Source organism: Pullulanibacillus sp. KACC 23026, from assembly GCF_029094525.1.
Taxonomy (GTDB): domain Bacteria; phylum Bacillota; class Bacilli; order Bacillales; family Sporolactobacillaceae; genus KACC-23026.
Map to the genome: position 1 here is coordinate 1,038,089 of NZ_CP119107.1, position 461,373 is coordinate 1,499,461.

Sequence of the window (461,373 nt, forward strand, 5' to 3'; positions counted from 1 at the left end):
AACTAATGGCAGAGTCGGATATTGATGGGGCACTTGTCGGCGGCGCAAGCCTCGAAGCACAATCCTTTCTGCAACTGATTGAAGGTGCGCACTATGAGTAAAGCACCGCGCGCATTAATCATATTAGATGGCTTCGGCTGCCGTAAGGAAACAATGGGGAATGCCGTTGCCCAAGCCAAAAAACCAAACTTTGATCGCTACTGGGAATCCTATCCGCATGCTCAGCTTCGGGCAGATGGCTTATATGTCGGACTTCCTGAAGGACAAATGGGGAATTCTGAAGTTGGTCATATGAACATTGGCGCAGGCCGTGTGGTTTACCAAAGTCTAAGCCGCGTTAATTTGTCTATAAAGCAAGGCGAATTTTATGAGAATGAAACGCTTCTTGAAGCGATGCGTGTTGTAAAAGAAAGAGGGACGAAGCTGCACGTTTTTGGCCTTTTATCAAACGGCGGCATTCACAGCCATATTGATCATATGTTTGCTGTTCTGAAGCTTGCTGCTCGTGAAAATGTCAAAGATGTCTTTATCCATGGTTTCTTAGATGGACGAGATGTTGCGCCGCAATCCGCTCCTACTTTTATTAAGCAAACCCTTGAAAAGACGAAGGAAATTGGCGTAGGCAAAATTGCGACACTTTCTGGACGCTATTATGCGATGGACCGCGATAACCGCTGGGAACGCATTGAAAAAGCTTACAGGGCGATGGTCTATGCGGAAGGTCCTTCTTATACCGATCCGCTTGAGCTTATCAATGATTCCTATGAAAATGGGATTTATGATGAATTCGTGCTTCCTTCTGTGTTGAAAACAGACAACGGAGAGCCTGTTTCAACGATTGAGGACCGCGATGTCATTATCTTTTTCAATTTCCGTCCTGACCGTGCGATTCAAATTTCGCAGGTATTTACGAACGAAGACTTCCGCGGTTTTGATCGCGGGGATCAATTTCCTAAGGACATTCACTTTGTGTGCATGACGCGTTTCAGTGAAACGGTAAATGGAACGGTTGCCTTTAAGCCAACCAATCTGGACAACACGCTGGGTGAAGTGCTCTCGCAAAATGGCCTTACGCAGCTGCGCATTGCGGAAACAGAAAAATATCCGCATGTGACCTTCTTCTTCAGTGGCGGCCGTGAGGAACCTTTCCCTGGTGAGGAACGCATCTTGATCAATTCACCGAAAGTAGCAACCTATGATCTTAAGCCAGAGATGAGTGTTTATGAAGTGACGGATGCACTTCTTAAGGAGATTGCAGCGGACAAATTCGATGCGATCATCTTGAATTTTGCTAACCCGGATATGGTGGGGCATTCTGGTAAGCTAGAGCCGACCATCAAAGCCATTGAGGCCGTGGATGAGTGTCTCGGAAAAGTAGTGGATGCGATTCTCGCAAAAGGTGGAGATGCCATCATTACAGCTGATCACGGAAATGCGGATGAAGTGGTGACACTAGAAGGCAATCCACAAACGGCTCACACAACGAACCCGGTACCGGTTATTGTGACTCGAAAAGGGGTAGAGCTTCGTACGGATGGAAAGCTCGCCGATTTAGCCCCAACCTTGCTTGACTTACTTGGAGTGGAGAAATCCAAAGAAATGGACGGCAACACTTTAATTAAACACGAAGAAGAGTGACTGTATTTAGAAATAGAGAGATCTTGTGTTTAAAAAGAAGTAGAAATAGAAAGTTTAATGACGTCAGGCTTTTAATTTTTACTTTATTACCTACTAAAAAAATTTATAAGAATGAACAGGAGTTGAATCACTATGCCAATGATTAAAGACGTATATGCTCGCGAGGTGCTTGATTCCCGCGGGAACCCAACTGTTGAAGTTGAAGTTTATCTTGAATCTGGTATTATCGGCCGCGCCATGGTTCCAAGCGGTGCCTCTACTGGGGAATATGAAGCTGTTGAGCTTCGCGATGGGGACAAAAGCCGTTATCTTGGAAAAGGCGTTTTAAAAGCTGTTGACAATGTCAATTCAATCATTGCTCCAGAGCTTGAAGGATACAATGCACTTGACCAAGTAGCGGTTGACCAAGCTTTGATCGCGCTTGACGGAACAGAAAATAAAGGGAAACTTGGCGCTAATGCGATTCTTGGTGTTTCCATGGCTGTTGCTCATGCTGCGGCGGGTTATCTTGAAATTCCTCTATATCGTTACCTTGGCGGTTTTGCTGGTAAGACATTGCCAACACCAATGATGAACATCTTAAATGGTGGGGAGCATGCGGATAATAACGTTGACTTCCAAGAGTTTATGGTAATGCCTGTTGGGGCTGAAACATTCCCTGAAGCCTTGCGCATGGGTTCCGAAATTTTCCACAGCCTGAAGAAAGTCCTTCAAGAAAAAGGTTTGAACACAGCTGTTGGTGATGAAGGCGGCTTTGCTCCAAACTTAGGTTCTAACGAAGAAGCGATCCAAACGATCCTTGAAGCTATTGAAAAAGCAGGTTATAAGCCAGGTGAGCAAGTGGCGATCGCCATGGACGTTGCTTCTTCTGAGCTTTATCAAGATGGTAAATATAATCTTAAAGGTGAAGGTATTGTTAAGACTTCTGAAGAAATGATTGACCTTTACGAAGAGCTTTGCAACAAATACCCAATCATCTCGATCGAAGACGGTTTGGATGAAAACGATTGGGAAGGCTGGAAGAAGCTTACTGAGCGCTTAGGCAAACGTGTTCAGCTTGTTGGGGATGATTTGTTCGTAACTAACACGGAGAAGCTTGCTGAAGGAATTGAAAAAGGCATTGGGAACTCTATTCTTATCAAAGTGAACCAAATCGGTACTTTAACTGAAACTTTTGAAGCAATCGAAATGGCAAAACGTGCCGGCTACACGGCTGTTGTGTCACACCGTTCTGGTGAAACAGAAGATACAACGATTGCTGACATTGCGGTTGCAACCAACGCGGGTCAAATCAAGACAGGTGCGCCTTCTCGTACCGACCGTGTGGCTAAATACAACCAACTTCTTCGCATCGCAGATCGCTTAGGCGAACAAGGCGTTTATGCTGGAAGAACAGCTTTTTACAATTTTAAAAAATAATTCAACCATGGGGACAGTTCGAAGGCAGAAAGATGCTAGAACTGTCCCTCTTTATATGCTATACTTTTTGGTAGTGTGGCAATGTCCACTAGGTTCGGGTTGATCAGGAGGTGGAGCTTCATGCATATTTTACTCGTCGTACTACTCATCATTTCCGCTCTAACGATTGTTGCAATCGTGCTTTTACAATCTGGTAAAAGTGAAGGCTTAACGGGTGCTATTACTGGAGGAGCCGAGCAGCTTTTTGGAAAACAAAAAGCAAGAGGACTAGACAAAGTGCTTCATCGTATCACAGTCGTATGCGGTATCGTCTTCTTTGTCGTTTGTTTTCTTCTCGCGTTCTACTTCTAAAAAGTGCCTTTTAATAGTTGGACAAATTAATTTTTGGATAAACTATAAAAAGCGATCAGCAGCCGACCCTCGGGTGCTGTTTTCTTTTGTTTGATTTAATAGGTAATTATTTCTAATTGGTGAAGAGCCTACCAATTTTTTTATAGCATGGCTGGTTCTTACGGAAGTACAGTCCGTGACGCATTAGCCACCTTTGTTTTAACGTATCTAGATCCGCAGTCTGTCACGTTTTACCTCATTTACAGAAAAGTGATGCTTAAACTTCTAAGGTTAAGGGAATATATGATTAGAATTCATGTGACCGAAGCAGGTCTTTTAGAAAAAGAAATGGAGTGTTAGAGATGAAAATAGTTCCACCAAAACCATTTACTTTTGAAGCTGGCCCTCGTGCTGTGCTGCTGTTACATGGCTTTACAGGAAATTCGGCTGATGTGCGCATGCTTGGCCGCTTTTTGCAGGATCGAGGATATACCTCGCATGCACCGCATTACAAAGGACATGGCGTCCCCCCAGAAGAACTTTTACAAACAGGACCAGAGGATTGGTGGGAGGATGTCAAAGGCGGTCTGCAGCACTTGAAGGATCTCGGATATGAGGAGATTGCCGTTGGCGGATTATCACTTGGGGGGGTATTTTCTGTTAAAGTTGGATACACTTTTCCCATAAAAGGTATTTTTACTATGTGCTCGCCAATGACGGCGAAAACGGAGGAGAACATCCATAGAGGTGTCATTGCTTATGCGAGAGAATGGAAGCAATTAGAAGGGAAATCTCCGGAGCAAATTGAAAAGGAGATGGAGCTTTTTGAGAATGCACCGATGACGACTTTAAGTAAGCTCAGTGATTTAATTCTCGATGTTCGCAACCATCTTGACCATGTGTATGCCCCTATTTTTGTCGCACAGGCTCGTAAGGATGAGATGATTGATCTCAAGAGCCCAGAAATTATTATAAATGAAGTCGAATCTGACCAAAAAGAGCTTAAGTGGTATGAAAATTCGTCTCATGTCATCACTTTTGGTCCTGAGAAAGAACAGCTGCACCAAGATGTGTACCGCTTTTTGGAAAGTTTAGATTGGACGGTGGGGTGATCGACTCGGCTGCTAGAAATGAGGCAGACCAGAGTATAGGAATCCCCTCACCACTCAAGGAGGAAGTCTATTGAATGAAGAGTTAAAAGACCGCATATTGGAATACATGGGAGAAGAGGCCGTTAAGCCGCTCACTCTCCAAGAACTTGAAGAGCTTTTTAGTATGCAGGATGCTGAGGACTACAAAGATCTTATTAAAACGATGAATGAGATGGAAGAAAAAGGCTTGGTAGTCCGCACGCGCAGCAATCGTTACGGGTTGCCAGAAAAAATGAATTTAATTCGCGGACGGGTTCAAGGTCACGCGAAAGGCTTTGCGTTTATTATCCCTGATGACCCAGAAGCGGGGAAAGATGTGTACGTAGCTTCAGGCGACTTAAATGGGGCGATGAATGGTGACACGGTACTCGTGCGCCTATTAACTGAATCACGCGGTGACCGGCCTGAGGGCGTCATTGTGCGGATTGTCGAACGCGGAACGACGCGCGTTGTTGGGACGTTTACTTCAAGCGAGCATTACGGGTTCGTGATCCCTGATGATAAACGTGTGCCAAACGACATTTTTATTTCCAAAGAAAATATGAATGGGGCAGCTGAGGGGCATAAAGTGGTTGTTGAGTTAACCAAATATCCTGAAGGCCGAAAAAATGCAGAAGGGATTGTTGTGCAGATCTTGGGTCATAAAAATGATCCGGGTGTCGATATTTTATCGATTATTCATAAGCATGGCATCCCAACTGAGTTTCCTCAAGAAGTTGTTGATCAGGCGACCCATGTTCCGGATACCATTTCTGAAGAAGATCTAGTGGGTAGACGGGATTTGCGTGACTGGACGATTGTGACGATTGACGGTGAAGACGCGAAGGATTTGGATGACGCGGTTAATGTTATCAAATTGGATAACGGAAACTATCAATTGGGCGTGCATATTGCAGATGTCAGTCACTATATTAAAGAGGGCTCACCGATTGATGAAGAAGCCTTTGAGAGAGGCAATAGTGTCTATCTCGTGGACCGTGTCATTCCAATGATTCCTCACCGTTTGTCAAACGGGATTTGCTCATTAAATCCACAGGTGGATCGTCTCACGATTTCCTGTCTGATGGAAATCACACCACAAGGCAAAGTAGTTGAGCACGAAATTTTTCCGAGTGTGATTAAGACAACCGAGCGAATGACGTATACAAATGTGCGTAAAATTCTTAATCGCGAGGACGATGAGGTTCTTGAACGCTATAAAGAGTTGATCCCATTTTTTGATCTAATGGGTGAACTTGCTAATATCTTAACAGAGAAGCGCCGTGAACGCGGGGCCATTGATTTTGACTTTACTGAAGCTAAAATCCTCGTGGATGAGTCGGGCCATCCGACTGATGTGGTTATCCGGGAACGCAGTGTGGCCGAACGATTGATTGAAGAATTTATGCTGGCTGCGAATGAAACGGTTGCTGAACATTTTCATTGGATGGACGTCCCGTTTATTTACCGGATTCACGAAGACCCAGACCCTGGAAAACTCGAGAAGTTTTTTAAGTTCGCTGTGAACTTTGGTTATGTGGTTAAGGGAAGCCCTGATTCCATACACCCAAGGACTTTGCAATCTTTATTAGAAGAAGTAAAAGGCCAACCGGAGGAAGCGGTTATCAGCACGGTTATGCTGCGATCAATGCAGCAGGCGAAGTATCATCCGGACAGTGTGGGACACTTTGGACTTGCTGCCGAATTTTATACCCATTTCACGTCTCCAATTCGCCGTTATCCGGACTTAATTGTCCATCGGCTTATTCGCACCTATCTATTCGAAAAGAAAACTGATGGAAAGACCCAGCAGCATTGGGACAGCTTGCTCACGGAGATCGCGAAGCATACATCCGATATGGAGCGCCGGGCTGTCGATGCAGAACGTGAGACCGATGATCTGAAGAAAGCCGAATTTATGCTTGATAAGGTCGGTGAGGAATTCGAAGGGGTGATCAGCGGCGTCACGAACTTCGGTTTGTTTGTCGAACTTCCTAATACGATTGAAGGTCTTGTCCATGTCAGTTTCTTAACGGACGACTATTATCATTACGTTGAAGAGCATATGGCATTAATCGGTGAACGAACAGGCAATGTGTTCCGAATCGGTGACGGAATTACAGTTCGCGTCCAGCACGTTAATCTGGATGAACGATCCATTGATTTTGAAGTAGTGGGCATGAAAGGAACTCCTCGACGAGCGCGTCAGGATCGTCCGAAAGTAATTACAGGGCCTAAGTCAGGGCGACAAGGGGGCCGATCGGGCGAGGGATCTCGTTCAAACGGAAAGAGCCGCGGTGGTTCTTCACGTCGAGGAAAGGCGGATAGCCGTCCTAATCCGGCAAGCCCTCGTGCAAAAAAGAAAAAGCGGAGACGTTAAGCGCCCAGTCCGTTAACTCGCCTTCACGGATATGAAAGTGGAGGTGAGTATCATTGGACAAACATGCTATAATAGAGAGAAAATCTGGAGAGGATGGTTGTGTTTGGCTGGGAAGAAAGATAATCAAATCGCAGAAAACAGGCGGGCGCGCCATGATTATTTTATAGAAGAAACCTTTGAGGCCGGACTTGTCCTAATGGGAACAGAAATTAAGTCGATTCGTAAGCGTTCGGTCAATTTTACGGATGCCTTTGCGCGTGTCGAGAACGGTGAGGTTTTTCTCTATAACATGCATATTTCTCCATATGAGCAAGGAAATCGCTATAATCATGACCCGCTCAGACCTCGCAAGCTCCTCCTTCATAAAAAGGAAATCAATAAGCTGATTGGAGCTTCTAAAGAGACAGGCTATACCATTGTCCCTTTGAAAATGTACATTAAAAATGGCTTTTGCAAGATCTTAATTGGCGTCGGTAAAGGTAAAAAGAACTACGATAAGCGTGAAAGTGAAAAACAGCGCACCGCTGACCGCCAAATTGCCAAAGCCGTCCGACGTTCCGAAAAAGGTTTTTGATTGGCGGAGATCGGACGTAAATCTTAGAAGGTTTTTGAAAAATGCCAGAAGGTTAGCCAAAAATCCGAGAAGGTTTGGCGTAGATCCCAGAAGGTCTGAGCAAAATCCTAAAAGGTGTACCAAAAATCTAAGAAGATCTATCAAAAAACAAGAAGGTCTCACAAACATCCTAAAAGTTCAATCAAAAGACCTATAGTTTAATCTTATCTGTTGTGAGAGTGTCTTGGGTTTGCCAATTATTGTTAGCCTCTTGAAGCTTGTTCAAAGACGTGCTATAATCAATCTTGTAACTCGAACCAGTGACTATAATGATCATCCAAACACCTTTCTCGCACTTTAAGAATGTGCGATATATATGGGGACGTTCTGGATTCGACAGGGGTAGGTCGGGTTTAGGTTGCGAGCCGAGGGGGTCGGCCTCGATAAAACGCCAACGCCTATAACTGGCAAAGAAAACAACAACCTCGCTTTAGCAGCGTAAGCTCTATAGCGGTTCCTCCCTCCATCGCCCACGTGGTAGGGTAAGGGACTCACTCTTAGTGGGATACGCTTGACGCTCTCCGCCTGGGGGCGCCATGAAGAGAACAATCAGGCTAGCCGCACGGGTGCCTGTCGGTAGGCCGATGTGCTGGCGAAATCGAAGTATGCCGACTACGCTCGTAGAAGCTTAAATTGCGTTATCTCTGGACGTGGGTTCAATTCCCACCGTCTCCACCAAATACATAGTTTGGTGGATTTTTATTTTTTGTGACTTCAACCATATGTTTTCGTAAAATGAAAGCTTATACTTGATTATACTTTACGAAAACTTATACTTGATTCTTAACTTGTAACTTGAAACATAATACTGCCGCTCAGGCAAGGTTATGCTTCAAGAAACTTTCGGCGAAGTTATGCTTTATAATCCGGAAGCGTGTGATTTAAACTTGGATTGATAAAGTTGTGACTTGAAACCTCTTGATTAAAAACATAAAAATTCACTGTGACATCCTTTTAATTAAATATTAGAGTGACAATTTTATACTTTGGCTCTGTTAAAGTTTAATGTTGATATTTAAAGGAAAAACACAACTTCCATAAAATTGGAAGTTGTGTTTGGTTTTATTGTCTTATTGAACTCGCCGTTAGCTCAAGATGACTATCCTTTATAATTTTAACTCTTCCTTATGGTTTCAATAAATTCGTCTTTCGTTAATCCGAATAAAATATAATCCAAATACTTCCCATTTATATAAGGCCACCTGACGACAAACACCTTCTTGGATACACCCAAGTTTTTTCATCATTTGAGCTGAAGCATCATTTCCTTCGAGAACATAGTCATGAATTTATTAAGCCTGCGTTCAAGGAATGCATACTTTAATAGAATTTTCATCGCTCTGGTACCATAACCCATACCACGGTTTTCCTTATCAATTACAATTCCAATACTAAACGTTCCATTTCGCTCATCAATACTATTTAAATTTATTCCACCTACATTATTACCTTCTAAATCTTCAATAGAAAACATTATTCTTCCATTTGTTGAAGAAAAATCAGCATTTTCCTCTGCAAATTTTTTTGAACCTGTAATAGTTGGTGGCAGTTCAGTAGAACACTCTAAAAGACGACGTGCAGGAGTATCAAATTTCCCAATATAATCTCCTTCCCAATCTTCTGGATGAATTGCACGTAGTCTAACTTTATCGTCTTGCCAAAAATAGTTACTATAATCAATTTTTATTATTTTATCTTCCAACAATGTCTCCCCCTAAACCTTATAAAATCCATTTAATTTTAACAAAGGTCAAGTTGAACAAAGAAATGTAAGCGTCAAATAAATCACACATAGGAATCTGAGGTCAATCATGTAATAATTTTCCTAGAAAACTCTTTGGGAGGTTATTAGATTGACCCATTCAGAAAAACAAATAGAATGGAAAACACGTGTTGATGCATGGAAAACAAGTGGATTGGGCATTACCCAATGGTGTCAGGAACAAGGAATTAAAAGGCACCAAATGCACTACTGGATCCGAAAGTTCAAAGAAGAGACCACGGACCACACTCCTTCTAGTCCTCAGTGGTTGACCTTAACTATTAAGGAGGAACAACTAGGGTCTCAAGGACCAGAACCTGTATTCATTCACTTTGGTCCCATTTCTATAGAAGTTCGACCTGGAAGTAACTTGACTTTAGTTTCAGATCTTGTCTAAATTCTCCAAAGACAATGCTGAATCAGGCTCCATTTGATCGTGTTTACTTAGCGTGTGGTCATACAGATCTTCGTAAATCAATTGATGGGTTAGCCGTTCTCGTAAAAGAAGGCTTTGAACTGGACCCGTTTTCTCCATCTTTATTCGTTTTCTGCAATCGAAAGCGCGATAAGCTAAAAATACTTCAATGGGAGAATAACGGATTTTGGCTTCATTATCGACGATTAGAACGTGGTACATTTCAATGGCCATCTGGTCAAGAAGTTCCTACACAATCCATCAGTCCTCGCCAACTTCGTTGGCTATTAGATGGTTTGTCGATCAACCAAACCAAAGCCCACCGTGAAGTTACGGCACGTACGATCCTATAAAAAAGTGAAATATAGGAATAAAAGAATTCGACTAGGCAGAGTCGGGTTCTTTCCGTGTACTGAAGTTATGACACATACAACGAGCGGACAAAATGAATCAATTGAATAGTATAAAGAGCGTAGTGAGAAGCTTGAGTTGGAGAAGGAAGTTCTAGAAGCCAAATTAAAATGGTATGAGGAGCAATTTCGATTAAGCCAACAACGTCGATTTGGATCTTCTAGTGAAAAAATTCACCCTGACCAGATGTCTCTTTTCAATGAAGCTGAAAGTAACCGCTGATTTGGGTAGTGAAGAACCCACTCTAGAATCCATTACCTATAAACGTAAGAAAAAGAGCGGGCAACGTGAACAGATGCTTGAAAACCTGCCTACTGAAACGATTGAATATCGTTTACCCGAAAAGGAGCAGGTTTGTTCGTGTTGCGGGGGCCAAATGCATGAAATGAGTACGGAAGTACGGAAAGAGATTGAGATTATCCCTGCACAAGCAAAAGTCAAGGAATATGTGAGATACGTGTATGGCTGCCGTCATTGCGAACATTATGAAGAGAAAACGCCTATTGTGACGGCACCTATGCCAAGGCCTGTTTATCCAGGAAGTTTGGCTTCTCCATCTGCCTTGGCCTATATAATGACCCAAAAATATGTAGAAAGCATGCCTCTTTATAGGCAAGAGAAACATTTAGAACGTTTCGGACTTTCCATACCTCGCCAGACATTGGCAAATTGGATCCTATATGGAGCGAACACATGGTTGAATCTCATTTACGAGGAAATGTATACACATCTTCTCAAACTTGATATTCTTCATGCGGATGAGACAACCTTACAAGTGTTATCGGAGCCTGAAAGGCCTGCCACGTCAACCTCCTACATATGGCTCTATCGTGCAGGGCGTACAAGCATCCCAATTATTATGTACGACTATCAACAGACACGAGCCAGTTAACACCCACGACGATTCTTAGCCAATTTTAAAGGGGATTTACATGTAGACGGCTATGCAGGCCACAATGGTATTTCTGGTGTCACCTTAGTGGGCTGTTGGGCGCATGCACGCCGTAAATTTACAGAAGCCCTAAAGGCATTACCAGAAACTGCGAGTACTTCCATTGTTAAAGCAACGGAAGGCTTAGCCTTTTGTAATCACCTTTTTAAGATTGAGCGTGACCTAAAGGATGTCAGTCCAGAGGAACCTATGAAGAACGCTTAAAGCGCAGCCAGCCAGTGCTGGAGGCTTTTTCAGCATGGCTTCGTGAACAAACCCCAAAAGTTCTACCCAAAAGTGCGCTGGGTCAAGCCGTTAAATATTGCCGAAATCAATGGGATCGTTTAGTAGAGTTTTTAAGCGATGGACGTTTAGAGATCGATAATAACCGAGGAGAACGTTCAATTAAACCTTTCGTAATTGGACGAAAAAATTGGCTCTTTAGTAATACAGCAAAGGGAGCTAAATCAAGCGCCATCATATATAGTATTGTGGAGACAGCCAAGGAGAATGGATTGAGTCCATTCCACTACCTCAGCTATTTATTCAAGGAGCTTCCCAATATCGATACGACGGATAAAGACAAATTAGCAGATCTCTTACCGTGGTCATCCTCTATCCCTATAGAATGCCATGTTCCTATTAAATCTAAATAAAGATTATACTAAATCCCCATCTAATTACAGGTGGGGATTATTTGACGCTTACAAAGTTGAAGTAAAAAGAGGGTATGTTGAAATGAGATAAGATAATAAGAGACTGAGGAAAACTCTTAAAAAATCCTAGTCTAATTACTTATATTCAAATATTGAATTTAATCACGACATTTCAGAAAATAACGATTGTCATAAAAAGGATATAATACAAAAAATAGCATGTATTTCAAAGGAAATAGGTACTGAATTATTAATATGTTATATTCCCTCAATTTTAGAACACTCACCTGGGTCTGTTCTGAAAATCATTGGTAAGGGGGCATTTCCACATATCAGGACAGAAATTATTGATCCTAAAAATTACACAATAAAACACATAAACAGGCTTAGTACTGAAGAAATCCCCAATATAGGTAAAAGAGTACCTTTCGGATGAATTATAAAGAGTTGAGGTGTTGAAAATTGGAAAGTACATATAAAATTAACCCTTTTATTTTTCATGAACTACATGATGGGGATATTGTCGTACAAAATAAATTCGGTATTTTCAGATTCTCTGATGAAAGAATAAAGGATTTTCTCTTAAAATCAGAAGGAAAAAATACTTCTTCTTTTAATTATCAAAAAATAAAATCGTTTTTTAGAGATCAAACAAAAGAAATTATAGATGTATTACTCGAAACAAAGATTATTCGATTTAGTAATACCTTGAATTTTGAAATTAAAAATATAAATTTTTACTCTAACAATGCATTAGTCGGAAGTTTAATATCAAGATCATTTGAAGAAGTAGAAAATTTTCACTGCGATAGAGCTTTATCTCATTTCATAAACAAAATAGATTTGAATGAGACCGAATTGTTTGTTGTTTTTTTGAATCCATACGATAAATCATTGGCAACAAAGTTGAGAAACAAATTAAAGTCCAATCAAAATACTTATTCAATAATGTCATATGTATACAATAATAAACTTTTTGTTGACTCTATATACTCAGATCGGCTCAAAACCCCTTGTCATTTATGCCATATTGGATTTATAGAATCTGAATTGAGGATTGGGTCAAGGCAGCGTATAACTTATCAGCAATTAATTGATAGTCTATTTTTAGAAGAAAAACGTTTTAAAGTTGAGACACCTTTAAGATATCATGACGCATTAAATATAGCGTCACAAATTTGTAACAGGATTGAATTGTTACTTTCAGTATTTTGTGAGATGGAAGTTGAAGGTGATGATTTTTTACAGGGATTAGTGATGGATATTGTAACCAAAGAATGTTATGTAGATAGAACACATCACTGGGAAATGTGTGACTGCTATGAGTAAAAGTGCATTTAAAAAAATTGTAGATCATATAATTCTTAACCATACAATGGATTATGTTTCTACAAGAGAAAACGTGGAGGAAGTAATTAATTTTCATTATTCTACTACAAATCTACCTTTACATAATGTGAAAAATTTAAAAGGAGAAAAACAAAAAGACCGTTGGCTTCAGTTTTTTAAAAATAATCCTATTAGTTACTCCATATCAAAAGAAAAGATTAAATTAAATTTAAATAACTTTTCTAAAGACGCTGATATTATAAGCCATGAATTTGATAATAGCTTTATGATGGATTTTGAAATAATTGAAGAATTATTAGTGAGATCTTTAAAAGGAAATATAGGTGCTGTGATCCCTTTGTTACTTGTCTTTAGCAATTCCGCAGTCAATGGAATTAAAGCAGGAAGTTATTTTATTGATGGAGATAGTTTGGAATTGGTTAAGCTTCAAAATTGGGATTCTAAACTTATAGATGAAAATAGGTTTAATATTAATAATAAAGGTAATATTCCAAGCAATCTAGCAATCGCCTATGCTATAGATATTAAAAGATCCCTAGCAGTAGATGGAAGGAGAGGCTATATCAGGGGACTAATAGAAGTTGGTTCTTCATCGAATTTTTTTAAAGAGTGTATTAAAAATTCAAATTTAAAAATTCCTTTAATTGATTATTGTTCTTTGGATTTTAGTGGTAATCCAATGACTTTTTTGTGTGGATTAAACGTAAGATTAGCTCCAATAGCTCTATTACAATGGTTTGGTTTAAGAAAGGTTGAATAGTTATGTTCCATAAATTTTTAAATCATAACACATACAAATTTCCTATTGATATATTTAGGAATTCTCCACGATTTGCATTAGTAAGTCAGGGGAATTACCTTATAGATGGGCGAGTTGGACCAGATGCTGGTTTGACTCTAGGTTTTGATAAAATGAATACAATGATTAGAGCAATAGGAGAAGCAACAGAAAGACGTTGTACAATGCTTCAATTAGAATCTGATAAGATTTATGAAGATATGGTAGAAACTTGGGATTTGGTAAATTCAAGAAAGGATTATTTGGAAAGAAAGTATACAAGATTTCTAAAGGGCTTAGTGGATACAACTGGTAGCGCTGTTCACACAAACTCCAATATTGCAATATATAATGCTTTAAAGGAGCTATTAGAGAAAAATTCATTATTTCTTTTTTGGTATGGTAAACAAGGAAAGAAAATTAAAAAAAATCTTTATTACAATAATACTTATTATAGATGTTTTAAAAATTCAGGGTTCGAAGTATCTGTTTTTATTAATGATTTTTTCACGCCTTTAAAAACAGTTATTGTACTGAGTTACAAGGAAAATGACCAATATATTTGTGGATTAGGTACAGATGTAAATATTAGTACTGCAATAGAACATGCTTTTGAAGAAGCCTTTTTAATTGGTGGAACAAGGTATTATTGGATGGAGTTTGGTAATAATTTTGAAGAAAATATTTGGGCAAACAAAGAGTATGTAGAATATACTAAATATTTAGACTGTGTTGACTATAGTGAAATATACGAAAATCCCGAAGATGTATATGAACGTTCAATTATTAACTTGATTTCAGGTATTCCTAATTTTGTTAAGAAGATACATTTAATATATAAGGAACAACATTTGGTTTCAAATTTAAAATATGCAAGAGTATATTCAAAAGAATTATTTAATTGTCTACCTTTAAAAAGGAATATATGTATAGATGTTTTGATTAATAAGGAAACCTTGAATTTGGAAACCAAGAGTTTATCCCTGATTCCAGATTGTCCAATGAGTTAAATTGTGATCACAGCTACAAGCAAATGCAATTTGCACTAAATTTTCTGCTGTAGATAGTTTATTTACTTCAAAAATGGGTCTGAGAAAGTGTCTTAGCGAATCATATTGAAATAAATAATTGGTGCTTCCTCAGTGATTAGAATCGAGTTTACCATTTCTTCAAGTTTGAAAGGTGTGCTCTCTTAGGTTTAAGTTTTTTCGCACCTACGATAAATTCCACAAAACGGACAAAATCTTCATTCATTTGTAGTTGAAAACTTTATTTAAACGATTTATCAGATAATTATGCAGATTTTTTTCGATTTAGTGGTAATAAAATGTGGAGATACCTGGAGAATTGTTGCCTTTTCCGGTAATGGGATGGAAGTAGTAGTGGGAGCCACCAAATTTAGAGGGGGAAGGAGTTCTGAAATCATTTAAAGATATTGAAACTCTTAGATTAATAAAATTTTTATTTGGAATTTTATATTCGATGAAATTATTAAAAAAAACAAGTCTGATAATTTTTCTTAATCTGATAATGTCGTTATTCCCCTTAATAAATATAATTATAATGAAACATTTTATAAATTTATTACAGAGGGATCTAGTAAGTTTCAAAGAAATAATACTGCTTTTTTTAGCGTTAGTTTTAATTCAAATGCTATCACAACTATTCACGAACATTACTAACTATTTAACTAGTATATTAAACTTGGAATTAGAAAATTCTCTTACAGAACTAATAATGGATCAAATTCAATCTATTACCTTTAAAGAAGTTTTTTCAACTAGTATACAGGATAAGTTATATTTTTTAAGAACGAATTCTACTTTTAAAGTGGGAAGAATTTTTTCGGCATTGATTTCTATTTTATCCTCATTAACATTATTTATCTCTATGTTTATTTTTCTTCTTAGATGGAATTGGATTTATGCAATTTTAATTGTTTTGTTTAGTATTCCTGGAGGGTTAATTCAAATTTACTTTAATAAGAAAAAATTTCTTCTTAATCTTCAATTGAATCAGTTAAAACGAAAAAGATTCTATATATTATTTATTGTTACTACGAAAGAGTATATAAAAGAAATTATTGAGTACCAATCCATTAATTATTTAATAAACATGCACTTTAAATTGTTTAGGAATATTTTTATTCCAACAAGATCTATGGCTGCTTTGCAACGTAAACTTAATATATTATTGTCTCTATTAAGTGTTGGGATAATAGGTTTTATTGAATTTCAAGTAATAAAATTGGCAATAGTGGGTAAAATTTTGTTGGGAACTATGAACTCTTTACTACAATCACTGGGACAAGTTTCAGGAGGGGTCCAAAAATTAATCATATCATTTAGTGGAATTCATAATGATATTTTATATGTTGACAATTTAAAAGAATTTTTAAACGATAAGATAGAAGAAGTACAACCAGATAATAAGCGTATAGGTGGAAAGGTGAACATAATAGGGAAAAATTTAACCTATTCTATAGGTGAAAAAATAGTTTTCAAGAATTTGAATTTTAAATTCTCATCAGGAAGTGTTATAGGAATAATGGGGGACAATGGTGTTGGAAAAACAAGCTTTTTGGAGATAATCTTGGGTATAAAAGAACAATCTAATGGTCAATTGTATTTTAATAATTTTTTATCAAATGAAATATCTGGGCATCAAAGAGTAGAAATATGTCAAATGCTACACCAAAGACCGGCTCGCTATGAATTTAATTTAGAAGACAATATTAAAATATCAGATATTAATAATGAAATAAATATAAATGAATTAGAAAGTTTTATAAGAGAATTAGATGAGAATTCTTTTTCTCTTAAAATGGATAAAAAAACAATGCTAGGTGAATGGTATTCCAATAGTACAAATCTTTCCGGCGGACAATGGCAAAAGTTATCTCTCTATAGATTATTTTATAAAAAAGCATCTATTTATTTACTTGATGAACCAACAAACAATTTAGATAGTGAATCAATAAGAGACCTTGAAGATATGATTAGAAAAATAGGTAGGGATACACTTTTAATAATTGTTTCTCATGACTTTAAATTTCTATATAATGTAAGTGATGAATTGTATAGAATAAATTTAAATGGATTGCATGAGATAACTAAGAAAAAAGAGAGTGTATAACACCATATATAATAATTGAATATAGGATGTAATATCCAAATAACAGACTGAAAATCCGAATATATTAACCAATTCATTAATTTGTTTGGATTTTCTATTTCTTTATGCATAGCATGGTTTGACGCTAAGTTTAAAATCTTTTAGGTTAATTGGGTGGGTTAACAGGGGTTTTATTGATTTATGCTATATGAGTATTTCTGGTTTTAGTTCTTAAATTGCAATGTTATATATCTTGCTCTAAAAATATATTGTGAATTAACAGGCTAAGAAGAGGGAGGGACCTGAAATAGGGAATCTGAAAATGAGTTTAAAAATAAAGACTTCTGCAATTTAATGTTTAATCAAAACCTTAATGGTTGGAATTTGATCAAGCATCTCTATTAATAATGAAGTGAATCATTTCTCAATGTTTGAGTTTAAATGTCCCACCACGCCAAGATTTTTTACTACTTGGCAGATTGGTAAGCCCTTGTGAATACGTAAAATTTGGAAAATGCTTTTTCTGTTAACTAGGCGCCCTGTATGGTCAGTTTTTTTGGAAGAATTTAGAGAAATTGTTTGTTCGTGTGTATATTGTGAAATTTTACGCAATAACCAAATCATCTTCTAGAATGAAATGGGTGAGGAAATTGATTGAACCGAGACAGAAATTAAGCAAAAGAAAACTGAAACTTAGGTGGAAGTTACTTATTGAATTTGGTATAAGTGGGGTCTTGCTAAGTCTAGCACCTTTTTTTTGGGTTATAGCTCTGTATATCTTTTTTTCAACCCCTTTTAATTTTCTTACTCTTATGTTATGCCTCTTTATTTTAATATTAGGTTTTGCGGTATTTCCAAAGAGAAAGCGATATCCTAAGGATGTTTTAAATAAAGATGATTATTCGGCCCTCTACACTTGCATCAATAATATATTACTTGATATTAATTACAAACCAGTAGATGCTATTGTGGTTAACAGTAATTTTATAGTTACAATAGAGTTTTATGGAATAAGAAGAAGGAAAGTTCTTTACATAGGATTTCCTCTTTGGTCTATTCTTACAAATGATGAACAATCGGCAATAATTATTCATGAAATGGCCTACAGTTCAGAAAAGTACACGTTTCGTGGTTGGATTTTAGCCCTTACACAGGAAACTTTACACGAATGGCACAAGGCGTTAAAACCGACACGTATATGGATCAAGAAGACTAGATTTGGATTAGCACTTATTCCTATTAATTTAATAATGCTTGGGTTATCCCAAATAGTTTTATCAATTGCGAAATACTATAATACTCCTAATCTTAAGTGTTCTCAAGACGCTAAATATTTATCTGTTTTTACAACAATGAAGTATTTTGGGGAAAAGTTAACAGACTCAATATTATGGAAGAAAACACTTCAAGATTCTTTTCAGTTAACTATTCAACAAGTCATATTGAATAAACTTAATGAAAATGTTTTTGAGGTATTTAGAGACAAAGTGAACCATTCTAAAAAAGATATTGATAAAAGTGTTAATAAAGAAAGAAGAATGTGTGTCACGAAGATGGATACCGATTCAATAATAAGACATGCAAATAAATTTGAACTCCAAAATGTCAATAGAAAGCTGGCGGAATTAGAGCCCCTTATACAAAAACAAGTTATTAATAGCTATAAAGAAAGCCTGTATACTCACTAAAATGCATATTTATTTAGTGCTTGGAAATAAATATGTGACACAAGGAGGAGTCCATTTTGAGAGTTCTTAAATGGCATTTTATATTTATTATTTTATCTATGTTCTTTTTACTCCTTGGTTGTTCAAGTCAACCAATTATACAGTCAAATACATCCACTAATCCCCAGTCCTCAAAACTTAAGCAAACTCTAAATAAAAAAATTAAACAAAATGGTCGTCTCATTTCACTAACTAAAATTAAGGTTCAGCAAGAATATGACCTTCAAACATACCGAATGACCTATTGGAGTGATGGGGTTAAAACAGTTGCTTACGTCGCAGCACCTAAAGTTTTAGGTAATTATCCGTTAAATGTTGAATTACACGGGGGCGAAACATTACCGACAAACAAAAAACATCTTACTTCAATAACCTATGAAGGGGAAACACATTCAACAGCTTCTTCTAGTGAAATAGAAAACAGTGAACCAAGTGTGGTTACATTAGCACCAATGTATCGTGGTTATGAGAAAAGTGATGGTACCGTTCAAGGACTAAATGGAGACACGATTGATACAGAAAATGCGATAAAAGCTTTAACCTCCTACTTTAACTCAAACAAAAAACTCCCTCATATTAAAAAAGGACATATTTATTTAATAGGAATTTCTATGGGTGGAGGAGTAGCGTTAAAAGTTGCTTCAGAACGTAATGATATTGTAGATGTGATTGCGGAGAGCCCATTTGTCGGGTGGGACATTTGGGGTGCTTGGGATAAAAAGCATAATGATTCAATATATGAGGAAATGACATTTTACTATGGTTCTTATGATCCTTCTTCTCAAAAATACAAGGATCAATCTATAAATTTTAAAAAAATTGTTGCACCAGTGCTGTTGGTCCAAGGAACAAATGACAAGTTTACCCCTTGGGAAACCGTCCAAACGTTTTATAATGATATGAAGTCAGCTCATAAGAACGTAACCTTAAAATTAATTAAAGGTGGCAATCACGGTTTGTCTAACAAAAGGAGCGAATTAATAAAGGACATTGATAATTTTAACGGTAAATACTGGGCTAACTAGATTTCTTGTTTAACTACAGGCTGCTTTTGTTGAACAGGGATTTCTATTTACCTCTTTGGCTTTTAATCATCCCTGCCCTATTAGGTGAGCCACCCAGTTGTGGGGTCTATAATATCATTCAGCACCAAAAACACACCGCGAATCAATGTTATTTGGTATGCTATTTCACTTGCTTTTCCTAGTTTTGTACTTCAAAACAGAACCTGTTAAAATATAACACCGTTTTTCTTTGTAAAATCACAGACTTTAATTAATATAACAAGGCGGACAAATCCTAAATTTGTTTGCAGATTGTTAGATTTCATAACTGATTCATCGAGTGTAATCATTCCCTAAAATCATGTTGCTCGTGAATCAAAAGACTAGACTCTTGGAAGAGAGCCTAGTCTTTTTTGTGTGTGCGCCCAGCATGTGCGTAGTCTCTAGGGTGAAAGTCCCGAGCTGTGAAGGCAGAAGTAACAGTAGCTTAACGCAAGGGTGTCCGTGGTGACGCGGAATCTGAAGGAAGCGAGCGGCAAACCTCTGTAAGCGTCAAATAATCCCCACCTCTAATTAGATGGGGATTTAGTATAATCTTTATTTAGATTTAATAGGAACACGGCATTCTATAGGGATAGAGGATGACCACGGTAAGAGATCTGCTAATTTGTCTTTATCCGTCGTATCGATATTGGGAAGCTCCTTGAATAAATAGCTGAGGTAGTGGAATGGACTCAATCCATTCTCCTTGGCTGTCTCCACAATACTATATATGATGGCGCTTGATTTAGCTCCCTTTGCTGTATTACTAAAGAGCCAATTTTTCCGTCCAATTACGAAAGGTTTAATTGAACGTTCTCCTCGGTTATTATCGATCTCTAAACGTCCATCGCTTAAAAACTCTACTAAACGATCCCATTGATTTCGGCAATATTTAACGGCTTGACCCAGCGCACTTTTGGGTAGAACTTTTGGGGTTTGTTCACGAAGCCATGCTGAAAAAGCCTCCAGCACTGGCTGGCTGCGCTTTAAGCGTTCTTCATAGCGTTCCTCTGGACTGACATCCTTTAGGTCACGCTCAATCTTAAAAAGGTGATTACAAAAGGCTAAGCCTTCCGTTGCTTTAACAATGGAAGTACTCGCAGTTTCTGGTAATGCCTTTAGGGCTTCTGTAAATTTACGGCGTGCATGCGCCTTATCTAAGTTCTCGGATAATGCGCCCAACATCCCACCAAGGTGACATCCTTGATAGCCATCGACGTGAAGATACCCTTTGAAACCTTTCAGAAAACGGGCCGGATGTTCTTTTTGGCGTGTCTCTTGATAGTCAAAGAGTATTATTGGTTCGGACGTTCGCCCAGATCGATAGACCCACATATAAGATTTTGAGGTGGCTTTTCGCCCAGGTTCATGAAGAACCTGAAGAGTCGATTCATCGGCATGGAGAACATCTTTCTGGATTAAGATTGCCTTCATCTGTTGGTAGAGTGGTTTTAACCATTGGTTAGCCCCAAAAAGGATCCAGTTAGACATGGTTTGACGTGACAAGGAAAATCCGAATCTCTCGAATTGTTTTTCCAAGCGATATAGCGGACACCCTTCCACATATTTTTGGTTCATGATATAAGCCAAACTAGATGGGGACGCTAAGCTGCCTGGATAAACCGGTTTCGGCATAGGAACCTGGTCATCCGGAGAAAGTCGGTATTCCACCGTTTCCGTAGGCAGATTGTCGAGAAGTACTTCACGTTGGCCACGTTGTTTTTTGCGACGAAAGGTGATTATTTCTGTCGCAGGTTCTCCCTTTTGAGACGTGGCTTCGACTTCCGCTTCGTTAAAAAGCGGAAGCTCAAGCTGATCCGGATGGGTCTTTTCACTTGAACCAAAGCGTTTATGCTGACCCAAACGGACTTGGCTTTCTAGCCATTGGAGTTTCCCTGATAATTCAGCCACTTGATTTTCAAGAAAAGCACATCTTGCTTGAAGTTGTTCAGTTGTAAGAATAGTAGCCGAAGTTTTAGTTGGTTTCATAGAGAAAAAGATTCGACATAATGGGTCAAATCCCTCTATTCCTCACATGAAAATTTTTGCCTTATCTTCTCTTAGATAATAGTTCTCTGAGTAACTGGAGGATGAGCCTGTCTCTGTTCAAGGGGAAGTCCATCCAACAACCATTGGAGTTGACGAGAGTGAATTCGCATGGGTGCTTGGGAGGAGTCTATTGGCTAGTTAAATCGCCCTTTTTCAAGTCGACGATAATGAAGCCAAAACCCATTATGATCCCATTGAGCTCATTTGAGTTCCTTTTTTTATACTGTCAAATAATTCTATGAAAAAATACCTAGTACAAGCTCCTAGGAATGTGTTAAAATTACAGAACAATTATAATCATCTAAAAAAATAAAAAGGATGATGGTGTTTTAGCAAGGTTTATTGGGAGACAAAGTTAAATGAATGGGGGGACGATAACGAGCTAAATTTACGCCTTGATTTATCGGAATATAAAGAGTTATTTAAACGTTTGAAGTGAGGGGAAGGGATCCTATTGTTAAAAGAACCGGTTGTCGCAACTATGCTGCTTCTAGCACTTATTGCTTTTGGGGAATTTATTTCCATTAAGACGAGAGCGAGAGTGCCTATGTTATTAATTGTTTTAGTGGGTTATCTCGTTTTACTTTGGATCAAGGTTATTCCGCAAGATCTTGTTGATAATTCAACCATGTCTACTGTTGGCGGTGTATTAGTCGCTCCGTTAATTGTTCATATGGGGACACTTATTCCTATGAAAATCATTCGTCAACAGTGGCGCTCTGTTATCATTGCTTTACTGGGAGTCGTTATTTCAGGAGTCATTATATTATTAGTCGTTTCACCTATATTTGGTTATGATACAGCGGCGGCTGGCGTTGGTCCGCTTACCGGCGGCATTATAGCTTATGTCGTTACATCAACCAAGCTAAAAGCCTTGGGACTTACGGCTATTGTAGCTATACCTGCCCTAGTTTTATCTCTTCAAAGTTTGATTGGTTTGCCATTATCTGCCTTTTTTCTCCGCAAATATGCGACTAAGTTAAAAGCAAACATGGGACCAATCGATAAAATTGCAGCGACAATAGATCCAGTTATTGAAGAGCCTGCAAGAAAAAGTTGGATTCCTGACAAGTATGCCACTCAAACCATTCTCCTTTTTCAATTGTTTATTGGTGGAGCGATTGCTGTCATCTTAGGAGATGTTACGGGGATCAATTACAGTATTTGGGCACTTATCATCGGTTTAATTGGAACTTTAGTTGGATTTTATAGAGATAAAATGCTTGAACGTGCTAATTCATTTGGAGTGGCCATGCTTGGGGTTATATTTGTCGTCATTCCTTCAATGAATAGCGTTACTTTTAGTCTCTTTATTCATAATTTACCTGCTGTTCTTGTCATTCTAGTCGTTGGTTCTATCGGAATTATCCTTGGCGGTATAATCGGTGGAAAGCTTCTTGGCTGGGATATTACGAAGTCCATTCCCGTTGCTTTAACTGCCATGTTCGGATTTCCTGGTGATTTCTTGGTAAGTGAAGAAGTGAGCCGAAGTGTTGGGGAAACGAAGGAGGAGCAGGAGTATTTATTTAAAGAACTTCTCTCACCGATGATTGTCGGGGGATTCACCACGGTAACCATTGCCTCTATTGTTATTGCAAGTATTCTTATGAACACACTTTAACGTTAAGGTTACAACGTCCAACGATTTGGGCCATCACTGGTTCAGGTCGTTTGGGCTTTACTTAGAACCATTTAATTAACATTTGAAAGGGGTTATTGGAATGGAATTAGAAAAACTCTATCAAACACTTGATCAATTGTATGATGAAATGGTGGACATTCGTCGTCACTTACATATGAACCCTGAGCTGTCTTTTGAGGAAGTTGAAACCCCTAAATATGTAGCTAATTATCATCAGTTACTAGGGCATGACGTTCGTACCGAAGTAGGCGGGCGTGGTGTTGTAGCTAAGTTAGTAGGTGGAAAGCCTGGGCCAACCATTGCGTTACGAGCAGATTTTGATGCTCTTCCGATTCAAGAATTAACCGATGTTCCTTTTAAATCGAAGGTAGACGGTGTGATGCATGCCTGTGGTCATGATGGGCATACCGCTGAACTGCTTGTTCTAGCCAAAGCTTTGAACAGTATGCAGGATGAGCTTGAAGGAACGATTGTCTTTATCCATCAGCATGCCGAAGAATTTCAACCAGGCGGTGCGATTGCCATGATTGAGGACGGCTGCTTAGAGGGCGTTGATGTCATTTTTGGAACGCATTTACAAGCCGTTAAACCTTACGGGGAAGTGTCTTTTCGGGTGGGGCCAACCATGGCGGCAGCCGATCGTTTCCATATCACGATAAAAGGGAAGGGAGGACATGGTGCCCAGCCTCATTTATCAAAGGATTCAATTGTTGTGGGGGCACAGCTTGTGATGAACCTTCAACAAGTGGTCAGCAGACGCGTGAGTCCCATTGAATCGGCCGTTTTATCGGTTGGTAATTTTGTGGCTAAAAATGCCTTTAATGTCATTGCTGATACCGCACAGCTCGATGGAACAGTCCGGACTTTCAAAGAGGATGTGCGTGATTTAGTCGAGAAGGAGATGGAGCGTGTTGTAAAAGGTACTTGTCTTGCAGCCGGTGTAGACTACGAGTTTTCCTACTTACGCGGCTATCCATCCTTAGTTAATCATCAGGAGGAGACCGAGTTTGTTGCGAGTGTCCTTGAAGATGTACCAGGTGTGGAAAGCGTTACGGAGAGTCCTCTGCAAATGGCTGGAGAAGATTTCTCCTATTACTTACAACATGTAAAAGGTTCCTACTTCTACACGGGAGCGAGAAATCCAGAGTGGGAAGAGGCCTATCCGCACCACCATCCAAAATTCGATCTTGATGAACGCGGCATGTTAGTTGCGGCTAAATGTTTAGGAAAAGTAGCAGTCGAGTACGCAAAGAAAGAAGTTAAACAAGCCGTGAAATAGTGAGACCTTTTTTCTCCATCATGGATTAACTAAAAAAGATCTAGATATACAAGGAGGAGCCTATGTTAAAGACATCTGTTCATGAAGAACTCATCGCTCGGGTTAAGGATGAAGTGGTGGAGTGGCGCCGGCATTTTCATCAGAATCCAGAACTGTCTTTTGAGGAAGTGAACACAGCCCAATTTGTTTACGAGCAGCTTGAATCTTTTGGCGGGTTTCAGTTAAGTCGGCCAACCAAAACAAGCGTCGTAGCACGCCTTGTTGGCAGCCAGCCAGGTAAAGTTATTGGTCTTAGAGCGGATATGGACGCTCTTCCGATTCAAGAAGAAACCCATTTAGAATTTGCCTCTAAAATTCCTGGTGTTATGCACGCATGCGGGCATGATGGACATACCGCGATGCTTCTCGGAGCGGCAAAGATCTTTAGCCAAATCAAGGATGAAATCAAAGGGGAATTAGTGTTCATCTTCCAGCATGCTGAAGAGCTTCAGCCAGGCGGGGCAAGAGAGCTTGTTAAAGAGGGCGTCGTTGATGAGGTGGATTATATATTCGGAATTCATCTTTTTTCAACTCTTCCCGTTGGAAAAATTGGTTTAGTTGTCGGTCCAATGACTTCCAATTCGGATGCTTTTGATTTGAAAATTACTGGGAAAGGTGGGCACTCCTCACAGCCTGAGAACTCCATTGATCCCATTGTGATTGCGGCTCAAGTCATTACGAACCTCCAACAGATTGTTTCGAGAAACATCGATTCTGCTGAGCGGTTGGTTTTATCTACAACGACATTAAAAGCGGGAACCGCCAAAAATATTATTCCTGAATCTGTTGAGATAGGCGGCTCCGTTCGTTCTTTGACGCCAGAGGTTCGTGAGCAGGCGGTTTCTTTGATGCACCGAATTATTAAAGGGGTAACAGAAGCACATGGCGCATCCTATGAGCTTGACTATCAATATGGATACAGCAGTGTTGTAAACGAGGAGTCCCTCGTAAAAGTGGTGGAGGCGGTTGTAAGAGAACAATTGGGTGATGATTTTGTGGCCTATGGCGGTCCGGTCATGGGTGGTGAGGATTTCGCGGCCTATCTCGACAAAGCGCCTGGCTGCTTCATTGGAGTCGGGGCTGGAAATCCGGAACAGGGCTTTGATTTCCCGCATCATCATCCTCGTTTTGGCATTGATGAAGCTTCTTTGGAGCATGGGCTCAGAATTTGGGCGAATCTGCCTCAGAAGGTCTATGAACTGTTAGGTGACGAATAAGCGACTGATCCACTAAGATTTGACCAGCTGAAACGTGTTTGACAGGAAAGAATCTACTAAAAATAGGAGGGAATTAAGATGGGATATAAACTTATTAAGAACGGAACATTAATTGATGGAACAGGTGCGGTCGTTGAAAACGCAGCGATTTTAATTAAAGACAATAAAATTGAAGCGGTTGGTCCATTAAATGAAGTCAAGCAGCCGCTAGAAGACGTTGAAGTGATTGATGCCCAAGGTGGGACGATTCTTCCAGGTCTTATTGATACACATATCCATTCGATGATGGAAATTAAAGATATCCGTGAAACGCTTGTGACACCTTTTTCCATGCGCTTCTATCAAGGGATGCACTACTTAAAGCGCACTCTTAATGCCGGGATTACATCAGCCCGAGATGCTGGGTTTACAGACGTTGGTGTAAAAGAGGCGATTAACAGCGGGTTGATTAAGGGTCCTCGTTTACAAGTTAGTATTAACCCTTTAACCATTACCGGGGGGCATGGGGATTCCTGGAATCTATCAGGTCTTGATACGACTCACCCTACTTATCCTGGGATGCCAAGCGGCCTTTGTGACGGCCCTGAAGAAGTGCGCAAAAAAGTGAGAGAAATGCTTCGCGCAGGTGCTGATATTGTTAAGGTTCACGCAACAGGCGGGGTGATGAGTCCAACTGACCATCCTGAGTTTACGCAATTCTCACAAGAAGAACTTGAAATTATTGTGCAGGAAGCGCGTTTCCGTAAAGGCGTGAAAGTTATGGCTCATGCTCAGGGCTCTGAAGGGGTTAAAAATGCGATCCGTGCAGGTATTCATTCGATTGAGCATGGCATTTTCCTGGATGATGAAGCGATTGAACTTATGCTTGAAAAAGGCACTTACCTCGTTCCGACTTTGTTGGCGCCTGTTTCTGTCTTGGAACAAGGCAAAACAAGTTCAGATATGCCGGAGCATTCTGTGCGTAAAGCATTAGAAGTGATTGACATCCATAAGGACAGTGTTAAGCGTGCTTATGAAGCGGGTGTTAAGATTGCTATGGGAACGGATGCTGGGGTGATGGCGCATGGTACCAACTTGCGTGAACTTGGTCTCATGTGTGAAATCGGGATGTCACCAATGGAATCGATTATGGCCACTACTAAAGTTGCAGCTGAATGCATGGGCTGGGGCGATCGTCTTGGAACGGTTGAAGAAGGGAAGCTTGCTGACATCGTGATTTCAAAATACAATCCTCTTGATGACATTCACACACTAGAAGACAACGACAACCTTGTTGTGGTCCTCAAGGATGGCGTGGTAGAGAAAAACCTACTGGTTGAAAACAAGGTGCTTGTATAAAAAAAGGTGGTTGGCGAGCCTTAAAAATTGAATAAATAAAAAACTGCAGACAACGCTCATGTTTGCAGTTTTTTATTTACGCCTAAAAGTGAATTTATTCATTAATCTTGGATACTTTAAAAAAGAATCGACAATTTAAGTTGAGGTGTTCATTTAATGGCTACCAAAAGGCACAAGATTTTTAATGGATTGATAATAGGGTTATCTTGGTCAACAATCCTTTTTTTAGGTAAAAGAAGCCTAAAACGTTATTCTGCTGCGAGTGCTTTCATTGTCGTGTTTGAAATTTTAAATCATGTGTACGGTCATAAAAAGAAATGGTGGCAGTTTTATGAAAGGCGCAAGTTTTTTATGCGAGATGAACTTCCTTTTGATATTGGTCCTTACATGCCGATGTCATTATGGATATTGAACTATTCTTACGGCAATTTTAAAAAATATGTCCTTGTCAATGCGCTTGCTAATGGAGGATTTGCATTTTTAGGATTACCTATTCTAAAAAAAATGAAGATTGTTCGCCTTAATCGATTAAACTATCTGCAATTCTTTATATACATACATTACAAAGCTTATCTAATGTATGGTATACAATATCTTATTGAAAAAATGAAAAGCCATCATGGTGTGCTTGATAAATGACCTATTTTCCCGGCTGAAAAAGAAATAATTAGTGAAGTCATTCACAATCGGGCGCTTTTCCTTTAGACAAGTTGGCGTCCTTTATCTATATTGCGATTAGATTGGCGATTGGCTTTTATAGGATTAAATGAATGGAACCTAAGATAAGTAATGTTAAATGACAAGATGATTTGAGTATGCCATTTTTATCTTATTTTTGTTTATCAGTCAAGTGCCTCTATTGGATGGTTGATAGGATGCTTTTCAGCTTTTTTGCGGTAATTTGTCCGACATATATCTTTTTTATGATGCCTCTACTGTCTATAAAATAAGTGGTTGGATAACCTTTAACTTGAAATAGATCGGAGTACCTTCCCTTTGTGTCCAAAAGAATTGGATAGTTGATCCGATTGTTCTTGGAAAAAGTTATGACATGCTGTTGGTCCTTCTCTGTTGAGGTCGCGTTGATTCCTAAAATGACGGTCTTTTGCTTTTTGTGTTCATTATAGAACTTGTTAAGGACAGGGAGTTCATTTTGGCAGGGGGTACACCAAGTTGCCCAGAAATTAACAATTACGATATCTCCTTTAAAATCGGTCAGCTTGCTCCTCTGCCCATTTACGTTTTTAAGAGTAATAGTTGGGGAGCGGTTCCCAACTTTAATTCCAATCTGAGTTTTATAATGTTGAGCGACATCATAGACACCCCAAATCACCAACAAGATTAAAAAGGTGATCGTTAATTTGGTTTTCATAAACGCCTCCGAAAAGTTCAATGTGAAAATTAGCCAGTTAACCAGGCATTTAACCGATCTAATTGGTTGGTATACATTAATAATCCAAAGATAATAAGTAACCAGCCGCTAATAATGGTGAGAAGCGGCAGCCATTGGTTTATTCTTTTTATCATAACGAAGGAACAGGTCATGCCTACTCCTATTAGAATAAATGGAAGGGCAAGTCCGATGGAATAGAGCAGAAGCATGATGGAGCCATCTTGAATGGTGCTTGAAGAACTCGCGAGTAATAGAATTGAAGCCAACGTCAGCCCGATACAAGGAGACCATCCAATTGCAAAGAACATACCCATGATGAAGGCGTTTAAGACATTCATATGTTTTGTTTTTAGCCAAAACCGCTTCTCTTTAAATAGAAAGGTAAGCTTGAGATAACCAATCAATTGGAAGCCGAAGATCACAATGAGCAAACCACCAATTTTATTAAGTATCACCTGATAGTGAATGAACCAATGCCCAATGAGACTGGCTGACGTCCCAAGAATGGTGAAAATCAGGCTGAATCCGACGGTAAAGGCAATTGATCTGATGAGAACTAGACGTTTTGTGGTGTTAATTTTTCCTGATTGAACCGTTCCACCTGTCAGAACAGCAATGTAAGCAGGAACTAGCGGCAGGACGCATGGAGAAAAAAACGATAAGAGGCCTCCTATTAAGGCAAGTGATAAAGTGACATGCATATCAAAACATCCTTTTAAAAGTGTTATCGTCTGTAAAAGGACAACGCTTTCAGAAGCCGATAAGAAATAATGACGCTTCTGATACGAAATGACTGTTAATGGCGGACAGTCATTTCCTTTGTCGGCATGGTATGGCTGCCCCTAGCGGTCACATGTGCGGTAACTTCATAAATGCCATTAGTCTTAAAGGTGAAGGAAAGGGAATAGAGGCCATTTCCTTTATTTTTTGCTTTATACATCTTAGAATTCTTTTGGTCGCCCTTTTTCCAGATCTCGAACATCACTTCTTCTGCATCTGCGACAGGTTTATTCTTTTCGGTCACTTTAACTGTAAGCAGACTTTTTTGCCTGGCCTTAAATTTTTTACCCTGAATAGTCACTTTAAGAGGAGAACTGGAGTCCATGGGCATGGACATGTCTCCCCCCATTGCCATACTAGGTCCTTTTTTGTCCAAAGCCAGAACATCTTTTACAATTTGATTAAAAGGTACATCTGAAAAACCATGATAGAACTTAACAATTTGTCCATTTTGATTGACTAGATAATAGGAGGTACCATGAGTATACTGATTGGAGCCCTTTTCTGGCTGAGCAATAGCGGATTTAAATGAATTCACGGATAGGTCTTTGATCGTATCAAAACTATAGCCGGTCAAAAAATGCCAGTTAGATAGATCAGCTCCATATTTTTTACTGAATGGTATAAGTTTATCCGGCGTATCATCCTTGGGGTCAACGCTGAACGAGACAATTTGTACGGCTGCACCCGCTTTTTTTAATTTCTCTTGTAATTTAACCATGTTTGCTGTCATTGGAGGACAGATACTTACACAATTCGTAAAGTAAAAGTCCGCTAACCATACTTTTCCTTTCAAATCAGAAAGTCCATATGGTTGTCCATGTTCATCGGTAAAATTAAAATCTTTTACTTTCCAGTTGGCGTTTGAGACATCCGTGACGTTATCTGGCTTGTTTTGAGAGGCTGAACCGCTTGCTTTTGTAGAGGGGGAGTTTAATCCACAGCCAGAAATCAGCGTCATGAACATGGACGCAAATAAAAGTACGATGATTTTTTTCATCTCGTTTCATCCTCTCAGTATTTAATTTTCTAATCTTGTTTAATTAGACAACCCTTTGTAGTTCTAATAAGGTGGATGTTTGGAAACAAAGATCCGATTAATCTTGTTTTTGATGACAGTGAAGGGTACCGTTTACCGTTTTCAAGGTTAATTGTTCGAGCGCTTCATTAAGACTCAGTATTTCCCCTTCAAATCCTTTTATAAATTGTTCAGCGTGATGCCGATGTTCAAATGGAAGTATCTGAGGCTTGCAGCATCCTAAGTTCAAAGTAGTGCCGGTTACAAACCACGCTTCGTGTGCACTGATGGTGGTATGTCTTAAAAAATCATAACAAATAGCCTGGAAAACTTGATTGCCTAATTGTTGCCCGCGAAGGAGTCCGCAATGTACACAACAGGCAACCTCCATCTCTCGATTGGTCAAAATTAGGCGATAAGCAAGTCGCTCATTGATTACTTTCCTGCAATAGACACATTCATTTATCAGAGAAACCTCCTTCGATTCACTGCGAACCCAACTAACACCTCCAAAGGTTTTAACCACAATGCCTTCCTCAACGAGCGGCTTGAGATCACGATGAATCGTCATCTCAGAAACACCAAGTTCTTTGCTAAGTTCAGCTATTTTCATTGTTTGATTGGTACGAATTAAAGCTTTGATTCTCTCTCGTCGTTCATAAGGCAACATAATAGGGACTCCTTACGTTAATAATTGTTTAATTCTAACAACTCTTATCATACCTTTAATGGAGCAGACCTTCAAATACTTTTAAGCGGGATGGATAATTTAAACCATTCAACTACAAAAACCTATGGGTTTCGCAGGAGTTCTAGACTGATGCGGTATTCATAGGTTTTTGTTTTATTCTTTTTATTTTAGCTTGATAGGGTCTTGCTTTCCGACTTATCTTGTAGAAGCTCTTTTTCTCTTGGTTGGAGCTTAATAAAAAATAACAATTTAAGAATAACTGCCATCAGTAAAATAAAGATCGCATCCATAAAGATGGAAAACCAAGCAGGACTTAGATGTGCCATCATCGGTGCCATTAACCCCATCATTCCACCCATTAAGCCTGAAACCATCCCATCAACAATAGCGAACACTTTTAAAGGCTTTCCAATTATAAATCCCACGGCTATACCCAAAAGAATGGATACGATGAATGGGGAGTGAATGAAAACGGCGAGGAGGCTAGCGACTGTTAAACTAATTAGCGTGCTTAGTGACATGACCACAACATGAACATGAGAGCTATCATTAAATTTTTCTGAATGAAGATAAATAAAACCGATCGCGAAACCTGATAAAACACAGATAAGGATTAGGCTTAACACACCAGTTAACATTTTCATCAGCCTTTCAGTAATAAGATGATTCAACTTAACTCCTTTTGGTGATTTAAGAAGATCGCTATGTTCAAGATATATGTTTTATTATAACAAAAGATAACACTAAAAGGCTGAGGATGTTTTTTTTTATATTGGATAGGCTATTCATCTTATAAATTATTTATGTCGATATTCATATCTGATTTAAATACGTTTGTTTAGCTTGTTATAAAATAACATAATTCATCATTATGTCACAACATATCACAAAAAGGGTATTGTGGTTTTCAAAATTTATTATTATGATTTCTTTAGATTAAGGTGTTTTCCTTTAGTTAAATAGGTATTAAGGTGCAAGTTAAGTTGGGCATTGACAGAATCTAATTTGGGAATCAGAAAGGAGAAGATCAAAAATGACGTTACCTGCTAAAGCGACTATCACACCAAAACAGAGGAGTCAGTTGAAATCTTTACGATTAAGTCTTGTTATAGTTGGACTAGGGCTCCTTACATTGTTCCCCTGTTTTGTAAAAGGCTCCTGCAGCCATCTCGAACGGGAAAGAAATCGTCTAAAAGGGTGAGGATCTGCACGACTTCTATTCGTTACAGACTGGTTGTTATAAGCGGACTCGTCATCCTTGCGATTATTGTCATTTTAGTGACTGGACATTCAGATTTTATAAAGCGCGTTTAACGTTTAGAATGGTGCGTGTTGCTGATGCAGAAATTATTAAGAGTGATTCATCGAACCGCTGGATTAATTGGGGCCTTATTTATCTTGTTCATGGCTGTCACAGGCATTCTATTAAACCATCGTTCGCTTATAGGCTATTCTTCAAATACTCAGAGGAAGATGCAAGAATTTATCTTTGGTCTTCACTCAGGGAATATTGGGAATCTATCAATTGTCTGGTTCACTGACTTGGGCGCGGTTTGTATGATCGTGCTAAGCCTTACAGGAATCTGGATGTGGCTAGATTTACTACTAAGAAAAAAAAGGAGAAAGAAACGTGTATAAAAAACTAATAACAGTCGTCTTTGGTGCTTTGCTTATTTTTGGTCTTGTAGGTTGCGGGAGTTCATCCAACACGAACAAGGATTCATCGATGAAGGGAATGAAAATGGATTCTTCTATGAAAATGGGGAATCAAGATAAAAACTCTTTAAAGCAAGCCTTTCAAGACGAACTAAATGGCTTTACTACTATTGAAAACGATGTGAACAAAAAGGATTATAAGTCAGCTAAGACACTTGCAGGAAAGCTTCATGATGAATTCCACGCTGAGATCCTCCCGCCGTTGAAGGATAAAAAAGGAGAAACCTATGCAGAGAATATCCATGGTAAATATGATGAGCTTCAGGATGCGATATCTGATGAAAATACTTCCAAAATCTCCAGTCTCATTAAAGTGAACCGAGATAATCTCCATACCGTAGCCAAAATTTTAGGGGTCTCACTGAATTAATTAAGCTTAAATAATGTACTTCAAATCAATGAAAAGATGGTTTCCAAGCTTGCTTCGGAGCCATCTTTTTTTATAGTCAATTTAGCTTTTGGGTAAACAAATTAAGTCCATTCCGCTAGAACCTGTTATCATGTCTGTCATTCCGACAGTAATAAGATAAAGATTCTAGTTTTACTATTAAATGATTCATGCCGGCATCAATAGTCACAAACGAAAGGAAAATGATATCGGAAATAGGTTGACATAATAAATCGTAATGATTACTATTAATAACAGTAACCATTACGATTTAAACTAAACGTGAAGGATGTGTTGATTTGGTTGAAGCGGTAACCTTAAAAAATGTAAATGTATCTCTTGATGGGAAATGGATTTTAAGAAATCTGACTTTCTCAGTTGAATCCGGTGATTTTTTAGGGATTATTGGTCCTAATGGTGCAGGGAAGACAACTCTCATGAATGTTTTGCTTAATGTACTCAAACCACAGGAAGGTTCGGTTGATATGGTCAAAGCTTCAGAGCTTGGCTATGTCCCGCAATCCAGGCAAATTGATCCTGAAATGCCATTGTCTTCTCGGAATTTTGTAAGCTTGGGGCTTCCTCATCGATTTAGACCGTGGTTAACTCGTGAAGATAAGATGAAAGTGGATGAGGCAATGGCGATGACCGATTCGCTGGATTATGCAGGAAAACCAATTGGAAAATTATCGGGCGGGCAAAAGCAACGTCTATTTCTAGCGCAGGCATTGGTCAAAACGCCACAGCTGTTGCTACTAGACGAGCCTACTTCTAATTTAGATCCCGGTGCTCAAGAAACGATTGTATCAGTGGTGGATCGAATACGGCGTGTGCGAGGAATTACGGTGCTTTTTGTAAGCCATGATATCAATTTAATTTCGAGGTATGCCGATCAAATTTTATATATGACCAAGGAGTCTTATGCCATTGGCTCTGTTAATGATATTATGCAGGCCTCTGTCCTGACCAATCTTTATGGCACGCCGGTCGAAGTTGTTCATTCTGGTTCGAATCTATTAGTCTCCTTCGCAAATACAAAAGAAGCCGCGACATCCATATGTGTGCATTCAGTGGCGGAATAGGTGGTCTTTTTCGATGCTTCATTTTGATTTTATGCGGCATGCTTTTATAGCTGGAACGATTGTGTCTATTATGTGCGGGGTTATAGGCGTCTATGTGATTGCAAGAAATCATTCATTTGTTGCTCATGTGTTTTCACATATAGGATTTTCTGGATCTTCCTTCGCAGTCTATATGGGGTTTAACCCGTTAAACGGCTTTCTCCTTTTTACAGTAGTAAGTGCCCTTGCAATGGGCCAAATGGGTGTAAAGGTCTTTAGACGAGAAGTATCCATTAACGTTATTTTGAGTCTTTCTCTTGGGCTGGGGTTATTGTTTTTGTCTCTTTCAACCAAACATGCGAATTCCATGGCTTCGCTTCTCTTTGGAAATATACTCGGAATAAATGCGAATGCCGTATGGCAGATCTCACTTTTATCCATGTTGGTTCTTGTTTTACTCTTTCTAGGTTATAGGATGTTGAACTTTGATTCGTTTGATCCAGTGGGTGCCCAAGCAGCCGGTTTACCTAGCCGCTTTATCTCGATCGCTTTTTTACTATTACTTGCGGTAGCAACGGCAGAAGCTTCCCAGATGGTAGGTGCCTTAATGGTATTTACACTTATGACCATCCCTGCAGCGGCTGCACGTCATTTGTCCCGTTCTATTGGGAGCATGATTGTGATTGCTGCTTTAATCGCGATAATTGGGGTTTGGACGGGGTTAGTGGTGGGTTATTATTCGAACTTGCCGATTACCTTTTTAATAACCGCGTTTGAAGGCGTGTTGTATTTTGCCTCTTTCGGTTGGTGCGTTCTGCGTGAACGTATGACACCTCATGAGGCGACAGCCGTTTAAAAAAAGAAAAGAATAGATTTTTAGTTAACTATACTTAGACAAATGATGAGGAGAAACGAACGATGATTAAAAATAAAACGTGGAAAACATTACAGCTAATAACCGGGGTTGCCGCTTTATCTTCAATCCTACTCTTAAGTGCTTGTGGGACTTCTAACTCGCAATCATCAAGTTCAACCGATTCAGTGGCTGCATCCCCTTCATCCGCCAGTAAAATTAAGATTGTTGCGGCTGAGGACTTTTATGGGGAAGTGGCAAAAGCCGTTGGCGGAGATCGGGTAGAAGTGACAAGCATTATAGATAATCCAAACACCGATCCACATGACTACGAACCAACACCTGAGGTAGCAAGGCGTGTTAGTCAGGCTCAGCTAATTGTCTATGATGGGGTCGGTTATGACGAATGGATGGATAAACTCATTAGCGCGGACTCTTCGTCAAAATCAAAATTGATTACGAAAGTAGCAGATGATGTGTTGGATAAACAAGAAGGGGATAACGAGCATGTTTGGTATAATCCTGAAACGATGCCGAAACTCGCGAAGAAACTGGCAGCTGATTTATCCAAAGTAGATCCGAGCAATAAACAAACGTATCATAAAAATGCACAGGCGTTTATTGATTCTTTAGCACCGTTACAAGAAAAAGTTCAAAAACTGCACCAGCCATCCGGAGAGATGATTGACGTATCAGAGCCTGTTTTTGATTACATGGCCAAGGCGCTAAACCTTCGTGTTAATGATGAGAAGTTTGCTTTAGCTATTGATGAAGGGACCGATCCTTCAGCTGCTGATGTCGCAAAACTGCAAAGTGATATTAAGGACAAAAAGATAAATATGTTTGTTTACAATATTCAAAACACGGGCCCGACTGTTGATAATCTCGTCAAGCTGGCGAAATCTTCTGGGGTTCCAGTTGTCAAAGTGACCGAGACGGAACCAAAGGGTAAAGATTATTTGGAATGGATGGATGACCAATTAGACCAAGTGGCCAAGGCTTTAGGCGAACAATAAATCGAATGTAAGAGCCGTTCTTTTATCCATTACATAAATGAACGCCTTTGATCTCTTTCAATGTAGAGGACTCTTTTGATTGCCATGCCCCCCACGATTAAACATGTAATGGTTTGGTTTAAAGCCATTTCAAGTAATAAATGGAATACAGAAAGGGAAACAAATAACGTGATCAATCTTACAAACAAACGCCGCCTTGCTATTCCATTAGCAATTAGTGTTGTTTTAGGAGTCTTATTTTTTCGAGCCTCTTCTTTATTCGGTAGTTCTAAGGGGAGCGACTCATTCTTACAACCGGTTCATACCATCTTTTTGGCTATATTGGTTGAATCCCTTCCATTTATTTTAATTGGGGCCATTCTCTCTTCGTTGATCCATATTTATATAAGTGAAGAGCGATTGGCTAGGCTGTTTCCTACGCGAAACATAGGTTCAGTCCTAGTGGGGGCTTTAATAGGATTTATTTTGCCAGTTTGTGATTGCGGGACTATTCCCATTTCAAGAAGTCTATTGAAAAAAGGGGTACCGCTTCCTGCCGTGATTTCTTTTGTGCTCGCTGCTCCTGTTATCAATCCTATTACGATGCTTGCAACCTATGTCGCCTTTGGATTCAATTGGAAGATGATGTTATTAAGAGTTTTGTGCACGTTTAGTGTGGCGGTTTTGATAGGGATACTTGCAAGCGGATGGGGTGAAGAGGCCACACTTCCTTATCAGCAGTTGGTTCAAGTGAGGAGCGAATCAACAGCTTCAGCCGCTGGTAAGAAGCAGAAAAAGAATGGGGGTCATCCATTTTCATCCATTATTGACCATACAGTTGAAGAGTTATTTGGGATTTATGGGTACTTGATTATGAGTGCAGGGATGGCTTCCATCTATGAAGTTTACCATACTCAATATGTCGCTAATCTTTTACCACAGCATGGGGTATTTGGCGTCTTAACGATGATGGCTTTAGCGATCCTCTTTTCCTTATGCTCGACAGCCGATGCGTTTGTTGCCCGAACCCTTGCGCCAATGGCTTTTTCAAATGGTCCGATCTTAGCTTTCATGGTAGTTGGACAAATGGTGGACGTCAGAAATATATTCCTGCTACCTAAGACATTTGGTAAACAGGTGTCCATTAAACTAATTGGGAGAGTTTTATGTTTATGTTTTTTAATCGGATTATTTCTATAGGTTGAAAAGGAGATGACTATGCAGTTCTCCATTGATTCATCGAAGCTCCTTAGAGGATTCATTTTAACTGCGATTTCGATTTTTCTCATTCATTTAGAACGATCGGGTGCCATTCATTTTCTTGTTTCGCCAATTATGACAACCGTTATTGGTATGGCTGTCATTCCACTTAGTGTAATAAGCATAATGACACTGGTTTCAAGTCTTTTAAAATTGAAAACAATTGCATGCACTCATGAAATTGTGAACCCGCACGAACACGAAGAAGGAGAGGGGCATCACCATTTGGACCATAAGTCCTTTTGGTATCGACTAACGATTGGCTTGATGCTTCTCTTTATTGTTCTAGCGGTTACTTGGCATCCTTCTTCTTTAGGAACGAATATGATCAGTGACCAGACGAGTTCGATGGGATCGAACCTTTCTACTGTTTCTCAATCCACATCTGCCTCGGGCAATCAGCTTATTAGTACAGAGAGGAAGGGGCCGACACAAGCCACTATTGCTTTTAAATACAATCAAAATCCAAAGCGTTTTATCGGAAAATCATTTAACATGATAGGATTTGTCTATCATCCGAGCGGTCTTTCTAAAAATCAATTTATATTGACAAGATTCTTTATTTTTTGTTGTATAGCGGATGCGATTCCAATTGGTGTAGCGGTCGAGAGTCCACATGCGGCTCAAATTAACAGTAATACGTGGGTTCAAGTGTCAGGCATCCTTCAAGAAGAAGAATTACCTGTATTAGAACAGATTGAACCAACCGCAAGCTGGGTTCCTAGAGATAACAATCAACCGGTCCTAATCGCTCATGCCATTAAAAGCATACCGGTCCCGAGTCAACCTTACATGGTTCCTGGCTTATAAAATGAAAAGGCTCCGGTTCGGTGTTTGAGATAGGCTTTTCGAAAAAAACAGCAACTTAATGAAGATCAAAGACACGAATGTCTAGATTCGTCTCTTTGATCTTTCTATTATTCGACTGAAAAATAGTCAAGCAATCCTTGATAGACGCCCTTGGCAACTTGATCTCGATAAGTCGCGTTTTCCACCACTGAATCATCGTGCTGATTTGATAGAAAACCAAGCTCAATAAGCGTACAGGGTTGAGTATTGTTTCGCAGCACATCCAAATTATCAAAACGTGTTCCATCGTTTTGTAAGCCTGTTGATTTCGTGACCTCTTTTAGGAGATCCGAGGCCAATTGGTTATCTCGTGCTTTTTGATAGTAAAAATCGAGGATCCCATTAGCGGAGCGATTGCTAGCTTCATTGTAATGGAAGCTAATAAAGGCATCCGCATGATTTTGGTTGGAAAGGGCAGCCCGTTGTTCTAATGGAATAAACGTGTCAGTAGTTCGGGTCATCATAACATGGGCACCGGCACTTTTAAGTTTTTGAGCGACATCGAGCGCAGTGGCCAGTGTCAAGGTTTTCTCATGAGTACCGGAAATCGGACTCGTTGTACCATCATCTTTTCCGCCGTGACCGGGATCAAGGACAATTGTTTTCCCGTAAAGAGGACTCTTCTGGCTTTGTGTTGGCTCTTGCTTAATGGTTTTGGCAGCTGCTTGTCCTTTTGCTGTAATTGTGGTGTTCTCAGAAGCTTGAGACGTACTGATTTTACTTATAGTATGGGTCGAAACCTTTGATTGTTCGGCTTTGTTTGAAGCTATTTTGTCATCCTTTGTAAGATACATTTCGTCTACCCAGCCTTGGGTGCCAGAGGCTGACACGATTTTAGCCCATCCATCAAGTTCGTCATGGATGGTGACTTTAGTCTCATTATTTAATTGATCAACCACTTGACTTGTAAGACCTGGCGTTTCTCTCACATTTAAGACGGGGGCTTTGACGGTTGCTCCTATCGATTCAGTAGGAGCTGCTTTGGTGATGTACGTAGTGGAGACCCAACCAGTTTGATTGTTTGATAGTTTGATTTCATCCCAATTATTTTTAGTTTGAATGACTGTCAATCGATCGCCTTTGTGAATGACGGTCATAATGGGACTGGACAGATCCCCTGCTTCTCGAACATTCAGCGCCATAGCCGTTACGATAACTTGGCTCGCGCTCGTCTTTTCAGTCGACTCATTTTGGCCTGCCTTTGCATGGGCGACATGAGTTGTATGAGAAATGATAAGAACGAAGCTTGTTAGCAGCAGGATCAGACCAATTAACAGCGGTTTGATCGTCTTCATTTGATTGTTTAATTGCATGTTAGAACGCCTCCCTTTTTTCTATAAAACTAGTATGGGAGGATGGCTATTAAAATATACTTCTTTTTTTAAAAATTACTAGTTTGATAGAGCCGGTCAATGCAGGAGTTAAGTCCAATCGTTTCCTTTATAGAGCGATTGGCAGGGACGAGATCAGCCCTCACTTCAATGTTTTTTTAGTGTGTCGCTGAAGTCATATTCATTCCTGCTACAACATAATTTTGAAATAAGTTTACCTTATTGATTTGAATTAGTTTTAATAATTTAATATAATAATAGTAAGAATTGTTCTGTAAATGAATAATTCCGATCTTACTTGAGAACCTGCGAATGGTTCTTAAATAACAAACAAAAGAGGTGGGAGTTTGATTCGATTTGAACAAGTGAACAAGGTTTATGACGATGGGTTTCAAGCCCTGAAAGACATTAATTTAGAAATAAGCGAGGGGGAATTGGTTACTCTGATTGGTCCGAGCGGCTGTGGTAAGACGACGACCATGAAGATGGTCAATCGGTTAATTGAACCATCCGATGGAAACATTTTAATTAATGGAAGAAATATAATGGATCAAAATCCGGTTGAATTAAGACGTGATATCGGTTATGTCATTCAACAGATTGGCTTGCTTCCGCATATGACGATTGCTGATAACATTGCGATTGTGCCGAAATTGAAAAATTGGCCGGAAGAGAAATACAAAAAAAGGGTAGATGAGCTGTTAGAGCTAGTCGGCCTTGACCCCTCGGTGTTTAAAGATCGTTACCCTGCTGAATTAAGCGGAGGACAACAACAACGCGTTGGTGTTGTGCGCGCCATGGCCGCTGAACCCCCTATTATCCTTATGGATGAACCCTTTAGTGCCCTCGATCCTATCAGTCGTGAACAATTGCAAGATGAACTGATACGGCTGCAACAAACCATTAATAAAACCATTCTTTTTGTTACTCATGACATGGATGAGGCACTCAAAATTGCCGATCGAATTTGCTTGATGAATAAAGGGGAGATCGTTCAATTGGATACGCCTGAAACGATTCTTCGCCATCCGAAAAATGATTTCGTTAGAGAGTTTATTGGGGAGGAACGCCTCCAGCAAAACGGCATGCCGACGCTTCCACAGCTGAAAAAATTAATTGTAAAAGCCGTTTCTATTTTGGAAGGCCGCGGGTTAGCAGAAGCGTTAAAAATGATGAGGAACAAGCGGGTAGACAGTCTTCTGGTTGTGGATAAGACGGATCAGTTTAAGGGAATAGCGTCTATCTGGGATGTCCAGCAGCATTATCAAAATGAAAAACTTACCCTAAAAGATATCATGAAAACAGATGTTCCAACCTTGCAATTGGATAGCGATGTGGAAGAAGCTTTTGAAATGGTGAATCAATCTCGTCAAGGCTTTGTAACAGTGGTAGACGAATCAGGAAAGCTTCGGGGAATTGTTAACAGAGCAAGTCTTGTCGAACATATCGTCGGACAACTATTTAATTAAAAAAAGAGGTGAAGGACAATCAATCTATTAAATGCTTTTCTAAACAGATGGCCTGATATTTGGAGTCTCACATTAGAACATCTTTATCTATCTTTAATCTCCATTGTGATCGCGATTATCATATCAGTCCCGCTTGGAATTTGGTTAACAAGGCATCGGAAAGTATCAGATGCGGTGATTGGGATTACGTCCATTTTTCAAACCATCCCAAGCTTAGCCTTACTCGTTTTTTTAGTCCCTTTTATAGGAACAGGTAAATTGCCGGCAATCATTGCCTTGACAATCTATGGTCTCTTACCAATCTTGCGTAACACTTATTTAGGCATCCTAAGCGTTGATGATTCCTTGATAGAAGCGGGAATCGGAATGGGAATGACAAGTAAACAAGTGTTGTGGAAGATTGAACTCCCACTTGCATTAAATGTCGTAATGGGCGGTGTAAGAACAGCCTCCGTTCTCATAATTGGTGTAGCTACCATTGCTGGCTTGATTGGAGCAGGCGGGCTTGGTGATCTCATTTACCGCGGTCTGCAAACCTACAATACCGGCCTTATACTTGCTGGGGCCATTCCAGCAGCTCTCCTAGCCATTCTATTTGATCTGATTTTAAAGCGCCTGGAAATTGATGTTACCCCACGAGGCCTTAATAAAGACGTAAAAAAAGCGAAAAAAGGCGTCGTTATTTTCCGTTGGGTCGTCATTGGCATCATTGTATTAGGATTGGTCGGATCCTCCGTTGTACAAAACATCGGCAGCGCGTTAGCTTTCGGGAAACAAGATACCATTACGATTACAGGTAAAAACTTCACGGAACAAGAAATCATGGTCTATATCATGGGTGAATTAATTAAAGATAAAACGAATCTGAATGTTAAGTATGATTCGTATCTTGGTGGCACCGCCCCTGTAATCAATGGAATGAAAAAGGGACAATACGATCTCTATTGTGAATACACGGGAACAGGGGAAATGGAAATTTTAAAAGAAACGCCTAAAACCAATGATCCAGATAAAGTCTATGAGCAAGTCAAAAAAGAATTTGACCAAAAATATAACTTAGAGTGGTTAAAACCTATTGGATTCAATAATACGTATACTCTAACAGTTAGAAAAAGCTTTGCTAAAAAATATAATCTTAAGACGTTTAGCGATCTTAAAAATATAGAATCTCAGTTAACGTTAGGCTCTGAACCAGAATTCCTTGAACGGCCAGACGGCTATCCTGGTCTTGAAAAGGCTTATAATCTTAAGTTTGGAAAATCAAAATCGATGGATGCGGGCATTATGTACAGTGCCTTGAAGAACGGAAATGTCGATGTGATTGATGCCTACTCTACGGATGGGCGAATCCCAGCCTTTAATTTACAAGTTTTGAAAGATGATAAGAACTACTTCCCACCTTACTATGCGGCCCCAGTCATCCGCAAAGAAGTTCTTCAGAAACACCCTGAGCTGAAAACCGTTCTTAACAGTCTTGCAGGTAAAATTGACAATACTGAAATGCAAAAGCTTAATGCAGAAGTTGATCTGCAAAAGAAAGATCCAAAAGACGTAGCCAGACAGTTTTTGAAACAATCGGGTTTAATTAAATAACGTCTAAAAAAGCTCTCTTTCTACTATAGAAAGAGAGCTTGCTTCATTTAGGTGAAAAAGAGAGTAGAGTGAACCTTTTTCACCACTATTAAAAAAATGAAAATAAGTATTAAAAGGAGGTACCGCCCATACGTTGTTGAGCCATTGCCACTAACCGCTTTGTAATCTCTCCACCGACTGAACCGTTTGCTCTTGAAGTTGTGTCAGCACCAAGCTGTACACCAAACTCTTGAGCAATTTCTAACTTCATTTGATTAATAGCGTCTTCTGCTCCTTGAACAAGAATGTTGTTAGAATTGTTAGCCATGTGAATTCCTCCTAAAGTTATGTTATTTCTTGCTGTAAGGATAGTATTTCACGAGATCAATAAAATATGTAAATAAATTGATAATTGAATGTTTTTTTTGGCAAGTGTGTGTTACCCACCATTTTGCCTCCCAACTCGCAGAAATTGGTGGTCCTTCATCCCACACTTTTGGGTCCACTCATGCCTTATTTTTGTGTGATGGAGCCTTCATCCCACACTTTTGGCTCCACTCATGCCTTATTTTTGTGTGTTGGAGCCCCCATCCCACACTTTTGGTTCCACTCACGCCTTATTTTTGTGTGTTGGAGCCCCCATCCCACACTTTTGGCTCGACTCACGCCTTATTTTTGTGTGATGGAGCCCTCATCCCACACTTTTGGCCCCACTCATGCCTTATTTTTGTGTGATGGAGCCCTCATCCCACACAGGAGGCTCGATTCATGCCTCGGTTTTGTGTGATGGAGCCCCCATCCCACACAGGAGGCTCGACTCACGCCTTATTTTTGTGTGTTGGAGCCCCCATCCCACACTTTTGGCTCGACTCCCGCCTTATTTTTGTGTGTTGGAGCCCCCATCCCACACTTTTGGCTCGACTCACGCCTTATTTTTGTGTGATGGAGCCCTCATCCCACACTTTTGGCCCCACTCATGCCTTATTTTTGTGTGATGGAGCCCTCATCCCACACAGGAGGCTCGATTCATGCCTCGGTTTTGTGTGATGGAGCCCCCATCCCACACATTTGGCTCCACTCACGCCTTATTTTTGTGTGATGGAGCCTTCATCCCACACTTTTGGCTCGACTCCCGCCTTATTTTTGTGTGATGGAGCCTTCATCCCACACAGGAGGCTCGATTCACGCCTCGTTTTTGTGTGATGGAGCCTTCATCCCACACTTTTGGCTCCACTCCCGCCTTGTTTTTGTGTGATGGAGCCCCCATCCCACACAGGCGGCTCCACTCCTGCCTTGTTTTTGTGTGATGGAGCCCCCATCCCACACTTTTGGCCCCACTCATGTCTTATTTTTGTGTGTTGGAGCCCCCATCCCACACAGGAGGCTCGATTCACGCCACGTTTTTGTGTGTTGGAGCTCGTGCTTCTTCAAGTTCAATGAAGCTTTCTGAATTGCTCTGGCGGTATACCGAATCGCTTCTTAAATGTTGCGACAAAGTGGCTGGGTGAGCGAAACCCAACCGAGTGAGCTATTTCTTTTACCGTCATGTTCTTAGAATCTGCTAACAGTCGTTTAGCGGTTCGTAGTCTCAGATCAATAAAATAGGAGTAGGGGGAAATAGAAAAGGTTTCTTGGAATAATACATTCAGTCTTCTTGGAGATAAATCAAGATAGTCTGCCAATTCATACAATCCAACTTCAGGATTTCCGACTTGTTGATTCATCCAGTCGATTAGGGGCCGCAATTTGTCCAAATTCCCCGATATGACCGGCTGTTTTTCGGAGCGGGCGTAATGATTGATCATAAGTAAAAGCTGGTAAACCGTTGTTGAAGCTTGGAAACCGAACAGATCCATTTGCTGATCGGTCTGATTAATGTAGTTGAAAATAGGTTGATTAATGGGTGTGTTCGCTTCCCATTGAAATAGAGTATCTAACTTCACTCCGATATGGGCGAGCAATTCGCCGATAATACTCCCGTTAAAAGTGACATAGATGGTTTCCCAATTGTCTGTTCCGGCCTCATAGGAATGAGGTGTATGAGGACGCAGCAGAATCCCGCTATTTTCAGGTATCGTATAGGTTTGTCCATTAATGGTAAATTGACCGGCACCGCGTACGGTTTGAAGCCAGTGATAATGAGGGTATCCGCCTTGCCGATCAATCTTTTCTTGATCAGGATTATAACCGATTGTTTCAATAAATAGAGGCAGGGATTTACTCTGAACAGGTGTTAAAATGATTCTTTTTTCTTTCATCCCTTTCAGCTCCTGAATAGGCCAAATTATTATATAGAATGACAATTTTATTATATTTAAAAGGATTTTGAAAACGGATACAATGATTATATATTATATCACATGGGGGGATAACATGATTAACGATAAACTTCCAAAAATTTGGTACGGTGGAGATTATAATCCCGAGCAATGGGGACCAGATATTTGGGATGAAGATGTTCGCCTTTTTAAACTGGCTGGGATTGATGTGGCGACATTAAATGTGTTCTCATGGGCCAAAAATCAGCCGGATGAAGAAACCTATAATTTGGATTGGTTAGATGAACAAATTAACAGGCTATATGAAAAAGGCATCTATACATGTCTGGCAACGAGTACGGGGGCTCATCCGGCTTGGATGGCCAAAAAATACCCGGATATCACGCGTGTCGATTTTGATGGTCGTAAGCGCCTTTTTGGCGGCAGACATAATTCCTGTCCGAATAGCCCTACATACCGAAAATATGCCGAAAAACTCGCAGGGAAACTCGCGGAACGCTACCAAAATCATCCAGCTGTCCTGATATGGCATGTTTCCAATGAATATGGCGGTTACTGCTATTGTGATAACTGTGCTAAAGAATTTAGGAATTGGCTGCAAAATCGTTACCAAACTTTAGAGGCGGTTAATGAAGCATGGAATACGAGCTTCTGGGGACATACGTTTTATGAGTGGGATGAAATCGTTCCTCCTAATAGTCTCAGTGAAGAGTGGGAAGGAGGGCGCAACACAAATTTTCAAGGGATATCACTAGACTATCGACGTTTCCAATCCGACAGTTTGTTGGAGTGCTATAAACTTGAACGTGATGCGATTCGTAAGTTTACTTCTGATACCCCTATTACAACGAATCTAATGGGATTCTTCCCGCAGCTTGATTACTTTAAATGGGCAAAAGAAATGGATGTTGTCTCGTGGGATAATTATCCGAGAATAGATACCCCGTTTAGCATGACGGCGATGACTCATGACCTAATGCGCGGATTGAAGAGTGGACAGCCATTTATGTTGATGGAGCAAACACCTAGTCAGCAAAATTGGCAGGCCTATAATTCACTCAAACGCCCTGGGGTCATGCGATTATGGAGCTATCAGGCTGTTGCGCATGGGGCAGATACGATTCTATTTTTCCAATTACGGCGGTCTCGCGGTGCGACTGAAAAATATCATGGAGCGGTCATTGAACACGCGGGTCATGAAAATACACGGGTTTTCCGTGAAGTGGCAGAGCTTGGCAGAGAGTTAGGACAATTATCCGATCAGCTTTTGGATTCACGTGTTCAGGCAAAAGTGGCGATCGTTTATGATTGGGAAAACCGCTGGGCGATTGACTTATCGAGCGGACCATCTGTTGCATTGAATTATGTGAACGAAGTCCATAAGTATTATGATGCCTTTTATCAGCAGAACATTCCAGTCGATATGATTGGTGTCGATGAGGACTTAAGCAAGTATCAAATTGTGGTTGCACCTGTTTTGTACATGGTGAAACAAGGCTATGCTAAGAAGCTTGAAGACTTTGTCGCAGGCGGCGGTACGTTTGTCACAACCTTCTTCAGTGGATTAGTCAATGAGAATGATCTGGTAACACTCGGAGGATACCCAGGTGAATTACGCCAACTTCTCGGTATTTGGGCTGAAGAGATTGATGCCTTACATCCGGATCAGAAGAATTCCATCGTGGTGAGCGATGAATCAACGAGATTAGCGGGTGAATATACCTGTAACCTCTTGTTTGACCTCATTCATTCGGAAGGGGCAGAGGTAATCGCAACCTATGGCCATGATTTTTATAAAGGGATGCCAGTCGTCACTCGACATACTTTTGGCAAAGGTAAAGCGTGGTACATTGCCTCAAGCCCCGACCAAGCCTTTCTGACCGATTTCGTTACAGAGATCAGCGAACAGCAAGGTGTCTCATCCATTTTACATTCAGATCCAGGCGTCGAAGCAACCATCCGAACGAAAGACGGCAAAGACTACTTATTCGTCTTGAACCATAATGACAAAGAAAGTGACTTGGACCTCGGCGAAACAAGCAAAAAAGACTTACTATCAGGCAAGACCCTATCTGGAAAAGTCTCCATCCCAGCCAAAGATGTTCTGATATTAGAATGAAACGGGGGAATGAAACGGGGGGACGGTTCTTGCGTTTCATTCGGATTCCGAAACGAATAAAACGCCAAAGGTGGGTGCAGGAATAGATCAATCTTAAATCGCTTTAAGGTTTAGGGACCTTTTAAATTATGGAATACTGTTATCTTTTGAACTAAAAGATAATCAGTCAAATATGAACAAATAATCCCCCCCTCCATTTTTACACTAGGGGGATTATTGTTTTTTTTTAGAAAACAAGTTGAAAAACGCTTTCATTGGAGTTAGAATAAACACATGGAAATGTTAACGTTAACATTTTTCTGAAATAAAAATTTGCAATTTTTAGTTATAACTAATGTTAACGTTAAACTTTTTATTGCTATACCTATTTTTTAGAGAGATGGTGAAAGTATGCGTGGTTTTATGGATGATCATTTTCTTCTGAAAAACGAGACGGCCGTTAAATTATTTAATCATTATGCCGCCGACATGCCAATCATTGATTACCATTGTCACTTAAGTCCCAAAGAAATCTATGAAAATAAAACCTTTAAGACGATTACTGAAATTTGGTTATATGGGGATCATTACAAATGGCGGTTGATGAGAAGTAATGGAATTGATGAGGCATTCATTACTGGAAATGCGAGTGATTATGACAAGTTTTTGGCTTGGACCAAAACAGTTCCGATGACAATCGGTAATCCGGTATACAATTGGGCACATCTTGAACTCCAGAGATTTTTCGGTATTCATGATTTATTAAATGAGGAAAGTGCACCTGAGATCTGGGAAAAGGTGAATGCTCAATTAAACAGTGAGGGGTTTGGCGCACGAGATTTTATCACGAAATCCAATGTAAAAGTGGTTTGTACAACCGATGATCCGGCAGATAGTCTTGAATATCATATCAAGTTAAAAGAAGACCAAGATTTTGACGTTCAAGTTCTGCCAAGTTTCCGACCTGATAAAGGATTAGAAATTAATCGAGACGGCTTCCAAAACTGGGTTCAACTGTTAGAGCAGGCAGCAGAGCTACATATTGAAACGTATGATGATTTCTTGAACGCGCTCGAGTCAAGAGTGAGATTCTTTCATTCTATTGGCGGAAGAGTTTCCGACCATGCCATTGACCGAATGATGTATGCGGAAACGACAAAAGAGGAAGCGTCACAAGCTTTCGCCAGCGCATTAAGCGGAGAAAAAGTAGCACTCGAAGACGAGAAAAAATATAAAACATACACCTTGAAGTTTTTAGGTGAACTTTATTCTGAATTAGGCTGGGCCATGCAATTCCATATAAACGCACTTCGAAATACCAATTCCAGAATGCTCGAACAGCTGGGACCAGATACTGGGTTTGATTCGATGAACGATGAAGAAATCGCAAGACCATTAGCTAATTTGTTAAACCTTTTAGAAAAAGAAAACAGCCTTCCAAAAACCATCATTTATTCGCTCAATCCAAACGATAATTATATCATCGCGGCCATGATCGGCAGTTTTCAAGGTGGCGGAATCCCTGGGAAAATCCAATTTGGTACAGCTTGGTGGTTCAATGACAATAAAGACGGCATGATTGACCAAATGAAGGCGTTGTCAAATGCAGGGCTTTTCTCAAGATTTATTGGGATGCTGACCGATTCGCGAAGCTTTCTCTCTTACACAAGACATGAATATTTCAGAAGACTCGTTTGTTCTATTATTGGCGAGTGGGCTGAAAATGGAGAAGTTCCTAATGATCTTGAGTTCTTAGGAAAAATTGTTCAAGGCATCTCCTATAATAACGCAAAAGACTACTTTGGATTCGATCTCTAAAAAAAAGAGGTCCGCTGCTCATGCTGTTTTTAATTGGCGTTGAAACAGCATGAGCGAGGGGCCTTCAAAAAAATATTCCGACAAAATTCTATCAAGAAAAAACCGTTATTTCAAGCCTTTGATTTGCTAGCTTTATAAAAGGCTGTCAGGAACACGGACGCTATACAACTATTTCGTAAAAAAGCACACTCACACTAATTGCAATCATGCTGATCAACATGCCTGAGAACAATCATAAGAGGTGATTAAATATGACTCAAGGTGTATCACGTCAATCAAAAGAAATAGAGCAAACGACTCCGGAGATCCCCAAAAAAGAGAAAGCTTTATATGGTTTTGGTGATTTTGGAAACGGATTCATGTTCGATTTAGGTCAGTCTTATTTAACGAACTTTTTTACGGACGTTGCAGGTATTGGGGCAGGTGCAGTGGCGGCGATTTTTTCATTGACTAAGATCTTTGATGCATTCATGGATCCGTTGGCAGGCTCCATTATTGATTCAAGGAAGGTGGGAAAACGCGGGAAGTTCAGGCCGGTTATGATGGTTTCGTCAATCTTGCTTGCCATTATGACCGTTATTACCTTCACGATGCCAAATTTTTCAATAACAGGAAAAATTATATGGGCAGCAGGGACTTATATGATATGGGGTGTGTTCTATTCATTCACCAATGTGCCTTATGGATCTTTAGCGTCTGTTATGACGCGAAATGTGAGTGAGCGCTCATTCATGGCTTCAACGCGTCAAGCCGGTTCGATTGGAGCCCAATTGGTGACAGGGGTTGCTTTTGTTCCCATTTTGATGCTTTTTCCTAACACAAAAATAGGCTACCCGGCAACAGCCGCCATCATGGCTTTTATTGGTGTGTGCGGCTTCTTTATTTGTTATAAAAATACGAAAGAGCATATTAAAGCAGAAGTCGCTCAAGGTAAAGAACGTCAGACAGCGAAAGATTACTTCCGGGTTGTGTTCACGAACCGGCCTTTGTGGAGCATCATTTTTATGACCTTGTTTACCATTTCAGCTATGAACACAAATAATGCGATGATGATTTATTTTTGTAAGTATAATCTTGGCAACCTTGGCTTGCAGCCGATCATTAACTTCATTCAGATGGGATGTTCCGTTGTAGGGATTACGCTTATCCCATTCTTAGTACGCCGTTTTGGTAAGAAGAAAACGGCAATGGGCGGTTTGCTGCTTGCGGTTATTGCTGATGGTTTGAACTTTGTCATTCCTACTAATATTTATTCGTTTATTGTCTTAGTCACAATCGGTTATGTCGCGCTAGCCATTCCAAATGGTGTCACCTGGGCGTTTGTTTCGGATTCCATTGACTTTGGTCATTGGCATACGGGTGTGCGTAAGGAAGGCATTACCTATGCTGCCTTTAACTTCTCCCGAAAAGTTGCCCAGTCAATTGCCGCATTAGTTTCTGCAGGTGTTCTAGCCATGACCGGTTATGTCGCGAATGCCCATCAATCAGCGGGGACTTTACTTGGTATAAAAAGTACGATGACCCTTTATCCGGCCATCGCCCTCTTCTTAGCGGCGATCATTATTGGTTTATTATACAATCTGCCAGATGATAAGTTTAAGCAGATTGCCAATGATCTGGATCGAGGCATTTGGGAAAAAGGGAAGCTCATCAAGCAATAAAAAGAGATGAAGAAGCGTGTTAGCACAAGAGGCTTTTTGAAATCTAAAGAGGTACTGCATAAGAAGGGTGAAAAATAATGGTCACAATTAAAGACATAGCCAAGCTGGCAAATGTATCCCATACGACGGTGTCACGGGCATTAAACGATAGCCCTCTTATCAAGCCAGATACCAAAAGAAAGATATTAGAAATAGCTTCTGAGCTTCAGTATACGCCGAATTTTAACGCAAAAAGTCTTGTCATGAAAAAGTCTTATACCATCGGGGTGTTCTTCACGAGTATGACTCACGGAACGTCCCCCAACTTTTTTACTGATACCATAAAGGGTGTCAATCGTGTGATAAGTGAAGATTACAATTTATTTGTAAGAGGAATTGATGACTACCAAAACTACGCGTCGATTAATAACAGACGATTTGATGGCATTATCCTTATGAGTCAGAGCGAGGTGGATCAGTCGTTTATATATCACGTGCGGAATGAGAAAATACCCCTTGTCGTTTTAAATCGTGAGCTAACGGATCAGTCGATCGTGAACATTTTGTCTAATGACCGTGAAGGCTCTTATAATGCGGTTAACTATTTGATTAAAAACGGTCATCAAGACATCGCGATTATCGAAGGCATTAAGGGGTTTAAGTCGACAATGGAACGGAGAGAAGGCTATCTTAAAGCTTTAATTGACCATAATATTTCAATAAAAACAGAGTATATTGTAAGTGGAAATTACGATATGGCAAGTGGTCACGAGGCCATGGAGAGGCTGCTCTCGCTAGAAAAACCGCCAACCGCTGTCTTTTGTTCGAACGATGACATGGCAATAGGGGCTCTTAATACGGCCTTTGCAAAAGGGGTCAGTGTACCTGACCGCCTTTCGGTAGTTGGCTTTGATGATATAACCTCTGCCCAATACACGAATCCGTCTCTGACAACGGTCAAACGACCCATTGAAAAAATTAGCCAGTTAGGGGCAGAAACGTTGCTGAAAATGATGGCAGCAGAAGCAGCTGACATGAATAAAATTTTCGTTGAAACGGAATTAATGATTAGAAAATCAGTTTCATCTCGAACGTCGATGACTCCCCGTACAGAGCAACCCAAATTCTAAACGGGGGGACCTATTAATAAGACTGTTAACGTGTGCATTGATTGAAAGAAAGGGGAAGGGATATTGGAAAAGTTAAACAAAACGATTGTAGAGACTTATGAAACCTATCCAGAAAAGGTCCTGCAGTTTGGTGAAGGCAACTTTATGAGAGGCTTTGTCGATTGGCAAATCGAAGTCATGAATAAGTTAGCGGATTTCAATGGGAGTGTGGTAGTGGTCCAGCCGCGCGGGTTTGAGAAAATCGAAAAACTAAACGAGCAGGATGGATTATATACCCTTTATTTGCAAGGAATAAAGGATGGGAAGGCGGTTCGTGAACATACGTTAATTCACTCCATCAGCAGGGGATTAAATCTCTTCACCCAATATGAGGAGTTTGTCCAGCTTGCCGAAAATCCAAGTCTTCGGTTTATCTTCTCCAACACAACGGAAGCGGGAATTGCTTTTGATGAAACCGATCAGCTGGAGGATCGTCCTCAAAAAAGTTATCCGGGAAAACTCGCAGCCTTTCTCTATTATCGATTTAAAGCGTTTGGCGGCGACAAAGACAAAGGGTTTATTATTATCCCTTGTGAGTTAGTTGAGAACGGCGGGAAAAAATTAAAGGAAATCGTCATCCAATTTGCGGAGCTTTGGAATCTGGGTGAAGATTTTATCCGATGGGTTCAGGAAGCCAACACATTTTGCAGCAGTCTTGTTGACCGGATTGTATCGGGCTATCCGAAAGAAACAAGTGAAGAGATGACCCAAGAGCTTGGTTATCAGGATGACTTCCTTGTTGTCGGCGAGCCGTTTCATCTGTGGGTCATTGAAGGGCCGCAATGGATTCGGGAGGAGTTTCCGGCACATATGGCGGGTTTGAACACCTTGTTTGTGGATGATTTGACCCCTTATCGAACGAGAAAGGTACGCATTTTAAATGGTGCACATACGGCGATGACCCCTGTTTCTTATTTATATGGGTTAAACACCGTAGCCGAATCGGTTGAACATCCTGTGATCGGCCGTTTCATTAAGGAAACTATTTTTGATGAGATCATCCCAACGTTAGATCTCCCGCTAGATGAGTTAACTTATTTTGCAAATGCCGTCCTGGAACGATTCAGCAATCCATTTATCAAGCATTACTTATTAAGTATTTCTCTTAATTCCCTATCAAAATATAAAACTCGGAATCTGCCATCTCTCCTTGAGTTCGTTAATCGGAAACATCAACTGCCGGATAAGCTTGTTTTTTCTCTTGCGGCCCTGATCTCTTTCTATAAAGGAAAAAGGGGTGAAGAGGAGATTCCGCTCGAGGATGAGCCGGATTGTCTGGAATTAGTGAAGCGACTATGGAAGGACTATGACGGGACGAAGGAAAGCACAAACAAAATCGTTCATACCGTACTAGGGGCTGAGAAAATTTGGGAGATGGATTTGAATGAAGTCCCAGGCTTAACGGATCTTGTGACGCGTTACTTATATGACATTGAATCAAAAGGAATTGAAAGGGCAGTTAAGACGACATTACAAGTGAAGGCTGAAAAAGGGGGAACTCAATAATGGCTGACATTCTAAAAATCAATGAAAAGGATAATGTTGTCGTTGCTTTAAAAGACCTGGATAAAGGCCAGCCGATTTTTGTAAACGACCAGGAAATAGAATTATTAGAAGACGTGAAGCGTGGGCATAAAATCGCGATTACAAGGATCAAGGGAAATGAAAATGTTGTGAAATATGGCTATCCGATTGGTCATGCCACAACGGATATTCCAGTAGGCGCCCATGTGCACACTCATAATACCAAAACCAATTTGGATGGGGTGCAAGATTACGCCTATCAGCCCAAACTTGCGGAAAATCCTTTTAAGAATGAACATCTGACTTTTAAGGGGTTTAAACGAAAAAACGGGGAAGTCGGCATACGGAATGAGCTTTGGATAGTCCCGACCGTTGGCTGTGTGAATGGGGTGGCTGAAACCATTATAAAGCGCTTTGAAAAAGAAGTTGGGGATATATCTCCCTTTGAAGCCATTTTGGTTTTGAGGCATAACTATGGCTGCTCGCAGTTAGGCGATGATCACGTTAACACTCGAAGCATTCTTCAAGATGCGGTCCACCATCCGAATGCGGGAGGCGTTCTTGTTTTAGGGCTCGGCTGTGAGAATAACGATTTATATGAATTTGAAGAGAGTCTTGGAGAGTTTGATCCAAACAGGGTTAAATTTCTCGTCTCACAAGAAGTTTCCAATGAAATTGAAGAGGGAGTCAAGTTATTAAAAGAAATCTATGAGGCGGCAAAAGAAGATAGACGAGAAGAGGTTCCGCTCTCTGAATTGAAGATTGGTTTAAAATGCGGCGGCTCGGATGGGTTGTCAGGGATTACGGCTAATCCGCTTCTTGGGCGCTTATCGGATTTTCTTGTGGCTCAAGGTGGAACAACGGTGCTAACGGAGGTACCCGAGATGTTCGGAGCGGAAACCATCCTTATGGAACGCGCTCACGATGAGGCCATTTTTTCAAAAACGGTGGATTTAATTAATGAATTTAAGCAGTATTTTATCAAAAACAATCAGCCTATCTATGAGAATCCCTCCCCAGGCAACAAAGCAGGCGGGATTACGACGCTTGAGGATAAATCCCTTGGCTGTACACAAAAAGCAGGCACATCCGTCGTCATGGACGTCCTGAAATATGGCGAAAGGCTGAAGACAAAGGGATTAAATCTATTAAGTTCACCAGGGAATGATCTGGTTGCCTCATCGGCATTGGCTGCCGCCGGCTGTCAGTTGGTTCTCTTTACAACGGGGCGAGGGACACCTTTTGGGACCTTTGTTCCAACGATGAAGGTCTCAAGCAATACCGCCATATTTGAGGCTAAGCCGCATTGGATCGACTACAATGCAGGGGTTTTACTGGAAGAGTCCCCAGACGTTGTTTTGAAAGATTTCATTCAGTATGTCATCAGGGTCGCAAGCGGCGAGCAAGTGAATAACGAAAAGAATGACTTCCGTGAGCTTGCCATTTTTAAAACGGGTGTCACTTTGTAAGGCTTTCTAAATCAGAACACAAAGAAATATAAGTATATAAAACGAAGAGGTTTATTTTTCTCCGATTAGGAAATAACGAAATTATCAATCTCTCACGTTAGAAAACGTCTGCACTTTCTCTTGCTCAAAGATGAATGGATGATATAGGAGGGACAAAAGATGGGAGAACATTTGCTTGCTCAATTAACGAAGGATAAGATCATTGCTATTGTAAGAGGGATTCCAGAAGGAACGGGCTTTCAAACCGCTGAGGCGCTTAGAGCGGGCGGCATTTCATTTTTAGAAGTCACCATGAATACAGACGGTGCTTTATCCTTAATCTATGATCTTCGGGAGAAGTATGGTGAGGAGCTTCGAGTCGGTGCGGGGACTGTATTGGACCTAGATATGGCTAAGGAAGCGATTCAAGCAGGCTCCGAATACCTGATTTCCCCCAATCTAGACGAAGAGGTTTTAGCGTATGGCCTTGAACAGGGAGTGGAAGTGTGGCCAGGCACGATGACGCCGACCGAAATTGTCAGAGCTTATAAACTTGGGGCATCAGCGGTAAAAGTGTTTCCGATCGGCTCACTTGGTGTGAAATATATTAAAGATTTACGTGCCCCTCTTGATTCGATTCCGATGGTCGCAACAGGCGGTGTAAATTTAGATAATATTAAAGAAGTTCTGGGATATGGAGCAACTGCTGTCGGGCTTGGCGGGAATTTAGTCAATAATAATTTCATCAAAAACGGTGATTTTGCGCAAATCACGAAGCTCGCAAAGGCCTATACCGATCTTGCGAATGAGGTGGAGCTATGCAGGGAACTAAAAAGACGGATGTGGTGACGATTGGTGAAAGCATGGTCCTCTTTCAACCGCTTGGTGAGAAGGGGATTCGATATGAGCCATTATATACAAAGTCACTCGCTGGTGCTGAATCCAATGTGGCACTTGCTCTGACTCGGTTAGGTAAAAAAGTTTCGTGGATTAGTAAATTAGGGCCCGATCCATTCGGCGACTTTATCTTGGCAACTTTGGCAGGTGAAGGCGTTGACGTTTCCCATGTGAAGCGAGACGGAGAAGCCCCTACAGCTGTTTATTTTAAGGATGTTAAGAGCTTTGGAGACCCGACCGTTTACTATTATCGAAAGCACTCAGCGGCAAGCAGACTGGAACCTTCTGATGTTCAGGAAGAATGGTTTAGCGGCTCAAGACATTTGCACATGACCGGCATAACACCTGCTTTGAGTGAGTCTGCCGCTCTTTCTGTTCGAAAAGCGATGGAAGTGGCGAAGGAAATGGGGCTGTCGATTTCCTTTGATCCTAACTTGCGCCGAAAGCTTTGGGATGAGGAAGAAGCAAGACAGACGCTTCTTTCCCTTATTCCATTATGTGACGTGTTTTTACCAGGACTCGATGAAGCGGAATTTTTATTAGGGAAACGATCAGTTGAAGAATATGGGGAAGCCTTTCTTCAAATGGGTGCCAAGGTTGTCGTCCTGAAATTAGGTGCGGAAGGCTCAATTGGTTTTATCGATGGGGAAGCGGTGGAGCAAGCCCCGTATAGAGTCTCACATGTGGTGGACTCTGTCGGTGCAGGTGACGCCTTTGCGGCAGGCTTTCTTTCTGTCTACCTCGATGAAGACTCATTTGTGACAACCCCTTCTTTAAGAAAAGCCTTAGCACGCGCCAATCAGCTTGGCGCACTGGCCACCCAATTTAAAGGAGACTGGGAAGGCATTCCATCCATTAGTGAATTAAACGCGATCGAATCAGGAAATGAAGTGAAAAGATGAAGTTAGACAGAAAGCGAGTCAGCCTGCTGCTTGAAATGCCATCGTGATTCAGCTTCTCGAAATGGTGGGTTGTCCCCGAGGAAGTCCGCTAACAACTGATTCAACCAAAATGACCACTTGGTGACCAAAAATAAGCGGAAGATTTCCGCTTAAGCAGCAGAATCGAGCTCAGGTGGGGGTAAATAAGCGGAGATTTTCCGGCTAAGCAGGGAAAAATGGCTCCGATACACGCTTTCTGGAGTCAATAGGCGGAATTTCTCCTTCTATTTTAGCTGTTTTCTGTACGAGATCCTAATTAAGAGAACTTTCTCCGCTTATTTATCAAATCCGCGGGAGGGGCTAATGAACTTGTAAAAAAGCTTGGGGGAATCCCAAGCTTTTGTCAATGCTACGAACTGTTTTTAGAAGTTCTCCAAATAAAACCCCAAGCCATTTCTTTGGCTTGGGGCCTTTAGGGCTTCATAAAGCTTAATTAGAAACTTTCCCATTTAATAACGATATCCGTTTTCCTTGCTTGGCCCAATCTACTCCCAGCTCACTTGGCAGCCGTCCTTTTTCATAACACTCGATTAAGGTATTAGACAACCCGTCTACCCAAGTTAAAGTGGTTTTATCAACTGGCATTTTTCTTATAAGGTCACTTGGGAAATCATGAATGGAGGTAGACTCCTGAATAGCATTGATGCTCAAGACGTGAGGGCATGCATCCTGTGGTCCGCACATGCCGTCCTTGTAATTATCGTTGCAGAGCCAATCCAGACACCTCCATAGCTTGTGAAAATGATGATTCTCGGGATCTTCATAGGTTTTGACAGCGCCAGTTTTAAAAGTGGCTTCGATGGGATTTCCTTTTGTATAACGGATGGTGGCTTCTTCAAATTCATAGACGAAGGTCGGTTCCAGAGATTCTTTAACAGCGTGTGCGGCATAAAAGAGAATCTCAACCTGGTTTTCTGTGAAAAGGCGAACCGCGCACGTATCATAATTTTCTATTGGGTTGGCGCGATACAGTTCAGCCGTCAACGACTCTAACTGCGTGCTCTGATTCTCTTTAATGCCTAATACATAAAACATATTATGAAGGAAATGAGCGGTTGCGTTGCTTGCCACACTGTCTAAGATCACCGTACCATCGGGAGCCTTAATTCGTCCTGCCCAAGAGGATCTTTGAAAGTAGGCTTCTGGTCGCGGCCATAGGACAATGTATTTAAGCTGCTTAGGCTTTCCAAATAGCCCTGCATTTATATCCGCTTTTAATCCTTGGATCGAGTCTGTAAACGACCAGTTGAATCCGATTTGGACCCACTTGCCTGTTCGCTTCATGGTATCAATAATTTGCTTTGCCTCTTCAATCGTCGGGCAAAGCGGTTTTTCACACAATACATGACTCCCATTTTCTAGTGCCAGACAGATCTGAGAGCTGTGGAGATGAATCGGTGTTGAAATGATGGCAAAATCGGCTTTATGAGACGCATAGAAATTTTCAATCGATGAAAAAATGGGGATCTCGTTTTCAACTAAACTCGAAAGGAAGGTGCAATTTTCAGGGTAGGGGTCCACCGCACCTGCTATTTCATAACGCCCTTTATAAGAATTATCCTCTAATAAAAGTTTGACATAGTGATTGCCGTAGCCGCCAATGCCGATTAAAACAAGTGATACCGGTTTTGTCATGTTTTCCACTCCAATAGTTAGCTAACTTATTAGACATACTCTAAAAAACGTGCTTTTGTTTGCTTAATGGTCTCTTCACAAGGCAGGTTCCAAAATGCATGGTTAAGGATTTCAACTTCAACAGGGCCATTGTAGCCAGCTTTTTCGACCGCTTGGCGAATCCGGTTAATTTCAATGACCCCATCGCCCATCATGCCGCGAGAGGTGAGGGGATCGGTTACTTTAATCCAGTCGTTGACGTGAAAACCGAGGATACGGCCTTTTGAACGTTCAATTTCTTGATAAAGACGTGGATCCCACCAAACGTGGTAGACGTCAATCACCACGCCAACTTGAGGAGAGGCCAAACGTTCTGCGATATCATTGGCTTGCCCAAGCGTGGAAATGACCGAACGATCTCCGGCAAAAACAGGATGAAGCGGTTCGATCCCAAGCTTAACGTGTCTCTCTTCAGCATAAGGGATGAGGGCTTCAATGCCTTTTTCAACCATTGCCCGGGCACCTTCTATGTCTCGGTCAGGAGAGGGGCCGCATACAAGGACTAAAACATCCGTCCCCAGTTCAGCTGCTTCGTCAATGGCACGGCGATTATCGTCAAGACGGGCTAAACGTTCAGTTTCAGTCGCAGCAGGAAACATACCACCACGGCAAAGACTGGATACTTTTAGTCCAGCTTCACGGATGATTCGCGCACTTTCAACGACATTTTCTTGATTTAACTTATGGCGCCAAGGGGCCATGTAAGGGACCCCTTCAACCGCACAGGCTTGTGCCACTTCTTCCAGGCTATGATGGTCTGATGTAATTTGATTGTAGCTTAAACGAGAAAGCTCCATCGTTTAGTTCACCCCCGCGAGACTCAGTACTTGTTTCATCCGTCCAATCGCTTTATCGGGATCCTGCAAAAGACCCGCTTTGTCCGCCAAAACAAAAAGCTCAGAAAGATGGACGACGGAACGCATGCTTTCTAATCCGCCAACCATTCGAAAATGATCTTGGTGCCCATTTAAATAAGCGAGGAAGACGACCCCTGTTTTATAAAAGCGAGTAGGGGCTTTAAAAATATGCCGGCTTAAAGGGACAGTAGGGGCAAGTATTTCCTCAAACTTTTGAACATTGCCCTCATCCAAGTATTTTAGGGCGCTTGAAGCAAGAGGTGCGATGGCGTCAAAGATCCCTAATAGAGCGTGACTATAGTTATCACCGTCGCCTTTGATCAAATCCGGGTAATTAAAGTCATCTCCTGTGTACATGTTCACACCTTCTGGCAGCTGTTTTCGCATTTGGATTTCAAGCTCAGCATCCAGCAGGGAGATTTTAATGCCTTTAATTTTCGATTGATTTTCTTTAATAACGTCTAGACAAAGAGCCATGGCTTCCTGAATATTAGCAGTTCCCCAGTAACCCTGCAGTTTTGGATCAAACATGTCGCCTAACCAATGCAAAATCACAGGCTTGGAAACTTGCGATAACACCTTTCCATAAACAGAGGCATAATCTTCTGGACTTTTTGCGACCGCTGCCAGGGCTTGGCTTGCCATTAAAATGATATGACCGCCCTGCTCTTCAATGAACTCGCATTGCTCTGTATAAGCTTGAATAATGGCATCTAGTGTTGTTGAAGGAGAGAGGACGAGTTGGTCCGTCCCCGCTCCACACGCGATGCCTCCGTTATAAGCTTTGGCTTCAGCAACCGAGCGCTGAATCAGTTCTTTAGTAGCTTCCCAATTTAAACCCATTCCGCGTTGGGCGGTATCCATGGCCTCTGCCACATTGAAGCCAAGTGACCATAGATAGCGCCGATAAGCTAAAGTTTTTTCCCAATCTAACACGGTCTCAGATGATAAATCGAGATCAACGAGCGGATCGGCAACCACATGGGCAGCCGCATAAGCGATTCGACTTTTTGAAGGTGCCTTTAACGTTTCCGGCAATGAATGTTTGATAGGCTTATAGGTTAGTAAATTTCCCTTTGAAGAAGGCAGGATGAGCGTGTTAGACACTTTCAGAGCTCCTTTCCGTTGGCACTTGAAGCTTAAGCTCTTGGACCTCTAACCAGCGGCGTTCTTCCCAAGATTTTAAGCCCAGCTCAGCTAATTGAACCCCTTTTGCTCCTTCGAGAAGGTCAAAGCGATACGGTTCATCTCCGGCCACGTGGCGGAGGAACATTTCCCATTGAATCTTAAATCCATTTTCTTCATCACCGTTCATGGGCACAGCCATCCATTGTCCACGGTAGTTGTTTGGGTCTTCAATATCTGGATTCCAAATGGCCTTTGGTGTGTTAACCCGATGCTGAATCTTGCAGTTTCGAAGACCTGCAACGGCACTTCCCTGTGTGCCGTCAATTTGCAGCTCAAATAATTCATCGCGATTGACGCGCACATTCCAAGATGAATTGATATGGGCAACAATACCGCCTTCCAGCTCAAACGTTGTATAAGCAGCATCGTCGGCTGTAGCCGTATAAGGTTTTCCCGATTCATCATATCTAGTCCCAATATGGGTTTTCCCAAAACACGAGAGCGCTTCTATTTTTCCAAAAAGGTTGCTGAGAACGTAGCGCCAATGACAGAGCATGTCAACGATAATACCGCCGCCATCTTCCTTACGATAATTCCAGGAAGGCCGCTGAGCCGGCTGCCAATCTCCTTCAAAAACCCAGTAACCAAATTCACCGCGGACAGAGAGGATATCGCCGAAGAAACCGCTGTCAATTAGGCGTTTTAATTTAAGAAGACCGGGCAAAAATAGCTTATCTTGGACCACGCCGTTTTTGACCCCTTTTTCTGATGCAAGCTGGGCAAGTTCCAGTGCCTCCTCGGACGTAACGGCTGTTGGTTTTTCACAATAGATATGCTTGCCTGCAGCAATGGCCTTTTTAACATCTTCAGCCCGTCTTAAGGTTGTTTGAGCATCAAAGTAAATTTGATAGTAAGGATCAGCGAGGCATTCGTCTAGGTCGGTGCTTATTCGCGTAATGCCAAATTGCTGACCGAGTGCTCTCAACTTTTCTTCATTACGCCCAACCAAAATTGGATCTGGCATAACTCTCTTTCCATTAGCTAAAAGAACGCCGCCCTGCTCACGAATCGCGATAATTGAACGTTCTAGGTGTTGCCGACTTCCCATTCTTCCAGTAACCCCGTTCATAATAATTCCGATGGTTTCCATTTCTTACCCCTCCCGAAAATTATGTAGATTCTAAAAATTTCATTTATAAATTATATATTATATATTATTACAAATGGATGGTTTTAACAAGTCAAACATCTCATTCTTTTTGTTGTCAGGACCTGATATGTTGGGGGGCTGTAATCCCCGAGATTAGATATAAATATTCAATAAAAGAAATTGAGTCGAATGTCTTTATTGCCTGGCATTATGTACGATTAGAAAAAAATATCGTCTTATTATTAGTCAATGAGAATACATTCAGATATATGATATATAGTATATAAGGACGAATAAACAATGTCTCTATTATGGTCCTAATTATTTAATTTTTTTCCTGTAGACTACTTCATCAATAAAAATTTTAATTGATAGAAACCATCATTAATATTAATGAAGCAGTCTGATCCTTCGTCATTTTTAAGAAGTCCTTTAAAAAACCGCATGTCAGCGTTTTCTAAGGAGTAAAATATAGTATTTCATTTACTAGGTGATAACGGAGGAGTGAAATGGTTAAAAAGAATTCACGTTCTGCTCTTAAAATGTAAGCGCATACGTTACGAAGTGTCTTGGGGCAAGAGAATGAGAAGGGGCTATCTGTCTTAGAAAATTAGTAGGTGGAATGGTAAGGAATGTCTTTTCATGCTCACCAAAAAAGGAGGAGGTTTGTGAAGAATAAGTTTGCGGAATGTTGGGATGGGTGTGAGCCCTCCTTCGTTCAATTTACCCATGTTAAAGTCGTAACCTTAATGGTTAGTAAAGAATGACGTGACGCGTATGCAAGTTTTAGACAGAAAGGTTATTTCTTAAAGCTGCTGTTTCCATTTTAAGAACGATCAAGTGAGCCTCATTGGGCCAAAAAGAGAAAGCAAAAGGATATTCTCAATGTTTCTTGAAAGGAGATTACTATGCGAAGTAAACCCAATAAGAAAGAAATGCCAAATGGCAGTTCTAAAAAGTTAAAAGGCAATCAATGGATGTGGTACATCTTTTTATTGCCGACCCTTTTAGGGATTCTATGCTTTATGGTTTATCCTATCTTAGAATCGCTACGCCTTAGTCTTTTCCATACATCGGGTGGGGGAGAAACGTGGGCAGGATTTGATAATTACAAAACAGTTTTGACATCAGGGGAATTTTGGAATTCTGTCTATAACACGTTCTATATTGGTCTATTTCAAATGATTATTACAATCCCACTTGGATTTATATTTGCTTCTATGATCAATTCGGTTACGATTGCCAAGAACTTCTTTAAAGTTATTTTCTTTTTGCCTAATGTTACGGCAATTGTTGCGGCAGCTATGATCTTTACTTTTGTATTACATCCTGATATGGGCTTATTAAACTACTTTTTAGGAAAATTGGGGCTACCACAACCCTTATGGCTGGCCGATCCAAGCACAGCAAAATGGGCCATTATTTTACTGGGGGTTTGGCATTGGATTGGGTTTGTCATTATTATTTGCTTAGCCAATTTGCAAGCGATTTCACCAGAGCTCTATGAAGCCTCTACTATTGATGGAGCAAGCAGTTTTCAACAATGGTTATTCATTACGATTCCAAACATGGTTGGGACTTTTGCCTTTTTACTAATAACAGGTTGGATTGGCGCTTTACAGAGGTTTAACGATGTTTATGTGATTGGTGGTCCTACAGGAAGTCCGAACCGATCGATTCAAACGGTCGTGGCCTATATTTATGAACATGGTTTCACCGGATTTCAATTTGGATTAGCATCCGCTGCCACTTACGTACTCTTTGTCATTATCCTTATTTTCACTGTATTTAATTTAAAGATTACCAATATGAAATTATAGTAGCAAGGAGGGATTCGCTTGGCGGCATTGACACAGAAAAAAAGATTCTATATTAGTAATTTGATCAAATTTGTCATTTTGTTGATCGGTGGCTTTCTTCTAATGGTTCCCTTTATTTGGATGATAAGTGTGGGGTTTAGTCGATCCGCGAACGTTACGATGCCTTTTCCACCAAGCCTAATTCCAAAGGATCCTTCCTGGTTCAACTTTGGGATTGTCTTTGAGAACGGCCAGATTTTTAGAGCCTACCTCAACTCGGGCATTGTGACCTTTAGTTCAGTTGTTTTGGGAGTGGCGTCTTCTCTTTTGGGGGGCTATGCTTTTTCGAAAGGGAAATTTAAAGGGAAACGTTTGCTTTTCATCGTTGTATTAGCGACGTTAATGATTCCCATGGAACCACGTCTCATTCCTATGTATGAGATGTTTAATAAACTAGGCATGTTGAATACATTTTGGCCCTTAATTCTTCCAGCAATGGTCAATGGGTTTGGAATATTTCTCTGTAAGCAATATTTTGATCGACTTCCAGATAGTTTACGAGAATCAGCCCAAATTGATGGTGCTAAAGAATTTACCATTTTCTTTAAAATTTACTTTCCATTAACAGGACCAATCGCTGCCACTTTAGTAATTCTAACCTTCATTTGGAGTTGGAATGATTTTGTTTGGCCACTTGTCATATTAAATAACCAAAATTTACAGACTATTCCATTATATCTTGCGAGCTTTACTCAAGAAAATGGAACAAGTTTAGGCGGTCTAACAATGGCTTTAGCGACGGTGAGTGTCATTCCAATTATCATTTTGTATCTCTTTTTACAGCGTTTTATTATTCAAAGTATTGCTTTAAGCGGTTTGAAAGGGGAATAAATCAGGTGTTAATTGTCAAGGGTAATTAAACTTCAACAGAGAGAAATGAAGGAATTACGGATTCAGCTATTACCAGCGTGTTCATTAAAGCGATATACCTGTTAAATCAATTACAAACTAAGGAGGAAGAGCTGTGTTTAAAAGCAAAAAAGGAAAAGCCTTGGTGTGGGGATTTGTTAGTTTGCTTGTTATGTTAAGCTTTCTGACAGGCTGTGGGTCAACTAGTACTTCGAATAAGAAGGATGGGAAATGGGCCGGTCAAACCATTACTGTCCAAATGATTGGCAGTTTTAAATTGCAAGATTCAACCGATCCAATTTCAGGGCAAAAAATAAAAGGGCTGCAAGCTTTAAAAGATGAATTTGAAAAAGAACACCCTGGCGCAACTGTTAACATCGTGACGATGCCATGGGATGGTTATATTCAAAAAACAAAAACAATGGTGACCGGTAACCAAGCCGATGTGTATCAAATGCCTGGACTTGACAGTGGGTATGCACGTGAAGGTGATCTAGAGCCATTACAAAAGTATATTGATAAAGACCATTTCGACTTAAGCAAATACGTTGATAACACTGTTGAAGGATGGGAAACAGTTGGTCCTGATGGAAAGAAACAGATCTATGGCCTACCTGTTTTCGGTGACACACGTTTTATTCTTTATGATAAGAAAATTTTTAAAGATTATGGAGTTAAGGATTTACCTGAACATCCAACTATGGATGATATCATGAATGCAGCCAAACAAATGACAGGCAAAGATCCAGTGACGGGCCAACAAACCTATGGCGTTTATTTCAATGGTCAAACACCGGAATTCCTGATTACAGACATTGCTGAAGGATTAGGCGGTTCATGGGGAAGCGGTTTGAACTATAAAGATATGAAATTTGATTTTAATTCACCTCAATATCAAAAAGCCTTGAATTGGTTAATAAGTTTGGAACCATTTGCGCCAAAAGGAATTACGAGTAATCAAGGTTCTGAGAAATGGTTGACCAAAAATAATAACATTGCTATTATGCTTGACCAAGGACCGGGTTCCTTAATCACTAAGATCAATGCTCAAGGACTACAAGACCGGATCGGTATTGTTCAACAGTTCAAAAACGATAAAGGTGTTGGCGGATTGTTTGCCGGAAGCCCATTTGTAATGGCGAAGAGCAGCAAACATAAAGATCTTGCTTGGGAGTGGATTAAATTCTCATCTTCAGACTTCTTCCAAAAGTATCTTTGGGAGCAATATAATAACATTCCAGTAATTAAGTCAGCCTACACGGATTGGCAGAGTATTAAAGATGAAAAGCAATTCATGGATCCGATTTTACAAGCCCTAAGCACTCCTTGGACGCCTCACTATCCTTGGGTAAACGCAGAACCACGAAATGATTTGTCCTCTGGTGTTCAAGGAGCCTTAACAGGAAAAATGACAGCAAAACAGGCTTTAGACAAAATTGAACAGCAGAGTAATGATTGGTTAAAACAACAGAATCAATAATAGTAAATAAAAATAAGGTGTGAGGAGAGGAGCTTCTCCTCACACTTTACACTTTGAACAGGCACTAGTCTTTTGGCTATGAAACGGAATCGATTAAAGCTAATTTGAATTGTGATGAATAGTGCTATTCCCTCTATGATTTTAGGAAACTAATCGACAAGATAACTCTAGTGAGAAGATGTGTGAAGTAAATACGAAATAGGTGGGTTTGAATGATAAAAATTAAGCGGATACAAAGCAAGAACCATCGACGTTATTGGGTGAATACAATGCTTCAAATTGTCTTACCAGTAATTGAGGCGTTATCCGAGCGTCGCCTAAAGGAACAGATGCCAATAAAAGGAAAAGTTGACCGAACGGATGTCTCACATTTAGAAGCTTTTGGAAGGAGTCTGGCTGGTATTGCGCCATGGCTAGAAACCATTTCTGAGGATGGTGAAGAGAATGCAATGAGAGTGCGAGCAGCTGAATGCGCAAGATGTGCCATTGATGCAGCGACCGATCCAGGCTCTCCTGATTTCATGAATTTTTCATCCGGTTTTCAACCTATTGTCGATGCTGCTTTTTTTGCTCATGCCTTAATAAGATCCCCTAAAGAACTTTATGGGAAACTCAATAATAGGGTGAAGCAGAATGTGATTAAGGCCTTAAAGTCGACTCGTTCGAGAAAGCCTGGGTTTAGCAACTGGTTGTTATTTTCTGCCATGATTGAGACTTTTTTTTATAGCATTGGGGAAGAGTGGGATCCGATGAGAGTGGATTTTGCTCTCAAACAACATGAACAATGGTATAAGGGAGACGGTCTCTATGGAGATGGTCCTGAATTCCATATGGATTATTATAATAGTTTCGTCATTCAGCCAATGCTTGTTGATATTATTGAAACCATTGGAGAGGAATATGAGGATTGGGAGCGTTTAAGAGAAGGAATCATTAATCGAGCGATTAGATATGCGACTATTCAAGAGCGAAGTATCTCACCAGAAGGTACCTTCCCAGTTGTAGGGCGGTCGATTGCCTATCGGTTTGGCGTTTTTCAACATTTGTCGCAAATGGCCCTGCAACATCGACTAATGGAAGAGCTAGATCCGTCACAAGTCCGCTGCGCGTTGACCGCCGTCATTCAACGCCTGGTTGAAGCACCGGGAACGTTTGACGAAAAGGGTTGGTTACAAGTTGGTTTTTGTGGTTACCAACCAGATATTGGCGAGATGTATATTTCAACCGGGAGTCTCTATTTATGTTCAACTGTCTTTTTGGCTCTAGGATTACCTGAAAGTGATCCATTTTGGCAAGGCGAAGCGGCATGGACCTCACTAAGGGCTTGGTCGGGGCAATCCTTTTTAATCGATCATGCACTAAGATCTTAATAAATTTTAAGAGGGGGAAGTAACAATGAAGCTTGCATTTACGACCTTGGGATGCCCAAATTGGGAGATGGATACCATTATTACCAAAGCGGTCGAGTATGGTTATCAGGGGGTTGATTTTCGAGGATATTTAGATCGCTTGGATATTTATAATTTGGATGAATTTACAACGCAGTTAGAGGAAACAAAATTAAAGTTCAAAGACGCGTCTCTTGAAATTCCTTGCTTTTCTAGCTCGGTGAGATTGTTTACCAATTCGTCTGAGGAGCTTGCGTCATTTATTAACGAACTGGAGCACTATGGTGAGTTATGTCAGCATTTTAAGACACCTTACATACGTGTCTTTGGTGGGGGAATTGGTCTTACCTCCCGAACAGAAGCTATAGAGACGGCCGTCCATAATCTTCATCATATGCTGAAGGTAGCTCGGAAATACGATGTTACTTTACTATTAGAGACACATGATGATTGGACAGATAGTAGGTATGTCGCGGAAATTTATAATAGGATAGACAGTGCTCATTTTAAAGTTCTTTGGGATGTCCATCACCCTTATCGAACGCTTCAGGAAGACCCAGAACGAACGATGGATACAATCGGTGATTTCGTTCGTTATACCCATTGGAAAGACTCATACCCTACTGACCAAACAGAAAAAGGCTTTCAGCTTTGTTTACTAGGTAAAGGGGATGTCCCCCTACAACGGATGTACGCACTGCTGAAGGAGAGAAATTATGACGGGTATTATACGTTAGAATGGGAAAAGAAATGGTGGCCAGATATTGAGGAGCCTGAGGTTGCCTTTAAAGAATACGTTACTTTTATGAAGGGATTATCCAATCAGTCTGATAGTAAATGAAAAAACTAGATCTAAGTTATTCAAAGGAGGAGAACACCAATGCTTAAGGGCCTTTATGTCATGGGTGAAGAGGCATTCGAGCGGGTTTATTCACCTGATATAAGAGAAGAGATTGAGCGGTTCATCTCGATAATCGCTCCTCTCTTAACTCGCGAGGCGCTCACAGACAATATGGAACTGCTTAGGGACGTCGATGTCATCTTTTCGGGTTGGGGGGCACCAAAATTGGATAAGGAATTTTTGAGGGCAGTTCCCAATCTAAAGGCTTTCTTCTATGCAGCTGGTTCTGTTAAAGGAATTGTGACAGATGACGTTTGGGAGCGAAATATCCTTGTTTCAAGCGCATACGCAGCAAACGCTGTTCCAGTGGCTGAATATACACTTTCCCAAATTCTCTACTCTTTAAAAAATGGGTGGCGTTATGCACTCGGTATTAAAGGTACTCAGAGGTTTGTAAAAAAAGATTCAAATGCCATTCCAGGTGTTTATGGAAGTACGGTTGGAATTATTTCACTTGGTATGGTGGGACGTCGAGTATGTGAGCATTTGAAATCGTTTGATCTAGAAGTCATAGCCTATGATCCTTATTGTCGGCAAGAGGATGCAGATGAATTAGGTGTTACACTTTGTTCTCTGGATGAGTTATTTCGTCGATCCGATGTCGTGTCATTACATACACCGTGGTTAAATGAGACAGAGGGGATGATTACAGGAAATCATTTTGAACTTATGAAGCCTTATGCCACCTTTATTAATACATCAAGAGGTGCTATCGTCAAAGAAAATGAAATGGTAAAGGTTCTTAAAAAACGTCCAGATTTGTTTGCTATTCTTGATGTCACATTTCCTGAGCCACCTATGGAAGGATCCCAATTATTTTTATTACCAAACGTCATTCTAACACCGCACATTGCTGGAAGTGAGGGGGCTGAGTGCCAAAGACTCGCATCTTATATGAAAGAAGAATTTAAAAGATACCTTAAAGGAGAGCCGCTTCAATGGGAAGTTACTAAAGATATATTTTCACGACTCGCCTGAGAAAAAGCGTGAGAGATTCTCTTGCTTCAAAGAGCATTGGTGACCAAAATGGGGAGATCACTTTTGATTGGAAGGTGAGTTCAATAATAATGGAAATTCATGTGCTGGAAGTGCTTCTTTAAATGCAACTCATTATGTGCTGAAGCGGCCAGGTTTTTCCTCAAAAAATAGGGTGGAGATCTGGATATGATGTCCAAATCTGTTTCTATTTAAATAGGAAAGGAACTATAAAAAGCATTTATGCAGATGAAGGGGGGGTGTTGAAGTCATGCCCAAAAAATGAGTTTAAAAAATTGATTATATATGATATATTATAAATTGTTAGGAAATATAAAAGTAAGGGGTCTTTTTCCTTGTTGAATTTAAATATGGATCAAGCTGTTTCATTCAGAACGAAACAGGAATATGTCTATCAAATTTTGAGGCATGCGATCATGACGTGTCAGCTTAGCCCTGGAGAGAAAATAGTCATTAGTGAAGTAGCCAAGCAGCTTGAAGTAAGTGCAATCCCTGTTCGAGAAGCTCTGCAGCTGCTGAATTCAGAGGAGTTGGTAACCTACAGTGCCCATTCAGGAGCGATCGTTTCGCCAATTACTAGGAATTCAGTTGTAGAGACTTTTGTTATTAAAGAAGCTCTAGAAGGCGTAGCGACAAGAGAGGCTTCACTAATCGCTAAACAAGAGGATATTTTACTTTTAAAAGGAATTTTAGGGAAAATGGATGAATTATTGGAGAGCAACAATTTCGATAAATGGGCGTATCACAATGCGGAATTTCATACGACGATTGTATCGATGGCTAACATGCCCACTTTATCGAGTATGCATTTAAAAATTGTTGATAAATGGGATCGCATTCACAAGTACTTTTTCAGTGAAATGCTGAATCACAGGCATGTCCAATCTCAGGAAGAACATTATGAGATTTTAAGTGCGATTGAAAAAAGGGATGCAAAAGAAGCTGAGCTATTAATTAAAAATCACAATCAAAAGGCGTTGGCTGATTATATGCTAGAGCTAAACAGTCCGAACGACGCATCACCTAAATAAGAGTAACCAATTAAAGCCAGATGCTTATTTTTCGATAAATGCTCTGGTTTTCCTTCTTATTTAATAGTTAGAAATCATGAGTAAATACCGAAAAAAGAATGATAAACCATTTTAGGCAAGTTGGGTATTAAGATTTCAATGAATGACGTAATCCATTAAATCGATAATAATGAAAGCGCTTATTAGAAAAACGATAGGTTTTGTGAGGTTCTAACATTCGGAATAATCTATTTTTATTTTAAAATTTATTTGAGTATTCAAAAAAACAGGAGGTTAGGGAATTGAATAAGAAAACTTACGTACAGGTTGGAATTGGTGGTCGAGCAGAATTTTATTGGAGTGCCATTGTGCGTGATTTTAGAGATACATCGGAGTTGTTAGCATTCTGTGATGTCAATCAGACAAGGATGGACTACGCTAATCACTTACTCGAGACCAAATACTCTTCTAAAACCATTCCAACTTATAGAGCTCATGATTTTGAAAAAATGATACACGAATTAAATCCGGATGTGGTCATTGTCACTTCGATTGATCGTACCCACCACAAATACATAATAAAAGCGATGGAACTCGGTTGTGATGTCATTACGGAAAAACCAATGACGGTGGATGAGGAAAAAAGTCAAGCTATTCTAGATACGGTTAAACGAACAAGGAGAAACCTTCGAGTAACGTTTAATTATCGTTACGCGCCTCATAATACCAAAATTAGAGAGCTCATTGCGAATGGAACGATTGGAGAGGTCACGTCTGTTCACTTTGAATGGTTATTAAATACACTTCATGGAGCCGACTATTTTAGAAGATGGCATCGGGATAAGCGAAATAGCGGAGGGTTACTTGTCCATAAATCAACCCATCATTTTGATCTGGTGAATTTTTGGTTAGGCTCTTATCCTGATACCGTATTAGCTATGGGAGATCTCAGGTTTTATGGGAGGGAAAACGCTGAGAATCGCGGTGAAACCTCGTTTTATCAAAGGGCGTATGGGAGCGAACAAGCAAAAGATGACCATTTTGCCCTCCATCTAGAAGAAAACCCACATTTAAAGGCCATGTACCTTGATGCAGAGAAAGAGGATGGCTACCAGCGCGACCAAAGCGTATTTGGTGACGGAATTAGTATTGAAGACACATTATCTTTAATCGCAAAGTACAAAAACAAAACCATGTTAACGTATTCCCTTCATGCTTATGCGCCATGGGAAGGCTTTAATGTGGTGTTTAATGGGACAAAGGGACGGATTGAAGCCAAAATTGTAGAAAACTCTTATGTGAATTCTGGCGGGGATAAAGCGCTTGAGGGAGCGGTATCGTCTAAGGAAATTACCGTTCACCCAATGATTGGTAAACCATATGAGGTTGAGATTGACGAAGGAAATGGGGGACATGGTGGCGGAGATCCGATCTTGCTTAATGATATTTTTGGTGAGCCAATAGAGGACCGTTTCAATCGTGCAGCCACACATGTTGATGGCGTACGTTCTATTCTTACAGGTATAGCCGGGAATATTTCTATGAAAACAGGGTTACCGGTGAAACTGGATACTCTTGTGGACTTTTAATTTAATTTTGTCTTAATTAGTCCGAATTAGGGACAGGCCCTCCAATTGATAACAACAGACATGGCTCATAAAGTCATGTCTGTTGTTTAAATAATTTACGAGTTTTTTGTAATTTTAGAAAAAATACGGTTTTTCGTATTGCTAAAAAATAAAATACAATATATCATATATAATATAGTTTTGAAGAGAAAGAAAACATTGAAAATGGGACAAGTCGTTATTGTATGTGTGTCTTACTATGATCTGCTAGTTGTTATTGTTTATGAAAGCGTTGCCTAAAAGGGGAAGAGAGGAGATCGATTAGTGAGAAATATAAACTCAGATGTAGGAGTTGCTGGCGAAGTCGTCGCTAGTCCAAAGGTCAAAACGAAATCTCGATTGCTTCAACGGTTAAAAAGAGATATATGGATGTATGTCTTAATAGCTCCAGGGGTACTCTACTTTCTTATTTTTAAGTACTTGCCGATGTGGGGGGTTCTCATTGCTTTTCAGGACTATCAGCCTTTCCTAGGTTTCTTACACAGTAAATGGGTCGGAATCGCCAATTTTAAAGAATTCTTTATCAGCCCTGATTTTATGAGGTTGTTCGCAAACACACTCATTCTTTCCTTTTTGAACTTGGTGCTTGTATTTCCGATACCGGTCGTTGTTGCTTTAATGTTGAATGAGATTAGAGTCTCTCTATTAAAAAGAGGCATTCAGACGATGGTTTATGTCCCTCATTTTATTTCGATGGTTGTCGTTACGAGTATGACTTATGTCTTTTTCACAACTGGGGGAGGTTACATTAATGAATTAGTACAAAATGTAACCGGTCACACGATACCGTTTTTAACAAGTGTTCATTGGTTCAGGCCTATAATTATCATTCAAACCGTGTGGCAAACAACGGGATGGAGTACCATTATTGTTTTGGCGGCCTTAACGGGTGTCAATCCAGAATTATATGAAGCAGCTGTAGTAGATGGGGCTGGCAGATGGAAACAGTTATGGCATATTACACTTCCCGCTATTCGCAGCACCATCGTCATTTTGTTGATTCTTCGCTTAGGCCATTTCTTGGATAACGGCTTTGAACAGATCTATCTCATGAGTAACTCTTTGAACCGATCTGTCGCAGATGTGTTTGATACTTATGTCTATTATATAGGTTTGACGAATGGCGAGTTCAGTTTTGCTACAGCGGTCGGTCTATTTAAATCAGTTATCTCAATTATTCTCGTCGTGGGAGCAAACAAATTAGCTAAAAGGTTTGGTCAAGAAGGAATCTATTAAAGGAGGAGCTAAGATGCGCAAATGGAATACGCCAGGCGGTGTCATTTTTGATAGTTTTAATTACATTATTTTAATAGCGTTTGCATTGTGTACAGTACTGCCATTTATCTACATCATTGCAGGCTCCTTCTCAACCGATCAGGAGCTTCAAACAAGAGCTTTCTTTCTTATTCCGAAGACATTCTCATTAGATGCCTACAAATATATTTTCTCAAACGGGGCTTTAATTAAAAGTATTGGCGTTTCGATTTATATTACCGTTGTTGGAACGATTGTTAATCTATTTTTCACCATGACGATGGCTTATCCACTGTCAAGAAAGACGTTATGGGGAAGAAATCGCATTTTAGGTCTAGTCATTTTTTCGATGCTTTTTAGTGGTGGAATGATCCCAACTTACATGGTCGTAAAGGATTTAGGTTTGCTAAATTCTTACTGGTCTCTCATGCTTCCAGGGGCGATCAGCGCGTTTAACTTAATTATTGTGAAGAACTTCTTTCAAGAGTTGCCACAGGAATTGGAAGATGCGGCAAAGATTGATGGTTGTAATGAGATTGGAATTTTATGGAGAATCTATTTACCTCTTTCAAAACCGATCATTGCGACTTTTGCTCTGTTTTATGCGGTTGGGCATTGGAATGACTTCATGGGACCTTTGCTTTACATAAATGATCCGCAAAAATGGCCATTGCAAGTTATTTTGCGGCAGGTTGTTGAGCTCTCTCAAGCCGCAACAGTCAGTGACACAAACCGATTGGATCCTAACTTTGTCACACCGCCTGCTCAGACCGTAAAAATGGCAACGATTGCAGTTGGAACGATCCCAATTCTCATTGTCTATCCATTCTTACAAAAGTACTTCACCAAGGGGGTGCTGCTAGGATCAGTTAAGAGCTAATTTTGGTGATTCGGTTAAAATCAAATTATTTAAAAGGATTAGGGGGAAACGTGCAAATGAATCGACCTATGAAAAAATCATTATCTATTCTTTTTTCAGCAAGTTTACTTGCAGGCGCATTGACTGCTTGCGGTAATGCAAAAGATACCAGTTCGAATGCCGATAGTAAGGGACCAATGAAATTAACCATTATGATGCCGTCTTTTGATCAGAACTTAGCAACCGATAATAGTCCCATTGTAAAGAAGCTTGATAAAGAGACGAATACTAAAATTCACCTTCAATGGGTGCCAAATGATAGTTATCCAGACAAGTTCAACGTGACTTTAGCCTCTGGTAATTTACCCGATATCATGGTCCTCGAATCTATGAATGGTGGATTTGCAAAAGCGGCAGAAGCCGGCGAGTTCTGGGATCTGGGACCTTATCTAAAGGATTATCCTAACTTATCGAAACTAAACCCAATTGTTGAACAAAACGCATCCGTTAACGGTACTTTGTATGGTATTCCAAGACTAAGAGCATTAGGAAGAAATGGACTACTAATTAGACAAGATTGGTTAAAAAAATTGGGTTTACAAGAACCTAAGACTATCGATGATTTTTATAATATCTTAAAAGCGTTTAAAAACGATGATCCAGATGGCGACGGCAAAAATGATACTTATGGAATGACGATTTCTCAATTTAACGGACCTTGGGATGTTATGCAAACCTGGTTTGGCGTTCCCAATCAGTGGGGCAAAGCATCGGATGGATCACTCAAACCATACTTTGAGTTTCCGCAATACCAAACAGCTCTTGATTTCTTCAAGAAACTGTATGATGAAAAATTAATCAATCAGGATTTTGCGGCCATGCCATCCTCAAAATGGTATGACGACATTGAAGCTGATAAGTCGGGTGTGATTGTTGATGTGGCCGACTCCGCTCACAGAATTGAAGATAAAATTGATACAGCTAAATTTGGAGCTAATGCTACAACAGAGCAAAAAGAATCCAAAACGTTTATGACGGTTCTTGGCGGGGTTGCTGGACCAGATGGGCAAAAGCATTATCTTCCAACCGATGGATATAGCGGGGAACTTGTCATTCCAAAAACAACAGTAAAGACGGAAGCTCAATTGAAAAAAGTGCTTAAGTTTTTAAATCAACTTAACGATAAAGATCTTCAAGTTTTACTAGGCAATGGTATTGAAGGGAAGCAATATACGCTTGATGATAATGGCTATGCTGTACCATCAACTGACCAAGGCGTAGTTGGCGACCTTCATGACTTGAACCAAATGCTGATGTTCTTGCCAGAAGATAAAACGATTAAAACAGCTCCTTCCCCATTAACAGAAAAAGAAACTAAAGTTCAAAATGATAATGAGCAATATGTTGTAGCGAACCCTGCAGCTGGTCTATTATCACAAACTTATGCTCAAAAAGGAGCACAGCTCGATCAAATTATAACAGATGCTCGTGTTAAATATATCTCAGGTCAGATTGATAAAGCCGGTTTACAAGATGCGATTAAACAATGGAAAGCCCAAGGTGGGGATCAATATACGAAAGAAATCAATGATCTCTATAAAAAAGAACAAAGCAAGAAATAATCTCTTTAGGTAGTCTTGTTTACCTGAAAAGGAATAGAATTGGGCGTTTCCTATTCTTTGCCCAATTCTATTCCTATACATAAAAAAACAAAATAGATGGATGTCTCGAGAGAATTCGTTTTTATTCTTCACATTAGGAGGAAAAAAATGAATAATGGTTCTGCAAAAACGCAAAAAATCCTGGCCATTATGTTCTCTAGTGTTTTAACTTTGGGAGTTTTGGGAGGCTGCGGCCCAAGTGAAGCAACATCAAATTCCTCAAATGCTGCCAGCCTCAATTCTGGACCGATGAAGCTAAGTATCATGATGCCTTCATTTGACCCAGATCTTGCAACTGATGATAGTCCTGTAGTTAAAAAACTTGATAAAAACACAAACACAGATATTCATCTTCAATGGGTGCCAAGTGATAGTTATCAAGACAAATTCAATGTCATGCTAGCCTCAGGAAATTTACCAGACATCATGGTCGTTGCTGATCAAACAAATCCTGCTTTTGTCAAAGCGGCTGAAGCGGGTCAGTTCTGGGATGTGGGGCCGTATCTCAAAGACTATAAAAATTTAAGCCAACTTAGTTCAGTTGTTAAGCAAAATGCCTCAATCAATGGACATCTATACGGGGTTCCGCGTCTTAGACCTCTAGGACGAAATGGAGTAGCTATTCGAAAGGATTGGCTTAATAACTTAGGCTTACAAGAACCTAAAACGATTGATGACTTTTATAATGTATTGAAAGCGTTTAAAAATGGTGATCCGGATAAAGACGGAAAGAACGACACGTATGGTCTAACCGTATTCCAAGACACCGGAGCTTGGACTGATATGGAAGCTTGGTTTGGTGTCCCTAATCAATGGGGGAAAACGGCTGATGGGTCTTTAAAGCCTTACTTTGAATTTCCGCAATACCAAACTGCTCTGGATTTTTTCAAAAAGCTATATGATGAAAGATTAATTAATCAAGATTTTGCCGCTCTTCCAGGCTCGAAAGCACTTGATGACATTGAATCCGGCAAATCAGGTGTTGATGTCGGTGTCATTGATGACGCGCACAGAATCGAGCTCGCTCTGGATCAAAAAGTTTATGGCACAAATGCCACGATTGAACAACAAGAAAAGAAGACTTATATGACGGCACTTGGTGGAGTTGCTGGACCAGACGGATTGAAAATTATGCCTACATCCGGACTTGCCGGATTACTCGCTATTCCAAAAACGTCAGTTAAGACAGTAACACAATTGAAACAAGTTCTTAAGTTCTTAGATGAGCTAAATGACAAAGATAATCAAGTTCTTTTATATAACGGTATTGAAGGTCAACAATATACGTTACAAGACGGATATGCTGTCTTTTCAACAGATCAAAAGAAAATGAAACAGATCCATGATATCAATCAAATGCAAATGTTCTTGCCGAAAGACGAGTCCATCCAATTATATCAAACGCCTTTGCGCAAAAAAGAGAATCAGATTGAGATTGATGATGAACAAATTGTTGTTGTGAATCCAGCGGCTGGATTAATTTCTCAAACCTATCAGCAACGGGGGGCCCAACTCGACCAAATTATTAACGATGCGATGATTCAGTATATATCTGGTCAAATTGATAAATCGGGTCTTCAAGATGCTGTAAAGCAATGGAAAGTGCAAGGCGGAGATCAAGTGGTTAAGGAAATCAATGATCTCTATCAAAAGGAACAAAATTAACCGTGTCATTATAATCGAATGGCTCTTTTCTAAAAGATTGTTACTATTTGATAAAAAATAGGTGGAAATAGGCGAGGCTCCTGCAGAATAGCAAGTCAGGTGAGACCCCGCAGGCTTATTTTACCGAGGAGGCTCACGGATTGCCTGCGGAAAGTGAGCTTATTGGAGTCTAAAAAAACAACAAAGTTTACGAAAACAGCCAATCAAATAGAATCGAGCTGTGTCCTCATAGCTCGATTCTATTATTTGAAACCTTAATTTAAAAAAAGGAGGTGCTTTTAATGACGGATCAAAAAGGGATTACCTTAAAGTGGCTAGAGAAGGGCTCTAATGGTGCAACAGGCGTGACTTGGGGGGTTCCCTGGAAACAAGGCGTTTTAGATAGAAAAGAAGAGTTGGTGCTGACCGATAGTAAGGGTGACCAGTTGCCCATTCAGACTTGGCCTACTGCTTTTTGGCCGGATGGCAGTGTCAAATGGACCGCTCATGCTGCCTCACTTGAGTATGTGCCAGATGAAGTTCTTCAAATCCATACAGGTGAAGCACACACACATGACCGTTCTTTAAAAGTGACGGAATCCGAAGAATACGTAGAAGTTGACACAGGAGAGATGGTTTGTTGTTTGAACAAAAAAGGGAGTTCTTTCTTTCAATCGATTAAGCAAGGTGGCAACACCGTGTGCAGTGGAAGCCACTTAATTCTGATAAAAGAAGAGTACAGTCAAACAACTGGTCAACGTGTTTATAAAGAAGAGGACTTTATAAGTGATATTTCAAAAGTAACTGTTGAACAAGAGGGGCCTATACGCTGCACAATTAAGGTGGAGGGCAGACATCGCAGAGTGAATGGCGGTCGTGCATGGATTCCATTTACTTTGCGTTTTTATTTTTATGTCAACCAAGCATCGATTAAGCTGGTGCACACCTTTATGTATGATGGCAATCCTCACGATGATTTTATTAAGGGCATCGGGATGTCCTTCGCTATTCCGATGGCAGGACCTCTCTATAACCGTCATGTTCGCTTGGCTGGTGATACTGGGTTCTTTAGTGAATCACCAAAAAATTTAGCGACACAGCGTACAGTTGGTAAATATAATGAGCTGTTTAAACAACAACTGTCAGGAGAACGCGTAAGTTTTGACGAAGAGGAAGACCGTTATTTTTTAAATATCCTTGATGATGCGGCTGTGTGGGACCGTTTTAAGTTGGTCCAACAGTCGGCAGATAGTTATACCATTTCCAAACGAACTAAGGAAGGGTGTAGCTGGTTAAATGCCGTAACGGGTCAACGTGCTGAAGGTCTTCTCTATGCTGGAAGCGAAAATGGGGGTCTTGCAGTTGGCTTTAGACATTTTTGGCAAAAGCATCCTTCATCATTAGAGGTGAGCGGAATGGCGGAGGATAGGGCTGAAATGAAAATCTGGTTTTGGTCGCCAAATGGAGAGGCGATGGATCTGCGCCATTACGATACAGAAACCCACTTAATCTCCTCCTATGAAGGCTTTGAAGAAATGCGCAGTACGCCTTATGGGATTGCCAATTCGAGTGAGCTCATGATCCATTGTTTTACACAGACCCCATCACAAAATGAGTTAAAAGATTTGATTCACCAGAAGGAAAATCCACCAATCTTAGTCTGTACGCCTAATTATTATCATGAAGTCAAGGCGTTCGGGGCTTGGAGTCTTGAGAACCGTGAGACAAAGGCGCTTGAGCAAATTGAAGAGCAATTGGATGCCGCTTTTGATTTTTATCAAAATGAGGTTGAACAACGCCGCTGGTATGGCTTCTGGAACTATGGGGACGTCATGCATACCTATGATTCGACTCGCCACACTTGGCGATATGATATTGGTGGCTTTGCCTGGCAAAACACGGAATTGGTTCCTAATATGTGGCTTTGGTATATGTTTTTAAGATCTGGCAGAGCGGATGTCTTTCGAATGGCAGAGGCTATGACGAGGCATACAAGCGAAGTCGATGTGTATCATTCTGGAGAATATGCGGGATTGGGTTCGCGCCATAATGTCGTTCACTGGGGCTGCGGGTGTAAAGAAGCGAGAATATCAATGGCCGGACTGCATCGTTTTTATTACTACCTAACTGCCGACGAACGGATTGGGGACATTATGGATGAAGTGATCGATGCCGATTATACAACGGTTCATATGGATCCGATGCGCGCTTATTTTCCAAAGGATGAGTTTCCTACTCACACGAGGGTAGGTCCTGATTGGGCAGCCTTTGTTTCAAACTGGATGACACGGTGGGAACGTTACGAGGATACGGACTATCGCGATAAAATTTTGACAGGTATTGAATGCTTGAAAAACATGCCGTTGAAAATGAAAGCTCTTGCTACCTATGGTTACGATCCTAAAAGCGGACAAATTTTTGATATGGGTGAGTTTTCCGGTGGGCACCTGGCGATTTGTATGGGCGAGCCTCAAGTATGGATTGAGCTTGCAGGGCTCATAAACGACCCTGAGTGGGAAGAGATGCTGATCGAAATTGGTGAGTTTTACAATCTTCCAAGAGAAGAGAAAGCCCAACTTACAGGAGTCGACTTTAATAAAGGCAGTTATTCTTGGCCGATGTTTTCCACTGGAATCACCGCCTATGCCGCAATGAAGCGACAAAACGAGCAGCTCGCTGAGTTAGCATGGGACATTCTTTTGAAGGACCGGGCTGGCAGCAGTTCCATGTCAGAATCTCTCCAGTCTGTTGAAGAAAACGAGTTTGTGAGACCTATTAAAGAAATTCCATGGGTTACAACGAATACGGTCTCCCAGTGGACCTTAAATGCGATTATGTGTCTAGAGTTTATTGGAAAATCTTTGAGCACTGAAAAGGAAGTTACACAGGGGTGAGAGGACATTGAGCCAATCAGAAAGGCCACTTACACTTTTTCTTGCAGGGGATTCAACGGTCGCGGATTATCCTGATCACCAGGCGCCGATGGCAGGTTGGGGGCAAATGCTAGGAAACGACTGTTCTGATCAACTTGTTATTCGGAATTTCTCCTTATGTGGAAAGAGCTCCAAAAGCTTTATTGAGGAAGGGTATTTTCAGAAGATGATGGATGAAGTCAAGGAAGGGGATTACCTTCTGATTCAGTTCGGTCATAACGATGAAAAGGCTGAAGGGACAAAGCCATTTACCTCCTTTAAGGGATATTTGACCCGTTATATCGAAGCCGCACGAGACAAAGGGGCGACTCCCATTTTGCTAACTCCTGTTCAGCGCCGCCATTTCGACGAAACTAATAAATTGCTTCAGACCCACGGTGACTACCCGGATGCCGTGAGAGAACTGGCAGAGGAGCAAATGGTGCCTTTGATTGATTTAACAATCAAAACAAATGAATGGCTAGAAAAATTAGGACCTGGACCATCAAAATCACAATTTGTTTGGTTTGGCCCGAATGAACATCCAAATTACCCAGAAGGTATTCAGGATAACACGCATTTTCATCAACGCGGGGCGAGAGCTGTTGCCAAGCTTGTGGCGGAAGGACTGCTTGAGACAGGGCTCCCTTTGACCAAATGGCTGAAAATAGAGGAACTAGTTCATGAAGAACCAGAAGGAGGTAAAAAGGATAATGATGATCGGGGAGAATCATTTTCATTACTCTTTGAGTTATAGCAATCCGCTCCAATCAGAAGAAGATGTTAAAGCATTTAGGCTTGAGGGAGAGGCGGCGATAACCTTTCCCTTAAATAGGATGCGAATGGAGAATAAGTTGGATCCTGCGGAGGGACAAAAATCCAATTTTGTCTATTGGTGTCCTGAGGAATTCCCTTCAAATATAGCGGTTACTTGGGATTTTTGGCCGATTGCTGAACCGGGTCTTTGCATCCTCTTTTTTGCGGCAAAAGGTAGACAGGGAGAGGATTTATTTGAATCCCGTTTAAAAAAGCGTCATGGAATCTATGATGAGTATCATCACGGCGATATGGATGCTTTTCATGTCTCCTATTTCCGTAGAAAAGAACCGGATGAACGAACCTTCCATACTTGTAATTTACGGAAAAGCTATGGCTTTCATTTGGTTACTCAAGGGGCAGACCCCATTCCGTCTGTCCATGATGCAAAAGGTCCCTATTCTATTGAATTGCTGAAGTATGAAGGGATGGTTACTTTTTCCATTAATGGATTGACTGTTTTTAGCTGGGAGGACGATGGGCAAACTTATGGCCCCCTTCTTTCAGGAGGAAAAATTGGGTTTCGTCAAACCTCTCCGCTAATTGCGGAGTATGCCAACTTGAAAGTTTATGAAATAAGTAAGAAATAGGATTTGCTGCAAGAGGACTCGTCTCTCGTTAACAAATTGTCTTCGAAAAACGACTCCTCACTATGCCCTTAAAATGATTTCAAAGGATGTCATGAAAATGGAACCGATCTTGTTAAGAAAACTGGATATAAGTGATGCCGGGTTGCGCACTAAAATGCTAGTTGGTGATTTAGACAGTGATGGCCGTATGGAACTATTAATGGTTCAAGCCAATGGAGGAATTGATGACCGCTATGTCCCTCATCAGGTTCAATGCTTAACCGCCTATGATTTAGAGGGACGTCTCCTTTGGCAAAGAGGAACGCCTGATCCAGAAGCAGGGGGGCCAGGTTCGGATTATCCGGCACAAATCTATGACATTGATGGAGATGGAAACAATGAGATTTTGTGTGTCATGGAGAAGAAATTCAGAATAATAGAGGGGGCTACTGGTGCAATCAAAAAGGAGTATGATTTGCCGGACCCTGAGGCACATGATTGCATAATTATCGCGAATCTCTCTGGAAATAACTTCCCGCAAGATATCATCTTGAAAAATCGCTACCACAAAATGTGGGCTTTAGATAATGCCTTTAATTTATTGTGGACTTATGAAGGAAATATCGGTCATTATCCTTGGGTTTATGATTTTAATCAGGATGGTCGAGATGAGGTTATGGCCGGCTATGATTTTTTAACAGCTGATGGAGAAAAGCTTTGGTCCTGTCAAAAATTAGAGGACCATGCTGATTGTATTTTGGTTGCGGATGTCGATGGCTCGGGAAATAGGCGGCTCATCATTGGCGGTAGTGTGACAGTCATGTATGACTCTAATGGAAAAGAGTGCTGGCGCTACGAGGGTTCAATCGAATCACAGCATGTTGCTGTTGGAAAATTCAGAGGCGATCTGCCCGGACTGCAAATTGCGGGTCTGGACCGGATTATTCGCGGGCATGGCGGAAATCAAAATGGCAAAGATGGATTGTTCCTTTTAGATGCTAACGGAAAAGAGCTTTGCAAAGAGGATCGACAAACAAAGGGCTGGCTGACAATCATTGAAACGATCCGTCACTGGGACTCTAATGATCTTGATTATATATTGGCTTATAGAAGAGGGGACGGTGTTCTCCCTGGTCTCTACGATGGTTTCCTAAATCCCATTGTGACATTTCCGGTTGACGGTTATGTTGGGCATGCCGATCTATTAGGAAGAGGCGAAGAACAAGTGATTATTTATAATCACGAAACAGCCTGGATCTTCTCTAGAAAGGATGGCGACCTTAGTAAGCCTTCATCAAAGGGAGTCCTCCCTCAAAGCAAGAGGCTTTATAACTCCACCCTTTATCCTGGTTGTGAGTATTAAGGAAGTTGAATTAACGACTTAAGTTTTGTGAGGTGATGAAGTGGACCGTCTGAAAAGAGAGTTTTTGGATCCATCAAATGAGTATTCTGCGATGCCGTTTTGGTTTTGGAATGATGATCTATCTAATGAAGAAATCATACGACAAATCCATGACTTTCACTCAAAAGAAATTCATGGATTTGTCCTGCATCCTCGCCTAGGTTTACCAAAATCAATCCCTTATTTATCAGAAAAATTCATGGGTTTTGTTGAGACGGCGGTGACTGTTGCTGCAAAGCTTGGGATGCAAGTCATTCTCTATGATGAAGCGATGTATCCTTCAAGCTCAGCTAATGGGCTTGTGGTGAAGAAGAATCCCGAATATGCAAGCCGCGGTTTGAGAATGGTTGAAGTTCCTTGCCGCGAAGGACAAAACAGAATCTTATTTGATGATTTATCACAAGGCGAAACCCTTTTATCCATTCAAGCTATTAATAAAATAGGCGATGAGATTCAAGCAGAAAAGACCGTTGTTTTAATTCCTGAAGAGATGACGGCTGAATTTACTAAACCTGATGCGGGTGACTGGTCCATTGTCGCTTTTATTGAGACGTTCACAATGGGGACGATCAGAGGCATTCACTGGGGGCAAGACGACGGTGAACCTGATGCGCCACGCTCAGCAGACTTGCTTAACCCGGATGCTGTTCGCAGTTTCATAGAATTGACCCATGAAAAATATTATGAACGATTAGCGGACCATTTTGGCAAAACCATTATAGCCATGTTCACGGATGAGCCTGATTTGCTCGGAAGAAACCATCTTAAGGGGCTAATGCCTTGGACACCCGGTTTCATGGAAGATTTTATTCAGAGTGGTCTTCATGAAACGAACCTCCCACTCCTTTGGTTTTCGGGACTCGAGGGGGCGTCCGACAGTGTCCGGAAAAAGTATCATGATGCGGTTCGGAAACGATTAACCGCCACTTTCTATAAGCCGCTTTCTGATTGGTGCGCCTATCATGGCATTGCTTTAACCGGTCATCCGGCAGAAAGCGATGACATTGGTCTTCTTGATTACTTTCAAATCCCTGGGCAAGATGTCGTGTGGCGGTTTATTGCCCCTGAGGATAATTTAGGTGTAAAAGGTTACCACAGCACGCTTGGAAAATGTTCTGCTGATGCGGCTAGACATCGCGGGAGAAGAAGGAACCTGAATGAAGTTTTTGGTGTGTGTTCTAAACTCAAAGGCTGGGATCTGACAGCGGATGAAATGAAGTGGTATTTAGATTGGTTGTTCGTCAGGGGAGTGAATCTAATTACACCTCACGCTTTTTACTATTCGATCAGGAATGAACGCCGTAATGAGCGTCCGCCTGATGTTGGTCCGAATAACATTTGGTGGAGCGATTATGCGCTTTTTTCTAGATATATCAAACGCATGAGCTGGCTTATGACCGATAGTACAAACCAGACAGAAGTGGCGGTTCTTGCACAGGAAGCTTTCTTACCTTGGAAATCCGTTCAACCTTTGTTTGAAAATCAAATTGAGTTTAATTACTTAGAAGAAGCTTTATTAAAATCAAATACAAAGCTAGTAGAAGGCAAGCTTCACATTATGAATCAAACTTACTCTATTGTGATCATTGAAGGTGGCTCCCGTTTTGACAGTCAGACATGGAAAACCCTGCAAACATTTATAGAACAAGGCGGAACCGTTCTTCAGATCGAAGAAGAAAACTCGAGAAATCAAGTCGAGATTGGACAAATCAAGGTTTCTTCGGAACAAAGTTTACCAGGCAGGATTAATCAAGTTCTTCAACTTAAGACCCGTCTTACTCCTGCTTCTTCTTCTTTAAGAATGAGCCATCTGGTTAAGGGAAATGTCCATTATTATGTATTGGTTAATGAGGGGGAAATGGATTACAAAGGGAGTTTCTTTTCAGAAATTCAAGGGAAGACAGAAGTTTGGTACCCATGGACAGGGGACATCGAACCAGCGGTTACATATGAGCAGGGGAAAGGAAACGCTATTGAAGTCTTCGTTCATCGCCGTGAAGCGATTTTAATTGCAATTGATCCTTCACAGGAGCAAGCAGTGATCCCTGTCGCAAAACAGGTCAGGTGTAAAACAGAAGATCTCTCATTTGGCTTTCAGCTCGAAGCCATACCTGGCAACACATTTAGAGCCATTAATCAATTGTTGCCATGGAATCAATGGGATGGAATGACTTATTTCTCTGGAACCTTAACTTATGTAAAAGAATTTGTGGTTGAGCATCTTGAAGATTATTCCAAGATCGAAATTGACTTAGGCGAGGTCTATGAAATGGCACGTGTCTGGATCAACGGTATGGAGGTTGGGGTGCAAATGTGGGCACCCTACAAGTTTTCCATTAAAGAATACTTAATAACGGGGACTAATCAAGTCAAAATGGCAGTTACGAACAGTTTAGCCAATCGTTATGATCACGTTTCTTTACCATCAGGGTTAGCCGGTCCAGTTAGTTTAAATTATTTTAAACAGAAATAAGGTAAACGAAAGGAAGGATAGGTTTATGACTCCAAATCAAAGAGAAATTGAGAACAAGTTTCCCGCACGGCAAATGGAATACTTAAAAAGAGGGCTTATCGCCATTAGGGTTGAAAATGGTGTGTTTATTGCTTGGCGCCTGCTCGGGACAGAGCCTTTGGAAACGACTTTTAACTTATACAGAGATAATCAACTCATTAATGAAGTACCGATTGCAAAAAGCACCAACTCTCTCGATCCGGATGGTTGTTTAGCTTCAACTTATACGGTTTGTGCCGTTGTTAATGGGGCCGAGCAAGAGTTATCTGATCCGGTCAGTGTTATGGAAACGAATTATTTACATGTGCCTCTACAAAAGCCTAAAGGCGGGACGACACCGGATGGCATTGACTATACTTACAGTGCTAATGATGCTAGTGCGGCAGACGTTGATGGTGATGGGGAATATGAAATTGTTTTAAAATGGGACCCAACTAACTCTCACGATAATGCGCATAAAGGTTATACAGGAAATACGTATTTAGACGCTTATAAATTAGATGGAACACGACTTTGGCGAATTGATATGGGGAGAAATATCCGTTCAGGTGCCCATTACACCCAGTTTATGGTCTATGACCTAGATGGTGATGGAAAGGCAGAACTCGCAGTAAAGACGGCTGATGGAACTGTTGACGGATTAGGGCAAGTGATCGGTGACCCGGAAGCGGATTATCGTAATGAAGATGGTTTTATTATTAATGGACCCGAGTATTTCACTATTTTTGAAGGTACGACAGGTAAAGCGTTGATTACTACGGATTATGACCCTCCGCGGGGAGATGTAAAGGATTGGGGGGACAGTACTGGAAATCGAGCAGACCGTTTTTTAGCCTGTATCGCTTATTTAGACGGGGTAAGACCGAGTGTGGTGATGTGCCGAGGCTATTACACCCGTTCCGTCCTTGTTGCGTACAATTGGCGTGATGGAGAGTTAACGAAAATTTGGCGGTTCGATAGTGATGACCCGGGTAATAGTGATTATGCCGGCCAAGGCAATCATAGTGTTAGTGTTGCAGACGTTGATGGAGATGGTAAGGATGAAATCATTTATGGCTCCTGTGTCATCGACCATGATGGAACCGGGCTGTATTCAACTAAGCTTGGGCATGGAGATGCGATGCATGTCGGCAATCTTGATCCGACCCGACCTGGATTAGAAGTTTTTCAGGTCCATGAAACGCCTTCTGAAAAGGGGGTAGAACTCCATGATGCCGGGACAGGAGAGATTCTTTGGGGAAAATCATCTACTCATGATGTTGGCAGAGGAACATCAGGAAACATCGATCCAAGATACCTAGGTGAACAGTATTGGGCAGATGGAGTTCTATATAATAATAAGGGTGAAAAAATAAGTCGAAATGTTCCGTCCTCAACGAATTTTGCCATCTGGTGGGATGGAGATTTGTTAAGAGAGCTCCTTGATAAAAACCGAGTGGATAAATGGGATTATATCAATGAAACAACAGTCAATTTGTTAACAGCAGAAGAATGTGAGTCGAATAACGGGACGAAGGCAACACCGTGTTTGCAGGCCAACTTATTTGGAGACTGGAGAGAGGAAGTCGTCTGGCGTACAAAAGATAGTACCGCGCTTCACATCTACACAACGACAGACGTGACCGACTACAAATTGCATACCCTTATGCATGATTCTGTCTATCGTCTTGGTATTGCTTGGCAAAATACGGCCTATAATCAGCCGCCTCATACGAGCTATTATCTTGGAGTCGGCATGGAGACAGCTCCAAAACCTCATATTTACGTGGTTAAATCTAAGGAATTAGAAGGGAAAGAATCACCATTATGGTAGAGACTTATCCAAGCGTTTGCTTAGCGAGTGATTCGACGTGTCAAACTTATTCCAAGGAGGCAGCTCCGCAGGCTGGTTGGGGGCAATTTATAAGTCAGTATTTTACCGACACTATCTCATTTTTTAATCATTCAATTGGCGGGAGGAGCTCGAAAACCTTTGTGGAAGAAGGGCGTCTTGATGCTATTGTGGATGAGATAAAAGAGGGAGACTATTTATTGATTCAAATGGGTCACAATGACTCCACTCTTTCGAAGCCTGAAAGATACACCGACCCTTTCACTGCTTACAAAAAGTATTTAAGAATGTATGTAGATGGCGCCCGTGAAAAACAAGCCATTCCTATTTTAATGACGCCTGTTGGCCGTCTGCACTATGAGAATGGCGAATTTATTAATGACTTCCCTGATTACTGTGAGGCAATGAAGCAAGTGGCAGAAGAGGAGGAGGTCCTTCTCATTGATCTCATGTCTCTGAGCTTAGCGTATTATGAATCTATTGGTTATGGCGAGGCTAAAACCTTGTTTATGGTTTCGTTTAACGGAACAGACCATACTCATTTTACGGAGAAAGGTGCCGACGCCATTGCTTGCCTCGTCTCACAAGCAGTCAAAAGGCTTGAATTGAACCTATCCTTTAAATGAGACCCCAGTGATTAAAGGGAAGCTAGTACTTGAGCCATATGAGTTTCGTGTCATTGGAATGCTCCAAAACTAATATAGCTGTGAGGACTCTGCCAAATTCTTTTAATAATCTCTGACATGGCAGCCTTATAATGTGATAATATATTATTAGAATATTTTTGATTATTCAAGGGGTTTGGAGGGTCTTTTATGCAGCTTGGCGGACTAACAGGTGGATTATATCGTCTCTCAGAATGGATTATGAGGTTTGCTTATTTAAATATTTTATGGGTAGGCTTCTCGCTTATTGGCTTATTCGTATTTGGAATAATGCCAGCAAGTTCTTCCATGTTTTCAATCGTGAGAAAGTGGCAAAGAGGGGAAACGGATCTGCCCATTTTTAAAACCTTTTGGCAGCATTACAAAAAGGATTTCGTTAAAATCAACCTAATCGGTATTGTTTTATATATTATTGGATCGATTGTCTATATGGATATTTTTTATATGAAGTCGGTGAATGGCTTCAGCTCGATACTAGTTTTTGCCGCTTTTTGTATAATTGCGTTTCTTTATTTACTTCTCATTCTGTACATCTTTCCTACCTTTGTCCATTTTGATTTAAAGATTCCTCACTACTTTAAGTATTCCCTTTTATTTGCTCTGACTAATATTATTGGCACCATCATTATGATCGGGGCCGCCCTCGCGACTTGGTTTCTTATTCGAGTTCTTCCTGCCTCATTACTCTTTTTTAGTATGAGTCTTTTGGCTTTTGTCTTGATGTGGGCAGCTAATCTAGGTTTTTCTAAAGTAACGGCGATACAAGAAGCGGATGATCCGAAAACGCTTAATAATGAAAGCTAGTTTTGTAGTCTATGAAGGGCGCTTTGAGCGTGGGATGGATAGCAGGTAAAAAAATATGCAACATTGATTAAAGCGCCTTCAGTAAAGCTCTAATAGAAAAAACAAAATGATTGGAGGAGTCCGTTTTGATTTCTGAAACTTATAATTTATGGATCAAAGAGGCTTACACCTATCCTGTTATGGGTGACTTTATTCCAACTATTACATCCTATATTCATGAGGATGATAAGGTAAGACCCGCCATGATTGTTGTCCCCGGCGGCGGCTATTCGGTTGTGTCTCCTACCGAAGGGGAATTAGTAGCAATGGAATTTTACCAGAAAGGCTACAATGCTTTTGTCGTTACTTATACAACCAATTTATTAAGGACAACTCCTTTGAAATTTCAACCTTTAAAAGATTTATCTAAAGCCGTTGTTTTTGTGAGAAAACAAGCTGAACTTTTTTGTATTAATCCCGATAAAGTGGCAGTTTGCGGATTTTCGGCAGGTGGGCATCTGACAGGAAGCCTTGCCGTGCATTACGACGCAGAGGAATTGGTTTTGGGTGAAGAGTATGCGGGCATTCGTAATCGCCCGAATGCGGTTATTTTATCCTATCCGGTCATTACTTCAGGAGACTTCGCTCATAAGGATTCCTTTATAGCCTTATTAGGGGAAGAGGCAAGCCAAGAAGAATTAGACTATATGTCCTTGGAAAAACAGGTCACGGACCAAACCCCCCCTGTCTTTATATGGCATACTGTATCCGATGAAACCGTTCCAGTCGAGAATAGTTATCTATTTGCCGAAAGCTGCAAAAATCATGGGGTTCCATTTGAACATCATGTGTTTGGGAATGGGCCTCATGGACTTTCATTAGCTAACACAGATTGGGCTACTGGAAATTATGGCCAGGATTATACGTTGAATCAAGTCTATGAAACCATGCAGTATCTAGTTGACCATGGCCTTGACTTACCATCGCCTTTTAATAGATTGGGACCCGTTCCAAAGGGGACTGATGTCAAAGAGATATTGAGGCTGAAGTCGAAGGAGAATAGGCAGGACTTAAAGCCAGATGAGGGCATTGCCATATGGCCAACCTTAGTCCATAACTGGTTGAAGAAAACATGGGGACTGGCAGACTGAACTTTTTTGAAAGAGCTTTTTTTTGGGGAGCTTGTTGGTTTACCTTAAGGGGCCTTAACTGGTAAGTTCGATTTAGCAACATGCAGCGTTTTCAAGCTAAATGCTTGTCCTTGTGATCTGCCTAGTATTACTATTGAAAACAATCAGTCTATTAAAAACGGTTTGATTTAAATGATAGGAAAGGGATGACAGGAATGAACTATACAAGCATTGGGAAATCAACGGAGACGATCCCGGTAATCGGACAGGGGACGTTTAAGTTTGGCGAAGATCCAGCTGAAGCAAAGGCCGAAATTGAAGCACTGAGATATGGGATAGAGAACGGGTTGACGTTAATTGATACAGCTGAAGGGTATGCCAATGGCGGTTCGGAGCGAATTGTTGCAGAAGCGATCAGCGACTGTCGCAATCAGGTTTTTGTATCGACCAAAGTGTCTCCAGGAAACTGCTCCTATCAAGGAGTGATTGACGCGGCGGAGGGGAGTCTCGAACGCTTAAAAACCGATTATATCGATCTTTATTTTCAGCATTGGCCAAGTAAAGAACATGCCATCGAAGAAACGATGCGGGGAATGGCTTACTTAGTCGATAAAGGCTTAGTCAAGTACATAGGTGTCAGTAATTATACGCCGGACATTCTTGCAGAGGCGCAAAAGGCTCTTGGCAGTCACATGCTTTCCTGCAATCAAGTTGGCTATCATTTGAATGACCGGCGAATTGAGAATAATGTCTTACCTTATTGCCAAGAAAATGGGATCACAGTGATGGGCTATTCCCCATTTGGCTATGCCCCTGAGCTATTCGGTGGACTTGGATTCCCACATGAAGGGACCGAGCAAAGAGCGGCACTTGAAAAGATTGGTCAAAAATATGAGAAGACTGCCTATCAAGTGGCTTTGAATTGGCTTCTTAGACAAGAGGGCTTTGTCACGATTCCAAAGGCGAAAAGTATCGAACATATTAAAAGCAATCTAGGCGCTTTAGGATGGGAACTGTCCGAGGAAGACTTGAGTCTTATAGATCGCTTCTTTCCTAGACCAGACGAGGGGATGCCGTTAATTAACTATTGAAGTCGATGTCGTCATCTAATTATGGAATCACTTGTCTACAACCAGATTGTAGGGAATGGTTTAGATTCAACTGTGTAAGTGGGAATGGATTTTAGCATTATGAAATGATTTAATCGACTTATTTGAGCTGCAGACAGAGGTTTGCAGTTCTTTTTTATATTATCAGGAATCATAAGTTGTCTTTAAAGTCCTAAGAGAGAAGAATTGGCTTTCTCGTAAGCCAGCAAGATGCGAAGACAATGAAGCAAAATCATGGAGGCGTTTCAAGCATTAGGCTCGCTTTCGTTTTTTTAAGAATGAAAGTAAAGAATCCCATCTGTCCTTAATACCAAGTGAGTATATAACATAAGAAGAATATCTTATTTCAATGTATGGGCCGAATTGTTTGGTAGACCCTATAAGGTAATAGAAGCCTGAGCATGTGCATCCTTACCTCATTTGTAATCAATTGATAAAATTTTAACTGGATCTCATTTTTTGAGACCATCTACAATAAAATGAAAAGCCCAATCGGTAGTCTTCAGGACCTAATTGTGGAACACAAGAACCGTCCCTATGTTTCATTTGGCCTATTCACTCCGTCGTTAAATTATGTCAGGATGAAAGAGTGTGCGGTCATTTGTGAAAAACACAGAATTTAAAAAAGGATTGTTAATAAACTTATACTAATGAAAGTGTTTGTCTCACTTAAGGAGGACATATATAGGATGGATTATGGCGTACTTATTATAAGAATAATGATTGCGATTGTTTTTATTGGGCATGGGACCCAAAAGTTGTTTGGTTGGTTTGGCGGCTATGGGGTGAGCGGGACGGGCCAGTGGCTTGAGTCGATCGGTTTCCGCCCAGGAGGTAAGATTTGGGCGGTTATCGCAGGATTATTCGAGCTTGTCGGAGGCGTGTTATTTGGCATCGGTTATCTTTTACCCGTTGCGGCAGCGCTGATTGGTGTTATTATGATGGATGCCATTTTGACTGTGCACTTGAAGAATGGTTTCTGGATTGATAAAGGCGGCTTTGAATATAATGTATTTATTATTGTCATCGTAATCGGGATTGCCATTATGGGCCCGGGAAAGTATGTTTTGGTGTCTTTCTAGTCATTAAGGTGGTTAAGCTACTTTTTTAGAGGCTACCGTTAATTTATTTTCGAAGTGGAGTTTTTAAGCTTAAATTAAAGTTAGCCTTATAGAATAAATGCAGGTTGGATGACAAACGTGGTCATCACAGTTATCAGCGTAGGCGGGGCTGTTACTAGTCAAGAAGTTCCTCTAAAAGACGGCAATGAGGAGCAACATTAAAGCTTTGGCAGTGAACTTGTAGTTTAAAAATTAGGACAAACACACTAAATGAAGAAACTCTCCATTTGGAATGCTATTTTCCATGAGGGGAGTTTTTCTCCTTTTTGGTAAGACTATTATGAAGTCAGGACAATAAGGTTTCCCGTATATTTAAAAAGGGAAATAAAGGAAGGGGTTTTATCAATGTCAGATGTTGTATTAACCGCCAGTGTTTCAGCAGTAGGTGGACGTGAGGGACATGTTCAATCGGAGGATGGAAACATTAATTTAGATGTGGCAATGCCTGGAACATCGCGTGCTAAATCACTCCCTGATGCAACGAATCCGGAACAATTATTTGCTGCCGGCTATTCGGCTTGTTTTGACGGGGCCCTTCAATTAATGGCTCAAAAAGAGGGGATTAAATTTGAATCAGAAGTGACGGCTTCTGTGAGCTTGTTGAAAGATCAAAGTGATGATGGCTTCAAACTTGGCGTGACACTTCATGTAAAAGGATCCGGTATTGATCAGACCGTTCTTGAGGACCTTACTCAAAAGGCACATGGCTTCTGTCCCTATTCCAAGGCGACACGCGGAAACATCGATGTTCATTTGGAATGTGAAGTTGTTAGTTAACTCCTAATTTTTCTATTTTAATAGGTCATTCGCCAGAGTCACACCCGACAGCAGTTGTTGTCGGGTGTGACTCGTTGTGTGGTTATCCTTCTATAGTAAGCAAAATCGTATAAATCAACAAAACAGAGGATACAAATTCTTACGCGAATGAGTATCCTTTTTAGCTTGCGAGTTGATGGTTTCTCCTCCATAACTTTGTATTAAACTTGTTCTGTCTGATCAGGTTCGACTACTTCATAGAAGCGCAAGGTTTTCTTGAACGGGTATTGAGGTTCTACACCGGATTCTTTTTTTCTTTGCCGCCGGGCTTTATGCTCCTCGACGTGGGCATCTCTTGAGATCCAAGCTTTAAAATGATCTTGTTTTTCCCATTTAGAGACAAAGACATATTCAATCGTATCCTTATGGTCTGTACGCCAGCACTCATAAGAGACTAACCCCGAAGCGCCTTGGATATCTTGTTCGTTTTTCCGGGCCTTCGCTTTTAAACGATCTTCTCCGGCCTTATCGACCTCAAAGCATGCATTGGTTACAAACATGAAAAAGCCTCCTTTAGTGTGGTTTCTCTCTAGTTTAAAGTATATCAGATAATGATAATCATTATCAATTAAAAAATGCAATCAACTTAACTAGAAGAAGCCATTCTCCAAGATTATTCAGTTTAAAGGAAAGAGCAGATGGTTCAAAACAAATTAAATATTTTATTGGAAAATACGTGAAATTAGGAATTGACGAGTCAATCATTCTAACCTATAATGAGAATCAATATCAATTAAAGTGATAATGATTCTCATTATCACTGATGGATGGGTGGTGAAGCTGGAATGAGAAAGTTCGTAAGTTTCCTTAGTCTGCTTGCATTTTTGGTCTTTATTAGTGGTAGTCAGCAGGCTTTGGCAAATGGAAATAAAGGAGGTGTGACAACAGCCATTAAGTTGTCAAGCGCTATTACCCAGAGCCTTACTGAGAATCAAATGAGTCAGGCGAAGGAGGCTCTTGAGAAATTAAAACAATGGTGGCGCGTGAATAAATTAGACGTCCAGCATCAATCCTTTGATGCGTATGTGTCAATTAATCAAGATCTATCTAAGGTTTCGTTGGATTTGTTAAATAATCAAACTCAACAAGGACTAAACGATGCTCAAACCTTACATACTTCATTTAAGACTCTTCAGAATAAGCAGTCGCCTGATCAAGGCCAATCAACTAGTAAGCAAAACCTAGCTGCCTATGTTCAGCAGCTTCAAGACACTAAAGCGCTTCTTCAGCAGAAAAAATGGTCAGAAGCGCAACAGCAGATTCAAACCTTGCAGAAGAATTGGTTAGCGGTCGAAGGAGACGTCGTCAGCCAATCGCAAAAAGTCTACAGCGATTCTGAAAACAATCTCGTGCTTCTAGGAGCCTATGTGAATACTCCGGATAAACGGAGTCAGACCGTCCCTTTAATAGACCAAATGATTTTCTCACTCCAACCATTAGCCGATGCTGATTATGGACTTTGGGATGCGGCCCTAATCCCCATTAGGGAAGGGTTTGAAGCTTTATTAGTTGTAGGGGCTCTTCTTACTTTTGGCAAGAAGGCTAATTCCAAGAAGGCTAATCATTGGGTGTGGGGCGGTACATTAGCAGGCATTCTCTGTTGTTTGATCGTCGGTGGAATTGTGGCCTTTCTTTTTTCTTCTCAAGCCTTTGGGAACAACAATTCTTTAATCAATGGATGGTCCGGCGTCATTGCGAGCCTCATGCTGCTTTACGTAAGCTATTGGCTGCACCGAAACTCCGATATTAAGCGCTGGAATGCTTTTATTAAAACCCAGACTGAAAAAGCGATGACAAATGGCCGCATGCTATCCTTCGCCTTTATTGCTTTTCTTGCCATTGTGCGTGAGGGCATGGAAACCGTGATCTTTTTGATCGGAATGGCCAGTCGAATGTCTGCTGCACAGCTTACAGGAGGGATTGCGGTTGGGTTTGGCATTTTAATCATTATTGGGTTTCTCATGTTAAAGATTGGAATCCGGCTTCCTCTCAAGCCCTTTTTCTTGATCTCAAGCCTTATTGTTTTTTACTTATGCTTTAAATTTATGGGGTCAGGCATCCATAGCCTGCAGATGGCAGGTATCTTCCCTTCAACAGTCAGCAATGAATTGCCATCTTTAAACGCATTAAGTATTTATCCTTCTTGGTACAGCGCGTTGCCTCAACTGATTTTTCTTCTTTCCGGAATTTTCGTTTTGGCATTTAACAAATGGAAGCAACTTAAAACCAATCAAACGATCAATCAGGAGGTTGTCTAACAATGTTTCATTCTAGAAAATTAGTATTTAGCCTGCTTGGAACCCTTTTACTTATCCCGGGTATTGCTGGCTGCAGCACATCCTCATCTACTACTCAGAAGGAAGGGGCAACCGCTGCGGCCACACCGCAAACGGCTGTTCAAAAAGGGACTAAAAAGATGGAGGATTTGGTCAGTCAGCTTCAGAAAGCGCTGGCTAATAAGGATATCGATGAGGCCAAATCCAAAGGAAAAGCGATTAATGATCAGTGGCTTGCCTATGAAAATAGTGTACGTGGCAAATTCCCTTTACTCTATGCGGATATTGAGAAGTATGAACAACCGATTTATGCCCAGTCCAATATGGATCAGCCTGATTTTAAGGCGATGACTGATCAAGCAACGCATCTTCAGAGTACTCTCAAGCAATTGATGACGGCCAAAGAAACGGCAGAAAAAGAGTCCAAAGTACTGAACGCTGCGGTTGACAGTTATAAACAATATGTAGAGGAGCAGGTTGATCAGCTTGTTAAGACCACTCAGGCTTTCGCAAAGGCCATTGATAGCGGAAACCTGACCGAAGCGAAGAAACAGTACGTCGCTGCGCGTCCTTACTATGAGCGAATTGAACCGATTGCTGAGAGCTTGGGTGATTTGGATCCGCGGATCGATGCTCGGATTAATGACGTGGATGATGTCTCAAAATGGACCGGGTTCCATGAGATTGAACGCTCTCTCTATGAAAAAAACACGTTGGACGGGCAAAAGAAATATGCTGATCAGCTTGTAAGTGATGTTGCGGACCTGCAAGAGAAGGTTAAAACCATCCAATTGAAGCCTAAAGAAATGGTGGCCGGCGCAATGGATCTGTTGAATGAAGCCGCTACGTCAAAAATAACAGGGGAGGAAGAGCGGTATTCGCATATTGACTTGGTGGATTTACAGGCGAATTTGGATGGCTCAGAGGCTGTTTACCAAGCTGCCATTCCGGCTCTAAACGTCCAACATAAGGAACTCGCTGATCAGATCGATAAACAATTTCAAGTAATTGACAATGAACTCTTGAACTATCAATCAAATGGACAATTTGAGAGTTACTCAGATTTTGAGAAAAATAAAGATAACGTTCGCCAGTTAAGTGATGAACTTGAAAAATTATCAAAACTAATGGCACAGACAGCTACTATTTTTTAACAATAGCTTGAGGTGAGTAAAGTGACAGATAGAGAAAACAAACAACGATACACACGTCGCGATATGTTGAAAATGGGTGCCGTAACAGGTTCGAGTTTGGTTATCGGAGCAAGCGGTTTTGGTTTAATAGCCAATCTTCTCGACCCTCCTGCAAAAACTGCAAAGGTAGCTGCGAAAACGACAGAGGACGTCATTCCTTTTTATGGAGAGCATCAGGCAGGAATTATCACACCGCAACAGACCTATATGTATCTAGCGAGTTTTGAGCTCATGACAGAAAGCAAACAAGAGGTCGTGAAATTATTTAAGCGCTGGACGAAACTAGGAGAGCTCTTTACGGTTGGCAATTGGGAACTAGATTCCGCCAATAAGGCTCTCCCCCCTAATGACACAGGGGAAAGTATCGGCTTTTCACCAGGGAATCTGACCATGCTTCTAGGTTTAGGACCAACCTTTTTCTGGAAAAACGGAAAGGATCGTTTGGGGCTGGCTCATAAAATGCCTAAGTTCTTGAAAAAGATACCAAATGTCGGAAATCAGAAATTGGATCCCAATCTATCAGATGGAGATATTTGCATCCAGGTATGCTCTGAGGATAAGCAGGTTGTCTTCCACGCTATTCGAAATTTAATAAAGGAGGGAGTCGGTACGGTTTCCTTAAAATGGCTTCAGGATGGTTTTTTTAGCGGGGCTAAAGGGGAGACGAAGCGTAATCTCTTTGGTTTTAAAGACGGGACGGCCAATCCTAGCTTAGCTAATAAGAAAGAGGTAAAGGAAATTGTGTGGGCCGGTTCCGATGAGCCGAGTTGGATGGTTGGCGGAACCTATTTAGCCTATCGGAAAATTCGAATGTTTATAGAAGAATGGGATCAGGACTCCCTGCAAGATCAAGAGGATACATTGGGAAGGCGAAAACAATCAGGGGCTCCGATGGGAAAGGTGCATGAGTTTGATGAGGTCGACGCTAGTAAAATGCCCGTTGATTCACATGTCAGGATTACTCATACCACGGGAGACCCGATCTTACGCCGCTCCTATAACTATGCAAATGGGGTGGATGCACTTACAGGTAAGATGGAGGCTGGCTTAGCTTTTATTAGTTTTCAAAAAAATCCTTGGAAATCCTTTTTTCCAAAATTAAAGAAGATGGGAGAATCGGATGCGTTAAATGAATACACAATGCACATCGGATCAGCGCTATTTGCTGTTCCACGGGGAGTTAAAAAAGGGGAATATATCGCGCAGCCTTTATTTGAGCTGTAACACTAACATCACGACTTAGAAAGCAGGGAGAAGAAATGGGATTAGGTCCAACAAGCATTATCCTTATTGTTATAGTGGCATTTATCATCTTTGGTCCCAAGAAGTTACCCGAATTTGGTAAATCAATTGGGATGACCCTCCGTGAATTCAAAAAGACAACTTCTGGCCTTTTAGATGAAAAAGAGGAAGCTGAAATCACTTCAAAGAAACAAGAGAATGACAGCTAAACAAGGCAAGCTTCAAGCTAACTCCGCACCCATCAACAGGTGAGAGCCATGAATTTGTCATAATGCCCCAGGGGAGTAGAGCTAAATAAGAATAAAAGTCATTCTCAATTAAAAAATAAAAGAGAATGACTTTTCCATTTTTCATATGTTTTTATCAGGAATTAAATTGGACTTTCTTCTCATTCTGAAAGAGTAAGTAATGGGCGTTCTTTACTTTTTCCTCAATATAGTCAATGGAGTAGTCACCTATGGGGTCGACAAGGTCACCAATGGCCCGAGAGAGGTTATCGATCACATTAAATAATGTCTCCATTTGCCTCGGTTCTTTCCTAAAATTCATCTCATCCATAATCTCGTGAGCAAGATGTTGAACATTTCTCAAGCGGTTTTCCTTTGTCAGCACATGCCTCATCCTCCTCATTGATGTCTCACGCTAATGGTTAAAATATATGGTTCATTATGCGAAAACATGAGTCAAATCCAAAGAAGAAAGAGGCAATTTCAATCGGCTATCTTTTTGGCACCAATATTTTTTAGGTGGAAATAATTTGATTTTTCAATTATGATGGGTCTATTGTTGAGTGTTTGTTTATTAGTTGTTTCATAGGGAAGGTTGATTTTTTTTGGTTGTTCATCATTTGGATCCGACATTATTGCTATTATTAGTCCTTTTTGGTTTTTTAGCGGCTTTCATTGATTCAGTTGTGGGAGGCGGGGGACTAATATCATTGCCGGCTTTACTGTTTACGGGACTTCCGCCAGCCGCTGCAGTGGCAACCAATAAACTGGCAGGGACATTAGGTTCTTTGACTAGCACTATCATGTTCTATCGTTCAGGAAAACTTGATTTGAAATCGATTTATAAGCTCTTTCCTCTCGTTTTCATTGGGTCCATGCTTGGGGCCTGGACGGTCCATCGAATGAATCCGGATGTTTTAAAGCCTTTAATGCTAGTCATGCTAGCCGCTGTCGCCGTCTATACGATTTTTAAGAAAAACTGGGGACAGGTGTCGACCTATCAAAAAATGTCTTCCCAGCGTCTGGGCGTTTTTATGACCTTAGTTTTAGTAATTGGCTTCTATGATGGGTTTATCGGTCCTGGCACAGGCTCCTTTCTAATCTTTGCTTTTTTGATGATTGGCTTTGATTTCTTAAAGGCGGCAGGGAATGCCAAGTTTTTAAATTTTGGCAGTAATATTGCGGCTTTGCTGATGTTTATCTTTCTTGGACAAGTCCATTATGGCTATGGCATACCGATGGGTTTAGCTCAAATAGCCGGTTCAATCTGTGGCTCCAGCTTTGCCATAAAAAAAGGCGGCGGCTATGTGCGTGCGCTTTTTATCATCGTCACCTTCCTGTTGCTCACTAAAAATGCCTATGATTATTTTTTCTAACAAAGAGAAAAACCAGTTCCCTGAAAAAAGGAAACTGGTTTTCTAGTTAGCTTTTAACTAATTAAACTTCTGTTTGAACCTCTTCTTTTGTTGCAGGCTCCAAGTGCTTTTCAAGGAAATCAAGGACAAGCCGGTCAGCTATGATTTCATTTTAGGACTGACGCCTGCAAAGAAAGTGGTGCTATCTTCACCTTTAATTAAAAGCTCATCTTCACCTGAATCTAGATGATAGATTCGGGTGTTCATAAACTTGGGATTGCCTTGACTTGTGACGTAGTAGAGTCGATTTCCGTCCTTCGTCAAATGACCAAAAAGGAATTTATCTTGCTTGTCTCCCGTAAGAACAGGATGCGGCCTTCCTCTGGCAACAGGAATGGCATATATTTGATAGTTCTCATCGCCATCCTTGTCAAAGGCAGTCAGGATGAATTGACCATTTGGATCGAACTAAGCAAATTGGCTACTTTGGTTATTGTAAGTGAGGGCGTAAGGATAAGTGGAAGGGAGGTCCATTGCCCATAAATTGAAAGCCCCGCTTAAATTGCTGCTGAAAACGAGCTTTGTTTCATCTTTGTTCACAGTAAAATGAGAGATCGAATAGGTCCGCAAAAATTGCTCGATATCTGGTCTTGGAAATGAAATAGGCATAGCAACCTCCTAGAGTCATAGATTGTCCCTAGGTTTAATTAAGTAAAAAAGAATGAAAGGGCTGGGATATACTAATATTGTATAAAATTTAGTAAAATTAATAAAATTAAATTGATTTAAAAAATACGATTTATTACAGAGGAATTCATGGAAACGATCCCGAACTTTTATTAATAGAATAGATTTGTTTTGACAATTAGAACTAGAGGGGGATTAGGGTGTGGGAACACTAAAACGCAAAGGGAAAGCGTATTCCGTTGAGTCTTTTTTTAAGTCAGAATCCTTGTTTGGCGGCTCCTTTTCACATGAGGGGGATCGGCTCCTTTACACAAGTGACCGAACAGGTGTTTATAATGCCTATTCTATTTCGACGTCTGGCGGTGAGCCAGCGGCCAAAACGGAGTCAACGAAAGATACGATTCAAGCGCTCTCTTATTTTCCTCATGATGACCGCTTTTTGTTCATGAAAGATTTAGGCGGTAATGAACTATTGCATATTTATGTCGGGGAAGAGGATGGTACGACAAAGGAGCTGACATTGGGAGACACCGCTCGTGCAGAATTTTACGGATGGACGCATGAAGGGGATGCTTTTATTTATGGTTATAATGGGCGGGACCCTCGTTATATGGATGTCTATCTTATGTCGACAACCAGCTATGAAGCGACCTGTTTGTTTGAAAACACCGAGGGATATCAGTTCCATGCCCTGTCGGCTGATCAAAAGCAGTTGGCTTTGTCCAAAGTAACGAGTGCCAATGATACCAACATGTATGTCTATGATTTGGAAACACAGGCGCTTACTCATTTGAGCGATCATGAGGGGGATGCCCATTTTTTGCCGCAAATGTTTGATCGGACTGGAGGCAGTTTGTATTACTTAACGGATTTGGATGATGAATTTTTGCAGCTCAAGAAAATCGATTTAACAACGGGACACTCTTCTCTTGTCTTAGCGGAGCCATGGGATATAACCAGTGCTGCTTTTTCCCATGCCTATCGGTACATGAAATATATAGTGAATGAGGATGGGACCTATACGACGAAAGTTCTTGATCAGGCAACAGGCGAACGACTAGAAATTAAAGGCTTTTCACAAAGAGCTCTGACTCAATTAACGATCTCCCGCAGTGAAGCCATGCTCTGTTTCTACAGCAATACGTCCACGATGACCCCTAACCTGTTTGTCTATCATATCAAGTCTGAGAGGCTAATCCAATTAACGAATACACTCAGTCCGGACCTTGATTCAACGGATTTAGTTGAAGTTGAAGTGGTGCGTTTCCCCGCATCTGATGGGCTAATGATTCCCGCCATCCTTTATAAACCACATTTAAATGAGGTTGAAAAAGTACCTGCCCTTGTTTGGGTACATGGCGGCCCCGGTGGTCAATCCTTAGCTCACTACAATGTGCTTATGCAATACCTGGCTAATCAAGGTTATGCAGTTCTTGCGGTGAATAATAGAGGAAGCTCGGGTTATGGAAAATCCTTCTTTAAAGCAGCTGACCATCAGCACGGCGAGATTGATCTGGCGGATTGCCTATCGGGAAGAGACTATCTTCAAACATTGGATTATATTGATGCGGAGAAGATTGGAATCATTGGAGGCAGCTATGGGGGTTATATGGTTGGAGCCGCCCTTGCTTTTCAGCCAGATGCCTTTAAGGTGGGAGTTAATATTTTTGGAGTGATGAACTGGGAGCGGACTCTGAAGAGCATCCCGGCATGGTGGGAATCAGGACGTGAGGCTTTGTATAGAAAAATAGGAAATCCATACACAGAAGTTGACTATATCCGGTCTATTTCCCCGCTTTTTCATGCGGATCAAATCACGAAGCCCCTTATTGTCTTACAAGGGGCGAATGATCCTCGAGTGCTTAAAGTCGAATCCGACGAAATTGTCGAAGCAGTAAAGAAAAATGGCGTGCCCGTGGACTATATCGTGTTTGACGATGAAGGTCATGGTTTTACGAAAAAGGCGAATCAAATCAAAGGCTATCAAGCGATCGTTGACTTTTTGAATTGCCATCTTGCCGCATAACGCATAAGAATGCCAGCAATCTTAAATTGGGCGGTGCTACCCCCTTCCGAATTCTGCCATTTCCTCATAGGATGTATTAATCCTTTAATAAAGGGGGTATGAGGATATGGCATACGCAGCAGGTTGTGGTTTCGGCGGCGGTTTTGCTTTAATCGTTGTCTTATTCATCCTCTTAATCATTGTTGGTACGTCTTACGTCTACTAAAATGACCATTATATAAAAGACCGTCTAGCTTCTCTGAAAGGAGAACTCAGACGGTCCTTTTAAATTTGGAGGGGAACTGAGAAGGTTTGGGGTGGGGGATCCGAGAAGATTGGGGAGAATTCAAGAAGGTTTGGCGGAAATCCGAGAAGGTTAGGGAGAAATCCGAGAAGCTCGACCAAACATCCAAGAAGGTTAGTCAAAGATCCGAGAAACTCGACCAAACATCCCAGAAGGTCACCAAAAAATCCGAGAAGGTTAGCCTAATCCCAAAAGGTTTGAGAAATATCCAAGAAGCTCGGCCAAATATCCCAGAAGGTTAGTCAAAAATCCGAGAAGCTCGACCAAACATCCCAGAAGGTCACCAAAAAATCCGAGAAGGTTAGCCTAATCCCAAAAGGTATGAGAAAAATCTAAGAAGGTTGGCCAAATATCCAAGAAGGTCAGCCAAACATCCCAGAAGGTCAGCAAAAAATCCGAGAAGGTTAGCCAATCCCAAAAGGTTTGAGAAATATCCAAGAAGCTCGGCCAAATATCCCAGAAGGTTAGTCAAAAATCCGAGAAGCTCAGCCAAACATCCCAGAAGGTCACCAAAAAATCTGAGAAGGTTAGCCTAATCCCAAAAGGTATGAGAAAAATCTAAGAAGCTCGGCCAAATATCCCAGAAGGTTAGTCAAAAATCCAAGAAGCTCAGCCAAACATCCCAGAAGGTCACCAAAAAATCTGAGAAGGTCAGCCAATCCCAAAAGGTATGAGAAAAATCTAAGAAGGTTAGTCAAAAATCCAAGAAGCTCAGCCAAACATCCCAGAAGGTCACCAAAAAATCTGAGAAGGTTAGCCTAATCCCAAAAGGTTTGAGAAATATCCAAGAAGGTTGGCCAAATATCCAAGAAGGTTAGTCAAAAATCCAAGAAGCTCGACCAAACATCCCAGAAGGTCACCAAAAAATCCGAGAAGGTCAGCCAATCCAAAAGGTATGAGAAAAATCCAAGAAGCTCGGCCAAACATCCAAGAAGCTCACCCAAAAATCCAAGATGCCCACAAAAAAATCCCAAAACCTCCCCCAAAGAAGTCCATGAGAGTCAGTTGTATCAATAAAATTAAAAGGTGAGTGTCAAACTAACTTAGAGTCTAAGTTCTTATGGTGAGCATAACCTTTGCATTCAAAACGGTCTGGATATAAACTTCGGAAAAGGAATGATTGACGGTTTATTCCTATGTAAACAGTTGATATTATCTTATTGATTGTAGGTGAACTAGAAATATGACAACTAATCAGTCCAACACATCATTAAAGACTATAAAACGTTCTGTCCTTGATCTTGCGCCCATTTTGTCAGGGCAGACGGCACGGGATGCTTTACACAATAGCCTGAATTTAGCTCAAGCAACGGAACAATCTGGTTATACACGTTACTGGGTGGCTGAGCATCATAATATGCCGGGTATTGCGAGCTCGGCAACGGCTGTTCTTATTGGCTATTTGGCAGGGGGGACAAAGACGATTCGAGTCGGTTCAGGGGGCATTATGCTTCCCAATCATGCTCCTCTGATAGTGGCAGAACAATTTGGCACACTTGAGTCACTTTATCCAGGCCGTATTGATCTTGGTTTAGGCAGGGCACCTGGAACCGACCAATTGACGTCAATGGCGCTTAGAAGAGACTTAAGAGGTTCAGTGAATGATTTCCCTGATAATGTCCAGGAATTGATTAGCTATTTTAAACCGGAGACTGAAGGAGCACGAGTTAGAGCGATTCCTGGTGAAGGACTTCATGTGCCAATCTGGCTGCTTGGCTCTAGTACTTTTAGTGCTCAATTAGCTGGAATGCTTGGCTTGCCATTTGCTTTTGCCAGTCATTTTGCTCCCCAGCAGTTGAGTGATGCCCTCTATCTCTACCGCCATCATTTTACACCTTCTGCTTATTTGGAGAAGCCTTATGTCATGGCAGGTGTCAATGTCATTGCAGCGGAAACGGATGAAAAGGCGGAGTATCTCGCTTCCTCACTTTACCAATCATTCCTCGGAATTATTCGTGGTTCACGGAGCCTGCTCCAGCCTCCTGTTGAAAACATGGCTGAGCACTGGAACCCGATAGAAGAAGCCCATGTTCGAGAACAGCTTCAATATACATTTGTTGGCGGTCCGGAAACGATACATGACAAGCTTGAAAAATTCACTAAAGAAGCGCAAGTCGACGAAATCATCATTGCCTCAAACATCTATGACCAAGAAGCGCGAATTAAGTCCTACCAAATCGTCGCAGAACAGTGGAACTAACACTTAAATTAAAGGGGACTGTCTAACCTATTTTCATAGGAGACAGTCCTTTTTACGTTTCCTTATTATAATTTAACAATTGTGCGCCCTTTTGCTTGGCCTTTCAATAGAAGGGGCAAGGCATCTAGTAAGTCGTCGAGCGTGATTTCGCGGTGAAGCGTTGATTCTAGGTACTCTGGTTTAAGATCAGTGGCCATTCGTGACCAAAGAGGGGCACGTTCTTCCATTGGACAAAAAACAGAGTCAATGCCTATGAGACGAACGCCTCTTAGGATAAAAGGGAAGACAGTGGCTGGGACACTTGTTCCACCAGTAAGCCCGCTAACCGCTGCAACACCATTATAATGAAGTTTACTTAAAACAGCTGCGAGCGTGTCTTCGTCATGGTTGTCGCCTCTCTCCAATTTTGAAAATGGAAAAGGTGTACATACGAATAAAAAAAGCCCTGTTGCAGGTTATGCAACAGGGCTTTTGGTTATTGATTAATAAGCTAAGGTAAAGAGACCATTGATGTGTGAGAGGTAACGGAGGTTACTTGCTTCTTTCATCATGGTTGCTGGGAAGCCTTTAAGCGGTGTTTTGTGTCCGCCAATAATAGCGACCCCATCTTTACGGCCAAGGCTTGCAAGTGTACCAGAATCAACTGGGTTAAACTCATCCATTGGCTTATCATTGATAAGAGCAAATAAGTTGTAGCCAACGAGCTCGCCCATTTGCCATGAGTTTTGAGCGGTTGGAGCATATGGACGTTCGCCTTCTTTAGGGAAGGCAACGGCGCTGTCACCAACAACAAATACGTTCTTGTGAGAAGTCGATTGAAGGTGTTCATTTACAGTCGCACGACCGCGATTCACTTCTAGACCGGATTGGCCAACAAGCGGGTGACCTTGAACACCGCCGGTCCATACAAATGTGTTAGTTTCGATTTTCTCACCGTTTTTAAGGTCAACTACATTGCCTTCCACATTCGTTACAGGAACGCCTGTGATGAAGTTAACCCCACGTTTAGCAAGGCTTTCTGTTGCGCGCTCGATAAGGTTATCTGGTAATACAGGAAGAACCTTAGGACCTGCTTCAACAAGAGAAAGATTGATGTCTTCATATTTAACGCCATATTTTTTGCAAAGCCCTGGAAGAATGTCAGCAAGCTCACCAACAAGCTCGATTCCTGTTAAACCGCCGCCGCCGATAAGAATGGTGGCATCAGCTTTGTTGCCTGTTTCAGAGTACGCACGGATGCGGTTCTCAACATGCTTTTGAATATTTAAGGCATCTTCAGCAGATTTAAGGACAAAGCTGTTTTCTTCAAGACCAGGGATACCAAAGTAAGCGGTCGTGCTTCCGAGACCTACAACAAGATAATCGTAGCTTAAAGTAGATTGGTCATTTAAAGTAATGCTTTTCTTTTCAACATCAAAAGAAGCAACCGTTGCGATCTTAAGATCGATGTTTTTGCCTTTGAATAGTTTTTCTAATGGTAAAGTTACAGCTTGTTCTGTAACATTTCCAGCTGCCAGGCGATGTAATTCTGTAATAATTTGATGAGTTGGATATTGGTTAACAACTGTAATATAGGCATCTTCTTGGCTTAAATAATTGCGAGCTGTCAACGCTGTAAGAAGGCCGCCATAACCTGCGCCTAAGATGACGATATGTTTTGACATAATGAATCCTCCGTCCTTTAAGAAATAAGTTCAAATTAAATTACTTTTCTTTACGATTGGAAATTTCTAAGTAGGCGTTCAAGAAACGGAACACTTTTTGGATTTGTGGATCTTTAATAATCCTTAGTAGTCCAAATAAACCAATTGTTTCGTGGCTTGCTTCAGCCTGATCTTTCGCTTCAATAGCAGTAGCTGCCATTTTCTTTACGGAATCCGTTACTGGGTGAAGCACTTCTGTAATCGCCCCAACCGTGTCATTCTTAAGAACTTCGTCGGTTGCTAAGGATTTTACAACATCGTAGGAACTTGTCATAAGCGTGACTAATTCTGTTAATTTAGGAAGATTGTCGACAAGTGTTGTCAAAGATTCTTGTACTTCAGGCTTTAAAAGCTGGTCAATCACATCGAGTTTTGCAGCCTCAGCGGTTTGAACTTGAGTGTTTTCTGACATAACCGTAGTCTCCTTTTCTTTAGACCTGTCATTTGTCTGGCAGAAAAATAATAAGTGCACGAGAAGGGTGACAGATGACCGGTCTTTGATAATTCGTTCAATCGTTCACATTCTTCTGCAAAAAAACAAGTTGCTCAGTATTTCACATTCTTTTTTTGCAAAAAAAGAGATGAGGTGTAAGTACCCTCTTATTTATCCTATACAAGAATACCACTTTTTTCGTGTAAGAGCACTTAAATTGTGTTTTTTGTATAATAAAGATTTTTCAGAAAAAATCTTTGCTTTTTTAGTTGTTTCCATTTAGTGATGTTATTAGTTTCTCCGTTGTTTCATTTAATATGTCTGTTCAATGCTTTAATAAGTAAATAAAAAAGACACTTGAAAGAAGTGTCTTTTAATCGTGTATGGTTAGGAGTGATGGGGGACCTCTACCCATTTATCCGCCCATTGTTGAACTTGTTCCATGACAAAATGAAGGTCCTTGCCTTTGTCGGTTAATTCATATTCAATTCGAACTGGTGTTTCAGGATAAACGGTCCGAACAACAATACCGGAGGCCTCAAGTTCCTTCAGACGTTCAACGAGCATGCGGTCACTCATCTGGGGAATCATTTCAGAAATATCTCCAAAGCGATGGCAGCCTGCGAGTAAAGCATTGATAATTAAGCCAGTCCATCGTTTACCTAAAAGCTCAAAAGCTGTTTCAAATTTTGGGCATAATTTAATGTCCATGGTATCACCCCATTTGATCTTACTGTTATTATATCATAATTATTCCCATGTGAAACGCGTCTTCGCTTACTTAAAAAAGTAAATGAAAGTGATTGACTTATTAATTTTAGTATACTATACTTCGGTTATCAACTTAAATAAAGTAAGTGAGTATAAAAATTGGAGGCATACCTAATATGACTAAACAAGTATGGAACGTAGATCTTTCACACAGCTCTCTTGAATTTACCGTCAAGCACATGATGGTTTCGAAGGTAAGAGGGAACTTCGATGTTTATGAAGCAAAATTAATCGCAGATCCCCAAGATTTGACCACTGCTGAAATTGAATTCAAGGTGGATATCGACAGCATCAATACGCGTAATGCGGACCGTGATGCTCACTTGAAATCAGCTGATCTTTTTGAAAAAGAAAAATACCCATACATGACATTTAAGGCAACTAATATTGTTAAAACAGGTGACAATGAGTACGCTGTAACGGGTGACCTCACTTTAAAGGGCGTTACTAAGTCGGTGACATTTGATGCAACATTTGAAGGCGAAGGGAAAAATCCTTGGGGACAAGAAGTAGCTGGTTTTACAGCAACAGGTAAAATTAACCGCAGTGATTTCGGCATTTCTTGGAACGCTGCACTTGAAACCGGTGGTGTTCTAGTCGGTGACGAGGTTAAAATCGCCGTTGAAATTGAAGCAACAAAAGCAGCTGAATAATTTAGTCGAGGTTATCCTTTAGAAGGAAGGTCTCATTCTCTTTCAAGTTGATTTTAAAGAAAGAGTTTGGGGCTTGCTTTAAGAGGATTGCCTCTTTTTCTATATGGAAAATGGTTGTCCGGCTAGTCTAATGTAAATATAGGGATGGGAAGGTGTGGAATCAATGAAAATGGTTGTCCTCTTAGGAAGTTTAAGGAAAGAATCCATCAACCGTTCGGTGGCAGAGACGATTCGCGAGCGTTATCGCAAAGAACTTGATATCGAGATAGCGGATTTGGGCGGGCTTCCTCTTTATAATCAAGATGATGAGAATCATCCGCCAGAGTCCGTGACTTCATTCAAACAACAAGTGGCTGAAGCAGACGGTGTCATCATTGTTACACCGGAATACAATTGGTCCATACCTGGAGTACTTAAGAATGCGATCGATTGGTGCTCACGAGTTGATAAAGTGCTCATTAATAAGCCGGTCATGGCCGTTGGGGCTTCACCAACAGCCTTTGGGACGATTCGGGCACAGGCTCATTTACGTGATATTCTTGCAAGTCCTGGTGTCCAAGCAAGAGTTTTACCGGCAGCCACTAATGAAGTGCTCGTGAACTTCGCAGCGGATAAAGTGAAAGATGGCCGCCTAGTCGATGAAACCACTTTAACTTTTCTTGATAAAGTTCTTTCACAGTTTGTTAAACAGATAAAACAATAAGACATTAAAAATACTTCTAATAAAGCCTCCTTTCTTACGGTATCAGAGAGAATGGAGGTTAATGTATGTCGCTTGCGACTAGACACGGAACATATAATAGATGCCAAACTGATTAGAGGCTGGTACAAAAGTAGTTGATGAATAGAAAAAAACGAACTTTTTCACACCTTTTAACGTGATGGGTTCGTTTTTTCATTTATAAGTTAAGTCAGTTATGAAACGCTAGTCAAAATACGTCACCTTTCCGCGGGTACGGCCCAAGCCTCCACAGCAAGGAAAACGCTTGCTTGCGGGATCTTCGGACACGTGCTGTTCCCGCAGGAGTCTCCATATTTTGACTACGCATCCTATTTGTTTCTGTCCTTATAAACATTTAGTGTTCGGAATTTAAGTCAGTCAGTTAGTTTAGTTTTGTCCCAGCCTCTTCTATATTAAGGTTCCCTTGCCTGCTATAATTTCTCCATTTAATGCTTAAATGGAAGATACTGCTAATAGAAATGGGCGATCACTCGATATAAAATTAAGGGCAGCAGTTTTAATCTTGTTAAGAAATTTTTAAGTTTCTGCATTTATATTTGAAACATTGCATGAGAATGGTTAGAATTTAACTTGAAATACTAATAGTACGAATGACCAATGACCAAGTTCAAAACCTTCGATTGAATATGGCATCTTTTATATAGAAAGTGTGTTTGAATTGATGAAATTAGCAATTGTAACAGAAACGTTTTATCCGCAAATAGATGGGATTGTTACGAGATTAACAGCCACAATTGAATGGCTTATCCAAGAAGCTGGGCTTGAGGTTCTCGTGATTGCTCCTGAGATGGGGATAACAGAATATAAAGGAGCTCGAGTAGAAGGTATTCCCGCTCGCTCCTTTTTTCTCTATCCGGGTAAAAAGTTTGCTTTCCCAACTCGGAAGGTCGACAAAATTTTAAAGGCGTTTAATCCTGATCTCGTTCATGTTGTAAACCCTGCGTTTATTGGTGTTTCAGGGGTTTATTCGGCCAAACGAAATAAATGGCCACTGCTTGCCTCCTACCATACTCATGTCCCCAAATATGCGGACTATTATAAGCTATCTTTTATTAAGCCTGCTCTATGGTGGTACTTTAGAAAACTCCATAACAAAGCCGATTTAAATTTATGTACGTCCAAATCGGTTGCAGTAGAACTAAAGGAGCAGCGTTTTCATAATGTTCACGTCTGGAAACGAGGCGTTGATACAAAGAAATACCATCCAAAAAATTATGATTTGGCGATGCGTCAGCGGCTGACAAATGGCCAGCCTGATCAAAAATTGCTTTTATATGTTGGCCGTTTGGCTCAAGAAAAAGAATTGGAGAAGCTGCGTAATGTTCTTGAAGCATCGGAAAGCTTTAGCTTAGCGTTAGTTGGGGACGGACCGCACAGGGCGGCATTAGAGAAACATTTTAAAGGAACGAAAACCGTCTTCACAGGCTTTATGCAAGGTGAAGAATTAGCAAGGGCCTATGCCTCCTCTGATATTTTTATTTTTCCATCTACCACTGAAACGCTGGGGCTCGTGATTTTAGAAGCCATGGCATCCGGTCTGCCTATTGTGGCAGCTAAGAGCGGACCAACTGAGGAACAAATTAATGATGGAATGACGGGTGTTCTCTATGATCCAACTGTTAAGGGAGAATTTGTAAGGAAGGTTCTTACATTAGAAGATGAACAATTTCGTCAAACCTTATCTGAACAAGCACGAGCTTCAAGCCGTCAATTTAGTTGGGAGGCTCAAGCGGAACAATTATTGGGCTACTACAAAGAGGTTTTCAAGGTCAGTGAAAGCAACTTGAGGGTCTTAGACGACATTCAATGAGGGAGCTCTTAGAGTGAAACAAGGGTTTATTAAAGGGTTAATCCAATATATTAAATTTGGAAGTATTGGTCTGACAAGCGGAGCATTGGATCTAGGGAGCCTTAATTTAATGCTGTGGATATGGCCGACGTCAAACCATCTTCTGTTAGTCGTTTTTAATACATTCGCCTATGCGCTAGCTGTATTGAACAGTTATATTTGGAATTCGCGTTTTACTTTCCGAGAAGGACTGGAGCGTTCACACAAACAAAGGGCAGCTTTTATTATTCAAGCTGTGGTTAGCTTATTGATCAGCGATGGTGTTCTTTATATAGCTACCTTAATTTTGTCTATTGGAAATGTCATACCAAGATTATTGGTTTATAATATTGCGAAGCTCCTATCCATGTTTTTGTCCTCGCTTGCCAGCTTTTTTTTCATGAAGTATTTTGTTTTTCGGGAAAAGAAAATGATAAGAAGAAAAGAAGGTCGTCTTACTTGACCCTAGAAATTCCTAAGTCTTAAGGAGAGGAATACGTTTATATGCAGCATCTTTCTGAGAGTTTGATTCAATTCATTCAACATCTAGGGTCATGGGGCATTTTTCTTGGCATGTTTATTGAGAGCGCCTGTATCCCTTTGCCAAGTGAAGTAATCATGTTATATGGCGGGTTCATGGTTCATAAAGAACTCCTGACGTTTTGGAGTGTTATTGTTGCTGGAATAGTTGGCAATTTGATCGGGTCTTTGCTCATGTATTGGATTGGCGCTCGATTTGGGCGGCCTTTTATTGAGAAGTATGGGAAATATGTGTTCTTTAACTATAAGCATCTTGAGGCCGCGGATCGCTGGTTTGCAAAGTATGGGGATTGGGCAGCCTTTTTTGGTCGGCTACTTCCAGTTATTCGAACTTTCATTTCCTTGCCTGCAGGAATCGCCAAAATGAAGGCGGGGCGTTTTGCACTCTTCACGGTCTTAGGGTGTATTCCTTGGAATATCACTCTAGCCTTCTTTGGAATGAAATTGGGGCAGCATTGGGAGATCGTTCAAACCTATCTTCATCCGGTCACTTATATTATTTTAGTCATCCTAGTCCTACTTATTATCCGTTTTATCTATCGTTTAACTAAAGATCGACGAATGGCCTAATTCGTCCTTATCAAGCGACTTCTCATCCAGAGTCGCTTTTTTTAATGACAACCATTTACTTAAATAAGGAGGAGAAAGATGGACCTGCCAGACCGGTTTATACGAAAAATAAAAGGGGCTTTTGGAAAAGACGGGGAGGAGTGGCTTTTAAGTTTGAACGAACGTGTTCTAGCGATTCAGCAGGCTTGGAGATTGTCTGATTTAATGCCAGTTCCCAATCTTTCCTATAATTATGTCTTAAAAGGCCATGATGAAACAAGAACCCCTATTCTATTAAAACTCGGGCTCCCCTCTTTTGATTTTTCTAATGAGAGGAAGGCTTTGCAAGCGTATGCTGGAGCGGGTTGCTGCCAACTGTTAAAAGCCGATGATGATAAGGGTGCCATGCTCCTTGAACAGATTGTTCCAGGGCAAATGCTCTCGGAATTAACCGATGAAGAGGAAGTGCTGCATCAGTTTTCCAAGGTGTGGAAGGCGATCCGAAGACCAGTTCCTAACATGTGTGAATTTCCAACGATTCGCGATTGGTCAAAGGGGCTTGATCGCTATCTTTCGGAACACTCTGATGAAGAAGAATTCATTCCAGTGGAGGAGGTATGGGAAGCCAAAGCCTTATTTGATGACTTGTTGGCAGAAGAAAATGAGAACGGCCTTCTGCATGGTGACTTGCATCATGAGAACATTTTATTTTCAGATGAGCGCGGCCCGCTTGCCATTGATCCAAAAGGTGTCGTGGGCCCGGTTTATTTTGATTGCGTATCGTTTATGATCAACCACTTACATAATAAGACCGAACCGGAAAAACGATTGGCGCATAGAGTGGATTATTTAGCAAAATCGCTAAGCCTTGACAAAAAGTCTATGCTTAAAGCCGCCATTGCCTTAAGTACTTTGTTTGCCTGCTGGTCAATTGGGGAGGCCGACCCTGAATGGAACAAGACCTATCGATGCGTTCAGTGGTTTAAAGATCAATTGGCGTCCTGCTAATGAATGGGTTAATGCTGATTTTTATAATAACAAGATAGTTGACCTATACCCTTTTCTTCTCATTGAATAGCCTATTAAGGACAAATGAGGAGGAGGGAGGCCTAGTGTTGGATGATTTTAGAAAAAGTCATATGAACGAACGGTTATTTGAGAAAGATTATAAGGAAACGGTTGATCAAACGAAATTGATTCAGATCATTAACCATTGCAGTCTCCACTGTGATGAAATGATCACCTATTTGTTAGATCAAGAACAATTAGGCGATCGCCGTCGCCAGTTGAAGCTTCTTCGCGATTGTTCAAGTATTTGTGGATTTACGGCCAGTCATATGGCAGCACAAAGCTTTTTAACACCTTCATTAATAAAATTATGTGCTTATACATGTGAGCATTGCGGGCGTGAATGTGGTCAATTTGAAGACCCTATGTCTGTACGTTGTTCCAAGGTGTGCTTAACTTGTGCAAGATATTGTCAGGAAGCCAGTGTTTAATGCACGCTAAAGACAAAGAATAAAAGGCAGCTCCTAAGAAAAGGGGCTGCCTTTGGCTCGCTTAATAGTCAATGGATTCATAATCCTTGGGATGCGGGGTTGGTTCGGGTGGACTGATGACGGTTGATTTTATTTTATAGAGCGGTTCTTCTTGACGGGTGTCGCCTTGACGCCCCTTCCTTTTTTTATCAGCTGTTCGGTCTCCCATGTACACCACCTCCTACATCTAGATTTCCATTTTAGTTAATGAACGATTCACGTAAGTTCTTTCCACCAATTATCGAATATGGAGGGTGGGAGCTCCCGTTTATGTTGAGTCATGGCATATCGAGTTTCAAGCGCTTCTGCGACTTGATCGGTGACATCTTTTCCCTCTAGGTAGTCGTCGATCTCATCATAGGAGATGCCAAGCTCGGTTTCGTCGGCCTGCTGTGGTTTTTGCTCCAATAAATCAGCGGTAGGTTTTTTAAGATACAATCGTTCCGGACAGCCTAATGATTTAAGAAGGGCTTTCCCTTGTCGTTTTGAAAGACCCGAAAGCGGTAGTAAATCGGCACCGCCATCACCATATTTGGTGAAGAACCCAGTGATCGCTTCTGCTGCATGATCCGTCCCAATAACAAGAAGGTTGTTCATGCCGCCAAACGCATATTGAGCGATCATTCGCAGGCGTGCTTTCACATTGCCTTTTTGAAAATCACTAAGTGGTTTGTCGCTCACTTCATTAAACGTGTTTTGAAAAGCGGTTGTGCTGGCTTCAATATTGAAGATGACTTGATCCTTTGGTTGAATGAAATTAAAGACAAGTTCTGAGTCGGCTTCGTCCAATTGATTGCCATGCGGGAGGCGGACAGCTAAGAAGGTGTAACCGCCTCCCTGCTCTTCATTCAGTTCATCCACGGCTAATTGAGCCAGTTTTCCTGCTAAGGTTGAGTCTTGCCCAAGGCTGAGACCCAAAACAAACCCTTTTGCTTTTGCTTTTACGCAATAATCCTTTAGAAAATCAATTCGCTTACGAACCTCAGCTTCAGGATCGATGGTCGGTTGAACGTGTAGTGCTTCGATGATTTCTTTTTGTCTTTCGCGCATCTTAATACCTCCAATGCTTGATAGGATTCCCATTTTTTATCCCGCTTTACCGGATTGTTACCACTAAGATAGGAATGAAACCGGCCGTAAGCCCCAATAAGTATGACTAACATTATGTAGGGGGGATAGTATGCCCAATTAATAAACTTTTACTTTATTATAACCTAATGACAGGAAACATTACATGAAAATGGTACAGTCAGGGCACGCCGGCTTGCCTATTTTTAAGTGTGATTGGCTGGCTGAATAGTTACTGCTTTCTGCTAGTTGGATCAAGCTCTTACCGTTATAAAGAGAGACAAGTCGGCTGGATAAGACATGTTAGGTCACCTTCCTCGCATAATATAGCTTTTGAGGTGACATTTATGAGGCGCAACAATCAGTTCCGACCAAAAAAGAAACGACAGGCGCCGGTTCCTTGGTCAAAGCCGGTCCTTTTAGGAGTAACCTTAATGGTCTACTTAGTTATGACTTTTTTGGGGCTGAGACTGGCCTCACATATTTTAGAACCAACGTTAAAGACTATGGCAGAGTTTGAGGCAAGAAAGGCGATGACCTATGCCTTTAATTATAGTTTAAGCACCGCTCGCTTAACGGATCTCCCAAAGAACCCGGAAGCGATGACGCAAACACCAAAAGAATCTTATCAAGATTTTTTTATCACTAAGACTAATAACCAAGGGAAACCGGTCCTGGTTTCGTATGATACAGCTAAGGTGAATGCTTTCTTGCATGATAAGACCCAGCGATTAGAGGATTTTCTTTATGCGATGGAGGATGGGACGATTACATTCCCGCCAAATTATAATAATCGAATCCAAATCCACCAAAAGCCGATGGGACATTCAACTGAGATCCCCCTTGGGCTGCTTACCCATTTGCCTTTGCTTGGAGGGCTGGGTCCACGTATTCCTATTCGTTTTGATTTTCTGAGCGAATTGTCGACGCACGTCAAGTCGGAGGTGAAGCCTGTTGGGGTTAACTCTGTGCATCTCACTTTATACGTTCAAGCTACAACTAAGGTTCAGCTCATCATGCCTTTTCCGACCGATCCTATAAAGGTAGAGAAAAACATCCCGATTGGTGATATTACGGTCACAGGGGAAGTCCCTAAATATTATCAAGGTTCCCCGTCTTCCAATGCGAAAAAGCAGAACTGACACTTGAAATGGATTGCCTTTCATGCCCCTCATAATTTGAATTCGAGTCGGACATAATGTGAGGTGAGGTGATCAACATGAACGATCAACAGTCAAACGAAGACTATATCCAAAACATTCTTGGCCAATGGAAAGGTCAAACCCTTCTAATAGTAAAAGAAGAATTAAACAATATTGATCAAGCTTATCTGCAATTAGAAGATGTCCAAATTCAAGAGATTAGCCGCGACACGGATGATTATCTGGCTAATCGGTCGATCCAATTAATTGGCGGCGGTGAAACAGTTGAAACGAGCGGTGAGGCCCCGCTTCCTTATGCACGTTATGACATTCCTCTGACAGAAATAGGGGAAGTCAAACAAGAGGGCAATCAACTCAAACTGACTAACGACCGAGCCACCTACACAGTCCACCCAATATGAGGTAACGACGACAAGCTATTGGGTGTTTGGCTATTGTTTGGAGGCAGGTAGCGTATCCTCGTTACGCTCGTTTGATTTAAGTGTAACGGGGATTCCTTATTGGCTAGTTTTGAGGCTGATTTCAAGAATAGTGGTAACTTCGAGACGCTATTTCTTCGGATAGGGGCCATTTTGACCTCACATTTGAGTAATCACGTATTCTGGTTACGCCTAATTGATTTTGTGGGGGTACTTTAATCTATTTATACTTATTATTAACTAGTTTTGATTATCTTTTAATAAAATTATCACCAAAACACTTGAAAGTTAGTAAAGGTCAAAGTATAATAGGCTTACAGGCGAATGAAAGCCTCGAACTCTATATTGTTTACCTTATCCTAATGATCATTAAGATTGACAGGGCTAGGCAAATGATTTAGAGTATTTTTAGGACCTAAAGGTCAAAGTTAGTCAAAGTCAGCGTTAGGGGGAATACAAGCTAACGGACTTTATCGAGATTGCTTAACTTAACTCACAAATCAAACTTAATTAATTCAGGAGGAATGTTCGATGAGATGTGATCGTTGTCATGAAAATCAAGCTGTCATGAATTTGAGAGTTCGTATCAATCAGCAAAGTGCGACTTACAATCTCTGTGAATCCTGCTATAAAGAAATGAAACAAAAAACACCTTCTTTATATAGCCAAGGAGGTTTTTCGATGGAGGATCTATTTAAATCCTTTCAACCGTCCTTTGGTTTTAGCCAAGCATCTGGGCAAAATATGGCGCATCCACAAACGGGGCAAGGAGGCCGAGGCGGGCTTCTTGACGATATGGGTAAAAATCTTTCACAAGCCGCTCGTTCTGGGCTAATTGATCCAGTGATTGGCCGCGACCAAGAAGTGCAGCGTGTGATCGAAACGCTAAACCGTCGCAATAAAAACAATCCGGTTCTGATTGGTGAGCCAGGGGTTGGTAAAACAGCTATTGCTGAAGGACTCGCCCTTCGTATTCATGAGGGCCAAGTTCCTGCAAAGCTTAAAAATAAAGAAATTTATGTGCTTGATGTCGCCTCGCTTGTTGCAGGGACAGGCATCCGCGGTCAGTTTGAAGAGCGCATGAAGCAGTTGATTAAAGAATTACAAGAACGTCCAAATGTTATTTTATTTATAGATGAGATTCACCAGCTTGTCGGCGCCGGTTCTGCAGAAGGGTCTTCTGATGCCGGAAATATTTTGAAACCAGCTTTGGCACGCGGTGAACTGCAAGTTGTCGGAGCAACGACGTTAAAGGAATACCGCAAAATAGAAAAAGATGCGGCTTTGGAGCGTCGATTCCAGCCGATTATGGTGAATGAGCCTAGTAAGGATGAAGCTATTGATATTCTAAAAGGTTTGAAGTCGCGCTATGAAGACTTTCATCAAGTAGCCTATAGTGATGAAGCGATTGAGGCATGTGTCACACTTTCCAGCCGCTATATTCAAGATCGCTTTTTACCGGACAAGGCGATCGATCTCATGGATGAAGCGGGTTCAAAAATTAATCTTGCGTCCAGCAGTCAATCGAAGAACGGTATTCAGGAAAGACTGGAACAGATTGCTGATGAAAAATTAAAAGCAACAGCTCAAGAGGATTATGAGCGCGCGGCTAAGCTCAGAGATGAGGAAATAGCTTTACAAAAGCAATTAGAGAACTCAGCAACCGAAGAGGAAACGCCAAAAGTTGATGTTGAAACTATCCAACTATTAATCGAAGAAAAAACAGGGATCCCTGTTCGTCGTCTTGAGCAAGATGAAAAGACGAAGATGCGTGATCTAGCTGAACGCTTAAATGCTCAAGTGATCGGACAAGAAAAGGCCGTTGAAAAAGTAGCAAAGGCGATTCGCCGCAATCGGACAGGCTTTCGCCGTAATAACCGTCCAATTGGTTCATTCCTTTTTGTTGGGCCAACAGGAGTCGGGAAAACGGAGCTATCTAAGTCATTAGCGAAGGAACTTTTTGGTGAAGAAGAGGCGATGATTCGCCTTGATATGAGTGAATATATGGAGAAGCATTCTGTCTCCAAGTTAATTGGTTCCCCTCCTGGCTACGTTGGGCATGAGGATGCCGGTCAATTAACGGAGCAAGTGCGCCGTAAGCCATACAGCCTCATCTTGCTTGACGAGATCGAAAAAGCGCATCCGGATGTTCAGAATATGTTCCTGCAAATTCTTGAAGATGGCCGTTTAACGGATAGTCAAGGTCGCACCGTAAGTTTTAAAGACACGGTGATCATCATGACAAGCAATGCCGGTGTGGGCGCTGTAAAACCAATAAAGGTTGGTTTCGGAGCACAAGAGGATCCTTCCGTTCAAGAGAAAGATCGCTTTGAAGACTTGAAACTCTCATTCCGTCCAGAATTTTTAAACCGATTTGATGGTATTGTCCGCTTTGAGGCGCTTTCGAAGGAGAACTTAATTGCCATTGTCGATCTCATGCTTCAGGAAGTTGCAGAGCTTGCAGACGCTCAAGGTATTAAGCTTCATGTATCAGAAGAAGCAAAAGGCTTATTAGCTGAGCTAGGTTATGATCCGCAATTTGGTGCTCGTCCGCTTCGCCGGGTTATTGAAGAAAAAATCGAGGATGCTATTGCAGACCTTCTTATTGAAAAAGACCGAGTTCAAGCTGTAACAGTGACTGTTAAGGATGGCGAGCTCATAATCTCTGACCAATCAGTAAGTGAAATTAAATCATAATGATCGTCAAAGCTGAATTCCCAGTGAGGGTGTTCAGCTTTCCTTTTTACATAAGAAGATAAGCGAGCACTTTTTTTGGTGGACAGACCGGTAAGACTTGTTTTTGAAGAAGAACGGTTAAGGTGCGAGAAATCAAAAAAGCTCCTATTTTAAATGTTCCATGACTCTTTTGCGTGAAACAAGGATATATAATAGGATTTAACGAATAACTAAATTTAAATAATTTTTTTGGTGAACTTTAAGGGGGAATTGGTCATGGTAAATCATGAAATTGACTATAAAATTTACGGGGATGACATGCAGTTTGTGGAAATTGAATTGGATCCCAATGAGACCACTATTGCTGAAGCTGGGGCTTTGATGATGATGGAGGACTCTATTGAAATGGAAACTATTTTTGGTGACGGGAGCAACCAAGGCGGGGGAATCATGGGAAAACTTCTGGGTGCCGGCAAGCGGTTGTTAACGGGTGAGAGTTTATTCATGACAGCTTTTACGAATGTTGGTCCAGGGAAAAAGCATGTCTCCTTTGCGGCTCCTTATCCGGGGAAGATTATCCCGATGGATTTGAGTGTGTACAATGGCAAAATCATTTGCCAAAAAGACGCCTTTTTGTGTGCGGCAAAAGGTGTTTCGGTTGGAATTGATTTCAAGCGCAAACTCGGGGCTGGCTTCTTCGGCGGTGAGGGCTTTATCATGGAACGCCTTGAAGGAGACGGATTGGCCTTTATACATGCGGGCGGTACTATCAAGAAAGTGGAATTAGGTTACGGGGAACGCCTCAGAGTCGATACAGGCTGCCTTGTTGCCATGACAGGGCAGGTAAACTATGACATCCAATTTGTCAAAGGAATTAAAACGGCCTTGTTTGGCGGTGAAGGCCTATTCTTTGCCACATTGGAAGGGCCTGGAACAGTTTGGGTTCAATCTCTTCCGTTCAGCCGATTGGCCAGTCGTGTCTTTAGTGCCATGCCGCAAAACCCTGTTGGTGAAAGGCGCGGTGAAGGCAGTGTGTTAGGCGGTATTTTCAATATGCTTGATGGGGATTGAAAGTGTTTAAAACTTGATATTAGCCACTATTTTTTCTAAACTTTAAAGAAGCAGGCTGGAAGATCTTAAGCTTTCGAGTTCAGATGCTGGTAATAGAGCTGAAGTAGACAATCCTAAGTTTTATAATAGATAACAATGCCTGAAATATGGTTTTTGCCAGAGGAGAATGTGTGATGAGTGGAGAGAAAGAACTGTTTGATGTCACAATTATTGGCGGGGGACCTACTGGCCTTTTTACGGCTTTTTACGGTGGTCTTCGCCAAATGAAAACTAAAATTATTGAGAGTATGCCGCAATTAGGAGGGCAACTGTCAGCCCTTTATCCAGAAAAACTTATTTATGATGTGGCGGGCTTTCCAAAAATTAAAGCTCAAGAATTGGTGAATCAGCTAAAAGAACAGGCGCTTCAGTTTGACCCGACAGTTATTCTGGACCAAACTATTATGGAGCTCAAAAAAAATGAGGATGGGACGATTACGCTTGTTTCAGATTCTGGAGAAGCCCATCATACAAGAACGGTTATCCTGACTGCGGGGGTTGGGGCGTTCCAACCACGTCGTTTAGATGTCGATAAAGCCGATTATTATGAAGGGAAAAATCTTCACTACTTTGTTGACGATCTGTCTGTTTTTAAAGGTCAGAAAGTTCTCCTTTCCGGCGGCGGTGATTCGGCGGTCGATTGGGCAAATATGCTTGAGCCGATTGCGGAGAAGGTCTATCTAGTGCATCGACGCGATAAATTTAGAGCGCATGAACACAGTGTGACACAGCTTAGAAATTCAAGTGTAGCGATTAAGACGCCTAGTGTCGTTGCAGAATTTATTGGTGATGATGTGCGTGTCCATAAAGTAGCCCTAACGGATCCAAAAGGGGAAAATAGAGAAGAACTGGATGTGGATGCAGTTATTGTGAACCACGGCTTTATTTCTTCACTTGGACCGATTAAGGATTGGGGATTGGAGATCGAAAAAAATTCCATCCTTGTCAATACAAAAATGGAAACAAACATTGAAGGGGTTTATGCGGCAGGAGATGTGGTCACTTACCCTGGTAAAGTCAATCTAATTGCAACCGGCTTTGGTGAAGGCCCGACTGCAATTAATAATGCTAAAGCATACATGGATCCCAAAGCACGAACCCAACCCATGCACAGTACCAGCATGTTTGGTCAGTAATCGAGTATCTACCGATTATTGAATAATAAAAATCAATGAGGCTGGGGCAGGAGTATGTTACGAATAGAAAAAGCCGAACTTATTCACACTTTTTAATGTGATGGGTTCGGTTTTTCATTTATAAGTTAAGTCATTTATGAAACGCTAGTCAAAATACGTCGCTTTCCGCGGGCACGACCTCAGCCTCCGCAAGAAAAACGCTTGCTTGCGGGGTCTTCGGACACGCACTGTTCCCGCAGGAGTCTCCGTATTTTGACTACGCTTCCTATTTGTTTCTGTCCTTATAAACATGTGGTGTTTCGAATTTAAGTCCGTTAGTTTAGTTTTGTTCTAGCCTCTGCGGACACCTCATTTTGGTGTGTTGGAGCGTCCAACACACACTTTTGGCTCTGCGCACACCTTGATTTTGTGTATTGGAGCGTCCAACGCACACTTTTGGCTCTGCGCACACCTTGATTTTGTGTGTTGGAGTGTTCAACACACACTTTTTGCTCTGCGCACACCTCGTTTTTGTGTATTGGAGTGTTCAACGCACACTTTTGGCTCTGCACACACCTTGATTTTGTGTATTGGAGCGTCCAACACACACTTTTGGCTCTGCGCACACCTCATTTTTGTGTGTTGGAGTGTTCAACACACACTTTTGGCTCTGCGCACACCTTGATTGTGTGTATTGGAGCGTTCATCGCACACAATGGGTGCTCGCCATGCCCAGTTTTTGTGTATTGGAGTGTCCAACACACACTTTTGGCTCTGCGCACACCTCGTTTTTGTGTATTGGAGCGTTCAACACACACTTTTGGCTCTGCGCACACCTTGATTTTGTGTATTGGAGCGTCCAACGCACACTTTTGGCTCTGCGCACACCTCGTTTTTGTGTGTTGGAGCGTTCATCGCACACTTTTGGCTCTGTTCACACCTCGTTTTTGTGTATTGGAGCGTTCAACACACACTTTTGGCTCTGAGCACACCTTGATTTTGTGTATTGGAGTGTCCAACGCACACTTTTGGCTCTGCGCACACCTCATTTGTGTGTATTGGAGTGTCCATCACACACAATGGGTGCTCGCCATGCCCAGTTTTTGTGTATTGGAGCGTTCAACACACACAATGGGTGCTCGCCATGCCCGGTTTTTGTGTATTGGAGCGCGTCCAACACACACTTTTGGCTCTGCGCACACCTTGATTTTGTGTATTGGAGCGTCCAACGCACATTTTTGGCTCTGCTCATGCCCAGTTTTGGTGTGTTGGACCCACATCCACATTTGTTTTTGGTGGTTTGCGAACAAAATTTTCCATATCCTTACATCTAGATGTTTTATCGCGGATAAAGTAAGAAGGTTTTGACAACAAGCTAGTGGGTTTACTTTTCGAATCGTTACTTGTTAAGATAGAAGTGTTTTTGAAAGGCTTTTTCTGTGTGCTTAATTCAATTCTGTTTCTACCAGTTTATTGGTTATATTCCTAGAAAGAAGGAACGTATTATGAAGGAAAAATGGGCTTTTCTAGACACGGGGGTGCTTACTCCGTCTATGAATATGGCGGTTGATGAAGCGCTGCTGATATGGCATAGCCAAGGTCTTCTGCCGCCAGTCCTTCGTTTTTATGAGTGGCAGCCGGCTGGACTGTCTGTCGGCTATTTTCAAAGGGTAAAAGGTAAAATAGATGTGGATGCGGCGAAGAGACATGGATTTGAAATCGTTCGCCGGCAAACCGGCGGAAGAGCAGTGCTTCATGATCGTGAGCTAACGTATAGTGTCATTGTAAGTGAACAGCATGAAAAGATGCCAAGCTCTGTAACGGATGCTTATCGGGTGATTTCTGAAGGCCTTTTAAAAGGGTTTCAGAACCTTGGAATGGAAGCGGGATTTGCGATTCCAGAAGGTAAACTGGGACAAACGGGTTCAGCGGTTTGCTTTGAAGAACCGTCTTGGTATGAGTTGGTTGTTAACGGGAAAAAGGCAGCCGGAAGCGCCCAGACCCGTCAAAAAGGCGTGATCCTTCAGCATGGCTCGATCCCGCTTGAAGTGGATGAGAACACGTTGTTTGACTTGTTTATTTATCCAAATGAAAGGGTCAAAGAGCGCGCTCGAAATAGCTTTGGTGATAAAGCGATCGCCATTAATGATGTCTTAGATGTTAAGGTAACAGTGGATGATGTGAGAGCGGCGTTTAAGAAGGGATTTGAGGATGGACTGCAAATCGAATTTGAAACGTTGAGCTTAGACGACGTACAATGGGCTTATATTGAGGAATTAGCAAAGACAAAATACGAGGATGAGTCTTACACGTATTCCCGCTAGGAGGCGTAAGAATGGCCAAAAAAGAAGACTACTTGAGAAAACCGGAATGGTTAAAGATAAAATTAAACACGAATCAAAACTACACAGGCTTAAAGAAAATGATGCGTGAAAATCGTTTACATACCGTTTGCGAGGAAGCAAAATGTCCTAATATTCATGAGTGTTGGGCTGTTCGAAAAACGGCTACATTTATGATTTTGGGTGACGTTTGTACTCGCGGCTGCCGTTTCTGTGCGGTCAAAACAGGGCGGCCAACTGAGCTCGACTGGCAGGAGCCTGAACGTGTTGCGGAATCCGTTGAGGCAATGGGGCTTCGCCATGTTGTTATTACAGCTGTAGCTCGAGATGATTTACAAGATGGGGGAGCGGCTGTCTTTGCAGAAACCGTCAGAGCTGTTCGCAAACGCAATCCCATGTGTACAGTAGAAGTGCTTCCTTCAGATATGAAAGGGGATTATGAAAGCCTTCATACGCTGATGGATGCGAAGCCGGATATTTTTAATCATAATATTGAAACGGTTCGTCGTTTAACCAAACGTGTTCGCGCGATTGCTACCTACGACCGTTCGCTTGAACTGTTAAAGCGTGTCAAAGAAATTAGTCCGAACACCCCTACTAAGTCCAGTCTTATGGTGGGACTTGGCGAAACAAAAGAAGAAATTCTTGAAGCAATGGACGATCTCCTTGCCCACAATGTCGACATTATGACCATTGGCCAGTATTTGCAGCCAACACGTAAGCATTTAAATGTCGAGCGTTATTATCGCCCGGAAGAGTTTGAGGAGCTTAAGCAAATTGCTCTTGAGAAAGGTTTCCGTCATTGTGAAGCAGGACCTCTTGTTCGTTCTTCTTATCACGCCGATGAACAGGTAAATGAGGCAGCACGCCGCCGTCAGCTTGGGGACGATGATTCACAAGCTGAAGCAAACTAAATAATAAGGAAAGGATTGTTCTCGTTTTAATGAGAGCAATCCTTTTTTTATACTAAAAATTCAAGTGCAACAAGGCTTGGCGCGGCCTTGTTTTCTTTATTGACCAAATCGATCGAGTCGGTTGTAAAAATTTCTCAGATAGCGGTATAGCAGTTTTTCAGATGGGGCTAATTCACGTGTTCGCGGGACCATAATGCCAACTGGCCGGGAAACTTCGGGCTCTGAAATGGGTTTTCGTACGAGCTCATGTGACAATTCAAGCGCCGATTGTTCAGGGATGAGAGCGACGCCAAATCCAGAAGCGACCAAGGCTTTAATCGTGTCCATATCTTCCCCTTCAAAGGTAAACTTCGGTTGGAAGCCAGCAGCACTGCATGCCTCCTTAACGCTTTCATGAAGTGGGAGCCCAGGACGAAAAGAGACGAACGCTTCTCGTCTAAGATCCGATAAACGAATGGAAGAGGACTCGGCTAATGGGTGATGAACGGGCAAGATTGCCCATAGCTTTTCCATATAAAAGATGGTTCCCTCAATGGATTCATGATTCAAGGGAACAGGAGCAGCGAAAGCAATATCAAGTTCGCCTTTTTCAATGGAATCAATTAAATAACGGGTAGAACCTTGGTGCAGCTGGAATGCCACATCCGGATAATCGCTTCTGAATTGGGATAATACAATAGGAAGTGTGTGGATGGACAAACTAGTTGCAAACCCTAAACGGACCACACCGAGCTCTGGGTTTAAGTAATCCTCGATTTTTTCTTTGGCTATATCAAGTTCGGCAACCGCTTTTTCGACATGCTCCAAAAAAACTTTGCCAATTTGTGTTAATTTCACATTTCTGCCTTCTCGGTTAAAGAGAGGGACTTCTAATTCTGCCTCTAATAAGGAAATTTGTCTGCTGACCGCCGATTGCGCCACATGAAGACTTTGGGCGGCCTCTGTGACATGCTCCCGCTTTGCTACTTCGATGAAATAAAGGATCTGACGCAGTTCCAAAATGGTCCCCCCTTCCAATCAATATCAATATGAGAATGTTTATATACTTATTATATATTGTTTAGAACGTTGAATTTCAAGTACAATGAATTTAAATAGAAAAAATCTGAATTTGCGAAAAACGGAACGGAGAGTGACGCTAATGACTTCGTATCCATCTGCCCAAGGCCTTTATCGCCCAATTTTTGAACACGACGCCTGTGGCATTGGCTTCTACGTCAATATAAAAGGAAATCCAACACACGATATTGTAGAAAAAGCGATTGATATGTTAAAGAGGCTCGATCACCGAGCTGGCCATACAGATGAAGGCGGAGATGGGGCTGGTATTCTTATTCAACTCCCAGACGCTTTTTTTCGAGAATCTGTTGCTTTTAGCTTACCAAAAAAAGGCGACTATGCGGTAGGTATGCTTTTCATGCCGCAAGATCTTGAACAGATAGGGCTAATCAAAACGGTTTTCAAAGAGGAAATGGAACGCTTGTCCCTGTCTTTATTGGGATGGCGCGACGTCCCTGTAGATCCGAGTTCGATCCCTCCATTGGCTCAAAATCATCAACCGGCGATCAAGCAAGTTTTCATCGGCAAAGCGGGTCCAATGGAAGAACAACAATTCGAAAGACAACTGTATGCTTTACGTCGATTGATTGAAAAACGTCTTTTGAGCGCAGGAGAACAAGGGTTTTATGTGGCAAGTCTATCCTCTCAAACCATCGTCTATAAAGGCATGGTGACACCTGATGCCCTCCCCGCCTTTTATCAAGATCTTAACCAATCGTCCTTCACTTCAGCCCTTGCTTTCGTTCACTCACGGTTCAGCACGAATACATTTCCGAGCTGGGAACGGGCCCATCCTTATCGCACCCTCATTCATAATGGTGAAATTAATACATTAAGAGGAAATGTTAATTGGATGAAGGCTCGTGAAACTCAATTCAAGACAGATGTATTTGGCCTTCCATTGGAAGAGCTCACACCGATCATTGATGAACGCGGCAGTGACTCGTCGATGCTGGATAATGCGGTGGAGTTCTTAACGTTAACAGGGCGCTCTTTGGCTCAGGTTGCTATGATGCTTGTTCCAGAACCTTGGGAGGATGATCGCCATTCGGAATCTCTCAAGAATTTCTATGAGTATCACAGCGCCATAATGGAACCATGGGATGGTCCAATGGCCCTTGCTTTAACGAATGGCAAGCAGATCGCTGCTTTGTTAGATCGAAATGGTCTCCGTCCAGGACGCTATTATTTAACCGATGACGATCAACTGATCTATTCATCTGAGTTTGGCGTCATCGATGTAGCGCCGGAAAAAGTGATTGAAAAAAGGCATTTAAGGCCTGGTGAAATGCTGTTCATTGATCTCGAAAAAGGAGAGATCATTGCCAATGACCTTTTAAAATCAGAGATCGCCACTGCCAATCCTTATAAAACATGGATTGAAGAAAATGTTCAATTTTTAGAAGATAAGCAAGAGGCTGTTTCAGAGCCATTTGCCTATGAACTGCCAGAGCTTATTCAAATACAAAAAGCCTTTGGGTATACACATGAAGAAGTAGACAAAAATATCATGCCGATGGTTTCTGAAGGGAAAGACCCGATTGGAGCTATGGGTATTGATACACCGCTGGCTGTTTTATCAGAACGTCCTTCGTTATTATTTAATTATTTTAAACAATGGTTTGCTCAAGTTACGAATCCGCCTATAGATGCGATTCGGGAAGAATGTGTGACCTCGACAACAACTTGGCTGGGGCCAGAAGGTGATTTGCTCAATCCGAATGAAACCAATGCCAAACGCATTAAACTCGAGACACCATTCCTAACAAGAAACCAATTCAAGCAGATCCATGCTCATCAACGAGCAGGTTTTACTGCGGAATCGCTTTCTACGTTAGTTCTAGTCATTCCTGGCGAACGGACATTTAAAGAAGCATTGGACCGCCTGTTTAAGTCCGCTGTTCAGGCTATCGATGAAGGGGCATCCCTTCTCATCTTGTCTGATCGCGGTGTGAAGGAATCCGCTGTTTCGATGCCGATTTTGCTTGCCTTGTCAGGGCTGCATCATCATCTTATTGAACAAGGCTTGCGTACGAAAGCAAGCATCATTGTGGACACCGGTGAAGCGCGCGATGTTCATCATATGGCGATGTTACTCGGCTATGGAGCCGATGCTATCCATCCTTATTTGGGGATTCAAACGCTTCTATCACCGCAATCCAATCATTTATTTGATGAGTTATCGGATCTTGAAATTGAGAGAATCTACCTTGAGACGCTTGTTTCAGGGGTGGTTAAAGTCATGTCCAAAATGGGGATCTCGACCATTCAAAGCTACCGGGGCGCACAAACTTTTGAAGCGATCGGGATTAGCGAGGATGTCATTAATACCTATTTTAAAGGAACCGTCACTCAATTAGGCGGCGTGACACTTAATGAGATAGAAGAGGAGACGTTAAAACGTCATCTTCAGGCTTTTGAGAGTGACAATCAGCGTGAACCTGTCCTCGAGTCTGGAAGTGCTATGCAGTGGCGTCCTCAAGGTGAGGATCACCGCTTTAATCCGAAAACCATTCATTTATTGCAACAAGCTGCTCGTCGCAATGACTATGAAACTTACAAGAAATTTGCTCAATTAGCAGACGATGAGCGCTGGTATAATATCCGTAATTTATTTGCTTTCAAAAAAGGTATTGCATCTATACCGCTTGAAGAAGTAGAGCCGGTCGAATCGATATTCCGTCGATTTAAGACGGGAGCCATGTCTTTTGGTGCTTTAAGCCAGGAGGCACACGAGGCTCTTGCTATTGCCATGAACCGCATTGGCGGGAAAAGCAATAGTGGTGAAGGCGGGGAAGACGAAGCCCGTTATAAGTTAGACGCTAATGGGGATAATCGACGCAGTGCGATCAAACAAGTTGCTTCAGGGCGCTTTGGTGTCAGCAGTCATTACCTTAGTGAAGCAGAAGAAATCCAAATTAAAATGGCACAAGGGGCAAAGCCGGGGGAAGGCGGACAGCTTCCGTCTCATAAAGTGTATCCTTGGATTGCGGAAGTTCGCCATTCGACTCCAGGGGTGGGCTTGATTTCACCGCCTCCTCACCATGATATTTACTCGATTGAAGATTTAGCCCAATTAATTTACGACCTAAAGCGTTCCAATCCAAAAGCGCGAATTAATGTTAAGCTTGTTTCAAAGGCGGGAGTCGGAACCATTGCAGCAGGGGTTGCTAAAGGTCTGGCAGACGTTATTTTAATCAGCGGTTTTGATGGCGGAACCGGTGCATCACCAAGAAGCAGCATTATGCATGCAGGCCTTCCTTGGGAGCTTGGTCTCGCTGAAACGCATCAAACGCTTCTACTAAACGGTCTAAGAAGCCGTGTAGTTGTCGAGGCAGATGGCAAATTGATGACAGGTCGAGATGTGATTCTAGCAGCACTTCTAGGCGCCGAAGAGTTCGGGTTTTCGACAGCACCGCTTGTTGTATTAGGCTGTATTATGATGCGTGCCTGTCATTTGGATACGTGTCCAGTCGGGGTGGCTACTCAAAACCCAGAGCTTCGCAAACTAATGACGGGTTCCCCTGATCACGTTGTTAATTATCTGACTTTTATTGCAGAAGAAATGCGTGAGTATATGGCCGCTCTTGGAATCCGAACCATTGACGAACTTGTCGGTCGGACTGAGCTGCTTGAAATTCGTGATGAGATTAAGAATCATCCAAAAGCGCAACATCTTCAGCTTGAGCAATTGTTGTATCAACCAACTGTTAATATGAATTGGAAAGAAGAACGCAAGAAGCAAGATCATCAGATTGAAGAGACGTTCGACGTGAAAGAGGTCCTTCCATATGTTCAAGAAAGCTTAGAGGCTCAAACACCTGTACAGCTTGAACGGAAGGTTTCGAATACAGACCGAACTATTGGTACTATGCTTGGCTATGAGATCTCTACAAAGTACGGAGCAGAAGGCTTGCCTGATAATACCATTGAATTAACTCTTACAGGTTCAGCCGGTCAAAGTCTCGGGGCTTTTGTACCAAAAGGCGTGACGATTAAAGTGGTTGGTGACGCGAATGATTATTTTGGAAAAGGTTTATCGGGTGGACGCTTGATCATTCGCCCAGACCTCCGAATGAAGCAGCCGGATGGTCAAAAGCTTGTCGGAAACGTCGTCTTCTATGGAGCGACAGCTGGAGAAGCGTTTATTCGCGGCGGAGCAGGTGAACGTTTTGCCGTCCGTAACAGCGGCATTCAAGCTGTTGTAGAGGGTATTGGGGATCATGGCTGTGAATATATGACGGGAGGTACCGTTGTTGTTCTCGGTGAAGTTGGCCGGAACTTCGGTGCAGGGATGTCCGGCGGCGTTGCCTATCTATTGAAGGAATCCTTGAATGAAGAATTCCTCAATATGAGCGGTCTCCTTATGGAATCCTTAACAGAGGAGGATACGGCAACGGTTCAAGCCTTGCTTAAAAAGCATGTTGACTATACAGATAGTCCAATGGCTGCTTACCTGTTATCGATTTTGGAGACCAGCCAGCCTTTTATTAAAATCATTCCAAAAGAATTCAAACAAATGCGCGAATTAATGGCTCAATTTGAAGAAGAGGGATTAAGTGGGTATGATGCTAAATTAAAAGCATTTTATCAATCAATGGGTAATCATAAAGAAACTCCGCCCATTGTAACTACATTCGAACCCGTATAAAAGGAGGGAGAGCTCATGGGAAATCCAAATGGTTTTAAGGATCTTCCACGTCGTACAGCGAAAAAACGCCATCCATCTGAACGAGTCAAGGATTGGCAGGAGGAAGCGCTTGTCTCAAGCGAAGCAGAGTTAAGAAGCCAAGCCTCACGCTGTATGGATTGCGGAACCCCTTTTTGTCAAATGGGTACCGTCACAAATGGACTGACAGCTGGATGCCCTCTCTATAACGTTATCCCAGAGTGGAATGAACTCGTGTATAGAGGCAATTGGCGAGAGGCTTATAATCGACTTGTTTTGACCAATAATTTTCCGGAATTCACAGGGCGGGCTTGTCCTGCCCCTTGTGAAGGATCCTGTACAGCTTCCATTCCAACAGAATCCGTGACGATTAAGAACATTGAGCAGGCCATCATTGATAAGGCCTTTTCAGAAGGCTGGATTGCACCTAAAGTTCCGGCTCATCGGACAGGGTATACAGTTGCTATTGTGGGCTCTGGACCTGCGGGATTGGCAGCAGCTGATCAACTTAATCAGCATGGGCATTCTGTAACCGTCTACGAAAGAGATGATCGGCCAGGCGGGCTTTTAATGTATGGGATTCCAAATATGAAGTTAGAAAAACAGATCGTAGAGCGTCGAGTTCAATTGCTTCAAGAAGAAGGCATTGAATTCATCTGCGACACAGAAATCGGCAAAGCTATCACACTTGAGGCTCTTCAAGCTCAATATGATGCGGTTATTTTTGCAACGGGTGCGCAAAAGGCGCGTGAGTTAAATCTTGAAGGACGCGAACTGTCCGGCATTCATAATGCCATGAATTATCTCACAGCAAGCACTAAGTTTCTTATGGATGGAACTCCACTAGAGCCTTCACTTAATGCGAAGGGCAAACGAGTAATTGTTATTGGCGGTGGAGACACAGGAGCCGATTGTATTGCAACGGCGATTCGTCAGGGCTGCGAAAGCGTTGTTCAATTCGGGAAGCATCCGCGTCTTTCCGTGCAGCGTACAGATAATAATCCTTGGCCAGAGCCGCCGCAAGTGTTTACCCTTGAGTATTCCCATGAAGAAGCAGCAACGGTCCTAGGAAAGGATCCACGGGAATATGGGATCATTTCTCAAGCTTTTGTCGGAGAAAATGGCGCTGTAAAGGGTGTTAAAACGATCGAGATGGTGAAGGATCCTGAGACGGGCGCTTTTTCAGAAGTGGATGGGTCTGAGAAAATCTGGGAGGCTGATTTGGTTCTTATTGCGATCGGCTTCCAGGGGTCTGAAACGGAGTACATGATTCCGAAAAAACAGGAGCCGCTTGAGAATCATTATGAAACGGCATCTGCTGGTCTCTATGTTGCCGGCGATGCAAGACGAGGCCAGAGTCTTATTGTATGGGCTATTCGAGAAGGACGTGAAGTGGCGAATGTGTGCCACCAGTATTTGATGACGGCCATCCAGTCAGTTAGTTAACAAAAAGCCTAAAACGATTGCCGATTACGGTTTCGGCATTTAATCAGAAAGAGCGTTTAATAAGCTGTCGCAGCTTGTTAGGCGCTCTTCTTTTGCTAGGTCCATGATCAATAAGGTCTTAGAATTTTAACCAGTTTTTTACAAACGTCACAGAAAAGTAAAGAAGGAATCGGTGTTTAGGGATAGGTTTTTGCGTCAAAATGTGGTTAAATAGAATTAGGAAAACGATTTCAATAGGGACTTTTTGAGTAAGATATAACTTTTTTTCTTAAGCGTTTTTTAAGATATGTAGACTATTATAAAGATAGAAATTCAATTGGGAAAGGAGAGGGATGGACATGCCAAAATGGTTTAGAAAAATAGTAGTCACTTTTGTCACCATTATAACATTGGGTACCGTTGTTCCCTCTGCTAATCCTGTACCAAGGGAAAATCCGAATGCAAACTTGGATGTATTGGGTCAGAATAATCCTAACGGAACATCGGATTCCCGTCATGAAGTCATCATTGACATCAAAGAATCTCGAAAAAGGAAAAAATACGATTGGTCAACATTAGTTTCGGAATCACAGGATCCTGATGAGCTGATCGATTTATTATCAGATTTTGCTTCTGAGCAAGCCAAAGAACAAGGTCTTAAGAAGTTTGGTCCTGTCATCGAGAATCGAATTGGCGATACTTACAATCAAACGATTGTTCCTAAATTTAGCGAAGCGGTCGCCAAAATTGGTCAAAGTCTGGATTATGAAACGCTTCTTAATCTAAGCGTTAGTGAAAAGCCTTCTGCCGGGAGCGGTGAGCGCATTTTACACTTTTTCGATCAGCGGACAGGTCAAGAACTTATTAAGTTTCATGTTCGCCGCGATCATCCGCCAAAAGATGGCTATTGGTTTAATTTCCACTACCATATAGCAGCGGATAACTTTCAAAACCATTATGAAATCGGAAAAATTTATTGGGATAAGAACATGCCCCCTGGTTGGATGGCGTAATGCCGCTTTCGACCAGGGCTTTTTATTGGCGATTTAAGGTAAAAATTCGCTCGGGATTTTAACAGCTGGTTTCCTTGTTTCTTAAACGTTTTTATCTTGCCACTTTTTAGAATATATGATAGCTTTATAACAGCAATAGAATCATGTGGTTGATGATGAGCTTAGAAGTTTAGCTTATCAATTAGGAGTTGGCATTCATGGAAATCTTAGTTCAGTTAGTGGCGAAGCAAAGCATCTGAAATGGGTAGAAACGGTTTTTGTTTCTTTTGATTTCGTTTGTCTTCAAAGCTTGGACGGAGAGGACCATGGGGCCGTAATCAATAGACTTTAAGGTCTATAACGGGGCTGTGGACGTGTGCCTTGTTAGGCCTTTTTATTATGGATTTATAGAGTCATCCCTTTGGGCTTGTCTTCCTAAACCTTTTAATTGGTTAGTTAACAAACCGGGTCCCGAGGATGCACGTGATACTCTCCGTCACACAATTAACAGTTATGTAAAAGGATGACTGAATTCCCTTTAGTTTGGGTAAAAAGTCTTTGCCACTTTTACGATTAGAGTCAATCAGCAAAGAGGTTCTTAGGAGGGTATTTGGAATGAAGTGGCGTGATTGGGATATAAATTTGAAGGTGCGTTTACTGGGGGAAGGCGCTAATAACCTATTGTTTTGGATGTTCTTTCCTTTTATGGCGATCTATTTTTCACAATCATTCGGGAAGGAAATGGCGGGGTTACTGCTTGTCGCCACCCAATTCATTAGTGTGGTATTAGGGCTCGTCGGCGGTTATTGTGCGGATCACTTTGGACGTAAGCGGATGATGGTACTTTCTACCTTGGGTCAGGGGATTACCTTTATCTTTTTTGCGCTTGCTAATTCGCCTTGGTATTCCTCTCCTGTTCTTACCTTCATAAGTTTTACTGTGTTAGGCCTATGTGGGAATTTTTATTGGCCGGCAAGCCACGCTATGGTGGCAGATGTTGTGGATGCGAAACACCGGAATCATATTTTTGCCGTTTTCTATACATCCATTAATATCTCGGTTGTCTTAGGACCAATTATAGGCGGGTTTCTCTTCTTCAGTGCTCGTTTTGCCCTGTTGGCGGCTTGTGTGTTAACATCCTTTGCCGTCGCAGCGGTTCTTCAGCTGTTCGTTCATGAAACAGCACCTGTCAGAAAAAAAGTCGTGGCAGAGGAGACTGCCAAATGGACGCGCTACGTCTTGAACCAACTGTCGGATTATAAAGTCATTGCCAAGGATCGCTTGTTTCTCTTGTTCATTTTGGCGGGCGTGTTAGTTGCCCAAACATTTATGCAACTCGATTTATTAATTGCTGTATACGCAAACGACAAAGTACCGACTCAGACCATTATTCATTTAGGAAATTGGTCACTTCAAGCGGGCGGTTCAAAGATCTTTAGCTGGCTCGTCTCAGAAAATGGTTTCCTTGTTGCCCTTCTGACCGTACTGATGACGAAGTGGATGGGAAGATACAAGGAGCGGTCTGTGTTCATTGGTTCTTGTCTTTTTTACGGAGTATCCATGCTTGTAATGAGTGTCTCGGTTAATATCTGGATTTTATTTCTTTCCATTGTTCTCTTTACCTCAGCAGAGTTAATGGTCGTAGGGATTCAAGAAGGGTTTGTCTCGAAGCTTGCTCCTGAAAACATGCGTGGTCAGTACTTTGCCGCTTCAAGTCTTCGTTTTACAATTGGAAGAATGATTGCCCCTATGTCAATCCCGTTGACAGTTTGGATGGGGTATTCCTGGACATTTGTGATCCTGGCTTTGCTTGCATTTCTAGGAGCAGGGTTCTATGCGGCGATGTTCTATCAGAAAGAGAAGTTAGAAGTTCAGGAGGAGATCCAAATCAAGAGTGTTTTGGACTAGATCCAGGCGCTCCCTTGAAAGAGAATGATCGAATAGAAATAAAAAACATCCATGATCTTTCGCTCTCAACCCAAGAATGAAAATAGAGTACCCACCCCATAATGTAGATACCACAGACAGTGAGTATATAACGTGCTCTTTAATGGTGGTTCTACCCTGTATAAAAAACTGTTGGAATGAATTTGGTGAACAACCCATTGTTAGCTCTCTATTTGTCTTACTAAGAGATGACTACGAACAGAAAAATGTCTAACTTCAAATTCATTCCACTGTTTGTGGAATAAAAACATGAAGGTGGTTTGAAGTGGAAACGTTGTACAAACGTTGCGCAGGCTTGGATGTTCATTCAGAAACGATTGTGGCATGTGTCTTAATGGGGGAATCAGAAACAGATCTAATGAAGGAAACGGAAACTTTCCCTACTTTAACCAAAGATCTCTTTCGTCTTCTAAAGTGGTTAGAGGAAAAAGAGGTCACCCATATAGCGATGGAAAGTACAGGCATTTATTGGAAGCCGGTTTATAACATCTTAGAGGATTTCTTCGATATTACGTTGGCGAATGCCCAAAGGATTAAAAATGTTCCTGGTAGAAAGACGGATGTGTCAGATGCAGAGTGGATCGCCAAATTATTAAGACATGGTTTAATTGAAAAAAGTTTTGTGCCTCCCGAGGATTTTCGAAATCTTCGTGACTTGACTCGTCTTCGCAAAAAGTGGGTGGGTCAGATGACGTCAGAAAAAAATCGGATTCAAAAGGTTCTAGAGGCTTCGAATATTAAACTAGCTACCGTTATTTCAGATGTATTTGGCGTTTCAGGAAGAAAGCTTTTAGAACAACTTATGGATAATGGGTACATTGATCAAGAAGAAGTTGGTCAAAAGATTCATGGGAAAATGGCACATAAAAAGCAAATGATAGCCGATTCACTGTTTGGAACATTAAACGAACATCAACTCTTTCTTATTAAACAATCTTGGATGCATATTATTTACCTTGAAGAGTTAATATCGGCTATCGCAAAGAGAATGGATGACATTTTGAAGGACTATCAAGAAGAAGTGCAATTGCTTATGACCATGCCCGGTATTAAAAAAGAGACCGCAGCCATTATCATCGCTGAAATAGGAGTGGATATGGGACAATTCCCTACTTCCAAACACCTTGCCTCATGGGCAGGTTTATCTCCTGGTAATCATGAAAGTGCGGGAAAACGAAAAAGTACAAAGACAGTCAAAGGGAATCCTCATATTAAATCTGCTTTATGTGAAGCTGCGTGGGCTGTTTCAAGAAGTCGAAATAAAAGGTTGTCCATTAAGTATTGGTCGCTAGCTGCAAGAAGAGGAAAGAAAAAAGCACTCGTTGCCATCGGACACCGAATGCTTACCATTGTCTATCACATGCTTCAGAACAAAGAACCCTATCACGAGTCCACAGCAAATTAGCATTATAGACAATTAATAAGAAAGTTATTCGAGAAACCTAAAATTTAGGTAGCTCTGCTTTCCTATTGTCAAAATTAAGTTAGATATAGGATAGCCAATTCAAGTGTGGATTAAACCCAGTGATTATTTTCACAGAAAAAGAGTGCCAGTTGGCGCTCTTTTTTTCGGCTATTAATGGGTGTTTAATAAGGCATCAGTCATCACTTGATAGCCTTCACTGTTAGGGTGGACATCGTTTCTTGAGAGGAGATAGGGTGTACGTCCTTGAAAGGCGTGATAGATGTCTACAATTTTTACACCATATGCTTGAAGCTGTTCAAGTGCTCTGTTATAGGCTCGTATCCCTTCCTCTGCTTCTGGCTGAGAGGGGAAGGGATTATACATATTAAATAAATAAACCTGCCCTTGATTGTGTTTGGATTTCTGAAGGTCGAGAATCTGTTGAATCATTCGGCCATTATTTGATAGGGCTTGCTGGATAGCAGCAGGAATCAGTCTTATATCCTTTGTCTTAAGAAATTGTTCGCCGGCCTGAATCAAATCATTTCCGCCTGAAGTGATGGTGATAATCGGTGAATCGGCTAGTAAATAAGTGATCCCTGGATTGAAGGTAAAGGAGAGAATTTCACCCGATGTGGCACCAATACGTGCAAACTTATGAGGTAAGACTGGGTGAGCGCCGAGATAACCTAATTCTGTGGCATAGCGTTCAACAAATCCCGGAGCAAATAATCCTGATCCCTTTCCAACTGTTAATGAATCACCAATGGCTGTATACATAATTGGGAGCGAAGGGTTTGGATAGGGAAGGCGTGACATGAGAAAATCTCCCCTTTTAGAAGTCTGCTTTACAGTATTCTATTCATACCGTGAGAAGACGTTCTATAATTGGGAGATTCATCTATTTTTTACTTGTCATTGTCCCATAGAATGCTCCATTTAGATTGATTTTTTTTATCGCGTGCAAGAAAAAGCTGACTGGTAAGTGTTTCGTCACCAAATTGACTATCAAAGCTTTGAGCGACTGTGACTTCATAGACATTGTCATAAGTTTTGGAGGAGTTGGAAGGATGCCATGCCGATAAATGGCGGATATGTTCGATTTTATATGAAAAAGATTGCGCTTTGAAATCATTTAAATAGATCTGTGATTTAGTCTCAACATAAGTGGATTGTTTCATTTGTGCTTTCATGTCCGAATGAAGCATTTCCCATGACGATCCATAATCTCCTGATTGTTCATAATACATAAAAGTGCGTGTTACTGAGCGGATCAGATAATGGCGTGAATACAAAAAGTAGGTGAGGCAAAGACCTAATATGAGCAAGACAAGAAGACTGATCAGAATTTTTTTCGGAGATGTGGTTGTTTTTTTTCTCTTCAATTTCAAGCTGTCCACCCCCTCGGTAAACTATATGAAATAGAAAGGGGGGACATACCACTATAATAAAAGAGCGACTCCCTTGTTAAAAGAGAATCGCTCTATTGGTAAGAAAAAGGAGAACCTTTAATCTTCCTTATACATGGCCTTGAGTTCTTCAACAACAGAAGGGTCAGCAAGAGTTGTGGTGTCTCCTAAAACGCGACCTTCCGCAATGTCTCGGAGCAAGCGCCGCATAATTTTGGCACTGCGTGTTTTCGGGAGCTCCGCCGTATAATGAATTTCTTCAGGACGCGCCATCTTCCCAATCTCTTCAGATACTTTTTCTTTTAGTTCTTTTGTTAAAGCGTCAGATGGTTCAACGCCTTCTTTTAGGGTAACAAATGCTGAGATCGCTTGGCCCTTGAGCGCATCAGACCGGCCAATAACTGCAGCCTCTGCAACGGCCGGATGCCCAACGAGCGCCGATTCAACTTCAGCGGTTCCGATTCGATGACCGGAGACATTAATGACGTCATCTAAACGGCCAAGAATCCAAATATAGCCGTCTTTATCGCGGTGGGCGCCGTCTCCTGGAAGGTACCAGTCAGGGAATTTACCGAAATACGTGTTTTTGAAGCGTTCATCATCGCCCCAAACGGTCCGAAGCATGGACGGCCATGGATGTTTAATCACTAATGTCCCGCCTGCGTCATATCCGACTGACTTTCCGTCATCATCGACTACATCTACAATGATTCCTGGAGTCGGAAGCGTAGCGGAGCCAGGTTTGGTTTCAGTAATACCAGGAAGCGGTGCAATCATTGCGCAGCCAGTTTCTGTTTGCCACCAAGTATCGACAATTGGACATTTTTCATGACCAACGTATTTATGGAACCACATCCAGGCTTCAGGATTAATCGGTTCGCCAACGGTTCCCAGCAAGCGCAGTGTGCTTAAATCTTTTCCTTCTAAATGTTGCGGACCCCATTTCATAAACATACGGATAGAGGTTGGGGCTGTGTAGAAGGTCGTGACGCCATATTTCTCAATGATGTCCCAGAAGCGGGAGCGGTTCGGGTAGTCCGGAGCCCCTTCATACATGACAACCGTTGCGCCTGCAGATAATGGACCATAGACGAGGTAAGTATGGCCGGTTACCCAGCCGATATCAGCGGTACAGAAGAAGATATCTTCGTCTTTTATATCAAATACACTTCTCATCGAGTGGTTGACGCCGACCAGATAGCCGCCGGTTGTATGAACAATGCCCTTTGGTTTGCCTGTAGTACCGGATGTATAAAGAAGGTAGAGGATGTCCTCACTATCCATGACCTCAGCCTCAAGAGGTGCTTGGGATACGTTCTTGATTTCGTCTTCCCAGAAAAGATCGCGGCCTTCTTTCATCGTGATGGTAGCTTCCTCACCGACGGCTTTGACAACAAGAACCGTTTGAACGCTGCTGCCTTCAACGGCTTCATCCGCAAATTCTTTGAGTGGAACTTGTTTGCCTCTTCGCAAACTAGCGTCAGAAGTGACAAGGAGCTTCGCCTCAGCATCATCAATGCGGTCCCGAAGAGATTTTGCGGAAAAACCGCCGAAGACAACCGTATGAATGGCTCCGATCTTCGCACAAGCGAGCAATGTAATCGCAAGTTCGGGGATCATTGGCAGATAAACGGCAACACGGTCTCCTTTAGCCACTCCCAGGTTCTTGAGCATTCTTGCGGCTTTGTCAACTTCACGACCAAGCATATCGTACGTATAAATTTTTTGATTGCCACGTTCACCTTCCCAAATAATGGCGGCTTTATTTTTTCTAAGTGGGTTCTCTCGGTGACGGTCGACGCAGTTATACGTTGCATTTAATTTTCCATCAACAAACCATTTGGCGTGGGGAGGATGCCATTCTAATGCTTCTGTATAAGGTTTAAACCAGGTGATTTCTTTTGCTTGTTCTTCCCAATAACCCACAGGATCTGTGGCGGCTTTTTCATAAATGGCGGGATTATTAAAGTTAGCGCTTTCAGAAAATTCGACAGAGGGTTTGAACTTTCGATTTTCTTTTAGTAGTGTGTCTAAATGATTATTTTCAGTAACCAAGGAATCCACCTCTTTCAAAATAATGACTCATTCATTATCTGATAATTTACAATACATATCATAATTCAAATATATAGTAATTATATAAAAATATGAACTGTTTTGCATCATATTAATGTTGAGTTATTCTATTAAACACGATTCGAACGATGTAATTACTAGATTTAAGGAGTGAAAAATGCTTAAGGAGAAAGCCGTTTGTTCAATAAAAAGCAGCCCCCTGCTAGTAGGGAACTGCTTTGGGAAACCTATTATTGAATGGTGCCGCCGCTTGGAAATTGTTGCTGGGCATATTGCTGAAATTGTTGATAGGTTTGTTGCAGTTTTTGACTGTCTTCTGCTTCAAGGCCATACCAGCCTTTTTTAAACATCAGGTTATATAGATCGCGCTGGCATTGTTCGGTTTCTTGATAGATGGAAAAAACCTCTTGGTAAAGATCTTGATGGCTCATTTCGTGAAGGGCAGTGGCATATGCATAAGTAAGATATTTTTCCGTCATCAGGCAGTCATTTAGAAAATCCCGGTCATTCATTTGCGGTGTTTTGGGTACTTGGGTTTCTGGATTTTTAATTTTAGTGCCAGGCATTAGTGCATTCCTCCCATTTGAGGTTGGTTGTTTTGTGTTGACTGGCTCATCTGGGCAGTTTGGGCGCCAGCAGACATTTCTTTTTGAAGATGATTAAGGAGACGTTGGTAATGGCGCTCATGGGAGGTCACCATTTTTTGAATGGCTTGTTTGACCTCTTGATCCTGACATTGCTGAGCAAAAAAGTTAGCTTTTTTTACTGTCAGCAAATTCCATGAGAGCATATCTTCAATGTAAAGGTGGTCTTTGACCGTGATAGCGGAAGGGGGTTGCATCATCTGTCCCTGGTTCATCATTTGTTGTGGCATGAAAGTAGCCTCCTTTAGCGAGTAAAATATCGGCGGTTCGAAAACAGATGCGTTTTCTCCTTTAATGTACCCGGGAGTTTTGTCGTTATTCACGGGAGTCGAACTGTCGTGACCGTCCTTCTTGCTAAATGAGAAAGAGGAGAGGAGGAGAGCGGTTCCTTTGAATGAAAGTGAAAGTGCTGCTGTTTTTTTTGAAGAGAAGCGGAAGTTCAGACACGTGAGATGAAACGGGAGAACCGTCCCCGCGTTTCAAATGCAACGCTTACATAAAAATAATTGCGAAGATTTGAAAGATATATTATAGTGGGGGTGTGGTTATTTTTTTATTTAAAAAATGAATGAGTATTCATTCAAGATTTCTTTGAGGAGGTTTTAGCCGGATGGATCAGATCAAGAAAGCGGTGGTGATTGGCTCTGGTGTTATGGGGTCGGGTATCGCTGCACATCTAGCAAATATCGGGATTCCAACTGCACTTCTCGATATTGTCCCAAGAGCACTGACGCGAGAAGAAGAAGCAAAGGGACTGACACTTGAGCATCGCAGTGTACGGAATCGGCTTGCCCAAACGGCCGTACAGAAGCTGTTAAAACAAAAACCAGCTCCATTGACTGAAAAAGGAAATCTTGACCGTATCCAAGTCGGAAATTTAGAAGATGACCTCGATCTTCTGGGAGAGGCAGACTGGATTATTGAAGTCGTTGTAGAGAATCTTGATATCAAGAAAAATGTGTTTGAGAAAGTCGATGCCCACCGAAAAAAAGGCTCTATTGTCAGCTCAAATACATCGGGTATTTCCATTCACGCTATGGCTGAAGGACGTTCAGAGGACTTTAAAGCGCACTTCTTGGGAACGCACTTTTTTAACCCGCCTCGCTATTTAAAACTGCTTGAAGTCATTCCAACAAAGGATACGCTTCCTGAAGTGGTGGCTTTTATGAAGCAATTTGGTGAGGATAGTCTTGGTAAAGGCGTCGTCATCGCCAAAGATACGCCTAACTTTATCGGCAACCGAATTGGAACCTATGGCCTTCTCGTGACCGTTCGTGAGATGTTAAATCGCGGTTACAGTATTGGCGAAATTGATTCCATCACAGGTCCGTTAATTGGTCGACCTAAAAGCGCCACCTTCCGCACATTGGATGTGGTCGGTCTTGATACGTTTGTTCATGTGGCAAATAATGTGAGAGACAATGTGGAAGACCCTAAGGAAAAAGCGGTCTTTGAAATCCCTTCTTTTATTCAAAAAATGGTTGAAAACGGCTGGATTGGAAGCAAGTCTGGTCAAGGCTTCTTTTTGAAAAAGGGAAAAGACATCCTTCAGCTCAATCCTGAAACACTTGAATACGAAGCGCGTCAGAAATTGAAAGCGCCTTCGATCGAACTGACGAAAACACTCAAATCAACTGAGCAAAAAATTAAGGCACTGGCTTATGCCAATGATCGTGTTGGTGAGATCATGTGGGTGCTTTTAAAAGAAACTCTTTTATATACAGCAGAAAAGGCTTATGAGATTGCGGATGACCTTTATTCCATTGATCTTGCGATGAAGTGGGGCTTTGGCTGGGAACTCGGACCATTCGAAACCTGGGATGCCCTTGGCGTTGAAGAGTCCGTTGCCAAAATGCAAGCAGAGGGTGCAGCTGTTCCTGACTGGATTATTGAGATGATCAATAAGGGTCATACATCCTTCTATCGCTTTGGGGAGACCGGGCGTCAGTTTTATCACAACGGGTCTTATGTACCGGTCGAAGAAAATCCTAAACTAATTAATCTTAATTACTTAAAGAAACAAGACCGGGTGATTAAGAAAAATACAGGTGCTCAACTCATCGACTTAGGTGACGATGTGGCGTGCCTCGAATTCACTTCACCGAACAATGCGCTCGGAATGGATGTCATGCAAATGGCACTTCAGGCCGTTGAAGAAGTGGAAAAGAACTACAAAGGTTTGGTTATTGGAAATCAGGGCAAAAACTTCTGCGTCGGAGCTAACATTGCTCTTATGCTGATGGAAGCTCAGGATGACAACTATGCAGAACTTGACCTGGTCATTCGTCAATTCCATAAAACGATGATGACCTTAAAGTATTCTTCTCGTCCGATTGTTGCCGCTCCTTTTGCCATGACGCTTGGCGGAGGATCAGAGGTTTGTTTTGCAGCCGATGCGGTTCAAGCCTCTATGGAAACCTATATGGGTCTTGTTGAAGTCGGTGTTGGTTTAATTCCTGGCGGCGGTGGAAATAAAGAGCTCTATATTCGTTACTTAGAAAAATTGCCAGCAGGTGTATCTGTGGATCTTACGGCCGTCACAAATGAAGTTTTCCGGCAAATTGCCACTGCCAATGTGTCCACATCTGCTGAAGAGGCACGGCGTAATGGCTTCTTAAGAGCAACGGATGCGATCAGTGTCAATGGTGACCACCTTTTACATGATGCGAAGCAAAAGGTCTTGACCTTGTTCAATGAAGGCTACAAAGCTCCAATAAGAAAGAAAATCCCTGTGTCTGGTGAAGAAGGTTACGGGGCCATGATTATGGGGGCTGAGAGCATGCGATTCTCAGGCTATGCGTCTGACCATGACGTCAAGATTGCGAAGAAGCTAGCTTATGTCCTTTCAGGCGGACGTTTACCGCTTGGAACAGAAGTGGATGAGCAAGTATTCTTAGACCTTGAACGCGAAGCCTTCTTAAGCCTCTTAGGTGAACCTAAAACGCAACAAAGAATGCAGCACATGCTGTTAAAAGGAAAACCACTGCGCAATTAATCTTTTAATCACTAAATCTAGTTGAATGGAGGGACTATTTTCATGAGAGAAGCGGTTATCGTGGCAGGAGCCCGGACGCCGGTAGGAAAGGCAAATCGAGGCAGTTTTGCCCATACCCGTCCGGATGATCTCGGGGCTATTGCGGTCAAAGAAACGCTTAAACGCTCGGGTTATGAAGGCGAAATCGATGATGTCATTATTGGCTGTTCCATCCCAGAGGCTGAACAAGGAATGAACATGGCGCGGCAAATTGGGGCACTCGCAGGTCTTCCGGACAGTACACCAGCTACAACCATTAATCGGTATTGTTCATCAGGTCTTCAAACTATTGCTTTTGCGGCCGAACGCATTATGGTGGGGCATGCTGAAGCCATCATTGCCGGCGGGGCAGAAACGATGAGCCTCGTTCCAATGGGAGGGCATGTGATTCGCCCCAACGCGAAGCTCGCAGAAACAGCCCCTCAATATTACATGGGGATGGGACATACCGCTGAACAAGTTGCCCAGAAATATGGTGTTTCCAGGGAAGATCAAGATGCCTTTGCTCTTAGAAGTCATCAGCGTGCGGCAAAGGCGATTGACGAAGGGAAATTCAATGATGAGATCGTCCCAGTAGAAGTTGTTCAGCGCTACGTTAATGAAAAAGGGCAGCTTGCCGAGCGTGTTTTCACCGTCTCACAGGATGAAGGCGTTCGCCGTGAAACCTCTTTAGAAGTATTGGCTAAGCTCAAGCCTGCTTTTTCAAGAACGGGTTCTGTAACCGCAGGGAATTCGTCACAAACCAGTGATGGGGCAGCTGCCGTCTTAGTTATGGACCGTGAAAAAGCTGAAAGTGAAGGTTTGAAGCCGCTTGCCAAATTCCGTTCTTTTGCGGTTGCTGGCGTTCCCCCAGAAATCATGGGAATCGGACCAGTCAAGGCGATTCCAAAGGCGCTTAAGTTAGCTGGCTTAACCTTGGATGATATCGGGGTGATTGAGTTAAATGAAGCTTTTGCCTCTCAATCCCTTCAAGTCATTCGTGAGCTAGGTCTTAATGAGGATATTGTCAATATCAATGGGGGAGCCATTGCGCTTGGACACCCGCTTGGTTGTACAGGGACCAAGCTGACTCTTACTGCTATCCATGAAATGAAACGACGCGGAGCTCAATTCGGGCTTGTTACAATGTGTGTCGGTGGCGGTATGGGGGCAGCGGGCGTGTTCGAACTACTTTAAATAAATCTAAAAAAATTTAGGAGGTTATGAAAATGGGAAACACAGCAGAAAAAGCTTTAAAAGGCGGCTCATTTCTAGTCGATGATCTTGATCCAAGTCAACTTTTTGTGACAGAAGACTTAACTGAAGAACAAAAAATGATTGCTAAAACGACTGAGGATTACATTAAGAAAGAAGTCCGTCCTCATATTGACACATTAGAAAACCAAGATCTTGAATTAACGAAAAAACTTTTGAAAAAAGCAGGCGACTTGGGTCTACTTGGTGCGGATGTTCCAGAAGCTTATGGCGGGATTGGTCTTGATAAAATCAGTTCTTCTTTAATTACTGAAAAATTTGCGGCAGCCCGTTCTTTCTCATTAAGCTACGGTGCCCATGTTGGCATTGGTTCCCTTCCAATTGTTCTTTTTGGCAACGAAGAACAAAAGAAAAAATACTTGCCTAGTCTAGCCACCGGTGAAAAGTTTGCCGCTTATGCGCTTACGGAGCCAGGTTCGGGTTCTGATGCACTTGGTGCGCGTACAACAGCACGCCTTAACGAAGAAGGCACTCATTATATTTTAAATGGTGAAAAGCAATGGATCACGAATTCCGGCTTTGCCGATGTCTTTGTCGTCTATGCAAAGATTGATGGGGAGCAATTCTCGGCTTTCATCGTTGAAAAGGAATTCCCTGGCGTTTCAACAGGGGCTGAAGAAAAGAAAATGGGTATTAAAGCGTCCTCGACTCGTACACTTATTCTAGATAATGTACCTGTTCCTAAAGAAAACCTGCTTTATGAACCAGGAAGAGGTCATGTCATCGCCTTTAATATTCTCAACATCGGCCGTTATAAGCTCGCAGTTGGCTGTGTAGGCGGTGCTAAGCTTGGTGTTGAAATAGCTGTGAAATATGCGAAAGAACGTCAGCAGTTTAAGCAACCGATCGCGAATTTCACCTTGATTCAAAATAAGCTAGCAAACATGGCTATTAAGACCTTTGCTTCTGAAAGCTCTGTCTATCGCACAGTTGGCCTATTTGCTGATCGTCTGGATGCGCTGACGGAAGAAGAAGCTAAGGATGGATCCAAAATCGCGGGTGCTATTGCCGAGTACGCCATGGAGTGTTCTTTGAATAAAGTGTTCGCTTCTGAAACTTTAGATTTTATTGCGGATGAAGCGGTGCAAATTCATGGGGGTTACGGCTACATGCATGAATATGAAGTGGAAACCATGTACCGTGATTCTCGAATTAACCGCATTTTTGAAGGAACAAATGAAATTAACCGTTTGCTCGTTCCTTCTACGATCTTGCGCAAAACAATGAAGGGAGAGCTTCCGCTGCTTCAAAAAGCCCAAACTCTTCAAGAAGAGCTCATGATGCTGATGCCAGAAGAGCCAGGTACCGATGTGCTGGATAAAGAAAAATACCTTCTTAAGAATGCGAAGAAAATTTTCTTAATGGTGGCAGGTCTTGGTGTTCAAAAATTTGGTAAAGCACTTGATAAAGAGCAAGAGCTGCTCTCGAACGTAGCCGATATTGTAAACGGCATTTATACGATGGAATCCGTGATGGTTCGGACGGAAAAAGGCATATTGAAGGACGGAGAAGCCGCTCATCAACAAAAAATCTTGATGACGGAGGTCTATTGCCAAGAAACCTTCGAAGTCATTGAACGGCTGGCTAAAGAATCTCTCCTTATGATTGAGGAAGGCGATACGCTTCGTATCATGCTTTCTGCACTTAAGAAACTCGCACGTTTTACACCAGACAACGTTATTGCGAAAAAACGGCAAATTGCTGCTGCTCTAATTGAAGCAGAAACATTTATTGTCTAATCTGATCGCTACTCTCTTATTTCACACTCTTCATTTTATTGGCCTCCTTTTTTTGGGGGCTTTTTTTTATTAGGCTGTTTTCGTAAACTTTGTTGTTTTTTTTAGGCTCCAATAAGCTCGCTTTCCGCGGGCAATCCGTGAGCCTCCTCGGCAAAATACGCCTGCGGGGTCTCATCTGGCATGCTATTCCCGCAGGAGTCTCGCCTATTTCCACCTATTTTTTATCGAATAGCAACAATCTTTTAGAAAAAGCCTTTTATTATTAAAAAGTATAGACTTTCGTGTTCGCGTTTATGGATGATCGTATAAGAAAAACTAAAGCTTCCTCTCAGGACTTGGCGATAAGCCAAGTTTTTCTAATATTCATTGCAAGAGTATCGGTTTCTTTTCTGTGATGGGTGGTTGTGTTACGTTTGTTACAGAGACTTTACCTATTTTTCTTGACTTGTTTTGGCAAGCTAGAAGTGGGAGGTCCGCTTTGGAGAGTTATTTTAATTTTTAGGTTTGTTTGTCTTGAGGCGTTTTTTGATATAATAATTGTGGGTAATGCAGAGATTAAGGAGGCGAATCGATGTCAAAATTAATTCGGGAACTACCAATGGGAGATTATGTCGTGACATTGCATGAATTAGCTAATGGAGATCTACAATCAAAGCTTTCATCAGCAAGTCAGGGCCCTCTTCTTGAAATTCACAAGCTTGCAGAAAATGGACATCTGCGCGTGAAGGAACTGGAACTGGGGAGCGCCTATCTGAAAGTTGAACATCTTGCTCTCTTGTTAACGCTTATTGGAGCAGGGGATGAAATGCTTGAAGAGATAAATAATCTTAATAGCCTGTCCCTTGATCACGATTCGAATGATTCAAATGACGATATTACCGATTAAGACATTTTGAAAGATTAAAGGAGAAGAGAATGCTCACCTTTTATGGTTATCCGCAGTGCGGCACGTGCCGGAAAGCGCAGAAATGGTTGAAGGACCATGGACGCGACTTTCATTTCATACATATAGTTGAATCCCCGCCATCAATAGAAACGCTTAAGCGATTGATTGAGTTAAGCGGTCTTCCGATTGTGAAATTTTTTAATACAAGCGGCAAGCGTTATCGGGAGCTTTCATTAAAGGATAAAGTAAAAGATGCGAGTGATGAGGAATTGCTTGAGCTGCTCGCTTCTGATGGCATGCTTATTAAACGTCCGATAGTAACCGATGATCAAAAGGTGACCGTGGGATTTAATGAAGAAACCTTTGGCAAAACATGGGGCATATAAAAAAGCTTGGGTTCTTTACCTAAATATACTAGAATAGAACTATGAACAACTCTGGAGGGATCCATATGACCATACCTAAAGATTTGCGTTATTCAAAAGACCACGAGTGGGTCAAACAAGAAGGCAGTACAGCCAAAATAGGCATCACTCATTTTGCACAGGACGAGCTTGGTGACATTGTTTTTGTTGAGTTGCCAAGCGTTGGAGATGAATTAAAAGCAGGCGAGCCTTTTGGAAGTGTTGAATCTGTCAAAACGGTTTCAGAGCTTTATGCTCCTATAGGCGGAAAAGTCGTCTCTATAAATGAAGAGCTTGATGATTCACCAGAGTTTGTCAATGAATCCCCTTATGAAAAAGCGTGGATGATTGAAATCGAAGTGGAAGATGCATCTGAAATTGAAGAACTTTTAACTGCTGAAGCATACGAAGCGATGATCAGCGAGGAGTAAGTATTTCTTAAAACCTGCAGAATTTCTGCAGGTTTTTTTTTAGGCAGAAAAAGGAATCGATCTTCCTAACGTTTCCTTTGCCAAAAATGAGAGAGTTAATTTATACTATTTATTAGTAAGTAGATACAAGGTTTCGTGGATGTTACAACAATGAAACGGGAGAACCGTCCCCGCGTTTCCCCTCGTTTCGTGATTGGAGCAGGTTGTGATGAGAGAGTTGTCGATGGAGTCTTTTCTGGCTGATGAGCGCAAGGTGTATGAGGTGCTTTTTTTTCACACGCCTTTTTGTGGGACTTGTCAATTGGGTGAGAGGATGTTAAAGGTAGTTGAAGAGGCTTTGAAGCAGCCTTCTCTTGCTTTTTATTCATGCCGAGTGTCCGAATGGCAGTCTTTGGTACAGAAATGGCAGATAAGCAGTGTGCCAGCGCTTGTCCTTTTGAAGAATGGTGAACGAGTGGACAGCTGTTATGCGTTCGAGTCGGTGCCTTTTCTGTATGATTTCCTCCAAAAGTTTATAACGAATTCTAAATGATTTCCTCCTTCGTATAAAAATGTTAACAATTTGTAGTCAAACTGTTATGTTAATCGAACTGAATTCAGTGGTATAAATATATAGGCATATGCAGAAGACGCTCTTTTCTCTGAATGGTGCGTCTTTTTTCTATGACGAAGAGCTGGAGTACCCTTTAGGAGGTGAGAGGATCTATGCTTTTTAGTCGCAGAAATGTGAAAGTTAAAAAAGAGGATAAAGGCTCACTGGAAGAAATAGTGATGCGAATCCAATTAGGTGAAGACGGTCTAAGAGAATCACTGATAAATGATTATCAACCTTTTGTTAAAACGGTTGTTTCAAAAGTTTGCAAGAGATACATAGACCAAACAATGGATGAATTCAGCATTGGTTTACTCGCCTTTGATCAAGCCATAGACCACTATAAAGAAGGACAGGGATCTAAGTTTTTAACCTTTGCAGATATGGTGATACGAAGACGTTTAATTGATTATATACGCAAGGAAGCTCGACGCAAGAAACATGAATGGCTGGATTCTGAGACAGATGATCCGGAAGAAAGCGAAGAAAGTCTTATTCATCAACAAGCGGCGCTGGACTCTTATCAAAAAGACCAAGAATCGCAAAAAAGACGTGAGGATATATTGGACTATCAACGTTATTTACAGGAGTTTGGTCTTAGTTTTGAAATCCTTTCACAGCAAGGACCGAAGCATGCGGATTCCCGAAATAATGCCAAGCATATTGCTTTAACTTTGGTAAAACATCCCGAATTAAGCGGGAATTTCCTGCAAACCAAACAACTTCCAACAAAAGAATTATTAAAATATGTTTCCTGTAGCCGCAAAACAATCGAACGGAATCGAAAGTATATAATAGCGATCGCATTGATCTATTTAGGGAAGTACACGTCGTTGATGACTTATATAGAACCTGAATCGCTGGATTAATAACAAGCAACCTAGAGAAAGGAGGTAAGGGCTATGGCAAAAGGGATATTGATGTCAAAAGAAGGTCATGATGGAATTCTGCTGACGAGCGAAGGGGCTTTTGTGAAAATCGTGCTTCCAAGTCTGGATGCGGCAATTGGAGATGAAGTTGAAGGAGAGCTTAAGAGGCGTTCCTTTAATCGTCCAAAGCCGATACTATCCGCTCTCGCAGCAGCCTGTCTATTCCTTTTTGTTCTCATTGGAACCCTTCAGATCGGAGGCTCGCACCAGGCCGTTGCGGCTTACGTAAGCTTTGACATCAATCCAAGCTTTGAAGCGGGAATTGATAAGGCGCTTCAGGTAAAGGAAGTCCATCCGATGAATTCAGATGGTTCTAAGGTTTTAAAAGAAATTCCGAACTATAAGAATATGTCACTCAAAACTTTTACCCAAAAAGTAGCCGACGTCTTGGATAAAGAGGGTTACTTTAAGCAAGAACCAAGCTTAGTTATAAGTACAGCGGTAGACACAAAGGTGACTGGAGATAAGGCTAAGAAGATGACAGCAACGATTAACCAAGCGGTTCAAGAGATAAAGAAACAGCCCGATTTTTCATCTCACCAAGGAACGGTTCAGGTTCTGAAGGCCAATATGAAAACTCGGAAAACAGCCGCTAAGGAAGGCATGACGGCTGGTAAATTCATCTTATATAAAAAAGTGAATAAGGTAGATCCAACTGTTACGGTCAAAAAAGCTAAAACGATGTCTGTGAAGGATTTATATACTTATACGCATGAGTCAACTAAGAAAACCACGCCGAAACAGGTGCCTTCTCCCCAAGGACAGGACAACCGAGTGATTTCTCCAGCGAATAAAGGACAACTCAAAAAGCAGACGAATGATCTAACAAAAGCCCCGTCACTGTCTTCACCGCGAGCATTGAAGAAGGGAAATGGAAAAGCGGGTGCTTCAGAGGCTAAAGGAAAAGGGGGAGAGAACAACGCTCAGAACAAAAATAAGACTAAGAATAAAGTCTCTCCTCAACCCCCTTCTCCAAAAGCAAATAAGCCTTCAAAAAAAAATGAGAAAAATAAAGCCGTTCATCCCCCCATTAAAAAGGATGAAGTCTTCAAGAATAGCTTTAAAAAAAATGATCGGAATAGCAAAAACAGAACACCAAAACAGCCGGTTCATAGGACAAATCTCCATCATCATTTTAACAAAGAGATGCATGGACCCCAATTTATGAAAACGTATAGGTGAAAAAGGATTCGAATAGTCATGATGTTGGATAGACGTATCATTCAAAGTCTGTCACAATAAAATGAAAAGACCATGCAAACTATTTGTGAGAACATTAATCGCTGATCTGCAGGCCTAATAAAGAGTTGGGGGATTTGTCAATGATTATGGAAGAGGTACAACAGTTTATCGAGGCTTTGGAAGGGAAGACATCGTTATATCCGTTGTATGCTAAGAAATCTCTTACGATAGAATTTGTGGTTCAACAAAATCGAATCTGGATGGTTATTTCAAACAAGAGGCACGAGATTTTAAAAGAAGAACCTTCAGCCAAAGCATCAATTGTGGTCACCGCTCAAAATGAGGCGAGTTTAGAGAAAATATTAAGAGGCGAACAGCCCCTTTTGCAATTATGTTCCGAAGGCGTTGTTCAAGTTGAAGGGGCGTTTAATGATCAATTAACCCTTGAATCCATTCTGATACTTGGAAGCAGTCATTCTTATCTCGTTGTCTAATGTTAGGAAGGAATCGGCCATGATGATTTTCAAAAATAAGCCTTTTCTCCCCGGAAAATTGTCTTGCTCCCTAATGATTCCTTCAACCAAATCGAGCACCTAAAATTATCACTTAAGTCTGTTATCAGACTGTTGACAAAAATTATAAGATGTTGTTAATATTATAAATAATAATTAATTTACAATTTCATAGTGTGTTTCTTATCCAGAGAGGTGGAGGGACTGGCCCGATGAAACCCGGCAACCTCCGATCAAGTTGATCGGAAAAGGTGCCAATTCCTGCAAGCATACGCTTGAGCGATAAGGATTTATAACTATTATAAACCCCTGTCGACCCAGGGGTTTTATTAGTGTCTGTTAGTATTAAATGAGTTTAAAGAAAAAGGATCGCCCAATTTCACTCTGAAATTTAATATAACATTCCAATATGGACCCTTATTTCAAATAAAACATGATAGAACTTGCAGTGTTTAGTATGAGAAGGGATGGTTATATGGCAATTAATATTTGTCTTTTAGGATTCGGTACGGTCGGCTCTAGCGTCTACAACCTGATTCAAACTCGAAAAGAGGCGCTTCGTGAATTACTTGGCGATGACTTATCGATTACCCATTTAGTCATTAAGGACACAGGGCAAAAACGAGATATTGATGAATCGGTCCAACTGTCTATTGATTTTTTATCAGCGATCAAGTCAGGGACCATTGATCTTGTTATTGAAGCCATCGTAGGGGTGGAGCCCGCATTTACATATATTAAGAGCGCTTTAGAACACGGAATTCCAGTTATAACAGCAAATAAGGAGATGTTTGCCGAAAGAGGCGTCGTCTTAAGGCAGCTGGCAAAGGAAAATCAGACCGTGATTGGTTATGAAGCAACCGTTGCAGGTGGAATCCCAATTATTAGAACTATCACGGATTTGTTGCATGTGAACAAAGTATCGCGAATTGAAGGGATCTTAAACGGAACATCCAATTTTATCTTGACGGATATGCGCAGTCATCTGCATTCCTTTAAAAAATCATTGAAAGCCGCTCAGGACCTTGGTTATGCAGAGGCGGACCCCACAAGCGATATAAAGGGGTATGATGCTTTTTATAAATTGATGATTCTTTGCCAGGATGTTTTTGGGAAGCAGCCAAATCGGGAAGAGGTCACGCGAATCGGCATTGAGGGCCTGACAAGTGAGGACTTGCACGAAGCGGCAAAAAAGGGCGGGCGTATGAAGCTAGTAGCTGAGGCTTTTATCGATGACTCAGGACGGATTCACGCCTCCATTACACCCAAATTTATCGATAAAAGTCATCCTTTGTACGGTGTTGAAGGTGTTGAGAATGCGGTGACCGTCCACACAGATTTGTTAGGGGCGTTAACTTTAAAAGGACCAGGTGCAGGAGGCATGCCGACTGCAAGTGCGATTCTTGAAGATATTACGCGCATTAGCTTACAAATGCCTTTGAAATCTAAACGCCTTCAAAAGATTAAGCAAGTCCAACAGGCCGCCGAGGCGGAGGTTTCTCTGTAGCCACTGATAGTTCTGGAACCTTCCGAGCACACGTTTAGGCTTACGGCCGGCCCGTTTTGTGAATCATGCCTTAAAAGCTAGGAATAGGGAGCAATTGTATTCAATCTCTCTATATTTAATGGTCATCCCATGTGAGCATTGTCAGAATGATCATACCCTTTCAAATCAGAATTGTTACCCGTAAGATCGGGGTGCTAAAATGGTTATGGTTAAACAAATGAAAGGGATGATTCATTATTAACACCATTCACGTGACCTACACGAATGAAATGGAAAAAGCCTTGTATCAAACCCACGGTATTAATTATTCGGAGTATGAACGGAGTCTTGAAAAACGGCTTGAGGTTGAAAGAGCTCGAGAAGAAGAGTATTTAAAGAGTAAGACCCTTGCTGTTCATCCAGCTTATAAATAGAAAAAATAGAGAAAAAGGCGTCATGTGGCGCTAAATACAAATTGGATGGCTTTTTAAGCCATCCAATTGATTTTTTTAAGGGGGGGTGGAGATGTAGTTATGTCACCACTCGCCTGGGTTGAGCCTCATACTGGCAGTCGTTACACTGTGGTTGATTAGGCGTAACGAGAATACGCTATCCTCCGTGAAATGGGCCAGAGTGCTGAAATAAAGGACTGACGTTATGCCTAATTCGGTTGAGCGTAACGAGGATTCGCTATCCGCCGCGAATCCGGCCGGAATGCCGAAATAAGGGACAGACGTTACGCCTATTTTGATTGAGCGTAACGAGAATACGCAATCCTCCGGGAATCGGGCTGAATTGCCGAAATAAAGAAATGCCGTTACGCCTATTTTGATTGAGCGTAACGAGAATACGCAATCCTCCGGGAATCGGGCCGGAATGCCGAAATAAAGAAATGCCGTTACGCCTATTTTGATTGAGCGTAACGAGGATACACTATCCTCCAGGAATCGGGCTGAATTGCCGAAATAAAGAAATGCCGTTACGCCTATTTCGTTTGAGCGTAACGAGGATACACTATCCTCCAGGAATCGGGCTGAATTGCCGAAATAAAGAAATGCCGTTACGCCTATTTCGTTTGAGCGTAACGAGGATTCGCTATCCGCCGCGAATCGGGTCGGAATGCCGAAATAACGGATTGCCGTTACGCCTATTTTGATTGAGCGTAACGAGGATACACAATCCCCCGTGAAATGGGCCGGAATGCCGAAATAAAGAAATGCCGTTACGCCTATTTTGATTGAGCGTAACGAGAATACGCTATCCGCCTCGAAATGGGACGGAATGCCGAAATAAGGGACTGAGGTTACGCCTATTTCAGTTGAGCGTAACGAGACTACGCTATCCCGTCGCTAATCGGGCTGGGATGCCGAAATAACGGATTGACGTTACGCCTATTTCGATTGAGCGTAACGAGACTACGCTATCCGCCTCGAAATGGGACGGAATGCCGAAATAAGGGACTGAGGTTACGCCTATTTGGGTTGAGCGTAACGAGAATACGCTATCCGCCACCGAATAGGAGATTAGGCGAATGGCCATCAATCCTAGCCATCTAATTGGACTTGTTCTGAGTGGCGGAATTCGTTGAAATAGCGGAAAATGGCGAGAAATAGTGGGGGATAGCAAGAAACCGCGGGAAATAATGGGGATAGTTCTCCTTTGTTATTATAAGGAGGACTGTCCCCCTTTTTGCCCCCTTTGTTGTCCGTTGCTGCGGCATCTTTCGTTCTTTCTCTGCCTCCTCTAATGTTTGAGATTCTTGTTCTTGGCAAATGCTATGAGCATTGAAATTGTGGAAGAAAATCCATTCAAATAGTAGCGTCTAAACTTGATTTGAAGTAAATATTAATTTAGAATGAGAATAGATTGAGAATTGCTTTCCTAGACAGGAAAGTTTCTATAGAAAAATAGATAAAATGGAGGGTCTTCTGTATGTCTCAACCATCATTAAAAATTGAAAATCTACATGTATCGATCGAAGGAAAAGAAATAGTCAAGGGCTTGAATTTAGAAATAAACGGCGGTGAAATTCATGCCATCATGGGACCAAACGGAACGGGTAAATCGACGCTTGCATCGGCTCTAATGGGGCATCCAAAATATGAAATTACTGAAGGAACGGTCACATTCGATGGGGAAGACCTCCTCGAGATGGAAGTGGATGAGCGCGCACGTGCCGGTCTCTTTTTGGCTATGCAATATCCAAGCGAAGTCAGCGGTGTAACGAATGCGGATTTCTTACGGACTGCTATTAATGGCCGCCGCGGAGAAGGTAATGAAATTCCGCTAATGAAGTTTATCAAAACGTTAGACCAAAAAATGGATATTCTCGACATGGGCGAGGAATTCTCTACACGTTATCTAAATGAAGGATTTTCAGGCGGTGAGAAAAAACGCAATGAAATTCTTCAGTTAATGATGCTAGAACCTAAGATCGCTATTCTTGATGAAATTGACTCAGGTCTAGATATCGATGCTCTTAAGGTTGTATCAAAAGGTGTCAATGCGATGCGTTCTCCTGACTTTGGTTGCTTAATCATCACTCACTATCAACGTTTGCTTAATTACATCACACCAGACAAGGTTCATGTTATGATGCAGGGCCGTATTGTTAAGTCTGGCGGACCAGAACTAGCTGAACGCTTAGAAGCACAAGGCTATGATTGGGTTAAAGAAGAATTAGGAATTGAAGATGAAACGATCGGTCAAGAAGCTTAATTCAAACGATTTTTCTTGAAAGAATTAGTGAGTTTTTGTCTAGCACAGTGCCCAGTCGAAATGCCTTAATGAAATCAGGCACCCATTACAGCCGTTTTAGTACTTGGTAAGCTGCTATGGATGACTTCGGTACATGCGCTTTTCTGTAAACCAAGTAGTAGGAGGAAATGCGATGTCAACGGAAACCAAAGCGCCGAAAGTCGACGCAACTTATATAGAAGATTTTAGCAGTCGTAGAAGTGAACCAACTTGGCTTCTTGATTTGCGAAAAAAGGCTCTTGAAGAGATGGAAGTTTTACCTCTTCCAAAAGCAGAGAAAACACGGATCATTGGTTGGAATTTCACTTTCTTTGTTCCTGAATCTTCGGGCGAGGCGGTAGCAACCATCGAATCCTTGCCTGAACGGGTTCAACAATTAATCGGAAAAGGGGAGCAGTCTGGAAACCTCCTCGTTCATCACAACGAAAAGGGTGTCCTTGCTTCTCTATCTGATGAGTTGAAGAGTAAAGGGGTTATTCTAACGGATATCCAGACAGCTGCTCGTGAGCATGGAGAGCTGTTGCAAAACTATTTCTTTGGTAAAGCATGTGATTATAAGGCTAATAAATTGACGGCTTTAAATGCGGCTTTAGGAAATGCTGGGACGTTTATCTATGTTCCTAAAAACGTAGTCATTGATGTGCCTTTACAAAGTGTTTATTGGCAAGAGGACCCAAGCGTCGGCTTAATCAATCACGTTATCATTATTGCCGAATCTGGAAGCTCGGTAACTTATGTCGAGAATTATCTCTCTGAAGATACAGAGGACTCGGGTGTGGCTAACACCATTGCAGAAGTCTATGTAGGTGACAATGCACGGGTTCAATATGGAGCGGTTGATAACTTATCTAAGAATGTTACCACTTATGTGAATCGACGTGCCTATGTTGGCCGTGACGGTAAAATTGAATGGGCGCTTGGACAAATGAATGATGGCAACATTATTTCTGAAACCTATACAGCGCTTGTAGGAGACGGCTCCGTCGGCGATACAAAAGCAGTGAGTGTCGGTCGTGGAAACCAACATCAGAATTTTACCAACTATATTCAGCACTTCGGTAAAAATTCAGAAAGTAATCTGCTTATCCATGGCGTTCAACGAGAAGGGGCGAACGCAATTTTTAATGGCATTACGAAGATTGAACACGGTGGAACTAAGTCAAATGGGGATCAAACACAGCGTGTCTTAATGCTAAGTGACAAGGCTCGCGGGGATGCAAATCCGATTCTTCTGATCGATGAAGATGATGTTATCGCTGGACATGCGGCTTCAGTTGGACGTATTGACCCTGTTCAATTGTATTATCTAATGAGCCGCGGTATTAAAAAAGAAGATGCTGAGCGCCTTGTTATTCACGGTTTCTTAGCACCTGTTGTAACGCAGCTCCCTGTTGAAGGGGTAAAAGCGCAACTAATTGAAGTTATTGAAGGGAAAGTTAAGTAATGTTAGATATAAAGGCGATTCGCGAACAGTTTCCCATACTTGACCAAGACGTCAATGGACATCGCCTTGTTTATTTGGACAGCGCAGCAACTTCTCAAAAACCGATCACTGTTATTGAAGCACTGGATGACTATTATAGAAGATATAATTCTAATGTTCACCGCGGTGTTCATACATTAGGGACAAGGGCGACAGATGCCTATGAAGGGGCTCGCGAGAAAGTACGTCGTTTTATTGGGGCTGAGCAAAGTCAAGAGATTATTTTCACCCGAGGAACTACGGCTTCTTTGAATTTAGTAGCCCAAAGCTACGGTGGCGATAACCTTCAGCCTGGTGATGAAATCGTCTTAACAGAGGTTGAGCATCATGCCAATTTAATTCCTTGGCAGCAGATAGCTAAACGAACAGGGGCTAAGTTAATCTATATTCCCCTGCAGGAAGATGGAACGGTCACGGTCGAGGCAGTTCGGCAAACCGTTACTTCCAAAACTAAAATTCTTGCTATCGCTCATATCTCAAATGTTCTTGGATCGATTAATCCGATTAAAGAATTTGCAGCGATTGCCCATGAAAACCAAGCGGTTATTGTTGTTGACGGTGCCCAAAGTGCTCCTCATTTGAAAATAGATGTTCAAGACTTAGACGTTGATTTTTATGCTTTCAGTGGACATAAGATGTGTGGACCAACTGGAATTGGCGTATTATATGGTAAAAAGGCATTGCTTGAAAAAATGGAGCCTGTGGAAACTGGAGGCGAAATGATTGATTTTGTCGGTCTCTATGACTCCACATGGAAAGAACTGCCTTGGAAATTTGAAGCAGGAACCCCCATCATCGCTGGTGCCATCGGTTTAGCTAAAGCTATTGAATTTCTCGAAGGCGTTGGATTAGAGGCGATTCATGATCATGAATCAAGGCTAGCTCAATATGCATTAGAGGCCCTTTCAACGATAAAAGGATTAACCATTTATGGTCCAAAGAATCGATCGGGTGTCGTGACCTTTAATGTAGATGATGTTCATCCCCATGATCTCTCAACCGTTCTTGATGCAGAAGGAATAGCCATTCGGGCAGGTCACCATTGTGCTCAACCGCTTATGAAATGGCTAGATGTATCAGCGACGGCACGTGCAAGCTTCTATTTATATAATGACAAAGAAGAAATTGATCGTTTGGTCGATGGGGTCCAAAAAGCGAAGGAGTATTTCGGTTATGTCATCTAATAATTTGGATCAGCTTTATCGCCAAGTCATCATGGATCATTATAAGAATCCACGAAATCGAGGATCATTAGAGACACCTGAATCGGTTACCATTGATATGAATAACCCGACATGCGGTGATCGTATCCAACTTCAACTGCAAGTGGAAGACGGCAACGTTAAAGATGCCCGTTTTACCGGTGAGGGCTGTTCAATCAGTATGTCTTCGGCGTCCATGATGACAGAAGCTATTAAGGGAAAGTCATTAGAGGATGCTCTTAAGATGTCAGAGCTTTTCTCCGATATGATGCTTGGTAAGGAGATTGACCCAGGTGAGCTCGATCTTGGAGATATTGAAGCTCTGCAAGGTGTCTCGAAGTTCCCTGCTCGAATTAAATGTGCTACCCTTGCTTGGAAAGCGATGGAAAAAGGACTTCACGATCATCATCATTAAGGTCATGATTTGTGTTAAACTAAATAAGTTGCAACTCGCTTAAAAAATGTTGCTCACAGGCTTAATCATAAGGCTCCATAAACATACAGTCGGTGACAAATGTCACAGGAATAGAAGTCATCGATACTAATCGATGATTAAGCAAATAAGGAGGGGAACGATTTGGCAAAGAAAATGCCTGAAATCGGTGATTATAAATATGGCTTTCATGATAAAGATGTTTCCGTCTATCGTGCTGACCGTGGCTTAACAAAAGAAGTGGTTGAAGACATTTCTAAACGCAAAAACGAGCCTCAGTGGATGCTTGATTTCCGTTTGAAAGCACTCGATCATTTCTATAAACGTCCTATGCCACAATGGGGTGGGAATCTAAACGATTTGAACTTTGATGATATCACTTATTATGTAAAGCCATCAGAGAAATCGGGCCGTTCATGGGATGAAGTACCTGAAGAAATCAAACGTACTTTTGATAAGTTAGGGATCCCTGAAGCCGAGCAAAAATATCTGGCTGGTGTCTCCGCTCAGTATGAATCTGAAGTGGTTTACCATAACATGAAGAAAGACCTTGAAGATATGGGTATCGTCTTTAAAGACACGGATACAGCCTTACGTGAAAATGAAGACTTGTTCAAAGAATACTTTGCGTCTGTTATTCCGTATTCCGATAATAAGTTTTCTGCCCTTAACTCTGCTGTATGGTCTGGTGGTTCCTTTATCTATGTTCCTAAAGGCGTCAAGGTGGAAACACCGCTTCAAGCCTACTTCCGAATTAACTCTGAAAACATGGGACAATTCGAGCGGACACTTATTATTGTCGATGAAGGGGCTTCTGTGCATTATGTTGAAGGGTGTACGGCACCAGTCTACTCGACGAACTCCCTTCATAGTGCTGTTGTTGAAATCATTGTTAAAAAAGATGCTTATTGCCGTTACACAACAATCCAAAACTGGGCGAACAACGTTTACAATCTTGTAACGAAACGTGCAGTCGCTATGGAAAATGCAACCATGGAATGGATTGACGGCAACATCGGTTCTAAGCTTACAATGAAATATCCTTCGATCCTGTTAAAAGGAGAAGGGGCACGCGGAAATACCCTTTCCATTGCGATTGCCGGGAAAGGTCAGCACCAGGATGCAGGGGCAAAAATGATGCATTTAGCACCAAATACTTCCTCAACCATCGTTTCTAAATCAATCTCTAAGAGCGGCGGGAAAGTCACCTACCGAGGTATGGTTCACTTTGGCCGTAATGCATCTAACTCTCGCTCAAACGTTGAGTGTGATACGTTGATCATGGATAACGAATCGACTTCAGATACAATTCCATACAACGAAATTCTTAATGAGAACATTTCACTTGAGCATGAAGCAAAAGTATCAAAGGTTTCCGAAGAGCAGCTCTTCTATCTCATGAGCCGCGGAGTAACCGAGCAAGAAGCAACGGAAATGATCGTAATGGGCTTTATCGAACCATTTACAAAAGAACTTCCAATGGAATATGCGGTAGAAATGAACCGTTTGATCAAGTTTGAGATGGAAGGCAGCATCGGTTAAGCTGTCAGCCGCCTTTTAATTGGATTGATTGACCTATTACAATGAATGGAATATGATTCAAGGGAGCAACGATTCGTTGCTCCCTTTATATATTAATAAGCCTATACGGGTAAAATTTGCCTATAAGGATTTCAGGAGAATTAGCCCTTTGGATACCATAAAGAGAAGGGGTGTTGGGGTGAACATTCATCTCTTTCATACAAATGATTTACATAGTCATGTTGAGTTCATACCTAAGCAAAGAAGTTTGCTGACGCGGTTGATGAATCGCGCTCAAGAGCAGCATGAATCAAGCTTATTGATTGATTTAGGCGATCATATGGACCGCTCAAATCCTTTAACCGAAGGGACCTTTGGAAAAGGAAATGTAAGACTTCTTAATGAAATGGATTATGATCTCGTGACGATCGGAAATAATGAAGGCATTACATTTACAAAAGCTGATCTGGAAGCCGCTTATCAGGATAAAACGTTTCCCATCTTGCTTGCGAATTTATTTAATGAAAGCAGCGAGAGACCCGCTTGGTGCAAGCCTAGTCAAATTCTTGATATTAATGGCATGAAATTAGGGTTTGTAGGGGTGACTGCGGATTTTTATGATTTTTATAAAGGGTTAGGCTGGCGTATTGAAAGCCCTATGGAAGTTCTGAAGAAGTATGTTCCATTGCTTAAGAAACAAGCAGATGTCGTGGTCGTTTTATCTCATGTTGGGAAATCATTTGATGTCCAACTGGCTCATGAACTTGATGGCATCGATGTCATTCTTGGGAGTCATAGTCATGATTTACTGCCCAATGGGGTGATGGAAAAGGACACGTTAATCGTACAAGCAGGGAAATTTGGCCAGCACGTTGGTGAGGTCGTGCTAGAAATAAATGAATTTAAGCAACTTGTCTCGAAACAAGCACGACTTTATAATGTCCTGGAAGAGCCGGATGACTTAAAGATGTTGGCGATTGTCAAAGAGCTTGAGCAAGAGGGCAGAAGGAAGCTGCTTGCACCTGTTACTGAACTGGATGAGACGATGGCAATCAATTGGGATCAGGAAAGTCCGTTTGCTGAACTCTTGGCGGAAGGCTTGAAGGAGTGGTGCCAAGCGGATATCGGAATGATTAATTCAGGTGTCTTGTTAGGAGATTTGGCTCCAGGTGTCGTGACGAAGGGGGAACTCCACCGACTTTGTCCGCATCCTTTAAACCCTTGTCGGCTGACTTTAAAAGGGCAAGATCTTTTGGAACTCCTTCATATTGGTCAATCCTCTGAATTCAAGCAGTGGGCTCTTTTAGGTTTTGGATTTCGTGGAAAACGTTTGGGGGGACTTGTTTATTCAGGTCTGACCTATGAATGGGACGAGTTGAACCAATGTCCTCACCATGTTCAAATTAATGGTGAGGAGCTGCAATCTGACAAGTCTTACACGATTGGAACCGCGGATTTGTTCACGTTTAGTCATATTGCTCGACCGTTGATGCGGGTCATGGAGATTCGTATTTTTATGCCTGAGTTTTTGCGGGATGTCTTAGCTTGGCAACTGTCAAGAAAGGCAAGATAATTTTGTCCCCTAAGACAGCCTATTTATTGAACGTTTCTTGGACATTCTCATAGAATAGTGTCAGGGAGGGGTACTATGATTGAATTAAAACCATTATTCATTGAAGGTCATCCATTTACAGCTGTTTCAGTTGAACTTCCTAAAACGACTCTATTGGCTGTTTATAATGATAACGGCTATATTATGTGCGGGGCGCTAGATGTTAAGCTCCTTAATGAGAAGCTTGCAGATCGCCACATTCTGGCAGGTCGTGCGACAGGGGTTCGAACCATTGAGCAACTGTTGCAAGCCCCGATGGAATCGGTGACCTTTGAAGCAGAAAAACGGGGCATCACAATAGGCACCATCGGAAAAGATGCTTTGCTAAAAATGGTCTGATTAAAGACGTTTCTTTGAAACATTCAAGGGAATTTGATGGTAGAACGGACATTTCCCCCCCGAATCCTCCTCGGGAAATTTAAAAATTATTTATAAATTTATCCCCCGGACAAAGCATATATTGGCTTTAAAGGGGGATGTTTTATGTTTAAAGCCAGGAGAAGTCGTCCCCGAAAACGGGTTCCTTTTCGTTATGTCTTTGTCTTTGCTTTTATTGCTTTTATTGGAATGACGGTTTGGGGGCTTGTGATTGTTAACAAAGGGATCAAGCCAACGCTCATGGACATTGCCCAAACAAGAGCGACTCAAATTGCAACTTACGCCGTTAATATTGCGGTAGGGAAGAAAGAAATAAGAGAGATGCAGGATGAAATGAATCAGGCGGGCCCAAATGGTGGTAAAAATCAATTGTTTGTCTATCAGTATGATAAAAACAATGACATTACAGCGATCTCTTATAATTCTGTAGCCATTAACCAATTTAACAACCGAGTCGTTAATGATGTTCAAGAATATTTACGTCTTATAGAAGATGGAAAAACACCCATCAGCAATCCTGCCTTAGGGGAAATTAAAATGGATTCACAGAAGGGCTTAGTGGACCGGGTTCCTATAGGTCAAGCGACGAATAACGTTCTCTTATCCAATTTGGGGCCAAAAATTCCAATCCGCTTTCAAGTCTTAAGCAATATTCAGACGGATGTTAAACGTCAAGTGGAATCCCTCTCTATAAACAATGTCTATGTTCGGATTTATTTAAAAGTTACTGTTGAGGTACAAGTCGTTATTCCGTTTCAAATGAAGACTGTGAAAGTTTCAACCAATGTTCCGGTTGCCGAACAGCTCATCCCAGGTCAAGTTCCAATCTATTGGGGGGGTGGCAGCTCATCAGGACCGTCTGTTCTAGTACCTAATGATAAATCGACTAGCAAATAAATAAAAAAGGGAAGCAAATCAATGAAAAAGAAGAATTAAGCCTGTAGGACTTAATTCTTCTTATTTCTACTGGCTTCCCATTCCCAGTGGCGAAGAGAGGGATAAGGGTCAAAGCTATAATCACGTTTGCCATTATACCCATATAATCCATAATGGAGGTGAGGCGGAAAGCGCCCTGATGTACCTGGAGGGCCATAACCGGAACTTCCTACATAGCCAATGACATCCCCAGGCTTGACGATGCTTCCTTTATGAATGTCCTTAGCATAGGCTTGTAAGTGGGCATAATAATGATACAGGGCATTTGAATCACGGATGCCAAGTCGCCATCCTCCATATTTATTCCATCCCTTTAATTCAACGACGCCATAGGAAGTAGCCTTAACGGGTGTCCCGTAATTGGCAAAAATATCCGTGCCTTCATGGATACGCCGTCCTCCCCAGCCTCTTCCGGCACCCCAAGATGAGGTGTAATCATAATTATAGTTTAAAGGAATCGGGAAATCATGCTCTGACAGATCTAATGTATGAAAGGTCTCATAGAGCTGGTCCAGTTCGCTAATGATGGTGACTGTTTCATCACGGTGATAATAGTCCCATAACCCTTGTTTTTCAGTTTCCAATGTTCCCCCGTAGTTGGATAAATAATGAGCCATTGAGTAGAGAACATCTTCAGGATCATTCTGGTCTGCTTTGCCATCCCCGTTTCCATCTAAACCCATCCCGTGAAAGAAGGAAATGGTCACTGGAGAGGTGTCTTCAGGATTAGGATTAAGAGGTCCAACCCATTTAATCGGATCGATGTGTATCCTAATAGGAGAATCGGTGCTCACTTCCTTAGAGCGTAGGGTACTTTTTTCGTATTGATTGACCGCCGCAAGCATCGTCCATGGGACATGCGTAAGCGCAGCTGTTTTTAGGTATAAAGCGATTGGATCAGTTGTTGGCTGAGATTCTTTGGCAGACGTTCCTTTTGACAAGAAAAGGGAGACGGCCAAAGCAGAAAGGATGATGCAAGCAACTCGTTTTGATAGAGAAGACATCAGACCTATTCACTCCTTTCGGTTTCTGAGTCGTTATTTAACTGACGTTTGGTTCAATTCCCCATTTTCTTTCGGTTCATCTTGAAGCCCTTGAGGAGATTCGAGCATTTGTTCAATTATTGATGGCAGCAAGCAAGCGGTGGCTGTTAGATGAACTAGCTGTATAGTCCTTATAGCGTGCTATATCTGCTGCCGCGTTATGGGCATCGGAAATATAAATTTTATAATAAGTGGGAACGGCTGCTCGAGCGGTTGCCCGTACCTGCCCTGCTGCTTCCTCTCTATTTGGATTATCGGTCTTGTAGCCGATGAGAATGTATTGATCCGTCACAAGGGTTCCCACATCATAAATAGTGGGAAGCGTTAAGGTCAGCCTTGTCACAATATCCGCGAGTGCTTGGTAATCGGTTTTCGGAATATGCTTAGAGGATAAGGCGTTTTCAGACCCTGGTTTTCGGGAGTAATGAATGTACCCAAAAGCCCCTTTTTCTAAGTCTTCTGCTTCATGGGTTTGGATGACTGGAGATGGTCCACTATACGTCACATCAGTCGTAGGATCTTGCATCCGGCCTGAGTCCACTGCTAAGTGATTATTATGAGTGCTTAATCCACAACCGCTTAAGGTGACGGTTAGAATGAGACCTAAAATAACAGCAACCTGTCTCATCAATATCCCTCCTAATCATAGGATGACCTCCCGTTCTCCGAAATCCTCTAGTAATCACAGGAGAACTTGACAAATATTGTTGTCTATTGGATGAATATGATAAGATAATTTTGGGTGATAACGATGGAACAGGAAAACAAAGAGGTTGTAAAGGTTGATCAGCATCACTATGAACTCATCACGAATTACCGAGAGGCATGGGATGAAGAAGCCTTTGCTAAGCGATACAGTGATATTTTAAGCAAATATGATTATATTGTAGGCGATTGGGGCTATGAGCAGCTCCGTCTTCGCGGCTTTTACGAGGATGACAATCGCCGCGCTGCTTTCGATTCAAAAATAGGGACCTTACCCGATTACATTTACGAGTACTGCAATTTTGGCTGTGCTTACTTTGTTGTTAAAAAAATCTAGGGCGCATAGAGGGAACACCCCCGGAATCAATCGGGGGTGTAGTTGTCGTAGGGCTTTTCTTTTTCAGTTTTTGGATCGTCGTGGGTGTGGTGAGCGTCCGGGTATTGACGAGGTAAGTTCTCGTGAAAATTTCGGTATTCATAGGCGAAGTTGGAATAAAACTGCTGGCCTTCTTCCCACGGGGTTTCCTTGTTCTTTACAGGATCGTCTTTGTGACGGGGAGATCCAACAGGTCCTTCAGGAAATTCTTCAGCTGTCAAAAAGTTTTGCCTCGTTTCGGCATTAGAAACATCGGAATAGTTATCTTTTTTACTCATACTAATCCCCTCCTTCTTTATAAATTAACCGAATGCTTCGATTCCTATCCTCCTGTATCGATGGACGGAGGCAGGGAGGCAAAAAAGCGCGGAAACTCTAACAAAACTATTAAATACGAGGTGATCATTATGTATTTTATTGATCGAGATAAGATGGAAGCTCTCCTTCAATTTATGGAAACCCAATTTGCAGACCTTAAAGGTTTCTCTTCCTGGCAGTCCACGATTCAAATACGTGCCCTTGAGCGTATGACGCAACTCATAATTGAATCTTTTTTGGATGTAGGAAACCAGCTTATTGATGGTTTTATTATGCGCGATCCGGGAAGCTACGAGGATATTGTCGATATTTTAGTGGATGAATCCGTCTTGCCTTTAGAAGAGAAGGAAGCTTATCTCAAGCTTGTTCAGCTTAGAAAGCAATTGGTTCAACAATATGAGGAACTATCATCGGACACTTTAAAAGAACAGCTGCAGGCTCATCTGTCAACTTGGTCGACCTTTCCGAAACAGGTCAGAGGTTATGTCGAATCGGAATTGGGTCCAGTGTCTGCATTTAAGCCGGCTTCAAAATAGAAAGGGTGAGAAGAATGCGTTATAAAGGCTATTTAATTGATTTGGACGGAACGATCTATAAAGGAAATGAACCAATCCCTGAGGCAATCGCCTTCGTAAAGGAGCTTGAATCAAAAAAGATTCCATATCTTTATGTCACTAATAATTCGACGACGACACCTGAAAAAGTGGCTGAACGATTACAGAAGATGGGGGCCCCTGCTGATAAGGAGCATGTGTTAACAACGAGTCAGGCTTCAGCGAGTTTTATTGCCGGACAGGCCCCGGGAGCTTCTGTTTATTATATTGGCGAAGAGGGACTCAAAATAGCTTTAGAAGAGGCAGGGCTTCAAGTAGTAGAGGAGGCGCCTAGTGATTATGTCGTGATTGGACTTGATCGCGGTTTGACTTATGAGAAGTTAACGAGGGCTTGCTTGGCCATTCGAGGGGGAGCACAATTTGTCTCCACCAATTCGGATGTCGCTTTACCTACTGAAAGAGGCTTGGCACTTGGGAATGGTGCCATCACTGAATCGGTGAGTGTTTCAACAGGTGTAGCCCCTATTTATATTGGGAAGCCAGAATCCATTATTGTCGATGAGGCATTAAAAAGGATAGGGTGCCAGAAATCAGAAGTGATTATGGTGGGCGATAATTATGACACCGATATGTTGGCAGGTATTAGAGCAGGTGTCGACACCTTGTTTGTCTCAACCGGTGTTACGAAAGTGGAGGAACTCAATCAGTTTGACGAACAGCCAACCTATTCCTTAACCTCATTAAAAGAGTGGTCCTTTTAAGGGCACTCTTTTTTACTTTTTATCACCGGCATGATGGGCAAGTCGACTTGAAGCGGCAGCGGCAATAGCGCCAACTAGATCATCCAAAAATGTGTGGCAGGCACCCGTTGATTTGTCATTAAGCTTCTCGAGTATTCCAGGCTTGAGTTTATCGACATACCCATAATTGGTAAACCCAATTGAACCGTATATATTCACGATTGAAAAGGAGATGATTTCGTCAATGCCGTACAAACTCTCATCCCGTTTGAGCATATCTAAAAGCGGTTCTGAGAGGACGCCTTTTTCTGTAAGACGATCCAATTCAATACCTGTTAAAATCGCATTTTGTACTTCTCTCTTACTTAAGACAGCTTCTACATTCTCTAAGCATAATTCGGGTGTCAAATTTGGATGATAATCTTTTTGAAGAAACATCACGAGTTCAGCAATATCCGAAAGTTTAACGCCGCGTTCAAGGATGGCATTACGCGCGGCTTGTTTAATTTCCTCACTCATTTTTCCAGTCAAAAGAATGGACTCCTTTCATTTTGCATTTCTTCATTTAGTGTCGCCTTCTTATTCACCCCTTATACCGAATTCCATTATCGAATGCCCGGCAAGACGCTTGCATAAAGATGAAGAAGAGGCATTTTATATAGGTGGTGATCTGAGGTGATTGTCCAACATCTTTATGAACAATATGGTCTATCCTGTCATTTTGAGCGGACAACGGATGGAACCTGGCTTAGAAGCGGGGATTTCATTATTTATCCACTGCCCCTCACCGCTTTCCATGACTCATCCATAGAAGCTTTAGCTGCGGTGAGTCATTATCTTGTTGAACAAGGGATGCCGGCAGCCCGTATTCTCAAAACCCAGCAAGATGCGTATACAACCGATTATCAGGGATCATCCTTAGCCGTTTTAGCAGTCCCTATTGAGCGTGAAACGGTTCCATTTAATGGTGAAACACTCGCCCGTTTTCATACAGAGACTCATATGGAGCAAGCGGTTTACAGCCCGGGACGGCCCTACCTTAATTGGTCTGCCATTTGGCAATCACGAGCGGACCAAACTTATTCATGGATGGAGCAAATTAGCAAACAAAAGGAATCCTCTCAATTTGAGGAGATGGCTCTGCAAGCTTACCCCTATTTTTCTGGAAGAGCAGAGAATGCGATTCAATATGTGGTTGATTTAGTTATGGATACGCCGGTGGAAGAGGGAGCAAGCTTCTGTCATTATCGCTTTCCCCAAGGACGCATTTCTAAAAAAGAGGAATCTTTAATCTGGCCGACAGAGTGGGTCATTGATCATCCAGGCCGTGATGTTGGCGAATGGATCAGGACGGCCTGCCAAATTGGAGAGCCCTATGAAGCAATACAAGAGTTTATAAACGAGTATCAAAAGGTAAGACCGATTACAACAGTTGGGGCCAGTCTTGCCTATGCCCGAATTCTGTTTCCGCTTTCTTTTTATGAGACAGTAGAGGGATACTACTCAGGCAGTTACAATCAAGGCGAAGCACTAAGACGATTAGAAGACGTCCAACTCAAAAGCCAAACCGAAGAAAACCTCCTAAAAGCCTTGCCATCACTAGGACTCAATCCCATAGCCAAAGTCGACTGGCTTTGAAACGCAGGGACGGTTCTCGCGTTTCATCAATGAAGCAAAGTGAAACGCGAGAACCGTCCCCCATAAAAAAACCGCCCACTAAGTGGACGGTTTTACTTTGTATTCAGAAGTTTTTTTATTAAAAAACTTGCTCAAGTTCTTTAAATCCAGGTACTTCTTCAAAAAGTGCGCGCTCAATTCCTGCTTTTAATGTAATGGTTGAGCTTGGGCAGCTGCCACATGCACCCATTAAACGAACACGAACAACTCCATCATCCACATTAACGAGTTCAACATCTCCGCCATCACGAAGTAAGAATGGACGTAATTTACCTAATACTTCTTCTACTTGTTCACGCATGAAGATGACTCCTTTCATCTTTCCATCCTCACATAGAGGATGATCATAGCTACATTATACTCTCTTTGTTTTTAAAAATCTATTGTCAAATCTTGAGCGTTTGTCTTATGTCTGTAAAAAATAAAACTTACGAGAGAAGCCCCTCAACTTTTTAACAACGGCTCTTCCGCCGAGAACTTAAAACTTGTCAGGAATGAACTAGAATGGGTCTAGGAAAAGAAATATAGGGCCCAGGTGGCATGAAACTTAAGTCAGGCGGCAAGAGGCAAGTCTTTCGTATAGAATTTGGGGGAACGAGACGTCCATCGAAGCAGTAAAATATGGTATGATGTTGACAAAATGATACGAAGTTAGCCAACTTTCAGTAGATAAAAAGGGGCGTATTTATATGAAATTAACGGTCTATGGTGCAGATACTCCTTGTCCAAGCTGTTTGCATTCTCCTTCTTCAAAAGAGACAAAGGAATGGTTGGAGGCAGCGTTGAAACGGAAATTCCCAGATAGTGCTATTACCCTTCGTTATGTGGATCTCGATGAGCCGGAAACCGATGAGGATGTTCGATTTACCAATAAGATAAAAAACGATGAGTATTTTTATCCGCTAGTGGTTTCAGAAGGACAGGTACTTGGAGAGGGAGATCCCCGTCTTAAAACGATTGTTCAATACTTAGAAGAAAAGGGTTTACAAAGCTGCCAACTTTAGTAAGAAAGCGGCGTTAAAAAAGTTGACGAGGGCTTCATAAGGTTGTACCATGTTAGGGGTAAAGAGGTGAGCCCTATGAATCCTATAATCGAGTTTTGTATGAGCAATCTCGCCAGCGGCTCGCAGGAAGCATTAGAGCGTTTAGAGGAAGATCCAAATGTAGATGTGGTGGAATACACTTGTCTGGATTATTGCGACCTTTGCTATGAAGGCCCCTACGCGCTTGTCAATGGTGAGTTTGTTTCCGGTAAAACAGCGGATGAACTCGTGGAAAATATTTACCAATTTCTTAAAGACAATCCGATGTTTTAAACATAAATGTTAAACACCGCTTTTTTGGCGGTGTTTATTTCATACATTAAGTAATAAAGCAAGGCAGGAAACAGAGGGAAACAGAGGGAAACAGAGGGAAACAGAGGGAAACAGAGGGACGGTTCTCCTGTTTCATAGAATGAAACGGGAGAACCGTCCCTGCGTTTCAGAGGAGGAAAGATATGGATTTTTCTTGTTCGTGGCCTTATGATTGGATGCAAGGTGATTTGTTTTTTCAGGATTGTCCTTTCTGTGATGAGAGCTCGGTTTTAGTTGTTACAGAAGCGGAAAAGATGAAGCTTGCGCGTGAAGGCTTTAAGACGCATGTAGTGATGCCGTGCTGTCATGAAAAGCTGACGATTCTTCAAATAGATGATGATTATGTTTGGGCTGACCGCCCTTTAAGAAAATAAAAACGAGCAACTAAACAGGTGTTTTTAAAGCCAAAGAAGGGGGTATATATAGAATGGGACAACCTGTCACATTTACTAAAATGCACGGCCTTGGAAATTGCTATATCTATTTAGATGGTTTTAAAGAGACGTTTGATGAATCCCTTTTTCCAAACTGGGCGGTGCAAATGTCTAATCCGCACACCGGAATTGGCTCTGATGGATTAATTGCGATCCTTCCGTCTGTTCAAGGCGCAGCAAAAATGAGGATTTTTAATAAGGACGGCTCCGAGGGGAAAAATTGTGGGAATGGTCTTCGCTGTGTCGCACGCTATCTGTTTGAAAAAGGGTATGTCGAGCAAGCACAGTTTCCTATTGAAACGGCATCCGGTATGGTCATGGCGGTGATCCATGAGAAACACGGTGAAGTGGTTTCGGTAACGGTGAATATGGGGCAGCCCATCTTAGAACCTGAGCAAATTCCGATGGTAACTTCCGTTAAAACCCCGGTGATTAACCAGTCCTTTCCTATTTTAGGTGACGCCTATTCTTTAACCGCCGTTTCCATGGGGAATCCTCATGCTATTCTTTTGGTTGATGATATCACACATGCGCCCATTCATAAGCTAGGGCCAGAGCTCGCTGACGGCCATGAACTTTTTCCTGAAGGTGTGAATGTCGGATTTGTCGAGTGGCAGGGGCCAAACGAAGCAAGATATCGGGTTTGGGAAAGAGGCTCTGCTATTACTCAGGCCTGCGGAACAGGCGCCTGTGCGGCAGCCGTGGCCCTTATTTTAAATCAAAAGGCAAAAAAAGATGAATCGATCCTCCTTCATTTAGATGGCGGTGACTTAAACGTCAAATGGGAATCGGAAACCGGAAATGTTTTGATGACTGGGCCCGCGACAACAATCTGTGACGGCATCTTTTATACGTACTAATGATGAAGGATTCGTTCAATGTTAGTCGTAGCTTGAGACACCAATACTTAATGAAACGAGGGATATCCTATGAGCAATGACCGTCAAGTCTTGCTAAATCAAATCGAGGAACTCCGTCAGCAAATGGTGGAGTCGGCAGAACGATTAGGGTTTGGTCACCCTCAAGTCTTGCGTTACAGTCAAAAATTGGATGAAGTTTGCACACAGACGATGAAACCGCAGTTCCAGAAAAAATATCAGATCGACTTAAACGCTTCTATTTGAGAACCCATTGGTCACGCGTTATAATATAATTAAACCATTTAATAAACCGACTCATTATTCGCTAATCAGGATCGTCACTGAAATGCTTTGAAAGGAAGTGTGCGAATTGATTACCATTACAGAAGCGGCAAACAGCCGTATAAAAGAAATGATGGCCTCATCTGAAACACCTGCAAACTATCTTCGCGTTGGCGTTAAAGGCGGTGGCTGCACGGGCTTGACCTATGGGATGGGCTTTGATGAAGTGATGAATGAAGAGGATCAAAGCTTTGAAACAAACGGTCTTAAAGTATTAGTCGACAAAGAAAGTGCTCCCCTTCTAAACGGTGTGGTGATTGACTTTAAACAAAACCTCATGGGCGGCGGCTTTACGATCGATAACCCGAATGCCATTGCCACATGCGGGTGCGGTCAATCCTTTAAAACCGCAACCAATGCAGGGACGCCGTCGAAAGATTGCTAAAAAAGCTTTGAATACAGTAGATTCCATTGATTAAGATGACAGACCTTCTCGGGCTAGTTCCTGTTAAAAAACACGGCTAGCCTTTAGGAGGTTTTTTTGTTGTTTGAAAAAAACCCCTCTTAAAGCTTGATCCTTAAGATCGATTTACACCCTCATACTAATAAAAATCCAAATGCTCACAATTAGAACAAACATAAAAATGATCCAAAATACCCAACTGGTAAAAATAAGTGCAAAAAAGAAGACAATAAAATAAATGGCGGTAGCAATGAGGTAGACGGCAAGTAAGGCGGCTAGAACGGCAAAGAAAATAGGCATGAATGATCACTCCTCTTTTAACCGTTTCTAACAGTTTATGTGGGTTTTGCAAAATCAGTTAATAAAAGCGGTTTTAATCTGAAATCCTAAGAAATAGCTTGTTGATAAAAAAAGCAACTAAAAACACTTGTGATTATCCATTTCGAATTTTCTTAAACTTACAACTCCTTTAAAAAGGGTTGAAAAAGAGGCTATAAAACAATATGATTGGAAAGGGAAAACGTGCGAAATGTTTCGTGAAACTATTCACAATGTGCTTTTATTAAGCCTGTTATAGACAGAAGAGGAGGAAGTGATTTAGTTGAATAAGCCAAGAATACTCATCCTAGGAGCGGGGTATGGTGGTATGATGACCACAACCCAGTTAGTGAAACGGCTACATCCTAATGATGCAGAGATCATCCTCGTCAATAAAAATAATTACCACTATCAATCAACCTGGCTGCATGAGCCGGCGGCCGGCACTTTACCTCCTGAGCGAACCCGAATGTTAATCGAAGACGTTATTAATACCAATCGTGTTCAATTTATTCAAGATTCAGTAACTTTAATAAAAAAAGATGAGAAAAAAGTTGTTTTGGAATCTTATGGTGAAATTGACTATGATTACTTAGTGATTGGGCTTGGGTTTGAATCGGAAACGTTTGGTATCCCTGGATTGAGAGAGCATGCTTCTACCATTGAAGATGTTAACACGGTCAGGGAGATTAAGGAGAGAATTGAGTATCAATTTGCTTGTTATTTGAACAACCCTGAGAGAAAAGCAGCTGATTTAACGATTGTCGTTGGCGGCGGCGGCTTTACCGGAGTCGAGTTCTTGGGTGAACTGTCTCATCGTATACCAGAGCTTTGCCGGGATTACGATATTGATCCAAGTCAGGTGAAGTTAATCAATGTTGAAGGCAGTAAACGCATTCTCCCGGGATTTGATGAGGAACTTGCACAGTACGCAATTAATCGCCTGCAAAAGCGTGGGGTTGAATTTATTTTTAACACACACATTGTTGAATGCCAGCCGGGACGTGTTTTTATCCAAGAAAAGGGCAGTGACCTTCGTCGAGAAATCGAAGCGGGCATTGTGATCTGGACAGGCGGTATTCGCGGGAATAGTGTTGTTGAAAAATCAGGATTTGACGTTCAACGGGGACGCTTGAAGGTTGATCAGGATCTTCGTGCCCCAGGTTATGACACGATCTTTGTCATTGGCGATTGCGCCTTGTTTTACGGAGAAGGAGAGGAACGTCCGTATCCTCCTACAGCACAAATTGCGATACAGCAATCCTTTAATATTGCAACGAATATTAAGCATCTTTTAAATGGTGAACCTACGAAGCCTTTTGTTTATAAATCAAAGGGAACGGTTGCTTCACTTGGGCATGGAGATGCAATTGGTGTTGTGTTTGATGGGACTAAGCTCAAAGGGACTTCAGCATCAGCGATGAAAAAAATCATTGATGATCGTTATTTATTCCTTTTAGGCGGCGTCGGTCTTGTTCTTAAAAAGGGAAAATTGAATTTGTTTAAATAATTTTTTGAGGCTGTCCGAACTTTTATGGGCTGCCTCTTTTATTTGGAATGCCTTAAAATTAGGTGGTACCCTTATAATTGTCTGAATTTAACTTATAATCTAGATAAACGGAGTAAAACTGATTTGTTTCCGCTTACATCAGGTGTATTCGGTAATTTCGGGACTTCCAATTTGATAGAAAAATTGTTATTATTATCTGAAAAGTTAGAGAAGGAGTGTCGACACCTTATGAAGAAAGCGGATTCATTGAAACCTAATCAGTGTCCTTATTGTGAAGGGCAAGGATACTTCCAATTATTGCTTGGCGGTTCCGAAACATGTGGAAATTGCGGGGGATCGGGTAAAAGCAAAAATAAAAGAGCCCTATGAAATTTTGGTAAATAATGGGGTGTATTCCTTAACCTAATATGTTAAATTAATTCTATGGATAAATAATATTCTGTTAATAGAAGAGGAACTAACGATGCACTAGGCCTGCCTACAAGAAGAAATTCTAAAAGAAGTCTTTTCAGGAGAACCGGTCTATGGGGAGGTGTAAGGGCGTGCATATATCGTTGCCCCAATTTATTCTTTCGATGCTTTTGTTTGCGGTTTTGTTTTTTGGGATTGGTTTTATTCTTAATATGTTGTTAAAGACGACGTGGTTGGTTTCGGTTCTTTATCCGTTCATTATTTTAATTGTGATTGATCATGTGTCAACATGGAGTTATTTTTCGGCTCCTCGCCACACTTTTTCTCAAGTGGGGGCTAGATTGAGTCATTTAGCTCCTTCTGATTGGACGGTTTTAGGGATGGGATTTCTTGGTGCTTTGCTTTCAGGTATTACAATGAAATTGCTGAGATCCCGAGGGTATTCCATGTTTTGAACCCATAGCCATTCCTCGCATTTCGAATGATTTTGTATAGTTTCTTTTTTCTCTGGGCAGACTGTTTCCAGAGGAGAGTGACGATTTTGGAAACCGCAAGATCAGTTGTAAGAAATGTGATGATGGCTTTCTTACTTATAACCGCCATCTTTTCAACATTCTATGCAATTACTGGACTATTGCCTTCCGATATTGCCCCTTCGGTGGGAGAAGATAAGGCGGCAATCAATGGATTTGATCATATACTGTCGTTTCTATCTAGCGGGCAGTCAAGCCCTTCCGCAAAGGCGTTAACTTATAAAGTAAAGAGTGACCAGTCGAAGTCCGTTAAAACGAAATTATCTTCTGCGGATGATCCTATTGATTTAAGTCAATATCCATCTCATGATGTCATTGCGACCGGTTATACAGCAGGAACCGAGTCAACCGGCAAACAACCGGGTGACCCGTCTTACGGAATCACGTATAGCGGTGTCAAAGTAAGACGCGCTTTTTTTTCAACAATCGCTGCTGACACACATATTTTTCCTATAGGAACGATATTGTTTATACCGGGTTATGGATATGGTGTTGTGGCCGATACGGGGTCCGCTATTCATGGCTATAAGCTGGATCTCTATTATAATTCCGTTAAAGACGTTTACAAGGAATGGGGAAAACGCAAGGTCAGTGTCTATATTATAAAAAAAGGTGAAGGACATCTAACCGAGCAAACGCTCAACTCACTTAATAATAATGACACTGTTGAAGTGTATCAAAACTTAATTAATAGTTAAGCATTTGGAGGTTCGTTCCAAAGAAAGGACAGACACCTCATTCTTACCCAGAAAAGGAATGGATCTGGCGAATGAGTGTGTGTGTTGCCGTTCTAAGGGATGACCTCTTTTTATTCGTTTGATTAGGAAATAAGACCCATTAAAATCGAATAGAAAAAGTTTCGTTACTGACCTTTAAAATGGTAAACTATAAGTGATGGATGCATTTGTTTTTTAAAGAAAGAAGGGAGCACTCTCCGTGTGTGGATTTGTTGGTTTTTTATCTAATAAGGCACTAGAACCACAAAAGCATGATCAAAACCAAATGATTGAGCGAACTGAAATAATTACTCATAGAGGTCCTGATGACCAAGGCTTTTATACAGATGATACCGTACAATTAGGGTTTCGTCGTTTAAGCATTATTGACCTAGAGGGGGGCCATCAGCCGCTTTCTTATTCGGATGGGCGTTATACCATTATATTTAATGGCGAAATTTATAATTACTTGGAAATTAAAAAGCAATTGGAAGCAGAAGGGATGGCGTTTCAGACCACTTCTGATACCGAAGTTATTCTGGCTTTATATGCGAAGAAAGGCGAAGAAGCCGTTAAAGAACTTCGCGGTATGTTTGGCTTTGTTATTTGGGATAAAGAAGACCGCAAATTGTTTGCAGCACGTGACCCATTTGGAATTAAGCCTTTTTACTTTATGGAAACAGAAGATGGGATTTTCTTTGCCTCTGAGAAAAAGAGCCTGCTTATTGGTAAAGATAAGGATGAGATTTCTGCTCAAGCTCTTCAGCACTATCTCACTTTTCAATTTGTTCCAGAACCCGCTTCAATGAGCCAAGGGATTAAGAGACTTGAACCGGGTCATTTCATCTCGAAGAAACCAGGGGAAGCCCTACATATTGCTTCTTATTGGAAACCGGAGTTTCGTCCTCGTCCACAATCACTCGATGAGGCGACTTCGAAAATACGCGAAGTATTAACGGATTCCGTAAAAATGCATATGCGAAGCGATGTACCAGTGGGTGCCTTTTTATCAAGTGGTATTGATTCGACAAGTATTGTCGCCCTTGCCAAGGAGTTTCACCCGTCCATTTTAACGTTTACAGTGGGATTTGAACGTGAAGGGTACAGCGAGATTGATATTGCCAAGGATTCGGCTGAAAAGCTAGGGGTTGCCAATATCCACACGGTGATCACCCCTGAAGCGTTTGTGAAAGAACTGCCAAAAATTATTTGGCACATGGACGATCCAGTAGCGGATCCTGCTGCTATTCCGCTTTATTTTGTGGCACAAGAAGCTGCCAAACATGTTAAAGTTGTTCTCTCCGGTGAAGGAGCGGATGAACTATTTGGCGGATATAATATTTACCGGGAACCCCTTGCTTTGAATTGGTTCCAGCATCTTCCAAAAGCGGCCCGAGGTCTTATTAGAGCAACCGCTAGCCGTTTGCCTGACACGATGAAAGGGAAAAGCTATTTGATTCGTGGTACGACACCGATGAAGGAACGCTATATTGGGAATGCGTTTATGTTTGATGAGGGTGAAAAGCGTTTTGTCTTAAAGGACTTCAACGAAAATACGCATTTTACACAAGTCACAGAAGCCCTATATAGAAACAGTTCAACTTATCAAGATGTGGAAAAAATGCAATATGTCGACCTTCATACATGGTTAAGAGGCGATATTCTAGTAAAAGCCGATCGGATGACAATGGCGCACTCTTTAGAATTACGGGTTCCGTTTCTTGATAAAGAGGTTTTCGAGGTGGCCGCGTCTATCCCAGCGGAACTAAAGACCGCTAATAAAACGACCAAATATGCGCTTCGTGAAGCGATGCGCGGGATTGTCCCTGAATCTATTTTATATAGGAAAAAATTAGGGTTCCCTGTTCCTATTCGTGTCTGGTTGAAAAATGAACTGTACGAGTGGGCTCGAACGATCATTCGAGAAAGTGCAACGGATGACCTGATCAACAAGTCTTATGTTTATAAACTGCTCGACGATCATCTCCATGATAAGCAGGATAACAGTCGTAAAATCTGGACCATTCTTGTGTTTATGATTTGGCATAAGATCTATGTTGAGGATCAGATAAGCTTTCAAAAAGAACCGCAACTTCAATCCTAATTAGACAAATTACAGAAAGGCTGCTCCTTTTTATGTCATTGCGACAGGTTTGGGGCAGCCTTTTTCGTGGATGTTTATTGGTGGGACAGCCCTCTACTGAAAGAATAACGGCTCGAAGGGGTCTGTCCCAACTTAAGGGGAGATTCCTTTCAATTTGTCAAGATCTCTCGGTTTTATTTCTAAAGAAATTTGTGTTATAATGTTATAAGTGTCATTTCAGGTGAGTTCGGATTTTATTGCCTTTTATTTCATGACGAACTTCTGGATGTGTTCGAAAGTTCAGAAGAGTGATGGACTTAAGGCGATTTAAGGAAGATAGTGTTGGAAAATGAAGGCTACCGCCTTACAAAACTTGAACTGCCAAGTTTTTCTAATCAAATAATATATAGGAGTTGTTTTTATGACAGAAGCGTTCAAAGTCGGTGACATAGTAGAAGGAAAGGTTACAGGTATCAAGCCTTTTGGTGCTTTTGTAGCATTGAATGAAGACACTCAAGGTCTTGTTCATATATCAGAGGTCTCCCATTCCTTTGTAAAAGACATTAATGATCTCCTTAGCGTTGGAGATTCGGTAAAAGTGAAAGTATTAAAAATAGATGAAGAGTCTGGAAGAATTTCCTTATCTATTCGTCAAACGGAACCAGCCCCTGAGCGTCGCCCGGCACCAAAGCATACGGCTCCAAGCCATGCCAAACCACAAAGTGACAAACCTGGTTTCAATACACTTGAGCAAAAGCTTAAGGATTGGTTAAAGGAATCGAATGAAAAACAAGCACAGTTAAACAAACGCTTAAAGAAATAATAAAAAAAGAGCCAAATGGCTCTTTTTTTATTGGCTCTGCTACTGACTTTTTAACAGTCTTCAGCTTGGCCTGTTTATTTTTACCCTTATTTAATACCTAGAGGTTTCTGCCTCGCGCTCTACTTCGGCAGATGGTTTAAATAACAAAGTGAGGCAGTAAAGGGCTGATAGTCCGACAATTCCGTACAGAATACGAGCTAAGGCAGATGATTGGCCACCAAATATGGCAGCGACTAAATCAAATTGGAAAAAACCAATTAATCCCCAATTGATGCCCCCTATGATAATAAGGGCGAGAGCTGCTCTTTGTAAGCCACCCATTGGTCACCCCTCCTTTTTTGGTTGCTCATAAATAGATTGGCTTTCAATGAGTTAAACTATGCATGAGCGAGTTGCTTTACAAGTGACATTCCGATTACGCATAATTTAAAGCAAAGGAGGTCGTTTTTTTATGGAGAATTTTACATATCATAATCCAACCAAGCTCATTTTTGGCAAAGGCCAAATAGCCGCATTAAAAGAGGAAGTCCCTAAGTATGGGAAGAAGGTGCTTCTTGTTTACGGTGGCGGCAGTATCAAACGAAGCGGCCTATATGATAAAGTGATGGAAGAGCTTAAGGCGATTTCAGCGGAGGTCGTTGAGTTGTCAGGGGTAGAACCTAACCCAAGACTCACAACGGCTCGTAAAGGCATTGATCTTTGCAAAACTGAAGGAGTCGAGTTTATTCTTGCGGTTGGCGGAGGTAGCGTTATTGACTGCGCCAAGACCATCGCGGGAGGCGCCACCTATGATGGCGATGTTTGGGATCTCATCATGCGCCGAGATGTCGTGAAAAGTGCACTTCCGCTTGGCACGGTTCTTACACTTGCAGCCACAGGTTCCGAAATGAATTCTGGGGCCGTTATTACGAATTGGGAGACACAAGAGAAATACGGATGGGGATCTCCTCATTTCTTCCCTAAATTCTCTATTCTTGATCCGGAAAATACTTATACGGTTCCTCGGGATCAAACGATTTATGGGATTGTTGATATGATGAGTCACGTTCTTGAACAGTATTATTTCAAACAGAAAAATGCACCTTTACAAGATGAATTATGTGAAGGGGTTTTAAGAACCGTCATGGAAACTGCTCCAAAACTCGTTAATGATCTTCAGAATTACGAGTACCGGGAAACCATTCTTTATGCAGGGACCATTGCCTTAAACGGAATGCTCCAAATGGGGACACGCGGCGATTGGGGGACTCATAACCTAGAGCATGCCGTTTCAGCGGTTTATGATATCCCGCACGGAGGCGGCCTTGCAATCATCTTCCCGAATTGGCTCAAGTTTACCCTCGATGAAGGTCTTGAGAAAACGAAGCGACTTGCCATCAAAGTATTTGGCGTGGATCCAGCGGGTAAATCCGACCGGGATATCGCTTTAGAAGGTATTCAGCGCCTTCGTGATTTCTGGACCGAAATTGGCGCACCATCCCGACTGAAGGACTACAATATCACAGACGAGAAATTAGGTGTGATAGCGGACCGCGCGATGAAGCGTGGCGCATTCGGCAATTTTTATCAATTTACAAGCGAAGAAGAAGTCACCGAACTCTACAAAATGTGCTTATAAACAACAAAAAAAGCAAGCAACCGGCCACTGGTCGGTTGCTTTTTTGAAACGCGGGTGAAACGCGGGGACGGTTCTCCTGTTTCAAAAGAACATCTTTCTAAAGTTTCATCCTGGTTAAAACGGGTAAACCTATAAATGAAGAAACGTTTTCTAACGAAGGAATTGAGGGGATTTAATGAAACGGGGAGCCCATATTTTAATTAAATTAATAAATGGGATCGTGTCCATCATTCAACTATTAATTGGATTAGGTCTTGTCTTGAAGTTTTTTGGTGCGAGGCCTGTTCCATTTGTTCGATTTATGTATGCACTTGAAGCGCCTTTGTTAGCGCCTTTTAATGGGATCTTTCTGCCAATCAACTTCTCCCCGCAATATGTTCTTGATATGTCCGCCCTCTTTGCCTTAATTGTGTACAGTGTAATCGGCTATACCCTTATCAAGCTGATAGAAATAGCTATATTTAAATAAAATTCGTTTAGGCGAGTATCATGATTTTGTGAAAAAATCAGTATCATTCCTATTTTTCTTCAATTCCTGTTATAATTAAATTGGTTTTTTGTAAAAAAATCTTGAATGCGAATAGGAAAAAAGAATAAGGAAAACGTTAGCTTTTGCCGATCAAGGACTTGGCGGCGTCCTCTGGCTGTGATTTTTTTAAAAGTCACATCAGGTGTCCTTTCGTGAAAGCTAGTTTTTCTAAGGATGGGTTAAGGAGGACTTGGATATGGAGTATAGAATTGAAAAAGATACGATCGGTGAGATTAAGGTACCTGCGGACAAGTTATGGGCTGCTCAAACTCAAAGAAGTAAAGAGAATTTTAAAATTGGCTGGGAACGGATGCCGCTTGAAATCGTTCGTGCATTTGCGATGCTCAAAAAGGGGGCGGCCCTTGCTAACCAAAAATTAGGGAAATTGGATGGCGAAAAGGCAGAGGCGATCGCACAGGCTGCTGATGAAATCCTCTCTGGAAAATGGGATGAGCATTTTCCATTAGTGGTTTGGCAAACTGGAAGCGGAACCCAATCCAATATGAATGTAAATGAAGTCATTGCCAATCGTGCTAATCAATTGTTGGCAGAAAAAGGCTCTGATGCCAAGGTTCACCCTAATGATGACGTCAATAAATCGCAAAGCTCTAATGACACGTATCCAACTGCCTTACATATTGCTGCCACTCTTGCTGTTGAAAATGATGTCATTCCAGCGATCGATAAATTAAAAGAAACCCTTGATCAAAAGGTCGAAGCCTTTAAGGATATGATTAAAATTGGCCGGACGCATTTACAAGACGCGACCCCGCTCACCCTTGGACAAGAAATTAGCGGCTGGGCTGCTATGCTTGAGAAATGTAAGAAAATGCTTCAAGACACCGTCGTTAATATTAAAGAATTAGCGATTGGTGGAACGGCTGTAGGAACGGGCTTAAATGCTCATCCTGAATTTGGTCGCATGACAGCTGAAGAAATTGCCGCCATGACAGGAAAGGAATTTGTCACGTCTGACAACAAATTTCATGCTTTAACTAGCCATGATCAAATTGCTGTCGTTCATGGTGTGCTTCGTGCCCTTGCTGCGGATATGATGAAAATTGCTAATGATGTTCGTTGGTTAGCAAGCGGTCCTCGTTCTGGTTTAGGTGAAATTCGTATCCCAGAAAATGAGCCAGGCAGTTCCATTATGCCAGGTAAGGTCAATCCGACTCAATCTGAAGCTGTCACAATGGTTGCCGTTCAAGTTATGGGAAATGATGCCGCCATCGGTTTTGCCGCGAGTCAAGGAAACTTTGAATTAAACGTCTTTAAGCCGGTTATCGGCTATAATTTCTTGCAATCCGCCCGCCTATTGGCCGATTCAATCGTTTCCTTTAATGATCACTGTGCCGTTGGGATTGAACCAAATGTCGAGGTCATTCAAGCTCATATGAAAAATTCCTTAATGCTCGTAACAGCACTCAACCCGCATATTGGCTATGAGAATGCAGCTAAAATTGCCAAAACCGCACATAAGGAAGGCACGACATTAAAAGAAGCGGCTTTGAAGACAGGACTTCTCACTGAAGAACAATTTGACCAATGGGTGCGCCCAGAAGAGATGATTGGGCCAAAAGCGTAAGCCCTTTTTTCATCCATTAGACATCGAGATTTCCCAATAATAGGGAAGTCTCGGTGTTTTTTTGGTTTGGGAAAAGGCTCCAACACACACGTTAGGCTCCGCGCATGCTCCGATATTGTGTGATGGAGGCACCAATGCACACGTTTGGCTCCGCACATGCTCCGATATTGTGTGATGGAGGCACCAACGCACACGTTTGGCTCCGCGCATGCCCCGAATTTGTGTGATGGAGGCACCAACGCACACGTTTGGCTCGGCACAAGCCCCGATTTTGTGTGATGGAGTCACTAACGCACACGTTAGGCTCCGCAGATGCTCCGAATTGGTGTGATGGAGGCTCCAACGCACACGTTAGGCTCCGCACAAGCCCCGGTTTTGTGTGATGGAGGCACCAACGCACACGTTAGGCTCCGCGCAAGCTCCGATTTTGTGTGATGGAGGCTCCAACACACACGTTAGGCTCCGCGCATGCCCCGATTTTGTGTGATGGAGTCACCAACGCACACGTTAGGCTCCGCGCATGCCCCGAATTTGTGTGATGGAGGCCCCAACGCACACGTTTGGCTCCGCGCAAGCTCCGAATTTGTGTGATGGAGGCCCCAACGCACACGTTAGGCTCCGCAGATGCCCCGAATTTGTGTGATGGAGTCACCAACGCACACGTTAGGCTCCGCGCAAGCTCCGGTTTTGTGTGATGGAGTCACCAACGCACACGTTTGGCTTCGCACAAGCCCCGATTTTGTGTGATGGAGGCTCCAACACACACGTTTGGCTCCGCGCATGCTCCGATTTTGTGTGATGGGGCCTCCAACGCACACGTTTGGCTCCGCGCAAGCTCCGATTTTGTGTGATGGAGGCTCCAACACACACGTTAGGCTCCGCGCATGCCCCGAATTTGTGTGATGGAGTCACCAACGCACACGTTTGGCTCCGCGCATGCCCCGAATTTGTGTGATGGAGGCCCCAACGCACACGTTAGGCTCCGCGCAAGCTCCGAATTTGTGTGATGGAGGCCCCAACGCACACGTTAGGCTCCGCGCAAGCTCCGATTTTGTGTGATGGAGGCTCCAACGCACACTATTGGCTCGGCACAAGCCCCGAATTTGTGTGATGGCGGCTCCAACGCACACGTTTGGCTCCGCACATGCTCCGAATTTGTGTGATGGAGGCACCAACGCACACGTTTGGCTCCGCGCATGCTCCGATTTTGTGTGATGGAGGCCCCAACGCACATGTTTGGCTCCGCGCAAGCTCCGATTTTGTGTGGTGGAGGCACCAACGCACACGTTAGGCTTCGCACAAGCCCCGAATTTGTGTGATGGAGGCACCAACGCACACGTTAGGCTCGGCACAAGCCCCGAATTGGTGTGATGGAGGCCCCAACGCACACGTTTGGCTCCGCAGATGCCCCGATTTTGTGTGATGGAGGCTCCAATGTACACTATTGGCTCCGCAGATGCTCCGATTTTGTGTGATGGCTAAATGAGTCGTTGTGGCAGACTAAAGAAATAAGGTATAATTAGTTTTGTTTTGGGAATTGGTGAAGCTTGCGGGTTTGACAATCCAAAAAAAATTTCCTTTTATCGTGAATAAAGCACTTTTAAGATACAAGTTTTACTATGATGGGATGAATCGACATGTGGTCAAAATTACGCCAAATGAAGCTAGACCTGTACACCGTGCTTATCATTATGAACCTCTTACTAGCCATTGGCGCTTTTTTAAAAGATGTAATGTTTGCTCATTATTTTGGAACATCTGGTTCAGCAGACGCTTATAGCTTAAGCTTTTTCATACCGGATATGATAGGAAATAATTTAATTGCTGCCGCACTAGGTGTTGTCTGTATTCCGCTTTTTGCACGGCTGCAAAAAGACCCGATATTATTTAGACAAGTTGTCTTTGTTTTAAATGTGATGGTAGCGGGTGTCACTTTTCTCCTCTCAGTCATCGTCTTCTTTGGAAGTACGCGATTTATAAATTGGTATGCAAAGGGACTGGACCCAGAAACCTTGAATCAGGTGTTTTTCTCTTATAAAATGATGATTCCGATCATCATTGTGATTCCTCTAACTTTTATAGGAGTTGCCTTATTGCAGTCCGAGAAAAAATTTATTGGCCCAGCCCTTACCCCAGTCCTGTATCATTTGAGTTTGCTCTCGGTGTTAGTGGTTTGCTTTGTGATTAACTTAGACAGGCCATTGGGTGGAAAGGTCTATGCCATTTCTACAAGTCTTGCAAACCTCTTTTATTTGATCATGATTTGGGTATGGGTGGCAAGACGGTTGAATTGGTTTCAGATCAAGGTTAGATTTCAAGCGTGGCGACAAGCCGTTCCTTACATTCAAGGGCTTCTTAAGGACTTTTTTCCTTATTTTTGTATTTTGCTGTTTTCTCAAATTCTCTCATTTGTTGAACGATATTATGCCTCACGTTTAGAGAGCGGGACGATTGCAGCACTGAATTTCGCGACACGTCTTGTCGATTTTCCTATCTGGGTTTTTGTTGCAGCTGTTACAACAGTATTGCTGCCTGACCTTTCTAAAGAAGTCTTGAATAACCGCTCAGAGGCCGTTTATAAGAAAATCAACATAGCGCTTTATGTGACTGTTGGGGTAACACTCTTAGCAAGCGCAGGCTTGTTCTTGCTTCGAACTTTTATTGTCACTTTGCTCTTTAAGAGAGGAGCCTTTGACGAACATTCAGTTATTCAAACCGTGAGTATCTTAAAAGGTTATTCCTTTGCGATTGTCGGACAAAGTATTTCACTCATTGGATTACGCTTTTTCTTAGCCAATCGGCGCATGCTTGTTCCCTTTTTCTGTTACTTAATTGGGACAGGTTGTTCGGTCGCCTTTGATTATCACTTCGTCCCGACAATGGGTTCAGCTGCTATTGGCTATGGCGCCTCGTTTGGCGCCACCGTAAACGGAATTCTTTTTCTTATTCTATTAATAGGGAGTCGGAACAAGAAGGGAGTTCCGAGCTGTTAGAAGGAATATCAAGCGAGCGGACAAATGCTCTTTAATTGATCGATAAAAAATAGAGAAGGCACTCTATCAAAAATGTAGGCGTGCCAAGTAAGCATAGAGAAGGCAAACACACTGTTGGAATGGAGCTCCGGGCTAGCTTGGTCGCTTTGGGTGCTAAAGAGAGGTCAAATAAGCCTATAAGATGCGCCTTTAATTAGCGTGCAGGTAAAGACAAAGACGATCGAAATAAAGTGGAACTTCTCTGTTTAGTGGGTAAAAAAGATAGATTCACTGCTGGATGATGGGAAGGTTTGCGAGTATGATTTCTGTGCCCATAGATTATATAAGGGGAAGTGGATCACGCTATCGACGTTATTAAGCCTGCCACGTATTTAAGAGACGCCTATAGTAATTAGCGAAGAGGCAAAAAAATAGGGGAAACCGTAGAGATCTGTTGAAAAACGAGCGGCTTTAAACTCTGCAGCCCTTAAATTTAGTGAGTTGGCTTGGTGGGCATCCGGGACAAACGATTGGTTCCCCTTAGTATTGACCCAAGCTAAAGAACATTTTTAAAAAATATGTTGGTCTACAGGATTTTGGCAGGGTTATGGTAGAGTAATCGAATTCCTGGATGGACTAAGCGTTAGCGCAGCAGGGGTAATAATAGGTGTACAAACTAAATCGATTCGCCCATGCTGCTTCTTTTACTATTGCCAAAGCTTCAGTTAAGGTGTACAAAAACATACAGTGCGAAAGGGATGTCCCTTTATACACCCTTGTGAAAGGCCTGCCACATACCAATTTTAATAGATGCTTGACAGATATCCATATACATGCTATAGTTTTATTTGTCCGAAACAAGTATGGGGCATTAGCTCAGCTGGGAGAGCGCCACGCTGGCAGCGTGGAGGTCAGCGGTTCGATCCCGCTATGCTCCACCATAACTTTACCGTTTATACCGCGATTTCTGGCTAGTCCAGAGGATCGCGGTTTTTGGTTTTTTCGGCGGTTGTTGTCATTTTGTTGTCATAAGTTACTTTGTTACATATAAATTTTCGATTGCCATGGTCCTTCGCCCTGCACTGTGGGTAACACGTGGGAATAGGTGTCCAGTGTCACTTTAATGTTGCTGTGGCCCTAAGGTTCTGAGATAACCTTAACATTTACTCCTGGGCTAATAAATGGGTAGCTTGGGTATGCCTTAGATCATGAAAACGTATCTTAGGAATATCTGCAGCCTCACAAAGTTATAAGAAGGAGCGTCTTAGGTTTGATGGATTTAATAGGTCCACGTTTTCTGTATATATAACTAAGTCCAGGTCCATGTAATCCGCCTCAATAGACAGCCACTCCCTAGCAATTTGGGCTTTGTGCTTTTTTAATAGTGTTAGATCTTTTTCGGTGAGCCATATTGTTCTCAGGCTTGCTTTTGTTTTGGCACCTGTTAATAGTTGTTTCCCATTGTGGGACAGGGTTTGTTTAATCTTTAGAGCCTTTGAATCAAAGTCAATATCCCCCACCTAGGTCCTAAGATTTCCCCTTGCCGCATCCCAGTTGTAATGGTTATCTTCCTTTTTTACAAAACCCATAGCAACAATACCAAATATTCATGAACAATGTTGTTCAAATGTGTACAATTTTCATGGACTTAACAACTAAAGTCGAATGACTTACATTTGTCAAAAAAAGCCTTAAAATAAGGCTTTAAAATGGGCACTTTAATTATTGTTGTTATTTAATGCTTTAGATATAATAATTATATCTGTAATGGTGTAGGAGGGGTACTTATGGATAGTAGTTTTAATAAGTCCAAAAACATTTTGCACTATGTGTCAATAACCGGAACATTTATGACTATTTTTGGAGTCCTATACCTTATCCAATCATTCACTGTTGGTTTGATACCTTTTATCAATAGTACTTTGATTTTTAATGCAATACCTTTAAAATTTCTTTTATTTACATCGTCATCATTAATATTCATGAAGAAATTCATAAAAATTTCTTCTCCATATAAACATTAATCACTCGCCTTCTCCGTCAATTTTAGTGAGAAGGTTTTTTATTTCTTCAGGTATCTCGGCCTGAACGCGTTCCATTGCTTGTTTATGTTCAATCTCCAATTTCTTTATCTCATGGTCATTTTTTTGACTCTTGAACTTAAGAAACATCCCCATTAAACCGGTAGATGAAGCTTCTACATCAGTTTTATCTTTTGTAAATGTTGCTTTAAACTTCCCACCAACAATGAATACCAACAGGACACCAATACCCAAAATTACATATGGGGAGTCTGAGAAAAAATGGACAATACCAGGTGACTGAACGTTCAATTTAATATCCAAATCTTTTCTCTTATTAAATTTTTCATTGGTTAGTTCTAATAAGTTAACTTCATCAACAAGATTAACCATGCTGTTTACAAAATCAATTAAATCGAGCGCAGGTATTTTACCTTGTTTTTTTATCGGGATAACAAGATTAGCTTGTCCATTTTTAATATAAAGAGAGTGAAGGGTCCGATCAATAAAAGGAGCATAAGCATTTGCATTGCTAATTGTCTGGTTTGAATGAAGAAGTCTATATAAATAAGGGTCTAAATCAGCCCGTTTAACTGTTTTGATCCAATCTACTTTTCTGCGTTTCTGAAAAGGACAAACACCTTCTTCAATATCTGTTTCACTAATTTCTTCAATAAATGGATGTGACTCAATTGTTCCAAAAGAAACATGAGTCGAATTTTCAGTTGGAATAATAACAACATCTCCAACTTTAATTTCATGATAAAATCTCTTTATTTGACCAAAAATCAGCCCTGGTTGTTTTGAGTCTGGATAAACTTTTTCGATATCTTTCTTTATGGCGTCATCATTATTTCCTTCAAAATCTCTTGGATCGTTAAATTCATTCCAGCCAATTGCTACATATTCTTCGAAATAGAATTGATCATGATATTGCCCGGCTTGCGTTCTAACTAACCAATAATTTCTTGAAGAATCTATTTTGACGATTGGTAGTTCATTCATAATATCATCCATTTATATCACTCCTTTTTAATAAATTTTCTCAGAAAAATTATATGATTACAACAATTGTCGACAAAAAACACTGGTTAATAGGGTTAGTGTGCATTTTTTTAAAACAAGTCGGTTTTACTAATGCTTTTTTTCTATGTTTAACAATTTTAATTGGTTTGGTTGGGGGTTGCAGTACAACTAATCAAAGTCTTCCCTCTCAAAGACGGCAGTATCAGTTAGCACTAACGTTAGTAGAAATCAGCCCGGTGTCCAGCCGACTATAAAATACGACGCGACAAATAGTAACTTAAATAGCTTTAACTATCCGACGGACCCGGAGCAACACGGAAAGATCCACCTTAGCCTGCAAAATTGTAAGGTTTTAAAATGGCTCGATAAAACAGACTTTAATATCAGGGTTACGACAAACAACGGGAAACAATTAACTGTGCTTCAAATCCTAAGTTGAAGTAACGGGATTTCAAGCAAACCAGCATGAGTCGAATTTTCAGTTGGAATAACTCATGAAGTATTTTCATATAGTCGGTTGGCTGCAGTTTTGCTCTTTATGAGGTTGGTGCCATTTTGGTGCCGAAGTTAATAAAATTAGAGTAAGAAAGTGCTCCTGAGTTTCTGGCTTGCTTATGAGAGAAGTCATCCTTTTTTAAAGGAGCACATAAAATGAGATAGAGAGCAGTTTAATAGCTCTCTTCTTTTTAATCCCAATCACATGGATTCACTTGTACAGAGAATAAGGGTTAGAATAATACATACTATTTTAAAAGTGGAAATAACCGTTCTGTTTGGGTTTATATGTGTTTATTTTTTTGCTGCAAAAAACGAATCAGAGGAAGTAAGGCGTGCTTCTTGGTTTCCTCTGTGTTTTAAGGAGGCGCGTGTAATGCGATTAGGCTGTTGTGCGAGTATTGAAAAGGCAGAAGTCGTGAAGCAAGCGGGTTTTGATTTTATCGAATGTACGGTGACGTCTTTGATCCCGAATGAAGATCATTCTATTTTCGAACAAACAATTTTAAAGCGTTTTCAGGAAAGTCCTCTACCCGTTGAAGCTTTTAATGTTTTTATTCCCGGGCAGATGGCGCTTGTTGGGGACCAAGTACATTGGGAGGCTCTTCAACACTACCTAGATCGTGCCTTCGAGCGAATGAATCTGGTAGGAGGAAAAGTCGTTGTTTTCGGAAGCGGTGGTGCGCGTAACATTCCTGCTGGTTTTGATCGGCAACAAGCAGAGAAACAAATTGTGGAGTTTTTAAATGCAGCAGCAGATAAAGCAGATGCAGCTGGAATGACAGTTGTGATCGAACCCCTCAACAAAAAAGAATGCAATGTGATTAATACGGTGGAGGAAGGAGTTGAACTCGTTAAAAAAATCAATCGATCCTCTATTCAGATGTTGGCAGATTTTTATCACATGGATGAAGAAGAGGAATCCCTCTCTCATCTTGTGGCGGCTAGCCCCTATTTAAAGCATGTCCATGTGGCTGATACCGGGCGGCTCGCACCTGGCACGGGCCAATACCCCTATCATGAGTTTGTTGCGCGCTTAAGGGAAGCCAATTATCAAGGACGAGTTTCAATCGAATGTAATTGGAATGATTTTGACAACGAAGCCGCACGGGCAAGACAGTTTCTCCATCAAATATTTAGTTAAAAGGCTCAATTAATGTTCAATGCTGCTTTTTTATTAGGCGAAAAAGGCTCTGTTCGGAACACGTTAAAATGTGAGTTCCTCTAGCGCCGTTTACTTAGAGAAGTAAACGAGGGTCCTGCGGGATTTGCCCGTGGATAGAGGGCCTATTTCCGCCTTTATTACTTAAAAAAACGGCCTTTAACGGTGCCAATTTAAAAATTAAATACTAATCCGCTCTCATTCCTTGAAGGATTGGGGGCTTTTTTTGCCAACATCCGAATTTCAGGAGGGCTCGATTCGTCAAAAACGGCAATGACTTTTTGAACATTTTATGGCATTGCCCATAAGTGTGATGCAGCGCACTTTGGAAAGAGTGAGAATGGATTACGCTATAGACATCCATTAATAAGGGGTGATAAACATGGGCGAATGGTTAGGTGAAAGACAAAAGCAATCCGAACGGGTTGAAGATACCAATCAAGATGAACGCCAAGCAACCATTGATGAATTGGTGGATCGATTTTACGCACGTCTCATTCAAGACCCTTACTATAGCCGCATGTTTGCGGAAAGACAGGTCGACATAGAGGTTTTGAAAAGCCGTCAAAAAGTCTTTATTTTTCGTTTGGCCCAAGTTACGGACTTGCAGCATAGCGAGGTCAGCCAAGTTCAGGAGCGGCATTCTTTTGGAGTCGATCCTGATCGAGCAAAGATATGGCTGAAACTATTGACCGAAACAATGGAAGAGATGGACTTGGCCACAGCAACAAAAGAGCCTTTATTGGCGAACATCCAATTTTTAATGAACAAGATGCTGCAAAAATAGTCGGTATAAAGCAATTAGGAGGGACTGTTGTGAAAGTCTATTCATTAACTTTTAACGAGAGTTTTGTAAAACCAATTTTGGACAACCAAGTATCAAGAGTCGTCCAATTCTCATTTACTAAAGGAAAAGTACTAGAAAAACACAAAACCTCCAGTGCTATTCTGGTTTCTGTGTTATCAGGGAAAGTTCGATTTAAAGCTGAGGAAGAGGTGGTTCTTCAAAGTGGGGGGCTACTCAGTCTTGAACCAAGTGTAGAGCATTCCGTTGAAGCTTTAGAGGATAGTGTAATGCTTTTGACATTGACACCAAGTCCATCAGCTCATCCTACATTTGATAAAAAATGAGGAAGAGGCGAATGAGACAGTTTTACTCATTCAATCATTAGGCGTTGAATACTGAATTTAAATTTTGATTTTAATACCAGCCACCGTAAAATCAGAAGATGGCATGAAATCCTAATTGGAAATAAACTTGCATGAGTCAAAACTTAGAGGGAATACTTCTTTTGAATGATTTTGAAGGGGGATCTATCCTATGTCAGTAACCATTGAAGAAAGAAAAACATGGCAAGAGGTTTTAAATACGGTAAAAAATTGGATCCAAAAAAGCTAGCGATCATTAAGGAAACATTGCCGATCGTTAAACAACATGGTGAAACGATCACGAAGCATTTTTATAAAAGAATGTTCAAGCAGCATCCTGAATTACTCAATATCTTTAACCAAACTCACCAAATTACCGGGCATCAACCTAAAGCGCTGGCGGATGCCGTCTACGGGGCAGCGGCAAACATTGAAGATTTCAGTCAGATTATGCCTGTTCTTGAGCGGATTGGCGAGAAGCATCGCAGTTTGCAGATCAAGCCGGAGCATTACCCAATAGTTGGCGAAAATTTGCTAGGGGCGATTAAAGAAGTACTGGGTGATGCCGCTACAGATGACATTATCGGTGCGTGGGCAGATGCCTATGCGGTGATTTCGGATGTCTTTATCCGTATGGAAGAGAAAATGTATAAAATTTCCGAAACGATGCCAGGCGGATGGGCCGGTTTCAGGGAATTTGTGGTAGACAAAAAAGTGAAGGAAAGTGACGTCATTACTTCTTTTTACTTCAAGCCAAAAGATGGTGAGGCGATTGCCGAGTTTATTCCTGGTCAATATCTAACACTCAGGATAGACAGTCCTCGTTTAGACTATACATGTTTAAGACAGTACAGCTTATCGGATCGTCCTGGTCATGACTATTACCGAATAAGTGTTAAAAGAGAAGATCCTAAGGGTGGTGATATTCCGGCTGGAGTGGTTTCTACTTATTTGCACAATGTGGTTAAGGAAGGCGATATCATCCCGATCACAGCACCGGCTGGTGACTTTTATTTAGACACGACCTCTACACGTCCATTAGTTTTAATAAGCGGCGGTGTCGGACAAACGCCGATGATGTGTATGCTGAATTCAACTGTCGATGCTCAGGCAAGCCGTGAAACTTATTTTGTTCACGCCGCCATTAACAGCAAGTTCCATGCCTTCAAAGATCATGTTGAAAAATTAGTATCAGACCATCCTCAGGTGAAGTCTTTTGTCATCTATGAAAAGCCGACAGAGGATGACAAGCAAAAGAAAGCCTATGATAAAGAAGGGTATATTGATCTCGAATGGATTCAACACCATTTACCGAAGGATGCTGATTTCTACTTCTGTGGACCAGAGCCTTTCATGAGAGCTGTTAATCGCTCACTTAAAGAATGGGGTGTACCAGAAGACCGTATTCATTACGAATTCTTTGGGTCCTTTGGTAAGTTGGATGCCGATCTCTGAATGTCAGGCCAATGGGGCCCCTTTGTTAGGGGACTGTTAGAAAAGCAAAAAGTTACATCGAGGTGACCATTATGGAAAAGCGGCATAAAGCACTCATCCCCTTATCCCATCATCACCATCATGGGCTTGTCATTGCTCTGAAACTGCAAGAAGTGGTGGAAAGCGGAGGTCGCTGGCCAAAGGAACAAGTCTTTCAGGATGCGAAGTTGTTTTGGGAAAGTGGCGGTGAAGAGCATTTTCGTGAGGAGGAAAATGTGCTCTATCCGACTTTTTCAAAATATGCTTCCATTGAAAGCCTTCCTGAAATGGCGGAAGCGTTATTAGAGCATATTAAAATGAGAGGCCTATTTTCTCAATTAATTCATCATGAAGTTTCAGATGAACTCTCCTTGATGCATGAATTAGGCGCACTCTTAAAAAAGCATATTCAAAGTGAGGAGCGCATTATTTTTCCACTTATTCAAGAAAAAGTGCCAGAAAACGTTTTACTGGATATTTCTTTAAAATTTAGTCCGCATGATGAATTTTTAAAAGATGAGTGAAGTTAATTAGATACGAAAAAAAAGTCCCAAGGTTGAATCCTTGGGACTTTTAATATCGTATTTTTTGTTTTAAGCAGAGATGCTAGTTGGGAAAGGAGGTGGAAGTTGTTCATCTAAAGGAGTTATAACCATGGCTAGTCCAAATGCAACCAAAAGTATAATCGCTAATTTTTTCATAAAACAGCCACCTTTCTCATAATAGATTACCAAAATACTAGCATTTATTTATGGGCCCGACAACATTAATAGGGGAGCCTTAATCAAGGTATTTAATTGGAGGATTTCCATGAAAAGGGACTTTCCCTTTTAGTTGTTTTGTAAGCGTACTTTAAAGCTTCCTCATAATAATGAACGGCTTTTTTATAGTGATTTTTCTCTGTTGAGATCTTTGCAAGGAGATAATAGCACTCACTCGTTACCGTGAAGTCCTGTTCAATAAAAAAGGGAATGATTTCATTTTCTAGAAACTTTAAGAAATGGTCATCATGGTAGCCATCCGGAAGTATAGATTGTTTTAAAATAAGGAGTTTGTAATAGTAATGCTTATTCTCTTTGTGAGACTGATTGATTCCTTCTGTGCAAAGACTAAGTGCCTTTGACAAATCCCCATGCTTTTTATACTCATTGGCCAATAAGTAAATGGTATTTAATTTATCCTCATGATCGGTCTTTATGTCTAAAGCCTTTTTAAAATAGCTTAAGGACAACTCAGGTTGATCAGTTAATGAATAGAGATAGCCCAAATTATGATAAATCAGGCCTAATTGAGAGGCATTACCTGTCGTCTCAATGGACTCCACAATCTTCAGCAAATGCTCTCTAGCCATTGGGTAGTCCCCAAGTTTACTGTAATTGGCCGCTAAAAGGATTTTACAATCAATGATTTTTCTGAAGTTCATCTCATTGGTATAGGTTTTAATGGCTGCTTCAAGATGCAGAATCGATTTGGAGATTAAATTCATACGAGTATTAGCAAGAGCTAACAGATAGTCTAAATGAGCATCGATTAAATGGTATTGATCGACAACCTCTTTTGCTTGATAGAGATTTGAAACGGCTTTTTCAATAGAGCCATAGGTATATTCAAAGAGTCCTGTTGATATATAGTACCAAACCATTAGTTCTTCATTTAAATAGGTTTCTTTGCCTATCAGGTTATCTTTTAATTGAATGGCTTTTTCTTTCTCATTTTTGCGAATCGTAAAGAGGAATAAAATAATATCAAATCCGGTTCTGATGATCGGATCGTGTACCTGATTTAAAGGAAAGGCAAGAATTTTCTCGTTCGTTTCACTAAGACTTTTTTCATTCACAAATTTATAAAGCGTGCGCAGTTGAGTCATATGATGGGAGAAATCGTCCTGTAGTAAATCATCAAGGTTCATTTTTAAACGAACACTCAGTTGTTTTAACAGCTCATGATTAGCTTCAATTTTATTGTTCTCCAACTTACTTAAATAAGTAATGGAACAAATACCAGTGCAAACTTCCTCTTGAGTTAAATTCAACTCTTTTCTTCTAAATTTAATTTTCATCCCAATATTCATTTTTATTACCTCATCACATCTATAAAAAATGGCTCATTTTTTAATTTAATACTACTTCTAAAGTCCTATTTATTCAATACAAATCCTGAATGCGTTAAATATATCGAACAACAAAGGGAATTGGAAAACGATTTAAAAAGTTTAAAGATGTGAAAAACATCACAACCCTTATGAGTGAAGAGCGGTATGCTAGAGCTATAAATAAGGTGAAGGCCTTAAAGTGAGGAAGGGATTTATATGAAACAGTTAGTAAAACGTGTTCTTGTTTGTTATGACGGCTCAGAGGGAAGTAAAAAAGCATTGGAGCTGGCTAAGCATTTAGCCCGGTTGGATGAACAAACGGAATTTGATTTTCTGTCTGTCATAAAAATTCAGTTGCCTTATGATATGTATCCTGGTGCCTTAATCATGGATGAACAGAGCTTAGTTACGGAATACGAGACCTATGCAGACGGCCTTCTTGACGGAGTTGTCAAAGAGTGGGGCTTACCTAATCCGATCCATTCCTATGTTGTTGAAGGAAGTCCTGTCGAAGAAATTCTTTCCTTTGCCAAAAAAGGAAAAAATGATCTCATAATCATTGGCAACCGCAGCTTAAGCCCAGTAAAAGAATTGTTCCTTGGCAGTGTCAGTCATCATGTTGCACAGCAGGCGGCCTGTCCTGTTTTGATCGCAAAATAGATTGAATCGCTAAACATCCTGAGATGACCATTCCCCCCTATTTTTTTAAATAGGGGTTTCCCTCGTCTATTATCGGGGAATTCCCCGATAGTTATTCCTCCCCATTTTCTTTATTCTTAAAGTAACAAATAAGCCCTAAGTGAATAAAGGGAGGACTTTCAAATGACAACGGGAACGACGAGTTCATTGAACGTGGAATGTAATACCGAGGACTTTAGAGAATTCGAGCTGCTATCTAAACTTATGAAACCAAAAACGTATATTAAAAATTCGACGATCTACTGTGAAGGAGATCCGCTGACCCATCTTTACTATGTACAAGAAGGAAGCGTCAAATTGTCAAAAGTAAGTGATGACGGCAAAGATCTGATTATGCATTACTTTTTTCCTGGAGATCTTTTTGGAGAATATCGTACATTTGGTGAGCAAAAGGCCACTTTTAGCGCTGAAGCTGTTGAAACTTGCAAAATAGGCGTTATTTCTTTGGAACAAATTAATGACGTGATTAGCCAGCACGGTTCACTCGGTATTAGCTTTTCAGAATGGTTAAGCAAAATGCAATGGTATACACAGCTAAAACTTCGAGATATTTTATTTCATGGCAAAAATGGGGCACTTGCGTCAACATTAATTCGAGCGGCTAATACGTTTGGTCTTCAGGAAGGTGACAAAATTGTCATTGCTCATAAGCTTACTAATTATGACCTGGCGAACTTAATTGGAGCGACACGTGAGACCGTGAATCGGCTCATGTCCCAATTTCAGAAGGAACAATTGATCGAAGTCCATCATAGTCGGATTGTCATTACGAATCTAAATGAACTTAAAAAGGTTTGTCACTGTGAGCATTGTCCAGTAGCTATATGCCGCTTATAACAAAGGGGTTATCCGTTTGTATGGACCCCAGCAGGATAATTCCTCCCAACATGATATAATAGTCACAAAATGACAGCTGATTGGATGGGGAGGAACAAGATGAAGACGGACAATCATTTGAAGATCGTCATTGCGGATGACCACGCCATAGTTCGGAGCGGTGTGAAGCTGCTGGTTGAAAAAGAAGAGGATATGCAGGTGATTGCCCTGGCTAGCCAAGGACAAGAAGCCGTTGATTTAGCTATTGCGCATCAGCCTGACGTCGTCATTATGGATATCAGTATGCCTCCTGGAATGGATGGTCTTGAAGCGACAAAATCGATTAAGAAGCAGGCGCCTGATTGCCATGTCTTGATCTTAACGATGCACGATGAACCGGACTATCTGTTTAAGGTACTGAATGAAGGGGCTTCAGGCTATATGTTGAAGCAAGCCCTTGATTATGAGCTCATTGCGGCGATTCGCGCCGTAGCGAATGGGGATGTCTATCTCTATCCGACAGCTGCCAAATGGATTGTAGGTCAAGTATTGGAGAGCCCTCAAGTGGGTGGCCGCCCTAAGGTTGATTTAAGCCACCTATCAGAAAGGGAGGAAGAGGTCTTAACGTATATTGCACGCGGCTTCGCTAATAAGGAGATATCGGAGGAACTTTATATTAGTGTTAAAACGGTCGAAACCCATAAAAAAAACATTATGGAGAAGTTGGGGCTTTCTAAAAGACATGAACTTGTCGATTATGCGTTGAAAAAAGGCTTGCTGAAATAAGCAGTCTTATAAATAGTCGGTTGACCTGAGATGGTTTGCTAAAAACTAATAGGACGCTTTTGTTTTCGACAAATGGAAGAAGCTAGACTGATTGAGAGGATCTGGGAGTATGAGCCATTCATTGCTTGTTATTGTCACAAAAAATCAAGATACTTCAAGAAAGGCTGTAAAAAAAGCCATAGAATTGGCGAAGGAAATGCCTTCTTCCAAACTTCGATTGTTATATATGCACACTCTCTCAACCGACTCCCAAATAGAAGCGATCCATAGGTCTTTTCAAAAAGAATTAGAAAAAGATTCAGAGGCCGCCTTTCTTCCATGCTTACAATTAATCGAAAATGAACAGCTTTCTTATGAAAAATATATCGGCATTGGTAATTTGCTGCATGAAGTACGAATTCAAGTCCATTTAGGTCGATGCGGCCTTCTAATCATGACTCGGGAGCAGTTGAGTGACTTACAAGAAGAAGCCACCAATGTTGATGACAAGCTGACCTGTCCGGTCTTATATGTGGAATAGAGATAACGGCTTAAGTGGCGTCATACGAATCTTCTAATGGAGTCAACCATGTTCAAGCGGGTTGGCTTTTTTAGCTTCCGTGGCGCGTTGTAAGGCAAAAGCTCAAGACGTCCAATGGGGTGGGTTTAACTAGACTAGAAATCAATCAGCCTCAAAATCAGCGAATGCTCGTTACACGTTGCCCTAATTAGGCGTAACGAGAATACGCTAATTGACAAAATGGACATCCGGATAAGGGGTTGGAAATAAAAAAGGTATCCTTGGGAAATGTGCTTTCCTTTAAGGATACCTTTTTGCAAGTTATAGATTTTGAATAAATTGTTGAATGCGTTGGAATTCACTTTCTAACGTATTAATTAGAACGAGGGCTTCAGCCGCATGGCCCGATTTTAATTCGGTTTCGAGAGCCGTACTTATTTTTTGAAAAGGTCGAGCTTCGATAACAGCCGATGCTCCTTTAAGCCCATGGGCAATCTTTGCTCCGTCTTCCAGCTGTTGTTCTTCGAGTGCTGCTCTTAAGCTTTCGAGTTCCGGTGCAATGCTCTCACAGAAAACATGAAGCAGATCGAGAAGCTCCGCTTGATTGCTTCCATAAGTCATTTTTAATACATCCAGGTGGATGGGCTCCTCTTCAGGCGGTGGATCTAATGTTGGCTGAGCAGGTTCAGCCTGACCGGCTTCCCCCATCTGAGGAAGCCATTTTGTTAAAATAGCTTCTAGTCCATCTAAAGAGACGGGTTTACTCAAATAGTCATCCATGCCATTTTTCAGGTACCGTACTTGATCCTCAGCCATGGCATTCGCGGTTACAGCAATAATAGGAAGATGCTCGCCTTTTATTTCGGACTCGCGAATTCTCCGGGTGACTTCAACGCCATCCATATCAGGCATTTGGATATCCATTAGAACGAGGTGGTAGTCTTTAGTCTGCAGTCTCTCGAGTGCTTGAGCTCCGTTTTCTGCTAGATCGGCCTTAAACCCCAATTTTTTGAGCTGATAGAGGGTGACCTTCTGGTTAACAGGATGATCCTCAACTAGGAGTATAGCAGCTTCTTGGGCCTTTGCAGATGGCTTCTTGGGTCCTTGTGTAACAGACCTTTTGGCCTCATCTGGGATAGGAGGAAGCTCTTTTTCATTTAGAAATAAAGAAATGCAGGAGCGGAGCTGACTCTGTTTGATCGGTTGAGCAAGTTGGGCTGAAAAACCGTTATCCTCCGTCACCTTTTGATCGGAGTCAATTTCTAATAGACGAATCAACTTTGTATTTAAAAGATCTTTATCCCTATGAACGATATCTGCGAAGGTAAGGCTGTCAATGCCAGAAGCTTTAAGGCTCACGATCGCGATTGGATAAGGTGTTTGATCAAGAGAGGCTTTCTTTAAAATAGACAAGCCCTCGATCCCATTCTCACAATAACTGACTCGGCATCCCCAAGATTCCAGGTAGGAGGTGATAATATCCCGGGAAATAGGGTCGTCGATAACGAGTAAAATAGGCAGGGCATTCAATTGGTTAAATGAAACGGTTTTAGGTATGGAACGATCTCTTTCCTGTATTTCAAAAGGAAGCTGAAGCCAAAAGGTGGTTCCTTTACCTTTTTCACTCTCAATCCCCATGGTGCCGTCCATGAGCTCAACAATTCGTTTCGAAATCGCAAGGCCAAGTCCAGTTCCGCCATATTTTCGTGTCGGGGTCCCATCCGCTTGAAAAAAAGGCTGAAATAAGAGGGCTTGGTCCGAGTCACTAATGCCCATCCCTGTATCGGTGACAGTAAAGGTTAAGGTAAGAGTGGCTTCTGTCTCCTCAAGTAAATTGACTCGGACAATGACATGACCATGTTGAGTAAATTTAATGGCATTATCCGTTAAATTAATGAGAACCTGACGAAGCCTCATCGGATCTCCCTTAATGGTTCTAGGGATTTTGGGATCCACAAAAGTTAGGAGTGTTAAGCCTTTAGCCTTCGCTTTTGGGACAAACATTTCAGCTATGCCCTCGACAAGTGTCATCGGATCAAAATCAATGGAATCAATTTTAAGCTTTCCGGCTTCCATTTTGGAAAAATCTAAGATGTCATTAATAATGGTAAGTAAGGCATGAGCGGAATCGTGAATGATGGTCACCCAATCTAGTTGATCAGGTGAAAGCTCTGATTGCAGAAGCAATTCGCTTACGCCAATAATGCCATTCATTGGCGTTCGAATTTCATGACTCATATTCGCCAAAAACTGGGATTTTACATGCGCGGATTCTAATGCTTGATCTCGAGCTAAGGCAAGTGCCTCTTCCATTTTTTTTCGGTGGGTGATATCGATGCCGGTTCCGACAACCTCGATAACTTGTCCATTCTCCATGATGGGGGAAAGAGAGATATGGATGACGCGATTCTTAATCCCCGCCTCGTAGCTTACAGGATTCCCTTGAAAAGCTTCGTAGAACTTATCTTCTAAGTAAAGGCGGCGGCGCTTATCTAAAATATCTTCTGGTTTCTTCCCTATCATTTCTTCAGACATAAAGCCTAATTCTTGGGCTAGCTTCCCCTCAAAAAGAGTAAACACAAAGGAGCCTGCTTCCAATTGCTTGAATTTAAAAACAATCGTCTGAAGGTTCCTCACCGTGTGGCGAAAATCGTCTTTTAGTGCTTCTTGGAGAGCGTTTTGGGCATCCTTGCGTTCCGTAATATCGTGAATGATCCCAATAAAATAGATGTTTTCTTTAACTTTAAATTGAGAGACAGCCAACTCCATTGGGAAAGTAGTGCCATTCTTCCGTTTTCCCTCGACCTCTCGACCAATGCCAATGATTTTGGCAGTCCCTGTTTCAAGATAGTTGCGAATATATTGATCATGATGTGAATGGAAAGGTTCGGGCATAAGCATAGACACGTTTTGCCCAATGACTTCCTCGGATTGGTAGCCAAAGATATGGAGGGCGGCAGGATTAATCGTTTCGACGATCCCTCTACGGTTGATTGTGATGATTCCATCTAAAACGTTATCAATGACTAACTGAGCGATCGTTTCTTTTTCAGATGAGAATTTTTTTTCGTGCATCATATGAATCGCTCCTAACCATTTGGATAAGGTGAAAAAGGCAATCGCCAGTGGGCCTTGTTCACCGTTATAAGAAAACCGGTCATTTGCTAATGAGCGCTTGTGATTAATGGGCGCTTTTCTAGTGTTATTGTCCCATTCTGAGTGGCGGAGTACAAGTATTAAATCAGTTCAATCCTCCTATGCATAAATACACTCTAAAGGACTTAAACTACTCGAATCAACGAGTAAAGGATGATGAAGATGGGTCAGAAGGATCTGAAAGCGGCAAATGAGGATTTCAAAAGAAGCGGTTATTCAGAAGATCTTGATGAGCAAGCGATCACTCAAGAACAGATTTTTGATGTGTACAATGAAGGAACCGTTGATCAAATGCTCGAAAATGGAGGCCGGCAAAAGCGTTCAGCAGATTCGCCACAGGATTACAACGCCTAACCTTGCAATAGATTCGCCACGTAGTTCAATACGGTTCGGACAGGCTTGCTTCAAAACACCCAGGTTTCTAATAACGGGTTTACTTGTGAGGTGCAAAACTCTAATTATCACCTTAAATCACACTACTATTCACAATAACATCACAGAAAGAAAAGACTAGTAAACGACAAAACAACCGAATCTTTTGAGATTCGGTTGTTTTACTTTCATAAAAGGCAATCGATTACCTATTTCATTAAATGGCTAAAGCGAACCTTCTAAATAAGCGGAAAAATTCCGCTTATTTAGAAATCAACAATGAAAATAGCTAAAATAGACGGAGAAATTCCGACTATTGACTTGAAAAACATGAAAATGGGTCAATTCTTTTTGTTTAAACGGAAAAACTCCGCTTATTTACGACGAACTGAACGCTACTTTGGTTGATAACGGAAAAAATTCCGCTTATTTCACATAGCACAGGTGACTCTAAAATTTCTTGTTAACCATGACATTCCGTTTTTTACTTTAAGAACATCTTTTTCACAAAGTCTTCGATAAGCGAACTTTTATTTTAACGTATAGATCCAAATGACTTGGTAATCACTCTACCTTTCACTTGCTCAATCACTGGTTAATTCACACACCTCATTCGAATAGCACCGCGCAGTACCCTTTTAGTAAACGATTCCTTTCTAAAAATGGGGCAGTCAAAAAAAGGACTTCCGTCATATGAAAATTGTCGCATTTAGTTCAACAATTATGGGTTGTTAAAAACAAGGATATAGGAGAAAATAAAAAGTAGAGGGGAAAGTTCACCAGCTTTTGATTGATTTTAAATAGATTGTTATGTTGAGGAGAATAAAATGGACACATTGGTTGCATTTGTAAAATCCCGTGGCTTTATTCGTTTTTTAACCCTTGCTTTTTTTGTCCTTTTGCTCTATTTTTTGAGAGATTTAATCAACTTGATTTTATTCACGTTTATTTTTACATTCTTAATTGGCCGGTTACATGTGTTTCTCATGACCTATCTGAAAAAGATTATGCCCATCAATTCGAATTTGGTCATTATTTTATTATATATATTAATCGTAGCCCTCATTGTTTTCGGGGCTTATCGTTATCTTCCGGTTGTGATTAAGCAGGTTGTCCAGTTAACAGATCAGTTAACTTCTTATTATTCATACTACACCACTCATCCACCGGATAATAAACTATTAGGTTATTTGTTTGACAAAGCCAAAACGATTGCCAAACCAACTGATTTAGCTAATAAAATTTCGATGGTTTATAGTTATGTGACAAGCGTTGGAAAGATTAGCGTACAGATTCTTTTAGCGCTTTTGCTTAGCCTGTTCTTTCTGCTTGAGAAAAACAGTATTACGACTTTCTCAGCCAAATTCCGTACGAGTCAAATCGGTCCCTTTGTTAATGAAGTGGAATTCTTTGGACGGAAATTCGCTAATACATTTGGAAAGGTTATTGAAGTCCAATTCTTAATTGCCTTTACGAATGCCGTTATATCGTCCATCATTTTGTTTTTCTTAGGCTTTCCGAAAATATTTGGGCTCGGTGTCATGATTTTAGTCTTTGGCCTGATCCCTGTTGCGGGTGTGTTTATCTCACTTGTTCCATTAATGACGATCGCTTATACGATTGGCGGCGGTAGAGAAATTATTTATGTTCTGATTATGGTTGTTCTTATCCATGCGCTTGAAAGCTATGTTCTGAATCCAAAATTCATGTCAGCCAAGACGAATCTGCCTGCTTTTTATACATTTATCATTTTAATTGTATCTGAGCATTTTCTCGGCATATGGGGTCTCATAATTGGCATCCCTATCTTTATCTTCATATTAGATATCATGGGGGTTCAAAATTCAGATTCGGTCAAGGCGGTAAAAAAATAGAGTCCTGAAGAAGGTCTGCTCATTAGGGCAGATCTTTTTGTTATACTATCAGTGGGTATAAGCACTGGCTTTTAACTAAAGCTTTCGCTGGCTCTTGGCGACAAGCCAAGTTTTTTAATAATAACAAATAAAAAATCATGAATTATGGAAAGAGGGTTGCTTTTGTTCCATTTTAAAGAACCGATCATATTGCCTGCACTTCGACATTTAGAGGATTTGGAAGATATCTTGAACTTGCCTCAGCCATATATGGTAATATTGGACAGCCACATTGCAAGACTGCAGCCTATCATTAAAATGGCCAGAAAGCATGCTAAAAAGGTGCTTTTGCATGCGGATCTCATCAACGGGTTAAAGAGTGATGAGCATGCAGCTGAATTCTTGTGCCAAGAGATTCGTCCTGATGGCCTTATTTCGACTCGGGGCAGTGTCCTGCAGGTGGCAAAAAGGAAGAAGCTTCTGGCTATACAGCGCATCTTCCTTCTGGATTCCTTATCGATCGAAACCAGTTTTCGAACCTTTGATAAAGTAAAGCCCGACTTAGTCGAACTTTTACCAGGAGTCGTTCCAAACATGATTAAAGAAGTGAGTCAACGCACAAATGTTCCATTGATTGCCGGCGGTCTTATTCGAACCGAGCAAGATGTACGAATGGCTATTCAGGCAGGGGCAACAGCTATCACCACGTCGAACAAGAAATTGTGGAGATTATCTATAAAAGATTGAGATAAGAAAAAGGTTGACAGCGTTTTCAACGTATAATAACTTTTAGTTAAGTTAATAATTAATTGTGAATGAGACCATTTGAGAGACTCACAACTGACTGTAAAACACTCCTGTTTTACAGATTGCGTTGGGGGTCTTTTTGCGTTTCTTTCATGAGAGGAGGATAAGGCATGCATGGATTTTTTGGGGAACTGATAGGGACGATGATTTTGATCATTTTTGGGGCGGGTGTCTGCGCCGGCGTTAACTTGAATAAGTCGTTGGCCAATAGCTCTGGCTGGATTGTCATCACCTTTGGCTGGGGATTCGCTGTTGCAATCGCTGCTTATTCAGTAGGAAAATTTACTGGAGCTCATTTAAATCCGGCCTTAACACTAGCACTTGCTTCGGCAGGAGATTTCCCTTGGTCGAAGGTTCCTGAATATATTGCCGGCCAAATGGTTGGAACTTTTCTTGGAGCTGTTATTGTCTATTTTCATTACCTCCCGCACTGGAAAGCAACAAAAGATCAGGGGGCAAAGCTTGGGACGTTCTCAACAGGACCTTCAATCCCTCACACCTTTTCGAATCTAGTGAGTGAAATAATTGGGACATTTGTTTTAGTACTTGGTATTTTAGCTATTGGTGCCAATAAGTTTGCTGATGGTCTGAATCCGCTTATCGTTGGCTTTTTGATTGTCGCCATTGGTCTTTCTTTAGGAGGGACAACAGGTTATGCGATTAACCCAGCGCGTGACTTGGGACCGCGTATTGCCCATGCTCTATTACCGATTGCAGGTAAAGGCAGCTCCAATTGGGGTTACGCCTGGATCCCAGTCGTCGGACCTATTCTGGGTGGTGTATTCGGCTGCCTTTTCTACAATGCGGCATTTCTTGGAAAAGTTTCTCCTGCCGTTTGGATCTTTGGTGTTATCATTCTGATCGTTTTAATTGCAGCTTTTGCAACGGAACGAAAAATTCCAGCAAGCCGTTATGTAGAATCTGCTGAAATGGATCGTGATGCGAGTTAATAGGATGGCTGCATAGGCTAGCTTTTCCAGATAGAATTTCTTTAAAATGAAAAGTGATCGATTTATTGTTAGTCTCATAATTATAGGTTAGACAGCCGTTCAAACTGATAGAGTTAAAAAGGTTTGGCTTAACTAGTAAAAATTAGATGATTACTTATTTAGAAATTGCCATTAGGCAAAAAAATAAAAGATAAGGCTTAGCCTGAGAGGGGTTTCATTTATGGAAAAAAAATATATTTTGGCGATCGACCAAGGGACAACAAGTTCACGTGCGATTATCTTTAATGAAAAAGCAGAAATTGTAAAGATTGCTCAAAAGGAATTCACCCAATACTTTCCTAAGCCGGGCTGGGTGGAGCATGATGCGAATGAAATATGGTCATCCGTTCTGGCTGTCATTGCTGAGGCACTCTCCACTTCTGGCATTAATGCCAAAGAAATTGCGGGTATTGGAATTACCAATCAGCGTGAAACAGCCGTTGTCTGGGATAAAAATACTAGCCAACCTGTTTACCATGCTCTTGTCTGGCAATCCCGTCAAACATCCGGAATTTGTGAAGCGTTAAAAGCCGCTGGGCATGAAGAGCTGATTCGGGATAAAACAGGTCTCTTGATTGATCCTTATTTCTCTGGGACTAAAGTAAAATGGATTTTAGATCATGTAGAAGGAGCTCGGGAAAAAGCAGAAAAAGGGGATTTACTTTTTGGTACGGTAGACTCTTGGTTAATCTGGAAGCTATCAGGAGGAAAAGCCCATGTAACCGACTATTCCAATGCGTCAAGAACGTTGATGTATAACATTTACAAGTTGGAATGGGATGAGGAACTCCTTGATATTTTAACGGTTCCAAAAGCGATGCTTCCTGAAGTTAAGCCTTCCTCAGAAGTGTATGCACATACGATTGATTATCATTTCTTTGGGGAAGAGGTTCCTATTGCAGGGGTAGCTGGTGACCAGCAAGCCGCACTGTTTGGTCAAGCTTGCTTTGAAGAAGGAATGGCGAAGAATACTTACGGAACAGGCTGCTTTATGCTGATGAACACAGGAGAAAAAGCAGTAAAGTCAAAAAATGGCCTTTTAACAACTCTTGCCTGGGGATTAAACGGGAAGGTTGAGTATGCCCTTGAAGGAAGTATTTTCGTTGCGGGTTCAGCGATTCAGTGGCTTCGTGATGGTTTGAAATTAATCGATAATGCGCCTGAAAGTGAAGACTATGCGACAAAGGTTGAATCTACTGACGGTGTCTATGTCGTTCCTGCTTTCGTTGGACTTGGAACGCCTTATTGGGAAAGTGATGTTCGCGGGGCTGTCTTTGGTTTGACACGTGGAACAAGCAAAGAGCACTTTGTTCGGGCAACACTAGAATCACTGGCTTACCAAACAAAAGATGTTTTGGATGCAATGGAAGCCGATTCAGGCATTGAATTGAAAACGCTTCGTGTTGATGGCGGCGCTTCACTCAATAATTTTCTCATGCAATTCCAAAGCGATCTCTTGAATGTTCCTGTTGAACGGCCAATCATCAGTGAAACGACGGCTCTCGGTGCCGCCTATCTTGCGGGCTTAGCTGTTGGTTTCTGGAAGAGCCGCGATGACATTACGAACAATTGGGCAGTTGATAGGTCCTTTGATGTTACCATGTCTGAAGAAGATCGGGATTCATTATACTGTGGCTGGAAGAAAGCGGTTAAAGCCACGATTGCCTTTAAATAATAGCAACACCCAAGTAAACCAATTAGGCAGGGTATGTCCCTGCCTTTTTTGTTGTTTAGGAAATTATAAAATTCTTGACTTGTGGATACATCGACATTGAAACGTCGTTTTTTGTGCGAAAATAACCTCGCTTTGCGCGGGCGCGGCAATACGTCCGCGCAAAGCGAGGCAATCGTCGTACACGTAAAACGATTAGGCGTAACCAGAATACGTTATCCGCCTGAAATTGGGCTGAAATGCCGAAATAAGAGACTGCCGTTACGCCTATTTCGGTTGAGCGTAACGAGGCTACGCTAACCTCCGCGAAATGGGACGGAATGCGGAAATAAAGGACTGCCGTTACGCCTATTTCGGTTGAGCGTAACGAGAATACGCTATCCTCGGCTAAACGGGCCGGAATGCGGAAATAAAGGACTGCCGTTACGCCTATTTAAGTTGAGCGTAACGAGGCTACGCTATCCTCCGCTAAACGGGGCTGAAATGCGGAAATAAAGGACTGCCGTTACGCCTATTTCGGTTGAACGTAACGAGAATACGCTATCCGCCTCCAAATGGGTCAGAAAGCCGAAATAAAGGACTGAGGTTACGCCTAAATCAGATGAGCGTAACGAGAATACGCTAACCTCCGCTAAACGGGGCTGAAATGCCGAAATAAGAGAATGCCGTTACGCCTATTTCGGTTGAACGTAACGAGGCTACGCTATCGTCCGCTAAACTGGGCTGAAATGCGGAAATAAGAGAATGCCGTTACGCCTATTTCGGTTGAGCGTAACGAGGCTACGCTATCGTCCGCTAAACGGGGCTGAAATGCGGAAATAAAGGACTGCCGTTACGCCTATTTAAGTTGAGCGTAACGAGGCTACGCTATCGTCCGCTAAACTGGGCTGAAATGCGGAAATAAGAGAATGCCGTTACGCCTATTTCGGTTGAGCGTAACGAGGCTACGCTAACCTCCGCGAAATGGGCCGGAATGCCGAAATAAAGGACTGCCGTTACGTCTATTTCGATTGAGCGTAACGAGGCTACGCTATCGTCCGCTAAACTGGGCTGAAATGTGGAAATAAGAGAATGCCGTTACGCCTATTTCGGTTGAGCGTAACCAGAATACGCTATCCCTCTCCCAATTGCCCATTTGAGTCGTTAGGCGTAACGAGCATTCTCTATTTAACTCGGAACGGCCCATTTTACCCAGGAAGTTGACCAGTAACGTATCCCAGTTACGCTTCTTATGTTAAAACGGGACGATTTTCCACATTGGTTAGACAACCACCCATTTTTGTTAAGTGTTTAAACATAAAAACAGTGTCCGAGAAAAACTCATAGGTTAAATCTATACTTGGGAAGAAGGGAGTCGCGGCGTTAGCGATTTTGTTCTGTGTTGCGAAGGGATAAAATCATAAGTTCAACAAGGCGACCGGCATTGCCTAAAGGCTTGGTGAGAACCTTGTTTTCATTAAAATGAGTTTTATGATTGAATTGTAAATAAAATACAAGCGATGGGGTTAGGAAACTGATAAACTTTGGAACTATGAGTTTACAAGGATCAGCTAAAGTTATATAATATAGGTAAGTTAATAACGGTCAAGGAACTTGAGAGACCACAAAACATGAATGTTCATTTGAATTTGGACATTTAAGTGTTTTGTGGTCTTTTTTTATTTGGCTATTAAGGAAATCGATTCGGTCCAGCCTTTTATAAGGATAACTGTCAGGCTAAACCAATCAATAGAAACGTAAAAAACGGCATCACGTGTTGATCAAAAATAAATTGAGGTGAAGGATCATGACATTTTCTAGTTTGAAAAGAAAAGAAACGCTATCGGCAATGGCAAATAAAAAGCTTGACCTTCTTGTAATAGGCGGCGGGATTACAGGAGCCGGGGTTGCTCTTGATGCGAAGGTCAGAGGGTTAGATATAGGTTTAGTTGAAATGAATGATTTTGCTTCTGGTACATCAAGTCGTTCCACCAAACTCGTGCACGGCGGTCTTCGCTATTTGAAGCAATTTGAAGTCAAGCTTGTGGCTGAAGTCGGTAAAGAACGGGCTATTGTTTACGAGAACGCACCGCATGTGACGAAGCCGGAATGGATGCTTCTCCCCATGTATGAAGGCGGAACATTTGGACCGTTTACGACATCGATTGGCTTAAAAGTGTATGACTTCTTAGCGAAAGTTAAAAAAAATGAACGCAGAAGCATGCTGAATCGCTCTCAAACGCTTCAAAGAGAACCGCTTTTGAAAAAGGACGGTCTAAAAGGGGGCGGGTATTACGTTGAATACCGCACAGATGATGCTCGTTTAACCATTGAAACCATTAAGGCAGCCGTGGCGAAAGGGGCCCATGCGGTTAACTATGCAAAGGTAGATCAGCTTTTATATGATGATCATGGAAAATTGATCGGCGTTCATGTGACGGACCAGATCAGTCAAGAAACCTATGAAATTTTTGCTAAGAAGGTTGTCAATGCAGCAGGTCCGTGGGTGGACACTATTCGTGAGATGGATAAGTCAAAAAAGGGAAAATATTTGCATCTGACTAAAGGAATTCACATCGTCATCGACGGCAAACGATTCCCCATGAAGCAAGCGGTTTATTTTGATACAACCAACGGTGATAAGCGCATGATCTTCGCGATTCCTCGAGAAGGGAAAGTTTATATAGGAACAACCGATACCTTTTACACAACATTTCCTATTCATCCGCGTATGACAGCAGAAGACCGTGACTATCTGCTTGAGGCGATTAATGGGATGTTTCCAGATGCCAAGTTAACTCCTGAGGATGTGGAATCGAGCTGGGCAGGTGTGCGTCCTCTCATCCATGAAGAAGGGAAGTCCCCATCTGAAATCTCGCGGAAGGATGAAATTTTCCTTTCTCATTCGGGATTGATTACGATTGCTGGAGGAAAACTGACCGGTTATAGAAAAATGGCGGAACGCGTCGTCGATTTAGTCGGTGAACAATTGGAGAAAGAAGAAGGTCGTCACCTCCCAGCTTGCACAACCGATCATGTGAAGCTGTCCGGTGGTGAGGTAGGCGGTTCAGCCGGGTTTCCAGCTTTTGTGGAGAAAAACGTGCAGCGTGGGGTGGCGTTAGGGCTAAGCCAAAATGAGGCCAAAATATTGGTTGATCGCTATGGCTCCAATATTGATTCTCTTTACGACATCATTGTCTCCCAAGAAGAGGTCGCTTCAACCGACCTGCCTCTTGCTGTTAAGGCAGCGGTTATATATGGAATTAAAGAGGAAATGGTCGTTACGCCTATCGACTTTTTCACAAGACGCACTGGTGCTACTCTTTTCAATATTAACTGGGCTAGACAATGGAAGCAGCCAGTCATTGATTTCATGGCTAAACTCTTCAATTGGTCAACTTCTGAAAAAGAAGAGCACACAGCCAATTATGAAAGAGAACTAGAAGAGGCCTGTATTCCTGTTGACAAAGACTAATCCCTATATGGGGTTAGTCTTTGTTTACGTTTCTGAAGCTAGAAGGACCGCAAAATGTTGTAGTGACGTCACCAAGAAGAAGGGACAGGTCACATAATCATGGTATAATAGTAAGGCATTTATTTTTTTGTAGTTTTTATAAGGAGGCGTATCTTTTGTCTGAACAAAAGAAAGTGATGCTCGTTGATGGGATGGCTTTGCTTTTTCGCGGTTTTTTTGCCACGTCTTATAGAGGTCAATTCATGTTAAATAAAAGCGGAGTTCCAACGAATGGAATTTATGGTTTTCTTCGCTATTTTATAAATGCGTTTCAAACGTTCCAGCCAACACATGTGATCTGCTGCTGGGACATGGGGAGCAAGACCTTCCGAACGGAACTGTTCGATGCCTACAAGGGAAATCGGGATGAACCGCCGACGGAACTGATCCCTCAATTCGATTTGATTAAGTCGGTCGTCGAAGCGTTGGAAGTCCCAAATGTTGGAATTAAAGGCTATGAAGCCGATGATTGTATCGGGACACTTGCTAAGCAATTACAAGTGGAAGCCGATGTCATTATTTTAACGGGTGACCAGGATATCCTGCAGCTCGTCGATGAACGTGTTTCGGTAGCCATCATGAGGAAGGGTCACGGAAATTACGCGGTCTATACCCCAGAAAGCTTTTTGGAAGAAAAAGGCATAGTGCCGCCGCAAATGATTGACTTAAAGGGGCTTATGGGAGATACCTCTGATAATTATCCAGGTGTTAAGGGAATTGGGGAAAAAACAGCTCTCAAACTCCTTCAAGAGCACGGATCGATCGATGGGATTTTGGATAATTTGGATAAGCTGTCCAAAAGCATCAGGTCGAAAATCGAGACCGACCTCGATATGCTCCATCTCTCACGCCGATTAGCCACCATTCATTGTGAAGCACCAATTACCTGTTCTCTTGAAGAGGCCCTTTGGACATTTGATAGCAGCCAAGCATTAGAACGCTTAAGAGCGATTGACTGTGATCACATGGCCAAACTCGTACAGGTTTCATAGGGGCGGTTCCCTGCTCGACTAGTCAAATGTGCTGGTGAGAAGATTAGGTTGCTTGTTGCTCTGACCCAAGCCGAACGGGTGGTTAGCGATCGGTTTCTATTTTTTTACACCTTAACGCCTTTTGTGGGCGTTTTTTTTTATCGCTCATTTCTATAAGATTGATGCTATTTAAGTAAACTTTGGTGAGAGTAGCAACATGATGTAAATTAGAGGTAGCGGATCCATGATGTTTTCCAAGTAGTAGCCTGATTCGCGGATTGCCCCTGGAAAGCGAGCCTAAAGTCGAAAAAAACAAAGTTTGCGAAACAAATTCACCAAGAGATTCTAGATGAAGGCAAAAGTTGATGTGGTGTCTGAATTTTCATGATATAGTTGAGGTGACATTTTATAGGAAAGAGGTGTTGGGTTTGATAGGTTTTGAAGGAGGTGGCTCTTTTGTTCATAAAGCAGCGAGAGGTCCCATCTGAGTTGAAAATAACAAGGTTTCTGCAGCATCGTATGAATTGGACGGAAAAAGAAACACGACAACTTGTATATGATGAGAAAGGCTTTGAAGGGGAAGTATTTGTCGATCACTTGATTGAGAAGTTTCCTGATGACAACTATTTAGCAATTGGTGACTTTTTATTTGAGTTTAATAGTTCCTATGCTCAGATCGATACGCTTCTTCTTATGGCCAATAAGCTGATTTTATTTGAGATCAAAAATAAGGAAGGTGACCATTATTACGAAGAGGGTAAATTATTTACAGCTTCTGGCTACGAATTAAAAAGTCCTTTTGAGCAAAGTGACCGGGCAGAAGCCTTATTTCGGAAAAAATTGCAGTCGTTTGGTATAAAGATACCGATCGACTCCTACATCCTATTTGTTCACCCCGAATTCACTCTGTACCAAGCCCCAATGACAATCCGTAAACTCGTATTGCCCACACAGCTGAATGCCTTTTTTAAGAAGTTAGAAGCAAATCTATCCCCCGTATCAAGAAAACAAATCGATCTTTCTCAAAAGCTCCTCAACTTCCACCAACCCGACTCTCCCTTTAAACGATTGCCCAACTACACCTACGAGGAATTAAAAAAAGGACTCTATTGTGAATCCTGTACAAACTTCTCGTTATCCCCTTCTGATAAAAAAATAGTATGTCAGACGTGCAAACATGAAGAGTCGATTAAGCATGCTGTGTTGCGCGGTGTTGAAGAGTTCCACATCCTATTCCCCAACCACAAAATCACATTGAGCCGTATCAAAGATTGGTGCCGATTGGAGATTTCGGATAGGAGTTATCAGCATGTTTTAAGCTCTAATCTTGTAGTTAAGAATCATGGGAGATACTCTTACTATATTTTGGCTGAAAAAACTTATAGGAAAGTGTAATGGGTGCACCAACGCACCAAATCGAGGCTCCAACACACAAGAATAAGGCATGAGTGGAGCCTCCAGTGTGTGATGAAGGCTCCAATACACAAAAATAAGGCATGAGTGGAGCCTCCAGTGTGTGATGAGGGCTCCAATACACAAAAAAAAGGCGTGAGTGGAGCCAAAAGTGTGAGATGGAGGCTCCAACACACAAAAAAAGGCGTGAGTGGAGCCTCCAGTGTGTGATGAAGGCTCCAACACACAAGAATAAGGCGTTGGTGGAGCCAAAAGTGTGAGATGGAGGCTCCAACACACAAAAATAAGGCATGAGTGGAGCCAAAAGTGTGCGATGGAGGCTCCAACACACAAAAATAAGGCGTGAGTGGAGCCTCCAGTGTGTGATGGAGGCTCCAACACACAAAAATAAGGCGTGAGTGGAGCCCCCAGTGTGCGATGGAGGCTCCAACACACAAAAATAAGGCGTGAGTGGAGCCTCCAGTGTGAGATGAAGGCTCCAATACACAAAAATAAGGCGTGAGTGGAGCCAAAAGTGTGCGATGGAGGCTCCAACACACAAGAATAAGGCGTGAGTGGAGCCTCCAGTGTGAGATGAAGGCTCCAATACACAAAAATAAGGCATGAGTGGAGCCAAAAGTGTGAGATGGAGGCTCCAACACACAAGAATAAGGCGTTGTTGGAGCCCCCAGTGTGAGATGAAGGCTCCAATACACAAAACCGAGGCGTGAAGGAGGCCAAAAGTGTGTGATGGGGGCTCCACGTAAGTCAGGGAATCCGCCCTGACAGGTATATTTTTCTTCTGATCAATTAAAAATAGATTGGAAAGGAGTGCAAGCAATGGGAGCGATTCAAAAAAATGGATTTACGTTTGATGTGGAGTATAGTAATATGCTTCAACGTGGTGCTGTGCATGTTTTTCAGAATGGTGAATTTGTACATGAGATGCCATTCACATTTCAAGGGGATGATCCCGATCCAGAGGAGATCCAGCGCATGGTGGATACATTCTTTGAGTGAGTGAGCCACAAAAAGCAATCATCGCTCTTCCAACTGTAGATAGTAGGGAATCGTTTGCTGGTGCTAATTGCTTCAAAATTGGTCGGCTGTTTCAGACAAGGCCAATAAATAAGAGGGGGGACACCATTGTCATTAAATGTAAATTGGTTTGACTCGATTGGGGAGAACCTTCGTCTTTTTGAGAAAAAGATACTGTATGGAATCGGAGCGCATGTTCGACGCAATGAGACTAAGCGTTATACGATTTACACCATCCATCTCACTGAATTTGGATTGGATCTTCTCAATCCTTCAGATATTACGGAGCGATTGTCCAATTTAAAAAATAGGACCGTTTCTATGGCAATCGGTACGGGTAAAGCACGTGTTCCCCTTTTAACTGACGTGAGGTATGATGATCCAAGTAAAACAGTAACGATAACATTTAACTCTTTGTTAAAAGGTGGTTATCTCTCTCTTGGCGAAAAGGCGTTTAGCCAACAGGTTCTCAGTTGCTAATCAATGGTGTAAAGGCGACGGCTGCCGCTACCGCGAAATGCAACTCGACCCGAATGGAGATGTTGACACTTAAGAGATGATCAAAATAGGCGATTTGCTTATAGGAAAAGTCCTTTTTCCAACCGCATGGAAGGGGGCTTTTCTTTTTTTGGCTTTTTTTAATTGTGCGTCCGCTCCTTTAATCTACTCCTGAGGTAAAAAAAGTTAAAAGGAGGCTGTACAATGCAAAAGCGTTCGGATCAAAATTTTAAAGGGATTGATGTGAGTCATTGGCAAGGTGAGATTCAGTGGGAAAAGGTTAAAAATGCAGGGATGTCGTTTGTTTATATTAAAGCGACAGAGGGGACAAGTGTGACGGATCCGTGTTTCAGTCAAAATGTAAAAGGGGCCAAGCAGGCGGGTCTCATGGTGGGGGCGTATCATTTTGGGCGATTTAAGGATGGGGAAAAGGCGGAAAAGGAAGCGAATCATTTTGCGCAGATCGTCAAACCCTTTAGCCTCGATCTGCCGCCTGTCCTGGACATTGAAACAAATCAAGGCCTTTCGAAAAAAGACCTTTCGAGTGCTGCACTTGTATTTCGTCAAAGGCTTAAATCACAGCTTTCGGCAGATTGTATGCTCTACACCTCTACTCATTTTGCCAAAGAGCATCTGGATCTAACGGTAAAAAAACTTCCGGTGTGGATTGCTCATTATGGCGTTCTTACTCCAAAGGAAAATGGAATTTGGGAGAATTGGGACGTTTTTCAGTTCAGCGACCAAGGAACGGTGCCTGGGATCAAAGGGAATGTTGATTTGAACGAGTGGGATCGAACACGGGGGGAGGCTTTTTTCGCCGCTAAGAGTACGACGATTCAAAGAGAAGCTCCTATCCAAAACCACACCGCTCATTTAATTATTAAGAAAGGGGACACCTTCTGGGATTTGGAAACGAAAAATGGGTGGTCCCATGGCACCTTAACGAAGCTGAATCCCGGTATTGATCCTAGAAAACTTCAAATTGGCCAGAAAATTAGCTGTCCGCACAATTAACTAACATCTAGTGAACAACCTCGCGCCTAGCCTTTAGGCGAAGGGGGTAACCAAGTTGCACCTTTACAAAAAAAGAGGCCGATTTAATCGGCCTCAAAAAAAGGGGGAGAAGATAATTCGCTCTTGTCTACATTATTGACCATTTTTCAAAGATTAAACCCTTTATTTGCAAAAAAGATGTCCTATTTTAATCGACTCACGTTTTGGTGCGTCCCTCGATATAGTAATAAAGATAAGACCAAAGAGGGGGGCGACATCATGTCCCAAGAGTATACCTATCGGATGATTGATCCCGTAAAAGATGGCGAAACGGCGATACGGATTCGCCGGGATTCTTTTGATATAAGCTTTCAAGACCCAGATGGGATGGGGGATCCTAAGGGTTACCTCATTTGGATTGAGATAAATAATCTCCTTTATCCAGGGAGTTTTGTCATGATGGAGAAAGACGGGCAACTGGTTGGCCAAATTGAACTTGAATTTTTAAGCTATTTTAATAAGCCGATTGGTTTCGTAGATTTATTTTACCTTCTGCCCGAATACCGCGGGAAGGGGCTTGGGGCGGAACAACTAAACTATGTTGAATCTTTTTTTAAAAGGTATGGTCTTGATGAGTATCATCTTCGGGTCTCGCCGACCAATGAACGGGCCCTTCGTTTTTATAAAAAGCATGGTTTTGAATTCATTATGGAAGAGCAGCTTAACCATCGTGTTTGGAGGCTCAGAAAAAGGATTCAAAAAGCTCGATGATGAGCTTTTTGAATCCTTTTACTTAGAATCAGAAAATCGTGCAAGACTGTTTAACGTCTCAATCATTTTGTTGAGAACGATTGGAATATCCATAATAAACAACTCATCGACGGGCTCTGGCAGTGTAAGCGTGATTTGGTTCGTAATGGTTTGGTCTTGGCCATAAATGAAAGAGAGCTGTTGCTCAATTTTAGGCTTCAAATCTCGCCAAATTTGGTTGAGACGAAACCGGATTCCTGAGCAGTCATGATCGACCTCTTTAATTTGAATGAAGAATTGAATCATGAGTTCACAAGGGTATGGACCGTAGCCATCCTCTAATACTTCGCCTGCCCAACTGTCAGCATCCGTAGCCAAGATTAATAAACCTTCGATCGGACTTTGTGTTTTTTTAAACCCTACCGAATACGCACGAGCCATCTTGGCCAGGTCTATGATGTCGCTTCGATCAGAAATTTCAATGTCACCAGATAAGTCTAAATCATAGACAGAACCTTCAAGAACCACCTTTAAGTTGTCATAGACCGTTGGATCAAACATGTTAGTCACCTCAAAACGGACAGCTTCTGTATGGAGTGCATACTGAATCTAAGTATAACGTGATGCTAGGAAGAGAGCAACCAGAACTAAGGAGAATAACGTTTCATATTGCTCGACTCAGACGGGCAAACTAGTGCCTGGGAGGTGTTAGTGTGAAGAAAGAACGACGTCGAAACAGCGGGAAAACGGCATCCAGTGTCAATCCCCAAGGTCTTTCTGAGGACGTAGCGGACCAGCAGCCGACTACAGAACTTGAGGATCGTGCCAAAAAGAAAAACACGAAGATATGAAGGTATAAAGAATGGGAACAGCTCCCATTCTTTTTTAAGTTCTACATAGAGCAACTACAGTGAACGCGCCAACTTTGAAAAATTTTGTTATTAGACATACAATAAAAGAAGGCATGAAATTAGAAAAAGGACTGGCTCTTTGATAAAAAGGCCGCCTTTTTTGTAAAAGGCAGCCTTCTTCTTTTAAGGGTCAGTCCTTTTTTCACAGATAATGCGTTTAGTCTAGTACGGGTAAAATGCGTGTCTCTTTTACCATATCAGATTGGCATAAGGGGCACTTCGGTTCGGTATCGAAGGAATAGGCAGCGCGCATGAATCCTGAACAATTTTCACTTGTACAAGCCCATATTTCAGTTTCAACTTCGGGAACCGGCTCCCGGCGGTTTTTGTTAAACGCCATGATTTTCCCCCTTTAGTTAGCTTTATCATAAGCTTTCTTCTTTTATTATAACGCAATTCAAACAAAAACCAAAATAAGCGGGTAAAAAAAGTTTTGACTATTTAAGAAGGCGAGGAGAGAGCATGAGTCGATTGGATGAATTGCTTGAATTTAACGAAAAATTTGTTGAAGGACAAGAATATGAGGCGTTTAAAACGTCTAAATTTCCAGATAAGAAAATGGTTATCTTAACTTGTATGGACACCCGGCTTACTGAGCTCTTGCCAAAAGCTTTGAATTTAAAAAATGGGGATGCCAAAATTATAAAAAATGCGGGTGCCATTGTTAGTCATCCGTTTGGAAGCATAATGAGAAGCCTAATTGTTGCCGTTTATGATCTTGGGGCGGAAGAAGTCTTTGTGATTGGCCACCATGGTTGCGGGATGGGGAGTATTAATGCTGAAAATACGCTTCAAAAAATGCGTGACAGAGGGATATCAGAGGATACGATTCAAACTCTTGGCCATGCGGGTATTGATCTCAATAAATGGTTAGCAAGAATTGATTCTATCCCTGAAAGTGTTCGGACAAGTGTTGAAATGATTCATCAACATCCGCTCATTCCAAATGATGTTCCTATTCATGGGCTCGTCATTGATCCAGAGACTGGTAAGCTTGACCATGTTATAAGTATTTGAGAAATGATTAACCTGAATGGAACTGTCCATTAAAAGGCTGTCCTATTGGCTTTTCCTCTTACTAAGAGGGAAAGGCATTGAGGCAGCTTTTTTTACGTTAAGAAAAACGATGCAGGAAAAATTTGTCGTGCAACTAAGCGCCCCTCTTCGCCTAATGGCTTGGCGACACCCTCTATGTATGACCCCAAGATGAATGGAGGTCACATGGGATGTCCTTTAGGAAAAAACTAAGTATTTTCTAATTTGTCCTCGTGATAAAAGTGTTCGCCATTATTCGTGCAGTCTCATAAAATAGTAGTGAGACAGTGAATCTGCTGTCGATGGCTATTATTAATCCTTCATTGGGCTGGGCGATCGAAAAGAAATGCCATAGAATTTATAATTTGGGCGTTTGAAAGCGTTTAAATGTGTCTATAATGGGTAATAAATAATTAAACGACTTTTTTCGAAGTTTTTCGGGCTTGACTTTAAAGTGAACCATTATTCAATTTAAAAGGCAAACCCAGAAGCGTTTTGGGAGGGTTTTCGAATGAACATTGAAAAAGCATTGGACGTTTTGGATCAAATGAGGCTTGAAAATGGAGCTTATTTGGCTAGCCTTTCCGATGACTATGGTTATGTGTGGATTCGGGATGTGGTGTATACGGTATTACCATTTATCTTTACACCCTCTGACCGCTATGAGAAGGCATTCCATGCTTTATTTGACTTGTTCAAATCCTACGAGTGGAAAATTGATATTCACACCAAAAAGAAACCGGTTTATTTATATGAATATATTCATGCCCGTTATTCAAAGGACCTAAAGGAAATTCCCGTTGAATGGGGACATGCGCAAAACGATGCGATCGGGGCTTTCTTATGGGGAGTCGGCGAGGGACGACGCTATGGACAGCAGGTCATTCGCGATGAGGATGACTGGCGAATTCTTCAGAAGCTTGTCGATTACTTGGCGTGTGTCCAATATTGGCAAGCTGAGGATAACGGCATGTGGGAAGAAAATATGGAGCTCCATGCTTCAAGTGTCGGGGCTTGCGTGGCCGGATTGAAAGCCGTTAAGCTTTTGGTTAATGTCGATAAAGAGTTGATTAAGAAAGGCGAGGAAACACTCCGGTTCTTATTGCCTAGGGAGAGCCGGACGAAAGAGACGGACCTTGCCTTATTGTCTCTCATTTATCCTTATCGTGTCGTTGACCGGCAAATGGCGCTTAAAATCCTATCCAATGTTACCAAACAGCTTGAGCGTGAGCGCGGTTGTATTCGGTATGTGAATGATCAGTACTATAATGAGGGCTGTGAAGCGGAATGGTGCTTTGGTTTTCCTTGGCTTGGCCTTTGTTACCGTGAGTTGGGTCTCCATGATCAAGCGGAAGCCTATTATGAGAAAACCTTATCTATTCTTCCGGATGACTGGCGAGTACCTGAACTTTACATTGGCGGCCGGGATGTTCCTAATGTCAATACACCACTTGCATGGGCGGTCTCTATGTCCTATCTTTTCTTAAAGAGTCTTGAAGATGATGAACATGTGCAGAAGCATCGAAATTCCATCTCACAATAAAGACTGTTTTTATAAAATCTAACCTTTTCTGATACGGCCTGGTGAGCGATCACCAAAAAGGACGAAGAGGTTAGATTTTTTTGTTTTTTAGGAAATTATAAAATTCTCGACTTGTGGATACATCGACATTGAAACGTCGTTTTTTGTGCGAAAATAACCTCGCTTTGCGCGGGCACGGCAATACGTCCGCGCAAAGCGAGGTTATCGTCGTTACACGTAAAACGATTAGGCGTAACCAGAATACGCTATCCGCCTGCAACTGGACTGGAATGCCGAAATAAAGGAATGACGTTACGCCAATTTTGATTGAGCGTAACAAGGATACGTTATCCTCCGCGAATCGGTCCAGAATGCCGAAATAAAGGAATGACGTTACGCCTATTTCGGTTGAGCGTAACGAGGATACGCTAATCCTCCGCGAATCGGGCCGGAATGCCGAAATAAGGGAATGAGGTTACGCCAATTTTGATTGAGCGTAACAAGGATACGCTAATCCTCCGCGAAATGGGACGGAATGCCGAAATAAGGGAATGAGGTTACGCCTATTTCGGTTGAGCGTAACGAGGATACGCTAATCCTCCGCGAATCGGGCCGGAATGCCGAAATAAGGGAATGAGGTTACGCCAATTTTGATTGAGCGTAACAAGGATACGCTAACCTCCGCGAATCGGTCCAGAATGCCGAAATAAAGGAATGACGTTACGCCAATTTTGATTGAGCGTAACAAGGATACGCTAATCCTCCGCGAAATGGGACGGAATGCCGAAATAAGGGAATGAGGTTACGCCTATTTCGGTTGAGCGTAACGAGGATACGCTAATCCTCCGCGAATCGGGCCGGAATGCCGAAATAAGGGAATGAGGTTACGCCAATTTTGATTGAGCGTAACAAGGATACGCTAACCTCCGTAAAATGGGCCGGAATGCCGAAATAAAGGAATGACGTTACGCCAATTTTGATTGAGCGTAACAAGGATACGTTATCCTCCGCGAATCGGTCCAGAATGCCGAAATAAGGGAATGAGGTTACGCCAATTTTGATTGAGCGTAACGAGGATACGCTAACCTCCGCGAAATGGGCCGGAATGCCGAAATAAAGGAATGAGGTTACGCCAATTTTGATTGAGCGTAACAAGGATACGCTAATCCTCCGCGAATCGGGCCGGAATGCCGAAATAAGGGAATGAGGTTACGCCTATTTCGTTAGAGCGTAACCAGAATACGCTATTCCTCTCCCAATTGCCCATTTGAGTCGTTAGGCGTAACGAGCATTCTCTATTTAACTCGGAACGGCCCATTTTACCCAGGAAGTTGACCAGTAACGTATCCTAGTTGCGCTTCTTATGTTAAAACGGGACGATTTTCCACATTGGTTAGACAACCACCCATTTTTGTTAAGTGTTTAAACATAAAAACAGTGTCCGAGAAAAACTCATAGGTTAAATCTATACTTGGGAAGAAGGGAGTCGCGGCGTTAGCGATTTTGTTCTTCTTTTAAGGAGTTCCGAAAATGATAACGCTTGCATTTCGCTTGTTTACCGAAATACTCCAAAAAAAGAAAAAAAGTGACGAAAATAGACATTTTCTGCAAAAGGAAAATTTGTCAATCATCTAGAAAATTAAGAGGTATGTGGCAGAAAAGCTATTTTAATTAGGGAAAGGCGGAAAAGATGATGAGCCAGACGGAGAGTGACCTACTGCAAAGCACGGCATGGATTCCAACTGAGTTTGACCGCTATCTCTTCCATGAAGGCACCTTGTATGAAAGCTATAAAATGCTGGGTGCTCATGTGATGACTGTCAACGGTGAATCAGGTGTTCGATTTGCTGTATGGGCTCCACATGCTGAAAGGGTTGCGGTAGTTGGGGATTTTAATCATTGGGACGGCAGCGGGCACCGTCTTACGCAAATTCCTCAATCGGATATATGGTATGGGTTCATTCCAGGGATAGAGGAAGGGAGTCTTTATAAGTATGAACTCGTATCAAACCACCAAATCTTTTTGAAATCAGACCCCTATTCCTTTTATTCTGAAGTGCGGCCAAAGACAGCTTCAATTGTCCATCGGCTGGGTCAGTATAAGTGGCATGATCAGGCCTGGTTGAACGAAAGAAGAAAAACAGATATTTACCATCGCCCTTTACTCATCTATGAAGTGCATTTGGGTTCCTGGAAGAAGAAAGCGGACGGGACGCTCTTAAGTTATCGAGAATTCGCTGAAGAGTTAGTCGATTACGTGGCAGATAGGGGCTATACCCACATTGAATTAATGCCAGTCATGGAGCACCCGTACGATCGGTCATGGGGGTATCAGATAACCGGCTATTATTCTTTGACGAGCCGTTTTGGCAGCCCTGAGGATTTTATGTATTTTGTCGACACTTGCCATCAGAGAGGAATTGGCGTCATTTTGGACTGGGTCCCTGTTCATTTTTGTAAAGATGCCCATGGCCTCAGTCGTTTTGATGGAACTCCTTTGTTTGAGCCTCAGGATACCGAAAGAGCCGAGCGACATAATTGGGGCACTTATAACTTTGATTTTTCAAAGCCTGAGGTATGGAGTTTTCTTATTTCAAATCTTTTATTTTGGATGGAACAGTACCATGTAGATGGCTTCCGCATTGATGCAGTCTCGCACATGATTTATCTCAACCACGATCGATCCTCTGATCGCCCTCTTCGCAACATAGAAGGTGGAGAAACCAATCTCGAAGCGATTGCTTTTGTTAAAAGAATGAATGAAGTCTTATTTAGCCGCTACCCTGGCGTCTTAATGATTGCTGAAGAAGCAACGGATTGGCCGCTCGTAACGGGTCAAACAGACAAAGGGGGACTCGGTTTTAACTACAAATGGAACATGGGCTGGGTTCATGATGTCCTTCGCTACATGGCGATGGAGCCAATAGAAAGACAAAACCATTATCATTTACTTACCTTCTCATTGCTTTACACCTACTCTGAAAATTTTATTCTTCCATTTTCACACGATGAACTTGTACATGGAAAGCGTTCTTTGCTTAATAAAATGGCAGGGTCCTATGAAGAAAAATTTGCTAATTTACGGTTGTTACATGGTTTCTTTATGATGCATCCGGGCAAGAAGCTTACTTTTATGGGAAATGAATTGGGGCAATTTGATGAATGGAAAGACCTCGAACAGGTTGATTGGGAATTACTCGAGAACTTTGATTCCCACCGCACCTTTAATTGTTTCGAACGTGAACTGGTTCAATTTTATAAAAAATGGCCTTGTTTTTGGCGGTTAGACCACGAATTCGAAGGCTTTCAATGGATTGAAGCGAATGCAAACCAAGATTGTATCATAGCTTTTATTAGACAAGGTAAACGCAAGGGTGATGCGGCCATTATTGTTTGTAATTTTTCACGCAACCACTATGACGATTATCGACTAGGTGTTCCTTCAAGTGGAAACTATCTTGAAATGTTTAACACAGATTGTGCAAGATATGGTGGGAATACGAATGAAGAAGGACAAATGGTATCTTCCGAGGAGCTCCCTTATCAGGGGCAGCCATGCAGCGTAATGCTTTCCCTTCCCCCTCTGAGTATGCTTGTGTTCATGAAAGAAACTAAAAAACGATTGAGGAGGTCTTAACAACATGCGCCGGAAAAAGTGGTTGGCAATGCTGTTAGCGGGTGGACAGGGCACAAGGTTAGGAGAGTTAACAAAAGAATTAGCTAAACCAGCGGTCCCTTACGGAGGTAAATATCGGATTATTGATTTTGCTCTCAGCAACTGTAATCATTCAGGAATTAACACGGTGGGGGTCTTAACACAATATCAGCCTCATGTCTTAAATGCTTATATTGGAAATGGAAAAGCGTGGGATTTAGATCGGTTGTTCGGAGGCGTGGCACTCCTTCCTCCATATAAAGGCGAGGGAGGCGGAGAATGGTATAAAGGAACAGCTAATGCTATATATCAGAATATTCATTATATCGATCAATATAATCCTGAATTCGTTGTGGTTCTTTCCGGCGATCATATTTATAAAATGAATTATAATGATTTGCTCGAGGTACATGAACGCAATCAAGCCGATGCAACCATTGCCGTGATACCGGTTCCTTGGCGGGAAGCCCATCGTTTTGGCATCATGACAACAAGTGAGAATGGGCAGATTGTGGAATTTCAAGAAAAACCGGAGGAACCGATTAGCAATCTAGCCTCAATGGGTGTCTATATTTTTAATTGGCCATTGCTTCGGCAAATCTTGATAGAAGATGAAGCCAATGCCCTCTCCACTAATGATTTTGGAAAAGACATCATTCCTCGCTTATTAGGTGAACGCAAAAGATTATTTGCCTATGAATTTAATGGCTATTGGAAGGATGTTGGGACCATTGAAAGCCTGTGGGAAGCTCATATGGATTTGATTGAGGAAAAACCGGCTTTCGATCTGTTTGATCCCAATTGGAAGATCTTTGCGGGTAATGCCAACCACCCGCCTCAATATATAGCGAAGGAAGCTAAGGTGCGCCGATCGTTGGTGAATGAAGGGTGTGTGATCTATGGGGAGGTCAATCATTCCGTCATATCTTACAACGTTCGGGTAGGGAAAGGATCGGTTATAAAAGATTCGGTCATTATGCCTGGTGCGAGCATCGGTGAAAATGTGAGAATTGAAAAAACGATCGTCGGCAGCCAAGCAGTCATTACTGATGGACAGTGTATAGGGTCGTCCGAAGCGAATGCGCCTGTAACACTATATGGCGGGGATGCGTTCGATCTTCAAAGTCAAGAGTTGGGTTAAAAATTAAAGTCAGATAGAAAAGGAACGATGCAAATGGATAAAGTGTTGGGCGTTATTAATCTTGTTAATGAAAGTCATTATTTAAAAGAATTAACTTCTCATCGTTGTCTGTCCTCAGTCCCTTTTGGAGGGCGATATCGCCTTATTGATTTCACTTTATCAAATTTTATCAATGCTGATATGACTCAGGTCGCTATTTTTCCAAAAGAACGCTATCGTTCCCTTATGGACCACCTCGGTTCCGGAAAAGAATGGGACTTAGACAGGCAAACAGGCGGTTTATATATTTTGCCACCGCTTCAGGCCACCGATTCTATTAAAGGAGATCTGCAGCAATTTCATGATCACCTGGAGATCTTTAAACGGACCTGCTGCCGAGAGGTCATTATATCACCAGGTATTCATGTTAATAAAATCGATTATAATCGGGTAATTCGGACTCATAGAGAGAATGGTGCCGATTTAACCGTTATTTATAAAGCATATGATGGCCAGCCGGTTCATAAACCGATGTATCATAAGTGTGAACTGGATGAGCAGGGGAATGTGAAGGACATTGACCTGTTTACGATCCCGAAATTAGGAGACCCCGTCCTGCTTGAAACCTATGTCATTAAAAAAGAGATTTTGATTGGTTTAATTGAAGAATGTGTTGGAAATGAAGAGTATAGCTTTCTAAAAGATGTGGTCAAAGCGCATCTTCAATCATTGAATGTTATGGGCTATCCGTTCTTAGGAAAAATGTTTTTCATCCATTCGATTGAAAGTTTCTTAGATTGCCAGCTCCAATTATTAGATCCTGAGCTGTCCCATTCTCTCTTTTATGAGGATTGGGATGTATTGACGAAAATTAAACATGAGGCACCCGCACGCTTTGGAGATTCGTCTTTTGTTTCTAATTCCTTAATTGCAAACGGCTGTGAGATTGATGGAACGGTAGAAAACAGTGTCTTATTCAGAGGAGTGAAGGTTCATCCGGGAGCCTTTGTTAAAAACAGTATTATTATGCAAAAAGGAGAGATTGAAGAAGGCGCTTATATAGAAAATGTCATCATGGATAAGCAAGGCAGAATTAGTAGTCATCGAACTTTAAGAGGGCATCATGACCCTATTTTAGTTAAAAAATCTGAAGTGATCTAGTTGGGGGAGACCAAGTGAATAGTTTATTTGCGGCATCTGAGTGTGCACCTTTCATTAAAACGGGCGGTTTAGGAGACGTTATAGGGGCTCTGCCCAAAGCCTTGGTGAAGAAGGGGGTCTCCGTCAGTGTGATTCTCCCTAAATACAAAGATCTATCTGAAAAGTACGGGCATGAGTTTACATTCGTGAGAAGCTTCGAAGTACCGGTTGGAAGGCGCAGGCAATATTGTGGCCTTTTTAAGCTAGAGTCTGAAGGGGTTACTTACTATTTATTGGATAATGAACAGTATTTCAAAAGGCATGGAAGCTACGGCTTTTATGATGATGGAGAACGCTTTGCCTTTTTTTCCCGTGCGGTGCTAGAGGCCTTGCCTTTCTTAGATGAAAGGCCTGACGTTATTCATTGCCATGATTGGCAGACAGGGCCAATCAGTGCCCTATTGAAAGCCCATTACAGCAATCATCCGTTTTATCAAGGGATCAAAACTCTTTTCACAATTCATAATCTTAAGTATCAAGGGGTTTATCCAAAGTCAGTCTTGTATGAACTTCTTGATCTGAGTGAGCTTTACTTTACAGAGGATGGTCTTGAATTCTATGGGAATGTCAGTTATATGAAAGCAGGCCTAGCCTTTTCAGATAAATTGACAACGGTTAGCCCTTCTTATGCTGAAGAAATTCAAACCCCCTATTATGGCGAGAAACTCGATGGTTTTTTGAGAAAGCGTGGGCACGATTTGGCAGGGATTATAAATGGGATCGATGTGGATGAGTATAATCCCGGGACGGACCTTTTTCTTGCTGAAAGATTCAAGACAATAGAAGGGAAAGCACTCAATAAGACAGCCCTTCAGAGAGAGCTTGGATTACCGGAACACTCGGATAGGCCTATAATGAGCATGGTGACAAGACTTGTGGAGCAAAAGGGTATGGATCTTGTGCTCCGCGTAATTCATGAAATCCTTCAGGAACAGGTTCAATTCGTTATTCTTGGAACAGGTGAGGAAGCCTACGAACAGGCTTTTAAGGCTCTTGCTCGTGAGTATCCGGAGAAATTTGTATTTTGCTGCTATTTTGATGAAGGGTTAGCAAGACGAATTTATGCAGGTTCGGACCTTTTTCTAATGCCATCCAAATTTGAACCGTGCGGGATTGGACAGTTATTTGCGCTTCGCTATGGAACGCTCCCCATTGTTCGGGAAACGGGTGGTTTGAAGGATACGGTAATATCCTATAATGAGTTTACAAATGAAGGTAATGGCTTTACTTTTGCCAATTATAATGCTCATGACATGCTCTATACCATTGAGCGCGCTTTATGGTTTTATCACTTTCAACCGAGTAAATGGATGGAACTCGCAGATCGGGCCTTACACCTCGATTTCAGTTGGGACCAATCCGCTGCTCACTACATAGAGCTTTATTATGAACTTCTTAATCAATCCGCTCAAGCTTGGAGCATGAGTTGACAATTAAACATCCGGCCATTATTGTTAGAAGAGGTACAGTACTGCTAAAGTGGCACTATTATTAATAAGAACGAGTGGATCGCGATGAACAGGGCCTTATATGTAGGCATTTTAATAATACGAATCAATCAAGAGGATCTTATATGTAAAAGCATATAAGATCCTCTTTTTTTTAATGCTTTAGCGTGGTAACTGTTCAGAGAATTAGCATAGAGGTGAACAGCATGATTGAATTAGATGGCAGTCATTTAACCATTAAGGAATTTGAAAAAATCGTTCTTTTGGATGAAAGCGTGAAGGCAACGGATGAGAGCTGGGAACGGGTTCAAGAAAGCCGTCGGGCTGTTGAATCAGTTGTCGAAAATGGGCAAATCGTTTATGGGATTACGACAGGCTTTGGGAAGTTGAGCGATGTGTATATTGCTCGAGAGGATGTTGAGGACTTGCAGCTTAATCTCATTAGAAGCCATGCCTGCGGAGTGGGAGCTCCTTTTCCTGAAAAAGTAGCCAGAGGCATGCTTTTGTTGAGAGCGAATGCACTCTTAAAAGGGTATTCCGGTGTCCGTCAGGAAGTGATCGAGCGCTTATTAGATTTATTGAATCATCAAATTCATCCTGTTATCCCGCAGCAAGGCTCACTTGGAGCAAGTGGGGACCTCGCTCCTCTTGCTCATTTGGCCCTTGTTTTAATTGGAGAGGGAGAGGTCATTTATAAGGGAGAACGTCTGGACACGAATCTTGTTTACGATCAATTAGGCTGGTTGCCTTTGCGTTTGTCCGCTAAAGAGGGATTAGCACTCATTAATGGAACACAGGCGATGACATCTCAAGGTGTCATTAATTTACTTAAAGCGATTCGTCTAGCGCGTCTATCAGAAGTAACGGCTGCTCTAACAATGGAGGCATTAGAAGGCGTTATGACAGCTTTCGATGAAGCAGTCCATGTGGCAAGAGGCTATCAAGAACAAATTGATGTTGCCCGCCGAATGAGAGCTTATCTAGACAGGAGTGAGTTGACGACGAATCAAGGTGAAAAGCGCGTTCAGGATGCGTATTCACTGAGATGTATTCCTCAAGTGCACGGTGCCTCGTGGCAAACGATTCAGTATGTCAAAGAAAAACTGACGATCGAGATGAACGCGGCGACTGACAACCCGCTTATTTTTGATGGAGGTGCCAAAATCATTTCGGGAGGGAATTTTCATGGCCAACCGATTGCCTTCGCTATGGATTTTCTTAAGATTGGGGTAGCAGAACTGGCAAATATTTCGGAGAGACGAATTGAACGGCTTGTTAACCCGCAGTTAAATGACTTGCCGCCTTTTCTGAGCCGGCATCCTGGTGTTGAATCGGGAGCGATGATTTTACAATATACTGCTGCTTCACTTGTTTCAGAGAATAAGACATTAGCGCACCCGGCAAGCGTTGATTCCATTCCATCGTCAGCGAATCAAGAAGACCATGTCAGTATGGGGACAACGGGAAGCAGACATTGCGCCCAAATTATTGAAAATGTGAGTCGGGTGTTGGCCATTGAATGCTTTTGTGCCTTACAAGCCCTTGAATTCCGTGACCGCAAGAAGCTGGCCCCGAGAACCCGAGCGATCTATGAAGCAGGAAGGCGTCTTGTGGAAGCCGTTGAACATGACCGCGTCTTTTCTCATGATATTGAAAACATCCATCAATGGTTTGAATCGGAGGAATGGAACAGCCTGCTCTTACCGATTGATGAAGAATAAGATCAACCATCCGCTTCTTTAATAGAGCGGGTGGTTTTCTTTTTACTAAGAAACTGATACTTGCTGAACATTCAACCTCGTTTCATTTAAACCTCTGCTAAAAAAAGCCTTAACGTTTTATATCTTTCATACAATTTAGATATAGATAAAAAATGTTAAGAGGGGGAAATCAACATGATCGCCAAAAGGATTCGGTCACCAAGGGGAACACAGTTAACAACAAAAGGCTGGGAGCAGGAGGCCGCCCTTCGAATGCTGTGCAATAATTTGGATCCAGAAGTAGCTGAAAATCCGGAAGAATTGGTCGTCTATGGCGGAAGGGGAAAGGCTGCCCGCAGCTGGGAGGCATTTGAAGCCATTGTTCAATCCCTCAAAAAGCTAGAGAACGATGAAACGCTGCTCGTTCAATCTGGAAAACCGGTAGGCGTGTTTAAAACTCATGAACGAGCTCCGCGGGTTCTTTTATCTAACTCGGTTCTTGTCCCGAAATGGGCCAATTGGGAGCATTTCCATGAACTTGAAAAAGCAGGCCTCATGATGTATGGGCAAATGACTGCAGGAAGCTGGATATATATTGGAAGTCAAGGGATTTTGCAAGGGACTTACGAAACCTTCCGAGCGATTGCCGACCAGCATTTTGGCGGATCGCTTAAGGGGACGTTGACTCTTACAGCAGGACTTGGCGGAATGGGTGGTGCTCAACCGCTTGCTGTTACGATGAATGAAGGGGTTGTTCTCGCAGTAGAGGTTGACCCTAAACGTATTCAAAAGCGAATAGATACCAACTATTGTGATCGTATGACAGAATCATTGGATCTCGCATTGGCTTGGGCCCAAGACGCTCTTCAGGCAAAGCGGCCTTTATCGATTGGTCTTGTTGGAAATGCCTCAGAGGTTCACCAAGAGATTTTAAATAGAGGCGTGAAAATAGACATTGTGACCGACCAAACCTCGGCTCATGATCCGTTAAATGGCTATATTCCAGCCGGCATCAAGCTAGAGGAAGCGGAAAAGCTTCGGCAAATCAATCCTAAAGCTTATGTAAAAAAGGCCTCTGAGAGCATGGCTAGGCACGTTGAAGCGATGCTGGCTTTTCAAAAGGGGGGAGCTGTTGTATTTGACTACGGAAACAATATTCGTCAAGTTGCGAAGGATCATGGCGTTGAGGCTGCTTTTTGTTTTCCAGGCTTTGTTCCGGCGTATATCCGTCCCCTCTTCTGTGAAGGAAAAGGACCGTTTCGTTGGGCAGCCTTATCTGGTGACCCTGAAGATATCTATAGGACGGATCGCTTACTTTTAGAACTTTTTCCTGAAAATGAAGGGTTAAAGCGCTGGATTACTATGGCGCAAGAAAAAGTGGCTTTTCAAGGCCTCCCTTCTAGAATTTGTTGGTTAGGCTATGGCGAACGTGAGAAAATGGGTCTTGCGTTGAATGAGCTTGTGAAAAAAGGTGAGCTTAAAGCTCCTATTGTTATTGGGCGTGATCATTTGGACTGCGGGTCTGTGGCATCACCGAACCGTGAAACAGAAGGTATGCGTGACGGCAGTGATGCGGTGGGGGACTGGGCCGTTTTAAATGCGCTGCTTAATACAGCGGCAGGGGCGAGCTGGATTTCCTTTCATCACGGTGGTGGCGTCGGAATGGGTTACTCCCTGCATGCCGGCATGGTTGTTGTGGCCGATGGTTCAAAACGTGCGGAAGAGAAGCTGGTCCGTGTTCTCCAAACAGATCCTGGTATGGGCATCATTCGTCACGTGGATGCTGGTTATGAAAAAGCCGAGGTAGTAGCAAAAGCGAAGGGTGTCCGCATTCCAATGTGGGAGGTGGAGGGCTAATCTATGTACGATCTGTTAATTGAAAACATTGGACAGCTATTAACTATGGAAGGACCGAATCGACCTAGAAAAGGCAGAGAAATGGGCCAAATCACGGTTAAAGATAACGCTGCACTTGCTGTTGAGCAAGGAAAGGTGGCATGGATTGGGTCAGCAGAGGAGGCACACTCCCTTAAAGCCTCCCGAACAATGAACGCCAAAAGCCAGCTGGTAACACCGGGACTAGTGGAGCCCCATACACATCTAGTTTTTGGGGGAACTCGTGAGAATGAGGTAGCTCTTAAGCAAAAGGGGTTTTCATATTTAGAGATTCTTGAAAGAGGTGGCGGCATTCTTTCAACGGTTCGGGCAACACGAGCAGCTTCTTTGGAGGAATTAGTAAAAAAAGCTAACCGTTCACTCGATCGATTTTTGTCCTTTGGGGTGACGACATTAGAAGCCAAAAGCGGCTACGGTCTTGATAAAAAAACAGAACTAAAGCAATTAGAGGCCATAAAGGCTCTAAATAGTCATCCCATTGAGCTTGTTTCCACTTTTCTTGGGGCTCATGCGGTTCCGCTTGAATTTAAAGGGAACACAAAGGGATTTTTAAAGGAAATGGAAGATTTATTGGATGAAATCAAGTCACAAAATCTAGCGGAATTTGTTGATATATTTTGTGAGTCAGGTGTTTTTTCCGTTGAGGAGTCAAGAGCCTATCTAGCGCGAGCCAAGGAAAAAGGGTTTGGTATCAAAATTCATGCCGATGAACTCTATCCTTTAGGCGGTACGGAGCTTGCGATTGATCTAGAGGCGGTGTCAGCCGATCATTTAGTTGCCATAAGTGAAAAGGGAATTCAACAGCTGGCAGAGAGTAAGACCATTGCTACCCTACTTCCAGGGACGACCTTTTACCTAGGTAAAGATCATTATGCTCCGGGGCGGTCGATTATTGACTGCGGAGGGGCCGTCACTTTATCGACTGATTTCAATCCAGGTAGCTCTGTTACAGAAAATCTTCAGCTCATCATGAGTCTCGCTCTGCTTAAAATGAATCTGACACCAGAGGAAATTTGGAATGCCGTGACAGTCAACGCTGCCTTTGCAATTGGAAGAGGGGATGTCGCTGGTCAGCTTGCTGTTGGACGACCGGCGGACTTCGTCATTTGGGATGCCGAGAATTATGTGTATGTTCCTTACCATTATGGTGTTTCTCATACTCAATTTGTTTTCAAAAACGGAAATTGTGTGTACGAGAGGAGCAGTGGATATGTCTAAACCTCCATTTTTAAAATCAGCGGGCCAGACAGCCTTTCAAGATTCGATGGTCACAAAATTTGGAGATGTTCTTCTACCGTGGGATGGTCAAGAAGGGGTAAAGGGCTTTGGGTTAATGGGTCTTCCTCTCTCCAAAACCTCTATCAGTCATTCAGGTGCCTCCTTTGCCCCAGAGTCAGTACGTTCAGTGTTTAAAAACATGGCCACCTATGCGGTTGAGCAGGATATAGATTTAGCTGCGGTACCTTGGACTGATCTTGGCGATGTGCAAATGCATTTAACGGACATGAACGAAAGTCATAATAGGATTGCCTCTACCATGAATGATGTCATGACGTCTAATCCAGAACTTATACCTATTCTAATTGGTGGGGATCATTCCGTAACAGCATCTGCTTTCTCTGGCTTATCACAAGCACTTAGAAAAAAGGCAGGCATCATTCAATTGGATGCCCATCATGATTTGAGGAATGTGGAAGACGGAGGACCCTCTAACGGTACTCCTTTTCGGCGTCTGATTGAAACCCTTAATTTAGATCCCCGGCACCTTGTTCAAATAGGCATCAGAAACTTTGCTAATAGCCAAGAGTATTCGGCTTATGCTCGTGAAAAAGGAGTTACTGTTTTTACGATGAGGGAGATTCGTGAAAAAGGCATACGAACCATTGGGCGGCAGGCTTATCAAAAACTGGCAAAAGAAGTCGAGTTTATCTACGTCTCGGTGGATATGGATGTATTAGATCAAGCTTATGCACCTGGTTGTCCGGCTATTCTGCCTGGTGGAATGCATCCGGAAGATTTATTTTCAGCCTTAGTCTATTTGGGATCACAGTCTTTAACGAAAGCGATCGACCTGGTTGAAATTGATCCAAAATTAGATAGTCGTGATCAAACAAGCCGAATGGCAGTGATGGCGTTTTTATCATTTGTTTTGGGGAAACAGCTGGGCTAGTTCAAAAGGTTTGTCGGGGTCCTTCTTTTCTGTGTTAGCCATACACGTGCAGCATATAGTTGAAACGGGTATAAGTTCAACTATATGCTTATTTCTAGTGGTCAAAATTAAAATTATAAAATGCATTAATCCATTTAATACCTGCATTTATTATACAGTTAAGGATTTGATTGTGATAAAATAAAGAGGATTCTGAAAAAGTGTCTTTGGAGGGTGAAAGATGAAATATTGCCGATTCCGAATACAGGGCGACATTAAGTACGGTATGATCGATGCTGATAAAGTGGTTGAGATGACGGGGCATTACTTAGAGCAGACAAGCACGCCGACCGATCAAGTATATCCATTGAATGACGTTGAATTATTAGCTCCAGTGGAACCGAAGCAGCTTGTCGCAATCGGATTGAATTATGTGGATCATGCCAAAGAACAGAATATGGATTTGCCAAAAGAACCCATGATGTTCATGCTTTCTCCAAGTGCCATTATTGGACCTAATGAACCGATCAAATTGGCCCGTGAAAAGCATCGAATTGACTATGAAGCAGAGCTTGCGATTATTATTGGAAGACAAGCTTATCAGGTTTCTGAGGAGAACGCGAATGACGTAATATTTGGTTTTACGATAAGCAATGATGTGTCCGATCGGGATTTGCAAGATCTAGATAAGCAATTTACAAGGGCTAAATCCTTTGCTACTTATAAACCATTAGGTCCAGTTGTGGAAACTCAGCTGCACCCAGAGTCAGTAAGAATACAGCTTACGCAAAATGGCGAGCTCAAACAGAATGGCAGCACCCAGGATCTGATCCACTCCATTCCTAAGGTGATTGCTGCTATTACAGAAGTGATGACGTTATATCCAGGAGATGTTGTTTTAACAGGAACACCAGCAGGGGTTGGACCGCTTTCTTCAGGCGATGAAATCGAGATCACGATTGAAGGGATTGGAACGCTTACCAACCCTGTTCAATAAAAAAAGAAATGGGTCAGGCACTCTTTTAGAAGGTCTGACCCTTTTCTTTACTCTTCAATGCTTATATCGGTCATAGGTTCCGGTCCTTTTTTCAGCATTCTGACTTCAAGTACGCCGGATTTGTATTCAGCTTTTGTATATTTAGGTTTAATGGGAGCTGGCAATGACACAACCTGATCCGCTTGGTCAGTCCCTGGAAGTCCTTTTATATAGAGTCGGGTTGTATCAAGTGACAGCTTAGGTTTGGGCTGTGATTGTGAAACGGGAATTCGTGCCACTATAAAATCGTGCGTTTCAAAGACTTCTATTTTGACAGAACTGCTTGTCTGCGCTTGTGCCTGTGCCTGATTGCCAGTGGTCTTTAGAAAATCGGGCATCGAATTGGCAATCGTCTCGTTGATTTGACGTTGCAGTTGGTCAGAATTGAAAGGAAAGCCTGTGTTGAAAAACGGTGCTCCGCCTGAAAACGGATTTTGAAACCCATTAGGCGGTGTTTGATTAGTACCTGGGTTAGTTGCATTCGTATTAAAAGGATTGGCGTTTCCATTTAATGGATTTGAGAAAGGGAACATGGGACAACTCCTTTCCTAGATTACTGAAATAAACATCACTTCATGCCATATACATGTGTAGAGTGGGTGTTCGACCACCCAACTGATCATTATTAGGTTATTCCACAGAAGGAGCCGGGTGACAGTTCTTTCACTATAGAATGAGGAAGATAAAAATAATAAAGGAGTTGAGTGGGGATGAGCTTTTTATCGCCAACTTTCATGATAAGAGAATTGAAGATTGGAACCATCTCAGAAGCTTCTTGTTTAAATATGGGGAATAATTGGCCTACCAATTTTGAAAGCCACAAAAAATTAAATCAAGGATTTGGTTCCATCACAGGTGATCAAAATAAAATAGAAAATATCCGCTCACTCTTAAGTGATCCTGACTTTATTGATATGTTGACACTAGATGAGGAAAAAGACATCCCTGATTGGCTGTTAGAATTAATGCAGAAGAAGTTTGAAGAAGAGACAGAGGGGACAGTCTCCAACTGAAAGTAAAAACTGCTTGCTAGTACAGCGGGGACAGACCGCTAGCTGAAAGTAAACAGCGGGGACAGACCCCTAACTGAAAGTAAACACTGCCTGCTGGGGTCTGTCCCCCCCCCACAACAAATAAAAAAGGACCTCGCCATTTGGCGAGGTCAGGATGAAAGTGTGTTGGGGTTAGGGTTGTTATTAAATTACCCAAAAGAAATAGAGTCTAAACCTATAAAACAAAAAAATGATAAAAAAGATTTGAGGTTTCATCTCTTGTTAAGAGATGCGCATTAATTGGACGTCTTCTACAATGGAGTTAAGAGAATCGGAGGGGAAAACCATGATTGATTTGCGAAGTGATACCGTCACAAAACCAACAGAAGAGATGAGACGAGCTATGTATGAAGCAGAGGTGGGAGATGATGTGTACGGCGAAGATCCCACTTTGAATGAGTTAGAGGAGATGGCAGCTGATATTTTGGGAAAAGAGGCGGCTCTTTTTGTCACAAGCGGGACTCAAGGCAATCAGGTTGCCGTTTTGACGCACTGCCGGCCAGGACAAGAGATCATCTTGGAAGAGAATGCTCATATCTATGTTTACGAAGGGGGCGCGATTTCGGCGCTTGCGGGTGTACAACCAAAATTAGTAACAGGGATTCACGGAAGTCTTCAAGCAGAAGACGTTGAAAGAGCTATTCGCGGCGAAGATATTCACGAACCAGAAACGGGTTTGATTGCTATCGAAAACACGCATAATCGAGCAGGTGGGAGCATCATTCCTCTTGAAGACATGAAACGTGTTTATACGGTTGCTCAACAAAACGGGATACCCGTTCATTTAGATGGGGCGCGTTTGTTCAATGCCGTCGTTCAATCGGGTCATTCCGCAAAAGAGTTTGCCAGAGAGACCACAACGGTTCAAATTTGCCTTTCTAAAGGTCTCGGTTCACCTGTTGGTTCACTTATTGCAGGTGACCAAGCCTTTATTAATCGGGCAAGAAAATGGCGTAAACGGCTTGGCGGTGGTCTTCGTCAGGCGGGGATATTAGCAGCGGCAGGACTTGTTTCCTTGACAAAGATGGTCGATCGATTAAGTGAGGATCATGAGCGGGCTCAACGTCTTGCTAGAGCATTAGCAGAAGTTGAAGGTTACGAAATTAGTAATAATGTGGATACGAATATTGTGATGCTGGATGTCTCAAACACGTCTCTGAGTGCTAAGCAAATCGTCGAAGAAGTCAAGAAAGAGGGAGTTTTGGCTTCTGTCTTTGGACCTTCTACAATAAGACTTACCACACACTATGACATTAGTGATCTTGATATCGATAAAGCCATTACCGTTTTTCAAAACCTTTCACGAAAATTAAACTAGACCTATTAAAGGTGTCCGCAGACTGTCGACAACACTTTCCTTAATGGAAGGAGTCGACAGTTTTTTATTGCAGGAAAGTATAAAAGTCTCGATTTGTGGATGATTCGACATTTCTAAAAGTACGGTAATAACCTCGCTTGCATGGACCATTTTTTTGCCATCTTAAGGTTGTTCATCGTCTGCCGGTCGTCTGTTTGGCATCGGCAAACACCGGTTCAATGGTTCCTCTGGCTGCCCCTCCCCAAGTTTAATTTTTCTCCTATTTAAGGTGTATTCCTTCCAGTGTCTGGGAAGACTAATTGAAAAATAGGTTGGAGATGAATGGGATGCTGAAAGAGAATATGCTGAGGCAAGCGGTGGAAATGAGAAGACAGCATTTGATTTCCTGTCTCACGGCTTTGTCTGTCAATGATGAGACGCCATTTGAAGAGCTTACATTATCGGAGCTAGAACGTGAGTGGCATTATTATCTAAATGACCTTAATCAGGAAGTCAATTAGTCTTTAAGGAAGGTCAAGTTCTTCAAATGCAGAACAGGCAGATAAAAAGAGTATTTTCGTAAATCAAGAGTTAAGCGTATTCAATGGACCTCTCGCCTCATTTGCGCATACATTAAATTAGGGCGACTTTCATCTCAGGAAAAGCGTCGTTGTAGACGATTTAAAGGGCGATTCCTTTACAAGTATCGTTGTAACCTTTATCTTAAAGAGAGATGAGGAGACGCAGGAGATTGGTAAGCGTATATGGGATGGAGTTATGGTTATGAGCATAGATCAATATGAATTTGTAGACTACTATGAAAACCCTGTTTTATTATCGTTTGAGAATCACCCTTTTGATTCTTATCCCAAGCATGTTTGGGTGATTTGTCGGTTCAAGGATCAGTGGCTGTTAACGCGTCATCCAAGACGAGGTTGGGAATTTCCCGGAGGCAAAGTGGAGGAAGGGGAAACTCCAGAAGAAGCGGCGATCCGAGAAGTCAATGAAGAGACGGGGGCTCGTGTTGGTTCCATACAGTATATCGGACAATATAAAGTAGATGGAAAAAGCGGAACGATCGTCAAAAATGTTTATTATGCCGAAATCAGCGAAGTAAAGGCAAAGAAAGACTATATGGAAACAAATGGACCCGTATTCATTCATACCCTGCCTAGGGATATTCAAAACAATGACACGTATTCTTTCATGATGAAAGACGACGTACTGCGGCTAAGTATGCAGTATATCTACAATGAAATATTTAGCAGAAAATAAGGTCAGAACCGTTTAGCGGATCTGGCCTTATTTAATTTTAGGCTTATGAGAGATGAGGCCCAGCGGCTTCTATCTCAGGAGGCAGATCGTCAAATCGTTTAAAATTGGCGATGAATTTTTGGGCGAGGTGATGAGCGGCTTCTAAATAGGCTTCTGAATCAGACCAGGCCGTCTCAGGATTCAAAACATGAGACGGGACATTCGGACAGGTCAGAGGAATGCGCAAGTTAAAGAGGGGGGCTTCTGTCCAAGTCGCCTGATCCAATGCCTTACTTAAGGCGGCTTCAATCATGGAGCGCGTATAAGCTAGGTTAATTCGCGATCCGACTCCGTAAGGGCCGCCTGTCCAGCCTGTATTGATAAGATAGACGTCGGCTTCAAACTGCTCAATCTTCTTCCCAAGAGCTTCAGCGTACACCGTAGGAGAAAGCGGCAGAAAAGGCTGACCAAAGCAAGTTGAGAAGGTCGCTTCTGGAAGCGTGATGCCGCGCTCTGTTCCGGCTAATTTGCTGGTGTATCCTGAGAGAAAGTGATAGATCGCTTGTTCTTTTGTGAGTTTACTAATCGGCGGAAGAACACCAAATGCATCAGCAGTTAAGAAAATAATAGTCGTCGGATGAGGAGCAAGCCTGTGACTGAACACATTCTCAAGATGTGACAGACTATAGGCCGCCCGCGTGTTTTCCGTCAGTGATCCATCACTATAATCCGGAATTCTTGTTGCTTCATCAAGAGCGACATTCTCAAGGACCGCTCCAAATCGAATGGCATTCCAAATGATCGGCTCTTTCTGCTTCGAAAGGTGGATGGTTTTGGCATAGCATCCCCCTTCAATATTAAATAGGCCTTGGTCACTCCAACCATGCTCATCATCCCCAATTAATTGACGATTGGGGTCATTGGATAAGGTGGTTTTACCTGTCCCTGATAGGCCAAAAAATAAGGCGACATCCCCTGCTTTTCCAATATTTGCGGAGCAGTGCATGGATAAAATAGTTTGCTCCGGCAAAAGGAAATTCATTACGGTAAAAATTGATTTTTTGATCTCACCCGCATATTCGGTCCCGCCAATTAAAATGAGTCGTTTTTCAAATGAAATGATAATAAAAGCTTCAGAAGATGTGCCATCCGTTTGGGGATCGGCTTTAAATCCGGGAGCATGAAGAACGGTAAAAGGATCCTGAAAGCAATCAAGATCAGCCTCTTCCGACTGGATAAAAAGAAGCTGGGCAAATAAATTGTGCCAAGCCCGTTCATTAACGACTTGAATGGCGAGTCGTGAAGCCGGGTCACTGCCTGCAAAACCTCTGAAAATATAGCGTCTAGGAACATCTTTCAAGTAAGTTAATACTTTAGCATAAAGAAGATCAAAATCCTCTTCGCTAAAGGCTTGATTGGCGGACCAATCGATTTGCTTCTCTGATGATGGCTCTTTTACGATAAATTTATCTTTGGGGGAGCGTCCTGTGTATTTGCCAGTATCAACCGAAAGAGCTCCATTCTGACTTAATTGCCCTTCTCCGCATAGAAGGGATTCTTCAACAAGCCTGGCTGTTGAGGCGTTAACCAATGTGTTGGGGGCAGTCATCCATTTTTCTAACTGACTATTAAAGGTGGTAAAGGGCATCCGTTCATCATCCTTTGTTTATAGTTTCAGTTTTTTGAATTTGTTGATTAGTATAACACATTAAGACATATCATTCATACTATTGAAAGCCTAATTTTCATCCATTTTTATACGTTAAGAAAGTAAAAATTTTAGGAAGGTAGAAAACCAACGCAGAACAAATTTTTAAGAACTAAGTATGGGTAAAACTAAGGCTTTCGCCATTAACGATATTGGCAATAAGCCAAGTTTTTCTAATAAAATTAATAAGTCATGAAATGAAAAGAGACGATGGGGCATGAACGCTTAACAGAGCCTATAAATAAAAACAAGTGCAAGTGTCCAGCGTTAGTCGGTGGCGGTTGTTTGGGCGCACTATAATTAGTCTGTCTATGTGAACTTCTTTAGTTGGTAAATACATTCTATAAAATGGGTTATTCTAGACAAGAGAGACTTGTTCTGTGATGGAATGGCTGCAGAGCCTTGTCTAATAAGCTTTTCTCACTTTTGCCAAAGTGCTTGCTTATATAAAAATAATGGATGTCTTGGTTAAATTAAACAGGTTTTGTTTGACCTTACTAGATGAGTGCGCTATTCTTATGGAAGTTTAACAGCTTGTCTACATGACAAAAGTCCATTTAATTTATAAGTAAGAAACTATAAATTTATTGTCAGGAAGTAAGGTTTAGCTCGGGCGCCTTAAACCGCTCGAACCACTTCAGTCCCGCTGCCGGCAGCACCGTCTCCTCAAGGGGAGCTTCTGGTGGCGGATCAGCGGCTGACTAATGGCGCCCTGCGCCTTTTCTAACATGTAGATAAGTACGATTGGTTAGGAGGCTTTAAATTGTCGAAAACATATTCAAGACGTCTTTTTACATCTGAATCGGTAACGGAAGGGCATCCAGACAAGATCTGTGATCAAATTTCGGATTCGATTTTGGATGCCATTCTACAAAATGACCCGAATGCACGTGTTGCGTGTGAAACGGCGGTCAATACAGGACTTGTCCTTGTAACGGGTGAAATCACTACTTCGACTTATGTCGATATTCCAAGTATTGTTCGAGAGACCGTTCGCGGCATTGGCTATAATCGGGCTAAATATGGATTTGATGCTGAGACTTGTGCTGTTCTGACAAGTATTGATGAGCAATCTCCGGATATTGCTCAAGGGGTAAACCAAGCTCTTGAAGCAAGAGAAGGACAAATGAGTGATGATGAAATTGAAGCTATCGGGGCGGGCGACCAAGGTTTGATGTTTGGCTTTGCGGTTAACGAAACTCCAGAATTGATGCCGCTGCCTATTTCCCTTGCTCAGAAGCTTGCCCGTCAGTTAGCTCAGGTGCGTAAGGATGAAACGGTGCCTTACCTTCGTCCGGACGGAAAAACGCAAGTAACCGTTGAATACAATGAAGCCGGAAAACCTGAACGCATTGATACGATCGTGATCTCTACCCAGCATCATCCGGAAATCACCTTGGATCAAATCAAAGAGGATATGAAGAAATATGTGATTGAGCCCGTCGTTCCGAGTGACCTCATTGACGAAAACACCAAATACTTCATTAATCCAACCGGCCGTTTCGTGATCGGCGGTCCTCAGGGAGATGCGGGTTTAACAGGACGTAAGATTATTGTCGACACTTATGGTGGTTATGCTCGTCATGGAGGAGGAGCCTTTTCAGGGAAGGATCCGACCAAAGTAGACCGCTCGGCTGCATATGCGGCCCGTTATGTGGCTAAGAATATTGTGGCAGCAGGACTTGCAGATAAATGCGAAGTGCAGCTCGCTTATGCGATTGGTGTGGCCCGTCCTGTTTCCATTTCCGTTGATACGTTTGAGACAGGGAAAGTCTCTGAGGATGTATTAGTCGATCTTGTCTTCCGCCATTTTGACCTGCGCCCAGCAGGTATCATCAAAATGTTGGATTTGAGACGGCCTATTTATAAGCAAACGGCCGCTTATGGTCATTTCGGCCGTACGGATGTCGACCTTCCATGGGAGCGGACTGACAAAGCTGACCTCTTAAAAAAAGAAGCTTTAGGATAATTAAATAAAAACATGGGTTTACCCGAGTGAAAAACATGTTTTTTGTCTGATAAAATGAAAAGGGTGTCCTGTCTCTGTAAGAGGTAGGGCACCTTTTATCATGGCTTTGGAAATTATAAAAGAAAATCCGAACTAATCAAGAATAATATCTGAGTAAGCGGCGCTCACGAAACACCCCTTATTTGAAATAGGTTCCAAACAACACTAGAAAACAACTCCAAACGATTTTAAGTCATTGCCACATCCAATAGTGCGCTTTAGCTTTAACTCATATTCTAAAAAGAACGATCGGTTAGACAATCACTCATTTTTTGTTAAACGCTTAATTTCTAATTGCCCACAAATAAAGGGGTGAGCGGGCACTTATTCAGCTTGGGACCCACGATGAGTGATGAAATTGATTTTTCGCTTTTTCTAAAAAATGTTAAACTATAAAAGAAACGAATTTAATCACCTCTTTATGCTTTTGAACGTATAAATAAACAGAGTGCGTGCCTAACAAAAAACTTGGTCCCTGTAGATACATAAAAGGTTACATCAGAGACCTTAGACCGAGCTCAGCAATCAAAGAGGTGGACATAATATGTGGGTATGGGAAACCAAATTACAGCCAAAGGGAGTCGTTGTCATGGTTCATGGTGCAGGGGAGCACCATGGGCGTTACCATTGGCTGCGGAAAAAATGGTTAGATGAAGGGTTTCATGTTGTCATGGGGGATTTGCCCGGGCAAGGGAGATCTCCAAAAAATAGAGGACATGTTGATTCATTTGATGAATATATTGATGCAGTAAAGAGCTGGTACGAGTGTGCCGAGCAGTTCGGTTTACCGATCCTCTTATTAGGCCATAGTCTTGGCGGCCTTTCTGTTATCCGGACACTAGAAGAGACGGCCATTCACCCTGATTTGGTGATTCTTTCATCACCGTGCCTCGGACTTGTCGTTCCGCCTCCTGAGTGGGTCAAACGAGTCCTTCATCCTGTTAATCGTTTTCTGCCTACGATTAAGGTACCGATTAAGCGGTCGGGTGAAAATATTTTAGCCACTCGTAATGAGGACGTCTTAAAGCAGGATGCGAACGACCCCTTGATTGTGAAACGCATTTCTGTCAGATGGTATTTTGAGCTGGATCAAGCGATGAAGGAAGCCACTAATCGAATTCACCGCTTCCCTAATGTCCCAACGATTATATTGCAAGCAGGAGCGGACCGAATTGTTGATAAGCATGCGGTTTATCGATGGTTTAGACAACTGCCGGTAGCGAACAAACACTATAAAGAATGGAAAGACTTTTACCATGAAGTCTTTAATGAACCAGAGCGTGAGACTGTTTTTCTATTTTTAACCAGGCGGATTAAAGCTTTTATCTAATGTTGTAGAAGGTAGAGGCTTTCATCTGACCCTTATATTCGATAGGACAGGTTCAATTTTTCATAGATAAGAGGTGCTTCCATGAAGATTCCAAAACGGCCTTTGGGGTTGATGACGAAAATCTACCGTCATGTGTTGCCGAAAGTCCATCAAAAATTGAACTACTGGAAGGAGCGCGCATTAGCGATCCCGGATCAAGAATTGAGAAATCAAGCTTTGTCCAGCATTCGTGGAAAGACATTTCACTGTGAAGGCGGCGGCATTTACAGCCTCTTAGCCAAAGAAAATTTGGACGATGCGGTATCCTTTATTGTTGCCTATCAAACCATCAGCGACTATCTCGATAATTTGTGTGATCGAAGCACATCACTTGATCCGAATGATTTTCGAGCATTACATGAATCGATGCATCATGCCTTGACTCCTGGTGCTCCAGTCAGCGACTATTATCGATTCCGTAAAGAACGGGAAGACGGTGGGTATTTAGCAGAACTTGTAAAGACGTGTCAGCATCAATTAGGTAAAATTCAGGATCTGAAAGTGATCCAGCCTGCCTTGTGGGAGCTCGAAGGCTATTACAGTGACTTACAAGTACATAAACACGTTAAACAAGATGAGCGTGTGCCCCGTCTGCAAGAATGGTTTAAATATCATCAATCGAGGCTTCCTGAAATGACCTGGTATGAGTTTTCGGCTTGTTCGGGGTCAACGCTTGGAATTTTTTGTATCGTCTCTTATGGTCTGGCACAAATAAAAATGGACGAACTTGTCCATCAGTTAAAAGACGGTTATTTTCCTTGGGTACAAGGTCTGCATATTTTGCTTGATTATTTTGTGGATCAAGATGAAGATAAGCAGGGCGGCGATTTAAATTTTTGTTTTTATTATGAAGACGAAGCGACCATGATCGAACGCTTTCATCATTTTATTGAGCAGTCCGATATAAGCATTGCTAAATTGCCTGATAAGAATTTTCACCGAATGATTAATCGCGGGCTGTTGGGGATTTATCTCGCGGATCAAAAGGTAAAAGCTCAGAAAAATGTCCGCTCGCTAGCACGGAAGATCATTAGTCAAGCCGGTGGATCCGGTCTGTTCTTCTTTGTGAATGGATGGCTGTATCGGCGTCTAAAACCGGGGATATAATCTAAACTGTGTCAGCAAAATCCGTTACATGAGGGAAAGGCGATTTGTTTATTTAAATAAAGAAGAGACCAAGTCCATTAATTAATGGTTGACTTGGTCTCTTTTTTCTATGGCAATGACATAGGGAGGGTGATTCGCTTGATTCAACATGCCTATTTTTTGTGCGGTAAAGCGTTTCTGGTCAAGGGTTGCCGCCCATTGTTCCAGTTGTTCTGCTTCAAGGGCGCCTTCAGGATGACCGGGGTACAGGACAAGAATAAGCAGGCCACCAGGCTTTAATGCAGAAAGAAAGCTTATGCATGCCTCTTTCGTTGTGTCAAAGCGGGTGACGATATGCTTGTCTCCACCGGGCAGGTAACCAAGATTAAATAGGACAAGGTCGAGCGGTTCTTGTGGTAAGTGATTGAGAGCCAGATGATGGCTATCGTGAACAAGTGTAACACGTTGGCTGAGCTTTGCTTCCTCGAGACGTTTCGACGTCTGCTGAATGGCCTGCTCTTGAATGTCAAAGGCAACTACTCGGCCTGTTGGTCCAACTAGCTCTGCCAGCCATAGGGTGTCGTGCCCATTGCCAGCTGTCGCATCAACCACAAGCCCACCAGAAATCATTCGTTCAGATGCGAGTTGTTTGGCAACCTGAACCGCTGTTCTTAATGTCACTGCGCCAGCTCCTGAACCGGTTGATAATATTTTCCTTGCCAGCTGTTTCGTTTAGCAAGTTCCGCATCAATCGCATTCAGCACTTCCCATTTCTTTAAACTCCACATTGGTCCAATTAGAAGATCGGGCGGGCCGTCACCAGTCAAACGGTGAATAGTCATATCTGGCGGCAATATTTCGAGCTGATCGGCGACAAGTTTAATATAGGTCTCAAAATCAAGCAGTTCCACTAAGCCTTTTTCATATTGCTTGACCATCGCCGTCTTTTTCAATAGATGCAATAAATGAATCTTAATGCCTTGAACATCTAATTCCGCTACTTTTTTGGCTGTTTCTAGCATCATCTCAGGGGTTTCCTGAGGCAAACCGTTAATTATATGGGTGCACACATTAATGTTACGTGCTCGGAGCTTTTCCACGGCGTCCACAAAGCATTGATAATCATGAGCGCGATTGATTAAGATACCCGTTTGATCGTGTGCCGATTGAAGACCGAGCTCAACCCATAGATAAGTCCGTTCGTTCAGCTCAGCAAGATAATCCAGCACATCATCCGGCAAGCAATCAGGGCGTGTAGCAATAGATAAGCCGACAACCCCCTCCTGTTCGAGAATGACCTCGTAGCGCTCTCGCAGGACTTCTACAGGTGCATAGGTGTTAGAAAAAGCTTGGAAATAGCCGATGTATTTCCCGGTTTTCCACTTTTCATGCAGTTGATTTTTAATCGTATTGAATTGTGTCACAAGATCATCACGTCTGTCTCCGGCAAAGTCACCAGATCCTTTTTGACTGCAGAAGGTGCAACCGCCATGGGCAACCTTCCCGTCACGGTTCGGGCAATCAAAACCACCGTCTAATGGAACTTTAAAGATCTTTTCACCGAATTTATTTTTCAAAAAAGTATTCCATGAATAATAGCGCTTTTGGTCACCAAAGTGTTTTGGAATCGTCATAAGCCTCAGCCTTTCGTTCTTAAACATCTATCACAGATTTTGTCGTTTTTCTTTCGATTAGATGATAACCTTGCCAGTTGTTCAGATGCGATTAATTCCCAATTAAAAAACCTCTAATGTGAGAGGTTTAAGGGCAGATCTGTTCCCATTGTAGCACGGTTAGAAATGATAAGAAAGGAAGAGCCATCAGGTAAGTTTTAGTGGGAGGGCGGTTCATATTTAAAATTCTGACTATCGGAAATGGAATTGTCACGGAAAATAATAAAGGTTACACTGATTTTGGTTTAAGCGGGAACTACCTTAAGGGAAGGTGCTGCTTTGAGCAGATTCTGCTTTAAGGAAGTGGAATGGAGTGACGACATGCCTAGAAATAATTGGTTATTAATCATTGGGATGGCTGTGAATATTACGGGTTCGTCCATTATTTGGCCGTTAAATACGATTTTTATTCATGACCATTTGGGAGCCAGTTTAACATTTTCAGGATTTTTATTAATGCTCTATAATGCAGCAGGTATATTGGGGAATCTTGTCGGCGGCTCTCTTTATGACCGGCTTGGCGGATATAAAGTGGTGCTGGTTGGCGCTGCGATATCGTGTTTAGCGACATTTCTATTGACCGCCTTTCACAGCTTGTATCCATACGCGATCTTGTTAATCATCATCGGATTTGGCTCCAGTCTGATGTTTCCTGCTATGTACGCTATGGCTGGAGCGAACTGGCCGGAAGGGGGACGCCGCGCCTATAATTCCTTATACGTGGCTCAAAACCTCGGTGTAGCGATTGGCGCATCATTAGGCGGCTTTCTCGCCGCGATTTCCTTTACATTGAGCTTTTTTGTCAATGCTGTGCTCTATCTTCTATTTTTGGCCTTAGTTTTTGTCTGCTATCGCGGCATGGATCGTCACTCAAAGGAAAAGGACGTCCATATTTCGAATGTGTTTGATCAAAAGAAGCAAAGAATTAAGCAAAAAGCCCCTTTTTATGCTTTGATGTGGGTCAGCGTTGCCTTTTTCTTAAGCTGGATTGCCTATGTTCAGTGGCAGTCAACAATAGCTTCTTATACACAGCAGCTTGGCTTGTCGTTAAACCGCTACAGTTTGTTGTGGACCTTAAATGGATTGATTATTGTGATTGGCCAGCCACTCCTTAAGCAAGTAACCAAGCGAATTCATTCACTCAAAATACAGATGGCGATCGGAATTTGTTTATTTGTCTCCTCCTACCTTATATTATTGAGAGTCCAACATTTCCAAGGCTTTGCCATTGCGATGATGGTCTTAACATTGGGAGAAATGTTTGTCTGGCCAGCCGTTCCAACGATTGCCAATGAGCTTGCTCCGAAAAGCAGAATCGGTTTTTACCAAGGGTTCGTCAATAGTACGGCCACCGCCGGACGCATGGTGGGTCCGCTCGTTGGCGGCTTGATTGTTGACCAGGCCTCGATTCATCTCTTATTTCTAGCTCTTATTTTGCTTTATATTGTCGCAGGCCTGATTGCTTATTTTTACGATTTTCCTCTCTATCTTGAAAAGAAGAGGGCAAAATCGGAAACAAAAGCCTTTAATCTTAGAAATACTTGACAAAAATCGATTTTTTTTAATAAAATGTTAAAAACTAATGATTATAAAAACATTGAAGAGGACTAGTAACTTATTAAGGTCATTAATAGAGACCCCTCTATGTTAGAGAGTTGATGGTTGGTGCAAATCAACATGACAGATAAGTGAACTCCCCTCCTAAGTTGCGGCCCTGAAAAAAGAATTTGACTAGGGGTCGCCGTCAGCCGCGTTACGGTATTCAAGCGGGTGTCAATTATGACGCCAATTTCGGGTGGTACCGCGGGAATTTGTGAAAGCATCTCTCGTCCCTTACAAGTTGTTTGGGGCGGGAGATTTTTTTATTTCTACAGCCGCTAGAAAAAAAGACTTATCTCTATGCTTTTAAAAGTGGAAAGAATGGGTCGATACTAGAGGGTGGAACTAGGTAACTAGGTATGGATGTCAATAGAGATGGCAAAGGGGGATTTACCATGAGCTTTAATCACAGAGAGATTGAAAAGAAATGGCAGCATTATTGGGAGTCGAATAAGACTTTTAAAACGGACAGTGTTTCGGACAAAGAAAAATACTATGCCTTGGACATGTTTCCTTATCCTTCAGGAGCGGGACTTCATGTTGGACACCCTGAAGGTTATACTGCAACCGATATCTTGGCTCGTTTAAAAAGAATGCAGGGCTATGAAGTTCTTCACACAATGGGCTGGGATGCGTTTGGTTTGCCAGCAGAGCAATATGCATTAGATACCGGTAACGACCCAGCAGAATTCACCGCGAAAAATATCGCCACCTTTAAACGTCAAATTCAAGAGCTCGGTTTCTCTTATGATTGGGATCGTGAACTTAATACAACTGATCCAAATTATTATAAATGGACACAGTGGATCTTCTTGCAATTGTATAAAAAAGGGCTCGCCTATATCGATGAGGTGCCTGTCAACTGGTGTCCGGCTCTCGGAACCGTTTTAGCTAATGAAGAAGTGATTGATGGAAAAAGTGAGCGCGGCGGACATCCGGTAATCCGTAAACCAATGCGTCAGTGGATGCTGAAAATTACTGCCTATGCGGACCGCTTGATTGAAGATTTAGAAGAAGTCGATTGGCCGGAAAGCATCAAGGAAATGCAGCGGAATTGGATCGGCCGCTCTGAAGGGGCAGAGGTTAACTTTGAAATTGACGGTCATGAAGATGCCTTCATCACAGTGTTTACGACGCGCCCTGATACGCTTTATGGAGCTACCTATGCTGTACTAGCCCCTGAACATAAATTAGTGGATCAAATCACGACAGCGGAACAGCGTCAGGCTGTTGAAGAATATCGAACTCAGGTAGCGAGCAAGAGCGATTTAGAGCGGACAGAGCTTTCAAAAGAAAAGACAGGTGTTTTTACAGGAGCTTATGCGGTTAACCCTGTTAACGGTGAAAAATTGCCGATCTGGATCGCGGATTACGTCCTTATCACATACGGATCAGGGGCGATCATGGCGGTACCGGCTCATGATGAACGTGACTTTGAATTTGCTCAAAAATTCGGCTTGAAAATTGTACCGGTTGTGGAAGGCGGAGATGTCACGAAAGAAGCCTTCACTGGAGACGGTCCACATATTAATTCAGGCTTCCTTAATGACTTAAATAAGGCTGAGGCAATTGCAAAAATTATCGATTGGTTAGAAGAAAAGGGCATTGGAACTCGTAAAGTGACTTACCGTTTGCGTGATTGGCTCTTCAGCCGCCAGCGTTATTGGGGTGAGCCGATTCCAATTATCCATATGGAAGATGGCGAGATGGTACCTGTTCCTGAGGAAGAGCTCCCGTTAATGTTGCCAAAAACAAGTGAAATTCGTCCGTCTGGTACCGGTGAATCACCACTTGCGAACATTAAAGACTGGGTGGAAGTAGTCGATCCTGAAACAGGGAAGAAAGGGCGCCGCGAAACCAACACCATGCCTCAATGGGCGGGAAGCTGCTGGTACTATTTGCGCTTTATTGATCCACATAACGATCAGGCAATTGGTGACCCTGAACTTCTTAAAAAATGGCTTCCTGTTGATGTGTATATTGGCGGTGCTGAGCATGCCGTTCTTCACCTTTTATACGCGCGTTTCTGGCATAAAGTTTTATATGATCTAGGAATCGTACCAACGAAGGAACCGTTCCAAAAGTTGTTCAACCAAGGAATGATCTTGGGCTCTAACAATGAGAAAATGAGTAAATCAAAAGGAAACGTTGTGAATCCGGATGAGATTGTTCGAACTCATGGTGCTGACACGTTAAGAGTGTATGAAATGTTCATGGGTCCTCTTGATGCCTCAATCGCTTGGTCCGAGGAAGGTTTGGATGGTTCACGCCGCTTCTTAGACCGTATATGGCGCTTGTTTGTAACTCAAGATCATCGCTTATCTGAGAAAGTTCAAGATAACGCATCACTTGAAGGACTCGAGCGTGTTTATCATCAAACGGTGAAAAAGGTCACAGAGGATTACGAAAATCTTCATTTTAATACAGGGATTTCCCAATTAATGGTGTTTATTAATGAGTCATACAAACAAGACGTAATTCCAAAGGTCTATGTGGAAGGCTTTGTGAAGCTTCTAGCGCCAATCGCTCCGCATCTTGCGGAAGAATTATGGGAGGTCCTTGGAAATGAAGCGCCAGTCAGCTTGAACAGCTGGCCAACCTACGATGAAAGCAAATTAACCGAATCCCAGGTTGAAATCGTGCTCCAAATCAACGGAAAAGTCCGCAACAAGGCAACCGTTCCAACCGACATGAACAAAGAAGAACTCGAAAAACTAGCCTTCAACGATGACATCATTAAAGAACAAACCGCAGGAAAGCACATCGTAAAAGTCATCGTCGTCCCAGGAAAACTAGTCAACATAGTCGCCAAATAAACGAATAGATGACTAAAAACAAAGCAGGCCCCTTACAGCAAGGGGCCTGCTTTGTTTACCAATAACGTAAAGAAAGTAATCTAAGAAGCTGTGCCTCACTTCATGGGGCGGAGAGGAGAATCCTAAAAGGTTTGTGAAAAATCTGAGAAGGTCAGCCAACAATCCAAGAAGGTTTGTCAAAGATCTAAGAAGCTGTGAAAAATATCCTAGAAGCTGTGCCTCACTTCATGGGGCGGAGAGGAGAATCCTAAAAGGTTTGTGAAAAATCCAAGAAGGTCAACCAACAATCCAAGAAGATTTGTCAAAGATCCCAGAAGGTGCACGGAAAATCCAAGAAGCTGTGCCTCATCCCATGAGGCGGAGAGGAAAATCCAAAAAGGTTTGTGAAAAATCCAAGAAGATCAACCAAAAATCCAAGAAGATTTGTCAAAGATCTAAGAAGGTCGGTGAAAAATCCAAGAAGCTGTGCCTCATCCCAAGGGGTGCGAGGAAAATCCTAAAAGGTTTGTGAAAAATCCGAGAAGGTCAACCAACAATCCAAGAAGGTTTGTCAAAGATCTAAGAAGGTGCGCGAAAAATCCTAGAAGCTGTGCCTCACTTCATGGGGCGGAGAGGAGAATCCTAAAAGGTTTGTGAAAAATCTGAGAAGGTCAGCCAACAATCCAAGAAGATTTGTCAAAGATCTAAGAAGGTGCGCGGAAAATCCAAGAAGCTGCGCCTCACCCCAAGGAGCGCGAGGAAAATCCTAAAAGGTTTGTGAAAAATCCAAGAAGGTCAACCAAAAATCCAAGAAGATTTGTCAAAGATCCCAGAAGGTGCGCGAAAAATCCTAGAAGCTGCGCATCACCCCAAGGAGCGCGAGGAAAATCCTAAAAGGTTTGTGAAAAATCCGAGAAGGTCAACCAACAATCCAAGAAGGTTTGTCAAAGATCTAAGAAGGTCGGTGAAAAATCCAAGAAGCTGTGCCTCATCCCAAGGAGCGCGAGGAAAATCCAAAAAGGTTTGTGAAAAATCTGAGAAGGTCAGCCAACAATCCAAGAAGGTTTGTCAAATATCCCAGAAGGTCCGCGAAAAATCCCAGAAGCTGCGCCTCACCCCAAGGAGCGCGAGGAAAATCCAAAAAGGTTTGTGAAAAATCTGAGAAGGTCAGCCAACAATCCAAGAAGGTTTGTCAAAGATCTAAGAAGGTGCGCGAAAATTCCAAGAAAATGTGCCTCATCCCAAGGAGCGCGAGGAAAATCCAAAAAGGTTTGTGAAAAATCCAAGAAGGTCAACCAAAAATCCAAGAAGATTTGTCAAAGATCTAAGAAGGTGCGCGAAAAATCCAAGAAGCTGTGCCTCATCCTAAGGAGCGCGAGGAAAATCCAAAAAGGTTTGTGAAAAATCCGAGAAGGTCAGCCAAAAATCCAAGAAGGTTTGTCAAATATCCCAGAAGGTGCGCGGAAAATCCTAGAAGATGCGCCTCATCCCAAGGAGCGCGAGGGAAATCCAAAAAGGTTTGTGAAAAATCCAAGAAGCTGTGCCTCATCCTAAGGCGTGCATTCTTGACATTCATGGGGTGAAAAAGACAAAATATAGGTTGAACCTTAGTGCGTTATAGAGTGGGTTTTATTTCAGATAAAGGAGTTGCTTTTTATGACAGAAGTTAAAACGATTACGCCTCAAGAGCTTGAAGGGCGTTTAGAGTCCAGGGATCAGACGCTTCAAGTGGTTGATGTGCGTGAGGATGAAGAGGTTGAGGCGGGCATGATTCCGGAAGCGATTCATATTCGTTTATCAGAAATTCCGGAGAGAATGGACGAGCTTGATCGAAGCCAACCTCTTGTTATGGTTTGCCGTTCTGGCGGTCGCAGTCAAAGAGCAGCGGAGTATCTTGCCTCTCAAGGATTTGATGTTTACAATATGGTTGGCGGTATGATGAACTGGACAGGCGAAGTTAGAAGTTAATCCAATAAGGCACATAATAACGGCTGCTTAAGCAAATGGCAGTCGTTTTTCATTTGAAAGCATCTATGGTGTGAAAAGGTTTTGAGCATGGGGGTATTTTTGTTATTGAATACCATGACTTGAGACACTATGCCAAATTTCTCCTTACATAATTCGACTATTTTTTTAACAATTCCTAGTTTGTAACTATTAATTCTAAAGAAGTGTGATAAAATACAAGAGATTTAGAGGAGTGAATTTTTGTTAATACTAAAACTATTTCTTATATAGTGTGAATGGTTCGTACTTGTAATTCGTATACAGTCAGGGGTTGTCATGATGTCCGGTTCCCGTATGATTCGTGGAACGCTGATTCTGTCAGCGGCCACTTTTTTTACTAAATTTCTAGGGATGTTATTTGTCATTCCATTATATCCAATCGTCGGTCCTGATGGGGGAACTTTGTATGGGCTTGCTTATACACCGTATTCCATTATTTTAAGTATTTCGACGGTGGGGATTCCATTAGCGGTCTCAAAGTTTGTGGCGAAATACAATGCGTTAGGGGATTATTACACAGGGAGAAGGTTATTCAAATCAGGTCTTCTGTTAATGACCTTAACGGGTATCATTGGGTTTCTCGTCATGTATGGGTTTGCTCCGGTTTTTGCTTTAGGCGCACCTAAAGAATTGGTCCAGCCGCTAACAACGGTTATGCGGGTCACAAGCTTCGCGTTAATCCTTGTCCCGGCTATGAGCTTAATTCGCGGTTATTTCCAAGGCTTTCAATCTATGGGACCAACTGCTGTCTCCCAGACAGTCGAACAAATTGTCCGTGTAGTCTTTGGACTCGCGGGTGCTTATGTGATCATGGCGACGGTAAAAGGAACTTATCATGCAAAGGTATCCATTGCAGTCAGCTTTGTGACATTTGGAGCCTTTATGGGCGCTCTGGCAGGCCTTATTGTTTTAATACGTTACTGGATTTCCCGCAAATCTTATATTGATAAAATGGTAGAAGAGAGTACAACGGTTCAAAACATTCGGCTATCCTCGATTTATAAGGAGATTATCGGGTATGCCCTGCCGTTTGTGGCAGTTGGATTAGCCAACCAGTTATATTTTCTAATAGACCAAGGAACCGTTCGCCATTTTCTTTCACTCTACTTTGAAATGACAAAGGGTCAAATATCAGATATCATATCTAATCTTTTTACATATGATCAAAAAATTATTCTGATCCCTGTTTCCCTTGCTACCGCACTTGGGCTAAGTGTGGTGCCTTCTATTACCGAATCCTATGCTGAGGGACGTCAGCAGGATATGCAAGTCAAAATCACACAGGCCTTTCAATTTACAATCTTTATCACGATCCCTGCGGCCGTTGGTCTTTCCGTTCTTGGTTACATGGTTTACGGTCTTTTATATGGGTTTGAAAATGGACTGTCTGCCGTTATATCAGGTGGCGATCTCTTGCAATGGTATGCGCCAACCGCCATATTTTTTGCCGGATTTTCTGTGACTGCGGCTATACTCCAAGGAATTAATCACCAAAAAGTGACTATTTTAAGCTTATGTGTGGGTGTGCTCATCAAGCTCATCTTGAACCCCATACTTTTGAGATTGGGTGTAAATGGGGCTATTCTTGCAACAGATATGGGTTATCTAGCCTCTATTCTGATTAATTTATATGCTATAGGTTACTCAACAAGGTATCGCTTTACATTTATTGCGAAGCGGCTATTGCTCGTTTGTATTTTTACATTAATTATGACAGTCGCTGTGCTGATCGCCTTGTCGATCACTGGAGGTTTTGTCCCTCATACTCGCCTAAACGCTCTGATTAGGTCGATAATGGGAGTCGTGGTCGGCGGAGGGATTTATTTTCTCCTCTCCCTTAAATCAGGATTGTTAAAACAAGTTCTAGGATCCAGGTTCCGGCGCCTAGAGCGATTTATGTAGGGTGATTGATAAATGGGTGGGGACAGACCTCTTCTGTAAGGTCTGTCCCCATAAGTTGTTATGAAGTGAGGGCTACCTCAGATCGCTTATGAATAAGGGAGATAAGGATGATCGTTTCCGATTTCTTTATTGGCATAAGGTGAATAGTAGCGATTATCATAGGGCTCATGAGAATCAGTTAATGTGCCTTGGGTTTGTGTGGCGCCCTTCTTATATGGATCGTTCATTGAGGACCATTCTGCTGGCCTCGACGCATGGTTCGCTTCTGTATAGGCAGTTGTGCTAGAGGACATTTCTAACGATTGAGGAAATGCCGTTTTTTCTAATTGATTAAAATGGTTTTGGAAGCCTCCTGCTGGTTGTTCTCTATAGGGTTGCTGCGCCATTTGGCTTTGGCTTTTGGGCATTTGTCCGATAGAAGGGTGCTGCTGCGTCATTTGGCTTTGGCTTTTGGGCATTTGTCCCATAGAAGGGTACTGCTGCGCCATTTGGCTTTGGCTTTTGGGCATTTGTCCCATAGAAGGGTACTGCTGCGTCATTTGGCCTTGGCTTTTGGGCATTTGTCCGATAGAAGGTTGCTGCGCCATTTGGCTTTGGCTTTTGGGCATTTGTCCGATAGAAGGTTGCTGCGCCATTTGGCTTTGGCTTTTGGGCATTTGTCCCATATGAGAAGGTTGCTGCGCCATTTGGCTTTGGCTTTTGGGCATTTGTCCCATAGAAGGGTACTGCTGCGCCATTTGGCCTTGGCTTTTGGGCATTTGTCCCATAGAAGGGTACTGCTGCGTCATTTGGCTTTGGCTTTGGCTTTTGGACATTTGTCCCATAGAAGGGTGCTGCTGCGTCATTTGACTTTGGGAATTGGGCAATTGTCCCATAGAAGAAGGTTGTTGCCCTATTTGGTTCGGCAGGTTCTGAATAGACCCCATGCCTTGTGAGCCAGGAAACGGTTCACTTATCATTGGGTTTGGATTTTGTTGTCTTTGTCCCATGTTAGGAAAATTTGCGGGTGCTTGGTTAAATTGGGTTGAGTATCCAGGCATTTGTGGGTAACCAGCGGGTTGCTGTCCTAGTTGTCCCTGAAATGGAGTCATAGGGCCTGCCGAAGATGGACTAGTAGGCATTTGCCCCATAGACTGTGGCATGTATCCTTTACTTGAATAAGCGCCAGACTGTCCTGATTGCCCTGTATATTGGGGCATCTGACCTGTTTGGTAGGGGGAGGGAGCGATCTGTCCAACATTCGAAGGGGCATTTAAATGCTGTCCGAATGGAGCGGAGTTGGCAGGCATGCCTCCTGGTAGCGAACCACTTGTTGTGGGATAGCCTTGTGAGGGCATCATCGTTCCTCCCATTCCAAATGTCCCTTGATTGGACCATGGGACCTGCTGACCTCCAGCATACGATTGGGGATTTATGGCCCCATAAGCAAAAGGCTCGGACCCTTGATAACCCCTGGGATTCGATTTAAAAACCATGTTATCTCTCCTTGTTTAAGTCATTCATTGTATAGTATGAAAGCCTAGGAGATATGAGTGTGTCCACCTTTCATTTTATCTCGCTTTAGAAGTCTTTAGACTTTCGTTTGAGGAGAGTTTAAGAAGAACGAAAATAAGTCTCGTTTAAACTTTTGGAAAATAAACCTGTTTGTTTAGAAAGAGGAATGATACCATGCGCTTAGATAAGTGGCTCTCTCATTGCGGAGGCGGAACAAGAAGAGATGTCAAGCTCTTGTTAAAAGCAGGACGTGTCAAAGTGAATGACAAAGTGGAAAAACAGTCAGCGCGGCAAGTTCATCCAGAGAAAGATAGCGTCACTTTAGACGGTGTTCCAATGCTCTATCAGGAATTTGTCTATTTTATGCTTAATAAACCTTCTGGAGTGATAACCGCGACTGAAGATTCTCACCAGAAGACGGTGCTGGATCTTTTTGATCAACAGGACTTGCACAAAGATCTCTTTCCGGTTGGCCGTTTAGATAAGGATACAGAAGGACTGCTCCTGATCACGAACGACGGAGCTTTGGGCCATCTTCTGCTTTCACCTAAGCATCATGTTAAGAAAACGTATGAGGCCATTATTAATGCTTCGATTCAATCGGACATGATTGAACAATTTGCTGCTGGAATTGAACTTGTTGGCGATGGGCGAACCAAGCCTGCCTCTTTAAGAGTCCTTAAAAATGAAGAGAAACCACTTGTTGAAATCGTGATTACGGAAGGTAAATTTCATCAGATAAAGCGAATGTTTCATGCGGTTGGCCGAGAAGTTGTATATTTGAAGAGAACCAAAATGGGGCCGCTTTCTCTAGACCCTTCCTTAGCTTTGGGGGAGTATCGGAGGCTAACTGAAACAGAAAGAGAACAACTCCTGCAAATTAAGAAAGATTAATAATGAGAGAAATGAGTTATTAGAGGGGAATCTTGTGAAAAAGGCGCAGTAATCTAGAGATTCCTTTAAATTGGGCTCTGACTGAATGGGGATAGCACGGTGTTTGAAAAATAAACGGAGATATTCCGTTTAAATTAGGAAATGTCTTTATTTCCTTTAAAATAAGAGGAGATATTCCGTTTATCTGATCCGAATCTTTGTTTTTTGCTTGATTTGGAGTCGTTAACCGGAAAACGTCCGCTTATTTTTGTCTCTTCAGTAGTCCCTTTAACCATTAGCCGGAAATTCTCCGCTTATTCATTCTCATACCGGCAGCGGAACCCCATAAGGCAAGACTATTATCTTCCAAATCCTGTTTTATAAAACGAAATGGTCTGCGATTCTTTTGGTTCCCCTGAAAGAGCTCCGATAACATGAGCGATTATCTTCTACATAAAAAACAGCTGGACTTTTTCCAGCTGTTTTTTATGTAGAGAACGGGTTTATCGTATTGGCTGGTATTTAATGGAAGTCCTTATACCCTTATCCTCTAAGATACCTTTACTTTCTTATCTGTCAGTGTCCAAATACCGCGGCTAGGGCTTTTGACGAGCTTATTGTACGTCAAAATATTGAGGTCTCTTTGGATCGTGCGCGGGGTCATATCGAACGCTTCAACCAATTCTTGAGTCGTAACGGTCCCTCCCTTTTCTTTAATAAAGAGGTAAACATCTTTTACGCGATTCAACATTCGGTCAGTAGAAGAGTTCAATGTACCTACCACTCCTTAACGTTTAATCTTTTAAAAAAGCTTCTAAAGCATTTCTATGGCACGAAAGGAAAAACTATTCAAAATATTTCCTGATTCCATGAGGCTTGTCTTTAAAAGTCTCTGATGATAAACGTAAGGTGCATGTCTTTTGGAAAAAGAATGTCGATTTTTTTCTTAATTATTATGTTACTTTATTTTTCGAAAAAGTCAATTTAAACAGCACCTAAATTGAAGATAACGCCTAAAAGTGTTCCCTGATTTCAATTTTCATGCCTAGGTTAAGGTCGTGTGAGTTAAATGAAAAAACACCCTGTGGAAGAACCAAAGGGTGTTTTAAAGACTTCAGTCATATAAGAATAAGTCTCCAGACAGATAGCGTTCGCCTGTATCACAGGTCATACAGACAACCATGCTGTCTTTGGGAAGACGTTTGGCGACTTCCATTGCCGCAAAGACAGATGCACCAGAGGAAGGACCCACTAAAATGCCTTCTTCACGGGCAAGTCGACGAGTCACCTCATAAGCTTGTTCATCTGTAATTTGAATAATTTCATCAATGATATCAAGATTAAGGACGGATGGAATAAAGCCGGGGCTTGTCCCAACGAGTTTGTGCCGGCCAGGCTTTCCGCCGGACAGAACAGGGGAGCCAGCAGGTTCAGCGACGTGAACCGTAAGCTCAGGGAACACTTCTTTAAGGGCTTCACCCGTTCCGGTAACGGTTCCTCCTGTTCCGGCTGTTGCTACAAATGCTTTTAAAGGCTTTCCAATTTCCTTTACAGCTTCTACAATCTCGATAGCGGTTGTTTTTCGATGGGCATCGGGATTCGCTTTGTTTTCGAACTGCATGGGCATAAAGCTGTTCGGTATTTCTTTAATTAATTCCTTTGCTTTCTCGATCGAACCTGGCATTTTCTCATCAGCAGGTGTAAGATACACGGTTGCACCGTAGGCTTTAAGCAGATTGATTCGTTCTGCAGTACTATTATCAGGCATGACAATAATCGTCCTGTAGCCTCGAGCGGATGCTGTCATGGCGAGGCCGATTCCGGTGTTTCCAGACGTTGGTTCTATAATGGTGGAACCTGGTTTTAGATGTCCGGCCTTCTCTGCTTCAATAATCATATTAAAAGCAGCGCGGTCCTTTAGGCTGCGGCTAGGATTAGCAAATTCCAGCTTCGCATAGACTGTTGCGCCATTGGGATCCGGTAAGCGATTAAGACGGATCAGCGGGGTATCCCCTATAAGTTCAGAAATATTATTTACAACACGTTTCATAAGACCGAGCACATCCTTTATTCGAAGAGTTCCTAATTAATATGATGTCTTTTCAGTCTAACCTTCATCCAAAATAGGAAAGCTTATAATAGCTAGTAAGCAACCCATTATAGGAAGGCGTTAGACAAGAAAAATCATTAAAAATAAATGCTTTCTATTTTATGATGAAAGGGAGAATATAAAATGTCAACTTTAAAACATTACTTTATAGCCGTTCCCATTCCAAAATTAATCAAGAAAGTCCTTGCCGAGTGGTCGGATCAATTAAAAGAACTTCCTTTTGATTATAAAGAATGGGTCTATGAAGCTGACTTTCATGTGACCTTGAAATTTTTGGGCGGTGTTTCCGAGGAGCAAGTAAAGGCGCTATCGGATGATCTTCATCAACTAACGCGGTCTTTTTCAACTTTTAAAATGAAAGGGAAGGGGGCGGGCACCTTTGGACGAACCGATGCACCAAGAGTATTATGGGCGAGTACGGAAAGTGACCCTGAGCTTTTTGACTGGCAAAAGCAAATTGATAAGCTGTGCACAAGCCATGGGTTTCATGCGGAAAACCGTCCATATCGACCTCATATTACAATTGCCAAAAAATGGCGAGGTGGGGCGCTTCAGTTAGATCGTCTGCCTGCACCGCCACTATCCTTTTTAAAAGAATGGATCGTGGACCACATTGTACTCTATACGGTCAGGCCGTCTGAACTCCCCAAATATCAACGCGTTGAAACTTTTCCGTTTGGTAGCGGTGTCAAAGGAAAAAGTTGAGTCCAAAACGCGGCTTGACGTCAAAACGCTGAGTAAAAATGCGTTGACTCGAGAGGCAAAATGTTATATTTTAAAGAGGTCTTATTTTTTTCCTAAACACAAAAATAGCGTTTTAAATAAAGGATTATATAGAGCGTTTTTAGAAGAAAGGTGAAGGTATGAGGGTGTTTGATAATGAAGATTGGGTCATTACGTCAGCAGGTGGTGTGACGGGTGAAGCTTACTTAGCTCAATCTGAACAAAAGAAGCTTTTCTTAAAACGCAACTCATCTCCTTTCTTGGCAGTATTATCTGCAGAGGGTATTGTACCGAAGCTGTTGTGGACAAAGCGTTTGGAAAACGGTGATGTCATCTCAGCCCAAAGATGGCTAGAAGGACGCGAATTAAAAGCTCACGAGATGAAGTCAGAACGTGTTGCCAAACTCTTGAAAAAGATTCACCAATCCGAGCCGCTCGTTTTTATGCTCGCGAGATTGGGAAAAGAGGCAGTGACCCCGCAGCACTTTTTAAATAATATTATGGACAAAGCCGTTTCCTTTAATGATTGGGTACCCATTAAGCAAGCACTTGCTTTTTTAACCCGAACGAAGGAAAAGGTTAAAACCCATTATAAACGTGTCTGTCATTCAGACATTAATCATAATAATTGGCTGCTTGATGAAGACGACCAGCTTTATTTAGTGGATTGGGATCAAGCGATTATTGCCGATCCAGCTCTTGATTTAGCACTTATCCTGTATTGGTACATTGATGAAGCGGATTGGGAATCATGGTTAAAAGGGTATGGCTGGACCTTAACGCCTGATTTGCAGCTGCGCATGCATTGGTATATGGTTGCACAAACCTTAATTTTCTTTTTTTATCATTATCCGCGCAACAAGAAAGAAGCGGAGTTTTATTTAAACAACTTGATTCACTATAACCAACATTCAAGTCGTTTCTAGTTGTTAAAGGGAAAACCGGAAGAAAGGCTCTTCCGGCTATGGGAACACATTAAGTTGTCTCGAACGCTTGAATGAGCGAGTCTAATTCTTCGCTTGAAGTCATAGACGCTCCGTCCGCATTTATACTCTCCTGCTCACAATAGGTTTGAAGAGCATTTAAATGTTGGACCGGCGTTTCAGAATGGGTCTGATTCAGAAGCTGAGCAGTTAATCGATTTAATTGTTCAAGCTCATTTCGCCTCGTCGTTTGATCGGACTGATGGGCTTTAAGAATATCTAAAATGAGTCGTTTTTGATCTTCTGCTGAGAGTCCCATATGTCACATCCCTATCCTTTCTTTATTTAGGATAAACGGATGTGACTTTTTTAGTCTTGAAATCATTTCCCTGTATGGTAAGTTATCCGTTTTAAGAAAGTTGTTAATGGGAGGTACATTTTATGCGTGTCAGACATAAACCTTGGGCAAAGGATAAGATTGAAGCCCACCCGAATTGGGTCATATCGGATCCTGCATCCATGAAAGGCAGTTGGCAAAAGGTGTTTCCTGTTGAACAGCCTCTTCATATTGAGGTTGGAATGGGAAAGGGGCAATTTATAACAGGGATGGCAAAGAAGCATCCTGATGTTAATTTTATTGGGATGGAGTTTCAGGGAAGTGTTCTTGTCGAGGCATTGGACAAATTGTTAGAAACGCCTCTTGAGAATGTCCGCTTGCTTCATAATAATGCCAAAGATTTGGCTGAATACTTTGCTGAGGGTGAAGTGGAGGTCATTTACCTTAATTTTTCAGATCCTTGGCCAAAAAAACGGCATGAAAAGCGCCGTTTGACTTATTCGAGTTTTTTGGAGACGTATAAGACGCTGCTTTCTAAAGAAGGTCATATCGAGCTGAAGACCGATAATCAAGGTCTCTTTGAATATTCATTAGAAAGCTTTTCTGATCATGGTTTTATCATTAGGAATGTCAGCCTGGATTTGCACGGTACGGGAGATCTGTCTATTGTTAAGACCGAATACGAAGAGAAGTTCTCTAATAAGGGACAACGGATCTACCGATGTGAGGCTTGGCCTAAGTAAATTCGCTTTTCTAGAAAAATCTGCCGGTTATTGGCAGATTTTTTTGTACGGTTAAGAAAGTATAAAACTTTTGCAAGGTAGAAAATCGACGCATTAAAAATTTTTGCGAACTAAGTAAAACTAAGGCTTCAGCCATTAAGGGCTTGGCGACTTCCTCTGATTGTGACTTTCTTGAAAGTTACATCAAAAGTCCTTAGGGAAAGCCAAGTTTTTCTAAATTTAATGGTCACTTCTTGAAAATAGGGCTTGAAATAGTCAGTTTTGTGGTATTATTATGATAATAGCGCTTTCCTAGAGTGTTGCTCTGAGGACTGGCCAGGCAGTTTATCGCTTTAGAACGGGTATTCTCATTGGTTTTAAAGCGGATACCAAGACAGGGGGGTAACTATGGTAAAAAAAATCACCGCATTACTTTCAGCTGTTGCTATTGCCTTTTTTTTCGTTTTCGGCGTTTCTCATGCTGAAACCGTGACGAGCGGGAAAATGTTTAAAACGTTCAATTCCCAGTATAAGCAAGCAAATTATGATTACAAATCAGGCTCGCTTAAATTAGAGGACGCCAAGACTTTTAAACTCGATAAGCCCATTAAGGTCAAAAATGGCAATGATGAGGTTCAAGTGACTACCGTACAGGCCGCTGTCGCTCATTTCAAGACCATGCGTGATGGCATCTTCTTTAAAGATTGGAAGGATTATGCTTATTATGCACCTGACGCTGGCGTTGTTTTAACAGAAGGCGACGTGATGAACATTCCAGCCATTAAGGCCTATGAAAAAGCCCATTCAACAAGTGTTAGGCTCGAGCTGGGTCCAATCAGCGGTTTTTTAGCTCTTATTATTATTGTTCCCATTATTGCGGCATTTGTGTTATCAAGAAGAGGGTATTCGTCATTAGAATTTAAATTAAATAACAACTTGATAGAACCTGCAAAAAAATAAAGCGATTTACATAAAAAACCTTGCCTGAGTTTTGAGGCAAGGTTTTTGTTCGGATTAAAAGGTGTTGAGTCCTCTAAGAAAATGTCACGTTTGCGGTGTCAGTTCCAGCAACGCTCCAGTTTCTGAATCTACAATAAAATCATAATGCTTTAAAGCTTCCCCTTTTCGTTCGGTTATACCGCCGCGGTAGACTTTTTGCGGGACTTGATTGCCGTCCCATTCCTCAGTGTGTTGATAAATCCAAGAACCGTCTATGTTAATCTGTTTATTGATTTGTTTTTTTACTTTCTTAAGGGCTTCTTCTGGTGCTAATCTGTCTTTAGTTAATGATTTTTGCAAAAGATAACCGCCTGCGAATCCAATAGCAAAGGCTATTCCAACTTTTGACCATTTAGTCACTTGTTTTCCCCCTTTAAATGTTGGTCTTGTATTTAAAGTATACAGGAGAGCGCTTATTTAAACCAATCTATGATAAAAAGTAAAAAGCAGGTTCATTTGAACATTTTAATTATTACAGTAAAATAGTGAAGTACATATCTTTAATATCTGTTAAGGGGATGAGATGGTGAATCAAGAAACGTTAGCTTTATTTCGAACATTGACTGAGCTTCCAGGAGCATCTGGTTTCGAACATCAGGTGCGCTCCTTTATGAGAGAGGAATTAACAAAGGTTTCGGATGAGATCGTTCAGGACAACTTAGGGAGTATTTTTGGTTTGAAGAAGGGACCTGAAGGAAGTCCAACTGTGATGGTCGCTGGACATATGGATGAAGTTGGCTTTATGGTGACCCAGATTACAAAAAATGGGATGCTGCGTTTTCAACCGCTTGGCGGGTGGTGGAGTCAGGTCTTGCTCGCGCAACGTGTTCAGATCATGACGGATAATGGGCCTATTACGGGTGTCATCGGCTCGATTCCTCCTCACCTTTTAGAGGATTCTGTCAGGAATAAGCCGATGGATATCAAAAATATGTTGATTGATATCGGTGCCGACGATAAAGAGGATGCCGAGCGAATCGGGGTGCGTCCGGGACAATTTATCGTGCCCATTTGTCCTTTTACACCGCTAGCTAATGAGAAGAAGATTTTAGCAAAGGCTTGGGACAACCGTTATGGCTGCGGTCTTTCAATTGAGCTGTTACGGGCATTAAAGGATGAGACCTTACCGAATACGCTCTACTCAGGGGCAACCGTGCAAGAAGAGGTTGGACTAAGAGGGGCGCAAACCGCTTCAACTATGATTAAACCGGATCTCTTTTTTGCACTTGATGCTTCACCGGCTAATGATGCTTCAGGAGATGAAGAAGCGTTTGGCCAGCTTGGACAAGGAACGCTTTTGCGTATTTTTGACCGGACAATGGTGACCCATAAAGGCATGCGTGAATTCATTCTTGATACGGCTGAAACCCATGATATCCCTTATCAATATTTTGTATCAGCAGGTGGAACCGATGCAGGACGTGTTCATACTAATTTAAATGGGATTCCATCCGCTGTAATTGGAATTTGCTCAAGATATATTCATACATCGGCTTCCATGATTCATGTTGACGATTATGCGGCTGCAAAAGCTCTTTTGATTGAGCTTGTCAAATCATCAGACAAGTCAACGGTTGACTCGATCCGAGGCCAACAATTTTAAGACGGTTAAACTAAGTGGATAGACCCTTTCCGCTGATTGAATTTTGATCCGGACATCTTTTTGAAAAAGGGTAAAAAGCCATCTAAGAAGGTGAAGCCCCATGATTATTAGTGTAGGAAGTCAGAACCAAGCCAAACTTAATTCAGTGAGGGCGTCTTGTCCAGAAGGAAGTACGGTGCTAAGTGTTGATGTCCCATCTGAGGTGTCCAATCAGCCTATTGGTGACGAAGAAACGCTACAAGGTGCGATTAATCGAGCTCGAAATGCGCTTAAGGCCTGTGAACAGGCTGAGGCTGGAATCGGTTTAGAAGGTGGGGTCATGTGGATAGGGCCTACACTCTATTTATGTAACTGGGGGGCAATGGTCACCGCAGACAACCAACTTTTTACAGCAGGTGGAGCTCGCATTCCGCTTCCTGATCTGGTTGTTAAAGGATTAGAAGAAGGAAAAGAGCTTGGAGACGTGATGGATGAGTATGCTCATTCAATCGGCACTCGTCAGCATCAAGGAGCAATTGGTATTTTAACACAGGGTGCTGTCACACGCTTGGATATGTTTACTCATGTAACAAAACTGCTGTTTTCTCAGAGCAGACACTAACCATTAATCATCTGGTAGATCGGGCAAGTGGGAAAAGATTCACAACTGTTCACGAAAGTCATCCATTCAGTGACTTTGAAGAGGTCAAAGGACCAGTCTTGGAAGTGGGCTGAATTATCGCCTGAGTGATTCCTCATTATAGATTGCAGAAACCCATAGGGGCAAATAATCCTCTATGGGTTTTCTTCATGGCAAAACTAGCATAAAAGAACCATTTTAACAAAAATAGGGAGATCCTGTTTTTCTACTTGCACTTGTCGTGGTACAATAAAATTTAGACTCCAAATGGAGGGATTTTCATGAAAGAGAAAGAAATGGCGGCATTACTGACTCAACGTTTGGAAGCCGAAAACAGACAGATCACTTATGATTCAAAGAATGAAAAGCTAAGAGTGGAAAGTCAGTCAGCGGGAAAAGGTATGACGCTTTCACTTCCTGGTATTTGTGCTCGTTATGAAGATGAAAAAGAAAAGGCAGTCGAAGAAGTGATTTATTATGTCGAACAGACACTAGAAGCGATGAGCAGTCCTGCAGAGGATCGCGAGTTTGAACGACGATTATTTCCAGTGATTCGCTCAACTTCCTTTACAACCAAAACGTCTGAGGGAACTCAATTAATAACTCGCCCCCACACGGCAGAATCACGAATTTATTATGCCTTAGATCTTGGACAAACCTATCGCCTTGTAGATGAGACTTTTCTTGAACGCCATAATTTGACGGCAACTGAACTCGATGAAATGGCACGATTTAATTTGCGCTCATTGCCGACTCAAACAAAAGAAGACAAAGTCGCTGGAAATACGTTTTATTTTGTTAATCATAATGATGGCTATGATGCAAGCCGATTGTTAAACCAATCCTTTGTGGAGGCCATGTATGATAAAATAGAAGGAACTTTTGTTTGTGCTATCCCCCATCAAGATGTCCTTATTTTTGCGGATATCCAAAATAACCAAGGATACGATATTCTTGCTCAGATGGCCATGCACTTTTTTACGACTGGCACAATACCCATTACATCACTTCCTTTTCTATATGAAGAGGGTGAATTTAGACCTATATTTATAATGCCAAAATCAAAATCAAAACCTATTCCTGATGAACGAAAGGATTGAAGCTAACATGACATCACTTTTTTACAACAAAGAAGGTATTGGAGATGTGTTAATCTTCCATTTATTGAAAGAAAACGCCGATGAGGTTAAGACTGAAAGAAAGGGAGATTGGGCCCTTATACTAAAAGAAGGCACTGAAGAACTCATTGGCCTCAACCTTTTTAATGCTTCTCAAAAGTTTGAAGCTTTGGAGCAGGTAAAAGGCAAGTGGACACCGAGTCAAGCGGATCTTGAGAAACTCACTGCTTTATTAAAAGAAGAATTAGGAATCGAGCTTTCTTTTGACCAGCGTCCTGATTTCTTGATTGGCTATGTCGAAGAGCTAACTCCTCATCCTGATGCCGATAAACTTAAGGTGTGCCAAGTTAACCTGGGTGATCAAACACTTCAAATTGTATGCGGGGCTCCAAATGTAGAAGCAGGTCAGAAGGTGGTTGTGGCTCGTGTGGGTGCGTTAATGCCGGGTGGTTTAGTCATTAAAGATGCAGAATTAAGAGGGGTTGCCTCTTCAGGAATGATCTGTTCTGCCCGTGAGTTAGCCTTACCTAATGCGCCTCAGAAGAAAGGGATTTATGTCCTTCCAGATGAAGCACCGGTTGGAGAAGGATTTTGGTCCTATCAAGATCAACTCCTAACCACCAAATAGAAGAGTTAATGTCCGTTATCTGCCAAAATAGAATAAACAACCCTTTTTTAAATAGAAAGTAAGAGAAAGAAAGAATGGTGAAATGATGTCCAATTGGTGGAAACGTTTCTTCGGCTTGGAGGATGAAGTGGATGAAGTTCACCCTCCTTCTAAAGACGATACGTATGAAATGGAACGTCCATTTCCCCTAGGTAAGGAAACTAAACAGATAGTCGGGCGATTTGAAGATCCTCATCGAGCTATTGATGTTAGAATGATGCATCGTTATCCAGAAGATCAGAAAGCGAGCAGTCTGCCGTCGTCTTCTTTTTCATCGGGCAGGCGAAAAATGAGAAACAGTGAGCCTAAGATGCCTATACCGAAACAGGAACCGAAGGCGAATCCTGATCAACATCAACATCGTGCTGGAGGAACTTCATCCTCAAATCCGTCAACGGCCCCTGTAAAGAAAGCACGATTTGTCGCAACAACCGTCCCATCTCCTGTCTATGGGTTTCGTTCGAGACCTAAACCTGCTGAGATTATGAAACCATCAGTAGAGGATAAGGAGAAAAAAGTGATTCCTGCAGAGAAACGTGACCTTGAAAAGCCAGCGTTTATCAGACAAGAGCATCACTCGAAGCCCTCGAGTAGTCAGGTAGGGAGTCTCTTAAAAGACAATGCGCTACAGCCCTTTGAACAAAAGGGATTAACCTCTAGTGAAACGCCGCCAGCTGTTAGCCTTCCTACAGGAGGGGAGCGGATTAAGCAAGAGATGCTACAAGACGCTCCTCCTGTTTCAGTCAATAAGCCGATCGAACAGGAAGCTGCACAAGAGCCGCGCCGAGAGCCGATCAATGAGCCGATTGAGCAGGAGGCTGCACAAGAGCCGCACCGAGAGCCGATCAATGAGCCGATTGCGCAGGAAGCTGTACAAGAGCCGCACCCAGAGCCGATCAATGAGCCGATTACGCAGGAAGCTGTACAAGAGCCGCGCCCAGAGTCGATCAATGAGCCGATTGCGCAGGAAGCTGCACAAGAGCCGCACCGAGAGCCGATCAATGAGTCGATTGCGCAGGAAGCTGCACAAGAGCCGCGCCGAGAGCCGATCAATGAGCCGATTGCGCAGGAAGCCGCACAAGAGCCGCACCGAGAGTTGACGAATGAGCCGGTTGAACAGGAAGCTGTACAAGAGCCGCGGCCAGAGTTGACAAATGAGCCGATTGCGCAGGAAGCTGTACAAGAGCCGCGCCCAGAGCCGATCAATGAGCCGATTGCGCAGGAAGCCGCACAAGAGCCGCGCCCAGAGTCGATCAATGAGCCGATTGCGCAGGAAGCTGTACAAGAGCCGCACCCAGAGCCGATCAATGAGCCGATTGCGCAGGAAGCTGTACAAGAGCCGCCCCCAGAGCCGATCAATGAGCCGATTGCGCAGGAAGCTGCACAAGAGCCGCACCCAGCGTTGACGAATGAGCCGGTCGAACAGGAAGCTCCGCAAGTTGTAGTCAGTGATCCGATTGATAAGAACGTTTCTCAGGAGGAACAAGAGGTAATCGTCGCCGTCCAAGAGAAACAAGAGCACGAGAATAAGCAAGACCAGATACCAGAGGCTCATGGTGGTTCTTCACCATCCCAGACGAATCAATCAGAAGAACCGTCCGGGACATCTGAGCGAGAACCGCTTACTGTGAGTCGACCACCTTCACCGCCACATCCAAAGCCGGCGGGTGTTCCGTTCAATGTGCTTATGTATCAGTCAGATCGAGTCAGACAGCAACGATTAGAACGAAAAAGGACGAAGGCTCTGACCTTGGACTTATTGAGCGATCCCGGTCCCAATACAACGGTTGATGATAAAGAGTGGATTGAGAGTAAAAGGATTCTTTTAGCTGAATCTCTAAGAAATTTCAATGTAAAAGCAGATGTTATAAGTTATGTTCAAGGACCAACCGTGACGCGTTTTGAAATTCGCCTGCACCCTGGTGTTAAAGTGAATAAAGTGATTAGTTTGACTGAGGATTTGAAACTAGCACTTTCAGCGAGCCAAATTCGGATCGCTCCTATTCCAGGGAAAAATACGGTTGGCATTGAGATTCCCAATCAATCTCGCAAACCCGTGCATCTGAAAGCATTATTGAGTTCCCAGGCTTACCAAAGCGCCAAATCCCCTTTGACCGCTGTATTAGGTCAAGACATCTCAGGGAATCATGTCGTGACTGATCTCGCGAAAATGCCTCATGGATTAATTGCGGGAGCGACGGGTTCAGGGAAGAGTGTTTGCATTCATTCCTTAATTTTGAGTCTTATCTATAAAGCGACTCCTGATGAGCTTCGATTTATTCTCATCGACCCGAAAGTGGTGGAGCTAGCCACGTACCGGAATTTGCCGCATCTCGCTGCCCCTGTAATTACTCAAACGAGAGAGGCCGCACTTGCCTTAAAGTGGGCGGTGGATGAAATGGAAAATCGTTATCAATTATTTGCAGATACAGGTGTTCGTGATTTGTCGAGATATAACGATCTTGTTGGTACCGGAAAGATTGACGGACCTAAATTACCTTATATTGTGATTGTGATTGATGAGCTTGCCGATTTAATGATGACAAGTCCGCAAGAGGTAGAGGCGGCGATCTGCCGTATTGCACAGAAGGCGAGAGCAGCGGGTATTCATATGCTGCTTGCTACACAGCGGCCATCTGTTGATGTCATTACGGGTTTGATCAAATCGAATATTCCAACTCGGATTGCCTTTAGTGTCTCCTCACAGGCTGATTCTAGAACCATTCTTGATATGAGCGGTGCTGAGAGATTATTAGGCCAAGGGGATTTATTATTCTCTGAAAATGGTTCAAGAAGTCTGCTTCGACTTCAAGGAACCTTTGTGACAGATGAGGAAATCGAAAAGATTACGAATACTTTTCACGATCAAGAGTCACCTGGTTATTTATTTGATGCGAGTGATCTTCAAGAAAGGTCTTCCTGGGATCAAGAAGAGGATGAATTATTTGAAGAGGCGGGTCATTTTGTCATTGAGCAGGGACAAGCTTCTGTTTCGAGCCTGCAGAGACGCTTTCGAATCGGCTATAATCGCGCAGCACGACTCGTTGACCAATTAGAGGCAGCTGCAGTCATTACCGAATCAAATGGCTCGAAGCCTCGTCAAGTTTTAATGGACAGGATGACTTTTGAGTCAGATATTCTTAGTACGGAACGAATAGACTAATGAATTAATCTTTTACAATTGTAGAGAATAAAGGTAAAATATATTACGGATTTTCTAAGAGCTAATTAACCGCCTGCAAGTCATTCGGTGCTAAAGCCACCTGGGAGTTGACATGTGGCGGTTCTTTTTTAAAGAAACCAGCTCGGGAAGAATTAGGGAAAGAAAGAGGATGACCTGCTCTTAGAGGAAATGCCGCTTCTTGCCTTAGAGGATAATTTATTAGCAACTGGTTGCAAAAGGCATATATTATGTTAGAAGCCCAAAATAAATGTGTGCGTTCATGATAAGGTGCCACTTTATATAATGTGGAGGTTTACGGGATGACCAATTATCATTTTGTTGGAATTAAAGGGACTGGCATGAGTTCGCTCGCCCAAATATTACATGACATGGGTGAAACGGTGCAGGGATCGGATGTTACTAAACACTTTTTCACCCAAGATGCTTTAGAAGAGAGAGAGATTCCGCTTCTGCCATTTTCTAGGGATAATATAAAAAAGGATCAAGTCGTCATCTGCGGGAATGCGTTTCCTGATGATCATGAAGAGATTAAAGAAGCTCGGGCATTAGGTGCCGAAACGATTCGCTATGATGCGTTTCTCGGCCAGCTGTCTAAGCAATATACAAGTGTAGCGATAACAGGCACTCATGGGAAAACCTCTACGACTGGACTCTTGGCCCATGTGTTTCGTGAATATGCTCCAACCTCCTACCTAATCGGCGACGGAACAGGAGTAGGAGCTAAAGATAGTGAGTATTTTATTTTTGAAGCTTGTGAATATCGTCGCCACTTCTTATCTTACACACCGGATTACTGCTTAATTACGAATATAGAATTTGACCATACTGATTACTACAAAGACTTAGAGGATGTTATAAGTGCTTTTCAAGAAATGGCATTGCGAGTTAAAAAGGCAATCATTGCTTGCGGGGATGACTTGAATGTCAGACAAATAAAAGCGATCGTGCCCATTGTCTATTACGGCATGTCTGAAGAAAACGACTATCAGGCGAGAAACATCGTTCGAACCGATGAGGGAACGACCTTTGATGTCTATCTGCACAAGCAATTCTTTGGCCGCTATACCATTCCAGGCTTTGGCGACCATCATGTCTTGAATGCTTTAGGCGTTATCGCGTTCTGTGATCGTGAAGGTGTTCCAAACTCGCTTCTTAAGGAAAGATTGGCAACATTCGGCGGAGTTAAACGACGTTTTTCAGAGAAAAAAATGGGCAATCAAGTGTTGGTTGATGATTATGCGCATCACCCTACTGAAATTAAAGCTACCATTCAAACTGCCCGTAACAAGTGGCCAGACAAAGAAGTATTGGCTGTCTTTCAACCCCATACCTTTACACGGACACTTGCTTTTCTTGATGGATTTGCTGAGAGCCTCCAGGCTGCTGATTACGTCTATTTGTGTGATATATTCGGATCCGCCAGAGAGTCGGGCGGAATGCTTACAATTGAAGATCTGCAGAGCAAGATTCCAAACTCAAAGCTTATGAACGATGAAACATTAGCTGAACTACAAAAGCACAAAGATGCTGTCATCCTTTTCATGGGAGCTGGAGATATTCAAAAATATCAAGAAGCATATGAACAATTGATAGGGGCTTAACTTTAAAAAAGTGCCCCTTTTTCTTTTAATTCAGCCTATTTTCTTGATACAATAGAACTAGGTAAACTTGCAGGTATTATTGGCAAATGAATGGAAAGCTAACCAAAAAAAAATTTAATAGATCTATTGGATAACAAAAGCCTGTTTGACTAAAATTAATTAAGGGTATTACACTAAAAAGGAGGGCAACTATTTTGGAATGGATTCTATCACTGAGTGTCGCCTTGCTAGCGATTGCTTTTACGATCTTAGTGATCTATGTCTCGCAAACCTTAAAATCAGCTCAGAACTCGTTAAACAATGTCTCTAAGACCATGAATGAGGTGGTTCATCAAATGGAAGGAATCACTCGTGAAACGACGGATCTATTACATAAAACCAATGTGATTACAGAAGAATTGCATGAGCGTTCGAAAACTTTAACACCTATCTTTAATTCTATCCAGGGTGTGGGAGAATCGATTCAAACTATTAACCATTCCGTTCGCCGAATAACTGAGACGGTAACAGAGAAAAGTGAACAATACTCTGAAGAGGTGGCACGTGTGCTTCAGTGGGGAGATGCAGCGTTAGATCTTTGGACGAAATGGAAAGTGAGACGTCAGCAAATCGGAAACGAAGATTAAACAGGAGAAATTTGATAAAGGGGAGGAAATAAATAATGGGAAAAGACAAGAACGACTCGATAAACTTAAAAGATTTTATGATTGGAGCATTCTTTGGAGGAATAGTCGGTGCATCTTGCGCATTGCTTTTTGCTCCAAAGACGGGTAAAGAAATTAGACAAACGATTGGTGAACAATCCATCTCCTTGAAAGATAAGGGCACGACTTTGGCTCAAAAAGCAAAAGAGAAATCGACTGACCTCGCGAAGAATATGAGTGATCAATCCTCTGCAATTGTGAGTCGAGTCAAGGAATGGCCAGTTGTGGGGAAGTCAACACCAGAGGCGGAAGATACGATTGAAGCCGAGACATTAAGAGAAATCGAAGCTTCACAATCAACAGAAGAAGATCAAGCCTGACGAGGCCATTAACAAAAGCAGATAGAGACCCCAAAATTGTTAGAGAAACTCTGGCAATTTTGGGGTTTTTTTATTAAAACTTTTTTTGGAAACTAAGTTTATCTTAATTTTTAAAATTTATAAATGAGGGGAATACAAGGTTTGTCCCTAAATAAAAGGAAATTTTGTCATTCTTTATGTTGCTTTAACGCATAAAAGCGTTTAATTATTAAAGTAAAAAGTCGTGACAAGATGTTAGCTCTCGTATATAATATTTCTTAAGATTGAAAAAGGTGGAGGGAGAAACATGAGTGAAAACACATTAGATGGCTTGCGCGGTCAGATTGACAAAATCGATGATCAACTCCTTGAGTTAATCAACCAGCGCGGTATCATTGTTCAAAAGATTGGCGAATTGAAAAAGGAAAAAGGGGTTGACCCTTATGACCCTGTCCGTGAACGCGCCATTATGGATAAGATTGCGGGACGCAACAATGGCCCATTTGAAACCGGACGTGTTCAGCATATCTTTAAAGAAATCTTAAAAATAGCGCTCTCGTTACAAGAAGAAGATCGCCGAAAAGCCTTATTGGTTTCAAGAAAACGCAAGCAAGAGAATACAGTCATTACTATACGTGGTGAGCGAATCGGTGATGGCGAACAGCGCCTGATTGCAGGACCTTGCTCCGTTGAAAGTTTTGAACAAACCGCGAGTGTAGCGGAACAAGTCAAAAAGCACGGCATTAAATTTTTACGCGGTGGTGCTTTTAAGCCAAGAACATCTCCTTATGATTTCCAAGGGCTTGGTGTTGAAGGACTCCAGATTCTTAAAAAAATTGCCGACAAATACGATCTTGCTGTTATTAGTGAAATCGTCTCCCCACATGATATTGAAATGGCTCAGGATTACTTGGATGTTATCCAAATCGGTGCCCGTAACATGCAGAATTTTGAGCTATTGAAAGCAGCCGGTCAAGCCCACAAACCTGTTTTACTAAAAAGAGGTCTCGCAGCAACGATTGATGAATTTATGAAAGCGGCTGAATACATTTACTACTCCGGGAATGAGAATATCATTTTGTGTGAGAGAGGGATTCGGACGTTTGAACGAGCCACCCGTAATACTCTGGACATCTCGGCTGTTCCAATTCTTAAACAAGAAACGCATTTACCTGTGTTCGTCGATGTCACCCATTCAACAGGCCGACGTGATTTGCTGATTCCAACGGCAAAAGCCGCGCTGGCAATTGGTGCAGATGGTGTAATGGTGGAAGTTCACCCGGATCCAAGTGTCGCTCTTTCTGATTCTGAGCAGCAAATGGATTTCAAGCAGTTTGATGAATTTGTGAAGGCACTTGAGCCATCTGGTCTATTAACAAAAGCATAAGTAAGAAATGAAAAAGCCGTTCCTGCCAAATAAGGAGAACGGTTTTTTTTATTTATAGCGGTTGAAAGAGGACAAATTTGGGAATAAATGTGAGTAACGTCTATTTAAATACGACATTTTTCATGATAAAAACACGATTCTACAAAAATTTTAAAATGAATACGCGTACATTAGCTTGACAAATAGACGTTCGCACCATAATTTGATTATAATAGTAAAGAATAGACATAATGGCCGATTATATACAACTTAGTTTCATTTTATTGACCCTGAAAGTTGAAGACGCCAAGAAAGAGTTATAAAAATTCTATTACGATTATTACGAGATTCCGTACATATGAGGAGGAGACGAAATGAGTGCAACAATCTATGATGTAGCAAGAGAAGCAGGTGTGTCGATGGCGACGGTTTCTCGTGTTGTTAATGGCAATCCGAATGTCAAACCGACTACTCGGAAAAAAGTTTTAGCTGCCATTGAACAATTGGGGTATCGACCAAACGCGGTGGCCAGAGGACTTGCGAGTAAGAAGACAACAACGGTAGGGGTTATTATCCCTGATATCTCGAGTATTTTCTTTTCTGAGCTTGCCCGCGGTATTGAAGATATTGCGACAATGTACAAATACAATATCATTTTAAGCAATTCTGATCAAAACTTGGATAAAGAATTGCATTTAATTAATACGATGCTTGGTAAACAAGTAGATGGCATTGTGTTCATGGGTGGAAAAATTTCAGAGGAGCATATTCGCACCTTTAAGCAGTCATCCGTCCCTGTCGTTCTTGCGGCAACACTTGATGAGTCCAACCAAATTCCTTCTGTCAACATTAATTATGAACAAGCTGTCTATGATGCGATTTCTTATTTTGTTGACCGCGGTCATCAAAGGATAGCAGCGGTTATAGGACCGGTTGAGGATCCTATTAATGGTGAAGCCAAATTAAAAGGCTATCGCCGTGCGCTAGAAGACGGTGGACTAACTTATAATGATGGCTATGTGGCAGTTGGAGATTATACGTATGATTCAGGAAGCGAAGCGGTAGAACAGTTAATGCAGCTTCCTGAGAAGCCAACAGCTATCTTTACTGCAACAGATGAAATGGCCCTTGGGGTGATACATCAGATCCAAGATAACCATATGTCTGTACCAGATGACATTGAAGTAATCAGCTGTGAGAATACCCGTCTAGCCCAAATGGTCCGACCAACGCTCTCAACCATTGTTCAACCGCTTTATGATATCGGTGCTGTCGCCATGCGATTACTTACTAAGTATATGAATAAAGAAAGCGTTGATGAGGAAACCGTCGTACTGCCTCATCGGATTGAATATCGTCATTCGACAAAAGAGCATCAAGACTAAAAGCGGTTTAAAAGCAGCAAAGTTTGCAAAATGTGAAAAAAGCCAAATGAAAAGAAAAGAGAAACCCCTCAGATCCAGTATCTGAGGGGTTTTGTTTTAAAACTTTTTTATATGATTAATCGCTTGATTGACCGCTTGTCTGGGTGCTCGTTTGACTGCTTGCACCTGACCCGTTAGAATTGTCTGTTCCAGTTTGGTTAACAGCCCCGCTATTTGTATCATTTCCTGAAGGATTGGTTGTTCCGTTTCCTTCTGAGGCGGTTGTCCCATTGTCTGTTCCGTCACCCTTATCTTCTGATGCCTTATTGTCTGAAGTAGGGTCTGTGGTAGTCGGACTATATTCACCTACCATTATTTGGTCAGATGGAGCCGATTCTTTACCTGTTATATCAACAGCAGTGACATAGTAGGCTGCCGCTGATTGTGAGACTGAGATCGATAACGTGTCCGACATGACCTCAGAAATCTTTTTAAAGTCGTTTGTCCCGTTGGAGGCCTCATAGACTCGGTATCCTACAACATCATTTGAGGGACTCTTGGACCATGTAAGTTTACCCGATGAATAACCAACACTCGATGGTTTAGAAGGGGATTGGTTATCCGCATTGAACTCGGCCACTTGGATCGTATTCTTTAAAGGATTATTGCTAACCTCGTTCCATTGTATATAAGGAAGATGGCTTTTAATAAAGGACTCACTTAATAGAACACCAGACTTAGTAAATTGTGAAGGAGTACTTGAAAGAGCAGGGTATTCTTTTCCATTTATAATGACATAATTTCCTCTTTCAAAAGCGGTATCCTTCCCAGAAGGCTGGAACTTTGTATTAATTAAATCCGTTGATTGCATACCTGCTGCCTTACAATCGCTCGAAGCGGGACCATTGGTCAAACCACAGAAGGTTTCGGTTACAACACCGCTTGGCTTTGAAAAGGACTGTTTCGGTGCCATTAATGAAGGCTCAACAGAATAAGCATCATTGGCAAGATCTGCCCATATTTGAGTGTTATGCTCATGATACGTGTAAGGGTCGAGCTCAAGCTTATGTACCTTTCCGTTGATCGTGACCTGCTGCTGGTCATATCCGTTCCAAACACCTAATGTCATTGACGGATTTCCAGCAACTAACCAAGAATCGTCCCAGTTCTGTGTCGTTCCTGTTTTTCCGTAAAGGTCACTATTAAAGTTAAGCAGGCTTTTCAGACCAGCTGCCGTTCCTTTATTAATGACATCTCGGAGCATATCAATGACCATATAAGAGGTTTGCGGGCTGAAGACCTTTGTGGAAGTCGTTTTATGCTGATAAACGGTTTTTCCATTTTTATCAACGATCTTTTTAATCATGTAAGCACCCACAAAATTTCCGTCATTTGCAAACGTCGCATAAGCATTTGTGTCTTGTTCGACAGTTGTTCCGAGTGTTAACCCGCCAATGGCTACAGGTAACGGTCCATTATCAGGATAAACAAGATTAGTAAAGCCCATCTTCTGAAGATAATTCAGAGGTTGGAAATGCTGCAAATTCTCCCAATAAGTTTGAATGGCAGGGAGGTTGTGCGATTCCGCCAAAGCATAACGAGCCGTTTCAAATCCATGGAAGAGACCGTCTCCCTCAGAGCCATAGTTATGCGGAGAATAATTGCCTGGATAAGTCGTTGGTAAGTCCGCTAAGATGGTCCCCGGTGATAAAATTCCATTCTCTATGGCGGGCCCATAATCGAGCAATGGCTTCATGGTTGACCCGTTTTGCCGTTTCGCATCCAAAGCGTGGTTAATTTGAGAAAACTCCATTTTATTCTGTCGGCCGCCCACGAAACTAACAATGGCGCCCGTATCGTTTTTGATCAGAACGGCACCAAGCTCCATTGGGAAGGTCAGTGTTTTCTTTTCACCTGTCTTAGCATCCGTATAAGTGAACACTTTATCACTTTCATAGCCATTATAGGAAGTTGCTGTCTTCTGCATCTTGTCATATATTTGCTTATTAATGGTTGTGTAGATTTTATACCCGTTTTGATCTAATTGTTTTCCTGCATTGTCATAGAATTCCTGATAGAGATCACTGTTTTTCTTTAAGGTTGTATAGTCTACCCCTTGTTTTTTGCAGATCTCCTGAATCGTGAGTTTGCTGTAGGCAGGGTAACTATTCAGTGTTTTGAGCTTAGAAAGCGTGTCATAATCGTTCGAGAGTGTCGTCCCGTTATAGCCTTGATTGTTGGCGTTTACGATTGCTAACTGTTTGGCCGCTTCACTTCTTACCTCAGGCATAAGGTAAGGATATTTGGAGACAACGGGGTCGGTTTTCTTAACAAAATGCTTTTCGTAATCATAGTTAATTGCTTGATTATATTGATCTTGGTTAATATAACCGGCATTCAGCATGTTCTTAAGCACATCATGAGCTCGATTCACACCTGCTGAAATATCACTCTTGACCCCTCCGCCATTTAAAAATGGGGTATAAGCAAATGGATTTTTAGGGATCCCGGCAATAAAGGCAGCTTGCGGGAGGTTCAAATCCTTTGCATCGACACCAAAAATACCTTTTGCGGCGGTTTGAACACCTGCTATGTTTTGACCCGCAGCATTTCGTCCAAATGGAATGACATTTATGTACGCATCCAGAATCTCATTTTTGCTAAAGAATCGGTCTAATCTTAGGGCTAATAATATTTCCTTTGCCTTCCGATCAAAGGAGACCTCATTTGTGAGAATCTGGTTTTTCACCAATTGTTGGGTGATCGTACTTCCGCCCGTCACAATCGGCTGATTGGTTAGTTCTTGGAAGGTGGCTCGAATCACTGATTTGGGGACAACACCTTGATGTTGGTAGAAGAGTTCATCCTCTGTTGCAAGCAAAGCATCAATATAATTGCTTGAGACATCCTTAAGTTGAACGGGGGTCCGTAATAAGTCCGTTTTCAATTTGCCTAATTGGATGTTTCCGTCGAAATAAACAGTGCTTGTTTCGGAGTAATTATTGATGTCCTTTTTCATATCGGCATAGCTTAGAATGGGTTGTTTATGAACAAGAGAAGCAAAATACCCTGCTGCAACCCCTCCAAAGAAAAAGATGGAAATGAAGCCTAGAGATATAAGAATTAAAAATAAATTCCATATGACCTTTCCGCTTACTCGAAAGCTTTTTAATACTTTTTTCTGCTCTAACCAGGCAATGCCCTTATTTAGTTTGGCTAGAAGATCAGAAGGTTTAAATGACATAACTTCCTTCCTCCCTCTAAACAGATCCCTAATGAGTTCTAGTGATTTGTTTAGGTAGTAACTTTTAAGCTGAAAACGCTCCATTATATTCTATCATATTTTTGTTTAAAGATGAGAAGTGCTAGAATAAAAGGTTGCTAGATTGATGGCAAATAAAAAGAGAGTGTCTCAAAGTTGAGACACTCTCTTTTATTTTAGCGTTTATCCGAAGATTAACGAGAATAGAATTCGACGATCAACGCTTCTGTGATTTCAGCAGGAAGCTCTGAACGCTCAGGGAAACGAGTATAAGTTCCCTCAAGTGTATTCTCATCAAAAGTCACATATTCAGGAATGTAGTTGTTGGTTTCAATAGCTTCTTTGATGATGTCAAGGTTGCGAGATTTTTCTCTTACACCAATGACTTCACCTGGCTTAACGCGATAGGAAGGAATATCAACGCGTTGTCCGCCAACTAGGATGTGACCATGATTTACAAGCTGACGAGCTTGACGACGTGTACGGGCAAGACCCATACGGTAAACGAGGTTATCAAGGCGAGATTCAAGTAAAATCATGAAGTTTTCACCGTGAACACCTTTCATTTTACCAGCATCATCAAAAATGCGACGGAATTGACGCTCGTTCACTCCGTACATAAAACGAAGCTTTTGTTTTTCTTGTTGTTGCAAACCGTATTCAGACAGTTTGCGACGTTGGTTTGGACCGTGTTGCCCTGGTGCATATGGGCGTTTTTCAATTTCTTTTCCCGTTCCGCTTAAAGAAATACCAAGACGGCGAGATTGTTTCCAACTTGGACCAGTATATCGAGCCATGGTTATGACTCCTCCTTTGTCATTTTATCGTATAAAATGACATGTGCGATCCTTTAAGTAGGATATTTTGTTTTATGCACCTTCACCCGACAGAAGAGGTTACGCGATGCACCTTTATATGCATAAAGGAACAAAATAGGGCCTATAAAGGGAATTCGTACGCTGTCTCATTTTACACAAACTCCATTATAGGCATAACTTATCTTAAAGTCAACCTGTTGCCTGAATCTTTATCATCCTTGTTTGCCTAGTCTCAGGTTCCTAGATCGGGGATTGCTGACCGCAGCAAGTGCATAAAGACGGGGAATTAGAGCTGTTCCGTTAGCGTAGCAACGAGCTGTTCGAGTCCCTTTTGGTCCGCTTCAGAGAAACGTTTTGTAGAAGGACTGTCGATATCTAATACACCGATAAGAGCTCCTTTTTTCTTAATTGGAATCACAATTTCGGATTGTGAAGCGGCATCGCAGGCAATGTGACCCTGAAAGTGATTGACATCTTCAACACGAATGGTTTGACCTTTTTCGGCAGCAGTCCCGCAAACTCCTTTTCCAATCGGGATGCGAATGCAGGCCGGCAGCCCTTGAAAAGGACCTAATACTAATTCTTTGCCATCATATAAGTAAAATCCCACCCAATTTATATTTTCTAAGAATTGGGCTAGTAAGGCAGCTGTATTGGCTAGATTGGCGATTTGATTCGGTTCATCCTCTATTAATGCCTTAAGCTGTTTATTGACTTGTTCATACTGTTCTTCAATGGTTCCATTATACTTGGTGACAGAAAACATCAAAATCCACCTGCTTTCGATTTAAATAGTATAAGTGTAGCAAAAAATGAGCTTGGTTTCACGTTATTTGTCGAGAAGTTATTAAAGGAAATTTAATAAAGGTATAGAAAACGTAGATTATAGACTAGACTTGGCTTTTTAAGGTGGTGAGAACAATGGAGAAACGAAAAGATTCAAGGCAGGCTGTTCTGGATGCAGCTAGTCGTCTTTTTCATATGTATGGGTATGACGGAACTTCAGTAAGGGCGATTGCATCGGAAGCTGGAGTGAATGTGGCACTTATTTCTTATTATTTTGGTGGTAAGAAAGCCTTGCTCGAACAATTGATGGAGCATTTCTTAAATGGATATATTTTAGAAATAGAAGCTTTTTTGAAAAAGAGAGAGGCGTCTGTGATCTTCCTCGATGATATCGTTCAATTAGCCGAATGCTTATTAGTTTATCAGGCCCATCATTTTTACATGGCAAGATTTGTTTTTCGCGAAATCACATTAGATTCGATGCTGACACGTGAGATTATGACAACGTATCTTATGAAAGAGAAGTATTTATTGGAGGCCATTTTCCAACAAGTCGGATTAGTCGGTCTCGACCCTCATTATTCCTTGGATTTTTTAATCATGCAATTTCGTGATATGGTCATGTTGCCGTACAGTCAGCCTCAATACATTCGAAAAGTATACGGCTTACAACCCACCCAATCGACTTTTTTATCTCATTATATAAAGCATGTCAGACTCTGGGTCAGAGGACTTGATGCGACAGCAACCCGCAAGCCAAAGCTCATCATATGAAAAAAAAGGGCACCGATTGAGGTGTCCTTTTAATTTGGGGTTATAAGTGTATGGGGGTGGGGGGGGCTTGCAACACACACTTTGGGTGGCTCTGCGCACGCCTCATCCCTTGCCCACCATATTGGCTCACAACTCGTTGAATTTAGTGGGTAAGGGAGTCATGCCCACCATATTGGCCTTAGATCCCGCTGAAAATGGTGGGCAAGGGAGTCATGCCCACCATATTGACTCACAACTCGCTTAATATGGTGGGCAAACTTGGCTTGTTCTCCACCTAAGCCCTGTTTTAGTTAATGGAGGCCCCATCACACGCTCTGTTTTGTGTGATGGAGCCTCCAACGCGCACGTTTGGCCCTGCACCGGCCCCGGTTTTGTGTGATGGAGGCCCCAACGCACACGTTTGGCCCTGCACACGCTCTGTTTTTGTGTATTGGAGGCTTCATCGCACACGTTTGGCCCCGCACCGGCCCCGATTTTGTGTGATGGAGGCCCCAACGCACACGTTTGGCCTTGCACCGGCCCCGATTTTGTGTGATGGAGGCCCCATCACACACGTTTGGCCCTGCACAGGCTCTGTTTTTGTGTATTGGAGGCTTCATCGCACACGTTTGGCCCTGCACACGCTCTGTTTTTGTGTGATGGAGGCCCCAACGCACACGTTTGGTCCCGCACCGGCCCCGATTTTGTGTGATGGAGGCCCCATCACACACGTTTGGTCCTGCACAGGCTCTGTTTTTGTGTGATGGAGCCTTCAACGCACACGTTTGGTCCTGCACAGGCCCCGATTTTGTGTGATGGGGCCCCCAACGCACACGTTTGGTCCTGCACAGGCTCTGTTTTTGTGTGATGGGGCCTCCAACGCACACGTTTGGCCCTGCACACGCTCTGTTTTTGTGTGATGGAGGCCCCAACGCACACGTTTGGCCCTGCACACGCTCTGTTTTTGTGTGATGGAGGCCCCAACGCACACGTTTGGCCTTGCACCGGCCCCGATTTTGTGTGATGGAGGCCCCAACGCACACGTTTGGCCTTGCACCGGCCCCGATTTTGTGTGATGGAGGCCCCATCACACACGTTTGGCCCCGCATCAGCCCCGATTTTGTGTGATGGAGCCTTCAACGCACACGTTTGGCCCCGCATCAGCCCCGATTTTGTGTGATGGGGCCCCCAACGCGCACGTCTGGCCCCGCACCGGCCCCGATTTTGTGTGATGGAGTCTCCAACGCACACGTTTGGCCCCACACACGCTCTGTTTTTGTGTGATGGAGCCCCAACGCACACTTTTGCCTCCATCCCACGCTTCGGCACCGCGCACCGCCTCGATTTGGAGCCTTCAATACGCATGCCCCATCCTTGGTTTGGCGAACGGAAATTTTCCTATCCTCATATCTGAAATTTTTTTGTGTTTAACTTCAAATAAAAGGATCCCGAGATGCTTTATAAAACACTCATCAAATTTTTATAAAAGTGGTGTCCAAAACTGGTAAATCCATGGTATGATAAAGACTGCATAATTTTATTTATTTTGATATTTTTTTCATGAATTTTTTAAGAGTAAACGGCGATTTTGTCGTGTTCTGTCGACAAATGTTTGACGAAATACGGATCCCGATAGATTGGGGGAACATGAATGTTGTTTTATGTGATTGTTGGACTTATCATCGTCATTGCCCTGATTGTTGGGTATGGTGCCTTTATGAGACGAAAAATATATAAGGATGTTGATCGCTACGCTAATTGGAAAATAAGTGTTATGAATCGACCGATTACGGATGAAATCTCTAAGGTAAAAAAAATGACTATGGGCGGGGAAACTGAAAAGAAATTTGAAGAATGGCGCCGTGATTGGGATGAAATTATTACTCTTCATCTCCCAAATGTTGAAGAGGCTCTCTTTGAAGCGGAGGAGTGCGCGGATAAATATCGATTCAAGAAGGCACGTGAGGTCCTGGCAACAGTCGATGAAAAGCTTAATGAAACCGAATTAAAGATCGGTCATATGCTTGAGGACTTAAATGTTGTTGTTGAAAGCGAAGCGCAAAATAAGAAGAATATTATTCCAATAAAAGAGCGTTATCATGACGTGAAGAAAACCTTAATCACCAGGCGCGGTGATTTTAAAAAAGCCATTGGTTATTTTGAAAATGAGCTTAAAGAACTCGAAGAAAAACTAGAAAAATATGACCTTGAAACATCGCAGGGAAATGTCATTTTAGGCCGAGAGATTCTTACCGATGTTATGGAACAATTGGATCACCTTGAGGCAGACCTCCTCGATGTCCCTAAGTATTATAAAGATATCAAGATCATTCTCCCTAATCGGATCAAAGAACTTGAAGCCGGACTTGCTGAGATGACGGAAAAAGGCTATGTGTTAGATCACTTGGAGATTGAAACCTTTATAAATGAACTCCAAAACCATCTCATTGTTTACGAGACGGCGTTAGAGAATGCTTCTTTTAAAGAAGTCAAAGAAGGTCTTGCGGAAAGCTTCGAGCAATTAGAATGGATTTATACACAGCTAGAAAAAGAAGTGGAAGTTCGACATGCCCTTATAAAGGAAGTTCCTTCATTTAGACATGATTTAACCATTGTTGCCGGGAAAATTGAGATGATGAATCAAGAAACAGAAGAAGTTAAGAAGAGTTATCTATTAGATGAGGAAGATTTTAAAACGCGTGACAGCTTGGATGCGGTTTTTGAAGAGCTGCAAAAAGAGTTTGAAGAAGTGGACATCGTCTTTTCTGAAAATAAGCAGGCCTTTAGTATTTTATTTGAGAAGGTAGAGGATATGAGAGGGCATTTAAAAGATGTGCACTCGAAAACGGAAGCCTATCTTGAAAAATTACATCATCTTAGACATGATGAATTAGCTGCTAAAGAAAGCCTTCAGAAGCTTAAACAAAGACTTAATGAAGCTAAGCGTCTGGTACAAAAAAGCAATTTGCCAGGGATTCCTCAGACTTATGTTTCCTTGATTGAGGATTCAGATGAGTTATTATCGGAAGTCCGGGACCGATTAGATGAAAAGCCTTTAGCCATGGAGACGATTCTTCAGCTTTTAGAGGAATCTGAGGCACAAATGGACTTGGTCCATGATAAGACACTAGAAATGGTGGACTCGGCTAATTTTACGGAACAATTGATTCAATACGGAAACCGGTATCGTCGTCAAAATCCTAGGCTTGATGAAGAACTTAAAGAAGCAGAAGCGGCTTTCAGAAGCTATAATTACGGAGAATCTGTTGAGATTGCAGCGAGTGCTATAAACAAAATTGATCCAGGTGCTTTAAAGAAATTCCAAATCGTCAAGGAAGAACATATTAGTTAGTGTCACAAGAGACGATCCCGAGCACTGACCTCTTTAGAAACATCTCATCCAAACGGAAAGGTGTAAAAGGTAGAGGCGGCTTCTTTTGGGAACGTCTTTTTTATACGTTAAAAAAATGTTTGGGAACTAAGTATAAGGGAAACAAGCTTTGCTGCCTTCGCCTAAAGCTTGGTGCGAGCCTTGTTTTCTTTACTTGTTTTTGCAACCATATGAGTATAAGATAAAAATTTGTAGACGAAAAAGAGGAGGGACACTCATGATTTATCTTGATAACAGTGCTACAACTCGAGTGTATCCAGAGGTACTGGAGACCTATCTTAAAGTAGCGGATTCCTTTTTTGCCAATCCTTCCTCCATTCATAAGCTAGGCGGTCAATCGGAAGAACTCCTGAAAAAAACACGTGAACAGGCAGCACGATTGCTTCAAGTGGAGGATCGAGAGCTTGTTTTTACTTCTGGGGGAACAGAAGGTAACAATCTTGCTATAAAGGGGACGGCCTTTTATTATCGGCAACGTGGAAAGCATTTGATCACGACATCGGTCGAACATGCGGCGAGCTTTGAAGCTTTTAAGCAACTCGAATCGATTGGCTATGATGTGACTTACTTAGACGTCGATCGTTCTGGCAAAGTAGATATTGAGCAATTGAAAGAAGCTATTCGACCGGATACGATTCTCGTCTCTCTTCTTCATGTCAACAATGAAACGGGCAGTATTCAAGATGTGGAACAGATCGGTTCATGTTTGAGCCATTATCCTAAAATTCTATTTCATGTGGACCATGTTCAGGGCCTCACAAAAGTACCGCTTCATTTTAAGAAAGCTCAAATTGACTTATGCACGATGTCTGGACATAAAATCCACGGACCAAAAGGGACAGGCCTTTTATATATAAGAAACGGGGTGAAACTTGCTCCCCTATTTGCAGGTGGAGGTCAAGAGGGAGAGCTCCGTTCTGGTACAGAAAACCTTCCGGGAAATGTAGCCTTGGTTAAAGCACTGCGGCTATCGCTTGAGAAGATGGAGAAAGGGATTCCTCGAATGAAACGTTTGATGGGGAAATTAAGATCGGATCTTGAGAAGTCAACCTTTGTAACGATAAACACGCCTCAAGACGGAGCCCCGCACATTCTCAGCTTATCGGTACATGGCATTAAAGCAGAAGTGTTAATTCATGCACTTGATCAAGAGGAGATTTATATTTCAACAAAGTCAGCGTGTTCTTCAAAAAGTGAAGGAGCAAGCCGTGTCTTGTTGGGCACAGGAATTCCAGAAAAAGAGGCGGAATCAGCCATTCGAATTAGCCTCTCATTCGAAACAACCGATGAAGAGATTGAAACTTTTCTAAATGTGTTTCATCAAAAAGTGGAAGAGCTAAGACGTGTTATGGGAGGAAAACCATGAATTATGACATTTTAAGCTTAAGATATGGCGAGTTGTCACTTAAAGGTAAGAATAAAAAGGGATTTTATGATACTTTGTTTCGTACCGTAAAAAAACAGCTTCAGCCTTTTCAAAATATAGAACTAGAAAAACATTTTGACCATATTAATATAAGGTTGAATGGACATGATCACGAAGCTATTCTTCATGCCTTGAAATATGTTTTTGGGATTCATGTGATTCGAGCTGGTATTCAAGTTGAAAAGTCCTTGGATGCGATGAAAGAAGGCGCCCTTCGATTAATCGAAGGCGACTCGAGTATTCAAACCTTTAAAATTTCAGCGCGTCGAAAAGATAAGCAGTTTCCTTATCCAGCCTATGAGATTAATAACGAGCTTGGGGGATATTTGCTCGAAAATAGGGACGGCCTTAAGGTTGACGTCCATAACCCTGATGTGGATATAAAAGTTGAAGTGAAGCCTTATTATGTTAACATTTTTGGAAAAGCCATTAAGGGACCTGGTGGAATGCCTGTGGGAACGGGAGGGAAAATCCTTTTAATGCTTTCAGGTGGAATTGACAGTCCTGTTGCGGGATTTCAATTGTTAAAGCGAGGCGCCGTCCTCGAAGGCATTCATTTTCATAGTCCCCCTTACACAAGTGAACGCGCGAAACAAAAAGTGATTGATCTCAGTCGACGTTTGAAGGAAATCGGTGGCGAGTTCAAGCTTCATGTTGTGCCTTTTACGAAAGCACAGTTGGCGATTCATGAAAAAGCACCTGCCAATTATGCGATTACCTTAATGAGGCGAATGATGCTCAGAATAGCGGAAAAGTGGGCATCGGAAAGAGGCGCATTAGCTCTCGCAACAGGTGAAAGCTTAGGCCAGGTTGCCAGTCAAACGCTTAGCAGTATGCACACGATCAATGAAGTGACCAATTATCCGGTCCTGCGCCCGCTTATTTCGGAGGATAAAGTCGATATCATTGCTATTGCCCAGGAAATTGACACGTATGATATTTCGATTCGTCCTTATGAAGATTGTTGTACGATCTTTCTTCCAAAAGCCCCTAAAACAAAGCCAAGTCGTGAAAAAGCCGCTTTGTTCGAGGCCGATTTAGATATTGAAGCACTAGTGGCGGAGGCGGTTGCAGGGATTGAAACACTTGATCTTCGAAAAGATGAGCTAGACCTTGAGGATTTATTTTAAATAGTGCTTTGGAAAAAGTCCGTTAATCAACGGGCTTTTTTTGTAAGAAATAATTACCAATTGGATATTTGCATGGAATCCTCCTTTATTACAGATGATATAAGTACACAAGGAGGTGATACTCAATGGCTGATAACAACAGCAATCAAATCCTCGTAGCAGGTGCAGAGCAAGCAATTGACCAAATGAAGCAAGAAATTGCTCAAGAATTTGGTGTACAGCTTGGCGCTGATACCACTTCTCGCGCTAACGGTTCTGTTGGTGGAGAAATTACGAAACGCCTTGTTGCAACTGCTCAGCAACAACTTGGTGGTCATTTCTAAATTAAATAGAATTTGGCTATGGAGAGGTGGCTCTGGTCACCTCTCTATTTTTATTGGGTTTTTTACCAATAAATTGCTTGTTTTTTCTGACGATCCTTTCTTTCAAAACCTTCACCCCTCTTGTATAATAAGAAGGAAAAAGAAAACGCTTAAGGAAGGGGAGTTGAGTATGGAGTCTTTGATTGCGCCAGCCCGATATAATTTCACCTCTGAGATTGAAAAATATGCGCAAAATTCTTCTAAGTTAGCACTTAAATTTGAAAATATGGATGGAACAACCTTCACACTTACATATTTTGAACTCATGGAAAGAGCCAATGCTTTTGCCAATGGCCTGACTAAATTAGGCCTAAAACAAGGTGATCGCATTCTTGTGATGATGCCGCGATCCATTACGACATATGTGGTTTATGTTGCTGCATTAAAAGCAGGGCTTGTGATTGTGCCAACCTCTGAAATGTTAAGGCCAAAAGATTTATCTTATCGCTTAAACCATTCAGAGGCGCTTGCAGTGGTAGTGCAAGATCAATTGACCGATCGAATTGACCAAGCTGAACATGAAACGGTTCAATATAAGATTGCAGTTGGGAATGCTCCTTCCTCAAGTTGGTTGACTTATGATACGGTTGTTGAGGGGAACTCAACCCATTTCATAGCAGCAGATACATCAAAAGATGATATGGCCTTTCTAGCCTATACTTCTGGGACGACTGGTAATCCTAAAGGCGTTGTTCACACACATAGCTGGGCTTATGCCCACATTCGGACAGCCTCCAAAAGCTGGTTGGATATTCAAGAGGATGATCTTGTTTGGGCAACCGCAGGACCCGGCTGGGCGAAATGGTTATGGTCACCCTTCCTTTCTGTTTTAGGCTCAGGAGCCACAGGTTTTGTCTATAATGGCCCTTTTTCAGCCGGGAAGTATTTAGAATTGCTTCAAAATAATAAAATAAATGTGCTTTGCTGCACACCAACTGAATACCGTCTTATGGCGAAAGAGGATGGGCTGGAGACATTTAATCTGTCTTCATTAAGAAGTGCGGTATCGGCAGGTGAGCCCTTAAATAGAGAAGTGATTGAGACATTCGAGAAATTATTTAACGTCTCAGTACGAGATGGATATGGGCAAACTGAAAATACGCTCCTAGTGTGTACACAAGTCGGCATGGAAGCACGCCCGGGTTCGATGGGCAAGCCAACCCCGGGAAATCGTGTAGAAATTATCACTGAAGACGGGGATGCAGCAGATGTAGGCGAAGTCGGGGACATTGCCGTTCATCGAAGCACGCCAGCTCTTTTCAAGTATTATTACAAAGACGAAGAAAGGACGGCTGCCTCTTATAGAGGAAATTACTATATAACGGGTGACCGTGCTAAAAAAGATAAAGATGGCTATTTTTGGTTTGATGGACGCCGCGATGATATTATTATCAGTTCCGGATATACTATCGGGCCATTCGAAGTAGAGGATGCGCTTGTCAAACATCCAAAGGTAAAAGAATGTGCAGTTGTCGCGAGCCCAGATCCTGATCGCGGCAATGTAGTAAAGGCTTATGTGGTGTTGCGTCATCCAGAGGATCAAAATGACCTTTCATTAGTCAAAGAACTTCAAGATCATGTCAAGGAATTAACCGCACCCTATAAATACCCGCGAAAGATTGAGTTTGTCGAGGATCTTCCAAAAACAACTTCTGGTAAAATCCGCAGAATTGAGCTTAGAGATCGCGAATTCAAAAACGCTCAGTAATTTATTGCGAATGGAGTCCGCACGTTCAGTTTTTGTGAGAGGCGTAGTCAGTAATGGCTGCGCCTGCTCGACTTTTTAATGGTTAGGGAGGGGCTTGAGAAATCTATGGGAACACTTTGGTTAGGGCGCGTACGCACAATGGACAGACAGAATGACATACAAGAAGCGGTGTTTGTTGACAATGGACGAATTGAGGCGGTAGGATCCGTTGCGGATTTGCGGGAGACATTTTCTGATCGAATTCAGAAAATTCAAGATGTCAGGCCGTTTACTATCTATCCGGGGTTTGTAGATAGCCATTTGCATTTAATGGGACTGGGACTTCAATTGGCTCGTCTTGATCTTTCAACCGCACGCTCTTCAGCTGAAATGAAAGAAAGCTTAAATTTTGAAGCGCAAAAAACACCGCTTGGAGAATGGATTATTGGAGAAGGCTGGAATGAAAATCGTTGGCCGGACAGAAAAATTTTTCATAAACATGAGTTGGATGCTATTTCCCCTCATCACCCAATGAGTTTAACGAGAATTTGCCATCATGCGGTCCTAGTGAATTCCCTCGCTTTGTCCAAAGCCGGCATTCATGCTGAAACACCTGACCCACCTGGTGGCGTCATCGTGAGAGATGATAACGGTGAACCAACTGGACTGTTGCTTGATCAAGCTCAAAACTTGATTGCTCAAGCGATGCCGGAAGTTTCTCTTGAAAAGCTGGTTCAAGCAGGCCACCGTGCCATGGATCACTTAATCTCCCTTGGATTAGTTGGGGGCCATACAGAAGATCTTGCCTACTATGGGAAGTTAAAAAAGCCTTTTGAAGCGTATCAAACAATACTTAAGAGTCGTCATTTTCGAACCCATCTGCTTGTTCATCATGAAGTCCTTGATGAGATGGATGAAAATGGAGTAAAGCCTTTAGCGGTCATGGGAGATCTCTCTTTTGGCGCCATGAAGCTGTTTGCTGATGGGGCTTATGGAGGAAGGACGGCTTGGTTAAGACGTCCTTATCAGGATGCCCCTGAGACAATGGGGGTTGCGATTCATACCCCTGAACAGCTCAAAGACTGGGTGAAAAAAGCAAGGGATAAACAGATGCCCGTTGCGATTCATGCTATTGGCGATCAAGCTTTTGACACCGCTCTTTCGGCCATTGAGGCTCATCCTAATCAGACGGCGATGAGAGATCGTCTGATTCATGGACAATTGGTACCACCTGATTTGCGAAAAAGAATGAAGAAGACGGGGGCCATCCTTGATATTCAACCTACCTTTGTTTTGTCTGATTTCCCATGGGTAATAGAGCGGCTTGGAGAAGACAGAATGAAGGATGCGTATGCTTGGAAGACGTTAATCGAGGAAGGCATCCCTTGTGCAGGCGGTTCAGATGCGCCTATTGAAAAGGCGGACCCATTACTCGGAATCTATGCAGCCGTCGCTCGTAAGCGGCCAAATGAGACAGATGAAGGTTACTTTCCTTCTCAAAAGCTCTCGATCAGACAAGCTGTTGAATTATATACAACAGGGAGCGCCTATGCGGTCAATCAAGAACACCAAATGGGCCAAATCCATCCCGGTTATCTCGCCGACTTTACGATTTTAGATCACGACCTATTTGAAATCGACCAGGAAGCCATTCCATCTGTAAAAGTTGTTAGGACGGTCATCGGTGGCGAAACGGTCTTTGAAAGAAAAAACCTCGATTGAAAAAATGGGACCACTGAAAAACGCTTGTTTTATAATTTAGTGATCTTGCTCAATTAAAAAAAGGCGACTCGAATTCAGCTTTTGAATTTTTGAGTCGTCTTTTTCGTCTAATGGAATCGTTTAGTTATCCCTCAAAGATGAAAGAGAGGAGTCTATGGTCAGGCAAGTCAACCACAATCAATAAAGGAATAGATGGTCAGTCGAGACACTGAAAAAATCAAAAACCCATGCCGAGACTATAAATTGCATTTGCTTGCAAGGGGATAGTATTAATTGTCTCTTAACATCCTATACTGTGAACAATAGGAGTGAGGGAGAGCATGCTTTGGCTGAAATGGGTAGTAGGTATCCTTCTTGTACTGTTAGTAGTGATGATTATACTTAATTTCCTATTAATAAAAATTAAGTTGAAAGCAGATGTTGAAGACCTTGACGGACACTTAGAAGGGTTTGTTTACATATGGAAATGGAAAGTCTTCCATTTTTCAATCCCTGATGTTCACATCGATGAGGACCCGATCGAGTTGACGATCCAAAATAAAACCTCCATAACTGAAGAGCAAGAGAAGACACTGAACAAAGATCAGTTAACGCATCTCTATAGTAATTTTAAAAGCATTTTGGACATTATGGGAAAGAGAAAAAAAAAATCCCCGCTCTTAAAAATAAAAGACTTTAATTGGGAAACGTCTGTTGGGTGTCATCAAGCAGATCAGACTGCTATTGCCATTGGGGTCTGCTGGGCGCTCAAATCAACTCTTCTTGGGGTAGTTCAATCCTTTATGTATTTGGAATCTCCCTATTATAATATTTTGCCTCTTTTTAATGAATGGCACTTTGAAACCCATCTGTCATGCATGATTTCTTTTCGATTGGGAAAGGCTATAAGGCAAGCAATTTGGATACGAAAGCAGTTTAAAAGGAGGCAGTTGCTCCATGGGGGAACATCCTATTCAAGGACTCATGAAGACAGCGCTTGAGAGTTTGCAAGAAATGACTGATGTCAACACCATTATCGGCGAACCGATTGAAACCCCAGATGGTCATGTGATCTTGACTGTTTCAAAGGTTGGATTTGGCTTCGCTGCCGGTGGAAGCAATTTTAAAGGCTCTAAGTCGCAAGAAGGTCAAAAAGATCAAGAAAGCGACAGTAGTGGAGGCGGCGATTCCTTACCGTTTGGAGGAGGCAGCGGCGGAGGGGTATCCATTACTCCAATTGCTTTTCTTATTGCAGGTCCTAAAGGCATTCAAATGATCCATCTTGATAACAGTACTCATCTCTTTGAAAAAATGATGGATCTTGCTCCTCAAGCCATTGATAAAATTCAGCAGTTGATGAAAAACAAAGGAACGGGAAGTAAAGGAAACGGAGGAGGCGGCTTACAAGGAAATCAGGATGACATTTATAACTAAAAGGACTAGGGGGCAGATTAGGAGTCTGGTCCCTTTTAATATGGTATTATAGCGAAAGGAGGGAAGGTATTTATGGTTCTTGAAACAGAAGTAACACGTTTATTTTCCGCATTAGATCAGAGTGTTCAATATTTGGCTGAAGCTGAATCGCAATCTTATCTGGAGAGTCTTATACAGGTTGGCCCTTATATTACGGACCAAGAAATTCCAGAGACATTCGAAAAAACGTTATTGGCCAGTCTCGATCCGTTTTGGTCAGGAACTTTTACAAAAGAGTCGATTCGCCGGGCTTTTCAATTGTCTGTCCTCAAAGGTCTAAAATCAACCGATCAGGCCCATCATCATGTGACACCAGATACGGTTTCTTTATTTATGGGGTATTTAGCCCAATTACTAAACTTTAAACAAGAAAGTGTTATCACGGTATTGGATCTGGCTGTCGGGTCAGCGAATCTTATAACAGCCGTTTTAAATCAACTGAAAACTCCGGCTCACGGGATAGGGGTGGATGTGGATGATCTTATGATTCGGCTTGCTATGACAAACGCCAATCTTCAGCAGACAACGTTGGAACTTTTTCGTCAAGATGCGTTCCGCCCGCTCTTAATTGATCCGGCTGATTTAGTGGTCAGTGATCTTCCAGTGGGTTACTACCCGGACAAGCAACAGGCTCAATCATTTAAGGTGGCTCAAGAATCCGAGCAGCCATTTAGTCACCATCTGATGATTGAACAGCACTTAACTTATTTAAAACCAGGCGGTTATGCCATCATGATGGTTCCGAACACGCTTTTCCAGGAAGATGAGCGTCACCGTTTAAATCAGTTGATTCAAGAAGAAGCGGTTATATTAGGTTTTCTGCAACTGCCGAGCTCCCTTTTTAAGACGGATTCACAAGGCCGAAGTCTATTAATCCTTCAGAAACAAGGGGAAGGTGTACAAAAGCCGAAGCAAGCCTTACTCGCTCAACTTCCAAGCTTTTCAAATAAAGAAGCTTTTTCTTCCATGCTATTAGAAATTCAGAATTGGTTTAAGGACTACCAATCCTCAAAATCTAACTAAAAAGCTCTCGTTTTGGGAGCTATGGACGATCTAAGGAGAGACAGTATGTCAGTACAAGCTAGGCAAAATCAAGGGGTTCAATCGATTGGTTTTGGAATTATTACCGTTAGTGACACCCGTACACAAGAAACAGACAAGAGCGGTCAATTTTTAATAGAAGCCGTGAAAGCAGCTGAACATCAAATTGAAAGTTATCAACTTATAAAAGATGAACAAAGCGTTATTAAAAAGACTATTGAAAACTTAATGGTTCAGCCAAAGGTCGAGGCGATTATTATAAATGGGGGTACGGGTATTGCCAAGCGTGATGTCACTTATGAAGCGGTAGAAGCACTACTCGAAAAAGAATTGCCAGGTTTCGGTGAGCTTTTTCGTTATTTAAGTTTTACGGAAGATATTGGAACAGGTGCGATGCTCAGTCGTGCGATTGCCGGTGTTGTGAATGGAAAAGCCCTGTTCTCCTTGCCGGGGTCGACAGGGGCGGTCCGTTTAGGATTAACTCGGCTGATTCTCCCTGAAATTCGTCATATTGTTCATGAATTAAATAAATAAGTAAACGAACAACAAAGACGGGAGGAGGAACTTAACCATGAGGCGTCATGCTCTCATAACAGCTGGGACAAAGGGGATTGGACGACAAGTGACGGAGCATTTTTTGCAAAAGGGATACTCGGTAACGGTTAACTATCGGTCTGAGGATGAATCGGTTGCGTCCTTAAGGGCAAAATGGATTCATTTGAAAGAACGGCTTCAATTCATCCAAGGAGATGTGACGGATGAGAAGGCTGTGGACGCGTTAGTCCGCTCTGCTAAGCAGCGATTTGGCCGTATTGATTGCTGCCTAAATAATGCTGGACCGTTTGTTTTTGAGAGAAAGAAAATAGTGGATTACAGCGAAGAAGAGTGGACCTATCTTCTAAACGGTAACTTGACGTCTGTGTTTCGCTTGGCCAAACAGGTGGTACCGATTATGAGAGAGCAGCGATTTGGCCGTTGGATTACATATGGGTTTCAGGAAGCGGACCGGGCTCCAGGGTGGATGTATCGAGGTCCATTTGCTGCAGTCAAAACAGGCCTGGTTTCTTTTACACGAACATTGGCACTAGAAGAAAGTGAATATGGGATAACCGCCAATATGGTTTGTCCAGGGGTTATAGTGGGTGACATGAAAGAGGCATCGATCGCTCAAGCAGAAGCGGAAGAGGAGTCTAACACTCCTTTTGGCCGCTCAGCAACGGGAGAAGATGTCGCGCGGCTAATAGCCTTCTTATGTGAAGAGAATTCCGTCATGATATCGGGATCGGTGATTGATGTAACGGGAGGCGTCGACACGATTCATCAGTTTCGGTTTCGAGCACAATAAGCTTTCTGGGGCTTTTTATGCTGGAAAAGCTATGTTGGCATGTATAAAAAAGGAAATGGATCCCCACATTATTTAATGAGGTGATCACACATGAGGAAAGCAATGACTATGGTTTTTCTATCGTTCCTCTTATTACTGCCGCTTAAAGCAGCACAAGCCCAGCCGGTTAGTCACGATAAAGTTATCAAAATAAGCCTCCGATTAGAGAAAACGGATGTTTTTTTTGCTTATATTGAACCGGATCGCTACATTTATCGAAAAGGAAATCAAGAGATCAGCGGGCCAAAAGCTAAGGCTGCTGTTCTAAAAGAAATAACGACGTTGTCTTTGACACCTGAAACCACCTCTGAACAGATTGTTCATCTTCTTCAAACCACTGATTTTCCGTCAATAAAATCAATGGATATTCGGATGATTGATTCGGATAATCATCTGTATACATGGGTATGGAATCAAAAGGGTTGATTTTTCTGGTGATTCAAACTATTTAGCGACACCTTGCAAAAGTCACATAATTGGCGTAAAACTGAATTGGAAGCATGATGAAGGACTTCCATAATATGCTTTTTGGTTAGGAAGAATTTGAATGGTAGCTTAGGAGGAGAAACTCATGCGTATTGGAGTGCCAAAGGAAATTAAAAATAATGAGAATCGCGTTGCTTTAACCCCTGCAGGAACGGTCCATTTGGTTAAAACGGGACATCAGGTTTTTGTTGAGACTAATGCGGGGTTAGGCTCAGGGTTTTCCGACGAGGAATACCAAGCAGCCGGTGCGGCGATTGTGAGTACACCTGAAGAAGCCTGGTCACAAGAAATGGTGATGAAGGTAAAGGAGCCTCTTCCAGAGGAATATGACTATTTCTATGAAGGACTTATTCTTTTTACCTATTTACATCTTGCTCCAGAACCTGAATTGACACGTGCTTTAACGGAGAAGAAAGTTGTTGGGATTGCCTATGAAACCGTTCAACTTCAAAACGGTTCACTCCCCCTTCTGACGCCAATGAGTGAGGTGGCAGGACGTATGGCTTCTCAAATCGGGGCTCAATTTCTTGAAAAGCCTCATGGTGGGAAGGGAATCCTTCTAGGCGGTATTCCGGGGGTTAAACGTGGAAAGGTAGCGATCATTGGCGGGGGGATCGTGGGAACCAATGCGGCTAAGATTGCCGTTGGCTTAGGAGCCGATGTCACCCTTCTCGATTTGAATCCTGATCGCTTGCGTCAATTAGATGATATATTTGGTAAATCGGTTCATACATTAATGTCGAATCCTTTTAACATTGCAGAATCAGTTAAGGAGGCAGATCTTGTGATTGGGGCGGTTCTCATCCCAGGAGCAAAAGCCCCGCGACTTGTAACTGAAGAGATGGTAAAATCCATGTCTGAAGGTTCCGTGGTAGTGGATGTTGCGATTGACCAAGGCGGTATTTTTGAAACAACCGATCATATTACAACGCATGATGACCCAACTTATGTGAAGCATGGTGTCGTTCATTATGCGGTTGCCAATATGCCAGGAGCGGTTCCACGCACTTCGACCATTGGCTTAACGAATGTGACAGTCCCTTATGCAGCCCGAATTGCATCACTTGGGTTTGGACAGGCATGTCTTGCTGATCCAGCCTTGCTTAAAGGAATCAATACACTTGATGGTTACGTCACCTACCAAGCAGTGGCTGACGCACATGGATTAGAGTATCGTTCCGCCAGTGATCTTCTTAAAGGTCATATTAAATAAGCCTTAAACGGAACGAACGCATAAGTTAAAGCATTCGCTTAGGTCAAAGGAAGTTAAAAAAAATATCCGTTTTTAGAAGATGATCTCTGGCTTAACAGGGTCATCTTTTTATTCAATATAAAGGCGTGCTTCTAGACTTTCTTCATAAAATGAGGTAACTTGGTAGAATAGTAAGTTTATTTATTAGCTTAAGTTGAAAGCGTTTACTGAATCTAATTGGAAAAGGCAGGGATGGATGTGACTGAATTGAAGGTGGGGATCATTGGCTGCGGCAATATTAGCTCCATTTATTTTCAAGCGGGTCAAAAGTTCGAAGCCATTAATATAGTGGCGTGTGCGGATCTGGATTTGGAACGTGCCAAAGCACGTGCAAAGGAATATCACATTCCAAAAGCTTATTCAGTCCAGGAACTCTTAAATGATCCTGAGATTGATCTAGTCTTGAATTTGACCATTCCTAAGGCGCATGCTGAGATTGCCTGTGCGGCACTTGAGTCCGGCAAACATGTATATGGGGAAAAGCCTCTCGCTATTTCTTTAGAAGATGGGAAGAAAATTTTAGATGTTGCCGGGACTAAGGGACTCCTGGTTGGAAACGCGCCCGATACTTTTTTAGGCGGCGGACTGCAAACATGCCGAAAAATAATCGATGAAGGATGGATCGGAACACCTGTTGCGGCAACGGCCTTTATGATGGGACCCGGTCATGAGCGATGGCATCCGGATCCGGAGTTTTATTATCAAACAGGCGGCGGACCTATGTTCGATATGGGGCCCTATTATTTGACGGCTTTGATTTCGTTACTCGGACCGGTTTCTCGAGTAACGGGTTCAACAAGAATCACTTATCCTGAACGCACGATCACGAGTGAGCCTAAAAAGGGTCAGAAAATTAAGGTTGAAGTACCTACGCATGTTGCGGGGCTTCTCGATTTTGATTCGGGTGTCGTGGGGACACTTGTCACAAGCTTTGATGTTTGGCATCATAATATGCCATGGATTGAAATCTACGGAAGCGAAGGGACTTTAAGAGTACCCGATCCAAACACGTTTGGAGGGCCAGTTCTTTTGAGAAGACATGATGCCGCGGATTGGTCTGAACTGCCATTGAGTCATGGATTTACTGAGAATAGCCGAGGAATCGGTCTTGTCGATATGGCCTATGCTTTACATAATAAACGTGAGCACCGTGCCAATGGTGAGATGGCCTATCATGTGCTTGAGATCATGCATGGCTTTCACGAAGCAGCCGAAAAAGGCAGTCATTATTCGGTTAAGAGTACATGCAAGCGTCCGCAAGCATTTCCTGGCGGCTTAAATTCTAATAATATTAGTACTCTCTTAAACAAGTAATGGGGAAAGTCTTGAACTCAGGTCGGGATTTTGTAAAAACGAATCGTTTTTAAGGGAGATGCCTTTATATAGTTAGAAAGGGATGGTGATGAGCATGTCTCAAAAGGAAATACGAATTGGAATGATAGGCTATCAGTTTATGGGTAAGATGCATAGCCATGCATACCGTGATTTTCCGTTTTATTTTGATACAGAGGTTAAGCCGGTCTTACAAGCCATTGCCGGGCGCAATGAAGCGGCTGTTAAGGCAGCGGCTGAAAAGATGGGATGGGCGAGCTATGAAACAGATTGGCGGCGCTTAATTGAACGGGATGATATCGATGTGATTGATATTTCAACACCCAATCATACCCATGCTGAAATTGCTCTTGCGGCAGCAGAAGCAGGAAAACACATTATTATTGAAAAGCCGCTCTCGCTTACCGTTGAAGAAGCAGAGAGGATGCTTGAAGCGGTTAAGAAAAATAAGGTTATTCATATGATTTGTCATAATTACCGTTTTTCTCCAGCTGTTCAATATGCCAAAAAGCTGATTGATGAAGGACGGTTAGGCAAGCTGTATCATATACGTGCAAATTATTTGCAGGATTATATTGTGGATCCGGATTTTCCGCTGGTTTGGAGGCTCCAAAAGGATGTGTCCGGTTCAGGCTCTCTTGGTGACATTGGGGCGCATAGCATTGATCTCGCTCGGTTTTTGGTTGGAGAATTTAAGGAGCTTGTCTCCATCATGGAAACCTTTATTAAGGAACGCCCGATTGCTTCCCTCCAAGGCGGGTTAAGTGCTACGGCTGATACGAGCCAAAAGGGTGAGGTGACCGTTGATGATGCGGCTCTGTTTCTTGCCCGATTTGATAATGGCGTGCTGGGTACCTTTGAAGCAACACGGTTTGCTCAAGGGAACCGGAATAAAAATAAATTTGAAATCAATGGGGAAAAAGGCTCGATCCGCTGGGACATGGAGAACATGAATAATCTCGAGGTCTATCTGGCAGATGATGAACCCGGTCTGCAAGGCTTCCGACTGATCAACTGTACGGAGGAACATCATCCTTATGCAGGTGCCTATTGGCCGGCTGGTCACATTATTGGTTACGAACACACCTTTATTAATTTAATCCATGACTTTTTGGAGGCAGTGGCAGCTGGCACTCAGCCGAAGCCAGACTTTGAGGATGGGCTAAAGAACCAAAAAGTATTAGCAGCCGTTGAAGAATCCGCCCGATTAAAAAGCTGGGTAAGCCTCTAGTAAGTGGTCGGATTAATAGCAAATAGCGCAATGAGGTTACGCTCAGGCGTTGGGAATGGGCAAAAAAAGCGGAAATAGAGTAATGAGGTTACGCCTAATTAGTTTAGGCGTAACGCGGATACGTTAACGCGTTGGGAATGGGCAAAAAAAACGGAAATAGAGTAATGAGGTTACGCCTAATTAGTTTAGGCGTAACGAGAATGCGTTAACGCGTTGGGAAAGGGCGAAAAAAGTGGAAATAGAGTAATGAGGTTACGCCTAATTAGTTTAGGCGTAACGAGAATGCGTTAACGCGTTGGAAATGGACGAAAAACCGGCAAATAGAGTAATGAGGTTACGCCTAATTAGTTTAGGCGTAACGAGAATGCGTTAACGCGTTGGAAATGGACGAAAAACCGGCAAATAGAGTAATGAGGTTACGCCTAATTAGTTTAGGCGTAACGAGAATGCGTTAACGCGTTGGGAAAAGGCGAAAAAAGCGGAAATAGAGTAATGAGGTTACGCCTAATTAGTTAAGGCGTAACGAGAATACGTTAACGCATAAGAAAATGGCCACTTGGCAAAATGGCGTAACGAGAATGCGTTATCGAATTGGATCGACACAAAACGAACAATTGGTGGAGGAGAGGGTCTTCATGAAAAAAGCGTTAATCTTTCAAGGTGGATGGCAAGGGCATGAGCCTGAACAAGTAGCTGCTATTTTAGCTGGTATTTTGAGAGAAGAAGATTTTGAGGTAAAGATTACGAATACTTTAGAAACCTTAGAACAAGAGGATTTGACAACTTATGATTTGATCGTGCCGAATTGGACTCAAGACACGATTACGCGCGAGCAGCTGAATCCGCTGCTTGAGGCGGTTGCTCAAGGAACGGGCTTAGCAGGATTACACGGCGGGATGGGCGATTCATTTCGGATGGAGACAGACTATCAGTTTATGGTAGGCGGGCAATGGGTAGCGCATCCTGGAAATGATGGCATCACCTATACGGTCAAAATCAATGACCCTGATCATCCTTTGACTAAAGGAATGAAGGACTTTGAAGTGACCTCTGAACAGTACTATTTACATGTGGACCCGGCCGTTCGTGTGCATGCTACCACTCGTTTTCCAAATGCAGAGGGACCGTATGCTGCAAATGGAGAAGTCGATATCCCTGTTGTTTGGACGAAAAAATGGGGTGAAGGTAAGGTCTATTATTGTTCCTTGGGCCATGTTGCTGAAATCGTCAAAATGCCTGAGGTTATTGAATTGATGCGAAACGGGATGGTGTGGGCCGCTCGTTAATGATTTTTTAGAGGACGAGAGAATTTGGAAATGGAGGGACAGACCTCTCCGAACGGGAACGGTTAATCCTTCAGTAGGAGTCTGTCCAAAAAAAGCGTTGAACCAATGGGCTCAACGCTTTTTTTTATGTATCTATTAGGAGATGACGGTTAACTCTTTAGGGAATTGGGTGAGCGTCAAAGCGCCCTCTTTCGTCAAATAGACGTCGTCTTCAATTCGGACGCCGCCGACTTCTGGGATATAAATACCAGGCTCGACTGTAAACACCATGCCTTCTTTTAACAGGCTATCATTATCATGACTCATGGACGGGGCTTCGTGAATACTAAGACCGAGGCCATGACCTAGACGGTGGGAAAAATAGTCGCCATAACCTTTGTTCTCGATAACGGAACGAGCGACAAGGTCCAGGTCCCCTATGCGCATCCCGGGAATCGCTTGTTTTATGGCTGCTCTTTCAGCTTCTAATACCGTTTGATAGATCTCCTCCTGCTTTTCAGAAGCGTGCTTGTAGACAAAAGTACGAGTGATATCCGAACAATAGCCATCCACAATAACTCCGAGGTCAAACAAGACAAAATCGCCTTCGCGAATCTGACGGTCGTCTGGTTTTCCATGAGGGGAGGCCGTTTTGTCACCAGCTAAGACCATTGTAGAAAAGGACATCTCAGATATGCCCCGTTTCTTAAGTGAATATTCGATCTCAGCGATGATGGATTGCTCGGATTTTCCTTTTTTAATAAGGCTAGCTCCAACCTCTATGGCAAAATCGGCCATTTTGGCTGCTTGCTGAAGTTTCTCGATTTCGCTTGGATCTTTTATCGTTCTTAAACTATTAAGCACAGGCTCTATCGTTATAAAAGAGACCGATTCGCCAAGCTGTTCGAGTTTTTCCACTCGAGAATAAGTGATGTGTGAGCTTTCAACTCCAATTTTAAGAGTCTTGGATAAGCCGCGGCTTTCAAGCTGCTGTTTGACAAACGTCCAAGGATCTTCATGGTCTCCGTAGCCGATTAATTCACCTTCCCAGCCGGAAGCTCTAGCATCTGTTTTCTCCATTGCTGGGCAGATAAGAAATGGCGCCGCTTCAGGAAAAACAAACAGGGCAAGCAAGCGTTCATGCGGGTTGGAACGAAACCCTGTTAAGTAAAATATAGACATAGGATCGGATACGAATCCAAATGAAAAATCAAGTTGTTTGATCTCGTTGATCAACTTGGTCAAACGATGGTTCACTTTGAGTCCTCCTCATGATAAATCGATTATTGGTTTATTCTATCATAAATAATCTGAATAGGTATTAGAGAAACTTTTAGGGTGCTATATATTTGATTAGAGGAAAAGAGAGGAGATATAGTAAAAGAGAAAGGTTCATTATTAATTAACTATAGAAGGAGTGTCAGGATGAAACTTACATACTTTGGACATTCAACCGTTCTTTTTGAAACAGAAAAAGGCAACTTTATTATCGATCCTTTTATTTCGGGAAATGGTTCTAATTCGTTGAGTGTCGATGATGTGCCGAAGCTGGATGCGATCCTTTTAACCCACGGTCATAATGATCATGTCGGTGATGCGTTTGATTTGGCTAAACGTGACGGTGCTGTCATTGTTGCGGTTGCTGAACTTGCTGGTTACGCCGCTTCAAAAGGGGCAAAAGCACACGGTATGTCAATAGGAGGCGGCTACAATTTTGATTTCGGCCGTGTGACGTATACGATTGCTTTTCACGGTTCGAGTTATACAGATGAGAATAATAACATTATTTATACGGGAATGCCAGGTGGATTGCTCTTAAATGTTGAGGGGAAAACGATCTATCATGCAGGGGATACAGCCCTCTACTCGGATATGAAACTGCTGGGCGAACGACACAAGATCGATCTTGCTTTCTTGCCGATTGGTGACAACTTTACCATGGGACCAGAGGAAGCGGCTATTGCAGCTGAATGGGTCGGTGCCAAAGTAGTAGTGCCTATTCACTACAATACGTTCCCTGTTATTGAACAGGATCCTCATGCTTTTGTTGCTTCATTAAAGGCAGAAGGTAAAATTATGAATCCTGGCGATAGCCTTACCCTATAAAAAATGTTTTAAAAAACCTTTCGTTTGATGGCCATATGGCATGACGAAAGGTTTTTCTCATATTCGTCAAAATGAGTTGCTGTCTCAGTTCAACTAGTGTTCAGGCAGGGATCGGATCGCTATCGTGATGAATGGAGGGACCTGTCAATCACGATTCTTTAATCATAAAAGATTAGATGGCGTCTCCTCACTTTTGTTTTATAGTGCTTCTCGGTATAATAGTGTCAGTATAAAGGACGGGAGAACCGCTATGGTAACGAAGCACGAACAACTCTTAGAGTACATAAAAGGGTTAGAGATTGGACATAAAATTTCTGTTCGCCAAGTGGCGAGAGCATTGAGTGTTAGTGAGGGGACTGCATACCGAGCCATAAAGGATGCAGAGAACCAAGGGTTTGTCAGCACGATTGAACGGGTCGGCACCATTCGTATTGAGAAAAAGCACAAAGGAAATATCGAGCGCCTGACTTATGCAGAAGTGGTTAATATTGTGGATGGGCAGGTGCTTGGCGGAAAAGAGGGACTCCATAAAACCTTGAACCGCTTTGTCATAGGAGCTATGAAGCTTGAAGCCATGATGCGCTATATTGACGCGGGAGGGCTTTTGATTGTAGGAAATCGCGATCAGGCTCATGAAAAGGCGCTTCAGGCGGGGGCAGCCGTTCTGATTACGGGTGGATTTGATACACGTGAGGATGTGAAGCGTCTCGCGGATAGTCTTCAGCTTCCTGTTATCTCGACCTCTTATGATACGTTTACAGTTGCTGCGATGATTAATCGGGCTATTTATGATCAGTTAATCAAAAAAGAAATTTTGCTCGTATCGGATATTTTAATCCCGCTCGAAAAGACAAGTGCGTTGCTCCTTAATGATAAAGTAGAGGAATGGCACCGTCAAAATGAGCGGACAGGACATAGTCGTTATCCAGTTATGGATAGCAGTCAACGGCTTTGTGGGATCGTCACCTCAAAAGATATTATCGGCCGGCCTAGAGACTTGACCATTGAAAAAGTAATGACGAAAGACCCTATAACCGTCAGTCAAACAACTTCTGTCGCCTCTGCTGCTCACAGGATGATTTGGGAGGGGATTGAGTGCTTGCCGGTAATGGGACAAAATAGGAAGCTTATGGGAATCATTACCCGACAAGACGTGCTAAAAGCGCTGCAGATGAGTCAAAGACAACCCCAGGTCGGTGAGACGATTGATGATTTGGTAGATGATCAGTTGAGTGAAATGGAGGGTGAAGAGGGGCAATTCCGATTCGACGTCAGTCCGCAAATGACGAACCACTTAGGGATGCTGTCTAACGGTGTAATGACGACCGCTGTTACAACAGTGGCAAGGCGTTATTTTCATCGCTATAAAAAAGGGGATTTAGTCATTGAAACGATTACTTTTTATTATCTAAAGCCCGTCCAGCTTGAAAGCACCGTTCTTATCAAATTAAATATATTAGAAGAGACAAGACGCACGGCAAAATTCGATGTTGACTTATTTAACGAAGGACAGGCTGTTGGCAAAGCTTTCATTGTCTCACAGTTTATACCGCATTAAGTAAGGTCCCTCATCATCTAAGAGATCTTTTTAGAGCGTACCTTGGTTTCTCTCCCGCTGAATCTCAAAATAATAAAAGCGAGAACGCTTGATATAATCATAGGCAAAAAAGGCTCCATAAAGAATGAAAATACAGGCGATGATTAAAGTGATTAAGTGATGTTGAATAAACAAGCGATTGAGACCAAATGTCACCAAGAAAATTCCGACTGCAATGTTCCCTTTTGCGGCATTAAATTTCTTTACTAGAGGATGCTTGGATCGATAGGCTTTTGCTTGATACATAATAAAGAGCAGTGCCGAAAAGATAATGAGAATGATTAACGTTGGCATGATTGCAACAACTCCTAACCTTTTTAGAGTGGTGGGCGTCATCCTTCAACTGGCCTAATCTTGCCTTAATGGATCATCTAAAACTTAATTGTTTTATTAGTTTAACTTTTTTTGAAATGAAAAGCGAGTGAATTCATATAGGAAACAAGCATCTTTTAAAGAAATGGGAGGGCATATAACAATGGAAGACTTATTTTCACTAATTAAAGCTTATGACACAATTGTGATTCATCGTCACGTCCGTCCTGATCCCGATGCGCTCGGGTCACAAGCCGGTCTCTCTGCTTTAATCAAGGATAATTTTCGAAACAAAAAGGTGTACATGGTCGGTGAAGAGGTTGCGTCTCTTACTTTCATTGCCAAAATGGACACGATCCAGGATGACCTGTATAAAGGAGCGCTTGTGATTGTTTGTGACACCGCCAATCTTGCGCGGATCAGTGACCAGCGGTATAAGCTTGGAGAAAAGCTGTTGAAAATTGATCATCATCCTAATAATGAACCGTATGGCGATTGGATGTGGGTGGATACGGATGCGAGCTCAGTCAGTGAGATGATTGCTTCCCTCTATGAGGCAAATTCAGATCTCACTTTATCGGAAGAGGCAGCCGAAGCTCTCTATGCGGGGATTGTGGGAGACACCGGGCGGTTCCAGTTTTCCAATACAACCTCTAAGACCCATCGGCTTGTGGCAAAGCTTTTAGAAAAAAATATACAAGCTGAAAAGCTGATTAATCAAATGGAGTTGATGCCTCTTGCTCAGCTTCGTTTGCAGGGAGAAGTGCTGCGGTCCTTTGACTTTCTTGAAGGTGGAGTTGGGGTCATGCGCTTGACCAAGGAACTTTTAGACGCTTATGCTTTATCGAGCATAGAAGCTTCCAATCTAGTAAACAGCTTCTCCTCATTAGAAGGGCTTAAGGCATGGGTCTTTTTTATTGAAGAACCGGATAAGATTCGTGTTCGATTACGCTCGAAAGGTCCTATGATCCATACACTTGCGGCCCGTTATAACGGTGGGGGACACCCGATGGCAAGCGGGGCAACCGTCTATTCATGGGAAGAAGCCCAAGTACTTGTGGAAGAGCTTCAATCGATTTGTCTCAAAGTTTGACAATCTGGGAAGGCAGCCCGTTTGTTTCTGTGATGATCTGTCGAAAAAAAGGATCCCTTTACCTCGGGCATAAGCGGCCAAAGTAAAGGGATTTTTAACTTATTTTGAAGGTGTGAACCAAAACCCAATAGGGGTAAGTTCTTCGAGGACATTCAGCTTCCTTTTCTCAATCTCTCTTCGAACAAGACGAGCCACTTCTTGGGAATCGGTATAAGCGGAATAACCCTTCTCAATCAACTGGAGTTTTGACTCAGCCAGTTGATGACGGTCAAAAACCATTGACATCACCTCCACTTTTTCCTCCTTTTATTTTACAATAAATTTGCGAAAATTACGATAAAACAACAGAGATGAAAGGAAAAATGAAAAAGGTGTTAGGTTTGCGTTTGTTTAATGACTTTAACTTGTACCTCGAGGTTCGAGAAGATGACAACGCTTTGGACCTGGACTTGATAGACATTATTCTCAATTACAAAGGGATGGTCGTTAATTAAATTGAAGATAAGAGCCTGATTTTTAGCAACCGATTCGATATCATTCCCAATGATTGGCCGAAGCTGGTCTTTGATTTGATCAATCAAATCAATTTTCTTGAGCCCGTCTAACTTAATATTAGGAGTGGTTTCGACTGTGACCTTAATCTCTTGAATGGTCAGTTCCTTTTGGAGATCTTCGTTTTGCGTTTCTGATTTTTCGAGTAAGACTTTGTTTTGGTCTTCTAAATCCTCAATCGTCTTTTTTTGTTGATTAATAAGCAGTAATTGTCGCTCCTGTGCCTCACCGTTTATATAAATAAAAAAGCCAAAGCCTATGATGGCGCCAATGATAATGCCGGCAAAAAAACGCTGCCAGCTCGGATCGCGATAATAAGGAGGAACTCTCATCGTGTTTCCTGAGTAATCCAGTGAACGATAAATGTTGCCGTATGGGCGCCTGTCATAGCAGCAACAATGAGAAGCAATTGTTTAACGACTTCTGTAGGGGTTCCACCCAGAAAGCCCCTTTCTAAATTTTCAAGGGCATCCATTGAACCGCCCATCGCAGAGACAACTGCCCAAACTTTTAGCCGGATAGCAAGTCCGGTGATCTCGATAAGGGGAGGGCGATTGACTAGGTAGGCCGCAATCCCGCCGACGAGAGAGCCGCCAATTAAGACTCCAAAGGCTATGAAATAATACATAATGGCCTGGGTGAAAAAGCTTTTTAAGTCCATGTGGACACCTCTGACTAATTTAGTGTGAAAGTCTTTTTATAACTAGTTTATGGGACGAGTCTTGAAGGTATGACGGTTTTCGGGAGGGGCTGGATTGAGCTATAATGGAAGGAAGAATGTTTGAAGAACGGTCCTTATTAGTGCAAGGAAGACGTAGGGGAAGGAGGTTTAAGCCTTTGAGTTTTGTCCATTTACATGTTCATAGTGAATACAGTTTATTAGATTCTACCTGCCGAATCCCATCACTGGTTCAGAAGGCGAAATCGCAGGGAATGCAAGCACTTGCTGTAACCGATACAAATGTCCTTTATGGCGTCGTCCCTTTTTACAAAGCTTGTTTGGAGCATCACATTCATCCAGTGATTGGAATGGCCATGAAATACTTCTCAAAAAACGGAACAGGAACAAACAAACGTTTTTCGACACTCACCCTGCTTGCGAAAACAAATAAAGGGTACCAAAATTTGATTGAAATCAGCACGCGTCTGCAGTCGGTTCGAGAGGTTACTCTTGAAGTTGCCGGACTTGACCGCTTTTCAGAGGACTTGATTGTTCTATCCGGTGGAGCAAGAGGGGAAATTGAACAAGCTCTTTTGAATAACGAGCGGGAAAAAGCGAGACAGCAAAGTCTTTATTTTAAAAAAATATTTGGCTCTCGTTTTTATTTGGAATTACAAAGAACAGGTCATGCTCATGATGAAAGACGGTTGTTTCTTCAAAGAGAGCTAGCGAAGGAACTTGAGATTCCAATGGTTGTGAGCCACTCCATTCATTATCTTGAGCGAAATGAAGCCCTTGCTCATCAAAGTCTTGCTTGTATTCGTTTAGGTGAAACGTTAGATGCAACTGCCAATATTCAAGGGGAGGCGTACTTTAAATCGATTGAAGAGATGACCGCCCTTTTTCCGGACGACCGTGAAGCGCTTAAGCAAAGTCTTCGTTTAGCTGAAGAATGCCAAGTCACATTTGATTTCAGCCAAACTTATTTACCGAAGTATCCGACTCCGCGTGGTGAGTCAACCAAAGATTACCTCCATTCGTTATGTCACAAAGGGCTCGAAAAAAGATATGGGGGCTTGCTGCCAGAGGCTCAAGAGCGCTTAAGCTATGAGCTTTCGATTATCGATCGAATGGGATTTAGTGATTATTTTCTTGTGATTTGGGATGTTATTCGGTATGCGAGAAGGCAGGGCATCATTCCAGGGCCTGGAAGGGGATCGGCCGCTGGTTCACTTGTTGCCTATACATTGGGGATTACGGATGTCGACCCGATTAAGCACCATTTATTGTTTGAACGCTTCTTAAATCCCGAGCGTGTGACCATGCCTGATATTGATATCGATTTTCCGGATAATCGAAGAGAAGAGGTCATCCGATATGTCCAGGAGCGTTATGGGAAGCGACAGGTTGCTCAAATTGGAACATTTGGAACGCTCTCAGCAAAGGCTGCATTAAGAGATTTGGGACGCGTCTTATCCATGAAACCGCGGGACTTAGACCGCATCACCTCACTCATCCCTTCACAGCATGGGGTGACTTTAGACAAGGCTTACCAAGAATCCGCTCCGCTGCGCCAGCTTATTAAGCAGTCTGAGGCTTATCGCAAGCTGTATAGCCTCGCAAAAATGATTGAAGGCCTTCCAAGGCATACATCGGTACATGCTGCTGGCATTATAATTAATGATTTTCCGTTGACGGAGCTGGTTCCGCTTCAAGAAGGCAGAGATGGACTCTTTGTCACTCAGTTTCCAATGGAAGTGCTAGAGGCAATAGGCCTGATCAAAATGGACTTCCTTGGCCTTCGAAATTTAACTCTTATCGAAGAGATCCTGATGAACATTGAAGAGGAAGGGCGAAAGAAACCACAGCTTACGTCTTTGCCTCTAGACGATCCAGATACATTTCAGCTTTTGGCGAGAGGGGAAACGGATGGGATATTTCAGTTGGAATCGTCAGGGATGCGTGATGTATTGAAGCGGCTAAAACCGACTGCCTTTGAAGATGTCGTGGCCGTGTGTGCTTTATATCGGCCGGGTCCGATGCAAAATATTCCGGCTTTTATTGAGGGGAAGCATGGGGAAAGGGAAATAGATCTGCTCCACCCTGACTTAGAGCCGATTCTATCGCCAACCTATGGGGTGATTGTCTATCAAGAACAAATCATGCAGATCGCTTCTGTAATGGCTGGATTTACACTGGGGGAGGCAGATATCCTCCGACGTGCCGTTTCTAAAAAGAAGCGAGAGGTGCTTGAGGAGCAGAAAGTCTATTTCCTTAAAGGCTGTGCTTCAAAGGGCTATCCGCTTCCTTTGGCAGAGAAGGTCTATGATTGGATAGTTCGGTTTGCCGACTATGGGTTTAACCGTTCACATGCGGTCGCTTACGCGTTAATTGCCTATCGGCTTGCCTATCTAAAAGCTCATTATCCGGCTTCTTTTATTACAGCCCTGCTTTCAAGCGTCGGCCACCACCCTGAGAAGCTATCCGAGTATGTCTCGCTTCTTAAGGAACAGGGATTGAAACTGCTTCCGCCATCTATAAATAAAAGTAAATCTCATTTTACAACGGATCCAATGGGAGTTCGTTTCGGACTTTCGGGCATTAAATATGTTGGACTTCCGGCGGTTCTCCACATTCTAGAGAAGCGTCAAGATGGCCGTTATAAAGACCTGCAGGATTTTTGTATCCGGGTATCGTCCAAGCGGGTCACGCGCCGAGCGATCGAATCTCTGATAATGGCAGGGGCTATGGATGAATTCGGGATAGACCGGGCTCAGATGCTTGCAGCGCTCGATCTCATCCTGCAAAGAGCTTATGAGGAACAGGAACGTGCAGTACGTGGACAAGCTTCTTTCATGAATGATGAAAGCCCTGCATTATCTATTGAGGTTCCTCCCTTTCGATTTGAAGAACGATTGGCAATGGAGAAGGATGTCTTAGGTTTTTATATAAGCGGTCATCCAACTGAGCCTTACCGAGAAGCGGCATCCAAATGGGGAGCCCATTCAATCAATGAAGCTCAATCAGGGGCATTGAACCGATTGAGCGTCCTGCTTGAAAGCATGAAGTTGATCAAGACGAAGGCAGGTAAATCGATGGCCTTTGCCCGAATCTCAGATGAAACAGGCAGTCTAGAAGCGGTTGTTTTCCCAGCTGTTCTTGAAACCTATCGATTGATTCTTCAAGAGGGAGAACTCTTATTCGTTGAAGGAACGATCGAAAAGAATAAATCAAGTGCGGGCTCTCAGTTCATACTAGAAAGAGCATTAAAGCTGAAGGAGCTCTCAGGGGCGCAACCACCTCTTAAGAAGCAACAGGGCAGCTCTTTGTATTTGAAAGTGCGTTCCACGGATTCTTCGGTTCTTCAAGCAGTTAAAGAATGCCTTTTGGCTCATAATGGTGGCCATCCTGTATATATCTATTATGAGGACAAAGGGGAAACCCTTCTTCTTCCTAAGGACTATCAGTCAAGTGCTGATTCAGAGACGCTCGCACAACTGGAACAATTACTCGGAAAGGCGAATGTTCGCTTAAAATAGATCCCCTTCTCTATCAAGAGAGGCCGTTATCGTTTGAACCTTGGTTTTTAAAATCTTACTTGGGTTTCAGAAACTATAAAAGATTCCTCTAGAGAGGGCGTCGGCTCATAGAACATAACGGTTTCGACGGGAGGTCTAAACAAGCGTTTCTATGCCATATAATAGCATAAGGTTGACGAGCCTTTCCCTTTTCTAATAAAATTAGTCTGTTAGGCCTTATTCTCATTTTTAATTTGAGCTATCGTATTTCTTATGAAATACCTATTTAAGAGAGTTGTTCCGATTGAGAATACAAAGTGCACAGATCTTAAAAAGAGACTTTAGTAAGTAGGTGAATGTGTAGTGTTGAACAACTTTTTTAATAAAAAGAAGCAATATGTCACAGTCCCATCTTCAGGTGTCAAACAGGATGTACCAGAAGGGCTCATGAAGAAGTGCCCGAGATGTAAAAAGATTATGTATACGAAAGAGTTAAAACAAAATCTATCGGTATGTGCATCCTGCGGGTATCATTACCCGCTGACAGCATGGGAAAGAATTGAAAGCCTAATGGACGAAGGGACTTTCGAAGAATTCGATGAGGCCATGTCCTCTGTTAATCCTTTAGATTTTCCGGGTTACGAAGACAAGCTTAAAGCAGGTCGGGACAAGTCCGGTCTGAACGAAGCGATCGTGACGGGAAAAGGGATGATGGATGGCTATGAGTTTGTCATTGCTGTGATGGATTCACGTTTCATTATGGGTAGTATGGGATCCGTTGTCGGAGAAAAGATAACGAGAGCTGTTGAAAGGGCGATGAAAGAGCATCTCCCATTCATTATTTTCACAGCAAGCGGCGGAGCAAGGATGCAAGAAGGATCGCTCAGTCTGATGCAAATGGCCAAAACAAGTGCCTTGCTCAATCTCTATAGCCGTAACGGAGGGCTGTTCATTACTGTGATGACTCACCCAACTACTGGTGGTGTGACGGCAAGCTTTGCTTCGCTAGGTGATTTTAATTTTGCAGAACCTGGCGCTTTAATCGGTTTTGCTGGACGGCGAATTATCGAACAGACCATTCGAGAAGATTTACCGGAGGATTTCCAGACATCCGAGTTTTTACTGAAACATGGTCAATTAGATCGTGTTATCCCAAGAGATGAGTTGAAAGAGACTCTTGGGACCATTCTTGCAATGCATTATAAAAGAGGTGATGAAGCGTGGTTCCTGGATTAGAATTCGAAAAGCCGATTATCGAACTTAGAAATAAAATCAAAGAGCTTCAGGATTTCATGTCCACTAAAGGGATTGACTTGTCGGATGAGGTGGCTCGCTTAACCGATCGCCTTCATAAACTGGAGAAAGACACTTATGGCAATATGTCTCCATGGGAACGTGTTCAATTGGCAAGACATATGGATCGTCCCACAACGCTTGATTATATTCCGCACCTTTTCACCGATTTTATTGAAATGCATGGTGACCGACTGTACGGAGATGACGAAGCTGTTGTTGCGGGCATTGCTGAGTTCCATGGCCGTCCTGTCACCATCATTGGTGAGCAGCGAGGACGAGACACGAAGGAGAATTTGCGCCGCAATTTTGGGATGCCTCACCCTGAAGGCTATCGGAAAGCACTCCGTCTCATGAAACAGGCCGAAAAGTTCAACCGACCGATCATTACATTCATTGATACCAAAGGTGCTTTTCCTGGTAAAGCAGCAGAGGAGAGAGGCCAAGGAGAAGCGATCGCGCGGAATTTGTTTGAGATGGCTGGTCTAAGAGTCCCCATTATTTGTGTCGTTATTGGCGAAGGCGCAAGCGGTGGTGCGCTTGCTATTGGGGTTGGGAATCGTCTGCTTATGCTTGAGAATTCCTGGTATTCCGTTATCTCTCCTGAAGGCGCTGCGGCTTTGTTATGGAAGGATGCAGGGCAGGCAGAGCGGGCTGCACGTACGATGAAAATTACGGCGCCTGATTTGCTGGAGCTTGGGATTATTGATGAACTTGTCCCAGAGATTACAGGAGGCGCTCATCACGATCCGGTTGAGCAAGCTAAGCGACTTGATCACTTTTTGGTCAAGCATCTTAATGAACTAAGCACACTTACCAAAGATGAACTCGTGATGCAACGGCTCGAAAAGTACCGCCATATGGGAGCCTTTGAGGTTGAAAGCGATTTCATAAAATGAGGTAACGTGTTTTCTGTAACAATTGTTATAGAAAACACGTTTTTTATATGTTTTAATTTATATAGATAAGAAATGGAGGTTTTCTAAAAAAAACGCTATCGTTTTTTTTTAGTGGCCCGTTACATATCCTGCTTAGCAATAGTCCAATATGTTTAAGGTATTCATTAATCATGAAGAGATTTTTATGGGGAGTGTGCTTAAATGAAACGGATCGGTGTTTTAACAAGCGGCGGAGATTCTCCTGGTATGAATGCTGCAGTGCGAGCTGTAGTTCGAAAAGGAATTTATCATGGTTTAGAAGTTTTTGGAATCTATCAAGGCTATTCAGGTTTAATTGCAGGGAATATTAAGAAGCTCGAATTGGGTTCTGTCGGGGATATCATTCAGCGAGGCGGTACCATTCTATACAGTGCGCGCTGTGAAGAGTTTAAGACTGAGGAAGGCCGGCAAAAAGCGATTGAGCAATTGAAAAAGTTTGGGATTGAAGCTCTAGTTGTTATTGGCGGGGATGGTTCGTTCAGAGGCGCCCAAAAACTGACGGAACTGGGCTATCCGACGATAGGCGTTCCGGGAACGATTGATAATGATATTCCTGGCACCGATTTTACGATTGGTTTTGACACAGCACTCAACACGATTATTGATGCGATTGATAAAATTCGCGATACCGCCACTTCCCATGAAAGAACGTTTATAATTGAGGTCATGGGCCGTGATGCGGGGGATCTTGCTCTTTGGGCTGGTCTTGCCGGAGGAGCAGAATCCATTATGATCCCAGAATCCGAGACAGATATTGAAAATGTCATTGAACGTATCCAACAAGGACATGCTAGAGGTAAGAAGCACAGTATTATTGTGGTGGCTGAAGGGATTGGCTCAGCTAGTGAAGTGGCAAGAAAACTAAAAGAAACGGCCAAAATTGAGACCAAAGTAACGGTGCTTGGTCATATTCAACGAGGCGGTGAAGCGACGGCATTTGATCGGGTTTTGGCAAGCCGACTGGGAGCTGGAGCTGTCGACCTTCTTTTAAAAGGTGAAGCGGGTTTGATGGTCGGTGTCCAGAATAGTGAAGTCGTGGCCCATAAGATTGATGATATCTTAACGGATCGTCACCAATTAGATAAACAACTTATACAACTAGCGAAAGAACTTTCGATTTAATGAGGGGAATGGTTTAAATGAGAAAAACAAAGATCGTATGTACAATTGGCCCAGCCAGTGAAACTGTCGAAAAGCTTGAACAATTAATGAATGCTGGGATGAACGTTGCCCGCTTGAATTTTTCACATGGTGACCATGAAGAGCATGGCAACCGCATTAAGAACATTCGTATAGCTGCTGAGAAGAACGGGAAAACCATTGGGATTCTTCTAGATACCAAAGGCCCTGAAATTCGAACAGGCGACATGGCCACAGATAAAGTTCACTTGGAAAAGGGGCAGAAGCTTGTTATCAGCATGGAACCTGTAAAAGGGACTGCTGAGAGAATCTCTGTGACTTACACAGAACTTGCTTCTGATGTTCATCCTGGTTCCACGATCCTTTTAGATGATGGATTAATCGGACTAAAGGTCGTATCAGCGACTAGCAATGAAATCGTGACAGAAGTGCTTAACACAGGAGATCTTAAGAGCAAAAAAGGGGTCAATGTTCCTGGCGTAAGTGTTAATTTGCCAGGTATCACCAAAAAAGATGCGGAAGATATTTTGTTCGGGATTGAACAAGGCATTGATTTTATTGCCGCTTCCTTTGTTCGTCGAGCATCCGATGTATTGGAAATTCGGGAGTTGCTTGAGAAAAACGGCGGCGAGCACATCATGATTATTCCTAAGATTGAAAATCAAGAAGGCGTTGAAAACATTGATGAGATTTTAGAAGTATCAGATGGGCTAATGGTTGCGCGTGGTGATTTAGGTGTTGAAATTCCAGCTGAAGAAGTGCCGCTCGTTCAAAAAATGCTCATTAAAAAATGCAACAAATTAGGGAAGCCGGTCATTACTGCGACACAAATGCTTGATTCCATGCAACGGAATCCTCGTCCAACTCGTGCTGAAGCGAGTGACGTGGCCAACGCTATTTTTGACGGTACGGATGCGATTATGTTATCTGGTGAAACGGCTGCAGGGGATTATCCGGTTGAAGCGGTTGAAACAATGCATCGGATCGCCCTTCGTACGGAACAGTCACTTGATTATCAGCAAATGTTAAGTGTAAGAAGCAAGACCAACACCTCGATTACGGATTCTATTGGCCAAGCAGTTGCTCATACTGCCTTGAATTTAAATGTATCCTCGATCATTACATCAACGTATAGTGGCCATTCGGCATTTGTTGTGGCAAAATATCGTCCGAAAGCTAATATCGTAGCTGTAACGAGCACCGAAAAGGCATTGCGCCGCTTATCATTAGTATGGGGTGTTTATCCTCAGCTTGGTAAATTGGCAGAGACAACAGACGAAATGCTGGACTCCTCTGTTGATGCTGCAGTAGAATCCGGTTATGTGAAGCATGGTGACCTTGTCGTGATAACAGCGGGTGTCCCTGTCGGTGAGGTTGGAACGACGAATTTACTTAAAATTCATGTTGTTGGACAGGTTTTGGCCAAAGGGCAAGGAATTGGCCGTAAGTCAGCAAGCGGTCCTGTCTATGTAACGAATGATCCAGCAGATGCTGTTGCCAATATGCCGGATGGTGCCGTGCTTGTAACAGCTAGCACAGATCGTGAGTTCACACCGGCTATGGAACGTGCGGCTGCAGTGATCACTGAAGAAGGCGGCCTTACCTCTCATGCCGCTGTTGTAGGGATTAACCTTGATATTCCTGTTATTGTTGGTGTCAGTGATGCTGTTAACCTTCTCCGTTCAGTCGAGTCGGTCACGATTGATGCTGAAAGAGGAAATATCTATAACGGTCATGCTAAAGTCCTATAATTAAGAGTTAATGATAGAATAAGGAGAGGGGACAAACCTTCTCCTTTTTCTGATTATAGAGTGGAGGTTAAGGCAAGAATGAAAACTCATGCAAAGCTTCGTGTTCGCTATTCAGAGACGGATCAAATGGGTATCGTGCACCATAGTCAGTATATTAATTGGTTTGAAGTAGGTCGTACTCATCATATAAGAGAACTTGGTCATACGTATCGTGAAATTGAAACTGCCGGTTTCTATCTTCCGGTGATTGGGGTGCATGTCACTTATCATACGCCTGCCCTTTATGAAGATGTGATTCGGATTGAAACCGAAATCCATAGTTATAATGGGGTACGGCTTCATTTCAAATATAGAGCGGTTAGAGAAGAAGATGGAGAACTTGTCGCCGAAGGAATAACTGAGCATTGCTGGACGACAACAGATATGAGACCGTGTAAGATGCAAAGGAAATGGCCGGAGCTTCATCAAAAAATCGAAAAGGATTTCAAAGAGTTTTCATAATGAAACGATTAATGCCTTTATTTATCCTTGTTCCCTTAATAGAACTCTGGTTGTTTTTCCTTTCCGGCAAGTACATTGGTATTCTTGCAACAATAGGAATTGTTCTGTTAACAGGGGTTATTGGAGCAAGCCTTGCAAGAAGAGAAGGGCTTGCGGTTTTTCATCGGGCAAAGGAACAATTAAGGATGGGGCGTTTGCCTGGGGAAGAGCTGATTGAAGGGTTTTTAGTTTTAGCAGGAGGCTTGTTACTGTTAACGCCTGGCTATTTGACGGATTTGACGGGATTGCTGTTAATGATCCCAAGAGTTAGAAGGCGGTTAGTTAAGCCAATAAGACGAAGACTGCAACAACAGCTTTCAAAGGGACGGTTTGAATTTTTCTACAGAAGATAAGTTTATAGAGCAAAAAAGAAGTCGACATTCAGTTAGAATGCTGACTTCTTTTTTTTCATTTGGGAAGGGTTCGGTCGCCGATGATATAACTCCAGATATTCCGAAAGACATCGGCCTGTGAGAGCGTATTGATGACAATTAAGACGATCGGACCTAAGACAAGGCCCAAAAATCCTAATAGCTTAAAGCCGATAAAGATAGCGACGAGTGTAGGCAGAGGATTTAAACCAATATTGGATGAGATAATTTTAGGCTCCATAATTTGCCGCTGTATGATGACAACCGCATAGAGAATGGCGAGTCCTATCGCCATAAAATACTGTTTTGAGAAATAAGAATAAATGATCCAAGGGAGAAAGACAGAACCGGTTCCAAGGTAAGGGAACATATCAGCAAGCCCAGTTAGAAAAGCAATCGTAACAGGGTGGGCCACTCTAAGTACCACTAGTCCAATAAGAATAATGACAGCGGTAATTGAAATCAGAGTTAAGTGAGCCCTGATAAATCCGAGAAAGGCCTGCCTTAATCCTTCATAGACATTTTGAAGGCTTCGAGAAACGCTCTCAGGGAGCTTAGAGTCGAAATAATCACCAAGTTTATACCAATCCTTCGTCATAAAGAAAGTGGCGAGACAAATAAAGATTAACCCTGTAATGATGTTTGGCAGGGACACGACCATATTGGTTAAATAAGTAATAACGTGGGTTCCAAGATTGCTTAGATTGGTGGCAAGTTTTTGACCAAGATGGTTCATGTTGTCTTGAATCGTCAGTTGTTCGGATTGGTCTAATGTACTGATAAGATGTGTAATATGCCCCCACATTGGAAGCAATGTGTTTACAAAATAACTTTGAATGTAGCGGCTTAATAGCTGGACATGGCTCGGAACGACATCGTTTAGATAAACGAGTCCATTAATGAGTTGAAGGATGATGAGTGTCACAATTCCTGAAATGACAGCAAAGATAAGAAAAATGACAATAAAGGTGGCGACTCCGCGATGCATGTTGGTTTTTACTTGAATAAAGGTGACAACAGGATTTAAAAAGAAGGAAAGGATAATGGCGATTATAAATGGATAAGCGTATTTTATCCCATAATAAAAAGCGGCTCCAATTAAGACACAAATAGCAGCGACTAGAAGCAAACGGAAAGTAATAAAGATATAGCGCAAAATATTGGTTATGTAATGAGAATTCAGGTGGCTCACCTCCATTTTGACACAAGCCTTTTCTATATCTTATGGTGATTCTTGTGTGATGAATCACAAAATCTTGGATAAGGAAAAATCAAGCCTTAAAAATGCTTAAAAAATTAAAAGCAAGTTTCTTGTTTAGAGGATGTTTTGTCCTTATTTTACACGTCTTAAATGTGACATTCAACGAAAAGGCGAAGGGAATAAGCAACTAACTGTGCTCAAAATCCTTTTTGGAAAGATTGGGATTTCTCGCATACATGGGTTTATGAGAGTGTTATGGGAATAGATAACTAACTGTGCTCAAAATCCTTTTTGGAAAGATTGGGATTTCTCGCATACATGGGTTGATGAGAGTGTTATGGAAATAAGTAAATGGCTGTGCTCAAAATCCTTTTTGGAAAGATTGGGATTTCTCGCATACTTGGGTTGATGAGAGTGTTATGGGAATAAGTAAATGGCTGTGCTCAAAATCCTTTTTGGAAAGATTGGGATTTCTCGCATACATGGGTTGATGAGAGTGTTATGGAAATAAGTAAATGGCTGTGCTCAAAATCCTTTTTGGAAAGATTGGGATTTCTCGCATACTTGAATGAAGCCTAGTCGAAGAAGGGAATTCAATAAAGTATGCTAAAATGTTCACAAATCGATTATGTTTGTTTATAATTGAATGTGGTGATCACATTGAATAGTTAGTCAATTAGATTTCCTGGTATTGGTTAGATAGAGAAGGAGGAGATTGAATGCCAGCTACTAAGGGTTTAGAAGGGGTTGTCGCAACCACTTCTGGAATTAGTTCCATCATTGATGGTGTTTTAACCTATAAGGGGTATGATATTGATGACCTCGCAGATCATGCTTCTTTTGAAGAAGTCGTTTACTTATTATGGAACGATGATCTGCCAAACCAGCAACAACTGGATGCTTTCAAAAAAGAACTTGCTGGGAATGCAGCGGTTCCTGCTGAAGTTTTTGAACAGATTAAAGCCTTTCCTCTTAATACCATTCATCCGATGGCCGTTCTCCGCACAGCTGTTTCAACACTAGGAGTCTTTGATAGTGAAGCAGATGTTATGGATGAAACCGCTAACCGTCGAAAAGCGATCCGCTTGCAAGCACAAATTGCGACGGTTGTTGCAGGCTTTGCTCGCATTAGAGATGGAAAAGATCCTGTTGCTCCACGCACTGATTTGGGATATGCAGCGAATTTCCTTTACATGCTCTTTGATCGTGAACCAAATGAAACAGAAGTTGAAGCTTTTAATAAAGCGCTTGTCCTTCATGCTGACCATGAACTTAACGCGTCCACTTTTACAGCGCGTGTTTGTGTAGCTACTCTTTCAGATGTTTATTCTGGAATTGTTGCCGCAATCGGTGCCCTCAAAGGACCTCTTCACGGCGGTGCTAATGAGCAAGTTATGAAAATGCTTACTGAAATCGGTTCAGTTGAAAACGTTCCCTCGTATTTAGAAAATGCTTTTGCAAATAAAGAAAAAATCATGGGCTTCGGACACCGTGTTTATAAAAATGGTGATCCACGCGCGAAGCACCTTAAAGAAATGTCTCGTCAGTTGACTGAACGCTCAGGCGAGAAAAAATGGTATGATATGTCTATTAAGATTAATGAAATCGTCACCAATGAGAAAGGTCTCCTCCCAAACGTTGATTTTTATTCCGCTAGTGTTTATCATAGCTTAGGGATTTCTCATGATTTATTCACCCCTATTTTTGCAGTTAGCCGGATGTCAGGCTGGCTTGCTCATATTCTAGAGCAATACAGCAACAACCGCCTCATTCGTCCTCGTGCAGAGTATGTAGGCCCTGATAAACGCGCCTATGTGTCGATTCAAGATCGTTAATTTGAGTTAGATCGGGAGGAACCTCCTCCCTTATCTATGTATTATCTATAGGATTTCTTAGGAGGGTATTAACCAATGGCAAACGGAGAAAAAATTACAGTTTCAAATGGTCAATTAAACGTACCTGATTACCCAATCATTCCTTTTATTGAAGGGGATGGAACGGGTCCTGATATTTGGGCAGCTGCTCACCGAGTTCTAGAAGCCGCTGTTGAAAAAGCATATAACGGTAAAAAGCAAATTGTTTGGAAAGAAGTATTAGCGGGTGAAAAAGCATTCAACCAAACGGGCGAATGGTTACCTAGCGAAACTCTCGATGTGATTCGTGAGTACATAATTGGTATTAAAGGGCCACTTACAACACCAGTAGGCGGTGGGATTCGTTCTTTAAACGTAGCGCTTCGTCAAGAACTTGACTTGTTCACATGCTTGCGTCCGGTTCGTTACTTTGAAGGGGTTCCATCACCTGTTAAACACCCCGAAAAAACGGACATGGTTATCTTCCGTGAAAACACTGAAGATATCTATGCAGGGATTGAATATGAAAAAGGCACAGAAGCTGTTCAAAAAGTCATTGCTTTCTTGCAAAATGAAATGGGCGTTAACAAAATCCGCTTCCCAGAAACTTCTGGTATTGGTATTAAGCCGGTTTCTGAAGAGGGAACGAAACGTCTAGTGCGCGCTGCGATTCAATATGCAATCAACGAAGGCCGCAAGAGTGTAACGCTTGTTCATAAAGGGAACATCATGAAATTTACAGAAGGTGCCTTCAAAAAATGGGGCTATGAAGTCGCAGAAGAAGAATTCAGCGAAAAAGTCTTCACATGGGCCCAATATGATCGCTTAGTTGAAACAGAAGGTAAAGACGCAGCTAACAAAGCACAAGAGGCGGCTTTAGCTGAAGGTAAAATCCTAGTTAAAGATACAATTGCTGATATTTTCTTACAACAAATCTTAACTCGTCCAGAAGAGTTCGATGTGGTAGCAACGATGAACCTTAACGGGGACTACATCTCTGATGCGCTTGCTGCACAAGTCGGCGGAATCGGGATTGCACCTGGTGCTAACATCAACTACGAAACGGGCCATGCTATTTTCGAAGCGACTCACGGTACGGCTCCTAAGTACGCTGGACTTGATAAAGTAAATCCATCTTCAGAGATCCTTTCCGGCGTTCTAATGCTTGAACACCTTGGCTGGCACGAAGCAGCTAAGCTCATCGTTGATTCCATGGAAAAAACGATTGCAAGCAAAGTCGTCACTTATGACTTTGCCCGTCTCATGGATGGTGCGACTGAAGTTAAATGCTCTGAGTTTGGTGACGAGCTCATCAAAAATATGGATTAATAATAGGAAAGTGGTTTGGGTAAGCTTTTACCCGAACCGCTTTTTTTCTGCTTTAAAAAGGAATCCGTAAAAAGTGTTATGAAGGTCCTTTGAAGAAATCTGTGTCTTACAAGGTCTATTTTTCACTAGAGAGTCCTGCTGGTTGAGCCGCAAGCAGCTTTCAATAATCTAATGGGCGTGTAAAATAAGGAAGGTATGGGCTCGATATAAACGTTTGATGGATGTTACAATACGATGACCATTTGGAACCTGATTTGGAGAAGACTCTGAACCAGGTTTTTTTAATCTGAGATAAGTTTAGACAAGCCATTAGGGGCCAATATCATGATTAATAGTCTTTTATTCACTCTTTGGTAAGCGGGCAACTCTAGTAAGAATGCCGTCTGTACAAAACTTTATTGTTGGGTGCAAAAAGTGTATGATAAAAAGAGATTGTCATGAACTAGCAGGCTATTATAGTTTTGATAGGGATCTCTAAATAATGAAAAAGTGATAAGGTATTGGTAGCTGGCTTCAGGATTCGAGAACCAATACCAGGGGAGGATAATAGGTGGTTAAGCGAATTTTGGCAGTAGATGATGAACCTTCTATCTTGACGTTATTATCTTTTAATCTTGAGAGGGCTGGTTTTCAGGTTTTACAGTCTGCAAATGGGCGTGAGGCACTGGATATAGCCCGTACTGAAGCGTTAGATCTCGTCATTTTAGATGTTATGCTCCCAGAGATGGATGGTTTGGAAGTATGCCGAGAGCTTAGACAGGAGAAGAGCACCTTGCCTGTCATGATGTTAACGGCTAAGGATGATGAATTTGATAAGGTTCTAGGTCTTGAACTTGGGGCAGATGATTATATGACCAAGCCTTTTAGTCCGAGAGAGCTTGTTGCAAGAGTCAAAGCTCTTCTTAGGCGCTCCCAACTATCTGAACCAGCCGCTGAGGTGGCTGCTTCGCCTGTTCAACAGCTTACTGTAGGAGATTTGGTGATTGACCCGTCAAATTATGAGGCGACGTTTAAAGGCGAACTGATGACGTTGACCCCTAAGGAATTTGAACTCCTATATTATCTTGTTAAGAATTCAAATAAGGTTTTAACACGTGATCAATTGCTTAGCTCTGTCTGGCAATATGATTTTGCCGGGGATACTCGAATTGTTGATGTGCATGTGAGTCATTTGAGAGAAAAAATTGAGGACGACACACGTCATCCAAAATATATTATAACGGTAAGAGGACTGGGTTATAAATTTGAGGGCGGCCGTGCATGATTCCGCTCATTCTTGTCTGTTTTCTCTTTCTCATTATTCTTATTCGGATCATTAGTTATTACCGGAGGGTTCTAAAAGGGGCAACAGATCTATTGATTGATTTGACAAAAGGTAATTTCAGCCAGCGGATTATCGCTTCTAATTACAGGGGCACAGCGCGTCGGTTAAACACCGTCTTGAATCAAATGGCTAGAGATATGGAAAGATTAGAGAAGACCTATTTAGCCCAGGAGGACCAGCTAAAAACACTCATTGAAAACATTGGGAGCGGGCTGGTTTTTATTGATGCAGATCGCAGAGTCATCCTGGTCAATCGAAGCTATCGAGAAACATTTAAATTAGGAGATCAGGATTGGCGGGATCAACCTTATGAGCAGGTGACCCCAACCCAGGAGGTTAACGCCCTTATACTCGAGTCCTTTGCTACTGAAAAACGGCTGTCCAAAACTTATAAGATAAACATTAATATTTATCGAAAATATTTTGATGTCTCTTGTGCACCTGTTATTGATTCTAAGCAACGAGTCCGCGGGGTTGTTGTCTTATTTCATGATATTACTGAGCTTAAGAATCTTGAACAAATGCGAAAGGATTTTGTAGCGAACGTCTCTCATGAACTGAAAACACCTATCACTTCAATTATTGGATTTTCCGAAACCTTATTAGATAGCAGTTACCAAGACAGAGAGCTTTCAGAAAAATTTTTAGGGATCATAATGTATGAAAGCAAGCGTCTGCAAAATCTTGTTCATGATCTTTTAGAGCTATCTAAAATCGAACAGCCTCATTATTCCATTCCTTTAATCCCTACTGAAGTGATCCCCGTTATGAATGAATCTCTCCCATCGCTAACAGAACGTGCTCAAGCAAAAGCCATTGATATTCAGCTGGATTATAAGAATGCAGGGATAAAAGTACTAAGTGATCCAAGCCGGCTGAAACAGATTATCGTTAATCTTGTAAACAATGCGATTGCTTACACACCGCAGGGAGGAAGAGTCTCCATTGAAGTAAGGGAAGAGGAGCAGTGGGGCATCTTGGAAGTATCGGACACGGGTATTGGCATAGAGAAGAAAGAACTACCTCGAATATTTGAACGATTTTATAGGGTGGACAAAGCAAGAAGCAGAGATTCTGGAGGAACCGGTCTCGGACTTGCCATTGTAAAGCATCTAGTTGAAGCGCATGGTGGAGAGATCGAGGCTAACAGTGAAGTTGGTAAAGGCTCCACATTTACCATTTATTTTAAAAAAGCTTTAGAAGAAGAGGAGTCCGATACATGAATAAACTCGTTTTGATCGATGGCAATAGTATCGCCTACCGAGCCTTTTTTGCCCTGCCTCTCTTAAATAATGAAAAGGGAGTTTATACAAACGCAGTCTATGGCTTCACGATGATGCTGCTCAAAGTGATCGAGGAGGAGCAGCCCACACATATGCTCGTGGCATTTGATGCAGGAAAGACGACCTTCAGACATAAGACGTTTAAGGAATACAAAGGGACACGACAAAAAACACCGCCCGAACTTTCCGAACAGCTGCCTTTCATTCATGAGGTAGTTGATTTACTAGGCATTCCTCGCTATGAGAAAGAACTGTATGAAGCCGATGATTTGATTGGGACTTTGTCTAAGCGAGCAGCTAAAGAGGGCTGGTCGGTTAAAATATTTTCTGGAGATAAGGATTTATTGCAGCTCGTCGATGATAACATCACGGTCTCTTTGACGCGTAAAGGGATTACGGAAGTGGATGAGTACACGCCTGAGAAGGTGCGTGAACGCTATGAAATCGATCCGATTAAAGTGATTGATTTGAAGGGGTTTATGGGAGATAACTCTGATAACATTCCAGGTGTACCGGGTGTCGGTGAAAAGACAGCCATTAAACTTCTTAAGCAGTTTGGCTCATTGGAGGCTGTTTTTGACCATTTGGATGAGGTATCTGGGAAAAAGCTCAAAGAGAAATTAACAGAGTTTGAACAACAGGCTTATATGAGCAAAGAGCTTGCGACTATTTTTACAGAAGCGCCTGTTGATGCGGCCCTTTCTGAGCTTACGTTTAATCAGCATTACAGTGAAGACCTTATTGCTCTTTTTAAAGAGTTGGAATTTAATACCTTGCTTGAGCGAATCGGCTTTGAAGAAGTCAAAGATCAAGCGGCTGAGGAGGTGGACGTTTCCTTTGAAACATTAAAGGAAGTAAAGCCTCAAGATCTTCCAAAAGAAGCGTCGCTAATCGTTGAATTGAATGAAGAAAACTATCATTTTACGTCCATTAATGGATTCGCTCTATACTCTGAAGATGGCGGCGTATTTATTCCTAAAGAGGTCGCTTTCCAGTCAGATGCTTTTAAAGTGTGGTTATCTAATCCTGAATTTAAGAAAATTGTATTTGATCAAAAGGCAGCAGCTGTTGCTTTGCATTGGCATGGGATAGAGCTTAAGGGTGTGACTTTTGATGTCAGTCTGGCTGCTTACCTTATTGACCCCTCAGAATCAGCAGTGGATGTGGCGGGGCTCGCCAAGCGGCATCATATCCATGTGGCTTTTTCAGATGAGGCCGTTTATGGAAAAGGGGCAAAAAGAAGCATCCCAGCGGATGACGTGTTAGGGGATCATCTCGCAAGAAAAGCCATGGCACTTGAAAAGCTAGTTCCGATCCTGAAGGAAGCACTCGAAGACAATCAACAGCAAAGTCTCTATTATGAGTTAGAGATGCCTCTTTCACAAGTACTTGAAGAAATGGAAGAGACGGGCATCGCCGTTAGTAAAGAAGCGCTTGATGAGATGGGAAAAGAGTTTTCGGCATCACTTGATCGATTGGAGAAAGAGATTCATCAGCTGGCAGGGGTTGAATTCAATATTAATTCACCTAAACAGCTCGGTGAAATTTTATTTGAAAAATTGAATCTCCCAGCGGCTAAAAAGACAAAAACCGGCTATTCGACTTCGGCCGATGTTTTAGAAAAACTTGCCGGACAACACGAGATTATAGATAAGATTTTAGAATATCGTCAATTGGGGAAATTAAGCTCCACTTATATCGACGGTCTATTAAAGGTCATCCACCCAAAAACAGGGAAGATTCATACAAGATATAATCAGGCTCTAACCCAAACCGGCCGACTGAGCTCAACGGATCCTAACCTGCAGAACATTCCCATTCGAATGGAAGAAGGCAGGCGTATTCGCCATGCGTTTATTCCTGCTCACGAAGGCTGGACGATTCTTTCCGCTGACTATTCACAAATTGAGTTGCGAGTCCTCGCTCATATCGCCGAGGATGCTAATCTGATTGAAGCTTTTCAGGAGGAACGAGACATTCATACGAAAACGGCCATGGATGTTTTTGGGGTTAAGGAAGACGAAGTCACCGATCTGATGCGCCGTCATGCGAAGGCGGTTAATTTCGGGATTGTCTATGGAATCAGTGATTTTGGATTGTCGCAAAGCCTTCGGATTACGAGAAAGGAAGCTGGCGCGTTTATTGAAAAATATCTGGAAAGCTACCCTGGTGTCAAAGCTTATATGACAGATGTTGTTCAAAAAGCCAAACGGGATGGCTATGTGACGACACTGCTTCATCGCCGCCGCTATCTGCCGGATATTACAAGCCGTCAGTTCAATCGCCGGAGTTTTGCAGAACGCACGGCCATGAATACCCCTATTCAAGGGAGTGCGGCAGATATCATTAAAATGGCGATGGTTAATATGTCCCACCGGTTAAAAGCAGAAGGGTTGAAGTCCAAGATGCTTCTGCAAGTGCATGACGAACTTATTTTCGAGGTTCCTGAAGAGGAATTAGAACTTATGAAAACTTTAGTGCCAAACGTCATGGAAGAGGCAATAGAGCTCAAGGTTCCTTTAAAAGCAGATGTATCGTTTGGACCAACCTGGTATGATGCAAAATAGAAAGTGAGAAAATAGCCGCATCCTTAAGTTTTAAAAGAGCTAAGGAAGGCTTTTTTTCTATTGAAAGGAAGCGTTGTATGCCTGAATTACCTGAAGTCGAAACAGTGAAGGAAACGCTTAAGCAACTGGTTCTTGGCAAAACCATTCGCGATGTTGTGATTTTTTGGCCAAAATTAATTAAAGAGCCGCCTGATTCACATGAATTTGCGGAGCGTCTTAAGGGGCAAACCATTCATAACATCAGGAGAAGAGGGAAGTTTCTCTGCCTAGACCTTGATGAGGAGGTGCTTGTTTCCCATCTCCGTATGGAGGGAAAGTATGTCTATTTCAACCACCGAGCGGATGTCACGAAGGATGCTCATACGCATGTCATTTTTACCTTTACGGATGGAAGCGAACTCCATTACAAGGATGTGCGCAAGTTTGGGACGATGCATGTTTTTCCAAAAGGGGAAGAAGAACGGCGGCTTCCGTTAGTGCAGCTTGGACCAGAGCCCCTGGAAGAGCGCTTTACGGCTGCTCTTCTTAAACAACGCTTAAAGAATACAACAAGAGCCATTAAGTTAGCGTTGCTTGATCAGACCGTTGTTGTTGGTCTAGGAAATATCTATGTCGATGAAGCACTGTTCAGGGCACGCATACACCCTGAGACACCGACCGATCAAGTGAGTCAGGCCAAGCTGAACCAATTAGTCCCAGCCATAAAAGAAACGCTGGGAGAAGCGGTCGAAATGGGAGGCAGTACAGTAAGAACTTACCGAAACGGACAAGGAAGAATGGGCATGTTCCAACAGAAGCTTGCGGTGTATGGGCGAGAAGGTGAGCCTTGTGTGGAATGCGGCACGCCAATAAAGAAGATAAAACTCGGCGGCCGCGGCACTCATTTTTGTCCAAACTGTCAAAAGAGGAGGAAGCGGCGTGCTTAAGATTGGGTTGACGGGCGGCATTGCAAGCGGGAAAAGTACGGTATCTAAGATGTTGTTTGATTTGGGGATTCCAGTGATTGATGCGGATATTGCCTCGAGAAAAGTGGTTGAGCCTGGGATGCCTGCATTGGACGAAATCGTGCAAGCATTTGGGGACGTCCTTCAAAGGGAGGGTCAGCTGGATCGCAAAAAGCTTGGGTTCATTATTTTCCAGGATGAATCAAAACGAAAGCAGTTGAACGCGATTGTCCATCCAAGGGTGCGCGAATGGATGCAGGCACAACTCGCGATTTATGAGAAGAAAGCTGTTCCGGCGGTTGTTCTTGATATTCCACTCTTAATCGAGAGTCAATTAACGGATTGGTGTGACAAAGTGCTGTTAGTCTATGTATCAGCCCAAACACAGCTGCAACGATTAATGGCGCGTGATCATTTGAAAGAAGAGGACGCACGCCTTCGTATCCAAGCGCAAATGCCCCTTGAAGATAAGCGAGCTTATGCGGAGCGGATCATTAACAATGAGGGATCGATTCTTGAGACTCGGGAACAGCTTTTACACATTCTTCAAGAGTGGCACGTTCCTTTTTCCATTCATTAAGCGCGATAAGGGACCTCTTTTTCAAATTGTGGCAAGAGGCACTTCCGGATTGATGAAGGCGCGCTCTCGTACATAGAGAGGTGGCAAGCTTAGTCAAAAACCCCTTAATAACTTGTAATTCTAAAAGGGCGCCAAACTTTTTGGCGCTTTTTCCATTAAAAGATTGAAGCAGCTTGTCTAAAGTTTGTTATAATAAAAGAAAAAGGACGGTGCTAATGATGAGTTTTTTTTCACGACTCTTTGAAACTCATATTGAAACAAGAGATAATCATTCTGATCAGCGACTCAAAACGCATTACTATAAAGCAACCAAAAATAAAATTTTAGAAACTTGCCGGGAGTGGATTAACAAAGAACACGCCTTAACCTTGATGGCGGATTCGGCAGACCGCGGCGAAATTGCTGCCAAAGTCCACGGAAAACGAAAAGGGCTTCTCGTCTTAACGGTTATTTCTGCAAGCCCTATGAAAACGTCTGTGGATGTCTCTTTCACAGTGGATAGAGGATTGAATGCCGGCTATGGACAAACACTCTGTTCAAGTTTGTATCAGCACCTTTCTCGAACCTATCAGTTGGTTGATTGAAGTTTCTGCAAGTTTAGAGATGAAGTTTAGGCTTGTCTCTTCTTGTCGTTTTTTGTACTATTAAAGAAAAGCTGAGGTTGGGCAGGTGAATAGTGATGCATTGTCCAAGTTGTCATCATGTCGGGACACGTGTATTGGATTCGCGACCGGTTAATGAAGGTCGATCGATTAGAAGACGTCGAGAATGTGAAGCATGCCATTATCGCTTTACGACCTTTGAAACCGTTGAGGAAATCCCTTTAGTCGTTGTGAAAAAAGGGGAGAATCGTGAATCTTTTAATAGAGATAAGATATTGAGAGGGTTAATTAAAGCTTGTGAAAAACGGCCGGTACCCCTTGAAAAGCTGGAAGACGCGGTCAATCGAATTGAAAAAGAATTGAGAAGCCGCGGCGTTTCCGAGATTAAGAGTGATGAAATCGGGGAATTAGTGATGGATGAGCTGTCTCAAATTGATGAAGTGGCTTATGTTCGATTCGCTTCGGTTTATCGCCAGTTTAAGGATATTAATGTGTTTATTCATGAACTGAAAGACTTATTAAAAAAAGTGAACAAAGATGACTAAAGGCTGACATGGCCAGAAGAAGCTTATAGCGTGCTGTTACCTCCATTTTTTTTGAGGTGTCAACACGCTTTGTTATTCCTGAAAAAATAGTGAAAAAAGGGGGATCCGCATGTCACTTCATTGGAAAGAGTTATTACCTGTTGATCAGTATGTGGCCGCCCAACCTGAAGCTATTGATTATCGTCATCTTGAAATTCTGACCAGCCTTTACCAGCCGCTTATTGGTCCATTGGCTTGTCAGCTCTATACCACTTTGTTTTTTGAATCTCAAAAACAAGGGGAGCGGAGTCACAATCACTTAATGCTGCAGACAGCTTGTACGCTTGAGACGCTTTTGCGTGAAAGGAAAAAGCTCGAGGCAATGGGGCTTTTAACTGTTTTTAAGAAGAAAACAGATGAGAGTTCTCTATTTATCTATCAATTAAAGCGTCCGCTCGAACCTGATGTTTTTTTTGCGGATGGTGTTTTAAATATATATTTGTTCAACCGATTAGGCCGGCATGAATATATGAGACTCAAACAACAGTTTAATTCGTCTATGCCTATACAAGAGGATGAGTATGAAGAGGTGACGGCTTCGTTTAATGAGATTTATGCTTCTCTAAGGCCGTCTGAACTTAAGAATCTTCATAACGAGGTGGAGAATTCACTCCCATTGAAGGAACCCCAATCATCAAAGCCAAAGCTTTCGGTTTCCTTTGATTTTGATGAACTCTACTTGCATCTATCCGATTGTATTATCTCCAAAGAGTCTTTTACGGAACCGGTCAAGGAGGTTATTGTTCAGCTTTCCTTTGTGTACCAGATCGGACCGCAAGCCATGGCTCACATTATCCAGCAATCCTTTCTTCACAACGATGAGATCGATATCCCTGCTTTAAGAAAAGCGGTGAGGCATTATTACCAGCTTGAAAATGGCAATCAACTGCCAATGCTCAGCTTAAGAGTGCCAAAAATGGACAAGAAACCGAATCGAGAAGAGGACGAACAGCTAACGGAATATGAGGCACAAGTTCGCCTTTTTGAAAGTCTCTCGCCATATGATTTGCTGCGGCATTTGGCAGGAGGCGCAGAGCCTGTCCAATCCGATTTGCGCATTGTGGAAGGTCTATTAATCGATCAGAAACTGCCTGCTGGTGTCATCAATGTTTTATTAGATTACACGATGTTAGTCAACGATAAGAAACTTATTAAGAGTTATATAGAAAAGATCGCCAGTCATTGGACGCGCAAGAAGATTCAGACCGTGCGGGACGCGATGGCTTTAGCAAAGTCTGAGCATAAGAAATATCAAGATTGGAAGAAGCAATCGTCCACTCGCTCAACAAGAGGAACGTCTCGTTCAAGAACAACAAATGGGCACCAAGAAGTCATTCCGCAATGGATGAAGGAAACGAAATCGAGTGAAGCCCCTGTGAAAACCAATTCATCCAAAAACACGCTTTCAGAAGAAGAGGAAAAATGGCTGGATGATTATCTAAAAAGCCTTTAGGCGGTGATTAAGTGGAATCTATTAAGCAAACTCTTAACCAAATGCTCAGAAACCAAAAACCAGAACAAAATATGGAGTCGTTTCGCACTTATGTCTATCAAGACTCGGACGTACAAGCGTTTTTAAAGGCACATCCGGAATCAGCGGATGCGCTTTTGACACGCTATCTATCAAAAGCTTATGAAGTTGCAGAAGCGAACCATAACTGTGCGGCATGTCCAGGGCTTGAGAAATGCCCTAATGTACTACCAGGCTATCAACCTAGTTTGGTTGACGATAAGGGCGGGATTACGGTGACCTACCATCCTTGTTCAATTAAGCTTCAGGTTGAGCAACAGAAACGACAGAAGACCTTGATTAAGAGTTATTATGTTCCTCAAAAAATCCTAAAGGCGACGTTTCGAACGATCGACAGCACGGAACAGGAGCGCAAGGTAGCGTTAAGAGAAGCGGTTCGGTTTGTGGAACATTACTTGCAAGATCCGCAAAGTACGAAAGGTCTGTACTTTTATGGCGACTTTGGAGTCGGGAAAACGCATATTATGGGGGCTATTTTAAATACTTTGGCTGAAAGAGGTCAAGTGGAATCTTTAATGGTTTATACACCTGACTTTTTTAGAGAAATAAAAAATTCGATCCAAGACAGTTCGGTTGAGGACAAGCTTGAGTACATTCGAACGGTTCCTTTGCTTGTTTTAGATGATATTGGGGCAGAGACGATGGGCCCATGGATTCGCGATGATGTTCTTGGAAGCATTCTTCAAAGGCGTGTCATGGAAAATCTCCCAACTCTTTTTACTTCGAATTATAATTTGGATGAATTAGAAGAACATCTTGCTTATTCAAATAAAAGCGGGATTGAGCTCGTTAAAGCCAAACGATTAATGGAGCGGATTCGTCATTATACAGTGGCCGTTTCGCTCAGAGGAAGAAACAGAAGATCAGATATATAGAATGAATGAGAGTGTTCCAAACGCTGACGTTTTGGGGCACTCTTTTTTTGGGGGAGGGGGGCCTGTACGGCTTGTCCTTGCGTCTCTAACCTATGCTCCGAGGCGGGTTGTCTTGAGTTAGTAGTGTGACAAGCTGAGGCAATTTCTAACGGACATGGAGTCCATTAGAAGGTGAAATCGAGGGTGGAAAGGGCGAAAATGGGGCTGTAACGGACTGAGTGTCCGTTACAGCCCCAACTTCAGGAAATGGCGTTCATTCGGGGAAGAAGCTGCATGGAGAAAATTCAAGTAATAGGCTAGTCATTTTTTTGGTTGGGTTCCCATATAGTGTTATAAACGTTGTTGCTTAGGGAGGGGACTGTTTTTGATTGCTGTCAGTTTTGCGTCTCGCGAAGAGGCTGAGGCTTTATATAAAATGCTTGATGATCCTGAGAATCGGACGCTTTTTCATGTCAAGAAGGAGGACATGCAGGTTTTTATTGAAGGAAGTCAGCGTGGGTTAACCACTTATACAAGAGACAAGCTTTCTCAATTGTTAACTCGGTTTATTATTGATTATTATGAGGATCGGTGGTTCTTAGAAATTCTAAAGTCGCAGTTTTATTATACCGATCCGGATGAACAGGCAATGATTCTTGATATTATTCATAGCATCTTAACTGGAGAGCGCGAGGACCTGCCGAATCTTAACCGCCTTCCTAAAAGAGAAGACCTCATTCGAACCTCTATCCAAGATCTGCTTAAAAGTCCAACAACCTTTAGTTTTGAATCAATCGAAACCTTTAGATTGCACCGCTATCATAGCTGGTTATTGCGGATGACGGAGCTTGCGCTTGATGAGTATAAGCTTCAGCAGGAATACGCTTCTTTTGTAGAAAAATTGAGGTTAATCATTCGGAATTATAGTCCGCTGCAGCAAACCATTTATGTTATTGATGAAAAACCGTTCAAACTATATAATGATCGGTTTGAATTAATTGAGAGTGTGCCATCCATAAGATCTTTTTATCCCCTTTTAAAACAATGGGGAATCGAGACAAAGCCGTCTGTTATTCTTAGTCTCATCGGTCTTTCGCCAAAGAAGGTATATGTTTATACCGATCGACCAGATGCGGATGAAATGCTAACGATACAGAAAGTGTTTGAGGAACGCGTGACCTTTCATCCTTTTAAAGAAGCGAAAACTCAGAAATGGAAGGCTTAACTAGAGCACTTGATTTCTTTTATTTTTCTCGCTATAATTACCTACATAATATAACTTAGATCGGCATTGAAGAGGCCAAGAGTTTTCGTTTTTTTGTTTTTTAGAGAGGGAAGGGTTGGTGGAACTTCCTAACAAAGCGAAAATTTACCCCCTCCGAGCTTTGTTGGTGAAAATGAGGTCTTAGGACTTAATGTGTAATCAACAACGGGCATTCCCGTTATCTGGAACCGAGATCTAGCTTCCTTTTATTCAGTTGGAAGTTAGAAACAAGGGTGGAACCACGACATTAAACTCGTCCCTTTTTTGGGGCGGGTTTTTTTGCGTTTAAAAAAAGGTGCGGAAAGCAAATATCGGGGGCAGCTCTTCAAGCCGTGAGACTAATAGGATGGAGTGACAATCATGAGTAATCAGATTCAGATTACCTTTCCGGATGGGGCCGTTAAGTCCTATGAGGCAGGTTCATCAGCAGCAGATATTGCGGGGGCTATTAGTAAAGGCCTGTTAAAACAATCCATTGCAGCTAAATTCAATGGTGAATTAATCGATTTGACGAGACCGCTAACTCGTGATGGTTCTTTAGAAATTTTAAAAGAAGATGCCCCTGAAGCTCTTGAAATGCTGAGACATACCACGACACATGTTATGGCTCAAGCCATCAAGCGCCTCTATGGAAAAGTTAATTTAGGTGTCGGACCGGTTATTGAAGAAGGGTTTTATTATGATGTTGATGTCGTCTCCCAAGCTATCTCAGTCGAAGATCTTCCAAACATTGAAAAAGAAATGCAAAAGATTGTAAACGAAAACCTGCCTGTTGTTCGCGAGGAAGTGTCGCGTGAAGAAGCTTTAAAATTATTTGAAGAAATCGGCGATCCGCTTAAAATCGAATTAATTGAAGCGATTCCTGCCGGAGAAACGTTAACCCTTTACCGTCAAGGCGAATTTGTTGACCTTTGCAGAGGGCCTCATCTTCCATCAACAGGTAAGATCAAAGCTTTCAAATTGTTGAGCTTAGCAGGAGCTTATTGGCGGGGGAACAGCGATAACCAAATGCTTCAGCGCATATATGGAACGGCCTTCTTTAATAAAAAAGAACTTGAAGCGCATCTGAAGGAGCTAGCAGAACGCAAGGAACGCGATCATCGGAAGCTCGGAAAAGAACTTGAGTTATTTACGATTTCTCAAGAAATTGGTCAAGGCTTCCCTGTTTGGCTGCCAAAAGGGGCGACTGTCAGACGTCTTATTGAGCGCTACATTGTCGATAAAGAGTTGTCTTATGGCTATGAGCATGTCTACACAGCCAACTTAGCTAATGTGGAGCTTTACAAAACGAGCGGCCACTGGGAGCATTACCATGAAGATATGTATCCCGTTATGAAAATTGACAATGAAGAGCTGGTTCTTCGTCCAATGAACTGCCCGCACCACATGATGGTGTATAAGCATAAGCTTCACAGCTACCGTGATCTGCCTGTTCGGATTGCTGAACTTGGGACGATGTATCGCTATGAGATGTCAGGAGCCTTAGCCGGTCTTCAACGTGTACGCGCCATGACCTTAAATGACTCCCATATCTTCTGTCGCCCTGAACAAATTCAGGAAGAGTTCTCAAATGTCGTTCGCCTGATTCAAGAGGTATACCGTGACTTTGGAATTGATGATTATTACTTCCGCTTGTCTTACCGTGACAAAGAAAATAAAGAAAAATATGTAGACAAAGATGAAATGTGGGAGAAAGCACAAGGAATGCTGAGACAAGCCATGGATGATATGGGTCTCGACTATGTAGAAGCAGAAGGAGAAGCAGCCTTCTATGGTCCTAAACTGGATGTTCAGGTCCGTACAGCTCTAGGAAAGGATGAGACGCTGTCAACTGTTCAGCTGGACTTCCACCTTCCAGAACGCTTTGAGCTTTCCTACATTGGAGAGGACGGCCAGGAGCATCGCCCGGTTGTTATTCACCGCGGTGTGGTTTCGACCATGGAGCGTTTTGTTGCCTTCTTAATCGAGCAGTATAAAGGGGCATTCCCAACATGGCTTGCGCCTGTTCAAGTCAAAGTTATTCCGGTTAATGCAGTTCATCAGGACTATGCTGAAAAAGTGGCACAGAAGCTTCGTGATCAATTAGTTCGCGTTGAAGTGGACAATCGAAACGAAAAGATGGGCTATAAAATTCGCGAGGCCCAAACGCAAAAAATTCCTTTTATGCTAGTTGTTGGGGATAAAGAAGTTGAAGAGCAAAGTGTCAATGTGCGCAAATACGGAGAAAATCAATCCACAAGCGTGGGTCTTGATGCTTTTACGGACGACCTCGTTCAACAAATTCATAACCATAAATAAAAATTCAGTTGACCCTTGGCGGCATTCACACATTAAAAGGATTAAGTCTATTCTATATGAAAAGCCATTTACCCTTGATTTTTTTTTATGGCTGCGTTATGATGATTTGGTCAGTTTGTTTTTAATAAAAATGGACTTGCAAGGTTTAACAGTTTCTGTTATACTAAGTAAGCTAATGTGTATATGAAGCAAAGAAGAAGCGCCCGGCTTCTCACCTGATCGACGCTTAAGCTGTTGCCAGGTATGAGTGAGTATGATAACCTTTGGATCATAATAACGATCTGTTTAGGTGTGGGGGCGTTTAGCTACCCACACCTTTTTATTTGGGCAAAGGCGTTCAGAACAACCGGTCGCCCGTTCTTCTCCTTAAGATGAATACAGCCTAGATCCTCACCAATATCTCAAGGAAAGAACGGCATTCTAAAATCTTTTACTTGGATCACTTATGGAGGTGGCTGAATATTAGCAAGGATATGTTCGTAAATGAAGCGATTCGAGCTAAGCAAGTACGCTTAGTCGGTCAAAACGGAGATCAAATCGGAATTGTTTCAAAGCAAGAAGCGTTAGAAATGGCGCAAAATGCCAATCTTGACCTTGTCATGGTTGCAGCTAATGCAAAACCGCCGGTATGCCGAATCATGGATTATGGAAAATACCGCTATGAGCAACAAAAGAAAGACAAAGAAGCACGCAAAAATCAAAAGATCATCAATTTGAAGGAGATCCGATTAAGTCCGACAATTGAAGAACATGATTTTAATACGAAGCTTCGAAATGCAATTAAATTCTTAAGCAAAGGCGATAAAGTGAAAGCCTCTATCCGTTTTCGCGGTCGTGCGATCACACACTCTGAAATCGGTAGAACGGTTCTTGAGCGCCTTGCCAAAGAATGCGCAGAAGTGGGAACAATCGAATCCCATCCTAAGATGGAAGGCCGTAGTATGTTCCTAGTGCTTGCACCAAAGGTCGAAAAATAAACACTGTAGGAGGAACTGACCATGCCAAAAATGAAAACTCACAAAGGGGCTTCCAAACGTTTTAAGAAGACTGGATCCGGTAAATTAAAACGCAGCCACGCTTACACAAGCCATATGTTTGGTCACAAATCAGAGAAACAAAAACGTCATTTGGCTAAACCAGGATTGGTTTCTAAAGCTGACGAAAAACGCATCAAACAATTAATCAACAGCTAATTGAGTTGACTCGCTCGGGCGTATGGTTTTATGGATTTTTCACTCTGAGCGGACACAAAATATGAAATGATGAATTTGACTGGGAGGTCTTTAGAATGCCAAGAGTTAAAGGCGGTTATGTGACACGTCGTCGTCGCAAGAAAGTATTAAAGTTAGCCAAAGGTTACTATGGCGCTAAACATAAATTATTTAAAGTTGCTCAACAACAAGTATTCAAATCCTTACAATATGCTTACCGTGACCGTCGTGTGCGTAAGCGTGATTTCCGTAAGCTTTGGATTGCACGTATCAATGCTGCTGCACGCATTAATGGTCTTTCTTACAGCCGTTTAATGTTTGGCTTAAAGCAATCTGGTATTGATGTTAACCGTAAAATGCTTGCGGATCTAGCTATTCATGATGAAAAAGCATTTACTGAGCTTGTTAATAAAGCAAAATCTGCTATTAACGCTTAAATCATGCACTCTTAAAAGCCGGCTCCATTTATGGAGTCGGCTTTTTGTTTTATTAGCGCAGGGGACAGACCTCGACTAAAAGAAAAAACTTCTTGAGGAGGTCTGTCCCCACCCATTTGAAAGGATGACTGCCTGAAGAGGTCTGTCCCCACCCATTTGAAAGGATGACTGCTTGAGGAGGTCTGTCCCCACCCGTGCTGAAAGAACGACTTTTTAAAGAGGTCTATCCCCCTCTTTTTTTTAATATCGTCATGGTAAACTAGAGGTATCTCGTACGAAGAAAGGAAGCAAGCATGCTCTTTATGTTGATTGGTTTATATTATGTGATCATGCAACTTGCAGGCTATACCATAATGGGTGTTGATAAGGGGAGAGCCAAAAGAGGCGAGTGGCGGGTCCCTGAAAAGCGATTATGGCAACTAGCCTTCTTTGGTGCTGGATTAGGTTTGTGGCTTGGAATGGAGAAGTTTCGTCATAAATCCAAGCACTTGAACTTTCGCCTTGGCTTTCCCCTTTTTACATGTCTACATGCCGCTTTTATTTTGTTCATTTATTATGAGATTACATTTAAGTGATAAGGAGCGAAGATTAAGATGTTACAATTACAGCCTTTATTTGATACACAACGAATGTTAGATCAACGAATTGTTGAAAAACACCAGCTTGAAGGAAAAGTGTTCGCGGAGGATAAATTATTAGCGCTTCTAGTTGAATTAGGTGAACTTGCCAATGAAACACGCTGCTTTAAATTCTGGAGCTTTAAAGGACCCTCTGAATCCTCTATCATTTTAGAAGAATATGTCGATGGCCTTCATTTTATTTTATCAATAGGCTTGGATCATGGCTATGAAGGGGTTCAGCTTTCACCACAGGAGCAGGCAGAAGAAAAGGCGCTAACTGTTCATTTTCTTTCGGTCTTTTCAAACATTGAGGCGTTTAATCAAGCCCGGACCGAGTTAAACTATGTAAAGCTTTTTGAAGCCTTCCTTCTTTTAGGCAACCAGCTTGGCTTTTCTAATGAGGGCATTGTAGAGGCTTATCATCGCAAAAATGCGATTAATCATGAAAGGCAGGATCAAAATTATTAATCAGCCTTATTGTGAAGGGGTATTTTTTTATTTCGAAGTCCGAATTAATTGAGGCTTATCTAAACATTTTGTATAATTTAGGTGGTATTTAAAAAATCCGAAACTTGGAAGGATGAAAGCACCATGGTTGAACTCGATCAATCACTTCAAATGCTTAAAGATTTAACAGATGCAAAAGGAATTCCGGGGAACGAAGCTGAACCTCGTCAAGTCATGAAAACATACATAGAACCGTTTGCTGACCAAATTCAGTATGATGGCCTTGGAAGCTTGATCGCCGAAAAAGTGGGTGAAGCAGATGGTCCGAAAATCATGGTCGCTGGCCACTTAGATGAAGTTGGTTTTATGGTCACCCAGATTGACGAAAAGGGCTTTTTGCGCTTTCAAACAGTTGGTGGCTGGTGGAGCCAAGTGATGCTCGCACAGCGTGTAACCGTTGTGACGAATAGCGGAGAGGTTCCAGGAGTGATCGGCTCGAAGCCGCCGCACATTTTAGATGCGGATGCTCGGAAAAAACCTTTTGAAATTAAGGATATGTTTATTGACATAGGGGCTGAGAGTAAGGAAGAAGCCCAGTCCTTTGGCGTCCGTCCTGGTGACATGGTCGTGCCTGTCTGTGACTTTACCGTGATGAAAAATCCAAAATACTTATTGGCAAAAGCATTGGACAACCGGATTGGTTGTGCGATTGCGATAGATGTTCTTAAGCAGCTTAAAAATGAAGCGCATCCGAACCGTGTCTATGGCGTAGGTACTGTACAAGAGGAAGTTGGGCTTAGAGGAGCGACAACAGCCGCCCATGTCATTCAGCCTGATATCGCCTTAACTGTTGATACAGGTATCCCAGGTGATACACCAGGAATTACAGAGAAAGAAGCCCTATCCGAGTTAGGTAAAGGGCCGCAAATCATTATTTATGATGCATCTATGGTGGCTCATAAAGGCGTTCGTGATTTTGTCACAGGTGTTGCGGATAAACTAGGCATTCCTTATCAGTTTGATGCCGTTCCTGGCGGCGGAACCGATTCAGGTAAGATTCATTTGACTGGTAAAGGGGTTCCATCGCTTTCGATAACGATTGCAACACGTTACTTGCATACGGCGGCTTCCATCATCCACCGTGACGATTACGAGAATGCAGTCAAATTGATCGTTGCCTGCATCAAAGAACTGGACAAAGAAAAAGTTCAAGCGATCACGCTCGATTAATAAAAACAAGGCGCTCACCAGCTGTGAGTGCCTTGTTTTCGAATCCGGGGCAGGCTGAAATATCTGGAACTTCAAAAGAAAAAGGAATCTGAAGAGATTCCTTTTTCGATGTTCATTAAAAAGTAAAAAAAGGTTATTTGGACAAGGATTAAACCCCTTTTGCGAGGTTGTTAATTAAGATGTCACGCGTCGCTTCATCGGATTGCTGCCAAATGACTTCCATCAGTACGCCAAGACCGGGAAGCATTTTTTCTTGCCCGTCCTGAATCGCATCCACGATGGTATCACGTAATTGTGACTTATCATTATTATGCAAATTATGAAGGACCGCTCGACGAATATTGATGTCCATTTTAAAATACCCTCCTTTACTTTTAGCTTTAGTATGAGTAAAAATGATAATATTATGTAACAATGAGATTAAGTTCATTCCCGAGGTTTTGGGTACATAAAGGAGAAAGACATGAAACGTATTGAATCCGCACAAAATGCCACTTATAAAGAATGGCATAAGCTTGAGCAAAAAAAATGGCGTGACCGAGCAGGACAATTTTTGATCGAAGGCCCTCACCTTGTTGAAGAAGCACTTAAAACCAATCAGGTCGTCGCTGTCCTTATCAAGGAAGGCATGCCGAAGCCTTATGAGGAAACAAGGGATAAGCCGCCTTTATTTGAGCTTAGTGAAGCTTTATTTAATTCCCTTGTTACAACGGAAACACCGCAGGGAATACTGGCGGTTGTTCAATTAGAAAAGAAGACGGTAACATGGGAATCAGGCCGGTTTTTATTAATCGATGCCGTCCAGGACCCCGGTAATTTAGGGACAATGATTCGAACTGCTGATGCGGCGGGTTTTGATTATGTTGTCCTCGGTAAAGGAACAGTAGATGCCTATAACGCCAAAACATTAAGATCTGCACAAGGTTCTCATTTTCATATACACCTCTTTTCAGCGGACCTCAGTGACGTGATATTAGAGCTGAAACAGCAGGGCATTCAAGTGGTGGGAACCTCGCTTGAGGGTGAATCGATTCTTGACGCATCGCCAAAGAAAGACGGGAATATGGCACTTCTTGTTGGGAATGAGGGGGCAGGTGTCCAAAGCCGTCTTTTGGAAATGGCTGATTATCAAGTCAAACTGCCTATATATGGACAAGCTGAATCTTTAAATGTGGCAGTCGCAGCGGGCATTTTAATGTATTGGGCGAGAGGGATCTAGTCACTTACCCACTTGCATATCTGACGAACATTCTTTATACTTCTTTTTAGATGAATTAAATAGAATTCAAAGCGATGAAGGAAAGTAGTACTTGCACCCATTCGAACAGCCAGGGAGGATGCGCCGGAGACTGAGAGCGCACTATGTGTCGAAGCAAGGAATTCACTCCAGAGCAGTCTTTTGATTACCAGTTTTTTTATGGAAAAGAAAGCACCGGCAAGCGCCGTTATCTCTAGAAAGCGAACAGGCATGCCTGTTAAGTTGGGTGGTACCGCGGAAACCCCGTCCCTTGTATGGACGGGGTTTTTGTCGTTCTCTCTTGAGAAATGGAGAGCAGCTGTTAGGCAATTAAGAGGAGGTCATTAGTGTGAAGGATGAATTAGTTCAACTAAAACAAGAAGCCTTAGAGGTTATAGAAGCAGCCCAGGATCTTCAATCGCTTCAAGCAGCCAAAGTTAAATACCTTGGTAAAAAGGGTTCTCTAACAGATATTTTGCGAGGGATGGGTAAGCTTTCTGCAGAAGAAAGACCTGTGATTGGACAACTTGCCAATGAAGTCCGTGAAGCGATTCAAAGCACGATTGATGAGAAGGAAACGCGTCTAGAAGAAGAGAAAGTCCGACAAAAGCTGCAAAAGGAAACGCTCGACGTCACCCTTCCTGGCCGCGCTGTGCGCCAAGGGTCCCGCCATCCTCTTCGTCTTGTCATTGAAGAGATTGAAGATCTATTTATCAGCATGGGCTATGCGGTTGCTGAAGGTCCAGAAGTCGAGCAGGATTATTATAATTTCGAAGCACTGAATCTGCCGAAGAATCATCCAGCTCGCGACATGCAGGACTCTTTTTATATTACTGAAGAGCTCTTGCTTAGAACGCACACGTCTCCTGTGCAAGCGAGGACGATGGAGCGGCATCAAGGAAAGGGTCCCGTTAAAATTATTTGCCCGGGTAAGGTCTACAGACGAGATAACGACGATGCGACTCACTCTCATCAATTTATGCAAATTGAAGGTCTTTATGTAGATAAGAATGTGACGCTTAGTGATTTAAAAGGAACTTTAACCGTGTTTGCTCAGAAAATGTTTGGTGAAGATCGCCGCATTCGTTTGCGTCCAAGCTTCTTCCCATTTACAGAGCCGTCTGTTGAAATGGACATTTCTTGTTTCCACTGCGGCGGCGATGGATGTTCGGTATGTAAGCACACAGGATGGATTGAGATTCTCGGCGCAGGCATGGTGCATCCTAACGTACTTCGTATGTCAGGATTTGATCCAGACGTGTACACAGGATTTGCCTTTGGAATGGGTCCTGAACGAATTGCTATGTTAAAGTACGGAATTGATGATATCCGTCATTTTTATACAAATGATGAGCGCTTTTTGAAGCAGTTTTCACGTTTATCCTAAAGGTGACTGAAGTAAGAGGAGGAGAATAGATGCAAGTATCTTATAATTGGCTCAAGGATTATGTTGATTTAACCGATATATCCCCAGAAAAATTAGCGGATCTTATTACTAAAGCGGGCATTGAAGTCGAGCATGTTCATTATTTAGGTGAGGGCATTAAAGGAGTAGTCGTCGGTTACGTGGAAAGCTGCACTCTCCATCCTAATGCGGATAAGCTAAATGTTTGTCAAGTTAATTTGGGGAGCGAGACGGTTCAAATTATTTGTGGGGCGCCGAATGTAGCGGCAGGCCAGACAGTCGCAGTTGCTAGAGCAGGGGCGGTTCTGCCAGGCCATTTTAAAATAAAAAAAGCGAAGCTGCGCGGAGAAGAATCCAATGGTATGATTTGTTCGCTCGGTGAACTGGGTGTTGATCAGAAGCTCGTACCAAAAGAATACGCGAATGGCATTTATGTCTTAGATGAAGAAGCGATTGTTGGAGAAGATGCTCTTCCTTACTTGAACTTAGACGATGCTGTTTTAGAACTTGATATTTTACCTAACAGTGCCCATTGTATGAATATGATCGGGGTGGCCTATGAAGTTGGAGCCATTCTTGACCGACCTGTTCACATTCCAGAGCCAATTGTAAAAGAAAGTGACGTTTCTGCGCATGAGAAAATTCGTGTAAACGTCGACGCGAAGGATGGGGTTCCGTTCTACAGTGTCCGAATGATTGAAGGGGTTAAGATTGGTCCATCTCCGCGTTGGCTGCAAAACCGGTTGATCGCTTGCGGAATTCGTCCAATAAGCAATGTCGTTGATATTACAAACTATGTCATGCTCGAGTATGGCCAACCGCTTCATGCGTTTGATTTTCGCGATTTTGGAACCGATGAGGTCGTCGTTCGAAAGGCTCAGCCAAATGAAAAGATGGTCACCTTAGATGACCAAGAACGTGATCTTGAAGAATATGACCTTTTAATAACCAACGGAGAACGGCCGATGGGGCTTGCAGGTGTCATGGGTGGAGCCAATTCTGAAGTGAAACCGAATACGGAAACGATTCTGTTGGAGTCCGCCATTTTTGATTCACGCACAATCCGCAAAACCTCAACACGCTTGCAGCTTCGTACCGATGCCAGCTCCCGTTATGAAAAAGGGATCGACCGCAATCGAGCCGTACCGGCGGCTAATCGTGCGGCGGAGCTCATGTCCCTGTATGCAAATGGTACGGTTTTAAAAGGTGTGGTTCATGAAGGCGATGTAGAAGTACCGCCAACACGAATTGAGCTCCCTGTGCAAAAAATTAATCAAGTTCTTGGTACGGACCTAGAGACGGATGTGATCGTTTCCGTGTTAAAACGCTTAGGCTTTGGGGTCACTCTTAACGGCGAATTGTTGTCCGTTGAAGTCCCGGCTCGTCGTCCGGATGTCATCATTCCTGAAGATTTGGTGGAAGAGGTTGGTCGGATTTATGGCTATGACCACGTCCCGGCAACCTTGCCAAAAGGCACTTCAGCAGAAGCGGGATTAAATCCTTACCAAGTCAAAAGACGTCAGGTTGAACGATACATGACTGGAGCAGGTTTGAGCCAAGCGGTTACCTATTCCTTGACATCTGAAGAGCGTTTAGAGATGATCGCTCCTTTAAAAGGCGAAGGCGTGGCGGCGGTTCGACTTGCTATGCCGATGTCAGAGGATCGCAATGTTCTGCGCAAAAGCCTCCTCCCAGAGCTCTTACAGGCGGTCACCTATCATTTAAATCGACAAATGCCAAACGTATTCTTATATGAAATGGGCCATGTCTTCATTAAAAATGAAGGAGAGGCCAACTTGCCTGACGAAAGAGAGTATCTCTCCGGTGCCTTAACAGGTATTTGGGAGCAAGGCGGCTGGCAAGGACCGAGTCAAAAGGTTGATTTTTATGTGGCAAAAGGGGTTTTAGATGGGCTGTTTGAGAGACTCGGTGTCGCTTCACAGATCGCTTATCAACCAACTGAGCATAAAGGTCTGCATCCTGGAAGAACGGCCTCTATTCTGCTTGGAGAGACAGCGATTGGGATCATTGGACAAGTTCACCCAGAGCTTCAGTCTGAATGGGACTTAAACGATACAGTCGTGTACGAATGTGATCTAACGGCCTTGTTGGAGGCGGAACTCGAGCCGCTAACCTTTGTCAGCCTACCGCGTTATCCATCTATCACTCGGGATATTGCGCTAGTTGTCGAGGAATCGGTGCAAGCGGGAGTCCTTCGCGAAACGATCCTGAATGCTGGAGGAGACCTGTTAAAAGAAGCGACCTTATTCGATCTGTATAAGGGTGAGCATTTGGAACCAGGGAAGAAATCACTTGCCTACTCTTTGAGATACTACAACCCAGAAAAAACTTTGACAGACGAAGAAGTCACAGCGGTTCATGAGAAAGTTCTTCAAGCGGTTTACCAAGCATTTGGAGCCACTTTAAGAGGTTAAAACTCCCACAGTATTAGGTTCGATTTTGGGAGAGACAACTTAAACTAACAGTATGGGGGATGCTTTTCGGGACACCGATTAGCATCCTTCTTTTTTTTTTTTTTTGGATTAACTTTTTAGCTAATTGGCATCGGGTCAAACATTATGATCTTTGTGCGAATCGGCGTGCTAGAGGCTGGGACAGAAGTAGTTTGCGAATAGAAAAAACCGAACTTATTCACACCTTTTAAAGTGAGGGGGGCGGTTTTTCATTTATAAGTTAAGTCCTTTATGAAACGCTAGTCAAAATCCGCCGCTTTCCGCGGACATGGCCCAAGCCTCCTCAGCAAGGAAAAGCTTGCTTGCGGGGTCTTCGGACACGTGCTGTCCCGCAGGAGTCTCCGTATTTTGACTACGCTTCTTATTTGTTTTATTTTCATAAAAGGCAATCGATTACCTCTTTCATTAAATGGCTAAAGCGAACTTTCTAAATAAGCGGAGAAATTCCGCTTATTTAGAAATCAACATCCAAAATAGCTAAAATAGACGGAAAAATTCCGACTATTGACTCGAGAAACATGAAAATGGGTCATTTCTTTTTGTTTAAACGGAAAAACTCCGCTTATTTACGACGAACTGAACGCTACTTTGGTTGATAACGGAAAAATCTCCGCTTATTTCAACGATCACAGGTGACTCTAAAATTTCTTGTTAACCATGACAGTCCATTTTTTACTTTAAGAACCATTTTTTAACAAAGTCTTCGATAATCTAACTTTTATTTTAACCTATATATCCAAATGCCTTGGTAATCACCCTGCCTTTCCTTGCTCAATCACTGGTTAATTCACACACCGCCAATAATTATTTTCACCCATGTAAATTAAACTGTGATTTGAAATGGTCAATAAACATTGATATTACAATAAACGTCGCACGTGCGATTTATCTTGATAGTTAATGGTTTGCACCTCTGAAGTGAACCCAATTCCAATCGTGTATCCATTATCTGATTTTTCTAGTGGTTTTGGAATTTAATGTTAAAGTTATAAATGTTAAACTTATATTAGAGTCTAAGAACCTAGTTTGGGGGTATGTAAATGCCAACTTGTAAGAAATGTCACCATAAATGGACTTGGGCAGATACAATTCAAAGGACATTCAAGAAGAAAAAGGCATGTCCTTATTGCGGGGAAATCCAGTATACGTCTTTTAAATCTTCTCAACGTATGACTTGGTACGGGTTAATGATTCCAATTGTACTTATTGTTATTTCTTTGTTCAGTTTGCCAACAGTTATAGGAATTATTGTCTCTGCGATTATTATTGTGATAGGTTTCTTAACGCAACCGTTTCTGACAACTTTAAGTAACAAAGAGGAATTTCCTGAATGATATAAAGAAACTCTTAATCAGTTAACGCTAACCTAGCTTGTGTTGAACAAGGTTTTTGCCGTCGTTTATAACAAGTAACGGTTCCAGGATTGAAAAAAGTCATTAATCATAAGAAAGAGGGAGTTATGCGATGGGAGGAATGGCACAAATTGTACTAAGTAACTTTTTGTTCTTTGCTATGGTAGTTATTATTATCATATACGTCTTATACTTGTTAATAAAAAGAGTAGTTGAAAAAAACGACGGGGATTATAGTTCAGAGGCAAAAGAGGGGAACAGAGAACCCTTTTTGAGGAAATTAATTTTCACCTTTTTATATTCGGCACTGACTAGTTGTTTAATCTACCTAGTGGATAGCGACAAAACAGGCGCAATGATCTCTTTTGTTGTATTTTTCATCTTCGGATTACTAATACCAAAGAGACCACGAAAACCAAATTCCAGTCTATCAAGGATTATTTCCATTGTTTTTTTATTAGGTTTAGTTGTTTTAACCGTGTTATGGGATGCCAGTATCAGTGTTAAAGTTTGGGCTTGGTTGATTTTATTCATAATGTACTTACTTGAAAAAATTGAAATGAAGTATTTTATCTCGGATAATACGAACGGTCAGGATTTATAAGTTTATTGAACGGAAGCTATTGAAGAATAGTTTAAAATTTCCGCACCTTTTCTGATTGCTAACGGTCAATGGAAGAAGCTAAGGAGGGGGACATGGATGACTTCAAAACTAATGAAAGAGATTTTACAATTCCTTATTGGAGCTATTATTTCGTGCTCTATTTTTGGAATATTAGGATTTATATTGTTTAAGCACGTTGACTGGGAGCTTTTTATAGTCTATATACTTGCGGGTATATTGTCTAGATACGTGATGATGAAAAGAAACTCTTAGAATTGAGTATAAAGAATGCTCGTTACGCCTAACTATTTTTAGTGTAACGAGCATTCTCTATTTATTGATTTTGAGGCCAATTTGAAGAATAGAGGTAACGGCGAAACGCTATTTTCGAGGATGAGGGTCAATTTGGACTGTTTTTTGAATATTAGTGAATTCTGGTTACGCCGAACTTCACAAAGGGCCCGTTTAGAGAGGAATAACGAAGCCTCGTTACGGCTAACTCCTCGAGTGTTCCCAAGATTCCAATCTGTTAGTCCAACGAGACAGTCGCTTTTTAACCCTGAAAAAGCAAAGGCTGCAGAGCTTGTTTATTAGCTAAAATGTCTTTTAAGGTATAGCGGTCTAACACGTTTAGATAAGCATCCAATGCTTCATGCAGGATGCCTTTTAGCAAACAAATCGAACTGATTCGACAGGCGTTATCCTTATGGGCAAAGCACTCTACGATGTGGAAATCTTCTTCTGTTTGTCTGACCACCCAGCCAATATTAATTTGTTCCGGGTCTTGTTTGAGACGAATGCCTCCACCGCGGCCGCGAATGGTTTCAATTAAGTCTAATTTGCCGAGATGATGGACCACTTTTGTCAAATGATTTTTCGAAAGATGGTAAATCGAAGCAACGTCTTGTATTTGAACTAGCTCTCCTTTATCCAGAGCACCAAGAAAAAGGAGGACTCTTAATGAATAATCCGTGTATTGGGTAAGCTTCATGTCTTTTCAGCTCCTTATTCCTACCTATCTTAAGTATAACGGAATCTCTATTATAGCTCTATTTTCCCATTCTTTGTTAACCGTTTTGTCATAAGATGGTCAAGGCTTTGTCATAAAAGATGTATTTAAAATACATCTTTTAGAGGTATAGTTATCTTAGACGAAATCAGGAGGGATATCCATGTTAAGTCAAGAAACGATTTCAATTATTAAATCAACTGTACCAGTGCTAGAAAAGTATGGCCAAGATATTACGAAAAGGTTTTATCAAAGACTCTTTGAAAACTATCCTGAATTAAAGAATATATTTAATCAGACCAATCAAAGGAAATCAAGTCAGCAACAAGCACTTGCTAACATGGTCTATCAAGCGGCCAAGCATATTGATCGATTGAATGATTTGAGTGAAGAGGCCTTGGTTGTGGCTCATAAGCATGTCTCTATTGGCATCCGCCCAGACCAGTATCCAATTGTTGGTGAACAATTACTTGGAGCAATCAAAGATATTTTGGGTGACGCAGCAACGGATACGATCCTTAATGCTTGGGCTGAAGCCTACGGTGTGATTGCTCAGTTATTTATCGATATCGAAACACAAATGCGAGAGGCTAATCTGCAAAAGGGAGCTTGGGATGGGTATAAAGAGTTTGTTGTTGCTAATAAAATACAAGAGTCCGATGGGATTACCTCTTTCTATTTGAAACCAGCAGACGGGCAACAAGTCCCTGTCTATTCTCCAGGACAATATATAAGTGTTAAGGTGAAGCCAGAAGGGGAATCGCACACCCATATCCGCCAATATAGTCTTTCGGATGCTTATACATCTGACTTTTACCGAATTAGTGTGAAAAAAGAGGAAGGACGACATGCCTTACCAGAGGGGATTGTCTCCAATTATCTTCATGATGAGATCGAAGAAGGACAGCGATTGCTTGTAAGTGCTCCTCAGGGGAAATTTACACTCGAACTTGATAATAAAAAGCCGATTGTGATCTTAAGCGGCGGTGTTGGTCTCACCCCAGTCACAAGTATGGTGAAAACTTGGCATGAAAAAGGGGGAGAGCAGCCAATCACTTGGATTCATGCAGCAATCAATGGACGGGCTCATGCTCTAAAAGATGAAATGCAGACCATGGCAAAAGAGAATCCAAATTTAACACTTTATACGATCTATGAGAACCCAACCCTAGAAGATCAACGTGAGCAAGCATACGATAAAGAAGGACGACTGGATATGGATTGGTTGAAAGGGATTCTTCCATCCAAGGATGCAGAGTTTTACTTCTGCGGCCCAGAGCCATTTATGAAGCTGATATATAATGACCTATTAAATTGGGGCGTGCCTGAAGCCTCTTTGCACTTTGAATTCTTCGGACCGACTTCGCAATTAATAGCAAACTAAAGGAGAGGGGACAGTCCCCTCTCCTTTTAGTTTACTCAAAAAACAGCGATGGGCGCTTTAATGATTTAAAGCATGTGGGGACAGTGCTCGCTGCTTGCAACCCCTTGAGGAGCAAGGACTTTTCAACTTCTTGTTGGTGAAAGACCTTGAAATGGGGACTGTCCCCTCATCTTTTAGCAAGGGCTCTTGCTCGGTCGGCATTGCTGAAATGGAGCTTAGCGACTTTTGATAAGTAGTCTTCCCCTTTAAGCTTGATGAGCCTTGCCCCTGCTTCGTCAACATGAGCGCCTGCTCCTTTTGGCAAGGTCATTCCGCATTCTTCTGATAGTTTATCCATTTCTTTTATAAAGGCATAGCGGGCAATGATAGAGGCTGCCGCAACTGAAAGATGAACCGATTCCCCTTTTGTTTTAAAATAAATAGGCCGGTCAAGAGGTCGTCTCTTCTCCTTTAAAGATTTGAAATAAAGGTCGGGGGTGGCAAATTGGTCGACAAGATAGCCATCTAATGGGGCTTCCGTGATTTTATCACGAAGCTTTAGTTGGGCTTGTTGATGAAGGAGGGCTTTCATTCCAATTTGCGTCATCCCTTGTTCACGCAGCTGATTGTATTTTTCGTTAGGTAATATGAGTAAGCTATACGCCATTTCGTTTATTAGGGATTTGGCAATGGCAGAGATTTGAGTATCGGTTAAATTTTTTGAATCTCGGACCCCTAATTTCTTTAACGTAGCGTAGTGTGCGGGTGATACGTAGCAGGCGGCAACGGTCATTGGACCAAAGAAATCACCTGTTCCGACCTCGTCCGAACCGATAATCGCAAGCTCCTCAATTGTGTTTGGTGGGAGAAAGTCATGGGATTCAACTGACTTTTTACTTGTAGAACCCTTCCATTTCTTAGATGTTGAGGCAGGAGAGGGTCCTTCTTTTTGCCCTCCCCATTTCTGAGCTTCCTGTTCCGCTGATTTCCCTTGAAACAGAACTTTTCCAGAACGGTAGCCGGTTATCGTGCAGTCTTGGCGCTTAGCTCGAAAGACACTCCCAGGCGGCAGTGTGGCGTCAGCATCCTTTATGTAGGCATTTTTCATTTTTTCCATGAGGGCCGAATTAACTTGGAGAACTGTTTGTCCCATTTGACCAACTCCTTCTCACTTATTATAACTGAAATGGGTTTAGAAAGCCTCGTTGTCCAAATCGCTCCCTTTTGGTATGATTAGGGGGATTGTTAGTAAGAAACCTGAACTTAGAAAAGTTAAATTACTTGAGAAAGTCGAGGCAGTAGTCGTGGTTAATTTAATTATACTTATCTTGCTTGTTGTTGGCTTTGCTATTGGCGCGCGAAGAGGATTGATCCTCCAATTGGTTCATTTTACTGGCTTCGTTGCGGCTTATGTGATTGCCTATAACTATGCAGGTCAACTTGCTCCAAAACTTCAATTTTGGATCCCTTATTCACAGGATTCTGCTGCCAACTCTTTTTTTAGTACAATAAAAAATTTAAATCTTGAAATGTCCTTTTACCATGCGGTCGCTTTTACGATCATTTTTATTGTCGTGAAGATTGTTTGGCAGATTCTTGGATCGATGCTTGATTTTCTGGCTGATCTTCCTATTCTTAGATCCATTAATCGCCTATTAGGAGCTTTGTTTGGGTTTGTTGAAGTGTACTTAGTTCTTTTTGTTCTGTTGTACATAGGGGCTTTAATGCCTTATTTTCATATTGACCAATATGTCCATAGCTCTTCAGTGGCGCTTTTTATGGTCCAGCATACACCTGGTTTTTCACAAACCATTCAGCATCTTTGGTTCCAATATACGGGAGCTAACCCGCTGACCTAATGTTTATAATAACGAGTTGATTTGGCTGCAAAAGAAATGATTGAGCTGTGTTTAGAGCCTGGGAAACCAGGCTTTTCATATGTATGACGATAAATTAAGGAGGGATGAGATGAATAAGAAACAAATCATTCACTCTCTGGAAACGATTGCGATCTATCTTGAATTTAAGAATGAAAACCCTTTTAAGATCGCCGCGTACAGGCGGGCTGCCAGAGCACTAGAGACGGATGAACGGAGCCTTGATCAGATTGACCATTTAAATGAGATCAAAGGGATTGGAAAAGGGACAGCTTCTGTCATTTCAGAGCTCATCGAAACAGGGGAGTCAGAGCTATTAAACGAGCTGCGACACGAGCTGCCGGAAGGACTTCTTACGCTTCTAAAACTGCCCGGACTTGGAGCCAAAAAGATAGCTAAGCTCTATCAAGAATTGGGCATAACGGATATGACCTCATTAAAAAAGGCATGTGAAGAAGAACAACTTCGCACACTGGATGGATTTGGTGATAAATCCGAGGAGAAGCTATTAAAAGCCATATTGCAAGCGACCGAGAGACCTGATCGCCTTCCACTTTCTTATATGCTGCCGCTTGCTCAGCAAATTGAGCAGGTTCTTTCTGCACTACCTGAAATCGAGCAGTATTCTAGAGCTGGTTCGCTTAGACGTCTTCGGGAAACCATGAAGGACTTAGATTATGTGATTGCGACGCTAGAACCTGAACGGGTGTCTGAATCGCTGTTACGAGAGCTTGCTGTTAAGGAAGTGGTCGGTCATGGGAACACGAAAATGTCGATTCAGCTTAAATGTGACTATCAGGTCGGTGTTGATTTTCGCTTCGTAGAGCCCAAAAGCTTTGCAACAGCGCTTCATCATTTTACGGGTTCTAAGGAACATAATGTTCTCATGAGACAATTAGCCAAATCAAGAGGGGAGAAAATTAGTGAATATGGCGTGCTGCAGGAGAACGAAACCCTTTTAACTTTTAAAGATGAGACTTCTTTTTTTCGTCACTTCGATTTGGCTTATATTCCTCCTGAATGTCGCGAAGGAAACGATGAGCTGGAGCAAGCAAGAACGGTGGCAGAACTAAATCTAATCGAAGAGTCCCACATTAACGGAGACCTTCACATGCATACGACTTGGAGTGATGGGGCTTATTCACTGGAAGAAATGGTGGAGGGCGCGATTCGAAAGGGTTACTCCTATATAGTCATTACCGACCATTCCAAGTCACTTAAAGTCGCAAATGGCTTAACTGAAGAACGCTTGAGAGAACAAATCAAACAGATTCAGGCATTAAATGAAAAATATCAAGGTAAAATTCATCTATTCAGTGGTGTTGAAATGGATATTTTACCAGACGGCCGTCTTGATTATGCGGATGACATTTTAGAAGAATTGGACTTTGTCATTGCAGCGATTCATTCTTCCTTTTCCCAAAGCGAATCGGTGATTATGAAACGCCTTGAGAACGCCATGCGTCACCCGAAAGTTCGTCTCATTGCCCACCCAACTGGACGGATTATTGGCAAACGAGAGGGCTATGCTGTGAATCAGGAGCAGCTCTTTGAACTTGCTTCAGAAACGGGAACAGCTTTAGAATTAAATGCGAATCCGCACCGCTTAGACCTTTCAGCCGAATGGCTTATGAAGGCAAAGGAAAAAGGCATTCGATTTTGTATTAATACAGATGCCCATTCACTCGATATGTTGGACGATATGTCAATAGGTGTTAAGGCCGCTCGAAAGGCATGGCTAACAAAAGAGCAGGTGATAAATACTTATTCACTAGAGGCCTTTCAATCCTTTTTAAGGGATAAAAAAAGATAAGACTAGTTCATCAGGTTGGCGCTATTGCAGGAGGTTTGTTGGAAGGAGTTTAACGATGAAGCCAAGAGTTTTAAAGCTTTTAGAATATGATAAGATTCGTGATCAATTAGCGGCCAAAGCATCCTCTTCTCTTGGTCGAGAGATCGCGAGTCATTTGGAGCCGAGCACCGATCCCGAAGAGGTCCGAAGTCTCATCGAGGAAACCGATGAAGCGCTTAATGTATTGAGGTTAAAAGGGCATCTTCCGTTTGGGGGGATCACAGATGTGCGTCCCCCGTTAAAACGTGCTCAGGTTGGCGGCGTGTTAAGTGCCAAAGAATTGATGGCTGTAGCCGACACCATTCGAGGCTCAAGAATTATCAAGCATTTTATTGAAGAGCAGATAGAAGACGGTGCTGCTCTCCCGATTCTCGGTTCTCATGCGGAAATGCTCGAGCCTGCCGGAGAAGTCGAACGGGAGATCAGAGGGTGTATTGACGATCAAGGGTATGTCATGGACTCAGCAAGTGACGCGCTTCGTTCGATCCGTTCACAGCTGCGTTCATTTGATGGACGAATCAAAGATAAGCTGGAATCCATTGTCCGTTCTCCTAATACGCAAAAGATGCTTTCAGAAGCGATTGTCACGATCCGCAATAATCGCCATGTGGTCCCTGTCAAACAGGAATATCGCCAAGCTTTTGGCGGGATTGTGCATGACCAATCGGCATCCGGAGCGACTTTCTTTATTGAGCCTCAAGCCATTGTTGAATTAAATAATCGGTTGAATGAAACCCGCTTAAAAGAAGAACAAGAAGTGGACCGGATTTTGACAGAACTCTCACGTCGACTAGCCGAAGTAGCAGAAACCGTTCGAAATGATGTCGATCGACTTGCTGTTATCGATTTTATTTTTGCAAAGGCAAGGCTCGCGGAAACGATGAAGGCAACGAAGCCAGCGCTTAGTCATGAAGGAACTTTTCATTTGAAAAAAGCGCGGCATCCATTAATTCCGCTCACTCAAGTTGTTCCAATTGATGTGGCGTTAGAAAATGGAACAAAGGCGCTTGTCATTACGGGTCCGAATACAGGCGGAAAAACGGTGACGTTAAAGACGGTCGGATTATTAACCTTAATGGCGCAATCGGGACTCCATTTGCCTGTTTATGAAGGCTCTGTTGTCAATGTCTTTGAACATGTTTTTGCTGATATTGGAGATGAGCAGTCCATTGAGCAAAGCTTGAGCACCTTCTCTTCTCACATGAAAAATATTATCGCCATTCTTGAAGAGGTGAATGACCGCAGTTTAGTGCTTTTTGACGAATTGGGTGCAGGCACCGATCCTCAAGAAGGAGCGGCTTTATCCATTTCCATATTAGATGAGGTCCGAAATAGAGGGGCTTGTCTCATTGCTACCACTCACTATAGTGAATTGAAAGCCTATGCGTATGAGCGAGAAGGGGTAATCAATGCAAGTGTAGAGTTTGACGTGGCGACGTTAAGCCCCACGTATCGACTGTTGATGGGAATCCCTGGACGAAGCAATGCTTTTGAAATCTCTAAACGCTTAGGTTTGGACGAGAGGATCATTGAACAAGCGAGAAGTCTGATATCCAGTGATACCGCGAAAGTGGACGATATGATTGCGTCCCTTGAACGCCATCGTCTAGAAGCGGAGAGAGCGAATGCGGAGGCGGCAAGACTTAAACAGGAATGGGAGAAAAAAGCGCAACTATTAGACCAGGAACTGGCTAAGTGGGAGAGGGAAAAAGACCAGCTTAGAAAAGAAGCCGAGCGCGAGGCAAAAGTGAAGCTTGCCGAAGCGAAAGAAGAAGCCGAGTCGATTATTAAAAAACTGCGTGAAATGCAAACGGAAGCGAACCGTGTTAAAGAACATGAACTCATTGATGCCAAATCCCGACTTGATCATGCCTTGGATGCGTTACAAAGTGAAACCTCAGCCCGGCCTCATTCGTATAGTCAAAAGAAAGCGTTGGAATTTGAACCAGGTCAAGAGGTGAAGGTCACGACATTTGGTCAAAAAGGGCATATTATTGAACGGCTTAGTGACAAAGAATACTTGGTTCAAGTTGGCGTTATGAAAATGAATATTGCGGCGGATTCACTAAAACCAGTGAAGGAAGAGCAACAGGTTAAGCCAGTGGTGAATGTCAGAACACAAACTGGAACGGTCCGAACAGAGCTTGATTTGCGCGGGGAGCGCTATGAAGAAGCAATGGAGAGGCTCGATAAATATCTGGATGCCGCTCTTTTGGCGGGCTATCCTAGTGTTTCTATCATTCATGGAAAAGGAACAGGGGCCCTTCGTAAAGGTGTCCAAACCCGGTTGTCTAAGCACCCCCGCATTAAATCGATAAGATTAGGCGGTATGAATGAAGGCGGGCACGGGGTAACGGTTGTCGAGTTCAAATAGGGCCGTTACCCTAGAAGCTCTTTTAAAGAAGAGTCTCTAGATTCACTTGCATCACCAATGATTGGTAGGAAAGGCGTTGAATGTGTCATGGAATCAATATGGGATAATGCCTACTTTGAAACGATTGCGATTTATAGTGTCGTTATTTTGTGTATGGTCATTTTTCTTGCCTGTTTTGAATTACTAACTAAGTATAAAAACTGGGTTGAAATAAAAAAAGGGAATCTGTCAGTAGCCCTCGCAACAGGCGGGAAAATCCTTGGGATTGCAAATGTTTTTCGCTTCTCGATACAAAATGGAGAGCACATCGTTACGATTATCTTAAAAGGCGCCTTTGGTTTTTTACTTCTTCTGTTGGGCTATTTTATCTTTGAATTTTTAACGCCTTCCTTCCATATTGACCATGAAATTGAGCAAGATAATCGTGCGGTAGGTCTTATTTCAATGATGATTTCGATTGGCCTTTCCTACGTCATTGGATCGAGTCTTCATTAGAAGAGGAAGGGGCAGAGTCTGGGTTTTATATTTAGAGGAAAATTTAGGAACTAAGTATAAGTGCAACTAGGCGACCGCCTTGGTTTCTTCATCTTCATAAAAAAATGGTAAATCTATCTCATTCTCATAAGCTTTACTGCCTTTAATAGAAAGAGGTGCATTTGGGTTGGAGACGCTGGCCAAAATATTGATCGGAGTTTGCATCGTTTTTGCGGCGGCAGGGATTATTTATATGGCCGTCCAATAGAAATAGGTTATGAATCTTTTTAAGCGCTAGAAATTTCTGGCGTTTTTTTAACTTTTGGGATACTCAAATGAAAGGGTTTACACTATAATAGGAATGAAGAGTGTGAAATAAGAGGTGCGGTATAAAAAAGGGAGGAAACTAAATGGGAGTCGAAGCAAAGCCTTGGTTCGAACAATATCCCGAAGACATCTCACCTGTCAATGAATATGACAACCGCCCGCTTTATGAATTTTTAAGAGATACAGGAGTTAAACATCCAAACAAAACAGCGATCCATTTTCTTGGTAAGGAGATGACATTTGGCGAGCTGTTAAACGAAGTGGCAGCTTTTGCTGATCAATTGAATCAGCTAGGTATCAAAAAAGGGGACCGCGTGGCCATCATGCTGCCAAATTGTCCGCAAGCGGTTATTGCTTATTACGGCATTTTATTTGCAGGGGCGATTGTCGTCGAGACCAATCCCCTTTACATGGACCGTGAACTGGAGCATCAGATGAATGATTCTGAAACGGAATTCATCGTCTGTCTCGATGCCCTCATCCCGCGAATCACTCGAGTGATGGGGAAAACGAGGTTGAAAACGGTCATTGTCACCGGAATTCAAGATTATTTGCCCTTTCCAAAGAATCTGCTTTATCCTTTAACACCAAAAAATAAGGCTCCTAAGAAATCAGAATGGGCCCAGCGCTCAGGGTTTTATTCGTTTAAAGAACTTATAAAAAAAGGCAATTCCCAGTTTCAGCCTGTCCCTGTTTCCGGAAAAGAAGATTTGGCTCTACTACAATATACAGGTGGAACAACTGGGCTGGCGAAGGGCGTCATGCTCACCCATTACAATTTAATAGCGAATACGATACAAAGCCAAAAATGGATGTACAAAAGTACATATGGAGAGGAAACGCTTCTCTGTGTACTCCCTTTTTTCCATGTTTATGGAATGACCATTGCGATGAACTTAGGGATCCTTTTTGCATCCAAAATGGTGCTTTTGCCACGTTTTGATGTAGAAGAGGTCTTATCAACGATTCAGAAACAAAAGGTGACTCTCTTTCCAGGTGCGCCTACCATGTATATAGGGTTAATTAATCACCCAAAAGTCAGTGACTATGATCTCTCATCTATAAAAGCTTGTATCAGCGGGTCCGCTCCACTGCCTCCAGAGGTCCAAGAGACGTTTGAACGTCTGACGAATGGCAAGCTGGTCGAAGGATATGGACTGTCAGAAGCGTCCCCCGTCACCCACTGCAATCTCATTTGGGGAGAACGCGTTAAAGGAAGTATTGGGCTCCCGTATCCCGATACAGATGTTCGACTTGTATCCCCTGAAACGGGAGAAGAAGTGGGCGTGAATGAAGTCGGAGAACTCGTCGTAAAAGGCCCGCAAGTCATGAAGGGGTATTGGAAGCGTCCAGAAGAAACGGCTTCTGTATTAAAAGACGGTTGGCTATATACGGGAGACATGGCCTATATGGATGAAAACGGTTATTTTTATATTGTCGACCGAAAGAAGAACATGATTATCGCAAGCGGATACAATATTTATCCAAGAGAAGTAGAGGACGTGTTATTTGAACATCCTGACGTCCAGGAAGCCGCAGTGGTAGGGATTCCTCATCCTTATCGGGGTGAAACCGTGAAGGCCTTTGTTGTTCTTAAAGAAGGACGCAAGGTCAATGAGAAGGTGCTTGATCAACATTGCCGAGCCCGTCTCGCCGCTTATAAAGTCCCAAGACTCTATGAATTTCGAGAGGAACTGCCAAAAACGACAATTGGAAAAGTGCTGAAACGAACGCTTCTTGATGAAGAAACGCGTGCGGAAGACGATCTGAAAAGCTCATGAGCACGCTTGATTAGGGGCACACCAATGTGAGATAAGTGCCCCGTTTTCTTTTCTTTCATCATGGCAGAGTTGACAACAACAATGATAGCGTTATAATAAAAAGTGAATGAATCATCATTCATTTTTATAAAGGGGTTTCCAAGTCATGGCAGTTAAAAATCGACCGAAATACATGAAAATTATTGAAGCAGCAGTTGATGTGATTGCTGAAAATGGTTTCCATCAAGCACAGGTATCCAAAATTGCAAAGCGTGCCGGGGTAGCAGATGGGACCATCTACATTTATTTTAAAAATAAAGAGGATATTCTTATCTCACTTTTCAGCGAAAAAATGGGTGAGTTCATTGAAAAAATCCAGGAGGAGATCAAAGATCAACCGACTGCGAAGGAGAAGATGACGACATTGGTCGGCACTCATTTTTTTCAACTGGCTGCGGACCGAAACATGGCGATCGTCACTCAGCTTGAACTCCGTCAATCCAACAAAGAAATACGAATGAAAATTAATGATACGTTAAAGAATTATACCTCACTTATTGATGCCCTGATTGAAGAAGGAAAACTTGAAGGCGTCTTTCGAACCGATTTAGATGTACGATTAGCGCGACAAATGGTGTTTGGAACCATCGATGAGACGGTTACCAACTGGGTGATGAATGATCACAAATTTGATCTTGTAGCGCTCGCTGATCCTGTAGCCAATCTTCTTTTAAACGGCTTAAGTCATTAAAGGAGAGGCAACTCTCTCTTGATGTTGTAAGCGCTTTTAACGAAAAAGGTCAAGGAACAAGGCACGTCTGATCTAATTTGTGTTTCATATAGTTGTATCTAAGCTATCGAAATCAAGAGGAGGAGCAGAATGACAGCTATCTTACGGGAAACCTTTGATCAAGTGGCGGTATTGACGCTTAACAAGCCACCGGCCAATGCTTTATCTCGTTCCATTATTCAAGGCTTATCGGACCAGTTCGATCACCTAGCAGAAGATCCCGCTATTAAAGCAGTGGTCCTTCGCGGTGATGGTCGTTTTTTCTCAGCAGGAGCAGACATTAAGGAATTTACAGAAGTCCCTTCAGCGGACGAATTCTCAAGGCTGGCAACGAATGGACAAGATGTGTTTAAGCGGATTGAGACGTTCACAAAACCCGTCATTGCTGCCATCCATGGTGCTGCTCTTGGCGGAGGGCTTGAGCTTTCCATGGCCTGCCACATTCGGATTGCTGAAACAGGAACCAAGTTTGGCCTGCCTGAACTGAACTTAGGACTTATTCCGGGGTTTGCGGGTACACAGCGCCTGCCTCGTTTAGTAGGGGTGCCAAAAGCAACCGAAATGATATTAACAAGTACGCCAATTGATGCTGAAGAAGCGTTGAGGTGGGGACTTGTGAATCGAGTCGTGGAGACAGGAAAGGGATTCGAAACAGCGCTCGAACTTGCTCAGCAAATTTCCAAGAAGAGTGCCGTCTCCGTCCAAGCAGCACTTAGAAGTTTACAATTTGCTCGCCAAGGGGAATTTGAAAAAGGATCAGAGTTTGAAGCGGTGAGCTTTGGTAAAGTCTTTGCTTCTGAGGATGCGAAAGAAGGCATTGCGGCTTTTATGGAAAAACGGTCGCCTCAATTTAAAGATCGTTAACAGGCACCCATACTTGTTTTCAGGTTCTTCTCTAAGATTGCCCGGAAAGCGAGCTATTTTCAATTAAGCAAATAGCGGCAAAGTTGATGAAAACAGCCTATTTTTATTAGCAATTAGAATCACTTATATATATTTAGAGATTAGTAATTAAGGAGGGGCACATTGTGAATATTTATGTCATTATTAAACGTACCTTTGACACCGAAGAAAAAATCGCGATCCAAAACGGAAAAATTGTTGAGGATGGGGCGGAATTCATTATTAATCCATACGATGAATACGCCATTGAAGAAGCGATCAAAACTCGTGATGAACACGGGGGAGAAGTAACTGTTGTGACCGTTGGTGACCAGGATGCGGAAAAAGAGCTGCGTACCGCACTGGCAATGGGCTGTGACAAAGCAGTTCTTATTGACAGTGAAGAGATTGAAAATTATGACCAGACCTCTACCGAAACGATTCTTGCCACATTTTTTGAAGATAAAGAGGTCGATCTGATCTTTGCAGGAAATGTATCCATTGATAATGGGACGGGTCAAGTTGGCCCTCGAGTAGCAGAAAAGTTAGGAATGGCCCATGTTTCAACCATTACCAAGTTTGAATTGGAAGGCAGCAAGGTGAGACTTGAGCGCGATGTGGAAGGGGACGTCGAAATTATCGAAACATCCTTACCGCTTCTAGTTACGGCCCAACAAGGATTAAACGAGCCACGTTATCCTTCTTTACCAGGGATCATGAAAGCGAAGAAAAAGCCTCTTGAAGTTATTGAACTGGATGATCTGGACCTTGATGAGGATGAGCTTGAAGGTAAGACTGAGACAGTTGACGTCTACCTGCCTCCTGCAAAACAAGCAGGGAAAATTTTAGAAGGCGATATCGAAGAACAAGCAAAAGAGCTTGTTAGACTCCTAAAATCAGAAGCAAAAGTCATTTAATTCGGAGGGGATTCTCATGGGAAGAAAAACATTGGTGTTAGCAGAAGCACGCGATGGGGCATTGAGACATGTTTCTTATGAAGCCATTGCTGCTGGGAAGAAAGTCGCGGATGGCGGTGAGGTTGTCGCTGTTTTGCTTGGTCAAGGAGTTATTGAATTAGGTAAGACGCTTGGGTTTTACGGGGCAGACCGCGTCATTGTCAGTGAAAACGAGGCGTTAGCTCATTATACGCCAGATGGTTACAAACAGGCTTTGAAGCAAATCATCGATCTAGAACAACCGGAAGCGATTGTTATGGGACATACAGCTATGGGAAAAGACTTATCCGCTGGCCTTGCTGCACGCTTGAATTCCGGACTCATTTCGGATGTGACCGAAATTCAAGAAGAAAATGGGGAACTCTTATTTGTCCGTCCCATTTATTCAGGAAAAGCTTTTCAAAAGAAACGGATAAAGGAGGGACTGGTGTTTGTCAGTGTGCGCCCTAATAATATAGATGCTTTAGAAATAGACGAAAGCCGTGATGTTGACGTGCAGTCTGTTGAAGTCGTCATTAAAGATCTTCGTACTGCCATTAAAGATCTTCTTAAAAAGACTTCAAACGGCGTGGATCTTTCGGAAGCAAAGGTCATTATTTCGGGTGGCCGAGGTGTAAAAAATGCTGAAGGATTCGAACCTCTAAAGGAATTAGCTGACGTGTTAGGCGGAACCGTTGGCGCTTCACGTGGTGCTTGTGATGCGGGGTATTGTGACTATTCCCTTCAAATTGGTCAAACAGGTAAAGTGGTCACACCTGACCTCTATATTGCGTGTGGTATTTCCGGGGCAATACAGCATCTTGCCGGTATGTCTAACTCGAAAATTATTGTCGCCATCAACAAAGATCCAGAAGCCAACATATTTAACGTTGCAGATTATGGAATTGTGGGCGATCTCTTTGAAGTGGTTCCGCTTCTGACAAAATACGTGAAAGAAGTTCTCCAAGAAGCTTAAAATTAACCATTATTAATTTAGGCTGCATCCGATTTTTGTGAGAGATCGGTGCAGCCTTTTTCGGATTCAAACATCCAAGGATGAGGTTAAGCTAATCAATAGCATCTTCAGGTTCAGTCATGTTATACTGCAAGCGTAGTAGAGCAATACTACCATTAAGGAGGTTAGACATATGGCAATTGAACATGTGACAGACGAGAATTTTGCAAATAAAACTTCTGAGGGATTAGTCGTAGCCGATTTTTGGGCTCCATGGTGCGGACCTTGTAAGATGATTGCTCCTGTCTTAGAAGAGATTGATTCCGAATTAAGCGATAAAGTTAAGATCGTTAAACTTAATACGGATGAAAATCAACAAGTAACCGGTCAATACGGTGTGATGAGCATCCCAACACTTATCGTTTTCAAAGACGGTGAGATCGTGGATAAAGTGGTTGGTTTCCAACCGAAAGAAGCATTGGTTGAACGCCTTCAACAACAATTTTAATCCATGACAAAAAAGAAGCCTCAGGGCTTCTTTTTTTGTGAGAACTTATAAAATCCTCCAATTTGGATAACCTGGCTTTAAAATTGTGATAGTTTGATTAGAAAGAAAAAACTATGAGTAAACCTAAACGCGAGGGTGTAGGAGCCCACATCACACACAAAGGGCTCCCGTCATGCCAGATTTTTGTGCGTTGGAGCCTTCATCACACACAAAGGGCTCCCGTCATGCCAGATTTTTGTGTGTTGGAGCCTTCATCACACACAAAGGGGTCCCGCCAAGCCAAGTTTTTGTGTATTGGGGCCCCCATCACACATAAATGGCTCCCGCCCCGCCAAGTTTTTGTGTGTTGGAGCCTTCATCACACACAAATGGCTTCCGTCATGCCAAGTTTTTGTGTATTGGGGCCTTCATCACACATAAATGGCTCTCGTCATGCCAAGTTTTTGTGTATTGGAGCCTTCATCACACATAAATGGGTCCCGCCCCGCCAAGTTTTTGTGTATTGTGGCCTTCATCACACACAAATGGCTCCCGCCCCGCCAAGTTTTTGTGTATTGGAGCCTTCATCACACACAAATGGGTCCCGCCCCGCCAAGTTTTTGTGTATTGGGGCCTTCATCACACACAAATGGGTCCCGCCCCGCCAAGTTTTTGTGTGTTGGAGCCTTCATCACACATAAATGGCTCCCGCCCCGCCAAGTTTTTGTGTATTGGGGCCTTCATCACACACAAATGGGTCGCGCCAAGCCAAGTTTTTGTGTGTTGGAGCCTTCATCACACACAAAGGGCTCCACTCACGTTTTTTCGAGTGGCATACCCCAAAATTCGGGAAATGATTTTTAAGGGTCCTACAATACCTCCATTAAAGTTGAGTCGATTGTTTAACTTTCCAAAACTCTTCTAAAGAGAATCCATTGAAATTATGCTAAACTAAGACAATAAAACCTTATTATTAGACTTGTTAGAGGTGATGTCATGAATGACCTCATAAAAGAAAAGTTGGCGACACTCCCTGATCGTCCTGGCTGTTATTTGATGAAAAATAGTCAAGGGACGATTATTTATGTTGGGAAAGCCAAAATATTGAAAAATCGTGTCCGATCTTATTTTACCGGCAGTCATGGAGCGAAAACACAGCTCTTAGTCAGTGAAATAGCGGATTTTGAATACATTGTTACCTCCTCAGATATCGAGGCGTTAATACTTGAAATGAACCTGATTAAGGAGCATGATCCCCGCTATAATATCATGCTTCGTGATGACAAGAGCTACCCGTATATTAAATTGACAAAAGAAAGGCATCCGCGCCTTATCATTACGAGAAAGGTCACCAAAAACTCGGGGCGTTATTTTGGACCCTATCCGAATGTCACCGCTGCACAAGAAACAAAAAAGCTATTGGATCGCCTTTATCCGCTCCGAAAGTGCCGAACTCTGCCAGACCGTGTTTGTCTGTATTACCATATTGGTCAGTGCCTCGCTCCGTGTGTAAACGACATAAAGGAAGAGACTTATGAGGAAATGACAGAGAGTATCATCCGATTTTTAAATGGTGGGCACCAGGAAATTAAAAAGGAATTAATGGAAAACATGCAAAAAGCAGCTGAAGCCCTCGAGTTTGAAAAGGCCAAAGAGCTCCGCGATCAAATCCGCCATATTGAAACAGTAACCGAAAAGCAAAAGGTCCAATTCAATGATTTGACTGACCGCGACGTCTTTAACTATGCGTACGATAAGGGCTGGATGTGTGTCCAAGTCTTTTTCATGCGGCAGGGGAAGTTGATCGAGCGCGATGTGTCGATTTTTCCGTTTTATAACGAGCCTGAAGAAGATTTTCTAACGTTTATTGGCCAGTTTTATTTGCATGCGAATCACTTTAAGCCGAAAGAAGTCCTTATTCCAAATAAAGTCGACCTTGATTTAGTTCAAGGCCTCCTTGAAATCAATGTTGCTCAGCCGACTAGAGGACGGAAGAAAGAACTCGTTGAAATGGCCAGACAGAATGCCGAACTTGCCTTGAAAGAAAAGTTTACCTTAATTGAACGCGATGAGGAACGAACAGTGATTGCAATTGAGAACTTAGGTAAAGCTCTTAATATTCCGACCCCTCATCGAATTGAGACATTTGATAATTCCAATATCCAAGGCGTTCATCCGGTTTCGGCCATGGTTGTGTTTGAGGATGGCAAGCCTAATAAAAAACTCTATCGTAAATATCACATAAAAACGGTGGAGGGGGCCAATGATGTGGGGACGATGAAAGAGGTCGTCCGGCGTCGTTACAGCCGTCTTTTAAAAGAAAATAAACCGCTGCCTGATTTAATTCTCATCGATGGAGGAAAAGGCCAAATGCGTGCCGCACGAGAGGTGCTTGAAGATGAACTGGGTCTTGAAATTCCGATTTGCGGGCTTGCCAAGGATGATAAGCATAAAACGGCCCAACTTTTAATTGGAGAGCCTCCTGAGGCGGTCGAATTATCGAGAAAGGGGCAAGAATTTTACCTCTTGCAGCGCATCCAGGATGAAGTACACCGCTTTGCGATTTCCTTTCATCGGCAGACGCGTGATAAAGCTATGGCGAAATCGGTTCTCGATGGTATTGAAGGCATCGGACCTAAACGAAAGCAGCAGCTTCTCCGTCATTTTGGTTCAATTAAAAAGATTAAAGAGGCCAGCCTTGACCAGTTAGTTGAAAGTGGATTGCCCAAGCCCACGGCGGAACTTGTCCTTTCAACCCTAAATGAAAAAGCAATGAATGAGAAGGAATAAAAATTTCTTTTGTCATTCTATTAAAAAACTGTTATAATTCAATTTAATTTCATACGCAGTGTAGAGGTGGGGTCACCTCTTGTATGCTGTGATAGAGGCGCAATGAACAGGATTAAATACTCTTAGAAGGATGAGCTTCGATGAGGAGTATTGAAAGGGGACATTGCCGAAGTGAAAAATCGCTCATAAGGTTTTTTGCTGGATTCGTCCTGAATAAGGCCGGATCTGTCACACATTTATTGTGTGGAGGACTATCTGAGCATGTTGTCAAACGCAAATGAACGTTTAGCAGCAGTGAAGACGAGTTCTTTACTGCTGCTTTTTCCTTTTTTATTAAAAGAGGAGTTGAACGTCCTTGAGGGTGGCAAGATTCATCGCTTAGATCCATTTGAAAGATATGTGAGCCTAAAAGTGGGCTAAACAGGGATTGGAGGTTTTGAAAGTGACATTGCAAGTGATGAAGTTTGGGGGCACATCCGTTGGGTCTATTGAGAAAATTCAACGTGTAGGGTCTCGCATCCAGAAGAAGAAGGCAGCAGGTTACGATGTTATTGTGGTGGTTTCCGCGATGGGGAAGACGACCGATCATCTTGTGGACTTGGCTGCGGGTATAACAGTCCGCCCAAGTAAGCGTGAAATGGATATGCTGCTCGCAACAGGTGAGCAACAGACGATGGCCTTGCTTGCGATGTATTTAATCAATGAAGGGATCGAAGCCGTTTCTATGATGGGCTGGCAGGCGGGTATGGTCACGGAGGCTTCTCATGGTAATGCAAGAATCGCAGATATAAAACGAGAATCGATTCAAAAACAATTAAATCTAGGCAAAGTTGTTATCGTGGCAGGCTTTCAGGGAGTAACAGAAGATTTCGAGATAACGACATTAGGCCGCGGAGGGTCTGACACTTCTGCAGTGGCTCTGGCTGCCGCGTTTAAAGCAGAATTATGCGAGATTTATACCGATGTAGAGGGGGTCTACACCACCGATCCCCGTTATGTATCCAAGGCAAGGAAGCTTGCTGAACTGTCTTACGATGAGATGCTTGAAATGGCCAACCTTGGAGCAGGTGTGCTCCATCCAAGATCGGTTGAAAATGCGAAAAAATACAAGGTTCCTCTTGTTGTAAGAAGCAGTTTTAATGATGAGCCTGGAACGATTATTAAGGAGGAAACGTCAATGGAAACAGGATTAGCGGTCAGCGGTCTTGCTTTTGAAAAAGAAGTAACCAAAATTACTTTGCTTGGACTGCCTAATAAAATTGAAACTTTGTCGAATGTCTTCAAGGTACTCGCAGGAGCGGGGGTTAATGTGGACATCATTATTCAAAATGCTTTGGATAAAGAAACAACCTCGATCTCTTTCACGATTGCCAGCACCCATTTGGCAGATGCACTAGATGTGTTGAAAACGAATCAGCCAATCCTTAGCTATTCTGATTTAAATATTGAATCCAATCTCGCAAAAGTGTCGATCATTGGTTCGGGTATGGTCTCCAACCCAGGGGTTGCAGCGGACATGTTTGAAGTGATGTCTAACATTGATGTAAAAATTAAAATGGTCAGCACCTCTGAAATCAAAGTGTCAACGGTTATTCCAACAAGCGACCTCAATAAGGCATTAGAAGCGCTTCATGAGGCTTTTCATCTCGATTCACCGCTGGTTGAGCCTGAACTCTCCTCTAAAGCTTAAAAACAGTCAAAAAAAACGCGCAAAACATTGCGCGTTTTTTTTGGGGGAGAAAGACCTTTACTGAAAGAATGACTGCTTGATGAGGTCTTTTCCCGCCTGTTTATTCAGATTTCTTTTCAACTGGATCTTTTAAGTCCCATTGAATTTGAATCTCAGCCCGTTTTTGTTTTCCTGTTTTGACCTCCATGATCGCTTCGGCTTTATATTGGGTCAATCGTTCATATTGCTCAGCTAGGAAGCCGGTTTCGAGTGAAAAGGTCGTATGTTCATCGTCCTTTATTCGGGCTTCTATCAATTCAGAAGTCAGAAAATAAAGGCAGTGATCTTTTTTGCTTTCTTTGAGTTCAAGCTGACCCCAGCCGGCTTTTTCAAAAAATGCAGGAAGGTCCGCAACATCTTGCAATGGGTATTGACGAGCGAGCCGTCTTCCTGCCCAGTATAAGATTGGATGGGTTTCATCGCCCAATAATTCGGGAATAACAACCGTACGAAGCAGTTCAAGCCCAAAGGCTGATACATTCGTGTTTCCAATGACTTCGATTTGGGGTAATCTCTTTTCCATAAGTCCATCTCCTTCTTGACAGGCTTATTATATCGTCTTTTTTGATTGGACTCCAGTGCACTTTGTATCCTTGACGGACCTATATGTTGGGAGTACAATGGATGTGTTAAAAAAGTCTGTTCAAAATAAAGGAAGCGGTTGACTGATTGCCTTTTTTACTTAAGTCAAACCTTCGTTAATCGATCTTGAGTAAGATACTGGGGAGAGGTTACAGATTAATGCCATCTTCTTTTTTTTGATGTTCAAGTGAGAGCCCGAGCTCGTTAACTACATGAATTTTTGAACGGCACTCCCCTTTACATATATCATGGGGGCGGTTTAACGAAAGGTTTGTGAATTTTGTAACAATCTAGGTCATTACGTTGCTTGACTTCATTTATGATGAACAGGACTTGGAAAAGAAGCAGTGTCTTCTCTATCAGACTAAGTTGGGACTATTGAGACGACAACAAAACAAACACAAGGAAAAAGGGGGACATTAAATGGCACAGAGAGATTTTGTTAGCCGCAGACTGCATTCCTTTTTGGGGTTAATCCCAATTGGATTGTTCTTGGTTGTACACCTTACTGTTAACTTTTATGCAACAGGTGGTGCCCAGTCGTTTAACCAAGCCGCTAACTTTATGGAAAACCTTCCATATTTGATTTTTTTAGAAATCGTTCTCATTTATTTGCCGCTTTTGTTTCATGCCATTTATGGAATTTATATTGCTTTCCAAGCAAAAACCAACGTTAATCGCTTCAAATACTATCGTAACTGGCTCTTCTTTTTTCAACGTTGGACCGGGTTGTTCTTAGTTATTTTCCTAGCTTGGCACATTTGGGAAACACGTGTACAAATGGCTTTAGGGGAACCTCTTGACTTTAGTATGATGCAGCAGATTCTAAGCAATCCATGGATGTGTGCTTTTTACATCGTTGGGGTTCTATCGGCAGTTTTTCATTTTTCGAATGGTCTTTGGGCATTTATGGTTCACTGGGGGATTACCGTTTCTCCAAAGTCACAAAAGGCCATGGCTTATGTATCCGTAATTATATTCGTACTGCTTGCGATTGTAGGAGTAAGTGCCGTGTTTGCATTTGTTGGCGCTTAATATTTGATCTAAAAGGTGTAACGGCGTGAGCTTCTATTAATGAAGGACTGCCAATACGAACTGTTTTGCAGAGGCTATAAATATGCAGCTTGAAGTAGGGAGTGTGACAATATGAGTAACGGTAAAGTGATCGTCGTAGGCGGTGGATTAGCTGGTCTTATGTCAGCCATCAAAATTGCCGAAGCCGGCGTACAAGTCGATTTATTTTCGGTTGTACCAGTTAAAAGGTCCCATTCCGTTTGTGCACAGGGCGGAATTAATGGCGCTGTAAATACAAAGGGTGAAGGTGATTCACCATGGATTCATTTCGATGATACGATTTATGGTGGAGACTTCTTAGCGAATCAGGCACAAGTTAAAGCAATGTGTGAAGCCGCACCGGGCATCATCCATTTGATGGACCGCATGGGAGTTATGTTTAACCGGACGCCTGAAGGTTTGCTTGACTTCCGTCGTTTTGGAGGAACACAGCATCACCGTACAGCTTATGCGGGGGCAACGACTGGTCAACAATTGCTTTATGCACTTGATGAGCAAGTTCGCCGCCATGAAGTTAATGGGCTTGTTAAGAAATATGAGTACTGGGAATTCTTATCCACCGTTGTCGATGAAAATGAGGTTTGTCGCGGGATCGTTGCACAAAACTTAAAATCTATGGCGATTGAAACGTTTGCTGCCGATGCGGTTATTTTAGCAACAGGCGGATGCGGTATTATCTTTGGTAAATCTACTAATTCGATGATTAATACAGGTACAGCGGCAGGTGCTGTTTATCAACAAGGCGTTCATTACGCTAACGGAGAATTTATCCAAATTCACCCAACAGCTATCCCAGGGGACGATAAGCTTCGTCTCATGAGTGAATCTGCTCGCGGTGAAGGTGGCCGAATTTGGACGTACAAAGATGGGAAGCCATGGTATTTCTTAGAAGAGAAGTACCCAGCCTATGGTAACCTTGTTCCTCGTGACATCGCAACACGTGAAATTTTTGATGTGTGCGTCAATCAGAAACTTGGTTTGAATGGCGAAAACATGGTTTACTTGGACCTTTCTCATAAAGATCCGCACGAGCTTGATATTAAGCTTGGCGGTATTATGGAAATCTATGAAAAATTCGTAGGCGATGACCCTCGTAAAGTTCCGATGAAGATTTTCCCAGCTGTTCACTATTCAATGGGCGGACTTTGGGTAGACGTTAATCAAATGACGAACATTAAAGGGCTATTTGCTTGCGGTGAAGCGGACTATCAATATCACGGTGCTAACCGTCTAGGTGCGAACTCGCTTCTTTCTGCTATTTTTGGCGGTATGGTGACAGGACCTAACGCAGTTGAATATATCGATAACTTGGACAAACAATCCGAGGATCTCTCTTCACGTCTCTTTGATCAAAATCGTTTACGTGAACAAGAAAAATACGATAACATTTTGGCAATGGATGGAAAAGAGAATGCTTACATCATTCACAAAGAACTTGGGGAATGGATGACGGACAACGTGACAGTAGTTCGTGAAAATAAGAAGCTTCTTCAAACCGATCAGAAAATCCAAGAGCTTATGGAGCGTTATCAAAGCATTAACATTAATGATACTTCTAAATGGAGCAACAGCGGCGCTTCCTTTACTCGTCAATTGTGGAATATGCTCCAATTAGCACGTGTGATCACGATTGGGGCATACAACCGTAATGAAAGCCGCGGCGCGCACTATAAGCCTGAGTTCCCAGAACGTAATGACGAAGAATGGTTGAAGACAACAAAAGCAACCTATAATGCTGAGAAAAATCAACCAGACTTCTCTTATGAAGATGTTGATGTTTCATTTATTAAGCCGCGTAAACGCGACTACTCGACAAAACATTAATAAAAGGGGGATCTAACAGTGGAAGAGAAGAAAACCGTTCGCTTTATTATTCAACGGCAAGACGGGCCGGATGCGACCCCTTACGAAGAAGTATTCGAGGTGCCTTACCGTCAAAATATGAACGTGATTTCGGCACTGATGGAAATTCGCCGCAACCCGGTTAATGCTAAAGGAGAACCAACCTCCCCTCCACAATGGGAAATGAACTGTTTGGAAGAGGTGTGCGGAGCTTGTTCTATGGTTATTAACGGGAAACCGCGTCAGGCTTGTACCGCTCTAGTCGATAAGCTTGAACAGCCTGTTCGCCTTGAACCAATGCGGACATTCCCTGTTGTTCGTGATTTAGCGGTTGACCGCAGCAGAATGTTTGAAGCTCTTAAGAAAGTAAAAGCCTGGATTCCAATTGACGGAACTTATGATTTGGGTCCTGGACCGCGTATGGCTGAAACAAAACGCCAATGGGCTTATGAGCTTTCAAAATGTATGACCTGCGGGGTTTGTCTTGAAGCTTGTCCAAACGTTAACAGCAAATCAGATTTCATTGGACCTGCTCCTCTTTCTCAAGTTCGTTTGTTCAATTCACATCCAACGGGTGCTATGAATAAGAAGGAACGTCTTGAAACGATTATGGGAGACGGCGGGATCGAAGGATGCGGAAACTCTCAAAACTGTGTCCAGTCTTGCCCTAAAGGCATTCCATTGACCACTTCAATCGCTGCACTTAACAGAGACACCGCCATTCAGGCATTTAAAAATTTCTTTGGCAGTGATAATAATATTTAATTTCAAACAGAAGAGACAGACCACTAAAAGGTCTGTCTCTTCTTTCGTGAGGATCGCGGGGAAACTAAAATTAAAGAGAGAATGGGGGAATAGCGTTTCCCTGAACCGAATTTTGATGAAACCACAATCGTTCTCACTCTACTAAGCAAAGAGAAGCTCGTTATTGACCCGTTTTCTTTGGGATTTTGGCCAATTCACAGTTAGTTTTTGTTTAATTTTAGTCACAGATCTATCGTGTTTGACATATTTTAAAGGCATACCTTTGCCATTTTATCGACCAATCTCTTAGAGGGATTTAATCAACTATTTTAAAGAATTCTTTCTTTGAAAATAGGTTAAGCGCTTTTGGATTTTCTCTGTATTTCTTTCACATCTAACAGGATGAGGACATAAGATATGGTGACTAAATACCTTTCTCACAGCTCTTTGCTCGGAGCAAGGAGGGGGAATTGTTGAACCATCGACCAAAGCCATTGTTAACTAAAAGGGAAAGAGAAGTTTTCGAGCTGTTGGTTCAGGATAAAACAACTAGAGACATTGCTCAAGAACTCTTTATCAGTGAGAAGACAGTTCGAAATCATATTTCCAACACAATGCAAAAACTAGGTGTTAAGGGTCGCTCCCAAGCGGTCGTCGAATTGCTTCGGATCGGAGAACTGGAGCTATAGAGAATAACCGACCTTCAAAAAGGGTCGGTTTTTTTCTTTTGGCAAAAATGGAGTGCCAAGGCGTGGGAGACTTGCCCACGAAACCAACAACCCATCAAAACGCGGCGAGAGTGGAGTCAAATTGGTGAGATGGGGGCTCCAACACACCAAAACAAGGCGTAAAGGAAGCCAAAAGTGTGAGATGAAGGCTCCAACCCACGAAAACAGAAGAGAAGAGAGTGAAAATGGTGTGCAAGACAAGCTTGTCCACCGGAACGAGGGTGAGCGGAGCCCAAAGTGTGAGAGGGGGCGTCGCTCTCCACTCCCAATACGAGATCTGTGAGAAGTTGGGAATTTCTGCTCGCACGTGTATTCAACTGTGATAAAATAAAATTAAGTGTCTATTATTATATTGATTTGGAGGAAGCTTCATGGCTGAAATCAGTGCCTTTGATGCTCAAAACTATACAGTTCTCGAAAAACAATTACGGTATGTGGCTTCTCGGATTCGGGTAACCGGACGTCAAATGCTGACAGAAGTTGGCATTACCCCGCCTCAGTTTGTCGCGCTGCAATGGATTTCTGAAGAAGAAGGGATAACAATCGGTGAACTTTCTTCTCATTTGTTTTTGGCTTTTAGCACGACAACTGATTTAATAGATAAGCTTGAAGAAAAGGAATTTGTCGAACGAAAAAAGGATACAAAAGATAAACGATTAGTCCGCATTTTTCTTAAAGAAAATGGAGAGGCCATTATCCAATCAGTTATCCGCAAACGGCAGGAGTTTTTGGGAGAACATCTCGCAACCATTCCAAGTGAATTTGTGGAAGCTTTTCAACAAGGATTAGGACTGCTCTATGCAAGCATAAAAAAAGAACAGGGACATCTAAGAAAATGAGGCGATGATGTGAGACAACCGATTGGAGTCATTGATTCAGGCGTCGGTGGCTTGACTGTTGCCCGTGAGATCATAAGGCAATTGCCTAACGAACAAATCCTTTATTTAGGTGACACTCGGAGATGTCCTTATGGGTCAAGGCCAGCCGAAGAGGTTATTGAATATACTTGGGAGATGACGCGTTATCTTTTAGCCAAGGATATTAAGCTCCTTGTGATTGCTTGTAATACAGCAACGGCTTTTGCTTTTAATGAAATTAGGAAGGTGCTGCCTATTCCCGTTGTTGGGGTGGTCTATCCTGGGGCGAGGGCTGCGATTAAGATGACTCGCAATCGTCACGTTGGAGTTATTGGAACAGTTGGAACGATCAGCAGTAAGGCTTATAATCAAGCGCTTCACGGCCTTCATCCTTATATTAAAATTACAAGTTTGGCCTGTCCTTCTCTTGCTCCACTTGTGGAATCGGGTAAATTAGAGGGTGAGCAGTCGCTTCAAATTGTGAGAAATGAGCTGCTTCCTTTTAGAGATGTGCCTATTGATACCTTGATTTTAGGCTGTACCCACTATCCATTCTTAAAACCGTTTATTAAAAAAGTAATGGGGGAGCATGTTCAATTAATTGACTCTGGTGAGGAGACAGCGCGGGAAACGAGTACTATTCTTTATTTGAAAGGGCTCTTGTCTCAAGAAAACCCTCCACCTCATGAATTTTATGCGACAGGTTCGGCACAGGTATTGGAGCGGATTGTAAGGGATGGGCTCAAGATCAAAGCGATTACGCGAACTGTTCAATTGGTTTAGTTCATGGACAACTTTTTTTGGTGAAAGTGGTCTATTTCTTCTGAGGGCTCGTATACATAGTAGTACAAACCATCAGAGGAGGGAACGCCATGCGCATGACGGGCAAATCACCCATTCTTGCTGCGATGCTCGTCGCCCCGCTCGTATTAACGGGTTGCGGATACGGGAAGACAACAGGTTCTAACATCAATCCAGCGCCAACCAGTGTTAATCATACGAAATCAGGAGATACGGCAAAATCGCCAACTAAGGAAAGTACTAACGCGACACAAACAAGTGCTCAATTGCATCAAACGGAAATTTACCTCATTGATAAAAATGGGCATGTTGCTCCACAATTCTTAGAATTACCAGCGACGAAGACAGTGGCTCAGCAGGCTCTAAATTACATGGTCAAAGATGGACCGGTAACCGATCTTCTTCCTAATAGTTTTCAGGCTGTTTTACCACCTGGAACCACATCCAAGCTGAACTTGAAATCGGATGGCACACTGGTGGCTGATTTTTCAAAAGAATTTTTGAACTATGATCCAAAGTATGAGACACAAATGCTTCAAGCGATCACTTGGACGCTCACACAGTTCGATAATGTAAAACGGGTTCAACTAAGAGTCAATGGCCAGGATTTAACCCAGATGCCAGCGACGAAGACGTCCGTTGACCCTAGTGGTTTAACACGGGCAGATGGCATCAACAATGATCTTGGGAATGTGACTGATGTAACGGGAAGTGAAAATACCACGGTGTATTACTTGTCTCAAACCACGAGCGGTAAGACCTATTATGTTCCCGTTACAGAAAGAATAAATGGCTCAACCGATGATCTTGCAACCGTTGTTAATACGGTAGTTAACGGTCCGACGAGCGATTCAACCTTGATGTCGCCATTTGGAACGGACGTCAGTCTTGTGTCAGACCCTCAAGTCAAGGACGGGGTGGCGACACTTAACTTCAATGAGAATTTTTATTCGAATTCCAAAAGTAAAACAGTTAGTGATGAGGCGGTAAATGTGCTCGCTTTATCATTGATTGGTAAAGACGGTATTTCCAAAGTGAGCATTGAAGTCAATGGAAACAGTAAAATGACACTGGACTCTGGAAAAACCTTGACCAAACCGGTCAGCCTTCCTGTTGTGAATAAAACGGGGGTTTAAAGGATTGCACTCAAATATGGTATAGTTAAGGGGTAGCGATTAGCTGCCTCTTTTTTATACGATTAGAAAGTATAAAATGCGGCTCTATTAAAGAAGATAGAAACGCAAACTTGCCCGAGGCAGTTGTTTTCATTTTGGAGATTTTTTAAGAATGTAAAAAGTTGAAGTGTAAGGATAGGAATTGAGGTCAGGAGGAGGACGTAACCTATGCGTGCTGATGGAAGACAAACAAATGAGTTAAGAAATGTACAGATGATCCCCCACTTTACTATTCATCCGGAAGGTTCTGTTTTAATAACAGTCGGACAAACTAAAGTGATTTGTAATGCAACCATTGAAGAGCGAGTCCCTCCTTTTATGAGAGGACAAGGAAAGGGGTGGGTGACGGCTGAATATAGCATGCTCCCACGTGCCACTGAGCAAAGAACGATCCGCGAATCGAGCAAGGGTAAGGTAAGCGGGAGGACGATGGAAATTCAGCGGCTTATTGGAAGAGCCTTGCGTTCGGTAGTGGACCTGGAAGCTACGGGAGAACGAACCATTTGGATTGATTGCGATGTCATCCAAGCGGACGGCGGGACACGAACAGCCTCCATTACAGGGGCATTTGTTGCCATGGTTTTGGCCTTCAAAAAAGCGATTGAAAAAGGAATAATTAAGTCAATGCCAATTAAGACCTTCATGGCGGCAACCTCTGTTGGGATTCACCCGAAATATGGTCCTATTCTTGACTTGAGCTATGTAGAAGATTCAACCGCTGCAGTTGATATGAATCTTGTCATGACAGGCCATGGAGATTTTGTTGAAATACAAGGGACTGGGGAAGAGGCAACCTTCACTCCTGAGGAATTACATAGCATGCTTGAGCTAGGGAAAAAAGGAATTGAGGAGCTCATCGAGTATCAAAAGCAGATTGTTGGTGCGTTTACCATTCCAGGGGGTCAAAAGAAAAAATGACGACCTTACTGCTTGCAACAACGAATGCAGGGAAAAAAAGAGAATTTGAACACTTGTTTCGTGACTTTGATATTGACCTTAAAACCTTAGCCGATTTCTCGGACGCTCCAGATGTGGAAGAAACCGGTGAGACATTTAAGGAAAATGCAGGGCTGAAAGCGGAGACGATCAGCCGGAGGTATAACATAAGTACGCTTGCCGATGATTCGGGTCTAGCGGTCAAAGCTTTAGGCGGCAGACCGGGTGTCTATTCTGCGCGTTACGCGGGTGTTGAACGAAATGATCAAGCCAACGTGGAAAAAGTATTAGAGGAATTAAAGGACGTCCCTAAGGAGGAGCGTGAGGCAACCTTCTATTGTGTCCTTGCTCTTGCCATTCCTGGAAAAGCCACTCGCTACATAGAAGGGACACTGTCAGGTTATATAACGAAAGAGCCAATCGGGCATGAAGGCTTTGGGTACGACCCGATTTTTTATGTGCCTCACCTTGGAAAGACCCTTGCCGAGTTAACGAGTGATGAAAAAAATAAGATAAGTCACAGAGCTCAAGCGTTTCAAACTTTAAAGGAGCTTTGGCCAGAGATAGAGGGGGATTTGAAGTGAAAGCCCTCATTATGAGCGACACTCATGGTGATGAAGCCATCATTCAAACAGTCTATGAGCGGCACAAAGATGAAGCTGACCTTTTCATTCATTGCGGAGATTCAGAGTTGACTCCTGATCACCCTTTTCTAGCTCCATTTAAAGTGGTGAAAGGAAATGTGGACCGCCAGTCGGGTTTTCCAAACCAAGTGGTGGCAGAAGCGGGTGGATTAAAGTGGCTGGTTTTGCACGGTCACGAAGATGGTGTTCATCGCTCGCCTTTAAATTTAAAATATAAAGCGGAGTCTATAGGTGCCCAAGTGGTTTGTTTTGGCCATACCCACATGCTGGCGGCAGAATACAATGACGGGAAAGTCTATATCAACCCTGGCAGTTTGAGTTCACCAAGGGATCGCAATGAAAAGACTTATGCGATGTGTGAGTGGCAGGGTCCTCATTCGCCGTTTGACATCCATTTCTTCACCGATCAGGGGGAAGAATTAAAAGAATTAAGCCAATCTTTTCCCCTCTAAAACAGAAACTTTCAACGGTTTCTGTTTTTTTATTCCAATGAAGTAAGCGCTTTACTTATTGAGGATTAATTGTATAATAAAACCATAATGTTCGTGCATCAACCAAACTAAGGTTTTTAAAGTCAGAATTATAAAAAAGTAACCTTTTATCAAGCAAGGAAGGGGACGGATTTCAGACAGGCATTTCAAAAGGGGAAGACGTGCTCAACCTCCTTTAATTAAAATGAGATAAGGAGTCGTTGTATGGTTACCATTTACGACATTGCCAAAAAGGCAGGTGTCTCTTCTGCCACCGTTTCAAAGGTTCTAAATGGCTATGCTGATATAAGCTTCAAAACAGCTGAACGTGTTAAGAAAATATGCGAGGTGGAGGGCTACCGTCCGAGTTCTGTTGCTAGAGGATTAGCCACTAAGAAATCGTCGACCATTGGGATCTTCTTCACGGATCACCTTAATTCGGGATTTCGCCATCCTTTTTTACAAGATGTTTTAGCAAGTTTTAAGGAAGTGGTGGGTCGTTCCGGATATGATCTGATCTTCTTCACGGATGATCATCCTGATAACCATCGGATGGGCTATTTAGAGCGCTCCAGTTATCGTCATGTAGAGGGCCTTTTTCTACTGGGAATCTCACGAATGGATCAGCATCTTCAAAGACTTGTAGAATGCAAAGTTCCTTGTGTGGCGGTGGATTTGGATTTGATCGGTCCGCGCTCAAGCTTTTTCGCCTCGGACAATAGGGGAGGGGCTATAAAAGCGGTTGATTATCTGGCTGAGATGGGGCATAAAGAAATAGCGTTTATTTCAGATATTTACTCAACGTTTCCAGGCAAAGAACGCTTAATAGGCTTTCGTGAAGGGATGCAAAAGAATCATTTGACGATCTACTCTGACCGGATTTATAACAGTGATTTTTCTGAACAGGGGGGCTATGAAGCCTGTTTTCAATTATTGGAGAACCCCGCACTTCCCACCGCTATTTTCTGTGGCTGTGACTTAATTGCGCTAGGCGTAATGAAAGCTCTTCATGAAAAAGGAGTCCGAGTTCCTGAGGATGTGTCAGTCATTGGATTCGATGATCTGGAATTACTGCGTTACATAAAACCGGGGCTTACAACGATTGGACAAAACAAAGAGTTATTAGGAAAGTCAGCGGGGGTTGAGCTTCTAAAAATGATTGAGAATCCTAATTATTATCCGAATACATCATGTTTTATTGAAACCGAGCTCGTGATAAGGGAAACAGTGAAAGACGTGCGGCAATAACAAGCTTCTGTTAAAACGCAATTTAGAAAGCGCTTTATTATATATAGAAGAAAGGGTAACTGCTTGAAGGGGGTGAACGCCTGAACTTAAACGGTCTAATAGGGTTTTCAAGAAACGTTTTCTTTTTTGAATCATTTAGACAAGTAAAGGAGTGTCAAACATGAAGGTGAAGATGAAGCTTAAGCACCGCTTAACTCTGTTTTTGGTAATCGTGTTTGCAATGAGTGTCTGTCTTGCCGGGTGCGGAAGTAAAACCAGTTCTTCAACCCCATCAAACGGACCAGGTTCTGACGGGTCTTCTTCCAAAACAGTCGCTCAGCCGTTGACGGTGGGAGCCCCAAATGGCAACTGGCAAGACAACTTTAACCCCTTTTCAGCAAGTGCTGTCTATGGGACGATTGGTTTGATTTATCAGCCACTGTATGTATTTAGCACAATCAGCCATGATGAATATCCTATGCTTGCTACCAAATATGAGTGGATAAATGATAATAAAACCCTCGAAGTGACTTTAAGAACAGGTGTTAAGTGGTCCGATGGGCAGCCTTTTACAGCCGATGATGTGCTCTTCACGTTTAATGATGAGCTTAAGAAATATCCAGCTGCTGATACTTCAGGCATTATGAAGGTAGTCAAATCTGTTGTCAAGAAAAGCGATAATGTCGTGGACTTTAACTTCGATCAACCGAACGTTCCTTTTCAAGAATATGTTTTACAAGCCGCTATTGTACCTGAACACATTTGGAAAAGTTTAGGTGATCCTTCAAAGGTCAACATGACGAAACCAGTAGGAACAGGTCCATATGTCTTGTCTAACTTTACCCCGCAAAATTACACAATGAAAAAGAACACAAGCTTCTATGATGCTTCAAACTATGCCGTTCCAGAAATTAATTTTAAAGCTTATGATTCAAATGAAAGCGCTCAATTGGCCTTAGCCAGCGGTCAGCTCGATTGGGCGGGGATGTTTATTCCGAATGTTGACAAAGTGTATACAGCTAAGAGCAAAGACTATCATTATTGGTTCCCGCCAGCTTCACCGATCATTTTATATCCTAATCTTAAGAACCCGCTTCTTAAAGATGTAAATGTACGTAAAGCGATCAGCCTGGCAATTGACCGTGACAAGATTGTCAAGCAAGCTGAATATGGCTATGCAAACGTCTCTAGTCCAACAGGTGTTCAAATACCTCGTGATAAAGATTTCATTGATCCAAAATATGCCGATCTTCAATATAAACAGGATACGGCTGGGGCCGAAAAAATCCTCCAGGATGCCGGCTACAAAAAAGGCAGCGACGGCATTTACGTCTCTCCATCCGGTAAGAAACTAAGCTTTACCCTCCAAGTCGTATCAGGATGGTCGGATTGGATCACGACTTGTATGCTAATCTCTCAAGACCTCAAGAAGATTGGGATTGATGTAAAAGTCCAACAACCGCAATACGGGGCTTATCAAAGCAATCTTCAAGGCGGCAAATTTGATCTTGCCTTAAGCTGGACGAATCCAGGTGCAACACCTTACAAAACCTTTAAAGATATGTTAAGCACTTCTGGCGGTTGGAATATTGAAGGCTGGAATGATCCAACTACAGAACAAGCTTTGGATCAATTTAAAGGGACAACAGACCCCGCTGTCCAAAAGGCAGCAATGTCCAAAATTGAAGACGTCATGGTTAATCAATTACCAGTCCTCCCTATCTTCTACGGTGAAACATGGTATGAATATACCACCACTCACTATACAGGCTGGCCTGACAACGATCACCAATATGACACACCGACAGTCTTTAACTGGCCACAAGCCGTTGTCGTTATACAGCACCTAAAACCAGTAAGTAAATAAGTAATCTAATAATAAAAAAGGGGAAGCCAGGTCTTTCCCTTTTTTTATCTCAAAGTAAAAAGAAATTTAGTTGTGAAGAAGGCCGGAAACGAAGCCTTAACGCACTTTGTCGGTACTAGAATATTTTTCATATTTTTTTATCAAACCTATTGACATACTCTCGTCTTTTATATATATTAAATATTGTCGTCACAACACGCGGGTGTAGTTTAGTGGCAAAATAAGAGCTTCCCAAGCTCTGGTCGTGGGTTCGATTCCCATCACCCGCTCCATTAACTAATTTGTCCCAGTAGCTCAGCCGGATAGAGCACTTGAATCCGCATCTGTGAGTCCGCTTCGCAGACAACCTCTCACGCGGAAGTATCGAAGAGGTTGACGAACGAATTGATAACAAGAGCAAAGAAGAAGCTATATCTATAATAAAATGTCCCAGTAGCTCAGCTGGATAGAGCACTTGAATCCGCATCTGTGAGTCCGCCTCGCAGACAACCTCTCACGCGGAAGTATCAAAGAGGTTGACGAACGAATTGATAACAAGAGCAAAGAAGAAGCTATATCTATAATAAAATGTCCCAGTAGCTCAGCCGGATAGAGCACTTGAATCCGCATCTGTGAGTCCGCCTCGCAGACAACCTCTCACGCGGAAGTATCGAAGAGGTTGACGAACGAATTGATAACAAGAGCAAAGAAGAAGCTATATCTATAATAAAATGTCCCAGTAGCTCAGCTGGATAGAGCACTTGAATCCGCATCTGTGAGTCCGCTTCGCAGACAACCTCTCACGCGGAAGTATCGAAGAGGTTGTCGAACGAATTGATAACAAGAGCAAAGAAGAAGCTATATCTATAATAAAATGTCCCAGTAGCTCAGCTGGATAGAGCACTTGAATCCGCATCTGTGAGTCCGCTTCGCAGACAACCTCTCACGCGGAAGTATCAAAGAGGTTGACGAACGAATTGATAACAAGAGCAAAGAAGAAGCTATATCTATAATAAAATGTCCCAGTAGCTCAGCTGGATAGAGCACTTGAATCCGCATCTGTGAGTCCGCTTCGCAGACAACCTCTCACGCGGAAGTATCAAAGAGGTTGACGAACGAATTGATAACAAGAGCAAAGAAGAAGCTATATCTATAATAAAATGTCCCAGTAGCTCAGCTGGATAGAGCAACGGCCTTCTAAGCCGTCGGTCGGGAGTTCGAATCTCTCCTGGGACGCCATATCATTAATTTTGAATACGATCAGTATTTTATATAACGTCTAGAATCCTTTATTTATAAGGGAATCTGACGTTTTTTCTTTTTTAAAGAATAAGATAGAAAACGATATAAAATAGAATTGTTTTACACAAATTTTACACACCTTTATACAGCATCTTCGAGTATTTCAGTTGTGGATTCTTCATCTTCATCACGCAGCTCCTTTAATACATGTCTATATATCGCATTTGTAGTATTTGTATCTTTATGTCCAGCACGTTCCGATACATAAGGCAAGGATACCTTCTTATAAAGCAATACACTAATGTGTGTATGCCGTAATCCATGTACAGTGATCTCCTCCATATTCAATTCGGTAAGGAGCGCTTTTAAAGCTTTGTTCATTCCATTATTACTAATGACTTGGTATTTCGATTGAGTACTGTAAAAAACCAGGTCATTTGGATTCTTAGGGGTCTTATCGAATAGTTCTTTAAAGGCCTTCATTGTCTTCTTGTCCATTTTAATCAATCGAACAGATTGTTCATTTTTAGTCGGACCAAATCCAGTAGGCATTTTATTTGTATAACCCCAAGTTTTATTGATATGGATTTTATTAGTTTTGAAATTAAAATCACTTCTGGTTAGACCAGCTAATTCACCAAAGCGCATTCCAGATGTCAAGGCCAACAACATAGCGTAATTCATTATATTGCTATGATCTAAACTTTTTAATAAATATTTTTGCAGACGTTTAAATTCAAAGTAATTAAGGTGTTTTTCCTCGGGTTTTTTAGGATTTGAACCAGTTAATTGTGCACCTCTTGTAAAATCCACCCTGATGATCCCTTCGTCCACAGCTTCTCTCACGCAAGCTCTTATATGTGAGTTTATTTTTTTGGATGTAGCTAGACCATGAGTCTTTCCGTATTTGTTTAAAAACTCTTGATAGGATCGTTTGGTCACATCTTGGATATAAACCCCTAAGAACTCTTGTTTAATCGTTTCTAGTGTCACTAGATAACGTGCACGAGTGTTTTTTCCTATCTTAGGTTTAAACAGATTGAGCCAGGTCTCAAAATACTCAGCAAAAATAACCTTTTTCATGCTAATAGGGGATAATCCCTTATTTAACTGAGATTCAACCTCAGCAGCTGCCACCTGGGCTTCTTTCTTGGTTTTAAATCCTCCTTTACGAATGGGGGATGATTTACCATTAACTGTTCGGCTCACGGTATACTGCCATGTCTTACCTCGTTTTTGATAACTCGCCATTTTATTATCACCTCCTTTCAAATCTTCAGCTTACATATAGCGGATCCAACATTAATGTTTCACCATCAACTAAAGTGTAAATTCCAAGCCTATCTTTGTATCTATCCAACGCATGTTGTAAAAACTCTTCTGTGACACCGAGATATTCAGCAAGCTCATAACGATTTTTTATGCCTTCTTTTTGAGCTTGTATTATTTTATTTAAAGGAATTAGTTTTTCATATGCCCACGATCTCGCTCTAAGTTCTTGCTTTCTATTCATGATTGAATTTTGGTTTAAAATGTCACCACTAGTTGTAAAGTGGTGACCTAATTCTTCAGCAAGAATACAAGCTTTCTCGATGGTACTTTTAATTTTTTTATTAATCCAGATTACATTATCAGAATATAGACCCTTGATAGATCCCTGAATGTGCTCTTCTTGCACATCTATGTTTAGGTTTAAGCATTCTGAAAGAAGAGCCTTATACATAATTACAACTCCTTATTTATCTCTCTTAGACCTTACATATTCTTTAAATCTTTCTATTTCATCTAATTCTTCTTCTGTCCAGTCTTCCTCATCATGATGTGCTGCAATAGTATTTATATCTTCTTGGCCATCAGCCATTTTTTCTAATTGATCAGTTGTAATCCCCAATCCTTTACAAACTTTCAATACATTATCAACAGAAGCATTACCTATTCCTCGTTCTAACATCGAACGCAGTGTTGTATATGGCATTTCTATATGATCAGCAAATGCTTTCATAGTTGGGAAGTTGTCATTTATTAAATTCCTAATAATTTCCGTTCTTACGTCCTTCAAAGTGTTCTCCTCCGACCTATTATTATACGAAAAATCGTATTTATAATTCCATTATATAGATAAATAGGCGGATGTAAATAGTTAAAATACGAATTTGAGAATTATTTTTAGAAATTTTGTTGACTTAATACGAAATTGAGTATAATATAAACACAAGATACGAAATTGAGTATCGAACAAGACGTGAAGGAGGTTTAAACTTGTTAAAAAATTTGAAAGCCGAGATGGCAAGAAAAAACGTTAAGGGTAAAGATTTGGCTTTGCTTTTAGGCTGTCGTGTTGCAACTGTTTACGACAAGATGAATGGCCATTATGGTTTTTCTTTCTATGAAGCGTTGGCTATAAAAAATCATTTTTTCCCCGAATACGATCTGGAGTATTTGTTCCATCAAGAACAAGAAGCGGAGGAGCTGAAGCAACTAAATGCAACAACTTGAAGTTAAGCTATCCGTCCCAATTCCAGAAGATATGGTTCTTGTCACAAAGGTCGAGCTTATACAGTTAAAACGTAATGAATTAGCCGGTGTTTATTGGAACATGAAAGACCTGGAACAACGGATCAATCGCAAACAAGAGTGGATAAAAGAGAACGTGCTTTATCCCACAAGATTTAGACAAGTGTTAGATAGCGACAAAGGTGGATTTGTTTTTTACCCAAAATCAAAAGGTCAAACATGGTCGTTCCAGGCATCTAAAATGTCGGTGTTTCTAGAGAAGAATTTTAGTTTGATCTTTGGGTCTAAATGATGAAAGTAAAGGAGGCTTAAAAATGACAACAGCTAAAACAGAAAGCCTTTTAGAAAGAAATCTAAAGGTCCAGATTCAAATATTTAAAGATCTTGCTGATGATAATACAAAGGATAGTGAAAGGAACAAAAATAAGTTCGGTTATGATGACAGTTATGCTCAATGGTTAGAAGGTAAAGCAACAGCTTTTAATAAAGCAGCATATTTTTTAGAGGATTTGTTGGAGAGATCAAAATGAACCTAAGCAAAGCAGTAAAAAGGATTAATTGGTACACAGAAAAAGTGGCTGATTGCAGAGATGAAAAAAGGTGGAATGGTCGCGGAGAACAGCAGAATAAAAGGGCTCAAAGGTTGATAAGGTACAAATACAAACTAAATGAGCTGCTGCTTAAACGTTAAGTATCCATTTGACAAAAAAAGCGTAGTAAGGAAGGTGATAACTTGAAGGCTCAAATTGTTGAAAATATGATTGATGCTACAATGAGTCCGACTTTGGTTGGGCAACACGTTATGCATGAGGACAACAAAGAATATGTGGTTAAAGAAGTCCTTAGTAAAGACGTGAAGACAAATGGAAGAGGTCAATTCGTTCATGTTACATGGGTAGATATTGATCCCGTTTGACCCATATTGTGTACCAAGGAGAGTGGGGAAATGGAGTTAAAACAGATAATAAGCCACGATTATATTGGGTGTCCTCATTGTGGCTATAAGCATAATGATTTTTGGGAATACATTGAACCGACTGACGAAGAAGGCGAATTTTTAATGGATTGTGAAGGGTGTGGAGAAGAATTTAACGTCAAATTCAGTACGCAAATCACATTCAATACAACTAAGAAACAACCTTAGAAAGGAAGATGAAAATGTCAAAATTTAATGTTTATGCAGTTGTTACGGCTACCAAATATATCGGAGAGTTTGAAGCTGAAACAAAGGAAGAAGCAGAACAAATGGCTTGGGAAAGTGAAGACGCTTATGTTTCGGTTTGTCATCAGTGTGCGAATGAAGTTGATGGTGCTGAAATAGAAAGAATGGTCGTTGAAGAAGAATCTGATGAATAATACGAGGATGTTGGAATCGAGGAAAGAGGAGATTAAATGGATAGTCAAGGGTCTGTTAAAGAATGGCAACAAGTTTGCGTTCAAAAAGATAAAGAAATTGAAAGGCTTTTAAAAGAAATTAGCCATTGGAAAAAGTGTACTGAAAGCGAACAAAAAATTGCTGGCAAACTTCAAAATAAGGTTGAGACGTTCACCAATGGCATTAGAGAAGTAAGTAAATATATCGATGAACATTCAGGTGATGTAGACCACCCAAGAAGATTAACAATGGATGAAACCTTTGAAGTTTTTATGAAATTATCAAGATTACTTTAATGTACATTACGACTAAATAGCGCTCCGGCGCACCTTTTTTTCAACACCTTTTGGACAAGGAGCTTAACTTAATAGTATGTGCAAGTTAATCGAAAAATAGAACCAAGAAGGTGAAAAATAAATGACCAAGATTCTTTCAGGAATCGGTTTAATCATCGCTTGTGTCTATACCATTATTGGGTTTTTCCACAATTGAGGGGAGGTGAGGAAAAGTGAACAGTAACGAAATTGGTCGCAAAAATGAACACGATCAGCTTGAGTTACTTAAAAAATATCTTATCGAGAAAGGGGAGTTCTTAATTGATCACTGTGGAAAGACAATATTCGTCCAACACATCCAACTCAATTCCTAAGAAACTTTTGAAAAACTCTATTTGGATGTTAAAGCATGGGGCACTTGATGTAGATCCAGCGGTCATTAAACCATTGGTTAAGGAGCTTAAAGCCGAAGGGAGGTGAGGATTGTGAAGGCAGTTGAGGATCATCCTGTGGAAGATATGTTTGGTGATGAAATATTATCGGGCGATGTTTACTTCGAATTACATTCAGTAGTAGTACTGGATAAAAATATTAAACGTTACTTAGTTGAGGTGCAAGAAGTTAAATGTTACAAAGCCCAATAAAAAAAGACTACTCTGCCAAGTAGCCTTAAAAAATAATTATCCGAAAACATTATAACACGATTGGAGTGACAATGTTGGGTTATTCCAAAGAAGAGCAAGAAACTACTTTGGTTTTTAACAATGAAGACCGTACCTGGAGTGTTTACTCTACCGTTCCAAAACACATTCGAAAACTCCAAAAGATTACGCAGATAAAATGCCAAGAAGTGCAAGATGGAAAGATACTTGCCGTCAAAGCTACATTATCCGAAAAGCAAGTAAGCATGAAGAAAGAAATCGTGTGGTCAGAGGAAAGAAAGAATGCAGCTTCTAAACGACTGAAACAGAAATCGGGTGAAGCTACATAACATGAAAATATTCTGTTTCATAAATGGTTATGGTCCACAAGGACTATTAGAAGCTGTCGCTCTCTCTGAAGATGGCCAGATCGTTAAATGGTGTTTCACTAATGATGTTCAAAATGCCCAAGTTGAGTTACTGAACAGAAGAAAATATCCTTCTGGATCACAGCCTATATGGGTGTTTGATAAATCAAAAGATGTTGGGTATAAAAAGGCTTTAAAAAAACATGAGGAGGTTCAATATGCTAAATCCGTTGGAGAAAATTGAAATCGATGTATTGGAAGTATTCGAGGAGGAAGTTGTTCAGAAGTTTGAAATCAAGGACCTTGAAAGTCTTAACTGGTCTTTCCGTAAATTGTCCGCGTTGAAATCAAAAGAGAAAGAAATCAAAACACTGGCAAATGTTGAACGTGATCGTATCGCTCAATGGGAACAAGGTGAACTGTCCACAATTTCTAGCAGTCTCGAATTCTTTGAAAATCTTATTTCTGAGTATCATGCAAAGCAACTGGAAGAGGATCCGAAGGCAAAGACACTTTCAACACCTTATGGAAAATCTAAGTCCCGGGCAACGAAGGAAAGTCCTGATAAAGCAGACGAAAGCCAAATCCTTAAGTTTGTGGAAGACAACGGCCTAACTGAGTTTATTAAGCACTCATTGAAATGGTCCGATTTGAAAAAGTCACTCAAGATCGTGGAAGTAAACGGTGTGAAAGTGGCGGTTGATGAAAATGGTCAACAAATTCCAGGTGTAGTAGTAAAGCCTGGTGGAATCTCTTATTCGGTAGAGGTTTAAAATGCAACTCGATCTATTTAGAGAAATTATTGTCGATAACTTTGCCGGGGGTGGAGGAGCATCCACAGGAATTGAGCTTGCCACTGGCTTAAGCGTAGACATCGCAATTAATCATGACCCAGCAGCAATAGCCATGCATAAGGCAAATCATCCTGACACCGAGCATTATTGTGAGTCAGTTTGGGACGTTGATCCAGTTAAAGCAGTCGCCGGAAGAAAAGTTGGACTGGCATGGTTTAGCCCAGATTGTAAGCATTTTTCCAAGGCTAAAGGTGGCAAGCCGGTTAGTAAAAATGTTCGAGGGCTTGCTTGGATCGCGGTTAAATGGGCCATAGCGGTAAGACCAAGAGTGATAATGCTTGAAAACGTTGAAGAGTTTAAAACTTGGGGACCTCTGAAAGACGGTTATCCCGACGAATCGCAAAAAGGAAAGACCTTTCAATCATTCGTGAAATCCTTGGAAGCTTTAGGGTATGAAGTCGAGTTTAAAGAACTGCGAGCATGCGATTATGGAGCGCCAACCACTAGAAAACGATTCTTTATGATCGCTAGATGCGACGGCAAACCAATAACATGGCCGAAACCAACTCATGGTGATCCGCAAAGCCTTTCAGTCCAAGCGGGGCGTTTAAAGCCTTGGAGAGCAGCTTCAGAGATTATTGATTGGGATATTGGAACACCATCAATTTTCACACGTAAAAAGCCTCTTGCTAAAAATAGCATGATACGTATTAAACGAGGCATACAGAAATATGTCATTGATTCAAATAACCCTTATTTGTTGGATGATAAAGCATTTTTTATTCAGCATTACTACACGCACCAAGGAAAAGAAACACGGGCCAGTAGCTTATACGAACCTCTGGCAACGATACCTACAGCAAATCGATTCGGATTAGTCGCTGCTTTCTTAACCAAATATTACGGGTCCGATGTAGGACAGTCGCTGAACGACCCCCTACACACGATTACCACAAAAGATCGGTTCGGATTGGTAACAGTGAAAGGTGAAAATTATCGGATAACAGACATCGGAATGAGGATGTTGCAACCAAGGGAATTGTTTAATGCTCAAGGGTTCCCAGAACATTACATCATCGACCAGGATTTCACGGGAAAGACATATCCAAAGACTGAACAAGTCGCTAGATGTGGAAATGCTGTACCACCACCATTTGCCGAGCAATTAGTTAGATCTAACTTACCAGAATTATGTTCAAGTAATTTGAAAGAGGTGAATTAATTTGGGATTTACTGAGGTTCTAACAATTATATTTATTGTCCTTAAGTTAATAGGAAAAATCGGCTGGAATTGGTTCTTAGTCTTACTCCCTGAGATTATTGCGATTGCTTTTTATATCATCGTGTTGATTATTCAATTAATCCTTTTTTTCAAGTTTAGAAAAAGAGTTAACAAAGCTTTTAAAAATGACTTCTTTAAAAAGTTTTAAAATGATTTGCCCTTACTGTGGAAATGAAGCGAAATTCATGTCTAGTGAAGAGTTCTATGGAAAAGATTATGGTGCCAACCTATATGTATGCCGGCCGTGTAATGCGTATGTTGGTACACATGGTAAAGGGAAGACTCCACTGGGTACTATGGCAAATTACAACCTTAGACAAATGAGAAAAAGAACGCATGCTGCATTTGATCCAATATGGAAATACAAGAGAATGAGTCGTTCTAAAGCTTATCAATGGATGAGTGAAGTTATGAATCTTCCTCCTGATAAAGCACATATAGGAATGTTTGATGAAGAACAATGCTTTGAGTTATTAAAACACATTAGAGCAATATCACTTGTTCATTTTTGAAAGGAGTGAAATTACCTGTAAATGAATAAATCTGAATCAATAGGAGCATTAGCAAAGGCTTTATCTGCCTTTCAAGCAGAGGTTAAACAGCCGACTAAGGATAAGTCTAATCCTTTCTTTAAAAGCAAATATGTACCTCTAGAAAATGTTGTTGAGTCCATTACAAGTATAGCTAATAATCATGGATTGAGTTTCATTCAATACCCATTAAACCAAGATAACAAAGTTGGTGTTGTGACTGTATTGATGCACGAAAGTGGCGAGTATATCGAAAGCGAACCGATTTTTGCGACACCTGTTAAAACAGATGCACAAGCAGCTGGAAGTATTATAACTTATTTAAAACGTTATAGTCTTTCCGCAATGTTTGGTATTACATCTGATGAAGATGACGATGGTAATTCAGCTAGTCAACAAAAAGAAGAAGAAAATATTGAATTTTAGGGGGAAATTAAATGTTTAAAGTAGATCACGAACAAGCGAAAGGTTTTGAACCAATTAAACCAGGAGAGTACGAGGTAACAGTTGTAAATTACGAACTTAAGAAGGCTGCTTCTGGTAATAATCAAGTCGTCATGGATTATGAAATTCGCAGTGATTTTGAACAACCCTGCCAAGGTCAAAAAATTCTTTTTGATAACTTCACAGTGACAGAAAAAGCTATGTGGAGATTTCATGCAGCATCTAAAGCAGCTGGAATGCCAAATGGTAAACAGTACAAAAGCTATAAAGAATGGGCAGAAGCAATGCTTAACCAACCACTTCGATTGGTTGTAGGAGAACGTGAGCATAACGGAAAAAAATACCCACAAGTGAATGGATTTAAACTTTCGGAGGCTCCATTACCTGATGTACCAACCGTTGATGATTCGGAAGTTCCGTTCTGATGAAGGAAATTTGGAAAGATGTTGTTGGTTATGAAGGACTTTATGAAGTTAGTAATAAAGGACAGGTAAGAACTAAATTAGGAAAAACAACATATTCCAAAAGACACGGAAAAAGAGTTTGGAAACAAAGAGTTATGAAACAAAAAGTAAGTAAAGCAGATGGATCGCATAGAGTTTGTCTGTACAAAAACAAAAAGGCTACTACCTATCTAGTCCATAGGTTGGTAGCCGAATCCTTCATAGAAAAAATCGAAGGTAAAGAATATATAAACCATATAGACGGCAATAGACATAATAATTACGCTGAAAATCTTGAGTGGTGCAACCACAAAGAAAATAACAATCATGCCTTTGATAATGGTTTGATAACTTCTTCTCATAAAGTAATATTGATAGATTTAAACACAAAAGAAGAACATGAGTTTAGAAGTAAATCAAAAGCTAGTGAGTTTTTAGGTAAAAACAATGGATACATCTCTGCTTTATCTAAAAAAGGTAAATTATTTTATAAAAACTATAGGATATTGTTCAATGAGGCGAATTGAATAGGAGGGGGCAATATATTTGCTCCCTTTCAACAAAAAGGGAGTAAAACAATGTATAAATTCGACCAAATACCAATTGAATTAAAAAATACTCCTCATTGGATCTTATGGCGGTCTGAAAAACGTGATGGTAAGCCTACAAAGGTTCCGTATCAAATAACTGGGGAAATGGCTCAGAGTAATAATAAGCGCACCTGGTCCACTTTCCCCACAATCATAAAGTTTTATGAGCAAGGCGGTTATGACGGAATTGGATTTATGTTCTCCAAAGATGATCCCTTTGTTGGAGTGGACATTGACCACTGTGTAAGCGAAGGAGCACTCAGCGAATTAGCTGAAGATGCGATTGAGATCATGCAGAGCTATACGGAATACAGTCCTAGCGGCGAGGGAATCCACATCATTGCAAAAGGTAAGCTGCCACTAAAGGGGCCGGGAACAGGCCGTAAGAATCCTTCAATAGGATTAGAAGTTTATCGACATGGCCGATACTTTACTTTCACCGGGGACTGCTTAGATAATGTTCCAGTCGAAGAACGGACGGATGCCTTACACAGTCTTTTTGATAAGTATCTTAAGGAAAAAGAAAAGCCAGCTTCTAAATCTAGAGCTCTTGTTGCTGATCAAGAAGACCTTAGCAATCTTTCAAACTCTCAATTATGGGACAAGATGTTTCAAAGCAAAAACGGTGGGACCATAAAGAATCTTTTCGATGGGATATTAATCAATGGTGACCACTCAGCTTCAGATATGGCCCTGTGTAACCATTTGGCTTTCTGGACAGACAAAGATGCAGTCAAAATGGATACCATGTTCCGCGAATCAGGTCTTATAAGAGACAAATGGGATAAAAGACATTCTTCAGATGGCCGAACATATGGGCAAATGACAATTGAGACGGCCATCCATTCAACCTCTTCAACAATTTCAGATTTTGAACCACAACATCAAGAAAGACCATATGAAATTTACTTCTCAGATGAACAAGGAATTGAAGATACAGAAGAAATTATTGATAAACCGCCGGCGTTTCATTTAACCGAACTAGGAAACGCTGAACGAATTGCTTACTACCATGGTGAAGATATCAAGTATTGTAACGAACTTGAATGGCTCATATGGAATGGTAAGCAGTGGCAGGAAGACAGCAAGCGGAAAATTGAAGCATTAGCAGCTCAAACTCTCAGAGGATTATACGCTGAATCAAAAGCTGAAGAGGATAAATACCGCGCAAAACAGCTTTATGATTGGGCAAAGAAATGTGAGAGGCGGGCCATAAGGATAAACAGCATTCTTGATGTAAGACCAATGGTTTCAGTTAAGAAAAAAGACTTTGATTCACACAAGTTTCTTTTCAACTGCGAAAATGGAGTGATTGATTTAAAAACTGGCGAGTTGAAAAAACATGATCGAGACTTGCTGCTTACTAAGATATCTCCAGTACCATATAAAAAAGATACTAAATGTCCGAATTGGTTATCGTTCTTAGAAAGTATTTTTCTCACTTTGGATGGTAAGCCGGATCATGAGTTGATCACCTTCTTGCAAAAGGCTATTGGCTATTCGTTGACCGGTGTCACGAAAGAGCAAGTCATGTTCTTCTTATTCGGTAATGGACGGAATGGTAAGTCAACATTCATTAACACCATCCAGGACCTACTTGGAGAGTATGGCCGGCAGACAAATAGCGATACATTTCTAAAAAAACGAAATGATAGCGGGATCAACAACGATGTGGCCAGATTGGATGGCGCTCGGTTTGTGTCAGCTGTGGAGAGTGAAGAGGGGCAGCAGTTATCAGAGGCATTGGTTAAGCAAATAACCGGTGGAGAAAAGATGTCGGCGCGATTCCTTCGCCAAGAATATTTCGAATTTACACCTGAGTTTAAAGTTTTCTTCACGACAAACCATAAGCCGATCATCAAAGGTTCGGATGAGGGTATCTGGAGACGTATTAAGCTAATTCCATTCACTGTGACGATACCTGAAGACAAAATCGATTATGATCTTCCCGAGAAATTGAAAAGCGAAATGCCGGGGATCCTTAACTGGGCTGTGGAAGGCTGCCTGAAGTGGCAACGTGAGGGATTAGGAGAATCGAAAACAGTCAAAACAGCAACGGAAGATTATCGCCAGGATATGGATATATTAGGTCCATTCATTGAAGAAAATTGCACTATTCATCCAGAAGCAAAAATAGAAGCTAAATCACTTTATGAGAACTATTCAAATTGGGCTTATCAAAACAATGAAATGGAATTAAAAAATCGCGCCTTTTATCGCCAATTAGAAATTAGAGGATTTAAAAAAGATAGAGGAGCAAAAAACAAGCCTACTATTTTTGGGATTACATTAAATGAATTTTCGGGTTCGAGTTTATTTTTAACTGATGAAGAAGAAAAAACTAAAGTAACTTCCATTAATAGGAAAAAACTTTAAAATGGGTTACTTTTGGGTTACTTTTTAGATTTTTAGTAACCCTCAAAAAACATTGATATACCAAGGGTTTAAGACTATGGGTTACTAAAGGTTACTGAATTTCCTATAACACCCTTTGTGAAAAATAAATAAAAAAAAAATATATATATATATAGGGCTCTAATAGGAAAATAGGTAACATTAAGTAACCCAAGGGGTAAAAAACAGCCGAAACCCTTGATACGACTGGGTTTGAGGTGGGTTACTTATTGATTTTAAAAAGTAACCCTTAGTAACCCAATGAGAGGTGATAGATTTGCACCCAAAACAAATATGTGACGACATGGCTGGTCGTGGATCGCCAATCAACTTAGAAAATGGAGAGTTGTACATAGACAATCCAGACAACATTGACCCGATTGTTTTAGATTTTGTGAAAAGCTACAAAGCTAGGATTATTAAATATTTAAAAGGTGAGTATTCAGTCAAAGAACACGCTGTTAAATCGACAATAGATAAAATTATTTCCTTCATGGCACTAAAAGAAGATAACAAAGTCATTAATGATTGGCTTAGTACTGATCAAGAGTCGCTCAACATGATTATGCAGCTACTTGAAATGTGCTGGGAAAATGGATGGACAAACTTTAGTGATCCAATATCAAACTATGAAAATAGTGAGACGGATATGCTATGCCAAACCATTTTTGACCGCACTATGACTCATTTTAAGAAAGGAGTTAAACAGCATGCGTGAGATAAAGTTTCGATATGTATTGGAACACGAAGAAACAGGAGAAAGAATTATTGAGATTTTACCCTTGTTCAAAATTGAACTCAACCATGATAATTGGGAAATTATCAATAATTCAGTTCTATTTAATGCGTTTTGTATTATCGGCAGAGATCAATATACAGGTCTTAAAGACAAGAATGGTAAGGAGATTTTTGAAGGGGATGTTTTGGAGTATAAGACCTATGCAAATTTCCATGAAATAAAAACTGGAATGGTTGATTTTGTGGATGATAAAGGTGGTTATAAGTTAATTAACAAACAATCAAAATTACATCATGCTTTTGACAAATACATTTGCGTTGATTCTGAAGTAATCGGAAACATCTACGAAAACCATGATCTATTGGAGTCCTAATCATGAATGCTTTAAATTTCCGATACACAGATAAAGAACTCAAGACAATCCTTGATAGTTTGATCATTATTATCGACACTAGGGAAAAAGGTCATTCAGTAATCACGGAATATCTACGTTTTAAGAATATACCGTTTAAATTCCAAAAGTTAAACACTGGTGACTACAGTGCTATGTTACCAGCTAATCCGGAATTGGGGATTATCAGAGATACTTATTTCAATATCGTTATTGAAAGAAAAAATAGCATAGATGAATTTGCTCAAAACACCAAAGAAGATCGATTTGAGAATGAATTGATCAGAAGTCATGGAATGAACTTTCTTTTAGTCATTGAAGACACTTATGAAAATCTAATTAATGGTAAATACAGAAGCAAATATGACCCTAAGGCTTTGCTTGGCAGATTAAAGACGTTCGAAGCGAGGTATAACTTCAATACCGTTTTTATGGAAAGAAAGCTTATGGGGAACTTTGTTTACCATCATTTATATTATCAAGTTAGAAATGTGTTGAAAGGTAAATAAACATTTGACAAATATTGTGACGTAAGGGGTGAACTGAAATGGATATAAATACTTTTGAAAAAGCAATTAGATTAAAGTCTTTGATTGATGGCGAGGAAAGGAATATTAAAGGATGGGAGGAGTTGTTTAAAGCTGAAGAAATAACGATTACTTCTGCTACAAAACCTCAAAATATGTATCTCACAGGAGATAAAAAGGAGAAAGTGAAAGAAATAATCATTAGTGAAAATAAACAAAGATTGGCTAAATATAAGCATGAATTTGAAAATCTTTAATGAACATTACGAGGAAATAATCCATTAAACAATAAAAGGAGCCAATATAATGTCAGATATTAAATTAAATGTTTTGTTCAAGAAAATGCAAAAGGACGACAAAAAAGAGGTTTTAATGTTCCATATTTTAAGCGATGAGCTTCCACATGCTGATGAATTGTTGCAAATGCCTGGTACTATTACGGTTTTAAAAATTGAGGATAGCGAAACTGAAGAATTTGGCGCTGAGTTTGTATCCATTCAACGCGACAATAAGAAAACAGTTTTAAAGTTTAATATAAATCGGTCTGATGACAAGGTTAATAAGCTTTATCCGTTTGCCGGAAGTAACGTAAATCTTAGTCTCAAGCCGTCTCAAATGACTATCGATGAATTTTATGAAGAAGGTCATGAAGGGATTGCATACAATGTCGGTTCTGATGGAACGGTCCATTTAGATCCTAACCAGCTTTCTTTTGATGATGAAGTTGAGCCACCTGAGGAAGATGAGTTTGTGGAAGAAGAAACAAAGCTTCAGAGGGTCAAATAATTAATTTGCAAAAGTAAAAGTTACCAACAAGTTACCAGCAAGTTAAATCCCCAAGGGGTGATGTAATGAGCTTTGAATTACCCGAGTTAGACCGTAAAGCAACACAGTCAAAGGTTGAGGAACATCTTGAACGGTACCGGCTTTTTAAATACTTAACTTTTGAGGAACGTGAAACATCGATAACAGCCAGCAGTGAAATTAGATATCATGGTCCAACAAATCAAACGAGTGATCAGACAGGCTCAATTGCCATTTACAATGTGGACGAGTTGGCTAAGAGAAAGCAGTTTTGTGATCGCGTTGAATGGGCTGTGAAACGATTGCCTAAGATGGAACGCTTTCTTATCGAATCTCGTTATATGTGTGAGGATGCTGAATACATCACAGATTTTGCAGTTTATTATCACAGATTCCAGCCGCCTATTTCTATAAAAACGTATGCCAAGGTGAGATGGAAGGCATTTTATAAATTGGCTTTAAACTTGAATATTGCAGTAACAAAAAACGAAGTAACCAATTGAATAGGGGGGAGCTGATTAGCTTCCCTTTTATTTTAAGGAGTGATTAGGAGGCGTGGATGCATTATTTGATGATATTGAACAACTAGCAAATATTCTACGAACCATAGTCAATGAAACTCCTAAATTGTACGAGCAAAACAAACAATCTATTGACCAGTTAGAAAAAGAAATCATGGACATTGAACACGTTATTGAATTAACAACTTTCAACGCGTCAAAAGGTTTCTTTCTTGCAAAGGATATTCAAACCGCAAGAAAAAATAGACGAGAATTAAAAGATAATAACGAATTGCTGCACCCGTTAGTTGAGGTTGTTTCCAGAATGAGGACTTTTCAAAATGACCTAAATAAAGCAATTGGTGAAATAAGAAAGATTAAAAATAGACACGTTAATAGGCAATACAAAATGAGGGTCCGTGATGATCTTCAGGAATTAGTCAGGGAGTGACAGTGTGAAATTTGATTTGTCAGGATTAGCAAGAATGAAAGTTATTCAAGATATTCATTTTGAACGTTCTCGTCAGGATCGATTACACCCGGAAGAATTGGATCTAAAAATGAGATTCATAACCATTTTTGAAGAACTTGGCGAAGTGGCTGAAGCTATGCAAGAAGATGACATGGAATCTGTTTACCGGGAGTTAATTGATTCAGCAGCCTCTTGTGTAAGGATGGCTGAGGAAGTATTGAAAAGGGGGATCTGAATTGGATAAACCTGAATACGGTCCATGCGCCTGGTGTGGAGTTAACTATGTCCATGTTGATGATATTTACTGTTGCAAAGAGTGTTATGAAAACGACTTAAAGGCTAATCATGAAGGACGTTATGAATTTACAGGTGAATCTCATGAAATGTCCAGTATGTGATACAAAAATGAAGGTTACAGACTCCTGGTACGATTATAAAGTGCACAGATCAAGAAGATGTCCGGAGTGTTTGACAGAATTTAAAACCGTTGAAGTTATCGTTATGGATAGTGTTGATCCATACCTTAAAAAACATGTTTTGAAAAATATGAGTAAAACGGAGTAGATCAACATTGTGAAACAAAGGAGGTAAATTCAATGGGTAAATATCAATATATTCCGATGGGTATAAAATCTAAAAAAATTTGGGAGATAGAAGTCAAAGAGGAAAGATTAAAAGTTCTATTAGGTGCTATCAAACGTTGGGAAAAAGCTGGATTAGAAATTCCAAGCGAATGGGACAACGAATATTTAGATTTAACTCTTGACCTTGAATTATACAAGAAGTGAAATGACTCATATTGCGACACAGAAAGGGTGATCTTTTTGCCGAAATTTCCGAGTATAAAAATTCCTTTGCTTTCCGATTTATGCCATTACTGTATGGGGAGTGGAAGGCTGAAAGCTATGCAGAGGGATAAATTGATTAATTCAAATAAGACTATAAGAGTGCAAGACACAGAGATCAAATGCCCACATTGTAATGGTACAGGTAGGCATTAAAGGATAAACAATACGAGGACGTTGGACTATACCCATATTGTGTAGTTTTTAGATGTGACAAACGAATTTTCATCAATGGAGGTATGAAAATGGATATTATTTCAAGATGTATCTTTTGACCATATAAAACCATTGGTTCCTAAATCAATCCTAAATTTTTCCCAAAAGAATCCGAAAAATATCCGAATAAAGTCGTGTTGTTTGGTTGTATACATGGTAAATTTATATCATCGAGAATAAAGCAAAGGGACATTCACTTAGGTGGGTGTCTTTTTTTATTTACAATTAAAGGATTTTGTCTCCTTTTGCCGAATTAAGTAGGTGGAAGGAGGTGGAAAACGATGAGCGTAGAAGAAAGATTGGATTTTCTTGAATTTAGACAAGAATTACTATTTGAAAACAGTGACTACTCAAGATTGTTATTTGAATATAGAATTACTAGAAATCAGTCTAGAGCAATTGCTGATGTTTTTGATGAATTCAGAAGTATGATTGAAAACGGAGAAAGAGTACATCATGGTTCATTTGAACAAAGAATTTATGACGAAGTACCACAATATAGTGGAAATTATCATTTTGTTGAGGCTCTTTCACAAGAAAATCATAGAACTGGTCATTGGGAAGAAGTGTTTGAAACTTTATATGGTGATATGCCAAAGTTTCAGACATATATGAACTCTATTTAAACGAAAAGGCATCCTTCGGGGTGTCTTTTTATTTTTCCTAAAAGAGGTGACGCTGCTTGATACTTACAAACGTCATAAGGGTGCGATAAGGAGGAAGTAATCAATGCCAAGATACTCATTCAAATGTATGGATTGTGAATCTTATATTCTAAGTAATAGTCATAGTGATGGGGTGCATTGTCCTGGGTGTGGTGGACCAATTGTTCCGGTTCCATATGCTGAACTAAATTTTAAAAAGAAATATAAATCGCTGTTTGCTTGTACGTCATGTAATCATTCAGAAACATTAACATCGGATAACAAAGCTGAACTTACTGGCGAAAAGGAATGTCCTAAGTGTAAAGGTAAATTTGTTGATCGCTGGTATCTAGGTAAGCATGAATTAAATATGATTGATCCAATGAAACATGATCTTGTTATCACTTGTGATTCTTCACATAAGATTGCAGTTTGGAAAGATGGAAAGATGCTAACTGGTGTTACATCAATATTGTTTGATGCAGCACTTAATGTTAAAGCACCTGAATTAAAGATAACTCAATTTATTCTGGGTGATGAGGTTAATGCTTAAGAGTTGCACCTTTTGTGGAAGGATCCACGACCGAACCTATCAGTGTCCAAGTAAGCCAATGGATAATCGCAAGCGTGAACGAAATAGCCAGGCAGATACCCTACGTAATACGAAAGCATGGCGAAAGAAGTCAAAAGAAATTCGTAAACGGGACAAGGGATTGTGTCAGATATGCATTCGTAATCTCTATCACACTACGAATCAATATACCTTCGATACTATCGAGGTACATCACATCATCCCTTTGTCTGAAGGTGGTTCATTGCTCTCAAATCATAATTTAATTTCATTATGCAAATTCCACCATAATTTAAGTGAGGCTGGGGGTGAAATTTCAAGGGCCACCCAGCTGAAAATTGCACGCGAACAGGAAGAAAAAAATTCTTTGTCGGTGTGAGGGCGGCGCTCATCCACAGACACTGAAAAATTTTTGAACGTTTTTCGCGCGCATCGGCATGGGGCAAATTTTGTCGAAAAATAGGCCGTTTCATCCCCCCGGGGTTCAAAAATGAATTCAGGCATATTCTTGGACACCCCACACTGCCCAACAATTAAATAAAATTTCCCGTAATGAAAAATTGGGAGGTAATGGTATGAAAACTATGTATGGACAATCTACTAGGTTAAGACGATTGTTTTACTTAGTATTGCGTGATGTTGGAGTATATAAGGCGTGCAATGTCATTTTAAATCCATTTTCTAAATAAACCATTGGGTTTTTTAAACATTACATAAGAGGGGAGGGGTAATAGTGGTCAGACCTACTAAGAGTGTAAAAACCCTAAGTAAAAACCTAACAAAAGAAGAAATAATGATACGTGAGGAAACGGAGAAGAAGCTCAAGGGGGCAGATGACAATATTACGCCTCCTAAACATTTGAATGCACGACAAAAGAAATTGTTCCTCTATATTGTGGAGGAGCTGCAGGCAAGTGGTATTCTTGGTAACTTGGACGTTTATATTTTAGGCACCTGTGCGATTGCTATCGATCGACTGCAGCAGATCGAGAAGATGATCAACAAGGATCCCGAAAAGCTGTTTGATGCCAATGTTATGAGGGCCCGCGACAAATACACAAAAGACTTTTTCCGTTGTTGTAATGAATTAAGCCTATCCCCGCAGAGCCGGGCTAAGCTAGGTAACATTAACTACCAGGTGAAAGCCAAAGAAGAGGATCCACTCTTGAAAGTTGTTCGCGGTGGTAAGAAATGATTTTGGAAAAGGCTATAAAATATGCGGAGAAAGTAGCAGCTGGTAAAGAGATCACGACGAAAGAAGTCATTATCCAATGCACCTGGTTTCTGAAGGATTTGGAACGGCAGCAGGATGATAACTTTTCCTATTACTTTGATGAAGATGAGATTGAAAGAATTGAAGGTATATTGGAATTACTCAACTTTGCCACAGGTTTGGGCATTGTTGGTATGTCCATTTTAGAAGGTCTGGAAGGATTCCAGGCTTTTTTTCTTGTGAACATTTTTGGATGGCGTTTCAAAGATGATCCGGAGAAGTTCAGGTACCGTGATGTGACTTTGTTCATCCCACGTAAAAATGCTAAAACATTCATTTGTGCATTGATCTTGATTATCCTGATGCTGACAGAGGCTGATTACTCGGAATTCTATTCGATCTGTTTGGACCGGGAGCTTGCCGGTGAAGTTAAAAAGGCCATGACTCAAATTCTTGTGGCCAGTCCAGCAGTCGGTAAGTATTTTGTGGTTCCTAAGACACTTAACGGCCGCATCGTGTGTAAGCTCACCAACAGCTTCTTCCAGGCACGAACAGCAGAAGCCAACAAGAACAACTCAATCCGTCCATCTGCCTTTATCGCGGATGAAGTTGGGGCCTTTAAAGACTATAAGAACCTTAACGCCATGAAATCAGGTCAGTTGAACGTTAAAAACCCTTTGCGCTTTAAGTTAACGACGGCCTACGCAGAGGACAAGTCTATCATGTTGGAAGAGCTCGACTACATCAAGAAAGTATTTGCTGGTTTAATTGATGACGATCGAATGTTTGCGCTGCTGTACTATGCCGAAAAAGAACATCTTTGGGATGATACAGGGTTATACCAGGCTAATCCATTACGTATTGAAGATAACTTTAATGAAATACGTGATAGCCGTAAAACGGCAATTGAAAAGCCTGCAGAACGCGAGGAATATCTGTGTAAGCATATGAACCACTTCCTACCTTCCTTCAGCGGTGAAGCTTATATCAATGTTGAGGACCTGAGAAAATGTAAGATTGATAGTTTTGATTGGTCCGGCCGCCAGGTGTGGGTGGGTTTGGACTTGGCCATGACTAATGACAATTGCTCTTACTCTATGGTTACTGAAGAAGATTTAGAAATTTATGCTGAATCATTCGCGTTTGTTCCAGAGGAACGGATACCGGAGAAAAACCGTAACGAAAAGATTAATTATCATGAATTCATTGAATCTGGTAAGTGTTTTAAGTGCGGTGATATGACGGTAGATTATGGCTTTATTGAGGACATGATACTGGCTATTGAAGAAAAGCATGATGTGGTAGTTATGGGCATAGCTTACGACCGGTATAACTGTCTATCTTCAGCTCAGCGTTTTGAACGAGAAGGCTTGAGAACGGTTGAAGTTAAGCAGCATTCAAGCGTTCTTCATCCGGCCACAAAGCTATTGAAAGAGAAGATATTAAACCAGGAATTTCATTACACTGAAAATAAGCTTCTGGAGATTAATTTTCAAAATGCTAAATGTACTGAGGACACTAATAAAAACCTTTATGTAAACAAGAAAAAGTCTAATGGGAAAGTGGATATGGTGGTTAGCTTGATCAACGCTATTTATCTGCTTCAGCAAGATGTTATTTTCAATCCTGATGAAGATTGGGGTGCGGTGGTTATCTAATACAGAAAGGGGGTGGTAAATTGGCATGGTGGAACAGGAAGAAACTTAGGCAGGAAATTCGTGATGCCACATTAACGTTAGAGTCGTTACTGCTCAGCACAAGTAATGGTTCTACCATATCAAAAGAACAAGCCATGACGATTCCTGCCTTTAATTCCGGAATTGATCTTATCTCAGATATTGTGGCTAGCATTCCAATCAAGCTATATAAAAAAGATGGAAATAAGGTTCAGTGTGTGGATGATGATCCAAGGGTTGAATTGTTGAACGTGACGACTGGTGATACTTTGGATGGTTTCCAAATGAAGAAAGCTTTTATTGAGGACCATTTCGTTTATGGAGCAGGCTACATTTATAAAAATATGGTGCGAAATAATTTCAAGTCACTACACTATGTCTCCAATCCACAAGTTGGGGTTGCTCTTGTTAATCCCGATCCTATTTTTAAAAAGCTTGAGTTTGTTATTTATGGGAATGTATATCAAGATTATCAACTTATTAAGCTTACTCGGAAAACTAGGGATGGTGTTACGGGTATAGGTCTACTCCAAGAGGCTAATAAGCTTCTTTCTGTGGCTTATAACACGCTTGTCTTTGAAGATATGTTGGTAAGTGCGGGTGGCAATAAAAAAGGTTTCCTCAAGTCGGCAAGTAGACTATCTAAGGATGCAATAACCGAATTAAAAACAGCATTAACTAACTTTTATGCTAACAATGGCAGTAATTTTATGGTTTTGAATAATGGTCTAGATTTTCAAGAGGCCAATAATTCATCTGTGGAAATGCAGATCAATCAGAACAAAATAACCAACAATGAGGAAATTAGCAAACTACTTAAAATCCCTGTTGAATTACTTAATGGTAAAGCAACCGGGGGCAATGAAATATTATTTGAAAGCACTGTAAAGATTGCTATTTCACCAATTTTAAAGGCATTTGAGACCGCGTTAAACAAAGATTTCCTTCTTGAAAAAGAAAAGGGGTCTTTTTATTTTGCCGGAGATACAACAGAGCTAGTTAAAGCGGATATTCTCAAGCGATTCCAGGCTTATCAGTTGGCTATTGATAGCGGAATCTTACAGGTTGATGAAATTCGCGGAAAAGAAGGTTATGAGCCACTTGGTCTTGAGTTTATCAAGCTTGGTTTACAGGATGTTCTCTACAACCCTATTACTAAGGAAATTTACACGCCTAATACCAACAAGATGGCGAAGATGGGTCAAGATAACATCCCTGAACCTGTGCCTGTCGTTGGAGAGAGTCCAAAGACAGGGGTTGAAAATAACCAAGATGAAGGGGGTGAGACGAATGCGAATAGAGATCCGGGGGAATCAGGTCCTTCTTGATGGTTATGTCAACGCTGTTGGTAGAGAAAGTAGGATTTTACCTAGTCAAAGAGGACCGTTTAAGGAGCAAGTTGTACCAGGAACATTTCAAAAGGCTTTAGATAAGACCGACAATGTAGACTTGCTTTTCAATCACTTGGAAAGCAGAAAATTAGGAAGCACAAGTGAGGGAAACCTTCAATTATTTGAAGATAATATCGGACTACGTGCAATAGCTAAGGTTTTTGATGAGGAAATTATTAATAAAGCAAAAAATGGCGAGCTTAGAGGTTGGTCATTTTCTTTTGCAGACAATAACCAGAACTGGAAAGAGAACGAAGATGGTATTTATCGACGTTTTCTAGATGATATTGACCTTTTTGAAGTGTCTATATTGGACAAGACTCCAGCCTATGTTGCTACTTCCATTGAAGCTCGCGGAGAAGAACATGTCATAAAAGAAAACCGGGGATATGAGAACAAAGCATTGACTGAGGATTTGACCCCTAAAGAAGATGAAGTCCGAGAAGTTGACTATTCCCTTTATGAAAAGGAAATAGAATTTATAAAATTGAGAGGCGGTCATTAAATGACACAATTGCTTAAGGATTTTTTAGCAAACAAGAAAATTGAGTATCGTTCTGTAGCAAAAGCATTAGTGGAGCAGCGGAATGATCTCGTGGAAGAAATGGATGGCATATTAAATAAAGCTAAAGGGGAAAATCGAGCATTAGAAGATGCTGAAAGTACCCGGTTTGAGGAAATTAGATCTGAAATTGCTAAGATTGATAAAACCCTAAAAGCTGAGGAAGATTTCAGCGGGTTTGAAAAACGAGAAATAAAAAAACCCGAAACCGAAGAAGAGAAGCGTGCTGCCGAAGTTGAAAAAGAGGAGCGCGCTTTTGTCGACTTTGTAAGAGGTATTGCTGAAGGTCGTGCGACATTATCAGCTGGTGCTCAAGGTGTAATCATCCCTCAAACAATTGCCAATCGTATCATTGATACGGTAAAAAACATGTCTCCAATCATTTCCAAGGCTACTATTTGGGAAGTCAATGGTGACTTAATCATTCCATCTTATGATTACACGCAACACCTGCCAGCCGGCTACTATACCGAACTAGCAACAATGGCCGGACAAGCTGCAAACTTCGGGACTATTAAACTCAGTAACCTAATCGTTACGTCTCTTGCTCTAATTTCAAAGTCCTTAATCAACCGTACAGATGTTGATATTGTTCCGTTTATTGTCAATGAAATCTCTAAAGCTATGACTCTATTCTTGGAGAAAGAATTGCTTAACAACGCAAACAGTTCTGCTGGAAGTGGAGCTGCTAAACTAGGTGGACTCGCAAACGCGTCTCTTGTTATTAATGGCGATATTACTCAAGTCATTGATTCTGCTGAGTTAGTCAAGATGCAATTAACTATCCCACAAGTTTATCAGTCAGGTGCAGCCTGGATTATGCACCCTCAAACACTTGCATACATCCAATCTCTAAAATCTACAACAGGTAAGTTCTTGATGGGTAACACACTATCTGAAGATGGACTCTATACTCTTCTTGGAAAGCCGGTTTACGTGTCTGACCAAATGCCTCAAATGGGCGTTGGGGCAAACGAGATATTCTATGGCGATCTTAGCGGTTTGCACATTAAGATGACCAAAGGATTGCAAATGCAAGTTCTTAACGAACGTTTTGCTGATCAATATGCGGTTGGTGTGGTTGCTGCATTTGAATGTGACTCTGCCATTGTTGAACCACAAAAAATAATTAAATACGTTGGTAAGTAATGAGGGGGATAATATCCCTCTCTATTTTTATAAAATGAGGTGAAAATCAAGTGAAAATTAAGGCTCTTAAAGGGTTCCACAGCGCCATTGTCAGTATGGAAAAAGATGAGGTTAGAGAGATCGAACTTGACGAGTACACTTTCGAGAATTGGTCCGAAAATGGACTTGTTGAAGAAGTAAAGACCGTGAGTAAAACAAAATAAGAAGAGGTGAAAGTCCAATGAAATTCAAGATTTTAAGAGGATTTGTATCGTCTATCTTAACCGGTGTAAAAGATGCTGTTCACGACATGGAGATCAGTGCTGAAACAGCTAAGTATTGGACTGACTGCGGATTGATTGAAGAGGTTAAAGATGTACCCGCTCCATCCGTTGCGTCACCAACAGCAACAGTCCCGCCATCTGATACGACTGCTGATAAAACTACTGAAACAACGGCTCAACAACCATCACAACCGCCAACACCTGAAGTAACACCTGATGCCACTGCCGAGGCTGTGACACCTGATGAAAATAAGTGAGGTCCAAATCTCTGACTTAAAGAATTATGCACATGTTTATTTTGATGATGATGACAATCTATTCACCGCTATTTTAGCAGCGGGAAAAGCCTTTATTTCTACCTATACAGGACTTCCTCTTGTGGATGATCCAGGTAACGGTATAACGGATAGTATTGATGACCATGAGGACTTAACAATAGCTCTCATGGTCCTTTCTAATGAGATGTATGACAATAGGGCAATGACTGTGGACAATGACAAACTCAACTTTGTAGTTAAGGCTATTTTGGATAGCCATTCGGTGAATTTGTTATGACTAAGTTCATTATCAATGCTGGTAAGTATCGGCATCCCATCACCATTCAGAAGCCTGACGAACAGCAGCTAAGTTCCGGAGAACCTAGTGGTAATTGGTTAGATGTGATCAGTTGTAGAGCGGGTATTTATCCTATAAGCGGCAGTGAATTTTTTAATAAGGCTGATACTGTTCAAGGGGAAGTAACTCATCAAATCTTAATGCGTTATTATCCCGGGATTCAGAGGAACATGCGTGTGGAGTTCGGTGATCGAATCTTTCAGATAACTTCTGTCGTAAACTTCCAAGAGATGAATAAAGAACTGCAACTCATGTGTAAGGAGTTGTTGTAAATGGCCTATCGGAACATTGAAGGATTAGATCAACTTATAAATATGACTAATCAACTTGGACAAGTTCCTAGAAAGGTTGCAAGGGCAGCCGCTCGAGCAGGAGGACAAGCTGATTTGGTTGCAGTTAGAAATGCAGCACCAGTTGGAAGTACAGGTAACCTTAAGGCGAGTTTAACTAAGAAAGAAGAAAGAGGTTCAGCTTCTAATAGAGGTAAATCCGTTTTCGATATTAGGTTTAATCCAGCGTTCAATATCTCATTGGTAAAGAATGTGATTAATCCTGGTAAATATGGCGGGCAAAATTCTAGGGCCTATTATCCGGCGTCTCAGGAATATGGATTTTTACACAGCGGTCCAAGAGGTTTTGTACCAGGATACAATTTCATGAAAAAAGCTTCGGATGAAGATTCAGAAGCTGTTAAGAAAGCAATGATTGATAAAGCTATATCTGCAATCGATAAGATACTAGAAAGCAGGTAAAATAATGGATTTTGAGGATGCTTTAAAAAGTGAATTGGCAACTATTCCAGACTTAACTAATCGTATTTTTCCATTAACCGGTCCGGAAGGCCAGTCAGCACCTTATGTGGTTTATGCATTAACAGATGACGTCCAAGAGAGGACACTGGATGGTTATATTTTCTACAGAGAAATAACTTGTGAACTTCATATTCTTCACAGTAAATATTTTAGTTTAAGTGATTTAAAGAGACAGATTACAAGTTTAATCGATTCTTTTCAGCGTAGGGTTATTGGCGGGGATAATGGTCTCTTTGTTCAATCTGCAACCTATGAAAAGGTGAATGAAATGTACTTACCTGATCTTTTGCAATATCTTTGCGTTTTAGAAATGAAAGTAAGTTTATAAGGAGGAAATTTAAATGACTACTACAGGTGGACCTACTTCTTCACAAGGTACAACGATTAAAAAATCAACCGGAACGGCAATTGCATTTCTAACATCTATTGATGGATTAGATATTAAAGCCGACACGATCGATACAACCGCATTGGATACTGACGGCGGATATAAAACCTTTATTAACGGATTTAAAGAGGTTTCCGACGTACCAATTAGTGGATTCTTTGACTATGCTGCTCACAGTCAGATGCTGACTGATCTACAAGCGGGTACAAATTCAGCTTATACAATCCAATTCCCTCCAGGGCCAGGGCAAACTACGGGAGCAAGTTGGAATTTTAATGCTATTGTAACGGAATTCCACACTAAAGCCGCAGTGGACAATGTGATTTCGTTTGACGCGACACTCAAAGTATCTGGTGCACCAACTCTTGTGGCCGGAAGTTAATAGGGGGAGTTTAACTTGTCAGCAAATAAAAATGATGTCGTTATTATCGAGTTGGACAGGGTTCGAGAATTGCGTTTTGGACACAAGGCACTTAAAACTTACCAAGCGCTTACAGGAAATGAACTTGAAAATTTATCATTGGATGGTTTTTCATCGGAAGAACTTGAGCAGTTTATGTATTGCGGTCTTTTATCTGACGCTAAGAAAAATGGCGAGATTCTAGAACAAGACCAAATGGAAGATTTATTGGACATGGCACCACTTTACGTCATTATTGAAAAGATGACGGAAGCTTTAAATAAGGCGTTTGGTGCAGATGACCCAAACGAGATCCGGACAGCAGTGAAGAAGTAACCAACGCAAAATGGGATTGGGAAGAATCTTATAAGCTAGCTGTCCGTATTGGCATTGGTTTGGAAGAGTACAACGAGATGACTCCACATGAGTTAAATATTAAAGCCGAAATATTTGCCGAAAAATCTAAAGTGGATCAAGAAGAAAAATTACTAATGGCTTATATGACAGCACGTTGGCAGCGTGTGGATAAATTAGAATCGTTTAAACACTATATAGACGAGATGAAACAGAATGAGGATAAACAAGAAGAAAAACCAATGACGGACTTAGAAATGCTTGTAAAGGTCCAACAATTGAATGCGGCAATGGGAGGGAGTGTTAAATGACACTTCCTTTTTTATTTGAATTGAAAGGAGGTAAGGTATGGCTGGTGTCGTTAGAAATCTCATGGTACGTGCAGGGGCTGATTTTAGTCCATTAGAATCAGCAATGAGGCGTTCATCAAGTGAGATGAATAATTTTGGGTCAAGAATAGAATCTGCTTTGAGTGGTATTAAAAGCAAATTTATTGCTTTGGGAGCTGCTTATTTAGGTATTGATGGAATTAAAGAAGCTACACAGGACGCTATTGAGCTAGAAGCAACAACTGAAAACTTAGACCATATTCTAGGTTCATCCGCTCAATCCTATGAGAACTGGTCACAAACTGTGGCAACATCATATGGTTTTAGTCAGTTGCAAGCTGAGAAGTATGGGGCAAGCTTTGCTCACATGATTTCGCTGTTTACAAATGGTACACAACAAATCACACAACGAACAGAAGATTTGATGAAGACGGCTGCTATAATCGCTAACGGAACTGGTCGAAGTATCGATGATGTTATGGAGCGAATCCAGTCAGGTATGCTTGGAAACGTTGAGGCAATTAATGACCTCGGTGTTTATGCCAACCAATCCATGCTCGAAATGTCACAGGGATTTAAGGCAATAGCAAATGGACGTACATGGGACCAGTTAACAATGGCCGAACGTCAGCAAGTTATTTATATGTCGATTATGGAGCAAGCTACAAAGCAATATGGTGATACGCTACAAAATAACGTCCACAATAAGCTTGTTACTTTCACGGCCACTTTAAACAACTTGAAAGTCGGCATCGGCAATGCATTTCTGCCTATTCTTAACGTTGCTTTGCCAGTATTAACTGCATTAGCCCAACGTCTAGTTACAGCCATGAGTTATGTCGATCAGTTTATGCAAGCTTTGTTTGGTACTCACCAATCAACGGCTAAGGCGTCAGATACGGCAACCGCGTCCACAAACAAACAAGCAGTAGCCGTTAACAATCTAGGAAATGCGGTTACAAATTTGGGTAAGGCTAAGCAAAAAGCAAGTCGTGGTGTTGCTGGTTTTGACCAAGTTCACACATTGGATGTTAGTACATCAACCGGAACTGGAGGTAGTACAGGAGGAACCGGGTCAGCTGGGGGTGCAGACGCAGGGGTAACGGATCAACAGGCTCAACAAACACAAGGAGTATTCGGTAAAATCTCTGATTCTATTAAGAACTTTGCGGACAAAGTTAAAACATGGCTTAAGCCTTTAAAACCATATTGGGATGACATCGTTACATCAGTTGAAAATTTAGGTAAAGCCATCGCAGATCTGTGGAATAGCCCCAATTTCCAAAAGTTTTTAGGATGGCTAGCACAAGCAATTAGACCTGTAATAATTAATTTCCTAAAGAGGATAGCTGATGGTATCAATATACTTACAGATGCCATTAAAATCATAACGGATATAATTAATGGGAATTGGCATAAAGCCTGGGAAGATACCTTAGATTTGTTAAATAACTTTGTAGGATTTGTCACTGGAATCAAAGCAGATGAATGGGGCAAAATTTTTCAAAATGCCTGGGGTGATATAAAAACCTGGTTTAAAAATAATGTGTCCGATCCTGTTGGAAATTTCATAAATAATACCAAAACAAATGTAAAGAATTTAGGTAATAACATTTGGAGTGGCATTACTAATGGTTGGGGAGATATTACCGGTTGGTTCAAAAAAAATGTCGTATCCCCTATAAGCAACTCCTTTAACAGTTTAAGATCAATTGGTTCTGATATCTGGCATTGGTTGACAAGTGGACTTAGCAATTCATACTCGTGGTATAAAAATAATATTGTAACTCCACTAGGTACAGCTTTTAATAGCGGGAAAAGCAGCATTGAAGATAAAGCAAGCAATGTGTGGTCAGGAATAAAAAAGAAATTCGCTAATTCTTACAGTTGGTGGAAAAACAATGTTGTCCAATCATTGCATGATGTACTAGACAATTCGAAAGACTCCATTGCTGGAAGAGCAGGTGACATTTGGAGCAGTATCAAGAAAAAGTTTAGTAATTCATACTCGTGGTATAAAAATAATGTAGCCCAGCCATTAGGTACATCATTGTCTAATTGGAAGAATTCCATTGCTTCTAAAGCAGGTGATATTTGGTCAGCTATTAAGGGTAAATTTGGAGGAGCGTACAGTTGGTTTAAGAATAATGTTGCGAATCCTATTGGTTCAGCCTTAGGAAAGATTAGCAGTGGCCTAAAAGGTGGAATTGAAAGTGGATTTAAAGCAATTTTTGATAAAGCTGCCGATTTTTTAAATAGAATCATTAATGCTTTTAATAAAGTCAAATCTAAAATCCCTTTTGGCTTAGGTAATGCTATACCAAACGTACCAACCATCCCACACTTAGCAAAAGGTGGTATCACAAACGGACCAATGTTGGCCATGATTGGTGATAACCCTGGTGGGCAAGAGGTTGTTTCTCCACTGGACAAGCTTCAAGGCATGATTGTATCTGCAGTAAGTACGGCCATGCAATTTAACAATTCGCAAGGAAGTAATGCTGGGGGAGATATAAAAATGACTATAGATGGTAAAACATTTGCGCGTATTATCAAGCCTTATTTGGATCAAGAAGCAAAACGAGTTGGTACCAATATAAGACTAAAATCCGTGTAGGAGGTGGGGTAATTGGCGTTAATAACAGTAGGTGGTGTTGAATTAACTACCCCATCCGACTTGCAACCAGGCATTCAAGATATTTCAAAAGCTGAGCGTAATGCTAGAGGGACCATGATCATTGAGCGTATTGCTACAAAAAAGACACTTGATTTATCGTATTCATATCTGAATGCAAGTGATTTGAGTGCTGTACTTACGGCTGTTAGTCCAGTGTTTTTTAACGTAACTTATTTAGATCCAGTTACAAATAGTTTTGTCACTTCATCGTTTTATTGTGGAGACAGAACAATGGGTATGATCAGCTATGTTAATGGGGTGCCGCGCTATAAAGACGTTAAGTTTACTCTTATAGAAAGATAGGTGCATAGATTTGATTAATGTGAGCAACGATTATAAAACCAACGTTTATGCACCTATCAGAGAATTTGTAGCTAAGATTACCTTCATGCTGAATGGAGAATCCACAGAGTATGATGACGAATGGATCACTTACTTAGATATTGTGGAGGAAATGGATACTCTAAGCGATACATTACCATCTAATCAGTTGACTGTTACTTTAGATAATACGACAGGCGAGTTCAACTTTTTAAACTTAGCCAACATGCAAAGAATCATAGCAAGTCGACCTACTATTCAAGTTGAGATGGGGTTAGTCATATCTGATACAGACACAGAATGGTTACCTATGGGGTTATTTTATTTAACGGATTGGAAAAGTGATACAGGAGCCATGACGGTTACCTTAACCGCAAATGATAATTTATTAATGTTGGATAACATATCTTTCCCAGCGACTACGGTTACGAATCTTTATGATTTGGCAGTAGCCATTTTCCAAAACGCTGGTATAACTAATTATTCTATTGATTCAAGCTTAAAAAAAATCTCTTGCGCTGGAACAACGGTAGCATATAATAGTCGCAATCTCTTACAAAACATTGGTATTGCTGCTCAATGTGCTGTTTATCAGGATCGCAATGGGATTATGACTATAAAACCATATGAAACTCTCGAAGAAAGCAACATGTATTCAACATATCCTGGTTTATCAGGATTATATGCGAGTTCTAACACATATTCTCGGGTTAATAATGGTGATGGGATGAAGTATCTATCTTTGGATAATATGTACGAAATTCCTGAAATAACTTTGGAAAAATCCATCTATCAGTTAGTGGTAAATATTTATACAGGGACTAGCTACACGTCTAAGACTTACATTAACTCAGCGACTGATGGGCAAAACGGAATCTCATTTACCATTGATAACCCGTTAATCACATCCACATCCTTAGCTGATAAAGTGGCATCATGGTATCTCAATGAATCTAACTATAATGCTGTTTGTAAAGTAGATTGGAGACAAAATCCTTGTCTAGAATGTGCGGATGTTGTCCTGGCCGAAGATGGAATGGGATCCGAAAAACAGACAAGGATTTATAAACAAGAGTTTACTTACCAGGGGTATCTAACAGGGAATACGGAAAGTCGAGGTGGTATCTAGTGACCTATGCGAAAACAACCTGGCAAGACCGGGTCGTTCAAAATCCTAATACCTATACCATGGTTCAAAATAGTGATGGGACCATTACCTTAATACCAGCTGAAGGAACTATTACTCAATCAGGTACGCCTATTACAGCTGACAAGCTGAACAATTTAGAAACACAATATGATCAGGCGGTTTCCTGGTCACAAGGATACGGTCTGGGTTTAGTGACATCATTCCAATCTTCTGATTTAAATAATGCGAGAAATAATGGATGGTATCAATGTACACCCGACACGCAAAACACTCCTCCAAATTCAGGTTCATATGGCGTTGTTCGTGTGGACAGTCGGACGACAGACAGATTAAGTCAGACTTATTATAATGTCAACGGTGGGAGTATCGTTCAAATATGGACACGTTTTTTAGGGTCAACAGGTTGGTCAGCTTGGACTCCGATCACGACCGGGGTACTTAATATCAAAAAACTAAGTGTCACGATTTCGACCGATTCAAGCGGAAACGGCAATGCAACTTTAACTTATCCAGCAGCTACAACAAACACTCCAACACTGATCCCATCACACGTTAGTGGTAATCAAGGTGGGTATGCAACTGCAACGAATGTGACTACAACAGGTGGTCAGATTTATCTGTGGGGTGCGCAACCTAACGCGACACGTACTATTAATGTGATGTTATTCGACTAAGGAGGTTTAATGTTTCATGCTTCAAACAATTAACATTGAAGGCAGTGAATGGACAACACTTTGTACACTTACAGCAAGTGTGAATGGTTCAACGCTGACCTTTTCTCCTGGAAAGTATATTAACGCGGGAACAACGCGATATGAGACAACAGACAGTATAAACCTTGACATATCAACTCCAAAAGTGGATACCGACTATCAAGTGTGGCTAGCAGAGGATGGTCTGCATGTCTTAACCAAAACAGTTGACACGGAGTTTGGAGACCTGCCGGACAATTATATTGATCTACTAGCTTGGTTTACTATGCCGGCCGCATCTATCGATCTGTCTAATGTCACAATTAATGTTAAAAAAATAAGTTGATTGGAGGTTATGTGGTGGGCGAGCAAGAACATGGAATTCTACGAGAAGATTTTACTAAGTTAGAAGAAAGAGTCGGTAAGCTGGAACAAAGCCAAGCTTCCCTAACAACACGAGTGACTAACATCGAGAAGATATTGGACAAGATTGATAGCAACACGACATGGATCCTGCGCCTAATTATAGGTGCTTTTATTACCTCTGTAATAGGTTTTTTAATCGCAAATAAAGGAGGATTTTAATTATGGCTTATGCTGGAATCGATTGTGCATCCAAATTAGATGCCGCACATATTCAAGGACTTAAATCAGAAGGCATCACCCACATTGGAAGATATCTCAGCGATAACTGGAAAGGTCTCACTAAAGATGAGGTCCAGGCGATTAGTGATGCCGGCCTTAATATTGTAAGTATCTTTGAATCAAATCCAACAAAATCAAGTTATTTTACCGCGGATCAGGGACGTGCAGATGCACAAGCGGCAAGTAAATATGCAAACGACTTAGGGCAGCCTCATGGGACTGCTATTTATTTTGCCGTCGACTATGATGCTCAAGGTAAGGACTTAGGTGCTATCCTCGATTACTTCAATGCGCTGGCCGATAACCTAAAAGATTATAAATTGGGTGCCTATGGGTCTTATGCGGTTTTAAGTTATCTTAAGCAGCATTCGAGAGTGGAATTTTACTACCAAACATACGCCTGGTCACATGATCAAGTTTGCGATTTCACTAACTTTTATCAGCACCAAAATGAAGTCCAAGTAGCCGGATTGTGGGTTGATTTGGATAAGGTGTTAAAGGATCCTGGATCATGGTCAATTTTTCAATCGAAAGTAGTTCCTAAAGCAACAAAAGTTCAAGCGAATGGTACTTATACCATTAAGCAAGGGGATACTTTCTGGGATTTAGAGAAAAAGCATAATTGGCCAACAGGTTCACTTCAAGATTTAAATCCCAAGCTTGACCCTAAAAAGCTTCAGATTGGACAAGTGATCAAAACACCAGGAAAAGTTAATTCTCCGGTTTCTAATAAATATCACACTGTTAAAAAGGATGAGAATTTATCTGTTATAGCAGCTGATAATGGTTTAACTTTGGTTCAAATTGAAAAACTCAATCCACAGATTAAGGATCCTGATGTGATTCATCCTGGTGACAACGTTAGGGTTAAATAGATTTCTTATTCTTTTTAGAAACGGTAAAAAGTATAACCGTCGTTTGAACGAGAGTACTTAACATGCCGATAAGACTTAAATATATAAGAAATTTAATCTTTTTGGTGTTAAACATGGGCAATCTTCCTTTCATTCTAAAAGGTAGGTTGTCCATTTTTCTTAAAATTAAAAGAGGAGCGTGTTATTTATGTTTTTACAACAAATTGTTGAAGTTGTAGCTAGCTTATCTGGTCTTGGTTTTGCCGGTTCTGTTACAGCCGGTGTCGTAAAAGTTGCAAGTTTTTTGAAACAGAAGAAAGTGCTAACTCTTGCAAAAGATGCTGTTCTTTTTGCTGAAGATGCTTATAAGGATCTTGGCGGTGCGGATAAATTAAAGAAAGCTTGTGGTTGGTTCTCAAGTGAGCTTAATTTAATGGGAGTTAAATTAACTGGAGATCAAATCGAATCCCGCGTTCGCTCTGCGTATCAAAAAGTTCAGTTGGATGTTCAAAAGGTTGTAGTTGCGGGCAGTGAAGAAACCGATGCTCCTGCTGATCAGGAACCTGATCAACAACCTGAACCAGAGGTAGAAAAACCATTGTCAGAAATGACATCAACAGACCTTAAAAATATGGTCACTCAAGTAGTTAAGGACTTACTTCCATCAGCTTCTGTGGAATCAGCACAACAGCCTTCAGCTACACAAACTGCACAATAAGGGGGGGTGAGTATATATGGTTGTCCAAGGGGATAACGGTATTACCATTCCATTCACAACTTATAGAGATAAAGTTGTCAGTCTTGAAAGTGCTACCGTCGAAGTTTCGGTTTTGCGTGGACAGGACCTGCTTTCTAAAACTGCGACGATTATTGATAAAACAAAAGGACAATGTGAATTTGAATTGTTGTCTAGCGATTTGACTGTTTCGGGTGTTTATTATTATCAATGGACAGCAACTTTTGATGACGGTACGGTCATATCTGGAATAAAACAAAGCCTATTAGTTTCTGATAAATTAGCAGGATCTACAGTGACTATAGATGTAGATGGTGGTGTGTTTTAATGACTGATTACGTCATTAGTAAAATCCAAATAAAAAGGGGATTAAAAGCAAATTTACCCATTTTAGATGATGGTGAATTGGCTTTTTGTACGGATACTAAAGAATATTTCATAGGAACCATTAATGGAAATGTATTAGTAAATGATTTTAGTAAGGTTGTTAATAAAGTTGAAGCAAGTTCAACAAACGGTAATTTATCTGTGGATGGCAAAGAAATAAAGGTATATGACGACACTTCTGTTACTGCGTCTTTGGCCGAAAAAGCACAGCAGAGTGATTTGGAGGCAACGAATGAAACGCTGGATGAAGTTGCTAAATATAAAAATACAATATTAGCAATTAGACAAGCGCAAATGAAGAATTATCCAAATTATTTAGCTAAATTAAGAGGACATACATTCAATATTATTTGTCAGGGAGATAGCCTTACTTATGGTTTGGATAGTAGTGCAACAGGTACACAACCTCCATTTAATGGAGACTCCCATTACGCATCAAATACAACTTATCCTCAACAATTAGAATACACACTGAGATACATCACGGGAAGCACTACAATAAATGTAACTAATTGGGGATATAGTGGAGACCGGGTAGATCAAGGAATAACACGATGGGCAAAACAACCAACTACAGATTTAATGGTATACATGTATGGGACAAATGAAAATCTCCAAAATATATCTTTTAATGATTATGTCTCGAATTATTTAACTCTGCTTTACAGAAACGTAGTTGAATGGGGAATACCAGCGGTAATCATGTCTCCATTAAGATTTATGCACCAAGAAGGTATAAGCAATCTACATGTTTATAGGGCAGTATCTAAAATGATCGCCGAAGGTTGTGGAATACCTTTTATTGATGGATTTGAAATACTCGCTACTGCAACACAAGATTTCTACTCACCTGACTGGACGCATTTATCTGAAAGTGGGTATAAACTTGTAGGAACTAAAGTAGCTTCAATGCTAATATCAAATGGGGAAGTTAATAAAATTGGCCAGGGCAGAGATCTCATTATGGATAAGACTCTTGCTAATATTGTATCCCCATCAACAATAAGTGCTGCTCTTGGGTCTGGTGGAGGTGGGTATCAATTAGGTCAAGGTTGGGCTGCTTCTGTTACAACGGGTAAAAAAATAACTTTCCCTGTATATTGTGAAGAGGATTTTCTTGTTTTGATTCCTGTCTATAACGCTAGTATATCATTTAAAATTATGATTGATCTTGAAGTTAATCAAGGGAACGTAATGTTACCTGCTTCAGTTGAATCTAAAGATCAAAATGACGCTATAACAAATAAGATTAAACCATCAATAAATCCACCTTCAGGAACATTTGAAGAAATAAGAGATAATACAAATGTTAACATTACGACAACCGATAAATTTATCATAATTCCAAGTAGAGGTTTGCATATAATCACAATAGAAAATGAAACGAGTACCAGTGTTGTTTTCATGGGGTTTGAAGTCATGTCCTATAGTAATTTTTTCCTTAGAAAACGTTACAGCTCTGGTATTCCAACAACAGGAAAATGGATTAAAGGAGACATGTTATTTAATTCATCGCCTGCAAACGCTGGTTATTTTGGATGGATATGCACAGATACAGGAGAATTTAACAAAGGAGACACTGGTTTATTAGGAACAACGACTGCATATAACGGAACTGTGGTTTTGAATGGTAATATGGGGATAGTAAAAGGAGATAGAATAAATATAAATGGTTCAGGTTATACCTACGCCACCAGCAATATTTTTTCTTATAATGGAGGTTACGTCATAAATGTTAGTCCATACCCACAAACAGCGGTTAGTAATGCTGAAATAACTATTGACCCACCTGTTTGGAAAGGGTTTGGGTTAATTCAATCCTAATATCACATTAGGAACATATTGCGCAACAAACGACGGTCGTCACTTGCGTAAGAAGAGCCCTCACTTAGTAGTGGGGGCTTAATATATACTCATATTATATTTTTTTGCGATAGTTTCTATTTCTTCACTTGTCATTCTATTATATGCAGCCAATAAATTGTTTTTCAAATAACGATATTCCTCATCAAAGTCTTTTCCAGATGATTTTAGGTCAAGAATCATAATCATATTTCTTAATATTAAATCGCATGAAAAACAAAGGTCACTATAACTTCCATTAACCTCTCTAATATTAGCTAATTCTTGGAGATCCTCACAAAGGTTTAGCATGTTTTTAAATTTGTTATCCACCTAACCCCTCCCTTTCACATTAACTATATGTATTGAGATCAGAATTAGACCTCCTATGCAATAAAAAAGCCCACTGTCCTTAATTGGATGGTGGGCTTTTTTATTTAATCTCTATGTCCATAAACCTCTATCATAGCTTGCTCGTGTATTAACCATGTGCTACCTGATTTTCTAACTAATCCACGCTTGATCTGATCATCAAAGCGACCGCGAGTGAGTGCAGCTCGCACTGTATCTTTCTTTAACCCCCACCGCTCTGATGCTTCTGGCGGTGTCATAATAGATGAGAGTGGGGGGATCACTCCCCCAAGCAACCCTTTTGACGTAGAAATTGATAAGCTTCAACAACCGAATAAAACGTGTTCCCATAAGAGTTATAGCCGTCTTCGTCAATTAGCATGATATCAATAGAATGCTTGTTAAACTCGATATGGGCTTTATCATCATTTATAATTTCACCATCAAGCATGTTATAAAAGGATTCTTCAATCGTTTCATTATCCTCTGGTACTGTGATTGTTACACCGTTTCCGTCTTCCCAACCGTTAACATCTGCACCATTATCAAGGTCTTCGATGATGGCATTCATGTCGTCAATGCTACCAGGTGTGATTTTGGCAAACACTTCATCATTTTTGATACATTCGAATTGATGGAGATCTCCGTCATATTCAGCTTCAACAACTTTATAAGTATCGCGTTCCCAAGTTTTCATTTAACTTTTCCTCCTGTATTATCACGTTTTCGTGATTTGATATTCTTATTATATCACGTATGCGTGACTTGTAAACATGTATTTTAAAAATTATCTAAAAAAGTAAGAAACCCTCTGTATCCAGCGGGGATGAGAGGGTTCTTAAAATGCACATCAATAATTTTTTGAGAAATTAGCCATAAGCAGCTTCTGGATCTCCAAGGATATCTCCACAATGTTTATTTCAAAGTATCCCTTCCTGTTTCCGATCCTTGCCTCATATACCGTTGGTTCATCTGTCTTTGATATCCTCATATTACGTTTGTTTATTTCTCTTAGTTCATCATTAGCTTTTGCCAAAGCGCGTTCTAAAAGGTGTACATAAAACTCCTCTAACTCCAATCCAGCAAGTTTCTCTTTATCCTTTGTCAGTCCTTTAATCGCGCTCCTGACAATAATGTATCGTTTAGCAAGATCGATGTCTTTCTGTGTGAGTTCCATGATTCATCACCTCGGATGGATTTTACCGTTCTTCCTCATCAAGTAAATGACCCCATAATTCTTCAACTGTCGTATTTAACACTCTTGCCAATCTAATGGCCACTCTTAATTTTGGTTCCTTTGTTTCTCCGGAAAGTATTTTCGACATGGCGCTAGCTGATATTTTTGCTTTTTGTGCTATAAATCCTTTTCTAAGACCTTTTTCTTCGATTATTTGTGCTATCTTTGTCATCGTATTCATCACCTATTTATCTATTCTTCAAAAAAACAGTAAGTCCTTTATTTATTTTTTGAAGTGGACATGCAATATTTTAAAACATTGGGCGTAGTATTTAACAAAGGCAACGATAAAAGAATAATCTATTGGTTTTTCTAGCGGATCTATTGTTATTGGCAGTATGCCTTTCCTGTTAAATTAGCAAAAGGAATAGTATTGGCAGTATTCTTTTTCAGACCAACTATTTCTAAAGAAATACTCTTCGAGGAGGTGGGCCAGATGTTCGCTGCTTTATCAACTGTGGTGATGGGTTCTGTGGCCGGGTATTCGTTTTTAAAATCTCGAACTAATCCAATGTCTGATGCTGACAAAATCAATCGCATTTTTTTAAACTCAGGTCTATATGTCACAGAAAATAAAAAGCTAAAGAACATCCGATTATTCAAAAAGCGAAAAATCGAAAATGGAGTGGAATACGTTTTTCAACTTCCCTTAGGAATGCCATTCAAAGAAGTAGAAAATCACAAGAACGTCATTCAAGATGGTTTAAATGTCAAAGGCTTTGTCATCCTTAGTTTTCGTGATTTTAAACAGATAAATTGGAGGAAAAACCCCATTCCACAGATTAGGAAGCTGTTAGACAAGAAACTAAAAGCCATTAAAGAAGTGGAATTAGAGTTTGATGGGATGTTAAAGGTTCGAGTTTATGAAGATCTGTTATCTGAGCGGATAGATTGGGAGGATTCACTCCTTGGTAAATCATGGTCAATTCCTGTAGGAATGACACGGAATGGAATGATCTATCACGATTTTGAAGAACTTCCACACTTATTAGTGGCCGGTTCTACTGGTTATGGAAAGAGTCAGTTTCTCAAAATGATGATAACATCGTTAGTCATGCAAGAAGGCAATAATGTGGAATTCACACTTATTGATCTAAAAGGTGGTACGGCATTCCAAAGGTTTAAGGATTTAAGGCAGGTTAAACATTATGGGAAATCTCCTGAGGATGCTTCAAAAGTCCTTCCGAGTATTCAAAAGGGGATGAACGAAAAACTTGAATGGATTGTGGATAAAGGCTTTGAGGATGTGAACGAGGCCGGCGATCCTAAGAGGCATTTCATCTTCATTGATGAAGCTGCCGACATAGCAGATGATAAAGACGCAATGGAGATTGTAAAGGATATAGCTAGGCGCGGCCGAGCTGCTGGTTATCGTTTGATTTATGCGACTCAATATCCCACAACGGAAACGATACCTTCACAGGTTAAGAGAAATATAGTTTCCCGGATCAGCTTTGTTTTGGATACAAACACAGCATCAAGGGCCGTTCTCGACGACGGAGGCGCTGAAGAGCTCCCAGACATAAAAGGAAGAGCCATTTATAAGCGACTCAAAAAGCAGATTGTGCAAACCCCTTATATCACGAACTCACAGATTGAGGAGCGCGTTAGTCCACACATCACGATTAGACCGAGGAGTGAAAATGATGAATCCCTATCACTTGATAAAGAGGCAGAGGACGGAAGCTATACTATCGAGTCTTGATCAGCTTGATTTTTTAACCAGGTCCCAACTTCAGAGGCTACACAATTTGGGAGGTAACCGAAATGCGAACCGAATATTAAAGGATTTATCTAATTATCTATTGGATTTTAGAAATGGAATGGAGAAGGTTTACTATTTAAACCAGGAAGGATGTTCGTTTGTAAATAGCAAAAAAACTAGGCATAAAAACCAGAACATTGACCACGTACTGCTAAGGAATCAGTTTTATATTTATACCGGAAAGCCTGATTCATGGCGTAACGAGGTTAAGGTGAAATTAGGAGCTTTGACAATCATTCCTGATGCCATGTTCAACGATGGAACATTTGACGTGTTCTTGGAAGTCGATATGCAGCAAACAATGCAAGAGAACGCTAATAAGGTCGCTCGTTATAAGCGTCTTAAACAGTTCACCAAGAAGCCTTTTATGTTGGTATTTGTAACGGATTTAGAAAGTCGTAGACAAAAGTTAATAAAGCTATGCGAAGGCTTAACTTATCGTATCTACTCAGCAAGCGAGATTATGTGAGGAGTGGTCAATTTGCTATCGTGGTTATTTAATTTAATGGGTGGTCAGACCATTTTAACAATTGGATTTTTGATTCTATTTTTGCTTATTTTTAAGCCTACTCGTTGGTTTGTCATCGGTGCTTTGATTTTATCACTTTTCATATAAGGGGGAATCACCATGGTAAGAACGCAAGTGATCAAATTTAATGACTTTATGGCAGGTGAAAATAGACCTGAAAAGAAACATGATATTAGACCAATTATTAAATCAGCTTTGTTAGCCACAGGGACGGCGATTATATCAATGCCTAAACATAGCTTTGCTGCAACAACCACATCCCAAGCAATTGCAGTTAACGCAGTCCCTAGTGCAGTAAAATCACAGATAGTTCATGCCTTTGATCCATTAGTCGATTTGATTGTATCGCTTTCCATTCCTATTTCATCGGTAATGATTGCAGGAGCTGCTTTAATGATTATGATTGGACAAAAGGAAAAAGGATACTCTTTACTCATGAATTGTGCGATAGGTTATTGTTTGGTTCAGATGACACCATTGTTTATTAAATTGCTCACAGGGATAGGGAGCGCAATTGTTGGATAATATTTGTCACTCATTTGTTAAATAAGTTAAAATATTAGTTAACTAATAAGATGCAAATCCAAATGAAATGGGGTAAGGGATAATTGGATATAATAGAAAACAAACCGGAACAGGAACGAAAAAGGTTTTGTCAGCATTGTGGAACTAAAATTAATTATGATGCTGTTGTATGCACAAGTTGTGGAAGGCAAGTCGGAGAATTAAGAGGAAACAACCAACAGGTTATTATAAATCACACAGTTACAAATGGTACTGGTAAGCAAAAAAACAAGTGGATATCCGTATTATTATGTTTATTTCTGGGCTATCTTGGAATCCATCGCTTTTATGAAGGCAAAATAGGAACAGGTATTTTATATTTTTTAACTGGTGGGATATTTGGGATAGGTATGCTAATTGATTTCATCATTTTGTTATTTAAGCCGAATCCGTATTACGTGTAAAAAAGAATGCTGGACCATTAAGATCCAGCATGAAAAAAATATTTTTTACACATATTTTACACAAGATAAAATAAAAACCTTAGTATTAATCGTTTTTCTTCTATTATATAACGTCCTCCTGGGACGCCATAATTCATACATAATAGTCAGCCTAAGAGCTGGCTTTTTTTTGATTGTTTGATTGAATCCAGGCTCAGCTGGATGGAGACACTTGAATTATCATCTGTGAGTTTGCCTCGCAGACTGCCTTCCACGGTAAAGGATCAAGAAGGCGGTCGAACGGCCTGTGGGAAAGAAGAGGGAGTTGGCCTCTCCTGGGACAACCTAGTATAAAATTGTGTCTTTTTTTATTTTTAGAAAATCTAAGAAGGCACATTTTTCTTGTGACACAAATAAGCAAGGAACTGACGAGCAAAGATAATCCAATCAACTTATAGAAAAACAGGTGATCTTGATGTGAAACGAGGTGCAAAGTTAATTGTCGATCAAAAACCTAAGTAAATGACATTATTTTTAAAAGCCTATCTGATCTAATCAGTAGGCTTAATTTTTTTCCATACATACCATGGTAATTTATAATCCATTTTCTTACCTTGTTTACTATTTTTATCTGTTACTATCCAATTTCCATCTTTCTTTTGTAATTTATAAATTACATTGGTGCCATCCGATTTTTTAAAGAGCATATAACCTGTATTGCCTTTAATAAAGGTTACAGGGTCAATAACATTTTTGTTTGGTATCTTTCTCTCTGGTAACAAAAAGTTAGTTGCTATTTCTTCTGCAATAGTAAAAAGGGGTTTAAACTCATTATTTAGTTCTGCTTGATAGTGCAACTGATTGTATCTATAGGAGGAGTAAGACTCTAGATTTAAATTAAAAGACTGCTTTATATCTGAAAGTGTTGCTTTATAAAAGTCATTTATTTCCTTTTCAACTTTATCTCCCTTATGGTTAAAGCTAATTGTTTTAACTCCAAAAGGGCTTACTTTAAAAGTCATGGTTTCCTTACCATAAGGAGGAGCATGGGCATGTTCAAATGTTGTGACTTGGATTTCTGCAATAAAGCCAAAACCTCCCTCATGCTCTCTTTTAATGTTCAGTATTTTAGCATCATATAAACCAAATTGCTTATGATAGCCATAGTAATTAACAATGTTCTCCTCTATAGAAGGCAAAAGTGTTGTAAGTAAAGTATCATAAATAATTTTATAATCAGGTTGATCACTCTGGGCATGGATTTTATTAGGAATCATTAAGAAAGTCATTATAGCAATTAAAACCAAAATTAATTTCTTCATGGGGTAACAAGCCTTTCAAAACTCTTTTTTAATATAACTTGTACTATGAAAAGAAAATTTATCAAGAGTTTTAGAGGGTTGGGGTAAAACGGTCCTGAAATGAAGTAGCTGGTTCATTTTTTAATAAAGCCAAAATCAATTTGGTGTATTGGAGCCTTCATCGCACGAAAAGTGTGCTCCGTTCCCGCTTCGATTTTGTGTGTTGGAGCGCCCATCGCACACAAAGTGCAGCCGCTCCGCTTCGATTTTGTGTATTGGAGCCCCCATCACACACAAAGGGCTCCCGCCTAGCTTTGATTTTGTGTGTTGGAGCACCCATCACACACAAAGTGCAGCCGCTCCGCCTGATATTGGTGTATTGGAGCGCCCATCACACACAAAGTGCAGCCGCTCCGCCTCGATTTTGTGTGTTGGAGCGCCCATCGCACACAAAGTGCTCCCACCCCGCCTTGATTTTGTGTATTGGAGCCTTCATCACACATAAATGGGTCCCGCCCCGCCAAGTTTGTGTGTATTGGAGCCTTCATCCCACGAAAAGTGCTCCGCTCCCGCTTCGATTGTGTGTGTTGGAGCGCCCATCGCACGAAAAGTGCTCCCGACATGCCTCGATTTTGTGTATTGGAGCCTTCATCACACATAAATGGGTCCCGCCAAGCCTAGTTTTTGTGTGTTGGAGCCTTCATCACACATAAATGGGTCCCGCCCCGCCAAGTTTTTGTGTATTGGAGCCTTCATCACACATAAATGGGTCCCGCCAAGCCAAGTTTTTGTGTATTGGAGCCTTCATCACACATAAATGGGTCCCGCCAAGCCTAGTTTTTGTGTGTTGGAGCCTTCATCACACATAAATGGGTCCCGCTAAGCCAAGTTTGTGTGTATTGGAGCCTTCATCCCACGAAAAGTGCTCCGCTCCCGCTTCGATTGTGTGTGTTGGAGCGCCCATCGCACGAAAAGTGCTCCCGACATGCCTCGATTTTGTGTATTGGAGCCTTCATCACACATAAATGGGTCCCGCCAAGCCTAGTTTTTGTGTGTTGGAGCCTTCATCACACATAAATGGGTCCCGCCAAGCCTAGTTTTTGTGTATTGGAGCCTTCATCACACATAAATGGGTCCCGCCAAGCCAAGTTTTTGTGTGTTGGAGCCTTCATCACACATAAATGGGTCCCGCCCCGCCAAGTTTTTGTGTATTGGAGCCTTCATCACACATAAATGGGTCCCGCCAAGCCAAGTTTGTGTGTATTGGAGCCTTCATCACACATAAATGGGTCCCGCCAAGCCAAGTTTTTGTGTGTTGGAGCCTTCATCACACATAAACGGGTCCCGCCAAGCCAAGTTTTTGTGTGTTGGAGCCTTCATCACACACAAATGGCTCCCGCCAAGCCAAGTTTTTGTGTGTTGGAGCCCCCATCGCACGAAAAGTGCTCCGTTCCCGCCTTGATTTTGTGTATTGGAGCGCCCATCCCACGAAAAGTGCTCCCGCCCCGCCTCGATTTTGTGTATTGGAGCGTGCAACACCCACAAAAGGCTCTGCTCCACCTCAATTGGGGCACCCATCACACACAAAAAAGACGCCGTTTTCAAAGATTTCCAATTTTTTTACATATAAATCTTTATCATTGGGGAGGATTAAAATAAATTAGACGTTGATGGAGGAAAGAAGATGAAGGATGGGAAACAAATTCGACTCACCTCGGCAGAACTGGGTCAGCTTTGGACGCAGTACATGAATGAGAGCGCAAGTAATTGTATGCTTACTTATTTTTTGAATAAAGCTGAGGATGAAGAAATTAGCTCTGTCATTGGCCGCGCCTTGGAATTATCTCAATCTCATTTAAAGAAGATCACTAAGATTTTAACAGAGGAACAAAATACGATCCCTCATGGTTTTAAACTGGGTGAAGATGTCGATGAACAAGCCCCAAGACTGTATTCCGATGCGTTTGTATTAAATTTTATACATAATATGTCTAAAATTGGTTTGCTGGGCTACGCACATAGTTTATCTGTATCAGTGAGGGAGGATATTACAGCTTACTTTTCAGAATGTATGATAGAGACAATCCAATGTTATAAAATTGCAAAGGATTTATTATTATCTAAAGGACTGTACATAAGGGCTCCTTATTTGCCAAATTTGGAGGAGGTTGAGTACGTTCAAAAACTAGGATTTATGATTGACTTGTTTGGGGATAAGAGGCCGTTACAAGCATTGGAGATAACCAACCTTTATACAAATATTCAAAGAAATGCTTTAGCGGCAGCTACACTGGAAGGCTTCAGTCAGGTCGCTCATGATAAGGATGTTAAGAAATTCTTTCAAAAAGGAATTGAAGTCACCAAAAAACATATTGCTTTATTCTCAGCAAAATTAAGGGATAGTGATTTGCCCGCTCCCATGACATGGGATTCAGATGTGACAACAAGTGCCGCTCACACTTTCTCTGATCGAATCATGATGTTCTATATTTCGGCTTTTACTGCCCTAAGTATTGAGTATTACGGAACAAGTATAGCAGAATGTCCTAGATTCGATTTAGGACAGATGTTTAATGCATTATCGGCAGAAGTTCAGAAATACGCTGAAAGAGGGGCGACGATCATGATTCATAACAAATGGCTGGAAAAACCTCCGATGGCGCCTGACCGCAACAAATTAGCGAGTCAAAGTTAAAAAGTAACACCAGGTTCCTTTTTTAGGTGACAGGTCTCTTCCTCTAGAAAAGGATCTGCACACAATCTGCCAAGACATCGGTATTTCAAAAATTGTTTTTTCCAAGGGGCTGTATTTGAAAAAACGTAACTTGCCATCAGGACTTTTATGTGACGACCTTTAACTAGAGGCTGTCGGTTCTAATGGAAGCGTTCTGATCGTCTAAAAAAACGGCTCCTATGCGCTGCGCTGCATAAAAGCCGTTGCAAAATGAGTCAGGGTTGTTTTTGAAAGCTTTTGCTTTCTGTCATCCGCGCTGGCCCCATTAGCAGGACAAATACAAGCGCTAGACAAGCGGGGATGAGCGACCACATAAACGTATGAGCAATGGAATGCGCTAACGACTGAGAAATTTTATCTAAAATAAACTTAGGAATATGTGCGCGTGTTTCGGGCGTTAATAATGAACGGGTATCGTTAAGGTTCATCCCGTTAGTCGAAGTAGCGGCCCCTTTGAAGGCGTCTTTTAACTGAGACGTTAAGAGGTTTCTTTGGATCACACCAAATACCGTTATCCCGACGGTCATCCCAAGAGAACGCAAGAAGGTATTCGTTGAGCTAGCTGATCCTCGTTGCGTATGATCAAAATGATGTAAGGCGGCCATGCTGAGAACTGAGAAAGAAAAGCCTGTGCCAAAGCCAATAATGATCATGTAAAAGGTAAGGAGTAGGCGTGAAGTGTCCGCCGTAAGTGTACTTAATAGAAGCACCCCGATTATTAAAATAAGGGCTGAAGCGACCATAATGTTTCGATAACTGAACTTAGAAGACAATTGTCCGCCTAATGGTGCAGTAACAGTCGATCCAAGCATCATAGGGAGTAAAATCAAACCGGAGTTCGTGGCTGATCCCCCTGTAACCCCTTGAACAAAAATAGGGATATAGACAGTGGCGACAAGAAATGTGGCTCCATAAAACATCGCCGCTAAATTACTTGCCGCAAACAGGCGATGTCTAAACATTTCAAACGAAATAATAGGTTCGCTTGCTCTTGTTTCAACAAAAAGAAAAATAATTAATAAGAGCACAAAAGCAATAAAAAGGCCGATGATTTGGCTGGAATTCCAGGCATACTGCTGGCCGCCAAGCTCTAAGGCAAACATGAGGGCCACAACCGAGCCAACTAAAGTAGAAGCTCCCCACCAATCAATTCGTTGTTTTTCATGGTGCTGCGATTCATAATAAGCAAGTGCAATGAGCAAGAGAGCAATGATTCCAATCGGTACATTAATATAAAACACCCATCGCCAATTAATGTAATCAGTAAAGAAAGCACCTATTAAGGGACCGAAAATACTCGATAGACCAAAAACCGCTCCGAATATCCCGCCCATTTTCCCGCGTTTGTCAGCAGGAAAGACATCCCAGACAATGGTAAAAGCGATCGGCATTAAAGCACTTCCGCCGATTCCTTGGATCGCTCGATAGAAAGCGAGCTGAACCATCGTTTGCGCGGTCCCGCAAAGAATCGAGCCTAATAAAAACAGGATGATGCCGAGTAGAAAAAACGTTTCCTCCCATACATATCAGACAGCTTACCGAAAATCGGCATCCCGGCCATCTCCGTCACGAGATAGGCAGAAGTCACCCATACAAATTGGCTCAAGCCTCCCAAATCCGCGACAATTGTGCTCATGGCTGTTGACACAATGGTATTGTCTAGAGAGGCCATAAATATCCCAAGTAAGAGCCCCACCATGACCGGCACTAATTTTGTTTGATTTCCTTGCACGTTCATACCTCCAGTTACACCTATATTTTAGATAGATTTCGAATGAAACAAATATAACATAACAATGTTACGCTGGCAAAGGGGATTTTAAAACAAAATTAATATGAAGGGGGAATTGATCCTGCTTTTGGATGTAAATTTTATAAAGCTCACGTAGAAAACAAGTCTAATTGGATAGCGAAGGCTTTAGGGTTCTCCCGTTTTCCTTCATCTGGTGGAGGGGCCAAAAAAATTTTAAAATCGTGCCCTCGGAGCCTCGTTATTCTATCTGCACCCTCTTCTTTCTTTGTTGAACTTAACTTTTTCTGTCGTTTATTAAACAAATTGATGTTCCATTATGAACCTGTTAAACTTGAACCAAGTCAGGATATAAGGAAGGGTTATATGGAGAAACACGGAATAAGTGACCCGACTCATAAAGTGATCCCTTTTCCAAATCTAACAGACCGCCTGCTAGAGCGAGGCGTTCAAGCCCTAAAAGATAAAAATTATAAGAATGCTGTGCTTTATTTTGAACAATTAATTGAATTAGAGCCTGAAAATTCACAAGCGTCTTATGGGCTCGCCGTCTGCTATGTCGAATTAGAGTCTTATAAGAAGGCCGAACAATTAACGGAATCGATGATGAGGCAAGGCATCGGAGATTATTACGATGTGTTGAAGCTTCACATTACCATACTTATTCAGCAGCATGAATATGACAAAGTTGTCACTACCATTCAAGCGGTTCTTTCAGAGGACACGCCTCCACCAGCGGTCAAGGAGACATTAGTTCATTTAGCGGAGTTCGCTCAAATTCGTAAGGACGAAAAGCATTCAGTGGAAGAACCGATTAAAGAGCGGTTCACCCCTGATATCCGAGAAGATTTAAAAAGTGAACAAGTGGAAAAGCAGTGGAGGGGCATTCAACAAGGGAAAACATTTATGACCGAAACGATTTTAGAAGATTTCCTGGGTTACCTGAAGAGCGACCATGGGGACCCATTTTTAAAAAGTATGGTCATTCAAATTATTAATGAGGCAGGTTATGATGGGGAACTACTTGTTAATAAATTTGGAATTCTATATAATACTGATTTAAAAGAGGCTCATCTTTTTTATGAAGGATTTTCAACGGTCGTTAAAAATCTATTAGAAGATACACTTGGATCAACGAACCCCTCATTGCTAGAAGCGGCTCTTCAGATTTGGCATCATTTTGCGATAGCCGTCTATCCCAAACCTCTCATTCCCAATGAACCAAAAGTTTGGGCGGCAGCTTGTTCAGTTATTGCGCATGAGATCTATTCTATGGAAATACATACTGAGGATTTGAAACGTCTTTTTGATGTGACAAGGGAAGAGTTGGTAGACCCGTTAAGTCTTATACAGTCGATTGAAGCACATCGGCTTCCGTTTGATGATATGTAAGAAAATCCCTATTTAATAACAATGAAATTGCTTTTTGTAATTCTATCTATTATGTTATAATGTAAGGGTTGCATAAAAGGTAACGTATGAACATTGATGTTGGAGGTAAGAATATATGGATGTAAAAGCGAACTGGGAGAAACAGGAAGGTAGCGTCGGCACGTTGACCTTTGAGGTTGATGCTGCTAGCTTTAATAAAGCTTTAGATCAAGCCTTTTCAAAAGTATCTAAGCAGGTGAATGTACCTGGTTTTAGAAAAGGGAAAGTACCTCGTGTGCTATTTGAACAACGTTTTGGTGTGGAATCTCTCTATCAAGATGCCATTGATATCATCTTGCCAGAAGCTTATTCCAAAGCGATTGATGAAACAAGCATTGAGCCGGTTGCTCAGCCAAGTGTTGACATTGAGTCTATTGGCAAAGGACAGCCAGTCGTATTTAAGGCAGAAGTAACAGTGAAGCCTGAAGTTAAATTAGGTGAGTACAAAGGCCTCAAGGTTGAAGCTCAAGATACGGATGTAACCGAAGAAGATGTACAAAAAGAATTGAGTCAGCTTCAAGAGCGTTATGCAGAGCTAGCTATTAAAGAAGATGGTGCTGCAGAAAACGGGGATACGGTTGTTATTGATTTCGAAGGTTTCGTCGATGGTGAAGCTTTTGAAGGCGGACAATCCGAAAATTATTCCCTTGAACTAGGATCTAATCAATTTATCCCTGGTTTTGAAGAGCAATTAGTTGGTCTCAAAGCTGGAGAAGAAAAAGACATTCAAGTGACTTTCCCAGAAGATTACCATGCTGAAGAATTAAAAGGGAAAGAAGCAACTTTTAAAGTGAAGATTCACGAGATCAAAGCAAAGCAACTTCCAGAACTTGATGATGAGTTTGCCAAAGATGTCGATGATGAAGTTGAAACGCTTGATGCTTTAAAAGAAAAGCTTGAAAAGCAATTAAAAGAACGCAAAGAATCCGCAGCTAAAGCAGCGCTTCAAGATGCAGTTGTTGAACAAGCTTCAGCAAATGCTGAAATTAACATTCCTGAAGCGATGATTGAAAGTGAAGTGGATCATATGCTTCGCGATTTTGAACAACAAATTCAACAACAAGGTCTTTCAATGGATCTCTACTATCAATTCTCAGGGTCTGACCAAAACGGCTTGCGCGATCAAATGAAAGAAGATGCTGAAAAGCGTGTCCGTGCTAATCTTACTCTTGAAGCGATTGCTAAGGCTGAGAACATTGAAGCAACTGATGAAGATGTCGACAAAGAAATCGAAAAGATGGCGACTATGTATGGCATCGCTGCTGATCAAATGAAGCAGATGTTAGCTATGCAAGGCGGACCAGATGCACTTAAAGGTGATATCCGCATTCGTAAAGCACTCGATTTCCTCGTTGATAACGCAACTTCTGAAAAAGCATAATAGGTGTACGCTAACCAAATAATTGAAGGCACGCATTGTCGTGCCTTTTTTCTTCCACAAAGTACCCGCTATGCTTTCCGTAAGAGATTTCTCCCAGACTTTTATTAAAGGTTTTTTTAAGCTTAATCTGATCATTGTTTGACAGTGATAATCAGTTTAGCTCCAGTTTTTCTTATTTCAAAGCTGTTTTAAAGCTAGGGTCATGATCCTATTGGAATTGGGGACTATAAGGAAATGGTTAGCTCTATGAGATCCACTTGAGTGACTTTTCTCTGGCTGTCTCAAGGTGCAGGCATCCGTAAATTCGTTGTAAAAAGGATTTATGAGCACATTCAATTTTAATATTCAGACCTTTTTAGTTGATTCAGCCAAACTAAGAAGAGTAAATTAGTTTAATCTAACATATGCTTTAACAAAGGGTTTATATTTTTAACAGAGCTCTTTGGTGTGTTACAATCCGTACATAATCACATTTAGTTTTAAGTTTGGAGAGGTTTCTTTGGACTAAGAAAGGTGAATCGTGTATGCTAGAAAAAACGCTTCACCGATGAATAGACAGAAGGTAATAGGGGTGAAAACATATGTTCAAATTTAATGATGAAAAAGGGCAACTGAAATGCTCTTTTTGTGGAAAAACTCAAGACCAAGTTAGGAAACTGGTAGCAGGACCAGGTGTATATATTTGTGATGAATGTATTGAACTTTGCACCGAAATTGTGGAAGAAGAATTAGGAGCAGAGGAAGAGGTTGAGTTCAAAGATGTCCCTAAGCCTCAAGAAATTCGTGAAATATTAGAGGATTATGTGATTGGACAAGAAAGCGCTAAGAAGAACTTATCCGTAGCTGTATATAATCACTATAAGAGAATTAATGCGAAACAAAAAAGCGATGATGTAGAAATTGCAAAAAGTAATATTGTCATGATTGGGCCAACAGGAAGCGGAAAAACCTTGCTCGCTCAAACCCTTGCCAAAATTTTAAACGTGCCGTTTGCAATTGCAGATGCCACGTCTCTTACAGAAGCGGGCTATGTCGGTGAGGATGTTGAGAATATCCTTTTAAAATTAATCCAATCGGCTGATTATGATGTTGAAAAGGCTGAAAAAGGGATTATTTACATCGATGAAATTGACAAGATTGCCCGTAAATCTGAGAATCCGTCGATTACACGTGATGTTTCAGGTGAAGGGGTTCAGCAAGCCTTGCTTAAGATTCTAGAGGGGACTGTTGCAAGTGTTCCTCCTCAAGGCGGCAGAAAGCATCCGCATCAAGAATTCATTCAAATTGATACGACGAATATTCTATTTATTTGCGGCGGTGCCTTTGACGGCATTGAGCAAATTATTAAACGCCGACTTGGAAAAAAAGTCATTGGATTTGGTGCGATTGATCAACAAAAACAAGAGCTTTCTAAAGAAGATTACCTTAAAAGAGCTCTGCCTGAAGATTTGTTGAAATTTGGTCTAATCCCAGAATTCATTGGTCGTCTTCCAGTAGTCGCAACGCTTGAGCAACTAGATGAAGATGCACTCGTTGATATCTTAACTAAACCGCGTAACGCTTTAGTTAAGCAATATAGTAAGCTTCTTGAACTGGATGGCGTCGCTCTTGAATTTGAAGAAGCTGCCCTTCGTTCCATTGCCAAGCTTGCTATTGAACGTAAAACAGGTGCTCGAGGTTTACGCTCCATTATTGAGGGGATTATGCTCGATGTGATGTATGATCTGCCATCTCGTGATGATGTTGAAAAATGTATTGTCACGGAAGATACAGTAGAGAAGAAGATCATGCCAACACTTGTTATGGATGATGGTACGGTTGTTAAAGGCGAAGAGCCAAAAGAAAGTGCCTGATTAAATAAATAAATGGAAAGCCTGTCTCCTGTAGGTTTGACTATGGGAGAGGGGCTTTTTTCTTTTATTTAATTCCATAAAATAACCTGTAAAAAACGTTTCTCCTGAAATAAAAAAGCCCAGTTTTTTATTTTTTTTGCTTTTTTGGGTTTCTGTCCTTAGCATAAATGTCTAATAGGCATAGGATGTTAATGTAATTAAACAGCTTTCAGGAGGTATACTAAATGGAAAATAAACCCACCCATCCACACCATGTTTATCATCCGCATCCTGTTCATCCGGTTCACCCAGTGCATCAAACTTATCCAATGAATTTGGATCTAAATATGGATTATGATCCTACAAAAGTAAACGTGGATTCTCACGACAAATTTACTTCTTTTGATTCGCACGATACGACTGTTGAACAATTCAATTTCGAGGAGAATTTTTATCCAAATACGATGACGCCGGCTAAAGCTCCTTATTCGGCTCCAGCTCATGCTCCGGCACCCGTTCAACATGCGCCTGCATGTCCACCGATGCCATGCCCACCGATGGCATGCCCGCCAACTTGTTTGCCAGAAAAAATGGATCCACCACAATTTGATCCACCTCAACAAAGCTTAACGACTGCTTATCAAAATGTTGTGATTCCGCATGTTCACCCATCTCACACAACACACAATATGCACACTCATTTTGTGCATCAACACTATTTCCCACATACGGAATCATGCTGTTTCTCGACAAGCTGTGAAGAGGTAGTCTGTGGTCCGCTTCCTCCTTGTCCTTGCCCGCCAATGCCAGGACCTGCTATGCACCACCCGCATCCTGCTTGGTAAGCAAAGACTTAAAAACCAGGTGAGAGTTTCTCACCTGGTTTTTTTATGGTTTGACAATAAAACCAATCATTGACTCACATTTTTTTGGCATCCTCACCTTCCTCTATCATGTTTAGTCAACAGGTCCATCGGAAATACTAACCGACAGAAGCACATTCGGGAGGTCATCGTATGAATTGGACAACTTTGCTTATCGTTGTACAGCTCTTTTTTGGTGTTATTATAGGTTTGTATTTCTGGAATTTGTTAAGAAACCAGCATACACAAAGGGTATCCATTGACAAGGAATCAAAAAAAGAGATGGAGCAGTTAAGAAAAATGAGAGCCATTTCGTTAACAGAGCCATTGTCAGAAAAGGTCCGGCCAAAGACGATGGATGATATTGTCGGACAATCGGATGGAATTCAGGCACTTCGGGCAGCTTTGTGTGGAAAAAATCCGCAGCACGTCTTGATTTATGGTCCTCCTGGCGTTGGGAAAACGGCAGCCGCCCGGTTAGTCTTAGAGGAGGCTAAAAAAAATTCGGATTCTCCTTTTAAGTCAACTTCTGTTTTTGTTGAATTAGATGCTACGACAGCACGATTTGATGAACGAGGAATTGCTGACCCTCTAATTGGAAGTGTTCATGATCCGATTTATCAAGGCGCAGGAGCAATGGGGCAGGCGGGTATCCCTCAACCTAAGCAGGGGGCGGTGAGTCATGCCCATGGGGGTGTCTTATTCATTGATGAGATTGGGGAGCTTCATCCGATTCAAATGAATAAATTATTAAAAGTGCTGGAAGATCGGAAAGTTTTTCTGGAAAGTGCCTATTATAGTGAAGAAAACCAACAAATTCCTGCTCATATTCATGATATTTTTAAAAATGGCTTACCAGCGGATTTTCGTCTTATTGGCGCCACAACGCGTTCGCCTGAAGAAATTCCGCCAGCTATTCGTTCGCGCTGTCTAGAAGTTTTCTTTAATGAATTAAAAAATAAAGACATCGAAATCATTGCCCGCCGAGCCGCTGATAAGCTTGGAATTGCGATTTCGAATGAGGGGATTCATAAAATGGCGACCTATGCAAGAAATGGTCGTGAGGTTGTTAATATGATGCAGATCGCAGCAGGTCTCGCGATGTCTAAGAAAAGACAGGAAATCAGCATAGCGGATATTGAATGGGTGATTCATTCCAGTCAACTTCAACCGAAACCAGAAAAGAAAGTGCATGATGAGCCGGTTGTCGGGCTTGTTAACGGATTAGCTGTATATGGACCGAATCGAGGAGCATTGCTTGAAATTGAAGTCACAGCAGCTAAAAGCCGAAAGGGAAGTCTGACGTTAACTGGAATTGTTGAGGAAGAGACAATGGGTTCTGAACAAAAATCCATTCGCCGTAAGAGCCTTGTCAAGAGCTCAGTGGAGAATGTTCTCACCGTTCTTCATAAGCTAGGCGTTCATTCTCATCAATATCATATTCATATTAATTTTCCAGGAGGCGCTCCTGTCGATGGGCCGTCCGCAGGAATAGCGATTGCAACAGGCGTATATTCCGCCATTAAAAATATCCCGATTGATCCAAAAATCGCAATGACAGGTGAATTGAGCATCCACGGTGCGGTTAAGCCAATAGGCGGTGTTTTAGCGAAAATTGAAGCGGCAAAAGAAGCGGGTGCAACACGAGTCATTATACCTGATGAGAATAAGCAGGCTTTATTGGAAGATATCGAGGGGATTGAAATTATAACAGTAAAACGATTGAGTGAAGTCCTTCAGTACGCTTTAGTTGGAGAAGAAGTGGAAGCTGAATCACAGCCTGCCCTCTCTCCATCAATGGATCTGCCTCCAGAATATGTTTGAAAAGTGTTTTACTAGCCAACCCACCCGGTTTAGGATAGAATTGTACAGAATCCGACGAATTTTGGAGGTGTTTTAGTGGATCCGATTCGAACAAGAACAATACCCCTCCTCCCATTGCGTGGGCTAATTATTTACCCAACCGTTGTTCTCCACCTTGATGTGGGACGTGAAAAGTCTGTCGAGGCACTCGAAAAAGTAATGATGAATGATCATCAAATCTTTCTCGCAGCACAAAAGGAAATCTCAATTGAAGAACCGGAAGCCGATGACATATACGAGATTGGAACCATTTCAACCGTTAAACAAATGTTAAAGCTTCCAAACGGAACGATACGCATTTTGGTAGAAGGTAATCAGCGCGCCCGAATTCAATCTTTTGAGAAAACGGACGGGCATTATGAAGTTGAAGTGGAACTTTTAGAGGAAGATGAGACGATTGATTTAGAAAAACAAGCCTTCATGCGCAAAGCTCTTGAACAGTTTGAAGGTTATATAAAACTTTCTAAAAAAATTACAGAAGAGACGCTGGCAACAGTCAGAGATATTGAAGAGCCAGGACGGTTAGCAGATATTATTTCTTCGCATCTTCCTTTAAAAGTCAAACAAAAACAAGAAATATTAGAAGCCGTTAATGTAGTCGAACGGTTAAGACTTGTTGTACAGATTTTAAACAATGAACAAGAAGTTCTTGGATTGGAAAAGAAAATTGGTCAACAAGTAAAGCGTTCTATGGAGCGTACGCAAAAAGAGTATTATCTTCGTGAGCAAATGAAGGCAATCCAGAAAGAACTCGGTGACCGTGATGGAAAAGAAGGTGAGGTAGAGGACCTTCGCGAAAAAATTGAAGCCTCTGATATGCCGGAGCAGGTAAGAGAGACAGCGTTAAAAGAACTCTCTCGCTATGAAAAAATTCCAGCCAGTTCTGCCGAAAGCGGTGTAATTCGCAATTATATTGATTGGTTACTTACTATCCCATGGAAGGCAGAAACAGAGGATAAGCTTGATATTCAACGTGCTCAAAAGATATTAGATGAGGCGCATTATGGACTTGAGAAGGTTAAAGAGCGCGTCTTGGAATATTTATCGGTTCAAAAGTTAACCCGCTCGTTAAAAGGGCCGATCCTGTGCTTAGTTGGCCCTCCTGGCGTTGGAAAAACATCGCTTGCCCGTTCTATTGCTCAGTCACTCGGCCGTCATTTTGTACGCGTTTCTTTAGGCGGTGTCCGAGATGAAGCTGAAATTCGCGGTCACAGAAGAACCTATGTTGGAGCGATGCCGGGGCGAATCATCCAAGGCATGAAAAAAGCCGAAACGATTAATCCTGTTTTTTTACTTGATGAAATTGACAAAATGTCAAATGATTTCAGAGGCGACCCGTCTGCGGCCATGCTTGAGGTGTTAGATCCTGAGCAAAACAACACGTTTAGTGATCATTATATTGAAGAGCCTTATGATCTGAGCAAAGTCATGTTCATTACAACAGCCAATACGGTTCAGACCATTCCGCAACCGCTTCTTGATCGGATGGAATTGATCAGCATTGCCGGGTACACAGAAGTAGAAAAGCAACATATTGCCTCTCAACACTTAATTCCTAGACAAATTGAGCTGCACGGTCTTAAGAAAGCACAATGCCGATTTAAAGAGGAAGGCATTTTATTTTTGATCCGCCGCTATACAAGAGAAGCGGGCGTTCGGAATTTAGAGAGGCGCATTGCTTCAATTTGCCGAAAAGCAGCCAAACTGATCGTAACGGGTGAAAAGAAACAAGTCACCATTTCGCCAAGTATGATTGAACAACTGCTTGGAAAGCCGCTTTATAGTTACGGCCAAGCTGAAACCGAAGATCAGGTAGGGGTGGCAACGGGGCTTGCCTATACCGCTTACGGTGGTGATACACTTTCCATTGAAGTTTCATTATTGCCTGGGAAAGGAAAGCTCACTCTTACTGGTAAATTAGGGGATGTGATGCAGGAATCGGCTCAGGCTGCCTTTAGCTATGTCAGATCTCGTGCAGAAGAATTAGGGATTGATAAAGATTTCTATGAGAAATATGACATACACATCCATGTTCCAGAAGGAGCCACACCTAAGGATGGTCCATCGGCTGGTATTACGATGGCGACCGCTCTTGTGTCAGCTTTAACAGGCCGACCGGTCAAAAAAGAAGTGGGCATGACAGGGGAAATCACCCTCCGAGGCCGAGTCCTACCTATTGGCGGGTTAAAAGAAAAGACACTCAGTGCACATCGAGCAGGTCTGACTACTATTGTCATCCCAAAAGAAAATGAAAGGGATCTAGACGATCTGCCGGAAAGTGTTAGAGAGGATCTTTCTTTCTATCCAGTGTCTCATTTAGATGAGGTATTAAAACATGCGTTAAGAGGTGACCAAGTATGAAAATTAACCGCGCCGATTTTGTGATAAGCGCGGTGAAGCCCGATCAATGGCCGAAAGACGGCTTGCCGGAGATCGCGCTAGCCGGTCGATCCAATGTAGGAAAATCATCCTTGATTAACACCTTATTGAATCGGAAGAACTTGGCTCGCACCTCACAAAGACCGGGTAAAACGCAAACACTTAATTATTTTATTATCAATGAATCCTTTTACTTTGTTGACGTTCCTGGCTATGGGTATGCGAAAGTTTCACAGGCTGAGCGAAAGGCCTGGATTCGCATGATTGAAACCTATCTGACAAAAAATCAACAACTTCGAGTGGTTGTACAGCTTGTTGATCTGCGTCATGCCCCATCTGCTGAAGATGTACAAATGTATCAATTTTTAAAACATTACGGTATTCCAGTGATCATCGTTACAACAAAGGCAGATAAAATTTCACGCGGCCAATACCAAAAGCATTTAAAAGTGGTTCGCGAAACCTTAAATAAAGATCCCGAAGATCCGATTGTCCTGTTCTCCTCTTTTAAAGGATTGGGCAAGGACGAACTGTGGCAGGCCATTCAACCCTATCTAGGAAGTTGATGGAAAACAGCCTAAAACTAAAAAAACTGTCGACTTCCTCCATTTAGGAGGTTTTGTCGACAGTCTAAAAGCTCCCCAAAACGGGAGCTTTTATTTTTTCTTATAGAAAAAGATTAGACCAATAATGATAATGATAAGCGGCCAATATTGGCTGAGTGACCCGACCTTATGTAGAAGTTGTCCATTTAGCCGATGAGAAAACAGTGGAAAAAGTGCGAATACAATGAGAATGATACCAAGTGAAAGGCCATTTTTCTTCACTTTGTAATAACGAATGAGAAATCCAATCCCCATTAACAATGGATAATAGGTCTCTGCCCGTGCCCACATCGGAAGAATTTCCGTCAAAAAAGGATGTGCACCAAATCCGATAAGAAGAAAGGCGGGAAAGAGTAGATCCCATTCCGGTGCCATCCAACCAAAAACAAAAAAGCAAAGGCCGAAAATAAGCAGAAGCTCAGGCCATTCCAGCCATTTATTATGAGTAAAGACATGCCAATGCTGAAGAAATAAAAAAAGCCCTGCCCCTATTAAAAGAAGGCCAGCAAGCGTCCTCTCTTTTTTAATAAGAACCCCTCCCAACAAAAACTAAACTATTAACTATCATAGCAAGCCCTTTACTTGAAGTCACGCTTCAAGTAAAGGGCTTGAGCATAACCCCATTCATTTAGCTAAAGGTTATGCGAACAGTCAGTTGGCAAAACCAGAGCGGCAAGGGGGGCTTGAGCATAACCCCATTCATTTAGCAAAAGGTTATGCGAACAGTTAGATGCCAAAACGGAGCAGAGAAGGCGGCAAGGGGGCATAACTATTAAATAGAGAATATTCTCGTTACACTAAAAAAGTTAGGCGTAGCGAGAATACGCGATCTGCCGCAAAACGAGCTATTTGCGAAGTTAGGTGTAATGAGAATACGCTACATGCTTCATCCGCTGATTTTAAGAAAGAAAGTAATGGTATTAATGAAAAGGACTCCCCTTCAAGCATCCTATTTGCAGTTAAACTAGGGAAGATTTAAACTAGTGAGGGTAAAGTAATAGTAGGTAATGGATGATCGTTTTAATTTAGTTAGTTCTCGCGTACCATTCAAAGGTTATTTAAATGGAACGCGAGAACCGTCCCCGCGTTTCGCGCGCGTTTCAGACCACCGCGCCTCAAGTGTGATTTTTATTACTAAAATGCGATGGGGTTTTGTGGTATACTGTTTATTGGATGTTTTGTTGAGTGGGTTGGTTTTTTGATCAATCCTTAATTATTTAGGAAGTCCTTATTTTGATTTATAAATAGATTATACTTTTAAAACATGGAGTGACCGTTATGCATATTTTGGTCGTTGGGTTGAATCATCGAACGGCACCTGTTCATATCCGGGAAAAGCTTGCTTTCCCAGAGTCTGAATTGGGACGTGCTCATGTTGAGTTAAGACAACAGAAAAGTATTTTTGAGAACGTCATTGTTTCTACGTGCAATCGGACAGAAATCTATGTTGTCACTGACCAAGTGCACACAGGCCGTTATTATACAAAACAATTCCTGATCAATTGGTTCAATGAAAGGCCGGAAGATATTGAACCTTATTTATTTGTGAAGGAAGGAAGAGAAGCGGTTGAACATCTTTTCCGTTTGACGTGCGGATTGGAATCGCTTGTCATTGGCGAGACTCAGATTCTTGGTCAGGTACGTTCTTCGTTTATGTTGGCTCAGTCCTCTGAGACAACAGGCACCTTTTTTAATGAACTGTTTAAGCAAGCCTTGACGGTTGCTAAACGAGCCCATTCTGAAACCTCAATTAATGAAAATGCTGTTTCGGTCAGCTATGCCGCTGTCGAGCTTGCCAATAAGATTTTTGGTCGTCTTGACGATAAGGAAATCTTGATCATTGGTGCGGGCAAGATGGGTGAATTGACGGCCAAACATTTAAAGAGCCATGGTGTTCCGAAAATCCGTGTCGTCAACCGCACATATGAGAAGGCAGAAGAGCTTGCTGCTCACTTCTCGGGTCAACCGCTGGAATGGACACGCATGGAATCCGCACTGAAAGAAACGGATATCGTCATTAGTTCAACAGGGGCAAAAGGATTAGTGTTGGACGCTGGAACTGTTCAGCAAGCAATGAAAGAGAGAAAAGGCAGACCTCTTTTCATTGTTGATATTGCCGTCCCTCGTGATATTGATCCGGAGATAAATAAAGTGGAAGGCGTTTTTCTATATGATATCGATGATCTCGAAGGTATTGTTGAAGCCAATATTCTTGAAAGACAAGAAGAAGCTCAAAAAATTGAAGCGTTGATTGTCTCTCAAATTGCGGCATTTGAACAATGGATCAAGACCCTTGGCGTTGTGCCGGCAATACAAGCGATACGTGAGAAGGCGCTTATGATTCAGGAGGATACGATGAAGAGTCTTGAACGGAAATTGGATCATCTGTCTGATCGCGATAAGAAACTCATCGGAAAGCATATGAAGAGTATTATTAACCAATTGTTAAGAGACCCTATCCAGCGAGCGAAAGAATTTGCCGACGAGAGAGAAGGACAGCTTAAGCTTGAAACGCTGATCCAGTTATTTGGTGTTGAAGAAGCCTATGAAAAGAAAGTGGCTGGAACTGCTTCAAACCTTGCAGAATCGAAACAACCTAATGCCGAGGGGCAAAAGGTTAGATGGAATGAAGCGGCGATTAACTCCTAGAAAGGAGTTCAGGCATGTTGTTAAATCTACTTTATGACACAACAATCAGCCTTTACACCTTATGCATTTCTTGCTTTTTTATAGATTTTGTTCAGACCAACCGGAGGGTACATGAAATGGCCTTCTGGTTGCTTTCTATTGTTTGGGTCTTGCAGGTGGGGATCTTCTTTCTGAAATATGAAGAATTAGGGGAATTTCCCATCGTCACCTTAACGGATGGTCTGTTCTTTTTAACTTGGTTTCTTGTTACGGTCACGCTCGTTTTGGATCGATTTTATGAACTTGACCTTATCATTTCTTTTTCTAATTTGGCCGGCTTTATTCTCATGGCCATCAGTCTTTTCAAGCCGGACAGGCGTGCTCCAGAGTTAATCAACAGTCATTTAATGTCGGACTTGCTGATTATCCATATTACAATTGCGCTTATTGCTTATGCTTTCTTTACTCTTTCATTCGTGCTGTCTATGATGTATATGGTGGAGTATTCTTGGTTGAAAAAGAAGAAATGGAATCGGCAGCTCACTCGCTTTGGAAGTCTTTCAATGCTTGAGAAAGGCGCTTTTTATTGCAATTTGTGTGGAGTTCCCTTATTGTTTGTGAGTTTAATCCTTGGGGTCATTCGAGCATCAGCTGCCCTTCCTAACTTCAGCTGGCTCGATCCAAAAGTGATTACCTCTTTCATTATATTAGGGGTTTATGGCTATTATCTTTATCAGAAATTAGGCAAGAATGTATATGGAAGACCCCTTGTTTTTTGGAACACAACGGCTTTTCTTTTAATACTAATCAACGTATTTTTATCACAAACGATTACGAGTTTCCATCTATGGTAATAGGAGGTAGGATATGAGAACTATTCGAGTAGGCTCACGAAAAAGTCAATTGGCTCTTACTCAGACTAATTGGGTGATGGACCAGCTTAAAGCGAAGCATTCTGATTTGAATTTCGAACTCAAACATATTGTAACTAAAGGTGATAAAATTCTGGATGTGACGCTGTCAAAAGTAGGAGGCAAAGGCTTATTTGTTAAAGAAATTGAACAAGCACTCTATGATAAAGAGATTGATTTTGCGGTACATAGCATGAAGGACATGCCTGCTGAGCTTCCTCCAGGACTCACCATTGCCTGCATTCCTGTTCGTGAAAACCCGTTTGATGTCATCATTACGAAGGATAACCGCTCTCTTGCCGAATTACCTGAAGGGGCGGTTGTTGGAACAAGCAGTCTTCGCCGACAAAGCCAGTTGCTTGCCATAAGACCGGACCTGGAAATTGAATCGATTCGTGGGAATATTGATTCCCGATTAAGAAAACTTGAAGAAGGACCGTTTGATGCGATTGTGTTAGCGGCGGCCGGGCTTGAACGAATGGGCTGGTCTGACCGGGTGAAGAAAGAGGTGCTTGAAGCGGAAACGATGCTCCCAGCTGTGGGCCAAGGTGCCTTAGCGATTGAATGCCGCTCGGATGACGAGGAACTGCTTGCCTTGTTAAAAAGTATTCACGATGAAGAAACGGCTCAAGCGGTTCAGGCTGAGCGAGGGTTCTTAGGGGCACTTGAAGGCGGCTGCCAAGTTCCGATTGCGGCTTTTGCACAATTGCAGTCATCAGGAACTATCCAGTTGTCAGGACTCGTTGCGACACCGGATGGTCAAACTGTCATAGCTGGTCAGGCAGAAGGTAGTGATCCATTAGCTCTTGGTGAAGGTCTTGCCAATGACTTAAAGGAGAGAGGCGCCAAAGCTATTCTTGATTCTGTTAAAGAGGAATTGAACCAATAATGAACAAGGCTTCTGCACTTTTGGGCCGCCGTCTGTTAATTACGCGTGATGGGGCTTCTGCTATGGCCATGGCAAAAGTGGTGGAGTCCTATGGAGGGATTCCTTACCTTGCACCTGTTTTGTCGTTTAAGCAAGCTTTATTAGGTGAGGCTGACATTCACGCAATTATGGAGCAGGATTGGCTTGTTTTTACAAGTGCTAATGGAGTTCGGTCTTTTTTTGACCAAATAAAAGAGAGGTCGTCTATCGGTTTTCCTAGGATTGCAGTTGTCGGAAGCAAGACGGCTGAAGCCCTTAACCAATATGGTCTAAAGGCCGATCTCATGCCATCTGATTTTACGGCTCGTGCCTTAGCGACTGCTTTTTCTGAATTGCCCGAGGGACAGAAACTAGCCATTTTAAAAGGACAGCTTGCCAAGGAGTCACTGGAAGAGTCTTTGAAAGAACAGGGGCACTTGGTCTCGAGCTATATCGTTTATCATACGGTTCCCAATTACGAAGGTAAATCGGATTTGCAAAGGGTTTTAAAGGAACATCCTATCGATGTCCTGACATTAACAAGTCCGTCTTCGCTTGCCTTTTTTCTTGAACTTTCTGGCTATACGGTTAATGATCCATTCTTTGACCGCGTCTTGCTTGGATGCATTGGACCAGAAACCAAGAAATTTGCTTTGGAACAAGGGTTTAGCCATGTTATAATGCCAAACCAATATACTGTAAAAGCACTTATTGAAGCAATAGCTGCTTATTATTTGGAGGGATCATCATGTCAACATTAAATTTTGACCGTCATAGAAGGTTGCGTCGGACACCGACTCTGCGCCGCATGATTCGAGAAACTCAAGTGACGGTGGATGACTTTATTTATCCCGTGTTCGCGGTTGAAGGAGAAGGGGTTCGAAACGAAATCTCTTCGATGCCAGGCGTCTTTCAGTTCTCTTTAGACACACTCGTGAAAGAAATGGAAGAAGTCGTTTCTCTTGGTATACCTTCTGTTATGGTGTTTGGTATTCCAAGTGAAAAAGATGCAGTGGGTTCAGGCGCCTACCACACTCATGGAATTGTGCAGAAAGCCATTCGAGTGATTAAAGAAAACTTTCCTGAACTCGTTGTCATTGCCGACACTTGTTTGTGTGAGTATACCGACCATGGTCATTGCGGGGTTATTCAAGGTGACCAAGTTTTAAATGATGAGAGCTTAAGCTTACTTGCAAAAACCGCTGTTTCACAAGCTGAAGCAGGGGCTGACATTATTGCCCCTTCCAATATGATGGATGGATTTGTGGCAGCTATTCGTAAAGAGCTGGATGAAGCAGGCTTTGAAGAGATTCCGATCATGTCTTATGCGGTGAAATATTCCTCTGCCTTCTATGGACCATTTCGTGATGCAGCAGATAGTGCGCCGCAATTTGGAGATCGTAAATCGTATCAGATGGACCCGGCAAACAGAAGAGAGGCTTTCCGTGAAGCGGAATCCGACGTTCAGGAAGGCGCGGACTTTTTAATGGTGAAACCTGGCTTGTCTTATCTGGATATCCTTCGTGATATCAGTAATCTGTATGATCTGCCTCTTGTTACTTACAATGTGAGCGGGGAATATGCGATGGTCAAGGCGGCGGCCCAAAACGGCTGGATTGATGAAAAACAAACCGTTTTAGAAATTTTAACGAGCTTTAAGCGTGCTGGTGCTGATTTAATTTTGACTTATCACGCGAAAGAGGCAGCTCGTTGGTTGAAAGAAGGCTATAAGTCATGATGAATATAAGTCGATCTGTTCAGGCGTTTGAAAAAGCGAAGAAAGTGATGCCCGGTGGGGTTAATTCACCGGTGAGAGCTTTTAAATCGGTGGATCTGTCACCTGTTTTTATAAAAGAAGGAAAAGGCTCACGGGTCACTGATATTGATGGAAATACGTACATTGACTATGTCTTATCATGGGGACCGCTTATTCTTGGCCATGCGCAACCAAATGTTGTACAAGCTATAAAAGAAACAGCGGAACGCGGGACAAGCTTTGGGGCGCCTAACTTGCTTGAAACCGAGCTTGCCGAATTGGTCATTGATCGCGTTCGCTCCATTGACGTTGTACGGATGGTGAACTCTGGAACGGAAGCAACGATGAGTGCGCTTCGTCTGGCTCGAGGGTTTACCGGCCGTGATAAAATTTTGAAGTTTGAAGGCTGTTACCATGGCCATGGAGATTCTCTTTTAATTAAGGCGGGTTCAGGTGTAGCGACATTAGGATTACCAGATAGTCCTGGAGTACCAAAGGGAATTGCGCAAAACACCATTACGGTTCCTTACAATGATCTTGATGGCGTGAAGTTTGCTTTTGAGAAGTTTGGTGAAGAAATTGCGGCAATTATCGTTGAACCTGTAGCAGGAAACATGGGGGTGGTTCCGCCTCTGCCAGGTTTCTTAGAGGGTCTTCGACAAATCACAGAAGAGTATGGTTCCCTTTTAATTTTTGATGAAGTCATGTCCGGTTTCCGAGTGGATTATTATTCAGCGCAAGGGCGTTTTGGGATTACTCCTGATTTGACTTGTCTCGGAAAAGTAATAGGCGGGGGACTCCCTGTAGGAGCATACGGTGGACGCCGCGATATTATGGAAAGAGTCGCACCGGCGGGTAACATCTATCAAGCAGGAACGTTGTCAGGCAATCCGCTCGCTATGGCGGCAGGGCTCGCTACACTTTCACAAGTGAAGCCTGAAGACTATAAAGGCTTTGAACAAAAAGCAACTCGTCTTGAAGAAGGGTATCTTGCCGCGGCAGAAAAGCACCGTGTTCCATTAACTGTTAACCGTATTGGTTCGATGATTGGCTTGTTCTTTACGGATAAACAGGTCATTAATTACGAAACAGCTAAATCAGCCAATTTAGATCACTTTACCTCTTATTTTAGAATGATGCTTGAGCAAGGCATTTCATTACCCCCTTCTCAATTTGAAGGCTTATTCCTCTCAACCGCTCATTCTATGGAAGATATCGAAGCAACCATTCAGGCAGCTGACTATGCCTTTTCAAAATTTTGATAGGTCAAAAATAGCGTTCACTACGGTGGACGCTATTTTTTACATTAAGAAAGCAGAAAATCGACGCAGGTAAAATTATAAGAAAAAAGGATACATGCAGCTAGGCTGTTTTCATAAATTTTATTGCTTTTTAGGCCCTTTTTAGGCGGGCAACCCGTGAGCGAGTAATGGCTTGTCGATATCACAATTGGGCTATTGGTTCAATCTTTTTTCTATTAAAAATAGAAAAGAGTCATGTTTGCTAGAAAGTGTGAATAGACTGAGGTTAAGGGAACCATTCGATGAGTAAGTGCTTATCGTTTTTTTGCTCTAAACTAGGAAGTTGACATAAAAACAGACGAGATTACATAAATCTGTATTATGAATAAGTGGAAAGGGTGAACGTAATGTCCCATGCCTCAAGCCAAAGTCTTCAATTTTCAATCGATGAAACCATTTGGTTAAGAAATGGATATGAAGCAGAGGAGATTTTATCCTTAGCTCTCGACCCCGATATCACAATAGAAGAAACATCTCAATATGTTGCTATAAGAGGCTCATTAAGATTGACCGGTGAATATAAGCCTGCGGTTCAGGATGAAGTGATTGAACGAACCGAAGACGTCTCCTACCGTGTGATTGACGAAATTATGGAAACAGAAGATGGGACGGCATATATGGAACACCATTTTCCAGTGGATATCACTATTCCGGCTAATCGTGTGAGGGCTATTGAAGATGTTTATGTCACTGTTGATTCATTGGACTATGTTCAACCGAATAAGGGGTGTCTGCAATTACAGGCAGATATTTCGATTTCTGGGTTAGTTAATCCCGACCTGCAGGCTATTGATTCACGTCAAGAGGAGAGCTATCAAGAAAAACAAGAGAATGCCTATGATCCACTAGACACGGTCAACTATGAAGCGTATCGAGAGCCTGATGAAGAGGAGCCAGCAAAAGCCCCGCAAATTGATTTTAAGGAACGTGAAGAGGAAGCAATAGAAGAACTCTCTTATCAAACGGATTTTGAAGAAGCAGCAGATGCTCAGGATGGCGTGTTATTCCAGACAGAGGATGAGGAGGAAGAAATCATCATCCCTGTGCGAAGTGAGAACATTCCAATGGAGAGTGAACCTGAAACCGAAACAGGGTTCAAACAATTTGAAACCCCTACTATGCAAGTAAATACAGGTTTGAAAAAGGGAACTGAGGCCGCTGGTGAAGAAAACAAGCAGCCGGCCGTTCAAGTTTCAGAATCGGCGCCTGCTGTGCCTTCAACACCAGCACCTGAACCTGAACAAACAGCTCCTATTGAAGAAAACGTCCCGTCAGTTGCGGAGGAAGTGGATCACCAAGAGTCCGTTGAAGAAAAACCAAAAATTAAACGACGTGATGAAAATGCCCTGTATCTCACTAAGATGCTGACGAGCGAAAATGAACAGTTTACAAAGGTGAAAATTTGCATTGTTCAAGAAGGGGATAACCTTGAAACAATCGCTAACCGATATAAAGTTCCGGTAACGAATATTTTAAGAAGGAATCAATTAAGCACAGAGAGCTTGGATGAAGGGCAAGTGTTATATATCCCGGTAAAGGGGTGAGTGATTTTGTCTCAGACCAATGCTTGGCGTGACCTCGATCTCGGTGGTCACGTTTCTTCTTTTTATAAGGAACCTCATGAAGAGATCCCTTCCTCGGTCTTTTCGGCGTATGAGTTAAATCCGCAGATGGTGAGGGTGATAAGTCATGGAAGAGTATGGTATATAGAGGATCAAGGCAACCAATACGCTTTAAAAAGAATCGCTTTAACCCATAATCAACTTCGACGTTTTCTATCCTTTTATCAAGCTTCAAGGCAGAGTCCGATTCAAACCCCTGCATTAATCCTGAATTCGAATGGTCAGCCTTATTCTATGGATGGCCGAGACATCTATTTCCTGACTGAGTGGTTATCCATCACGGACCGTGATCAATCGGATCAATGGGAAATGCTATGGGATACACTTGGGGATTGGCATCGATTAACCGCACAGAGCTTTGAATTAGAGGCGGCGTGGCGGGAGGCTTTTATAGAAAGATGTCTTGAAGTGTGGTCAGAGCAAGTGTTAAGCCTCGATTTATTTATGAATGATTGTGAACATCGCCTTTATCCATCTCCTTTTGAACAGCGCTTTATGGCGATCTTTTCTGAAATCCGTTCAGGTGCAGAAGAAGCCCACACACGCATGAAAAACTGGCAAGACCAATTATCTGAGAAAAAACAGATAAGGGTTGTCTCCTGTCATGGCAAACCATCCACCGCCCATCTTATTGTTTCGGGAAGACGCCGGAACTGGATCAGTACGGATCAATCAGGGATCGATCTGCCAGTCCGTGATCTACTGTGGTTGTTAAGATGGGGACAGACAACGGTTCACCCCGAAGCACTAAAAAGGGGATTTGATATTTATGAAACGATCTTTCCATTAGATGAGCATGAAAAGACCTTGCTCTCAGCTCATCTCTGTCAGCCGGCTTCACTAGTTCGCCTGCTTCATCAGTATAAGCAAAGTCGAAAGAGTCAGCTTGATGAGCGAGGCATGACCATTAATCTTGAAAAAGCTTATCATCACTGGGGGCGAACTTGGCAGGCTACTCGGCCACTGTTGGATAACAAGCCACAATCACCGAGTGAATCAGATGAAAAAACGGGGAAGGACTGAGATGAGACGCTAACGAATTGGCTCTGTTAATCGGCAACATTGCCACCTAAAAAAACAGCTTGACCATTGTAGGTGTCAACGTGTTAATGACTAGGTTGATTTTTTAATAAGGCAAGTAATTGAGATAACCAGAAATAAGCGGAAGATTTCCGGTTAAACAGCAGAATCGAGCTCAGATGCGGGAATATAAGCGGAGTTTTTCCGGTTAAGCAGGGCAAAAGGACTCCGATCCACGCTTTCTAGAGTCAATAGCCGGAAAATCTCCGTCTATTTTAGCTGTTTTCAGTGGGATTTCCTAATTAAGAGAAAATTCTCCGCTTATTTATCAACTCCTCTTTAACATCGCCTATTAAAGATAAAAGCTTGGGAAATATCCCAAGCTTTTATCTATTATATAGGGGACAGACCTCTACTGAAAGAATAACAACTTGGCAGAGGTCTGTCCCCACCCATCAAGAAAGAATAACGGCTTGGCAGAGGTCTGTCCCCGTCCAAGATCCTTAAATCCAGCTTCTCAAGAAACAAATGTAGAGGGCAATCATCACTATGAACAGAATAATATCAAATGTCGTTGGGAAGAAGAGCATTCGAAGCCCTTGAAAAACGGCTAATGGCAGGATAAAAAGTTCGATCCCATCGCGAATCGCTCTGATCCAAGGGGGCAATCGGTATTTGTTATATCTCCAGCGATTAAACAAATCAACACCTCCCGTTCGGTGGTCGTGAAGGTCTTTTTCGAACCCTGAGCGTGTACATCAGAACCAATTAGTATTATTTTATGTGAACATGGGCTAATCGTGCACTCTTATTTGTCCTTATCCAATAACTCTTTTTAACGATTTGACATTCGGAAAAGATACTCGTAAAATGAAATTACAAAACACAGGTGCGTGGATAGGGAAGAGTACAGATTGGCTGACTATTAGAGAGAGCAATTCACCGGCTGAAAGATTGCTTGAGTTAGCCATTTGGAAGGTCGCCCTTGAGCTGTTCCTTTGAACCCGAGCTTCGGCTCGCAGTAGAAGTGAACCGGTTGTTCCCGTTATCGAACAGAGAGTGTGTTTGGTTCATTCCAAGCGAACAAAGGTGGTACCGCGGAGCGTTCTTCGTCCTTTTATAGGGAGAAGAAGGCTTTTTTTATTGGCCTTTTTCTTGAAGAAGAAGGCAGCCCGAAGCGTTTCCTGTGGATATGGATAGGAGGAATAGTATGTCTGAGAAACCTGAATTGAAGGCCAAGTACGACCCGAATCAGACAGAGAGTAAATGGTATCAGATATGGAAGGATAAAGGATATTTTAAAGCAGGCGAAGATCCTTCCAAGACCCCTTATACGATTGTGATCCCACCGCCGAACGTAACGGGTAAGCTTCATCTGGGGCATGCCTGGGATACAACGATGCAGGATTTACTCATTCGTTTTAAGCGGATGCAAGGGTATGATGCGCTTTACTTGCCTGGGATGGACCATGCCGGTATCGCAACACAGGCTAAGGTCGATGCGAAGCTCCGTGAGCAGGGAACAAACCGTTATGAGCTCGGTCGCGAGAAATTTTTGGAAGTTTCTTGGGAATGGAAGGAAGAATACGCTGAATTTATTCGCAACCAATGGGCAAAGATGGGTCTTTCCCTCGATTACAGCCGCGAGCGCTTTACATTAGATGAAGGGTTATCTAAAGCGGTTCGTGAAGTGTTCGTCCGGCTTTATGAAAAAGGATTAATCTATCGCGGTGAATATATTATCAACTGGGACCCTGCTACTAAAACGGCGCTTTCCGATATTGAAGTTATTTATAAAGAGGTTCAAGGTCATCTCTATCATCTGCGTTATCCATTAGCCGACGGATCGGGCTTTATTGAGGTAGCAACCACACGGCCGGAGACGATGCTTGGTGATACAGCCATCGCCGTTCATCCAGATGACGAGCGCTACAAAGAGGTAGTCGGCAAAACGGCTATTTTACCTATCGTCGGCCGTGAAATACCAATTGTAGCTGATGATTACGTCGATAGAGAGTTTGGGTCTGGCGCAGTCAAAATTACGCCTGCTCATGATCCGAATGATTTTGAACTTGGTAATCGCCATAACCTTGAACGAATTTTGGTTTTGGATGAATCTGGGACGATGAATGAAAATGCCGGCAGTTATCAAGGCCTTGACCGATTCGAATGCCGTAAGAAGATTGTTAAGGATCTAGAAGAAGCAGGTGTTTTAGTTAAAATTGAAGACATCATGCACTCGGTTGGTCACTCGGAACGCAGCGATGCGGTCGTTGAGCCTTATTTGTCTACTCAGTGGTTTGTTAAAATGGCACCTCTAGCTGAACGATCAGTGAACATTCAGAAGCAGCATGGAGAAGAAGCGGTTCATTTCGTTCCAGAACGCTTTGAAAATACGTATTTCAATTGGATGGAGAACATTCGCGATTGGTGTATCTCTCGTCAGCTCTGGTGGGGACATCGTATTCCAGCTTGGTACCATAAAGAAACAGGCGAGGTTTATGTCGGAATGGAAGAACCGGCGAATCCTGAAGAGTGGAATCAAGATGAGGATGTTCTGGATACTTGGTTCAGCTCAGCTCTTTGGCCATTCTCGACGCTCGGATGGCCAGATGAAGAGTCGGCGGATCTTAACCGGTATTTCCCAACGGACGTCCTGGTTACAGGCTACGATATCATCTTCTTCTGGGTTGCTCGTATGATCTTCCAATCCATTGAATTTACTGACCGCAAACCTTTTAAAGATGTCTTGCTCCACGGGCTTATTCGTGACGCAGAGGGTCGTAAAATGAGTAAATCGCTAGGCAATGGGATTGACCCAATGGATGTGATTGATAAATACGGTGCAGATGCCTTAAGATATACGATTGCTACAGGTACAACACCGGGGCAGGATCAACGCTTCCAATGGGAAAAAGTAGAAGCAAGCTGGAATTTTGCCAATAAGATTTGGAATGCCTCTCGTTTTCTCATCATGAATCTAGGTGACATGACTTATGATGAAATTTCTTTAGAGGGTGAAAAATCGGTGGCAGATCGTTGGATTTTGTCTCGGTTGAATACGACGATCGAAGCGGTCACTCAACAGATTGAGAAATATGATTTTGGAGAAGCTGGTCGAAAGCTTTATTCCTTTATTTGGGATGATTTCTGCGATTGGTACATTGAAATGGCAAAAATCGCTCTTTATGGGGAGAATGTAGCAGCCAAACAGACAACCAAATCCGTATTGGTCCATGTTTTGGATCAGACACTCAGATTGCTTCATCCATTTATGCCGTTTGTTACAGAAGAAATTTGGCAGTATCTTCCACATCAAGGAGAAACGATCCTAAAAGCTGAATGGCCGACAAGCCACTCTGAACTGGCAGATGAAGAAGCTGATAAAACGATGCAGCTGCTTCAGAATATAATCAAAGCCGTTCGAAATACGCGTGCTGAAAAGAATGTAGCACCTAGTAAAAAAATTGATATCCAAATTAAACCGGCAAGCGCTGTTGAGCTAGCGCTTCTTGAAGAAAACCGAATGTATTTGGAGCGTTTCTGTAACCCAGAAACGTTGACTCTTGCAGAAGGGTTACCCGCCCCTGAACAATCGATTAGCATTGTTGTAACGGGTGCAGAGCTTTATTTGCCGCTTGCGGGTTTGATCAATTTTGAAGAAGAAATCGCGCGCTTAAAGCAAGAACTTAAGAAATGGGAATCTGAAGTAGAGCGGGTGCAAAAGAAGCTTTCCAATCAAGGCTTCATGGCTAAAGCTCCAGAAGCAGTTGTTCAAGCTGAGCGTGAAAAAGAAACAGATTACTTGGCAAAACGTGATAAAGTACAAGAACGCCTGAATGAACTACAAAATTAACAACTAGAATGGCAGGCTGATCAGCCTGCCATTTATAAGATTGGCGAAGGGGAAGACGACCAATGTTTAAAACTATAGATGAAACTTTAGATTGGATTCACACCCATCTACCGCACGGAATTAAGCCTGGGCTTTCTCGGATGGAATGGGTGATGGACAAGCTTGGCCATCCAGAGCGCACGATTCGAGCCATTCATGTTGGAGGAACGAATGGAAAAGGGTCAACCGTTTCGTTTTTAAGAAGCGTCTTAATGGAGACATTTGAAGAAGTAGGCACCTTCACGTCTCCTTATATTGTTAGCTTCAATGAGAGAATAGCGGTCAATAACCAGCCAATTTCAGATGAGGACTTGGTAAAAGCGGCTAATATGATTTATCCATTTGCAGAGGAACTTGGCAAAAGTGATCTCGGCTATCCAACTGAATTTGAAGTGATTACGATGATCAGCCTTGTTTATTTTTCGAGAATTCATCCCTGTGATGTGGTGATCTATGAGGTCGGTCTAGGCGGTCGTCTAGATTCAACCAATATTATTTATCCGCTCGTTTCCGTTATTACCAATGTGGGGATTGACCATGTCGCTCAACTTGGAGGGACGATCACTGAAATTGCTTCTGAAAAGGCAGGAATTATAAAGTCTGGAACACCGATTGTCACAACGGCCGAGCATCCTGATGCCTTAAAAGTAATCCAAGAGAAGGCAACTCAAATGAAAGCGAAGCTCTATCAGTTGGGTCAACACTTTGAGGTTGTTCAAGAATCTTCAAGTGCGGCCTATGAAGAATTTCATTTCAAAAGCCTTTATTGGAACTTCAGCGGTTTAAAGAGTTCGCTTAGAGGTCCGCATCAAATTAAAAATGCCTCGGCAGCTCTTAAAGCCTTAGAGATCCTTTCTACTTTTTATGCCTTTCCAATTGAGGAAGAGGCGATCCGGCTGGGACTCTCAAAAACGGCCTGGCCAGGACGTTTTGAAACCGTATCGACAAATCCGTTGATCTTTTTAGATGGTGCGCATAATGAAGAAGGCGTCAAAGCGTTAGTGAAAACCATTAACGAAACGTATCCGGATAAAACGGTCCATCTGTTATTTGCAACCCTAAAGGATCGTAATAACGAGTCCATTCTTCAGCATCTCCAGACCATTTCTGAACACATTACCTTTACAACCTTTGATTTTAAACGGGCTGAAAAAGCGGAGGAATTAGAGAAGTTAGGGGTAGAAGGAAAGGTTAGGCAAGATTGGAGAGCGGCTTTGGATGAATTGGCTGGAGGACTCGGTGCCGAAGAGCTTCTCTTAATCACGGGATCTCTCTATTTTATAGCTGAAGTCCGCCGCGAGTTAAAGAAATACCAAAAGGCTTAAAAATCTAAAAGCGCAGAATAACTGACATGTAAGACAAAAGCTTGGGGGGGTTCCCAAGCTTTTTCTTTAATAGCTTTTTTAATTTGATTAGACGGTGCAGCGGATTTGATAAACAAGCGGAGGAATTTCTCTTAATCTGGAACTAGCATTGAAGATAGCGTGAGGCCGGGCTAGAGCTTCTCAGATTTTTGGCTGACCTTTTATGATTTTTGAACAAGCTTCTCGGACTTTTTGGTGACCTTCTTGGATAAATGTTAAACCTTCTTGGATTTCGCTCTCCTGGATGAGGCCGGGAGAGAGGTTCTGTGATTTTTGGTTGACCTTTTAGGATTTTTGGCCAAGCTTCTCGGACTTTTTAGCGACCTTCTAGGATAAATGGCAAACCTTCTTGGATTTCGCGCTCCTGGATGAGGCCGGGTGAGAGCTTCTGTGATTTTTGGCTGACCTTTTAGGATTTTTGGCCAAGCTTCTCGGATTTTTTGGCGACCTTCTAGGATAAATGGGGAACCTTCTCAGATTTCGCTCCCTTGCAGGTGGGCAGAGTGAGAGCTTCTATGATTTTTGTGTCACCTTTTAGGATTTTTGACAAACCTTCTAAGATTTTTTAGTGACCTTCTAGGATAAATGGGTAACCTTCTATGATTTTGCTTCCTTACATGTGGGCCGGGAGAGAGGTTCTGTGATTTTTGGCTGACCTTTTAGGATTTTTGGCCAAGCTTCTCGGACTTTTTAGCGACCTTCTTGGATAAATGGGGAACCTTCTTGGATTTTGTGCTCTTGCGTGAGGCCGGGAGAGAGGTTCTGTGATTTTTGGCCAAGCTTCTCGGACTTTTTAGCGACCTTCTAGGATAAATGGGGAACCTTCTCAGATTTCGCTCCCTTGCAGGTGGGCCGAGTGAGAGCTTCTATGATTTTTGTGTCACCTTTTAGGATTTTTGACAAACCTTCTAAGATTTTTTAGTGACCTTCTAGGATAAATGGGTAACCTTCTATGATTTTGCTTCCTTACATGTGGGCCGGGTGAGAGCTTCTGTAATTTTTGGCTGACCTTTTAGGATTTTTGGCCAAGCTTCTCGGATTTTTTGGCGACCTTCTAGGATAAATGGCAAACCTTCTCGAATTTCGCGCTCTTGCGTGAGGCCGGGAGAGAGCTTCTGTGATTTTTGGCTGCCCTTTTAGGATTTTTGGCCAAGCTTCTCGGATTTTTTGGCGACCTTCTAGGATAAATGGCAAACCTTCTTGGATTTTGTGCTCTTGCGTGAGGCCGGGTGAGAGGTTCTGGTTACTCAACTACCTGTTCGGACTTTCTTAATCCAAAAAAAGTATAAAAATCTATTTATTTCTAATAAGAATATTGATAGAATAAAAATTAAAATGAGTTTTGTAAAAAATTCAGTATTTTAGTTAGGCTTTTTGTACAGGTTGAAGATCTGGTTAGATCCTATTTGAAACAAAATTCGAAACATTTTGTAAGGGGAGATTCTAGTGACCGAACAATCAAAACGACTGATGTGGGTATTATGGGTCCTCATATGGCCAATTTCTGTCATCTTGATTTTGTTGCATTCACAACCAGTCTCCAAACACGCTTATGTCTCGATTGTTTTGATGGGTCTCATGCTGATTTTAATTGCCGTTTCTTATTTTCGGGTCAATGGTACAGATATTTTCATTATTCAAAGTGTCTCGATGACCGTTTTTCTCTTGTTTGGTTTAGCGGCAGAACTGATCTTAACCCAAATTGGCGTTCTTTGTTATTTGGCTTCACTGCGCCTTACCAAGGATTATCACTTCCGATATCCGACTAATATGCTCATGTTTCTAGTCGTTTCGGTTGGTTCAGCAGGGTTTTATTATCTAATTGGCGGCCGTATCGGGATGGTAGGACCGGGGGAGCCCATGCAATTTCCGCAAATTATCGGCTATGCTTTTGCGGGATTTGCTCTTAATCATGTGACCTCTTATATAATTGGCAAAGTTCTTTATAAGGAATCTTCTTTTTTAGATAAATCTATCATTTGGGAATTGGTGACAACCCTTTTAACCTTGCCGATCAGCTTCATTTTTTATATTCTCTATTCGGAATACAGTGTTCGTTCCATTTTGATGGTGGCTATTCCTATGCTGACGCTGTCTGTTATTTTTCGTTTAATAAGCAGAGAAAGTCTCCTTAGTAAGCAGTTGAAAGAAACCAATGAAATTGGCCGTGAATTAAGTCAAACATTAGAAGTGAAATCCGTTTATAAGCATTTTTTTAAATCGCTTCATAGTGTCCTAGATATATCGGATACCTATTTGTTTGTCTTGGATGAGGCAGGCGGCTTAAGCGCTGTTCAACACTATGATAATCATGGTGAAGAAGGACCGATTAATCTTGATGTGTTTCCGCGCCCTGATTGCTCTTTCTATAAAAATAATCGGTTTAAGGCTTCGACTAAAAAACAATGGACGCCATTCCTTCAGTCCTTCTTGCCTGATACCGTTCATTCTGTCATGATGCTGCCTTTAAGCATGAACGATAATTTAGAGGGGATCATTATGTTGGGGAGTAAGCTCAAGTATGGGTATCAGAAACAGCATGAAATGATTTTTGAAATTATGACCCATTTTTTCAGTGTGGCTCTGAAAAATGCGGCTAACTATGAGAAGACGAAGATGGAAAGCGAACGAGATCCGTTAACCCATTTATATAATTATAGGTATTTTTCGCAACTGCTAGATAGTCGATTTAGCGCAGCGAATTCAGGTTCTTTTGCCATTATTATGCTGGATCTTGATCATTTCAAAGAAATTAATGATCAATTCGGACATGAGAGCGGGAATGAGATTCTTTTGCAGGTAGCTGAGCGCTTAAGAGAGGCTGTCAAACAAGATGGAGTCGTCGCAAGATATGGCGGCGAAGAATTCATCATATTGTTGGATCGGACCACTTCTGAAGGGGCCTATGTTTTTGCTGAATCTTTAAGAAAAAAGATAAGCAACCAATCGTTTATGATTAATCCCTTTAATCTTGACAGGCATGAGATGGCGATTCAAGTGACTGCCAGTATGGGAGTCGCAACAGCACCTGACCAAGGGAAGGACTCTGTTACACTCATCCGTAATGCGGACCGGGCCATGTATGCAGGGGCTAAGCAAAAGGGGCGAAATCGCGTGGCCGCATACTCCAGTTAAACCTCTCCGAAGAAGCGCATCGACAGTGAAGCTCAAATGTCTATGTGCTTCTCTCCTTCCCATTTATAAAATAGACAAGATGAAAGGCTAGGCATTAAGTAAAGGAGGTGATTCTATTTTAGATGTTCTTTTGTTTGTTTCGGGGTCACTCATGGGTGCCATTTCCCACGTTTTGGCTTTAAAAATGCTCACGGATCGCTCCGACTGTGTGCACCGATTATATGGGTGGAAGCCTTATGAGTTCCTTTTACGTCGTTTCCCTATTTTTCAAACGGCAATGTCCCGAGCCCTCGTTTCACCTTCTTTGTTGGTGTCTGCAGGACTGGGAGGATTTTTCTATTTATGGATAGGGTGTCAGTCCAATTCGTTTCAAGATTCCTTGTTTCTTCTCCTCGCTTTTCATCTTCTGCTCATGGCAGCTGTTACAGACCTCTATTATTGGCTCATTCCAAACCGTCTCCATGTTTTCATTGTTTGTCTCTCTGTCCCGGTCTTTTTTAGTTTTACAAATCAACCGTTTGAACCGCATTTAATAGGAGCAGCATTTGGTTTTACGATGCCGTTTCTCGTTATAATCACCTCAAGAGGAGGGCTTGGAGGAGGTGATCTGAAGCTCTTTATGACTCTTGGATGGCTTATTGGTTATCCCCTTATACTCACTACGATGATTGACGCCTGTTTGGCAGGACTTCTCTTTTTTCTCCTTCATCTCGTTTTAAAAAGACGTGCTCCCCCACTAAAAAGACTTCCCTTTGCTCCCTTTATCTTAATCGGTTACCTTATCGTGTTATTTCAGTCCATTAAGTTCGAAATTTGACGAAAACTTAGAGGGGAAATCCGACAAAAGTCTTGTCCATTTTTAAACAAAATGTGCTAGTCTTTCATAAGAAGGCTAGGGCCCTGTATGGCTATTCATAATCGCAACCATTGGAATATAGAGGAGGCAAGCCAAATTTTTAAAGAGGAGGCTTTTTCGCCATATGTCAGAATCAAACACTCCTAAGAAAAATCCAAATAATCGCATTACGGTTACTTTTAATGGCAAAGAAACAACCCTCCACAAATGGGCGAAGGAGGCAGTTGCGGCGACCGACCAAGATCGTATGAAAGACTGGCGGCTAGTCGGCTTAGAGAGTCAGGAAGAACCTCAATCATCCCTAGATAGACAAGAAATGACCGAGGAACCGGTTGTTGAAGAGGAGGAATTAAACTCATTTAATTATTATGAGATTAATAATGCGGTAGCCAAACCGTATCTGTCGCCTTCGTATTCTAAAAAAAAGAAGAAGCCGGTTAAAAAGACAGTTAAATCCGATTTCGTTCTATTTTTCAAGAAATTTTGGATTCCGTTAATATCAGCCATTATTGTAGGATTAGGGCTAGGATTTACAGTGCTTGTCTTTTTCACGCACCAACAAACAACGCCTGCCGCCCAATCAAGTTCTACTCCTGATGAAACCGCTGGTAGTGAAGCCGCCACTACGTCAACTCCAGTTAGTGATGGAAAGACTGAAACGGTTGATGGTAAGGATTATGCCCTTAATCTGTATATTGACCAATTAAATATGTACAGTACAAAGGCCAATGCTCAAAACGCGCAGAAGACGTTTTCCTCACAGGGAATCCACTCTGTTATTGTGCAAGAACAGGGTAAGTATGCACTGATTGGCGCTGTGGCTTTGACAAAAGCCGATCTTCAAACAGTTGGAAAACCAATTGCCAGTCAGGTGGATGTCTATGGGAAACAATGGATTCTCAGTGTCAATCAATTAAAAGGAAGTCATATGGATTTACAGGATATTAAAACCGCTAATTTAGTCATACAAAATCTGATCCCTCTAAGTTTAAGTGCCGCTGAATCTAAACCGGTTGACCAGACTGTCATGAAACAGGTGAATAAAGCGATTCAACAAATGGAAGACCCGGGTACGGATGTTTCCAAACAAAAACTTGGTACTCTAAAAGGAACGTTGGTCGCCGCTTATTCAGCTCTTAATCAATCGAAGCCAAGCGGAACAGAAGCACAAAAAGCATTATTAGATGCCATTGCCAATTATCAGTTGGCACTTGATGCCTATAGTTCTAAGTAATGAGGTGAGACTGTCTTTTTAGCAGAGGGGGACGATCCCTCTGCTAAAGAGTTTCCCGTGTCTACTTATTTTTTAAGTTTTGCCGTTTGGTAGGTTGCAAATGGTATGTAGTTAATTTCGCAAAGGGCCTTATCCTAGCCGCGATTCATCCCCCCTTCATGATTCTTTCCAATTAACCCCTCAAAAGCAACCCCCATAAAACTTGTTTAATTTAAGAATTTATTAAGAGGGGCACAAATAACTTATAGGTGAAACTTATCGGTTAAGTTAGAAAATGAGAATCGAATGGTGAGGGTCCTTCTAGTCAATTAAATTGATTTTAAGGAGCTGGATCAATAATGAACGATTCTGTTATTATGGTTCGAGATGTCCCTATTGAAGAGCGACCTAGGGAACGATTAATTAGATATGGTGCACAAGCTTGTACGAACCAAGAGCTTTTGGCCATTATTTTACGAACGGGGACAAAAGAGGAATCTGTGATGAATTTGGCAACACGTCTTCTGACCGCTGTCGAAGGGGTAACTGCACTTCGAACGGCGAGCATTGAAGAGCTCTGCCAGGTAAAAGGAATAGGGCCGACTAAGGCCGTACAACTATTGGCATCTGTTGAGCTTGGAAGACGATCGGTATTGGAAAAAAGAGACGAGAAAAGAGCGATTCGTTCTCCAAAGGATGGGGCAGACTATGTCATGGAGGATCTCCGTCACTTGTCTCAAGAACATTTTGTTGCCCTTTACTTGAATACCAAAAATCAAGTCATCCACCAACAAACCATCTTTATTGGAAGTCTTAATGCTTCCATCGTCCACCCAAGAGAAGTGTTCAAAGAGGCTTTAAAGCGTTCGGCAGCCTCTATTTTATGTTTCCATAATCATCCTTCAGGGGATCCCTCACCAAGTCGTGAGGATATTGAGGTGACAAAACGATTAGTGGATTGCGGACTTATGCTGGGAATTGAGTTGATAGACCATATTGTAATAGGAGATAAAAAATTTGTAAGTTTAAAGGAAAAGGGATTGCTTTAATACTATGTTTTTTTAATCAATTGCGCTATAATTAAATTTATGAGTTTTGCATCATGAAGGGAGATACATACATGATTGGCGGATTTTCACGTGACTTGGGCATAGATCTTGGTACAGCCAATACGCTTGTCTATTTAAAGGGTAAAGGGGTTGTAGTAAGAGAGCCTTCTGTTGTCGCCAAACGTACGGATACAGATACCATTCAAGCTGTCGGTAATTCGGCAAAGAACATGATTGGTCGGACACCCGGGAATATTGTGGCTCAAAGGCCAATGAAAGATGGGGTGATTGCTGATTTCGAAACAACAGCCACAATGTTGAAATATTTTATCAATCAGGCTCAGAAGAAGCGCTCTTTCTTATCGCGTAAGCCGAATGTGATGGTCTGTGTGCCATCTGGGATTACAGCGGTTGAAAAACGTGCAGTCGAGGATGCGACGAAGCAAGCAGGAGCGAAGGAAGCTTTCACAATTGAAGAACCTTTCGCAGCAGCAATTGGTGCTGATCTGCCTGTTTGGGAGCCAACTGGAAGCATGGTTGTTGATATAGGTGGTGGAACGACTGAAGTTGCTATTATTTCTCTTGGAGGAATTGTAACCAGTCAATCGATCCGTGTCGCAGGCGATGAGATGGATGATGATATTATCCAATACATTAAGAAAACCTATAATCTTATGATAGGTGAACGTACAGCCGAGCAGCTTAAGCTTGAAATAGGAGCAGCTGGTCAGCTGGATGAAGATGAAACGATGGAGATACGCGGGCGTGACCTTTTAACAGGACTGCCTAAGACGTTGACTGTTACAGCTAAAGAAATTTCAGAGGCGCTTAAAGACACTGTTGATGAAATTTTTGAAGCGGTCAAAATTACGTTGGAGAAAACACCGCCTGAACTTGCGGCGGATATTATGGACCGAGGGATTGTGTTAACAGGAGGAGGGGCATTGCTCCGTAATCTTGATAAAGTTCTTAGTGATGAAACCAAAATGCCTGTCATCATCGCTGAGAATCCCTTAGATTGCGTGGCAATCGGAACCGGTCGAGCACTTGAGAATTTACCGATGTTCAAATCAAAGGCAGGCATTACAGCGAGAAAAAGATCATAGTAAGTAGGTGTCATGATGCCGCCCTTCTTTAATAATAAGAAGCTCATTATCCTTTTAACAAGTCTCATTATATTAGTCGCCCTCATTGGTTTTTCGATGAAGGAGCGCGAACAAATCTCCTGGCCTGAACAATTTGTTCACGACACAGTTGGGTTGTTTCAGTATACATTTTCAAAACCCGCTCGCTATGTAGCGGGTTTCTTTCAGAATTTGCAAGATATCCGAAATGTTTACGAAGAGAATAAAGTTCTTAAGAGTCATTTGCAGAAATACGCCGAGCTTGATTCCAATTATCAGGTTCTTAAGTCTCAATATGACGAATTGAAAAAGCAACTGAATATTAGCAGCATACCCGATCTAACCGATTATAAGTCTTATGTGGCATTTGTTATTGGCCGCTCTTTTGATAATTGGAACCAGCAAATTACGGTCAATAAAGGATTAAAGCAAGGCATCAAAAAAGGGATGCCTGTTGTAACAGCAGATGGCTTTATTGGTAAAGTAACGGAAGTGAGTCAATTTACCAGTGTGGTAACACTTGTAACAGATCCATCGAACTATAACCAAATCTCTGCAGAAGTCATCAAATCAGGCGTTCCAATCGATGGAATGATTGAAGGCTATGATGATAAGAAAAATGAGCTGTTATTTAAGAAAATCCCAATTGATGCTAAAATTACCAAAGGAGACAAGGTGGTTTCCTCTGGGCTTGGAAAAGTCTATCCTCAAGGTATCTTAATTGGAACAGTAACAAAAGTGAGCACAGATCAATATGGATTAACGAAGACAGCAGAAGTGAAACCCGCTGCAAATTTTAATAATATTGAATACGTGGATATTTTAGAACGGCTCGCCCCATCCGTATCTGGAGGCGATGGGGGATCATGAGAGCCATCTTTTTATTCGTGGTGATGTTTGTTCTTTTCCTTTTGCAGGGAACGGTTTTTCAAATTTTCACACCTGAGTGGTTTGGGTATCATTTCGATGCGATTCCTCATCTGGTACTGATAGGCTGTTGTTTTATTAGTATGTTTGCAGGGCGTTCAACAGGAATTAAATATGCGATTGTCTTTGGATTTTTATTAGATCTGACAAGCTCTAATATCTTAGGCGTGTATGCTTTCTGTCTGGGGCTGACGACTTACCTTTTGGGTTTCTTGGCGAGGTGGATTCACCTCCACTTGGTTTCGGTATTTTTACTCATTCTTCTAGCCATTGCAGCATTGGAAATAGAAGTTTATGGCATCTATTTTTTAATTCATAAAGCGACTATGTCATTTGATGAATGGTTGGTCTGGCGACTGCCGCCTACCTTAATCTTAAATGGCTGCTTAACCATTCTGTTGTTCTATCCTTTACGGCGCTTTCTTTTGCAGCTTGTTCCTGATCAAACTGAAGAATAGAGAAGGAAAAAGTCATCCCCATGTTGAATATAGAAAGTGTTGAGGTGAACGTGATCATGTCTAAAAACCATCCGCTCGTGACGATCAAGGGCAAAAAAGATGGATTGATTTTACAATTGGATGACCAGTGTTCTTATACAGATTTAATTCAAGAGCTGAAACAAAAACTATCTGCTCGGAATCAAGCCTACAGCGATGGTCCGTTGATCTCGGTAAAGGTCGTGACGGGAAACCGTTATTTGACAAAGCCGCAACAGGAAGAAATACAGTCGCTTATTCGTGCTGAAAAAAGCCTGTTTGTAGCAGAGGTGGAATCGAACGTCATTACCAAGGAGGAAAGTGAAGCACTCCTTAAAAATCAGCAATTAACACCGCTCATTAAAATGATTCGTTCGGGGCAGGTGCTCGAGGTCACCGGAGATTTACTGCTTATTGGGGATGTTAACTCTGGAGCCAAAGTGACTGCAACGGGAAACATCTACATTCTAGGTGTTTTAAGAGGTGTTGCACATGCTGGCCTTGGTGGTTATCGGGATAAAATCATTGCAGCTTCTGTGATGAAACCGTCCCAACTCATAATTGGAGATATCATGAACCGCTCTCCAGAAGAGCCGGAAGAATCCAATTTTGATCCGAATAGAGGGGACCATTTAATGGAAAGCGCATTTGTTGACCCAGAAACCGAGCAAATAGTCATCGATCGGTTGAACACCTTATTTCGGCGATCGAAAGTTGAAAATTAGGGTATGGTAGAGGAGTGTTAGTGATGGGGGAAGCCATAGTCATCACGTCAGGTAAAGGCGGCGTGGGGAAAACGACAACAACTGCCAATATAGGCACGGTTCTTGCCCTGTTAGGGAAAAAGGTCTGCTTGGTAGATACTGATATAGGTCTTCGTAATCTCGATGTTCTAATGGGATTAGAAAATCGAATTATTTATGATATTGTGGATGTGGCAGAAGGCCGCTGTAAGCTTCATCAGACGTTAATTACTGATAAACGATTTGATTATTTGAAGTTTTTACCCGCTGCTCAAGCAAAGGACAAGACGGCCATTCAACCCGAGCAAATGAAAGCTATTATTGATGAGCTTAAGCGGGACTTTGATTATATTGTGATCGATTGTCCGGCTGGTATTGAGCAAGGGTTTAAAAATGCCGTTGTCGGAGCCGATCAAGCCATCGTTGTGACGACACCCGAAAAGTCAGCGGTTCGGGATGCTGACCGGGTTATTGGGTTACTTGAACAAGAAGAGCATATCCAATCACCGCGTTTAATTGTGAACCGGATCAAAAATCATATGGTTAAGTCAGGGGACATGCTGACGGTAGATGAGATCACGGATGTTCTCGCTATTGATCTCTTAGGGATTGTGTTTGATGATGAAGCGGTTATTGCCGCCAGCAACCGCGGAGAACCGATTGCCCTAAAACCAACCACGCAAGCAGCGATTGCCTATCGTAATATTGGCCGACGCATTCTCGGGGAATCGGTTCCTTTGATGTCTTCCAATGAGAACAAAGGTTTTTTCAAGAAAATGAAACAAATGCTAGGAATGCGATAACTAAAAATTTTCCAAGGACCAAAGGGGATTCTCTCTTTTTGGTCCTTTTTGTTATTGCGGAGGTCTGTCCCACTAAAGACTTCTAGATTGGCATATCTTGTCCGATTGTCGCATAACCATTAAGTAATAAATGGGATAAGAAAAGGATGATCGGGATGGACCGAATTGAAGAAATAAGAAGACGTCACCGCAATCGGAAGCAATCGACTCTAACTAAAAGCCCCGCCGCTTTTAGACCCCCTTCTTCTCATAGTTCTGTTGAAAGAGAGCCAAGCAGGCCGCAAGAGACGAAGAAGAAACCTTATTTCTTTTTGATGAAGTGTATGGTAGCCGCCGTTCTTGTCTTAGGAGTTGGGGTGCTACAAAAAGAAACCTTTTATCCCTTGCCTAAGGTTAAGACAGAACTGCAATCGGCATTAAATAATGAATTTAATTTTGCGGGCGTGTCCAGTTGGTATCAACAAACATTTGGTCAGCCGCTTGCCCTATTACCTCTTGGCAAGAAAGGTCAATCCGTTCAACAAACAGCGACCAATGTGAATAAAGCCAATTTTGTTGAGCCTGTAAGTGGACAAGTTACCCAAACGTTTAGCCAATCTCAAAAAGGGGTGACCGTTCAGACCGCTAGCAATTCGCCTGTTGAAGCCATTGACAGCGGCTACGTGTTATCGATCAGTGATGACAAAAAGACCGGGAAAACGGTGGTGATTCAACACACGAATGGGGATCAATCGATTTACGGAGAACTCCAATCGGTGAATATCAAAGTTTATGATTTTGTCAAAAAGGGACAGAAAATAGGTCAAGTATCAAAGGAGAAGAATGAAGGGGTCTTCTATTTTGCTTATAAGAAGGGAAATAAATACGTCGATCCGATTCAGGTGATTTCCTTTGATTAAACTCCTAAGAAAATGTCATATTCATCCTGTATTCTGGTTTGTTATAGGTGGTGGACTTCTAACCGGTCACTTTTGGGATGTTGTGACCGTTTTTTTTATTGTTTTTGTCCATGAGATGGGTCATGCTTGGGCTGCCCTTCATTACGGCTGGCGCGTGACCCAGATTCAGTTGCTGCCATTTGGCGGTGTTGCGAAAGTAGAAGAGCATGGGAATCGCCCGTTTAAAGAGGAGTTTTGGGTCACACTTGCTGGACCGCTTCAACATTTATGGCTGCCTATCCTCTCTTTCCTGCTCCTGAAAACGCCTTATTGGAGTGAAGAAAATCATCATTTGTTTATGACTGAAAATGCTCTTATATTGGGATTTAATCTTCTTCCAATCTGGCCATTAGATGGAGGGAAATTGCTTTTTCTTTTCTTATCCAAATTCTTGCCGTTTAAACAAGCCTTTCGCCAGACTCTCATTCTCTCATTCTTATTTCTCGTTACATTATCAATTGCCCTCTTTGTTGATCATCCGGCATCCATTAACTTTGCTGTGATTGCCTCCTTTATTGGTTTGTCTTTATACCAAGAGTGGAAGCAACAAAAAGTCGTCTTTCTTCGCTTTCTCTTAGAAAGGTGGCGCACGCGGCCTGTCTCAAGGCGGAAGATCCGGACACTCGTTATTAGTAAGGATTGGCCGCTTTGGAGAATCTTCGAACATTTCTTTAAAGAACAGGTTCATTTGATTGAAATTGCCGGCGTAGAAAATGGAGAATTACTCCATGAATCCACATTATTAGAAGCGTATTTTGGTGGGAACGGCAGCAATGTGACGATAGGTGAATGGATAAATGTCTCGTAGATGGGTTTCGCCAACTGCTAAAGCGAAAAATACGAGGAAATCTAGTAAGCTCACTCGAGATGGGGCTTTAAGGAGAAAGCTTACTAGGACTTGGCAATAGGTCAAGGTTTTTAATGAAAAAATGGCGCTTTACTTTCTCCTCCACTTTGTTTTTGGGTAAAATGGGAGTGGAGGGGTGATTTTAAGTTGAGACAGCTCGTTTTAGACACCAAAGGCGATCGTAAAAGAGCCGCCATTTTGAATAATCAAGTAGTCGTAGCCTTCTTTGAGTGGGAAGGGTCCAATCCTCAAAATGATGAGATTTATTTAACTAAAGTGGAACGTCTCATGCCGAGCCTTGATGGCGTGTTTGTCTCGCTTTCACCTGATACGAAAGGTTTCTTGTCCCGTCATGAATGGCCGGAAACAGAAGCCGCTTTATTTAAGAATTTAAAAAGAGGAATGCTATTACTATTACAAGTCAAACGGGAAGCTGCCGGAATGAAACAGACATTTATGACCCGAAATATTCAAATAAAGGGCCGTTCTCTGATTTATCTTCCATTTGGTCATTATGTGGCGGCGTCCCATCGTTTAAAGGAGAGTGACCGAGACCGTCTGAGGAATCATCCTCCTTTCTCTCTGAAAGGGACGGAAGGGGTTATTTTTCGATCCATAGCAGGGGAGAAAACGGATGAGGAGCTCTTCTGTGAGTGGGAAGCGCTTCGAACGAAGTGGAGGAGCGTTATCGAAGAAGCTTCGCAAAAACAAAGTCCTGTACGCTTGGTGGACGGTGATTGCCTATCGGCCCAACTCAGCCTTAAACTTCCGAGTCAATGGGACTGTGAGTGGTGGACCAATGAAGAAAGCGACTTCCGCTATTTAAGCGCACAAGGGGAGCGCGTTCATTTAGAAACCGCTAAGCCTTTATTCCAAAGCTTTTCTTTGGAGAAGGAGTGGGAAGCGGCAAAAAGGGAAAAAGTTTATTTAAAATCAGGGGTTTCCATTGTGATTCAGCAAACAGAAGCGCTGACGGCCATTGATGTGAATTCAGGCTCTTATAAAGGAAAATCAACAAAAGAAGAGACCGCTTTTTGGTGCAATCTTGAGGCAGTTTCTGAGATTGCGCGCCAGCTTGCATTAAGGCAAATTGGCGGGATTATTATGATTGATCTCATCAAGATGGAACAGGAATCCCATCGTGAAGAGGTGCTTAATCGATTTAAGGAAGCCTTAAAAGAAGATATAGTCACAACTCATGTGAGTGGTTATACCTCTTTAGGACTGATTGAAATGACTCGTAAAAGCGATTGATTTTCTTTTCTTTCTGCATAAAG

The 461,373-nt window shown here is 41.8% G+C and carries 433 protein-coding genes, 3 tRNA genes, 1 other RNA gene, 3 pseudogenes, 2 riboswitches and 5 other annotated features (1 of these 447 running past the window's edge); of the genes and pseudogenes, 360 read left to right on the forward strand and 80 right to left on the reverse strand.

Annotation, left to right across the window (positions count from 1 at the left end; all coding sequences use genetic code 11):
• The 8 genes from tpiA to ssrA form a co-directional block, all read left to right on the forward strand.
• Positions 1-101 carry the end of a triose-phosphate isomerase gene (gene tpiA, locus PU629_RS04540; protein WP_275283089.1) on the forward strand. It extends 661 nt beyond the left edge of the window, so only the last 101 of its 762 coding nucleotides appear in the window; its start codon lies off the left edge, out of view; the stop codon is at positions 99-101.
• A complete protein-coding gene (gene gpmI, locus PU629_RS04545; protein ID WP_275283090.1) occupies positions 94-1,638 on the forward strand; it encodes a 2,3-bisphosphoglycerate-independent phosphoglycerate mutase in 1,545 nt (514 codons plus the stop codon). The genes tpiA and gpmI overlap by 8 nt, the downstream gene beginning before the upstream one ends.
• 132 nt (positions 1,639-1,770) lie before the next feature.
• Entirely contained in the window at positions 1,771-3,057 is a 1,287-nt protein-coding gene (eno, locus tag PU629_RS04550) for a phosphopyruvate hydratase (protein ID WP_275283091.1), read from the forward strand.
• Between the two features lie 120 nt (positions 3,058-3,177).
• Complete coding sequence (gene secG, locus PU629_RS04555; RefSeq protein ID WP_275283092.1) at positions 3,178-3,408, forward strand: preprotein translocase subunit SecG; 231 nt, start codon at positions 3,178-3,180, stop codon at positions 3,406-3,408.
• Positions 3,409-3,749: 341 nt separating this feature from the next.
• A complete protein-coding gene (locus PU629_RS04560; RefSeq protein ID WP_275283093.1) occupies positions 3,750-4,499 on the forward strand; it encodes an alpha/beta hydrolase in 750 nt (249 codons plus the stop codon).
• A gap of 106 nt (positions 4,500-4,605) precedes the next feature.
• Positions 4,606-6,897 (forward strand): ribonuclease R, encoded by a 2,292-nt coding sequence (gene rnr, locus PU629_RS04565; RefSeq protein WP_275284356.1) that lies wholly within the window; start codon positions 4,606-4,608, stop codon positions 6,895-6,897.
• A 103-nt stretch (positions 6,898-7,000) separates the two neighbouring features.
• Positions 7,001-7,471 carry an SsrA-binding protein SmpB gene (gene smpB, locus PU629_RS04570; protein ID WP_275283094.1) on the forward strand — a complete coding sequence of 157 codons (471 nt, stop codon included), beginning with the start codon at positions 7,001-7,003 and terminating at the stop codon, positions 7,469-7,471.
• Positions 7,472-7,828: 357 nt separating this feature from the next.
• Positions 7,829-8,188, forward strand: a transfer-messenger RNA (tmRNA) gene (ssrA, locus tag PU629_RS04575).
• A 565-nt stretch (positions 8,189-8,753) separates the two neighbouring features.
• Here ssrA and PU629_RS04580 read toward each other — a convergent pair.
• On the reverse strand, positions 8,754-9,212 hold the full coding sequence (locus PU629_RS04580) for a GNAT family N-acetyltransferase (protein ID WP_275283095.1): 459 nt from the start codon (positions 9,210-9,212) through the stop codon (positions 8,754-8,756).
• A gap of 151 nt (positions 9,213-9,363) precedes the next feature.
• On the opposite strand from PU629_RS04580, the gene tnpA reads away from it, so the two are divergent.
• The 9 genes and pseudogenes from tnpA (at position 9,364) to PU629_RS04625 (ending at position 19,679) form a co-directional block, all read left to right on the forward strand.
• A complete protein-coding gene (gene tnpA / locus PU629_RS04585) occupies positions 9,364-9,669 on the forward strand; it encodes an IS66 family insertion sequence element accessory protein TnpA (RefSeq protein ID WP_275283096.1) in 306 nt (101 codons plus the stop codon).
• Positions 9,670-9,683: 14 nt separating this feature from the next.
• Positions 9,684-10,040 (forward strand): IS66 family insertion sequence element accessory protein TnpB, encoded by a 357-nt coding sequence (tnpB, locus tag PU629_RS04590; RefSeq protein ID WP_275283097.1) that lies wholly within the window; start codon positions 9,684-9,686, stop codon positions 10,038-10,040.
• A gap of 136 nt (positions 10,041-10,176) precedes the next feature.
• Positions 10,177-11,685, forward strand: a pseudogene (gene tnpC, locus PU629_RS04595) (IS66 family transposase).
• Positions 11,686-12,147: 462 nt separating this feature from the next.
• Complete coding sequence (locus tag PU629_RS04600; protein WP_275283099.1) at positions 12,148-13,014, forward strand: McbB family protein; 867 nt, start codon at positions 12,148-12,150, stop codon at positions 13,012-13,014.
• Positions 13,007-13,795: a hypothetical protein gene (locus PU629_RS04605; protein ID WP_275283100.1), complete on the forward strand. Its 789-nt coding sequence runs from the start codon at positions 13,007-13,009 to the stop codon at positions 13,793-13,795. The genes PU629_RS04600 and PU629_RS04605 overlap by 8 nt, the downstream gene beginning before the upstream one ends.
• Before the next feature lie 2 nt (positions 13,796-13,797).
• Positions 13,798-14,823, forward strand: a complete 1,026-nt coding sequence (locus PU629_RS04610; protein ID WP_275283101.1) for a YcaO-like family protein — start codon at positions 13,798-13,800, stop codon at positions 14,821-14,823.
• A 694-nt stretch (positions 14,824-15,517) separates the two neighbouring features.
• Positions 15,518-16,948: an ATP-binding cassette domain-containing protein gene (locus tag PU629_RS04615; RefSeq protein ID WP_275283102.1), complete on the forward strand. Its 1,431-nt coding sequence runs from the start codon at positions 15,518-15,520 to the stop codon at positions 16,946-16,948.
• 629 nt (positions 16,949-17,577) lie between these two features.
• On the forward strand, positions 17,578-18,615 hold the full coding sequence (locus PU629_RS04620; RefSeq protein ID WP_275283103.1) for a M48 family metalloprotease: 1,038 nt from the start codon (positions 17,578-17,580) through the stop codon (positions 18,613-18,615).
• A 56-nt stretch (positions 18,616-18,671) separates the two neighbouring features.
• Positions 18,672-19,679 (forward strand): alpha/beta hydrolase family protein, encoded by a 1,008-nt coding sequence (locus tag PU629_RS04625; RefSeq protein ID WP_275283104.1) that lies wholly within the window; start codon positions 18,672-18,674, stop codon positions 19,677-19,679.
• A 576-nt stretch (positions 19,680-20,255) separates the two neighbouring features.
• Here PU629_RS04625 and tnpC (PU629_RS04630) read toward each other — a convergent pair.
• On the reverse strand, positions 20,256-21,689 hold the full coding sequence (gene tnpC, locus PU629_RS04630) for an IS66 family transposase (RefSeq protein ID WP_275283105.1): 1,434 nt from the start codon (positions 21,687-21,689) through the stop codon (positions 20,256-20,258).
• Positions 21,690-22,203: 514 nt separating this feature from the next.
• Between tnpC (PU629_RS04630) and PU629_RS04635 the strand changes: the two genes are divergently transcribed.
• The 5 genes from PU629_RS04635 (at position 22,204) to PU629_RS04655 (ending at position 27,903) form a co-directional block, all read left to right on the forward strand.
• Positions 22,204-23,370: a hypothetical protein gene (locus PU629_RS04635; protein WP_275283106.1), complete on the forward strand. Its 1,167-nt coding sequence runs from the start codon at positions 22,204-22,206 to the stop codon at positions 23,368-23,370.
• Positions 23,371-23,470: 100 nt separating this feature from the next.
• Positions 23,471-24,670 (forward strand): M20 family metallopeptidase, encoded by a 1,200-nt coding sequence (locus PU629_RS04640; RefSeq protein WP_275283108.1) that lies wholly within the window; start codon positions 23,471-23,473, stop codon positions 24,668-24,670.
• Between the two features lie 62 nt (positions 24,671-24,732).
• On the forward strand, positions 24,733-25,926 hold the full coding sequence (locus tag PU629_RS04645) for a M20 metallopeptidase family protein (protein ID WP_275283109.1): 1,194 nt from the start codon (positions 24,733-24,735) through the stop codon (positions 25,924-25,926).
• Positions 25,927-26,004: 78 nt separating this feature from the next.
• Entirely contained in the window at positions 26,005-27,264 is a 1,260-nt protein-coding gene (locus PU629_RS04650) for a metal-dependent hydrolase family protein (RefSeq protein WP_275283110.1), read from the forward strand.
• Between the two features lie 156 nt (positions 27,265-27,420).
• Positions 27,421-27,903: a hypothetical protein gene (locus PU629_RS04655; RefSeq protein WP_275283111.1), complete on the forward strand. Its 483-nt coding sequence runs from the start codon at positions 27,421-27,423 to the stop codon at positions 27,901-27,903.
• 217 nt (positions 27,904-28,120) lie between these two features.
• Here the strand turns inward: PU629_RS04655 and PU629_RS04660 are convergent, their stop codons facing one another.
• The 5 genes from PU629_RS04660 to PU629_RS04680 form a co-directional block, all read right to left on the reverse strand.
• Entirely contained in the window at positions 28,121-28,636 is a 516-nt protein-coding gene (locus tag PU629_RS04660; protein ID WP_275283112.1) for a TlpA disulfide reductase family protein, read from the reverse strand.
• Positions 28,637-28,665: 29 nt separating this feature from the next.
• Positions 28,666-29,358, reverse strand: coding sequence for a cytochrome c biogenesis CcdA family protein (locus tag PU629_RS04665; RefSeq protein WP_275283113.1), 693 nt, complete (start codon positions 29,356-29,358; stop codon positions 28,666-28,668).
• Positions 29,359-29,453: 95 nt separating this feature from the next.
• Positions 29,454-30,437: an SCO family protein gene (locus PU629_RS04670; RefSeq protein ID WP_275283114.1), complete on the reverse strand. Its 984-nt coding sequence runs from the start codon at positions 30,435-30,437 to the stop codon at positions 29,454-29,456.
• A 97-nt stretch (positions 30,438-30,534) separates the two neighbouring features.
• The gene (locus PU629_RS04675; RefSeq protein WP_275283115.1) at positions 30,535-31,125 is read right to left on the reverse strand and encodes a DeoR family transcriptional regulator; all 591 of its coding nucleotides are present in this window, start codon (positions 31,123-31,125) and stop codon (positions 30,535-30,537) included.
• Positions 31,126-31,313: 188 nt separating this feature from the next.
• Positions 31,314-31,817, reverse strand: a complete 504-nt coding sequence (locus PU629_RS04680) for a hypothetical protein (RefSeq protein WP_275283116.1) — start codon at positions 31,815-31,817, stop codon at positions 31,314-31,316.
• Between the two features lie 667 nt (positions 31,818-32,484).
• Between PU629_RS04680 and PU629_RS04685 the strand changes: the two genes are divergently transcribed.
• The 7 genes from PU629_RS04685 (at position 32,485) to PU629_RS04715 (ending at position 38,229) form a co-directional block, all read left to right on the forward strand.
• The gene (locus PU629_RS04685) at positions 32,485-32,784 is read left to right on the forward strand and encodes a hypothetical protein (RefSeq protein WP_275283117.1); all 300 of its coding nucleotides are present in this window, start codon (positions 32,485-32,487) and stop codon (positions 32,782-32,784) included.
• Complete coding sequence (locus PU629_RS04690) at positions 32,777-33,232, forward strand: hypothetical protein (RefSeq protein WP_275283118.1); 456 nt, start codon at positions 32,777-32,779, stop codon at positions 33,230-33,232. Before PU629_RS04685 ends, PU629_RS04690 begins: the two co-directional genes overlap by 8 nt.
• A gap of 317 nt (positions 33,233-33,549) precedes the next feature.
• Positions 33,550-34,332: a metal ABC transporter ATP-binding protein gene (locus PU629_RS04695; RefSeq protein ID WP_275283119.1), complete on the forward strand. Its 783-nt coding sequence runs from the start codon at positions 33,550-33,552 to the stop codon at positions 34,330-34,332.
• A 13-nt stretch (positions 34,333-34,345) separates the two neighbouring features.
• On the forward strand, positions 34,346-35,167 hold the full coding sequence (locus tag PU629_RS04700; protein WP_275283121.1) for a metal ABC transporter permease: 822 nt from the start codon (positions 34,346-34,348) through the stop codon (positions 35,165-35,167).
• 62 nt (positions 35,168-35,229) lie between these two features.
• The gene (locus tag PU629_RS04705) at positions 35,230-36,180 is read left to right on the forward strand and encodes a metal ABC transporter solute-binding protein, Zn/Mn family (protein ID WP_275283122.1); all 951 of its coding nucleotides are present in this window, start codon (positions 35,230-35,232) and stop codon (positions 36,178-36,180) included.
• An 84-nt stretch (positions 36,181-36,264) separates the two neighbouring features.
• On the forward strand, positions 36,265-37,359 hold the full coding sequence (locus PU629_RS04710) for a permease (protein ID WP_275284357.1): 1,095 nt from the start codon (positions 36,265-36,267) through the stop codon (positions 37,357-37,359).
• An 18-nt stretch (positions 37,360-37,377) separates the two neighbouring features.
• On the forward strand, positions 37,378-38,229 hold the full coding sequence (locus PU629_RS04715) for a TIGR03943 family putative permease subunit (protein WP_275283123.1): 852 nt from the start codon (positions 37,378-37,380) through the stop codon (positions 38,227-38,229).
• Between the two features lie 107 nt (positions 38,230-38,336).
• On the opposite strand, the gene PU629_RS04720 is transcribed toward PU629_RS04715, so the two are convergent.
• The gene (locus PU629_RS04720; RefSeq protein ID WP_275283124.1) at positions 38,337-39,581 is read right to left on the reverse strand and encodes an N-acetylmuramoyl-L-alanine amidase; all 1,245 of its coding nucleotides are present in this window, start codon (positions 39,579-39,581) and stop codon (positions 38,337-38,339) included.
• Positions 39,582-39,946: 365 nt separating this feature from the next.
• On the opposite strand from PU629_RS04720, the gene PU629_RS04725 reads away from it, so the two are divergent.
• Complete coding sequence (locus PU629_RS04725) at positions 39,947-41,068, forward strand: ABC transporter ATP-binding protein (protein WP_275283125.1); 1,122 nt, start codon at positions 39,947-39,949, stop codon at positions 41,066-41,068.
• Positions 41,069-41,170: 102 nt separating this feature from the next.
• On the forward strand, positions 41,171-42,661 hold the full coding sequence (locus PU629_RS04730) for a glycine betaine ABC transporter substrate-binding protein (protein ID WP_481900500.1): 1,491 nt from the start codon (positions 41,171-41,173) through the stop codon (positions 42,659-42,661).
• Positions 42,662-42,770: 109 nt separating this feature from the next.
• Here the strand turns inward: PU629_RS04730 and PU629_RS04735 are convergent, their stop codons facing one another.
• Positions 42,771-42,968, reverse strand: coding sequence for an alpha/beta-type small acid-soluble spore protein (locus PU629_RS04735; protein ID WP_275283127.1), 198 nt, complete (start codon positions 42,966-42,968; stop codon positions 42,771-42,773).
• Positions 42,969-44,073: 1,105 nt separating this feature from the next.
• On the reverse strand, positions 44,074-44,898 hold the full coding sequence (locus PU629_RS04740) for an AraC family transcriptional regulator (RefSeq protein ID WP_275283128.1): 825 nt from the start codon (positions 44,896-44,898) through the stop codon (positions 44,074-44,076).
• 115 nt (positions 44,899-45,013) lie between these two features.
• Here PU629_RS04740 and PU629_RS04745 point away from each other — a divergent pair, with 115 nt between their 5' ends.
• The 8 genes from PU629_RS04745 (at position 45,014) to PU629_RS04780 (ending at position 56,415) form a co-directional block, all read left to right on the forward strand.
• Positions 45,014-47,038 (forward strand): beta-galactosidase, encoded by a 2,025-nt coding sequence (locus PU629_RS04745; protein WP_275283129.1) that lies wholly within the window; start codon positions 45,014-45,016, stop codon positions 47,036-47,038.
• A 402-nt stretch (positions 47,039-47,440) separates the two neighbouring features.
• Positions 47,441-48,835 (forward strand): glucuronate isomerase, encoded by a 1,395-nt coding sequence (gene uxaC / locus PU629_RS04750; protein ID WP_481900501.1) that lies wholly within the window; start codon positions 47,441-47,443, stop codon positions 48,833-48,835.
• A 251-nt stretch (positions 48,836-49,086) separates the two neighbouring features.
• On the forward strand, positions 49,087-50,496 hold the full coding sequence (locus PU629_RS04755) for a glycoside-pentoside-hexuronide (GPH):cation symporter (RefSeq protein ID WP_275283131.1): 1,410 nt from the start codon (positions 49,087-49,089) through the stop codon (positions 50,494-50,496).
• 77 nt (positions 50,497-50,573) lie between these two features.
• Positions 50,574-51,605, forward strand: a complete 1,032-nt coding sequence (locus PU629_RS04760) for a LacI family DNA-binding transcriptional regulator (protein WP_275283132.1) — start codon at positions 50,574-50,576, stop codon at positions 51,603-51,605.
• 63 nt (positions 51,606-51,668) lie between these two features.
• A complete protein-coding gene (locus PU629_RS04765; RefSeq protein WP_275283133.1) occupies positions 51,669-53,150 on the forward strand; it encodes a tagaturonate reductase in 1,482 nt (493 codons plus the stop codon).
• Entirely contained in the window at positions 53,150-54,637 is a 1,488-nt protein-coding gene (locus PU629_RS04770; protein WP_275283134.1) for a UxaA family hydrolase, read from the forward strand. The genes PU629_RS04765 and PU629_RS04770 overlap by 1 nt, the downstream gene beginning before the upstream one ends.
• Positions 54,638-54,796: 159 nt before the next feature.
• On the forward strand, positions 54,797-55,465 hold the full coding sequence (locus tag PU629_RS04775) for a bifunctional 4-hydroxy-2-oxoglutarate aldolase/2-dehydro-3-deoxy-phosphogluconate aldolase (RefSeq protein WP_275283135.1): 669 nt from the start codon (positions 54,797-54,799) through the stop codon (positions 55,463-55,465).
• Positions 55,435-56,415 (forward strand): sugar kinase, encoded by a 981-nt coding sequence (locus PU629_RS04780; protein ID WP_275283136.1) that lies wholly within the window; start codon positions 55,435-55,437, stop codon positions 56,413-56,415. Before PU629_RS04775 ends, PU629_RS04780 begins: the two co-directional genes overlap by 31 nt.
• 468 nt (positions 56,416-56,883) lie before the next feature.
• On the opposite strand, the gene PU629_RS04785 is transcribed toward PU629_RS04780, so the two are convergent.
• From PU629_RS04785 to PU629_RS04800, 4 genes are read right to left on the reverse strand one after another with little or no spacing between them, the layout of a single operon-like run.
• Positions 56,884-58,089 (reverse strand): Gfo/Idh/MocA family protein, encoded by a 1,206-nt coding sequence (locus PU629_RS04785; RefSeq protein ID WP_275283137.1) that lies wholly within the window; start codon positions 58,087-58,089, stop codon positions 56,884-56,886.
• Positions 58,090-58,118: 29 nt separating this feature from the next.
• The gene (locus PU629_RS04790; RefSeq protein ID WP_275283138.1) at positions 58,119-58,925 is read right to left on the reverse strand and encodes a sugar phosphate isomerase/epimerase family protein; all 807 of its coding nucleotides are present in this window, start codon (positions 58,923-58,925) and stop codon (positions 58,119-58,121) included.
• Between the two features lie 3 nt (positions 58,926-58,928).
• Positions 58,929-60,092: a dihydrodipicolinate synthase family protein gene (locus PU629_RS04795; RefSeq protein ID WP_275283139.1), complete on the reverse strand. Its 1,164-nt coding sequence runs from the start codon at positions 60,090-60,092 to the stop codon at positions 58,929-58,931.
• The gene (locus tag PU629_RS04800; RefSeq protein WP_275283140.1) at positions 60,085-61,263 is read right to left on the reverse strand and encodes a Gfo/Idh/MocA family protein; all 1,179 of its coding nucleotides are present in this window, start codon (positions 61,261-61,263) and stop codon (positions 60,085-60,087) included. The genes PU629_RS04795 and PU629_RS04800 overlap by 8 nt, the downstream gene beginning before the upstream one ends.
• 908 nt (positions 61,264-62,171) lie before the next feature.
• Between PU629_RS04800 and PU629_RS04805 the strand changes: the two genes are divergently transcribed.
• The 24 genes from PU629_RS04805 (at position 62,172) to PU629_RS04920 (ending at position 92,419) form a co-directional block, all read left to right on the forward strand.
• Entirely contained in the window at positions 62,172-63,083 is a 912-nt protein-coding gene (locus PU629_RS04805; RefSeq protein ID WP_275283141.1) for a carbohydrate ABC transporter permease, read from the forward strand.
• A gap of 18 nt (positions 63,084-63,101) precedes the next feature.
• Complete coding sequence (locus PU629_RS04810; RefSeq protein WP_275283142.1) at positions 63,102-63,953, forward strand: carbohydrate ABC transporter permease; 852 nt, start codon at positions 63,102-63,104, stop codon at positions 63,951-63,953.
• Between the two features lie 133 nt (positions 63,954-64,086).
• The gene (locus tag PU629_RS04815) at positions 64,087-65,451 is read left to right on the forward strand and encodes an ABC transporter substrate-binding protein (RefSeq protein ID WP_275283144.1); all 1,365 of its coding nucleotides are present in this window, start codon (positions 64,087-64,089) and stop codon (positions 65,449-65,451) included.
• Between the two features lie 212 nt (positions 65,452-65,663).
• On the forward strand, positions 65,664-66,821 hold the full coding sequence (locus PU629_RS04820; RefSeq protein WP_275283145.1) for a DUF2264 domain-containing protein: 1,158 nt from the start codon (positions 65,664-65,666) through the stop codon (positions 66,819-66,821).
• Between the two features lie 25 nt (positions 66,822-66,846).
• Entirely contained in the window at positions 66,847-67,680 is an 834-nt protein-coding gene (locus tag PU629_RS04825; protein ID WP_275283147.1) for a sugar phosphate isomerase/epimerase family protein, read from the forward strand.
• A 39-nt stretch (positions 67,681-67,719) separates the two neighbouring features.
• Entirely contained in the window at positions 67,720-68,718 is a 999-nt protein-coding gene (locus tag PU629_RS04830) for a hydroxyacid dehydrogenase (protein WP_275283148.1), read from the forward strand.
• A gap of 353 nt (positions 68,719-69,071) precedes the next feature.
• Positions 69,072-69,767 (forward strand): GntR family transcriptional regulator, encoded by a 696-nt coding sequence (locus PU629_RS04835; protein WP_275283149.1) that lies wholly within the window; start codon positions 69,072-69,074, stop codon positions 69,765-69,767.
• A gap of 281 nt (positions 69,768-70,048) precedes the next feature.
• Positions 70,049-71,335, forward strand: a complete 1,287-nt coding sequence (locus PU629_RS04840) for a Gfo/Idh/MocA family oxidoreductase (protein WP_275283150.1) — start codon at positions 70,049-70,051, stop codon at positions 71,333-71,335.
• A gap of 312 nt (positions 71,336-71,647) precedes the next feature.
• The gene (locus PU629_RS04845) at positions 71,648-72,610 is read left to right on the forward strand and encodes an ABC transporter permease (RefSeq protein WP_481900502.1); all 963 of its coding nucleotides are present in this window, start codon (positions 71,648-71,650) and stop codon (positions 72,608-72,610) included.
• A gap of 13 nt (positions 72,611-72,623) precedes the next feature.
• Positions 72,624-73,508 carry a carbohydrate ABC transporter permease gene (locus PU629_RS04850; protein ID WP_275283151.1) on the forward strand — a complete coding sequence of 295 codons (885 nt, stop codon included), beginning with the start codon at positions 72,624-72,626 and terminating at the stop codon, positions 73,506-73,508.
• 56 nt (positions 73,509-73,564) lie between these two features.
• On the forward strand, positions 73,565-75,109 hold the full coding sequence (locus PU629_RS04855; protein ID WP_275283152.1) for an extracellular solute-binding protein: 1,545 nt from the start codon (positions 73,565-73,567) through the stop codon (positions 75,107-75,109).
• 147 nt (positions 75,110-75,256) lie between these two features.
• Entirely contained in the window at positions 75,257-76,813 is a 1,557-nt protein-coding gene (locus PU629_RS04860) for an extracellular solute-binding protein (protein ID WP_275283153.1), read from the forward strand.
• A gap of 281 nt (positions 76,814-77,094) precedes the next feature.
• A complete protein-coding gene (locus PU629_RS04865) occupies positions 77,095-79,686 on the forward strand; it encodes an exo-rhamnogalacturonan lyase family protein (RefSeq protein WP_275283154.1) in 2,592 nt (863 codons plus the stop codon).
• Between the two features lie 7 nt (positions 79,687-79,693).
• Positions 79,694-80,461: a rhamnogalacturonan acetylesterase gene (locus PU629_RS04870; protein ID WP_275283155.1), complete on the forward strand. Its 768-nt coding sequence runs from the start codon at positions 79,694-79,696 to the stop codon at positions 80,459-80,461.
• Complete coding sequence (locus PU629_RS04875) at positions 80,418-81,110, forward strand: DUF1961 family protein (protein ID WP_275283156.1); 693 nt, start codon at positions 80,418-80,420, stop codon at positions 81,108-81,110. The genes PU629_RS04870 and PU629_RS04875 overlap by 44 nt, the downstream gene beginning before the upstream one ends.
• A gap of 91 nt (positions 81,111-81,201) precedes the next feature.
• The gene (locus PU629_RS04880) at positions 81,202-82,452 is read left to right on the forward strand and encodes a hypothetical protein (protein ID WP_481900474.1); all 1,251 of its coding nucleotides are present in this window, start codon (positions 81,202-81,204) and stop codon (positions 82,450-82,452) included.
• 40 nt (positions 82,453-82,492) lie between these two features.
• Positions 82,493-84,964 (forward strand): glycosylhydrolase-like jelly roll fold domain-containing protein, encoded by a 2,472-nt coding sequence (locus PU629_RS04885; RefSeq protein WP_343076306.1) that lies wholly within the window; start codon positions 82,493-82,495, stop codon positions 84,962-84,964.
• A 25-nt stretch (positions 84,965-84,989) separates the two neighbouring features.
• Complete coding sequence (locus PU629_RS04890) at positions 84,990-86,816, forward strand: rhamnogalacturonan lyase (protein ID WP_275283158.1); 1,827 nt, start codon at positions 84,990-84,992, stop codon at positions 86,814-86,816.
• Positions 86,810-87,460, forward strand: a complete 651-nt coding sequence (locus PU629_RS04895; RefSeq protein WP_275283159.1) for a rhamnogalacturonan acetylesterase — start codon at positions 86,810-86,812, stop codon at positions 87,458-87,460. The genes PU629_RS04890 and PU629_RS04895 overlap by 7 nt, the downstream gene beginning before the upstream one ends.
• Before the next feature lie 189 nt (positions 87,461-87,649).
• Positions 87,650-88,303 carry a YesL family protein gene (locus PU629_RS04900; protein ID WP_275283160.1) on the forward strand — a complete coding sequence of 218 codons (654 nt, stop codon included), beginning with the start codon at positions 87,650-87,652 and terminating at the stop codon, positions 88,301-88,303.
• 125 nt (positions 88,304-88,428) lie between these two features.
• Positions 88,429-89,433, forward strand: coding sequence for an alpha/beta hydrolase (locus PU629_RS04905; RefSeq protein WP_275283161.1), 1,005 nt, complete (start codon positions 88,429-88,431; stop codon positions 89,431-89,433).
• 194 nt (positions 89,434-89,627) lie between these two features.
• A complete protein-coding gene (locus PU629_RS04910) occupies positions 89,628-90,503 on the forward strand; it encodes an aldo/keto reductase (RefSeq protein WP_275283162.1) in 876 nt (291 codons plus the stop codon).
• 707 nt (positions 90,504-91,210) lie between these two features.
• The gene (locus tag PU629_RS04915; RefSeq protein ID WP_275283163.1) at positions 91,211-91,603 is read left to right on the forward strand and encodes a DoxX family protein; all 393 of its coding nucleotides are present in this window, start codon (positions 91,211-91,213) and stop codon (positions 91,601-91,603) included.
• 384 nt (positions 91,604-91,987) lie between these two features.
• Positions 91,988-92,419, forward strand: coding sequence for an organic hydroperoxide resistance protein (locus PU629_RS04920; RefSeq protein WP_275283164.1), 432 nt, complete (start codon positions 91,988-91,990; stop codon positions 92,417-92,419).
• A 200-nt stretch (positions 92,420-92,619) separates the two neighbouring features.
• On the opposite strand, the gene PU629_RS04925 is transcribed toward PU629_RS04920, so the two are convergent.
• On the reverse strand, positions 92,620-92,958 hold the full coding sequence (locus tag PU629_RS04925) for an antibiotic biosynthesis monooxygenase family protein (RefSeq protein ID WP_275283165.1): 339 nt from the start codon (positions 92,956-92,958) through the stop codon (positions 92,620-92,622).
• Between the two features lie 285 nt (positions 92,959-93,243).
• Here PU629_RS04925 and PU629_RS04930 point away from each other — a divergent pair, with 285 nt between their 5' ends.
• The 4 genes from PU629_RS04930 to PU629_RS04945 are packed head-to-tail and all read left to right on the forward strand — an operon-like array spanning position 93,244 to position 97,378.
• Complete coding sequence (locus tag PU629_RS04930) at positions 93,244-94,716, forward strand: FTR1 family iron permease (RefSeq protein ID WP_275283166.1); 1,473 nt, start codon at positions 93,244-93,246, stop codon at positions 94,714-94,716.
• 2 nt (positions 94,717-94,718) lie between these two features.
• Complete coding sequence (efeO, locus tag PU629_RS04935) at positions 94,719-95,888, forward strand: iron uptake system protein EfeO (RefSeq protein ID WP_275283167.1); 1,170 nt, start codon at positions 94,719-94,721, stop codon at positions 95,886-95,888.
• Between the two features lie 21 nt (positions 95,889-95,909).
• Complete coding sequence (gene efeB / locus PU629_RS04940; RefSeq protein WP_275283168.1) at positions 95,910-97,151, forward strand: iron uptake transporter deferrochelatase/peroxidase subunit; 1,242 nt, start codon at positions 95,910-95,912, stop codon at positions 97,149-97,151.
• Between the two features lie 35 nt (positions 97,152-97,186).
• Complete coding sequence (locus PU629_RS04945) at positions 97,187-97,378, forward strand: twin-arginine translocase TatA/TatE family subunit (RefSeq protein WP_275283169.1); 192 nt, start codon at positions 97,187-97,189, stop codon at positions 97,376-97,378.
• Between the two features lie 154 nt (positions 97,379-97,532).
• Here the strand turns inward: PU629_RS04945 and PU629_RS04950 are convergent, their stop codons facing one another.
• Positions 97,533-97,727, reverse strand: coding sequence for a hypothetical protein (locus tag PU629_RS04950; RefSeq protein ID WP_481900503.1), 195 nt, complete (start codon positions 97,725-97,727; stop codon positions 97,533-97,535).
• A 274-nt stretch (positions 97,728-98,001) separates the two neighbouring features.
• Between PU629_RS04950 and PU629_RS04955 the strand changes: the two genes are divergently transcribed.
• Positions 98,002-98,772 (forward strand): TSUP family transporter, encoded by a 771-nt coding sequence (locus PU629_RS04955; RefSeq protein ID WP_275283171.1) that lies wholly within the window; start codon positions 98,002-98,004, stop codon positions 98,770-98,772.
• 447 nt (positions 98,773-99,219) lie between these two features.
• On the opposite strand, the gene PU629_RS04960 is transcribed toward PU629_RS04955, so the two are convergent.
• Positions 99,220-99,420, reverse strand: a complete 201-nt coding sequence (locus tag PU629_RS04960) for a TolB-like translocation protein (RefSeq protein WP_275283172.1) — start codon at positions 99,418-99,420, stop codon at positions 99,220-99,222.
• A 220-nt stretch (positions 99,421-99,640) separates the two neighbouring features.
• Between PU629_RS04960 and PU629_RS04965 the strand changes: the two genes are divergently transcribed.
• The 3 genes from PU629_RS04965 to PU629_RS04975 all read left to right on the forward strand — a co-directional run bounded on the left by PU629_RS04965 (position 99,641) and on the right by PU629_RS04975 (position 103,947).
• Positions 99,641-101,464 (forward strand): S9 family peptidase, encoded by a 1,824-nt coding sequence (locus PU629_RS04965; protein ID WP_275283173.1) that lies wholly within the window; start codon positions 99,641-99,643, stop codon positions 101,462-101,464.
• Between the two features lie 106 nt (positions 101,465-101,570).
• A complete protein-coding gene (locus PU629_RS04970; RefSeq protein ID WP_275283174.1) occupies positions 101,571-101,669 on the forward strand; it encodes a YjcZ family sporulation protein in 99 nt (32 codons plus the stop codon).
• 1,261 nt (positions 101,670-102,930) lie between these two features.
• Complete coding sequence (locus tag PU629_RS04975; RefSeq protein ID WP_275283175.1) at positions 102,931-103,947, forward strand: LLM class flavin-dependent oxidoreductase; 1,017 nt, start codon at positions 102,931-102,933, stop codon at positions 103,945-103,947.
• A 65-nt stretch (positions 103,948-104,012) separates the two neighbouring features.
• On the opposite strand, the pseudogene PU629_RS04980 reads toward PU629_RS04975, so the two are convergent.
• The 4 genes and pseudogenes from PU629_RS04980 to PU629_RS04995 form a co-directional block, all read right to left on the reverse strand.
• Positions 104,013-104,324: pseudogene (locus PU629_RS04980) on the reverse strand (oxidoreductase); the annotation flags it as partial.
• Between the two features lie 105 nt (positions 104,325-104,429).
• Positions 104,430-105,611 (reverse strand): NAD(P)/FAD-dependent oxidoreductase, encoded by a 1,182-nt coding sequence (locus tag PU629_RS04985; RefSeq protein ID WP_275283176.1) that lies wholly within the window; start codon positions 105,609-105,611, stop codon positions 104,430-104,432.
• 40 nt (positions 105,612-105,651) lie between these two features.
• Positions 105,652-106,062, reverse strand: coding sequence for a helical membrane plugin domain-containing protein (locus PU629_RS04990; RefSeq protein WP_275283177.1), 411 nt, complete (start codon positions 106,060-106,062; stop codon positions 105,652-105,654).
• Between the two features lie 408 nt (positions 106,063-106,470).
• Entirely contained in the window at positions 106,471-106,794 is a 324-nt protein-coding gene (locus tag PU629_RS04995; protein WP_275283178.1) for a winged helix-turn-helix transcriptional regulator, read from the reverse strand.
• Between the two features lie 176 nt (positions 106,795-106,970).
• Between PU629_RS04995 and PU629_RS05000 the strand changes: the two genes are divergently transcribed.
• From PU629_RS05000 to PU629_RS05030, 7 genes are all read left to right on the forward strand, one after another.
• A complete protein-coding gene (locus tag PU629_RS05000) occupies positions 106,971-107,507 on the forward strand; it encodes a YceI family protein (RefSeq protein WP_275283179.1) in 537 nt (178 codons plus the stop codon).
• Between the two features lie 163 nt (positions 107,508-107,670).
• Positions 107,671-108,210 carry an NADPH-dependent FMN reductase gene (locus PU629_RS05005; RefSeq protein WP_275283180.1) on the forward strand — a complete coding sequence of 180 codons (540 nt, stop codon included), beginning with the start codon at positions 107,671-107,673 and terminating at the stop codon, positions 108,208-108,210.
• A gap of 700 nt (positions 108,211-108,910) precedes the next feature.
• Positions 108,911-110,059, forward strand: a complete 1,149-nt coding sequence (locus tag PU629_RS05010; protein ID WP_275284360.1) for a glycosyltransferase family 4 protein — start codon at positions 108,911-108,913, stop codon at positions 110,057-110,059.
• A gap of 13 nt (positions 110,060-110,072) precedes the next feature.
• Positions 110,073-110,540 (forward strand): GtrA family protein, encoded by a 468-nt coding sequence (locus PU629_RS05015; protein WP_275283181.1) that lies wholly within the window; start codon positions 110,073-110,075, stop codon positions 110,538-110,540.
• Positions 110,541-110,581: 41 nt separating this feature from the next.
• The gene (locus PU629_RS05020; protein WP_275283182.1) at positions 110,582-111,187 is read left to right on the forward strand and encodes a DedA family protein; all 606 of its coding nucleotides are present in this window, start codon (positions 110,582-110,584) and stop codon (positions 111,185-111,187) included.
• 78 nt (positions 111,188-111,265) lie between these two features.
• On the forward strand, positions 111,266-112,174 hold the full coding sequence (locus tag PU629_RS05025) for an aminoglycoside phosphotransferase family protein (protein WP_275283183.1): 909 nt from the start codon (positions 111,266-111,268) through the stop codon (positions 112,172-112,174).
• 104 nt (positions 112,175-112,278) lie between these two features.
• Complete coding sequence (locus tag PU629_RS05030) at positions 112,279-112,665, forward strand: four-helix bundle copper-binding protein (protein WP_275283184.1); 387 nt, start codon at positions 112,279-112,281, stop codon at positions 112,663-112,665.
• Between the two features lie 61 nt (positions 112,666-112,726).
• On the opposite strand, the gene PU629_RS05035 is transcribed toward PU629_RS05030, so the two are convergent.
• Together PU629_RS05035 and nadE are read right to left on the reverse strand one after the other, a co-directional pair.
• Entirely contained in the window at positions 112,727-112,873 is a 147-nt protein-coding gene (locus PU629_RS05035; RefSeq protein WP_275283185.1) for a hypothetical protein, read from the reverse strand.
• A gap of 47 nt (positions 112,874-112,920) precedes the next feature.
• Positions 112,921-113,754, reverse strand: coding sequence for an NAD(+) synthase (gene nadE, locus PU629_RS05040; protein WP_275283186.1), 834 nt, complete (start codon positions 113,752-113,754; stop codon positions 112,921-112,923).
• A gap of 452 nt (positions 113,755-114,206) precedes the next feature.
• Between nadE and yunB (PU629_RS05045) the strand changes: the two genes are divergently transcribed.
• The 7 genes from yunB (PU629_RS05045) (at position 114,207) to lipA (ending at position 123,511) form a co-directional block, all read left to right on the forward strand.
• The gene (yunB, locus tag PU629_RS05045) at positions 114,207-114,914 is read left to right on the forward strand and encodes a sporulation protein YunB (protein ID WP_275283187.1); all 708 of its coding nucleotides are present in this window, start codon (positions 114,207-114,209) and stop codon (positions 114,912-114,914) included.
• Between the two features lie 77 nt (positions 114,915-114,991).
• Positions 114,992-115,336 (forward strand): protein YmzB, encoded by a 345-nt coding sequence (ymzB, locus tag PU629_RS05050; protein WP_275283188.1) that lies wholly within the window; start codon positions 114,992-114,994, stop codon positions 115,334-115,336.
• A gap of 549 nt (positions 115,337-115,885) precedes the next feature.
• Complete coding sequence (locus PU629_RS05055; RefSeq protein ID WP_275283189.1) at positions 115,886-118,051, forward strand: ATP-dependent Clp protease ATP-binding subunit; 2,166 nt, start codon at positions 115,886-115,888, stop codon at positions 118,049-118,051.
• A gap of 255 nt (positions 118,052-118,306) precedes the next feature.
• A complete protein-coding gene (locus tag PU629_RS05060) occupies positions 118,307-119,101 on the forward strand; it encodes a TIGR00266 family protein (RefSeq protein WP_275283190.1) in 795 nt (264 codons plus the stop codon).
• A 173-nt stretch (positions 119,102-119,274) separates the two neighbouring features.
• Positions 119,275-120,276, forward strand: coding sequence for an NAD(P)/FAD-dependent oxidoreductase (locus PU629_RS05065; RefSeq protein WP_275283191.1), 1,002 nt, complete (start codon positions 119,275-119,277; stop codon positions 120,274-120,276).
• A gap of 1,481 nt (positions 120,277-121,757) precedes the next feature.
• Positions 121,758-122,579 (forward strand): lipoate--protein ligase family protein, encoded by an 822-nt coding sequence (locus PU629_RS05070; RefSeq protein ID WP_481900504.1) that lies wholly within the window; start codon positions 121,758-121,760, stop codon positions 122,577-122,579.
• A gap of 11 nt (positions 122,580-122,590) precedes the next feature.
• Positions 122,591-123,511, forward strand: coding sequence for a lipoyl synthase (lipA, locus tag PU629_RS05075; RefSeq protein ID WP_275283193.1), 921 nt, complete (start codon positions 122,591-122,593; stop codon positions 123,509-123,511).
• Positions 123,512-123,607: 96 nt separating this feature from the next.
• Here lipA and gltC read toward each other — a convergent pair whose 3' ends face one another.
• Positions 123,608-124,510 carry a glutamate biosynthesis transcriptional regulator GltC gene (gene gltC, locus PU629_RS05080; RefSeq protein WP_275283194.1) on the reverse strand — a complete coding sequence of 301 codons (903 nt, stop codon included), beginning with the start codon at positions 124,508-124,510 and terminating at the stop codon, positions 123,608-123,610.
• 142 nt (positions 124,511-124,652) lie between these two features.
• Here gltC and gltB point away from each other — a divergent pair, with 142 nt between their 5' ends.
• The 5 genes from gltB to PU629_RS05105 all read left to right on the forward strand — a co-directional run bounded on the left by gltB (position 124,653) and on the right by PU629_RS05105 (position 135,008).
• On the forward strand, positions 124,653-129,221 hold the full coding sequence (gltB, locus tag PU629_RS05085) for a glutamate synthase large subunit (RefSeq protein ID WP_275283195.1): 4,569 nt from the start codon (positions 124,653-124,655) through the stop codon (positions 129,219-129,221).
• A gap of 15 nt (positions 129,222-129,236) precedes the next feature.
• Positions 129,237-130,685, forward strand: coding sequence for a glutamate synthase subunit beta (locus tag PU629_RS05090; RefSeq protein ID WP_275283196.1), 1,449 nt, complete (start codon positions 129,237-129,239; stop codon positions 130,683-130,685).
• 338 nt (positions 130,686-131,023) lie between these two features.
• Positions 131,024-131,677 carry a YpjP family protein gene (locus tag PU629_RS05095; protein WP_275283197.1) on the forward strand — a complete coding sequence of 218 codons (654 nt, stop codon included), beginning with the start codon at positions 131,024-131,026 and terminating at the stop codon, positions 131,675-131,677.
• 594 nt (positions 131,678-132,271) lie between these two features.
• The gene (locus PU629_RS05100) at positions 132,272-133,564 is read left to right on the forward strand and encodes an MDR family MFS transporter (protein ID WP_275283198.1); all 1,293 of its coding nucleotides are present in this window, start codon (positions 132,272-132,274) and stop codon (positions 133,562-133,564) included.
• Positions 133,565-133,868: 304 nt separating this feature from the next.
• Complete coding sequence (locus PU629_RS05105; RefSeq protein ID WP_275283199.1) at positions 133,869-135,008, forward strand: IS110 family RNA-guided transposase; 1,140 nt, start codon at positions 133,869-133,871, stop codon at positions 135,006-135,008.
• A gap of 171 nt (positions 135,009-135,179) precedes the next feature.
• On the opposite strand, the gene PU629_RS05110 is transcribed toward PU629_RS05105, so the two are convergent.
• The 5 genes from PU629_RS05110 to PU629_RS05130 form a co-directional block, all read right to left on the reverse strand.
• Positions 135,180-135,827 carry a GDSL-type esterase/lipase family protein gene (locus tag PU629_RS05110; protein ID WP_275283200.1) on the reverse strand — a complete coding sequence of 216 codons (648 nt, stop codon included), beginning with the start codon at positions 135,825-135,827 and terminating at the stop codon, positions 135,180-135,182.
• 89 nt (positions 135,828-135,916) lie between these two features.
• On the reverse strand, positions 135,917-136,399 hold the full coding sequence (locus PU629_RS05115) for a hypothetical protein (RefSeq protein ID WP_275283201.1): 483 nt from the start codon (positions 136,397-136,399) through the stop codon (positions 135,917-135,919).
• A gap of 117 nt (positions 136,400-136,516) precedes the next feature.
• A complete protein-coding gene (gene acs / locus PU629_RS05120; protein ID WP_275283202.1) occupies positions 136,517-138,472 on the reverse strand; it encodes an acetate--CoA ligase in 1,956 nt (651 codons plus the stop codon).
• A gap of 251 nt (positions 138,473-138,723) precedes the next feature.
• Positions 138,724-139,059: a spore coat protein gene (locus tag PU629_RS05125; protein WP_275283203.1), complete on the reverse strand. Its 336-nt coding sequence runs from the start codon at positions 139,057-139,059 to the stop codon at positions 138,724-138,726.
• Positions 139,059-139,367 carry a hypothetical protein gene (locus PU629_RS05130; RefSeq protein WP_275283204.1) on the reverse strand — a complete coding sequence of 103 codons (309 nt, stop codon included), beginning with the start codon at positions 139,365-139,367 and terminating at the stop codon, positions 139,059-139,061. The genes PU629_RS05125 and PU629_RS05130 overlap by 1 nt, the downstream gene beginning before the upstream one ends.
• A 380-nt stretch (positions 139,368-139,747) precedes the next feature.
• On the opposite strand from PU629_RS05130, the gene PU629_RS05135 reads away from it, so the two are divergent.
• From PU629_RS05135 to PU629_RS22550, 12 genes are all read left to right on the forward strand, one after another.
• The gene (locus PU629_RS05135; protein ID WP_275283205.1) at positions 139,748-142,132 is read left to right on the forward strand and encodes a 3-hydroxyacyl-CoA dehydrogenase/enoyl-CoA hydratase family protein; all 2,385 of its coding nucleotides are present in this window, start codon (positions 139,748-139,750) and stop codon (positions 142,130-142,132) included.
• A gap of 42 nt (positions 142,133-142,174) precedes the next feature.
• Positions 142,175-143,347 carry an acetyl-CoA C-acetyltransferase gene (locus tag PU629_RS05140; protein WP_275283206.1) on the forward strand — a complete coding sequence of 391 codons (1,173 nt, stop codon included), beginning with the start codon at positions 142,175-142,177 and terminating at the stop codon, positions 143,345-143,347.
• Positions 143,348-143,379: 32 nt separating this feature from the next.
• Entirely contained in the window at positions 143,380-145,164 is a 1,785-nt protein-coding gene (locus tag PU629_RS05145; protein WP_275283207.1) for an acyl-CoA dehydrogenase family protein, read from the forward strand.
• A 571-nt stretch (positions 145,165-145,735) separates the two neighbouring features.
• Positions 145,736-146,050 carry a hypothetical protein gene (locus PU629_RS05150; protein ID WP_275283208.1) on the forward strand — a complete coding sequence of 105 codons (315 nt, stop codon included), beginning with the start codon at positions 145,736-145,738 and terminating at the stop codon, positions 146,048-146,050.
• A gap of 29 nt (positions 146,051-146,079) precedes the next feature.
• Positions 146,080-146,436: an arsenate reductase family protein gene (locus PU629_RS05155; protein ID WP_275283209.1), complete on the forward strand. Its 357-nt coding sequence runs from the start codon at positions 146,080-146,082 to the stop codon at positions 146,434-146,436.
• A gap of 65 nt (positions 146,437-146,501) precedes the next feature.
• Positions 146,502-146,885, forward strand: a complete 384-nt coding sequence (gene gcvH / locus PU629_RS05160; protein WP_275283210.1) for a glycine cleavage system protein GcvH — start codon at positions 146,502-146,504, stop codon at positions 146,883-146,885.
• Positions 146,886-147,093: 208 nt separating this feature from the next.
• Positions 147,094-147,417 (forward strand): thioredoxin family protein, encoded by a 324-nt coding sequence (locus tag PU629_RS05165; RefSeq protein WP_275283211.1) that lies wholly within the window; start codon positions 147,094-147,096, stop codon positions 147,415-147,417.
• Between the two features lie 173 nt (positions 147,418-147,590).
• The gene (gene sigI, locus PU629_RS05170; protein ID WP_275283212.1) at positions 147,591-148,346 is read left to right on the forward strand and encodes an RNA polymerase sigma-I factor; all 756 of its coding nucleotides are present in this window, start codon (positions 147,591-147,593) and stop codon (positions 148,344-148,346) included.
• A gap of 33 nt (positions 148,347-148,379) precedes the next feature.
• Positions 148,380-149,588, forward strand: coding sequence for an anti-sigma factor domain-containing protein (locus PU629_RS05175; protein ID WP_275283213.1), 1,209 nt, complete (start codon positions 148,380-148,382; stop codon positions 149,586-149,588).
• 140 nt (positions 149,589-149,728) lie between these two features.
• Entirely contained in the window at positions 149,729-150,082 is a 354-nt protein-coding gene (locus PU629_RS05180; RefSeq protein ID WP_275283214.1) for a hypothetical protein, read from the forward strand.
• A gap of 198 nt (positions 150,083-150,280) precedes the next feature.
• Positions 150,281-150,389: riboswitch (SAM riboswitch) on the forward strand.
• 186 nt (positions 150,390-150,575) lie between these two features.
• Positions 150,576-151,607, forward strand: a complete 1,032-nt coding sequence (locus PU629_RS05185) for a homoserine dehydrogenase (protein WP_275283215.1) — start codon at positions 150,576-150,578, stop codon at positions 151,605-151,607.
• 269 nt (positions 151,608-151,876) lie between these two features.
• On the forward strand, positions 151,877-152,020 hold the full coding sequence (locus tag PU629_RS22550; protein ID WP_481900475.1) for a YuzK family famiily protein: 144 nt from the start codon (positions 151,877-151,879) through the stop codon (positions 152,018-152,020).
• A gap of 904 nt (positions 152,021-152,924) precedes the next feature.
• Here the strand turns inward: PU629_RS22550 and PU629_RS05190 are convergent.
• Complete coding sequence (locus tag PU629_RS05190) at positions 152,925-153,125, reverse strand: hypothetical protein (RefSeq protein ID WP_275283216.1); 201 nt, start codon at positions 153,123-153,125, stop codon at positions 152,925-152,927.
• 393 nt (positions 153,126-153,518) lie between these two features.
• Between PU629_RS05190 and sufC the strand changes: the two genes are divergently transcribed.
• The 8 genes from sufC to yunB (PU629_RS05230) all read left to right on the forward strand — a co-directional run bounded on the left by sufC (position 153,519) and on the right by yunB (PU629_RS05230) (position 161,869).
• Positions 153,519-154,304, forward strand: a complete 786-nt coding sequence (gene sufC, locus PU629_RS05195; RefSeq protein ID WP_275283217.1) for a Fe-S cluster assembly ATPase SufC — start codon at positions 153,519-153,521, stop codon at positions 154,302-154,304.
• A gap of 172 nt (positions 154,305-154,476) precedes the next feature.
• Positions 154,477-155,787 carry a Fe-S cluster assembly protein SufD gene (gene sufD / locus PU629_RS05200; RefSeq protein WP_275283218.1) on the forward strand — a complete coding sequence of 437 codons (1,311 nt, stop codon included), beginning with the start codon at positions 154,477-154,479 and terminating at the stop codon, positions 155,785-155,787.
• Positions 155,787-157,010 carry a cysteine desulfurase gene (locus PU629_RS05205; protein WP_275283220.1) on the forward strand — a complete coding sequence of 408 codons (1,224 nt, stop codon included), beginning with the start codon at positions 155,787-155,789 and terminating at the stop codon, positions 157,008-157,010. Before sufD ends, PU629_RS05205 begins: the two co-directional genes overlap by 1 nt.
• Positions 157,000-157,443, forward strand: a complete 444-nt coding sequence (sufU, locus tag PU629_RS05210; RefSeq protein ID WP_275283221.1) for a Fe-S cluster assembly sulfur transfer protein SufU — start codon at positions 157,000-157,002, stop codon at positions 157,441-157,443. Before PU629_RS05205 ends, sufU begins: the two co-directional genes overlap by 11 nt.
• A gap of 162 nt (positions 157,444-157,605) precedes the next feature.
• The gene (gene sufB / locus PU629_RS05215) at positions 157,606-159,003 is read left to right on the forward strand and encodes a Fe-S cluster assembly protein SufB (RefSeq protein WP_275283222.1); all 1,398 of its coding nucleotides are present in this window, start codon (positions 157,606-157,608) and stop codon (positions 159,001-159,003) included.
• Between the two features lie 148 nt (positions 159,004-159,151).
• A complete protein-coding gene (locus tag PU629_RS05220) occupies positions 159,152-160,555 on the forward strand; it encodes a bifunctional metallophosphatase/5'-nucleotidase (RefSeq protein ID WP_275283223.1) in 1,404 nt (467 codons plus the stop codon).
• A 75-nt stretch (positions 160,556-160,630) separates the two neighbouring features.
• Entirely contained in the window at positions 160,631-160,933 is a 303-nt protein-coding gene (locus tag PU629_RS05225; RefSeq protein WP_275283224.1) for a YunC family protein, read from the forward strand.
• Positions 160,934-161,077: 144 nt separating this feature from the next.
• The gene (gene yunB / locus PU629_RS05230; protein ID WP_275283225.1) at positions 161,078-161,869 is read left to right on the forward strand and encodes a sporulation protein YunB; all 792 of its coding nucleotides are present in this window, start codon (positions 161,078-161,080) and stop codon (positions 161,867-161,869) included.
• Between the two features lie 50 nt (positions 161,870-161,919).
• Here the strand turns inward: yunB (PU629_RS05230) and PU629_RS05235 are convergent, their stop codons facing one another.
• Together PU629_RS05235 and PU629_RS05240 are read right to left on the reverse strand one after the other, a co-directional pair.
• Positions 161,920-162,912, reverse strand: a complete 993-nt coding sequence (locus PU629_RS05235; RefSeq protein ID WP_275283226.1) for a M23 family metallopeptidase — start codon at positions 162,910-162,912, stop codon at positions 161,920-161,922.
• 112 nt (positions 162,913-163,024) lie between these two features.
• Positions 163,025-163,579, reverse strand: coding sequence for a YhcN/YlaJ family sporulation lipoprotein (locus PU629_RS05240; protein ID WP_275283227.1), 555 nt, complete (start codon positions 163,577-163,579; stop codon positions 163,025-163,027).
• Positions 163,580-163,702: 123 nt separating this feature from the next.
• Here PU629_RS05240 and PU629_RS05245 point away from each other — a divergent pair, with 123 nt between their 5' ends.
• Positions 163,703-163,993 carry a YutD family protein gene (locus PU629_RS05245; protein ID WP_275283228.1) on the forward strand — a complete coding sequence of 97 codons (291 nt, stop codon included), beginning with the start codon at positions 163,703-163,705 and terminating at the stop codon, positions 163,991-163,993.
• A 26-nt stretch (positions 163,994-164,019) separates the two neighbouring features.
• On the opposite strand, the gene PU629_RS05250 is transcribed toward PU629_RS05245, so the two are convergent.
• Entirely contained in the window at positions 164,020-164,310 is a 291-nt protein-coding gene (locus tag PU629_RS05250) for a hypothetical protein (RefSeq protein WP_275283229.1), read from the reverse strand.
• 129 nt (positions 164,311-164,439) lie between these two features.
• On the opposite strand from PU629_RS05250, the gene PU629_RS05255 reads away from it, so the two are divergent.
• Positions 164,440-164,886, forward strand: coding sequence for a DUF86 domain-containing protein (locus PU629_RS05255; protein WP_275283230.1), 447 nt, complete (start codon positions 164,440-164,442; stop codon positions 164,884-164,886).
• Positions 164,887-164,900: 14 nt separating this feature from the next.
• On the forward strand, positions 164,901-165,665 hold the full coding sequence (locus PU629_RS05260; RefSeq protein WP_275283231.1) for a TIGR01457 family HAD-type hydrolase: 765 nt from the start codon (positions 164,901-164,903) through the stop codon (positions 165,663-165,665).
• Between the two features lie 12 nt (positions 165,666-165,677).
• Here PU629_RS05260 and PU629_RS05265 read toward each other — a convergent pair whose 3' ends face one another.
• On the reverse strand, positions 165,678-166,163 hold the full coding sequence (locus PU629_RS05265; protein WP_275284361.1) for a phosphatidylglycerophosphatase A family protein: 486 nt from the start codon (positions 166,161-166,163) through the stop codon (positions 165,678-165,680).
• A gap of 156 nt (positions 166,164-166,319) precedes the next feature.
• Here PU629_RS05265 and PU629_RS05270 point away from each other — a divergent pair, with 156 nt between their 5' ends.
• Complete coding sequence (locus PU629_RS05270) at positions 166,320-167,282, forward strand: protein kinase family protein (protein ID WP_275283232.1); 963 nt, start codon at positions 166,320-166,322, stop codon at positions 167,280-167,282.
• Positions 167,283-167,400: 118 nt separating this feature from the next.
• Here PU629_RS05270 and PU629_RS05275 read toward each other — a convergent pair whose 3' ends face one another.
• On the reverse strand, positions 167,401-167,622 hold the full coding sequence (locus PU629_RS05275; protein WP_275283233.1) for a NifU family protein: 222 nt from the start codon (positions 167,620-167,622) through the stop codon (positions 167,401-167,403).
• A gap of 388 nt (positions 167,623-168,010) precedes the next feature.
• On the opposite strand from PU629_RS05275, the gene PU629_RS05280 reads away from it, so the two are divergent.
• From PU629_RS05280 to PU629_RS05305, 6 genes are all read left to right on the forward strand, one after another.
• Complete coding sequence (locus PU629_RS05280; protein WP_275283234.1) at positions 168,011-168,325, forward strand: YuzD family protein; 315 nt, start codon at positions 168,011-168,013, stop codon at positions 168,323-168,325.
• A gap of 75 nt (positions 168,326-168,400) precedes the next feature.
• The gene (locus PU629_RS05285) at positions 168,401-168,637 is read left to right on the forward strand and encodes a YuzB family protein (RefSeq protein WP_275283235.1); all 237 of its coding nucleotides are present in this window, start codon (positions 168,401-168,403) and stop codon (positions 168,635-168,637) included.
• 182 nt (positions 168,638-168,819) lie between these two features.
• Complete coding sequence (locus PU629_RS05290; protein ID WP_275283236.1) at positions 168,820-169,050, forward strand: hypothetical protein; 231 nt, start codon at positions 168,820-168,822, stop codon at positions 169,048-169,050.
• 53 nt (positions 169,051-169,103) lie between these two features.
• Positions 169,104-169,970 carry a diaminopimelate epimerase gene (gene dapF / locus PU629_RS05295; protein WP_275283237.1) on the forward strand — a complete coding sequence of 289 codons (867 nt, stop codon included), beginning with the start codon at positions 169,104-169,106 and terminating at the stop codon, positions 169,968-169,970.
• A gap of 69 nt (positions 169,971-170,039) precedes the next feature.
• Positions 170,040-170,234 carry an aspartyl-phosphate phosphatase Spo0E family protein gene (locus PU629_RS05300; RefSeq protein WP_275283238.1) on the forward strand — a complete coding sequence of 65 codons (195 nt, stop codon included), beginning with the start codon at positions 170,040-170,042 and terminating at the stop codon, positions 170,232-170,234.
• Between the two features lie 148 nt (positions 170,235-170,382).
• Positions 170,383-170,697: a HesB/IscA family protein gene (locus PU629_RS05305; RefSeq protein WP_481900505.1), complete on the forward strand. Its 315-nt coding sequence runs from the start codon at positions 170,383-170,385 to the stop codon at positions 170,695-170,697.
• Positions 170,698-170,841: 144 nt separating this feature from the next.
• Here the strand turns inward: PU629_RS05305 and PU629_RS05310 are convergent, their stop codons facing one another.
• Positions 170,842-171,015, reverse strand: coding sequence for a hypothetical protein (locus PU629_RS05310; protein WP_275283240.1), 174 nt, complete (start codon positions 171,013-171,015; stop codon positions 170,842-170,844).
• Between the two features lie 301 nt (positions 171,016-171,316).
• Here PU629_RS05310 and PU629_RS05315 point away from each other — a divergent pair, with 301 nt between their 5' ends.
• From PU629_RS05315 to yugI, 6 genes are all read left to right on the forward strand, one after another.
• Positions 171,317-172,543 carry an NAD(P)/FAD-dependent oxidoreductase gene (locus tag PU629_RS05315; protein ID WP_275283241.1) on the forward strand — a complete coding sequence of 409 codons (1,227 nt, stop codon included), beginning with the start codon at positions 171,317-171,319 and terminating at the stop codon, positions 172,541-172,543.
• Between the two features lie 228 nt (positions 172,544-172,771).
• Entirely contained in the window at positions 172,772-172,912 is a 141-nt protein-coding gene (locus PU629_RS05320; RefSeq protein ID WP_275283242.1) for a YuiA family protein, read from the forward strand.
• Between the two features lie 173 nt (positions 172,913-173,085).
• Positions 173,086-173,409, forward strand: a complete 324-nt coding sequence (locus PU629_RS05325; RefSeq protein ID WP_275283243.1) for a YuiB family protein — start codon at positions 173,086-173,088, stop codon at positions 173,407-173,409.
• An 86-nt stretch (positions 173,410-173,495) separates the two neighbouring features.
• Positions 173,496-174,185 (forward strand): 3D domain-containing protein, encoded by a 690-nt coding sequence (locus PU629_RS05330; RefSeq protein WP_275283244.1) that lies wholly within the window; start codon positions 173,496-173,498, stop codon positions 174,183-174,185.
• A 238-nt stretch (positions 174,186-174,423) separates the two neighbouring features.
• Positions 174,424-176,307, forward strand: coding sequence for an asparagine synthase (glutamine-hydrolyzing) (asnB, locus tag PU629_RS05335; protein ID WP_275283245.1), 1,884 nt, complete (start codon positions 174,424-174,426; stop codon positions 176,305-176,307).
• A 400-nt stretch (positions 176,308-176,707) separates the two neighbouring features.
• Positions 176,708-177,109, forward strand: coding sequence for a S1 domain-containing post-transcriptional regulator GSP13 (yugI, locus tag PU629_RS05340; protein WP_275283246.1), 402 nt, complete (start codon positions 176,708-176,710; stop codon positions 177,107-177,109).
• A gap of 90 nt (positions 177,110-177,199) precedes the next feature.
• Here yugI and PU629_RS05345 read toward each other — a convergent pair whose 3' ends face one another.
• On the reverse strand, positions 177,200-177,430 hold the full coding sequence (locus PU629_RS05345) for a DUF378 domain-containing protein (RefSeq protein ID WP_275283247.1): 231 nt from the start codon (positions 177,428-177,430) through the stop codon (positions 177,200-177,202).
• A gap of 130 nt (positions 177,431-177,560) precedes the next feature.
• Here PU629_RS05345 and PU629_RS05350 point away from each other — a divergent pair, with 130 nt between their 5' ends.
• The 5 genes from PU629_RS05350 (at position 177,561) to PU629_RS05370 (ending at position 184,754) form a co-directional block, all read left to right on the forward strand.
• Positions 177,561-178,727, forward strand: coding sequence for an iron-containing alcohol dehydrogenase (locus PU629_RS05350; protein ID WP_275283248.1), 1,167 nt, complete (start codon positions 177,561-177,563; stop codon positions 178,725-178,727).
• Positions 178,728-178,902: 175 nt separating this feature from the next.
• Positions 178,903-179,196, forward strand: coding sequence for a YggT family protein (locus tag PU629_RS05355; RefSeq protein WP_275283249.1), 294 nt, complete (start codon positions 178,903-178,905; stop codon positions 179,194-179,196).
• Positions 179,197-179,452: 256 nt separating this feature from the next.
• Positions 179,453-180,841 carry a class II fumarate hydratase gene (gene fumC / locus PU629_RS05360; protein WP_275283250.1) on the forward strand — a complete coding sequence of 463 codons (1,389 nt, stop codon included), beginning with the start codon at positions 179,453-179,455 and terminating at the stop codon, positions 180,839-180,841.
• 1,637 nt (positions 180,842-182,478) lie between these two features.
• Positions 182,479-183,834, forward strand: a complete 1,356-nt coding sequence (gene murJ / locus PU629_RS05365) for a murein biosynthesis integral membrane protein MurJ (RefSeq protein WP_275283251.1) — start codon at positions 182,479-182,481, stop codon at positions 183,832-183,834.
• An 844-nt stretch (positions 183,835-184,678) separates the two neighbouring features.
• Positions 184,679-184,754 (forward strand) — tRNA-Ala (locus tag PU629_RS05370).
• 1,083 nt (positions 184,755-185,837) lie between these two features.
• Here the strand turns inward: PU629_RS05370 and PU629_RS05375 are convergent.
• Entirely contained in the window at positions 185,838-186,851 is a 1,014-nt protein-coding gene (locus PU629_RS05375) for a restriction endonuclease (RefSeq protein ID WP_275283252.1), read from the reverse strand.
• 880 nt (positions 186,852-187,731) lie between these two features.
• Between PU629_RS05375 and PU629_RS05380 the strand changes: the two genes are divergently transcribed.
• The 5 genes from PU629_RS05380 to PU629_RS05400 all read left to right on the forward strand — a co-directional run bounded on the left by PU629_RS05380 (position 187,732) and on the right by PU629_RS05400 (position 191,663).
• Positions 187,732-188,499, forward strand: a complete 768-nt coding sequence (locus tag PU629_RS05380; RefSeq protein WP_275283253.1) for a sugar phosphate isomerase/epimerase family protein — start codon at positions 187,732-187,734, stop codon at positions 188,497-188,499.
• A gap of 400 nt (positions 188,500-188,899) precedes the next feature.
• Positions 188,900-189,304 (forward strand): globin domain-containing protein, encoded by a 405-nt coding sequence (locus tag PU629_RS05385; RefSeq protein WP_275283254.1) that lies wholly within the window; start codon positions 188,900-188,902, stop codon positions 189,302-189,304.
• Positions 189,305-189,333: 29 nt separating this feature from the next.
• Positions 189,334-189,648, forward strand: coding sequence for a cupin domain-containing protein (locus PU629_RS05390; RefSeq protein ID WP_275283255.1), 315 nt, complete (start codon positions 189,334-189,336; stop codon positions 189,646-189,648).
• A 219-nt stretch (positions 189,649-189,867) separates the two neighbouring features.
• Positions 189,868-191,121: an NO-inducible flavohemoprotein gene (gene hmpA / locus PU629_RS05395; RefSeq protein ID WP_275283256.1), complete on the forward strand. Its 1,254-nt coding sequence runs from the start codon at positions 189,868-189,870 to the stop codon at positions 191,119-191,121.
• Between the two features lie 71 nt (positions 191,122-191,192).
• Positions 191,193-191,663 carry a hemerythrin domain-containing protein gene (locus tag PU629_RS05400; protein ID WP_275283257.1) on the forward strand — a complete coding sequence of 157 codons (471 nt, stop codon included), beginning with the start codon at positions 191,193-191,195 and terminating at the stop codon, positions 191,661-191,663.
• Between the two features lie 269 nt (positions 191,664-191,932).
• Here the strand turns inward: PU629_RS05400 and PU629_RS05405 are convergent, their stop codons facing one another.
• On the reverse strand, positions 191,933-193,210 hold the full coding sequence (locus PU629_RS05405; protein ID WP_275283258.1) for a helix-turn-helix domain-containing protein: 1,278 nt from the start codon (positions 193,208-193,210) through the stop codon (positions 191,933-191,935).
• Positions 193,211-193,447: 237 nt separating this feature from the next.
• On the opposite strand from PU629_RS05405, the gene PU629_RS05410 reads away from it, so the two are divergent.
• The 4 genes from PU629_RS05410 (at position 193,448) to PU629_RS05425 (ending at position 196,052) form a co-directional block, all read left to right on the forward strand.
• Positions 193,448-193,891 carry a universal stress protein gene (locus tag PU629_RS05410; protein WP_275283259.1) on the forward strand — a complete coding sequence of 148 codons (444 nt, stop codon included), beginning with the start codon at positions 193,448-193,450 and terminating at the stop codon, positions 193,889-193,891.
• Positions 193,892-194,053: 162 nt separating this feature from the next.
• On the forward strand, positions 194,054-194,767 hold the full coding sequence (locus tag PU629_RS05415; RefSeq protein ID WP_275283260.1) for a Crp/Fnr family transcriptional regulator: 714 nt from the start codon (positions 194,054-194,056) through the stop codon (positions 194,765-194,767).
• 99 nt (positions 194,768-194,866) lie between these two features.
• Positions 194,867-195,532, forward strand: coding sequence for a response regulator transcription factor (locus PU629_RS05420; RefSeq protein WP_275283261.1), 666 nt, complete (start codon positions 194,867-194,869; stop codon positions 195,530-195,532).
• Between the two features lie 109 nt (positions 195,533-195,641).
• Positions 195,642-196,052, forward strand: a complete 411-nt coding sequence (locus PU629_RS05425; protein WP_275283262.1) for a hypothetical protein — start codon at positions 195,642-195,644, stop codon at positions 196,050-196,052.
• Positions 196,053-196,352: 300 nt separating this feature from the next.
• On the opposite strand, the gene PU629_RS05430 is transcribed toward PU629_RS05425, so the two are convergent.
• The gene (locus PU629_RS05430) at positions 196,353-199,109 is read right to left on the reverse strand and encodes a PAS domain S-box protein (protein WP_275283263.1); all 2,757 of its coding nucleotides are present in this window, start codon (positions 199,107-199,109) and stop codon (positions 196,353-196,355) included.
• 240 nt (positions 199,110-199,349) lie between these two features.
• On the opposite strand from PU629_RS05430, the gene PU629_RS05435 reads away from it, so the two are divergent.
• The 5 genes from PU629_RS05435 to glpK all read left to right on the forward strand — a co-directional run bounded on the left by PU629_RS05435 (position 199,350) and on the right by glpK (position 204,883).
• Positions 199,350-199,541 (forward strand): DUF4025 domain-containing protein, encoded by a 192-nt coding sequence (locus PU629_RS05435; protein WP_275283264.1) that lies wholly within the window; start codon positions 199,350-199,352, stop codon positions 199,539-199,541.
• Between the two features lie 845 nt (positions 199,542-200,386).
• Positions 200,387-201,433 carry an AI-2E family transporter gene (locus tag PU629_RS05440; RefSeq protein WP_275283265.1) on the forward strand — a complete coding sequence of 349 codons (1,047 nt, stop codon included), beginning with the start codon at positions 200,387-200,389 and terminating at the stop codon, positions 201,431-201,433.
• A gap of 162 nt (positions 201,434-201,595) precedes the next feature.
• On the forward strand, positions 201,596-202,159 hold the full coding sequence (locus PU629_RS05445) for a glycerol-3-phosphate responsive antiterminator (RefSeq protein WP_481900476.1): 564 nt from the start codon (positions 201,596-201,598) through the stop codon (positions 202,157-202,159).
• 170 nt (positions 202,160-202,329) lie between these two features.
• Positions 202,330-203,169: an MIP/aquaporin family protein gene (locus tag PU629_RS05450; protein WP_275283268.1), complete on the forward strand. Its 840-nt coding sequence runs from the start codon at positions 202,330-202,332 to the stop codon at positions 203,167-203,169.
• A 220-nt stretch (positions 203,170-203,389) separates the two neighbouring features.
• Positions 203,390-204,883: a glycerol kinase GlpK gene (gene glpK, locus PU629_RS05455; RefSeq protein ID WP_275283270.1), complete on the forward strand. Its 1,494-nt coding sequence runs from the start codon at positions 203,390-203,392 to the stop codon at positions 204,881-204,883.
• Positions 204,884-205,910: 1,027 nt separating this feature from the next.
• Here the strand turns inward: glpK and PU629_RS05460 are convergent.
• Positions 205,911-206,066, reverse strand: coding sequence for a hypothetical protein (locus PU629_RS05460; protein WP_275283272.1), 156 nt, complete (start codon positions 206,064-206,066; stop codon positions 205,911-205,913).
• Between the two features lie 600 nt (positions 206,067-206,666).
• Here PU629_RS05460 and PU629_RS05465 point away from each other — a divergent pair.
• The 7 genes from PU629_RS05465 (at position 206,667) to PU629_RS05495 (ending at position 214,036) form a co-directional block, all read left to right on the forward strand.
• Positions 206,667-208,334, forward strand: a complete 1,668-nt coding sequence (locus PU629_RS05465; protein WP_275283273.1) for a glycerol-3-phosphate dehydrogenase/oxidase — start codon at positions 206,667-206,669, stop codon at positions 208,332-208,334.
• Positions 208,335-208,489: 155 nt separating this feature from the next.
• Entirely contained in the window at positions 208,490-209,365 is an 876-nt protein-coding gene (locus PU629_RS05470; RefSeq protein WP_481900477.1) for a 5'-3' exonuclease, read from the forward strand.
• 435 nt (positions 209,366-209,800) lie between these two features.
• Positions 209,801-210,739: a nuclease-related domain-containing protein gene (locus tag PU629_RS05475; protein ID WP_275283274.1), complete on the forward strand. Its 939-nt coding sequence runs from the start codon at positions 209,801-209,803 to the stop codon at positions 210,737-210,739.
• Between the two features lie 837 nt (positions 210,740-211,576).
• Positions 211,577-211,756, forward strand: a complete 180-nt coding sequence (locus PU629_RS05480; RefSeq protein WP_275283276.1) for a DUF5370 family protein — start codon at positions 211,577-211,579, stop codon at positions 211,754-211,756.
• A gap of 126 nt (positions 211,757-211,882) precedes the next feature.
• Positions 211,883-212,254: a RepB family plasmid replication initiator protein gene (locus PU629_RS05485; protein ID WP_275283277.1), complete on the forward strand. Its 372-nt coding sequence runs from the start codon at positions 211,883-211,885 to the stop codon at positions 212,252-212,254.
• Between the two features lie 222 nt (positions 212,255-212,476).
• The gene (locus PU629_RS05490; RefSeq protein WP_275283279.1) at positions 212,477-213,286 is read left to right on the forward strand and encodes a GH25 family lysozyme; all 810 of its coding nucleotides are present in this window, start codon (positions 212,477-212,479) and stop codon (positions 213,284-213,286) included.
• Positions 213,287-213,544: 258 nt separating this feature from the next.
• A complete protein-coding gene (locus tag PU629_RS05495) occupies positions 213,545-214,036 on the forward strand; it encodes a GNAT family N-acetyltransferase (protein ID WP_275283280.1) in 492 nt (163 codons plus the stop codon).
• Between the two features lie 18 nt (positions 214,037-214,054).
• Here the strand turns inward: PU629_RS05495 and PU629_RS05500 are convergent, their stop codons facing one another.
• Positions 214,055-214,576 (reverse strand): hypothetical protein, encoded by a 522-nt coding sequence (locus PU629_RS05500; protein ID WP_275283281.1) that lies wholly within the window; start codon positions 214,574-214,576, stop codon positions 214,055-214,057.
• A gap of 152 nt (positions 214,577-214,728) precedes the next feature.
• Between PU629_RS05500 and sspL the strand changes: the two genes are divergently transcribed.
• Entirely contained in the window at positions 214,729-214,866 is a 138-nt protein-coding gene (gene sspL / locus PU629_RS05505) for a small, acid-soluble spore protein L (RefSeq protein ID WP_275283282.1), read from the forward strand.
• A gap of 217 nt (positions 214,867-215,083) precedes the next feature.
• Here the strand turns inward: sspL and PU629_RS05510 are convergent, their stop codons facing one another.
• On the reverse strand, positions 215,084-215,266 hold the full coding sequence (locus PU629_RS05510) for a cold-shock protein (protein ID WP_275283283.1): 183 nt from the start codon (positions 215,264-215,266) through the stop codon (positions 215,084-215,086).
• Between the two features lie 122 nt (positions 215,267-215,388).
• Between PU629_RS05510 and PU629_RS05515 the strand changes: the two genes are divergently transcribed.
• Both PU629_RS05515 and PU629_RS05520 read left to right on the forward strand, forming a co-directional pair.
• The gene (locus PU629_RS05515) at positions 215,389-215,943 is read left to right on the forward strand and encodes a beta-class carbonic anhydrase (RefSeq protein ID WP_275283284.1); all 555 of its coding nucleotides are present in this window, start codon (positions 215,389-215,391) and stop codon (positions 215,941-215,943) included.
• A gap of 529 nt (positions 215,944-216,472) precedes the next feature.
• Positions 216,473-217,504 (forward strand): glycoside hydrolase family 15 protein, encoded by a 1,032-nt coding sequence (locus PU629_RS05520; protein ID WP_275283285.1) that lies wholly within the window; start codon positions 216,473-216,475, stop codon positions 217,502-217,504.
• Between the two features lie 571 nt (positions 217,505-218,075).
• Here PU629_RS05520 and PU629_RS05525 read toward each other — a convergent pair.
• The 3 genes from PU629_RS05525 to PU629_RS05535 all read right to left on the reverse strand — a co-directional run bounded on the left by PU629_RS05525 (position 218,076) and on the right by PU629_RS05535 (position 218,801).
• The gene (locus tag PU629_RS05525) at positions 218,076-218,231 is read right to left on the reverse strand and encodes a hypothetical protein (RefSeq protein ID WP_275283286.1); all 156 of its coding nucleotides are present in this window, start codon (positions 218,229-218,231) and stop codon (positions 218,076-218,078) included.
• Positions 218,232-218,320: 89 nt separating this feature from the next.
• A complete protein-coding gene (locus tag PU629_RS05530; protein WP_275283287.1) occupies positions 218,321-218,638 on the reverse strand; it encodes a hypothetical protein in 318 nt (105 codons plus the stop codon).
• A 7-nt stretch (positions 218,639-218,645) separates the two neighbouring features.
• On the reverse strand, positions 218,646-218,801 hold the full coding sequence (locus PU629_RS05535; protein ID WP_275283288.1) for a hypothetical protein: 156 nt from the start codon (positions 218,799-218,801) through the stop codon (positions 218,646-218,648).
• Positions 218,802-219,173: 372 nt separating this feature from the next.
• Between PU629_RS05535 and glgB the strand changes: the two genes are divergently transcribed.
• The 9 genes from glgB (at position 219,174) to PU629_RS05580 (ending at position 231,648) form a co-directional block, all read left to right on the forward strand.
• Complete coding sequence (gene glgB / locus PU629_RS05540; RefSeq protein WP_275283289.1) at positions 219,174-221,120, forward strand: 1,4-alpha-glucan branching protein GlgB; 1,947 nt, start codon at positions 219,174-219,176, stop codon at positions 221,118-221,120.
• Positions 221,121-221,124: 4 nt separating this feature from the next.
• Entirely contained in the window at positions 221,125-222,279 is a 1,155-nt protein-coding gene (locus PU629_RS05545) for a glucose-1-phosphate adenylyltransferase (RefSeq protein WP_275283290.1), read from the forward strand.
• A gap of 33 nt (positions 222,280-222,312) precedes the next feature.
• Entirely contained in the window at positions 222,313-223,419 is a 1,107-nt protein-coding gene (glgD, locus tag PU629_RS05550) for a glucose-1-phosphate adenylyltransferase subunit GlgD (RefSeq protein WP_275283291.1), read from the forward strand.
• 14 nt (positions 223,420-223,433) lie between these two features.
• The gene (glgA, locus tag PU629_RS05555; protein WP_275283293.1) at positions 223,434-224,888 is read left to right on the forward strand and encodes a glycogen synthase GlgA; all 1,455 of its coding nucleotides are present in this window, start codon (positions 223,434-223,436) and stop codon (positions 224,886-224,888) included.
• Between the two features lie 224 nt (positions 224,889-225,112).
• Positions 225,113-226,627, forward strand: coding sequence for a histidine ammonia-lyase (gene hutH, locus PU629_RS05560; RefSeq protein ID WP_275283295.1), 1,515 nt, complete (start codon positions 225,113-225,115; stop codon positions 226,625-226,627).
• Positions 226,628-226,801: 174 nt separating this feature from the next.
• Positions 226,802-228,463 (forward strand): urocanate hydratase, encoded by a 1,662-nt coding sequence (gene hutU / locus PU629_RS05565; RefSeq protein WP_481900478.1) that lies wholly within the window; start codon positions 226,802-226,804, stop codon positions 228,461-228,463.
• A gap of 3 nt (positions 228,464-228,466) precedes the next feature.
• Complete coding sequence (gene hutI / locus PU629_RS05570; RefSeq protein ID WP_275283296.1) at positions 228,467-229,720, forward strand: imidazolonepropionase; 1,254 nt, start codon at positions 228,467-228,469, stop codon at positions 229,718-229,720.
• Positions 229,713-230,672, forward strand: coding sequence for a formimidoylglutamase (hutG, locus tag PU629_RS05575; protein ID WP_275283297.1), 960 nt, complete (start codon positions 229,713-229,715; stop codon positions 230,670-230,672). Before hutI ends, hutG begins: the two co-directional genes overlap by 8 nt.
• A gap of 220 nt (positions 230,673-230,892) precedes the next feature.
• A complete protein-coding gene (locus PU629_RS05580; protein ID WP_275283298.1) occupies positions 230,893-231,648 on the forward strand; it encodes a fumarylacetoacetate hydrolase family protein in 756 nt (251 codons plus the stop codon).
• A gap of 47 nt (positions 231,649-231,695) precedes the next feature.
• Here the strand turns inward: PU629_RS05580 and PU629_RS05585 are convergent, their stop codons facing one another.
• Entirely contained in the window at positions 231,696-232,220 is a 525-nt protein-coding gene (locus PU629_RS05585) for an Hsp20/alpha crystallin family protein (protein ID WP_275283299.1), read from the reverse strand.
• A gap of 177 nt (positions 232,221-232,397) precedes the next feature.
• On the opposite strand from PU629_RS05585, the gene PU629_RS05590 reads away from it, so the two are divergent.
• From PU629_RS05590 to ytkD, 4 genes are all read left to right on the forward strand, one after another.
• Positions 232,398-232,700, forward strand: coding sequence for a hypothetical protein (locus tag PU629_RS05590; RefSeq protein WP_275283300.1), 303 nt, complete (start codon positions 232,398-232,400; stop codon positions 232,698-232,700).
• Between the two features lie 325 nt (positions 232,701-233,025).
• Entirely contained in the window at positions 233,026-234,057 is a 1,032-nt protein-coding gene (gene ltaE / locus PU629_RS05595) for a low-specificity L-threonine aldolase (protein WP_275283301.1), read from the forward strand.
• A gap of 326 nt (positions 234,058-234,383) precedes the next feature.
• Positions 234,384-234,557, forward strand: coding sequence for a Fur-regulated basic protein FbpA (locus PU629_RS05600; protein WP_275283302.1), 174 nt, complete (start codon positions 234,384-234,386; stop codon positions 234,555-234,557).
• Positions 234,558-234,813: 256 nt separating this feature from the next.
• Positions 234,814-235,311, forward strand: coding sequence for an RNA deprotection pyrophosphohydrolase (gene ytkD / locus PU629_RS05605; protein WP_275283303.1), 498 nt, complete (start codon positions 234,814-234,816; stop codon positions 235,309-235,311).
• A 43-nt stretch (positions 235,312-235,354) separates the two neighbouring features.
• Here the strand turns inward: ytkD and pckA are convergent, their stop codons facing one another.
• Complete coding sequence (gene pckA / locus PU629_RS05610; RefSeq protein WP_481900479.1) at positions 235,355-236,938, reverse strand: phosphoenolpyruvate carboxykinase (ATP); 1,584 nt, start codon at positions 236,936-236,938, stop codon at positions 235,355-235,357.
• A gap of 823 nt (positions 236,939-237,761) precedes the next feature.
• On the opposite strand from pckA, the gene metK reads away from it, so the two are divergent.
• From metK to PU629_RS05625, 3 genes are all read left to right on the forward strand, one after another.
• Positions 237,762-238,967 (forward strand): methionine adenosyltransferase, encoded by a 1,206-nt coding sequence (metK, locus tag PU629_RS05615; protein ID WP_275283304.1) that lies wholly within the window; start codon positions 237,762-237,764, stop codon positions 238,965-238,967.
• A 583-nt stretch (positions 238,968-239,550) separates the two neighbouring features.
• A complete protein-coding gene (locus tag PU629_RS05620) occupies positions 239,551-240,336 on the forward strand; it encodes an alpha/beta fold hydrolase (RefSeq protein WP_275283305.1) in 786 nt (261 codons plus the stop codon).
• Positions 240,337-240,417: 81 nt separating this feature from the next.
• Positions 240,418-241,482, forward strand: coding sequence for a tetraprenyl-beta-curcumene synthase family protein (locus tag PU629_RS05625; RefSeq protein ID WP_275283306.1), 1,065 nt, complete (start codon positions 240,418-240,420; stop codon positions 241,480-241,482).
• Positions 241,483-241,563: 81 nt separating this feature from the next.
• Here the strand turns inward: PU629_RS05625 and mnmM are convergent, their stop codons facing one another.
• Positions 241,564-242,142, reverse strand: a complete 579-nt coding sequence (gene mnmM / locus PU629_RS05630) for a tRNA 5-(aminomethyl)-2-thiouridylate-methyltransferase MnmM (protein WP_275283307.1) — start codon at positions 242,140-242,142, stop codon at positions 241,564-241,566.
• On the reverse strand, positions 242,139-243,095 hold the full coding sequence (gene mnmL / locus PU629_RS05635; RefSeq protein WP_275283308.1) for a tRNA modification radical SAM protein MnmL/YtqA: 957 nt from the start codon (positions 243,093-243,095) through the stop codon (positions 242,139-242,141). The genes mnmM and mnmL overlap by 4 nt, the downstream gene beginning before the upstream one ends.
• A 360-nt stretch (positions 243,096-243,455) precedes the next feature.
• Here mnmL and PU629_RS05640 point away from each other — a divergent pair, with 360 nt between their 5' ends.
• From PU629_RS05640 to PU629_RS05655, 4 genes are all read left to right on the forward strand, one after another.
• Complete coding sequence (locus PU629_RS05640; RefSeq protein WP_275283309.1) at positions 243,456-244,679, forward strand: MDR family MFS transporter; 1,224 nt, start codon at positions 243,456-243,458, stop codon at positions 244,677-244,679.
• 43 nt (positions 244,680-244,722) lie between these two features.
• Positions 244,723-244,971: a binding site (T-box leader), on the forward strand.
• Between the two features lie 157 nt (positions 244,972-245,128).
• Entirely contained in the window at positions 245,129-247,549 is a 2,421-nt protein-coding gene (gene leuS / locus PU629_RS05645) for a leucine--tRNA ligase (RefSeq protein ID WP_275283310.1), read from the forward strand.
• A 1,635-nt stretch (positions 247,550-249,184) separates the two neighbouring features.
• Positions 249,185-249,496 carry a rhodanese-like domain-containing protein gene (locus PU629_RS05650; protein ID WP_275283311.1) on the forward strand — a complete coding sequence of 104 codons (312 nt, stop codon included), beginning with the start codon at positions 249,185-249,187 and terminating at the stop codon, positions 249,494-249,496.
• A gap of 318 nt (positions 249,497-249,814) precedes the next feature.
• Positions 249,815-251,437: a putative polysaccharide biosynthesis protein gene (locus PU629_RS05655; RefSeq protein ID WP_275283312.1), complete on the forward strand. Its 1,623-nt coding sequence runs from the start codon at positions 249,815-249,817 to the stop codon at positions 251,435-251,437.
• Between the two features lie 86 nt (positions 251,438-251,523).
• Here PU629_RS05655 and PU629_RS05660 read toward each other — a convergent pair whose 3' ends face one another.
• Positions 251,524-252,912: a hypothetical protein gene (locus PU629_RS05660; protein WP_275283313.1), complete on the reverse strand. Its 1,389-nt coding sequence runs from the start codon at positions 252,910-252,912 to the stop codon at positions 251,524-251,526.
• A 193-nt stretch (positions 252,913-253,105) separates the two neighbouring features.
• Here PU629_RS05660 and PU629_RS05665 point away from each other — a divergent pair, with 193 nt between their 5' ends.
• Positions 253,106-253,825, forward strand: a complete 720-nt coding sequence (locus PU629_RS05665) for a pseudouridine synthase (protein WP_275283314.1) — start codon at positions 253,106-253,108, stop codon at positions 253,823-253,825.
• A gap of 529 nt (positions 253,826-254,354) precedes the next feature.
• Here PU629_RS05665 and PU629_RS05670 read toward each other — a convergent pair.
• Both PU629_RS05670 and cysK read right to left on the reverse strand, forming a co-directional pair.
• Positions 254,355-254,576: a DeoR family transcriptional regulator gene (locus tag PU629_RS05670; RefSeq protein ID WP_275283315.1), complete on the reverse strand. Its 222-nt coding sequence runs from the start codon at positions 254,574-254,576 to the stop codon at positions 254,355-254,357.
• Positions 254,577-254,918: 342 nt separating this feature from the next.
• Positions 254,919-255,854 (reverse strand): cysteine synthase A, encoded by a 936-nt coding sequence (gene cysK / locus PU629_RS05675; protein ID WP_275283316.1) that lies wholly within the window; start codon positions 255,852-255,854, stop codon positions 254,919-254,921.
• A 183-nt stretch (positions 255,855-256,037) separates the two neighbouring features.
• On the opposite strand from cysK, the gene thpR reads away from it, so the two are divergent.
• Positions 256,038-256,619: an RNA 2',3'-cyclic phosphodiesterase gene (gene thpR / locus PU629_RS05680; RefSeq protein ID WP_275283317.1), complete on the forward strand. Its 582-nt coding sequence runs from the start codon at positions 256,038-256,040 to the stop codon at positions 256,617-256,619.
• A 158-nt stretch (positions 256,620-256,777) separates the two neighbouring features.
• Positions 256,778-257,563: a phosphotransferase family protein gene (locus PU629_RS05685; protein ID WP_481900480.1), complete on the forward strand. Its 786-nt coding sequence runs from the start codon at positions 256,778-256,780 to the stop codon at positions 257,561-257,563.
• A gap of 49 nt (positions 257,564-257,612) precedes the next feature.
• Here the strand turns inward: PU629_RS05685 and PU629_RS05690 are convergent, their stop codons facing one another.
• Positions 257,613-257,879: a YtzH-like family protein gene (locus PU629_RS05690; protein WP_275283320.1), complete on the reverse strand. Its 267-nt coding sequence runs from the start codon at positions 257,877-257,879 to the stop codon at positions 257,613-257,615.
• 122 nt (positions 257,880-258,001) lie between these two features.
• Here PU629_RS05690 and trmB point away from each other — a divergent pair, with 122 nt between their 5' ends.
• The gene (gene trmB, locus PU629_RS05695) at positions 258,002-258,640 is read left to right on the forward strand and encodes a tRNA (guanosine(46)-N7)-methyltransferase TrmB (protein WP_275283321.1); all 639 of its coding nucleotides are present in this window, start codon (positions 258,002-258,004) and stop codon (positions 258,638-258,640) included.
• Positions 258,641-259,027: 387 nt separating this feature from the next.
• Positions 259,028-259,579, forward strand: a complete 552-nt coding sequence (locus PU629_RS05700) for a hypothetical protein (protein WP_275283322.1) — start codon at positions 259,028-259,030, stop codon at positions 259,577-259,579.
• Between the two features lie 84 nt (positions 259,580-259,663).
• Here PU629_RS05700 and PU629_RS05705 read toward each other — a convergent pair whose 3' ends face one another.
• On the reverse strand, positions 259,664-259,978 hold the full coding sequence (locus PU629_RS05705; RefSeq protein WP_275283323.1) for a PepSY domain-containing protein: 315 nt from the start codon (positions 259,976-259,978) through the stop codon (positions 259,664-259,666).
• A gap of 166 nt (positions 259,979-260,144) precedes the next feature.
• Between PU629_RS05705 and PU629_RS05710 the strand changes: the two genes are divergently transcribed.
• The 10 genes from PU629_RS05710 (at position 260,145) to ccpA (ending at position 272,164) form a co-directional block, all read left to right on the forward strand.
• Positions 260,145-261,221: a M42 family metallopeptidase gene (locus PU629_RS05710; RefSeq protein ID WP_275284365.1), complete on the forward strand. Its 1,077-nt coding sequence runs from the start codon at positions 260,145-260,147 to the stop codon at positions 261,219-261,221.
• Positions 261,222-261,321: 100 nt separating this feature from the next.
• On the forward strand, positions 261,322-261,822 hold the full coding sequence (locus tag PU629_RS05715) for a DUF84 family protein (RefSeq protein WP_275283324.1): 501 nt from the start codon (positions 261,322-261,324) through the stop codon (positions 261,820-261,822).
• Between the two features lie 299 nt (positions 261,823-262,121).
• Positions 262,122-262,940 carry a DUF1444 family protein gene (locus PU629_RS05720; protein ID WP_275283325.1) on the forward strand — a complete coding sequence of 273 codons (819 nt, stop codon included), beginning with the start codon at positions 262,122-262,124 and terminating at the stop codon, positions 262,938-262,940.
• 7 nt (positions 262,941-262,947) lie between these two features.
• The gene (gene ytpR, locus PU629_RS05725) at positions 262,948-263,586 is read left to right on the forward strand and encodes a YtpR family tRNA-binding protein (protein ID WP_275283327.1); all 639 of its coding nucleotides are present in this window, start codon (positions 262,948-262,950) and stop codon (positions 263,584-263,586) included.
• 85 nt (positions 263,587-263,671) lie between these two features.
• The gene (locus tag PU629_RS05730) at positions 263,672-266,788 is read left to right on the forward strand and encodes a DNA translocase FtsK (RefSeq protein WP_275283328.1); all 3,117 of its coding nucleotides are present in this window, start codon (positions 263,672-263,674) and stop codon (positions 266,786-266,788) included.
• A gap of 320 nt (positions 266,789-267,108) precedes the next feature.
• Positions 267,109-268,410 (forward strand): UDP-N-acetylmuramate--L-alanine ligase, encoded by a 1,302-nt coding sequence (murC, locus tag PU629_RS05735; protein ID WP_275283329.1) that lies wholly within the window; start codon positions 267,109-267,111, stop codon positions 268,408-268,410.
• A gap of 194 nt (positions 268,411-268,604) precedes the next feature.
• Positions 268,605-269,036: a DUF948 domain-containing protein gene (locus tag PU629_RS05740; RefSeq protein WP_275283330.1), complete on the forward strand. Its 432-nt coding sequence runs from the start codon at positions 268,605-268,607 to the stop codon at positions 269,034-269,036.
• 35 nt (positions 269,037-269,071) lie between these two features.
• Complete coding sequence (locus tag PU629_RS05745; RefSeq protein ID WP_275283331.1) at positions 269,072-269,434, forward strand: YtxH domain-containing protein; 363 nt, start codon at positions 269,072-269,074, stop codon at positions 269,432-269,434.
• A 286-nt stretch (positions 269,435-269,720) separates the two neighbouring features.
• Positions 269,721-270,800: a bifunctional 3-deoxy-7-phosphoheptulonate synthase/chorismate mutase gene (locus tag PU629_RS05750; protein ID WP_275283332.1), complete on the forward strand. Its 1,080-nt coding sequence runs from the start codon at positions 269,721-269,723 to the stop codon at positions 270,798-270,800.
• A 353-nt stretch (positions 270,801-271,153) separates the two neighbouring features.
• Entirely contained in the window at positions 271,154-272,164 is a 1,011-nt protein-coding gene (ccpA, locus tag PU629_RS05755) for a catabolite control protein A (RefSeq protein ID WP_275283333.1), read from the forward strand.
• A 115-nt stretch (positions 272,165-272,279) separates the two neighbouring features.
• Here the strand turns inward: ccpA and PU629_RS05760 are convergent, their stop codons facing one another.
• The 3 genes from PU629_RS05760 to PU629_RS05770 all read right to left on the reverse strand — a co-directional run bounded on the left by PU629_RS05760 (position 272,280) and on the right by PU629_RS05770 (position 276,989).
• Complete coding sequence (locus PU629_RS05760) at positions 272,280-275,387, reverse strand: transglycosylase domain-containing protein (RefSeq protein ID WP_275283334.1); 3,108 nt, start codon at positions 275,385-275,387, stop codon at positions 272,280-272,282.
• Between the two features lie 212 nt (positions 275,388-275,599).
• Positions 275,600-276,202 carry a 30S ribosomal protein S4 gene (gene rpsD, locus PU629_RS05765; protein WP_275283335.1) on the reverse strand — a complete coding sequence of 201 codons (603 nt, stop codon included), beginning with the start codon at positions 276,200-276,202 and terminating at the stop codon, positions 275,600-275,602.
• Between the two features lie 307 nt (positions 276,203-276,509).
• A complete protein-coding gene (locus PU629_RS05770) occupies positions 276,510-276,989 on the reverse strand; it encodes a GAF domain-containing protein (RefSeq protein WP_275283336.1) in 480 nt (159 codons plus the stop codon).
• 155 nt (positions 276,990-277,144) lie between these two features.
• On the opposite strand from PU629_RS05770, the gene refZ reads away from it, so the two are divergent.
• The 17 genes from refZ to PU629_RS05855 all read left to right on the forward strand — a co-directional run bounded on the left by refZ (position 277,145) and on the right by PU629_RS05855 (position 296,944).
• On the forward strand, positions 277,145-277,783 hold the full coding sequence (gene refZ, locus PU629_RS05775; RefSeq protein ID WP_275283337.1) for a forespore capture DNA-binding protein RefZ: 639 nt from the start codon (positions 277,145-277,147) through the stop codon (positions 277,781-277,783).
• 1,630 nt (positions 277,784-279,413) lie between these two features.
• Positions 279,414-281,114, forward strand: a complete 1,701-nt coding sequence (gene ezrA / locus PU629_RS05780) for a septation ring formation regulator EzrA (RefSeq protein WP_275283338.1) — start codon at positions 279,414-279,416, stop codon at positions 281,112-281,114.
• A 256-nt stretch (positions 281,115-281,370) separates the two neighbouring features.
• Positions 281,371-282,519 carry a cysteine desulfurase family protein gene (locus PU629_RS05785; protein WP_275283339.1) on the forward strand — a complete coding sequence of 383 codons (1,149 nt, stop codon included), beginning with the start codon at positions 281,371-281,373 and terminating at the stop codon, positions 282,517-282,519.
• On the forward strand, positions 282,516-283,709 hold the full coding sequence (gene thiI, locus PU629_RS05790; protein ID WP_275283340.1) for a tRNA uracil 4-sulfurtransferase ThiI: 1,194 nt from the start codon (positions 282,516-282,518) through the stop codon (positions 283,707-283,709). The genes PU629_RS05785 and thiI overlap by 4 nt, the downstream gene beginning before the upstream one ends.
• A 125-nt stretch (positions 283,710-283,834) precedes the next feature.
• Entirely contained in the window at positions 283,835-284,032 is a 198-nt protein-coding gene (locus tag PU629_RS05795; protein WP_275283341.1) for an alpha/beta-type small acid-soluble spore protein, read from the forward strand.
• 163 nt (positions 284,033-284,195) lie between these two features.
• A complete protein-coding gene (gene mbcS, locus PU629_RS05800) occupies positions 284,196-285,779 on the forward strand; it encodes an acyl-CoA synthetase MbcS (RefSeq protein WP_275283342.1) in 1,584 nt (527 codons plus the stop codon).
• Positions 285,780-285,884: 105 nt separating this feature from the next.
• Positions 285,885-287,480: an amidohydrolase gene (locus PU629_RS05805; protein WP_275283343.1), complete on the forward strand. Its 1,596-nt coding sequence runs from the start codon at positions 285,885-285,887 to the stop codon at positions 287,478-287,480.
• 320 nt (positions 287,481-287,800) lie between these two features.
• The gene (locus tag PU629_RS05810; protein ID WP_275283344.1) at positions 287,801-288,460 is read left to right on the forward strand and encodes a DUF2953 domain-containing protein; all 660 of its coding nucleotides are present in this window, start codon (positions 287,801-287,803) and stop codon (positions 288,458-288,460) included.
• Positions 288,417-288,893, forward strand: coding sequence for a GerW family sporulation protein (ytfJ, locus tag PU629_RS05815; RefSeq protein ID WP_275283345.1), 477 nt, complete (start codon positions 288,417-288,419; stop codon positions 288,891-288,893). Before PU629_RS05810 ends, ytfJ begins: the two co-directional genes overlap by 44 nt.
• 72 nt (positions 288,894-288,965) lie before the next feature.
• Positions 288,966-289,955 carry a class I SAM-dependent methyltransferase gene (locus PU629_RS05820; protein ID WP_275283346.1) on the forward strand — a complete coding sequence of 330 codons (990 nt, stop codon included), beginning with the start codon at positions 288,966-288,968 and terminating at the stop codon, positions 289,953-289,955.
• Between the two features lie 45 nt (positions 289,956-290,000).
• Positions 290,001-290,507 (forward strand): MogA/MoaB family molybdenum cofactor biosynthesis protein, encoded by a 507-nt coding sequence (locus PU629_RS05825; protein WP_275283347.1) that lies wholly within the window; start codon positions 290,001-290,003, stop codon positions 290,505-290,507.
• 37 nt (positions 290,508-290,544) lie between these two features.
• Positions 290,545-291,318, forward strand: a complete 774-nt coding sequence (locus PU629_RS05830; protein WP_275283348.1) for an SDR family oxidoreductase — start codon at positions 290,545-290,547, stop codon at positions 291,316-291,318.
• Positions 291,319-291,420: 102 nt separating this feature from the next.
• Positions 291,421-291,783, forward strand: coding sequence for a hypothetical protein (locus PU629_RS05835; protein WP_275283349.1), 363 nt, complete (start codon positions 291,421-291,423; stop codon positions 291,781-291,783).
• 145 nt (positions 291,784-291,928) lie between these two features.
• On the forward strand, positions 291,929-293,056 hold the full coding sequence (gene ald / locus PU629_RS05840; protein WP_275283350.1) for an alanine dehydrogenase: 1,128 nt from the start codon (positions 291,929-291,931) through the stop codon (positions 293,054-293,056).
• Positions 293,057-293,293: 237 nt separating this feature from the next.
• A complete protein-coding gene (locus tag PU629_RS05845) occupies positions 293,294-294,409 on the forward strand; it encodes a Gfo/Idh/MocA family protein (protein WP_275283351.1) in 1,116 nt (371 codons plus the stop codon).
• A 94-nt stretch (positions 294,410-294,503) separates the two neighbouring features.
• Positions 294,504-295,658, forward strand: coding sequence for a Gfo/Idh/MocA family protein (locus tag PU629_RS05850; protein ID WP_275283352.1), 1,155 nt, complete (start codon positions 294,504-294,506; stop codon positions 295,656-295,658).
• Positions 295,659-296,293: 635 nt separating this feature from the next.
• Positions 296,294-296,944, forward strand: a complete 651-nt coding sequence (locus PU629_RS05855) for a ThuA domain-containing protein (protein ID WP_275283353.1) — start codon at positions 296,294-296,296, stop codon at positions 296,942-296,944.
• Between the two features lie 135 nt (positions 296,945-297,079).
• Here the strand turns inward: PU629_RS05855 and PU629_RS05860 are convergent, their stop codons facing one another.
• Positions 297,080-298,180, reverse strand: coding sequence for a M24 family metallopeptidase (locus tag PU629_RS05860; protein WP_275283354.1), 1,101 nt, complete (start codon positions 298,178-298,180; stop codon positions 297,080-297,082).
• A 168-nt stretch (positions 298,181-298,348) separates the two neighbouring features.
• Between PU629_RS05860 and PU629_RS05865 the strand changes: the two genes are divergently transcribed.
• A complete protein-coding gene (locus PU629_RS05865) occupies positions 298,349-299,029 on the forward strand; it encodes a metal-dependent hydrolase (protein ID WP_275283355.1) in 681 nt (226 codons plus the stop codon).
• 250 nt (positions 299,030-299,279) lie between these two features.
• Positions 299,280-300,587, forward strand: a complete 1,308-nt coding sequence (locus tag PU629_RS05870; protein ID WP_275283356.1) for a DRTGG domain-containing protein — start codon at positions 299,280-299,282, stop codon at positions 300,585-300,587.
• A gap of 30 nt (positions 300,588-300,617) precedes the next feature.
• Here the strand turns inward: PU629_RS05870 and PU629_RS05875 are convergent, their stop codons facing one another.
• Complete coding sequence (locus PU629_RS05875; RefSeq protein ID WP_275283357.1) at positions 300,618-300,920, reverse strand: YtpI family protein; 303 nt, start codon at positions 300,918-300,920, stop codon at positions 300,618-300,620.
• Positions 300,921-301,101: 181 nt separating this feature from the next.
• On the opposite strand from PU629_RS05875, the gene PU629_RS05880 reads away from it, so the two are divergent.
• Positions 301,102-302,031 (forward strand): DHH family phosphoesterase, encoded by a 930-nt coding sequence (locus PU629_RS05880; RefSeq protein WP_275283358.1) that lies wholly within the window; start codon positions 301,102-301,104, stop codon positions 302,029-302,031.
• Between the two features lie 99 nt (positions 302,032-302,130).
• On the opposite strand, the gene PU629_RS05885 is transcribed toward PU629_RS05880, so the two are convergent.
• The 3 genes from PU629_RS05885 to PU629_RS05895 all read right to left on the reverse strand — a co-directional run bounded on the left by PU629_RS05885 (position 302,131) and on the right by PU629_RS05895 (position 303,244).
• Positions 302,131-302,316 carry a YtzJ family protein gene (locus tag PU629_RS05885; RefSeq protein WP_275284366.1) on the reverse strand — a complete coding sequence of 62 codons (186 nt, stop codon included), beginning with the start codon at positions 302,314-302,316 and terminating at the stop codon, positions 302,131-302,133.
• Positions 302,317-302,405: 89 nt separating this feature from the next.
• On the reverse strand, positions 302,406-302,915 hold the full coding sequence (gene ytrI, locus PU629_RS05890) for a sporulation membrane protein YtrI (protein WP_275283359.1): 510 nt from the start codon (positions 302,913-302,915) through the stop codon (positions 302,406-302,408).
• Complete coding sequence (locus PU629_RS05895) at positions 302,912-303,244, reverse strand: YtrH family sporulation protein (RefSeq protein ID WP_275283360.1); 333 nt, start codon at positions 303,242-303,244, stop codon at positions 302,912-302,914. Before PU629_RS05895 ends, ytrI begins: the two co-directional genes overlap by 4 nt.
• Before the next feature lie 176 nt (positions 303,245-303,420).
• Between PU629_RS05895 and dnaE the strand changes: the two genes are divergently transcribed.
• The 7 genes from dnaE to PU629_RS05930 all read left to right on the forward strand — a co-directional run bounded on the left by dnaE (position 303,421) and on the right by PU629_RS05930 (position 312,777).
• Positions 303,421-306,783 carry a DNA polymerase III subunit alpha gene (gene dnaE, locus PU629_RS05900; protein WP_275283361.1) on the forward strand — a complete coding sequence of 1,121 codons (3,363 nt, stop codon included), beginning with the start codon at positions 303,421-303,423 and terminating at the stop codon, positions 306,781-306,783.
• Between the two features lie 342 nt (positions 306,784-307,125).
• Positions 307,126-307,998, forward strand: coding sequence for an acetyl-CoA carboxylase, carboxyltransferase subunit beta (accD, locus tag PU629_RS05905; RefSeq protein WP_275283362.1), 873 nt, complete (start codon positions 307,126-307,128; stop codon positions 307,996-307,998).
• Positions 307,983-308,954: an acetyl-CoA carboxylase carboxyl transferase subunit alpha gene (gene accA, locus PU629_RS05910; protein ID WP_275283363.1), complete on the forward strand. Its 972-nt coding sequence runs from the start codon at positions 307,983-307,985 to the stop codon at positions 308,952-308,954. The genes accD and accA overlap by 16 nt, the downstream gene beginning before the upstream one ends.
• Before the next feature lie 201 nt (positions 308,955-309,155).
• Complete coding sequence (gene pfkA, locus PU629_RS05915; protein ID WP_275283364.1) at positions 309,156-310,115, forward strand: 6-phosphofructokinase; 960 nt, start codon at positions 309,156-309,158, stop codon at positions 310,113-310,115.
• A 17-nt stretch (positions 310,116-310,132) separates the two neighbouring features.
• Positions 310,133-311,884: a pyruvate kinase gene (gene pyk, locus PU629_RS05920; RefSeq protein WP_275283365.1), complete on the forward strand. Its 1,752-nt coding sequence runs from the start codon at positions 310,133-310,135 to the stop codon at positions 311,882-311,884.
• A gap of 78 nt (positions 311,885-311,962) precedes the next feature.
• Positions 311,963-312,385 (forward strand): acyl-CoA thioesterase, encoded by a 423-nt coding sequence (locus tag PU629_RS05925; RefSeq protein ID WP_275283366.1) that lies wholly within the window; start codon positions 311,963-311,965, stop codon positions 312,383-312,385.
• On the forward strand, positions 312,385-312,777 hold the full coding sequence (locus PU629_RS05930; protein ID WP_275283367.1) for an FxsA family protein: 393 nt from the start codon (positions 312,385-312,387) through the stop codon (positions 312,775-312,777). Before PU629_RS05925 ends, PU629_RS05930 begins: the two co-directional genes overlap by 1 nt.
• A 55-nt stretch (positions 312,778-312,832) precedes the next feature.
• Here the strand turns inward: PU629_RS05930 and ytvI are convergent, their stop codons facing one another.
• The gene (ytvI, locus tag PU629_RS05935) at positions 312,833-313,993 is read right to left on the reverse strand and encodes a sporulation integral membrane protein YtvI (RefSeq protein ID WP_275283368.1); all 1,161 of its coding nucleotides are present in this window, start codon (positions 313,991-313,993) and stop codon (positions 312,833-312,835) included.
• 722 nt (positions 313,994-314,715) lie between these two features.
• On the opposite strand from ytvI, the gene citZ reads away from it, so the two are divergent.
• The 19 genes from citZ to PU629_RS06030 all read left to right on the forward strand — a co-directional run bounded on the left by citZ (position 314,716) and on the right by PU629_RS06030 (position 334,954).
• Positions 314,716-315,831: a citrate synthase gene (gene citZ, locus PU629_RS05940; protein ID WP_275283369.1), complete on the forward strand. Its 1,116-nt coding sequence runs from the start codon at positions 314,716-314,718 to the stop codon at positions 315,829-315,831.
• Between the two features lie 75 nt (positions 315,832-315,906).
• Entirely contained in the window at positions 315,907-317,178 is a 1,272-nt protein-coding gene (gene icd / locus PU629_RS05945; RefSeq protein ID WP_275283370.1) for an NADP-dependent isocitrate dehydrogenase, read from the forward strand.
• Positions 317,179-317,728: 550 nt separating this feature from the next.
• On the forward strand, positions 317,729-318,442 hold the full coding sequence (locus tag PU629_RS05950; RefSeq protein WP_275283371.1) for a response regulator transcription factor: 714 nt from the start codon (positions 317,729-317,731) through the stop codon (positions 318,440-318,442).
• Positions 318,439-319,725: a two-component system histidine kinase PnpS gene (pnpS, locus tag PU629_RS05955; protein WP_275283372.1), complete on the forward strand. Its 1,287-nt coding sequence runs from the start codon at positions 318,439-318,441 to the stop codon at positions 319,723-319,725. Before PU629_RS05950 ends, pnpS begins: the two co-directional genes overlap by 4 nt.
• Positions 319,722-322,352, forward strand: coding sequence for a DNA polymerase I (polA, locus tag PU629_RS05960; protein WP_275283373.1), 2,631 nt, complete (start codon positions 319,722-319,724; stop codon positions 322,350-322,352). The genes pnpS and polA overlap by 4 nt, the downstream gene beginning before the upstream one ends.
• A gap of 77 nt (positions 322,353-322,429) precedes the next feature.
• Positions 322,430-323,278, forward strand: coding sequence for a DNA-formamidopyrimidine glycosylase (gene mutM / locus PU629_RS05965; protein ID WP_275283374.1), 849 nt, complete (start codon positions 322,430-322,432; stop codon positions 323,276-323,278).
• Positions 323,279-323,327: 49 nt separating this feature from the next.
• Positions 323,328-323,876 carry a dephospho-CoA kinase gene (gene coaE / locus PU629_RS05970; protein ID WP_275284367.1) on the forward strand — a complete coding sequence of 183 codons (549 nt, stop codon included), beginning with the start codon at positions 323,328-323,330 and terminating at the stop codon, positions 323,874-323,876.
• A gap of 215 nt (positions 323,877-324,091) precedes the next feature.
• Positions 324,092-324,460: a hypothetical protein gene (locus PU629_RS05975; RefSeq protein WP_275283375.1), complete on the forward strand. Its 369-nt coding sequence runs from the start codon at positions 324,092-324,094 to the stop codon at positions 324,458-324,460.
• A gap of 95 nt (positions 324,461-324,555) precedes the next feature.
• The gene (nrdR, locus tag PU629_RS05980) at positions 324,556-325,023 is read left to right on the forward strand and encodes a transcriptional regulator NrdR (RefSeq protein WP_275283376.1); all 468 of its coding nucleotides are present in this window, start codon (positions 324,556-324,558) and stop codon (positions 325,021-325,023) included.
• A 109-nt stretch (positions 325,024-325,132) separates the two neighbouring features.
• Positions 325,133-326,515 (forward strand): replication initiation and membrane attachment family protein, encoded by a 1,383-nt coding sequence (locus PU629_RS05985; protein ID WP_275283377.1) that lies wholly within the window; start codon positions 325,133-325,135, stop codon positions 326,513-326,515.
• Positions 326,516-326,526: 11 nt separating this feature from the next.
• Positions 326,527-327,468: a primosomal protein DnaI gene (gene dnaI, locus PU629_RS05990; RefSeq protein WP_275283378.1), complete on the forward strand. Its 942-nt coding sequence runs from the start codon at positions 326,527-326,529 to the stop codon at positions 327,466-327,468.
• Between the two features lie 364 nt (positions 327,469-327,832).
• Entirely contained in the window at positions 327,833-328,672 is an 840-nt protein-coding gene (ytxC, locus tag PU629_RS05995; RefSeq protein WP_275283379.1) for a sporulation protein YtxC, read from the forward strand.
• A 57-nt stretch (positions 328,673-328,729) separates the two neighbouring features.
• Positions 328,730-328,975: a binding site (T-box leader), on the forward strand.
• 96 nt (positions 328,976-329,071) lie between these two features.
• Positions 329,072-331,009: a threonine--tRNA ligase gene (thrS, locus tag PU629_RS06000; protein ID WP_275283380.1), complete on the forward strand. Its 1,938-nt coding sequence runs from the start codon at positions 329,072-329,074 to the stop codon at positions 331,007-331,009.
• A 185-nt stretch (positions 331,010-331,194) separates the two neighbouring features.
• Positions 331,195-331,336, forward strand: a sequence feature (ribosomal protein L20 leader region).
• Positions 331,337-331,482: 146 nt separating this feature from the next.
• Positions 331,483-331,986 carry a translation initiation factor IF-3 gene (gene infC / locus PU629_RS06005; RefSeq protein WP_275283381.1) on the forward strand — a complete coding sequence of 168 codons (504 nt, stop codon included), beginning with the start codon at positions 331,483-331,485 and terminating at the stop codon, positions 331,984-331,986.
• A gap of 21 nt (positions 331,987-332,007) precedes the next feature.
• Positions 332,008-332,202 carry a 50S ribosomal protein L35 gene (rpmI, locus tag PU629_RS06010; RefSeq protein ID WP_275283382.1) on the forward strand — a complete coding sequence of 65 codons (195 nt, stop codon included), beginning with the start codon at positions 332,008-332,010 and terminating at the stop codon, positions 332,200-332,202.
• A gap of 95 nt (positions 332,203-332,297) precedes the next feature.
• Positions 332,298-332,657, forward strand: coding sequence for a 50S ribosomal protein L20 (gene rplT, locus PU629_RS06015; RefSeq protein ID WP_275283383.1), 360 nt, complete (start codon positions 332,298-332,300; stop codon positions 332,655-332,657).
• A gap of 302 nt (positions 332,658-332,959) precedes the next feature.
• Positions 332,960-333,232, forward strand: a complete 273-nt coding sequence (locus PU629_RS06020) for a DUF1294 domain-containing protein (RefSeq protein WP_275283384.1) — start codon at positions 332,960-332,962, stop codon at positions 333,230-333,232.
• Between the two features lie 18 nt (positions 333,233-333,250).
• Positions 333,251-333,745, forward strand: a complete 495-nt coding sequence (locus tag PU629_RS06025) for a dUTP diphosphatase (protein WP_275283385.1) — start codon at positions 333,251-333,253, stop codon at positions 333,743-333,745.
• Positions 333,746-333,868: 123 nt separating this feature from the next.
• Positions 333,869-334,954: a M42 family metallopeptidase gene (locus PU629_RS06030; RefSeq protein ID WP_275283386.1), complete on the forward strand. Its 1,086-nt coding sequence runs from the start codon at positions 333,869-333,871 to the stop codon at positions 334,952-334,954.
• Between the two features lie 148 nt (positions 334,955-335,102).
• On the opposite strand, the gene sspI is transcribed toward PU629_RS06030, so the two are convergent.
• A complete protein-coding gene (gene sspI, locus PU629_RS06035) occupies positions 335,103-335,306 on the reverse strand; it encodes a small acid-soluble spore protein SspI (protein ID WP_275283387.1) in 204 nt (67 codons plus the stop codon).
• 111 nt (positions 335,307-335,417) lie between these two features.
• On the opposite strand from sspI, the gene PU629_RS06040 reads away from it, so the two are divergent.
• The 5 genes from PU629_RS06040 to PU629_RS06060 all read left to right on the forward strand — a co-directional run bounded on the left by PU629_RS06040 (position 335,418) and on the right by PU629_RS06060 (position 342,026).
• Positions 335,418-336,173 (forward strand): TrmH family RNA methyltransferase, encoded by a 756-nt coding sequence (locus PU629_RS06040; RefSeq protein ID WP_275283388.1) that lies wholly within the window; start codon positions 335,418-335,420, stop codon positions 336,171-336,173.
• A gap of 65 nt (positions 336,174-336,238) precedes the next feature.
• Positions 336,239-336,466, forward strand: a binding site (T-box leader).
• Between the two features lie 74 nt (positions 336,467-336,540).
• Positions 336,541-337,578 (forward strand): phenylalanine--tRNA ligase subunit alpha, encoded by a 1,038-nt coding sequence (gene pheS / locus PU629_RS06045; protein ID WP_275283389.1) that lies wholly within the window; start codon positions 336,541-336,543, stop codon positions 337,576-337,578.
• 29 nt (positions 337,579-337,607) lie between these two features.
• A complete protein-coding gene (gene pheT, locus PU629_RS06050; protein ID WP_275283390.1) occupies positions 337,608-340,031 on the forward strand; it encodes a phenylalanine--tRNA ligase subunit beta in 2,424 nt (807 codons plus the stop codon).
• Between the two features lie 1,079 nt (positions 340,032-341,110).
• Complete coding sequence (locus tag PU629_RS06055; RefSeq protein WP_275283391.1) at positions 341,111-341,404, forward strand: TIGR04104 family putative zinc finger protein; 294 nt, start codon at positions 341,111-341,113, stop codon at positions 341,402-341,404.
• Between the two features lie 130 nt (positions 341,405-341,534).
• Complete coding sequence (locus PU629_RS06060; RefSeq protein WP_275283392.1) at positions 341,535-342,026, forward strand: hypothetical protein; 492 nt, start codon at positions 341,535-341,537, stop codon at positions 342,024-342,026.
• A gap of 553 nt (positions 342,027-342,579) precedes the next feature.
• Here the strand turns inward: PU629_RS06060 and PU629_RS06065 are convergent.
• Entirely contained in the window at positions 342,580-343,017 is a 438-nt protein-coding gene (locus tag PU629_RS06065; protein WP_275283393.1) for an RrF2 family transcriptional regulator, read from the reverse strand.
• Between the two features lie 181 nt (positions 343,018-343,198).
• Here PU629_RS06065 and hmpA (PU629_RS06070) point away from each other — a divergent pair, with 181 nt between their 5' ends.
• Entirely contained in the window at positions 343,199-344,419 is a 1,221-nt protein-coding gene (hmpA, locus tag PU629_RS06070) for an NO-inducible flavohemoprotein (RefSeq protein ID WP_275283394.1), read from the forward strand.
• Between the two features lie 166 nt (positions 344,420-344,585).
• On the opposite strand, the gene rnhC is transcribed toward hmpA (PU629_RS06070), so the two are convergent.
• Complete coding sequence (gene rnhC, locus PU629_RS06075; RefSeq protein ID WP_275283395.1) at positions 344,586-345,551, reverse strand: ribonuclease HIII; 966 nt, start codon at positions 345,549-345,551, stop codon at positions 344,586-344,588.
• A 52-nt stretch (positions 345,552-345,603) separates the two neighbouring features.
• Between rnhC and PU629_RS06080 the strand changes: the two genes are divergently transcribed.
• The 13 genes from PU629_RS06080 to PU629_RS06140 all read left to right on the forward strand — a co-directional run bounded on the left by PU629_RS06080 (position 345,604) and on the right by PU629_RS06140 (position 361,591).
• Positions 345,604-346,257, forward strand: coding sequence for a CvpA family protein (locus tag PU629_RS06080; protein ID WP_275283396.1), 654 nt, complete (start codon positions 345,604-345,606; stop codon positions 346,255-346,257).
• Between the two features lie 109 nt (positions 346,258-346,366).
• Entirely contained in the window at positions 346,367-348,088 is a 1,722-nt protein-coding gene (gene polX / locus PU629_RS06085) for a DNA polymerase/3'-5' exonuclease PolX (protein ID WP_275283397.1), read from the forward strand.
• Positions 348,089-348,143: 55 nt separating this feature from the next.
• Positions 348,144-350,501 (forward strand): endonuclease MutS2, encoded by a 2,358-nt coding sequence (locus tag PU629_RS06090; RefSeq protein WP_275283398.1) that lies wholly within the window; start codon positions 348,144-348,146, stop codon positions 350,499-350,501.
• A gap of 87 nt (positions 350,502-350,588) precedes the next feature.
• Positions 350,589-350,996, forward strand: coding sequence for a DUF350 domain-containing protein (locus tag PU629_RS06095; RefSeq protein WP_275283399.1), 408 nt, complete (start codon positions 350,589-350,591; stop codon positions 350,994-350,996).
• Positions 350,997-351,385: 389 nt separating this feature from the next.
• Positions 351,386-353,083 (forward strand): AMP-binding protein, encoded by a 1,698-nt coding sequence (locus tag PU629_RS06100; RefSeq protein ID WP_275283400.1) that lies wholly within the window; start codon positions 351,386-351,388, stop codon positions 353,081-353,083.
• Positions 353,084-353,228: 145 nt separating this feature from the next.
• Positions 353,229-353,813, forward strand: a complete 585-nt coding sequence (locus PU629_RS06105; protein WP_275283401.1) for a fatty acid metabolism transcriptional regulator FadR — start codon at positions 353,229-353,231, stop codon at positions 353,811-353,813.
• A gap of 129 nt (positions 353,814-353,942) precedes the next feature.
• Positions 353,943-354,716 carry an enoyl-CoA hydratase gene (locus PU629_RS06110; RefSeq protein WP_275283402.1) on the forward strand — a complete coding sequence of 258 codons (774 nt, stop codon included), beginning with the start codon at positions 353,943-353,945 and terminating at the stop codon, positions 354,714-354,716.
• 164 nt (positions 354,717-354,880) lie between these two features.
• On the forward strand, positions 354,881-355,651 hold the full coding sequence (locus PU629_RS06115; protein WP_275283403.1) for an electron transfer flavoprotein subunit beta/FixA family protein: 771 nt from the start codon (positions 354,881-354,883) through the stop codon (positions 355,649-355,651).
• 16 nt (positions 355,652-355,667) lie between these two features.
• Positions 355,668-356,645, forward strand: a complete 978-nt coding sequence (locus tag PU629_RS06120; RefSeq protein WP_275283404.1) for an electron transfer flavoprotein subunit alpha/FixB family protein — start codon at positions 355,668-355,670, stop codon at positions 356,643-356,645.
• Between the two features lie 172 nt (positions 356,646-356,817).
• Positions 356,818-357,132 (forward strand): thioredoxin, encoded by a 315-nt coding sequence (gene trxA, locus PU629_RS06125; RefSeq protein ID WP_275283405.1) that lies wholly within the window; start codon positions 356,818-356,820, stop codon positions 357,130-357,132.
• A 975-nt stretch (positions 357,133-358,107) separates the two neighbouring features.
• Entirely contained in the window at positions 358,108-359,901 is a 1,794-nt protein-coding gene (gene uvrC / locus PU629_RS06130) for an excinuclease ABC subunit UvrC (RefSeq protein ID WP_275283406.1), read from the forward strand.
• Positions 359,902-359,985: 84 nt separating this feature from the next.
• Positions 359,986-360,163, forward strand: a riboswitch (Lysine riboswitch).
• Positions 360,163-360,321, forward strand: coding sequence for a hypothetical protein (locus tag PU629_RS06135; protein WP_275283407.1), 159 nt, complete (start codon positions 360,163-360,165; stop codon positions 360,319-360,321). (Overlaps the previous riboswitch by 1 nt.)
• A gap of 22 nt (positions 360,322-360,343) precedes the next feature.
• Positions 360,344-361,591 carry an aspartate kinase gene (locus tag PU629_RS06140; protein WP_275283408.1) on the forward strand — a complete coding sequence of 416 codons (1,248 nt, stop codon included), beginning with the start codon at positions 360,344-360,346 and terminating at the stop codon, positions 361,589-361,591.
• A gap of 100 nt (positions 361,592-361,691) precedes the next feature.
• Here the strand turns inward: PU629_RS06140 and PU629_RS06145 are convergent, their stop codons facing one another.
• The gene (locus PU629_RS06145; RefSeq protein ID WP_275283409.1) at positions 361,692-362,153 is read right to left on the reverse strand and encodes a YslB family protein; all 462 of its coding nucleotides are present in this window, start codon (positions 362,151-362,153) and stop codon (positions 361,692-361,694) included.
• 482 nt (positions 362,154-362,635) lie between these two features.
• On the opposite strand from PU629_RS06145, the gene PU629_RS06150 reads away from it, so the two are divergent.
• From PU629_RS06150 to PU629_RS06215, 14 genes are all read left to right on the forward strand, one after another.
• Positions 362,636-363,247: a succinate dehydrogenase cytochrome b558 subunit gene (locus PU629_RS06150; protein WP_275283410.1), complete on the forward strand. Its 612-nt coding sequence runs from the start codon at positions 362,636-362,638 to the stop codon at positions 363,245-363,247.
• A 111-nt stretch (positions 363,248-363,358) separates the two neighbouring features.
• Entirely contained in the window at positions 363,359-365,110 is a 1,752-nt protein-coding gene (sdhA, locus tag PU629_RS06155) for a succinate dehydrogenase flavoprotein subunit (RefSeq protein WP_275283411.1), read from the forward strand.
• 18 nt (positions 365,111-365,128) lie between these two features.
• Positions 365,129-365,893: a succinate dehydrogenase iron-sulfur subunit gene (gene sdhB / locus PU629_RS06160; RefSeq protein ID WP_275283412.1), complete on the forward strand. Its 765-nt coding sequence runs from the start codon at positions 365,129-365,131 to the stop codon at positions 365,891-365,893.
• 452 nt (positions 365,894-366,345) lie between these two features.
• On the forward strand, positions 366,346-366,561 hold the full coding sequence (locus tag PU629_RS06165) for a helix-turn-helix domain-containing protein (protein ID WP_275283413.1): 216 nt from the start codon (positions 366,346-366,348) through the stop codon (positions 366,559-366,561).
• A 410-nt stretch (positions 366,562-366,971) separates the two neighbouring features.
• Positions 366,972-367,439: a MarR family winged helix-turn-helix transcriptional regulator gene (locus PU629_RS06170; protein ID WP_275283414.1), complete on the forward strand. Its 468-nt coding sequence runs from the start codon at positions 366,972-366,974 to the stop codon at positions 367,437-367,439.
• 9 nt (positions 367,440-367,448) lie between these two features.
• The gene (racE, locus tag PU629_RS06175) at positions 367,449-368,240 is read left to right on the forward strand and encodes a glutamate racemase (protein ID WP_275283415.1); all 792 of its coding nucleotides are present in this window, start codon (positions 367,449-367,451) and stop codon (positions 368,238-368,240) included.
• Positions 368,241-368,329: 89 nt separating this feature from the next.
• Positions 368,330-369,394, forward strand: coding sequence for a GerMN domain-containing protein (locus PU629_RS06180; RefSeq protein WP_275283416.1), 1,065 nt, complete (start codon positions 368,330-368,332; stop codon positions 369,392-369,394).
• A gap of 207 nt (positions 369,395-369,601) precedes the next feature.
• Positions 369,602-370,351: a ribonuclease PH gene (rph, locus tag PU629_RS06185; RefSeq protein ID WP_275283417.1), complete on the forward strand. Its 750-nt coding sequence runs from the start codon at positions 369,602-369,604 to the stop codon at positions 370,349-370,351.
• Positions 370,348-370,953 (forward strand): XTP/dITP diphosphatase, encoded by a 606-nt coding sequence (locus PU629_RS06190; protein WP_275283418.1) that lies wholly within the window; start codon positions 370,348-370,350, stop codon positions 370,951-370,953. The genes rph and PU629_RS06190 overlap by 4 nt, the downstream gene beginning before the upstream one ends.
• On the forward strand, positions 370,950-371,465 hold the full coding sequence (locus PU629_RS06195; RefSeq protein WP_275283419.1) for a metallophosphoesterase family protein: 516 nt from the start codon (positions 370,950-370,952) through the stop codon (positions 371,463-371,465). Before PU629_RS06190 ends, PU629_RS06195 begins: the two co-directional genes overlap by 4 nt.
• Before the next feature lie 243 nt (positions 371,466-371,708).
• Positions 371,709-372,731, forward strand: a complete 1,023-nt coding sequence (locus tag PU629_RS06200; protein ID WP_275283420.1) for a LacI family DNA-binding transcriptional regulator — start codon at positions 371,709-371,711, stop codon at positions 372,729-372,731.
• A 160-nt stretch (positions 372,732-372,891) separates the two neighbouring features.
• Positions 372,892-374,577 carry an ABC transporter substrate-binding protein gene (locus tag PU629_RS06205; protein WP_275283421.1) on the forward strand — a complete coding sequence of 562 codons (1,686 nt, stop codon included), beginning with the start codon at positions 372,892-372,894 and terminating at the stop codon, positions 374,575-374,577.
• Between the two features lie 198 nt (positions 374,578-374,775).
• A tRNA-Gly gene (locus PU629_RS06210) sits at positions 374,776-374,849 on the forward strand.
• 869 nt (positions 374,850-375,718) lie between these two features.
• Positions 375,719-375,795 (forward strand) — tRNA-Arg (locus PU629_RS06215).
• 144 nt (positions 375,796-375,939) lie between these two features.
• On the opposite strand, the gene PU629_RS06220 is transcribed toward PU629_RS06215, so the two are convergent.
• Genes PU629_RS06220 through PU629_RS06230 form a run of 3 tightly spaced genes read right to left on the reverse strand, consistent with a single transcriptional unit; the run spans position 375,940 to position 377,857 of the window.
• Positions 375,940-377,049 (reverse strand): site-specific integrase, encoded by a 1,110-nt coding sequence (locus tag PU629_RS06220; RefSeq protein ID WP_275283422.1) that lies wholly within the window; start codon positions 377,047-377,049, stop codon positions 375,940-375,942.
• 25 nt (positions 377,050-377,074) lie between these two features.
• Positions 377,075-377,521, reverse strand: coding sequence for an ImmA/IrrE family metallo-endopeptidase (locus PU629_RS06225; RefSeq protein WP_275283423.1), 447 nt, complete (start codon positions 377,519-377,521; stop codon positions 377,075-377,077).
• 12 nt (positions 377,522-377,533) lie between these two features.
• Positions 377,534-377,857, reverse strand: a complete 324-nt coding sequence (locus PU629_RS06230; protein WP_275283424.1) for a helix-turn-helix domain-containing protein — start codon at positions 377,855-377,857, stop codon at positions 377,534-377,536.
• Between the two features lie 200 nt (positions 377,858-378,057).
• On the opposite strand from PU629_RS06230, the gene PU629_RS06235 reads away from it, so the two are divergent.
• The 57 genes from PU629_RS06235 to PU629_RS06510 all read left to right on the forward strand — a co-directional run bounded on the left by PU629_RS06235 (position 378,058) and on the right by PU629_RS06510 (position 411,595).
• On the forward strand, positions 378,058-378,294 hold the full coding sequence (locus PU629_RS06235) for an XRE family transcriptional regulator (protein ID WP_275283425.1): 237 nt from the start codon (positions 378,058-378,060) through the stop codon (positions 378,292-378,294).
• Positions 378,281-378,604, forward strand: a complete 324-nt coding sequence (locus tag PU629_RS06240; protein ID WP_275283426.1) for a DUF771 domain-containing protein — start codon at positions 378,281-378,283, stop codon at positions 378,602-378,604. The genes PU629_RS06235 and PU629_RS06240 overlap by 14 nt, the downstream gene beginning before the upstream one ends.
• A 22-nt stretch (positions 378,605-378,626) precedes the next feature.
• Positions 378,627-378,842 (forward strand): hypothetical protein, encoded by a 216-nt coding sequence (locus tag PU629_RS06245; protein WP_275283427.1) that lies wholly within the window; start codon positions 378,627-378,629, stop codon positions 378,840-378,842.
• Between the two features lie 203 nt (positions 378,843-379,045).
• A complete protein-coding gene (locus tag PU629_RS06250; RefSeq protein ID WP_275283428.1) occupies positions 379,046-379,228 on the forward strand; it encodes a hypothetical protein in 183 nt (60 codons plus the stop codon).
• A 30-nt stretch (positions 379,229-379,258) separates the two neighbouring features.
• Entirely contained in the window at positions 379,259-379,456 is a 198-nt protein-coding gene (locus PU629_RS06255) for a hypothetical protein (protein WP_275283429.1), read from the forward strand.
• 14 nt (positions 379,457-379,470) lie between these two features.
• The gene (locus PU629_RS06260; RefSeq protein ID WP_275283430.1) at positions 379,471-379,668 is read left to right on the forward strand and encodes a hypothetical protein; all 198 of its coding nucleotides are present in this window, start codon (positions 379,471-379,473) and stop codon (positions 379,666-379,668) included.
• A 36-nt stretch (positions 379,669-379,704) separates the two neighbouring features.
• A complete protein-coding gene (locus PU629_RS06265; RefSeq protein ID WP_275283431.1) occupies positions 379,705-379,983 on the forward strand; it encodes a hypothetical protein in 279 nt (92 codons plus the stop codon).
• Between the two features lie 212 nt (positions 379,984-380,195).
• Positions 380,196-380,336, forward strand: a complete 141-nt coding sequence (locus PU629_RS06270; RefSeq protein WP_275283432.1) for a hypothetical protein — start codon at positions 380,196-380,198, stop codon at positions 380,334-380,336.
• Between the two features lie 111 nt (positions 380,337-380,447).
• The gene (locus PU629_RS06275) at positions 380,448-380,606 is read left to right on the forward strand and encodes a YqaI family protein (RefSeq protein ID WP_275283433.1); all 159 of its coding nucleotides are present in this window, start codon (positions 380,448-380,450) and stop codon (positions 380,604-380,606) included.
• A gap of 74 nt (positions 380,607-380,680) precedes the next feature.
• A complete protein-coding gene (locus PU629_RS06280) occupies positions 380,681-380,953 on the forward strand; it encodes a hypothetical protein (protein WP_481900481.1) in 273 nt (90 codons plus the stop codon).
• 1 nt (position 380,954) lies between these two features.
• Positions 380,955-381,215 carry a hypothetical protein gene (locus PU629_RS06285; protein ID WP_275283435.1) on the forward strand — a complete coding sequence of 87 codons (261 nt, stop codon included), beginning with the start codon at positions 380,955-380,957 and terminating at the stop codon, positions 381,213-381,215.
• Positions 381,190-381,744: a host-nuclease inhibitor Gam family protein gene (locus PU629_RS06290; RefSeq protein WP_275283436.1), complete on the forward strand. Its 555-nt coding sequence runs from the start codon at positions 381,190-381,192 to the stop codon at positions 381,742-381,744. Before PU629_RS06285 ends, PU629_RS06290 begins: the two co-directional genes overlap by 26 nt.
• A gap of 1 nt (position 381,745) precedes the next feature.
• Positions 381,746-382,987, forward strand: a complete 1,242-nt coding sequence (locus PU629_RS06295; RefSeq protein ID WP_275283437.1) for a DNA cytosine methyltransferase — start codon at positions 381,746-381,748, stop codon at positions 382,985-382,987.
• A gap of 1 nt (position 382,988) precedes the next feature.
• Positions 382,989-383,195: a hypothetical protein gene (locus PU629_RS06300; RefSeq protein WP_275283438.1), complete on the forward strand. Its 207-nt coding sequence runs from the start codon at positions 382,989-382,991 to the stop codon at positions 383,193-383,195.
• A gap of 37 nt (positions 383,196-383,232) precedes the next feature.
• Positions 383,233-383,559, forward strand: a complete 327-nt coding sequence (locus PU629_RS06305; RefSeq protein ID WP_275283439.1) for a zinc-finger-containing protein — start codon at positions 383,233-383,235, stop codon at positions 383,557-383,559.
• Positions 383,560-383,580: 21 nt separating this feature from the next.
• Positions 383,581-384,003: an ERF family protein gene (locus tag PU629_RS06310; RefSeq protein WP_275283440.1), complete on the forward strand. Its 423-nt coding sequence runs from the start codon at positions 383,581-383,583 to the stop codon at positions 384,001-384,003.
• Positions 384,004-384,014: 11 nt separating this feature from the next.
• Complete coding sequence (locus tag PU629_RS06315; RefSeq protein WP_275283441.1) at positions 384,015-384,446, forward strand: DUF669 domain-containing protein; 432 nt, start codon at positions 384,015-384,017, stop codon at positions 384,444-384,446.
• Positions 384,446-384,991 carry an NUMOD4 domain-containing protein gene (locus PU629_RS06320; RefSeq protein WP_275283442.1) on the forward strand — a complete coding sequence of 182 codons (546 nt, stop codon included), beginning with the start codon at positions 384,446-384,448 and terminating at the stop codon, positions 384,989-384,991. Before PU629_RS06315 ends, PU629_RS06320 begins: the two co-directional genes overlap by 1 nt.
• Positions 384,992-385,042: 51 nt before the next feature.
• Positions 385,043-387,430, forward strand: coding sequence for a phage/plasmid primase, P4 family (locus PU629_RS06325; RefSeq protein WP_275283443.1), 2,388 nt, complete (start codon positions 385,043-385,045; stop codon positions 387,428-387,430).
• Between the two features lie 295 nt (positions 387,431-387,725).
• Positions 387,726-388,166 carry a hypothetical protein gene (locus tag PU629_RS06330; RefSeq protein ID WP_275283444.1) on the forward strand — a complete coding sequence of 147 codons (441 nt, stop codon included), beginning with the start codon at positions 387,726-387,728 and terminating at the stop codon, positions 388,164-388,166.
• Positions 388,159-388,560: a YopX family protein gene (locus tag PU629_RS06335; protein WP_275283445.1), complete on the forward strand. Its 402-nt coding sequence runs from the start codon at positions 388,159-388,161 to the stop codon at positions 388,558-388,560. The genes PU629_RS06330 and PU629_RS06335 overlap by 8 nt, the downstream gene beginning before the upstream one ends.
• 2 nt (positions 388,561-388,562) lie before the next feature.
• The gene (locus PU629_RS06340) at positions 388,563-389,087 is read left to right on the forward strand and encodes an ERCC4 domain-containing protein (RefSeq protein WP_275283446.1); all 525 of its coding nucleotides are present in this window, start codon (positions 388,563-388,565) and stop codon (positions 389,085-389,087) included.
• A 38-nt stretch (positions 389,088-389,125) separates the two neighbouring features.
• Complete coding sequence (locus tag PU629_RS06345) at positions 389,126-389,362, forward strand: hypothetical protein (protein ID WP_275283447.1); 237 nt, start codon at positions 389,126-389,128, stop codon at positions 389,360-389,362.
• A gap of 49 nt (positions 389,363-389,411) precedes the next feature.
• Entirely contained in the window at positions 389,412-389,891 is a 480-nt protein-coding gene (locus PU629_RS06350) for a hypothetical protein (protein ID WP_275283448.1), read from the forward strand.
• 65 nt (positions 389,892-389,956) lie between these two features.
• Positions 389,957-390,412, forward strand: a complete 456-nt coding sequence (locus PU629_RS06355; protein ID WP_275283449.1) for an ArpU family phage packaging/lysis transcriptional regulator — start codon at positions 389,957-389,959, stop codon at positions 390,410-390,412.
• A 52-nt stretch (positions 390,413-390,464) separates the two neighbouring features.
• Positions 390,465-390,860, forward strand: a complete 396-nt coding sequence (locus tag PU629_RS06360; RefSeq protein ID WP_275283450.1) for a hypothetical protein — start codon at positions 390,465-390,467, stop codon at positions 390,858-390,860.
• A gap of 4 nt (positions 390,861-390,864) precedes the next feature.
• Positions 390,865-391,116 carry a nucleoside triphosphate pyrophosphohydrolase family protein gene (locus PU629_RS06365; protein WP_275283451.1) on the forward strand — a complete coding sequence of 84 codons (252 nt, stop codon included), beginning with the start codon at positions 390,865-390,867 and terminating at the stop codon, positions 391,114-391,116.
• 1 nt (position 391,117) lies between these two features.
• Entirely contained in the window at positions 391,118-391,279 is a 162-nt protein-coding gene (locus PU629_RS06370; RefSeq protein WP_275283452.1) for a hypothetical protein, read from the forward strand.
• Positions 391,280-391,286: 7 nt separating this feature from the next.
• On the forward strand, positions 391,287-391,445 hold the full coding sequence (locus PU629_RS22555) for a hypothetical protein (RefSeq protein WP_481900482.1): 159 nt from the start codon (positions 391,287-391,289) through the stop codon (positions 391,443-391,445).
• A gap of 32 nt (positions 391,446-391,477) precedes the next feature.
• Positions 391,478-391,669 carry a hypothetical protein gene (locus tag PU629_RS06375; protein ID WP_275283453.1) on the forward strand — a complete coding sequence of 64 codons (192 nt, stop codon included), beginning with the start codon at positions 391,478-391,480 and terminating at the stop codon, positions 391,667-391,669.
• Between the two features lie 554 nt (positions 391,670-392,223).
• Entirely contained in the window at positions 392,224-392,568 is a 345-nt protein-coding gene (locus tag PU629_RS06380; protein WP_275283454.1) for a DUF1878 domain-containing protein, read from the forward strand.
• Between the two features lie 103 nt (positions 392,569-392,671).
• Positions 392,672-393,139, forward strand: coding sequence for an FmdB family zinc ribbon protein (locus PU629_RS06385; protein WP_275283455.1), 468 nt, complete (start codon positions 392,672-392,674; stop codon positions 393,137-393,139).
• 58 nt (positions 393,140-393,197) lie between these two features.
• On the forward strand, positions 393,198-393,536 hold the full coding sequence (locus PU629_RS06390; RefSeq protein WP_275283456.1) for an HNH endonuclease: 339 nt from the start codon (positions 393,198-393,200) through the stop codon (positions 393,534-393,536).
• 354 nt (positions 393,537-393,890) lie between these two features.
• Positions 393,891-394,352: a phage terminase small subunit P27 family gene (locus PU629_RS06395; RefSeq protein WP_275283457.1), complete on the forward strand. Its 462-nt coding sequence runs from the start codon at positions 393,891-393,893 to the stop codon at positions 394,350-394,352.
• On the forward strand, positions 394,349-396,028 hold the full coding sequence (locus PU629_RS06400) for a terminase large subunit (RefSeq protein WP_275283458.1): 1,680 nt from the start codon (positions 394,349-394,351) through the stop codon (positions 396,026-396,028). Before PU629_RS06395 ends, PU629_RS06400 begins: the two co-directional genes overlap by 4 nt.
• A gap of 20 nt (positions 396,029-396,048) precedes the next feature.
• Positions 396,049-397,374: a phage portal protein gene (locus PU629_RS06405; RefSeq protein WP_275283459.1), complete on the forward strand. Its 1,326-nt coding sequence runs from the start codon at positions 396,049-396,051 to the stop codon at positions 397,372-397,374.
• A complete protein-coding gene (locus tag PU629_RS06410) occupies positions 397,337-397,942 on the forward strand; it encodes an HK97 family phage prohead protease (RefSeq protein WP_275283460.1) in 606 nt (201 codons plus the stop codon). The genes PU629_RS06405 and PU629_RS06410 overlap by 38 nt, the downstream gene beginning before the upstream one ends.
• Entirely contained in the window at positions 397,943-399,148 is a 1,206-nt protein-coding gene (locus PU629_RS06415) for a phage major capsid protein (protein WP_275283461.1), read from the forward strand.
• Between the two features lie 50 nt (positions 399,149-399,198).
• Entirely contained in the window at positions 399,199-399,351 is a 153-nt protein-coding gene (locus tag PU629_RS06420) for a hypothetical protein (protein WP_275283462.1), read from the forward strand.
• 17 nt (positions 399,352-399,368) lie between these two features.
• On the forward strand, positions 399,369-399,668 hold the full coding sequence (locus tag PU629_RS06425; RefSeq protein WP_275283463.1) for a hypothetical protein: 300 nt from the start codon (positions 399,369-399,371) through the stop codon (positions 399,666-399,668).
• Positions 399,655-399,966: a head-tail connector protein gene (locus PU629_RS06430; RefSeq protein WP_275283464.1), complete on the forward strand. Its 312-nt coding sequence runs from the start codon at positions 399,655-399,657 to the stop codon at positions 399,964-399,966. Before PU629_RS06425 ends, PU629_RS06430 begins: the two co-directional genes overlap by 14 nt.
• Complete coding sequence (locus PU629_RS06435) at positions 399,963-400,298, forward strand: phage head closure protein (RefSeq protein WP_275283465.1); 336 nt, start codon at positions 399,963-399,965, stop codon at positions 400,296-400,298. The genes PU629_RS06430 and PU629_RS06435 overlap by 4 nt, the downstream gene beginning before the upstream one ends.
• A complete protein-coding gene (locus tag PU629_RS06440) occupies positions 400,299-400,778 on the forward strand; it encodes an HK97 gp10 family phage protein (protein WP_275283466.1) in 480 nt (159 codons plus the stop codon). It abuts the gene before it with no gap.
• A gap of 4 nt (positions 400,779-400,782) precedes the next feature.
• Positions 400,783-401,166, forward strand: a complete 384-nt coding sequence (locus tag PU629_RS06445) for a hypothetical protein (protein WP_275283467.1) — start codon at positions 400,783-400,785, stop codon at positions 401,164-401,166.
• Between the two features lie 13 nt (positions 401,167-401,179).
• Positions 401,180-401,608 (forward strand): phage tail tube protein, encoded by a 429-nt coding sequence (locus tag PU629_RS06450; RefSeq protein ID WP_275283468.1) that lies wholly within the window; start codon positions 401,180-401,182, stop codon positions 401,606-401,608.
• A 15-nt stretch (positions 401,609-401,623) separates the two neighbouring features.
• Entirely contained in the window at positions 401,624-401,962 is a 339-nt protein-coding gene (locus PU629_RS06455; protein ID WP_275283469.1) for a hypothetical protein, read from the forward strand.
• A gap of 77 nt (positions 401,963-402,039) precedes the next feature.
• The gene (locus PU629_RS06460) at positions 402,040-402,291 is read left to right on the forward strand and encodes a hypothetical protein (protein WP_275283470.1); all 252 of its coding nucleotides are present in this window, start codon (positions 402,040-402,042) and stop codon (positions 402,289-402,291) included.
• Between the two features lie 37 nt (positions 402,292-402,328).
• Positions 402,329-404,926 carry a phage tail protein gene (locus PU629_RS06465; protein WP_275283471.1) on the forward strand — a complete coding sequence of 866 codons (2,598 nt, stop codon included), beginning with the start codon at positions 402,329-402,331 and terminating at the stop codon, positions 404,924-404,926.
• A 12-nt stretch (positions 404,927-404,938) separates the two neighbouring features.
• Positions 404,939-405,289 (forward strand): DUF6711 family protein, encoded by a 351-nt coding sequence (locus PU629_RS06470; protein WP_275283472.1) that lies wholly within the window; start codon positions 404,939-404,941, stop codon positions 405,287-405,289.
• A 10-nt stretch (positions 405,290-405,299) separates the two neighbouring features.
• Entirely contained in the window at positions 405,300-406,436 is a 1,137-nt protein-coding gene (locus tag PU629_RS06475; RefSeq protein WP_275283473.1) for a hypothetical protein, read from the forward strand.
• The gene (locus PU629_RS06480) at positions 406,436-407,131 is read left to right on the forward strand and encodes a pyocin knob domain-containing protein (RefSeq protein ID WP_275283474.1); all 696 of its coding nucleotides are present in this window, start codon (positions 406,436-406,438) and stop codon (positions 407,129-407,131) included. Before PU629_RS06475 ends, PU629_RS06480 begins: the two co-directional genes overlap by 1 nt.
• A 16-nt stretch (positions 407,132-407,147) precedes the next feature.
• Positions 407,148-407,495 (forward strand): hypothetical protein, encoded by a 348-nt coding sequence (locus tag PU629_RS06485; RefSeq protein WP_275283475.1) that lies wholly within the window; start codon positions 407,148-407,150, stop codon positions 407,493-407,495.
• Between the two features lie 14 nt (positions 407,496-407,509).
• On the forward strand, positions 407,510-407,734 hold the full coding sequence (locus PU629_RS06490; RefSeq protein ID WP_275283476.1) for a hemolysin XhlA family protein: 225 nt from the start codon (positions 407,510-407,512) through the stop codon (positions 407,732-407,734).
• Positions 407,735-407,736: 2 nt separating this feature from the next.
• Positions 407,737-408,669 (forward strand): glycoside hydrolase domain-containing protein, encoded by a 933-nt coding sequence (locus PU629_RS06495; protein WP_275283477.1) that lies wholly within the window; start codon positions 407,737-407,739, stop codon positions 408,667-408,669.
• Positions 408,670-408,856: 187 nt separating this feature from the next.
• A complete protein-coding gene (locus PU629_RS06500; RefSeq protein ID WP_275283478.1) occupies positions 408,857-409,366 on the forward strand; it encodes a phage holin, LLH family in 510 nt (169 codons plus the stop codon).
• A 16-nt stretch (positions 409,367-409,382) separates the two neighbouring features.
• Positions 409,383-409,712 (forward strand): hypothetical protein, encoded by a 330-nt coding sequence (locus PU629_RS06505; protein ID WP_275283479.1) that lies wholly within the window; start codon positions 409,383-409,385, stop codon positions 409,710-409,712.
• Positions 409,712-411,595, forward strand: coding sequence for a GDSL-type esterase/lipase family protein (locus tag PU629_RS06510; protein ID WP_275283480.1), 1,884 nt, complete (start codon positions 409,712-409,714; stop codon positions 411,593-411,595). Before PU629_RS06505 ends, PU629_RS06510 begins: the two co-directional genes overlap by 1 nt.
• A gap of 78 nt (positions 411,596-411,673) precedes the next feature.
• Here the strand turns inward: PU629_RS06510 and PU629_RS06515 are convergent, their stop codons facing one another.
• The 5 genes from PU629_RS06515 to PU629_RS06535 all read right to left on the reverse strand — a co-directional run bounded on the left by PU629_RS06515 (position 411,674) and on the right by PU629_RS06535 (position 413,373).
• A complete protein-coding gene (locus tag PU629_RS06515; protein WP_275283481.1) occupies positions 411,674-411,946 on the reverse strand; it encodes a hypothetical protein in 273 nt (90 codons plus the stop codon).
• A gap of 104 nt (positions 411,947-412,050) precedes the next feature.
• Positions 412,051-412,224, reverse strand: coding sequence for a helix-turn-helix domain-containing protein (locus PU629_RS06520; protein ID WP_275284368.1), 174 nt, complete (start codon positions 412,222-412,224; stop codon positions 412,051-412,053).
• Positions 412,225-412,244: 20 nt separating this feature from the next.
• Positions 412,245-412,661 carry a hypothetical protein gene (locus PU629_RS06525; protein ID WP_275283482.1) on the reverse strand — a complete coding sequence of 139 codons (417 nt, stop codon included), beginning with the start codon at positions 412,659-412,661 and terminating at the stop codon, positions 412,245-412,247.
• Between the two features lie 153 nt (positions 412,662-412,814).
• Complete coding sequence (locus PU629_RS06530; protein WP_275283483.1) at positions 412,815-413,141, reverse strand: YhjD family protein; 327 nt, start codon at positions 413,139-413,141, stop codon at positions 412,815-412,817.
• A 22-nt stretch (positions 413,142-413,163) separates the two neighbouring features.
• Positions 413,164-413,373 carry a helix-turn-helix domain-containing protein gene (locus PU629_RS06535; RefSeq protein WP_275283484.1) on the reverse strand — a complete coding sequence of 70 codons (210 nt, stop codon included), beginning with the start codon at positions 413,371-413,373 and terminating at the stop codon, positions 413,164-413,166.
• Positions 413,374-413,637: 264 nt separating this feature from the next.
• Here PU629_RS06535 and PU629_RS06540 point away from each other — a divergent pair, with 264 nt between their 5' ends.
• The 4 genes from PU629_RS06540 to PU629_RS06555 all read left to right on the forward strand — a co-directional run bounded on the left by PU629_RS06540 (position 413,638) and on the right by PU629_RS06555 (position 416,463).
• Positions 413,638-414,906: an FtsK/SpoIIIE domain-containing protein gene (locus PU629_RS06540; protein WP_275283485.1), complete on the forward strand. Its 1,269-nt coding sequence runs from the start codon at positions 413,638-413,640 to the stop codon at positions 414,904-414,906.
• Positions 414,907-414,952: 46 nt separating this feature from the next.
• Positions 414,953-415,435, forward strand: coding sequence for a replication-relaxation family protein (locus tag PU629_RS06545; protein WP_275283486.1), 483 nt, complete (start codon positions 414,953-414,955; stop codon positions 415,433-415,435).
• Between the two features lie 159 nt (positions 415,436-415,594).
• Positions 415,595-416,020, forward strand: coding sequence for a hypothetical protein (locus tag PU629_RS06550; RefSeq protein ID WP_275283487.1), 426 nt, complete (start codon positions 415,595-415,597; stop codon positions 416,018-416,020).
• An 83-nt stretch (positions 416,021-416,103) separates the two neighbouring features.
• Complete coding sequence (locus PU629_RS06555; RefSeq protein WP_275283488.1) at positions 416,104-416,463, forward strand: TM2 domain-containing protein; 360 nt, start codon at positions 416,104-416,106, stop codon at positions 416,461-416,463.
• A 530-nt stretch (positions 416,464-416,993) separates the two neighbouring features.
• Here PU629_RS06555 and PU629_RS06560 read toward each other — a convergent pair.
• On the reverse strand, positions 416,994-417,764 hold the full coding sequence (locus PU629_RS06560; RefSeq protein ID WP_275283489.1) for a DUF3888 domain-containing protein: 771 nt from the start codon (positions 417,762-417,764) through the stop codon (positions 416,994-416,996).
• A gap of 1,663 nt (positions 417,765-419,427) precedes the next feature.
• On the opposite strand from PU629_RS06560, the gene PU629_RS06565 reads away from it, so the two are divergent.
• A complete protein-coding gene (locus PU629_RS06565) occupies positions 419,428-420,438 on the forward strand; it encodes a DUF3231 family protein (RefSeq protein WP_275283490.1) in 1,011 nt (336 codons plus the stop codon).
• A gap of 254 nt (positions 420,439-420,692) precedes the next feature.
• Here PU629_RS06565 and PU629_RS06570 read toward each other — a convergent pair.
• Positions 420,693-422,209: pseudogene (locus tag PU629_RS06570) on the reverse strand (MDR family MFS transporter).
• A 384-nt stretch (positions 422,210-422,593) separates the two neighbouring features.
• On the opposite strand from PU629_RS06570, the gene PU629_RS06575 reads away from it, so the two are divergent.
• From PU629_RS06575 to yihA, 7 genes are all read left to right on the forward strand, one after another.
• Complete coding sequence (locus tag PU629_RS06575) at positions 422,594-423,619, forward strand: tetratricopeptide repeat protein (RefSeq protein WP_275283491.1); 1,026 nt, start codon at positions 422,594-422,596, stop codon at positions 423,617-423,619.
• A gap of 115 nt (positions 423,620-423,734) precedes the next feature.
• Positions 423,735-425,039, forward strand: a complete 1,305-nt coding sequence (gene tig, locus PU629_RS06580; protein WP_275283492.1) for a trigger factor — start codon at positions 423,735-423,737, stop codon at positions 425,037-425,039.
• A gap of 581 nt (positions 425,040-425,620) precedes the next feature.
• Positions 425,621-426,892, forward strand: coding sequence for an ATP-dependent protease ATP-binding subunit ClpX (gene clpX / locus PU629_RS06585; RefSeq protein WP_275283493.1), 1,272 nt, complete (start codon positions 425,621-425,623; stop codon positions 426,890-426,892).
• Positions 426,893-427,116: 224 nt separating this feature from the next.
• Complete coding sequence (locus tag PU629_RS06590; RefSeq protein WP_275283494.1) at positions 427,117-427,716, forward strand: CotD family spore coat protein; 600 nt, start codon at positions 427,117-427,119, stop codon at positions 427,714-427,716.
• A 171-nt stretch (positions 427,717-427,887) separates the two neighbouring features.
• Positions 427,888-429,558 carry an ATP-dependent protease LonB gene (lonB, locus tag PU629_RS06595; protein WP_275283495.1) on the forward strand — a complete coding sequence of 557 codons (1,671 nt, stop codon included), beginning with the start codon at positions 427,888-427,890 and terminating at the stop codon, positions 429,556-429,558.
• Between the two features lie 75 nt (positions 429,559-429,633).
• Entirely contained in the window at positions 429,634-431,958 is a 2,325-nt protein-coding gene (gene lon, locus PU629_RS06600) for an endopeptidase La (RefSeq protein WP_275283496.1), read from the forward strand.
• The gene (gene yihA, locus PU629_RS06605; protein ID WP_275283497.1) at positions 431,955-432,542 is read left to right on the forward strand and encodes a ribosome biogenesis GTP-binding protein YihA/YsxC; all 588 of its coding nucleotides are present in this window, start codon (positions 431,955-431,957) and stop codon (positions 432,540-432,542) included. The genes lon and yihA overlap by 4 nt, the downstream gene beginning before the upstream one ends.
• Positions 432,543-432,632: 90 nt before the next feature.
• Here the strand turns inward: yihA and PU629_RS06610 are convergent, their stop codons facing one another.
• Positions 432,633-433,127 (reverse strand): hypothetical protein, encoded by a 495-nt coding sequence (locus PU629_RS06610; protein WP_275283498.1) that lies wholly within the window; start codon positions 433,125-433,127, stop codon positions 432,633-432,635.
• Positions 433,128-433,859: 732 nt separating this feature from the next.
• On the opposite strand from PU629_RS06610, the gene hemA reads away from it, so the two are divergent.
• From hemA to PU629_RS06650, 8 genes are all read left to right on the forward strand, one after another.
• Positions 433,860-435,230 (forward strand): glutamyl-tRNA reductase, encoded by a 1,371-nt coding sequence (gene hemA / locus PU629_RS06615; protein WP_275283499.1) that lies wholly within the window; start codon positions 433,860-433,862, stop codon positions 435,228-435,230.
• A 116-nt stretch (positions 435,231-435,346) separates the two neighbouring features.
• Entirely contained in the window at positions 435,347-436,063 is a 717-nt protein-coding gene (gene ccsA / locus PU629_RS06620; protein WP_275283500.1) for a cytochrome c biogenesis protein CcsA, read from the forward strand.
• A 13-nt stretch (positions 436,064-436,076) separates the two neighbouring features.
• Positions 436,077-437,009 carry a hydroxymethylbilane synthase gene (hemC, locus tag PU629_RS06625; protein WP_275283501.1) on the forward strand — a complete coding sequence of 311 codons (933 nt, stop codon included), beginning with the start codon at positions 436,077-436,079 and terminating at the stop codon, positions 437,007-437,009.
• Positions 437,009-437,788 (forward strand): uroporphyrinogen-III synthase, encoded by a 780-nt coding sequence (locus tag PU629_RS06630; RefSeq protein ID WP_275283502.1) that lies wholly within the window; start codon positions 437,009-437,011, stop codon positions 437,786-437,788. The genes hemC and PU629_RS06630 overlap by 1 nt, the downstream gene beginning before the upstream one ends.
• Positions 437,776-438,765 (forward strand): porphobilinogen synthase, encoded by a 990-nt coding sequence (gene hemB, locus PU629_RS06635; RefSeq protein WP_275283503.1) that lies wholly within the window; start codon positions 437,776-437,778, stop codon positions 438,763-438,765. The genes PU629_RS06630 and hemB overlap by 13 nt, the downstream gene beginning before the upstream one ends.
• Positions 438,762-440,045 (forward strand): glutamate-1-semialdehyde 2,1-aminomutase, encoded by a 1,284-nt coding sequence (gene hemL / locus PU629_RS06640; protein WP_275283504.1) that lies wholly within the window; start codon positions 438,762-438,764, stop codon positions 440,043-440,045. The genes hemB and hemL overlap by 4 nt, the downstream gene beginning before the upstream one ends.
• Positions 440,046-440,431: 386 nt before the next feature.
• Positions 440,432-441,628: a stage VI sporulation protein D gene (spoVID, locus tag PU629_RS06645; protein ID WP_275283505.1), complete on the forward strand. Its 1,197-nt coding sequence runs from the start codon at positions 440,432-440,434 to the stop codon at positions 441,626-441,628.
• A 6-nt stretch (positions 441,629-441,634) separates the two neighbouring features.
• Positions 441,635-442,729 (forward strand): phosphotransferase, encoded by a 1,095-nt coding sequence (locus tag PU629_RS06650; protein WP_275283506.1) that lies wholly within the window; start codon positions 441,635-441,637, stop codon positions 442,727-442,729.
• 500 nt (positions 442,730-443,229) lie between these two features.
• Here the strand turns inward: PU629_RS06650 and PU629_RS06655 are convergent, their stop codons facing one another.
• Positions 443,230-443,427 (reverse strand): hypothetical protein, encoded by a 198-nt coding sequence (locus PU629_RS06655; RefSeq protein ID WP_275283507.1) that lies wholly within the window; start codon positions 443,425-443,427, stop codon positions 443,230-443,232.
• A gap of 184 nt (positions 443,428-443,611) precedes the next feature.
• Positions 443,612-443,846, forward strand: a binding site (T-box leader).
• A 90-nt stretch (positions 443,847-443,936) separates the two neighbouring features.
• Here PU629_RS06655 and PU629_RS06660 point away from each other — a divergent pair.
• The 14 genes from PU629_RS06660 (at position 443,937) to PU629_RS06725 (ending at position 461,350) form a co-directional block, all read left to right on the forward strand.
• A complete protein-coding gene (locus tag PU629_RS06660; RefSeq protein ID WP_275283508.1) occupies positions 443,937-446,582 on the forward strand; it encodes a valine--tRNA ligase in 2,646 nt (881 codons plus the stop codon).
• 62 nt (positions 446,583-446,644) lie between these two features.
• On the forward strand, positions 446,645-447,946 hold the full coding sequence (locus PU629_RS06665) for a bifunctional folylpolyglutamate synthase/dihydrofolate synthase (protein ID WP_275283509.1): 1,302 nt from the start codon (positions 446,645-446,647) through the stop codon (positions 447,944-447,946).
• Positions 447,947-449,431: 1,485 nt separating this feature from the next.
• Positions 449,432-451,120: a sensor domain-containing diguanylate cyclase gene (locus PU629_RS06670; protein WP_275283510.1), complete on the forward strand. Its 1,689-nt coding sequence runs from the start codon at positions 449,432-449,434 to the stop codon at positions 451,118-451,120.
• A 151-nt stretch (positions 451,121-451,271) separates the two neighbouring features.
• Complete coding sequence (locus PU629_RS06675; protein WP_275283511.1) at positions 451,272-451,937, forward strand: prepilin peptidase; 666 nt, start codon at positions 451,272-451,274, stop codon at positions 451,935-451,937.
• Between the two features lie 163 nt (positions 451,938-452,100).
• Entirely contained in the window at positions 452,101-453,210 is a 1,110-nt protein-coding gene (locus PU629_RS06680) for a hypothetical protein (protein WP_275283512.1), read from the forward strand.
• Positions 453,211-453,548: 338 nt separating this feature from the next.
• Positions 453,549-454,238, forward strand: coding sequence for a RadC family protein (gene radC / locus PU629_RS06685; protein ID WP_275283513.1), 690 nt, complete (start codon positions 453,549-453,551; stop codon positions 454,236-454,238).
• Positions 454,239-454,309: 71 nt separating this feature from the next.
• Complete coding sequence (locus tag PU629_RS06690; RefSeq protein ID WP_275284369.1) at positions 454,310-455,344, forward strand: rod shape-determining protein; 1,035 nt, start codon at positions 454,310-454,312, stop codon at positions 455,342-455,344.
• A 15-nt stretch (positions 455,345-455,359) separates the two neighbouring features.
• Positions 455,360-456,232 (forward strand): rod shape-determining protein MreC, encoded by an 873-nt coding sequence (gene mreC, locus PU629_RS06695; protein ID WP_275283514.1) that lies wholly within the window; start codon positions 455,360-455,362, stop codon positions 456,230-456,232.
• On the forward strand, positions 456,229-456,747 hold the full coding sequence (gene mreD / locus PU629_RS06700; protein ID WP_275283515.1) for a rod shape-determining protein MreD: 519 nt from the start codon (positions 456,229-456,231) through the stop codon (positions 456,745-456,747). Before mreC ends, mreD begins: the two co-directional genes overlap by 4 nt.
• 56 nt (positions 456,748-456,803) lie before the next feature.
• A complete protein-coding gene (gene minC, locus PU629_RS06705; protein ID WP_275283516.1) occupies positions 456,804-457,490 on the forward strand; it encodes a septum site-determining protein MinC in 687 nt (228 codons plus the stop codon).
• Positions 457,491-457,513: 23 nt separating this feature from the next.
• Positions 457,514-458,311 carry a septum site-determining protein MinD gene (minD, locus tag PU629_RS06710; protein ID WP_275283517.1) on the forward strand — a complete coding sequence of 266 codons (798 nt, stop codon included), beginning with the start codon at positions 457,514-457,516 and terminating at the stop codon, positions 458,309-458,311.
• Between the two features lie 155 nt (positions 458,312-458,466).
• A complete protein-coding gene (locus tag PU629_RS06715; protein WP_275283518.1) occupies positions 458,467-459,210 on the forward strand; it encodes a M23 family metallopeptidase in 744 nt (247 codons plus the stop codon).
• Entirely contained in the window at positions 459,203-460,057 is an 855-nt protein-coding gene (locus tag PU629_RS06720) for a M50 family metallopeptidase (RefSeq protein WP_275283519.1), read from the forward strand. Before PU629_RS06715 ends, PU629_RS06720 begins: the two co-directional genes overlap by 8 nt.
• A 186-nt stretch (positions 460,058-460,243) precedes the next feature.
• Positions 460,244-461,350 (forward strand): ribonuclease E/G, encoded by a 1,107-nt coding sequence (locus tag PU629_RS06725; protein WP_275283520.1) that lies wholly within the window; start codon positions 460,244-460,246, stop codon positions 461,348-461,350.
• Positions 461,351-461,373 lie beyond the last annotated feature (23 nt).

Coding starts and splice junctions, on each gene's coding strand:
- gpmI (WP_275283090.1), top strand. CDS start 94: ATGAGTAAAGCACCGCGCGCATTAATCATATTAGATGGCTTCGGCTGC.
- eno (WP_275283091.1), top strand. CDS start 1,771: ATGCCAATGATTAAAGACGTATATGCTCGCGAGGTGCTTGATTCCCGC.
- secG (WP_275283092.1), top strand. CDS start 3,178: ATGCATATTTTACTCGTCGTACTACTCATCATTTCCGCTCTAACGATT.
- PU629_RS04560 (WP_275283093.1), top strand. CDS start 3,750: ATGAAAATAGTTCCACCAAAACCATTTACTTTTGAAGCTGGCCCTCGT.
- rnr (WP_275284356.1), top strand. CDS start 4,606: ATGGGAGAAGAGGCCGTTAAGCCGCTCACTCTCCAAGAACTTGAAGAG.
- tnpB (WP_275283097.1), top strand. CDS start 9,684: ATGCTGAATCAGGCTCCATTTGATCGTGTTTACTTAGCGTGTGGTCAT.
- PU629_RS04605 (WP_275283100.1), top strand. CDS start 13,007: ATGAGTAAAAGTGCATTTAAAAAAATTGTAGATCATATAATTCTTAAC.
- PU629_RS04610 (WP_275283101.1), top strand. CDS start 13,798: ATGTTCCATAAATTTTTAAATCATAACACATACAAATTTCCTATTGAT.
- tnpC (WP_275283105.1), bottom strand. CDS start 21,689: ATGAAACCAACTAAAACTTCGGCTACTATTCTTACAACTGAACAACTT.
- PU629_RS04640 (WP_275283108.1), top strand. CDS start 23,471: ATGGAATTAGAAAAACTCTATCAAACACTTGATCAATTGTATGATGAA.
- PU629_RS04645 (WP_275283109.1), top strand. CDS start 24,733: ATGTTAAAGACATCTGTTCATGAAGAACTCATCGCTCGGGTTAAGGAT.
- PU629_RS04650 (WP_275283110.1), top strand. CDS start 26,005: ATGGGATATAAACTTATTAAGAACGGAACATTAATTGATGGAACAGGT.
- PU629_RS04655 (WP_275283111.1), top strand. CDS start 27,421: ATGGCTACCAAAAGGCACAAGATTTTTAATGGATTGATAATAGGGTTA.
- PU629_RS04660 (WP_275283112.1), bottom strand. CDS start 28,636: ATGAAAACCAAATTAACGATCACCTTTTTAATCTTGTTGGTGATTTGG.
- PU629_RS04665 (WP_275283113.1), bottom strand. CDS start 29,358: ATGCATGTCACTTTATCACTTGCCTTAATAGGAGGCCTCTTATCGTTT.
- PU629_RS04670 (WP_275283114.1), bottom strand. CDS start 30,437: ATGAAAAAAATCATCGTACTTTTATTTGCGTCCATGTTCATGACGCTG.
- PU629_RS04675 (WP_275283115.1), bottom strand. CDS start 31,125: ATGTTGCCTTATGAACGACGAGAGAGAATCAAAGCTTTAATTCGTACC.
- PU629_RS04685 (WP_275283117.1), top strand. CDS start 32,485: ATGCAGAAATTATTAAGAGTGATTCATCGAACCGCTGGATTAATTGGG.
- PU629_RS04700 (WP_275283121.1), top strand. CDS start 34,346: ATGCTTCATTTTGATTTTATGCGGCATGCTTTTATAGCTGGAACGATT.
- PU629_RS04705 (WP_275283122.1), top strand. CDS start 35,230: ATGATTAAAAATAAAACGTGGAAAACATTACAGCTAATAACCGGGGTT.
- PU629_RS04710 (WP_275284357.1), top strand. CDS start 36,265: ATGCCCCCCACGATTAAACATGTAATGGTTTGGTTTAAAGCCATTTCA.
- PU629_RS04715 (WP_275283123.1), top strand. CDS start 37,378: ATGCAGTTCTCCATTGATTCATCGAAGCTCCTTAGAGGATTCATTTTA.
- PU629_RS04720 (WP_275283124.1), bottom strand. CDS start 39,581: ATGCAATTAAACAATCAAATGAAGACGATCAAACCGCTGTTAATTGGT.
- PU629_RS04735 (WP_275283127.1), bottom strand. CDS start 42,968: ATGGCTAACAATTCTAACAACATTCTTGTTCAAGGAGCAGAAGACGCT.
- PU629_RS04740 (WP_275283128.1), bottom strand. CDS start 44,898: ATGAAAGAAAAAAGAATCATTTTAACACCTGTTCAGAGTAAATCCCTG.
- PU629_RS04745 (WP_275283129.1), top strand. CDS start 45,014: ATGATTAACGATAAACTTCCAAAAATTTGGTACGGTGGAGATTATAAT.
- uxaC (WP_481900501.1), top strand. CDS start 47,441: ATGGATGATCATTTTCTTCTGAAAAACGAGACGGCCGTTAAATTATTT.
- PU629_RS04755 (WP_275283131.1), top strand. CDS start 49,087: ATGACTCAAGGTGTATCACGTCAATCAAAAGAAATAGAGCAAACGACT.
- PU629_RS04760 (WP_275283132.1), top strand. CDS start 50,574: ATGGTCACAATTAAAGACATAGCCAAGCTGGCAAATGTATCCCATACG.
- PU629_RS04770 (WP_275283134.1), top strand. CDS start 53,150: ATGGCTGACATTCTAAAAATCAATGAAAAGGATAATGTTGTCGTTGCT.
- PU629_RS04775 (WP_275283135.1), top strand. CDS start 54,797: ATGGGAGAACATTTGCTTGCTCAATTAACGAAGGATAAGATCATTGCT.
- PU629_RS04780 (WP_275283136.1), top strand. CDS start 55,435: ATGCAGGGAACTAAAAAGACGGATGTGGTGACGATTGGTGAAAGCATG.
- PU629_RS04785 (WP_275283137.1), bottom strand. CDS start 58,089: ATGACAAAACCGGTATCACTTGTTTTAATCGGCATTGGCGGCTACGGC.
- PU629_RS04790 (WP_275283138.1), bottom strand. CDS start 58,925: ATGGAGCTTTCTCGTTTAAGCTACAATCAAATTACATCAGACCATCAT.
- PU629_RS04800 (WP_275283140.1), bottom strand. CDS start 61,263: ATGGAAACCATCGGAATTATTATGAACGGGGTTACTGGAAGAATGGGA.
- PU629_RS04805 (WP_275283141.1), top strand. CDS start 62,172: ATGCGAAGTAAACCCAATAAGAAAGAAATGCCAAATGGCAGTTCTAAA.
- PU629_RS04820 (WP_275283145.1), top strand. CDS start 65,664: ATGATAAAAATTAAGCGGATACAAAGCAAGAACCATCGACGTTATTGG.
- PU629_RS04825 (WP_275283147.1), top strand. CDS start 66,847: ATGAAGCTTGCATTTACGACCTTGGGATGCCCAAATTGGGAGATGGAT.
- PU629_RS04830 (WP_275283148.1), top strand. CDS start 67,720: ATGCTTAAGGGCCTTTATGTCATGGGTGAAGAGGCATTCGAGCGGGTT.
- PU629_RS04850 (WP_275283151.1), top strand. CDS start 72,624: ATGCGCAAATGGAATACGCCAGGCGGTGTCATTTTTGATAGTTTTAAT.
- PU629_RS04855 (WP_275283152.1), top strand. CDS start 73,565: ATGAATCGACCTATGAAAAAATCATTATCTATTCTTTTTTCAGCAAGT.
- PU629_RS04860 (WP_275283153.1), top strand. CDS start 75,257: ATGAATAATGGTTCTGCAAAAACGCAAAAAATCCTGGCCATTATGTTC.
- PU629_RS04865 (WP_275283154.1), top strand. CDS start 77,095: ATGACGGATCAAAAAGGGATTACCTTAAAGTGGCTAGAGAAGGGCTCT.
- PU629_RS04875 (WP_275283156.1), top strand. CDS start 80,418: ATGATGATCGGGGAGAATCATTTTCATTACTCTTTGAGTTATAGCAAT.
- PU629_RS04880 (WP_481900474.1), top strand. CDS start 81,202: ATGAAAATGGAACCGATCTTGTTAAGAAAACTGGATATAAGTGATGCC.
- PU629_RS04890 (WP_275283158.1), top strand. CDS start 84,990: ATGACTCCAAATCAAAGAGAAATTGAGAACAAGTTTCCCGCACGGCAA.
- PU629_RS04895 (WP_275283159.1), top strand. CDS start 86,810: ATGGTAGAGACTTATCCAAGCGTTTGCTTAGCGAGTGATTCGACGTGT.
- PU629_RS04900 (WP_275283160.1), top strand. CDS start 87,650: ATGCAGCTTGGCGGACTAACAGGTGGATTATATCGTCTCTCAGAATGG.
- PU629_RS04910 (WP_275283162.1), top strand. CDS start 89,628: ATGAACTATACAAGCATTGGGAAATCAACGGAGACGATCCCGGTAATC.
- PU629_RS04915 (WP_275283163.1), top strand. CDS start 91,211: ATGGATTATGGCGTACTTATTATAAGAATAATGATTGCGATTGTTTTT.
- PU629_RS04920 (WP_275283164.1), top strand. CDS start 91,988: ATGTCAGATGTTGTATTAACCGCCAGTGTTTCAGCAGTAGGTGGACGT.
- PU629_RS04925 (WP_275283165.1), bottom strand. CDS start 92,958: ATGTTTGTAACCAATGCATGCTTTGAGGTCGATAAGGCCGGAGAAGAT.
- PU629_RS04930 (WP_275283166.1), top strand. CDS start 93,244: ATGAGAAAGTTCGTAAGTTTCCTTAGTCTGCTTGCATTTTTGGTCTTT.
- efeO (WP_275283167.1), top strand. CDS start 94,719: ATGTTTCATTCTAGAAAATTAGTATTTAGCCTGCTTGGAACCCTTTTA.
- PU629_RS04945 (WP_275283169.1), top strand. CDS start 97,187: ATGGGATTAGGTCCAACAAGCATTATCCTTATTGTTATAGTGGCATTT.
- PU629_RS04950 (WP_481900503.1), bottom strand. CDS start 97,727: ATGGATGAGATGAATTTTAGGAAAGAACCGAGGCAAATGGAGACATTA.
- PU629_RS04960 (WP_275283172.1), bottom strand. CDS start 99,420: ATGCCTATTTCATTTCCAAGACCAGATATCGAGCAATTTTTGCGGACC.
- PU629_RS04970 (WP_275283174.1), top strand. CDS start 101,571: ATGGCATACGCAGCAGGTTGTGGTTTCGGCGGCGGTTTTGCTTTAATC.
- PU629_RS04975 (WP_275283175.1), top strand. CDS start 102,931: ATGACAACTAATCAGTCCAACACATCATTAAAGACTATAAAACGTTCT.
- PU629_RS04985 (WP_275283176.1), bottom strand. CDS start 105,611: ATGTCAAAACATATCGTCATCTTAGGCGCAGGTTATGGCGGCCTTCTT.
- PU629_RS04990 (WP_275283177.1), bottom strand. CDS start 106,062: ATGTCAGAAAACACTCAAGTTCAAACCGCTGAGGCTGCAAAACTCGAT.
- PU629_RS04995 (WP_275283178.1), bottom strand. CDS start 106,794: ATGGACATTAAATTATGCCCAAAATTTGAAACAGCTTTTGAGCTTTTA.
- PU629_RS05000 (WP_275283179.1), top strand. CDS start 106,971: ATGACTAAACAAGTATGGAACGTAGATCTTTCACACAGCTCTCTTGAA.
- PU629_RS05005 (WP_275283180.1), top strand. CDS start 107,671: ATGAAAATGGTTGTCCTCTTAGGAAGTTTAAGGAAAGAATCCATCAAC.
- PU629_RS05010 (WP_275284360.1), top strand. CDS start 108,911: ATGAAATTAGCAATTGTAACAGAAACGTTTTATCCGCAAATAGATGGG.
- PU629_RS05020 (WP_275283182.1), top strand. CDS start 110,582: ATGCAGCATCTTTCTGAGAGTTTGATTCAATTCATTCAACATCTAGGG.
- PU629_RS05025 (WP_275283183.1), top strand. CDS start 111,266: ATGGACCTGCCAGACCGGTTTATACGAAAAATAAAAGGGGCTTTTGGA.
- PU629_RS05035 (WP_275283185.1), bottom strand. CDS start 112,873: ATGGGAGACCGAACAGCTGATAAAAAAAGGAAGGGGCGTCAAGGCGAC.
- nadE (WP_275283186.1), bottom strand. CDS start 113,754: ATGCGCGAAAGACAAAAAGAAATCATCGAAGCACTACACGTTCAACCG.
- yunB (WP_275283187.1), top strand. CDS start 114,207: ATGGTCTACTTAGTTATGACTTTTTTGGGGCTGAGACTGGCCTCACAT.
- ymzB (WP_275283188.1), top strand. CDS start 114,992: ATGAACGATCAACAGTCAAACGAAGACTATATCCAAAACATTCTTGGC.
- PU629_RS05055 (WP_275283189.1), top strand. CDS start 115,886: ATGAGATGTGATCGTTGTCATGAAAATCAAGCTGTCATGAATTTGAGA.
- PU629_RS05060 (WP_275283190.1), top strand. CDS start 118,307: ATGGTAAATCATGAAATTGACTATAAAATTTACGGGGATGACATGCAG.
- PU629_RS05065 (WP_275283191.1), top strand. CDS start 119,275: ATGAGTGGAGAGAAAGAACTGTTTGATGTCACAATTATTGGCGGGGGA.
- lipA (WP_275283193.1), top strand. CDS start 122,591: ATGGCCAAAAAAGAAGACTACTTGAGAAAACCGGAATGGTTAAAGATA.
- gltB (WP_275283195.1), top strand. CDS start 124,653: ATGACTTCGTATCCATCTGCCCAAGGCCTTTATCGCCCAATTTTTGAA.
- PU629_RS05090 (WP_275283196.1), top strand. CDS start 129,237: ATGGGAAATCCAAATGGTTTTAAGGATCTTCCACGTCGTACAGCGAAA.
- PU629_RS05095 (WP_275283197.1), top strand. CDS start 131,024: ATGCCAAAATGGTTTAGAAAAATAGTAGTCACTTTTGTCACCATTATA.
- PU629_RS05100 (WP_275283198.1), top strand. CDS start 132,272: ATGAAGTGGCGTGATTGGGATATAAATTTGAAGGTGCGTTTACTGGGG.
- PU629_RS05110 (WP_275283200.1), bottom strand. CDS start 135,827: ATGTCACGCCTTCCCTATCCAAACCCTTCGCTCCCAATTATGTATACA.
- PU629_RS05125 (WP_275283203.1), bottom strand. CDS start 139,059: ATGCCTGGCACTAAAATTAAAAATCCAGAAACCCAAGTACCCAAAACA.
- PU629_RS05130 (WP_275283204.1), bottom strand. CDS start 139,367: ATGCCACAACAAATGATGAACCAGGGACAGATGATGCAACCCCCTTCC.
- PU629_RS05135 (WP_275283205.1), top strand. CDS start 139,748: ATGGATCAGATCAAGAAAGCGGTGGTGATTGGCTCTGGTGTTATGGGG.
- PU629_RS05140 (WP_275283206.1), top strand. CDS start 142,175: ATGAGAGAAGCGGTTATCGTGGCAGGAGCCCGGACGCCGGTAGGAAAG.
- PU629_RS05145 (WP_275283207.1), top strand. CDS start 143,380: ATGGGAAACACAGCAGAAAAAGCTTTAAAAGGCGGCTCATTTCTAGTC.
- PU629_RS05150 (WP_275283208.1), top strand. CDS start 145,736: ATGTCAAAATTAATTCGGGAACTACCAATGGGAGATTATGTCGTGACA.
- PU629_RS05155 (WP_275283209.1), top strand. CDS start 146,080: ATGCTCACCTTTTATGGTTATCCGCAGTGCGGCACGTGCCGGAAAGCG.
- gcvH (WP_275283210.1), top strand. CDS start 146,502: ATGACCATACCTAAAGATTTGCGTTATTCAAAAGACCACGAGTGGGTC.
- PU629_RS05165 (WP_275283211.1), top strand. CDS start 147,094: ATGAGAGAGTTGTCGATGGAGTCTTTTCTGGCTGATGAGCGCAAGGTG.
- sigI (WP_275283212.1), top strand. CDS start 147,591: ATGCTTTTTAGTCGCAGAAATGTGAAAGTTAAAAAAGAGGATAAAGGC.
- PU629_RS05175 (WP_275283213.1), top strand. CDS start 148,380: ATGGCAAAAGGGATATTGATGTCAAAAGAAGGTCATGATGGAATTCTG.
- PU629_RS05180 (WP_275283214.1), top strand. CDS start 149,729: ATGATTATGGAAGAGGTACAACAGTTTATCGAGGCTTTGGAAGGGAAG.
- PU629_RS05185 (WP_275283215.1), top strand. CDS start 150,576: ATGGCAATTAATATTTGTCTTTTAGGATTCGGTACGGTCGGCTCTAGC.
- PU629_RS22550 (WP_481900475.1), top strand. CDS start 151,877: ATGGAAAAAGCCTTGTATCAAACCCACGGTATTAATTATTCGGAGTAT.
- PU629_RS05190 (WP_275283216.1), bottom strand. CDS start 153,125: ATGGCCATTCGCCTAATCTCCTATTCGGTGGCGGATAGCGTATTCTCG.
- sufC (WP_275283217.1), top strand. CDS start 153,519: ATGTCTCAACCATCATTAAAAATTGAAAATCTACATGTATCGATCGAA.
- sufD (WP_275283218.1), top strand. CDS start 154,477: ATGTCAACGGAAACCAAAGCGCCGAAAGTCGACGCAACTTATATAGAA.
- PU629_RS05205 (WP_275283220.1), top strand. CDS start 155,787: ATGTTAGATATAAAGGCGATTCGCGAACAGTTTCCCATACTTGACCAA.
- sufU (WP_275283221.1), top strand. CDS start 157,000: ATGTCATCTAATAATTTGGATCAGCTTTATCGCCAAGTCATCATGGAT.
- PU629_RS05225 (WP_275283224.1), top strand. CDS start 160,631: ATGATTGAATTAAAACCATTATTCATTGAAGGTCATCCATTTACAGCT.
- yunB (WP_275283225.1), top strand. CDS start 161,078: ATGTTTAAAGCCAGGAGAAGTCGTCCCCGAAAACGGGTTCCTTTTCGT.
- PU629_RS05235 (WP_275283226.1), bottom strand. CDS start 162,912: ATGTCTTCTCTATCAAAACGAGTTGCTTGCATCATCCTTTCTGCTTTG.
- PU629_RS05240 (WP_275283227.1), bottom strand. CDS start 163,579: ATGAGACAGGTTGCTGTTATTTTAGGTCTCATTCTAACCGTCACCTTA.
- PU629_RS05245 (WP_275283228.1), top strand. CDS start 163,703: ATGGAACAGGAAAACAAAGAGGTTGTAAAGGTTGATCAGCATCACTAT.
- PU629_RS05250 (WP_275283229.1), bottom strand. CDS start 164,310: ATGAGTAAAAAAGATAACTATTCCGATGTTTCTAATGCCGAAACGAGG.
- PU629_RS05255 (WP_275283230.1), top strand. CDS start 164,440: ATGTATTTTATTGATCGAGATAAGATGGAAGCTCTCCTTCAATTTATG.
- PU629_RS05260 (WP_275283231.1), top strand. CDS start 164,901: ATGCGTTATAAAGGCTATTTAATTGATTTGGACGGAACGATCTATAAA.
- PU629_RS05265 (WP_275284361.1), bottom strand. CDS start 166,163: ATGAGTGAGGAAATTAAACAAGCCGCGCGTAATGCCATCCTTGAACGC.
- PU629_RS05275 (WP_275283233.1), bottom strand. CDS start 167,622: ATGCGTGAACAAGTAGAAGAAGTATTAGGTAAATTACGTCCATTCTTA.
- PU629_RS05280 (WP_275283234.1), top strand. CDS start 168,011: ATGAAATTAACGGTCTATGGTGCAGATACTCCTTGTCCAAGCTGTTTG.
- PU629_RS05285 (WP_275283235.1), top strand. CDS start 168,401: ATGAATCCTATAATCGAGTTTTGTATGAGCAATCTCGCCAGCGGCTCG.
- PU629_RS05290 (WP_275283236.1), top strand. CDS start 168,820: ATGGATTTTTCTTGTTCGTGGCCTTATGATTGGATGCAAGGTGATTTG.
- dapF (WP_275283237.1), top strand. CDS start 169,104: ATGGGACAACCTGTCACATTTACTAAAATGCACGGCCTTGGAAATTGC.
- PU629_RS05300 (WP_275283238.1), top strand. CDS start 170,040: ATGAGCAATGACCGTCAAGTCTTGCTAAATCAAATCGAGGAACTCCGT.
- PU629_RS05305 (WP_481900505.1), top strand. CDS start 170,383: ATGATGGCCTCATCTGAAACACCTGCAAACTATCTTCGCGTTGGCGTT.
- PU629_RS05310 (WP_275283240.1), bottom strand. CDS start 171,015: ATGCCTATTTTCTTTGCCGTTCTAGCCGCCTTACTTGCCGTCTACCTC.
- PU629_RS05320 (WP_275283242.1), top strand. CDS start 172,772: ATGAAGAAAGCGGATTCATTGAAACCTAATCAGTGTCCTTATTGTGAA.
- yugI (WP_275283246.1), top strand. CDS start 176,708: ATGACAGAAGCGTTCAAAGTCGGTGACATAGTAGAAGGAAAGGTTACA.
- PU629_RS05345 (WP_275283247.1), bottom strand. CDS start 177,430: ATGGGTGGCTTACAAAGAGCAGCTCTCGCCCTTATTATCATAGGGGGC.
- PU629_RS05350 (WP_275283248.1), top strand. CDS start 177,561: ATGGAGAATTTTACATATCATAATCCAACCAAGCTCATTTTTGGCAAA.
- PU629_RS05355 (WP_275283249.1), top strand. CDS start 178,903: ATGAAACGGGGAGCCCATATTTTAATTAAATTAATAAATGGGATCGTG.
- fumC (WP_275283250.1), top strand. CDS start 179,453: ATGGAGTATAGAATTGAAAAAGATACGATCGGTGAGATTAAGGTACCT.
- murJ (WP_275283251.1), top strand. CDS start 182,479: ATGTGGTCAAAATTACGCCAAATGAAGCTAGACCTGTACACCGTGCTT.
- PU629_RS05375 (WP_275283252.1), bottom strand. CDS start 186,851: ATGGATGATATTATGAATGAACTACCAATCGTCAAAATAGATTCTTCA.
- PU629_RS05380 (WP_275283253.1), top strand. CDS start 187,732: ATGCGATTAGGCTGTTGTGCGAGTATTGAAAAGGCAGAAGTCGTGAAG.
- PU629_RS05385 (WP_275283254.1), top strand. CDS start 188,900: ATGGGCGAATGGTTAGGTGAAAGACAAAAGCAATCCGAACGGGTTGAA.
- hmpA (WP_275283256.1), top strand. CDS start 189,868: ATGGCAAGAGGTTTTAAATACGGTAAAAAATTGGATCCAAAAAAGCTA.
- PU629_RS05400 (WP_275283257.1), top strand. CDS start 191,193: ATGGAAAAGCGGCATAAAGCACTCATCCCCTTATCCCATCATCACCAT.
- PU629_RS05405 (WP_275283258.1), bottom strand. CDS start 193,210: ATGAATATTGGGATGAAAATTAAATTTAGAAGAAAAGAGTTGAATTTA.
- PU629_RS05410 (WP_275283259.1), top strand. CDS start 193,448: ATGAAACAGTTAGTAAAACGTGTTCTTGTTTGTTATGACGGCTCAGAG.
- PU629_RS05415 (WP_275283260.1), top strand. CDS start 194,054: ATGACAACGGGAACGACGAGTTCATTGAACGTGGAATGTAATACCGAG.
- PU629_RS05420 (WP_275283261.1), top strand. CDS start 194,867: ATGAAGACGGACAATCATTTGAAGATCGTCATTGCGGATGACCACGCC.
- PU629_RS05425 (WP_275283262.1), top strand. CDS start 195,642: ATGAGCCATTCATTGCTTGTTATTGTCACAAAAAATCAAGATACTTCA.
- PU629_RS05430 (WP_275283263.1), bottom strand. CDS start 199,109: ATGATGCACGAAAAAAAATTCTCATCTGAAAAAGAAACGATCGCTCAG.
- PU629_RS05435 (WP_275283264.1), top strand. CDS start 199,350: ATGGGTCAGAAGGATCTGAAAGCGGCAAATGAGGATTTCAAAAGAAGC.
- PU629_RS05440 (WP_275283265.1), top strand. CDS start 200,387: ATGGACACATTGGTTGCATTTGTAAAATCCCGTGGCTTTATTCGTTTT.
- PU629_RS05450 (WP_275283268.1), top strand. CDS start 202,330: ATGCATGGATTTTTTGGGGAACTGATAGGGACGATGATTTTGATCATT.
- glpK (WP_275283270.1), top strand. CDS start 203,390: ATGGAAAAAAAATATATTTTGGCGATCGACCAAGGGACAACAAGTTCA.
- PU629_RS05460 (WP_275283272.1), bottom strand. CDS start 206,066: ATGGGCCGTTCCGAGTTAAATAGAGAATGCTCGTTACGCCTAACGACT.
- PU629_RS05465 (WP_275283273.1), top strand. CDS start 206,667: ATGACATTTTCTAGTTTGAAAAGAAAAGAAACGCTATCGGCAATGGCA.
- PU629_RS05480 (WP_275283276.1), top strand. CDS start 211,577: ATGGGAGCGATTCAAAAAAATGGATTTACGTTTGATGTGGAGTATAGT.
- PU629_RS05490 (WP_275283279.1), top strand. CDS start 212,477: ATGCAAAAGCGTTCGGATCAAAATTTTAAAGGGATTGATGTGAGTCAT.
- PU629_RS05495 (WP_275283280.1), top strand. CDS start 213,545: ATGTCCCAAGAGTATACCTATCGGATGATTGATCCCGTAAAAGATGGC.
- PU629_RS05500 (WP_275283281.1), bottom strand. CDS start 214,576: ATGTTTGATCCAACGGTCTATGACAACTTAAAGGTGGTTCTTGAAGGT.
- PU629_RS05510 (WP_275283283.1), bottom strand. CDS start 215,266: ATGGCGTTTAACAAAAACCGCCGGGAGCCGGTTCCCGAAGTTGAAACT.
- PU629_RS05515 (WP_275283284.1), top strand. CDS start 215,389: ATGAGTCGATTGGATGAATTGCTTGAATTTAACGAAAAATTTGTTGAA.
- PU629_RS05520 (WP_275283285.1), top strand. CDS start 216,473: ATGAACATTGAAAAAGCATTGGACGTTTTGGATCAAATGAGGCTTGAA.
- PU629_RS05535 (WP_275283288.1), bottom strand. CDS start 218,801: ATGGGCCGTTCCGAGTTAAATAGAGAATGCTCGTTACGCCTAACGACT.
- glgB (WP_275283289.1), top strand. CDS start 219,174: ATGATGAGCCAGACGGAGAGTGACCTACTGCAAAGCACGGCATGGATT.
- PU629_RS05545 (WP_275283290.1), top strand. CDS start 221,125: ATGCGCCGGAAAAAGTGGTTGGCAATGCTGTTAGCGGGTGGACAGGGC.
- glgD (WP_275283291.1), top strand. CDS start 222,313: ATGGATAAAGTGTTGGGCGTTATTAATCTTGTTAATGAAAGTCATTAT.
- hutH (WP_275283295.1), top strand. CDS start 225,113: ATGATTGAATTAGATGGCAGTCATTTAACCATTAAGGAATTTGAAAAA.
- hutU (WP_481900478.1), top strand. CDS start 226,802: ATGATCGCCAAAAGGATTCGGTCACCAAGGGGAACACAGTTAACAACA.
- hutI (WP_275283296.1), top strand. CDS start 228,467: ATGTACGATCTGTTAATTGAAAACATTGGACAGCTATTAACTATGGAA.
- hutG (WP_275283297.1), top strand. CDS start 229,713: ATGTCTAAACCTCCATTTTTAAAATCAGCGGGCCAGACAGCCTTTCAA.
- PU629_RS05580 (WP_275283298.1), top strand. CDS start 230,893: ATGAAATATTGCCGATTCCGAATACAGGGCGACATTAAGTACGGTATG.
- PU629_RS05585 (WP_275283299.1), bottom strand. CDS start 232,220: ATGTTCCCTTTCTCAAATCCATTAAATGGAAACGCCAATCCTTTTAAT.
- PU629_RS05590 (WP_275283300.1), top strand. CDS start 232,398: ATGAGCTTTTTATCGCCAACTTTCATGATAAGAGAATTGAAGATTGGA.
- ltaE (WP_275283301.1), top strand. CDS start 233,026: ATGATTGATTTGCGAAGTGATACCGTCACAAAACCAACAGAAGAGATG.
- PU629_RS05600 (WP_275283302.1), top strand. CDS start 234,384: ATGCTGAAAGAGAATATGCTGAGGCAAGCGGTGGAAATGAGAAGACAG.
- ytkD (WP_275283303.1), top strand. CDS start 234,814: ATGGTTATGAGCATAGATCAATATGAATTTGTAGACTACTATGAAAAC.
- pckA (WP_481900479.1), bottom strand. CDS start 236,938: ATGCCCTTTACCACCTTTAATAGTCAGTTAGAAAAATGGATGACTGCC.
- PU629_RS05620 (WP_275283305.1), top strand. CDS start 239,551: ATGTGGGTATGGGAAACCAAATTACAGCCAAAGGGAGTCGTTGTCATG.
- PU629_RS05625 (WP_275283306.1), top strand. CDS start 240,418: ATGAAGATTCCAAAACGGCCTTTGGGGTTGATGACGAAAATCTACCGT.
- mnmL (WP_275283308.1), bottom strand. CDS start 243,095: ATGACGATTCCAAAACACTTTGGTGACCAAAAGCGCTATTATTCATGG.
- PU629_RS05640 (WP_275283309.1), top strand. CDS start 243,456: ATGCCTAGAAATAATTGGTTATTAATCATTGGGATGGCTGTGAATATT.
- leuS (WP_275283310.1), top strand. CDS start 245,129: ATGAGCTTTAATCACAGAGAGATTGAAAAGAAATGGCAGCATTATTGG.
- PU629_RS05650 (WP_275283311.1), top strand. CDS start 249,185: ATGACAGAAGTTAAAACGATTACGCCTCAAGAGCTTGAAGGGCGTTTA.
- PU629_RS05655 (WP_275283312.1), top strand. CDS start 249,815: ATGTCCGGTTCCCGTATGATTCGTGGAACGCTGATTCTGTCAGCGGCC.
- PU629_RS05660 (WP_275283313.1), bottom strand. CDS start 252,912: ATGGTTTTTAAATCGAATCCCAGGGGTTATCAAGGGTCCGAGCCTTTT.
- PU629_RS05665 (WP_275283314.1), top strand. CDS start 253,106: ATGCGCTTAGATAAGTGGCTCTCTCATTGCGGAGGCGGAACAAGAAGA.
- cysK (WP_275283316.1), bottom strand. CDS start 255,854: ATGAAACGTGTTGTAAATAATATTTCTGAACTTATAGGGGATACCCCG.
- thpR (WP_275283317.1), top strand. CDS start 256,038: ATGTCAACTTTAAAACATTACTTTATAGCCGTTCCCATTCCAAAATTA.
- PU629_RS05685 (WP_481900480.1), top strand. CDS start 256,778: ATGAGGGTGTTTGATAATGAAGATTGGGTCATTACGTCAGCAGGTGGT.
- PU629_RS05690 (WP_275283320.1), bottom strand. CDS start 257,879: ATGGGACTCTCAGCAGAAGATCAAAAACGACTCATTTTAGATATTCTT.
- trmB (WP_275283321.1), top strand. CDS start 258,002: ATGCGTGTCAGACATAAACCTTGGGCAAAGGATAAGATTGAAGCCCAC.
- PU629_RS05700 (WP_275283322.1), top strand. CDS start 259,028: ATGGTAAAAAAAATCACCGCATTACTTTCAGCTGTTGCTATTGCCTTT.
- PU629_RS05715 (WP_275283324.1), top strand. CDS start 261,322: ATGATTATTAGTGTAGGAAGTCAGAACCAAGCCAAACTTAATTCAGTG.
- PU629_RS05720 (WP_275283325.1), top strand. CDS start 262,122: ATGAAAGAGAAAGAAATGGCGGCATTACTGACTCAACGTTTGGAAGCC.
- ytpR (WP_275283327.1), top strand. CDS start 262,948: ATGACATCACTTTTTTACAACAAAGAAGGTATTGGAGATGTGTTAATC.
- PU629_RS05730 (WP_275283328.1), top strand. CDS start 263,672: ATGTCCAATTGGTGGAAACGTTTCTTCGGCTTGGAGGATGAAGTGGAT.
- murC (WP_275283329.1), top strand. CDS start 267,109: ATGACCAATTATCATTTTGTTGGAATTAAAGGGACTGGCATGAGTTCG.
- PU629_RS05745 (WP_275283331.1), top strand. CDS start 269,072: ATGGGAAAAGACAAGAACGACTCGATAAACTTAAAAGATTTTATGATT.
- PU629_RS05750 (WP_275283332.1), top strand. CDS start 269,721: ATGAGTGAAAACACATTAGATGGCTTGCGCGGTCAGATTGACAAAATC.
- ccpA (WP_275283333.1), top strand. CDS start 271,154: ATGAGTGCAACAATCTATGATGTAGCAAGAGAAGCAGGTGTGTCGATG.
- PU629_RS05760 (WP_275283334.1), bottom strand. CDS start 275,387: ATGTCATTTAAACCTTCTGATCTTCTAGCCAAACTAAATAAGGGCATT.
- rpsD (WP_275283335.1), bottom strand. CDS start 276,202: ATGGCTCGATATACTGGTCCAAGTTGGAAACAATCTCGCCGTCTTGGT.
- PU629_RS05770 (WP_275283336.1), bottom strand. CDS start 276,989: ATGTTTTCTGTCACCAAGTATAATGGAACCATTGAAGAACAGTATGAA.
- refZ (WP_275283337.1), top strand. CDS start 277,145: ATGGAGAAACGAAAAGATTCAAGGCAGGCTGTTCTGGATGCAGCTAGT.
- ezrA (WP_275283338.1), top strand. CDS start 279,414: ATGTTGTTTTATGTGATTGTTGGACTTATCATCGTCATTGCCCTGATT.
- PU629_RS05785 (WP_275283339.1), top strand. CDS start 281,371: ATGATTTATCTTGATAACAGTGCTACAACTCGAGTGTATCCAGAGGTA.
- thiI (WP_275283340.1), top strand. CDS start 282,516: ATGAATTATGACATTTTAAGCTTAAGATATGGCGAGTTGTCACTTAAA.
- PU629_RS05795 (WP_275283341.1), top strand. CDS start 283,835: ATGGCTGATAACAACAGCAATCAAATCCTCGTAGCAGGTGCAGAGCAA.
- PU629_RS05805 (WP_275283343.1), top strand. CDS start 285,885: ATGGGAACACTTTGGTTAGGGCGCGTACGCACAATGGACAGACAGAAT.
- PU629_RS05810 (WP_275283344.1), top strand. CDS start 287,801: ATGCTTTGGCTGAAATGGGTAGTAGGTATCCTTCTTGTACTGTTAGTA.
- ytfJ (WP_275283345.1), top strand. CDS start 288,417: ATGGGGGAACATCCTATTCAAGGACTCATGAAGACAGCGCTTGAGAGT.
- PU629_RS05820 (WP_275283346.1), top strand. CDS start 288,966: ATGGTTCTTGAAACAGAAGTAACACGTTTATTTTCCGCATTAGATCAG.
- PU629_RS05825 (WP_275283347.1), top strand. CDS start 290,001: ATGTCAGTACAAGCTAGGCAAAATCAAGGGGTTCAATCGATTGGTTTT.
- PU629_RS05830 (WP_275283348.1), top strand. CDS start 290,545: ATGAGGCGTCATGCTCTCATAACAGCTGGGACAAAGGGGATTGGACGA.
- PU629_RS05835 (WP_275283349.1), top strand. CDS start 291,421: ATGACTATGGTTTTTCTATCGTTCCTCTTATTACTGCCGCTTAAAGCA.
- ald (WP_275283350.1), top strand. CDS start 291,929: ATGCGTATTGGAGTGCCAAAGGAAATTAAAAATAATGAGAATCGCGTT.
- PU629_RS05850 (WP_275283352.1), top strand. CDS start 294,504: ATGTCTCAAAAGGAAATACGAATTGGAATGATAGGCTATCAGTTTATG.
- PU629_RS05855 (WP_275283353.1), top strand. CDS start 296,294: ATGAAAAAAGCGTTAATCTTTCAAGGTGGATGGCAAGGGCATGAGCCT.
- PU629_RS05865 (WP_275283355.1), top strand. CDS start 298,349: ATGAAACTTACATACTTTGGACATTCAACCGTTCTTTTTGAAACAGAA.
- PU629_RS05870 (WP_275283356.1), top strand. CDS start 299,280: ATGGTAACGAAGCACGAACAACTCTTAGAGTACATAAAAGGGTTAGAG.
- PU629_RS05875 (WP_275283357.1), bottom strand. CDS start 300,920: ATGCCAACGTTAATCATTCTCATTATCTTTTCGGCACTGCTCTTTATT.
- PU629_RS05880 (WP_275283358.1), top strand. CDS start 301,102: ATGGAAGACTTATTTTCACTAATTAAAGCTTATGACACAATTGTGATT.
- PU629_RS05885 (WP_275284366.1), bottom strand. CDS start 302,316: ATGTCAATGGTTTTTGACCGTCATCAACTGGCTGAGTCAAAACTCCAG.
- ytrI (WP_275283359.1), bottom strand. CDS start 302,915: ATGAGAGTTCCTCCTTATTATCGCGATCCGAGCTGGCAGCGTTTTTTT.
- PU629_RS05895 (WP_275283360.1), bottom strand. CDS start 303,244: ATGGACTTAAAAAGCTTTTTCACCCAGGCCATTATGTATTATTTCATA.
- pfkA (WP_275283364.1), top strand. CDS start 309,156: ATGAAACGGATCGGTGTTTTAACAAGCGGCGGAGATTCTCCTGGTATG.
- pyk (WP_275283365.1), top strand. CDS start 310,133: ATGAGAAAAACAAAGATCGTATGTACAATTGGCCCAGCCAGTGAAACT.
- PU629_RS05925 (WP_275283366.1), top strand. CDS start 311,963: ATGAAAACTCATGCAAAGCTTCGTGTTCGCTATTCAGAGACGGATCAA.
- PU629_RS05930 (WP_275283367.1), top strand. CDS start 312,385: ATGAAACGATTAATGCCTTTATTTATCCTTGTTCCCTTAATAGAACTC.
- ytvI (WP_275283368.1), bottom strand. CDS start 313,993: ATGGAGGTGAGCCACCTGAATTCTCATTACATAACCAATATTTTGCGC.
- citZ (WP_275283369.1), top strand. CDS start 314,716: ATGCCAGCTACTAAGGGTTTAGAAGGGGTTGTCGCAACCACTTCTGGA.
- icd (WP_275283370.1), top strand. CDS start 315,907: ATGGCAAACGGAGAAAAAATTACAGTTTCAAATGGTCAATTAAACGTA.
- pnpS (WP_275283372.1), top strand. CDS start 318,439: ATGATTCCGCTCATTCTTGTCTGTTTTCTCTTTCTCATTATTCTTATT.
- polA (WP_275283373.1), top strand. CDS start 319,722: ATGAATAAACTCGTTTTGATCGATGGCAATAGTATCGCCTACCGAGCC.
- mutM (WP_275283374.1), top strand. CDS start 322,430: ATGCCTGAATTACCTGAAGTCGAAACAGTGAAGGAAACGCTTAAGCAA.
- coaE (WP_275284367.1), top strand. CDS start 323,328: ATGTTGTTTGATTTGGGGATTCCAGTGATTGATGCGGATATTGCCTCG.
- PU629_RS05975 (WP_275283375.1), top strand. CDS start 324,092: ATGATGAGTTTTTTTTCACGACTCTTTGAAACTCATATTGAAACAAGA.
- nrdR (WP_275283376.1), top strand. CDS start 324,556: ATGCATTGTCCAAGTTGTCATCATGTCGGGACACGTGTATTGGATTCG.
- PU629_RS05985 (WP_275283377.1), top strand. CDS start 325,133: ATGTCACTTCATTGGAAAGAGTTATTACCTGTTGATCAGTATGTGGCC.
- thrS (WP_275283380.1), top strand. CDS start 329,072: ATGAGTAATCAGATTCAGATTACCTTTCCGGATGGGGCCGTTAAGTCC.
- infC (WP_275283381.1), top strand. CDS start 331,483: ATGTTCGTAAATGAAGCGATTCGAGCTAAGCAAGTACGCTTAGTCGGT.
- rpmI (WP_275283382.1), top strand. CDS start 332,008: ATGCCAAAAATGAAAACTCACAAAGGGGCTTCCAAACGTTTTAAGAAG.
- rplT (WP_275283383.1), top strand. CDS start 332,298: ATGCCAAGAGTTAAAGGCGGTTATGTGACACGTCGTCGTCGCAAGAAA.
- PU629_RS06020 (WP_275283384.1), top strand. CDS start 332,960: ATGTTGATTGGTTTATATTATGTGATCATGCAACTTGCAGGCTATACC.
- PU629_RS06025 (WP_275283385.1), top strand. CDS start 333,251: ATGTTACAATTACAGCCTTTATTTGATACACAACGAATGTTAGATCAA.
- PU629_RS06030 (WP_275283386.1), top strand. CDS start 333,869: ATGGTTGAACTCGATCAATCACTTCAAATGCTTAAAGATTTAACAGAT.
- sspI (WP_275283387.1), bottom strand. CDS start 335,306: ATGGACATCAATATTCGTCGAGCGGTCCTTCATAATTTGCATAATAAT.
- PU629_RS06040 (WP_275283388.1), top strand. CDS start 335,418: ATGAAACGTATTGAATCCGCACAAAATGCCACTTATAAAGAATGGCAT.
- pheT (WP_275283390.1), top strand. CDS start 337,608: ATGCAAGTATCTTATAATTGGCTCAAGGATTATGTTGATTTAACCGAT.
- PU629_RS06055 (WP_275283391.1), top strand. CDS start 341,111: ATGCCAACTTGTAAGAAATGTCACCATAAATGGACTTGGGCAGATACA.
- PU629_RS06060 (WP_275283392.1), top strand. CDS start 341,535: ATGGGAGGAATGGCACAAATTGTACTAAGTAACTTTTTGTTCTTTGCT.
- PU629_RS06065 (WP_275283393.1), bottom strand. CDS start 343,017: ATGAAGCTTACCCAATACACGGATTATTCATTAAGAGTCCTCCTTTTT.
- hmpA (WP_275283394.1), top strand. CDS start 343,199: ATGTTAAGTCAAGAAACGATTTCAATTATTAAATCAACTGTACCAGTG.
- rnhC (WP_275283395.1), bottom strand. CDS start 345,551: ATGGGACAAACAGTTCTCCAAGTTAATTCGGCCCTCATGGAAAAAATG.
- polX (WP_275283397.1), top strand. CDS start 346,367: ATGAATAAGAAACAAATCATTCACTCTCTGGAAACGATTGCGATCTAT.
- PU629_RS06090 (WP_275283398.1), top strand. CDS start 348,144: ATGAAGCCAAGAGTTTTAAAGCTTTTAGAATATGATAAGATTCGTGAT.
- PU629_RS06095 (WP_275283399.1), top strand. CDS start 350,589: ATGGAATCAATATGGGATAATGCCTACTTTGAAACGATTGCGATTTAT.
- PU629_RS06100 (WP_275283400.1), top strand. CDS start 351,386: ATGGGAGTCGAAGCAAAGCCTTGGTTCGAACAATATCCCGAAGACATC.
- PU629_RS06105 (WP_275283401.1), top strand. CDS start 353,229: ATGGCAGTTAAAAATCGACCGAAATACATGAAAATTATTGAAGCAGCA.
- PU629_RS06110 (WP_275283402.1), top strand. CDS start 353,943: ATGACAGCTATCTTACGGGAAACCTTTGATCAAGTGGCGGTATTGACG.
- PU629_RS06120 (WP_275283404.1), top strand. CDS start 355,668: ATGGGAAGAAAAACATTGGTGTTAGCAGAAGCACGCGATGGGGCATTG.
- trxA (WP_275283405.1), top strand. CDS start 356,818: ATGGCAATTGAACATGTGACAGACGAGAATTTTGCAAATAAAACTTCT.
- uvrC (WP_275283406.1), top strand. CDS start 358,108: ATGAATGACCTCATAAAAGAAAAGTTGGCGACACTCCCTGATCGTCCT.
- PU629_RS06135 (WP_275283407.1), top strand. CDS start 360,163: ATGTTGTCAAACGCAAATGAACGTTTAGCAGCAGTGAAGACGAGTTCT.
- PU629_RS06145 (WP_275283409.1), bottom strand. CDS start 362,153: ATGGAAAAGAGATTACCCCAAATCGAAGTCATTGGAAACACGAATGTA.
- PU629_RS06150 (WP_275283410.1), top strand. CDS start 362,636: ATGGCACAGAGAGATTTTGTTAGCCGCAGACTGCATTCCTTTTTGGGG.
- sdhA (WP_275283411.1), top strand. CDS start 363,359: ATGAGTAACGGTAAAGTGATCGTCGTAGGCGGTGGATTAGCTGGTCTT.
- PU629_RS06170 (WP_275283414.1), top strand. CDS start 366,972: ATGGCTGAAATCAGTGCCTTTGATGCTCAAAACTATACAGTTCTCGAA.
- PU629_RS06180 (WP_275283416.1), top strand. CDS start 368,330: ATGCGCATGACGGGCAAATCACCCATTCTTGCTGCGATGCTCGTCGCC.
- rph (WP_275283417.1), top strand. CDS start 369,602: ATGCGTGCTGATGGAAGACAAACAAATGAGTTAAGAAATGTACAGATG.
- PU629_RS06190 (WP_275283418.1), top strand. CDS start 370,348: ATGACGACCTTACTGCTTGCAACAACGAATGCAGGGAAAAAAAGAGAA.
- PU629_RS06200 (WP_275283420.1), top strand. CDS start 371,709: ATGGTTACCATTTACGACATTGCCAAAAAGGCAGGTGTCTCTTCTGCC.
- PU629_RS06205 (WP_275283421.1), top strand. CDS start 372,892: ATGAAGGTGAAGATGAAGCTTAAGCACCGCTTAACTCTGTTTTTGGTA.
- PU629_RS06220 (WP_275283422.1), bottom strand. CDS start 377,049: ATGGCGAGTTATCAAAAACGAGGTAAGACATGGCAGTATACCGTGAGC.
- PU629_RS06225 (WP_275283423.1), bottom strand. CDS start 377,521: ATGTATAAGGCTCTTCTTTCAGAATGCTTAAACCTAAACATAGATGTG.
- PU629_RS06240 (WP_275283426.1), top strand. CDS start 378,281: ATGCAACAACTTGAAGTTAAGCTATCCGTCCCAATTCCAGAAGATATG.
- PU629_RS06245 (WP_275283427.1), top strand. CDS start 378,627: ATGACAACAGCTAAAACAGAAAGCCTTTTAGAAAGAAATCTAAAGGTC.
- PU629_RS06255 (WP_275283429.1), top strand. CDS start 379,259: ATGGAGTTAAAACAGATAATAAGCCACGATTATATTGGGTGTCCTCAT.
- PU629_RS06260 (WP_275283430.1), top strand. CDS start 379,471: ATGTCAAAATTTAATGTTTATGCAGTTGTTACGGCTACCAAATATATC.
- PU629_RS06265 (WP_275283431.1), top strand. CDS start 379,705: ATGGATAGTCAAGGGTCTGTTAAAGAATGGCAACAAGTTTGCGTTCAA.
- PU629_RS06285 (WP_275283435.1), top strand. CDS start 380,955: ATGAAAATATTCTGTTTCATAAATGGTTATGGTCCACAAGGACTATTA.
- PU629_RS06290 (WP_275283436.1), top strand. CDS start 381,190: ATGCTAAATCCGTTGGAGAAAATTGAAATCGATGTATTGGAAGTATTC.
- PU629_RS06295 (WP_275283437.1), top strand. CDS start 381,746: ATGCAACTCGATCTATTTAGAGAAATTATTGTCGATAACTTTGCCGGG.
- PU629_RS06305 (WP_275283439.1), top strand. CDS start 383,233: ATGTCTAGTGAAGAGTTCTATGGAAAAGATTATGGTGCCAACCTATAT.
- PU629_RS06310 (WP_275283440.1), top strand. CDS start 383,581: ATGAATAAATCTGAATCAATAGGAGCATTAGCAAAGGCTTTATCTGCC.
- PU629_RS06315 (WP_275283441.1), top strand. CDS start 384,015: ATGTTTAAAGTAGATCACGAACAAGCGAAAGGTTTTGAACCAATTAAA.
- PU629_RS06320 (WP_275283442.1), top strand. CDS start 384,446: ATGAAGGAAATTTGGAAAGATGTTGTTGGTTATGAAGGACTTTATGAA.
- PU629_RS06325 (WP_275283443.1), top strand. CDS start 385,043: ATGTATAAATTCGACCAAATACCAATTGAATTAAAAAATACTCCTCAT.
- PU629_RS06335 (WP_275283445.1), top strand. CDS start 388,159: ATGCGTGAGATAAAGTTTCGATATGTATTGGAACACGAAGAAACAGGA.
- PU629_RS06340 (WP_275283446.1), top strand. CDS start 388,563: ATGAATGCTTTAAATTTCCGATACACAGATAAAGAACTCAAGACAATC.
- PU629_RS06345 (WP_275283447.1), top strand. CDS start 389,126: ATGGATATAAATACTTTTGAAAAAGCAATTAGATTAAAGTCTTTGATT.
- PU629_RS06350 (WP_275283448.1), top strand. CDS start 389,412: ATGTCAGATATTAAATTAAATGTTTTGTTCAAGAAAATGCAAAAGGAC.
- PU629_RS06355 (WP_275283449.1), top strand. CDS start 389,957: ATGAGCTTTGAATTACCCGAGTTAGACCGTAAAGCAACACAGTCAAAG.
- PU629_RS22555 (WP_481900482.1), top strand. CDS start 391,287: ATGAAGGTTACAGACTCCTGGTACGATTATAAAGTGCACAGATCAAGA.
- PU629_RS06375 (WP_275283453.1), top strand. CDS start 391,478: ATGGGTAAATATCAATATATTCCGATGGGTATAAAATCTAAAAAAATT.
- PU629_RS06380 (WP_275283454.1), top strand. CDS start 392,224: ATGAGCGTAGAAGAAAGATTGGATTTTCTTGAATTTAGACAAGAATTA.
- PU629_RS06385 (WP_275283455.1), top strand. CDS start 392,672: ATGCCAAGATACTCATTCAAATGTATGGATTGTGAATCTTATATTCTA.
- PU629_RS06390 (WP_275283456.1), top strand. CDS start 393,198: ATGGATAATCGCAAGCGTGAACGAAATAGCCAGGCAGATACCCTACGT.
- PU629_RS06400 (WP_275283458.1), top strand. CDS start 394,349: ATGATTTTGGAAAAGGCTATAAAATATGCGGAGAAAGTAGCAGCTGGT.
- PU629_RS06410 (WP_275283460.1), top strand. CDS start 397,337: ATGCGAATAGAGATCCGGGGGAATCAGGTCCTTCTTGATGGTTATGTC.
- PU629_RS06415 (WP_275283461.1), top strand. CDS start 397,943: ATGACACAATTGCTTAAGGATTTTTTAGCAAACAAGAAAATTGAGTAT.
- PU629_RS06425 (WP_275283463.1), top strand. CDS start 399,369: ATGAAATTCAAGATTTTAAGAGGATTTGTATCGTCTATCTTAACCGGT.
- PU629_RS06430 (WP_275283464.1), top strand. CDS start 399,655: ATGAAAATAAGTGAGGTCCAAATCTCTGACTTAAAGAATTATGCACAT.
- PU629_RS06435 (WP_275283465.1), top strand. CDS start 399,963: ATGACTAAGTTCATTATCAATGCTGGTAAGTATCGGCATCCCATCACC.
- PU629_RS06440 (WP_275283466.1), top strand. CDS start 400,299: ATGGCCTATCGGAACATTGAAGGATTAGATCAACTTATAAATATGACT.
- PU629_RS06445 (WP_275283467.1), top strand. CDS start 400,783: ATGGATTTTGAGGATGCTTTAAAAAGTGAATTGGCAACTATTCCAGAC.
- PU629_RS06450 (WP_275283468.1), top strand. CDS start 401,180: ATGACTACTACAGGTGGACCTACTTCTTCACAAGGTACAACGATTAAA.
- PU629_RS06460 (WP_275283470.1), top strand. CDS start 402,040: ATGACTCCACATGAGTTAAATATTAAAGCCGAAATATTTGCCGAAAAA.
- PU629_RS06465 (WP_275283471.1), top strand. CDS start 402,329: ATGGCTGGTGTCGTTAGAAATCTCATGGTACGTGCAGGGGCTGATTTT.
- PU629_RS06485 (WP_275283475.1), top strand. CDS start 407,148: ATGCTTCAAACAATTAACATTGAAGGCAGTGAATGGACAACACTTTGT.
- PU629_RS06495 (WP_275283477.1), top strand. CDS start 407,737: ATGGCTTATGCTGGAATCGATTGTGCATCCAAATTAGATGCCGCACAT.
- PU629_RS06500 (WP_275283478.1), top strand. CDS start 408,857: ATGTTTTTACAACAAATTGTTGAAGTTGTAGCTAGCTTATCTGGTCTT.
- PU629_RS06505 (WP_275283479.1), top strand. CDS start 409,383: ATGGTTGTCCAAGGGGATAACGGTATTACCATTCCATTCACAACTTAT.
- PU629_RS06510 (WP_275283480.1), top strand. CDS start 409,712: ATGACTGATTACGTCATTAGTAAAATCCAAATAAAAAGGGGATTAAAA.
- PU629_RS06520 (WP_275284368.1), bottom strand. CDS start 412,224: ATGACACCGCCAGAAGCATCAGAGCGGTGGGGGTTAAAGAAAGATACA.
- PU629_RS06525 (WP_275283482.1), bottom strand. CDS start 412,661: ATGAAAACTTGGGAACGCGATACTTATAAAGTTGTTGAAGCTGAATAT.
- PU629_RS06530 (WP_275283483.1), bottom strand. CDS start 413,141: ATGGAACTCACACAGAAAGACATCGATCTTGCTAAACGATACATTATT.
- PU629_RS06535 (WP_275283484.1), bottom strand. CDS start 413,373: ATGACAAAGATAGCACAAATAATCGAAGAAAAAGGTCTTAGAAAAGGA.
- PU629_RS06540 (WP_275283485.1), top strand. CDS start 413,638: ATGTTCGCTGCTTTATCAACTGTGGTGATGGGTTCTGTGGCCGGGTAT.
- PU629_RS06550 (WP_275283487.1), top strand. CDS start 415,595: ATGGTAAGAACGCAAGTGATCAAATTTAATGACTTTATGGCAGGTGAA.
- PU629_RS06560 (WP_275283489.1), bottom strand. CDS start 417,764: ATGAAGAAATTAATTTTGGTTTTAATTGCTATAATGACTTTCTTAATG.
- PU629_RS06565 (WP_275283490.1), top strand. CDS start 419,428: ATGAAGGATGGGAAACAAATTCGACTCACCTCGGCAGAACTGGGTCAG.
- PU629_RS06575 (WP_275283491.1), top strand. CDS start 422,594: ATGGAGAAACACGGAATAAGTGACCCGACTCATAAAGTGATCCCTTTT.
- tig (WP_275283492.1), top strand. CDS start 423,735: ATGGATGTAAAAGCGAACTGGGAGAAACAGGAAGGTAGCGTCGGCACG.
- clpX (WP_275283493.1), top strand. CDS start 425,621: ATGTTCAAATTTAATGATGAAAAAGGGCAACTGAAATGCTCTTTTTGT.
- PU629_RS06590 (WP_275283494.1), top strand. CDS start 427,117: ATGGAAAATAAACCCACCCATCCACACCATGTTTATCATCCGCATCCT.
- lonB (WP_275283495.1), top strand. CDS start 427,888: ATGAATTGGACAACTTTGCTTATCGTTGTACAGCTCTTTTTTGGTGTT.
- yihA (WP_275283497.1), top strand. CDS start 431,955: ATGAAAATTAACCGCGCCGATTTTGTGATAAGCGCGGTGAAGCCCGAT.
- hemA (WP_275283499.1), top strand. CDS start 433,860: ATGCATATTTTGGTCGTTGGGTTGAATCATCGAACGGCACCTGTTCAT.
- ccsA (WP_275283500.1), top strand. CDS start 435,347: ATGGCCTTCTGGTTGCTTTCTATTGTTTGGGTCTTGCAGGTGGGGATC.
- hemC (WP_275283501.1), top strand. CDS start 436,077: ATGAGAACTATTCGAGTAGGCTCACGAAAAAGTCAATTGGCTCTTACT.
- PU629_RS06630 (WP_275283502.1), top strand. CDS start 437,009: ATGAACAAGGCTTCTGCACTTTTGGGCCGCCGTCTGTTAATTACGCGT.
- hemB (WP_275283503.1), top strand. CDS start 437,776: ATGTCAACATTAAATTTTGACCGTCATAGAAGGTTGCGTCGGACACCG.
- hemL (WP_275283504.1), top strand. CDS start 438,762: ATGATGAATATAAGTCGATCTGTTCAGGCGTTTGAAAAAGCGAAGAAA.
- spoVID (WP_275283505.1), top strand. CDS start 440,432: ATGTCCCATGCCTCAAGCCAAAGTCTTCAATTTTCAATCGATGAAACC.
- PU629_RS06660 (WP_275283508.1), top strand. CDS start 443,937: ATGTCTGAGAAACCTGAATTGAAGGCCAAGTACGACCCGAATCAGACA.
- PU629_RS06665 (WP_275283509.1), top strand. CDS start 446,645: ATGTTTAAAACTATAGATGAAACTTTAGATTGGATTCACACCCATCTA.
- PU629_RS06675 (WP_275283511.1), top strand. CDS start 451,272: ATGGGTGCCATTTCCCACGTTTTGGCTTTAAAAATGCTCACGGATCGC.
- PU629_RS06680 (WP_275283512.1), top strand. CDS start 452,101: ATGTCAGAATCAAACACTCCTAAGAAAAATCCAAATAATCGCATTACG.
- radC (WP_275283513.1), top strand. CDS start 453,549: ATGAACGATTCTGTTATTATGGTTCGAGATGTCCCTATTGAAGAGCGA.
- PU629_RS06690 (WP_275284369.1), top strand. CDS start 454,310: ATGATTGGCGGATTTTCACGTGACTTGGGCATAGATCTTGGTACAGCC.
- mreC (WP_275283514.1), top strand. CDS start 455,360: ATGCCGCCCTTCTTTAATAATAAGAAGCTCATTATCCTTTTAACAAGT.
- mreD (WP_275283515.1), top strand. CDS start 456,229: ATGAGAGCCATCTTTTTATTCGTGGTGATGTTTGTTCTTTTCCTTTTG.
- minC (WP_275283516.1), top strand. CDS start 456,804: ATGTCTAAAAACCATCCGCTCGTGACGATCAAGGGCAAAAAAGATGGA.
- minD (WP_275283517.1), top strand. CDS start 457,514: ATGGGGGAAGCCATAGTCATCACGTCAGGTAAAGGCGGCGTGGGGAAA.
- PU629_RS06715 (WP_275283518.1), top strand. CDS start 458,467: ATGGACCGAATTGAAGAAATAAGAAGACGTCACCGCAATCGGAAGCAA.